The 374,314-nt window shown below is 64.3% G+C and carries 307 protein-coding genes, 2 tRNA genes, 26 pseudogenes and 1 riboswitch (2 of these 336 cut by a window edge); of the genes and pseudogenes, 165 read left to right on the top strand and 170 right to left on the bottom strand.

Features of this window, described 5'->3' with window-relative positions:
- Together ACZ5KU_RS03290 and aptA are read right to left on the bottom strand one after the other, a co-directional pair.
- Positions 1 to 322, bottom strand: the beginning of a protein-coding gene (locus ACZ5KU_RS03290; protein WP_054056977.1) for a CoA-acylating methylmalonate-semialdehyde dehydrogenase. 1,172 nt of this gene lie to the left of the window's left edge; the window shows 322 of its 1,494 coding nt (coding positions 1–322); it begins with the start codon at positions 320 to 322; its stop codon lies beyond the left edge, outside the window.
- Between the two features lie 73 nt (positions 323 to 395).
- Entirely contained in the window at positions 396 to 1,745 is a 1,350-nt protein-coding gene (aptA, locus tag ACZ5KU_RS03285) for an omega-aminotransferase AptA (protein ID WP_054056978.1), read from the bottom strand.
- Positions 1,746 to 1,870: 125 nt separating this feature from the next.
- Here aptA and ACZ5KU_RS03280 point away from each other — a divergent pair, with 125 nt between their 5' ends.
- The 4 genes from ACZ5KU_RS03280 to ACZ5KU_RS03265 all read left to right on the top strand — a co-directional run bounded on the left by ACZ5KU_RS03280 (position 1,871) and on the right by ACZ5KU_RS03265 (position 5,522).
- Complete coding sequence (locus ACZ5KU_RS03280) at positions 1,871 to 2,791, top strand: LysR family transcriptional regulator (RefSeq protein WP_054056979.1); 921 nt, start codon at positions 1,871 to 1,873, stop codon at positions 2,789 to 2,791.
- A gap of 214 nt (positions 2,792 to 3,005) precedes the next feature.
- A complete protein-coding gene (locus ACZ5KU_RS03275; RefSeq protein WP_054056980.1) occupies positions 3,006 to 3,656 on the top strand; it encodes a TetR/AcrR family transcriptional regulator in 651 nt (216 codons plus the stop codon).
- Positions 3,657 to 3,680: 24 nt separating this feature from the next.
- A complete protein-coding gene (locus tag ACZ5KU_RS03270; RefSeq protein WP_464736830.1) occupies positions 3,681 to 4,262 on the top strand; it encodes an IMPACT family protein in 582 nt (193 codons plus the stop codon).
- A 576-nt stretch (positions 4,263 to 4,838) separates the two neighbouring features.
- Positions 4,839 to 5,522: an SDR family oxidoreductase gene (locus tag ACZ5KU_RS03265; protein ID WP_464736829.1), complete on the top strand. Its 684-nt coding sequence runs from the start codon at positions 4,839 to 4,841 to the stop codon at positions 5,520 to 5,522.
- Positions 5,523 to 5,529: 7 nt separating this feature from the next.
- On the opposite strand, the gene ACZ5KU_RS03260 is transcribed toward ACZ5KU_RS03265, so the two are convergent.
- Positions 5,530 to 6,618, bottom strand: coding sequence for a calcium:cation antiporter (locus tag ACZ5KU_RS03260; RefSeq protein WP_054064685.1), 1,089 nt, complete (start codon positions 6,616 to 6,618; stop codon positions 5,530 to 5,532).
- 159 nt (positions 6,619 to 6,777) lie between these two features.
- On the opposite strand from ACZ5KU_RS03260, the gene ACZ5KU_RS03255 reads away from it, so the two are divergent.
- A complete protein-coding gene (locus ACZ5KU_RS03255) occupies positions 6,778 to 7,731 on the top strand; it encodes an adenosine deaminase (RefSeq protein WP_054056984.1) in 954 nt (317 codons plus the stop codon).
- Positions 7,732 to 7,885: 154 nt separating this feature from the next.
- On the opposite strand, the gene ACZ5KU_RS03250 is transcribed toward ACZ5KU_RS03255, so the two are convergent.
- From ACZ5KU_RS03250 to ACZ5KU_RS03240, 3 genes are all read right to left on the bottom strand, one after another.
- Positions 7,886 to 9,262 carry an MFS transporter gene (locus ACZ5KU_RS03250; protein ID WP_464736828.1) on the bottom strand — a complete coding sequence of 459 codons (1,377 nt, stop codon included), beginning with the start codon at positions 9,260 to 9,262 and terminating at the stop codon, positions 7,886 to 7,888.
- Positions 9,263 to 9,389: 127 nt separating this feature from the next.
- Positions 9,390 to 10,106 carry an ArsR/SmtB family transcription factor gene (locus ACZ5KU_RS03245; protein ID WP_054056985.1) on the bottom strand — a complete coding sequence of 239 codons (717 nt, stop codon included), beginning with the start codon at positions 10,104 to 10,106 and terminating at the stop codon, positions 9,390 to 9,392.
- 243 nt (positions 10,107 to 10,349) lie between these two features.
- Positions 10,350 to 11,282, bottom strand: coding sequence for a LysR family transcriptional regulator (locus ACZ5KU_RS03240; protein ID WP_054056986.1), 933 nt, complete (start codon positions 11,280 to 11,282; stop codon positions 10,350 to 10,352).
- A gap of 142 nt (positions 11,283 to 11,424) precedes the next feature.
- On the opposite strand from ACZ5KU_RS03240, the gene ACZ5KU_RS03235 reads away from it, so the two are divergent.
- Both ACZ5KU_RS03235 and ACZ5KU_RS03230 read left to right on the top strand, forming a co-directional pair.
- Positions 11,425 to 12,438 (top strand): zinc-binding alcohol dehydrogenase family protein, encoded by a 1,014-nt coding sequence (locus tag ACZ5KU_RS03235; protein WP_054064682.1) that lies wholly within the window; start codon positions 11,425 to 11,427, stop codon positions 12,436 to 12,438.
- Between the two features lie 206 nt (positions 12,439 to 12,644).
- Positions 12,645 to 12,821 (top strand): hypothetical protein, encoded by a 177-nt coding sequence (locus ACZ5KU_RS03230; protein ID WP_464736827.1) that lies wholly within the window; start codon positions 12,645 to 12,647, stop codon positions 12,819 to 12,821.
- Position 12,822: 1 nt separating this feature from the next.
- Here ACZ5KU_RS03230 and ACZ5KU_RS03225 read toward each other — a convergent pair whose 3' ends face one another.
- Complete coding sequence (locus tag ACZ5KU_RS03225) at positions 12,823 to 14,010, bottom strand: multidrug effflux MFS transporter (RefSeq protein ID WP_416771611.1); 1,188 nt, start codon at positions 14,008 to 14,010, stop codon at positions 12,823 to 12,825.
- 131 nt (positions 14,011 to 14,141) lie between these two features.
- Positions 14,142 to 14,342: a heavy-metal-associated domain-containing protein gene (locus ACZ5KU_RS03220; RefSeq protein ID WP_054056988.1), complete on the bottom strand. Its 201-nt coding sequence runs from the start codon at positions 14,340 to 14,342 to the stop codon at positions 14,142 to 14,144.
- Between the two features lie 146 nt (positions 14,343 to 14,488).
- Between ACZ5KU_RS03220 and ACZ5KU_RS03215 the strand changes: the two genes are divergently transcribed.
- From ACZ5KU_RS03215 to cueR, 3 genes are all read left to right on the top strand, one after another.
- The gene (locus ACZ5KU_RS03215) at positions 14,489 to 14,875 is read left to right on the top strand and encodes a hypothetical protein (protein ID WP_017903813.1); all 387 of its coding nucleotides are present in this window, start codon (positions 14,489 to 14,491) and stop codon (positions 14,873 to 14,875) included.
- Between the two features lie 84 nt (positions 14,876 to 14,959).
- On the top strand, positions 14,960 to 17,347 hold the full coding sequence (locus tag ACZ5KU_RS03210) for a heavy metal translocating P-type ATPase (protein ID WP_416771609.1): 2,388 nt from the start codon (positions 14,960 to 14,962) through the stop codon (positions 17,345 to 17,347).
- A 10-nt stretch (positions 17,348 to 17,357) separates the two neighbouring features.
- Positions 17,358 to 17,765, top strand: a complete 408-nt coding sequence (cueR, locus tag ACZ5KU_RS03205) for a Cu(I)-responsive transcriptional regulator (protein ID WP_054060659.1) — start codon at positions 17,358 to 17,360, stop codon at positions 17,763 to 17,765.
- A 9-nt stretch (positions 17,766 to 17,774) separates the two neighbouring features.
- On the opposite strand, the gene ACZ5KU_RS03200 is transcribed toward cueR, so the two are convergent.
- Positions 17,775 to 18,674, bottom strand: a complete 900-nt coding sequence (locus ACZ5KU_RS03200) for a PA4780 family RIO1-like protein kinase (protein ID WP_464736826.1) — start codon at positions 18,672 to 18,674, stop codon at positions 17,775 to 17,777.
- Positions 18,675 to 19,098: 424 nt separating this feature from the next.
- Between ACZ5KU_RS03200 and ACZ5KU_RS03195 the strand changes: the two are divergent.
- Both ACZ5KU_RS03195 and ACZ5KU_RS03190 read left to right on the top strand, forming a co-directional pair.
- A pseudogene (locus ACZ5KU_RS03195) lies at positions 19,099 to 20,187 on the top strand (cache domain-containing sensor histidine kinase); the annotation flags it as partial.
- A gap of 90 nt (positions 20,188 to 20,277) precedes the next feature.
- Positions 20,278 to 21,045, top strand: a complete 768-nt coding sequence (locus ACZ5KU_RS03190; protein ID WP_464737385.1) for a methyl-accepting chemotaxis protein — start codon at positions 20,278 to 20,280, stop codon at positions 21,043 to 21,045.
- A 139-nt stretch (positions 21,046 to 21,184) separates the two neighbouring features.
- Here the strand turns inward: ACZ5KU_RS03190 and ACZ5KU_RS03185 are convergent, their stop codons facing one another.
- A complete protein-coding gene (locus ACZ5KU_RS03185) occupies positions 21,185 to 21,976 on the bottom strand; it encodes an AraC family transcriptional regulator (RefSeq protein WP_054060656.1) in 792 nt (263 codons plus the stop codon).
- A gap of 108 nt (positions 21,977 to 22,084) precedes the next feature.
- Positions 22,085 to 23,359 carry an acetyl-CoA C-acetyltransferase gene (locus ACZ5KU_RS03180; RefSeq protein WP_464736825.1) on the bottom strand — a complete coding sequence of 425 codons (1,275 nt, stop codon included), beginning with the start codon at positions 23,357 to 23,359 and terminating at the stop codon, positions 22,085 to 22,087.
- Positions 23,360 to 23,479: 120 nt separating this feature from the next.
- Between ACZ5KU_RS03180 and ACZ5KU_RS03175 the strand changes: the two genes are divergently transcribed.
- The 7 genes from ACZ5KU_RS03175 (at position 23,480) to ACZ5KU_RS03145 (ending at position 30,252) form a co-directional block, all read left to right on the top strand.
- The gene (locus ACZ5KU_RS03175; protein ID WP_464736824.1) at positions 23,480 to 24,832 is read left to right on the top strand and encodes a 3-oxoacyl-ACP reductase; all 1,353 of its coding nucleotides are present in this window, start codon (positions 23,480 to 23,482) and stop codon (positions 24,830 to 24,832) included.
- Between the two features lie 2 nt (positions 24,833 to 24,834).
- Entirely contained in the window at positions 24,835 to 25,689 is an 855-nt protein-coding gene (locus ACZ5KU_RS03170) for a MaoC family dehydratase (RefSeq protein ID WP_054062197.1), read from the top strand.
- Between the two features lie 126 nt (positions 25,690 to 25,815).
- Positions 25,816 to 26,121 (top strand): MazG-like family protein, encoded by a 306-nt coding sequence (locus ACZ5KU_RS03165; protein ID WP_054060093.1) that lies wholly within the window; start codon positions 25,816 to 25,818, stop codon positions 26,119 to 26,121.
- Positions 26,118 to 26,867, top strand: a complete 750-nt coding sequence (locus tag ACZ5KU_RS03160; protein ID WP_054060092.1) for a methyltransferase domain-containing protein — start codon at positions 26,118 to 26,120, stop codon at positions 26,865 to 26,867. Before ACZ5KU_RS03165 ends, ACZ5KU_RS03160 begins: the two co-directional genes overlap by 4 nt.
- Positions 26,868 to 26,880: 13 nt before the next feature.
- Positions 26,881 to 27,489 (top strand): DUF4136 domain-containing protein, encoded by a 609-nt coding sequence (locus ACZ5KU_RS03155; protein ID WP_419736999.1) that lies wholly within the window; start codon positions 26,881 to 26,883, stop codon positions 27,487 to 27,489.
- 29 nt (positions 27,490 to 27,518) lie between these two features.
- A complete protein-coding gene (locus tag ACZ5KU_RS03150) occupies positions 27,519 to 28,082 on the top strand; it encodes a DUF4136 domain-containing protein (protein WP_054060091.1) in 564 nt (187 codons plus the stop codon).
- A 157-nt stretch (positions 28,083 to 28,239) separates the two neighbouring features.
- Positions 28,240 to 30,252 carry a pilus assembly protein TadG-related protein gene (locus ACZ5KU_RS03145; RefSeq protein WP_464736823.1) on the top strand — a complete coding sequence of 671 codons (2,013 nt, stop codon included), beginning with the start codon at positions 28,240 to 28,242 and terminating at the stop codon, positions 30,250 to 30,252.
- Here the strand turns inward: ACZ5KU_RS03145 and ACZ5KU_RS03140 are convergent.
- Together ACZ5KU_RS03140 and ACZ5KU_RS03135 are read right to left on the bottom strand one after the other, a co-directional pair.
- Positions 30,241 to 32,994 (bottom strand): PAS domain-containing sensor histidine kinase, encoded by a 2,754-nt coding sequence (locus ACZ5KU_RS03140; RefSeq protein ID WP_464736822.1) that lies wholly within the window; start codon positions 32,992 to 32,994, stop codon positions 30,241 to 30,243. The genes ACZ5KU_RS03145 and ACZ5KU_RS03140 overlap by 12 nt on opposite strands.
- Positions 32,991 to 33,436: pseudogene (locus tag ACZ5KU_RS03135) on the bottom strand (TadE/TadG family type IV pilus assembly protein). The gene ACZ5KU_RS03140 and the pseudogene ACZ5KU_RS03135 overlap by 4 nt, the downstream one beginning before the upstream one ends.
- 75 nt (positions 33,437 to 33,511) lie before the next feature.
- On the opposite strand from ACZ5KU_RS03135, the pseudogene ACZ5KU_RS03130 reads away from it, so the two are divergent.
- A pseudogene (locus tag ACZ5KU_RS03130) lies at positions 33,512 to 33,981 on the top strand (A24 family peptidase).
- A 111-nt stretch (positions 33,982 to 34,092) separates the two neighbouring features.
- Positions 34,093 to 34,878, top strand: a complete 786-nt coding sequence (locus ACZ5KU_RS03125; RefSeq protein WP_054060086.1) for a response regulator transcription factor — start codon at positions 34,093 to 34,095, stop codon at positions 34,876 to 34,878.
- Between the two features lie 162 nt (positions 34,879 to 35,040).
- Here ACZ5KU_RS03125 and ACZ5KU_RS03120 read toward each other — a convergent pair whose 3' ends face one another.
- The 5 genes from ACZ5KU_RS03120 to cpaB all read right to left on the bottom strand — a co-directional run bounded on the left by ACZ5KU_RS03120 (position 35,041) and on the right by cpaB (position 40,334).
- A complete protein-coding gene (locus tag ACZ5KU_RS03120) occupies positions 35,041 to 35,931 on the bottom strand; it encodes a type II secretion system F family protein (RefSeq protein WP_054060085.1) in 891 nt (296 codons plus the stop codon).
- Position 35,932: 1 nt separating this feature from the next.
- A complete protein-coding gene (locus ACZ5KU_RS03115; protein ID WP_464736821.1) occupies positions 35,933 to 36,829 on the bottom strand; it encodes a type II secretion system F family protein in 897 nt (298 codons plus the stop codon).
- A gap of 12 nt (positions 36,830 to 36,841) precedes the next feature.
- Positions 36,842 to 38,116, bottom strand: coding sequence for a CpaF family protein (locus ACZ5KU_RS03110; protein ID WP_054060083.1), 1,275 nt, complete (start codon positions 38,114 to 38,116; stop codon positions 36,842 to 36,844).
- A complete protein-coding gene (locus ACZ5KU_RS03105) occupies positions 38,116 to 39,303 on the bottom strand; it encodes an AAA family ATPase (RefSeq protein WP_054060082.1) in 1,188 nt (395 codons plus the stop codon). The genes ACZ5KU_RS03110 and ACZ5KU_RS03105 overlap by 1 nt, the downstream gene beginning before the upstream one ends.
- A gap of 104 nt (positions 39,304 to 39,407) precedes the next feature.
- The gene (gene cpaB / locus ACZ5KU_RS03100; protein WP_416771594.1) at positions 39,408 to 40,334 is read right to left on the bottom strand and encodes a Flp pilus assembly protein CpaB; all 927 of its coding nucleotides are present in this window, start codon (positions 40,332 to 40,334) and stop codon (positions 39,408 to 39,410) included.
- A 304-nt stretch (positions 40,335 to 40,638) separates the two neighbouring features.
- Here cpaB and ACZ5KU_RS03095 point away from each other — a divergent pair, with 304 nt between their 5' ends.
- From ACZ5KU_RS03095 to ACZ5KU_RS03080, 4 genes are all read left to right on the top strand, one after another.
- Positions 40,639 to 40,830: a Flp family type IVb pilin gene (locus tag ACZ5KU_RS03095; RefSeq protein WP_054060080.1), complete on the top strand. Its 192-nt coding sequence runs from the start codon at positions 40,639 to 40,641 to the stop codon at positions 40,828 to 40,830.
- A 68-nt stretch (positions 40,831 to 40,898) separates the two neighbouring features.
- A complete protein-coding gene (locus ACZ5KU_RS03090; protein WP_026007664.1) occupies positions 40,899 to 41,312 on the top strand; it encodes a response regulator in 414 nt (137 codons plus the stop codon).
- Positions 41,313 to 41,508: 196 nt separating this feature from the next.
- Positions 41,509 to 41,802, top strand: coding sequence for a hypothetical protein (locus ACZ5KU_RS03085; protein WP_054060079.1), 294 nt, complete (start codon positions 41,509 to 41,511; stop codon positions 41,800 to 41,802).
- Positions 41,803 to 41,853: 51 nt separating this feature from the next.
- On the top strand, positions 41,854 to 43,203 hold the full coding sequence (locus tag ACZ5KU_RS03080; protein ID WP_416771592.1) for an MATE family efflux transporter: 1,350 nt from the start codon (positions 41,854 to 41,856) through the stop codon (positions 43,201 to 43,203).
- Here the strand turns inward: ACZ5KU_RS03080 and ACZ5KU_RS03075 are convergent, their stop codons facing one another.
- From ACZ5KU_RS03075 to ACZ5KU_RS03050, 6 genes are all read right to left on the bottom strand, one after another.
- Positions 43,204 to 43,962, bottom strand: coding sequence for a DUF4123 domain-containing protein (locus ACZ5KU_RS03075; RefSeq protein WP_464737384.1), 759 nt, complete (start codon positions 43,960 to 43,962; stop codon positions 43,204 to 43,206).
- Positions 43,850 to 45,271: a contractile injection system protein, VgrG/Pvc8 family gene (locus tag ACZ5KU_RS03070; RefSeq protein WP_464736820.1), complete on the bottom strand. Its 1,422-nt coding sequence runs from the start codon at positions 45,269 to 45,271 to the stop codon at positions 43,850 to 43,852. Before ACZ5KU_RS03070 ends, ACZ5KU_RS03075 begins: the two co-directional genes overlap by 113 nt.
- A 251-nt stretch (positions 45,272 to 45,522) precedes the next feature.
- Positions 45,523 to 47,436, bottom strand: a complete 1,914-nt coding sequence (gene speA / locus ACZ5KU_RS03065) for an arginine decarboxylase (protein ID WP_054060075.1) — start codon at positions 47,434 to 47,436, stop codon at positions 45,523 to 45,525.
- Between the two features lie 289 nt (positions 47,437 to 47,725).
- Entirely contained in the window at positions 47,726 to 48,097 is a 372-nt protein-coding gene (locus ACZ5KU_RS03060; RefSeq protein WP_017903778.1) for a translation initiation factor Sui1, read from the bottom strand.
- A gap of 173 nt (positions 48,098 to 48,270) precedes the next feature.
- Positions 48,271 to 48,816, bottom strand: a complete 546-nt coding sequence (locus ACZ5KU_RS03055) for an NUDIX hydrolase (protein ID WP_054060073.1) — start codon at positions 48,814 to 48,816, stop codon at positions 48,271 to 48,273.
- A 3-nt stretch (positions 48,817 to 48,819) separates the two neighbouring features.
- A complete protein-coding gene (locus ACZ5KU_RS03050) occupies positions 48,820 to 49,887 on the bottom strand; it encodes a DUF2333 family protein (protein WP_017903776.1) in 1,068 nt (355 codons plus the stop codon).
- 324 nt (positions 49,888 to 50,211) lie between these two features.
- Between ACZ5KU_RS03050 and ACZ5KU_RS03045 the strand changes: the two genes are divergently transcribed.
- The 13 genes from ACZ5KU_RS03045 to ACZ5KU_RS02985 all read left to right on the top strand — a co-directional run bounded on the left by ACZ5KU_RS03045 (position 50,212) and on the right by ACZ5KU_RS02985 (position 67,320).
- A complete protein-coding gene (locus ACZ5KU_RS03045; protein WP_054060072.1) occupies positions 50,212 to 51,873 on the top strand; it encodes a response regulator in 1,662 nt (553 codons plus the stop codon).
- Between the two features lie 54 nt (positions 51,874 to 51,927).
- Positions 51,928 to 53,889: a methyl-accepting chemotaxis protein gene (locus ACZ5KU_RS03040; protein WP_464736819.1), complete on the top strand. Its 1,962-nt coding sequence runs from the start codon at positions 51,928 to 51,930 to the stop codon at positions 53,887 to 53,889.
- Positions 53,890 to 54,155: 266 nt separating this feature from the next.
- A complete protein-coding gene (gene aroQ / locus ACZ5KU_RS03035) occupies positions 54,156 to 54,608 on the top strand; it encodes a type II 3-dehydroquinate dehydratase (RefSeq protein ID WP_054059592.1) in 453 nt (150 codons plus the stop codon).
- Between the two features lie 48 nt (positions 54,609 to 54,656).
- The gene (accB, locus tag ACZ5KU_RS03030) at positions 54,657 to 55,121 is read left to right on the top strand and encodes an acetyl-CoA carboxylase biotin carboxyl carrier protein (RefSeq protein WP_017903772.1); all 465 of its coding nucleotides are present in this window, start codon (positions 54,657 to 54,659) and stop codon (positions 55,119 to 55,121) included.
- A 17-nt stretch (positions 55,122 to 55,138) separates the two neighbouring features.
- Entirely contained in the window at positions 55,139 to 56,497 is a 1,359-nt protein-coding gene (accC, locus tag ACZ5KU_RS03025) for an acetyl-CoA carboxylase biotin carboxylase subunit (protein WP_054059593.1), read from the top strand.
- Between the two features lie 254 nt (positions 56,498 to 56,751).
- Positions 56,752 to 57,630 carry a 50S ribosomal protein L11 methyltransferase gene (prmA, locus tag ACZ5KU_RS03020; RefSeq protein ID WP_273822249.1) on the top strand — a complete coding sequence of 293 codons (879 nt, stop codon included), beginning with the start codon at positions 56,752 to 56,754 and terminating at the stop codon, positions 57,628 to 57,630.
- Between the two features lie 30 nt (positions 57,631 to 57,660).
- Positions 57,661 to 58,989, top strand: coding sequence for a DUF3426 domain-containing protein (locus ACZ5KU_RS03015; RefSeq protein WP_464736818.1), 1,329 nt, complete (start codon positions 57,661 to 57,663; stop codon positions 58,987 to 58,989).
- A 174-nt stretch (positions 58,990 to 59,163) separates the two neighbouring features.
- Complete coding sequence (gene dusB / locus ACZ5KU_RS03010; RefSeq protein ID WP_273822247.1) at positions 59,164 to 60,177, top strand: tRNA dihydrouridine synthase DusB; 1,014 nt, start codon at positions 59,164 to 59,166, stop codon at positions 60,175 to 60,177.
- Positions 60,174 to 60,494 (top strand): DNA-binding transcriptional regulator Fis, encoded by a 321-nt coding sequence (gene fis, locus ACZ5KU_RS03005; RefSeq protein ID WP_003186237.1) that lies wholly within the window; start codon positions 60,174 to 60,176, stop codon positions 60,492 to 60,494. The genes dusB and fis overlap by 4 nt, the downstream gene beginning before the upstream one ends.
- Before the next feature lie 80 nt (positions 60,495 to 60,574).
- The gene (gene purH, locus ACZ5KU_RS03000) at positions 60,575 to 62,182 is read left to right on the top strand and encodes a bifunctional phosphoribosylaminoimidazolecarboxamide formyltransferase/IMP cyclohydrolase (protein ID WP_054059599.1); all 1,608 of its coding nucleotides are present in this window, start codon (positions 60,575 to 60,577) and stop codon (positions 62,180 to 62,182) included.
- A gap of 154 nt (positions 62,183 to 62,336) precedes the next feature.
- Positions 62,337 to 63,632, top strand: coding sequence for a phosphoribosylamine--glycine ligase (purD, locus tag ACZ5KU_RS02995; RefSeq protein ID WP_054059596.1), 1,296 nt, complete (start codon positions 62,337 to 62,339; stop codon positions 63,630 to 63,632).
- A 100-nt stretch (positions 63,633 to 63,732) separates the two neighbouring features.
- Positions 63,733 to 66,513 carry a hybrid sensor histidine kinase/response regulator gene (locus tag ACZ5KU_RS02990; RefSeq protein ID WP_054059597.1) on the top strand — a complete coding sequence of 927 codons (2,781 nt, stop codon included), beginning with the start codon at positions 63,733 to 63,735 and terminating at the stop codon, positions 66,511 to 66,513.
- Between the two features lie 210 nt (positions 66,514 to 66,723).
- Positions 66,724 to 67,320: a MarC family protein gene (locus tag ACZ5KU_RS02985; RefSeq protein WP_054059598.1), complete on the top strand. Its 597-nt coding sequence runs from the start codon at positions 66,724 to 66,726 to the stop codon at positions 67,318 to 67,320.
- 7 nt (positions 67,321 to 67,327) lie between these two features.
- On the opposite strand, the gene cobJ is transcribed toward ACZ5KU_RS02985, so the two are convergent.
- The 4 genes from cobJ to cobG are packed head-to-tail and all read right to left on the bottom strand — an operon-like array spanning position 67,328 to position 71,760.
- A complete protein-coding gene (gene cobJ, locus ACZ5KU_RS02980) occupies positions 67,328 to 69,028 on the bottom strand; it encodes a precorrin-3B C(17)-methyltransferase (RefSeq protein ID WP_054062179.1) in 1,701 nt (566 codons plus the stop codon).
- On the bottom strand, positions 69,025 to 69,756 hold the full coding sequence (locus ACZ5KU_RS02975) for a precorrin-2 C(20)-methyltransferase (protein WP_054061570.1): 732 nt from the start codon (positions 69,754 to 69,756) through the stop codon (positions 69,025 to 69,027). The genes cobJ and ACZ5KU_RS02975 overlap by 4 nt, the downstream gene beginning before the upstream one ends.
- Complete coding sequence (locus tag ACZ5KU_RS02970) at positions 69,756 to 70,382, bottom strand: precorrin-8X methylmutase (protein ID WP_054062177.1); 627 nt, start codon at positions 70,380 to 70,382, stop codon at positions 69,756 to 69,758. Before ACZ5KU_RS02970 ends, ACZ5KU_RS02975 begins: the two co-directional genes overlap by 1 nt.
- On the bottom strand, positions 70,375 to 71,760 hold the full coding sequence (gene cobG / locus ACZ5KU_RS02965; RefSeq protein WP_464736817.1) for a precorrin-3B synthase: 1,386 nt from the start codon (positions 71,758 to 71,760) through the stop codon (positions 70,375 to 70,377). Before cobG ends, ACZ5KU_RS02970 begins: the two co-directional genes overlap by 8 nt.
- A gap of 135 nt (positions 71,761 to 71,895) precedes the next feature.
- Between cobG and cbiE the strand changes: the two genes are divergently transcribed.
- From cbiE to ureC, 25 genes and pseudogenes are all read left to right on the top strand, one after another.
- Positions 71,896 to 73,098 carry a precorrin-6y C5,15-methyltransferase (decarboxylating) subunit CbiE gene (gene cbiE, locus ACZ5KU_RS02960; RefSeq protein ID WP_464736816.1) on the top strand — a complete coding sequence of 401 codons (1,203 nt, stop codon included), beginning with the start codon at positions 71,896 to 71,898 and terminating at the stop codon, positions 73,096 to 73,098.
- 90 nt (positions 73,099 to 73,188) lie between these two features.
- The gene (locus ACZ5KU_RS02955; RefSeq protein ID WP_054062174.1) at positions 73,189 to 74,286 is read left to right on the top strand and encodes a cobalt-precorrin-5B (C(1))-methyltransferase; all 1,098 of its coding nucleotides are present in this window, start codon (positions 73,189 to 73,191) and stop codon (positions 74,284 to 74,286) included.
- Between the two features lie 8 nt (positions 74,287 to 74,294).
- Positions 74,295 to 75,019, top strand: a pseudogene (locus ACZ5KU_RS02950) (cobalt-precorrin-6A reductase).
- A gap of 55 nt (positions 75,020 to 75,074) precedes the next feature.
- Positions 75,075 to 75,409: pseudogene (locus ACZ5KU_RS02945) on the top strand (type II toxin-antitoxin system RelE/ParE family toxin).
- 5 nt (positions 75,410 to 75,414) lie between these two features.
- Positions 75,415 to 75,738 (top strand): helix-turn-helix domain-containing transcriptional regulator, encoded by a 324-nt coding sequence (locus tag ACZ5KU_RS02940; protein WP_416771570.1) that lies wholly within the window; start codon positions 75,415 to 75,417, stop codon positions 75,736 to 75,738.
- A gap of 162 nt (positions 75,739 to 75,900) precedes the next feature.
- Positions 75,901 to 76,305, top strand: coding sequence for a DUF2946 domain-containing protein (locus ACZ5KU_RS02935; RefSeq protein WP_273822189.1), 405 nt, complete (start codon positions 75,901 to 75,903; stop codon positions 76,303 to 76,305).
- A gap of 47 nt (positions 76,306 to 76,352) precedes the next feature.
- Positions 76,353 to 76,838 carry a copper chaperone PCu(A)C gene (locus ACZ5KU_RS02930; RefSeq protein WP_054060498.1) on the top strand — a complete coding sequence of 162 codons (486 nt, stop codon included), beginning with the start codon at positions 76,353 to 76,355 and terminating at the stop codon, positions 76,836 to 76,838.
- Positions 76,839 to 76,859: 21 nt separating this feature from the next.
- Positions 76,860 to 77,333 (top strand): DUF2946 domain-containing protein, encoded by a 474-nt coding sequence (locus ACZ5KU_RS02925; RefSeq protein WP_054062172.1) that lies wholly within the window; start codon positions 76,860 to 76,862, stop codon positions 77,331 to 77,333.
- Positions 77,334 to 77,476: 143 nt separating this feature from the next.
- Positions 77,477 to 79,510 carry a TonB-dependent copper receptor gene (locus ACZ5KU_RS02920; RefSeq protein WP_464737383.1) on the top strand — a complete coding sequence of 678 codons (2,034 nt, stop codon included), beginning with the start codon at positions 77,477 to 77,479 and terminating at the stop codon, positions 79,508 to 79,510.
- Positions 79,511 to 79,623: 113 nt separating this feature from the next.
- Positions 79,624 to 81,006, top strand: a complete 1,383-nt coding sequence (locus ACZ5KU_RS02915; protein WP_464736815.1) for a PepSY-associated TM helix domain-containing protein — start codon at positions 79,624 to 79,626, stop codon at positions 81,004 to 81,006.
- A gap of 151 nt (positions 81,007 to 81,157) precedes the next feature.
- Positions 81,158 to 83,278 carry a TonB-dependent receptor gene (locus tag ACZ5KU_RS02910; RefSeq protein ID WP_464736814.1) on the top strand — a complete coding sequence of 707 codons (2,121 nt, stop codon included), beginning with the start codon at positions 81,158 to 81,160 and terminating at the stop codon, positions 83,276 to 83,278.
- Between the two features lie 14 nt (positions 83,279 to 83,292).
- Positions 83,293 to 84,081 (top strand): ABC transporter ATP-binding protein, encoded by a 789-nt coding sequence (locus ACZ5KU_RS02905; protein WP_054061146.1) that lies wholly within the window; start codon positions 83,293 to 83,295, stop codon positions 84,079 to 84,081.
- The gene (locus tag ACZ5KU_RS02900) at positions 84,078 to 85,028 is read left to right on the top strand and encodes an ABC transporter substrate-binding protein (protein WP_464736813.1); all 951 of its coding nucleotides are present in this window, start codon (positions 84,078 to 84,080) and stop codon (positions 85,026 to 85,028) included. Before ACZ5KU_RS02905 ends, ACZ5KU_RS02900 begins: the two co-directional genes overlap by 4 nt.
- A pseudogene (locus tag ACZ5KU_RS02895) lies at positions 85,025 to 86,034 on the top strand (FecCD family ABC transporter permease). The gene ACZ5KU_RS02900 and the pseudogene ACZ5KU_RS02895 overlap by 4 nt, the downstream one beginning before the upstream one ends.
- A gap of 288 nt (positions 86,035 to 86,322) precedes the next feature.
- Complete coding sequence (gene urtA, locus ACZ5KU_RS02890; RefSeq protein ID WP_054061503.1) at positions 86,323 to 87,588, top strand: urea ABC transporter substrate-binding protein; 1,266 nt, start codon at positions 86,323 to 86,325, stop codon at positions 87,586 to 87,588.
- A 177-nt stretch (positions 87,589 to 87,765) separates the two neighbouring features.
- Positions 87,766 to 89,271, top strand: a complete 1,506-nt coding sequence (gene urtB, locus ACZ5KU_RS02885) for an urea ABC transporter permease subunit UrtB (RefSeq protein ID WP_464736812.1) — start codon at positions 87,766 to 87,768, stop codon at positions 89,269 to 89,271.
- Positions 89,271 to 90,350: an urea ABC transporter permease subunit UrtC gene (gene urtC, locus ACZ5KU_RS02880; RefSeq protein ID WP_464736811.1), complete on the top strand. Its 1,080-nt coding sequence runs from the start codon at positions 89,271 to 89,273 to the stop codon at positions 90,348 to 90,350. Before urtB ends, urtC begins: the two co-directional genes overlap by 1 nt.
- Positions 90,347 to 91,206: pseudogene (gene urtD / locus ACZ5KU_RS02875) on the top strand (urea ABC transporter ATP-binding protein UrtD). Before urtC ends, urtD begins: the two are co-directional and overlap by 4 nt.
- Positions 91,207 to 91,333: 127 nt before the next feature.
- Positions 91,334 to 92,032, top strand: coding sequence for an urea ABC transporter ATP-binding subunit UrtE (urtE, locus tag ACZ5KU_RS02870; RefSeq protein ID WP_054061350.1), 699 nt, complete (start codon positions 91,334 to 91,336; stop codon positions 92,030 to 92,032).
- A gap of 30 nt (positions 92,033 to 92,062) precedes the next feature.
- Entirely contained in the window at positions 92,063 to 92,902 is an 840-nt protein-coding gene (locus ACZ5KU_RS02865) for an urease accessory protein UreD (RefSeq protein ID WP_054062163.1), read from the top strand.
- Between the two features lie 52 nt (positions 92,903 to 92,954).
- Positions 92,955 to 93,257 carry an urease subunit gamma gene (gene ureA, locus ACZ5KU_RS02860; RefSeq protein WP_003221215.1) on the top strand — a complete coding sequence of 101 codons (303 nt, stop codon included), beginning with the start codon at positions 92,955 to 92,957 and terminating at the stop codon, positions 93,255 to 93,257.
- Positions 93,258 to 93,265: 8 nt separating this feature from the next.
- On the top strand, positions 93,266 to 93,799 hold the full coding sequence (locus ACZ5KU_RS02855) for a GNAT family N-acetyltransferase (RefSeq protein ID WP_054062161.1): 534 nt from the start codon (positions 93,266 to 93,268) through the stop codon (positions 93,797 to 93,799).
- 4 nt (positions 93,800 to 93,803) lie between these two features.
- Positions 93,804 to 94,337 (top strand): GNAT family N-acetyltransferase, encoded by a 534-nt coding sequence (locus ACZ5KU_RS02850; protein ID WP_416771553.1) that lies wholly within the window; start codon positions 93,804 to 93,806, stop codon positions 94,335 to 94,337.
- A complete protein-coding gene (locus ACZ5KU_RS02845; RefSeq protein WP_054058375.1) occupies positions 94,334 to 94,654 on the top strand; it encodes an urease subunit beta in 321 nt (106 codons plus the stop codon). The genes ACZ5KU_RS02850 and ACZ5KU_RS02845 overlap by 4 nt, the downstream gene beginning before the upstream one ends.
- Entirely contained in the window at positions 94,651 to 96,351 is a 1,701-nt protein-coding gene (ureC, locus tag ACZ5KU_RS02840) for an urease subunit alpha (protein ID WP_054062160.1), read from the top strand. Before ACZ5KU_RS02845 ends, ureC begins: the two co-directional genes overlap by 4 nt.
- Positions 96,352 to 96,504: 153 nt before the next feature.
- Here the strand turns inward: ureC and ACZ5KU_RS02835 are convergent, their stop codons facing one another.
- Both ACZ5KU_RS02835 and ACZ5KU_RS02830 read right to left on the bottom strand, forming a co-directional pair.
- The gene (locus ACZ5KU_RS02835; protein ID WP_054058377.1) at positions 96,505 to 96,810 is read right to left on the bottom strand and encodes a chaperone modulator CbpM; all 306 of its coding nucleotides are present in this window, start codon (positions 96,808 to 96,810) and stop codon (positions 96,505 to 96,507) included.
- Positions 96,811 to 96,812: 2 nt separating this feature from the next.
- Positions 96,813 to 97,760: a DnaJ C-terminal domain-containing protein gene (locus ACZ5KU_RS02830; protein ID WP_464736810.1), complete on the bottom strand. Its 948-nt coding sequence runs from the start codon at positions 97,758 to 97,760 to the stop codon at positions 96,813 to 96,815.
- A gap of 282 nt (positions 97,761 to 98,042) precedes the next feature.
- On the opposite strand from ACZ5KU_RS02830, the gene ACZ5KU_RS02825 reads away from it, so the two are divergent.
- The gene (locus tag ACZ5KU_RS02825; protein WP_464736809.1) at positions 98,043 to 99,308 is read left to right on the top strand and encodes an Hsp70 family protein; all 1,266 of its coding nucleotides are present in this window, start codon (positions 98,043 to 98,045) and stop codon (positions 99,306 to 99,308) included.
- A 161-nt stretch (positions 99,309 to 99,469) separates the two neighbouring features.
- Here ACZ5KU_RS02825 and ACZ5KU_RS02820 read toward each other — a convergent pair whose 3' ends face one another.
- From ACZ5KU_RS02820 to ACZ5KU_RS02810, 3 genes are all read right to left on the bottom strand, one after another.
- Positions 99,470 to 100,480 (bottom strand): AI-2E family transporter, encoded by a 1,011-nt coding sequence (locus tag ACZ5KU_RS02820; protein ID WP_054058380.1) that lies wholly within the window; start codon positions 100,478 to 100,480, stop codon positions 99,470 to 99,472.
- Positions 100,481 to 100,639: 159 nt separating this feature from the next.
- The gene (locus ACZ5KU_RS02815) at positions 100,640 to 100,939 is read right to left on the bottom strand and encodes a PsiF family protein (RefSeq protein ID WP_054058381.1); all 300 of its coding nucleotides are present in this window, start codon (positions 100,937 to 100,939) and stop codon (positions 100,640 to 100,642) included.
- Between the two features lie 91 nt (positions 100,940 to 101,030).
- Positions 101,031 to 101,816 (bottom strand): AraC family transcriptional regulator, encoded by a 786-nt coding sequence (locus ACZ5KU_RS02810; RefSeq protein WP_054058382.1) that lies wholly within the window; start codon positions 101,814 to 101,816, stop codon positions 101,031 to 101,033.
- Between the two features lie 100 nt (positions 101,817 to 101,916).
- Between ACZ5KU_RS02810 and ACZ5KU_RS02805 the strand changes: the two genes are divergently transcribed.
- Positions 101,917 to 102,807, top strand: coding sequence for a DMT family transporter (locus tag ACZ5KU_RS02805; protein ID WP_054058383.1), 891 nt, complete (start codon positions 101,917 to 101,919; stop codon positions 102,805 to 102,807).
- On the opposite strand, the gene ACZ5KU_RS02800 is transcribed toward ACZ5KU_RS02805, so the two are convergent.
- Positions 102,788 to 103,678, bottom strand: coding sequence for an esterase/lipase family protein (locus ACZ5KU_RS02800; RefSeq protein ID WP_464736808.1), 891 nt, complete (start codon positions 103,676 to 103,678; stop codon positions 102,788 to 102,790). The genes ACZ5KU_RS02805 and ACZ5KU_RS02800 overlap by 20 nt on opposite strands.
- A 253-nt stretch (positions 103,679 to 103,931) precedes the next feature.
- Here ACZ5KU_RS02800 and ACZ5KU_RS02795 point away from each other — a divergent pair, with 253 nt between their 5' ends.
- Positions 103,932 to 104,462: a ferritin-like domain-containing protein gene (locus tag ACZ5KU_RS02795; protein ID WP_054058385.1), complete on the top strand. Its 531-nt coding sequence runs from the start codon at positions 103,932 to 103,934 to the stop codon at positions 104,460 to 104,462.
- Positions 104,463 to 104,581: 119 nt separating this feature from the next.
- Here ACZ5KU_RS02795 and ACZ5KU_RS02790 read toward each other — a convergent pair whose 3' ends face one another.
- On the bottom strand, positions 104,582 to 106,651 hold the full coding sequence (locus tag ACZ5KU_RS02790) for an AsmA family protein (RefSeq protein ID WP_464736807.1): 2,070 nt from the start codon (positions 106,649 to 106,651) through the stop codon (positions 104,582 to 104,584).
- Positions 106,652 to 107,012: 361 nt separating this feature from the next.
- On the opposite strand from ACZ5KU_RS02790, the gene ACZ5KU_RS02785 reads away from it, so the two are divergent.
- The 7 genes from ACZ5KU_RS02785 (at position 107,013) to ACZ5KU_RS02755 (ending at position 112,488) form a co-directional block, all read left to right on the top strand.
- Complete coding sequence (locus tag ACZ5KU_RS02785; RefSeq protein ID WP_416771542.1) at positions 107,013 to 107,618, top strand: hypothetical protein; 606 nt, start codon at positions 107,013 to 107,015, stop codon at positions 107,616 to 107,618.
- A gap of 163 nt (positions 107,619 to 107,781) precedes the next feature.
- On the top strand, positions 107,782 to 108,414 hold the full coding sequence (locus ACZ5KU_RS02780) for a TetR family transcriptional regulator (RefSeq protein ID WP_054058388.1): 633 nt from the start codon (positions 107,782 to 107,784) through the stop codon (positions 108,412 to 108,414).
- Positions 108,415 to 108,705: 291 nt separating this feature from the next.
- A complete protein-coding gene (gene ureE, locus ACZ5KU_RS02775; protein ID WP_054058389.1) occupies positions 108,706 to 109,206 on the top strand; it encodes an urease accessory protein UreE in 501 nt (166 codons plus the stop codon).
- A complete protein-coding gene (locus ACZ5KU_RS02770) occupies positions 109,203 to 109,877 on the top strand; it encodes an urease accessory protein UreF (protein WP_054062154.1) in 675 nt (224 codons plus the stop codon). The genes ureE and ACZ5KU_RS02770 overlap by 4 nt, the downstream gene beginning before the upstream one ends.
- Before the next feature lie 9 nt (positions 109,878 to 109,886).
- Positions 109,887 to 110,501, top strand: coding sequence for an urease accessory protein UreG (ureG, locus tag ACZ5KU_RS02765; protein ID WP_054061572.1), 615 nt, complete (start codon positions 109,887 to 109,889; stop codon positions 110,499 to 110,501).
- Between the two features lie 25 nt (positions 110,502 to 110,526).
- Positions 110,527 to 111,099: a HupE/UreJ family protein gene (locus ACZ5KU_RS02760; protein WP_464736806.1), complete on the top strand. Its 573-nt coding sequence runs from the start codon at positions 110,527 to 110,529 to the stop codon at positions 111,097 to 111,099.
- A gap of 255 nt (positions 111,100 to 111,354) precedes the next feature.
- Positions 111,355 to 112,488 (top strand): AGE family epimerase/isomerase, encoded by a 1,134-nt coding sequence (locus ACZ5KU_RS02755; RefSeq protein ID WP_464736805.1) that lies wholly within the window; start codon positions 111,355 to 111,357, stop codon positions 112,486 to 112,488.
- Between the two features lie 71 nt (positions 112,489 to 112,559).
- On the opposite strand, the gene ACZ5KU_RS02750 is transcribed toward ACZ5KU_RS02755, so the two are convergent.
- The 8 genes from ACZ5KU_RS02750 to amaB all read right to left on the bottom strand — a co-directional run bounded on the left by ACZ5KU_RS02750 (position 112,560) and on the right by amaB (position 122,404).
- Entirely contained in the window at positions 112,560 to 113,324 is a 765-nt protein-coding gene (locus ACZ5KU_RS02750; protein ID WP_054059818.1) for an SDR family oxidoreductase, read from the bottom strand.
- A 736-nt stretch (positions 113,325 to 114,060) separates the two neighbouring features.
- On the bottom strand, positions 114,061 to 114,777 hold the full coding sequence (locus ACZ5KU_RS02745; RefSeq protein WP_054062151.1) for an ABC transporter ATP-binding protein: 717 nt from the start codon (positions 114,775 to 114,777) through the stop codon (positions 114,061 to 114,063).
- A complete protein-coding gene (locus ACZ5KU_RS02740) occupies positions 114,774 to 115,649 on the bottom strand; it encodes an ABC transporter ATP-binding protein (protein ID WP_054059816.1) in 876 nt (291 codons plus the stop codon). The genes ACZ5KU_RS02745 and ACZ5KU_RS02740 overlap by 4 nt, the downstream gene beginning before the upstream one ends.
- Positions 115,646 to 116,944 carry a high-affinity branched-chain amino acid ABC transporter permease LivM gene (gene livM / locus ACZ5KU_RS02735; RefSeq protein WP_054059815.1) on the bottom strand — a complete coding sequence of 433 codons (1,299 nt, stop codon included), beginning with the start codon at positions 116,942 to 116,944 and terminating at the stop codon, positions 115,646 to 115,648. Before livM ends, ACZ5KU_RS02740 begins: the two co-directional genes overlap by 4 nt.
- Positions 116,945 to 116,947: 3 nt before the next feature.
- Positions 116,948 to 117,862 carry an ABC transporter permease subunit gene (locus ACZ5KU_RS02730; RefSeq protein ID WP_054059814.1) on the bottom strand — a complete coding sequence of 305 codons (915 nt, stop codon included), beginning with the start codon at positions 117,860 to 117,862 and terminating at the stop codon, positions 116,948 to 116,950.
- Positions 117,863 to 118,031: 169 nt separating this feature from the next.
- Complete coding sequence (locus tag ACZ5KU_RS02725; protein WP_054062150.1) at positions 118,032 to 119,165, bottom strand: branched-chain amino acid ABC transporter substrate-binding protein; 1,134 nt, start codon at positions 119,163 to 119,165, stop codon at positions 118,032 to 118,034.
- Positions 119,166 to 119,526: 361 nt separating this feature from the next.
- Entirely contained in the window at positions 119,527 to 120,810 is a 1,284-nt protein-coding gene (gene amaA / locus ACZ5KU_RS02720) for an L-pipecolate oxidase (protein ID WP_464736804.1), read from the bottom strand.
- A gap of 103 nt (positions 120,811 to 120,913) precedes the next feature.
- Positions 120,914 to 122,404: an L-piperidine-6-carboxylate dehydrogenase gene (amaB, locus tag ACZ5KU_RS02715; protein WP_054062148.1), complete on the bottom strand. Its 1,491-nt coding sequence runs from the start codon at positions 122,402 to 122,404 to the stop codon at positions 120,914 to 120,916.
- Positions 122,405 to 122,544: 140 nt separating this feature from the next.
- Here amaB and ACZ5KU_RS02710 point away from each other — a divergent pair, with 140 nt between their 5' ends.
- The 4 genes from ACZ5KU_RS02710 (at position 122,545) to ACZ5KU_RS02695 (ending at position 126,297) form a co-directional block, all read left to right on the top strand.
- Positions 122,545 to 123,450, top strand: a complete 906-nt coding sequence (locus ACZ5KU_RS02710) for a LysR family transcriptional regulator (RefSeq protein WP_054058671.1) — start codon at positions 122,545 to 122,547, stop codon at positions 123,448 to 123,450.
- A 245-nt stretch (positions 123,451 to 123,695) separates the two neighbouring features.
- Positions 123,696 to 124,895: a nicotinate phosphoribosyltransferase gene (gene pncB, locus ACZ5KU_RS02705; protein WP_054058670.1), complete on the top strand. Its 1,200-nt coding sequence runs from the start codon at positions 123,696 to 123,698 to the stop codon at positions 124,893 to 124,895.
- A 36-nt stretch (positions 124,896 to 124,931) separates the two neighbouring features.
- On the top strand, positions 124,932 to 125,759 hold the full coding sequence (nadE, locus tag ACZ5KU_RS02700) for an ammonia-dependent NAD(+) synthetase (protein WP_054062146.1): 828 nt from the start codon (positions 124,932 to 124,934) through the stop codon (positions 125,757 to 125,759).
- Positions 125,760 to 125,943: 184 nt separating this feature from the next.
- Positions 125,944 to 126,297 carry a hypothetical protein gene (locus ACZ5KU_RS02695; protein WP_464736803.1) on the top strand — a complete coding sequence of 118 codons (354 nt, stop codon included), beginning with the start codon at positions 125,944 to 125,946 and terminating at the stop codon, positions 126,295 to 126,297.
- Between the two features lie 371 nt (positions 126,298 to 126,668).
- On the opposite strand, the gene azu is transcribed toward ACZ5KU_RS02695, so the two are convergent.
- From azu to rnr, 11 genes are all read right to left on the bottom strand, one after another.
- Positions 126,669 to 127,115, bottom strand: a complete 447-nt coding sequence (azu, locus tag ACZ5KU_RS02690) for an azurin (RefSeq protein ID WP_054058667.1) — start codon at positions 127,113 to 127,115, stop codon at positions 126,669 to 126,671.
- Positions 127,116 to 127,391: 276 nt separating this feature from the next.
- Positions 127,392 to 127,844: a hypothetical protein gene (locus tag ACZ5KU_RS02685; RefSeq protein ID WP_464736802.1), complete on the bottom strand. Its 453-nt coding sequence runs from the start codon at positions 127,842 to 127,844 to the stop codon at positions 127,392 to 127,394.
- The gene (locus tag ACZ5KU_RS02680; protein WP_054058666.1) at positions 127,841 to 128,761 is read right to left on the bottom strand and encodes a hypothetical protein; all 921 of its coding nucleotides are present in this window, start codon (positions 128,759 to 128,761) and stop codon (positions 127,841 to 127,843) included. Before ACZ5KU_RS02680 ends, ACZ5KU_RS02685 begins: the two co-directional genes overlap by 4 nt.
- Positions 128,762 to 128,883: 122 nt before the next feature.
- Positions 128,884 to 131,184, bottom strand: coding sequence for a YgiQ family radical SAM protein (locus ACZ5KU_RS02675; RefSeq protein ID WP_416771530.1), 2,301 nt, complete (start codon positions 131,182 to 131,184; stop codon positions 128,884 to 128,886).
- A gap of 143 nt (positions 131,185 to 131,327) precedes the next feature.
- On the bottom strand, positions 131,328 to 132,725 hold the full coding sequence (dnaB, locus tag ACZ5KU_RS02670) for a replicative DNA helicase (RefSeq protein WP_017901624.1): 1,398 nt from the start codon (positions 132,723 to 132,725) through the stop codon (positions 131,328 to 131,330).
- Between the two features lie 115 nt (positions 132,726 to 132,840).
- A complete protein-coding gene (rplI, locus tag ACZ5KU_RS02665; RefSeq protein ID WP_017901623.1) occupies positions 132,841 to 133,287 on the bottom strand; it encodes a 50S ribosomal protein L9 in 447 nt (148 codons plus the stop codon).
- 21 nt (positions 133,288 to 133,308) lie between these two features.
- Positions 133,309 to 134,205: a YybS family protein gene (locus ACZ5KU_RS02660; RefSeq protein ID WP_054058665.1), complete on the bottom strand. Its 897-nt coding sequence runs from the start codon at positions 134,203 to 134,205 to the stop codon at positions 133,309 to 133,311.
- A gap of 36 nt (positions 134,206 to 134,241) precedes the next feature.
- The gene (rpsR, locus tag ACZ5KU_RS02655) at positions 134,242 to 134,472 is read right to left on the bottom strand and encodes a 30S ribosomal protein S18 (RefSeq protein WP_002551829.1); all 231 of its coding nucleotides are present in this window, start codon (positions 134,470 to 134,472) and stop codon (positions 134,242 to 134,244) included.
- A gap of 28 nt (positions 134,473 to 134,500) precedes the next feature.
- Positions 134,501 to 134,923 (bottom strand): 30S ribosomal protein S6, encoded by a 423-nt coding sequence (rpsF, locus tag ACZ5KU_RS02650; protein WP_017901621.1) that lies wholly within the window; start codon positions 134,921 to 134,923, stop codon positions 134,501 to 134,503.
- A 259-nt stretch (positions 134,924 to 135,182) separates the two neighbouring features.
- Positions 135,183 to 135,944 (bottom strand): 23S rRNA (guanosine(2251)-2'-O)-methyltransferase RlmB, encoded by a 762-nt coding sequence (rlmB, locus tag ACZ5KU_RS02645; protein ID WP_054062144.1) that lies wholly within the window; start codon positions 135,942 to 135,944, stop codon positions 135,183 to 135,185.
- Positions 135,941 to 138,532 (bottom strand): ribonuclease R, encoded by a 2,592-nt coding sequence (rnr, locus tag ACZ5KU_RS02640; protein WP_464736801.1) that lies wholly within the window; start codon positions 138,530 to 138,532, stop codon positions 135,941 to 135,943. The genes rlmB and rnr overlap by 4 nt, the downstream gene beginning before the upstream one ends.
- 225 nt (positions 138,533 to 138,757) lie before the next feature.
- Here rnr and ACZ5KU_RS02635 point away from each other — a divergent pair.
- Together ACZ5KU_RS02635 and ACZ5KU_RS02630 are read left to right on the top strand one after the other, a co-directional pair.
- Positions 138,758 to 138,844: transfer RNA gene (locus ACZ5KU_RS02635), tRNA-Leu, on the top strand.
- A gap of 281 nt (positions 138,845 to 139,125) precedes the next feature.
- Positions 139,126 to 139,212 (top strand) — tRNA-Leu (locus tag ACZ5KU_RS02630).
- Positions 139,213 to 139,398: 186 nt separating this feature from the next.
- Here ACZ5KU_RS02630 and ACZ5KU_RS02625 read toward each other — a convergent pair.
- The 12 genes from ACZ5KU_RS02625 to ACZ5KU_RS02570 all read right to left on the bottom strand — a co-directional run bounded on the left by ACZ5KU_RS02625 (position 139,399) and on the right by ACZ5KU_RS02570 (position 153,768).
- Positions 139,399 to 141,333, bottom strand: coding sequence for a methyl-accepting chemotaxis protein (locus ACZ5KU_RS02625; protein ID WP_054062142.1), 1,935 nt, complete (start codon positions 141,331 to 141,333; stop codon positions 139,399 to 139,401).
- A 141-nt stretch (positions 141,334 to 141,474) separates the two neighbouring features.
- Positions 141,475 to 142,767 carry an adenylosuccinate synthase gene (locus tag ACZ5KU_RS02620; RefSeq protein ID WP_054059955.1) on the bottom strand — a complete coding sequence of 431 codons (1,293 nt, stop codon included), beginning with the start codon at positions 142,765 to 142,767 and terminating at the stop codon, positions 141,475 to 141,477.
- Between the two features lie 54 nt (positions 142,768 to 142,821).
- On the bottom strand, positions 142,822 to 144,009 hold the full coding sequence (locus ACZ5KU_RS02615) for an ATP phosphoribosyltransferase regulatory subunit (protein ID WP_054062141.1): 1,188 nt from the start codon (positions 144,007 to 144,009) through the stop codon (positions 142,822 to 142,824).
- A 300-nt stretch (positions 144,010 to 144,309) separates the two neighbouring features.
- Positions 144,310 to 145,179, bottom strand: coding sequence for a protease modulator HflC (gene hflC / locus ACZ5KU_RS02610; protein ID WP_017902074.1), 870 nt, complete (start codon positions 145,177 to 145,179; stop codon positions 144,310 to 144,312).
- Entirely contained in the window at positions 145,179 to 146,348 is a 1,170-nt protein-coding gene (hflK, locus tag ACZ5KU_RS02605) for an FtsH protease activity modulator HflK (protein WP_054059425.1), read from the bottom strand. Before hflK ends, hflC begins: the two co-directional genes overlap by 1 nt.
- A gap of 96 nt (positions 146,349 to 146,444) precedes the next feature.
- A complete protein-coding gene (gene hflX / locus ACZ5KU_RS02600) occupies positions 146,445 to 147,746 on the bottom strand; it encodes a ribosome rescue GTPase HflX (RefSeq protein ID WP_054059424.1) in 1,302 nt (433 codons plus the stop codon).
- 12 nt (positions 147,747 to 147,758) lie between these two features.
- The gene (gene hfq, locus ACZ5KU_RS02595) at positions 147,759 to 148,019 is read right to left on the bottom strand and encodes an RNA chaperone Hfq (RefSeq protein ID WP_054059423.1); all 261 of its coding nucleotides are present in this window, start codon (positions 148,017 to 148,019) and stop codon (positions 147,759 to 147,761) included.
- Positions 148,020 to 148,110: 91 nt separating this feature from the next.
- Positions 148,111 to 149,091: a tRNA (adenosine(37)-N6)-dimethylallyltransferase MiaA gene (gene miaA, locus ACZ5KU_RS02590; RefSeq protein ID WP_054059422.1), complete on the bottom strand. Its 981-nt coding sequence runs from the start codon at positions 149,089 to 149,091 to the stop codon at positions 148,111 to 148,113.
- A complete protein-coding gene (gene mutL / locus ACZ5KU_RS02585; RefSeq protein ID WP_162491333.1) occupies positions 149,091 to 150,995 on the bottom strand; it encodes a DNA mismatch repair endonuclease MutL in 1,905 nt (634 codons plus the stop codon). The genes miaA and mutL overlap by 1 nt, the downstream gene beginning before the upstream one ends.
- 11 nt (positions 150,996 to 151,006) lie before the next feature.
- Entirely contained in the window at positions 151,007 to 152,446 is a 1,440-nt protein-coding gene (locus ACZ5KU_RS02580) for an N-acetylmuramoyl-L-alanine amidase (RefSeq protein WP_204375742.1), read from the bottom strand.
- 3 nt (positions 152,447 to 152,449) lie between these two features.
- Positions 152,450 to 152,920, bottom strand: a complete 471-nt coding sequence (gene tsaE / locus ACZ5KU_RS02575; protein ID WP_054059419.1) for a tRNA (adenosine(37)-N6)-threonylcarbamoyltransferase complex ATPase subunit type 1 TsaE — start codon at positions 152,918 to 152,920, stop codon at positions 152,450 to 152,452.
- On the bottom strand, positions 152,908 to 153,768 hold the full coding sequence (locus ACZ5KU_RS02570) for an NAD(P)H-hydrate dehydratase (RefSeq protein WP_054062137.1): 861 nt from the start codon (positions 153,766 to 153,768) through the stop codon (positions 152,908 to 152,910). The genes tsaE and ACZ5KU_RS02570 overlap by 13 nt, the downstream gene beginning before the upstream one ends.
- Before the next feature lie 63 nt (positions 153,769 to 153,831).
- Between ACZ5KU_RS02570 and queG the strand changes: the two genes are divergently transcribed.
- The gene (gene queG, locus ACZ5KU_RS02565) at positions 153,832 to 154,917 is read left to right on the top strand and encodes a tRNA epoxyqueuosine(34) reductase QueG (protein ID WP_464736800.1); all 1,086 of its coding nucleotides are present in this window, start codon (positions 153,832 to 153,834) and stop codon (positions 154,915 to 154,917) included.
- On the opposite strand, the gene ACZ5KU_RS02560 is transcribed toward queG, so the two are convergent.
- Both ACZ5KU_RS02560 and orn read right to left on the bottom strand, forming a co-directional pair.
- Complete coding sequence (locus ACZ5KU_RS02560) at positions 154,899 to 155,513, bottom strand: trimeric intracellular cation channel family protein (RefSeq protein WP_192842745.1); 615 nt, start codon at positions 155,511 to 155,513, stop codon at positions 154,899 to 154,901. The two genes, queG and ACZ5KU_RS02560, sit on opposite strands and share 19 nt — an antisense overlap.
- 122 nt (positions 155,514 to 155,635) lie before the next feature.
- Complete coding sequence (orn, locus tag ACZ5KU_RS02555) at positions 155,636 to 156,178, bottom strand: oligoribonuclease (protein ID WP_054059415.1); 543 nt, start codon at positions 156,176 to 156,178, stop codon at positions 155,636 to 155,638.
- A 110-nt stretch (positions 156,179 to 156,288) separates the two neighbouring features.
- Between orn and rsgA the strand changes: the two genes are divergently transcribed.
- Positions 156,289 to 157,320 carry a small ribosomal subunit biogenesis GTPase RsgA gene (rsgA, locus tag ACZ5KU_RS02550; RefSeq protein WP_054059414.1) on the top strand — a complete coding sequence of 344 codons (1,032 nt, stop codon included), beginning with the start codon at positions 156,289 to 156,291 and terminating at the stop codon, positions 157,318 to 157,320.
- 48 nt (positions 157,321 to 157,368) lie between these two features.
- Here rsgA and motB read toward each other — a convergent pair whose 3' ends face one another.
- Positions 157,369 to 158,415: a flagellar motor protein MotB gene (gene motB / locus ACZ5KU_RS02545; protein ID WP_464736799.1), complete on the bottom strand. Its 1,047-nt coding sequence runs from the start codon at positions 158,413 to 158,415 to the stop codon at positions 157,369 to 157,371.
- 3 nt (positions 158,416 to 158,418) lie between these two features.
- On the bottom strand, positions 158,419 to 159,270 hold the full coding sequence (motA, locus tag ACZ5KU_RS02540) for a flagellar motor stator protein MotA (RefSeq protein WP_054059412.1): 852 nt from the start codon (positions 159,268 to 159,270) through the stop codon (positions 158,419 to 158,421).
- A gap of 207 nt (positions 159,271 to 159,477) precedes the next feature.
- Between motA and ACZ5KU_RS02535 the strand changes: the two are divergent.
- The 4 genes and pseudogenes from ACZ5KU_RS02535 to ACZ5KU_RS02520 all read left to right on the top strand — a co-directional run bounded on the left by ACZ5KU_RS02535 (position 159,478) and on the right by ACZ5KU_RS02520 (position 164,763).
- Positions 159,478 to 161,018: pseudogene (locus ACZ5KU_RS02535) on the top strand (HDOD domain-containing protein).
- Positions 161,019 to 161,061: 43 nt separating this feature from the next.
- The gene (locus ACZ5KU_RS02530) at positions 161,062 to 161,877 is read left to right on the top strand and encodes a rhodanese-like domain-containing protein (RefSeq protein WP_054059410.1); all 816 of its coding nucleotides are present in this window, start codon (positions 161,062 to 161,064) and stop codon (positions 161,875 to 161,877) included.
- A gap of 18 nt (positions 161,878 to 161,895) precedes the next feature.
- Positions 161,896 to 162,759: an archaetidylserine decarboxylase gene (gene asd, locus ACZ5KU_RS02525; protein WP_054059409.1), complete on the top strand. Its 864-nt coding sequence runs from the start codon at positions 161,896 to 161,898 to the stop codon at positions 162,757 to 162,759.
- Positions 162,760 to 162,957: 198 nt separating this feature from the next.
- Positions 162,958 to 164,763, top strand: coding sequence for a molecular chaperone (locus ACZ5KU_RS02520; RefSeq protein WP_464736798.1), 1,806 nt, complete (start codon positions 162,958 to 162,960; stop codon positions 164,761 to 164,763).
- 153 nt (positions 164,764 to 164,916) lie between these two features.
- Here ACZ5KU_RS02520 and serB read toward each other — a convergent pair whose 3' ends face one another.
- Positions 164,917 to 166,128: a phosphoserine phosphatase SerB gene (serB, locus tag ACZ5KU_RS02515; RefSeq protein ID WP_416771506.1), complete on the bottom strand. Its 1,212-nt coding sequence runs from the start codon at positions 166,126 to 166,128 to the stop codon at positions 164,917 to 164,919.
- Positions 166,129 to 166,260: 132 nt separating this feature from the next.
- Here serB and ACZ5KU_RS02510 point away from each other — a divergent pair, with 132 nt between their 5' ends.
- On the top strand, positions 166,261 to 167,787 hold the full coding sequence (locus ACZ5KU_RS02510; protein WP_054062131.1) for an AhpA/YtjB family protein: 1,527 nt from the start codon (positions 166,261 to 166,263) through the stop codon (positions 167,785 to 167,787).
- 57 nt (positions 167,788 to 167,844) lie between these two features.
- Here the strand turns inward: ACZ5KU_RS02510 and ACZ5KU_RS02505 are convergent, their stop codons facing one another.
- The 9 genes and pseudogenes from ACZ5KU_RS02505 to ACZ5KU_RS02465 form a co-directional block, all read right to left on the bottom strand.
- A complete protein-coding gene (locus ACZ5KU_RS02505) occupies positions 167,845 to 168,558 on the bottom strand; it encodes a PqiC family protein (protein WP_193394189.1) in 714 nt (237 codons plus the stop codon).
- Positions 168,559 to 168,692: 134 nt separating this feature from the next.
- A pseudogene (gene parC, locus ACZ5KU_RS02500) lies at positions 168,693 to 170,992 on the bottom strand (DNA topoisomerase IV subunit A).
- A 10-nt stretch (positions 170,993 to 171,002) separates the two neighbouring features.
- Positions 171,003 to 171,074: pseudogene (locus ACZ5KU_RS02495) on the bottom strand (TIGR02281 family clan AA aspartic protease); the annotation flags it as partial.
- On the bottom strand, positions 171,071 to 172,054 hold the full coding sequence (locus ACZ5KU_RS02490) for an esterase-like activity of phytase family protein (RefSeq protein ID WP_464736797.1): 984 nt from the start codon (positions 172,052 to 172,054) through the stop codon (positions 171,071 to 171,073). The pseudogene ACZ5KU_RS02495 and the gene ACZ5KU_RS02490, both read right to left, overlap by 4 nt.
- Positions 172,054 to 173,958, bottom strand: coding sequence for a DNA topoisomerase IV subunit B (parE, locus tag ACZ5KU_RS02485; RefSeq protein WP_054059403.1), 1,905 nt, complete (start codon positions 173,956 to 173,958; stop codon positions 172,054 to 172,056). The genes ACZ5KU_RS02490 and parE overlap by 1 nt, the downstream gene beginning before the upstream one ends.
- Before the next feature lie 39 nt (positions 173,959 to 173,997).
- Positions 173,998 to 174,606 carry a YqiA/YcfP family alpha/beta fold hydrolase gene (locus ACZ5KU_RS02480; RefSeq protein ID WP_054059402.1) on the bottom strand — a complete coding sequence of 203 codons (609 nt, stop codon included), beginning with the start codon at positions 174,604 to 174,606 and terminating at the stop codon, positions 173,998 to 174,000.
- Between the two features lie 93 nt (positions 174,607 to 174,699).
- On the bottom strand, positions 174,700 to 175,518 hold the full coding sequence (gene cpdA / locus ACZ5KU_RS02475; RefSeq protein WP_054059401.1) for a 3',5'-cyclic-AMP phosphodiesterase: 819 nt from the start codon (positions 175,516 to 175,518) through the stop codon (positions 174,700 to 174,702).
- A gap of 143 nt (positions 175,519 to 175,661) precedes the next feature.
- Positions 175,662 to 176,114 carry a DUF1249 domain-containing protein gene (locus tag ACZ5KU_RS02470; RefSeq protein WP_054059400.1) on the bottom strand — a complete coding sequence of 151 codons (453 nt, stop codon included), beginning with the start codon at positions 176,112 to 176,114 and terminating at the stop codon, positions 175,662 to 175,664.
- Positions 176,105 to 176,722: an NUDIX domain-containing protein gene (locus ACZ5KU_RS02465; RefSeq protein ID WP_054059399.1), complete on the bottom strand. Its 618-nt coding sequence runs from the start codon at positions 176,720 to 176,722 to the stop codon at positions 176,105 to 176,107. Before ACZ5KU_RS02465 ends, ACZ5KU_RS02470 begins: the two co-directional genes overlap by 10 nt.
- A gap of 209 nt (positions 176,723 to 176,931) precedes the next feature.
- On the opposite strand from ACZ5KU_RS02465, the gene ACZ5KU_RS02460 reads away from it, so the two are divergent.
- Complete coding sequence (locus tag ACZ5KU_RS02460; RefSeq protein WP_416771500.1) at positions 176,932 to 177,663, top strand: RsiV family protein; 732 nt, start codon at positions 176,932 to 176,934, stop codon at positions 177,661 to 177,663.
- Here the strand turns inward: ACZ5KU_RS02460 and cytX are convergent.
- Both cytX and thiC read right to left on the bottom strand, forming a co-directional pair.
- A pseudogene (cytX, locus tag ACZ5KU_RS02455) lies at positions 177,632 to 178,923 on the bottom strand (putative hydroxymethylpyrimidine transporter CytX). The gene ACZ5KU_RS02460 and the pseudogene cytX sit on opposite strands and share 32 nt — an antisense overlap.
- A 180-nt stretch (positions 178,924 to 179,103) precedes the next feature.
- Positions 179,104 to 180,993, bottom strand: coding sequence for a phosphomethylpyrimidine synthase ThiC (gene thiC / locus ACZ5KU_RS02450; RefSeq protein WP_464736796.1), 1,890 nt, complete (start codon positions 180,991 to 180,993; stop codon positions 179,104 to 179,106).
- Positions 180,994 to 181,140: 147 nt separating this feature from the next.
- Positions 181,141 to 181,246: riboswitch (TPP riboswitch) on the bottom strand.
- Between the two features lie 187 nt (positions 181,247 to 181,433).
- Between thiC and ACZ5KU_RS02445 the strand changes: the two genes are divergently transcribed.
- Positions 181,434 to 182,873 carry a TolC family outer membrane protein gene (locus ACZ5KU_RS02445; protein ID WP_054062125.1) on the top strand — a complete coding sequence of 480 codons (1,440 nt, stop codon included), beginning with the start codon at positions 181,434 to 181,436 and terminating at the stop codon, positions 182,871 to 182,873.
- Between the two features lie 45 nt (positions 182,874 to 182,918).
- On the opposite strand, the gene waaA is transcribed toward ACZ5KU_RS02445, so the two are convergent.
- Entirely contained in the window at positions 182,919 to 184,214 is a 1,296-nt protein-coding gene (gene waaA, locus ACZ5KU_RS02440; RefSeq protein WP_464736795.1) for a lipid IV(A) 3-deoxy-D-manno-octulosonic acid transferase, read from the bottom strand.
- 22 nt (positions 184,215 to 184,236) lie between these two features.
- Positions 184,237 to 185,121, bottom strand: coding sequence for a LysR family transcriptional regulator (locus ACZ5KU_RS02435; RefSeq protein ID WP_416771495.1), 885 nt, complete (start codon positions 185,119 to 185,121; stop codon positions 184,237 to 184,239).
- 110 nt (positions 185,122 to 185,231) lie between these two features.
- Between ACZ5KU_RS02435 and ACZ5KU_RS02430 the strand changes: the two genes are divergently transcribed.
- From ACZ5KU_RS02430 to ACZ5KU_RS02415, 4 genes are all read left to right on the top strand, one after another.
- Positions 185,232 to 185,564 (top strand): DMT family transporter, encoded by a 333-nt coding sequence (locus tag ACZ5KU_RS02430; protein WP_054059392.1) that lies wholly within the window; start codon positions 185,232 to 185,234, stop codon positions 185,562 to 185,564.
- A gap of 69 nt (positions 185,565 to 185,633) precedes the next feature.
- Positions 185,634 to 186,809 (top strand): NAD(P)/FAD-dependent oxidoreductase, encoded by a 1,176-nt coding sequence (locus ACZ5KU_RS02425; RefSeq protein WP_416771493.1) that lies wholly within the window; start codon positions 185,634 to 185,636, stop codon positions 186,807 to 186,809.
- Positions 186,806 to 187,618, top strand: a complete 813-nt coding sequence (locus tag ACZ5KU_RS02420) for an aldo/keto reductase (protein ID WP_054062121.1) — start codon at positions 186,806 to 186,808, stop codon at positions 187,616 to 187,618. The genes ACZ5KU_RS02425 and ACZ5KU_RS02420 overlap by 4 nt, the downstream gene beginning before the upstream one ends.
- 41 nt (positions 187,619 to 187,659) lie before the next feature.
- On the top strand, positions 187,660 to 188,625 hold the full coding sequence (locus tag ACZ5KU_RS02415; protein ID WP_054056548.1) for a hypothetical protein: 966 nt from the start codon (positions 187,660 to 187,662) through the stop codon (positions 188,623 to 188,625).
- Positions 188,626 to 188,718: 93 nt separating this feature from the next.
- Here the strand turns inward: ACZ5KU_RS02415 and hldE are convergent, their stop codons facing one another.
- The 4 genes from hldE to msbA all read right to left on the bottom strand — a co-directional run bounded on the left by hldE (position 188,719) and on the right by msbA (position 193,543).
- Positions 188,719 to 190,140 carry a bifunctional D-glycero-beta-D-manno-heptose-7-phosphate kinase/D-glycero-beta-D-manno-heptose 1-phosphate adenylyltransferase HldE gene (hldE, locus tag ACZ5KU_RS02410; protein ID WP_054056547.1) on the bottom strand — a complete coding sequence of 474 codons (1,422 nt, stop codon included), beginning with the start codon at positions 190,138 to 190,140 and terminating at the stop codon, positions 188,719 to 188,721.
- 63 nt (positions 190,141 to 190,203) lie between these two features.
- Positions 190,204 to 190,854, bottom strand: a complete 651-nt coding sequence (gene cysC, locus ACZ5KU_RS02405) for an adenylyl-sulfate kinase (RefSeq protein WP_054056546.1) — start codon at positions 190,852 to 190,854, stop codon at positions 190,204 to 190,206.
- Entirely contained in the window at positions 190,847 to 191,551 is a 705-nt protein-coding gene (locus tag ACZ5KU_RS02400; RefSeq protein WP_054062120.1) for a sulfotransferase family 2 domain-containing protein, read from the bottom strand. Before ACZ5KU_RS02400 ends, cysC begins: the two co-directional genes overlap by 8 nt.
- 186 nt (positions 191,552 to 191,737) lie before the next feature.
- Positions 191,738 to 193,543 (bottom strand): lipid A export permease/ATP-binding protein MsbA, encoded by a 1,806-nt coding sequence (gene msbA / locus ACZ5KU_RS02395; protein WP_054056544.1) that lies wholly within the window; start codon positions 193,541 to 193,543, stop codon positions 191,738 to 191,740.
- A 156-nt stretch (positions 193,544 to 193,699) separates the two neighbouring features.
- Here msbA and ACZ5KU_RS02390 point away from each other — a divergent pair, with 156 nt between their 5' ends.
- Complete coding sequence (locus ACZ5KU_RS02390; protein ID WP_054056543.1) at positions 193,700 to 195,559, top strand: bifunctional O-antigen ligase/aminoglycoside phosphotransferase family protein; 1,860 nt, start codon at positions 193,700 to 193,702, stop codon at positions 195,557 to 195,559.
- 49 nt (positions 195,560 to 195,608) lie between these two features.
- On the opposite strand, the gene ACZ5KU_RS02385 is transcribed toward ACZ5KU_RS02390, so the two are convergent.
- The 16 genes and pseudogenes from ACZ5KU_RS02385 to glnE all read right to left on the bottom strand — a co-directional run bounded on the left by ACZ5KU_RS02385 (position 195,609) and on the right by glnE (position 214,577).
- Positions 195,609 to 196,229: a CatB-related O-acetyltransferase gene (locus tag ACZ5KU_RS02385; RefSeq protein WP_054056542.1), complete on the bottom strand. Its 621-nt coding sequence runs from the start codon at positions 196,227 to 196,229 to the stop codon at positions 195,609 to 195,611.
- 14 nt (positions 196,230 to 196,243) lie between these two features.
- A complete protein-coding gene (locus ACZ5KU_RS02380) occupies positions 196,244 to 197,128 on the bottom strand; it encodes a glycosyltransferase (RefSeq protein ID WP_054056541.1) in 885 nt (294 codons plus the stop codon).
- Positions 197,125 to 198,279 carry a glycosyltransferase family 4 protein gene (locus ACZ5KU_RS02375; protein WP_054056540.1) on the bottom strand — a complete coding sequence of 385 codons (1,155 nt, stop codon included), beginning with the start codon at positions 198,277 to 198,279 and terminating at the stop codon, positions 197,125 to 197,127. The genes ACZ5KU_RS02380 and ACZ5KU_RS02375 overlap by 4 nt, the downstream gene beginning before the upstream one ends.
- On the bottom strand, positions 198,276 to 199,160 hold the full coding sequence (locus tag ACZ5KU_RS02370) for a DUF6625 family protein (protein WP_054062117.1): 885 nt from the start codon (positions 199,158 to 199,160) through the stop codon (positions 198,276 to 198,278). Before ACZ5KU_RS02370 ends, ACZ5KU_RS02375 begins: the two co-directional genes overlap by 4 nt.
- Before the next feature lie 55 nt (positions 199,161 to 199,215).
- Positions 199,216 to 200,628, bottom strand: a complete 1,413-nt coding sequence (locus ACZ5KU_RS02365) for a PIG-L deacetylase family protein (RefSeq protein ID WP_054056538.1) — start codon at positions 200,626 to 200,628, stop codon at positions 199,216 to 199,218.
- Positions 200,625 to 201,521, bottom strand: a complete 897-nt coding sequence (locus ACZ5KU_RS02360) for a GNAT family N-acetyltransferase (protein ID WP_464736794.1) — start codon at positions 201,519 to 201,521, stop codon at positions 200,625 to 200,627. The genes ACZ5KU_RS02365 and ACZ5KU_RS02360 overlap by 4 nt, the downstream gene beginning before the upstream one ends.
- Positions 201,521 to 202,650: pseudogene (locus tag ACZ5KU_RS02355) on the bottom strand (glycosyltransferase). The gene ACZ5KU_RS02360 and the pseudogene ACZ5KU_RS02355 overlap by 1 nt, the downstream one beginning before the upstream one ends.
- The gene (locus tag ACZ5KU_RS02350) at positions 202,634 to 204,391 is read right to left on the bottom strand and encodes a carbamoyltransferase family protein (RefSeq protein ID WP_054056535.1); all 1,758 of its coding nucleotides are present in this window, start codon (positions 204,389 to 204,391) and stop codon (positions 202,634 to 202,636) included. Before ACZ5KU_RS02350 ends, ACZ5KU_RS02355 begins: the two are co-directional and overlap by 17 nt.
- A gap of 180 nt (positions 204,392 to 204,571) precedes the next feature.
- On the bottom strand, positions 204,572 to 206,023 hold the full coding sequence (locus ACZ5KU_RS02345; RefSeq protein WP_054056534.1) for a lipopolysaccharide kinase InaA family protein: 1,452 nt from the start codon (positions 206,021 to 206,023) through the stop codon (positions 204,572 to 204,574).
- Positions 206,023 to 206,775, bottom strand: a complete 753-nt coding sequence (locus ACZ5KU_RS02340; RefSeq protein ID WP_054062112.1) for a lipopolysaccharide kinase InaA family protein — start codon at positions 206,773 to 206,775, stop codon at positions 206,023 to 206,025. The genes ACZ5KU_RS02345 and ACZ5KU_RS02340 overlap by 1 nt, the downstream gene beginning before the upstream one ends.
- A pseudogene (locus ACZ5KU_RS02335) lies at positions 206,772 to 207,505 on the bottom strand (lipopolysaccharide kinase InaA family protein). The gene ACZ5KU_RS02340 and the pseudogene ACZ5KU_RS02335 overlap by 4 nt, the downstream one beginning before the upstream one ends.
- Positions 207,505 to 208,311, bottom strand: a complete 807-nt coding sequence (rfaP, locus tag ACZ5KU_RS02330; RefSeq protein WP_416771475.1) for a lipopolysaccharide core heptose(I) kinase RfaP — start codon at positions 208,309 to 208,311, stop codon at positions 207,505 to 207,507. Before rfaP ends, ACZ5KU_RS02335 begins: the two are co-directional and overlap by 1 nt.
- A complete protein-coding gene (locus tag ACZ5KU_RS02325; RefSeq protein ID WP_464736793.1) occupies positions 208,311 to 209,432 on the bottom strand; it encodes a glycosyltransferase family 4 protein in 1,122 nt (373 codons plus the stop codon). The genes rfaP and ACZ5KU_RS02325 overlap by 1 nt, the downstream gene beginning before the upstream one ends.
- Positions 209,432 to 210,496 carry a lipopolysaccharide heptosyltransferase I gene (waaC, locus tag ACZ5KU_RS02320; protein WP_054056529.1) on the bottom strand — a complete coding sequence of 355 codons (1,065 nt, stop codon included), beginning with the start codon at positions 210,494 to 210,496 and terminating at the stop codon, positions 209,432 to 209,434. Before waaC ends, ACZ5KU_RS02325 begins: the two co-directional genes overlap by 1 nt.
- Position 210,497: 1 nt before the next feature.
- Positions 210,498 to 211,531, bottom strand: a pseudogene (waaF, locus tag ACZ5KU_RS02315) (lipopolysaccharide heptosyltransferase II).
- 106 nt (positions 211,532 to 211,637) lie between these two features.
- Positions 211,638 to 214,577 carry a bifunctional [glutamate--ammonia ligase]-adenylyl-L-tyrosine phosphorylase/[glutamate--ammonia-ligase] adenylyltransferase gene (gene glnE / locus ACZ5KU_RS02310; protein WP_416771470.1) on the bottom strand — a complete coding sequence of 980 codons (2,940 nt, stop codon included), beginning with the start codon at positions 214,575 to 214,577 and terminating at the stop codon, positions 211,638 to 211,640.
- 9 nt (positions 214,578 to 214,586) lie between these two features.
- Between glnE and ACZ5KU_RS02305 the strand changes: the two genes are divergently transcribed.
- From ACZ5KU_RS02305 to msrA, 5 genes are all read left to right on the top strand, one after another.
- Positions 214,587 to 214,781 (top strand): hypothetical protein, encoded by a 195-nt coding sequence (locus ACZ5KU_RS02305; protein WP_152972970.1) that lies wholly within the window; start codon positions 214,587 to 214,589, stop codon positions 214,779 to 214,781.
- A 179-nt stretch (positions 214,782 to 214,960) separates the two neighbouring features.
- Complete coding sequence (gene aceE, locus ACZ5KU_RS02300) at positions 214,961 to 217,606, top strand: pyruvate dehydrogenase (acetyl-transferring), homodimeric type (protein ID WP_054056526.1); 2,646 nt, start codon at positions 214,961 to 214,963, stop codon at positions 217,604 to 217,606.
- A gap of 11 nt (positions 217,607 to 217,617) precedes the next feature.
- Positions 217,618 to 219,570, top strand: coding sequence for a dihydrolipoyllysine-residue acetyltransferase (gene aceF / locus ACZ5KU_RS02295; protein ID WP_054062108.1), 1,953 nt, complete (start codon positions 217,618 to 217,620; stop codon positions 219,568 to 219,570).
- 329 nt (positions 219,571 to 219,899) lie between these two features.
- On the top strand, positions 219,900 to 222,593 hold the full coding sequence (locus tag ACZ5KU_RS02290) for a putative bifunctional diguanylate cyclase/phosphodiesterase (protein WP_416771467.1): 2,694 nt from the start codon (positions 219,900 to 219,902) through the stop codon (positions 222,591 to 222,593).
- An 80-nt stretch (positions 222,594 to 222,673) separates the two neighbouring features.
- Positions 222,674 to 223,321: a peptide-methionine (S)-S-oxide reductase MsrA gene (gene msrA / locus ACZ5KU_RS02285; RefSeq protein WP_054060247.1), complete on the top strand. Its 648-nt coding sequence runs from the start codon at positions 222,674 to 222,676 to the stop codon at positions 223,319 to 223,321.
- Between the two features lie 105 nt (positions 223,322 to 223,426).
- Here the strand turns inward: msrA and ACZ5KU_RS02280 are convergent, their stop codons facing one another.
- A complete protein-coding gene (locus ACZ5KU_RS02280; protein ID WP_054060246.1) occupies positions 223,427 to 224,263 on the bottom strand; it encodes a 23S rRNA (adenine(2030)-N(6))-methyltransferase RlmJ in 837 nt (278 codons plus the stop codon).
- A gap of 145 nt (positions 224,264 to 224,408) precedes the next feature.
- On the opposite strand from ACZ5KU_RS02280, the gene ACZ5KU_RS02275 reads away from it, so the two are divergent.
- Positions 224,409 to 224,903, top strand: a complete 495-nt coding sequence (locus ACZ5KU_RS02275) for a DUF2165 family protein (RefSeq protein ID WP_054060245.1) — start codon at positions 224,409 to 224,411, stop codon at positions 224,901 to 224,903.
- Positions 224,904 to 225,073: 170 nt separating this feature from the next.
- Positions 225,074 to 226,342, top strand: a complete 1,269-nt coding sequence (locus ACZ5KU_RS02270) for an O-acetylhomoserine aminocarboxypropyltransferase/cysteine synthase family protein (protein WP_464736792.1) — start codon at positions 225,074 to 225,076, stop codon at positions 226,340 to 226,342.
- 70 nt (positions 226,343 to 226,412) lie between these two features.
- On the opposite strand, the gene putP is transcribed toward ACZ5KU_RS02270, so the two are convergent.
- Positions 226,413 to 227,897 (bottom strand): sodium/proline symporter PutP, encoded by a 1,485-nt coding sequence (gene putP, locus ACZ5KU_RS02265; protein WP_054062104.1) that lies wholly within the window; start codon positions 227,895 to 227,897, stop codon positions 226,413 to 226,415.
- A 455-nt stretch (positions 227,898 to 228,352) separates the two neighbouring features.
- On the opposite strand from putP, the pseudogene putA reads away from it, so the two are divergent.
- The 5 genes and pseudogenes from putA to selO all read left to right on the top strand — a co-directional run bounded on the left by putA (position 228,353) and on the right by selO (position 241,212).
- Positions 228,353 to 232,305, top strand: a pseudogene (putA, locus tag ACZ5KU_RS02260) (trifunctional transcriptional regulator/proline dehydrogenase/L-glutamate gamma-semialdehyde dehydrogenase).
- A 361-nt stretch (positions 232,306 to 232,666) separates the two neighbouring features.
- Positions 232,667 to 234,469, top strand: coding sequence for an acyl-CoA dehydrogenase (locus ACZ5KU_RS02255; RefSeq protein WP_054060683.1), 1,803 nt, complete (start codon positions 232,667 to 232,669; stop codon positions 234,467 to 234,469).
- Positions 234,470 to 234,571: 102 nt separating this feature from the next.
- Positions 234,572 to 236,314 (top strand): potassium/proton antiporter, encoded by a 1,743-nt coding sequence (locus tag ACZ5KU_RS02250; RefSeq protein ID WP_054060682.1) that lies wholly within the window; start codon positions 234,572 to 234,574, stop codon positions 236,312 to 236,314.
- A gap of 39 nt (positions 236,315 to 236,353) precedes the next feature.
- Entirely contained in the window at positions 236,354 to 239,695 is a 3,342-nt protein-coding gene (gene mscK / locus ACZ5KU_RS02245; protein WP_464736791.1) for a mechanosensitive channel MscK, read from the top strand.
- A gap of 53 nt (positions 239,696 to 239,748) precedes the next feature.
- Positions 239,749 to 241,212: a protein adenylyltransferase SelO gene (gene selO, locus ACZ5KU_RS02240; RefSeq protein ID WP_054062101.1), complete on the top strand. Its 1,464-nt coding sequence runs from the start codon at positions 239,749 to 239,751 to the stop codon at positions 241,210 to 241,212.
- A gap of 22 nt (positions 241,213 to 241,234) precedes the next feature.
- Here the strand turns inward: selO and ACZ5KU_RS02235 are convergent, their stop codons facing one another.
- A complete protein-coding gene (locus ACZ5KU_RS02235) occupies positions 241,235 to 241,636 on the bottom strand; it encodes a helix-turn-helix domain-containing protein (protein ID WP_464736790.1) in 402 nt (133 codons plus the stop codon).
- A gap of 59 nt (positions 241,637 to 241,695) precedes the next feature.
- The gene (locus ACZ5KU_RS02230) at positions 241,696 to 241,929 is read right to left on the bottom strand and encodes a type II toxin-antitoxin system HigB family toxin (protein ID WP_054060678.1); all 234 of its coding nucleotides are present in this window, start codon (positions 241,927 to 241,929) and stop codon (positions 241,696 to 241,698) included.
- A gap of 225 nt (positions 241,930 to 242,154) precedes the next feature.
- Between ACZ5KU_RS02230 and trxC the strand changes: the two genes are divergently transcribed.
- Positions 242,155 to 242,595 carry a thioredoxin TrxC gene (gene trxC / locus ACZ5KU_RS02225; RefSeq protein ID WP_464736789.1) on the top strand — a complete coding sequence of 147 codons (441 nt, stop codon included), beginning with the start codon at positions 242,155 to 242,157 and terminating at the stop codon, positions 242,593 to 242,595.
- A gap of 5 nt (positions 242,596 to 242,600) precedes the next feature.
- Here the strand turns inward: trxC and ACZ5KU_RS02220 are convergent, their stop codons facing one another.
- Complete coding sequence (locus ACZ5KU_RS02220; protein ID WP_054060676.1) at positions 242,601 to 243,377, bottom strand: ParA family protein; 777 nt, start codon at positions 243,375 to 243,377, stop codon at positions 242,601 to 242,603.
- Positions 243,378 to 243,741: 364 nt separating this feature from the next.
- Here ACZ5KU_RS02220 and ACZ5KU_RS02215 point away from each other — a divergent pair, with 364 nt between their 5' ends.
- From ACZ5KU_RS02215 to ACZ5KU_RS02110, 22 genes and pseudogenes are all read left to right on the top strand, one after another.
- Positions 243,742 to 244,461, top strand: coding sequence for a beta-ketoacyl synthase chain length factor (locus ACZ5KU_RS02215; protein WP_464736788.1), 720 nt, complete (start codon positions 243,742 to 243,744; stop codon positions 244,459 to 244,461).
- The gene (locus tag ACZ5KU_RS02210; protein ID WP_054060674.1) at positions 244,437 to 245,255 is read left to right on the top strand and encodes a lysophospholipid acyltransferase family protein; all 819 of its coding nucleotides are present in this window, start codon (positions 244,437 to 244,439) and stop codon (positions 245,253 to 245,255) included. The genes ACZ5KU_RS02215 and ACZ5KU_RS02210 overlap by 25 nt, the downstream gene beginning before the upstream one ends.
- Positions 245,224 to 245,496, top strand: coding sequence for a phosphopantetheine-binding protein (locus tag ACZ5KU_RS02205; protein ID WP_017903727.1), 273 nt, complete (start codon positions 245,224 to 245,226; stop codon positions 245,494 to 245,496). Before ACZ5KU_RS02210 ends, ACZ5KU_RS02205 begins: the two co-directional genes overlap by 32 nt.
- Before the next feature lie 9 nt (positions 245,497 to 245,505).
- On the top strand, positions 245,506 to 245,760 hold the full coding sequence (locus tag ACZ5KU_RS02200) for an acyl carrier protein (protein ID WP_054060673.1): 255 nt from the start codon (positions 245,506 to 245,508) through the stop codon (positions 245,758 to 245,760).
- Positions 245,757 to 246,302, top strand: coding sequence for a COG4648 family protein (locus tag ACZ5KU_RS02195; RefSeq protein WP_464736787.1), 546 nt, complete (start codon positions 245,757 to 245,759; stop codon positions 246,300 to 246,302). Before ACZ5KU_RS02200 ends, ACZ5KU_RS02195 begins: the two co-directional genes overlap by 4 nt.
- Positions 246,299 to 247,969, top strand: a complete 1,671-nt coding sequence (locus tag ACZ5KU_RS02190; RefSeq protein WP_416771450.1) for an ApeI family dehydratase — start codon at positions 246,299 to 246,301, stop codon at positions 247,967 to 247,969. Before ACZ5KU_RS02195 ends, ACZ5KU_RS02190 begins: the two co-directional genes overlap by 4 nt.
- Positions 247,962 to 248,696 (top strand): glycosyltransferase family 2 protein, encoded by a 735-nt coding sequence (locus tag ACZ5KU_RS02185; RefSeq protein ID WP_416771448.1) that lies wholly within the window; start codon positions 247,962 to 247,964, stop codon positions 248,694 to 248,696. Before ACZ5KU_RS02190 ends, ACZ5KU_RS02185 begins: the two co-directional genes overlap by 8 nt.
- The gene (locus ACZ5KU_RS02180; RefSeq protein ID WP_464736786.1) at positions 248,693 to 249,631 is read left to right on the top strand and encodes an LpxL/LpxP family acyltransferase; all 939 of its coding nucleotides are present in this window, start codon (positions 248,693 to 248,695) and stop codon (positions 249,629 to 249,631) included. The genes ACZ5KU_RS02185 and ACZ5KU_RS02180 overlap by 4 nt, the downstream gene beginning before the upstream one ends.
- Positions 249,612 to 251,156, top strand: a complete 1,545-nt coding sequence (locus tag ACZ5KU_RS02175; RefSeq protein ID WP_054062095.1) for an HAL/PAL/TAL family ammonia-lyase — start codon at positions 249,612 to 249,614, stop codon at positions 251,154 to 251,156. Before ACZ5KU_RS02180 ends, ACZ5KU_RS02175 begins: the two co-directional genes overlap by 20 nt.
- Entirely contained in the window at positions 251,149 to 251,574 is a 426-nt protein-coding gene (locus ACZ5KU_RS02170) for an acyl-CoA thioesterase (RefSeq protein ID WP_464736785.1), read from the top strand. The genes ACZ5KU_RS02175 and ACZ5KU_RS02170 overlap by 8 nt, the downstream gene beginning before the upstream one ends.
- Complete coding sequence (locus ACZ5KU_RS02165; protein WP_054060930.1) at positions 251,571 to 252,194, top strand: outer membrane lipoprotein carrier protein LolA; 624 nt, start codon at positions 251,571 to 251,573, stop codon at positions 252,192 to 252,194. Before ACZ5KU_RS02170 ends, ACZ5KU_RS02165 begins: the two co-directional genes overlap by 4 nt.
- Positions 252,178 to 254,520, top strand: a complete 2,343-nt coding sequence (locus tag ACZ5KU_RS02160) for an MMPL family transporter (protein ID WP_464736784.1) — start codon at positions 252,178 to 252,180, stop codon at positions 254,518 to 254,520. Before ACZ5KU_RS02165 ends, ACZ5KU_RS02160 begins: the two co-directional genes overlap by 17 nt.
- Positions 254,514 to 255,673: pseudogene (locus tag ACZ5KU_RS02155) on the top strand (cation:proton antiporter). The gene ACZ5KU_RS02160 and the pseudogene ACZ5KU_RS02155 overlap by 7 nt, the downstream one beginning before the upstream one ends.
- Positions 255,666 to 256,907 carry an NAD(P)/FAD-dependent oxidoreductase gene (locus ACZ5KU_RS02150; protein WP_054060927.1) on the top strand — a complete coding sequence of 414 codons (1,242 nt, stop codon included), beginning with the start codon at positions 255,666 to 255,668 and terminating at the stop codon, positions 256,905 to 256,907. The pseudogene ACZ5KU_RS02155 and the gene ACZ5KU_RS02150 overlap by 8 nt, the downstream one beginning before the upstream one ends.
- Positions 256,904 to 257,638 (top strand): class I SAM-dependent methyltransferase, encoded by a 735-nt coding sequence (locus ACZ5KU_RS02145; RefSeq protein WP_054062092.1) that lies wholly within the window; start codon positions 256,904 to 256,906, stop codon positions 257,636 to 257,638. Before ACZ5KU_RS02150 ends, ACZ5KU_RS02145 begins: the two co-directional genes overlap by 4 nt.
- Positions 257,635 to 258,117 carry a DUF3261 domain-containing protein gene (locus ACZ5KU_RS02140; RefSeq protein ID WP_054062091.1) on the top strand — a complete coding sequence of 161 codons (483 nt, stop codon included), beginning with the start codon at positions 257,635 to 257,637 and terminating at the stop codon, positions 258,115 to 258,117. The genes ACZ5KU_RS02145 and ACZ5KU_RS02140 overlap by 4 nt, the downstream gene beginning before the upstream one ends.
- Positions 258,114 to 259,310: a beta-ketoacyl-[acyl-carrier-protein] synthase family protein gene (locus ACZ5KU_RS02135; RefSeq protein ID WP_054060924.1), complete on the top strand. Its 1,197-nt coding sequence runs from the start codon at positions 258,114 to 258,116 to the stop codon at positions 259,308 to 259,310. The genes ACZ5KU_RS02140 and ACZ5KU_RS02135 overlap by 4 nt, the downstream gene beginning before the upstream one ends.
- On the top strand, positions 259,307 to 259,771 hold the full coding sequence (locus tag ACZ5KU_RS02130; RefSeq protein ID WP_464736783.1) for a hotdog family protein: 465 nt from the start codon (positions 259,307 to 259,309) through the stop codon (positions 259,769 to 259,771). The genes ACZ5KU_RS02135 and ACZ5KU_RS02130 overlap by 4 nt, the downstream gene beginning before the upstream one ends.
- Positions 259,764 to 260,492 (top strand): 3-oxoacyl-ACP reductase FabG, encoded by a 729-nt coding sequence (fabG, locus tag ACZ5KU_RS02125; RefSeq protein ID WP_054060922.1) that lies wholly within the window; start codon positions 259,764 to 259,766, stop codon positions 260,490 to 260,492. The genes ACZ5KU_RS02130 and fabG overlap by 8 nt, the downstream gene beginning before the upstream one ends.
- Entirely contained in the window at positions 260,492 to 261,718 is a 1,227-nt protein-coding gene (locus tag ACZ5KU_RS02120) for a beta-ketoacyl-ACP synthase (RefSeq protein ID WP_017903710.1), read from the top strand. The genes fabG and ACZ5KU_RS02120 overlap by 1 nt, the downstream gene beginning before the upstream one ends.
- Positions 261,719 to 261,742: 24 nt before the next feature.
- Positions 261,743 to 262,183 carry a hypothetical protein gene (locus ACZ5KU_RS02115; protein ID WP_054060921.1) on the top strand — a complete coding sequence of 147 codons (441 nt, stop codon included), beginning with the start codon at positions 261,743 to 261,745 and terminating at the stop codon, positions 262,181 to 262,183.
- Between the two features lie 39 nt (positions 262,184 to 262,222).
- Positions 262,223 to 262,669, top strand: coding sequence for a hypothetical protein (locus ACZ5KU_RS02110; protein WP_054060920.1), 447 nt, complete (start codon positions 262,223 to 262,225; stop codon positions 262,667 to 262,669).
- 108 nt (positions 262,670 to 262,777) lie between these two features.
- Here the strand turns inward: ACZ5KU_RS02110 and ACZ5KU_RS02105 are convergent, their stop codons facing one another.
- From ACZ5KU_RS02105 to ACZ5KU_RS02095, 3 genes are all read right to left on the bottom strand, one after another.
- Entirely contained in the window at positions 262,778 to 263,065 is a 288-nt protein-coding gene (locus ACZ5KU_RS02105) for an addiction module antidote protein (protein ID WP_054060919.1), read from the bottom strand.
- Complete coding sequence (locus ACZ5KU_RS02100; RefSeq protein ID WP_081006091.1) at positions 263,062 to 263,367, bottom strand: type II toxin-antitoxin system RelE/ParE family toxin; 306 nt, start codon at positions 263,365 to 263,367, stop codon at positions 263,062 to 263,064. The genes ACZ5KU_RS02105 and ACZ5KU_RS02100 overlap by 4 nt, the downstream gene beginning before the upstream one ends.
- 84 nt (positions 263,368 to 263,451) lie before the next feature.
- Positions 263,452 to 264,351 (bottom strand): LysR family transcriptional regulator, encoded by a 900-nt coding sequence (locus ACZ5KU_RS02095; protein ID WP_054060918.1) that lies wholly within the window; start codon positions 264,349 to 264,351, stop codon positions 263,452 to 263,454.
- 118 nt (positions 264,352 to 264,469) lie between these two features.
- Between ACZ5KU_RS02095 and ACZ5KU_RS02090 the strand changes: the two genes are divergently transcribed.
- Entirely contained in the window at positions 264,470 to 265,747 is a 1,278-nt protein-coding gene (locus tag ACZ5KU_RS02090; protein ID WP_464736782.1) for an MFS transporter, read from the top strand.
- Between the two features lies 1 nt (position 265,748).
- Here ACZ5KU_RS02090 and gspM read toward each other — a convergent pair whose 3' ends face one another.
- The 23 genes from gspM to ACZ5KU_RS01975 form a co-directional block, all read right to left on the bottom strand.
- Entirely contained in the window at positions 265,749 to 266,228 is a 480-nt protein-coding gene (gspM, locus tag ACZ5KU_RS02085; protein WP_464736781.1) for a type II secretion system protein GspM, read from the bottom strand.
- Positions 266,225 to 267,322, bottom strand: a complete 1,098-nt coding sequence (gene gspL / locus ACZ5KU_RS02080) for a type II secretion system protein GspL (protein ID WP_464736780.1) — start codon at positions 267,320 to 267,322, stop codon at positions 266,225 to 266,227. Before gspL ends, gspM begins: the two co-directional genes overlap by 4 nt.
- Positions 267,319 to 268,179, bottom strand: coding sequence for a type II secretion system protein GspK (locus tag ACZ5KU_RS02075; RefSeq protein ID WP_464736779.1), 861 nt, complete (start codon positions 268,177 to 268,179; stop codon positions 267,319 to 267,321). Before ACZ5KU_RS02075 ends, gspL begins: the two co-directional genes overlap by 4 nt.
- Positions 268,176 to 268,721: a type II secretion system minor pseudopilin GspJ gene (gene gspJ, locus ACZ5KU_RS02070; RefSeq protein ID WP_054060913.1), complete on the bottom strand. Its 546-nt coding sequence runs from the start codon at positions 268,719 to 268,721 to the stop codon at positions 268,176 to 268,178. Before gspJ ends, ACZ5KU_RS02075 begins: the two co-directional genes overlap by 4 nt.
- Positions 268,718 to 269,095, bottom strand: coding sequence for a type II secretion system minor pseudopilin GspI (gene gspI, locus ACZ5KU_RS02065; protein WP_054060912.1), 378 nt, complete (start codon positions 269,093 to 269,095; stop codon positions 268,718 to 268,720). Before gspI ends, gspJ begins: the two co-directional genes overlap by 4 nt.
- Positions 269,085 to 269,555 (bottom strand): type II secretion system minor pseudopilin GspH, encoded by a 471-nt coding sequence (gene gspH / locus ACZ5KU_RS02060; protein WP_054060911.1) that lies wholly within the window; start codon positions 269,553 to 269,555, stop codon positions 269,085 to 269,087. The genes gspI and gspH overlap by 11 nt, the downstream gene beginning before the upstream one ends.
- A 3-nt stretch (positions 269,556 to 269,558) precedes the next feature.
- Positions 269,559 to 269,999, bottom strand: a complete 441-nt coding sequence (gspG, locus tag ACZ5KU_RS02055) for a type II secretion system major pseudopilin GspG (protein ID WP_054062085.1) — start codon at positions 269,997 to 269,999, stop codon at positions 269,559 to 269,561.
- Positions 270,000 to 270,002: 3 nt separating this feature from the next.
- Entirely contained in the window at positions 270,003 to 271,214 is a 1,212-nt protein-coding gene (gene gspF / locus ACZ5KU_RS02050) for a type II secretion system inner membrane protein GspF (RefSeq protein ID WP_054062084.1), read from the bottom strand.
- A gap of 2 nt (positions 271,215 to 271,216) precedes the next feature.
- Positions 271,217 to 272,680 carry a type II secretion system ATPase GspE gene (gene gspE / locus ACZ5KU_RS02045; protein WP_464736778.1) on the bottom strand — a complete coding sequence of 488 codons (1,464 nt, stop codon included), beginning with the start codon at positions 272,678 to 272,680 and terminating at the stop codon, positions 271,217 to 271,219.
- Complete coding sequence (gene gspD, locus ACZ5KU_RS02040) at positions 272,677 to 274,575, bottom strand: type II secretion system secretin GspD (protein ID WP_054059805.1); 1,899 nt, start codon at positions 274,573 to 274,575, stop codon at positions 272,677 to 272,679. The genes gspE and gspD overlap by 4 nt, the downstream gene beginning before the upstream one ends.
- On the bottom strand, positions 274,572 to 275,072 hold the full coding sequence (locus ACZ5KU_RS02035) for a type II secretion system protein N (RefSeq protein WP_241494280.1): 501 nt from the start codon (positions 275,070 to 275,072) through the stop codon (positions 274,572 to 274,574). Before ACZ5KU_RS02035 ends, gspD begins: the two co-directional genes overlap by 4 nt.
- 343 nt (positions 275,073 to 275,415) lie before the next feature.
- Complete coding sequence (locus tag ACZ5KU_RS02030; protein WP_464736777.1) at positions 275,416 to 276,867, bottom strand: lytic polysaccharide monooxygenase; 1,452 nt, start codon at positions 276,865 to 276,867, stop codon at positions 275,416 to 275,418.
- Between the two features lie 437 nt (positions 276,868 to 277,304).
- The gene (hemE, locus tag ACZ5KU_RS02025) at positions 277,305 to 278,372 is read right to left on the bottom strand and encodes a uroporphyrinogen decarboxylase (RefSeq protein ID WP_054059808.1); all 1,068 of its coding nucleotides are present in this window, start codon (positions 278,370 to 278,372) and stop codon (positions 277,305 to 277,307) included.
- Between the two features lie 105 nt (positions 278,373 to 278,477).
- Positions 278,478 to 279,896, bottom strand: a complete 1,419-nt coding sequence (locus tag ACZ5KU_RS02020) for an FAD-dependent oxidoreductase (RefSeq protein WP_054059809.1) — start codon at positions 279,894 to 279,896, stop codon at positions 278,478 to 278,480.
- 31 nt (positions 279,897 to 279,927) lie between these two features.
- On the bottom strand, positions 279,928 to 284,376 hold the full coding sequence (gene gltB, locus ACZ5KU_RS02015) for a glutamate synthase large subunit (RefSeq protein ID WP_054059810.1): 4,449 nt from the start codon (positions 284,374 to 284,376) through the stop codon (positions 279,928 to 279,930).
- Between the two features lie 348 nt (positions 284,377 to 284,724).
- On the bottom strand, positions 284,725 to 286,326 hold the full coding sequence (locus ACZ5KU_RS02010; RefSeq protein ID WP_416771426.1) for an AAA family ATPase: 1,602 nt from the start codon (positions 286,324 to 286,326) through the stop codon (positions 284,725 to 284,727).
- Between the two features lie 10 nt (positions 286,327 to 286,336).
- Positions 286,337 to 287,437 carry a 3-dehydroquinate synthase gene (gene aroB / locus ACZ5KU_RS02005; protein ID WP_054061336.1) on the bottom strand — a complete coding sequence of 367 codons (1,101 nt, stop codon included), beginning with the start codon at positions 287,435 to 287,437 and terminating at the stop codon, positions 286,337 to 286,339.
- A 149-nt stretch (positions 287,438 to 287,586) separates the two neighbouring features.
- On the bottom strand, positions 287,587 to 288,105 hold the full coding sequence (gene aroK, locus ACZ5KU_RS02000; RefSeq protein WP_026145113.1) for a shikimate kinase AroK: 519 nt from the start codon (positions 288,103 to 288,105) through the stop codon (positions 287,587 to 287,589).
- Positions 288,106 to 288,109: 4 nt separating this feature from the next.
- On the bottom strand, positions 288,110 to 290,185 hold the full coding sequence (pilQ, locus tag ACZ5KU_RS01995; protein ID WP_464736776.1) for a type IV pilus secretin PilQ: 2,076 nt from the start codon (positions 290,183 to 290,185) through the stop codon (positions 288,110 to 288,112).
- An 11-nt stretch (positions 290,186 to 290,196) separates the two neighbouring features.
- Complete coding sequence (gene pilP / locus ACZ5KU_RS01990) at positions 290,197 to 290,724, bottom strand: type 4a pilus biogenesis lipoprotein PilP (protein WP_054059114.1); 528 nt, start codon at positions 290,722 to 290,724, stop codon at positions 290,197 to 290,199.
- On the bottom strand, positions 290,721 to 291,344 hold the full coding sequence (gene pilO / locus ACZ5KU_RS01985) for a type 4a pilus biogenesis protein PilO (RefSeq protein WP_054059113.1): 624 nt from the start codon (positions 291,342 to 291,344) through the stop codon (positions 290,721 to 290,723). Before pilO ends, pilP begins: the two co-directional genes overlap by 4 nt.
- Positions 291,341 to 291,907 (bottom strand): PilN domain-containing protein, encoded by a 567-nt coding sequence (locus ACZ5KU_RS01980; RefSeq protein ID WP_054059112.1) that lies wholly within the window; start codon positions 291,905 to 291,907, stop codon positions 291,341 to 291,343. The genes pilO and ACZ5KU_RS01980 overlap by 4 nt, the downstream gene beginning before the upstream one ends.
- Complete coding sequence (locus tag ACZ5KU_RS01975) at positions 291,907 to 292,971, bottom strand: pilus assembly protein PilM (RefSeq protein ID WP_054059111.1); 1,065 nt, start codon at positions 292,969 to 292,971, stop codon at positions 291,907 to 291,909. Before ACZ5KU_RS01975 ends, ACZ5KU_RS01980 begins: the two co-directional genes overlap by 1 nt.
- Positions 292,972 to 293,177: 206 nt before the next feature.
- Between ACZ5KU_RS01975 and ACZ5KU_RS01970 the strand changes: the two are divergent.
- A pseudogene (locus ACZ5KU_RS01970) lies at positions 293,178 to 295,609 on the top strand (penicillin-binding protein 1A).
- Positions 295,610 to 295,813: 204 nt separating this feature from the next.
- On the opposite strand, the gene ACZ5KU_RS01965 reads toward ACZ5KU_RS01970, so the two are convergent.
- Together ACZ5KU_RS01965 and rpmE are read right to left on the bottom strand one after the other, a co-directional pair.
- Positions 295,814 to 297,082 (bottom strand): malic enzyme-like NAD(P)-binding protein, encoded by a 1,269-nt coding sequence (locus tag ACZ5KU_RS01965; protein ID WP_054062076.1) that lies wholly within the window; start codon positions 297,080 to 297,082, stop codon positions 295,814 to 295,816.
- Between the two features lie 342 nt (positions 297,083 to 297,424).
- On the bottom strand, positions 297,425 to 297,643 hold the full coding sequence (gene rpmE / locus ACZ5KU_RS01960) for a 50S ribosomal protein L31 (protein WP_054059108.1): 219 nt from the start codon (positions 297,641 to 297,643) through the stop codon (positions 297,425 to 297,427).
- Positions 297,644 to 297,807: 164 nt separating this feature from the next.
- Here rpmE and ACZ5KU_RS01955 point away from each other — a divergent pair, with 164 nt between their 5' ends.
- The 10 genes from ACZ5KU_RS01955 (at position 297,808) to ACZ5KU_RS01910 (ending at position 310,830) form a co-directional block, all read left to right on the top strand.
- Positions 297,808 to 300,027 (top strand): primosomal protein N', encoded by a 2,220-nt coding sequence (locus tag ACZ5KU_RS01955; protein WP_464736775.1) that lies wholly within the window; start codon positions 297,808 to 297,810, stop codon positions 300,025 to 300,027.
- Positions 300,028 to 300,251: 224 nt separating this feature from the next.
- Positions 300,252 to 301,988: an arginine--tRNA ligase gene (gene argS, locus ACZ5KU_RS01950; RefSeq protein ID WP_464736774.1), complete on the top strand. Its 1,737-nt coding sequence runs from the start codon at positions 300,252 to 300,254 to the stop codon at positions 301,986 to 301,988.
- 1 nt (position 301,989) lies between these two features.
- On the top strand, positions 301,990 to 302,700 hold the full coding sequence (locus ACZ5KU_RS01945) for an SPOR domain-containing protein (protein ID WP_054062074.1): 711 nt from the start codon (positions 301,990 to 301,992) through the stop codon (positions 302,698 to 302,700).
- Between the two features lie 329 nt (positions 302,701 to 303,029).
- Entirely contained in the window at positions 303,030 to 303,560 is a 531-nt protein-coding gene (hslV, locus tag ACZ5KU_RS01940; protein WP_017901757.1) for an ATP-dependent protease subunit HslV, read from the top strand.
- Positions 303,561 to 303,613: 53 nt separating this feature from the next.
- Positions 303,614 to 304,951, top strand: coding sequence for an ATP-dependent protease ATPase subunit HslU (gene hslU / locus ACZ5KU_RS01935; protein ID WP_054060056.1), 1,338 nt, complete (start codon positions 303,614 to 303,616; stop codon positions 304,949 to 304,951).
- A gap of 124 nt (positions 304,952 to 305,075) precedes the next feature.
- Positions 305,076 to 305,456 (top strand): gamma-butyrobetaine hydroxylase family protein, encoded by a 381-nt coding sequence (locus ACZ5KU_RS01930; RefSeq protein WP_054060055.1) that lies wholly within the window; start codon positions 305,076 to 305,078, stop codon positions 305,454 to 305,456.
- A 244-nt stretch (positions 305,457 to 305,700) separates the two neighbouring features.
- A complete protein-coding gene (gene phaC / locus ACZ5KU_RS01925) occupies positions 305,701 to 307,380 on the top strand; it encodes a class II poly(R)-hydroxyalkanoic acid synthase (RefSeq protein ID WP_054062073.1) in 1,680 nt (559 codons plus the stop codon).
- Positions 307,381 to 307,489: 109 nt separating this feature from the next.
- On the top strand, positions 307,490 to 308,347 hold the full coding sequence (phaZ, locus tag ACZ5KU_RS01920; protein WP_054060053.1) for a poly(3-hydroxyalkanoate) depolymerase: 858 nt from the start codon (positions 307,490 to 307,492) through the stop codon (positions 308,345 to 308,347).
- A 128-nt stretch (positions 308,348 to 308,475) separates the two neighbouring features.
- Positions 308,476 to 310,158 (top strand): class II poly(R)-hydroxyalkanoic acid synthase, encoded by a 1,683-nt coding sequence (gene phaC, locus ACZ5KU_RS01915; RefSeq protein WP_464736773.1) that lies wholly within the window; start codon positions 308,476 to 308,478, stop codon positions 310,156 to 310,158.
- A gap of 54 nt (positions 310,159 to 310,212) precedes the next feature.
- On the top strand, positions 310,213 to 310,830 hold the full coding sequence (locus ACZ5KU_RS01910; RefSeq protein WP_054060051.1) for a TetR/AcrR family transcriptional regulator: 618 nt from the start codon (positions 310,213 to 310,215) through the stop codon (positions 310,828 to 310,830).
- Positions 310,831 to 310,928: 98 nt separating this feature from the next.
- On the opposite strand, the gene ACZ5KU_RS01905 is transcribed toward ACZ5KU_RS01910, so the two are convergent.
- The 3 genes from ACZ5KU_RS01905 to ACZ5KU_RS01895 form a co-directional block, all read right to left on the bottom strand.
- A complete protein-coding gene (locus tag ACZ5KU_RS01905) occupies positions 310,929 to 311,816 on the bottom strand; it encodes a phasin family protein (RefSeq protein ID WP_054062071.1) in 888 nt (295 codons plus the stop codon).
- Positions 311,817 to 311,826: 10 nt separating this feature from the next.
- Positions 311,827 to 312,249, bottom strand: coding sequence for a phasin family protein (locus ACZ5KU_RS01900; protein ID WP_054060524.1), 423 nt, complete (start codon positions 312,247 to 312,249; stop codon positions 311,827 to 311,829).
- A gap of 186 nt (positions 312,250 to 312,435) precedes the next feature.
- Entirely contained in the window at positions 312,436 to 312,711 is a 276-nt protein-coding gene (locus ACZ5KU_RS01895) for a polyhydroxyalkanoic acid system family protein (protein ID WP_054060523.1), read from the bottom strand.
- A 157-nt stretch (positions 312,712 to 312,868) separates the two neighbouring features.
- On the opposite strand from ACZ5KU_RS01895, the gene ubiE reads away from it, so the two are divergent.
- The 11 genes and pseudogenes from ubiE (at position 312,869) to ACZ5KU_RS01840 (ending at position 321,053) form a co-directional block, all read left to right on the top strand.
- The gene (gene ubiE / locus ACZ5KU_RS01890) at positions 312,869 to 313,639 is read left to right on the top strand and encodes a bifunctional demethylmenaquinone methyltransferase/2-methoxy-6-polyprenyl-1,4-benzoquinol methylase UbiE (RefSeq protein ID WP_464736772.1); all 771 of its coding nucleotides are present in this window, start codon (positions 312,869 to 312,871) and stop codon (positions 313,637 to 313,639) included.
- Positions 313,639 to 314,256, top strand: coding sequence for a ubiquinone biosynthesis accessory factor UbiJ (locus ACZ5KU_RS01885; protein ID WP_054060521.1), 618 nt, complete (start codon positions 313,639 to 313,641; stop codon positions 314,254 to 314,256). The genes ubiE and ACZ5KU_RS01885 overlap by 1 nt, the downstream gene beginning before the upstream one ends.
- Positions 314,253 to 315,856 (top strand): annotated as a pseudogene (gene ubiB / locus ACZ5KU_RS01880) (ubiquinone biosynthesis regulatory protein kinase UbiB). The gene ACZ5KU_RS01885 and the pseudogene ubiB overlap by 4 nt, the downstream one beginning before the upstream one ends.
- 80 nt (positions 315,857 to 315,936) lie before the next feature.
- On the top strand, positions 315,937 to 316,329 hold the full coding sequence (gene hisI, locus ACZ5KU_RS01875; protein WP_054060519.1) for a phosphoribosyl-AMP cyclohydrolase: 393 nt from the start codon (positions 315,937 to 315,939) through the stop codon (positions 316,327 to 316,329).
- Between the two features lie 2 nt (positions 316,330 to 316,331).
- Positions 316,332 to 316,664: a phosphoribosyl-ATP diphosphatase gene (locus ACZ5KU_RS01870; RefSeq protein ID WP_054060518.1), complete on the top strand. Its 333-nt coding sequence runs from the start codon at positions 316,332 to 316,334 to the stop codon at positions 316,662 to 316,664.
- 25 nt (positions 316,665 to 316,689) lie between these two features.
- The gene (locus ACZ5KU_RS01865) at positions 316,690 to 316,959 is read left to right on the top strand and encodes a twin-arginine translocase TatA/TatE family subunit (RefSeq protein WP_017903199.1); all 270 of its coding nucleotides are present in this window, start codon (positions 316,690 to 316,692) and stop codon (positions 316,957 to 316,959) included.
- A 10-nt stretch (positions 316,960 to 316,969) separates the two neighbouring features.
- A complete protein-coding gene (tatB, locus tag ACZ5KU_RS01860) occupies positions 316,970 to 317,458 on the top strand; it encodes a Sec-independent protein translocase protein TatB (protein ID WP_464736771.1) in 489 nt (162 codons plus the stop codon).
- Positions 317,455 to 318,246 (top strand): twin-arginine translocase subunit TatC, encoded by a 792-nt coding sequence (gene tatC / locus ACZ5KU_RS01855; protein ID WP_054060874.1) that lies wholly within the window; start codon positions 317,455 to 317,457, stop codon positions 318,244 to 318,246. The genes tatB and tatC overlap by 4 nt, the downstream gene beginning before the upstream one ends.
- The gene (locus tag ACZ5KU_RS01850) at positions 318,243 to 318,950 is read left to right on the top strand and encodes a 16S rRNA (uracil(1498)-N(3))-methyltransferase (protein WP_464736770.1); all 708 of its coding nucleotides are present in this window, start codon (positions 318,243 to 318,245) and stop codon (positions 318,948 to 318,950) included. The genes tatC and ACZ5KU_RS01850 overlap by 4 nt, the downstream gene beginning before the upstream one ends.
- A gap of 186 nt (positions 318,951 to 319,136) precedes the next feature.
- A pseudogene (locus ACZ5KU_RS01845) lies at positions 319,137 to 320,147 on the top strand (methyl-accepting chemotaxis protein); the annotation flags it as partial.
- Positions 320,148 to 320,180: 33 nt separating this feature from the next.
- Positions 320,181 to 321,053: a methyl-accepting chemotaxis protein gene (locus tag ACZ5KU_RS01840; protein WP_416773401.1), complete on the top strand. Its 873-nt coding sequence runs from the start codon at positions 320,181 to 320,183 to the stop codon at positions 321,051 to 321,053.
- A 12-nt stretch (positions 321,054 to 321,065) separates the two neighbouring features.
- Here ACZ5KU_RS01840 and ACZ5KU_RS01835 read toward each other — a convergent pair whose 3' ends face one another.
- From ACZ5KU_RS01835 to pip, 5 genes and pseudogenes are all read right to left on the bottom strand, one after another.
- Complete coding sequence (locus ACZ5KU_RS01835) at positions 321,066 to 321,863, bottom strand: transporter substrate-binding domain-containing protein (protein WP_081006088.1); 798 nt, start codon at positions 321,861 to 321,863, stop codon at positions 321,066 to 321,068.
- A 216-nt stretch (positions 321,864 to 322,079) separates the two neighbouring features.
- Positions 322,080 to 324,649: pseudogene (gene mdoH, locus ACZ5KU_RS01830) on the bottom strand (glucans biosynthesis glucosyltransferase MdoH).
- On the bottom strand, positions 324,642 to 326,465 hold the full coding sequence (locus ACZ5KU_RS01825; RefSeq protein WP_054060885.1) for a glucan biosynthesis protein G: 1,824 nt from the start codon (positions 326,463 to 326,465) through the stop codon (positions 324,642 to 324,644). Before ACZ5KU_RS01825 ends, mdoH begins: the two are co-directional and overlap by 8 nt.
- Positions 326,466 to 326,731: 266 nt before the next feature.
- Positions 326,732 to 327,169, bottom strand: a complete 438-nt coding sequence (dtd, locus tag ACZ5KU_RS01820) for a D-aminoacyl-tRNA deacylase (RefSeq protein ID WP_054060879.1) — start codon at positions 327,167 to 327,169, stop codon at positions 326,732 to 326,734.
- Positions 327,166 to 328,137: a prolyl aminopeptidase gene (gene pip / locus ACZ5KU_RS01815; protein ID WP_054060880.1), complete on the bottom strand. Its 972-nt coding sequence runs from the start codon at positions 328,135 to 328,137 to the stop codon at positions 327,166 to 327,168. Before pip ends, dtd begins: the two co-directional genes overlap by 4 nt.
- Positions 328,138 to 328,379: 242 nt before the next feature.
- Between pip and ACZ5KU_RS01810 the strand changes: the two genes are divergently transcribed.
- Positions 328,380 to 329,300: a M29 family metallopeptidase gene (locus ACZ5KU_RS01810; protein ID WP_054060881.1), complete on the top strand. Its 921-nt coding sequence runs from the start codon at positions 328,380 to 328,382 to the stop codon at positions 329,298 to 329,300.
- Positions 329,301 to 329,343: 43 nt separating this feature from the next.
- Here ACZ5KU_RS01810 and hutG read toward each other — a convergent pair whose 3' ends face one another.
- The 12 genes from hutG to hutC all read right to left on the bottom strand — a co-directional run bounded on the left by hutG (position 329,344) and on the right by hutC (position 344,161).
- A complete protein-coding gene (hutG, locus tag ACZ5KU_RS01805) occupies positions 329,344 to 330,147 on the bottom strand; it encodes an N-formylglutamate deformylase (protein WP_464736769.1) in 804 nt (267 codons plus the stop codon).
- 10 nt (positions 330,148 to 330,157) lie between these two features.
- Positions 330,158 to 331,363 carry an imidazolonepropionase gene (hutI, locus tag ACZ5KU_RS01800; RefSeq protein ID WP_054060883.1) on the bottom strand — a complete coding sequence of 402 codons (1,206 nt, stop codon included), beginning with the start codon at positions 331,361 to 331,363 and terminating at the stop codon, positions 330,158 to 330,160.
- A gap of 16 nt (positions 331,364 to 331,379) precedes the next feature.
- Entirely contained in the window at positions 331,380 to 332,789 is a 1,410-nt protein-coding gene (locus ACZ5KU_RS01795) for an amino acid permease (protein ID WP_464736768.1), read from the bottom strand.
- 300 nt (positions 332,790 to 333,089) lie between these two features.
- The gene (gene hutH, locus ACZ5KU_RS01790) at positions 333,090 to 334,628 is read right to left on the bottom strand and encodes a histidine ammonia-lyase (RefSeq protein ID WP_273822619.1); all 1,539 of its coding nucleotides are present in this window, start codon (positions 334,626 to 334,628) and stop codon (positions 333,090 to 333,092) included.
- 112 nt (positions 334,629 to 334,740) lie between these two features.
- The gene (locus ACZ5KU_RS01785; protein WP_054057910.1) at positions 334,741 to 336,264 is read right to left on the bottom strand and encodes an HAL/PAL/TAL family ammonia-lyase; all 1,524 of its coding nucleotides are present in this window, start codon (positions 336,262 to 336,264) and stop codon (positions 334,741 to 334,743) included.
- 11 nt (positions 336,265 to 336,275) lie between these two features.
- The gene (locus ACZ5KU_RS01780; protein ID WP_054057911.1) at positions 336,276 to 337,106 is read right to left on the bottom strand and encodes a quaternary amine ABC transporter ATP-binding protein; all 831 of its coding nucleotides are present in this window, start codon (positions 337,104 to 337,106) and stop codon (positions 336,276 to 336,278) included.
- A complete protein-coding gene (locus ACZ5KU_RS01775) occupies positions 337,103 to 337,954 on the bottom strand; it encodes an ABC transporter permease (RefSeq protein WP_054057912.1) in 852 nt (283 codons plus the stop codon). Before ACZ5KU_RS01775 ends, ACZ5KU_RS01780 begins: the two co-directional genes overlap by 4 nt.
- A gap of 66 nt (positions 337,955 to 338,020) precedes the next feature.
- Positions 338,021 to 338,989: an ABC transporter substrate-binding protein gene (locus tag ACZ5KU_RS01770; protein WP_054057913.1), complete on the bottom strand. Its 969-nt coding sequence runs from the start codon at positions 338,987 to 338,989 to the stop codon at positions 338,021 to 338,023.
- Between the two features lie 104 nt (positions 338,990 to 339,093).
- Positions 339,094 to 340,566: a purine-cytosine permease family protein gene (locus ACZ5KU_RS01765; protein WP_464736767.1), complete on the bottom strand. Its 1,473-nt coding sequence runs from the start codon at positions 340,564 to 340,566 to the stop codon at positions 339,094 to 339,096.
- 111 nt (positions 340,567 to 340,677) lie between these two features.
- Entirely contained in the window at positions 340,678 to 342,378 is a 1,701-nt protein-coding gene (gene hutU, locus ACZ5KU_RS01760; RefSeq protein WP_054057915.1) for a urocanate hydratase, read from the bottom strand.
- Between the two features lie 497 nt (positions 342,379 to 342,875).
- The gene (locus ACZ5KU_RS01755; RefSeq protein ID WP_464736766.1) at positions 342,876 to 343,454 is read right to left on the bottom strand and encodes a HutD/Ves family protein; all 579 of its coding nucleotides are present in this window, start codon (positions 343,452 to 343,454) and stop codon (positions 342,876 to 342,878) included.
- Positions 343,451 to 344,161, bottom strand: a complete 711-nt coding sequence (gene hutC / locus ACZ5KU_RS01750) for a histidine utilization repressor (RefSeq protein WP_192842689.1) — start codon at positions 344,159 to 344,161, stop codon at positions 343,451 to 343,453. The genes ACZ5KU_RS01755 and hutC overlap by 4 nt, the downstream gene beginning before the upstream one ends.
- Positions 344,162 to 344,343: 182 nt before the next feature.
- Here hutC and ACZ5KU_RS01745 point away from each other — a divergent pair, with 182 nt between their 5' ends.
- On the top strand, positions 344,344 to 345,708 hold the full coding sequence (locus tag ACZ5KU_RS01745; protein WP_054057918.1) for a formimidoylglutamate deiminase: 1,365 nt from the start codon (positions 344,344 to 344,346) through the stop codon (positions 345,706 to 345,708).
- 68 nt (positions 345,709 to 345,776) lie between these two features.
- Here the strand turns inward: ACZ5KU_RS01745 and ACZ5KU_RS01740 are convergent, their stop codons facing one another.
- The gene (locus ACZ5KU_RS01740) at positions 345,777 to 346,334 is read right to left on the bottom strand and encodes a lipocalin family protein (RefSeq protein ID WP_464736765.1); all 558 of its coding nucleotides are present in this window, start codon (positions 346,332 to 346,334) and stop codon (positions 345,777 to 345,779) included.
- Between the two features lie 31 nt (positions 346,335 to 346,365).
- A complete protein-coding gene (locus ACZ5KU_RS01735; RefSeq protein WP_017903223.1) occupies positions 346,366 to 346,620 on the bottom strand; it encodes a hypothetical protein in 255 nt (84 codons plus the stop codon).
- Positions 346,621 to 346,892: 272 nt separating this feature from the next.
- On the opposite strand from ACZ5KU_RS01735, the pseudogene ACZ5KU_RS01730 reads away from it, so the two are divergent.
- Both ACZ5KU_RS01730 and ACZ5KU_RS01725 read left to right on the top strand, forming a co-directional pair.
- Positions 346,893 to 347,927: pseudogene (locus ACZ5KU_RS01730) on the top strand (HAMP domain-containing protein); the annotation flags it as partial.
- Positions 347,907 to 348,785 carry a methyl-accepting chemotaxis protein gene (locus ACZ5KU_RS01725; protein WP_416773398.1) on the top strand — a complete coding sequence of 293 codons (879 nt, stop codon included), beginning with the start codon at positions 347,907 to 347,909 and terminating at the stop codon, positions 348,783 to 348,785. The pseudogene ACZ5KU_RS01730 and the gene ACZ5KU_RS01725, both read left to right, overlap by 21 nt.
- 185 nt (positions 348,786 to 348,970) lie before the next feature.
- On the opposite strand, the gene ACZ5KU_RS01720 is transcribed toward ACZ5KU_RS01725, so the two are convergent.
- From ACZ5KU_RS01720 to ACZ5KU_RS01700, 5 genes and pseudogenes are all read right to left on the bottom strand, one after another.
- On the bottom strand, positions 348,971 to 349,573 hold the full coding sequence (locus ACZ5KU_RS01720) for a DUF924 family protein (RefSeq protein ID WP_054057921.1): 603 nt from the start codon (positions 349,571 to 349,573) through the stop codon (positions 348,971 to 348,973).
- 4 nt (positions 349,574 to 349,577) lie between these two features.
- Positions 349,578 to 350,588, bottom strand: a complete 1,011-nt coding sequence (locus ACZ5KU_RS01715; protein ID WP_054057922.1) for a class 1 fructose-bisphosphatase — start codon at positions 350,586 to 350,588, stop codon at positions 349,578 to 349,580.
- A gap of 223 nt (positions 350,589 to 350,811) precedes the next feature.
- A pseudogene (locus ACZ5KU_RS01710) lies at positions 350,812 to 352,175 on the bottom strand (DUF3999 domain-containing protein).
- Positions 352,172 to 355,797: pseudogene (locus tag ACZ5KU_RS01705) on the bottom strand (DUF2339 domain-containing protein). Before ACZ5KU_RS01705 ends, ACZ5KU_RS01710 begins: the two co-directional pseudogenes overlap by 4 nt.
- Positions 355,798 to 355,919: 122 nt before the next feature.
- Positions 355,920 to 358,370 (bottom strand): glycogen/starch/alpha-glucan phosphorylase, encoded by a 2,451-nt coding sequence (locus ACZ5KU_RS01700; protein WP_054057990.1) that lies wholly within the window; start codon positions 358,368 to 358,370, stop codon positions 355,920 to 355,922.
- 261 nt (positions 358,371 to 358,631) lie between these two features.
- Between ACZ5KU_RS01700 and ACZ5KU_RS01695 the strand changes: the two genes are divergently transcribed.
- On the top strand, positions 358,632 to 359,066 hold the full coding sequence (locus ACZ5KU_RS01695; protein ID WP_017901783.1) for a YkgJ family cysteine cluster protein: 435 nt from the start codon (positions 358,632 to 358,634) through the stop codon (positions 359,064 to 359,066).
- A gap of 141 nt (positions 359,067 to 359,207) precedes the next feature.
- Here the strand turns inward: ACZ5KU_RS01695 and typA are convergent, their stop codons facing one another.
- Both typA and thiI read right to left on the bottom strand, forming a co-directional pair.
- On the bottom strand, positions 359,208 to 361,028 hold the full coding sequence (gene typA, locus ACZ5KU_RS01690) for a translational GTPase TypA (RefSeq protein WP_054062061.1): 1,821 nt from the start codon (positions 361,026 to 361,028) through the stop codon (positions 359,208 to 359,210).
- A gap of 138 nt (positions 361,029 to 361,166) precedes the next feature.
- Positions 361,167 to 362,620 (bottom strand): annotated as a pseudogene (thiI, locus tag ACZ5KU_RS01685) (tRNA uracil 4-sulfurtransferase ThiI).
- A gap of 332 nt (positions 362,621 to 362,952) precedes the next feature.
- On the opposite strand from thiI, the gene glnA reads away from it, so the two are divergent.
- The 6 genes from glnA to ntrC all read left to right on the top strand — a co-directional run bounded on the left by glnA (position 362,953) and on the right by ntrC (position 369,121).
- Positions 362,953 to 364,359, top strand: a complete 1,407-nt coding sequence (gene glnA, locus ACZ5KU_RS01680; protein WP_054057993.1) for a glutamate--ammonia ligase — start codon at positions 362,953 to 362,955, stop codon at positions 364,357 to 364,359.
- Positions 364,360 to 364,555: 196 nt separating this feature from the next.
- Positions 364,556 to 365,116, top strand: coding sequence for a chorismate mutase (locus tag ACZ5KU_RS01675; RefSeq protein WP_054062060.1), 561 nt, complete (start codon positions 364,556 to 364,558; stop codon positions 365,114 to 365,116).
- 65 nt (positions 365,117 to 365,181) lie between these two features.
- Positions 365,182 to 365,709 carry a DUF4124 domain-containing protein gene (locus ACZ5KU_RS01670; protein WP_464736764.1) on the top strand — a complete coding sequence of 176 codons (528 nt, stop codon included), beginning with the start codon at positions 365,182 to 365,184 and terminating at the stop codon, positions 365,707 to 365,709.
- 7 nt (positions 365,710 to 365,716) lie between these two features.
- The gene (locus ACZ5KU_RS01665) at positions 365,717 to 366,355 is read left to right on the top strand and encodes a DUF4124 domain-containing protein (protein WP_416771392.1); all 639 of its coding nucleotides are present in this window, start codon (positions 365,717 to 365,719) and stop codon (positions 366,353 to 366,355) included.
- Between the two features lie 247 nt (positions 366,356 to 366,602).
- The gene (gene glnL / locus ACZ5KU_RS01660; RefSeq protein ID WP_054057997.1) at positions 366,603 to 367,688 is read left to right on the top strand and encodes a nitrogen regulation protein NR(II); all 1,086 of its coding nucleotides are present in this window, start codon (positions 366,603 to 366,605) and stop codon (positions 367,686 to 367,688) included.
- Positions 367,685 to 369,121: a nitrogen regulation protein NR(I) gene (ntrC, locus tag ACZ5KU_RS01655; RefSeq protein WP_054057998.1), complete on the top strand. Its 1,437-nt coding sequence runs from the start codon at positions 367,685 to 367,687 to the stop codon at positions 369,119 to 369,121. Before glnL ends, ntrC begins: the two co-directional genes overlap by 4 nt.
- A gap of 717 nt (positions 369,122 to 369,838) precedes the next feature.
- Here the strand turns inward: ntrC and ACZ5KU_RS01650 are convergent.
- A pseudogene (locus tag ACZ5KU_RS01650) lies at positions 369,839 to 370,278 on the bottom strand (DUF2283 domain-containing protein).
- On the opposite strand from ACZ5KU_RS01650, the gene ACZ5KU_RS01645 reads away from it, so the two are divergent.
- Positions 370,277 to 370,741: a tRNA (cytidine(34)-2'-O)-methyltransferase gene (locus tag ACZ5KU_RS01645; RefSeq protein ID WP_054058000.1), complete on the top strand. Its 465-nt coding sequence runs from the start codon at positions 370,277 to 370,279 to the stop codon at positions 370,739 to 370,741. The pseudogene ACZ5KU_RS01650 and the gene ACZ5KU_RS01645 sit on opposite strands and share 2 nt — an antisense overlap.
- Positions 370,742 to 370,819: 78 nt before the next feature.
- Here ACZ5KU_RS01645 and secB read toward each other — a convergent pair whose 3' ends face one another.
- Genes secB through ACZ5KU_RS01630 form a run of 3 tightly spaced genes read right to left on the bottom strand, consistent with a single transcriptional unit; the run spans position 370,820 to position 372,011 of the window.
- Positions 370,820 to 371,299, bottom strand: coding sequence for a protein-export chaperone SecB (gene secB / locus ACZ5KU_RS01640; protein WP_054058001.1), 480 nt, complete (start codon positions 371,297 to 371,299; stop codon positions 370,820 to 370,822).
- Positions 371,300 to 371,341: 42 nt separating this feature from the next.
- On the bottom strand, positions 371,342 to 371,596 hold the full coding sequence (gene grxC, locus ACZ5KU_RS01635; RefSeq protein ID WP_054058002.1) for a glutaredoxin 3: 255 nt from the start codon (positions 371,594 to 371,596) through the stop codon (positions 371,342 to 371,344).
- A 1-nt stretch (position 371,597) separates the two neighbouring features.
- The gene (locus ACZ5KU_RS01630) at positions 371,598 to 372,011 is read right to left on the bottom strand and encodes a rhodanese-like domain-containing protein (RefSeq protein ID WP_054058003.1); all 414 of its coding nucleotides are present in this window, start codon (positions 372,009 to 372,011) and stop codon (positions 371,598 to 371,600) included.
- A 148-nt stretch (positions 372,012 to 372,159) separates the two neighbouring features.
- Between ACZ5KU_RS01630 and gpmI the strand changes: the two genes are divergently transcribed.
- On the top strand, positions 372,160 to 373,695 hold the full coding sequence (gene gpmI / locus ACZ5KU_RS01625; protein WP_054058004.1) for a 2,3-bisphosphoglycerate-independent phosphoglycerate mutase: 1,536 nt from the start codon (positions 372,160 to 372,162) through the stop codon (positions 373,693 to 373,695).
- A 139-nt stretch (positions 373,696 to 373,834) separates the two neighbouring features.
- A pseudogene (locus ACZ5KU_RS01620) lies at positions 373,835 to 374,314 on the top strand (murein hydrolase activator EnvC family protein); it runs 815 nt beyond the window's last position.

Below are 374,314 nucleotides of genomic sequence, written 5' to 3'. Positions count from 1 at the left end.
CGTTCTCGATCCCGCGCTTGAGTTCGCCGGCGGCGTCCTCCAGGGTCTTGCCATGCTCTTCGCTGATCAGTTGGGCAATACGCGCCTCGTTCTGCTCCAGCAGATGCTTGAAGCGGAACATCACCTGGGCACGCTTGGCGGGCGGGGTGTTGCGCCAGGCCGGGAACGCCGCCTTGGCCGAATCGATGGCCTGCTGAATGGTCTCGCGGCTCGCCAGCGGCACCTGGTGGATGACCTGGCCGGTCGAAGGGTTGTACACCGCGGCCGTGCGGCCGGAATCGTTGACCAGTTGGCCATCGATCAGATGCTGGATTGCGCTCATTGGGGGCTCCTGAATGGGGTCGGCGGGAGCGCAGCGTTCGCTCCCGCAAAAGGTTCTTTGCTACCGGGCGGAATCAGTCGAGCTTGTTCAGCACTTCGCCGACCGCATCGAACAGACGATCGAGGTCTTCCGGCTTGCTGTTGAAGGTGGGGCCGAACTGCAGGGTGTCACCGCCGAAGCGCACATAGAAACCGGCTTTCCACAGCGCCATGCCGGCTTCGAACGGACGCACGATGGCATCGCCATCCCGCGGCGCGATCTGGATCGCGCCAGCCAGGCCGAAGTTGCGGATGTCGATCACGTTCTTGCTGCCCTTGAGGCCATGCAGGGCGTTCTCGAAATGCGGCGCGACTTCGGCCACGCGCTGCACCAGGTTTTCCTTTTGCAGCAGATCGAGTGCAGCCAGGCCGGCGGCACAGGCCACCGGGTGCGCCGAGTAGGTGTAGCCGTGGGGGAATTCCACCGCGTACTCGGGGGTCGGCTGGTTCATGAAGGTCTGGTAGATCTCGCTGCTGGCGATCACCGCCCCCATCGGAATGGCACCGTTGGTGACCTGCTTGGCGATGCACATCAGGTCCGGGGTGACGCCGAAGCTGTCGGCACCGAACATCTTGCCAGTGCGGCCGAAACCGGTGATCACTTCGTCGAACACCAGCAGGATGTTGTGCTGATCGCAGATTTCGCGCAGACGCTTGAGATAGCCCTGGGGCGGCACCAGCACGCCGGCGGAACCGGCCATGGGCTCGACGAACACGGCGGCGATGTTCGAGGCGTCATGCAACTCGATGAGTTTGAGCAACTCGTCGGCCAGGGCGACACCACCCTGCTCCGGCATGCCACGGGAGAAAGCGTTGCTGGCCAGCAGGGTGTGCGGCAGGTGGTCGACATCGTGCATGGCCTGGCCGAACAGCTTGCGGTTGCCGCTGACGCCGCCCAGGCTGGTGCCGGCGATGTTCACACCGTGATAGCCACGGGCACGACCGATCATCTTGGTCTTGGTCGGCTGGCCTTTCAGACGCCAGTAGGCGCGGACCATCTTCACCGCGGTGTCGGCGCACTCGGAGCCGGAGTCGGTGAAGAACACGTGGTTCAGGTTGCCCGGCGTCAGCGAGGTGATTTTCTCCGCGAGCTGGAACGACAGCGGATGGCCGTACTGGAAGCCCGGCGAGTAATCGAGGGTGCTCAACTGCCTGGCCACCGCTTCCTGGATTTCCTTGCGGGTATGCCCGGCACCGCAGGTCCACAGCCCCGACAGCGAGTCATAGACCTTGCGCCCCTTGTCGTCGGTCAGCCAGCTGCCCTCGGCAGCAACGATCAACCGCGGGTCACGCTGGAAGTTGCGGTTGGCGGTGTAAGGCATCCAGTGCGCATCGAGCTTGAGCTGGCTGGCTACGGAAGACGGAGCGTTTTCAGGCATGTTCATCGGCGAAACCTCGCAGGGCATTTAAGCGGCGTGGACGTTGAGAGCGTTATTGCGAGTAAGTTGCCACGGCGATAAAGTCGGTGAAATGCAACTTTTCTAACCTTCAGTTAAGAGCACACTAAACCATGAGCAGCCGTCGCCCCGACCCGCTGGCGCAAGTCAGCGACTTCGATATCCGCCTGCTGCGGATCTTTCGCAGCGTGGTGGAATGCGGTGGTTTCTCGGCGGCGGAAACCGTGCTCGGCATCGGGCGCTCGGCGATCAGCCAGCAGATGAGCGACCTGGAACAGCGTCTCGGCCTGCGCCTGTGCCAACGCGGGCGCGCCGGCTTTTCCCTGACCGAGGAAGGCCGCGAGGTCTATCAGTCGGCCTTGCAGTTGCTCAGCGCGCTGGAGAGTTTCCGCACCGAGGTCAACGGCCTGCACCAGCACCTGCGCGGCGAGTTGACCATCGGCCTGACCGACAACCTGGTGACCCTGCCCCACATGCGCATTACCCATGCCCTGGCCCAGTTGAAGGAGCGCGGGCCCGACGTGCAGATCCAGATCCGCATGATCGCGCCCAACGAAGTGGAGCAAGGCGTGCTGGATGGCCGCCTGCATGTCGGGGTGGTGCCCCAGGCCAGCGCGCTCTCCGGGCTGGAATACCAGCCCTTGTACAGCGAACGTTCACTGTTGTACTGCGCGGTGGGGCACCCGCTGTTCTATGTCGATGACCGGCAACTGGCGGACGAGCGCCTCAACGCCCAGGATGCGATCGCGCCGACCTTCCGCCTGCCGGCCGAGATCCAGGCGCACTACCAGGCGCTCAACTGCACGGCCAGCGCTTCCGACCGCGAAGGCATGGCCTTCCTGATCCTGACCGGGCGCTACATCGGCTACCTGCCGGATCACTACGCCAGCCTCTGGGTGCAACAGGGACGCCTGCGCGCGCTCAAGGCCAGCAGCCGCTTTTACGACCTGAGCCTGGCGTCGGTGACGCGCAAGGGCCGGCGTCCGCACCTGGTACTGGAAAGTTTCCTGGAAAGCCTGGCGGCGACACGCTGAGCCCATGAACTTGCACAGCCCGGGTCCCATGGCCGCGTCTGCACCTGTGGCAGCCCCTGGAAACCTGCAAAACCGGGTAATTGGCGTCAACTATTCGCCCAAAGCCCCCCAATCAGCCCACATTCAGGCTTTATATGATGTCAGGACTTGTCTGAACCCGGCGGGTAAGTTATCTGTGCACAGGTTGCACCCACAGACCAGCTCGGAACTGCCTATGACCGTTGAAGTCCCTGCCCACGCCGGAAAACCCGCCAGCCGCATTCGCCAGAAGAACGAAGAAGCGATCATCAGGGCCGCCGAAGACGAATTCGCCCGTCACGGCTTCAAAGGCACCAGCATGAACACCATCGCGCAGAATGCCGGGCTGCCCAAGGCCAACCTGCATTACTACTTCACCAACAAGCTGGGCTTGTACGTCGCGGTGCTGAGCAACATCCTCGAACTATGGGACAGCACCTTCAACCACCTGAGCGCCGAAGACGATCCGGCCGAGGCCCTGAGCCGCTACATCCGCGCCAAGATGGAGTTCTCCCGGCGCCAGCCACAGGCCTCGCGAATCTTCGCCATGGAGATCATCAGCGGCGGCGAATGCCTGAGCGAGTATTTCAGCCAGGACTACCGTGCCTGGTTCCAGGGCCGGGCCAATGTGTTCCAGGCCTGGATCGACGCCGGCAAGATGGACCCGGTCGACCCGGTCCACCTGATTTTCCTGCTCTGGGGCAGCACCCAGCATTACGCCGATTTCGCCACGCAGATCTGCCGCGTCACCGGCCGCTCGCGCCTGACCAAACAGGACATGGAAGAGGCCGGCAACAACCTGATCCGCATCATCCTCAAAGGCTGCGGCCTGACGCCGCCGCTCTGACCCTTCACTCAAAGCCGATTCCGTATGCCCTTTACCCTTGCCGGCGTTTACGAATACCGAGAGGAAATTCGCAAAAGCCGCTTCATCACCCTCGCCGCGCCGATCACCGGCGTTGCCGAAGCCCAGGCCTTCATCGAACAGCACAGCGACCTGGATGCCACCCACAACTGCTGGGCCTGGAAGCTTGCCGACCAGTACCGCAGCAGCGACGACGGCGAGCCCGGCGGCACCGCCGGCCGGCCGATCCTGGCAGCGATCGAGGCGCAGGACTGCGACCAGGTCGTGGTGCTGGTAATCCGCTGGTACGGCGGCATCCAACTGGGCACCGGCGGCCTGGCCCGCGCCTATGGCGGCGGGGCCAACAAATGCCTGCAGAATGCCGAGCGCATCGAACTGATCAGCCGGGTCCCGCTGCACTGCGCCTGCAGCTTCAGCGAACTGGCGCTGGTCAAGCTACGGGTGGCCGAGGCCGGCGGTCTGGTGGTGGCGGAACACTTCACCGCCAACGGCGTGGAGCTGCAACTGGCGGTCGGCGAGAGCCTGATCGATACCCTGCAACGCCAACTGGCCGACCTGAGTCGCGGACGCATCCTGCTGCAACGCTGAGACTTGTCCACAGGCGCTGACGACACTCGACGCCAGTTTGCCCACAATCGCTGTGGGCCCGACTGTGGATAACCTGAGCACAGCCGGCTGCAACCCTTCTGCACCGTGGCTTTGCGGGCACTGATCAGTTTTCGTACAGTTGTTTGCCAGCGCCGGCGAAACGTTCTCGAAACAACGGCTTAGGCGCATTTATCGCGTTTCGGAGATAGCCGCGCGGCGCTTATGCCCGGCTTCGGCGCTTGCTCACAAATACTGTGGAGCAAGCTGTGGATAACCCGTGCAAGGGTGGCCCGGCGGCCGATCCGATCTGGCCGGAGCACAACTGGCTATTTTTTGATCAACCACGCCCCATTCTCTCAGGCTTGAGCACCCAGCCCGTGCAACGCCAGGCTGATTCAAGGAACACAGAGCCTGGAGCCTGGAGTATGCTCGAAGGTCAAACCCTGAGCAGGTCACGCAACGGCTAAAGAGCAAGCCGAACCTGGTCGAAACGCGCATCGCCGGGCCGGACGAACTGCGCCTGCAACAGCGTTGTCCCTTGAGCATCCAGACTTCATGACACAAGGAATTACCCCCATGAGCAGTAAGAACGCATTGATCATCGGCGCCTCCCGAGGCCTCGGCCTGGGGTTGGTGCAACAGTTGCTGGCCGATGGCTGGAACGTCACCGCCACCGTGCGCGATGCCGGCAAGGCCGACGCGCTGAAAGCGGCCGGCCCGGTGCGCATCGAGACCCTGGACATGGACGACCAGGCCGCCGCCGCCGCCCTCGCCGAGCGCCTGCAAGGCCAGGTGTTCGACCTGCTGTTCGTCAACGCCGGGGTCAAGGGCCCGGCCGACCAGAAGCCGGCCAATGCCTCACTGGCGGATATCGGCCAATTGTTTCTGACCAACGCCATCGCACCGGTCGCCCTGGCCCAGCGCTTCGTCGGGCAGATCCGCCCGGGCTATGGCGTGATTGCCTTCATGAGCTCGGGGCTGGGCAGCGTGACCAGCCCCGACGCGCCGGAGCTGGCCTTCTACAAGGCCAGCAAGGCCGCATTGAACTCGATGACCAACAGCTTCCTGAGCGAAATCGAGGCGCCGACCTTCACCGTGCTGTCGATGCACCCCGGCTGGGTGAAGACCGACATGGGCGGCGAAGACGCGCAGATCGACGTCGCCACCAGCACCCGCGGCCTGGTCGACCAGGTGAACGCCTTCGCCGGCCGCGGCGGCCATCACTTCATCAACTACAAGGGCGAGACCATTCCCTGGTAAGGCCGGCCTACAGTCCCAGCAGCGAGAGCATGACGAAGGTGGCGAACAGCACGAAGTGCGTCATGCCCTCGATGGCGTTGGTTTCACCGTCGTTGAGGTTGATCGCGCTGACGACCAGGGTGATCAGCACCATCACCGTCTGCACCGGCGTCATCGCCATCTGGAACGGCTGGCCGGTGTAGAGCGCCATGGCCTCCATCACCGGCACCGTCAGGATCACTGTCGAGAGCGACGCGCCCAACGCGATGTTGACCACCGACTGCATGCGGTTGGCCAGGGCCGCACGCAGGGCGGTGAGGATTTCCGGCGCGGCGGAAATGGCCGCCACCAGAATCGCCGTGATCACCGGCGGCGCACCGCTGCCTTCCAGGCCGAGATCGAGAGCCTTGGACATCACCTCGGCCAGGGCGCCGATCACCACGATCCCCAGCACCAGGGTGACGATCGACTGGGTCAGGCCACCCGGCGCATGTTCCTCATGGCCCGCCTCACGGCGTTTTTTCTCCGGGTAGCTGTAGCTGAAGAAGTAGCTGTGCGGGCCGACCTGCATGCGCAGGAACAGGGTATACAACAGCACCATCGCGCCGATGGTGAACGCTGAATAGACCTTCCAGTCCGACTCGGGAATGAACTCCGGCACCACCATGGAAACGCCCATGGCGGTGAGGATCATCACGCTGTAGGTGCGCGCCGAGTCATCGTTGTAGGGCTGCTCGCCATGCTTGATGCCGCCCATCAGCGCGGCCAGGCCGAGGATGCCGTTGATATCGAGCATCACCGCCGAATAGATGGTGTCGCGCACCAGGGTCGGCGAAGCCTCGTTGCTCATCATGATCGCCAGGATCACCACTTCCACCAGCACTGCCGACAGGGTCAGGATCATCGTGCCGTAGGGGTCGCCGACCTTTTCCGCCAACAACTCGGCATGGTGCGCCACGCGCATCGAGGCGCAGACGATGGCGCCAATCAGCACCAGCCCGGCAATCAGTGCCACGCCACGGCCGTTGCCGAGCAGCGCATGTTCCAGGGGGAAGGCGAGCACGGCCATGATCAGGGCCAACAGCAGGTATTTTTCTTCTCGTAACAGAGTGAGCATCGGAGGATCTCGAGGGTGGTGACTTACAGACTGCGGCGAACCGACAGCGTTTCTTCCTTGTAGGCGACAGAGGCACGCTGAACGCCTGGTCAGGTTTTAGCAAATATTTTGTTTCACATCTGTAGAATGTTCGCGATCTGCACCTGATGAGAACCGAACATGTACGACTGGCTCAACGCCCTACCCAAGGCCGAACTGCACCTGCACCTCGAGGGCTCGCTGGAGCCCGAGCTGTTGTTCGCCCTGGCCGAGCGCAACAAGATCGCCCTGCCCTGGAAGGATGTGGACACCCTGCGCCAGGCCTACGCTTTCAACAACCTGCAGGAATTTCTCGACCTGTACTACCAGGGCGCCGACGTGCTGCGCACCTCCCAGGACTTCTACGACCTGACCTGGGCCTACCTGCTGCGCTGCAAGGAACAGAACGTCGTCCACACCGAGCCGTTCTTCGACCCGCAGACCCACACCGACCGGGGCATTCCCTTCGAAGTGGTACTCAACGGCATCGCTGCGGCCCTCAAGGATGGCGAGCAGCAACTGGGCATCACCAACGGCCTGATCCTCAGCTTCCTGCGGCACCTGAGCGAAGAGCAAGCGCAGAAGACCCTCGACCAGGCACTGCCATTCCGTGATGCGTTCGTCGCGGTCGGCCTGGACAGTTCGGAAATGGGTCACCCGCCGAGCAAGTTCCAGCGGGTGTTCGACCGCGCGCGCGCCGAGGGTTTCCTCACCGTGGCCCACGCGGGCGAGGAAGGTCCGCCGGAGTACATCTGGGAAGCCATCGACCTGCTGAAGATCCAGCGGATCGATCATGGCGTGCGGGCCATCGAGGATGAGCGACTGATGCAGCGCATCATCGACGAGCAGATTCCGCTGACGGTCTGCCCACTGTCGAACACCAAGCTGTGCGTGTTCGACCACATGTCCCAACACAACATCCTCGACATGCTCGAGCGTGGGGTGAAGGTGACAGTGAACTCGGATGACCCGGCGTACTTCGGTGGTTATGTCACCGAGAACTTCCATGCCCTGCACACCCACCTGGGCATGACCCAGGACCAGGCCCGGCGCCTGGCGCAGAACAGCCTGGATGCGCGCCTGGTCAAGCCATGACCGATCCCTGTATCTGACCAGGAGCTGTATCTGGACCGATACCTGTAGGAGCCGGCGGTGCGGCGATCCGACTTGCCCGCGAAGAGGCCGTTGAGGCCGCTAAAAGCTTCGCGGGCAGGCCCGGCTCCCACAAGGGGCGTTGGCCACGGCCGAATCAGCCAGCGGCCTCGCTCAGTTCTTCCAGCGAACGCCCGCGGGTCTCCATGCCGAAGCAGCCGACCACCAGCGCCGCGATCGCAAAGCACAGCGCCCCCAGCGCGAACACCCCGCCCTGCCCCAGCACCGGAAACACCAAGCCGGTCACCAACGGCCCGAGCAGCGAACCGACCCGGCCGATGGCCGAGGCGAACCCCGAGCCGGTCGCCCGCGCCGAGGTCGGATACAGCTCCGGCGTGTAGGTGTAGAGCACCGCCCACATGCCGAACAGAAAGAACTGCATCAGCAGCCCGGAGCCGATCAACAGGCTCACTTCACCCCCGAACACCGCGCTTTGCCCATAGAGAAACGCCATTACCCCGCCGCCGAGCAGGGTGACGATGCACACCGGCTTGCGCCCCCAGAACTCCACCAGCCAGGCCGCCACCAGAAAACCGGGAATCCCGCCGAGGGAAATCAGCACCGTGTAGTACACCGACTGGGTGACCGCGAACCCCGACTGCTGCAGCAACGCGCTGAGCCACGAGGTCAGGCCATAGAAGCCCAGCAAGGCAAAGAACCAGACGCTCCAGATCATCAGGGTGCGCTGGCGGTACAGCGGCGACCACAACTGCCGGAACGCGGCGAAGAAGCTCGGCTCACGCCCGACACCACGGGGCAGGCGCTCCGGCGTCGGCAGCGCGCCGAGTTTCAGCGAGGCCCGTACGCGTTCCTCGATACCGCGCAGCACCTGGTCCGCCGCGTCGTGGTGGCCGGCCTGTTCCAGCCAGCGCGGCGATTCGGGGATGAAGAAGCGGATCGCCAGGACGAACACCGCCGGCACCGCCAGCACCAGGAAGATGTCCCGCCAGCCCACCAGCGGCAGCAGGAAATACGACAGCAGCCCCGCCGCGACGAAACCGAGCGGCCAGAAGCCATCCATCAGGGCGATATAGCGCCCGCGTCGTTTGGTCGGAATCAACTCCGAGAGCATCGACTGGGCGATCGGGAATTCCATGCCCATGCCGATCCCCAGCAGCACCCGGAACAGCGTCAGCATCTCCAGGGTCTGCGCCGTGGAACACAGGTAGCTGGCCAGCCCCCACAACACGATGCTCCACTGGAACACCGGCTTGCGTCCGAAACGGTCGGCGAGCATGCCCGACAACGAAGCCCCCAGCACCATGCCGAAAAAGCTCGAACTGGCCAGCAGGCCGGCCTGGGCACTGCTCAGGGCGAACTCGGCTTTGATCGAGCCGAGCAGGAAGGTCATCATCGCCAAGTCCATCGAGTCGAAGAAAAAGGCCAGGGCAATGATGATGAAGATCAGCCGGTGATAACCGCTGATCGGTAACCGCTCCAGACGTTCCGCCGCGCTGTAGCCTTGAGTTTCCATGGGATATCCCTCGATTCGAATGCTCGATCGAGTGTGCGGCATCACCGGATGGCGTTGCGCCTGAGGACGACCTGCCCGCAACCGTGAGCGACGCCTGCGGCCTCCCTGCCGCAGACAGCGGCGCGGCTCAGCCGGCCAGTTCGAGCTCGACCAGGGCGGCGAACTTGTCGATCTGCCGTTCACCGTTGGCAGACACTCGCAGCGCTCTGGAGTCCTCCATCAGGCCAAGCCAGCCCGACTGCAGGAACAACTGCAACAGGCCCGCGCCAAGAACGCCGCCCAGGTGTGGACGGCGTTCGCGCACGTCATGGCAGACACAGACCGTCTCGTGGCGTCCATGGGCCAACGCCTGGATGTACAAGCCGCGCTCGGCGAAACGCTGGGCGCCGATGCTGGTCACCCGGATGCGCTGGTCGTGCTGCTCGATCCAGCCGGCCGCCAGCAGCCGCTGATACAGCTCGCAGGCCAGCTCGCCACCGAGGTGGTCGTGGCATTGTCGCGCACGCTTGAGCGCCGCCGCGTCCGGGGCCTGCAGCTTGATCGAGTGGTTCACCGCCAACGGTGCGCTGGCCAGCGATGCGTTGGCCAGGGCTTCCACGGCCGTCGCGATCTCCGGCGCGGACAGGCGGAAGAAACGCTTGCGCCCACGGGCCTCGAGGCGCAGCAGGCCGCCGGCACTGAGCCGTGCCAGATGGGCACTGGCGGATGAAAGGGACAACCCGGCCAGCAGGGCCAGTTCATCGGCGGACCGCGCGCTGCCGTCAAGCAACGCCCACATCATCGCACTGCGCTTGGGGTCCGCAAGCAGCGTGGCTATCTGACTGATGCAAGGTGCATATTCCATGTCTTCACTCCCTGTTGAAACATTGATCGAATACACAACGCCATACCGAGCATGTCCTGAATTCAAACCAGGATGCAAAAAGGCCAAAAGCCGGGAATTCCTGGCTATCCGTCGATCAACTCCGGCAAACGTAACAAAATACGTGTCATCTCTCGGGCATTGGATCCAATAGATTCAAGCCTAAACCACAATGCCACAGGCGCCGACTTTTATTCCTGCACGGGTTGTAACAAGAGGCGCCAGCTACTCCATGCCGTGCGCGGGGCGCACCGGGGCCCGCCGCGACAGCTCGGCGCAACGCCGGGTGAGCATCTCGCGCAACAGGTTCACCGGCTTACTCAATTGAGCGCGATGGGCGCACAGCAGATTCAGCGGCGCCCGCTCGCAGGACAGTTCCGGCAACAGCACCTTCAGGCGCCCGGCCAGCACATCGGCACCGACATCCAGCCAGGACTTGTAGGCGATCCCCGCCCCGGCCAGCGCCCACAGGCGCACCACGTCGGCATCGTCGCTGAAACGGTCGCCGCTGACCGTCAGTCCGATGTCGCGCCGACCATCGTGAAAGCTCCAGTGATCATGGACCCGGCTGCCGAGCATGAACAGCAGGCAATTGTGCTGGGCCAGTTGCTCCACGGTCGTCGGCTCGCCATGCCGGGCCAGGTAGTCCGGCGCGGCGCACAGCACCCGGCGATTGTCGGCGGCGATCGGCAGCGCGACCAGGCTCGAATCCTCCGGCTCGCCATAACGCAGGGCGATATCCACCGGCTGGCGGAACAGGTCGGCGATCCGGTCGCCCAGCAGCAGACGCACCGTCAGCCGCGGATGCTCGCGCTGGAACTCGTCGAGCCAGGGCAGCAACACGTTGCGACCAAAATCCGAAGGTGCCGACAACTGCAGCACACCGCTGACCTGGTCCTGCCCGCTGGCCAGCAGGCGCCGTCCCTCATCAAGGTTGCTCAGGGCCGCACGGGCGTATTCCAGGAATCCCTCGCCTTCGGCCGTCAGCCGCAGGCTGCGGGTCGAGCGGGCCAGCAGACGCGCGCCGAGCTGCTGCTCGATGCGCTTGAGCGAGGCGCTGGCCACCGCCGGCGACAGGTCCATGACCCGTGCCGCGGCGGAGAGGCTGCCCAGGTCGGCCGCCCTGACGAACAATTGCAAATCATCGAAACGCAGCATCCCGGCCCTCGGCATTATCAAAAAATCATTGAAAGAGCCTGCAGTTCTAGCCGGTTTTATCGCCAAGGGAAATAGCCAATCATTGCGCCATCGAAGGGGCCCGCCCCTTCACTCATCCCCTGTCGCGTTTGCGGAGCCCATCATGAAAGCCATTGCCTTCTACGCCGCCTTGCCCATCGACGATCCACAGTCGCTGCAAGACATCGAACTGCCCGCCCCGGTCGCAGGTCCCCGGGACCTGCTGGTCGAGGTCAAGGCCATCTCGGTCAACCCGGTGGACACCAAGGTCCGCCAGAACATGCCGCCGGCCAACGGCGAAGCCCGGGTGCTGGGCTGGGACGTGGCCGGCGTGGTCAAGGCGGTCGGCAGCGAGGTCAGCCTGTTCAAGGTCGGCGACAAGGTGTTCTATGCCGGCTCGCTGATCCGCCCCGGCGCCAACAGCGAACTGCATGTGGTCGACGAGCGCATCGTCGGGCACATGCCGAAAAGCCTCGGTTTCGCCGAAGCGGCGGCCCTGCCGCTGACCGCGATCACCGCCTGGGAACTGCTGTTCGAGCGCCTGCAGGTCAGCGAAGGCCAGGCCGACCAGGGCCAGAGCCTGCTGATCGTCGGCGCGGCCGGGGGCGTGGGTTCGATCCTGACGCAACTGGCCAGCCAATTGACCGGCCTGAAGGTCATCGGCACCGCCTCGCGCCCCGAGACCCGGGACTGGGTGCAGGCACTCGGTGCCGACCTGGTGATCGATCACAGCAAACCGCTGAGCGAAGAGCTCAAGGGCCGGGGCCAGGCCCAGGTCACCCATGTGGCCAGCCTGACCCAGACCGACACCCACCTGGAACAACTGGTCGAGGCCCTCAAGCCCCAGGGCAAGCTGGCGCTGATCGATGACCCGAAAAGCCTGGATGTCAGCCAGCTCAAGCGCAAGAGCCTGTCGCTGCACTGGGAGTTCATGTACACCCGCTCGATGTTCGAGACCGAGGACATGATCGAACAGCACAACCTGCTCAACCGGGTCGCCGAACTGATCGACGCGGGCGTGTTGAAGACCACCCTCGGCGAACACTTCGGCCGGATCAACGCGAGCAACCTGCGCCGAGCCCATGCCCTGCTGGAAAGCGGCAAGGCCAAGGGCAAGATCGTGCTGGAAGGGTTCTGAGCAGTGACGGCGGGAACGATGGTGCGGATCGTCGTTCCCGCGGTGATATCCCAGGCGAGAAAAGCCGGCAATCGCCGGCAAAAATCCGTCATCCGCCTCTGACAAAAGAGGCGGAAATACCGTCAGTCAGATCCTTGATCACCGTCATATTCATACACGGATTCAGGTTTACAATGGCCGCCTTTGCCAACCAAAGGAAGTCAGCCATGAAGATCCTTGTAAAAGAGTTAGCAAAAACCAACGGCAGCCAGTGGCAGGTCCGGCTCGACCAGCATGCGGTGACATTCCGCAGCGAAGCCGAAGCCCGCGCCTTCGTCACCACCCTGCAAGCCCGCCTGCAGGCTCCCCATACCTTTCCCGAACAACAGCGTGCCTTAGGCTGATTCAGCCGGCGACCACCCGCGCCCTCTCCAGGCGCCGCGTGACCATGGCGACCGTCACCGCCAGCACACCGCACAACGCGATCACCAGCGCCATCGGCGTCGCACTGCCATCGTGCAGCAACCCGACCAGGGACGCTGCACCGGCGGCGACGCTGAACTGCAGGCAGCCGAGCATCGCCGAGGCACTGCCGGCCCGCGCGCCCTGACCGCGCATGGCACAGGCGGCGGCGTTGGGGACGATGCAGCCAAGGCTGGCGATGCAGATGAACAGCGGGATCAGCAACGGCCAGAGCTGCGTGGGGCGCAAGGTGCTGATACCGAGCAGGACCAGCCCTGCCAGCACGTAGGCCCACACCGCACGGCTCAGCAGCAGCGCCGGCCCCAGCTTGCCCAGCAGGCGGGCATTGACCTGGGCCACCAGGATGAAGCCCGCGGCGTTGCTGCCGAACAACCAGCCGTAATGCTCGGCGGGCACGCCGTACAACTTGATGAAGACGAAAGGCGAACCGGCGATGTAGGCAAACATCCCGGCAATGGCGATGCCACCGGTCAGGGCGTGGCCGAAGAACACCCGGTCGGACAACAGGCGCCCATACTGGCGCAGCGCGCCTGACAACGGCTGGCGCGGCTGGCCGGCGGGCAGGCTCTCCGGCAGGCCGAGGGCCACGGCCAAGGCGGACAAGGCACTGAACAACGTCAGCACGATGAAGATCGACTGCCAGCCGTAGAGGTTGACCAGCACCCCACCGAGCATGGGCGCCAGGATCGGCGCCAGTCCGGTGACCAGCATCAGTTGCGAGAAGACCTTGGCCGAACCCACCGCGTCACACTGGTCGCTGACCACCGCCCGGGAAATCACCGAACCCGCACAGCCCCCCAGCGCCTGCAGGAACCGCGCGGCGATCAGCCACTCCAGGCTCGGCGCGAAGGCACAGGCCAGCGACGCCACGGTGAACAGGCCGACACCGACCAGCAACGGTCCACGCCGGCCAAAGCGATCCGCCAGCGGACCGTACACCAGTTGGCCGATGGACAGGCCGAAGAAGTACACCGCCAGCGTCAGCTGAATATGTTTTTCGTCGGTGCCAAAGGCGACGGCCATCGCCGGGAACCCCGGCAGGTAGAAATCGATGGCCAGGGGGGCGAAGGCACTCAGGGCCCCAAGAATCAGAATTGTACGTAGGTTCATCAGGCATCCGGTCAGCAGCTGTGCGCAGGGCGCGTAGTCTAACCGTGCACGAATGCCTTGAACATTCCGATAGGTCGCTAACTAAATAAATACCCGACCAACGTACTCGGTCAGTCGGGCAGGCCCCGATTTCAACTGGCCAGCTTCGCCTGGTAGCCTTCCTCGACGATGACGCTGATGATCTCATCGGCCGACAGTCGGCTCTGCACCCCGACTTCCTTCGCCCCGAGGTCGACCCGCACACTGGCCGCCGGGTCCCGGGCCTGGACCGCTTCGGTGATCGCCTTGACGCAGTGACCGCAGGACATCCCTTGAACATTGAAGACTTGCATGACGCTTCTCCTGTATTGAGGTTGAAGACAGTTTCAGGCTTGCCACGATGGCAAGGTCAAGTTCCTGGACAATCTGCCGGGCTGGCATTTCGCTCGCCCCTGCGCCAAGCTTCGTCATCAACGATTCAACCGTAGGAGATTCAGCCATGCGCTGGTCAGCTTTCGGCCTGTTTGGCCTTCTCAGCCTGTTCGGGGCGTCGCCCTTTGCCAGCGCCGCCGGAGAAAACTATGGGGTGCTGATAATCTCCCGCGAACGCCTGGAGGTCTCGACCCCCTGTGAAATCGGCGTCTACCTGCAGGACCAGTTGTCGGCGCGGCTGTTCCAGGAGCAGGCCACCTCCTTCAACCTGCCGCCTGGCGATGTTTCGGTGCGCCTCAAATCCCTGCCGAGCCAGGCCCCGGGCTGCAACGCCAGCATGCTGGCGGCGCCCGAGCAGGTGATCAAGCTCAACGGCGGCGACGTGCGCAAGTTCGCCATTGTCGCCAGCCCCGCCGGCCTGCGCCTCAAGCAGGTGCCCCTGGGTTATCAATAGACCGCAGGCAACCTGAAATAGAGGCTTGACCTTGCCCACGTGGCAAGGTTGATCCTGTGGGCAACTTCTTCAGGAGTATCGCCCATGCCGGAATCCATCTCCTTTGACCTGCCGATCGCCGGCATGACCTGCGCCAGTTGCGCCGGCCGGGTCGAGCGGGCCCTGCGCAAAGTGGCAGGCACCAGTGCGGTCAGCGTCAACCTCGCCACCGAACAGGCCCGGGTCCAGGCCCCCGCCGACAGCCTGCCGGCGCTGCTGCAGGCAGTCGAGCAGGCCGGTTACCAGGTGCCCAGCCAGGAGCTGGAACTGGACATCGGCGGCATGACCTGTGCCTCCTGTGCCGGTCGGGTAGAACGGGCGCTGAACAAGGTTGCCGGGGTACGCAGTGCCAGCGTCAACCTGGCCAGTGAACGAGCCCACGTCCAACTGCTCGGGCAGCCAGACCCCGCCACGCTGATCGCCGCTGTCGAGGCCGCCGGTTACTCGGCAAGCCTGCACGAGGCCGACAGCCACGTCGCCCAGGCGCAGGAACAACGCCTGGGGCGTGAACGCTGGCACCTGCTGCTGGCTCTCGCCCTGGCCCTGCCGCTGGTGCTGCCGATGCTCGCCCAGCCCTTCGGGTACGACTGGATGCTGCCGGCCTGGCTGCAGTTCGCCCTGGCGACACCGGTGCAGTTCATCCTCGGCGCACGCTTCTACGTCGCGGCCTGGAAAGCGGTCAGGGCCGGTGCCGGCAACATGGACCTGCTGGTCGCCCTCGGCACCAGCGCCGGCTATGGTCTGAGCCTCTACCAGTGGGCCAACGCCCACCCGGGGCACATGCCCCACCTGTATTTCGAGGCTTCGGCGGTAGTGATCGCCCTGGTGTTGCTGGGCAAATACCTGGAAAGCCGCGCCAAGCGCCAGACCGCCAGCGCCATCCGCGCCCTGGAAGCCTTGCGCCCGGAACGGGCGATCCAGGTGATCGACGGGCGCGAACAGGAAGTCGCCATCAGCACCCTGCGCCTCGGCGACCTGGTGCTGGTCAAGCCCGGCGAGCGCTTTCCGGTCGACGGTGAGGTGGTCGAGGGCCAGAGCCACGCCGACGAAGCGCTGATCAGCGGCGAAAGCCTGCCGGTGCCGAAACAGCCGGGAGACAGGATCACCGGCGGCGCCATCAACGGCGAAGGCCGCCTGCTGGTCAGGACCCTGGCGCTGGGTGCCGAAACCGTCCTGGCGCGGATCATCCGCCTGGTGGAAGACGCCCAGGCCGGCAAGGCACCGATCCAGAAGCTGGTGGACAAGGTCAGCCAGGTGTTCGTCCCCAGCGTCCTGCTGCTGGCCCTGGCGACCCTGGTCGGCTGGTGGCTGTACGGTGCGCCGTTGGAAACGGCGCTGATCAACGCGGTGGCGGTGCTGGTGATCGCCTGCCCCTGCGCCCTGGGCCTGGCGACGCCCACCGCGATCATGGCCGGCACCGGCGTCGCCGCGCGCCACGGCATCCTGATCAAGGACGCCGAAGCCCTGGAGCGGGCCCATGAGGTCAGCCGCGTGGTGTTCGACAAGACCGGCACCCTGACCTCCGGCACCCCGCGCATCGCCCACCTGTCGGCCGTCGACGCGGATCAAGCGCAGGCCCTGCAACTGGCCGGCGCCCTGCAACGCGGCAGCGAACACCCGCTGGCCAGGGCGGTGCTCGATGCCTGTGCCGAACGCGGCCTGGCGGTCGCGGATATCCGGGTCAGCCGCTCGCTGACCGGACGCGGCATCGCCGGCGAACTGGACGGCCGCGCCCTGGCCCTGGGCAACCGCCGCCTGCTCGACGAAAGCGGGCTGCAGCCCGGCCCCCTGGAACACGCGGCGCAAGCCTGGGAGGCCGAGGGCCGGACCCTGTCCTGGCTGATCGAACAGAGTCCGCAACCCCGGGTGCTGGCACTGTTCGCCTTCGGTGACACGCTGAAGGCCGGCGCAGCGCAGGCGATCGCCCAACTGAGCGCACGGCAGATCAGCAGCCACCTGCTGACCGGCGACAACCGCGGCAGCGCCAACGTGGTGGCCGAGGCCCTGGGCATCGACGATGTGCACGCCGAAGTGTTGCCGGCCGACAAGGCCGCTACCGTCGGCGAACTGAAAAAGAGCGGCGTGGTGGCGATGGTCGGCGACGGCATCAACGACGCCCCGGCCCTGGCCGCCGCGGATATCGGCATCGCCATGGGCGGCGGCACCGACGTCGCCATGCAGGCCGCCGGTATCACTCTGATGCGCGGCGATCCACGACTGGTGCCGGCGGCGCTGGAAATCAGCCGCAAGACCTATGCGAAGATCCGGCAGAATCTGTTCTGGGCTTTCGTCTATAACCTGATCGGCATCCCGCTGGCCGCCTTCGGCCTGCTCAACCCGGTACTGGCGGGCGCGGCGATGGCCCTGTCCAGCGTCAGCGTGGTCAGCAACGCGTTGCTGCTCAAGACCTGGAAACCTACAGACCTCGATTGAAGGAGACGGCATGAACATCGGCCAAGCAGCCCGCCAGAGTGGCCTGAGCGCCAAGATGATTCGCTACTACGAGTCCATCGGCCTGCTCAGGGCCGCCAGCCGCACCGACAGCGGCTACCGTCTCTACGGTCCGGATGAACTGCACACCCTGGCGTTCATCAAGCGCTCGCGGGACCTGGGCTTCTCCCTGGAGGAAGTCGGCAAGCTGCTGACGCTCTGGCAGGACCGCCAGCGCGCCAGCGCCGACGTGAAGGCCCTGGCACGCCAGCATATCGACGAGTTGAACCGCAAGATCGACGAGTTGGTCGGTTTGCGCGACACCTTGCAGGAACTGGTGGAGCATTGCCATGGCGATCACCGCCCGGACTGCCCGATCCTCAAGGACCTGGCCTCGGGCAGTTGTTGCGCCAAGGCCTGAGCCTGCGTATCAGCGCTGCATCCAGGGGGGCGTCGGCTCTTCGGCATGGCGCCCGCGCGGGGCATCTTCGGCCGAGCGGATCGCCTGCCGGCGTTCCTCGTCGAAACGCGCCGCCTCGATCTCGCGCAGCACGCCACGGACATCCGCCCGCCCCTTCTCCTCGGCGAACCGGCCGGTCAGGACGCTCTCGGGATGTAGGGTGCCGGCCTTGTACAGGGCCCACATTTCCTTGGCATAACGGGTCTGCCTGAGCTCCGGGGCGAAGCGGCCGAAGTACGCGGCCATGTTGCCGACATCGCGTTCGAGCATGCTGAAGGCATGGTTGTTGCCCGCCGCATCCACCGCCTGGGGCAGGTCGATGATCACCGGACCATCCGGTGCCAGCAGCACATTGAACTCCGACAGGTCACCGTGCACCAGGCCGGCGCACAGCATCCGCACGATCTGCGAGATCAGCAGGGCGTGATACTCGCGCGCCTGCTCCGGCTCCAGCACCACATCATTGAGACGCGGCGCGGCATCGCCGTGCTCGTCCGCCACCAGCTCCATCAACAGCACGCCATCGAGGAAGTCGAACGGCTTGGGCACCCGCACACCGACACCGGCCAGGCGGAACAGCGCCGCCACTTCGGCGTTCTGCCAGGCATCCTCGGCTTCCTTGCGGCCGAACTTGGAACCCTTGGCCATGGCCCGGGCCTGGCGGCTGTTACGCACCTTGCGGCCTTCCTGATACTCGGCCGCCTGACGAAAACTTCGTTTGTTCGCCTCCTTGTAAACCTTGGCGCAACGCAGCTCTTTGCCGCAGCGCACCACGTAGACAGCTGCCTCTTTGCCACTCATGAGTGGGCGCAGCACCTCGTCGACCAGACCGTCCTCGATCAGCGGTTCAATGCGTTTTGGAGTCTTCATCAGCTTTTATTCTGGGTCCTTGTTACCAAATACGCGACCATCATTCGTGCACGACCATCCTCGCACAGCGTGCGAAAGATGCCGACCTCGAATGCCCTCCAATGCACTCAATGTGCCAGATTCCTGCGGCAATTCCAGCGGGCTACAGGATGATAGCCGACACCTGCCAGAGCATTCCCACTCCTGCATCCTCTCATCTCCGACCGTGACCGGAACACGAATACTCGGCAAAAACGCGAATATTCGCCAGATGGTCTAAATTTTTTTCCATCTGGGCCGAAGCGCTCAGAGAGAGTGGTGATTTTGTCGGACATTCGGCACGCCGCCTGCGAAACGGATCTTCATTGCCGCTCGACCTTCACAGCAGCCCTGTTCCGCGTGTCATCGTCGCCCGCGGGCCAAAAAGAACAAATCTGGAGCGCGGATGAACATCAAGCAGAAGTTGACCTGGGCGTTTGCAGTCGTCGCCTGTTTGCCGGTGGTGCTGGTTGCCACCCTGGTGGTATTGAATCTGCGCAGTGAGGCGCGCACCAACTTCGTCGATGGCAGCGGCCGGGAAATCCGCCAGGTCAACAATGCGATACAGGTGTTCTTCGATGGGGTCAGCCAGAACATCGATTACATGGCCAATCATCCGCTGCTCAGGAATGCCGATGGCAGCCTCAAGACCTACATGAGCGCCACCCCGCCCCAGGGGCCACTCGGCGAGCAGGACAAGCAGATATTCGACCTGTTCGAAGGCCTGGCCAAGACCCACCCGGCCTACTCCTACGTGTCCTATGGCGTCGGCACCGGCGGTTATGTCAGCTGGCCGGAAGACCTGAAGCTCAACAATTACGACCCGCGCGCACGTCCCTGGTACAAGACCGCCCTGGCCAACCCCGGCAAGACCCTGCGCACCGCGGCCTACTACTGGGCACCCGACGACGCGGTGATGGTCGCGACCGTGCGTACCGTGGACAACAAGCTTGGCGCCCAGGGCGGCGTGGTCAGCGTCGACGTGACCCTCAAGCAGCTCACCGAAATCGTCAAGCAGATCAAGCTCGGTGACAGCGGCTACCTGATGCTGATGGAGAACAGCGGCAACCTGCTGGTCGACCCCAAGCAGCCGGAGCACAATTTCAAGAACCTCGACAGCCTCGGCGGCGGCTATGCCGAACTGGCCAAGGCCGGCAAGGGCCTGGTGGAAGTCGAGATCGATGGCGAACGCTACATGGCCAATGTCTGGCCATCGGAAAAGCTGGGCTGGACCTTCATCGGCATGGTCAAGCAGAGCGAAGTGATGAGCAGCGCCAACCAGTTGACCTGGCTGATCGGGATCATCGCCCTGGTGCTCGCGGTAGTCTTCGCCTTGGTCGGGGCCAGCTTCGCCAGCCTCATCGTGCGGCCGATCCGTGGGGTTTCCAGCGGCCTGGAGGGCATCGCCCAGGGCAATGGCGACCTGACCCAGAACCTGACGGTCCGTGGCAGCGACGAAACCGCGCAACTGGCCGGCTGGTTCAACCAGTTCCTGGGGGCGATTCGCGGGCTGATCCAGCATATCGGCCAGTCGGCGAACAAGATCCTCGATTCGTCGCACAGCTCGACCCGCGTCTCCAACGACATGGCCGACGCCGCCGGACGCCAGCGCGAAGCGGTGGACATGGTGTCCACGGCCTTCCACGAGATGGTCGCCACCGCCAACGAGGTCGCGCGCTCCTGCAGCCAGGCTGCGGAGTCCGCCGACAGCGGCCAGCGCCAGGCCCGCGAAGGCCAGCAGCAGATCGACGCGGCAGTGCACAGCGTCGACCAGTTGAGCCATGAAATCGAACAGTCGGCCCAGTCGATGCAGCAACTGGAGAATGACAGCAACAACATCCAGTCGATCCTCGGCACCATCCGTTCGATCGCCGAACAGACCAACCTGCTGGCGCTGAACGCCGCGATCGAGGCGGCCCGGGCCGGCGAGCAGGGCCGTGGCTTCGCCGTGGTGGCGGACGAAGTGCGGGCACTGGCCAAGCGTACCGCGGACTCCACCGCGGAAATCGACGGGCTGCTGGGCAACCTGGCCAAGCGCACCAGCCAGGTGGCGCAACAGATGCACGCCAGCCTCGAGGTTTCGCGAGAGTCGGTGACACGCATCGGCCTGGCCCGCAGCAGCTTCGGGCAGATCCGCGAATCGGTGGACGTGATCCGTGACATGAACACCCAGATCGCCACGGCGGCGGAGGAGCAGCATCAGGTGGCCGAAGACATCAACCGGCACATCAGCCAGATTCATGGCGATGCGCAACTGGTGGCGGAACTGGCGAACTCGGCGCGGCTGGACTCCCAGAGCCTGGCCGGGCTGTCCAATGAGCTGGACAGCCTGGTCAAGCGTTTCCGGACCTGATTCAGGCATCCGCTCAGGATTCCCGGCAAGGCTCAAGGGCTCTTTCGCGGGCAAGCCCTGCTCCTACAGGTTTGTGTCGTACACCAAACGGCTGCTGTAGGAGCCGGGCTTGCCCGCGAAGGGCTCCTCAAGATTCGTTTCAGTGGCGGAACAGTTCCCCCGGCGTATAGCCGAACAAGCCCTTGAACGCCGCGATGTACGCCGAGGTCGAGTCATACCCGCAGGACAGCGCCGCCCGCGTCACGCTGTCCCCCTCCTCCAGCGCACCGAGGGACGACAACAGCCGCATGCGCTGGCGCCAGCCACGGAAACTCAGCCCCGTCTCGCGCTGGAACAGGCGCATCAGGGTCTTCTCCGACATCCCCAGGCGTTGCGCCCACTGCCCCAGGCTCGCGCCCTGTTCCGGGCTTTCGATCAACTCATTGCACAGGCCGAGCAGGCGCGGATGGCGCGGCAATGGCAGGGAAAACCCCACTTCCGGCAGACTCGCCAACTGATCGAGCAACACCTGTACCAGACGCGACTCGGCGCTGCCCTCCTGGGGATAATCCACTGGCAGCAGGCAGAAACTCTTGATCAGCTCCCGCGCCAGCGGGGTCACCTCCAGCACCCGGCAACGCTCCGCCGCCCACCGGCAGTCCTCCCTGCGCACATACAGGCTGCGCATTTCCGCCTGCATCGACGTCACCACCTCATGCTCCAGCCCGGCCGGGATCCATACCCCCCATTGTGGTGGTGCGAAGAAGCTGCCCTCGGCGGTGTGCACACCCAGGACGCCGCTGATGGCATAGGAAAACTGCACCCAGTCGTGACTGTGCCGTGAGGTCCAGGAACCGGCATCCAGGCTTTCCGCCCGGGCATACAGCGGGCGTGGCAGGGCCGACAGCGCCGGGATCTGCCGCTCGGGCCCGCGTTGTCCGTTGTTCGACATGACTGAACCTTATAGCGCCTGCTGGCTGACGGATGCGACCTTAGGCCAGAGCCAGACACAAGACAATGCCCCCTCCACAGAAAGCAGGTAATGCCCACAGGTACTGCATCAGCGCTCGACGATCGCCGTCACGCCCTGGCCGCCGGCCGCACAGATGGAGATCAGACCGCGCCCCTGCCCCGCCCGGTCCAGCAGTTTCGCCAGGTTGGCGACGATTCGCCCACCCGTGGCCGCAAATGGATGTCCCGCCGCCAATGAGCTGCCCTTGATGTTGAGCCGGCTGCGGTCGATCGAGCCCAGCGGCGCGTCGAGCCCCAGCCGGTTCCTGCAGTATTCCGGATCTTCCCAGGCCTTCAGGGTGCACAGCACCTGGGCGGCGAACGCCTCATGAATCTCGTAGTAGTCGAAGTCCTGCAAGGTCAGGCCGTTACGCGCCAACAGCCGCGGCACCGCATAGACCGGCGCCATCAGCAGCCCCTCCGCCCCCTTGACGAAATCCACCGCCGCCGCTTCGCCGTCACGCAGGTAGGCCAGCACCGGCAGCCCACGTTCGCGCGCCCAGTCCTCGCTGCCCAACAGCACCAGCGAGGCGCCATCGGTCAGCGGCGTGGAATTGCCCGCCGTCAGCGTTCCCCTGGCACTGCGCTCGAACACCGGCTTGAGCCCCGCGAGCTTTTCCAGGCTGAGGTCGGGGCGCAGGTTGTTGTCACGGTTCAGGCCGAGAAAGGGCGTGAGCAGGTCGTCATGCCAGCCTTCGGCGTAGGCGGCGGCCAGCTTGCGATGACTCTCCAGGGCCAACTGGTCCTGCTCGTCACGCGGGATACTCCAGGCCTGGGCCATCAACTCGCAGTGCTGCCCCATGGACAACCCGGTGCGCGGCTCACCATTGCGCGGCAGCTCGGGTTTCAGGTGCCCAGGGCGCAATTGCAGCAGCGTCCTGAGTTTCTCCCCGAGGCTCTTGCCCCGATTGATTTGCAACAAGATCTGTCGGAGACCTTCATTGACGCCGATCGGCGCATCGGAAGTGGTATCGACGCCACCGGCGATACCGCACTCGATCTGCCCCAGGGCAATCTTGTTCGCCACCAGCAACGCCGCCTCCAGCCCGGTGCCGCAGGCCTGCTGGATATCATAGGCCGGGGTCTGCGGCGACAGCCGCGAGCCCAGCACGCACTCGCGGGTCAGGTTGAAATCCCGCGAATGCTTGAGCACGGCACCCGCCGCCACCCCCAGGCGCAGGCCATGCAGGTTGAAACGTTCGATCAACCCTTCCAGCGCCGCCGTCAGCATCGCCTGGTTGCTCGCGCTGGCATAGGCACCGTTGGAGCGGGCAAACGGAATGCGATTGCCCCCGATGATCGCAACACGGCGCAACGTATTCATAAAAAACTCCCTATTATTCGAATGACACTGCCGCTAAAAGAGTAGGACCTTTCTTAGAAAACGAACCACCGCCACGCCTTCGCGGTCCACCTTTGAACCCCTGTCGCCGGAGAGCGTTCCATGTCTGACCGTTATATCGACTTCGCCAACTCGACGATCGGCCAGCGCCTGGTCGGCGCGCTTGGCCTGCCGGCACCGACGCGTCTGGAGCGCTGGCAGGCCGGCCGCCTGCGGCCGGTCGAGGGCGCCCTGCTGCTGGGCGGCGGGCCCCTGGCCGCGCAGATCGGCGGGTTCGCCCAGCGGCTGACCGATGCGGTCTACAGCTACGGCAGCGAAGTGCCTGGCTGCAGCGCCTGGATTCCCGGCCACGGGCCCCGCCTCAAGGCGCTGGTGTTCGACGCCGGCGCCATCGAACAGGTGGACCAGCTCAAGCAACTGCGCGAATTCTTCCAGCCGCTGTTGAGGAACCTCGAATCGTGCGCCCATGTGCTGCTGCTCGGACGCGCCCCGCAGAACCTGCGCGATCCCTTCGCCGCCAGCGCACAACGGGCCCTGGAGGGCTTCAGTCGCTCGCTGGCCAAGGAACTGCGCAACGGCGGCACCGTGCAGTTGCTGTATGTGGATGACGATGCCCAGGACCAGTTGGAAGGCGCCCTGCGCTTCTTCCTGTCCCCGAAAAGTGCCTATGTCAGCGGCCAGGTGCTGCACCTGAGCGCCTGCAGCCGCCGGGTGCTGGACTGGAGCCGCCCGCTGGCCGGCCGCAAGGCGCTGGTCACCGGCGCGGCGCGGGGCATCGGTGCTGCCATCGCCGAGACCCTGGCCCGCGATGGCGGCGACCTCATCCTGCTCGACGTGCCCCAGGCCAGGAGCGATCTCGAAGCCCTTGCCGCCCGCCTCGGCGCGCGCAGCATCGCCCTCGATATCTGCACCGAGGATGCCGCCACGCAATTGCTGGAGCAACTGCCGGACGGGCTCGACATCCTCGTCCACAACGCCGGCATCACCCGCGACAAGACCCTGGCGAACATGACCCCGGAGTTCTGGGACGCGGTACTGGCCGTCAACCTCGACGCCCCCCAGGTGTTGACCAGGGCGCTGCTCGACAGCGGCACCCTGCACGACCATGGCCGGGTGATCCTGCTGGCCTCCATCAGCGGGATCGCCGGCAACCGCGGCCAGACCAACTATGCCGCGAGCAAGGCCGGGCTGATCGGTCTGGCCCAAGCCTGGGCCCCGCAGCTGCGCGAGCGCGGCATCAGCATCAACGCGGTGGCTCCCGGCTTCATCGAAACGCAGATGACCGCGCACATCCCCTTCGCCCTGCGCGAAGCCGGGCGGCGCATGAGTTCCCTGGGCCAGGGCGGTCTGCCCCAGGATGTCGCCGAAGCCGTGGCCTGGCTGGCCCAGCCGGGCTCCGGCGCGGTCAGCGGCCAGGCCCTGCGGGTCTGTGGACAAAGCGTACTGGGGGCCTGAGCATGCTGGTGAACTGGCAATACCTGACCACTGCCCCCGGGCTGCCCGGCCTGTATCTCCGGGCAGCCCGCCGCCGCAAGATCACCGGCACGCAACTGCCAAGCGAGGGCCTGCGCTGCTGGGCCACCGTCGACACCAAGCGCCTGGCCGCCTACCGGCGGATCTGCGGGTTCGGCGACACCGGCCTGATGCCGGCGACCTATCCCCATGTGCTGGCCTTTCCCCTGCAATTGCAGTTGCTGACCGCGAAAAACTTTCCCTTTCCGCTGCTGGGCCTGGTGCACCTGAGCAACCGCATCCGCATCCTGCGCCCGCTCGGCGGGGTCACCAGCCTGCGGGTCGGGGTGCAGGTGCAGAACCTGCAACCGCACCCCAAGGGCGCGACCTTCGACCTGGTGACCCAGATCGACGATGCCCTGGGCCCGCTGTGGGAAGCTGAGAGCCGCATGCTCTGTCGCGGCGTCGAGCTGCCGGGCGGGCCACCCGCGGCCCTGCAATCCGAGTCGGCGCCCCTGCTGGAACTGACGCGCTGGCCGTGCCCGGGCGATATCGGCCGCCACTATGCCAAGGTTTCCGGCGACTACAACCCGATCCACCTGAGCGCCCTCAGCGCCCGGCTGTTCGGTTTTCCCAGAGCCATCGCCCACGGTCTGTGGAACAAGGCCCGCACTCTGGCGGCCCTGGGCAACCACCTGCCGGCGGCGAATATCGAGATCGCGGTGACGTTCAGGAAACCGGTGCACCTGCCCAACGAAATGGTGCTCTACGCCAGCGTTCCGGGCTCCAGTGGCGACCTGCGGCTGCTCGGCGCCGGCGAGCTGGAACACATGAGCGGTCATTGGCAGCCCATCGCCTGAGGCAAGCTGACAATTGGCTGAGGCCGATGAATATTTCATCCGCCTGGCACGTTCTCTTCATGGCCAGGCCCTTGCTTCCCGCTCCCATCCACCGGAAGCTAGTCGCCTGGAAGGAGAACACCACGCATGAACCTCGACGAACTGACCCAACGCCTGCACGGCATCCGCGATCGCAACGACTGGAAACCATTCCACAGCCCGAAAAACCTGGCGATGGCCGCCAGTGTCGAGATGGCTGAGCTGGTGGAGATTTTCCAGTGGCTGACGGAGGATCAGTCACGCCAGCTGCCCGCGGAGAAGCTCGCCCATGCCGGGCAGGAAGTCGGGGACATCGTCCTCTATCTCCTGCTGCTGTGCAGCGAACTGGGGCTGGACATGAACGAAGTGGTGCGCGCCAAGCTGGCCGACAGCGAGCGGCGGTTCGCCCAATGAGTGACCGTCATTTCGACCAGTTGGCCACCCGCTTCGCCGAGAAGATCTACGGCGGTGCCAAGGGCGCGATCCGCCTCGCGGTGCTGCAGGCCGACCTCGCCGAAAGCCTGCCGGACCGGCCGCTGCGGGTGCTGGATATCGGCGCCGGGCTCGGCCACATGTCGCTGTGGCTGGCCCAGCGCGGTCATCACGTTACCCTGGCCGAGCCCGCCGAGCCGATGCTCGAAGGTGCCCGCCAGCGCTTCGCCGAGGCCGGGCAGCCGGCGATCTTCATCCAGGCGCCGTGGCAGGAACTGCTCGGCCAGCTCACCGAGCCCTACGACCTGGTGCTGTGCCACGCGGTGCTGGAATGGCTGGCCGAACCCCACGCGATCCTGCCGGTGCTGCACCAGTTGGCGAAACCCGGCGGCTGGTTGTCCTTGGCCTTCTACAACCGCGATGCGCTGATCTACCGCAACCTGCTCAAGGGCCATTTCCGCAAGATGCGCAAGAACGACATGGCCGGCGAGAAACAGAGCCTGACCCCGCAACAACCGCTTGATCCTCGGGAGCTGGCGGCGCAACTTGAAGGTCTGTGGAGCGTCGAGACCCAAAGCGGCGTGCGGGTGTTCCATGACTACATGCCGGTCGAGTTCCAGAATCGCGCCGAACTGGTCGACCTGCTGGAGATGGAACTGGCCCATCGTCGCCACCCCAGCTTTGCCGGGCTGGGGCGCTACCTGCACTGGATCTGCCGTCCGGTGTGATACGGAGGATGCAATGAATCGCCGTTTCGTGCTGTCAATGCTGTGCCTCGGGCTGGCAGCCTGTTCGAGCCCGAACCCGTACACCGCCAGTTCGATGCCGATCCCGCCAGCGCCACCCCAGGCCGCCAGGACTCTCGACCTGAGCGCCTACCCGGCGCCGGCCCGTGACTATGGCCGTTATCGGACCTGGGCCTGGCTCAACGATCGCCTGCCCGCCGGCACCACCTGGGCCGACTCCGCGCAGTTGGCCGAGATGGTCGGCAACGCCCTCGACGAACAGGGCCTGCGGCCCCGGCGTGACGGAGCGCTGGCGGACCTGCGGGTGAGCGCCGACGTGCACCTGGAAAAACGCCTGCGCCAGGTCCAGGAGGACTATGGCTACGCCGGGGCTTATGGCGGGGGGCCGTATGGCAACCGCTACGGCGTGTACAACAGCGTGCCGATCGTGCGCACCTATGAAGTCCAGGTGCTCGTGGCGCGAGTCAGTCTGTTCGACGCGGCGACCGGCCAACCGGTCTGGAGCGCCAGCGCCGAAACGGCCAACCAGGGCAATCAGCTCGAACGCGCGGATGCCCTGCGCGAAGCGGTGCACAAGGCCCTGGCCGCCTACCCGCCCAGCTAACCAACCTGCCAGGCTACCGGAGAAAAATCATGTTCCGCCGTCTCGCTTTAGTGGCTTTTGCCGTGCTGCTCAGCGCCTGCGAAACCACCCAGGTCAACCACGACTTCGACGCCAGCCGCGACTTCGCCGGCTACCGCAGCTGGAGCTGGAAAGAACCCGCGCTGCAATATCGACCGGATGATCCACGGATCAAGAGTGACCTGACCGAACAGCGCATCCGCCAGGCGGTCGCCGAGCAACTCGACCAGCGTGGCCTGCGTCCGGCGCCGGCCGGTGGCAAGGCCGACCTGAAGGTGCAGGCCTACCTGATCGTCGACAACCGCCAGCAACAGATCAGCACCAACTACGGCGGCGCCTGGGGCGGCCCATGGCGTGGCGGCGGCCTGTGGGCGGGCCCGGGCTATACCGAGGTACGCAACATCGACTACCAGGTCGCGACGATCCAGGTGGACCTCTTCGACGGCAAGGACGGCAAGCTGGTCTGGCGCGGCAGCGCCGAACAGGCGGTGGACAACACGCCAACCCCTGCCGAACGCAGCGCCGCCATCAACCGGACCGTGGCCCAGGTGATGGCCAACTATCCGCCCAGATAAACGGCCCTTTTCCCGCCAGGTTGTTGACCGTGGCGAACGGACCTCACCGTTCGCCGCAAACCTGGCGACTGGCCAGCGCTGTGCGCCGGCCTTGACTACACTGGCAGGCAATACAGGAAAGTAAGCGCTCGGCCACGCGCCGGCAAAGGAGTGCTCGATGTCTTTCCCCCGTCGCTCGCCGGTGTTTCGCGGCCCGTCGAAGCAGCGCGGCGCGATCGGCCTGATGGCCGCCCTGACGCTCGGCCTGGCGCTGCTGAGCATGGTGGTGGTGGTCGACAGCGGACGACTGTACCTGGCGAAGCGCAGCTTGCAGCGGGTTGCCGATACGGCGGCGCTGGAGGCTGTCACTCGTGGCGGAAACTGCGAGGCGGGACTGAGCGCGGCCAGCTATGCCACGCAAAGCGCAACCCGTAACGGTTTTACTCCAGGCACCGGCCAGACCCTGAACGTCACCTGTGGCCGCATCGTGACCAGCGCCGCCAACCTGCGAACCTTCTCTGCCGACGCCACTCAATCCACGGCCATTCGCGTGATCGCCAGCAACACCGTCACGACCAGTATCGCAGCGGGGATCCATGCGCTGTTTGCAAAAGGAACAACCAGCACCACCACCCAGTTGACAGCAACCGCCGTCGCCGCCACGCCCCAACCGACCATTGCCCAACTGACGCTGCGCAGTTCACTGGGAACGGTCGATACCGCCAAGTCCAACCTGCTCAATCCGATCTTCTCCGGCCTGCTGGGGGGCAGCGTGAGTCTGACCGCCGCCGGGTGGAATGGCCTGCTCGGCACCGATATCAACCTGCTCAGTTATCTGGACCAACTGGCAATCAGGCTGAATGTCTCGGCAGGTAACTACACGCAGTTGCTCAACACGACGGTGGCCGTGACCCAACTGGTCCAGGTGGCCGCAACCGTCGCCCAAATGAATGGCGCGAGCGCCGATGTCGTGACGGCGCTGGGCAATCTGCAAATCGCTGCGGCCAATACCACCCCGATCAGGGTTGGCGACCTGCTGCAATTGCAAACCGGCACTCCCTCGAGCGGACTGAACGCCAACATCCAGTTATTCCAACTGATCCAGGGTTTCATCCAGCTCTCCAACAGTCAAAGTGCAGCAGCAGCGACACTCCCGGTCAATGTGCTGGGGCTGGCGGGTGTGACACTGCAGGTGAAGGTCATACAGGCGCCACAACTGTCCGCGATGGGCGATCCGAAACTGGCCGTTGCCGGCGACACTAGACTGGGCCCCAACCGCATTTATGTACGTACAGCACAAGTCAGAACCTTCATATCCGTCAACCTGCCCGTACTGTCGGGTATAACCGGCCTGGCCAATGCGACCCTGGGACTTGTCGCCAATCTGACCCCCACCCTGAACGCGCTGCTGAGCCTGAACCTTGCCGCAACCATCAACTCGGCAAGCTGCCTGCTGGGAGCCGGCTGCATGCAGCTTAGCCCGCAGATACTCAACACCCCGCAAATCAACGTCAGCCTGGACACCGGAGGGGCCGAAAGCTATGTCACCGCCTATGGCTGCCCGGTGAACAATGCCGGTACAAAAAGCCTGACCGCTCGGACCACCACATCGATAGCCAGCCTGAAAGTGGGCCAGATAGACCCGACGAGTGCCTTCGCATCCTCGGCAGAACCTACCGTCGCCCCACTGCCGCTGATCGATCTGGGAACCTGGACATGTCACAAGATTCTCGGCGTAGGCAGTTGCGGCCCGGCCAGAAACGCATTTGCGGCGGGGGGCATAGGCCTCATGGTAAACACCAGCGTCGGACAAAATACCCAGGACCTGGTGTTCGCCAGCGCCGCCTCACCCTATGCGACGCCTCCCAACCTCAATCTGCCGCCCAGCGTATTGGCCGCGACGCCGACTTCGAATGTGGTCGCCAGCCTGGCCAGCACCTTGTCGGGCATCAGCTTGAACGTCTACCAGCCGGTCAACAGCAATCCGCTGGGAAACATCGTCGCTGCCGCTGGCGGCCTGATCAGCGGCGTCAGCAGCCTGCTGACGCCCGTGATAACCGGCCTGCTCAGTCCATTGCTGGACCCCCTGGTCAATAATCTGCTGTCCGCCCTGGGCATCAACCTCAACCAGACCGACGTCGGCGCCAACCTCACCTGCGGCCAGACCGGCAAGGCCTACCTAGTGATCTAGCACCAGCGGCAACTCGACACAGAACCGTGCGCCATCGTCGCCGTTGCGCACGCTCATCCGCCCGCCCATGTTCTCGACGATGCCGTAGCTCACCGACAGCCCCAGGCCGGTACCGATGCCCACCGGCTTGGTGGTGAAGAACGGCTCGAAGATCCGCTCCAGCAGGCGCGGGTCGATGCCGCCGCCATTGTCCTCGACGATCAGCCGTACCGAACGCTCGTCACGCTCGGCGGTGACCGAGATCCAGGGTTCGAAGTCGCGCTGCTTCTCGCGCTTGCTCAGCAGCGCATCCCGGGCATTGACCATCAGGTTGATCAGCACCTGCTCCAACTGGTCGACAAAACCCCGCACCTGTACCTCGAACTCGATCGGTGGCACGCGCAACTGCACGCCCTTGCCCTTCATGCCTTCGCTGAGCAGCGACAGGGTGCCCTCCACCGCCTGGGCCGGGTTGAACGGCGCGGCCTCGATCTCCGACCGACGGCCGAACACCCGCATGTGATCGACCACCCGCGCCGCCCGCTGGACCTGGGCATCGATGCGGTTGAGCTTGTCCTGCAGATAGTCGATCTGCACATCGCCATTACCCAGGCGCTTGAGCACGTTGACGATGGCCATGCGCATGACGTTCAGCGGCTGGTTGATTTCATGGGCCAGGCCCGTGGCCATCTCGCCAAGGGTGGCCATTTTCGCACTCTGGGTCAGCTGTTGCTGGGAACGGCGCACCTCGGTGTTGTCGCGGCCGACGGCCTGGATCTCCTGCAGGCGACCCTGCGCATCGAACAGGCCACGGTCCGACCAGACCCACCAGGCATGCTCGCGGCCGGGCAATTGCAGACTGATCTCGGCCGTGCTGACCGGCAGCTCGGGCGTCAGTTGTTCCAGGCGTCGAACGAATGCCGCATGCTGCTCCGGCGACATCCAGTTGCCCAGGTTCATCCCCGGCAACTGCTCCGGCGCGTATTCCAGATACTTCGCCAGCGGCTGGTTGCCGAAAATCAGGGTCAGGTCCGGCCGATAGCGGCAGATCATCGCCGGCGAGTCCTCCACCAGGACCCGATAGCGCTCCTCGCTTTTTTCGATGCGTTCGGCGGCCAGGGTCGCCTCGGTGACGTCCATCCACAGCCCCACCGCCTCCACCGGCATCCCCAGGTCATCGCGCAACAACCGGGCCTCGTCGAGCAGCCAGTGGTAGTCGCCGCGCAGGTCCCGGAGCCGGTAACGGCAACTGACATGGCCTTCGCGCAACAGTTGGCGGGTACGCTCGAAATAGCGGTCGCGGTCCTCGGGGTGAATCCACTGCGCCAAGCCATCCCGGGTGCAATCGGCCAGGGTCCGGCCCAACAGGGGCAACAGGCTGTGGCTGAAGAACACGGGTATCAATGCCCCCTCGACGTAACGCTGGACATAGATCACCGCCGGTGAGCTGGCGATCAGGTTTTCCAGCCGCGCATGGGCAGCGGCAGCCGCCTGCTCCTGGTTCTTGACGTCGCTGATGTCGAGCATGAAGCCGACGATCCGTTGCGTCTCGCCGCTCCCCAGTGCCTGGCCCTGGAGCCGATACCAGCGCGGATTATCCGCACTGTCGTCCTGGTACAGGCGCACGCAAAGCAGCATCGACCGGCCCTGGCGCAGATCATTCAGGCAACTGCCCAGTTCCTCGCGGTCCGCAGGATGGATCACCGCCAGCCAGTCTTCCATCGACAGCAGCGAGGTCGATTCGCCCAAGCCCAATGTCTGGGCCAGGGGGGCCGCCAATTGCAACTCGTCCCTGGCCGGCGACCATTCCCACCAGCCCGTGCCCAGCAGTTCCTGGAGGCTCTCCAGGCGTTCCTGCTGCTGCAGATGCAACTGCTGACGGCGCCGGCCCAGTAAGGGTGCGGCCAGGGCTGCCGTCAGTTGCAGCCAGTCCTGGTCGCTGAGCTGCGGTGCGCGTTGCCGCACCGGATAGAACCCGCACAGCAGCCAGGCGGCGACGCCATGCTCATCGTGAAAGGGCACCAGCAGACCATCGGCATTGCCCATCACGCCCAGCAGGCGCGGGTACTCGCTGAGGCCGTCACGCACGTCCAGACGCAGCGGCGCGGTGCCGTTCAGGCTGTCCAGGCCGGTGCCCAGGGCCTGGCCGTCGTGCCAGAGCGGCGGGGCGTCATGGGCCCGGTAGTGGCTGTGCACCTGCCACTGCTGCCCGGGCCCATCGAGCAGGGCCAGGGCCAGACAGGGAATATGCCAACGCTGGGCCAGGGCCTGCAGTTGCTCGGCCAGCACCTGGGGCAGGCGCGCCACGCTGCACAGGCGCAACTGTTCGCTCACTCGCGCGGCGAAGTGCTGCAGGTACTCACGATTCTCAGCGGCCTGGTGGTCCTTGAGCAGATCACCGACATCCAGCGCCTGCAACAGCCAGCCGCCCTGATGGGGCTGGAGCCAGCCACGGGTGTGCACGACCTGTCCGGCCAGGCCGTTGAAGTCCAGGTCGAGGATATGCCCGAGCCAGTCCGCCGGCAGCCCTTCGACCGACAGGTGGCTGGACACACTCAGCAGCTCCCGCAGTGGATAGCTCGCCCCCTGAGGCAGTGCCGCCAAGCCATGTCGCAGCGGCCCGGCGACGTCCAGTACGCGGCCATCGCCATCGAGGCGAATCCGCAATTCGGCCGCCGAGGTCGACGGTTCGGACGCAGGAGCGAGCGCGGGCTCCGCCGCCCGGCCGAGCAGACGACCCAACAGCCGATCCCCGGAACTCAAAACTGCATGCTCGCGCTGGCCTTGAGATTGGCTGGCAGGTTGGGCACCGTGCCGATCCCGGGCAGCACCAGGAACGGCAGCACGCTGCGCAAGCGGGAGGTCGGATACTGGATACTGACCGTCAGCAGGCCCCCGTATAGGTGGCGGTGATATCGCTGGACGCATTGAAACTCAGCGCCGCCGGAATCCATTGCAGGCGTTGGGCCGCCGCCGCTGTCGCCGTGCTCTTGAGCAGCGTGGCGTAGTTGTTGCCGCTGGCCACCGGGTCAACCTGGGCGCCCTGCCGCACGCCCTCGGCGGTCGCGGCATTGAAGGACTGCACCATGAGCATCGGCAGGCTGTAGCTGACCAGGCCATAGAGCACCGCGAAGAAGATCACGAAGACCAGCGCGAACTCGATGGCGGCAGCGCCTTTTTGCTTTCCGGGGAGGCCTGGGATCATGACTGCGTCTACCCTGACAACTGCACGTTGCTATCAGCATAGAATCATTCATCGGAAAAGGACGTTTTTTAGCCGATGCACAGCCTCATCCTGCTTCTGTGGTTCACACTCTGCGCGGCGCAGGACCTGCGCCAGCGGGAAATCGCCAACAGCCTGACCCTGGGGGCTCGGCACTGGCGCTGTTCTATCTGCTCTGGAGTGGCACTACCTGGCTGGGGGCCTCGGCAGAGCAAGGTGGCTGGGCCTTTCTGCTGGCCCTGTTGCTGACCCTGCCCGGCTACGTCACGGCACGCCTGGGAGCCGGCGACGTCAAGCTGCTGATCGCCCTGGCCCTGGCCAGCGACAGCCGCTACCTGCTCGGGACGGTCATCGGCGCCGGCGTCGCCAGCCTGCTCTGGCTCTGGCTGGGCCCGCGGCTCTGGCCACTGCTGGGCAAGCCGCTGAAGCGGATGCTGCACAACCTCGAGCCGGGAACCTCGGACAAACAGCCGTTCGCGCCTTTCCTGTGGGTCGGCCTGCTGTGCATGACCACCAGCCTCCATTAGGGGCCGCGATGTACAGCGGGCGAAAGTGCGTCTACTTTTATCTCAGGCCCCCAGGCTGCGCGCGTGGGCAGGGAACTCGTGGTCATTGGCTTGCAAAGCATGGAGTAGCGCGTGAACAGGCTTGTCTCTGAGATGAAGGTGCTGGTGGTCGATGACGAACCGCTGATCGTGGAAGAACTCTGCGAATTTCTTGAAAAAAGCGGCTATCGCTGCGTGCCCGCCCTGACCAGCCAAGTGGCCATCGACCGTTTCAGGGAAGACTCCGGGATCGCCCTGGTGCTGTGCGACCTGCATCTGCCCGACCTCGATGGCGTCGAGCTGGTGCATGAGCTGCAGCGCCTGGCCGGCAAGCGCCGGATCTTCGAGTCGATCATGCTGACCGGGCGCGCCGACAAGCAGGACGTGATCAAGGCCCTGCGTGCCGGGATCGCCGATTACTACCAGAAACCGGTGGACCTCGCGGAACTGCTCGAAGGCATTCAACGCCAGGAGGCGGTGATCGCCGAACGCCTGCACCATGAAAGTCTGGGTCACCTGAATCAGAAGCTGCAATTTCTCGCCGAGTCCATCGATGACCTCTATCACGACCTGGACAGTGTCCGACGCTCGCCCCAGGGGCGTCGCGAGGAGGCCGCCGAAGACGCATCGAACACGGCGCAGGGCCCGGCGGGTGCGCAGATCTTCAGCCAGTTGTCACCGCGCCAGATCGAGGTGGCGCGCCTGGTGGGCAAGGGCCAGACCAACTACCAGATCGCCTGCGAACTGGGCATCACCGAAAATACCGTGAAGCTCTATGTGTCACAGGTGCTGCGACTGACCCACATGCATAACCGCACGCAACTGGCCCTGGCACTGTCGCCCGCCGGGCCAAGGCAGCGGGATGCGGCGGCTCACTGAACCCGCCTAGGCTGTGTACGAAATTGTTTGAAACGCAGGTTAGGCAAGGCAAAAACCGGCGAGGAACGGCCGGGGTCGCGCCCGACTTTACTGGAGTAAATGAGCATTCCGAGCCGGTTTTTAACGCCGCATAACCAAGTTTCAAGCGATTTCGTACATAGCCTAGGACGTGCCGAAGGCCTTGCTCAGGGCGGTAAAACCCGGGCCGGCGAGCACGATCAACAACGCCGGAAACAGAAACACCATCATCACCACCGACATCTTCGCCGACATCTTCGAGATGTACTCCTGCAAGCGGGTCAGGCGTCGGTCATCGAGCAGTTGCTTGAGCGCCAGCAACGACTTCATCGCCCCACCGCCCTGTTGGAGCAGTTGCTGGAGAATGACGCAAGTGTCGTCGAACTCGTCGACCGCCAGAAACCGCGCCATCTTGCCCAGTTCCTCGCTCAACTCCAGACCGGAATCGACCCTGGCCAGGACCAGTTGCAACTCGCCGCTCAGCACCGGCAGCAGTTGCCGGGATTCGCTGGCGAGCACCCGCAACGCCTGCTCCACGGCCATGCCCGACTCGAAGAGGATGCGCAACAGCGGAATGAAGGTCGAAACCTCGACAGTGACCTGCCGCTGTCGACGCGTGGCGGCCATGACCAACAGGCGCTTGGGCAGCAGATAGCCGGCGGCCAGCCCGAGGAACGGCGCGATCCAGGGTGATTCCAGCTCGGTAAAGAACAGCCCCTGTACCAGCAGGACGAGCACCAGCACCAGTACCGGCGTGCCGATCTGGCAGGCGGCGAACAACGAGCGCTGGTTCGCCTTGCGCCAACCGATACGGTTGAGCAGCACCTGGGTTTCGTTGTCGATACTCACCGAGCGCTGGCCGAAACGGGTTTCACCCAGAACACGCAGCCAATCGCTCAGCTTGTGCCGCTCACGCACCATGTGCCCCTGCAAACGCTCGGTCACCGCCCGTTCGCGCTGGCGCCTCTGCAGCCTGTCGCCGACGATCAGCACCAGGGCGGCGAGAAACAGCAGCACACTCATCAGCAGGGCCATGTCATACGCTCCGCAGCATGCGCCACAGCGCCAGGCAACCGAGCGCCTGCAGACCAAAGGAAAACAGCAGCATCCGCTGGCCGCTCGGATCCTGCCACATGTTCAGCAGATACCCCGGGTTGGTCACCATGAAGTAACCCGCCACGCTGATCGGCAGGAGCGCCAGGACCACCGCGGTCATGCGGGTCTCGCCGGTCATCGCGCGCAGTTGCCGCGCGGCCTGATCGCGCTCGCGGATCAGCTTCATCAGGTTTTCCAGCAGTTCGCTGGCATTGCCGCCGTAACGGTGGTTGACCTTCAGGCCAAGTGCCAGGAAGCGAAACTCCTCGCGCTCGTAGAACTCGGCGAAATCGCTGGCCGCCTCCGGCAGGCTGACGCCCAGTTCGACGTTACGCCGGATACGCGCCATGGACTCGCGCAGCGGATCGGCCGACGCCTCGATGCCACCGAGGATCGCATCGGCCAGCGTCCGCCCGGACTTCAGGCTGCGCACCGCATAGTCGAGCATCTGCGGCAATTGCTCGACCATCCGCCGCACCCGCCGCCGGTAACGCCAGCCCACGAACAGCCTCAGGCCTAGCGGCGGTATCAGCAACACCAGCACCAGACCGACCACCCCCACTGACACCCCTCCCAGGAAGACCAGCGCCATCCAGACGACCAGCCACAGGACCAGCCGCTCACCCGGACGATCCATCCCGGCACGCAGGAACAGCCGGTCCAGATGGTTCCTCAGCGGGCCGGCGGGACTGGCGACAGTCACCAACTCCGGTTGCCCCTCGGTCAGACGGCTGAGCACCCGCTCGTTGCCGGTCTTGCGCATCGCCAGGTAGAACAGCCGCAGCGAGAGCCCGAGCAGCAGCAGGCAGGTGAGCCCAAGCAACAGCGGAGCGAACATGGCCAGACCTCCTCAATCGTCGAAGCCCAGGTGCAACTCGCGCCGCAGCTTGTCGCCCGCCGGGTTGACGGCATCGCGCTGGAAACTGAAGCCGTTGCGGCGATCGAGCCGGAACAGGGTGTTGGTGACATAGATGTCATCGCGAACCCCGACCACCTCCACCACTTCGCTGACACAACGACGGCCATCGGGCAGGCGGGTCAACTGGATCACCACGTCCAGCGCCGCGCAGATCATCTGGCGCAGGGTCTTCTCCGCCACCTGGCGTCCGGTCAGCCCCACCAGGGTTTCCAGGCGCAGCAGGGCGTCCTGGGCATTGTTGGCGTGCACCGTGCTCATCGAACCGTCGTGGCCGGTGTTCATCGCCGTCAGCACGTCGAGCACTTCCACGCCGCGAATCTCGCCGAGGATGATCCGATCCGGGCGCATCCGCAGGGCGTTGCGGATCAGGTCGCTGGACCTCACCTCGCCATGGCCCTCGGCGTTCGGCGGACGGGTCTCCAGGCGCACCACATGGGGATGGTTGAGTTGCAGTTCGGCGACGTCCTCGATGGTGACCAGGCGCTGGTGGCGGTTGATCAACTGGCTGAGGATATTGAGCAGGGTGGTCTTGCCGGTGCCGGTGCCGCCACTGATCAGGATGTTGCAGCGCTTGCCCACGGCGTCCTGGAAGAATTCGAGAATGGCCTGGTCGATGGTCTGCATCGCCACCAGATCGTTGCTCTTGAGCATGTCCTTGCGAAACTTGCGGATCGACAGGCAAGGACCGTCCAGGGCGATCGGCGGAATGATCGCGTTGACCCGGCTGCCATCGGGCATCCGTGCGTCGACCATCGGTGACGACTCGTCCAGGCGTCGACCGAGGGGCGCGAGGATCCGCTGGATGACCCGTTCCACGTGGTGGTCGTCGATAAAACGCAGGTCGCTCTGGTGCAACAGGCCATCGCGTTCGAGAAACACCCGATGCGGTCCGTTGACCAGAATCTCGGTGACCGCCGTGTCACGCAGCAGCACCTCCAGCGGACCGAAGCCGGTCAGTTCATCGACGATCTCCTCCGCCAGCCGCTCCATCTCGTAACGGGAAATCGCCAGGTGCAGGCGCGACACATACTCGCCGACCTTGTCGATGACGAACTGCGCCAGGACCTGGCGCGAGCCTTCCAGCAGGTTCTTCCCCGACTCCTCGATGGCATCGATGATGTAGCGATGCAAAACCAGCTTGAGCCCTTCATGATCGGTGTTGCCGGCCGCTCCACGGCTCTGGCCGCCGAACAGTTTCTCGCTCATCACTTATGCCCCCAGATCCGGTTGAGCCAGCCCTCGGCGGTCCTGGTACGGCCCTCGGAGCGCTTGGCCAGGTGCTCGCCCAGGGACTTGAGGCCCTGGGTCAGGGCTTCGCGCGGGGCCAGCTCGAACAGCGTCTGGCCCTGGTTCTTCGCATTCAGCCGCACCTCGACATTCAAGGGCAGTACCGACAGGACCGGCAGCCCGAACGTCTTGCCCAGGGTTTCGGAGTCCGGTGAAACGTTCTTGAGATAACGGTCGACCAGCAGCCGCGCGTGGTCGAGCTTCATGCCCTTTTCCCGCCACAGGTTGAGGATCGTCAGGTTGCGTCGGCAATCGAGCACACTCTGGTCGGTGTACCAGAGCAGCTTGTCGCAGTGACTGACGAAAGTGCGCAGGGCCTCGCTGTCGGACTGTCCGGTGAGATTGACGATGATGTGCTGGAAGTGCTGGCGCAGGGCGCTGAGCAACATGTACAACTCGGCGGCGCTGGTGCGCTTGAGGGGCTCGTCGGCACTGGCATAGGCGAGGATGCGCAGCCCCTCTTCGGTGCGGGTGAAGGCGCTGTCGATCATCGTCGAGTCCAGGCGGCGCAGGTGGCGCAGCGCGTCGCCAAAATGGAACGAGCTTTCCAGACCGAGCAACGCCAGGCTGTCGCCCCGGGGCAGGCCGAGGTCGAGCAGCAGGGTCTGTTGCCCGCTTTTCTGCACTACCAGTGCCAGGTGAGTGGACAACAGTGCCCCATCGGCATTGCCCTGGGCGCCGTACAGAACGGTGAAACCGCCCATCTGCGCACTCGGTGCCACCGCCGGCAGGCGCTTGCTCAGGCGTCGGACCAACCCGGCCACTTCGCTGGAGCGCGAGCCGTAGGCGACGAAGTCCCGGGCTCCGGCGCGCATTGCATTGAGCACCAGCTGGTTGTCCATGCCGTCGCCGAGGGCGACGATCGCCAGCATCGGCTTGGCCTCCAGCAACCCTTCGATCAGGGCGCTCTGGGCCACCAGGTTCTCCCGGTCGAGGCCGACGAAAATCAGCCCGGCAAAGGTGACGTCCACCAGCGACAGCAACTCGTCGAGACTGCCGCCGGCGCTGACCACCTGGCCCAACGGCGCCAGGGCGCCCTGCAGCCATTCCAGGTCGGTGGTGTTGCGGGTGATTGCCAGGAAGGTCTGGCTCAGGCTCTGGCTCATTTCGATAATCCGCTACGTTGCACCGACAAACGCCACCGGAACAAGGCCCGGGCCACTCGTTTGACGCTCGACAGGGATCCACTCATCCGAAGCTTCCTTGCAGATCAGGGTGTTGATTGACTGACTTGGTTGCCACGGATCACCACGGCCCCCTGGCCACGCCCGCCGCTCTCGACAACCGGGGGCTGGCCCCTGGGGGCCCCGGCCAGGGCCAACTGGTTGAACTGGAACAGCTCGGCGCTGGCCGCCTTGAGGTTGGCGGCACCGACCTTCTCGCCAGCCCAGTAGCGAGGCAACAGGTGCTCATCGGCACTGCGCACCGCCAGGCGCAGGGTGCCGACCTGAGTCGCCAGCATCAACCGGCTCAACAGCGGTTCGGGAACCGCCAGCACCACGGTGCGGGCAGACGCGCGACGCAGTTCCTGATTGGCCCGCTCACTGGCACTGGCGCCCGACGCGGGCTTGCCATCATTGGTCAGGCCCAGTTGCTCGCCGACGCTGAGCAGACGCATCGCCGGAATCACCACCTGGGCCGACTGCTGCAGATTGCTGGCATCCTGGCGCAGGAACAGCAGCACATCGACATAGTCCCCGGGCGTCAATTGCCCGCCGGCCCCGATCACCTCGTCCACGGCCACTGCCAGCGCGCGCTCGTCGGAACGGATCATGCGTGCCAGCGGGCCACCGGCCTGGAAACTCTCGTCACTGAGCCAGGTCCCGGCCTTCAGGGGCCGCCAGGGAATGCGGTCCACCGCTTCCTGCAACGAACCGAAGCTGCCGGGTGGGGCGATACGCAGGCGCTCGATCACCAGGTCGGCGGCCGTCAGGGGAACGAAGGGAGGGACATCGTGGGCCAGCACCACCACCGGCTGGCGCGCCGGTTCCTCGGCAGCGGCCGGGTTGTCCACAGGTGCGCTGACGGCCGGAACCACAGGTGCCGGCGGATGACTGAGCATCAGCCCCCAATATCCGACAACCAGCGCTGCGATCAACAAGATGGCCGCCAGCCCCATGGTCACTCGACTGTTCATGACGGCTCTCCCTTTCCGACTGCGCGACCCGCGAAACCCTCGCATTCAGGCAGCTATGAACATCAACTTTTTCGCTATTTGAAGGTAGTCCAGCTAGGACGAAATGCCATTACCCAACCGAAAATATCCGCAGATTAGAGAAAGGAAACCGACGTTTATTGACGCCAACCTTCGGACTAATACTTTGTGATTAATCCTTTCTTACAGTTGTTGCCCGCCGCTTTGTTGACGATGCTGTGATGGCATAGGGAAACCATGTCGTAAGGCGGCTGATACAGCGTTTAAAGACGTAAGGAGTTGTCAGATGATCCTTGATTTCATTACCAGGCTGTATGTTCAGGTTCAGCTTTTCATGAGTCGCAAGGAGGGTGCTTCGGGTATCGAATATGCGATTGTGGCGGCGATGGTGGCGGTCGTGATTGCAGGACTGTCGACTGGAATCGGTGACAAGATCAAGACAGTTTTCACAAACCTGTCCTCAGGCTTGGGGACTTGAATTCAGCATTCTTTTCTACCTCGAAGAGGCGCTACACTCTCAAGACGAATCAGCCACAGGAATCGTTCATGACTTCCTCTGTTCCCCCACGCCAACAGCTCCTTCTAGTGGATGACGAAGAGGACGCACTCCTGGAGCTGGCCGAGTTGCTGGAAGGAGAAGGGTTCTCCTGCTTCACCGCGACCTCGGTCAAGCAGGCCCTGTTCCACTTGACCAAGCACCCCGACATCGCGCTGGTCATTACCGACCTGCGCATGCCCGAGGAAAGCGGCATGTCGCTGATCAAGCGGCTGCGCGAGCACACCTCACGCCAGCACCTGCCGGTGATCGTGACCTCCGGGCATGCCGACATGGACGATGTCAGCGACATGCTGCGCCTGCAGGTGCTGGACCTGTTCCGCAAACCCATCTATCACGTGCGCCTGCTGGAAACCCTCAACAACCTGTTCCCGCAGCCGCGGATCCATGTCGTGGGCTCCTGACAACCCGCGTTTGCGAGAGCGGGCCTGCCTGCGAAGAATGCCGCCTGGCCCGCCAGCCTGAAATGACCACCGCCGCTCCAGGGACCGCCCCCAGCGATCAGCCCCTGTTCTCCACACGCCATGCCAGCGGGAACCTTGCTGCCAGTTCCACAGCCAAAGGCTACAATCCGCGCCACACGCTCACCAGGGTACGCATATGCAGGTAGAAGGCTTTTTCGAGTGGCTGGGTCGGGTGCTCGGCTCGGTGATCCGCTTCATCGTCGATGGCCTGGGCGGACTGTTCAGCCTGCTGGCCAACGCCGGCGGCAACTTCATCGACGGCCTGGCCCGGGCCCTGGGCATGGACACCTCGCTGATCAGCATCCTGGCCCTGATCGTCGGCCTGATGTTCCTCTACTCGGCAGTCCGGGCCTTCATGCGCGCCTCGATCTTCCTCGGCATCATCTGGCTGCTGCTCGGGCTCTGGCTGCTGAGCTGGATCATTCACTGACGACCGCTGCGCGACCGACGGCTACAATGCGCGCTCTTGCGAGGAGCCTGCATGTCCACCCTGCTCACTGACTGGCGCGACCGCCCCACCCATCGGCGGGTTTGGGCGCTCGCCGCACCGATGATTCTGTCGAATATTTCCGTTCCACTGGTGGCGCTGGTCGACAGCACGGTGATCGGTCACCTGCCCCATGCCCACCAGTTGGGCGCCGTGGCGGTGGGGGCCAGCCTGTACATTTTCCTGGCCTGGGCCATGGGTTTCCTGCGCATGGGCTCTACCGGCTTCGCCGCCCAGGCCGCCGGACGCGGCGACGGGACCGCGCTGCGGCAGGTTCTCCTGCAGGGGCTTCTGCTGAGTCTGCTGCTGGCGCTGTTTCTCGGGGTCATCGCACTGCCCTTCAGCCATCTGGCGCTGCAAGTCATGCAACCCTCGGTCGAACTGCGGCAACTGACCCTGGACTTCTTCCATACCCGCCTGTTCGGGCTGCCGGCGGCACTGGCCAGCTACGCGCTGGTCGGCTGGTTCCTCGGCACCCAGAATGCCCGGGCGCCGCTGGCGATCCTGCTGACCACCAACCTGATGAACATCGCCCTGAACCTGTGGTTCGTACTCGGCCTGGAATGGGGCGTGGTCGGCACGGCGCGGGCGTCGGTCGTCGCCGAATGGAGCGGTGCCCTGCTCGGCCTGGCGCTGACCGGCGGCGCCCTGCGCAGCTACCCCGGCAAGCTGGCCTGGGCAGCCTTGGCCCTGTGGCGCAACTGGCGTCCCTTGCTGACCGTCAACCGCGATATCTTCATCCGCAGCATGGCCCTGCAATCGGTGTTTTTCCTGATCACGATACAAGGTGCCCGCCTGGGCGACGCCACCGTCGCCGCCAATGCCCTGCTGCTCAACGGCCTGCTGCTGACCGCGCACGCCCTCGATGGCCTGGCCCATGCGGTCGAAGCCCTGTGCGGGCACGCGATCGGTGCCGGGGATCGTCAGACCCTGCGTCGCTCGCTGGTCGTTGCCGCGGGTTGGTCACTGCTGGCCAGTCTCGGCTTCGCCTTGCTGTTCCTGCTCGGCGGACATCTGTTCATCACCCTGCAGACCGACATCCCCAGTGTGCGCGAAACCGCCTTTGGCTATCTGCCCTACCTGGCCGCGCTGCCGCTGGTCGCGGTCTGGAGTTATCTGCTGGACGGCTTGTTCATCGGTGCCACCCGCGCCCGTGAGATGCGCGACGCGATGCTCGCCAGCGTGCTGATCGCGTTGCCCTTCGCCTGGATCCTGAGCCGCTACGGCAATCACGGCCTGTGGATCGCGTTCCTGCTGTTCATGTCGCTGCGCAGCCTGACCCTGGGCGCTAGTGCCTGGAAACTGCAGCGGCGGGATCGCTGGTTCAACAGCCCGACGCACTAGTCAGCCCCGCGCCCGCATCCAGGCCTGGCGCAGATGCTCCAGGCGCTCGCCCGGCGTATCGCCCGGTAGGCCGGATGGAAATGGCGCCGCTGGATACTGCGCCCGCAACCATAGCCAGTCATCGAGGCTGGCACTGTCGCGAAAGCCCTGGGCGACGCCCTCCTGCAGATGACCCCAGGTCCTGGCGTAATCGTGGCCGCTGGCCCGGCTCCACTGGTAGGCATGCCGCTCCAGCAGACACACCTGCAGCCGCCGCTGCTGAGCGGCACTGAGGGGTTCCCCGGCGCCGAGGGCCGCCCCTTCCAACTGCGGATTGATCAACTGCTGCCAGCCGAGACAACCGGCAGCCTTGTCGGCCCAGGTGCCGCCGTACCAGTAGAGAAGACTGATCGGCCCAAGCCAACGGCTCAGTTCACGGCTATCGGTACCGTCAAAAAAATAGCTGGCGGTCTGCGGGTTGTAATAGCTGACCACGCCCTGACGCTCCCCGTCGAAGCGCACCACCAGCATCTGCCGCAAATGGGCCAACAGGACGGGGACGGGAGCCCGGCTACGCAGGAACAGCCCACCCCAGGCCGTGGGCCGGGCCTGGCTCAGCGTCGCCAACGGACAATCCGCCGCCAGTCGCAGCAGCCGCGGCCCCCAGTCACGCACACCGTGGAACGGCGTACCCTCGAACAACGGGTAGCTTTCGTAGTGCGCATAGCGCTCCCGCAAGGCCGCAACCAGGCCGGGTGCCGTGGGGATATCCAGCAGCAGCCATGTCGCATTCGTGTTCACGGCAGGCAACCCCGGCAACCGCAGGAAGCTGGCCGGCTATCGCTTGCAGGGGGCACAGCAATACCAGTGGATGCCCCATACGCAACAGTTCACATACCGGGTCACCGGCAGACTGCGCCTGCCACTGCCGGGTCTCGGCGCGCCCGACAATGTGCGGCCGGTCCGGGTCGCCATCGGCAAACCGCACCCAGAGCGGCGTCCCCACCTCCAGCCCTGCAACGAATGCATCGGCGTCGGCCATCGCCGAGCGGTCGAGCGGCAGGTGGCAGGTGCTCTGCCGGGCACCCTCGCCCTGATAGAAGACCAGCAACTGCACGGCGAGCCGCACTTGCCCGTCCGGGCTGGCGCGCCTCTCGCCAGCGGCCAGCCGGGCCCGAAACAGGCCGGACAACCGCGGTTTCGGATAACGGCGGGAGGTGCGCAGGGCCACCTCCCAGGAGGTCGCGCTGAACAGGTTGCGGTAGAACAACCCCCAGGGTTCGCGCGGGCTGCTGTCGCCGCGATGCTCAAGCGCCGTGATCAGCCACAGGCGGTTCCACGCCGCGCAGGGATGCCCGGACAGCGGCATAAAGGCTGCACAATGAAGCCCCGGCAAATCGCTTTCGCCCTGCGCCAACTCCTGGCCGCGCCCGCCACGGTGGGGCAGCCGCCCCGACAGGGCGACCTGGAAATCCTCGACCCCGGGTCCGTCATCCGGGCAGAAGCGCGCTTCCCGGGTCCGCCGCAAGGCACCCAGCCCATCGGTGAATACCAGGCGATGATGGTTCCGCGAGTGCTGGAAGTGAAAGTGGATGCCTTCCTCGGCACAGAGTCGCTGGACGAACGCCAGGTCGGATTCGTCGAACTGCACGCAATACGGTCGCGGGACACAACGCGCCTTGAGGGAGAAACGAAACGCGTCATCCCGCAGGCCGTGCTCACCCAGCACCTGGGCAATGATCCCCGGTACCGTGCGCTGCTGGAACAGGCGCCGACGCAGGCGCTGCGCCAGCAGCCCCAGGCGCGGCCCGAGAAACAGCCGGCAGTGGCCCGGAGCCAGGCCGGAACAACGCAGGTTGACGCCCTGGATCTGTGCATGGATACCCTGATCGGCGGCCCCCAGGCACAGAAAACAACTGCGGTACATCAGCCTGCCCGGATCCGTTCCAATGGTCTCGTCGGGCACGTCCAGTTCGAAGGCGAACAGCTCGCTGACCGCCTCGCGACCGCTGAAGGAAGTGACAGCCAGAGGACGGGACAAGCCGGCAACATCCAGACGGAAAAACGGCTGGTTGGCTGGATCGAACATGGATATTCCTCTACATGGGCCCGACGTGAACCGGGGATTTTCGCCGAGGGAAAAGAGCGAGTAGAGGGGCAAACAGGCGTTAGAGAAATCACCTACACAAAACACGGAAGCGATGAAGCCATCACTTTGCCGTTAGGCAATAAAAAACCCACCGCAGAGGGTGGGTTTTCGAGATTCAGACCAAGCCTACACGATCAAAGGAAAAAGCCCTTTATTGAAAGGGCTGATTCCGAGGAACTATCGGCCTTGCCTCATGAGGACAGGTAGGACGAACGGGTCAGGCCCAGACGCAATGCATCGAGGAACTGGGTCCGCTCCTTGACGCTGATGCTGGCACTGGCGACCTTGTCGCGGTAGTGGGTCATCAGTTCCTCCGGCGACAGGTGCACATAACGCAGCATGTCCTCGATGGTGTCGTGGGTTTCGATACCGGCGTGGTACACGCTGCCGTCGGCATTCTGGTAGATGTTCACCGAGTCGGTGTCACCGAACAGGTTGTGCATGTCGCCGAGAATTTCCTGGTAGGCACCGACCAGGAAGATCCCCAGCAGGTAGTCTTCGCCTTCGTTCACCGCGTGCACCGGCAGGCTGGTCTCGATGCTCTGCTCGTCGACGTACTGCTTGATCTTGCCGTCGGAGTCGCAGGTCAGGTCCTGCAGCACCGCACGCCGCAGCGGCTCCTCGTTCAGCCGATGCAGCGGCAGGATCGGCAACACCTGGCCGATGGCCCAGGTATCGGGCAGGCTCTGGAATACCGAGAAGTTGCAGATGTACTTGTCGGCGAGCTTGTCGTTGAGTTCGTCGAGCACCTGGCGATGCGAACGCTGGCGGGCCTTCAGCGAGTTGTGCAGGCGCCGGCACACGGCGAAGTAGCACTGCTCGGCCAGGGCCTTCTCGGCCAGGGTCAGCTTGCCATCGGCGTACTGGGTGGCCACGTCGCTCATGTAGTGGGTGGCGCGCCAGTAGGTTTCGGTGACCATCTCGATATCGGTCGGGCCCAGCAGTTCCACCAGCCACTGCACGGTTTCCGGCAGGTTTTGCGGATTCTCGATGTGCGGCACGTCGTCGTTGTGTTTCTCGACGTCGGTCACCTGCACTACCAGCATAGCGTGGTGGGCGGTCAGCGACCGGCCACTCTCGGAGAAGATGTTCGGATGCGGCAGGTTCTGCGCGTCGCAGAACTCCTTGAGCATGCCGACCACGACACCGGCGTAGTCATCCATGTCGTAGTTGATCGAACTGGCGTTACGCGAGTGGGTACCGTCGTAGTCGACCCCCAGGCCGCCACCGACGTCGATGTGATCCACCGGCAGGCCGAGGTTGCGCAGCTCGCCATAGTAGCGGATCGCTTCCTTGAAGCCGTACTGGTAGTCGGCCAGGTTGGCGATCTGCGAACCCATGTGGAAGTGCAGCAGGCGGATGCCCTGGTCGAGGCCGGCCGCGCGGAAACGCTCGACCACCGACAGCAGTTGCGCCGCCGACAGGCCGAACTTGGATTTCTCGCCACCGGTATCGGCCCACTTGCTCGACGCCAGGGACGACAGGCGCACCCGCAGGCCGACCTGGGGCTTGACCTTGAGGGAGGCGGCCTCCTCGATCACCAGTTCCACCTCGGACTCTTTCTCGATCACGATGAACACGTTGTGACCGAGCTTCTGGCCCATCAGCGCCAGGCGAATGAACTCGCGGTCCTTGTAGCCGTTGCAGACGATGGTGCCGCCTTTCGGCGCCAGCGCCAGCACCGCCAGCAGCTCGGGCTTGGAGCCGGCCTCCAGGCCGATGGAGACGTTCTGGGTGGCGATGATGTTCTCGATCACCGCTTCCTGCTGGTTGACCTTGATCGGATACAGCGCGGTGTACTTGCTCTGGTATTCCAGGCGCGCGATGTTCGCGTCGAACGCGCCGGTCAGTTGGCGGACGCGGTCCTGCAGGATATCCGGGAAGCGCACCAGCAGGGGCAGGGACAAGCCGCTCTTGCGCAGCTCGTCGACCTGCTCGAAGAGATCGATGGGCGAACTGTTCGGGCCGTTCGGACGAACCTCTACGCGACCGGCATCATTGATCGCGAAATATCCGGCCCCCCAATGGCGAATCCCGTAAACACTGCGGCTGTCCGCAACTGTCCATTGGCTGCCATCGTCTTTGCGTGTGCGTCGTACGGACATCGAAGTCCCCTATAGAAGAAGTCAGGTAGCGCCGCCTGGACCCAGGCTGCGCGCAGTCTAAAGAATGAAAATGACGATTCGCCTGTATCCGTGTGAGACCACGGATACAGCTCCGAGTTTAGGCTCTGTACGCTATGTATCCGCGCTCGCCCAGGCTGCGTTGAAAACATTTCGTACAGCCCCCAAGAGGCTGTGCGGGAACAGGCTCTGTGAAAACCATGGGCGCGACTGCCAGGCCGGGTTCATCCGGGCTGGCGGGTCGACTGCACGGTGGTTTTCACAGAGGCTGCTAGCCGCCGGACTTCTTCGCCTTGAAACCGTGTTTGACCAGCTCGCCCAGCAGCAACTCGACATGGTCGCCCTGGATCTCGATGACGCCGTCTTTCAGGGCGCCACCGGTACCACAGCGTTTCTTCAAGGTACTGGCCAGTTCCTTGAGGGCGTCTTCGGCCAGGGGCACGCCGGTGATCGTCGTCACCGTCTTGCCGCCACGGCCCTTGCTTTCGCGGCGCACGCGGGCAATACCGTCGCCTTCGGGGATACGGGTCTGTTTGCAGGTACAGGCGGCCACCGGCTGGCTACAGTCGGGGCAATGTCGGCCTGCGTCGGTGGAAAACACCAGGCCGCCGAGAGCGGCGAAGGATGCGGCTTTTTTGGCCACCGGCAATCCTCTTGGGAGGACGAAAGACTGGTCGAAAGCCATGACGGGCGACGACCGCGAAGCCCCACTCAGGCAGGGGCAGCGCTACTCAAGGCGGCCAGGCCGCTTGAGCTTGAAAAGTCGCGCAGTGTAACGGCAAAAGGCCGATGACCCAAGAGCCAATCGGCGCCATTTCATGAAGGTTTTGCGACGCCCTGCAAATAGCGCTTCAGGGCCGCCAGGGAGTCCGGGCAGTAGGGCTTGCGCGCGCTTTCCTCCACCGCGGTATCCACCGCGACGAAACGTGCCTCCAGCACTTCTTCCGGTTGCAGGCGCAAGGGCCCGTCCCAGACGGCACTGAACACCGCGCACCAGAGCCGGTTGCCCGGCTGGTCGAAGAAGAAACGCTCGTGGGCGGTCAAGGGTACGCCACTGACGCCCAGCTCCTCCTCCAGCTCGCGGGCGGCCGACTCGGCGTAGCTTTCATCGGCCTGGACCATGCCGCCGGCCGCCACGTCCCAGTAGCCGGGATAGATGGCCTTGCTCAGGGTCCGCCGATGCACGCACAGCTCACCGGCCGAATTGAACAGCAGGATATAGGTGCCACGTCCGATCAGGCCGCGCTCACGCAACTCGGCGCGGGCGAGGCTGCCTTGCAGGCGATCGTCGTCGTCGACCCAGGCGATCAGCTCGGCATCGGAGGCGGCGCGATGCGCCACCTCGTTCGGGGAGACATTCATCGATCAACCCTGGTTGAGCAGTTGGCGCAGGTCGATCACCGCGGCGTTGGCCCGCGAAATGTAGTTGGCCATGACCAGCGAGTGGTTGGCCAGGACGCCGAAGCCGCTGCCGTTGAGGATCATCGGGCTCCAGACCGGCTCCTGCGAGGCTTCCAGCTCGCGGATTATCTGCCGCACGCTGACCGTCGCATTCTTCTTCGCCAGCACGTCGGCGAAGTCGACCTCGATCGCCCGCAGCAGGTGCGACAGCGCCCAGGCCTGGCCACGGGCTTCGTAGAACACGTTGTCGATCTGCAGCCATGGCGTTTCGACCACTTCTTCGTCAACCTGCGGCACCTGGCCCGGGGCCACGCTTTCGGTTTTCAGCGCGGAGTTCAGCTTGACCCGCCCGACACTGGCCGACAGGCGCTGGGACAGCGAGCCCAGGCGCGTGGCGACATCGCCGAGCCAGTTGTTCAGGTTGTCGGCACGGGCGTAGAACAGCGCGTTGTTCTGGTTAGGGTCCGACAGCCGGGCCTGGTAGCGATCCAGGGAGTTGATGCCCTCCTGGTACTCCGCCTCACTGGACGGCAGCATCCAGCTGCGGTTGTCGAAGTTGAAGCGCGGCTCGGCCTTGGCCAGGTCGGCGTCTTCGGCCGACTGCGATTGCGAGCGGGCGAAATCCTTGCGCAGGGCGCGAGTCAGGTCGCGCACCTGGACCAGCACGCCGTATTCCCAGCTGGGAATGTTGTCCAGCCAGACACCTGGCGGGAAACGATCGTTGGAGAGATAGCCACCCGGCTTGTTCAGCAGGGTACCGACCACCGTCTTGAGGGTCTCGACCGTGGTATAACCGACGACCATCTTGCGCCCCTGCTTCTCGGCGGCCATCTGCGCGTTCTGCTGGACGGGAAACAGCGCCGGCTCCTGGCTCCAGTACCAGCCGAGCAGAATCGTCACCACCAGGTACAACCCGACCAGGGTTGCCAGGGCACGACTGAACAGCAGGCCGGCAAAATAGCCGCGGGGTGCCGGCGAGGGTTCTGCAGCGCGTTCCGGCGCGCTGCCTGCGCGTTTTTTCCAGTCCAGCATGGCTCTATCCTTTCGATCACTTGAGTTCATCGGTTGACCACAACCCTGGCCCATCGTGCCCTGCCCAACCGAATTCGCCTCAAGGCCGGCGTTCGTCGGGCAAGGCACGGCCGCGTTGCCATCCATCGCCCCACTATAAATCAAGCGGCTGCGGGACGCTTCATGCAAGCGCCGCCCAATTGACCATCTCCGTCACTCCGGACGCTGACCAGAGGGTCACGAAATGAATTCGAGAAGTTGACGCATGGCACATATACCGCGACCACAGAAGTGCTAGCATAGAGCCACTATTTCCTCCGCCGTTCGTCTAACCAGTAGCCCGATATGAGCGAGCCAGAAGACCCCAACCGCGAGCGCCTCAGGCAGCACTTTGCCCAGCGGGTCATTCACCAGGCCCGCCAGATCCTGGAGATATGGCAACGCCTGCAGCGCAGCGAATGGTCGAGCGGCGACATGTCCGAACTCAATGAGGCGAACCTGCGCCTGCTGCGTTTCGCCGAACGTTTCGAACAACCGGAACACGTCCAGCTGGCCCATGGCATCCATCGCTCGCTGGAGGCGGTCGACGCCAACCGTGGTCGTCTCAGCAGCGGCCTGATCACCGAACTCAATCGCCTGATGCAGCGTCTGTCGCGCACCGGCCTGCGCCATGGCGACCAGCTTGAGCACACCTTCCTGCCGCCGTTGCGCAAGCCGGTCTATGTGATGCTGCAGGATCACGAGCGCGCCGAGCGACTGGCCAAGCAACTGGAATTCTTCGGCCTCGGCGCCCAGGCGCTGGAAAATGTCGCGGCGTTTCGCTCGGCCATGGCCGAACGCCTGCCGGCCGCGATCGTCATGGACGTCGACTTCAGCGGCAGCGGCATGGGCCTGCACCTGGCGGCCGAAGCCCAGCTCGGCCTGGAACAGAAGCTGCCGCTGCTGTTTTTCAGCCTGCATGAAACCGACACACCCACCCGCCTGGCCGCCGTGCGCGCCGGTGGCCAGGAATTCCTCACCGGAACCCTGGAGGCTTCCAGCCTGCTGGAAAAGATCGAGGTGCTGACCTGCGTCGCCCAGTACGATCCGTACAAGGTGCTGATCATCGACGATTCACGCGCCCAGGCCCTGCACACCGAACGCCTGCTCAACAGCGCCGGCATCGTCACCCGGACCCTGATCGACCCGATCCAGGCCATGGCCGAACTGGCGGACTTCCAGCCGGACCTGATCATCCTCGACATGTACATGCCGGCCTGCACCGGTACCGAACTGGCGAAGGTGATCCGCCACAACGACCGCTATGTCAGCGTGCCGATCATCTACCTGTCCGCCGAGGACGACCTGGACAAGCAGCTCGACGCCATGAGCGAAGGCGGCGACGACTTCCTGACCAAGCCGATCAAGCCCCGCCACCTGATCACCACCGTGCGCAACCGCGCGGCCCGGGCGCGCAACCTCAAGTCGCGGATGATCCGCGACAGCCTGACCGGCCTCTACAACCACACCCATATCCTGCAACTGCTCGAGGACTGCAGCTTCCGCGCCCGCCGCGAATGCAAGCCGCTGAGCTTCGCGATGCTCGACATCGATCACTTCAAGCGGGTCAACGACAGCCACGGCCATCCCATGGGCGACCGGGTGATCAAGAGCCTGGCGCTGTTTCTCAAGCAGCGCCTGCGCAAGACCGACTTCATCGGCCGCTACGGCGGCGAAGAGTTCGCCATCGTCATGCCCGATACCGACCTGGAATCGGCCTATAAGGTGCTCGAAGAAATCCGCCAGCGCTTCGCGGAAATCCATTACCCGGCCCAGCCGGAAGACCTGTGGTGCACCTTCAGCGCCGGCGTGGTCGAACTGCAGGAGGACAGCGACAGCCTGATCATGGCAAGCCAGGCCGATGAAGCCCTCTACCGGGCCAAGCATGCCGGGCGCAACCGGGTGCAGGTGGCGAGGCAAAGTGCCACTTTTTCATCGGATTCGACGGAGTCCGTCATAACGCTGTAATTAAACAGCAATAAATTCAGGCGCTTACCACTCTTGTCGTGGATAGGATCGAGAATGCGCCTGAAGTTGCTGACCAATCTCAACACCCTGCTGCTCGTTGCCGTCTGCCTGGCACTCGGGGCCACGCTCTGGTGGTCGCAGCGGGCGCTGGAGCGCCCCTATCAATTGATGGAACGTTATCTGGGCCTGTCGCAGCAGTTCCAGAACCAGGCCGCGCGTAATATCGAAGACTACCTGGGCAGCGGTGACGCCCTGCGCCTGAGCAGCGCCGGACAGTCCATCGAAGCGATGGACAAGGAAATCACCGCCCTGCCGCCGTCGATGACCGAAAGCCTGCGCGCCAGCCTGGCCGCCCTGAACGACTTCAGCAAGACCGACCTGCTGGCCGCCGGCAAGCTGGCCGGCGATCCACAGGCCCTGTTGCTGCAGGCCGAACGCGAGCTGGGCGGCAACCTCGAACAGTTGACCCGGTACGCCACCGGCGTCAGCAGGCCCGAGGCCGCGGCCTATCTGCCCCCCCTGCTGGCGGCCTCCTCGCACCTGGCGAAACTGTCGCTGGCGCGGGAAAAGCTGGTCAGCAGCGGCCGCAGCGAGCTGGCCGCCGACGTCGAGCGCGAACTGGCCAGCATCCGCAGCCAGGCCGAACAGCTGCAAGCCCTGCCCCTGCTCGGCGTGACGTCCAGCAGTGAGTCCGGCGCGGACGACTTCAACGCCATGATGGGCCTGGAGGCCACCGAGAAGGCTGCGGCCGAAGACACCGGCGTCGGCCTCAAGCGCGAGCTGCACAGCCTGCTGAACCGCTACCCGGCCGAATTGGCCCGCACCCGCGAGCAGATCCAGCGCCGAGCCGACCTGGCGGCGGCGACCCACCAGAAAATCAGCGCCGTGCAGCAGGCGATCGCCGCCATGGAGCCGCTGGTCCGCGCCCAGCACGGCCAGATCGAGAGCGAGGTACGCCTGATGCAGGGCGCGATGATCGGCCTGATCCTGCTGATCGCCCTGTTGATCGACACCCTGCAGCGCAAGTTGGCCCGGGTCCTGACCAACCTCGCCCCAGCTCTTTCGATCTGGGCCGAAGGCGACTTCAGCCGGGACATCCAGTTGGGCAGGACCAACCGCGAACTGCACGATATCGAAGCCTCGCTGAATCGCCTGCGCGCCTACCTGGTGGATCTGGTGGGCACCATTCGCGAGAACGCCGAGCAGGTCGCCGGCAGCAGCCGTACCCTGGCCGACCTCAGCCGCGGCCTGCACAGCGGCGCCGAACGCCAGGCCGGCGACACCGGACAGATCCGCGATGCCCTGGGGGAACTGGAGGCGACCATCCAGCAGGTCAGCGGCGATGCCAGCCAGGCGGCGGACGCCAGCCGCAGTGCCGGCCTGGCGGTCGAGCACGGCCAGACGGTCATCGGCCAGAGCCTGGCCGGCCTGCATGCGCTGGTTGGCGAGGTGCAGGGCAACGCGCAGATGATCGAGCACTTGGCCGAGGAATCGGCGACCATCGGCGGCGTGCTGACGGTGATCCGCTCGATCGCCGACCAGACCAACCTGCTGGCGCTCAACGCCGCCATCGAGGCCGCTCGCGCCGGGGAAATGGGCCGTGGCTTCGCGGTGGTCGCCGAAGAGGTGCGAACGCTCGCCCAGCGCACCGCCGGTGCTACCGGAGAAATCCAGACCCTGATCGCCGGGCTGCAGAGCGCCGCCCGTGAATCGGTGGAAGGCATGCGCGCCCAGGTCGAGCACGCCGAGGCCACCGCCAGCCAGGCCCAGGCGGCCGACGGCGCGCTGGATGAAATCGTCGGGGCGATCCAGACCATCTCCGACACGGCGGTACGCATCGCCGACGTCACCGCCCAACAGAGCGGCGCGGTCAGCGAGATCCGTGACCACAGCGAACGTATCCACCAACTGGGCGAGGACAATCTGCTGCGCATCGGCGAAGGGCGCAGCCAGGGCGAGCGACTGCTGGAACTGGGTAAACAGCTGAATACGGCGGTGCAGGCTTTCCGCGTCTGAGCAGGCAGGCCTGCCATTTTCTCCATGCCCGCACAGGGTATTCTCACGGTCCGGCCGGTCGTTCCATGAACCTCTGGTCAGCCCCTGTAGGCAACGTCGCCGAACCGGCACTGAACGTGAATGACCGGTTTTCGTATATGAGTCACAAACTTTTCGCGAACATCGGACATCGTGCTGGCTATTGCGGTCAACTGGACAGTCGCCGGCCCTTTGCGGCATAGTCGGCGCGCATTGACACCTGCGCACCGATGACAAGGAAACAGCCGATGGCGACCCTACTGGTCCTGAACGGACCCAACCTGAACCTGCTGGGCACCCGCGAGCCGGGCGTCTACGGCGCGGTCACGCTGGCCGAGATCAACCAGGACCTGGAGCGCCGGGCCCGGGAGGCCGGGCACCATCTGATGTATCTGCAAAGCAATGCCGAGTACGAGTTGATCGATCGGATCCATGCCGCCCGAGACGAAGGCGTGGACTTCATCATCATCAATCCGGCAGCTTTTACACATACAAGTGTCGCATTACGTGACGCATTGCTGGCAGTGAGCATCCCATTCATCGAAGTGCATCTTTCGAACGTGCACAAACGCGAACCTTTCCGCCATCACTCCTACTTTTCCGATGTCGCGGTAGGAGTGATCTGCGGCCTTGGCGCCAGCGGTTACCGACTGGCCCTGGAGGCCGCCCTAGAGCAGCTTGAAAGACTGGCAACAGCTTGAACGACAAGCGATAAACGCCCCTGACCGACCCTTGGGAGTTGACGATTCATGGATATCCGTAAAGTTAAGAAACTGATCGAATTGCTGGAAGAGTCCGGCATCGACGAGCTCGAGATCAAGGAAGGCGAAGAGTCCGTACGCATCAGTCGCCACAGCAAGGCCCCGGCGCAACAGTACTACGCGCCCGCACCGGTACAGGCTCCGGCTCCAGCCGCCGCGCCGGCCGCTCCAGCTGCCGCCGCTGCCGCGCCTGAAGCTGCCGCCGCACCGAAGCTGAACGGCTTCGTGGTCAAGTCGCCGATGGTCGGTACTTTCTACCGCACCCCGTCGCCAACCTCGGCTCCGTTCGTCGAAGTCGGCCAGACCGTCAAGAAAGGCGACACCATCTGCATCGTCGAAGCGATGAAGATGATGAACCACATCCAGGCCGAAGCCAGCGGTGTGATCGAATCCATCCTGGTAGAAAACGGTCAGCCGGTTGAGTATGACCAGCCGCTGTTCACCATCGTTTGAACCGCGGAGTGCCTTCGATGTCCAAACCTGCGAAGCTGGAAAAAGTCCTGATCGCCAACCGTGGCGAGATTGCTCTGCGTATCCTGCGCGCCTGTAAGGAACAGGGCATCAAGACCGTAGCTGTTTACTCGACGGCCGATACGGAACTGATGCATGTGAAACTGGCGGACGAAAGCATCTGCATCGGCCCGCCCCTGGCCACCCACTCGTACCTGAACATCCCGAACATCATCGCGGCTGCCGAAGTCACCGGCGCCACCGGGATTCACCCAGGCTACGGCTTCCTCGCGGAAAACGCCGACTTCGCCGAACAGGTCGAGAAATCCGGTTTTGCCTTCATCGGCCCGAAAGCCGACACCATTCGCCTGATGGGCGACAAGGTTTCGGCCAAGGCAGCCATGATCGCCGCCGGCGTTCCGACCGTACCCGGCTCCGACGGCCCGCTGCCTGAAGACCCGGAAACCGCTCTGCGCATCGGTCGTGAAGTCGGTTACCCGGTGATCATCAAGGCCGCTGGCGGCGGCGGTGGTCGCGGCATGCGCGTGGTGCACAGCGAGGAAGAGCTGGTCGAAGCGGCCAAGCAGACTCGCGAAGAGGCCGGCGCCTGGTTCAGCAACCCGATGGTCTACCTGGAGAAGTTCCTGACCAACCCACGTCACGTGGAAGTTCAGGTGATTTCCGACGGCCAGGGCCATGCGATCCACCTCGGCGACCGCGACTGCTCGCTGCAGCGTCGTCACCAGAAGGTCCTGGAGGAAGCTCCGGCACCGGGTATCGACGAAAACGCGCGCAAGGAAGTCCTGGCCCGCTGCGTCCAGGCCTGTATCGACATCGGCTACCGCGGTGCCGGTACGTTCGAGTTCCTGTACGAGAACGGCCGCTTCTACTTCATCGAGATGAACACTCGCGTGCAGGTGGAGCACCCGGTATCGGAAATGGTCACCGGCATCGATATCGTCAAGGAGATGCTGAGCATCGCCGCTGGCAATCCGCTGTCGTACACCCAGGATGACGTGAAGATCCACGGTCACGCGCTGGAGTGCCGGATCAACGCCGAAGACCCCAAGACCTTCATCCCGAGCCCTGGCCTGGTCAAGCATTTCCATGCTCCAGGCGGCAACGGCGTGCGGGTCGACTCGCACCTGTACAGCGGCTACAAGGTTCCGTCGAACTACGACTCCCTGATCGGCAAGCTGATCACCTGGGGAGCCACTCGCGACGAAGCCATGGCGCGCATGCGCAACGCCCTGGACGAAGTCGTGGTGGACGGGATCAAGACCAACATCCCGCTGCACCGCGACCTGGTTCGTGACGCAGGCTTCTGCGAAGGTGGTGTGAACATTCACTACCTGGAACACAAGCTCGCCCACCAGTGAGTCGGTGATCCGAACGACAAGGCCGCTTTCGAGCGGCCTTGTCGTTTTCTGCAGGAGCGGGCTTGCCCGTGAAGCGGTGCGGCGCAGGACACGGAGGCCAGTCGGTGGATAACCTTCGCCAACAAGCCCGCTTCCAACCCGACAGGCCCGTTCCCGGCAGAGCAAGCCCACTCCCACAAAACATCGCGCTGGCGTAAACTGCCGCGTTTCTCGCGACCACCCCGGTCGCACACTCATTTTCACAGGTGCCCGCCATGCCTTGGCTGCAAGTACGCCTCGCCATCAGCCCGGAACAAGCCGAAACCTACGAAGACGCTTTCCTGGAAGTCGGCGCTGTTTCGGTAACCTTCATGGACGCCGAAGATCAGCCGATTTTCGAACCCGAACTGAACACCACTCCACTGTGGTCCCACACCCACCTGCTGGCACTGTTCGAAGCCGACACCGAGGCCGCCAGCGTACTGGCGCACCTCGAACTGCTGACCGGTGCCCCGTTGCCCGAACACCACACCGAAGTGATCGAGGACCAGGACTGGGAACGCAGCTGGATGGACAACTTCCAGCCGATGCGTTTCGGCCAGCGCCTGTGGATCGTGCCGAGCTGGCATGCCGCACCGGAGCCCGGAGCGGTCAACCTGCTGCTCGATCCGGGCCTGGCCTTCGGCACCGGCACCCACCCGACCACCGCCCTGTGCCTGGAATGGCTCGACGGCCAGGACCTCAAGGACTGCAGCGTTCTCGACTTCGGCTGCGGCTCGGGGATCCTGGCGATTGCCGCGCTGCTGCTCGGCGCCCGCGAAGCGGTCGGCACCGACATCGACGTGCAGGCCCTGGAAGCCTCCCGCGACAACGCCGGGCGCAACAATATCGCCGCCGAACTATTCCCGCTGTACCTGCCCGAGCAACTGCCGAAGATGCAGGCCGACGTGCTGGTGGCGAACATCCTCGCCGGCCCGCTGGTCGCCCTGGCCCCGCAACTGTCGACCCTGGTCAGGCCCGGTGGGCGCCTGGCGCTGTCCGGCATCCTCGCCGAACAGGGCGAGGAAGTGGCCGCCGCCTATGCCAGGGACTTCGATCTGGACCCGATTGCCGATCGCGACGGCTGGGTGCGCATCACTGGCCGTCGGCGCTAGAATGGGCGCTTGCATGAACCGGATCGCCGCATGACCGACAGCTTCGTCACCCAGTGCCCGCATTGCCAAACCAGCTTTCGCGTCAGCCATGCCCAGTTGAGCGTGGCGCGTGGCGTCGTGCGCTGCGGTTCGTGCCTGCAGGTGTTCAATGCGGCGCGCCAACTGCTGGAACAGCGCGCGGCCCGGGAAGCGGCGGCCAATCCACCCGCAACGCCCGTCGCCCCCAGCCCTCCCCCGGCACCGGCGACACCCGTATCGCCGCCTCCCGCCGCGCCAATAGCGCCAGCCGAGCCACCTCGCGCCATCAGCCAGAAGCAATGGACGGCGCAGGAGCTGGACCTGGACGATCTGGATCTCGACGAAGAGCTGGCCCGCCTGGAACAGCGGGAAATCCAGCCGGCCCGCTCATTCGGCCAGGACCACCCGGGCAAGGACGAATCCTTCAGTGCCCGGCGCGACAACGACGATGACGACACCCAATGGTCCGGCAGCCTGTTCAGCGCTCCGGCCAGCGAACCCGACGAAATAGCCGACGACGATCAGGAGCGGCCAGCGCCGCCCCCGAAAGCCGAGCGCAAGATCGAACGCAAGGCCGAACAGCCCAAGCCGGGCCGCACCGAGCCTTCGCTGTCTTTCGACCTCGCCGACCTGGACGACGAGCCCCAGGCGCCACGCCTGGCCATCGAAGACAGCGAACTGGAAGAGCTCACACCGCACGAACACGTGAGCGCCGACCAGGACGATGCGGATGAACCCGCCGCCGACCCGAAAAAGCCCGCCCGCGCCCGCAGCGAACCCGGCGTCGGCGCACACGACGACGTGCTGCTGGACCTCGAGGACGACCCGATCCATCTCGACTGGCAACGCCGGCGCTCGCCCTGGGGCAAGCGCCTGCTCTGGCTGCTGCTGGTGCTGCTCGCCGGCGCCGCGCTGCTCGGCCAGTACGTCGCCTACCACTTCGACGAACTGGCGCGCCAGGACCAGTACCGGCCGTGGTTCCAGCAACTGTGCCCACAGTTGGGCTGCAAGGTGCCCTCCAAGGTCGATATCGCCCGGATCAAGAGCAGCAACCTGGTGGTGCGCAGCCACCCGGACTTCAACGGCGCCCTGGTGGTGGATGCGATCATCTACAACCGCGCGTCGTTTTCGCAGCCGTTTCCCCTGCTGGAGCTGCGTTTTGCCGATCTCAACGGCCATCTGATCGCCAGCCGGCGCTTCAAGCCCGGTGAATACCTGGGCGGCGATCTCGCCGAACAGAGCGAAATGCCGCCCCAGACCCCGATCCATATCGCCCTGGATATCCTTGACCCAGGCGCCAAGGCCGTGAACTACAGCCTCAGCTTCCATTCGCCCGAGTAGCCGGGGTTGTCAGGTTGTTTGACGGCAGTTTTCCGCCGACGACCAAACTGCTGGCGATAACAGATCAGCTGTTCAGATTTTATCCAATTTTGCCTTTATCCGGTCATCGAGAGCGGGTATTATGCCAACCCTTTTTCGAACTCCAATGATCCGGCCCCACAACAGGGAAGTCCTATGTCGGCGGTACGCATCGGCCCATACACACTGCAGAACGGTTTGATTCTCGCCCCGATGGCGGGGGTGACCGACCAGCCCTTTCGTCAGCTTTGCCGACGCCTGGGCGCGGGCCTGGTGGTTTCGGAAATGGTCACCAGCGACATGAGCCTGTGGAACAGCCGCAAGTCGCGTCTGCGCATGATCCACGAAGGCGATCCCGAGCCGCGCTCGGTGCAGATCGCCGGCGGTGATGCACAGATGCTGGCGGATGCGGCCCGGGCCAACGTCGAGCTGGGCGCACAGATTATCGACATCAACATGGGGTGTCCGGCCAAGAAGGTCTGCAACAAGGCCGCCGGCTCCGCCCTGTTGAAGGATGAAGACCTGGTGAGGGAGATCCTGCACGCCGTCGTGGCGGCGGTCGATGTCCCGGTCACCCTGAAGATCCGCACCGGCTGGGACCGGGAGAACAGAAATGGCCTGACGGTGGCGAAGATCGCCGAACAGGCAGGCATCACCGCCCTGGCGGTGCATGGACGGACCCGTGCAGACCTGTACACCGGCGAAGCCGAGTACGACACCATTGCCGCGATCAAGCAGGCGGTGTCGATTCCGGTTTTCGCCAACGGCGACATCGATTCGGCCGAGAAGGCCCGGTACGTGCTGAACGCCACCGGTGCCGACGGCCTGTTGATCGGCCGGGCCGCCCAGGGGCGGCCGTGGATTTTTCGTGAGATAGAGCATTTCCTGCGTACCGGTGAAACCCTCCCGGCACCGGAGCTGTTGGAAGTGGAACGCATTCTGCTAGAGCATCTGGCCGCGCTGCATGCCTTCTATGGAGAGGTCATGGGCGTGCGTATCGCCCGCAAGCATGTCGGCTGGTATCTCGCAACCTTGCCGGGCGCCAGGGAGTTTCGCGCCCACTTCAATCGTTTGGAAGATACGGAAGCACAGTGCGCCAACGTTCGTGAGTTCTTCGCCGGACGTTACAAGAGCCTGGTGACAGGGGACGGAGAGGGGGTGGCCGCATGACGATGATGACCGAGACTTTAGTGAGTGGAACAACGCCCGTGAGCGACAACGTCAATTTGAAACAGCACCTCAATACGCCGAGCGAAGAGGGCCAGACCCTTCGCGGCAGCGTCGAGAAGGCGCTGCACAATTATTTCGCCCACCTCGAGGGCGCGGCCGTCACGGACGTGTACAACCTGGTGCTCTCCGAAGTCGAGGCTCCCCTGCTCGAAAGCGTGATGAACTACGTCAAGGGCAACCAGACCAAGGCCAGCGAACTGCTCGGCCTGAATCGCGGCACCCTGCGCAAGAAACTCAAGCAGTACGATTTGCTGTAAGCATTCAATAAAACCAGAAAGGCGCCCGCGTAGAAACGGTCGCCTTTTTTGCTGACTCCCTTGTTTTGATGGACATCGAGATGACCGACCAGACTACCCGCCTGCCGATCCGCCGCGCCCTGATCAGCGTTTCCGACAAGACCGGAATCCTCGATTTCGCTCGTGAACTGGAAGCCCTGGGCGTGGAGATCCTCTCCACCGGCGGCACCTTCAAGCTGCTGCGGGACAACGGCGTCGCCGCCGTGGAAGTCGCGGACTACACCGGCTTTGCGGAAATGATGGACGGCCGGGTGAAGACCCTGCACCCGAAAATCCACGGCGGTATCCTCGGTCGTCGCGGCATCGACGATGCGATCATGAACGAGCACGGCATCCAGCCGATCGACCTGGTCGCGGTCAACCTCTACCCGTTCGAAGCCACCATCAGCAAGCCGGGCTGTGACCTGCCGACCGCCATCGAGAACATCGACATCGGCGGCCCGACCATGGTCCGCTCGGCAGCCAAGAACCACAAGGACGTCGCCATCGTCGTCAATGCCAGCGACTACGCCCAGGTCCTGGAAAACCTCAAGGCCGGCGGCCTGACCTACGCTCAGCGCTTCGACCTGATGCTCAAGGCGTTCGAACACACCGCCGCCTACGACGGCATGATCGCCAACTACATGGGCACCGTGAACCAGGCCGCCGAGACCCTGTCGACCGAAGGCCGCAGCGAATTCCCGCGCACCTTCAACAGCCAGTTCGTCAAGGCCCAGGAAATGCGCTACGGCGAGAACCCGCACCAGAGTGCGGCGTTCTACGTCGAGGCCAAGCCGGCCGAAGCCGGCATCGCCACCGCGACCCAGTTGCAAGGCAAGGAACTGTCCTACAACAACGTGGCCGACACCGACGCCGCGCTGGAGTGCGTGAAGAGCTTCGTCAAACCGGCCTGCGTGATCGTCAAGCACGCCAACCCATGCGGCGTGGCCGTGAGCCCGGACGCCGAGGGCGGCATCCGCCAGGCCTATGAACTGGCCTACGCCACCGACAGCGAATCGGCCTTCGGCGGCATCATCGCCTTCAACCGCGAACTGGACGCCGAGACCGCCAAGGCCATCGTCGAACGCCAGTTCGTCGAAGTGATCATCGCCCCTTCCGTCAGCGAGCAAGCCCGTGCCATCGTCGCCGCCAAGGCCAACGTGCGCCTGCTGGCGTGCGGCCAGTGGGACGCCGAGCGTGCGCCGGCCTGGGACTACAAGCGCGTCAACGGCGGTCTGCTGGTACAAAGCCGCGACATCGGCATGATCACCAGCGCCGACCTGAAGGTGGTGACCAAGCGCGCTCCGACCGAGCAGGAAATCAACGACCTGATCTTCGCCTGGAAAGTCGCCAAGTACGTCAAGTCCAACGCCATCGTCTACGCCAAGAACCGCCAGACCATCGGCGTTGGCGCCGGCCAGATGAGCCGCGTGAACTCGGCACGTATCGCCGCGATCAAAGCTGAACACGCCGGCCTGCAGGTGCAGGGCGCGGTCATGGCCTCGGACGCCTTCTTCCCGTTCCGCGACGGCATCGACAACGCGGCCAAGGTCGGTATCACCGCAGTGATCCAGCCAGGCGGCTCGATGCGTGACAGCGAAGTGATTGCAGCGGCCGACGAAGCCGGCATCGCCATGGTCTTCACCGGCATGCGCCACTTCCGCCATTAATGACAGGCGTGTGAACGCCACCGAGCTGTAGGAGCTGGGCTTGCCCGCGAAGGGGCCCTTGAGGCCGCCAAAAGCTTCGCGGGCAAGCCCGGCTCCTACAGTCAGGCGGTGGCCGACAGCGCTCCCAGAATTCTGCGTCATCGAGGTTTTTCAAATGAATGTCCTGATCATCGGCAGCGGCGGCCGTGAACACGCCCTGGCCTGGAAAGTCGCCCAGGATCCGCGCGTCGAGAAAGTCTTCGTCGCCCCGGGCAACGCCGGCACCGCCATCGAGGCCAAGTGCGAGAACGTCGCCATCGACGTCCTGGCCCTGGAGCAACTGGCGGACTTCGCCGAGAACAACGTTTCCCTGACCATCGTCGGCCCGGAAGTGCCGCTGGTGGCCGGCGTGGTCGACCTGTTCCGCTCCCGCGGCCTGGACTGCTTCGGTCCGACCGCCGGCGCTGCCCAGCTGGAAGGCTCCAAGGCCTTCACCAAGGACTTCCTGGCCCGTCACAAGATCCCGACCGCCGACTACCAGAATTTCACCGAGATCGAGCCAGCCCTGGCCTATCTGCGTGAAAAAGGCGCACCGATCGTGATCAAGGCCGACGGCCTGGCCGCCGGCAAGGGCGTGATCGTCGCCATGACCCTGGCCGAGGCCGAAGACGCCGTGCGCGACATGCTCGCCGGCAACGCCTTCGGTGACGCAGGTTCGCGCGTGGTGATCGAGGAGTTCCTCGACGGCGAGGAAGCCAGCTTCATCGTCATGGTCGACGGCAAGAACGTCCTGCCGATGGCCACCAGCCAGGACCACAAGCGCGTCGGCGACGGCGACAGCGGTCCGAATACCGGCGGCATGGGCGCCTACTCGCCCGCTCCGGTGGTCACCGCCGAAGTCCACCAGCGCGTGATGGACCAGGTGATCTGGCCGACCGTGCGCGGCATGGCCGAGGAAGGCAACGTCTACACCGGTTTCCTCTACGCCGGTCTGATGATCGACAAGGCCGGTAACCCCAAGGTCATCGAGTTCAACTGCCGTTTCGGCGACCCGGAAACCCAGCCGGTGATGCTGCGCCTGCAGTCGAGCCTGGTGCTGCTGGTCGAGGCCGCGCTGGCCCAGGCCCTGGACAAGGTCGAGGCCCAATGGGATCCGCGGCCGAGCCTGGGCATCGTCCTGGCAGCCGGCGGCTATCCGGGCGACTACGCCAAGGGCGCGGCGATCAGCGGCCTCGACGCTGCAGCGAGCCTGGAAGGCAAGGTTTTCCACGCTGGTACCGCCCTCAAGGACGGCCAGATCGTCACTTGCGGCGGCCGTGTGCTCTGCGCCACGGCGCTGGGCGAGAGCGTTGGCGCCGCTCAGCAGCAGGCTTACCAGCTCGCAGCTAAAATCAATTGGGAAGGCTGCTTCTACCGCAGCGATATTGGGTATCGTGCAATTGCACGCGAACGCGCAGAAAGCCAGGAATAAGCTATTCGTTCGGATAGGCAGGGGCGTCAAGCCCTTGCCGTCTTATTCCCGCCCCGCGCATAGTTATGACTCAGGCATCAACCTACGAAGGGATTTCGCCGTGCGCTGGCTCAGGATCGCCATAAGCTTCACCGTCAGCCTGCTGACCCTGCTTTGCCTCGCAACGCCTGCCCAGGCCTCGCAAGGCAGTGGCTGGGCGGTATTGCTGGACGACCAGGCCGACCTGCAACTGAGCGATATCCGCTCTTCGCGCTACATCAATCAATTCAGTCCCATCGAACTCGATCGCCTCACCGCCGCCCCCTCCGACGGTGCGCTGTGGTTACGCTTTCGTCTGCAACCGGGCAAACACGAACAGATCCTGCGGATCTTCGCCCCGGACCTGGCCCGATTGGACCTGTACACCTTCGAAGGCGACACGCTGATCGACCAGGTACGCAGCGGCAATGAACTGTCCAAGGTCGAACGGCCACTGCCCAGCCGCGACTTCATGCTGCCGCTGGTGCAAAGTCCCAAGCCGCTGGATATTTACCTGAGGCTGGTTTCCAAGCATGAGCTGCGACCGCACATCACTCTCGAATCCGCGGTGATGAGCGCCGCCGATCGCGGCCAGAGCCTGCTCTACGGGCTGCTGTTCGGCTGCCTGGCGATGCTGATCCTGCACAACCTGACCCGCTTCGCCTACACCCGTTCACGCAGCAGCCTGTGGCTGGCTTCCTGCGAGTTCCTGCTCCTGCTCAGCGCGCTGTTCCTGTTGAACGTGATCGGCCCGTGGTTCCCCGGCTGGCAAGGGGCGCAGACCGCCGGTGCGTACATCGCCCTGTTGCTGACCGCCCCCTGCGGGCTGATGTTCACCCACAGCTTTTTCTCGCCCCTGGGCCCGCATCCGCTGAACAAGCTGCTGCTGGGCGATATCCTGGTGATCTGCCTGGGCGGGCTGTTGCTGCTGTTCGTCGACACCCTGCCGCTGAACGTGATGACCTACGGCCTGGTCGGGCTGGCCAGCCTGAGCATCCTGCTGGTTTCCACCTATCACTGGCAGAAGGGCTATCGCCCGGCGCGGCTGTTCGTCGTCGCCATGGTCATCTTCAACATCGGTACCCTGGTCATACTGCCCGCTCTGCTGGGCCTGACCCTGGTGGCCCCGGAAGGCCTGATCGTCGCCCTGCTGATCTTCATTTCCGTCAGCGGGCTGCTGATGAGCATCGCCCTGGGCGAGCGCCGCCGCAGCATCACCGAAGACCAGTTCAGCCTCAGCCGCGACCTGGCAGCCAGCAACGCCGAAATCGCCGCCAAGGCCGAGTTCCTGGCGAAGATCAGCCACGAGATCCGCACTCCGATGAACGGCGTGCTGGGCATGACCGAACTGCTGCTGGGTACGCCGCTGTCGGTCAAGCAGCGCGACTACGTGCAAACCATCCACAGCGCCGGCAACGAGCTGCTGACCCTGATCAACGAGATCCTCGATATCTCCAAGCTGGAATCCGGGCAGATCGAACTGGACGATGTGCAGTTCGATCTCAATGCCCTGATCGAGGATTGCCTGAGCATCTTCCGCGCCAAGGCCGAACAGCAGAACGTCGAGCTGATCAGCTTCATCCAGCCCCAGGTGCCGCGGGTGATCAGCGGCGACCCGACACGCCTGCGCCAGACCTTGCTGAGCCTGCTGGAAAACGCCATGAAGAAGACCGACGAGGGGGAAATCCTCATCGTCGTCGCGCTCGACGAACGCAGTGGCCAGCCGCGCCTGCGCATTGCCGTCCAGGACAGTGGGGTGCCGATGGACGAGGAGGAGCGCGACGCCCTCCTGCATGCCGAACTGCAAAGCAAGAACTTCCTCGCCGCGACCCGCCTGGGTGGCCACCTGGGCCTGGTGATCGCCCGGCAGTTGGTGCTGCTGATGCGTGGCGAGTTCGGCATCAAGACCGGTGCCAACCAGGGCAGCACCCTGTGGCTGACACTGCCGCTGGACCCCCAACACCTCGAACACCCGACCTCCGACCTCGACGGCCCGCTCAAGGGTGCCCGGGTGCTGGTGGTCGACGACAACGACACCTGCCGCAAGGTCCTGGTCCAGCAGTGCAGCGCCTGGGGCCTGAACGTCAGCGCCGTGCCATCCGGCAAGGAGGCCCTGGCCCTGCTGCGGACCAAGGCCCACCTGCGCGACTATTTCGACGTGGTCCTGCTGGACCAGAACATGCCCGGCATGACCGGCATGCAACTGGCGGCCAAGATCAAGGAGGACCCGAGCCTCAACCACGACATCCTGCTGGTGATGCTCACCGGCATCAGCAACGCGCCGAGCAAGATCATCGCGCGCAACGCCGGCATCAAGCGCATCCTGGCCAAGCCGGTGGCCGGCTATACCCTAAAGACCACCCTGGCGGACGAACTGACCCAGCGAGGCAAGGGCCAGGTCGTGTCGACGCCCTCGAGCGCAGCCGTCGCGCCGGCGGTCACGGTACCCAGCGACTTCCGCATCCTGGTGGCCGAGGACAACAGCATCTCCACCAAGGTGATCCGCGGCATGCTCGGCAAGCTCAACCTGCAACCCGATACCGCCAGCAACGGCGAGGAGGCGCTGCGGGCGATGAAAGCCCAGCGCTACGACCTGGTGCTGATGGATTGCGAAATGCCGGTGCTTGACGGGTTCTCCGCCACCCAGCAGCTACGCGCCTGGGAGGTCGGCAACCAGCGGGTCCGCACGCCGGTGGTGGCCCTGACCGCGCACATCCTCAGCGAGCACAAGGAACGCGCCCGCCAGGCCGGCATGGACGGCCACATGGCCAAGCCCGTGGAGCTCTCGCAACTGCGCGAGCTGGTCGAGCACTGGGTCGCCCAGCGCGACAGCCAGCAGGTCCAGGAACAGACCACCTCCTGAGCCGACAGACGGCCGAGTGGACTGTACGGTTAATTCGAAGACTCAGATTCGGGACCAGGGTTTTGCCAGACAAGGCGCCATGACGAGTCGTGGCAGAATGGCAACGCAGCCTGGCGAAGCCATGGGCCCGGAGTGGGGTATGCGAATTAGCCACACAGGCCACTAGCGCCTGATAGACTGCCCGGGCCCTTCTCCGTTCGAGCTCAGACCATGCTCCACGTGTTGTTCAGCGTTTACCTGAAGATGCTGGTGCTCTACAGCCCGTTCTTCGTCCTCTCCTGCTTCATCAGCCTGACCCGCGGCTACTCCAGCAAGGAGCGCCGTCGCCTGGCCTGGAAAGTCGCCCTTGCCACCCTGGTGTCCAGCGTCCTGCTGTACCTGTTCGGACGGGTCATCTTCAGCGTGTTCGGTATCACCGTGGATGCCTTCCGCATCGGCGCGGGGAGCGTGCTGTTCATCTCGGCGCTGGGCATGGCCCAGGGCAAGTCGGCGGTACAGAGCGACAATGTGCAGCAGGACGTGACCATCGTGCCGCTGACCATCCCGCTGACGGTAGGCCCCGGCACCATCGGTGCGCTGCTGGTGATGGGCGTGAGCCAGCCGCACTGGGACGACAAGCTCACCGCTATCGTCAGTATCGCCCTGGCGAGCCTTACCGTCGGCGTGGTGCTGTACCTGTCGAACCGGATCGAACGACTGCTGGGCGACCAGGGGCTGCAGATCGTCAGCCGCCTGATGGGCCTGTTCGTCTGCGCCCTGGCGGCGCAGATCATCTTTACCGGGGTACGCGGCTACCTGGCGCCCTGAGGGCCGCTCAGGAACCCGGTTTCTCGCCGTACCAGCGTGGCGTGTAGACCCACTCGCCACCCTCGGCGCGGGGAAACACGCAGGTGGTGGACGAACCGACGATGACCAGGGTGCGCATGTCCACCTGGTCCGGAGTCAGCTTGCCCAGGGTGGTCACCCGCAGCGTCTGCCCTGGTCGACCGATGTCGCGCCCCAGCACCACTGGCGTCTGCGGCGTGCGATGCCGGGCCACGATCTCCAGTGCCCGGCCCAGTTGCCAGGGGCGGGAACGGGAAATCGGATTGTAGAACGCCAGGGCGAGGTCAGCCTCGGCGGCGAGATCGAGGCGTTTCTCGATGATAGTCCAGGGCTTGAGGTTGTCCGACAGCGACATCACGCAGAAGTCGTGCCCCAACGGTGCCCCGGCCTGGGCGGCGGTGGCCAGCGAAGCGGAAACGCCGGGCAGGATCTCCAGCTCGACACCCTGCCAGGCGGGGTTGTCAGACTCGTGCAAGGCCTCGAGCACCGCCGCCGCCATGGCGAACACTCCCGGGTCGCCGGACGATACCACCACCACCGAACGCCCCGCGGCAGCCAGCTCGAAGGCGTGCCGGGCACGCTGCATCTCCTCGCGGTTGTCGGTGCAGTGCAGCACCTGGTCGGCCCGGAACGGTCCGGCCATGCGCACGTAGGTCTCGTAACCGAGCACATCATTGGCCCGATCCAGTTCGGCCCTGACCGCCGGCACCATCAGCTCGGCCGCACCGGGGCCGAGGCCGATCACAGCCAGGCGGCCGCGCGGACGGCCGATTTGCAGCGGGTCCAGCGGCTGCGCGGCAACGGCCAGCGTCAACTCCCCACTGATGCGAAGCGAGGCTGACGGGAGCGCCTGCCGCGCCAGCGTCTCGATGTCGGCGGCGGCCACGCCGAAACGCAGTGGCACCCCCAGTTGCCCGGCGGCCTCATGCAAGGCCGGGCTGGCCATCTGCGTGTCCGCAGCCAGCAGGCAGGCCAGGGACTGTTGTGCAATCCCCGCCTCCCGCAGCGCCGCACGCACGCGTTCGGCCAGCTCCGGCACCTCCGCCGAAACCGCCGCCAGCACGCAGCGCGGATAGATCAGCAGCTCGTCCGTGGTCGGCGTGCGCTCGGCGCTGCCCACGTGAATCGACAACCGGGCGTCCTGGTGCTCGGGCAAACGCGCCTCGGCCAGCCAGGGTGCGTCGCCCTCGACCCGCACGCTTTCGCCCGCCAGCAGATCCGAGACGAAACGCTTGCCCAGCTCCAGGTCGGCCAGGGCGTAACCGCTCGGCGGATTGAGCAGGCAGGTGCCGAAGCGCAGTTCGCCACTGGTGGTAATCGCGGCCGCCACCCCCAGGCCGGCGGCCATTTCCCGGGCCATGACGTTCACCCCACCCAGCCCGCCGAGCAACGGCACCACCGCGCTGCCATCCTCGGCCACCGCCAGCACCGGTGGCTCGGCGCCCTTCTCCAGCAGCACCGGGGCCAGGCTGCGGATGACGATACCGGCCGCACACAGGGCGATGATCGGCGTGTCCTGCTGATAGAGCTGGCGCAAGGTCGCGCCGAACTCGCTGTAGCTGCGGTCAGCGCCCTCGACCCGCTCGGCCAGGCCGTGGATCAGGGCATTCGGGTAGATCTGCTGAAGCCTGCGCGCGGTGGCCAGGCTGCCATTGCCGAGGATGACAATGGCCGGTGCCGGGCGACTCATCCCTGCCACCGTTCACCGGGCACGATGATCAGCGAGAAATACGGCGAGGACATCGGGTCCACCTCATCGAGCGGGACGATCTTCTGGTTGGCCATGGTGGCCCGTTCCACATACAGGGCGCGGCCAGCCAGCCCCAGTTCTTCCAGGACCTGGCGAACCTTGGGGAAGTTGCGCCCCAGCTTCATGACCACCGCCGCATCGGCGTCGGCCAGGCGGCGCTTGAGTTCGTCGTGGGGCAGCACGCCGGACAGCACCGACAGGCTCTGGTTGCGATACACCAGCGGCACGCCGAGCACCGAGGCCCCCCCGAGCATCGAGCAGACGCCAGGGACCACCTGGGCTTCGTAGCGGTCGGCCAGGCGGTCGTGCAGGTACATGTAGGAGCCGTAGAAGAACGGATCACCCTCGCAGATCACCGCCACATCGCGGCCGGCATCCAGGTGCGCGGCCACCTCCAGGCTGGCTTCGTCGTAGAAGTCGCTGATCACCTGCTCGTAGGACAGCGGTGCCGGCAGGGCTTCGGTGGTCACCGGGTAGACCAGCGGCAGCAGGGCCTGGGCCTGCTGCAGATGCCCTTCGATGATACCGAAGGCATTGCCCTTCTTGCCCTTGGCGACGAAGTACGCCACCACTGGCGACTCGCGCAGCAGGCGCAGCGCCTTCACCGTGATCAGCTCCGGATCACCCGGCCCCACGCCGAGGCCGATCAGACGTCCTGGCTTGTGCATCATTCCACCTCCGTAGCGAGGGCATTGACAGCCGCGGCGGCCATGGCGCTGCCGCCGAGGCGGCCCTGCATGATCACGAACGGCACGCCACGGCTGTCGGCGGCGAGCATCGCCTTGGATTCGGCGGCGCCGACGAAGCCCACCGGGAAGCCGAGGATCAGCGCCGGTTTCGGCGCTCCGGCATCGAGCATTTCCAGCAGATAGAACAGCGACGTCGGCGCATTACCGATCACCACCACGCTGCCTTCCAGATGCGGCCGCCACAATTCCAGGGCCACCGCCGAGCGGGTATTGCCCAGTTCCTGCGCCAGCGCCGGTACGCGCTCGTCACGCAGGGTGCAGATCACCGGGTTGTCGGCCGGCAGGCGGGCACGGGTGATCCCCTCGGCCACCATCCGCGCATCGCAGAGGATCGGTGCCCCGGCCGCCAGGGCCTCGCGCCCGGCCTTGCCGGCCCCCGGCGAAAATTGCAGGCCATCGATGGCATCGACCATGCCGCAGGCATGGATCACCCGCACGGCCAGTTTTTCCAGGTCGGCGGGGATTCGCGCCAGGTTCGCCTCCGCGCGAATGATCGCGAAGGAGTTGCGATAGATCTCCTGACCATCGCGGATGTAATCAATCATCGGTACTGCTCCGTGAGCGGGCTTCGAGCAGGGCGCCCGCCGCATCAATAGTAAGGTTGCGCGCGTGCAGCAGGCCGAAGCCGGGCTGGGCTGCATCACGAAAATAAAGGTCGTAGCGGCCCGGGCCGACCGCCAGCAACGTGGCCGGGGCCACATGGGCCGCGGCGCAGGAACGTTGGCAGCCGGACAGGTGCACGGCCAGGGCAGGCACCGGCAGAAGTGTCGCCAGACGGCGGGCATCGGCCTTGGTGTCGGCCTGCCCCTTGGCGCAGCCGGCAGAACCGGTGCAGGCGATGATGCGTGCCAGCGGCTGGTCGGCATCGCAGAGCAGGCCAAGCTGTTGCAGCCGTGCGCTGACCTGGCTCGCCTGTTCCTGGCGGATGCCGGGCAGCAACAGGCTTTGCCAGGGCGTCAGGCGCAGGTTGCCGTCACCGTATTGCTGCGCCAGTTGGGCAACGCCCTCAAGCATTGCCGTATCGAGGCGGCCCAGGGGAAACACCGCGCCGACATGGACCAGGCCCGGCTGGCGCTGTGGATAAGTTCCCACATGCAGCCCGTCGGTGGCGGGCGCCCGACGCCAGTCGCCAACGGCCAGTGGCGTGAAGCCGAGCCGTTCGGCCAGTTGTGCCAGGAACGCGGCGCTCGACATCTCGGCCAGGAGATGCCGCATGCGTGTCTGCTCGGGACGGGCCAGGTCGAGAAACAGCTCCAGTACCGCCACCACCAGCGCATGCCCGTGCTCCAGAGGCACCGCCGCCAGCGGCGCATCAGCGGCCGGACAGCCGGCGAGACCGAAGGCCAGGCAAGGGCGGTTCTCGATCGACAGGGCCGAGAGCCACAGGTCATGGGGATGTTCGAGCATCGCCAGGGCCTCGCCGCCGTCGAGCTGGATGGCGAACTTGGCCGACAGCTCATGGAAGCGCGCCCGGCCCTGCAGGCTGGCGAGAATCTGCGCCGCCAACGGGCGCGTATCGATCAGCATCCGCGAGTCGATGCCGGCACCGGGGCTGAGCATCAGGTTGCGCACATCGTCGGCCCCACTGACGCGGGATACCTCCGTTCCGGTGGCGGGCTCCCTTCCCATGGCTGCCTCTGCTCCTGCGGGAGCGGGCCCAAGCCCGGCCGCCAGCAGGCTGTCGATCAGGGCCTGATGCGCCGCCCCGATCCCGCGGATCTGCAGATTGGCCCGGTTGGTCGCCTCGATCACTCCGCCGGCATAACGCGCGGCCGCCTGGGACACGGCCCGGGCCTGATCGGCACTGATCACCCCACCAGCCAGCTTGATCCGGCAGATGCCGCCATCCAGTGCCGGGACGATGCGCAACAACCCCGGACAGGCCGAGGGGCGGACAGCGTTGGCAAGCGGGTGTTCGTTCAAGGGGTTACCGGCAGTCAGGGAAAGTGTTCGTTGTCATCCAAAGGCGTTTCGCCGTCGAAGGCGCGGTATTATGCCTGCTTTGTCCGAAGGCATGAAAAGACTGCCGGTCGGAACGCTGCGTTTTGAGGATTCTAGATGGCGCCCTGGCTGACAGTAGTGGGAATCGGTGAAGACGGCTTCGATGGCCTCGGCAAAAACGCCCGGCAGGCACTGCTGGGCGCGGCGCGGGTATTCGGTGGGCCGCGCCAGCTCGACCTGCTGCCTGCGAGCGTGACGGCCGAGCGCCAGGCCTGGCCGAGCCCGTTCTCTCTCGAACCGGTACTGGCCCTGCGCGGCACGCCGGTGTGCGTGCTGGCCAGCGGCGATCCGATGCTGTTCGGCGTCGGCGCCAGCCTGGCGCGCCAGGTCGAGCCACAGGAAATGCACGTGCTGCCCGCCCCGTCCGCCTATTCGCTGGCCGCTGCCCGCCTGGGCTGGGCCCTGCAGGAAGTGGTGTGCCTGTCGGTGGTCGCCCGTCCCGTCGCCGCGCTCGGCGCGCACCTGCACACTGGGTTGCGCCTGCTGGTGCTGAGCAACGACGAACACAGCCCTGCCGCCATCGTCGCCCTGCTGCGCGAGCGTGGCTTCGGCCCCAGCCGGGTCAGCGTGCTGGAGCATCTGGGCGGGCCGCTCGAACGGCGCATCGATGGCCGTGCCCGGGGTTGGCAGGAGCAGCCGTTCGCCCGCCTCAACCTGGTCGCCATCGAATGCCAGGCCGACCCGGCCACGCCCCGCCTGTCGCACATCGGCGGGTTGCCGGACTCCGCCTTCCGCCATGACGGCCAACTGACCAAGCGCGACGTTCGCGCCATTACCCTGGCCCGCCTCGCACCGGTCCCCGGCGAACTGCTCTGGGATGTTGGTGCCGGCAGCGGCTCCATCGGCATCGAGTGGATGCGTGCCCATCCCTCCTGCCGGGCCATTGCCATCGAAGCGGACGCAGGCCGCCAGCAACTGATCGAGCACAATCGCGACGCCCTGGGCGTCCCCGGGTTGCGCCTGGTCCGCGGCAATGCCCCGCAGGCCCTGGACGGGCTGGAACAGCCGGATGCGATCTTCATCGGTGGCGGCGTGACCGTTCCCGGTGTTGTCGAGACCTGCTGGGCCCGGCTCAAGCCCGGCGGACGGCTGGTGGCCAATGCCGTGACCCTGCAAAGCGAACTGCTGCTGATGAACTGGCGACAGAGCCACGGCGGCGAACTGACCCGCCTCCATGTCGCCCAGGCCCAACCCCTGGGCGACTTCGATACCTGGCGCCAGGCCTTGCCGATCACCCTGCTCGACGTGGTGAAACCTTGAATGCCCTGAAAGCCCCGAGCCTTGCGGGAGCGGGCTTGCCCGCAAAAAATTGCCTGGACCCCGCCTCGCTCGGAGCCGGAGCACTTAGCCATGCGTGACGAAACCGCCGAACAACCCGCGCCCCTGCGCAGCGGCCTGACCACCGGCAGTTGCGCCACCGCCACTGCCCTGGCGGCGGCGCGCCTGCTGCTGAGCGGCGTCAGTCATGACGCGGTGCGGATCATCCTGCCCAAGGGCAAGCAGGTCGAGATGCGCCTGGAGTTCTGCCGCCGGCACGAGGACGGTGCCGAGGCCGGGACCCTCAAGGATGCCGGCGACGATCCGGATGTCACCCATGGCGCGCTGCTGTACACCCGGGTGCGACTGACCGCCGAGCCTGGCGTGCACTTCCACGCCGGCAGCGGCGTCGGCACCGTCACCCGCCCCGGGCTGGTGCTGGCGGTCGGCGAGCCGGCGATCAATCCGGTGCCGCGCAGGATGATCACCGAACACCTGCAGCAACTGGCGGCCGAACACGCCTACGACGGGGGCTTCTCGGTCACCGTCAACGTCGAGGGCGGCGAAGCGCTGGCGCTGAAAACCATGAACCCGCGCCTGGGCATCCTCGGCGGGCTGTCGATTCTCGGCACCAGCGGCATCGTCCGGCCATTTTCCTGCTCGGCCTACATCGCCTCGATCCACCAGGGCATCGATGTCGCCAGGACCAACGGCTACCTGCATATCGCCGCCTGCACCGGCAACGCCAGCGAAGACACCATGCGCCGGGTGTACGACCTGCCGGAAATCGCCCTGATCGAAATGGGCGACTTCGTCGGCGCCGTACTCAAGCACCTGCGCAAGGTGCCTGTGGATAAGCTGAGCCTGTGCGGCGGCTTCGGCAAGATCAGCAAGCTGGCGGCCGGACACATGGACCTGCACAGCCGGCATTCGAGCATCGACCTGCCGCAACTGGCCGAATGGGCCGCCGCGGTGGGTGCCAACGAGGCCCTGCAACAGGCCATTCGCCAGGCAAACACCAGCCAGCAGGCCCTGGCAATGGCCAGCGCCGCCGGGGTCGCCCTCGGCGATGCGGTCTGCCGGCACGCCCTGGAGTTCGCCCGCAGCGTGGTCCCGGCCCAGGTGCAGGTGGAGGTTTTCGCCATCGATCGCCAGGGCGGCATCGTCGGCCATGCCGGAGCGTTTCAATGAACCAGCCGATCAAGCGCCTGCTGTTGCTGGGTGGTGTCACCGAAGCCCTGGCGCTCGCCCGTACGCTCGGGCCGCAGCATATCTACAGCCTCGCCGGTGTCGGCCGGGTGCCCACCGACCTGCGCTGCCAGGTGCGTGTCGGTGGCTACGGCGGCGCCGAAGGCCTGGCGCAGTTCATCCGCGAGCAGGGCATCGACCTGCTGCTCGATGCCACCCATCCCTACGCTGCGCAGATCAGCCGCAATGCGGCGGCGGCGGCACACTCGAGCGGCATCCCCTGCTGGGCCCTGCGTCGCCCGGCCTGGGTCGCCGAACCCGGCGACGACTGGCGGGAAGTGGCGGACTGGGCCGAACTGATCAAGGCCCTTGAGCCGTTCCGCCGACCGCTGTTCACCCTCGGCCGCGAGCCCTTGCAGCACCTGGATGAAATCCCGGGAACCAGTTCTGGACCCTGAGGGCCCTCGACCCCTACCCTGGCAACGCGCGCTGCGAAGTGATCGGCGCCCGCGGCCCCTTTCACCTGGAAGAGGAACGAGCCCTGTTCGAACAGCGCGCCATCGACGTGCTGATCAGCAAGAACAGCGGCAGCGGCGCCACCGAACCCAAGCTGCAGGTGGCCCGGGAGCGCTCGGTGCCGGTCCTGGTCCTCAGGCGCCCGCCCTTGCCGGCAGTGGACTGCGAGTTCCAGACGATCGAGGAAACACTTGCCGCCTTGGCAACGGCACTCCAATAGATCACGATCCCGGCTTGTCAAATCAGTAACCTATTTGTTACCTTGAGAAGCAGGGATGATCGACCTCGAAGAATACGTGCGGGACAACCACAGCAACCCGTTCGAGCGCTGGTTCTCTTCACTGGATGTGCAAGCGGCCGCCAAGGTTTCCACCGCCCTGCTCCGACTGGAGATGGGCAACACCTCGAACATCAAATGGTTCGAAGGCCTCGGGAGTACCGCATCGACTGGGGCCCTGACTATCGGATCTACCTGATACGCGAAGGCACGCGCCTGATCATCCTGTTGGGTGGCGGCGACAAGTCGACTCAGAAAAGAGACATCCAGCAAGCCAGGCAGTTGGTTGAAGAATACAAACGTCGCAGACGCATAGAACCGCAAACGAGGTAAATCCCATGGTGCTGAGCCGCAGCTTCAAACAGACCATCGCCGAGCGCGCGCAACGCGACCCGGCATTCGCCGAGGCACTGCTCGACGAGGCCGCCAGCCTGTTTCTCAATGGCGAGCCGGAAATGGCCCGGGTCATCCTGCGCGACCTGGTCAACGCCACGGTGGGTTTCGAAGGCCTCGCCCGGGAAACCGACAAACCGAGCAAGAGCCTGCACCGGATGCTTTCGGCCAATGGCAATCCCAGCATGGACAACCTGGCAGCGATCTTCGCCGTCATACGTACCACACTGGGCGTCAACATCGAGGTGCATAGCGTTCCGCTGAGTTGACCGACTTCGCCATCCCGTCAGGGCTGCTACGCTTTCCCGGAGCGCCTGCGGCAAACAGCCTACAAAGTATTGCGACCTTTCACCGCAGCCCGTGCTTTTACTTATGCAGGACGTTCAGGCTAAATAACCCACCGGTTTGAAACATCCGACGGAAACCCTTCCATGTCCCGACAACGGCTCGCCGCAGCTACCTGGATCGCCTGCCTCGCAGTGCTGTTCAATCTGCTTGCCATGCCGATTTCCGGGGCCATGGCGCCAGCGGCGGATCGCTCCGCCACCGACCAGCTGCTCTGGGGCAGTTTCTGCTCGGCCAGCGGTACCAAGCTGGTTGCCACCGTCATCGGCAAGCTGGAGCAGAAAGCGCCCCCGAGCGATGACCACTCCAACATGCAGCATTGCTGGTGCTGCTCCGGCTCCGCGCCACTGGTGGCCTTGCCCGGCCATGTGCCGCAACTGGCACTTGCGCCGACCGAAAGCGGCCCGCTGCACGCGGCCCTCCCGGTCGACTCGCCGACACCGCGACAACAGTGGCCCTCACTCAATCCCCGAGCCTCTCCAGCGGCCTGATTCACACTCGCAACCCTTTGCGTTTCGAATCGTTATGGAGAACTCCCATGCTCAAGAATGCCCTGCTTCTGGCCGCCTTGCTGCTGCCCGTCGGTTTTGCCGATGCCCACGAATTCACCGTTGGCGACCTACGGATCGACCACCCATGGTCCCAGGAACTGCCACCCAACGCGCCCACGGTCGCGGCCTATTTCACGCTGCATAACCAGGGGACAACGGCCGACCGCCTGACCGGCGTCGACAGCCCCATCGCCGGCAAGGCCGAATTGCACGAGCATGTGATGCAGGCGAACCTGATGAAGATGCAACAGGTGCCGGACGTGACCATCCCCGCCAAGGGCGAGGTCAGGTTCGCGCCCATGGCCTACCATGTGATGCTGCTCGATCTGCGCGACCGCAGCCTGCTGCAGGACGGCCAGCATTTCCCGCTAACCCTGCACTTCGAGAAGGCCGGCGCTGTCACCGTCGAGGTCTCGGTGCAGAAGCAGGCACCTGCCGCGACCCCGGACAAGATGCACATGCACGCCCAGTAAGCCTCGGCCCCGTTGCACGCCATGCGCACTCGCCGCAGCAGCTCCAGCCACTCCCGCACCCAGGTACGCGGCAGTTGGCTGAGCCTGTTCGCCATGCTGATGATCTTCATCGGTCCGCTGATTTCCCAGGCGATGCCGATGGACCGGCACGCCATGTCGATGGCGATGAACATGGACATGGCAATGCCCATGGACATGCCCGGTCACCACGGCACACAGGCCGGGCAAGACGCCAGCGAGCACCACGGCAATAGCGCCGAACACCATGCGCTCTGGGAAAAATGCGGCTACTGCAGCCTGCTGTTCAGTTGCCCGGCACTGCCGCAGACCCTGAGCTTCGCCGCCCTCGACGGCCCCCGACCGGTCCCCACGGTCGACTCCCGAACCCGTCTGGGACATGCCCGGCAGAGCATCTTCCCCGGTGCCCGCACCCGCGCGCCGCCAGCCTTCCATCAGGTAACGAGCTCTCTCTCACCCGGCTTGACCGCCCTGTAACCGCAGCGCGGTGGCCGTGTTGTATTCGCTTGAATGATGGAACACCTATGTCCACTGCAAAGACTCGCCTGCGCGCTGCGCGGGCGAAAAACCCTTTCGTCCCGAACGAGCTGCACCTGAGCCTGCGCCAGGCCACTGCTCTCATGTGCGCAGCGCTGCTGGCACCGACGGTGTTCGCTGCCGATGCCGCAGACGACCACGACCAGCACGCCCGGGAAATCAGTCCGACCGTGATCACCGCCGTCGCGCCCAGCTCGCCGCTGACGGTCATCACCAACCCCAGGGACCCGCGCCAGCCGGTACCGGCCAGCGATGGCGGCGACTACCTCAAGACCATTCCCGGCTTCGCCCTGGTGCGCAATGGCGGCACCAACGGCGACCCGGTGCTGCGCGGCATGTTCGGCTCGCGCCTGAACATCCTCACCAACGGCAGCATGATGCTCGGCGCCTGCCCGGGCCGGATGGATGCACCGACCTCCTACATCTCGCCGGAAACCTACGACAAGCTGACCGTGATCAAGGGCCCGCAAACCGTGCTCTGGGGCCCGGGCGCCTCCGCCGGGACGATCCTGTTCGACCGCGAGCCGGAACACTTCGGCGAACTCGGCAGCCGGATCAACGCCAGTGTCCTCGCCGGTTCCAACGGCCGTTTCGACAAGCTGGTGGATGCCGCCGCAGGCGGCCCGCTCGGCTACATCCGGGTGATCGGCAACCAGGCCCACGCCGATGACTACAAGGATGGTCACAACGACACCGTGCCCTCGCGCTACGACAAGTGGAACGGCGACGTCGCCCTCGGCTGGACCCCGGACGCCGACACCCTGCTGGAACTCACCGCCGGCAAGGGCGACGGCGAGGCGCGCTACGCCGGGCGCGGCATGGACGGCGCACAGTTCAAGCGCGAAAGCCTCGGCCTGCGCTTCGAGAAATCGAACATCGGCGACGTGCTCGACAAGCTCGAAGCCCAGGTCTACTACAACTACGCCGACCATGTGATGGACAACTACACCCTGCGCCAGCCGTCCGGCACCGGGATGATGGCCGGCCCCATGGCCTCCAACGTCGACCGCCGCACCCTGGGCGCGCGGATCAAGGCCACCTGGCACTGGGCCGACTGGCAACTGATCGGCGGCCTCGACGCCCAGACCAACGAGCACCGCCAGCGCAGCAGCATGGGCATCGACACCTACAAGGACCTGCCACGGACCAGGGACGCCGATTTCCACAACTACGGTGTGTTCGGCGAGCTGACCTGGTACGCCGCCGAGCGCGATCGCCTGATCGGTGGTGCACGACTGGACCGCGCCTCGGCCCGGGACTTGCGGCAGACCCTCGGCTCCGGCATGAGCGCGCGGGCCAATCCGACCGCCGACGACACCCGCGCCGACACCCTGCCCAGCGGCTTCGTCCGCTACGAGCACGACCTGGCCGAGACACCGGCCACGTTCTACGCCGGCCTCGGCCACGCCGAACGCTTCCCCGACTACTGGGAGCTGTTCTCGCCCAACAGCGGCCCGGGCGGGTCGCTCAATGCCTTCGACGCGATCAAGCCGGAGAAGACCACGCAACTGGACTTCGGCGTGCAATACAAGACCGCCGACCTGGAAGCCTGGGCCTCGGGCTACATCGGCCAGGTGCGCGACTTCATCCTGTTCGAATACCAGCCCGGCATGATGGGCATGACCTCCCAGGCACAGAACGTCGATGCGCGGATCATGGGCGGCGAACTCGGCGCGGCCTATCAACTGACCTCCAACTGGAAGGCCGACGCGACCCTGGCCTATGCCTGGGGCAAGAACACCAGCGATGGCAAGGCCCTGCCGCAGATCCCGCCGCTCGACAGCCGCTTCGGCCTGACCTACAGCGAGGACGACTGGAGTGCCGGCGCCTTGTGGCGGGTGGTCGCGGCGCAGAACCGCATCGACCAGAACAAGGGCAACGTGGTCGGCAAGGATTTCTCCAAAAGTGCCGGCTTCGGCGTGTTCTCCCTCAACGGCGCGTACCGCCTCAACAAACACGTGAAGCTCAGCACGGGCGTCGACAACCTGTTCAACAAGGCCTATGCCGAACACCTGAACCTGGCGGGTAACGCCGGCTTCGGCTACCCGGCCAACGACCCGCAGGCGATCAACGAACCGGGGCGGACCTTCTGGACCAAGGTGGACATGGCTTTCTAAAGAACACCACCGACTTTGTAGGAGCAGGCGATGCGGCGACCCGACTTGCCTGCTCCTACAAAAAACAACCACATATCCAATACCCGAATCATCAAACCTTGCGGAGCGCTCCCATGAGCCAACCGAAAATCTCTTTCTACAACCTGGCCTGGCGCTGGCATTTCTACGCCGGGCTGTTCGTCGCCCCGTTCATGATCCTGCTGGCGCTGACCGGGATCATCTACCTGTTCAAGCCACAGCTCGACCCGCTGATGTACGGCCACCTGCTCAAGGTCGAGCCCGGCCATCAGCTGATCAGCGCCGACGAGCAGATGCGGCGGGTCCAGGCCACTTATCCACAGGCGCGGATCAAGCAGTACCTGCCGCCCGCCACTGCCGGGCGCAGCGCGCAGTTCGTGGTGATCCGGGACGGCCGCGAACTCAACGTGTTCATCGATCCCTACCGCGGCAACGTGCTCGGCGAACAGGACGCCAAGCTCAACCTGCAGGCCGTTGCACGCGCCCTGCACGGCGAACTGATGATCGGCACCGTCGGCGACCGCCTGGTGGAACTGGCCGCCGGCTGGGGCGTGATGCTGGTGGTGTCCGGGGTCTACCTCTGGTGGCCGCGCGGCCGTTCCCAGGGCGGTGTGCTCTGGCCGCGCCTGAACGCCCGGGGCCGGGTCCTGTGGCGCGACCTGCATGCGGTCAGCGGGTTCTGGGGCTCGATCCTGCTGCTGTTGATGCTGCTCAGCGGCATGACCTGGACCGGCTTCTGGGGCAAGCAGTACGCCGAGGTCTGGAACAGGTTTCCGGACCCGATGTGGAACAACATGCCCAAGTCCGACGTCGAGGCCCGCAGCCTGAACACGGCAGCACGCCAGACCGTGCCCTGGGCCATGGAAAACACGCCGATGCCGATGTCCGGCGACCACGCCGAGCACATGCATCACGGCGGCGCCTCGGCCGGCCCGGCGGCACCGGGCATCGCCCTGCAGCAGGTGGTCGACATCGCCACCGCGCGCCAGGTCGAGCGCGGCTACAGCATCACCCTGCCGACCACCGCCGAGGGCGTCTTCACCATCGCCGTGTTCGCCGACGACCCGCGCAACGACGCGACCCTGCATGTCGACCAATACACCGGCACGGTCCTGGCCGACGTGCGCTGGCAGCAATACGGCAACGTCGCCCGGGCCACCGAGATGGGCGTGATGCTGCACGAGGGCAAGCTGTTCGGACCGATCAACCAACTGGTGATCCTGCTGATCTGCCTGATGATCCTGCTGGGTTCGGTCAGCGGCCTGGTCATGTGGTGGAAGCGTCGCCCGCAGGGCAGCCTCGGCGTGCCACCGCTGCGCCACGACCTGCCACGCTGGAAGAGCGCGATGCTGGTGATGCTGGTACTGGCGGTGCTGTTCCCGCTGGTGGGGGCATCGCTGATCGTGGTCTGGCTGCTCGACAAGCTGCTGTTGTCGCGCCTGGGCCGTCAACATGAACCGGCCTCACCTTCAGCCTGAAGAACGTGAGATGCGTGGAATAGAGGGATCTATAGACTTCGGAGGCTATCCACTTGCAATCACATATTGTTATATTATAACAATATCGCAAGGTTCCCGCCCGCGGCCACAAGCCGCGGGACTCTCCGAAAAAAAGCGACTCACTACCCCGATGAACAAGTATTTCGTCTCCGGCCTCTGCCTGCTGGCGTTCAACCACGCCCACGCGGATGCCACGTTGACCCTGCCCACCGGCACCATCACCGCGCCTGCCGTCGACCCCGACAGCATCGACCTGAAAACCCCGACCAGCGCCGGTTCGCGCCTGGGGCTCAGCGCCCTGGAAACCCCGGCCAGTACCGAAAGCCTGAGCGGCGCACGGATTCGTGAACGCGGTGATGCCAGCGTACAGGATGCGGTCTCGCGCAGCACCGGAATCAGCCGCACCGGTACGCCGGGCGACGGTGGCACCTCGTTGCAGGCCCGCGGCTTCACCGGCCAGGGCTCGGTGATGCAGTTGTACGACGGCAACCGGATGTACACCGGCATGGGCACCGTGACCTTCCCGGTGGACACCTGGTCGGTGGAACGCGTCGACGTACTGCGCGGCCCGGCCTCGGTGCTGTATGGCGAAGGGGCGACCGGCGCGGTGATCAATACCATCCCGAAGAAGCCGTTCGAAGGCGGGATCGAAAACCACCTGCGCCTCGGCTACGGCTCCTACGACAGCCAGCAGCAGGCCTTCGACAGCGGCGGCTCGCTGAGCGACAACCTGAGCTACCGGGTCAACCTCAACCGCCTGCGCAGCCATGGCTGGATCGACCGCGGCGACTCCGCCAGCGACTTCGTCAGTGCCGCGCTGCGCTGGCAGGCCAATGACAACCTGGTGTTCACCCTGGCCCACGACTACGGCGACCAGCAGCCAATGAACGATTTCGGCGTACCGCTGATCAACGGCCGCTACCAGGGCCATCTGCGCGACCGGAACTACAACGTCGGCAACGACACCCAGCACTACAACGACCAGTGGACGCGCCTGACCACCGAGTGGCAGGTCTCCGACAGCGTCAGCTCGGACAACGAGCTGTATTACCTCAAGGCCCGGCGTCGCTGGCAGAACGCCGAGAACTACAGTTTCGACCGCGCCAGCCAGCAGTTGCTCAGGAGCGGTTTCCTCGGCATCGGCCACCACCAGGAACAGCTCGGCGATCGCCAGACCTTCACCTTCAGGCACAGCCTGTTCGGCCTCGACAGCCAGACCCTGGCCGGGGTGGACGTCAACCGTATCCGCTTCAAGCTCGCCAGCAACTCACCGTTCGAGGACCTGCTGCCGAGCGGCCAGCCGATCGACATCGAGCACCCGACACCGGGTGCCTTCGACAGTGCCAGCCCCTACCGCGAGCAGTTCAAGAGCAGCACGCGGCAGTTCTCGGTGTTTGCCGAAAACCGTACTCACCTGACGGAGCAGTGGTCGCTGGTGACCGGTGTGCGCCGGGACTTCGTGCACATCGATCGCGACAACCTGGTCGACGGCAGCGACAGCGACAAGAGCCTGGTCGGCAGCAACTGGAAGGTCGGCCTGGTCTACGCCATGACGGCCGACACCTCGCTCTACGGCCAGTACTCCACCAGCACCGACGGCGTCGGTGGCCTGATTTCCCTGAGCCCGAGCCAGCAGCAGTACGACCTGTCCACCGCGAAGCAGACCGAGGTCGGTCTCAAGCAGATGTTCTGGGACCAGCGCGGCGAGTGGACCCTGGCGGCCTACCACATCGTCAAGAAGAAGCTGCTGACGGATGACCCCGGCAATACCCAGAACAAGCTGCAGGTCGGCCAGCAATCGTCCGACGGCCTGGAGGCCAGCCTCGACCTGAAACTGGCCCACGACTGGCAGTTGCAGGCCAATGCCGCGATCGTTCGGGCGCAGTACGACGACTTCCAGCAGAAAGTCGAGGGTGTCTACGTTTCCCGCGACGGCCAGCGCCCGGTGGATGTGCCGCGGCGGACCGCCAATCTGTGGTTGAGCAAGGCCCTCGGCGACGATGTGAAGGCCGGCGCCGGCGTACGGTATGTCGATGCCCGCTATGCCGACCTGGCCAACAGCACCGAGCTGCCGAGCTACACCGTGGTCGACGCGAACCTGTCGTGGAAGGCCCTGCGCAATACCACCCTGGGGCTGCAATTGAACAATCTGTTCGACCGCCAGTACGCACAAAGCCAATACAATGACGGCCAGCAATGGATTCCGGGACAGCCGCGCTCGCTCTTCGTGACGGCCGATTACACCTTTTGACCACAGAGCAGACAATGACCTCGCTGACCCTCGCCAACCTGGCCTGGACACCCCCGGACCAGGGCCACTGCCATCACCGGTTCCAACTGCGTGACGCCCACCTGCAGGTGGCGGCGGGCGAGTTCGTCGGCCTGATCGGGCCCAACGGCAGCGGCAAGACCAGCCTGCTCAAGTGCGCCTATCGCTTCAGCCAGCCGGAAAACGGCGAGGTCCTGCTCGAACACCGGAACGTCTGGCAGCAGTCGCCACGCTGGTGCGCCCGGCGCATTGCCGTGGTCCTGCAGGAATTTCCCGATGCCTTCGGCCTGACCGTCGAGGAAGTGGTCGCCATGGGCCGCACACCGCACAAGAAACTGTTCGACGGCGAAACCGGGCACGACCGCCAGCTGATTCACCAGGCACTGCAGTCGGTGAACATGCTCGGCTTCGAGGACCACGCCTTCGCCACCCTCTCCGGTGGCGAAAAGCAGCGGGTGATCCTCGCCCGCGCCCTGGCACAGCAACCGCAACTGCTGATCCTCGACGAACCGACCAATCACCTCGACCCACGCTACCAGCTGGAACTGCTGACCCTGGTCAGACGCCTGAACATCGGCACCCTCGCCAGCATCCACGACCTCAACCTGGCCGCCGCCTTCTGCGATCGGCTGTACGTGCTCGACCAGGGCCGCATCGTCGCCAGCGGTACCCCGCAGGCGGTGCTGAACGCCGACCTGCTACGCGAGGTGTTCGGCGTCGAAGCCCTGGTCGACAACCACCCGCTGGGTGGCTACCCACGCATCACCTGGATAACCCAACCATGAAGAGACTGCGCCTGGCGCTCTGCCTCGGCTCCCTGTTCGCCTCGACGGCCTGCCTGGCCGAATCGACGCACTACCCGTTGACGATCCACAGTTGCAACCGCGAGGTGACGTTCCAGCAAGCCCCCCGCCATGCGCTCAGCCACGACATCAACATGACCCGGATGATGCTCGCCCTTGGCCTGAAGTCGCGCATGGTCGGCTACAGCGGCATCAGCGGCTGGAAGTCGGTCACCCCGGAAATGGCCAGGAGCCTCGACGGCCTGCCCGAGCTGGCGGCCAAGTACCCGTCGGTGGAGACCCTGCTCAACGCCAACGTCGACTTTTTCTTCGCCGGCTGGGACTACGGCATGCGCGTGGGTGGCGACCTTACGCCACAAACCCTGGCGCCGCTGGGCATCAACGTCTACGAGCTGACCGAGTCCTGCGCCTTCGTGATGAAGCGTCCGGCCGCCAGCCTCGACGACACCTACAACGACCTGCGCAACCTCGGACGGATCTTCGACGTGCAGGACCGCGCCGAAGCGCTGATCGCGCAGATGCAGGCCCGCGTCGCCGCGGTGCAGAAAGACCTGCCGGCCGACCGGCCGCGGGTGTTCCTCTACGACAGCGGCGAAGACCGTGCCATGACCTCCGGTCGCCTGGCCATGCCCCAGGCACTGATCGAGGCGGCCGGCGGGCGCAACGTGCTGGATGACGTCGAGGCGAGCTGGACCCGGGTGAACTGGGAAAGCGTGGTGGAGAAGAACCCACAGGTGATCGTCATCGTCGACTACAGCGAAATCACCGCCGAGCAGAAACAGCACTTCCTGGAGAGCAACCCGTCCCTGCAGTCGGTGGAGGCGATCCGCAATAAACGCTTCGTGGTCATCCCCTATGTCGAGGCGACACCGGGCATCGATAACGTCCACGCCATCGAAACCCTGGCCAAGGCGTTCCATCCACGATGATGAGCCGTCGCTATACCCTGCTGCTGGTCGTGCTCAGCGCACTGCTGCTGGTGTCCTGCGTGGTGTCGCTGGGCTTCGGTCCGGCGCGGCTGCCGGTGGACCTGGTGTGGCGCATCCTGGCGTACAAGCTGTTGGGCAGCGGCACACCGGACTGGAGCCCCGGCCAGGACCATATCGTCTGGCTGATCCGCGTCCCGCGCATGCTGCTGGGGGCCCTGGTCGGTGCCGGCCTGGCGCTGATCGGCGCGGTGCTGCAGGCGGTGACCCGCAACCCGCTGGCCGACCCGCACCTGCTCGGCGTGACATCCGGGCCACCCTCGGTGCGGTGATCGTGGTGCTGCATGTCGGTGAAATTGCCGGCCTGCTGAGCCTGCCCATCGCCGCCTTCATCGGCGCCCTGGGCAGCATGCTGCTGGTGCTGGGCATCGCCAGCCGCAATGGCCGGCTGGACAGCGAGCGCCTGCTGCTGTGCGGGGTGGCGGTGTCCTTCGTGATGATGGCGCTGGCCAATCTGCTGCTGTTTCTCGGCGACCACCGGGCCAGTTCCGCGGTGATGTTCTGGATGCTCGGCGGCCTCGGCCTGGCGCGCTGGGAGTTGCTGCTGGTGCCGATGCTGAGCGTGCTCTGCGGGCTGCTCCTGCTGCTCGGCATGGCGCGGTCGCTGAACGCGCTGATGGCCGGCGAACAGACCGCCGTGACCCTCGGCCTGAGCGCACGCCATGTGCGCCTCAAGGTGTTCCTGATCGCTTCGCTGATGACCGGCGTGCTGGTCTCCATCAGCGGTTCGATCGGCTTCGTCGGGCTCATGGTGCCGCACATCGCACGCTACCTGGTGGGCGCGGAGCACCGCAGGCTGCTGCCGGTGTCGGCGTTGCTCGGCAGCCTGTTCCTCATCTGGGTCGATGTCGCCGCACGCACCCTCATCGCCCCGGAGGACCTGCCGATCGGCGTAGCCACCGCGGCCATCGGCGGCCTGTTTTTCATCGGCCTGATGCGGCGCCGGTAAGGGCGCTACTCCATCCTGTGGGAGCGGGCTTGCCGGGGCACCGCCCCCCGGGGCCCGCGATACGGCTGACAGCTTCGCAGGCAAGCCCGCTCCCACGGAGCACCAATCTGGCGCTCCCGGCGCACCGCGCAGCTCACGCCGCCCCCGCTTGGTGCGACTGTTCAGACCAGCTACCGGGCAAAGCGCGCTGTTGCGGCCCTCCGCGAACTCGGCACACCCCTTGCAAAACCCTCTTCAGCATCTGCATCTGCCAACCCCAAAAAAAATTGAGACCCTGGAGATCGCAACATGAAGCGTCGTAGTTTGATCAAGGCTTTTACCCTGACGGCATCGATTGCCGCCATGGGCCTGACCTGGACCGTCGAGGCCGCCGAGACCATCAAGGTCGGCATCCTGCATTCGCTTTCCGGCACCATGGCGATCTCCGAGACTTCGCTCAAGGACATGGCGCTGATGACCATCGACGAGATCAACGCCAAGGGCGGGGTCAACGGCAAGATGCTCGAGCCGGTGGTGGTCGACCCGGCCTCCAATTGGCCGCTGTTCGCCGAGAAGAGCCGCCAGTTGCTGACCCAGGACAAGGTCGCGGTGGTGTTCGGCTGCTGGACCTCGGTATCGCGCAAATCGGTGCTGCCCGTATTCGAGGAACTCAATGGCCTGCTGTTCTACCCGGTGCAATACGAAGGCGAAGAAATGTCGCCAAACGTCTTCTACACCGGCGCCGCGCCAAACCAGCAGGCGATTCCGGCGGTGGAATACCTGATGAGCGAGGATGGCGGCAGCGCCAAGCGCTTCTTCCTGCTCGGTACCGACTACGTCTACCCGCGCACCACCAACAAGATCCTGCGCGCGTTCCTGCATTCCAAGGGCGTGGCGGACAAGGATATCGAAGAGGTCTACACCCCGTTCGGCCATGCCGACTACCAGACCATCGTCGCCAACATCAAGAAATTCTCCGCCGGCGGCAAGACCGCGGTCATCTCCACCGTCAACGGCGACTCCAACGTACCGTTCTACAAGGAACTGGCGAACCAGGGCCTGAAGGCCACCGACGTACCGGTGGTGGCCTTCTCCGTCGGCGAGGAAGAACTGCGTGGCATCGACACCAAGCCACTGGTGGGCAACCTCGCCGCCTGGAACTACTTCGAGTCGGTGAACAACCCGGTGAACCAGAAGTTCGTCGCCGACTGGAAGGCCTATGCCAAGAAGAAAAACCTGCCGGGCGCCGACAAGGCGGTGACCAACGACCCGATGGAAGCCACCTACGTCGGCATCCACATGTGGGCCCAGGCGGTGGAAAAAGCCAAATCCACCGATGTCGACAAGGTCCGCGAAGCCCTCGCCGGGCAGACCTTCGCCGCACCGTCGGGCTACACCCTGACCATGGACAAGACCAACCACCACCTGCACAAGCCGGTGATGATCGGCGAGATCCAGCCGGACGGTCAGTTCAACGTGGTCTGGCAGACCGAAGGGCCGATCCGTGCCCAGCCCTGGAGCCCGTTCATTCCGGGCAACGACAAGAAGCCGGACTATGCGGTGAAGAGCAACTGAGTCATCGGGCCTGGAACAGCTGTCCAGGCCCGATCCACACCCTGTGGGAGCGGGCTTGTCGCGGCGCCGAACCGCCGCGAAGAACGATGACGCGATGCACCTGACACACCGCGTCGCCCTTACGCTTCGCCGGCAAGCCGGCTCCCACGGTGTACGTGCGTTTTCAAGGACCTCGTTATGCCCACTGCCCTTCGTCGCCTGATCCTCACCGCACTCCTGGCGCTGCCCATGGCCGCTCACGCCAGCGATGCCAGCGACTTCATCGCGGCCAACCCGACCCAACAGGCCAGGCTGCTGGAAAGCTGGGCCGCCCAGCCGGACCCGGCCCGTATCGAGTTGATCGCCAGCCTGCAACAGGGCGAGATCAGCGTCGACGGCGCGCCGGCCCAACCGGTACGCCTGAACAACCGCCTGCGCGGCCTGATCGACACCGCGGTCGCCGCCCAGCAACTGCTCGCCGCCGATGCCAAGGTGCGCCTCGCCGCCGCCCTGCAACTGCAGAAAAGCGCCAAACCGGCACAGCTTCCCTTCCTCGACCGGCAACTGGCCGGGGAAACCAACCCCGACGTGCATGCCGCGCTGAGCCTGGCCCTGGCCAACCTGCAACTGGTCGACCCCAACCCCGGCATCCGCCTGGCCGCGGTGCGCCTGCTCGGCGAGAGCGGCGATCCCCTGGCCCGCACCCGCCTCGAAGACCTGCTGCAACCCGGCGTGGAGCCGGATGCCGGCGTGCACACCGCCGCCGAGACCAGCCTGGCCCAGGTCAAGCGCAAGCTGATGGTCGGCGAACTGCTCGGCCAGGCCTTCAGCGGCATGTCCCTGGGCTCGATCCTGCTGCTGGCGGCCCTCGGCCTGGCCATCACCTTCGGCCTGCTCGGGGTGATCAACATGGCCCACGGCGAGATGCTGATGCTCGGTGCCTACGCCACCTACGGCGTGCAACTGCTGTTCCAGCGCCTCATGCCCCAGGCCCTCGACTACTATCCGCTGGTGGCCCTGCCGGTGGCGTTCTTCGTCACCGCCGCCATCGGCATGGCCCTGGAGCGCACGGTGATCCGCCACCTCTACGGCCGGCCACTGGAGACCCTGCTCGCCACCTGGGGCATCAGCCTGATGCTGATCCAGCTGGTGCGCCTGCTGTTCGGCGCGCAGAACGTCGAGGTCGCCAACCCGAGCTGGCTGTCCGGTGGTATCCAGGTCCTGCCCAACCTCGTGCTGCCCTACAGCCGCCTGGTGATCATCGCCTTCGCCCTGTTCGTGGTGGCGCTGACCTGGCTGCTGCTGAACCGCACCCGCCTCGGCCTGAACGTGCGCGCCGTGACCCAGAACCGCAACATGGCCGCCTGCTGCGGCGTGCCCACCGGCCGCGTCGACATGCTCGCCTTCGGCCTCGGCTCGGGGATCGCCGGACTCGGCGGCGTGGCCCTGAGCCAGATCGGCAACGTCGGCCCCGACCTCGGCCAGAGCTACATCATCGACTCGTTCCTGGTGGTGGTGCTCGGCGGCGTCGGCCAGTTGGCCGGCAGCGTCACCGCCGCGTTCGGCCTGGGGATCGCCAACAAGATCCTCGAACCGCAGATCGGCGCGGTACTGGGCAAGATCCTGATCCTCGCGCTGATCATTCTGTTTATCCAGAAACGTCCGCAAGGGCTCTTCGCACTGAAAGGACGGGTGATCGACTGATGAACCAGCCCCTGCTGTTGAGCGCCACCCAAAAGGCCGGCCCACGCCTGACGATCGCCGTCGGCGGCCTGCTCCTGGTCCTGCTGCTGGCCCTGCCGCTGCTCTCGCTGCTGCCGGCGCAGAACCCGCTGCAGGTCTCGGCCTATACCCTGACCCTGGTGGGCAAGATCCTCTGCTACGCCATCGTCGCCCTCGCCCTCGACCTGGTCTGGGGCTATGCCGGGCTGCTGTCCCTGGGCCACGGCCTGTTCTTCGCCCTGGGCGGCTACGCCATGGGCATGTACCTGATGCGCGAAGCCTCCGGCGACCAGTTGCCGGCGTTCATGACCTTCCTGTCGTGGAGCGAACTGCCGTGGTACTGGGTCGGCACCGAACATTTCCTCTGGGCCCTGTGCCTGGTGGTGCTGGCGCCGGGACTGTTGGCGCTGGTGTTCGGTTTCTTCGCCTTCCGCTCGCGGATCAAGGGCGTGTATTTCTCGATCATGACCCAGGCCCTGACCTTCGCCGCGATGCTGCTGTTCTTTCGCAACGAGACCGGTTTCGGCGGCAACAACGGCTTCACCAACTTCCGCAGCATCCTCGGCTTCGGCATCACCGAGCCGGGCACCCGCGCCGCGCTGTTCCTGGCCACCGTGCTGCTGTTGCTGGCCAGCCTGTACAGCGGCTGGCGGCTGGCGCGCAGCAAGTTCGGCCGGGTGCTGACCGCCCTGCGCGACGCGGAGAACCGGCTGATGTTCTGCGGCTACGACCCACGCGGCTTCAAGCTGTTCGTCTGGGTCCTGAGCGCGGTGCTGTGCGGCCTGGCCGGGGCGCTGTACGTGCCCCAGGTGGGGATCATCAACCCCAGCGAAATGTCGCCGACCAACTCCATCGAGGCTGCCGTCTGGGTCGCCCTCGGCGGCCGCGGCACGCTGGTCGGCCCGCTGCTCGGCGCCGGCCTGGTCAATGGCATGAAGAGCTGGTTCACCGTGGCCTTCCCGGAATACTGGCTGTTCTTCCTCGGCGCACTGTTCATCGTCGTCACCCTGTACCTGCCCAAGGGCGTGATCGGCCTGCTGAAGAAAAGGGGCGAAGCATGAGAATCACACCGACCGCCGAGTTCATGCTCGAGCCCGTATTCGACGCCAACCGCGATGCCGGCACCGGCCGCGACGCCATCGGCCTCGGCCAGGCCGCCGGCAAGGGGCTCGATACCCGCCACGGAACCATCCTGACCCTGGAGGGCATCAGTGTCAGCTTCGATGGTTTCAAGGCGCTGAACGACCTCAACCTGTACATCGGCGTCGGCGAGCTGCGCTGCATCATCGGCCCCAACGGGGCCGGCAAGACCACCCTGATGGACGTGATCACCGGCAAGACCCGGCCCGGCCAGGGCAAGGCCTGGTTCGGCGAAACCCTGGACCTGACGCAGATGAGCGAAGTGCAGATCGCCCAGGCCGGGATCGGCCGCAAGTTCCAGAAACCCACGGTGTTCGAAGCCCTGAGCGTGTTCGAAAACCTCGAGCTGGCGCAAAAGACCGACAAGTCGGTGTGGGCCAGCCTGCGCGCACGGCTGACGGGCGAGCAGAAGGACCGCATCGCCGAGGTACTGGAGACCATCCGCCTGACGGCCTCGGTCAATCGCCCGGCGGGCTGTTGTCCCACGGCCAGAAGCAGTTCCTGGAGATCGGCATGCTGCTGATGCAGGACCCGCAATTGCTGCTGCTCGACGAACCGGTGGCCGGCATGACCGACGCCGAGACCGAGTTCACCGCCGAGCTGTTCAAGAGCCTGGCCGGCAAGCACTCGCTGATGGTGGTGGAACACGACATGGGCTTCGTCGGCGCGATCGCCGATCACGTGACCGTGTTGCACCAGGGCAGTGTGCTGGCCGAAGGCTCGCTGGCCCAGGTGCAGGAAAACGAGCGCGTCATCGAGGTCTACCTCGGCCGCTGAAACGACGCGCCCCCTGTAGGAGCCGGGCTTGCCCGCGAAGGCGTCCTGACGATCGCTAAAAGCTTCGCGGGCAAGCCACGCTCCTACAAGGGGCGATGCAAGACAAGACAGAGTGGGGAAACTGAGCATGCTGCAAGTCGACAAGCTGCACCAATACTACGGCGGTAGCCACATCCTGCGCGGCCTGTCGTTCGATGTGAAAGTCGGTGAGATCACCTGCCTGCTCGGGCGCAACGGCGTGGGCAAGACCACCCTGCTCAAGTGCCTGATGGGCCTGCTGCCCACCCGCGAAGGCAGCGTCAACTGGGAGGGCAGCGCCATTACCGGGTTCAAGCCGCACCAGCGGGTGCACGCCGGGATCGCCTATGTGCCCCAGGGCCGGGAGATCTTCGGCCGGCTGACCGTCGAGGAAAACCTGCTGATGGGCCTGTCGCGCTTTCCCGCCTCGCAGGCCCGGGAAGTCCCCGCGTTCATTTACGAGCTGTTCCCGGTCCTGCAGCAGATGAAGCATCGGCGCGGTGGCGACCTCTCCGGCGGCCAGCAGCAACAGCTGGCGATCGGCCGGGCGCTGGCCAGTCGTCCGCGGCTGCTGATCCTCGATGAACCGACCGAGGGCATCCAGCCTTCGGTCATCAAGGAAATCGGTGCGGTGATCCGCAAACTGGCGGCCCGTGGCGACATGGCGATCCTGCTGGTGGAGCAGTTCTACGACTTCGCCGCCGAGCTGGCCGACCAGTACCTGGTGATGTCCCGGGGCGAGATCATCCAGCAGGGCCGCGGAGAAAATATGGAAGCCGAGGGTGTACGCGGGTTGGTTACGATCTAACCTGTAGCGTCCGGACAATAATCGATCATCATGACCTCATCTGCCACCAACGCCCTGTTCACGCCCAGCTGGCACGCCGAGCTGGAGCTGGGTTACGCCCGCTTCGGCGACACCACACGGCCGGTCCGCCGCCGTCACCTGGGCCCGCTGCGGGTACAGAAACACCTGTATGCCGAAGGCCCCGAAGTCTGCCAGCACATCATCGTTCATCCGCCCGGCGGGATCGCCGGCGGCGACCGGCTGGACATCAGCGCCCACGTCGAACGCGACGCCTGGGCACAGTTGACCAGCCCCGGCGCGGCCAAGTGGTATCGCGCCAGCGGGCCCGCCCACCAGAGCATCAGGCTCCGGGTCGGCGCTGGCGCCACCCTGGAATGGCTGCCCCAGGAAACCATCGTGTTCAGCGCGGCCCAGGCCGAGCTCGACACCCGGATCGAGCTGGAAGGCGATGCCCGGCTGTTCTACTGGGACATGGTTGCCCTCGGCCGCCCGGCCAGCGGCGAACGCTTCGACCTCGGCCACTTCCAGTCCCACCTGGACATCCGCCGCGACGGGCGGCCGCTCTGGCACGAACGCCAGCGCATTCTCGGCAGCGACGGCCTGCTGGACTCGCCAATCGGGCTCGACGGCCAACCGGTCTTCGCCACCCTGCTGGTCACCGGTGACATCGACAGCGAACTGCTCGAACGCTGCCGCCACCTGCCGACACCGGTGCGCGGCGACCTCAGCCAACTGCCCGGCCTGCTGGTGGCCCGCTGCCTGGCCGGGCAGGCGCTGCATGCGCGGGCCTGGCTGATCGAGCTGTGGCGGCTGCTACGGCCGACGCTGCTGGGCCGCGAGGCCGTGCCGCCGAGGATCTGGAATACATGAACTGCCCCTACGACTTGCGTTTTTCAACTGCCTGCCAACGGATCTGTGAACCATGGACCTGACTCCCCGCGAAAAAGACAAACTGCTGATTTTCACCGCCGGCCTGGTCGCCGAACGACGCCTGGCCCGCGGGGTGAAACTCAATTATCCGGAAGCCATGGCGTACATCTCGGCCGCGCTGCTCGAAGGCGCCCGCGACGGCCAGACCGTGGCCGAACTGATGCACTACGGCACCACACTGCTCAGCCGCGAACAGGTGATGGAAGGCATCCCGGAGATGATCCCGGAGATCCAGGTCGAAGCGACTTTCCCCGACGGTACCAAGCTGGTCACCGTCCACCAGCCGATCGTCTGAGGCCGCCCATGTCCTACGTCATCCGCGATGCCCTGCATGCCGACCTGCCGGCCATTCGCGACATCTACAACGACGCGGTGCTCAACACCACGGCGATCTGGAACGAGCAACCGGTGGACCTCGGCAACCGCCAGGCCTGGTTCAGCGCCCGCCAGGCCCAGGCCTATCCGATCCTGGTGATCGTCGACAGTACCGACAGCGTGCTCGGCTACGCTTCCTTCGGTGACTGGCGGCCCTTCGAGGGCTTCCGCCACACCGTCGAACACTCGGTGTACGTGCGCAACGACCAGCGCGGCAACGGCCTGGGACCCAGGCTGATGACGGCGCTGATCGAACGCGCCCGTCATGGCGGCAAGCACATCATGGTCGCCGCCATCGAGAGTGGTAACAGCGCCTCCATTCGCCTGCATGAACGCCTGGGTTTCGTCACCACCGGGCAGATGCCCCAGGTGGGGGTGAAGTTCGGCCGCTGGCTGGACCTGACCTTCATGCAACTGTGCCTGAACCCGGGCGCCCTGCCGCCCGCCATCGCCAAGGAGTAAGCCGATGAACGCTGCCCAGCTGCGTCGCGTGACCCACGAAAGCTTTGCGCATTACCGCCAGGGGCTGATCGAATTGTTGCTCGATGCCGTGGAGTACGGTGCCTCCGTAGGCTTCATGGCCGATCTCGATGCACGCCAGGCGCGTGCCTATTTCGACGGTGTGCAGGCGGCCCTGGACAACGGCGGCCTGCTGCTCTGGGTGGTGGTGCGCAACGAGCAGGTGCTGGCCAGCGTGCAACTGCAGTTGTGCCAGAAGCCCAACGGGCAGAACCGTGCCGAAGTGCAGAAACTGCTGGTGCGGGGCGAGGCCCGTCGCCATGGTCTCGGCCAGCAGTTGATGCAGGCCGTGGAGCAGGCGGCCCGCGAACAGCGGCGCGGCCTGTTGTACCTCGACACCCAGGCCGGCTCCGATGCCGAAGCCTTCTACCGCGCCCTCGGCTACACCCGGGTGGGCGAACTGCCGGATTACTGCACCACACCGGACGGCCGGCATCACCCGACCGCCATTTACTTCAAGACTCTGGGACGACCCGAATGATTCCTGGTGAATATCAGATCCAGCCTGGCGACATCGAGCTCAATGCCGGTCGCCGGACCGTCAGCCTGAGCGTGGCCAACAGCGGCGACCGACCGATCCAGGTCGGCTCCCACTACCACTTCTTCGAAACCAACGACGCCCTGAGCTTCGACCGCGCCGCCAGCCGCGGCATGCGCCTGAACATCCCGGCCGGCACCGCGGTGCGCTTCGAGCCGGGGCAAAGCCGCGAGGTCGAACTGGTGGAACTGGCCGGGCTGCGCCGCGTGTTCGGCTTTGCCGGCCGGGTCATGGGCAATCTGGACAAGGAACCGACATGAAGATTTCCCGACAAGCCTACGCCGACATGTTCGGCCCCACCGTCGGCGACAAGGTCCGCCTGGCGGACACCGAGCTGTGGATCGAAGTGGAGAAGGACTTCACCACCTACGGTGAGGAAGTGAAGTTCGGCGGCGGCAAGGTGATCCGCGACGGCATGGGCCAGGGCCAACTGCTCGCCGCCGACGTGGTCGACACCCTGATCACCAACGCCCTGATCATCGACCACTGGGGCATCGTCAAGGCCGACGTCGGCCTCAAGGACGGACGCATCGCCGCCATCGGCAAGGCCGGCAACCCGGATATCCAGCCCGACGTGACCATCGCCGTCGGCGCCAGTACCGAAGTGATCGCCGGCGAGGGCATGATCCTCACCGCCGGCGGTATCGACACCCATATCCACTTCATCTGTCCGCAGCAGATCGAAGAGGCGCTGATGAGCGGCGTCACCACCATGATCGGCGGCGGCACCGGGCCGGCCACCGGCAGCAACGCCACCACCTGCACCTCCGGGCCCTGGCACCTGGCACGCATGCTCCAGGCCGCCGACGCCTTCCCGATGAACATCGGCCTGACCGGCAAGGGCAACGCCAGCCTGCCGGAACCGCTGGTCGAACAGGTCAAGGCCGGTGCCATCGGCCTCAAGCTCCACGAGGACTGGGGCACCACCCCGGCGTCGATCGACAATTGCCTGGGCGTGGCCGACCAGTACGACGTGCAGGTGGCGATCCATACCGACACCCTCAACGAGTCCGGTTTCGTCGAAACCACCCTGGGCGCGTTCAAGGGCCGCACCATCCACACCTATCACACCGAGGGTGCCGGTGGCGGCCATGCGCCGGACATCATCAAGGCCTGCGGCTTCGCCAACGTCCTGCCGAGTTCGACCAACCCGACCCGGCCGTTCACCCGCAACACCATCGACGAGCACCTGGACATGCTGATGGTCTGCCACCACCTCGACCCCAGCATCGCCGAGGACGTGGCCTTCGCCGAGAGCCGCATCCGTCGCGAGACCATCGCCGCCGAGGACATCCTGCACGACCTCGGCGCGTTCTCGATGATCAGCTCGGACAGCCAGGCCATGGGCCGGGTCGGCGAAGTGATCACCCGCACCTGGCAGACCGCCGACAAGATGAAGAAACAGCGCGGGCCGCTGCCGGGCGACGGTGAAGGCAACAGCAACTTCCGGGTCAAGCGCTACATCGCCAAGTACACCATCAACCCGGCGATCACCCATGGCATCAGCCATGAGGTCGGTTCCATCGAAGTGGGCAAGTGGGCCGACCTGGTGCTCTGGCGCCCGGCCTTCTTCGGCATCAAGCCGACGCTGATCCTCAAGGGCGGCGCGATCGCCGCCAGCCTGATGGGCGATGCCAACGCCTCGATCCCGACGCCTCAGCCGGTGCACTACCGGCCGATGTTCGCCAGCTTCGGCGGCTCGCGGCATGCCACCAGCCTGACCTTCATCAGCCAGGCGGCGCTGGAAGCGGGGCTGCCCGAGAAGCTCGGGTTGAAGAAGCGGATCGCCGTGGTCAAGGGCTGTCGCGACGTGCAGAAGACCGACCTGATCCACAACGACTATCTGCCGCAGATCGAGGTCGACCCGCAGACCTACCAGGTCAAGGCCGATGGCGTGCTGCTGTGGTGCGAGCCGGCGCAGGTGCTGCCGATGGCGCAGCGCTACTTCCTCTTCTGATACGAGGCCGCTGGGCAAGGCTCCGCGTTAGCGGGGCCTGTTCGTGGATAACCGTGTCAGCGTCGTTCGCAGGGTCCATGCACGGCGCGAGCACTTGTGGGGCCGGACTCAGCCGCGAACAAGCGGGCGGGCCGGCCACCGTCCCCACAAGACTCAGTCGGGGACGAAACGCTGCAACCGCTGGCGTAGCATCTGGTTCTCCGCGCGCAATTGCCGGACTTCGCCCAACAGCTCCAGGGCCAGGGCGACGCCCTGCCACTCCAGTTCCAGATCCTGGCGCAGCTTCGCCGCACGCCGGGCAATCGGCAGTTCATGGTCGAGAAAACGCCAGGCGTCCGGTGAGCGGCCCTGAGGTTCGAGGATGCCGTGTTCGACGATTTCGATCACACAGGCGACCGGCAGGTCGGACGCCTCGCAGAAGGCTTGCATATCCAGTTGAACGCTCAGGGCAGGACTCATGATCAACTACTCCATTGTTCTCTCGGGTCGAATGCGGCCTTCTTCGCCAGTTCCTGCCACAACGCCTTCACCGCGTCGTCGCTGTGCCTGGGCATGACCGCCTTGAGTTGCACGAACAGATAACCGCGTTGCCCGGCCTTGTTCAGCAGGCCATGGCCCTTGGCCCGCATGCGCTGGCCGTTCTGGCTGCCGGCGGGCACCTTCAGATTGATTTTACCCGTCAGGGTCGGTACCGCCACTTCGGTCCCCAGCGCCAACTCCCACGGTGCCAGCGGCAACGTGATGATCAGGTTCTCACCTTCGACATCGAATTTGGGGTGAGGTGCGAAACGGATGGTCAGGTACAGATCGCCATTGGCCCCGCCGCCGACACCCGGTGCGCCCTGGCCCTTGAGGCGGATGCGTTCGCCGTCGGTCACCCCGGCCGGAATCTTCACGTTCAGGCTCTTGCTGGTGTTGCTCACATGCTGGCCGGCCGCGTTGTACTGAGGCACCTGGAAGGTGACCTTCTTCGACTCGTTCGACAGGCTCTCTTCCAGGAAGATCGGTAATTCCATTTCCACGTCTTGTCCTCGCCGGCCGGCGCTGCGACCTGATTGTCCGCCACCAAATCCGGCGCCGCGCGAGCCGAAGATCGAACTGAAGAAGTCCGAGAAGTCACCGCCGCCGCCAAACCCACTGTTGCCGCCACGCCCCTGCCAGCCAGGCGGGCCCTGGAACGGCTGGCCGTGCTGGCCGTATTTGCGCAGTTCATCGTACTCGGCGCGCTTGTCGGCGCTTTTCAGCGCCTCGTAGGCTTCCGAGGCGTCCTTGAACTTGGCCTCGGCGTCCTTTTCCTTGCTGACATCCGGGTGGTACTTGCGCGCCAGCTTGCGGTACGCGGCCTTGATCGCCTTGTCATCCGCCGTCGGCTCGACACCCAGGATCTTGTAGTAGTCTTTGAAGTCCATCTAGGGATCACCCTGCATTATCGATATCGCGCCGCTCGGCAGGACACAGCATGCGCCTTCGCGATCTCAAGGCTGTGACTGGGCGGGGCGTCAGAAGTTTATCGGCCGTGCCGGCGATTTCTTGTCATCGCCGATACACAACACGAACCAGTGACAGCAAGTTTGGGTGCAATGGCGCACCTTTCAAGTCATCCATGCACGATTGAGTGGATAACCGGCCTTCGATTCCGCGCTCGACTGGCATACACTGCGCGGCCGTTTTTTCACCGGAACTCGAAAGACATGAAAGACGCCTCTGCGGCCCGTGCCTGCGGCATCGACTTCGGCACGTCCAACTCCACTGTCGGCTGGCTGCGCCCCGGCATGGAAACGCTGATCGCACTGGAGGACGACAAGATCACCCTGCCTTCGGTGGTCTTCTTCAATATCGAGGAACGCCGCCCGGTCTACGGCCGGCTGGCCCTGCACGAGTATCTGGAAGGTTACGAAGGCCGCCTGATGCGCTCGCTCAAGAGCCTGCTGGGCTCCAAGCTGATCAAGCACGACACCAGCGTGCTGGGCACCGCCCTGCCGTTCAAGGACCTGCTCGGGATGTTCATCGGCCAGTTGAAGGGCCGCCTGGAAGCGACCGCCGGTCGGGAGTTCGAGCAGGTGGTGCTGGGCCGCCCGGTGTTTTTCGTCGATGACGACCCGGTTGCCGATCAGGAAGCCGAAGACACCCTGGTGGAAGTGGCGAAGAAGATCGGCTTCAAGGACGTGTCCTTCCAGTACGAACCGATTGCCGCGGCCTTCGACTACGAGTCGAGCATCGAGCGCGAGGAGTTGGTGCTGATCGTCGACATCGGCGGCGGTACCTCGGACTTCTCGCTGGTGCGCCTGTCGCCGCAGCGTCGTGGCCTGGACGACCGCCACGAGGACATCCTCGCCACCGGCGGCGTGCACGTCGGCGGTACCGACTTCGACAAGCAGTTGAGCCTGCAGGGCGTGATGCCGCTGTTCGGCTACGGCAGCCGGATGAAGAGCGGCGCCTACATGCCCACCAGCCACCACATGAACCTGGCGACCTGGCACACCATCAACTCGGTGTACTCGCAGAAATCCCAGTTGGCCCTGGGCAGCATGCGCTACGACATCGAGGACACCGTGGGCATCGACCGCCTGTTCAAGCTGATCGAACAGCGCGCCGGACACTGGCTGGCGATGGAAGTCGAGGAAACCAAGATCCAGCTGACCCACGCCGAGAACCGGCATGTGCCACTGGACCGCATCGAGGCCGGCCTGAGCGTCGACCTGAGCCGCGCGCTGTTCGAGTCGTCGATCGATAACCTGCTGGAACGGATTCGCCAGAGCGTCACGCAGATCCTCGGCACCGCCGGTGTAGCGGTCGAGCAGGTCGACACGGTGTTCTTCACCGGCGGTTCAAGCGGCATCCCGGCGCTGCGCCAAAGCGTCGCGGCCATGCTGCCGAACGCCCGGCACGTCGAAGGGAACATCTTCGGCAGCATCGGCAGCGGCCTGGCGATCGACGCGCAGAAGCGCTACGGCTGATCCTGCGCCCGCGGATCAGGAACACGAACCCAACGAACTGCGACACCTTGTAGGAGCAAGGCTTGCCTGCGAAAGCGATGCCGGAATCGTCAAATGCTTCGCGGGCAAGCCGGGTCGCCGCGGCGCCAGCGCCTACAAGTCCTGCAGCACGACTGCGCCAGTCAGACCAGCTCCGCCCGCTTCAACTCGCTCTTGAGGTACGCGTAGTAGATCGGCCCCGCCACCACCCCGGGCAGGCCGAACGCCGCCTCGAACACCAGCATCGCCATCAGCAGTTCCCAGGACTTGGCACTGATCTGCCCGCCGACGATCCGTGCGTTGAGGAAGTATTCCAGCTTGTGGATGAAGATCAGGTAACCCAGCGCCGCCGCCGCGACCCAGATCGACAGCGACAGGGCGACGATGGTGATCAGGGTGTTGGACATCAGGTTGCCGATGACCGGCAGCAGCCCCAGCAGGAAGGTCAGCACGATCAGCGTCTTGGTCAGCGGCAGCTTGATCCCGCACAGCGGCAGGATCACCGCGAGGAACACGGCGGTGAACGCGGTATTGAGCGCCGAGATCTTGATCTGGGCGAAGACGATATTGCGAAACGCCTGCACCAGCAGGCGCAGACGGTCGAACAACGCCGCCGCCAGCGGTTTGCGCTGGCTGGCATCGGGCACATGCTGCAGCGCGACGATCGCCCCCAGCACCATGCCGATCAGCAACGTCACGAACATGTGCGCCGCATCCTTGCCCACCAGTTGCAACTCGCTCAGGTGACGCTTGAGCCATTCCCCGATAGCCACCTGGAATTCCGCCGCGCTGGCCGGCAGGTAGGCATCGATGAACGGTGGCAACTGTCCGCGGGCCTTGTCCACCACCTGCATGAACTTGCCCAGGGAAGCGCCGGGATTTTCCGCCTCGTGCAGCAGGAAACTGATGGCCCCGGCAAAGATCAGCGCCAGCACGCTGACGATCAGGGTACCCAGCAGCACGACCGCCAGCCAGCGCGCGCGGCGCCCGGCAATCAGGTGTTCGAGCTTGGGCGTAAGCATGTTCACCAGTTCGAACACCAGCAGGCCGGCCAACAGGCTCGGCAGCAGCCGCAGCGGCAGGACCAGCAGCAGGCTGCCGCAGACGATGATCAAACTGGCCAAGACTACATAACGCTGGGGAAACGCCGACATACAGCCTCAAAACGTAAAGAGAGCCAAGGGATGGGCAGTCTGCCAGCGTTCATGTGACAGAACCAGGGGGACGTACACGCGACGATACAAAGTCCCCCGCGACCCAACTCGACCGCCGAAGACCTCCAACTGCCACCGTGGAGGTCCTGCCGGCCCGGGCTACTTCTTCAGGCAGGTGCTCATGAAGGTCTTGCGCTCGTCGCCCTTGAGCGCCTTGGCGGTGGCGTCGGCATTGCAGGTCTTCATCTTGTCCTGCTGGGTCATCGCCTTGGCCGGTTGGGCCTTCAGGCAGTTGCTCATGAAGGCTTTGCGTTCATCGCCCTTGAGGGCCTTGGTGGTGGCTTCGGCATTGCAGGTTTTCATCTTGTCCTGCTGGGCCTGTTGGGCAGCAGTGGCGGCAAAGCCCTGGGAGCACAGCAACAGGCCAGCCAGCAACAAAGGGATACGCAGCATGTTCATGGAGTTTTCTCCTGGTTGCCGCACCGATGGGCACGGCTCCCGAAGAAGTGTAGACAAACCCTGTTACACCTCCAGCGGCCAGCCCCCCTGCTCAAGGCAGCCGTGACTGGCGTCGGTACTGCTCCGGTGTACAGCCGGCCTGGCGCTGGAACATGGCAATGAAGGCCGAAGCGGTGCTGTAGCCCATGTCGAAGGCGATCTCCTGGACGCTGCGACCGCCTTCCAGGGCCTGAACCGAACAGACGAACCGCAGGCGCTGGCGCCACTCGCCAAAACTCACCCCCAGTTCACGCACGAACAGGCGCGCCAGGGTCCGCTCGCTGACATGCAGGCCGGCCGCCCATTGCGCCAGCGAGCGGTTGTCCGCCGGGTCGTCCTGCAATCCTTCGAGCACGCTGAGCAGGCCCGGGTCGTCGGAGTACGGCAGGTAGGAGCTGTGGACCTTGGCCAGGTGCAGCTGGTCCACCAGCACCTGGGCCAGGCGGATATCGGCAGGATCACAGGGGATCTTCACGTCACGCCGGGCGAAATCGCCGAGGATCGCCTTGAGGATGTCGCTGATGGCCAGGGTGCTCGCCACCTCGGGCATGCCACGGCAGTGCTCCTCGGCCACATAGACCGAGCGGTAGACGATTGCCTGGGTGTTGTAGGCACTGTGCTCGGTGCCGGGCGGAATCCACAGGGCATAGCGCGATGGCGACATGAAGCGCCGGCCGGCCACTTCGTAATGGATGACGCCATGGGACACGTAGTCCAGCGAGCCCCAGCGATGGCGGTGGCTGGCCGCATGACTGCCAGGGCCGAATTCGGCATAGCGAAAATACACCGGTGCCGGCAAATCAGGGAAAGAAGGGATCTCGATGGGGATCTTGCGCATGCTGTCCGGATTCCGACGCCGATTGACCGGATTGAAGTATAAGTCTTGATTCGGACAAACGGATAATTCGCCTCATCCTGTCCTTGCGGTCTCAACTCCCATGCAATACGCGTTTCCCCTGCTGGCCATCTTCATCTGGGCCGGCAACACCGTCGTCAACAAAATGGCCGTCGGGGCGATCTTCCCGGCGGAAATCGGCTTTTACCGCTGGCTGCTGGCGGCTCTGCTGTTCACCCCCTTCCTGCTGCGCCCGGTCATCGCCAACCGCGCGGCGATCCGCCCGCACCTGGGCAGGATCGTCGCCCTCGGCGTGCTCGGCATGGTCGCCTACCAGAGCCTGGCCTACTACGCAGCGACCCTGACCACGGCCACCAACATGGGCATCATCCTGTCGCTGATGCCGTTGATGTCGCTGGCCCTGGCAATCGTCAGCCTCGGCCAGCGCCTGACCGCCGGCGCACTGTCCGGCGCGGTGCTGTCCTTCATCGGGGTGCTGGTGGTGGTCTCGGCGGGCGACCTCGCCTCGTTGCTGACCCATGGCCTGAACCTGGGCGACGCCATGATGCTCGGCGCGACCCTGGCCTATGCGGTCTACAGCACCCTGCTGAAAAAGTGGCAGTTGCGCCTGCCACCGTTGCAGTTGCTCTACCTGCAGATTCTGGTGGCGGTGGTCGCGCTGTTGCCGCTGTACCTGCTGTCGCCCAAGGTCGGCCCGAACCTGCACAACGCCGGCCTGGTGCTGTACGCCTGCCTGCTGGCCTCGATGCTCGCACCGCTGCTGTGGATGAAGGCGGTGGCCCGGCTGGGCCCGAGCCGCACGGTACTGTTCTTCAACCTGCTGCCGCTGCTCACCGCGCTGATCGCCGCCGGGGTCCTGCGTGAACAACTGGCGCTGTATCACCTGCTGGGCGGCGCCATGACGCTGGGCGGGGTGATCCTCTCCGAGCGCTGGACCACGGCGCTGCGCCAGGTCAAAGCCCGGCAGCCTTGAGCCGCCGGGCATGCTCGACGAACAGCCGGATCGGCTCGGCGCCCTTGCCCACCAGGCCCAGTAACTGGTTGACGATATCCAAGTGATCGAGGGGATAGTCGTCGCCGATGACCGTCCCCAGGTGCGAACTGTAGCGTCCGACCATGCCATCGCACTGCCCGGCCTCGCGGATGAAGGTCCTGGCGAACAGCCGGCAACTGCGGTGGGTGCCGTCGAACAGATTGCGCCCACGATCGGTGATGCCCGGCTGCAGGATCCCGGCCCAGGAGTAGTAATGCACGCCATCGACCCGTTCCGCGCCCTGCCCACCCCAGCTGTCCGGCAGCCCCTGGGGGTACTGGCGATTGAACAGGGCGACACCTTCGCTGGTCAGCGAGTGATGCGAGGCGTTCAGATCCATGGGCAACGCCGGGCCGCGACAGCCGGTTTCCAGCCAACCCATCAGCCGTGCGACGGCGCAGAGCACGAAGGTCAGCAGGCGCCCACGGGCACTGCTCGGCGGGTAGTGACGCAGGAAGTGATCCGCTAGTTCCGAGCCATGATTGGGCCCGGCTACCGAGGTCACCGAGGCCACCCAATCCGGCCGCTTGGCCGCCGCATACCGCGCGGTCAGCGCGCCCTGGCTGTGACCGATCAGGTTGACCTTTTCCGCCCCTGTCTCGCGGCGGATCTGCTCGATCCGCGACAGCAGTTGTTCGCCCCGCACCTCATTGGAGTGCAGCGGCGAAACCCGGACCGGGAACACCGTTGCGCCGCCCGCGCGCAAGGCAGGGGTGATGCCATACCAGTAGGGAAACCACAGCAACCGGACGAACCCGAGCATGCCCGGTACCAGCACCAGCGGATAACGCGTGGCGAGTTCTTGCGACATCAGTGAGCATCCATGACAGGTTACGAATGAGAGCCTAGTGGCCCGGAGTCGGGTATGCGAATCCGCCACACAAGCCACGAGGCCTGGGACGAAAGCATCGACATGGAAGATGACAACACGGCGACATCCCGCGCTCGGCCACCCTTTACGTAACAATCGGATAAAACTTTTTCGCTCTCGCGCCACTCACACCCAGGGTAGCGATCTCGCCAACAGAGCGAGGCGCCCCAACCGGATCAGTCAGGAGATCGAGATGAGCGACATGCATTTGTCCGATGTAACCACCCTGCGTGAACGTGCGCGCAAGAATGTCGAGAACGGCGCGGTCACCGAAGGCTACGGGGCCGACCGCAGCGAAATCCTGCGGCTGCTCAACGAATCGCTGGCCACCGAGCTGGTCTGCACCCTGCGCTACAAGCGCCACTACTTCATGGCCACCGGGCTCAAGGCCAGTGTCGCTGCCGACGAGTTCCTCGAGCACGCCAACCAGGAAATGGCCCACGCCGACCGGCTGGCCGAGCGCATCGTGCAACTGGGCGGCGAGCCGGAGTTCAACCCGGACCTGCTGTCCCAGCAGTCCCATGCCCAGTACGTGGCCGGCAAGACCCTCAAGGAAATGGTCTACGAGGACCTGGTGGCCGAACGGATCGCGGTGGACAGCTACCGCGAGATCATCCAGTTCATCGGCGACCAGGACCCGACCACGCGGCGGATCTTCGAGGACATCCTCGCCCAGGAGGAAGAACATGCCGATGACATGGCGGACATCCTGCAGGATCTGTAGAGCACTGCCCGGCCCCCTGTAGGAGCGTGGCTTGCCCGCGAATAGGCCCTCAAGGCCGCTAAAAGTTTCGCGGGCAAGCCCTGCTCCTACAGGTAACCTGTGCAATCCTCGCTACAAAATCAGTTCCTGACTGTCCGCGGCGCCTTGCCCGACTTCATCTGCTCCAGCAACGGCGCGCACTGGTTCGGCACATCGCCACCCGGGGCCACCAGCGCCAGCAACCCGGTCGCCGGCCCGGCGATCACGCCCAGGGCAACCATGCCGGCACCGCGCAGCAACAGCGGCACCGCCTGCACACCGGCATCCGGCTTGATGAACTTGCCACGCACGTACAACGGCGAGCGCAGGGACAGCAGCCGGAAACCCTTGGACTCGGGGCTGATCTTCAGATCCAGCTGTTCGCTGGCAAAGTTGGCCGTGCCGTCGACGTAGATGATCGCGTTCTCGGTGTCGAAGACGAACAACCGGGTGGTCGCCAGGCCGCTCTTGATGCCGAGGTCGGCCGCCGCGCAGTTGATCTTCACCTCCTTGTCGCCAAAGATCTTGCCCACCACGTAGTTACCGACGTTGAGCCCGGCGATCTCCATCAGGCCACGGCTGATGGCGCCATCGTTGACCAGCATCTTCAAGTCGCCATTGGAGGTGCCCAACAGACGCGCCACCGAGTTGCCGGTGCCGCTGATATCGGCATCGCCATTGAGCTCGCCGAAGCTGGTCTTCATCGGCTCGAAGGTGGGGAACAACTGCTTGAGCTTGAAGTTGCGCGCGGTCAGCTTCGCCCGCCCCTGCATCGGCGTGGCGCGGCCATTGAGGCGGATCTGTGCGTCGAGCTTGCCGCCCGCCACGCCGAAACGCAGGGGCTCCAGGCTCAGCTCGCCATCGTTGAGCACCAGGTGGGTGTAGAGGTCGGTGAACGGCAGCTCGGCGCTGTGGACGATGCGCTTGCCGGTGAATTCCACATCGGCGTCCATGTCGCGCCAGCGCTCGGTGCGGAACTCCTCGACCGGCAGGACCTTGTCCGCCGGCTGCTTGCTTTCACCGCCACGAGCCTTCTGCCTGGCATTGGAGTCCGCGCCGATCAGTGGCGCCAGGTCGGTCATCAGCAACTGGTTGGAGACCAGCACGCCGGTGAGTTTCGGCCGAGGCTGGCTGGCGGCGTAGGACAGGTCTCCATGGATATCGCTGGTACCGATTTTGCCGTTGAACTGCTCATACTGGAAGGTCGCCCCGGTCGGCTCATGCAGCCTGGCGATCAGGTGGCCGTCGGTCTCGTAGGCCGGCGAGTCCGGCAGGGTCACCCCGATCAGCGGGTAGAGATTGCCCAGGCTGTTGCCGGCCAGCTTCAGGCGCAGGTCCAGGGCTCCCAGGTTGCGCGGATCGGTCAGGGTGCCGGCCACGGCGATCCGGGTGTCGGCGATCTTCACATCGGCCTGCACCGGGAACGGCCTGGCCGCGTCCTGCAACGCCAGCAGGCCGCCGACCTTGCCGGTCCCGGCGAGATTCTGGCCATGGTACTGGCCCTTGACCTTCAGCGCGAACGCATAGTCCTGTGGCGCCGAGCCCTTTTCCAGGGCCTTTTTCGCCGCGCTGTCGCCGACGATATCGCTGAACGGAATCGGCTTGCCCAGCGGGTCGATCAACAGGTCGAGCTGAGTCTTGAGGCTCTTGTCGTCCAGGGTGACATGCCCCTTGTCGAAGCCGATGGCGCCGATGTCCACCGTCCAGGCGGACGGCGGCTCGTCGGGATCCTTGGGATCGAACTGGAACGTCCAGTTGGCGCGGCCATCGGCCAGCCGTTCGAGACTGGCATTCGGCTCGGTCAGGTCGATCCGCGGAATCACCACCTTCCGGACCAATAATGGCAACGGCGCAAGGCGCAGTTCGACACGCTTGAGGCTGACCATCTGCGGATTTTTCGACCAGTCCGGATTGCCCAGTGTCAGGTCCTCGGCGATCACGTGGGGCCAGGGCAGCCAGGCGCGCCAACCGCCTTCGTCGGGCTCACGCTGCCAACGCACCGACAGGTCGCCATTGATGGCGAACGGGCGATGAAGGATTTCGGAAACCTTGGCATTGACCGGCGGCTTGATCCGGTTCCAATCGAAGAACGCGATGATCGCCACCAGCACCGCCAGCAGCAGGACCAGGCTGGCACCGGTCCAGAGAAAGATTTTTCGAGTGCGCGTCATTGCACGAGGCTCCTGATAACGGCTGAACGTCCAAAAAGCGACGCGATATACCTTTACGACTGACAAAACCCGGGCAAGGTTTAATGGAAAAAGCCCTCGGCCGGGAAAATCGAAGCGGGCCGAAGCTGACCGATCCATCAGTTTTTCGTTCCCCGGCATGCCCTCGGATGAAGCAGGACTGGGTAGAAAATACCCAGTACGGAGCAGGGGTAACACGCTGTAAGGCCCGATCTAGAGCCATCGCCCGGAACAATCAATTCCGTTGATTATTAACATTGTCCTTATGAACTTTTATATCGATTTTGCAAGGGTAACATTAGCTCCGTACCCACTTTATCGCCCTCCAACGGAGCAAACGATCATGAAACGCCAATTACTTCTCAGCCTTACCCTTGCCGTCCTGACTGCCAACGCCTATGCCTTGCCAGCCCGTGAACAGGCCGCCCCACAAGCTCAGGCCAGCCACGCCACCGTCAGCCAGTCGCTGAACACCCTGGCCTCGGATGGTTCCGAACGCACCCCACAAGGTCAGACCCTTGCCGAAGGCGGCAGCGATCGTACCCCACTGGGTCAAACCCTGGCAGAAAACGGCAGCGACCGTACCCCTCTGGGCCAAACCCTGGCAGAAAACGGTAGCGACCGTACTCCACTGGGCCAGACCCTGGCAGAAAACGGCAGCGACCGTACCCCTCTGGGCCAGACCCTGGCAGAAAACGGCAGCGACCGTACCCCTCTGGGCCAGACCCTGGCAGAAGGCGGTAGCGACCGTACCCCATTGGGTCAGACCCTGGCAGAAAATGGTAGCGACCGCACCCCACTGGGTCAGACCCTGGCAGAAAACGGCAGCGACCGCACACCTCTGGGCCAGACACTCGCCGAAGGTGGTAATGATCGCCTGAAGGACAAAGGCCTGATCACCGAAGGCGGTGCCGATCGCCTGGCCGAACGTCATCAAGCCTTGAGCTGAGGCCATGATGGCCTGGAACGAAGCCCGATCCACCGGATCGGGCTTCGACATTTCTGCAACCCCGATTTCCTGCTTCCTACCCTCTCTCCCGCTCCGCGTTCGACGCCGGCAAAGCTGATTTGCTAGAGTGCGCCGCTCCTGTCTTTCAGAAAACGTCCCGTCGATGCTGCCTCGTGCCGAACAGAAACAACAGACCCGTCATGCCCTGATGGACGCAGCACGCCATCTGATGGAGGGTGGGCGTGGCTTTGGCAGCCTGAGCCTGCGTGAAGTGGCGAAAACCGCGGGTATCGTGCCAACCGGTTTCTACCGGCATTTCGACGACATGGACCAACTCGGCCTGGCACTGGTCAGCGAAGTGGGCCAGACCTTCCGCGAAACCATCCGCCTGGTTCGCCACAACGAGTTCATCATGGGCGGCATCATCGACGCCTCGGTGCGGATCTTTCTCGACGTCGTGGCGCAGAACCGCTCGCAGTTTCTATTTCTCGCCCGCGAACAGTACGGCGGCTCCTCACCGGTGCGCCAGGCCATCGCCCGCCTGCGCGAGAACATCAGCTCGGACCTGGCAGCCGACCTGGCCCTGATGCCCAAGCTGCAGCACCTGAACACCGACGGGCTGGAGGTGATGGCCGACCTGATCGTCAAGAGCGTGTTCGCCACCCTGCCGGAAATCACCGACCCGCCACAGGAGCCGCTGCCCGACTACCTGGCGCCGCAGGCGAAGATCACCCAGCAGTTGCGCTTCATCTTCATCGGGCTGAAACACTGGCAGGGGCTCGGCAGCACCGAGTGAACCCGCTCCACCCCACCGCATGGGAAGCGCGTAGGAGCCGGGCTTGCCCGCGAAGCTTTTCAACGCCCTGAGCGAACGAAACGCCCTTTACCACCTCCCCTGCCGGGCGCCCCTCAAACGCACCGAAAACGCGCAGAAAAACAGACCGCGCACCATCTTGAAACATCCAGAAACATCACTACGCTCCTTTTTCAGGCGCGCGGCGCTTTCTGACAGGGATTTCCCAGGTTTCGTCCGACTGGCAAGCCCTTTGCTCTAGCTCAGGCATTGCTCATTGCTGGAAGCCCCAAGATGCTGGTGATTCATCGCAGAATCGAACCCCAATCCGCCTGGAGCGCCGAACTGCACCTGAACTTCGAGGCGCGTAGCAAAAGCCGCCTGCGCTGTTTCAGTGCCACCGGTGAAGACGTGGGATTGTTCCTGGAGCGTGGTCAGCCGCCTCTGTACGACGGCGAATTCCTGCAAGCCGAGGACGGCCGTATCGTCCGCGTCTGCGCCCGTCCCGAACAGCTGCTGCATGTCACCTGCGCCAATGCCTTCGAACTGACCCGCGCCGCCTATCACCTGGGCAATCGCCATGTCGCGCTGCAAGTCGGCGACGGCTGGCTGCGGCTGCTCGACGACTATGTGCTCAAGGCCATGCTCGAACAGTTGGGCGCCCACGCCGAAACCATCGAGGCCCCCTTCCAGCCGGAACACGGTGCCTACGGCGGTGGCCATCATCATTCCCGGCATGGCGACGAAGACTTCAACTACCCGCCACGCCTGCACCAGTTCGGTGTGCGCACATGAATCCGGCCTGGGCGCTGCTGCGCCTGGCCAGCCCGCAACTGCCGATCGGTGGCTACAGCTATTCCCAGGGCCTGGAAATGGCCGTGGAGCAGGCCCGGGTGCATGACCCGGCCAGCGCCCGCCGCTGGATCGGCGACCAGTTGCTGCTCAATCTCGCCCGCTTCGAGGCGCCACGGCTGCTGGCCCACTGCACTGCAGCGGCGCAGGCCGACTGGCCGCGCCTGGCACAGTTGGCCGAAGAACACCGCGCCAGCCGCGAGACCCGCGAGCTATATCTGGAAAGCCGGCAGATGGGCTATTCGCTGCAGCAACTGCTCGATGGCCTTCCCGACCTTGATGCCCCCGCACGGGACTTCCTCGCCCGCCAGACCGAACCGCACCTGGCCCTCGGCTGGGCGCTGGCCGCCCGCGCCTGGCGGATCAGCCCCGAGGATGCCCTGGCCGCCTGGCTCTGGAGCTGGCTGGAAAACCAGTTGGCGGTGCTGATGAAGACCCTGCCGCTCGGCCAGCAGGCCGCCCAGCGCCTGACCAGCGAACTGCTGCCCCTGCTGCAGCAGGCGCAGCAGGTGGCCAGCGAACAAGATCCGCAACACATCGGCAGCGCCGCCTTCGGCCTGTCACTGGCGTGCATGGCCCACGAGCGCCAGTACAGCCGCCTGTTTCGTTCCTAGGAGAGCAAGATGAACGCACAACCCCTGCGCGTCGGTATCGGCGGTCCCGTCGGCTCCGGCAAGACCGCCCTGACCCTGGCCCTGTGCCTGGCCCTGCGCGAGCGCTACAACCTGGCAGTGGTCACCAACGATATCTACACCCGCGAGGACGCCGACTTCCTGGTGCGCAACCAGGCATTGGCGCCGGAACGGATCATCGGCGTGGAAACCGGTGGCTGCCCGCACACCGCGATTCGCGAGGATGCCTCGATCAACCTCGAGGCCGTGGACCAGTTGAACCGGCGTTTCCCGGGCCTGGACCTGATCCTGGTGGAGTCGGGTGGCGACAACCTGTCGGCGACCTTCAGCCCGGAGCTTTCCGACCTGACCATTTACGTGATCGACGTCTCGGCCGGCGACAAGCTGCCGCGCAAGGGCGGGCCGGGTATCTGCAAATCCGACCTGCTGGTGATCAACAAGATCGACCTCGCCCCGCTGGTGGGCGCCTCGCTGGAAATGATGGACGGCGACACCCGGCGCATGCGCGGCGACAAGCCGTTCGTGTTCAGCAACCAGAAAACCGGGCAAGGCCTGGACGACATCATCGCCTTCATCGAACGCCAGGGCCTGCTGACCGCGGCCTGATCATTCAACCACCAGGAATTTGCCCATGAGTCTGAAGAAACTCCTCAGTGCCCTCTCCCTGCTGCTGGCTCCGGCCATGGCCTTCGCCCACCCTGGCCATGACGACAGCGGCCTGGTCGCGGGCATCAGCCACCCGATCGGCGGCCTCGATCATCTGCTGGCCATGCTTGCGGTCGGCCTGTGGGCCGCGCAGCAGCAGGGCAGCGCGCGCTGGGCCCTGCCCTGCACCTTCGTCGGCACCATGCTGGTCGGTGGCCTGCTCGGTTTCGCCGGCCTGGAACTGCCGGCCCTGGAAAGCGGGATTGCCGCCTCGGTGCTGGCGCTGGGCCTGGCCGTAGCGCTGGCGGTACGACCACCGGTGAGCCTGGCGATCACCGCCACGGCGCTCTTCGCGCTGTTCCACGGCGTGGCCCATGGCCTGGAACTACCGGAAATGTCCAGCCCCTGGGCGTATGCCGCCGGTTTCGTGCTGGCAACGGCGGCCCTGCATGGCCTGGGCTATGGGCTGGTGCGGATCTTGCCGCAGGCAGCGGCGCCGTTGGTACGACTGGCTGGCGCGGCGTCGGCGGCGACCGGGGTCTGGTTGCTGGCCGGTTGAGCCCTGCGCTGCCCTGGCAGGCCCGTTCGCGGGCAAGCCCGGCTTCTGCAGGAGCTGTGTCGAACGCATCACGGCGGCACAGCATGACCTTGTAGGAGCCTGGCTTGCCCGCAAATGGGCCTGCCCCCCTCTCGGCTTACCTCCCCTTGCCTGCCCAGACCAGGTACTGCCTACCTCGGAAAAGCCACTGATCTGACACGACGACAAGTCGCCTGCTACCATGTTGCGCACACTCCTGCCCGACGACTCCTGCCGATGCCTGATGTTTCCAGCTCTGCCGCCGCCTCCGAATCGAAGAGCCTGTTCACCACCGTGCAACAGCACTTGCGCCAGGTAATCATCCCCCTGTGGCAAGGCCCCGGCTGGAATGCCGAACTGGCGCTGCCGTATGAGGCGCTGGACGCCGAGCACCGCCCGCTGCCGCCACAACGCTATCGCGCCATGGCCTGCGCCCGGCAGCTGTACCTGTTCTCCAGCCTGATCGGCGATGCCGCCTTCCCCGGCGCGGGCACTCGCGCCGCCGCCCTGTTCCGCTCGCTGCAGCGGCATTTCCATGATGCCGAGCACGGTGGCTGGTTCTACAGCATCGACCCACAGGGCGCCCCGCTGGACACCCGCAAGGACCTCTATACCCACGCCTTCATCCTGTTCGCCTGCGCTCATTACTGGGCCAAGGTCCGAGAACCGCTGGTGGAGTCGGTACTCGATGCCGCACTGGAAGTGATTGCCGTACGCTTCGCCACCGGTGACGGCCTCTACGAGGCGGACCTGACCCGCGACTGGTCGTCGCTCGGCAGCGGACCGTTGCAGAACCCCCTGATGCACCTGACCGAAGCCTTCCTGGCCACCCTTGCGGCACGCGAGGATGCCCGCGTACAGGCCGACATGCTGACGCTGGTCGCGGCCCTGCAGAAACGCTTCGTCGATCGCCAGCACGGGGTGATCCTGGAAAAGCCGCTGGGCACTGTGGATAACTGGTTCGAGCCGGGTCATCAGTTCGAGTGGATGTTCCTGCTCGAATCCTCGGCCGTGCTGCGTGACAGCGCCCTGCACCAGTCCCTGCAACGGGGTTTCGCCTATGCCGAGCAGACCGGTGTCGACCCGCGCAGCGGAGCCGTCAGCGCGATGCTGGCCATCGATGGGACACTGCGCGACGCGACCCAGCGGATCTGGGCGCAGGCCGAATACCTGCGGGCGCTGACCCTGCGTGTGGATAACTCGGCGCGCCTGCAGCGCCAGCTCCGGGCCCTGCACGCACAGTTCATGCACCCGGGCGGCTGGCATGAATGCCTGGATGCACAGGGTGTGGTCAGCCGCGCGGACATGCCGTCGACCACGCCCTATCATCTGGCGACCTGCCTGTACGGCCTGGCCGACCATCTGGGCTGATCACCCGCAAGCCGGCGGCCGATACGGTTACTGTGGGAGCCCGCAAGCCGGCTCCCACGATCACCTGGGTTTCAGGCCTTGTCGCGCTCGATGGCGAACCCGGCCCAGGTCTGGCTCACCGGCATCAGTTCCAGGCTGTTGATGTTGACGTGAGCCGGTGTGTTGAGCACCCAGAAGATGGTCTCGGCGATGTCCTGCGGCTGGATCGGCTCGGCGCCGGCGTAGGTGGCGTCGTAGCGCGCCTGGTCACCGCCGAAACGCACCAGCGAGAACTCGCTTTCACACAACCCCGGCTCGATGTTGGTCACCCGCACGCCCGTGCCCTGCAGGTCGCAACGCAGGTTCAGGGAGAACTGTTTGACGAACGCCTTGCTCGCGCCATACACGTGGCTGCCCGGGTACGGGTACTTGCCGGCGATCGAACCGAGGTTGACGATGCTGGCGCCACGGCCATGAGCGATCAGCCGCGGCAGCAGCAGGCGGGTGCTGTACATCAGGCCCTTGATGTTGGTGTCGACCATGGTGTCCCAGTCGTCCAGGTCGCACTTGGGCGCGGGGTCGACGCCCAGGGCCAGGCCGGCGTTGTTGATCAGCCCACGTAGTTTGGCGAAGCTCGGTGGCAGGTTGGCGATGGCCTCTTCCATGGCCTTGCGGTCACGCACGTCGAGCACCAGGCCATGCACTTCGGTCTGCTGGGAAAGCTCGGCGCACAGGGCATTCAGACGCTCTTCGCGACGCCCGGTCAGCACCAGTTTCCAGCCGGCCTCGGCAAAACGACGGGCACACGCCTCGCCAAAACCGGAAGTGGCGCCCGTGATAAACAGCGTGGATGTCATCGTGTTCTCCTAGCTAAACGCGGTTACAGCCTGAAATAAGGTCGTTCGCCGCCCAGCATGCCCGGCCCGGCGGAGGCCAGCAACTGTGCCGCGTGTTCAACGCAAGGCTGTACAAAAAACGCTCAAAGCTCTACAGCCCAAGCCAGCCGTGGCCTGGCGCCGGATGTACGCATCTTATCCACAGTCCCTTCCACAATCTCTGGGGGCAAGTCGAACAGCGCCAGGCCGCTATCCACAAGGCCTGCAGCACTGTTTTAAAAGTTTTTCGCTTGACCCCGGGCAAGCCCATGTGCAGCCATCGGCCATCGCGACCCACCGATGGGTTTCCGCAGGCTGGCGCCAAGCCAGTAGCTACGCCGCCCACGGCGGTCTTTCCAGAGTTTGCCCACAGAGTTATCCACAGGCTTCCCCGAGCACTTGCCGGGCGAGCGCGACACTCATAAACCTGTTGACAAATGTCTTTCGAGCTTACCGAAAAACGGCTGATCAAAAAACAGACAAACCTCTACAGGCCACGGCCCACAAGGCCTCCAGCCAGCTACTCCCACGTTACCCACAGCCGATTCCACAGCAAACGGGGACAAGTCAAAACGGTGACAAAACAACTGTTTGCAGCGGTTTCATGTCGCACCCCACGAAGTTTTGCCCGGCGTTTTCCACAATTCGCCCCTGGCGCTGTGGATATGAAAAAAGCCCCGGACCGGTCAAGGTCACGGGGCGTTCCTGTGGACCCGGATCAGTGCCCGCCCAGATACGCGTTGCGCACCTCCTCGTTGGCCAGCAGTTCCTTGCCGGTACCGCTGAGACGGATCTGCCCGTTGACCATCACGTAGGCCCGGTCCGAGAGCCTGAGCGCATGGTTGGCGTTCTGCTCGACCAGGAAGATGGTCATCCCCGAGGCAGCCAGTTCGCGCAGGGTGGCGAAGATCTGCTTCACCACGATCGGCGCCAGGCCCAGGCTCGGTTCATCGAGCAGCAGCAGCTTGGGTCGGCTCATCAGCGCCCGGGCGATGGCGAGCATCTGCTGCTCGCCGCCGGACATGGTCATGGCCCGCTGGTTGCGCCGCTCCCTGAGCCGCGGAAACAGCTCGAACATGCGCTGCATGTCCTCGCTGGCGAACTGGTCGCCAATGGGGATGGTGCCCATCAGCAGGTTCTCTTCCACAGTCATGTCGGGGAACACCCGGCGCCCTTCCGGCGACTGGGCGATACCGTTGGAGGCGATGTAGTGGGAGGACTTGTGGGTGATGTCGATGCCCCGGTAGAGGATCTGCCCGGATGCCGCCCGCGGCTGGCCGAAGATCGACATCAGCAGCGTCGACTTGCCGGCTCCGTTGGAGCCGATCAGGCTGACGGTTTCGCCTTCGTCGATGTGCAACGAGACCTTCTTCAGGGCCTGGATCGGCCCGTAATAGACGTCCAGGTTCTTCAGTTCGAGGATAGCCTGACTCATACCAGTTCCTCTTCATCCGCACCCAGGTAGGCGGCAATCACTTTCGGGTCGTTGCGGATCGCCTCGGGCCCGCCCTGGGCGATCACGTTGCCGTGGTCCAGTACCACGATGTGGTCGGAAATACTCATCACCATGCCCATGTCGTGTTCGATCAGCACCACGGTCAGATCGTGCTCGTCGCGCAGCAGCCGGATCATCGCGCTCAGCGCTTCGGTTTCCTGAGGGTTGAGGCCCGCCGCCGGCTCGTCGAGGCAGATCACCTGCGGCCGCGTGCACATGGCCCGGGCGATCTCCAGGCGGCGTTGCTGGCCGTAGGAGAGCTCGCCGGCCAGGCGGTTGGCGCAGTCCACCAGGTCGACTACCTCCAGCCAGTAGAACGCCGTGTCCAGCGCGTCGCTCTCGGCCTTGCGGTAGCCCCGGGTATTGAGGATGCCGGCCAGCAGGTTGCGGTTGACCCACATGTGCTGGGCCACCAGCAGGTTCTCCAGCACCGACATTTCCTTGAACAGGCGGATGTTCTGGAAGGTCCGTGCCAGCCCCGCACGGTTGACCAGGTGGGTACCGCCGAACATCTTGTAGTACAGCCGGCTGGCGAAGTTCTTCGGCGAAACGAAGTCGCTGGCCCGGAAGGACTCGCCCAGCAGCTGGATGACGTTGGTCTCTCGGCCGCGGGTATTGAGCATGATGCTGCCGCCGGTGGCCTTGTAGAAACCGGTGAGGCAGTTGAACACGGTGGTCTTGCCGGCACCGTTGGGGCCGATCAGGGCGAAGATCGAGTTGCGCTTGACCTGCAGGCTGACGTCGCTGAGGGCCTTGATACCCCCGAAGTGCATCATCAGTTTCTCGACCGAGAGAATGATTTCATCGTTCATTGCGCAGCTCCCTCGTGCAAGACACCCTTACGCGGGGCTACCCCGGTACGACTGATACGGATCAGGCCGCGAGGCCGCCAGATCATCATCAACACCATCAATACGCCGAACAGCAGCACCCGGTACTCGGCGAAGCTGCGCAGCAACTCCGGCGCAACGGTCAGCACGAAGGCGGCGATGACCACGCCGATGGTCGAGCCCATGCCGCCGAGCACGACGATGGCGAGGATCAGCGCCGACTCGAAGAAGGTGAACGAGGTCGGGTTGACGAAGCCCTGGTAGGTGGCGAAGAACACCCCGGCCAAGCCTGCCGTCGAGGCCCCGAGGGTGAATGCCGAGAGCTTGACCAGCACATGGTTCAGGCCCATGGCGCGGCAGGCGATCTCGTCTTCACGCAGGGCCTCCCAGGCCCTGCCGACCGGCATCCGGGTCAACCGGTGCTTGATGTAGAGCACCGCCAGCACCACCAGGAACAGCACGGTGTAGATGAAGTAGAACTTCACGTCCGGGTTGTAGGCGATACCGAAGAACTCGTGGAACGGCACCCCGCCATCCTTCGCCCGCTTGCCGAACTCCAGGCCGAAGAAGGTCGGCAGCGGCGCCGGCATGCCGTTCGGGCCGCCGGTCAGCGACAGCCAGTTGTTGAGCACCAGGCGGATGATCTCGCCAAAACCCAGGGTCACGATCGCCAGGTAGTCGCCATGCAGGCGCAATACCGGGAAACCCAGCACGCAGCCGGCCATGGCCGCGCAGATGGCCGCCAGGGGCAGTACGGTCCAGAAGCCCAGGCCGAGGTACTGGTAACCCAGGGCCAGGCCATAGGCACCGATGGCGTAGAACGCCACGTAGCCGAGGTCGAGCAGGCCCGCGAGGCCGACCACGATGTTCAGGCCGAGGCCGAGCAGCACGTAGATCAGGCCGAGGATCACCACGCCCAGCAGGTAGGAGTTGGAGAACACCGGGAAGACCACCGCGATGGCGATCATGATCGGGATGATCCAGCGCAGGCGCGACTTGTAGTCCGGCGCCAGTACGTGCACCCCCGAACCGCCGCCCTCGAAGCTGTCGAGCAGCCGCTTGCCCTTGGCGGTCTGCAGGTAGAGGCTCAGGGCCAGGCGGCCGAGCATGACGATCGCCACCAGCCAGGCGACACGGGTCGGTTCCAGGTTGAAACTGTAGCCCTCGAGGACGACCCCGACGATCGGGCCGAAGACAATGAGGGCGAGCAGGCCGGCAAGAATGGCATCCACCAGGCTTTTTTTGATATCGAGCTTTTTTTCAGTGGCAGTGGACATGGCTTACACCTTCGACACAAGAGGACGGCCGAGCAGGCCTTGCGGCCGAAAGACCAGGACCAGGACCAGCAGCGAGAAGCTGAACACGTCCTTGTAGTCCGAGTTGACCAACCCGGAGAACAGCGACTCGGAGATCCCGAGGATGATCCCGCCCAGCATCGCTCCCGGCAGTGAGCCGATGCCGCCAAGTACCGCGGCGGTGAAGGCCTTGATGCCGATGACGAAGCCCGCGTAGAAGTCGAACGTGCCGTAGTTCATGGTGATCAGCACACCGGCCAGGGCCGCCATGGCCGCACCGATGACGAACACATAGGAAATGATCCGGTCGGTATTGATCCCGAGGATCGAGGCCATCTTGCGGTCCTGCTGGGTGGCCCGGCACATGCGCCCCAGCCTGGTGTACTTGATGATGTAGGTCAGCACGCCCATGCCGAGGAACGCGGCCACCAGGATGAAGACCTTGGTGTAGGTGAGCTGGACGAAGCCACTGCCGACCTCGATGCGCCAGGCACCGGTGAGCAGTGTGGGAACGCCCTGCTGCCTGGCGCCCTGGCTGATCTGCGCGTAGTTCTGCAGGATCAGCGAAATGCCGATGGCACTGATCAGCGGCGCCAGCCGGGTAGAGTTGCGCAGGGGTTTGTAGGCGATACGCTCGATGGTCCAGCCATACACCCCGGTCACGACGATGGTGAACAGCAGCGTGCCGAGCATCAGCAGCGGGAAGGATTCGATACCGAAGTAGGCCAGCAGGGCCAGACTGATTGCCGAGAGGTAGGCGGAAATCATGTAAACCTCGCCGTGGGCGAAGTTGATCATGCCGATGATGCCATAGACCATTGTGTAGCCGATGGCGATCAGGCCATAGACCGACCCGAGGGTCAGGCCATTGACCAGTTGCTGCAGGAAAATACCATCCATAACGCAATCTCACGCACGTTGAGAGACTGCACAGAAGCCCACCGCGACGGACCGGGGTTCAACCGCCGTCGCAGCACAGCCATGTGCAGTTCTACGAGAAAAGACAGGTAACTGCACGGACACACGTGGCGACCGGCCGACCCGCGCGGGGCCGGCCGATCGGCTCATGTCACTTCTGTTTTTCCAGTTGGTGGTATTTGCCGCTCGCGTCCCACTGGTAGACCACGTAGTCGGAGACTTTCAGGTCGCCCTTGGTGTCCCAGGCCTTTTCGCCCATCACGGTCTTGACCGGATGCGACTTGAGCCATTTGGCGGCGTCTTCGCCCTTGTTGGACTTGGCGCCGTTGAAGCCGGCGGCCAGGGCCTGGATCGAGGCGTAGGCGTACAGGGTGTAGCCTTCAGGCTCGGTGCCGTTCTTGCGGAACTGCTCGACGACCGCCTTGCTGTCGGGCAGCAGGCGTGGGTCGGCGCCGAAGGTCATGTAGACGCCGTCGACGTATTGCGGGCCGCCGGCGGTGGTCACCAGTTCATCGGTCACCACACCGTCGTCGGACATGAACTTGACGTCCTTCAGGCCTTCGGTGCGCAGTTGCTTGACCAGGGGACCGGCTTCCGGATGCAGGCCACCGAAGTAGACCACGTCGGCGCCGGCGGCACGGATCTTGGTCACCAGGGCGCTGAAGTCCTTCTCGCCACGGGTCAGGCCCTCGTAGATCACCGGGGTCACGCCGCGCTTGATCAGTTGCGCCTTGGTGGCGTCGGCCAGGCCCTGGCCATAGGTGTCCTTGTCGTGGATCACCGCGACCTTCTTGCCCTTGAGCACGTCGACGATGTAGTCGCCGGCGACGATGCCCTGCTGGTCGTCACGACCGCACATGCGGAACATCGCGGACAGACCGCGCTCGGTCACCTGCGGGTTGGTGGAACCGGGCGTGATCGCGATGATGCCGGCTTCGTCATAGACTTCCGAGGCCGGGATGGTCGAGGAGGAGCAGAAGTGCCCGACGACACCGGCGACCTGCTTGTTGGTCAGGTCCTTGGCCACCGTTACCGCCTGCTTCGGCTCGCACGCGTCGTCGCCCTTGATCAGGACGATCTTCTCGCCGTTGACCCCGCCTTCCGCGTTGATCACGTCCGCCGCCGCCTGAGCCCCCTTCATGTACTGCTCGCCAAACGCCGCATTGGCACCGGTCATGGGACCGGCCACACCGATTTTCAGATCAGCCTGAGCAAACGCAGAAACACCCAGCGCAGCAGCCACTGCGAGGGCGACACAGCCTTTTTTGTAAAACTTCTGGGACATGAGGTGGTGCTCCAAGTTTTTTTAGTTTGGCACTGCGACTTCACTGAATGCTCAGAGCAAGGGGCGTGCCATCGGTTTTTTGTTCTGAAAAAAGTCACTGTCTTATGGTTTTCTGGACTGTTTCGGGCCCTTTTCAACTGGGCGTGCAACCGTCTAACTCGGCGAAGGTAGAACCTTTTTCAGAAAAAGGTGCAACCCTCAAGTGCCACTACTGCAACCTCGACACACATACGCGTGCAACCACCATGTAACAACATGCGTCACCGAAGTGCACACTCACAGTGCACGACTGCTACATCGCGCACCATATAGGCTAGCCGTAGCCGGTAAAAGCGCCGTCCGGATTGGCGCTTTTGTTGTATCAAATGACGATCCGCAGGCACTGGCCCGCGTGATACAGCGAGAACCCGACCTCGTACAGGCAACTGCGCAGGCCCACCGCCGGTACCGGCCGCATCGGTGCAAAGGGAATCGGCAGGGCCTGAGGATTTCCGTTACACAGGTAGTCGGCGAAGGCCTTGCCGACCACGGTTCCGGTGGTGACGCCCCGTCCGTTGTAGCCGGTGACGGCCACCAGGCCGGGCGCCGGCTCGAACAGCCGCATCAGGTGATCGGGGGTGAAGGCGATGCAGCCGGTCCAGGTACATTCCCAGTCGACCTTTTTCAGGTAGGGGAAATAGTGCTGCTGGATCCGGTCGGCCCAGGCCCGCAGGAACCAGGCGGGTTTCTGGTTGCCATTGCCGAGGCTGCCCAGCAGCAGCCGGCCGTCGGCATCGCGGCGGATGCTGCTGAGCACCTGGCGGGTGTCCCAGGAGCCCTGCCCGCCCGGCAGGATCCGTTTCGCCGCGTCATCGTCCAGCGGGACGGAAGCGACCTGATAGTAGTAACCGGGGAAGAAATTGCGCCGCAGCTCGGTCCACTCGCCTTCGGTGTAGGCATTGGAGGCCATCACCACCTGTTCGGCAGTGACCGCGCCGTCGGCTGTCTGCACCGACCAGCGCTGGCCCTGGCGCTCCAGCCGGGTGACCGGCGACTGGTCGAACAATCGGGCACCCAGCCCGACGGCGGCCTTGGCCAGGCCCGAGGTGTAGGCCATCGGATTGAGGGTGCCGGCCCGCCGGTCGAGCAGGGCGGCGGCAATCTTGCGCGTACCGGTGGCGGCTTCGCAGGCGCTGCCGGTCAGCAGCTCCACCGGGGCGCCGCGACGCTTCCACTGTTGCTCGCGACTGCGCAGGTCAGCCTCGCCACGGGCATTGTGGGCCATATGCAAGGTGCCTTCGCGGCGCAGTTGGCAATCGATGCCGTATTTGTCGACCAGGCTGAACACCAGCGCCGGGGCGCCGCCGAGCATGCGATTGAGCTGGCTGCCGACGGCCTCGCCGAAACCGGCCTCGATATCGTCCGGAGGAATCCACAACCCGGCGTTGACCAGGCCGACATTGCGCCCGGAGCCACCATGCCCGGTGCGATGAGCCTCCAGCACGCAGACGCTCTTGCCCTGCTCACGCAGGTGAATCGCGGCCGACAGCCCGGTAATGCCGGCGCCGATGACACAGACGTCGACGCTCAGCTCACCCTTGAAGCGCGGCGCCTCGGGCCGCTGGGGCGTGAGCTTTTCCCATAGACATTCTTCACGTAACACCATTGCCAGACTCCGAAAATGAAACCCAACAGCCACCTGAACCCAACGCACCGCCGGCTCCTACAGGGACAAACCCGACCCAAGAGGGCCTGGGCGCTACACCGACTCAGTCAAAGACGATGCCCTGAGCCAACGGCAGTTCCCGCGAGTAGTTGACGGTGTTGGTCTGGCGCCGCATGTAGCCGCGCCAGGCATCGGAACCCGACTCACGACCACCGCCGGTCTCCTTCTCGCCACCGAACGCGCCGCCGATCTCCGCACCGCTGGGGCCGATGTTGACGTTGGCGATGCCACAGTCGCTGCCCACCGCCGACATGAACAGCTCGGCCTCGCGCACGTCGGTGGTGAAGATGCACGAGGACAGCCCCTGGGGCACCGCATTGTTCAGGCGCAGGGCCTCGGCGAAGTCGCTGTAGCCGATCACGTAGAGGATCGGGGCGAAGGTCTCGTGCCGGACCACATCGCTCTGCTCGGGCATCTCGACGATGGCCGGCGAGACGTAATAGGCATCGGGGAACTGCTCCTGCAGTTGGCGCTGGCCGCCGAACACCCGACCGCCCTCGCTCAGGGCCTGTTCGAGGGCGTCCTGCATGGCATCGAAACCGTGCCTGTCGATCAGTGGGCCGACCAGGTTGCCCTCCAGCGGGTGGCCGATGCGCACCTTGGCATAGGCGGCCTTGAGCCGGCTGACGATCTCGTCCTTGACCGACTCGTGGGCGATCAGCCGGCGCAGGGTGGTGCAACGCTGGCCGGCGGTGCCGACGGCGCTGAACAGGATGGCCCGCACCGCCATGTCCAGGTCGGCGCTGGGGCCGAGGATCATCGCGTTGTTGCCGCCCAGCTCGAGGATGCTGCGGGCGAAACGGGCGGCCACCTTGGGCGCCACCTCGCGTCCCATGCGGGTGCTGCCGGTGGCGCTGACCAGGGCCACGCGCGGGTCGTCGACCAGGGCTTCGCCGGCGTCGCGGCCACCGATGACGACCTGGCTGAGGTACGGCGGCGCATCGCTGAAATTCTTCAGCACGCGCTCGAACAGGGCCTGGCAGGCCAGTGCGGTCAGCGGCGTCTTTTCCGACGGTTTCCAGATCACCGGGTTGCCGCAGACCAGCGCCAGCGCCGTGTTCCAGGCCCAGACCGCGACCGGGAAGTTGAAGGCACTGATCACCCCGACCACGCCCAGCGGATGCCAGGTCTCACGCATATGATGGCCAGGACGCTCCGAAGCGATGGTCAAGCCGTACAACTGGCGCGACAGGCCGACCGCGAAGTCGCAGATATCGATCATTTCCTGCACTTCCCCCAGGCCTTCCTGGGTGATCTTGCCGGCTTCCCAGGACACCAGTTCGCCGAGGTCGGCCTTGTACTGTCGCAGCAATTCGCCGAACTGGCGCACCAGCTCGCCACGGCGCGGCGCCGGCACTTGGCGCCAGGCCTCGAAGGCCCGCTCGGCGCGCCCGACCTGCTGCTCGACCTCGGCCGGTCCCTGCCAGTTCACGGCGCCGATGCGGCTGCCGTCGATCGGCGAATGCACGGGCTGCCTGCCCTGTTGAGACAGCGCCGGGTCAACACCAAGACGATCGAGCAATGCGGCAACCATGGGATCATTCCTCCAGACGAAAATCGGAAAACTTCAGGTTGTAGTTGTAGCGACCTTCGGACTTGCCAACAAACGACGATTAGGCGAGATATCATTCCGTTTATTCATGCTGCGCAAGAAACAGAAGAAAAGGCCCGTTCATGCTGAATAAAAGACACCTGCCCTCGATCACCGCCCTGCAGTGTTTCGAGGCCGTTACCCGGCACTTGAGCTTCACCCGCGCGGCAGAGGAGCTGAACCTGACCCAGAGCGCGGTCAGCAAGCAGGTCGCGCAGCTTGAAGAACTGCTCCAGCACCTGCTGTTCCGCCGGGTGCGCCGACGCCTGCAACTGACGCCGGCGGGAAACCTGTACCTGGTGGAAGTCCGAAAAATCCTGACCCAGATGGAGATGTCGACCCACTACCTGCGCTCCTACGGTGGCGAAACCGAAGTCCTGCGGGTTTCCACGCCGCCGACATTCGGTGCCCGCTGGCTGGTGCCACGCCTCAAGGGCTGGCGCCTGCGTCATCCGCATATCCACCTGGACCTGTGCAGCGAACAGGACGCCGACGACCTGCTGCAGGGACGCAGCGACCTGGCATTCTTTTTCGGCCAGGGTTCGCGGCCGGGCACTGAGTGCCTGAAGCTGTTCAGCGAAGAGCTGGTGCCGGTCTGTGCCCCCTCCAGCCTGCCCGGACAGCCATTCGAAGACCCGACGCAACTGAGCGAACTGGTCCTGCTGCAGAACGCCTCTCGGCCCCAGGCCTGGCATGACTGGTTCGAGCACCAGGGCTATCACACCGAACACAGCTACCACGGGCCACGCTTCGAGACCTTCTACATGTGCATTCGCGCGGCGCAGGTCGGCTGTGGGGTGGCCCTGCTGCCGCGCTTTCTGGTGGAGGAGGAACTGGCCGACGGCAAGCTGGTGATCCCCTGGCCGCATGCGATGCCCAGCCGTGACGCCTATTACCTGGCGTACCCGGAGCACTCGGCGGAAGTACCGAAGGTGAAGAATTTCGTGCAGTGGATGCAGGAGCAGATCGACGATCCTTCGCAGGCCTGAGGAGTCTGGAGGTCATCGAGATTGGCGGTGGTCTTGAGAACGCTTTCGCGGGCAAGCCCTGCTCCTACAGGAGAGATGTCGAGCACGACATTGATGTACGACATCGTTCTGCAGGAGCGTGGCTTGCCCGCGAATAGGCCCGCAATGCCAGCAAAAATCGCTGGTAAAACCACCCCCTGATATGCGCCACTAGCGCCATTCACCCAAAAGCTGCCGCAACGCCGACCGGCATGGAGACACCCGTTATGAGCGATAAGGCCTTTGGCGATCGCATCGTGCAGAACCTGCTCGACACCGACTTCTACAAACTGACCATGATGCAGGCGGTACTGCACAACTATCCCAACGTCGAAGTCGAATGGGATTTCCGCTGCCGCAACAGCGAGGACCTGCAACCCTACCTGGCGGAGATCCGCTATCAGATCGAGCGCCTCGCCGAACTGAGCCTGAGCATGGACCAGTTGGGCTTCCTCGAACGCATCAGCTTTCTCAAGCCGGACTTCCTGCGCTTCCTCGGCCTGTTCCGCTTCAACCTGCGCTACGTACACACCGGCATCGAGAACGGCGAACTGTTCATCCGCCTGCGCGGCCCCTGGCTGCATGTGATCCTGTTCGAGGTGCCGCTGCTGGCGATCGTCAGCGAGGTGCGCAACCGCTATCGCTACCAGGAGACCGAACTGAAACAGGCCCGCGAACAGCTGTACCGCAAGTTCGACTGGCTGACCGCCAACGCCAGTGCCGACGAGCTGGCGCACCTGCAAGTCGCCGACTTCGGCACCCGTCGGCGGTTTTCCTACCGCGTCCAGGAAGAAGTGGTGAGCGTGCTCAAGCATGACTTCCCCGGACGCTTCGTCGGCACCAGCAACGTGCACCTGGCCCGTGAATTCGACATGAAGCCGCTCGGCACCATGGCCCACGAGTGGATCATGGCCCACCAGCAACTCGGCCCGCGGCTGATCGACAGCCAGATCGCCGCACTCGATTGCTGGGTCCGCGAGTACCGCGGCCTGCTGGGGATCGCGCTGACCGACTGCATCACCACCGACGCCTTCCTGAAGGATTTCGACCTGTACTTCGCCAAGCTGTTCGACGGCTTGCGCCATGATTCGGGCGACCCGGTACAGTGGGGTGAAAAATGCATAGCCCGTTATCACCAGTTGGGCATCGACCCGATGAGCAAGACCCTGGTGTTCTCCGACAGCCTCAACCTGCCCAAGGCCCTGGAGATATTCCGGGCGCTGCGCGGTCGGATCAATGTCAGCTTCGGCATCGGCACCAACCTCACCTGCGACATTCCCGGGGTGGAACCGATGAGCATCGTGCTTAAAATGACCGCCTGCAACGGCCAGCCCGTGGCGAAGATCTCCGATGAACCGGGCAAGGCTCAGTGCAAGGACCCGAATTTCGTCTCCTACCTGCGCCATGTGTTCCAGGTGGCCGATTAATCCGTTTTCGATCGAATCCTACGCAAGGAGTGAATCATGCAAGCCGTACAGCGCCAGATTGCTGAACAGCTCAAGGTCCAGCCGCCGTTCGCCGACCAGGCCGCCCTCGAGGCCGAGGTCGCCCGGCGCATCACCTTCATCCAGAACTGCTTGCAGAACTCGGGCCTCAAGAGCCTGGTGCTGGGCATCAGCGGCGGCGTCGACTCGCTGACCGCCGGTTTGCTGGCGCAGCGCGCCGTGCGTGAACTGCGGGAGCGCACCGGTGATGAGCAGTATCGCTTCATCGCGGTGCGCCTGCCCTACGAAGTCCAGTTCGACGAACACGACGCCACGGCGTCGGTGGACTTCATCGACCCCGACGAGCGCCATACCGTGAACATCGGCCCGGCGGTCAAGGCGCTGGCCGCGGAAGTGGCGGCGTTCGAAGGCAAGGCCGCCGTCTCGCGGGACTTCGTGCTCGGCAACACCAAGGCGCGCATGCGCATGGTCGCCCAGTACACCATCGCCGGTGCCGCCAACGGCCTGGTGATCGGCACCGACCACGCGGCGGAAGCGGTGATGGGCTTCTTCACCAAGTTCGGTGACGGCGCCTGCGACCTGGCGCCGCTGAGCGGGCTGGTGAAGAACCAGGTCCGGGCCATTGCCCGCAGCTTCGGCGCCCCCGAGTCGCTGGTGGAGAAAGTCCCGACCGCCGACCTGGAAGACCTGGCACCCGGCAAGCCGGACGAGGCCTCCCATGGCGTGACCTATGCCGAGATCGACGCGTTCCTGCACGGCCAGCCCGTGCGCCAGGAAGCCTTCGACATCATCTGCCGGACCTACGAAAAGACCCGGCACAAGCGCGAGCTGCCGTTCGCACCGTGAGGAGACGCAACGTGGCGGGCTTGCCGGCTCGCCACGACGCCCGGACCAGCCTCGGAATGACAGTTTCAAAGGACTGATGCCGGCCAGTTTGCCGTAGGATTTTTCTGTTTTTTTCGGCAACTATTGAGGCAGTCCCCCCTGCGGAGCAGTCTTCGCCATCCTCTGTTGGCCAGGACTGCTGCGTATGTTGTTCAAGCAAAAGCCTCCCCATATCCGAGCCACTCCGCTCTTCCAGCGCCCGTGGATCATTCCGCTGTCCGGCCTGATCGGCGCCCTGTGCTGGATTTTCGTCGCCACCCAGCCGTCCGCTCGCCCGGCCAGCGGCCGCCCGAGCAAGGAACACTTCATCCTCAGCGGCAGCATGCCGATCCAGACGGCCCTGCGCGCCAGCGCCCGCTACACCCCGGCAACCAGCAGAGCGGTTGCCCGTACCAGCATCCGACCCTGCACTTCGATACCGTCCCACTGGATAGCCCGCGCACGTTCGACTTCACGGTGCCCACCGGCTATGAACTGCCCGGCTGCAAACTCTACCTGAGCGAAGTCAGCTTCGAGACCGAGGCCTTCTATGGCCAGGACAACCATCAACGCAGCATCACCAGCAGCGGCGCGATCACCCTGCGCGACGACCTGCGTCCAGGCGTGTCGGGGTTCCCGTCATCGGGGAAAAACACTATCGCGGCCTTTGCGACTGGCAGCCGCACAGCACGCCTGCGGGGCTGGAACCGCAGCAGAGCCTCAATTGCTACAGCGTCGACGAGCAGTGGCAGGCACTGGGCAACGACTACAAGCGCAAACAGTTGGGCGGGGTATTCAGCCGACAGGAAGTGGAGGGAAAAACGATTCGGCTGGAATTGCGGAAAAACGAACAGTCCTGATCCCGCACGGGGCGGGACCAGGTGAGGGCCATCACTTGAGGGTGACGGTGCCCTTCATCATCGAGATGTGGCCCGGGAACGAGCAGAAGAAGCCGTACTTCTCGGCCGGGTTCAGCTTCGACACGTCGAAGGTGACCGAGTCCTTCTCGCCGGCACCGATGATCTTGGTGTGGGCGATGACGCGAGTGTCGCCGTCTTTCAGGTAGTTCTTGTCGATGCCGGCGGAAATGCCGTCCGATGCGATCGGCTGCATGTCGGCTTCCTTGCTCAGCACCCAGTTGTGGCCCATGACGTTCTTCGGCAGGCTGCCGCCGTGAGTCAGTTCCACGGTGAAGGTCTTGCAGCTCTTGTCGATCTCGATGGCCTTGGTGTTGAAGGACATCTGATCGGTCGAATCGACAGTGGTCTTGCATTCGGCAGCGAACACCTGGCCGCTGGCGAGGGCCAGCAGGGATACCGCGACAACTTTGGCAAACATCGTGAATCTCCAAGGCAGGGTATGAAAAGCGGCGGATCAATGCAGGAAGACTACCTGAGGACAGACAGGGTTCCCATGATCTGAATCAAGAAATTGTATACAATCCTAAGCTATCGCCTCGATGGATACAATCAACCAGCCAGACGAATCCGCGCGACTTAACATTAGCCCATCGTCATCCATCGGAGTCTGCGCCATGTCCATCGACAGCCTGCTGTACAGTTTGCTCGCCGCCTATGCCTGCGGTGCCAGCGGTACCTGCGAAGCCACCCGGCGCTAGCGCCGCTTCACCAGCGTACGGCGAAGACTCTCCCGCTGCTTGCGGATCTCCACCAGGCGCTCGCGCATTTCGCGGTGGCGCCGGCTGTTGAGCAACAGCAGGCCCAGCAACGGGGCAAAGAGGGCCAGCGCGTAGACGATCCGATGCGGGTGCGAGGTGATGGTCGGCAGCACACCCAGGAAACACAGCACGAACACCAGCACCAAGCCGCGAACCCACTGCGGTCGGCCGCGCACGATCATGAAGTTGCAGTGGGCAACCACCAAGCCCAGCAACATCAATGCGACGAACGTACCAGTCGCCTGCTCCTCCAGTGAAGCCGCGGGGAAATAGTGGTCCCCCGCCAACGGCAGACCACAGGCGATAGCCAGCAGCGCGGCGAAGATCGCTCCGATGAAGGTCGGGAAATAACGCGCCAGAAAGCGCCGCAGGCTCAGCGTCTCCATCATTCGTCGATTTCCTCGTAAAGCCCGACGGCAATGGTCTTCACGTTGCCGGACAGGGCGCTGCCGGTGAGCCCGATCGCCGCGCCCAGGGAATCCTTGATCTGGGTGATGGTGGCATGGCGGATCTCGGTCGGCGTGAAGCGTTTGGGCAACTCGCCGGCCAACTGTTTCAGCTTGAGCATTTTCGGGGTAAGGCGCGGGTCGTTGATGCTCAGCAATTCCTTGGTCAGCTTGGCACGCTCCTGGCGATTGAGCCCGCGCAACACGTCCCGGATACTCTTGCCGGTGGTGGCCTTGGTGATGCGCACCAGCTTGATGGAGGTCAGCGCGGAGGCGCCGACACCCAGCAGCGAAGCCGCATCCAGGGCGATCGAGGTGTACTGGTACCAGGCCTCGCTGTCGAGGTAGTCGTTGCGCGCCGGGTTGGTCACTTCGTTGACCGTCCGATAGCCGCCAACCAGACACTGCGCAGTACTGGCGGCCGCAGCGGTATAGCCAATGGCGACCAGCACCGAACTGGCCCCGGCCGAAAACGGCACCGCCACCGAGCCGCTGAGCACCACGACCCAGCCGATCACCGCGCCGGCACACGACAGGCTGGTATTGATGGCCTCGCTGACCAGCCGCGACTCCCGGGGATTGTCCTGTACCTGCTGGGCGAACTGCTTCGGCGCGATGTACTTCTGCGCCTCACGCAGGATCACCCGCTTGGGCTTGATGCTGCAGATCGGCTGGAACTCGCGCAGGGTCACCACGTTGAATTCGGCGTCGATGTACACGACACCGGCACCGACGATGCCGGGATCGGCATCGATCGCGGCGAACAACCGCGGCAGGTCGACCTGGCTGGCGATGCGCTGACGGGCGAAAAACTGGGAGGGACTGGAGTCCATGCCGATGCCGGGTAGCGAAGAGCTCACGCGGGATTCATCCTTGAGTCGAACGGTGGAAAATTCGCCGCAACCTTAACAAACCCGCCCGTTCTTCGATAGAAAGCAAAACGCCAGCACTGGGCTGGCGTCTTGTCGGGTGCAACGCTGTATCAGCGCGGTACCACCGGCTTGCGGGCCGGCTTCTTGCCCTTGCCCTTGGCCGCATCGGCGCGTTCCTTGGCCGCCTGCCTGTTGCGTGCGGCGGCCGCAGCCTTGGCTTCCTCGCGCTTGTCCCACGGCTTGCTGCCGTCGCTGCCACGCGGCGGCAGGCCGGTGTGCTGGGTGAGGATGCGGCCGCTGTCCTTGCCGACCTTGTGGCTGCCGGCCGGCGTCGAGTTCTTGCGCCGGGCGCTCTGGTAGCTGTCGGTCTGCGGCTGGTGCAGCGGGATCAACTGGTGTTTGCCCGGCCCGATCAGGTCGCCACGCCCCATGCGCAGCAGGGCCTCGCGCAGCATCGGCCAGCCCTTCGGATCGTGGTAGCGCAGGAACGCCTTGTGCAGCCGGCGCTGCTCCTCGCTCTTGACGATGGTCACCGCGTCGCTCTTGTAGGTGACCTTGCGCAGCGGGTTCTTGCCCGAATGGTACATCGCGGTGGCACTGGCCATCGGCGACGGGTAGAACGCCTGCACCTGGTCGGCACGGAAACCGTTGGCCTTGAGCCACAGCGCCAGGTTCATCATGTCTTCGTCGGTGGTGCCCGGGTGGGCGGCGATGAAGTACGGGATCAGGTACTGTTCCTTGCCGGCCTCTTTCGAGAATTTCTCGAACATCCGCTTGAAGCGGTCATAGGTACCGATACCCGGCTTCATCATCTGGTTGAGCGGACCTTCCTCGGTATGCTCCGGGGCGATCTTCAGGTAGCCACCGACGTGGTGGGTCACCAGTTCCTTGACGTATTCGGGTGACTCGACCGCCAGGTCGTAACGCAGGCCGGAAGCGATCAGAATCTTCTTCACCCCGGGCAACGCACGGGCGCTGCGGTAGAGCTGGATCAGCGACGAGTGGTCGGTGTTCAGGTTCGGGCAGATACCGGGGAACACGCACGACGGCTTGCGGCACGCCGACTCGATCGCCGGGCTCTTGCAGGCGATGCGGTACATGTTCGCGGTCGGCCCGCCGAGGTCGGAGATGACACCGGTGAAGCCCGGTACCTTGTCGCGGATCTCCTCGATCTCGCGAATGATCGACTCTTCGGAACGGTTCTGGATGATCCGCCCTTCGTGCTCGGTGATCGAGCAGAAGGTGCAGCCACCGAAGCAGCCACGCATGATGTTCACCGAGAAACGGATCATCTCGTAGGCCGGGATCTTTTCCTTGCCATAGGCCGGGTGCGGGATGCGCTGGTAGGGCATGCCGAACACATAGTCCATTTCCTCGGTGGTCATCGGAATGGGCGGCGGGTTGAACCACACATCCACCTCGCCATGCTTCTGCACCAGCGCACGGGCGTTGCCCGGGTTGGTTTCCAGGTGCAGCACGCGGTTGGCGTGGGCATAGAGCACCGGGTCGTTACGCACCTTCTCCATCGAAGGCAGGCGGATCACGGTCTTGTCGCGTGTCATTTTGGGACTGGCGAGGATCTGCACCACCTTGGCTTCCTGCGGATCCTCAACCGGCCCCTTTTCCTGCTCGATGGCGCACGCCGCGGTGTCCTGGGTGTTCACATAGGGGTTGATGATCTTGTCGATCTTGCCCGGCCGATCGATACGCGTGGAATCGACTTCATACCAGCCCTGCGGGGTATCGCGACGGATGAACGCGGTGCCGCGCACGTCGGTGATGTCTTCGATCTTCTGACCGTAGGACAGGCGCTGGGCGACCTCGACGATCGCCCGCTCGGCGTTGCCGTAGAGCAGGATGTCGGCGCTGGCGTCGATCAGGATCGAGTTGCGCACACGGTCCTGCCAGTAGTCGTAGTGGGCGATCCGGCGCAGCGAGGCCTCGATGCCGCCGAGTACGATCGGCACGTGCCTGTAGGCCTCCTTGCAGCGCTGGCTGTAGACCAGGCTGGCACGGTCCGGCCGCTTGCCGGCCACGCCGCCAGGGGTATAGGCATCGTCCGAGCGGATTTTCTTGTCGGCGGTGTAGCGGTTGATCATCGAGTCCATGTTGCCGGCCGCGACGCCGAAGAACAGGTTCGGCTCGCCAAGCTTCATGAAGTCGTCTTTCGACTGCCAGTTCGGCTGGGCGATGATCCCGACGCGGAAGCCCTGGGCTTCCAGCAGCCGGCCGATGATCGCCATGCCGAAGGACGGATGGTCGACGTAGGCATCGCCGGTGACGATGATCACGTCGCAGGAGTCCCAGCCGAGCTGATCCATCTCTTCCCGGCTCATGGGCAGGAAGGGCGCTGGCCCGAAACATTCGGCCCAGTACTTGGGATAGTCAAATAACGGCTTGGCTGCTTGCATGGCGGTGACCGATGTCGAGATGAAAGGTGTCGAGATGAAAAATCGCGGGCGCGGAATATAGCACAAAAAATGATCAAACCCGACGATAATCGTCGGGTTTATCCGTATCGAGTCTGCCCTGTCGCACGCCTGGCGACTGGGCGCTACTCGTCGTCGTCGAAGTTGTAGCTGCCCGGCGCGAGGTTCTCGAAGCGGGTGTACTTGCCGATGAAGGCCAGGCGGATGAAGCCGATCGGACCGTTCCGCTGCTTGCCGATGATGATTTCGGCAATGCCCTTGTGCTCGGTCTCCGGGTGATAGACCTCGTCGCGGTACACAAACATGATCACGTCGGCGTCCTGCTCGATCGCTCCGGATTCCCGCAAGTCGGAGTTCACCGGACGCTTGTTCGGCCGTTGTTCCAGGGAGCGGTTGAGCTGGGACAGGGCCACCACCGGGCAGTTGAATTCCTTGGCCAGGGCCTTGAGGGAACGGGAGATCTCGGAAATCTCGTTGGTCCGGTTGTCGCCGCTGGAGCCCGGGATCTGCATGAGCTGCAGGTAGTCGATCATGATCAGCGCGATATCGCCGTGCTCACGCACCAGGCGGCGGGTCCGCGCACGCATTTCCGACGGGCTGATGCCTGCGGTATCGTCGATGAACAGCTTGCGGTCGTTGAGCAGGTTGACCGCCGAGGTCAGGCGCGGCCAGTCGTCGTCTTCCAGTTGGCCGGAACGCACCTTGGTCTGGTCGATGCGGCCGAGGGACGACAGCATACGCATGATCAGCGATTCGCCTGGCATCTCGAGGGAGTACACCAGCACCGCCTTGTCGCTGCGCAACACGGCGTTCTCCACCAGGTTCATGGCGAAGGTGGTCTTACCCATCGACGGACGGCCGGCGACGATGATCAGGTCGGCCGGCTGCAGGCCGCTGGTCTTCTCGTCGAGGTCGGTGTAGCCGGTGGACAGGCCGGTGATCGCGTCGGAGGTGTTGAACAGGGTGTCGATACGGTCGATGGCCTTGGTCAGCAGCTCATTGACGCCCACCGGTCCGCCGGTCTTGGGACGTGCCTCGGCGATCTGGAAGATCTGCCGCTCGGCCTCGTCGAGGATCTCCTCGGCGGTACGGCCTTCGGGGTTGAAGGCACTGTCGGCGATGTCGTTGGTGATGCCGATCAGTTGCCGCAGGGTGGCCCGCTCGCGGACGATCGAGGCATAGGCCTTGATGTTGGCCACCGACGGGGTGTTTTTTGCCAACTCGCCGAGGTAACCGAGGCCGCCGACCTGGGCCGTCTGCCCTTCCTTGTCCAGCTGTTCGGCCAGGGTCACCACGTCGATCGGCAGGTTCTGGTCGGCCAGACGGGCGATCGCACGGAAAATCAGGCGGTGGTCATGTCGATAGAAGTCACCGTCCGAGACCAGGTCCAGCACGCGTTCCCAGGCGTTGTTGTCCAGCATCAGGCCACCGAGTACGGCCTGCTCGGCCTCGATGGAATGCGGCGGCACCTTCAGGGCAGCGGTTTGCAGATCGTATTGCTCGGGAGCGGAGATTTCGTTCATAGCCACTTGGAATCAGTTGGTTGGAGCCAAAAAACAAAGGGCACGACCTGAATGAACAGAGTCGTGCCCGATGTTAACCGGCTGGCGGGCAAGCCGCCAGACGATCGAGTGCTGCTTAGGCAGCCACCACAACAACGCGTACGGTTGCTTCAACTTCGGCGTGCAGGTGCACGGCGACGTCGAATTCACCCACGTTGCGGATGGTGCCGTTCGGCAGACGCACTTCGCTCTTGGCCACTTCGACGCCGGAGGCGGTCAGGGCATCAGCGATGTCGTGGGTGCCGATCGAACCGAACAGCTTGCCTTCGTCACCAGCGGTGGCAGTGATGGTCACTTCCAGCTCAGCCAGTTGGGCGGCGCGCGATTCAGCCGAAGCTTTCTTCTCGGCTGCTGCTTTTTCCAGCTCGGCACGACGCTCTTCGAAAGCGGCCAGGTTGGCAGCGGTCGCAGCGGTGGCTTTGCCGAAAGGCAGCAGGTAGTTACGACCGTAACCGGCCTTCACTTTTACTTTGTCGCCCAGGTTGCCCAGGTTGGCGATTTTTTCCAGCAGGATCAGTTCCATTTGGTAATAACCTCTTAACTTTTAACCTTCACCGTTCGCGGAACCGTTACCGGGGTCCTTCGACGCCAGGCGTCCGCGAAAATCAATCAGGCTGTCGACAATGGCCAATACCACGAGCAACGGACCGAGCAGGTGCATGAACGGCAAGAACGTCACGTATATCCCCACCAGCCAAAAAGAGGCCAGTCGTTTCTGCGCCACCAGCCCGTGAATCAGGGCCAGGCCGGCGAAGACCAGCGGTACGCTGCACAGCGGCAACAGGATCAGTGCATGCAACCCGAAAAACGGGGCGATACACATGACGGCCAGCAGTGACAGCGTCACGTTCTTCGGCAGTCGGATGGCGCGAAACTCGCGACCGAAACCACCAGGGTTATACAACGACGCTTGCCAATAGCGCCCAAGAATCAGGCACAGCACACTGAAGACCTGCAACGAAATCGCCGTCGAAATGATCATCAGCGGGACTGTCAGGGAGATGAGAAACGCCTTCTGGTCGGCCGAGAACTTCTCGTAGACCTCACCCATCGCCAGCGGCATGACGTGTTCGAACGTCTTCGCCAGCGACTCGATGAAGGAACCGAACACGGTTCCCAGGCTCATCGCACACAACAATCCCACGGCCATGCTGCACAGCAGCACGCGGTTCCAGGTATGCCCGGCGCGCAAGACCAACGCCAGGCTGCAACTGCCGAGCAGCACCAGAAGGGCTGTCGGGTCGCCGAAAAAGTGCCAGCTCAACAACACCGACAACAATCCGATACCCAGGACGCTCGAAGCGTCCGAACCGCGCCGCAGGAGCACGAGGCTCCCGGCGGCGGCACTCAACCAGAACAACAGCGGCAATGCCGCAGCTCCGGCCACGACCAGCGTGGCCTGCACACGTCCCCGCATGATGAAGTCAGCTAAGGCACGCATGCACTCAATCCTTTACTACCTGTCGACGACCCGGTCTCAGCGGCCGTGGCTGTCGGTGTAGGCCAGCAGGGCCAGGAAGCGGGCGCGCTTGATAGCGGTAGCCAGCTGACGCTGATAACGAGCCTTGGTACCGGTGATACGGCTTGGAACGATTTTGCCGGTTTCGGATACGTAGGCTTTCAGAGTGTTAAGATCTTTGTAATCGATCTCTTTCACGTCTTCAGCGGTGAAGCGGCAGAATTTACGACGACGGAAGAAACGTGCCATGTAATAGGCTCCTCAAAAGATCCGTGGATTACTCGTCAGCGTTATCGCTGTTGTCGCTGTCATCACCCTCAACGCCTTCAGCGTCGGAGTGCTCAGGACGGTCGCGACGCTCACGGCGCTCACTGCGGTTTTCTTCAGCCTTGAGCATCTCGGACTGGCCAGTGATGGCTTCGTCACGACGGATGACCAGGTTACGGATCACAGCATCGTTGTAGCGGAAGTTGTCTTCCAGCTCGGCCAGGGCCTTGCCGGTGCACTCAACGTTCAGCATCACGTAGTGAGCCTTGTGAACATTGTTGATTGCGTAGGCCAGTTGACGACGGCCCCAGTCTTCCAGGCGGTGGATTTTGCCGCCGTCTTCTTCGATCAGCTTGGTGTAACGCTCAACCATGCCGCCGACTTGCTCGCTTTGATCCGGGTGGACCAAGAAGATAATTTCGTAATGACGCATGAATGCTCCTTACGGGTTGTAGCCTGCCACTCAAAAGCGGTCAGACAAGGAGTGAATGACACTGGTGTGTCTTGCCTTGGAGTAGGCACAAATGCGCCAGCCATCACGGCAAGGGGCGCAATTGTAGAGAAGGGGCGCGTGGGGCGCAAGGCAATTGGTGATTATTTGAACAGATTCAGCAGTGGGAGCCGGCTTGCTGGCGATGGTGTCGACGCGCTATTGGCCGATCGTTCATCGCCAGCCAGTCGGCTGCCCCGGGTCAGGCCTTCTTGGCGGCGGCCTTGACGCTACGCTGGCGCATCGCCTCGAACAGGCACACCCCGGTGGCCACGGAGACGTTGAGACTGCTGACGCTGCCCGCCATCGGCAACTTCACCAGGAAATCGCAATGTTCGCGGGTCAGGCGGCGCATACCCTTGCCTTCGGCGCCCATGACCAGGATGGTCGGGCCGGTCAGGTCCTGCTGGTACAGTTCCTGCTCGGCTTCGCCCGCCGTGCCGACAACCCACAGACCGCGCTGCTGAAGCTTTTCCAGGGTGCGCGCGAGGTTGGTCACGGCCACCAGCGGAATCACTTCCGCGGCGCCACAGGCCACCTTGCGCACCACCGGCGTCAGGGTTGCCGACTTGTCCTTGGGCACCACCACCGCCAGCGCACCGGCCGCATCGGCGGTGCGCAGGCAGGCGCCGAGGTTGTGCGGGTCGGTCACGCCATCGAGCACCAGGATCAGCGGCGCGCCTTCGGTGCGATCGAGCAGCTCGTCGAGCATCGCCTCACCCCAGACCTGGCTCGGACTGACCTCCGCCACTACACCCTGGTGCACGCCCTCGACCCAGGCATCCATCTCGCGGCGCTCGGCCTGGCCGACCGCTACGCGGTTCTCGCCCGCCAACTGCAACAGGGGCTGAACCCGCGGATCGCTGCGGCCTTCCGCCAGCCAGATCTGCTTGACGCGCTTGGGGTGATGACGCAGCAGCGCCTCCACGGCATGCACGCCGTAGATCTTTTCCAGCTGACTCATGACTTGCCCTTGGATTTACGTGCCGGACCGTTCTTCGACGGCCCCTTGCGGTGTTTGCTCGGCTTTTCCGAAGAGCCACCCCGACCGGCCTTGCTCTCGACCTTGGGCTTGCCGCCAGTCTTCGCCTCGGCCAGCAACGCCTTCTTCATCTCGCGACTCTTGCGCACCTCGGCGTTCTTCGCCGCGGCATCGCTGGAGCGGTAGGCGTCGCCGGACTTCTTCTCGGCACTGCGACGGGAAGCCCGGGCCGGCTCGGCAGCCTGCTCGACCACCGGCGCCGGGGCGGCTTCGGCCCCACGCTTCTTGCCAGTGCTGCGCCCAACCGGAGCCGACAGGGTTTTCTCGGCCATCTCGAAGTCGATCTTGCGCTCGTCGAGGTCGACGCGCATGACCTTGACCTCGACCGTATCACCGAGGCGGAAGCTGCGACCGGTGCGCTCGCCCGACAGGCGATGGTGCACCGGATCGAAGTGGTAGTAGTCGCCCGGCAAGGCGGTGACGTGCACCAGGCCCTCGACGTAGATGTCGGTCAGCTCGACGAACAGGCCGAAACCGGTCACCGCGGTGACCACGCCCGGGAACGATTCGCCCACACGATCCTTCATGAACTCGCACTTGAGCCAGTTCACCACGTCGCGGGTGGCTTCGTCGGCACGGCGCTCGCTCATCGAGCACTGCTCGCCCAACTGCTCCAGCGCCGCTTCGTCGTACGGATAGATGCGCGCCTTCGGAATGCTCATCGCCCCGGCACGACGTACATGCGGGGTGTTCTGCTTCGAATGGATCACGCTGCGGATCGCCCGGTGCGTCAGCAGGTCCGGATAGCGACGGATCGGCGACGTGAAGTGGGTGTAGGCCTCGTAATTCAGGCCGAAGTGGCCATCGTTCTCGGCGCTGTACACCGCCTGGCTCAGGGAGCGCAGCATCACGGTCTGGATCAGGTGGAAATCCGGGCGGTTCTGGATACTGGCCAGCAGGGCCTGGTAGTCCTTCGGCGTCGGCCCTTCCTTGCCCTTGTGCAGCGACAGGCCCAGTTCGCCGAGGAATGCCCGCAACTTCTCCAGGCGCTCCGGCGGCGGACCATCGTGCACCCGGTACAGGGCCGGAATCTCGTGCTTCTGGAGGAACTCGGCGGTGGCGACGTTGGCCGCCAGCATGCATTCCTCGATCAGCTTGTGCGCATCATTGCGGGTGGTCGGACGGATCTCGGCAATCTTGCGCTCGGAGCCGAAGATGATCCGGGTCTCCTGGGTTTCGAAATCGATCGCGCCACGGGTATGACGGGCCGCCAGCAGGACCTTGTACAGCGCGTAGAGCTGCTTGAGGTCTGGCACCACTTCTCCGTACTGGGCACGCAGACGCTTGGCCTCGGCGGTCTTCGGCTGCTCCAGGATGGTGCTGACCTTGTTGTAGGTCAGGCGCGCATGGGAGTGGATCACCGCCTCGTAGAACAGGTAGTCGGTCATCTCGCCCTTTTTCGAGATGGTCATTTCGCAGACCATCGCCAGGCGATCGACATGCGGGTTCAACGAGCACAGGCCGTTGGAGAGCTCTTCCGGCAGCATCGGCACCACGCGCTCGGGGAAGTACACCGAGTTGCCGCGCACCTGGGCCTCGGCGTCCAGCGCCGAGCCGACTTTCACGTAGCTGGAAACGTCGGCGATCGCCACGTACAGCTTCCAGCCACCGGAGAACAACCGCAGCTTGCCCGGAATCGCCTCGCAGTAGACCGCGTCATCGAAGTCGCGGGCGTCCTCGCCGTCGATGGTGACGAACGGCAGGTCGCGCAGGTCGACACGCTTCTCCTTGTCCTTCTCCTCGACTTCCGGCTTGAGCTTGCGCGCTTCCTTGACCACCGCCTCGGGCCAGACATGGGGAATATCGTAAGTGCGCAGGGCAACGTCGATTTCCATGCCGGGAGCCATGTAGTTACCGACCACTTCGACCACATCGCCCTGGGGCTGGAAGCGCGGCGTTGGCCAGTGGGTGATCTTCACCGCGACGAACTGCCCGATCTGCGCGTTGGCGTTACGGCCCGGGGTGACCAGCACTTCCTGCTGGATCTTCGGGTTGTCGGCCACCACGAAGCCGATGCCGCCCTCCTCGAAGTAGCGACCGACGATGGTCTCGTGGGCACGGGACACCACCTCGACGATCACGCCTTCTCGACGGCCACGCCGGTCCACGCCGGACACCCGCGCCAGGGCACGGTCGCCGTCGAATACCAGGCGCATCTGCGCGGGACTCATGAACAGGTCTTCGCTGCCGTCGTCGGGGATCAGGAAGCCGAAACCGTCCCGATGGCCGGCGATGCGGCCGAGGATCAGGTCCAGCTTGTCCACCGGGGCGTAGGTGCCACGACGGGTATAAATCAGTTGAGCATCGCGCTCCATGGCGCGCAGGCGGCGGCGCAGAGCCTCCACCTGGTCTTCGGTATTCAGACCGAACTCTTCCACCAGTTGCTCGCGACTGGCCGGCGACCCGCGCTCGGACAGATGCGCCAGGATCAACTCACGGCTGGGAATAGGGTTTTCGTATTTTTCCGCTTCACGAGCGGCCTCGGGATCGAGGGACTGCCAATCGGCCATTAGATAAATTTCACCTTGTCTATATGCCCGGTTAGTTTGGCATACGCGTATTGAAACGGGAAATTTCAGGCGCGGATGGCGCCAGAAAATCCCTTTGCCAGCAGCGCCAGACGTTATTGCAGAGCGCTTGAGAGATTTTTTGCATTTTTTTGCCTGCAGGGGTTTACAGCCCCTGAGAGGCTCCGTATAGTGCGCGCCATCGACAACGCAGACGTTGAAGATACTGCCCAGGTGGTGAAATTGGTAGACACGCCAGCTTCAGGTGCTGGTGACCGAAAGGTCGTGGAAGTTCGAGTCTTCTCCTGGGCACCAATTTCAAACTTCAGAAATTCTGAAGTTCTCCAGAAACCCGCGAAAGCGGGTTTTTGCGTTTCTGGTCCAGCAAAAATATCCTCCCCCGAAACACGCCTCCGTGGAAGCCGGCCTGCCGGTGGTAACTGCAGGACAGTCGATATTTCGCGACACCCCCAAGATAGAAAAGCCCCCACCCACCCCTGTCGAGAAAAAATGATTTATTAAAAGCAAAACAGGGGTTTACAGATCAAAACAGTGTCCGTATAGTGCGCGACATCAACAGCGACAACGCTGAAGATGCCCAGGTGGTGAAATTGGTAGACACGCCAGCTTCAGGTGCTGGTGACCGAAAGGTCGTGGAAGTTCGAGTCTTCTCCTGGGCACCAATTTCAAAGCTTCAGAACTTCTGAAGCCCTCCAGAAACCCGCGAAAGCGGGTTTTTGCGTTTCCGGCTTTCGGAAAATGACTGCCTCCCTCTGGAGTGGCGACGCCCGGGCCAGCCTCTTCGTGGATAAACCGGGGGAGCCGGCGCCCCGGTTTATCCACGAAGAGGCCAGCAGGGCCCCATCCCATCAGGCCCGGAACTGCCCCAGGCTCGCCTTCAGTTGCGCCGCCAGACCGTCGAGCACCTTGCCGCTGGCCGTGGTCTCCACCACCGCCTGCGCCGCGCGCTCGGCCTGGGCATGAATCACCTCGACCCGCCCACGCACGGCATGCGCTCCTTCAGCCTGCTGCGCCGCCGCCTGGGTCGCCAGGCCGATCGCCGCATGCACCTGCTCGACCGCGGTCTGCACCGTCTGCTGCAGCTTGACGCTGTTACGCAGCACCGCCAGGCCCTCGTTCGCCTGACGCCCGGCCTGGCCGATCGCAGCCACCGCCTCGCGCGCACCTTGCTGCAGGGCACCGATATGCGCCTGAATGTCCCCCGTGGAACTCTGGGTCTTGCTCGCCAGCGCCCGCACTTCATCGGCCACCACCGCGAAGCCGCGTCCGGTCTCGCCGGCCCGCGCGGCCTCGATCGCGGCATTCAGGGCCAGCAGATTGGTCTGCTCGGCAATGCCATGGATCACCGTGAGCACCACCTCGATCTGCTCACTCTGCTGGGCCAGGCGCTCGATCACCTTGGAGCCGGTGTCGACCTGCACCGCCAGGGCCTCGATCAGACCGCCAACCTGAGCCGAAGTCCGGGTGTTCTCGTCGGTAGCCTGACGAATATCGACCACCTGCTGGAGCGCCGCCTGCATCGCCTGGCTTTCCGATTGCGCCTCGTCCGCCATCCGCTCCAGGGCCCGCAGGCTCTGCTCCACCTCATCACGCTGCAATTCGGCCGCCTTGTCGGCACCGGCATTGCGCAAGCTCATCGCACCGATCTCGACACCGGTGCGCTGGGCCACATCCCCCGCCTCGCGCACGATCGGCTGGAGTTTGTCGACGAAGCGGTTGACCGCCGAAGCCATGTGACCGATCTCGTCATTGCTGTCGAGCGGTACACGCTTGGTCAGATCGCCCTCGCCCGCCGCCAGGTCATTGAGCGCCGCGATCAGCAGATGCAGCTTGCTGACCACCCGGCGCCCCAGCACCACGGCCAACAGCAGCAACACGCCCAGGCCAACCAGCGCCAGCCCCAGACCAATCCGCCAGCGCAAGGCCTGTGCCGCATCCTGGACCGCACCGGCGGTATTGGCCTGCATCTGCGTAGCCGTCGCCTGCGCCGACTGCAGACGCGCCCGCATCGCCGTCGAGCTGTCGGCGGCGGCGCCCTTGAGGCTGTCGCCGACCAACTGGTCGCTGCTGGCGATCAGGGCAGAGAAACGCTGGTCCAGAGCCTTCAGGTCGGCATCCACCGATGCGGTCGACACCCCCATCAAGACCTTGCCGATTTCCACGCCATTGGGACTGATCGAGGCCTCGAGGTAGTAGACCGAAGGGTCGTTCTTCGCCGCATTGAGCAGCTTGTCCATCGCCCGCTCACCCTGCCCCTTCTCCAGCAGCGCCTTGTTGATCGGATTCTCCCGATTCAGATAACGGGTCAGATGCTCGCCATTGGCGTCGTCATACACCACGAACAGCACGTTCGGATTGCGCTGGGCGCGCCGGGCGAATTCGGAAAGCGTGGGCACATCGCTGTCCCACATGGCTCGCGGGGCGACCGAGGCGAGCAATTGCGCCATGTCGTTGGCCGAATCCTTCAGATCCTTCTCCAGAGTCGCCCGCAGTTGCCCCTGCTCATCCTTCAAGCGTGCAGAAAGGCCGGCCGTCAGCCGCTGACGCGTACTGGCAGAAAGACTATCGAGGCTCGATGTCACTTCCCTGCCGGCCTGCTCCAGCTCAGCGGAGAGTTTCTGACTGTCGACACCCAGACGACTGCCGAGATCGGCCTCGAGCGCCGTGACCGTGCTTCGGGTCAGGGCGACCGCCACCAGCACCTGCACCAAAAGGGCGATACCCAGGGTAATGAACACAGGCCGCAGCAAACGACTCTGTAACAGCGAGAGAATGGCCGACACCGAAGACTCCTCCACGTGGGCGCCATTAATCTGATGGCACACTTTTTTAGAAGATAATCCCAGCAAGGGTCGTGCCGCACAACCGACAGAAACGACAAAGGGCCCCAGAAGGGGCCCTTTTTGATTTACATCAACGACTTATCAGGCGAATGGATGACGCAGGACGATGGTTTCGTTGCGGTCCGGACCTGTCGAAATAATGTCGATCGGCGCGCCGACCAGCTCTTCGATACGCTTGATGTAGGCACGGGCAGCCGCCGGCAACTCTTCCAGGGTCTTGGCGCCCAGGGTCGATTCGCTCCAACCTGGCATCTGCTCGTAGACCGGCTCCAGGCCGATGTAGCTGTCAGCATCGGTTGGCGCGTCGATGACCGCACCGTTTTCGTTCTTGTAGCCCACGCAGATATTGATGGTCTCCAGGCCGTCCAGAACGTCCAGCTTGGTCAGGCACAGGCCCGAAATGCTGTTGACGTCGATGGCACGACGCAGGATGACGGCGTCGAACCAGCCACAACGACGGGCACGACCGGTGGTAGCGCCAAATTCGTGACCACGCTTGGCCAGGAAGGCACCGACGTCATCGAACAGTTCGGTCGGGAACGGACCGGAACCGACGCGGGTGGTGTAGGCCTTGGTGATACCCAGGATGTAGTCGAGGTACATCGGGCCCACGCCGGAACCGGTGGCGATGCCGCCAGCGGTGGTGTTGGAGCTGGTGACGTACGGGTAGGTACCGTGGTCGATGTCCAGCAGCGAACCCTGGGCGCCTTCGAACATGATGTCCTTGCCCTCGCGACGCAGGCTGTGCAGCTCGGCGGTGACGTCGAGCATCATCGGCTTGAGCAGCTCGGCGTACTCCATGCACTCGTCCAGAGTCTTCTGGAAGTCGATGGCCGGTTCCTTGTAGTAATTGACCAGCACGAAGTTGTGGTAGTCCAGCAATTCGCCCAGTTTCGCGGCAAAACGCTCGCGATGGAACAGATCGCCGATACGCAGGCCACGACGGGCAACCTTGTCTTCGTAGGCCGGGCCGATACCACGACCGGTCGTACCGATCTTCTGTTCGCCACGGGCTTTCTCGCGAGCCTGGTCCAGGGCGACGTGGTAGGACAGGATCAGCGGGCAGGACGGGCTGATACGCAGGCGATCGCGCACCGGCACGCCTTTCTCTTCCAGCTTGGTGATTTCCCGCAGCAGGGCGTCCGGTGCAACCACCACGCCGTTGCCGATCAGGCACTGCACGCCTTCGCGCAGCACGCCAGACGGGATCAGGTGCAAGACGGTTTTCTCGCCGTCGATCACCAGGGTGTGACCCGCATTGTGGCCACCCTGGTAGCGCACTACGGCGGCAGCATGTTCGGTCAGCAGATCGACGATCTTGCCTTTGCCCTCATCACCCCACTGGGTGCCCAGGACTACGACATTCTTACCCATAACACTTGTCCTCATTCGCGCAAACTTGGTGCCGGCAGCCGCCGGCGGGAAAACTCAAGAAACCAGCGGCAATACTTGCCAAAGCCCGTTCTGCAGCATCAATTGCCGGTCGCAGTCCGCTTCGCGGGCAGCGGCCAAAGGCTGTCCAGGCAATGCCTGAACGACACGCTGACCCTCGCCGCGCAATTGGCAGACCTTCTGCCAGAGAGCCGCATCCGCACTGTCAGGCATCCAGATACCGCCAGACGGTAGCTCGACCTCAGCACGCCCCAGGGTCACCAGGGTTTTCAAATCGGTGGAGAAGCCGGTTGCCGGACGGGCCCGGCCGAAGTCCGCGCCGATATCGTCGTAACGACCGCCCTGGGCAATGGCTTGCCCGACACCCGGAACGAACACGGCGAACACCACACCGGTGTGGTAGTGGTAGCCACGCAGCTCGCCCAGGTCGAAGTACAGCGGCAGGTCCGGGAAACGCACGGACAGGCGCTCGGCGATCGCCAGCAGGTCGTCCAGCGCCGCCATGACCGGAGCCGGAGCCCCTGCCAGGCGCACCCGCGCCGCCGCCAGCACTTCGCGACCGCCACACAGGTCGACCAGTGAACGCAGCATCGCCGCCAGGTCCGGCTGCAGGCCGTCGGTAAGGTCGATCACCTCGTCGATGGCCTTGCGCTGCAGGGCATCGAACAACTGCTGCTCGACCTCCCCGGACAGGCCGGCCGCACGGGCCAGGCCGCGGTAGATACCGACATGCCCGAGATCCATGTGCACATCCGGCACATCGGCCAGTTGCAGCATCGCCAGCATCAGGCTGATGACCTCGACGTCGCTGCTCGGGCTGGCATCGCCGTACAGCTCGGCACCCAGCTGGATCGGGCTGCGCGAAGTCGACAGCGCCCGCGGCTGCGCATGCAGCACGCTGCCGGCGTAGCACAGGCGGCTCGGGCCGGCACGGCGCAGGGTGTGGGCGTCAATACGCGCCACCTGCGGCGTGATATCGGCACGGAAGCCCATCTGCCGCCCGGACTGCGGGTCGACGACCTTGAAGGTACGCAGGTCCAGATCCTGGCCGGCGCCGGTCAGCAAGGACTCCAGGTACTCGATATGTGGGGTGACAACGAACTCATAGCCCCAGCTCTGGAACAGATCCAACACCTGGCGACGCGCCACTTCGATGCGCGCCGCTTCAGGTGGCAGTACTTCTTCGATGCCATCTGGCAAGAGCCAGCGGTCTACCGTTGCCATTACGCCTTTCCCCCATGATCCGGGCGGCCAGCCCACAGGCGAGCCTTGAGTGAAGCAGAAAATGGTTAACGCACGCGCAAGCAAGGCGCGACGAAACAGCCGAAACCGGCTTCGCCTACCACTTTCCTCGAAAAACCTGTCGGGTCGATCAACCCGTTTTCCACCCATCTGCCGTTAATCAAACATGCAGACGCAAAAAAGCCGGGAATTTCCCGGCTGCCGCATCATACACCCGTTTTCCGAAAGGATCACCCCGCCAGGCGTTTTAGCCGCCCGGCGGGTGTGTAGATGCGCGACGGATCAGGGCTTGGCTTTTTCCAGATAGTGGAAAAAGTCGCTGCTCGGATCCAGCACCATCACGTCACTCTTGTTCGCAAAGCTCTCACGGTAGGCGCGCAGGCTGCGATAGAACGCATAGAACTCCTGGTCCTGGCCGTAGGCCTTGGAATAGATGGCAGCGGCCTGGGCATCACCGTCACCGCGAGTCTCCTCGGACTGACGATAGGCCTCGGCCAGCAGAACGCGACGCTGACGATCGGCGTCGGCACGAATACCTTCAGCCAGCTCGTTACCCTTGGCACGGTGTTCACGAGCCTCGCGTTCACGCTCGGTGCTCATGCGCTCGAACACACTGCGGTTCACTTCCTTCGGCAGGTCGATGGCCTTGACCCGGACATCGATCACCTCGATACCCAGTTCCTTCTCGGCCATCTTGTTCAGCGAAGCGGTAATGTCCGCCATCAGCGCGTCGCGCTCGCCGGAGACCACCTCATGCAGGGTACGCTTACCGAACTGGTCACGCAGCCCGGACTCCAGGCGGCGCGACAGACGCTCGTCGGCGATCTGCTTGAGGCCGGAAGTCGCGGTGTAGAAGCGCTCGGCATCCTTGACCCGCCACTTGGCGTAGGCATCGACCATCACGGCCTTCTTCTCCAGCGTCAGGAAACGCTGGGTCGGGGCATCCAGGGTCATCAGGCGGGCATCGAACTTGCGCACCTGGTTGACATAGGGAACCTTCACGTGAAGACCGGGCTGGACATCCGTCTGCACCACACGACCGAACTGCAGCAGTACGGCACGTTCGGTCTGCAGCACGATGTAGAAGCAGTTCCAGCCAGCCAGCACCACAATGACGCCAACAATCAGGGCGATCAGCGATTTATTGCTCATCAGCGGCTCTCCCTAGTGCGCGTTTGCGGCAGCTCAGTGATATGCGGCACGGCGTCCGTATTGCTGCTGGCAGCGGCCGAACCGGTGACCGGCGAGCTGCTGGCCGGGCTGTTCTGGATCATCTTGTCCAACGGCAGGTAAAGCAGGTTGTTCTGGCCATTCTTGTTGCCGGTCACGAGCACCTTGCTGGTGTTGCTGAAGACTTCCTGCATGGTGTCCAGGTACAGGCGCTGGCGAGTGACTTCCGGTGCCTTGCGGTACTCGGCGACCAGCTTGGTGAAGCGGTCGGCCTCACCCTTGGCGCGGGAGATCACCTCGTCGCGGTAACCATTGGCATCCTCGATGATGCGCTGGGCCTGACCACGGGCCTCTGGCACCACGCCATTGGCGTAGCCTTCGGCCTGGTTGCGCGAACGTTGCTCGTCCTCACGGGCACGGATCACGTCATCGAAGGCTTCCTGGACTTCACGCGGCGCCGCGGCGCTCTGCACGTTGACCTGAGTCACGGTGATACCGGTGCGATAGGTATCGAGGAAACGCTGCAGGCGCTCCTTGATCTCGCTGGCCATCTGCTCACGACCTTCGGTCAGCACCTGATCCATGGCGGTAGAACCCACCACATGGCGCAGGGCACTGTCGGTAGCCTGCTGCAGGCTGATTTCCGGCTGATCGACGTTCAGCACGAAATCCTGCAGGTTGGTGATCTTGTATTGCACGGTCAGCGGCACCTCGACGATGTTCTCGTCTTCGGTCAGCATCTGCCCCTGCTTGGTGTAGGCACGCTCACGCGTGACGTTTTCCATGTACTTCTTGTCGATCGGCGGGAAATAGATGTTCAGGCCCGGGCCGACCGTCTCGTAGTACTTGCCGAAGCGCAGCACCACGGCCTGCTCCTGCTCGTCGACGACATACACGGCGCTGTACAGCCAGACAGCCGCCAGCACGACGAGACCGAGGCCCAGCAGGCCGAAACCACCGCCATTGCCGCCCGATCCACCCCCGTCGTCACCGCGTTTCTTTCCGCCACCGAACAACCCATTCAGGCTTTCCTGCAGCTTGCGGAAGGCCTCGTCGAGATCCGGAGGCCCCTTGCGGTCGCCGTTGTTACGACGCTTGCCACCCCAGGGATCCTGATTGTTCGAGTTGCCACCCGGCTCATTCCAAGCCATAGCGCTCTCCATCTGATAAAGCAAAGACGCACCCACGGCGCGCCGACCAATGCTACAGAATGCCTGCGACAGCAGCACAACCGCTTTGTCAGGCTTTTATTGCAAAGTGTGTTGTTCGATAAACTCAGGCGGCTTCATGCCTTCGCGCGAGACCACCCGATTGAACTCGGCCATGGGCAGGCGAATCGACAGGAGACAGGCACCCTCTTCGTCGTGCTCTTCCTTCTGAACCGCCCCCAACTCGAAGAACTGTGCACGCAGTCGAGCAAAACGCTGTGGCAAGCGCAAGGTGCCGACGAACAAATCGTTGCCCAGCAACTCGGCAATCGCCTGCTCGAGCAGTTCCAGGCCAACGCCGTCGCGGGCCGAAAGCCAGACCCGCTGCGGCTTGCCATCCTCGCCACGCTGGATCTGCGGCTCGACCCCCTCGAGCAGATCGAGTTTGTTATAGACCTCGAGGATCGGCAAGTCCTGGGCACCGATCTCGCCCAGCACCACCATCACCTGCTCGATCTGCAGCATCCGGTCCGGCTCCGCGGCGTCGATCACGTGCAGCAGCAGATCGGAGTTGCTCGATTCCTCGAGCGTAGCGCGAAATGCCTCGACCAGGTTGTGTGGCAGGTGGCGGATGAAGCCCACGGTGTCGGCCAGCACGATCGGCCCCAGGTCATCCAGGTCGAGACGGCGCAAGGTCGGGTCGAGGGTGGCGAACAACTGGTCGGCGGCATACACCTCGGAAGCGGTGACCGCGTTGAACAGCGTGGATTTGCCGGCGTTGGTGTAGCCGACCAGCGAGACGGTCGGGATGTCGGCGCGCTTGCGCCCGCGACGGGACTGCTCGCGCTGGCTGCGCACCTTTTCCAGGCGGCCCTTGATCTGCCGCAGACGGACGCGCAACAGGCGCCGGTCGGTTTCCAGCTGGGTTTCACCAGGACCGCGCAAGCCGATACCACCCTTCTGCCGCTCAAGGTGGGTCCAGCCGCGCACCAGCCGCGTGCTCATGTGCTCGAGCTGGGCCAGCTCGACCTGGAGCTTGCCTTCATGGGTACGTGCGCGCTGGGCGAAAATATCGAGAATAAGGCCCGTGCGATCCAGCACGCGACACTCGAAAGCTCGTTCGAGGTTACGTTCCTGACTGGGCGTGAGGACGTGATTGAATATCACGATATCGATCTGCTCGGCCTTGACCAGGTCGCGAAGTTCCTCGACCTTGCCAGTGCCAATCAGATACTTGGCGGTTGGCCGATGACGCGGCACGCTGAACAGCGCGACGGTCTCGGCGCCAGCCGATGATGCCAACTCCTGAAACTCCTGCGGATCTTCGCGCGCCTCAGGGTCCTGACCTTCCAAGTGAACGAGAATGGTCCGCTCACCACCACCGTGGCGCTCAAAGAACAAAGGAGACTCCTATCAGGCGTTACCTGGCTCAGCGCCGCCATTTTCGGAATCGCTGGCGTTAGGCAGGCGAATGGGACGACTCGGCACCACTGTCGAGATAGCGTGTTTGTAGACCATCTGGCTGACGGTGTTCTTCAACAGAATCACGAACTGGTCGAAGGACTCGACCGTACCCTGCAGCTTGATCCCGTTGACCAGATAGATGGAAACCGGGACTCTCTCTTTACGCAAGGTATTCAAGTAAGGGTCTTGTAGCGTATGCCCTTTTGACATGTGCCGCACTCCTTTAAGGATCAATAATAAAAAATGAGCAAACAGTGACTTTTACCGTCCTCCCCCAAGGATAGACGGCATTTACAGGGACTCAGCTCAATATGGAGATGGTCCCGAGGTATTTCAAGGCGCGCGCCAGATTGTCGCAGTCCAGGCTGTCCAGCCAGTGCAGATCAGCCCAACTGCGCAACCAGGTAAACTGGCGTTTGGCCAATTGGCGAGTGGCGATGATACCGCGCTCGCGCATGTCGGCCGCCGTCAGCTTGCCATCCAGGTAATCCCAGACTTGTCTGTAGCCTACAGCACGTATAGACGGCAACCCAACATGCAGGTCACTTCTATTACGCAGGGCTACGACCTCGTCAACGAATCCCTGTTCCAACATTTGTGTGAATCTTTGTGCAATCCGGTCGTGCAATACCTGGCGATTCGCTGGAGCGATGGCCAGATTGGCGACAGTATAGGGTAATTGCGGGCGTCCCGAAGCGGCTGCGTCAGTACTTTGCGCAGATTGTCGCTGTCGGTGGGCCGTCATGCTCAAACCGCTGACCCGATAAACCTCCAGCGCGCGACTCAGACGTTGCGGGTCATTGGGGTGAATCCGCGCCGCTGACTCCGGATCGATGCCTGCCAATTGATCGTGCAGGGCCTGCCAACCAAGGCGTGCAGCTTCTTGCTCGATCTCGGCGCGCACCTGCGGATCGGCCGCGGGCATGTCCGCCAACCCTTCGAGCAAAGCCTTGTAGTAGAGCATTGTACCACCGACCAGCAGGGGGATTTTGCCCCGTGCGGTGATGTCGGCCATGGCCGCCAGGGCATCCTGGCGGAATTCGGCGGCCGAATAGCTCTGGGCCGGGTCGAGAATGTCGATCAGGCGATGCGGGAACTGCGCCAGCAGCTCCTTCGAAGGCTTGGCGGTGCCGATGTCCATGTCCCGGTAAACCAGGGCAGAATCGACACTGATCAGCTCGCAGGGGAGCACCTTGGTCAGTTCGATGGCCAGGTCGGTCTTGCCGGCCGCCGTAGGGCCCATGAGGAAGATCGCCGGCGGAAGGGGTTTTGAAGCTGTCATCAACGTCCGCGCAGGAAAAGTTTGTCCAGGTCATCGAGACCCAGTTGAGTCCAGGTCGGACGACCATGGTTGCATTGGCCGCTCCGCTCGGTATTTTCCATGTCCCGCAGCAGCGCGTTCATTTCCGCCAGTGCGAGCCGCCGGTTGGCCCGCACGGCGCCGTGACAGGCCATGGTCCCGAGCAGTTCGTTCAGGTGCGCCTGGATCCGGTCGCTGGTGCCGTATTCCATCAGGTCCGCCAGCACGTCCTGCACCAACCGGTTCGCCTCGGCCTGCTTGAGCAGGGCCGGGATCTGCCGGATGGCCAGGCTTTCCGGCCCCAGGCGCTGCAGCTCGAAGCCCAGGCGCTGGAACCAGCCCGCGTGCTCTTCGGCACAGTCGGCCTCGCGCTGGCTGAGCGCCAGGGACTCGGGCACCAGCAACGGCTGGCCACTCAGGCCTTCACTGGCCATGGCGATCTTCAGCCGCTCGTACATGATCCGCTCGTGGGCCGCGTGCATATCCACCAGCACCAGGCCCTGAGCATTCTCCGACAGGATGTAGATCCCCTTGAGCTGCGCCAGCGCGTAGCCCAGCGGTGGAACGTCGCCCTGGCCTTCCGGCAGGGCCGGCGCGGCAGCCTCGGGCAAGGGCGCGTAGAACTCGCGATAGACGCTTTGCGCTTCCGCAACGGGCGGCATCTGCGTCGACTGCGGGCGATATTGATACGGGTAGCCGGCCCCCGAACCCGCTCCGGCAGGGGCCGCGGAAGGCGAAAACGGCTGGGACTGTGGCTGCTCCAGCAGGTTGGCCGACAGGCGCATCTCGCCCTGGGGGCCGAATTCGCCGGCCTCAAGACCCGTAGGCCGGACGATGCCGGCGACCGCCGCCGGTGCCGCCAGTTGATCTTCCGGCCGCACATCGCCGAGGGCGCGGTGCAGGGTGCCATAGAGGAAGTCGTGAACCATGCGCCCATCACGGAAGCGCACCTCATGTTTGGTCGGGTGCACGTTGACGTCGACCGCCGCGGGGTCGACCTCGAGGAACAGCACGAAGGTCGGGTGCCGCCCATTGAACAGCACATCGCGATAGGCCTGGCGCACCGCGTGGGCCACCAGCTTGTCACGTACGGCCCGACCGTTGACATAGAAGTACTGCAGGTCAGCCTGGCTGCGGGAGAACGTCGGCAGGCCAACCCACCCCCAGAGATGCAGGCCGTTGCGCTCGACATCGATCGGCAGCGCCTGTTCGAGAAAGCCCGAACCGCAGACAGCCGCCACGCGCCGGGCGCGGGACGCATCGTCATTGGCCTCGTGCAGGGCCAGAATGCCCTTGCCGTTGTGGCGCAAGTGAAAGGCCACATCGAAGCGGGCCAGCGCCAGGCGCTTGATCACTTCCTGCAGGTGATCGAATTCGGTCTTCTCGGCCTTGAGAAACTTGCGGCGGGCCGGAGTATTGAAGAACAGGTCGCGCACTTCCACCGAGGTGCCGACCGGATGGGCCGCCGGCTGGACCCGGGCCTCCATCTCCCGCCCTTCGGTTTCGACCTGCCAGGCCTGATCAGCGTCACGGGTCCGCGAAGTCAGGGTCAGGCGGGCCACGGAACTGATGGACGCCAGGGCCTCGCCACGGAAGCCCAGGCTCATCACCTGTTCAAGGTCTTCCAGGTTGCGGATCTTGCTGGTCGCGTGACGCGCCAGCGCCAGCGGCAACTCATCGGCGGAAATGCCGCTGCCGTCATCACGTACCCGCAGCAGCTTGACCCCGGCCTGTTCGACATCCACGTCGATACGCCGGGCGCCGGAGTCGAGGCTGTTTTCCAGCAGTTCCTTGATGACCGAAGCCGGGCGCTCGACCACTTCACCCGCGGCAATCTGGTTGGCCAGGCGCGGGCTGAGCAGCTCGATACGGGCGCGTTCCTTCAAGACCGACTCACTCATTGCTTGGCCGCCAGTTCGGTGCCGGGAATCGTCAGGGTCTGGCCGACCTTGAGCTCATCGCTGCTGAGGCTGTTGACGCTGCGCAGAGTAGCCACCGACACCTGATAGCGCACAGCGATCATTGCCAGCGTCTCGCCCGGCGCGACGCGATGATCACGCGGCCCCTGGGCGATCTTGCCGGAGTCACGCAACCAGGCGATGTAGGTGCCCGGCGGCGGATTCTGCTGGAAGAACTGACGGATACCGCTGCTGATGGACCGCGCCAGCGCCTGCTGGTGGCTGGTCGAAGCCAGCTTGGAGGCCTCGTTGGAGTTGGAGATGAAGCCGGTTTCCACCAGGATCGAGGGGATATCCGGCGACTTGAGCACCATGAAGCCCGCCTGCTCGACGCGCTGCTTGTGCAGCGGGGTGACCCGGCCGATGTTGTTCAGGACCTTCTGCCCGACGTTCAGGCTGGAGGTCATCGAGGCCGTCATCGACAGGTCGAGCAGCACTCCGGCGAGCATCTTGTCCTTGTCGTCGAGGCTGACATTGCCGGCACCGCCGATCAGGTCGGAACGGTTCTCGCTGTCGGCCAGCCAACGCGCGGTCTCGGAGGTCGCGCCACGATCGGACAGGGCGAACACCGAAGCACCGAACGCAGCCGCCGAAGGCGCGGCGTCGGCGTGGATCGAGACGAACAGGTCAGCGCCTTTCTTGCGGGCGATCTCGGTACGTCCGCGCAGCGGAATGAAGTAATCGCCGGTACGGGTCAGTTCGGCGCGGTAGCCCTTCTGGCCATTGACCTGGCGTTGCAGCTCACGGGCGATCGACAACACCACGTCCTTCTCGTGCTGGCCGCGGGAACCCGAGGCCCCCGGGTCTTCCCCGCCGTGCCCGGCGTCGATCACCACGATGATGTCGCGCTTGCCGGCCGGTGCCGGCGGCAGCTTGATCGCAGGCTCCGCCGGCGTCACCGGAACGGCCGGCAGGGTCGCCACGCTCGGCGCCGGGTTGGAGTTCGGCGTCGGTGTCGGCGCCGCATCGGCCGGGTTGTCGAACAGGTCGACCACCAGGCGGTTGCCGTACTGCGCATTCGGTGCCAGGGTGAAGCTCTTGGGGGTGACCGGTTTCTTCAGGTCGACCACCACCCGCAGGTCGGTCGGGGTACGCTGGGCCGCTCGCACGCTGGTGATCGGCGTATTGGCCGTCGGCACGTTCAGCGGGCTGGCCAGGGTCGCACCATTGATGTCGATCACCAGGCGATCGGGCGCCGTCAGCGTGAAAACGCTGTGCTGGACCGCGCCAGACAGGTCGAATACCAGTCGCGTGTTATCCGGGGCTCGCCACAGTCGAACACTCTTGACCTGTGTCGCCGCCACGGCGTCGACGGTCAGTGCCGCAAGCAACAATCCTGCGACTGCAAGCAACGCGCGAATGCGCATACCAAACCCCATCCTCTATTTGAACTCCAATGCCAAGGCGGCACACCAGGCATCGCCTCGCGATCCCCGGGACAACAGATGCAGCGAACGCCCGCCGCCATGCGGGCTAATGGTAATGGTCAGGTCGGGCTTTGGCAAAAAGCCTGCACCCTTGTCGGGCCACTCGATCAGGCACAGGGCATCGCCTTCGAAATAGTCGCGAATCCCCAGGAACTCGAGCTCTTCCGGATCCACCAGGCGATACAGGTCAAAATGGTAGGCACGAACTTCAGCAAATTCGTACGGTTCGACAAGAGTAAACGTCGGGCTCTTGACCGCACCGGCATGCCCCAGACCGCGAATGATGCCTCGCGACAGCGTGGTCTTGCCGGCGCCCAGATCGCCTTCAAGGAAGATCACCCCGACACCGGCGGTGACTTCGGCAATCTTTCGGCCAAATGCCACCATGCTCTCTTCATCAGGCAATTGAAGGGTTAATTCAGACACGGCGATTGTTCCTCCAACAACTGACGAATAGCTGGAATCAGATCACTGGCCGCCAGCCCACGGCCCTTTTCACCTTGCAACTCGCCGGCGCGGGCATGCAGCCAGACCGCCAGGCAGGCGGCCTCGAAGCCTGCCATGGCCTGGGCACGCAGCGCACCGATCAGGCCGGCGAGCACGTCTCCCAACCCGGCCGTGGCCATTGCCGGATGCCCGCGCTCGCAGAGCGACACCCTTCCATCAGGCGCGGCGACCAGGCTGCCGGCCCCCTTGAGTACGCAGACCGCCTGATATTTCATCGCCAACGCCCGCGCCGCGCCAGGCCGATCGGCCTGCACCTGGGCGGTCGTCAGCCCGAGCAACCGTGCCGCCTCCCCCGGATGCGGAGTGATCACACTGTCGGCAGGCAGGCGTGCCTCGCCATTGGCCAGCAGGTTCAGCGCATCGGCATCCCAGACCTGGGCCACCGCGGTATTCGCTGCGACCGACAACAGGCTGCGGCTCCAGGCGAACCGCCCCAGGCCCGGGCCGACCACCAGCACGCTGGCCTGGCGAAGAACGTCCATCAACTGATTGGCCGACTCGATGCCCAGCACCATCACCTCGGGCAGGCGCGCCAGCGAGGCGGCCACATGCTCCGCACGTGTGGCCAGGGAGACCAGCCCGGCACCGCTGCGCAGGGCCGTCTCGGCACTGAGCAGGATCGCGCCGCCAAAACGCCGGTCACCGCCGATCAGCAGCACGTGCCCGAACTGGCCCTTGTGGGCGTCCGGTTGACGCGCGGGAAGTCTCGGCAAGGTCGCCGGTGTCAGCGACTGAATATCGGGAAAAGGCGGTTTGGTCTGCGGCATGCGTCGTTCGGCTCTGATGTCTGGCAGAATTATACGCACCAAAGCCTAGGTTTCTCCTGTCTCATGCCTGTAAATAGCGTCGACCTCCCCGCCCTCGCCCAATCCATCAAACAATGGGCTCGCGAACTGGGTTTCCAGCAGGTGGGCATCGCAGGCCTGGAACTGGGCGAACACGAGCAGCATCTGCAACGCTGGCTCGATGCCGGCTATCACGGCGACATGGACTACATGGGTGCCCACGGCAGCAAACGCTCGCACCCGGACGAACTGGTGCCGGGCACGCTGCGGGTGGTCTCGCTGCGCATGGACTACCTGCCGGGCGACACCCGGATGGTCCAGCGCCTGGCCGAACCGGAAAAGGCCTACATCTCGCGCTATGCCCTGGGACGCGATTACCACAAGCTGATCCGCAAACGCCTGCAACAGTTGGCCGAACGCATCCAGCAGGTGATCGGCCCCTTCGGCTACCGCGCCTTCGTCGACAGCGCCCCGGTGCTGGAAAAGGCCATCGCCGAGCAGGCCGGGCTGGGCTGGATCGGCAAGAACACCCTGGTGCTCAATCGCAAGGCCGGCAGCTACTTCTTTCTCGGCGAGCTGTTCGTCGACCTGCCGCTACCGGTGGACGAGCCCCATGCCACGGAACATTGCGGGCGCTGTTCGGCCTGCCTGGACATCTGCCCCACGGCAGCGTTCGTCGGACCTTACGTGCTGGACGCCCGGCGCTGCATTTCCTACCTGACCATCGAGCTGAAGACCGCCATTCCGGAGGACCTGCGCCCGCTGATCGGCAACCGGGTGTTCGGTTGCGACGACTGCCAGGTCGTCTGCCCATGGAATCGCTTCGCCCGCCCTACCGTCGAGAGCGACTTCCAACCCCGGCACAACCTGGATAACGCCGGATTGGCGGAGCTGTTTCGCTGGGACGAGGAGACCTTCCTGAAAAACACCGAGGGTTCGCCACTGCGTCGCGCCGGCTACGAACGCTGGCTGCGCAACCTCGCCGTCGGCCTGGGCAATGCGCCGTCGACCATCGCCGTGCTGGAAGCCCTCAACAGCCGACGTGACTACCCTTCCGAGCTGGTCCGGGAACACGTGCAATGGGCCCTGCGCCAGCACGCCGAACGGGCTGATCAGGCGGCGTCGTTGTAGATGAACTTGGGCATTTCCCAGTGAAAGCGGATCGCCAGAAGACGCAGCAGGAAACCGCCGAACAGCGTGATCAGAATCGCCTGCTCGCTGGGTAGCTGCCAGTAGGTGCAGCCCAGGAAGCACCAGGCTGCGGCGAAGGAGACGCTGGCATAGAGTTCACGACGGAACACCAGCGGGATGTCGTTGCAGAAGATATCCCGCAAGACACCGCCGAACACGCCGGTAATCACCCCGCTGACCGAGGCCACCATCATGCCCTGCCCCATCTCCAGGGCCGTCATGCAGCCGATCAGGGTGAAGGCCACCAGCCCCAGGGCATCGAGCACCAGGAACAGCGACCGCAGATGGCGCATCAGCGGCGCGATGAACACCGTCACCAGCGCCGCGACCGAAGTCAGCACCAGGTACTCCGGATGCTTGACCCACGTCAGCGGATAATGCCCCAGCAACACATCGCGCACCGAACCGCCGCCGAGGGCGGTGACGCAGGCGATCAGCACCACGCCGAACCAGTCCATGCCCCGCCGTCCGGCCGACAGCGCGCCCGTCATGGCTTCAGCGGTAATGGCGACGAGGTAGAGCATCAGCAGCATGATGGCGGTCCGGGCAGGAGAAGGCGCGCAGTCTACTCATTTGAGCAGCGCACCAAAAGAGCGCAACCACTGGAGTGCATGCGCCCATGGGGAACACAGCCTGCCATCCAGGCTACGGCAACCGGTCAGAACTTGATGAAGTGCTTGCGGTAGTGCTGCAGCTCGGCGATCGATTCGCGGATGTCGTCCAGCGCCAGGTGGGTACTGCCCTTCTGGAAGCTGTCACGCACTTGCGGCGCCCAACGCGCCGCCAGCTCCTTCAAGGTGGAGACATCCAGGTTGCGGTAGTGGAAATAGCTTTCCAGGGACTTCATGTGACGGGCCAGGAAGCGGCGGTCCTGGCAGATGCTGTTGCCACAGATCGGCGACTTGCCCTTGGGCACCCACTGCTCCAGGAAGGCGATGGTCTGCGCCTCGGCCTCGGCCATGCTGATGCGGCTCTCGCGCACGCGCTGGGTCAGGCCCGAACCGCCATGCTGGCGAGTGTTCCACTCATCCATGCCGGCCAGGATCTCGTCGCTCTGGTGAATGGCGATCACCGGGCCTTCGGCCAGGGTATTGAGATCGCTGTCGGTAACGATGGTGGCCATTTCGATGATGACATCGGTGTCCGGGTTGAGACCGGTCATCTCCAGGTCGATCCAGATCAGGTTCTGTGGATTTTGCATAGCTTGACTCCTCGGCATAGCCGCACAGTTTAGCGCAGGCTGCGCTTGCCGGGCGTGCTAAACTCGCGACCGCTTGACCCTCCCCGACGATTCGACCACACGGAACACCCATGGCCAAACGCCAGCTCAACCGCCGCCAGAACTGGCGCATCGAAAAGATCCAGGGCGAACGCGCCGCACGCGCCGCCAAACGCGAGTCACAGGCCGTGGAAGCCCTGGAGGGCGGTGACCTGGGCCCTGAACAGACAGGCCTGGTGATTGCGCACTTCGGCGTGCAGGTCGAAGTCGAGGCCCTGGAAGGAGAGTTCAAGGGCCAGGTGTTCCGCTGCCACCTGCGGGCCAACCTGCCAGCCCTGGTGACCGGCGACCAGGTGGTCTGGCGCCCGGGCAACCAGGGCATCGGCGTGATCGTCGCGCAACTGCCACGCACCACCGAGCTCAAGCGCCCGGACAGCCGCGGCCAGCTCAAGCCGGTGGCCGCCAACGTCGACATGATCGTGATCGTCTTCGCGCCGTTGCCCGAACCCCACGCCAACCTGATCGACCGCTATCTGGTGGCCGCCGAGCACGCCGGCATCCGCCCGCTGCTGCTGCTGAACAAGTTCGACCTGATCGACGAGCACAACGCCCCGGCCCTGAATGCGCTGCTGGCGGTCTACCGGCAACTGGGTTATCCGCTGCTGGAAGTGTCGGCCCACCACGGCAACGGCATGGAGCAGTTGCAACGGCAACTGGACGGGCGCATCAGCGTGTTCGTCGGCCAGTCCGGGGTCGGCAAGTCCTCGCTGGTCAACAGCCTGCTGCCCGAGGTGGAAACCCGCGTCGGCCCGCTGTCCGAGCTGTCCGGCCAGGGCACCCACACCACCACCACGGCGCGCCTGTTCCACTTCCCCGGCGGCGGCGAACTGATCGACTCCCCGGGTATTCGCGAATTCGGCCTGGGCCACGTCAGCCGCGCCGATGTCGAGGCCGGCTTCATCGAGTTCAACGACCTGCTCGGTACCTGCCGCTTCCGCGACTGCAAGCACGATCGCGAGCCCGGCTGCGCCCTGCTCAAGGCCCTGGAAGACGGGCGTATCCAGCAGCAGCGGATGAACAGCTACCGCTCGATCATCGCCAGCCTGCCGCAAGACAGCTATTGAAATGACAGAAACGACAAGGCCGCGATCATCGCGGCCTTGTCGTCTGGCTCAGGAGCCGGTTCTGGGCTTGCCCGTCTCGTCCATCTTCAATACACCATCCTCGAAGATGTTCAAGCGTTGCCGCACCTCGTGGGCGGGCAGCGGCTGCTTGTCCGCCGGCAGCGCATTCGGGTCGGCCGGGGCCGCATTCGAGGCGCCAGGCGCGCCGGGAGCCGGTGCCGCGCCATCCGGCTTGGCCTCGTCCGCGCCCTGCTCGCCCTCAATGGCTTTCTGGGCCTTCTTGGTCAGCACCACGATGTCGATGCGGCGGTTGACCGGGTTGAACGGATCGGCCTTGTCGAACAGCGCCGACGAGGCATAACCCACCACTCGCGCCACTTGCGAGTCCGGATAACGGCCAGCCACCAGTGCACGGCGCGCGGCGTTGGCGCGGTTGGCCGACAGCTCCCAGTTGCCGAAGTCGCCAGTGCCGGCGTACGGCTTGGCATCGGTATGGCCGCTGATGCTGATCTTGTTCGGCACCGCCTTGATGGTGTCGGCCATCGCCAGCAGGATGTCCTCGAAGTAAGGCTTCAGGCGCGCACTGCCGGAGTCGAACATCGGCCGGTTTTCCGCGTCCATGATCTGGATGCGCAAGCCGTCCGGGGTGATTTCGAACAGGATCTGGTCCTTGAACTTCTGCAACTGCGGGCTTTCGTCGACCTTGTTCTGCAACTCCTGCAGCAGCAGTTCCAGGCGCTCCTTCTCGACCTGTTCGGCCATGCCCTCCACCTGCTCGGTGTCGACCGTGACCTTGTCCGGTTGCGGCTGGGACTTCACTTCCGGGTTGAGGGTCTTGTCCGGCGCCAGCGTCGGGGAACCGCCCAGGTCGATGATGTAGGGCGTACCGCTCTCGGAAAAACCGATCGGGTCCTTGAAGTAGCCGGCGATGGCGATCTTCTGCTCCGGGGTCGCGGTGGACAGCAGCCACAACACCAGGAAGAAGGCCATCATCGCCGTCGCGAAGTCGGCAAAGGCGATTTTCCAGGCACCGCCATGGTGCCCGCCGCCAAAGCGCTTGACGCGCTTGATGATGATCGGCTGATTGTTCTCCATGACTCAGCGACCGCGAACCGCTTGTTCCAGCTCGGCGAAGCTCGGCCGATGCTTCGGATAGAGCACCTTGCGCCCGAACTCCACTGCCAGCGAAGGCGGCATGCCGGAGGCCGAGGCCACCAGGGAGGCCTTGATCGCCTCGTAGACGTTCAGTTCTTCCTTGGCATCGTGGGCCAGGGATTGCGCCAGCGGACCGAAGAAGCCATAGGCGGCGAGAATACCGAAGAAGGTCCCCACCAGTGCCGCACCCACGTGCAGACCGATGGATTTCTGGTCGCCATCGCCCAGGGAGGCCATGGTCACCACGATCCCCAGTACCGCCGCGACGATACCGAAGCCGGGCATGCCGTCGGCCACGCCGGTGACGGCATGGGATGGATGCTCGAGTTCTTCCTTCATGCTCAGCAGTTCCATGTCGAACAGGCCTTCCAGCTCATGGGGAGCCATGTTGCCCGAGGACATGATGCGCAGGTAGTCGCAGATGAACGCAGTCATGCGCTCATCCTTCAGAACGGCAGGGTACTTGGCGAAGATCGGGCTGGCCGCTGCATCCTCGATGTCACCCTCGATCGCCATCATGCCTTCACGACGGCTCTTGTTGAGGATCTCATAGATCAGGCCGAGCACTTCCATATAGAAGGTGTGGCTGAAGCGCGAGCCGAACATGCTCAGGGATTTCTTGACCACGTGCATGGTCATGTAGCCGGGGTTGGACTGCAGGAAAGCACCCAGCGCCGCACCACCGATGATCAAGACCTCGAAGGGCTGGATCAGCGCCGCAATCTTGCCGTGGGAGAGCACGTACCCGCCGAGCACGCTCGCGAATACGACAATGATGCCGATGATTTTAGCCATAGAATGAGAGTACTTGTTGAGTCGGGTTCAAGGTCATATTCGGAAGTTAGTAAATCTCTTCTTCTACTTATCGGCGAAACTGCGCCAGACTATAGCCAGTTCAGGCGAAAAGCCAGAAAACCGGCAGTGCATGGCCTCGGCGGCAGGACCAGCGCAGCGCCGTCAGGCCCGTTCCGGGCGCATTAATGGTGATGATCGCGCTTAATCATGACGAATCAAACGGCTGTGTCCAGTGCAAGACCGAACACCCTGCAAGGCTGGACCAGGCTGTTGCAGGGCGTTCGCCTGCCCGTCCCGCAGGACAGCCACGACCGCGTCTGCCGGGCCATCCGCGACAGCCGCAGCTCGCTGCGCGACATCGCCGAGCTGATGCAGGATAGCCCGGCCCTGGCGCTGAGCGTGATCTGCGAAGCCAACCATCACACCCACGGCAGCATGACCGAGCCGGCCGAAAACCTCGAGATCGCGATCAATCGCCTCGGTCTGAAACGTACCGAGGAGTTGCTTGAGCGCCTGCCCGCACGACTGCCCGAAGACATTCCGATCGCCCTGCGCCAGTTGCAACTGATCAGCCAGCATGCCAGCCAGCAGGCCAACGGCCTGTTTGCCGCCCGCCTGGCCCGGCTCTGGCAGGATATCCACTGGGGCAGCCTGCTGTTCCTGGCCCCCTGTGGCCACTGGCACTGACCCACCCCAGGCTGCTCGAAACCTGGGAACTGCGGGTGCTGCACAAGCACGAGCCCGCCGCCAGGGTCGAACGGGAGCTGTTCGGCGTGCGCCTGCTGGAGCTATGCCAGGCCATGGCCGAGTTCTGGCGCCTGCCAGTGTGGGTGACCCAGGGTTATCAAACGCTGCTCAACGAACGCAAGACCCTCGCCCAGGCACTGCATATCGCCCGCGACAATGAGAGCCCCCTGCACCAGCAACAGCAACTGGATGCCGACCCCGAACTGCGCCGCTGGCTGAACCAGCCCGCCAACACCGTATTGCTGGCCAACGGCCTGGCCGTGGCGGCACAACAGGCCTGGGACAGCCCGCACTGCCTGCGCTGGCAGTACCTGTCGAGCCTGTACCTGCAGCAGCCGATGAACGAGTTGCAGCAACAGATCCACCAGCAGGCGGCCCAGAGCGCCAACCAGCATTCGATGCAGGACCTGTGGCACCCGGCCGAGGCTCTGATCTGGCCGTGGCATGTGCGCCGCGTGCATGCCGACCTGTTGCCGGCCGCTGCCCCTGACGCCGCGGCGATGGGGCTCTGGCGCAGGCACTGCGCACAACTGCTGGCCGAACCCAGCCGTTTCACCAACGCCATGCACCTGACCACCGTGGCCCGCGACGCCCTGGCGGCCTGCGGCCTGCGCCGGGTGATGATCCTGATGACCGACCGCAGCCGCAGCGCACTGCGGGTGCACCAGACCGCCGGCCTTCCCGCCGAGGCGAGCAATCTGATCCTGCAGGTGGCCCAGAGCACGCTGCTGCAACGACTGATGAAGCAGCCCGCGCAGATTCGCCTGTCGCCAGAAAACGCTCGCCAGTTCCAGGCACTGCTGCCCAACAGCCTGCGGGCGCAATTCCTTCCCGGCGAACACCTGCTGTTGCGCTCGCTGAGCAACAACGGTCGGGTGGTGATGGTGATCCTGGCCGACCAGGCGGGCGTGCCGTTTTCGGAGATCACCGTGCAAGCCTTCGGCAAAACCATGCAATGTATCGAAAAGGCGCTGCACGCCTTTACCAACCGCAGCGCCTGAAGCTTGCGCTACAATCCTCCCCTTTGCGTCCAGGAGAACCCACATGCCTGACTTCTCTGGCTTGCCGCTGGTGATCGAGCCCAGCGACCTGCTGCCGCGTCTCGACACCCCCGGGCTGATCCTGGTGGACCTGACCAGCAGCGCCCGCTACGGCGCGGGGCATATCCCCGGCGCACGTTTCGTCGACCCCAAGCGTACCCAGTTGGGCCAGCCACCGGCTCCGGGGCTGATGCCACCGCAAGAGGCGCTCGAAGCCCTGTTCGGCGAACTGGGCCACAACCCGGACGCGGTCTACGTGGTCTACGACGATGAAGGCGGCGGCTGGGCCGGCCGTTTCATCTGGCTGCTGGATGTCATCGGCCACACCCGCTACCACTACCTCGACGGCGGCCTGCTGGCGTGGCTGGACGAAGGCCTGCCGGTGTCCGAGGACATCCCGGCGGTTGCCGGCGGCCCGGTTGCCCTGACCCTGCACGACGAACCGACCGCCACCCGCGATTACCTGCAGTCGCGCCTGGGCGCGCCCGACCTGGCGATCTGGGACGCCCGCGGCCCATTGGAGTATTCCGGCGAGAAGGTGCTGGCCGCCAAGGGCGGACACATTCCAGGCGCAGTCAACTTCGAATGGACCGCCGGCATGGACAAGGCGCGCAGCCTGCGCATCCGCAAGGATATGCCGGCAATCCTCGACAGCCTGGGCATCACTCCCGACAAGGAAGTGATCACCCATTGCCAGACCCACCACCGCTCCGGCTTCACCTATCTGGTGGCCAAGGCGCTCGGTTATCCGCGCGTCAAGGGTTATGCCGGCTCCTGGGGCGAATGGGGCAACCACCCCGACACCCCTGTAGAGATTTGAGATTCCCAAGGACCCTTGATGAAAAAGAGTTTGTTCATCCTCAGCCAGTACCTGCTGCCTCACCACCTGCTGTCGCGCCTGGCCGGCTGCATCGCCGAATGCCGGGTGCGCTGGTTCAAGAACGCCTTCACCGCCTGGTTCGCCAAGCGCTACCAGGTGGACATGTCCCAGGCGCTGGTTGAAGACCTGACCGCCTACGAGCATTTCAACGCCTTCTTCACCCGCGCCCTGAAAGACGGCGCGCGACCGCTCGACCCGACCCCGGGGGCGATCCTCTGCCCGGCCGACGGCGCCGTCAGCCAGCTCGGCCCGATCGAACATGGCCGGATCTTCCAGGCCAAGGGCCACAGCTTCAGCGCCCTCGAGTTGCTGGGCGGCGATGCCGCACTGGCCGCGCCGTTCATGGGCGGCGAGTTCGCCACGATCTACCTGTCGCCCAAGGACTATCATCGGGTCCACATGCCGCTGGCCGGCACCCTGCGCGAAATGGTCTACGTGCCAGGCCGTCTGTTCTCGGTCAACCAGACCACCGCCGAGAACGTACCGGAACTGTTCGCCCGCAACGAGCGCGTCGTCTGCCTGTTCGACACCGAGCGCGGGCCGATGGCCGTGGTGCTGGTCGGCGCGATGATCGTCGCCTCGGTGGAAACCGTCTGGGCCGGCCTGGTCACGCCCCCCAAGCGCGAACTCAAGACGTTCCGCTACGATGAAGCGGCCCGTGCGCCGATCCATCTGGAAAAGGGCGCCGAACTCGGGCGCTTCAAGCTGGGTTCGACCGCCATCGTTCTGTTCGGTCCGGACCAGGTGAAATGGGCCGAAGGCCTGGCAGCCGGTTCGACGGTGGCCATGGGCCAGGGCCTGGGCTTGCCCAAGGACGCCTGATAGGCTGGTGACCTCGCGGTCCGACGCCGCTCGAACCCGCGAGGTCATACCACGGACAATCGGTCGCAATCTGAGCCGACCACCAACGATGCACCTGTACCGTATTGCTGTTAGAGTCGTGGCATTATATTGCCACCAATTTTTTGTCACCTTGCCGATGGATGATGCACGTTTTCCTTGCTGGAGCTGGCCCGTTAGATGAGCAATCCAAGCCCCCATCTGTTGTTGCGCGCGCCAACACCCACGCAGTCGAGCCTGTCATTCTGCGATGGCACACCGCGTGATCTGAGACGCTGGATCGCCGAACTGCCAAAAGCCAACCTCGGTGAGACCGCGCGCCTGCTGTATCAGGGGCTGGCCGAACTCAACCAGTTGCTCACCCCCAGCGAAAACCGCCTGCAGTTGCTCGAACTGATACGCCCCGAGGTGTATTACGTCTGCAAGCACCTGGAGCGGCATTTCCTTAACCAGTCCGTCGTACTCGATGAGCGTCCACGCAAGGTCGCCAACCTCTGCCAGGCTTTGCAGAATCACCTGGCCATCGGCTACAAGCAGATCGCGATGCGTGTCGCGTCCAGGTTCAGCAAGGAACGCGCCGGGCTGCTGACCATGGCCTTGCAGCGTGCCCTGCACTGCCTCAATGGCCCGCTGGTCCGGGCCAGCCAGTTGTACTGCCCGGTGCCGGAAGGCCTGTGGCTCGAAGTGCACCAGTTGTACCAGGTCGCCATTGCCCATCAACTGCAGCACAACCCGGTCCGTGACGAACTGGCCAGCCAGACCCCGTCACTGACCATCGAGCAGACCTACATTGTCGCGCTGCTGCTGGGTTGCTCACGCTGCAACCAGATGCGCCAGAACAATATCGCCCGGCTGGCGGAAGTCCTCGAACCCTGGAGCACGCTGGTCAAGCTGCAGGATGCCGGCCTGGCATCGAGCCTGTTCGCCGTTGCCCCACAGGCCGATGCACCGCCACGCTACACCTCGCTGTTCGCCGCCGAGCAACAGCCCGGTCTGATGGGCATCAACACCCTGAGTCTGGTCGAGGCCATGAAGGAATACCTCGACCTGCCCGTCGAGCAGCGCAGCCACTCGCGCCTGCTGGTGCCCAGTGGCCTGAGCCTGGACACCCTGCAGCACCTCTGCGCGGCCTGGGGCGAATCAGCCGAACGGAGTTTCCAGCGCACACCGGGACAGGGCTCCCTCACCCTGTGCATCGGCATGAGTGCCCTGCATTTCTACCTGGGCGGGCAACGTTCCTTCAGCGAGCTTCTCAAGAGCCCGAACGCCAGTCGCGCCGCGCATTTCACCGCGCAACTGGCCAACAGCAGCCAGAAGGACAGCTGGACCCTGGCTTTCGATGCCGAACGCCAGGGCAGCGCCGACACATTGCTGCCCTACGAGGAAATCCAGTATCACCCGACGGAAGCCGAGATCAGCCAGGCGGCGGCCAACAGCGCCGAGGATTTCCCGACCTTCAGCCTGCAAATCATCAACCACAGCCCTGGCGGCTACTGCCTGGCCTGGCCGCGGGAAGTCCCCAGCCAACTGCAGGCGGGCGAACTGGTGGGCATTCAGGATGCGACGTCCCAGGGCTGGAGCGTCGCGGTGGTACGCTGGATTCGCCAGGTGCGCAGCGGCGGTACGCAGATGGGCATCGAACTGATCGCCCCCCATGCCCAGCCATGCGGCCTGCAACTGGTACGCAACAGCGAGGAAAACAGCCAGTACCTGCGCGCCCTGCTGCTGCCGGAAATCAGCGCCATCGGCGTGCCCGCCACCTTGCTGGCACCGCGCCTGCCGTTCCAGGAAGGTCACAAGGTGATGATCAACACCCATGGCGAGGAGCGTCGCGCCGGGCTGAATAACCGAAAGGCCAGTACCGGCAGTTTCAACCAGTTCGAATATCGACTGTTCGAACAGCCGGCAACGGTCAGGAACGAGACCTCGGGAGCCGGCGTAGCGGGCCCAGAGGAAGATTTCGGCTCACTGTGGAAAACGCTCTAGAAGAGCACCGCCTGCAGCAGCGGCGGTTCGGCGATCCGACGTTCCCGCGAAGGCGCCCTAATGGGCGCTAAAAGCTTCGCGGGCAAGCCCTGCGCCTGCAAGCCCGGTATCAGGTGCCTGGGCACATGAACCCGCCCGGGCAAGGACAGGCCATCAGTTGCGGCCGTGACGGTCCTGCATGCCCAGCAGATACAGCACCCCATCCAGGCCAAGGGTCGAAATGGCCTGCCTGGCCGATTGCTTGACCAGCGGCTTGGCCCGGAACGCCACACCCAGGCCGGCGATCGCCAGCATCGGCAGGTCGTTGGCACCATCCCCCACCGCAATGGTCTGCTCCAGGCTCAGGCCTTCCTTGCCGGCCAGTTCACGCAGCAGGTCGGCCTTGCGCTGGGCATCGACGATCGGCTCGATCGCGACACCGGTGCACTGGCCGTCGACCACTTCCAGCTCGTTGGCGAAGACGTAGTCGATCCCCAGCCTGGCCTGCAACTGCCGGGCGAAGTAGGTGAAACCGCCGGACAGGATCGCGGTCTTGTAGCCCAGGCGCTTGAGTTCGGCAAACAGGACTTCGGCGCCTTCGGTCAGACGCAGCGAGGCGCCGATCGAGTCCAGCACGCTGACATCCAACCCCTTGAGCAGCGCCAGGCGCTCCTTGAAACTGGCGCGAAAATCCAGCTCGCCGGCCATCGCCCGCTCGGTGATCGCCGACACCTGCTCGCCCACGCCGGCGGCCTTGGCCAGCTCGTCGATGACTTCGGCCTCGATCAGCGTGGAGTCCATGTCGAATACCGCCAGGCGCCGGTTGCGACGGAACAGCGAATCCTCCTGGAAGGCCACGTCGATGTTCAGCTCCTGGGCCAGGCCCAGGAATTCGGCGCGCAAGGCCTGCGGGTCGGCCGCCGCACCCTGTACCGAGAACTCGATACAGGCCTTGCTCAATGCAGTCGGAACGTCCAGCGGCAGACGCGCCGACAGGCGGTCGATACGTTCGATGTTCAGGCCGTGGCGCGCAGTGATCGCACTGACCCGCTGCACCTGCTCGGCAGTGACCTTGCGGCTCAGCAGGGTGACGATATGCCGATCCTGGCCCTCGCTGGCGACCCAGCGCCGGTAGTCGTCTTCCGAGACCGCCGTGAAGCGCACCTGCTGCTCCAGGCCATCGGCCGTGGACCGCACCTGCTGCAGCACCGGCGACTGCTCGCCGCCGGGTACCTCGACCAGGATGCCGAACGACAGGGTGTCGTGGATAACCGCCTGACCGATGTCGAGAATGTTCACACCACCTTGCGCCAGCACGCCGGTAATGGCTGCGGTGAGACCCGGACGGTCGCCACCGGTGATGTTAATCAGGACGATTTCGCGCAAAGCGCACCCCCGTTCGTTAAAAAAGTCGCATTCTACCCACTTTCAGTGACCATCGGCACCGCCAGCGCTTTGCCGGTCTAGGGCCTCTCGCTATACTGCGCGTCAACTTCACGGACAAAAGAGCCGCGCTCAGTGAACCGGCCCACGCCAGTCAAAACCGATAACTTCTTCCTGCTGATCTTCCGGGCATTGCGTCACCGCCGGGTACCGATTGCACTGCGTATTGCCAGCCACAACGTGATTCTCGTCGCGCTGGCGCTGGTGATCTACGCCTGCGTGATGGGGCTGCAGTTCAAGGAAGCCATGCACCAGCAGGCCGACGCCCTTGGCCAGAGCCTGACCACCCAGACCGCCACCTCGGCGACCGAGCTGCTGGTGTCCAACGACATCCTCAGCCTCAACGTGCTGCTCAACAACCTGACGAAGAACCCGCTGGTGGCCCATGCGGCGATCTACAGCGTCGACAACCGGATCCTCGCCGAAGCCGGCCAGCGCCCGAAAAGCGGCCTGCTGGGCGAGACCGAAGGCGTCTACCAGACCAAGATCACCTTCCAGGACGTGACTGCCGGCAACCTGCGGATCAGCCTGGACATGGCCCAGTTCCAGCAGCCGATGACCATCAGCCTGCAAAGCATGGGCATCCTCAGCGCCATCCTGCTGGCCCTGGCCCTGGCCCTGAGCCTGCGTCTGGGTCGGCATATCTCGACGCCGCTGCTGCAATTGCGGGTCTGGTTGCGGGACATGGACGAACACACCCCGGCCACCCGGCGTCAGGATGAGATCGGCGACCTCGCCCGCCAGTTGCATTCGCGCTTTGCCCCGGTGAAACCGGAGCCCGAGCCGGAGCCGGAAATCGACTACGACGACTACGAGGAAGAAGCGCCGGCCGGGCAGAGTTTCCAGGTGCGCAACCTGCGTGATCCGAGCTTCGACAGCGGCGCAGCCGCGCCCGCCAGACCGACGGCCCGCCCTGCGCCACGCAACAGCGTGGACGACGAACTGGACGACGAGGAAGACCCGTTCGCCGATCTGCGCGAGGGCCCGCAGGGCACCGCCGCGGCGAAACCGGTGGTTCCCGCACAGCCCCAGCACAGCGCGGTGCTTGCCGTGCAACTGGGTGCCCAGGACCAATTGCGCCGCCTGCCAAAGGCTCGCCTGACCGAACTGCTGGAGCGCTATCGCGACTGTCTGGACCAGGCCGCCTCGCTGTACCAGAGCGAACTGCACACCCTCAACGATGGCAGCACGCTGATGCTGTTCCACACCGAGGACAGCGGCGACGACTACCTGACCAACGCCATCTGCTGCGGCGAACTACTCAGGGCCCTGGGCCACCAGTTGCAGATCGAAGTCGCCGACAGCGGCATCACCCTGCAACTGCAGTTGGGTCTGACCCTTGGCGAAGAACTGTTCGGCGTCAGCCAGATCGACCTGCTGCTGACCGAAACCGCCCAGGACGCCCTGGCGCTGTCGCAACACAGCCGCAACCTGCTGCTGGTGGAGCGGCAGATCAGCGACGATCCGCTGATTCGCCAGCGTGCCCGTATCCGCCCGATCGCCAGCCCCGAAGGTGCCTGCTGCGTCGAGCGACTGATGGAGCCCTATCCATCGATGCTGGAACGCCAGCTGGCCCGGATGCACGAGAGCAGCGGCAAGTAATCGCCACCCACAAAAAAGCCCGCAACGAGTGCGGGCTTTTTGTTATCCGGCGTGGCCTCAGAAACGGAACACTTCCATATCCGTGCGGATCGGCGTGGCCATCGGGATCTTCGGCTTCTGCGGTTCGGCCTGCTTGGTCGGGGCCGGTGCGGCTGGCGGCTTGCTCCTCACTTCGGCAACCGGCGGCTGGTTGGCCAGTGGCTTGAGGGCCACGCTCAACTGCTCGGCCAGACGCTGCAGCAACTCCCCCTGGGCCTGGACCTGTGCCGCCGAGGAACCGGCATGCTGCTGCTCCAGGTGCACGATACGGTTGTCCCGCACCTGGCCACGCCGATCCAGCAGGCGCCATTGGGCATCGAGGATCGCCGGCTGCTTGGTGCCGGAGTCCAGGCGGGTGATCGACAGCAGCACCTGCACATCCGGTGTCGCGCCAGCCGTCGCCGGCGACAGCACGACCCGCTGGCTGTCCAGCCGCCAGGCCAGTTGCCGGACCAGCAACTGGTTGATGTCCGAAGACAGGCTACCCGCCCAGCGGCCGTCGGTTGCCGCCGTCAGACTGCCGTCGGGCTGACGTTGCAGCAGGGTTTCGCGTTGCAGGTAGTCGGCCAGGGTGACAGGGCCCAGTACCACGAACATGCCCGCGCTTTGTTGAGGTTGGCCCGGCGTGCCACTGTCCAGCTGATATAAGGAAACCGGCTTGTTAACGCTGCAGCCGGCCAAACCGAGCACGCCGGTGAGCAGCAACATTAAAGGAAGGCGCAGAACAGTCATCATCCCATCCAGGTGGCCACCGTGAGGCACGCCACAGTCTGATCCAGAAAATTCGTCCGGGCGCTCCGCCATGCGGCCGCCCAAGAGGCGCATATCATCCGTGAATATGCGCCGTTACTCCAGTGTTGCGGCGTCTATCCTGCGCTAAAAAAACAGGACAGACGCACTGGACCGGACTCATTGCCAGTCTCTACCAACAACGCATCGACGCGCTGGAAGCCACGCGGCAACTTGTTGCCCCGACGACCGCGCTCGCCCTTGTAATGCTCCAGGTCATCAGCCTTGAGCGACAAGGTGCGTTTGCCGGCCTGCAGCACCAGCGTCGCGCCTTCCGGCAGCACCGCCAGGTCACTGACGTACTCCTCGCGGCTGGCCACCCGCTCACCGGGAACGCCGATGATCTTGTTGCCCTTGCCCTTGCCCAGTTGCGGCAGGTCGCTGATCTTGAAGATCAGCAGGCGGCCTTCGGTGGTCACCGCCGCCAGCCAGTTCTGCTCGCGATCGGTCACCGGCCGCGGCGCCATCACCTTCGAACCGTTGGGCAGGCTCAACAGCGTCTTGCCCGCCTTGTTCTTGGCCTGCAGGTCCTCACCCTTGACCACGAAGCCGTAGCCCGCGTCAGACGCAATGACATACAGCGCTTCGTCCTCCGGCAGCAGCACGCACTCGAAGCTCGCGCCCGGCGGTGGCGTCAGACGACCGGTCAGCGGTTCGCCCTGGCCACGCGCCGATGGCAGCGTGTGAGCCGCCACCGAGTAGCTGCGGCCGGTGGAGTCGATGAACACCGCAAACTGGTTGGAACGTCCGGCCGCCGCAGTCTTGAAGCCATCGCCAGCCTTATAGGACAAGCCGGTGGCGTCAATATCATGACCTTTTGCACAGCGAACCCAACCTTTTTCCGACAGAACGACCGTTACCGGCTCAGTGGGCATCAGTTCGTTTTCCGACAGTGCCTTGGCTTCGGCACGCGCAACGATCGGCGAACGGCGGTCATCGCCGTAGGTTTGCGCATCGGCAAGCAGCTCGCTGCGCACCAGTTTCTTCAGCTTGGCTTCGCTGGCCAGCAGCGCCAGCAGCTTGGCCTGCTCCTTGAGCAGTTCGTCCTGCTCGCCGCGCAACTTCATCTCTTCCAGGCGCGCCAACTGACGCAGACGGGTGTCGAGAATGTAGTCGGCCTGGATATCGTCGAGGGTGAACCGCTCGATCAGCTTGGCGCGGGGATGCTCCTCGGTACGGATGATGTGGATCACTTCATCCAGGTTGAGGTAGGCGATCAACAAGCCGTCCAACAGGTGCAGGCGTTTCTCGACCTTGTCCAGACGGAACTTCAGGCGACGACGAACGGTGTTGATCCGGAACTCCAGCCACTCCACCAGCAGCGAACGCAGGTTCTTCAACTGCGGCTTGCCGTCCAGGCCGATGATATTGACGTTGACCCGGTAGCTGGACTCCAGGTCGGTGGTGGCAAACAGATGCTGCATCAGCTCTTCGGGATCGACCCGATTGGAGCGCGGGATGATCACGATACGGCACGGATGCTCGTGATCGGACTCATCACGCAGGTCGGCGACCATCGGCAGCTTCTTGGCCTGCATCTGCGCGGCGATCTGCTCCAGCACCTTGGCCCCGGAGACCTGGTGCGGCAAGGCATGCACCACGATGTCGCCATCCTCGACGCGGTAGACCGCCCGCATGCGCACCGAGCCACGTCCGGTTTCGTAGATTTTCAGCAGATCGGCCTGGGGCGTGATGATTTCCGCTTCGGTCGGATAGTCAGGCCCGGGGACGAACTTGCACAGATCCTCCACCGTGGCCTTGGGCTCATCGAGCAGGTGCACGCAGGCATTGGCGACTTCCCGCAGGTTGTGCGGCGGTACGTCGGTGGCCATGCCCACGGCGATACCGGTGGTGCCATTGAGCAGGATGTTCGGCAAACGTGCCGGCAATACAGCAGGCTCTTCCAGGGTGCCATCGAAGTTCGGCACCCAGTCCGCGGTGCCCTGGCCCAATTCGCTGAGCAGCACTTCGGAGTAGCGCGACAGCCGCGACTCGGTGTAGCGCATGGCGGCGAAGGACTTCGGATCATCCGGTGCCCCCAGTTGCCCTGGCCGTCCACCAGCGTGTAACGGTAGCTGAACGGCTGCGCCATCAGCACCATCGCTTCATAGCAGGCCGAGTCGCCGTGGGGGTGGAACTTGCCGAGCACGTCACCGACGGTCCTGGCGGACTTCTTGTGCTTGGCATCGGCGTCCAGCCCCAGCTCACTCATGGCGTAGACGATCCGCCGTTGCACCGGCTTGAGGCCGTCGCCGATATGCGGCAGTGCACGGTCCATGATCACGTACATGGAGTAGTTGAGGTAGGCCTGTTCGGTGAAGTCAGCCAATGACCGGCGTTCCACGCCATCCAGGCTGAGATCAAGGGATTCGCTCATGCGGGCCTCATCAGTTCGTAGTCTGGCGCAGCAGCAAGGTGCCACCACGCTGGGTGAATTCAAGTTGTTTCAAAGCGCTCATGGCCGGGCACTCCAGCCGCCTGCCGACGCGGCAAAGCGCCAGACGATCGGCCGGGCCTCGCCATCGGCGCGGGCCCCGTCGTTGTTGTCCAGGCCGATCCAGGCCCCGTCAGCGTCGACCACCAGGGCTTCGGCCAGACCGTAGTTCTGTGGATAACGCCGTGGCTCGGTCAGCGCCTCGGCGGCAAACGACCAGCAACGCTCGACCTCGCCAGTTTGCGCATCACGGCGACAGATCCGATAGGCGTTGCGCTCCAGGGTAAACAGCTTGCCCTCGAACAGCGACAGGTCGGCGAAGTCGCGGGTCACCGCCCTGGCGTTCGGGAACTGCGCTGGCTGCATCTGGTTGCCATCTTCGCTCATCAGCACGCAGGAGCCCTTGCAGTCCCATTGTGTCGATTGCCGCTCGAGCAGCAACAGGCCACGCCGCTCGCGTTCGGCCGCCAGCCACAGGCGATCGCCCCGCGGGCTGACAGCCAGGCCTTCGAACAGGGCATTGAAGTGCAGCAACATCCCATTGTCCCGTGCCTCGCTGACGAGCTTCGGGGCAATTGCCAGCCACTGCAGTGCCCCACTCGGCGGCACCTTCAGCACCGCCGCATGAGCCTCGCTGACGATATAGCGGTTACCCGCGTCGTCGCAGCTCAGCCCTTCGAAATCCAGCTCGCCACCGCGAATGAACGACGCCGCCCAGGTCTTCAGCCGCAGCCCCCAGGGCAGACCGCTGTCGGGTACCGACGGTACCTCCAGGTGCGTGCCCTCGGCCTTCCAGACCCGGCTCGAGGTGTCCAGCCGATACAGCAGGTCATCGTCGCGATCCGAAATCGTCCACAATTCCCTGCCACACAGCGCCAACCCGGAGAGGTTGCCACCACGCATGCCCTCGACCGGATGCTCGGACAACAGCTTGAGCTCCGGTACCGAGTCGGCGAGCGCCGGCCATGCGACCAGCAGCAACAGCGCCGCGAGGGCTCTGCGCATCAGACCAGCACCTCCGCCAGGTCGCCCTTGGACTCCAGCCAGGTCTTGCGATCGCCGGCGCGTTTTTTCGCCAGCAGCATGTCCATGATTTCCGCGGTCGCGGCGAAATCGTCCAGGGTCAGTTGCACCAGGCGCCGGGTATTGGGGTCCATGGTGGTTTCGCGCAGTTGCGGCGGGTTCATTTCACCCAGCCCCTTGAATCGGGTGACCTGCGGCTTGCCACGTTTCTTCTCGGCCACCAGGCGGTCGAGAATGCCGTCGCGCTCGGCTTCATCCAGCGCGTAGAAGATCTCCTTGCCGAGGTCGATCCGGTACAGCGGCGGCATCGCCACGTAGACGTGACCGGCATCCACCAGCGGGCGGAAATGCTGGACGAACAGCGCGCACAGCAGCGTGGCGATGTGCAGGCCGTCGGAGTCGGCGTCGGCAAGGATGCAGATCTTGCCGTAGCGCAGTTGGCTCATGTCCTCGGCGCCCGGATCGACGCCGATGGCCACGGCGATGTTGTGCACTTCCTGGCTGGCGAGCACTTCACCGCCGTCGACTTCCCAGGTGTTGAGGATCTTCCCGCGCAGCGGCAGGATCGCCTGGAACTCCTTGTCCCGCGCCTGCTTGGCCGAACCGCCGGCGGAATCACCCTCGACCAGGAACAGTTCGGAACGCAGCGGGTCCTGCCCGACGCAATCGGCCAGCTTGCCCGGCAGCGCCGGCCCCTGGGTGATGCGCTTGCGCTCGACCTTCTTGCTCGCCTTCAGGCGGCGCCCGGCGTTGCTGATAGCCAGTTCGGCCAGTTGCATGCCCAGCTCGGGGTTGGCGTTGAGCCACAGGCTGAAGGCATCCTTGACCACTCCGGAAACGAACGCGGCGGCCTCGCGGGACGACAGGCGTTCCTTGGTCTGCCCGGAGAACTGCGGTTCCTGCATCTTCATCGAAAGCACGAAGGCAATCCGCTCCCAGACGTCTTCCGGCGCCAGCTTGACGCCACGCGGCAGCAGGCTGCGGAACTCGCAGAACTCGCGCATGGCATCGAGCAGGCCCTGGCGCAGGCCGTTGACGTGGGTACCGCCCTGGGCGGTCGGAATGAGGTTGACGTAGCTTTCCTGGAGGCTGTCGCCGCCTTCGGGCAACCACAGCAGGGCCCAGTCGACCGCCTCCTTGTTACCGGCCAGGCTGCCGCAGAACGGCTCGTCCGGCAGGCGTTCGAAACCGCTGACCGAATCCACCAGGTAGGAGCGCAGGCCGTCCTCGTAATGCCATTCGACCTTCTCGCCGGTGCCCTTGTCCTCGAAGCTGACCAGCAGCCCCGGGCACAGCACCGCCTTGGCCTTGAGCACATGCTTGAGGCGGCTGACGGAGAACTTCGGCGAGTCGAAGTACTTGGGGTCCGGCGAGAAATACACGCTGGTGCCGGTATTGCGCTTGCCGACACTGCCGACCACTTCCAGCTCGCTGGCCTTGAAGCCGTCGGCGAAGGTCATCTGGTATTCGTTGCCGTCGCGCTTGACCTTGACCCGGACCTGGGTCGACAGCGCGTTGACCACGGAGATCCCCACGCCGTGCAGGCCGCCGGAGAACTGGTAGTTCTTGTTGGAGAACTTGCCGCCGGCATGCAGCTTGGTGAGGATCAGTTCGACACCGGATACGCCCTCTTCCGGGTGGATGTCCACCGGCATGCCGCGACCGTCGTCGCAGACCTCCAGGGAGTGGTCGGCATGCAGGATGACCTGCACCGACTTGGCATGCCCGGCCAGGGCCTCGTCGACACTGTTGTCGATGACTTCCTGGGCGAGGTGGTTCGGCCGACTGGTGTCGGTGTACATGCCCGGACGTTTACGCACCGGGTCGAGGCCCGAGAGGACTTCGATGGCGTCTGCGTTATAGGAGCTAGCGCTGGGAGTGGCCATGGGGTCTCTTCATCAGTCGTCTATGAATAGGGGTCATTCTCAAAGTGCAGAGAAATCGATCGCTTGGTACTTATCGGCAGCGATGCCGGCAAAACTGAGCAACGCCGGCAATTGTCGGGCAAAGCCCTGGAAACCGTGGTCGCCGCCGGCCTGGATACGCAAGGCGCACGCCCGGTAATACTGTTGCGCGGCGCGATAATCAAGGGTTTCGTCGGCCGTTTGCAACCATACCTGAAACCGTTGCGGGTCCTGCGGCGCTGGCACTTCCAGGGCGGCCAGGGCCGTCACGTGGTCAAGGGTCAGCTCCCAGGTTTCACCGCTGTAGAGGTTCTGCTGCGGGCCGAGAAAGCCGTCGAACAGCCGGTGCGGGCTGACCGCCGGGTTGACCAGCAGGGCCTTCAGGCCATGGCGCTCGGCCAGGTGAGTCGCATAGTAGCCGCCGAGCGAGCTGCCGACCAGCAGCGGACGTCCGAGTTCGGCGATCGCCGCCTCGAGCTGGGCCATCGCCTGGCGTGGATGATGGTGCAGGGCCGGGACCCGCAATTGTGCGCCAAGCCCCAGAATCGCCATCACGTCTGTCAGTTGGGTGGCCTTCTTCGACTCGGGCGAACTGTTGAAGCCGTGGATATACAGGATCGAACCGGACATGTCATCGCTCGCTGGCGGGCAAAGACGCGCAGTTTAGCCTGAGTCCGGGGCCATGACTCGCCCTGAGATACTTCCTACCTATATTGGGGAAGTTCAGTAACCCGTACCGCCGTGATCGACGGTGAACTCGAAGTCCTGAACACGCGATACCCCGGTCTCCAGTTGGCCATCCGGATGCAGGCGCAGCCAACGGTAGCCGGGAGCCTTGTCGTCGAGCTTGAAATCTTCGCTGCCCGGCGCGAACTGGATACAGGTCGAGGGCGAGGCCAGCAGGCGCAGGCCCTGGTGCTCGCGGTCGAACTCCTGGTGGATATGCCCCCAGAGCAGGGCCCGCGCCTGGGGAAAGCGCTCCAGCACGGCGAACAGCGCCTGCGGATTGCGCAAGCCGATCGGCTCCATCCAGGCGCACTGGATCGATACCGGATGGTGGTGGAAACAGATCAGGTGATGACGCTCCGGCGCCTCACCGAGAGCGCGCTCCAGCAACTGCAACTGTTCATCCTGCAGAAACCCCGGCACCGAGCCCGGCACGGCGGAATCCAGCAGTGTCACGCGCCAGTTGCCGATATCCACCACCGGTTCCAGCAGGTCGCTGCCGGCGGCGGCCGCGGTCATTTCGCGCAGTTCGTCGTGGTTGCCGGGAAACCAGCGGGCCGGAGCCGGAATACGTCCGCTCATCCGGCGAAAGCACTGGTAGGACTCCAGCGTGCCGTCCTGGGACAGGTCGCCGCTGGCCAGCAGCAGGTCGATCCGCGGCTGTTCGGCCAGGACGCAATCGATCACCCGCTGCAGGCTGTCGCGGGTATTCATGCCCAGCAGCGTACCGTCCGCCTCGGCAAACAGATGGCTGTCGGACAGCTGGACCAACAGCACCGAGTCCGTGGTGGTCGATTGAGTGGCTACGCTCGACAAGGCGCTCTCTCCCGCAATTGCTGGCTGGACAGGTTTCAACCGATTCGTTCAAAACCGCATTGCGCGCAATTATGGTCAGGGAACCTGCAAAGAGGAAATGGCTGAAAACGGGCACAGTTCACATTTAGCCGGATACAACCCGATTAACGTACCGCTTCGAATTCATGACCACAGGCCAGGCAGTGGCTCAACCACTCGCCGAGGAAGATGTTGAGCTGGGCCTTCTCATCCGGCTGGTGCATGGCCGCGTTCGGATAGGGGTAGATACTGCGAAAGCGTCGTGCATGCTCGGCGCTGATGACCTCGGCCATGCGCGCATCGTGGTAGACCTGTACCTGCAACTGCGGCACCGGCAACCATGGCAGGCTGTGTTCCTGACGCACCAGCAGGGTGGTGGTGTAGGGACAGTCCTGCAGCACCTCCAGGGCCAGCACGCCAAGCATCTGGTCGCCCTGGGTCACGGCAATCCGGCGGGCGCGTTGCTGGTCGCGCATCTCGGGCAGCAGGCGCATGAGGCGGGCATAGTTCGCCTCGCAGGCTGCCTGCAGCCCGATCAGATCGACCCGATAACGCTCGCGCAGCAGACTTACGACCATAAGCCCCTCACTTCGGCACGATTCAACGCCAGCCACTGCAAGGCAATGATCGACGCCGCATTGATGATCCGCCCATCGCGCACGGCCTGCAGGGCATCATCGAAGGCCCAGACCGTCGCCCGGATGTCCTCGCTCTCCTCCACCAGCCCATACAGGCCGCCGGCCCCCTCGGTCTGGCAACGCCCCAGGTACAGATGAACGAACTCATTGCTGCCGCCAGGCGACGGGAAGTAGCGGGTGATCGGCCACAGCGCCTGCAGCGCCAGATCAGCTTCCTCCTGCGCCTCGCGATGGGCAACCTCTTCCGGCTGCTCGTCCTTGTCAATCAGGCCGGCCACCAGCTCGACCATCCACGGGTTGTCGGTCTTGTCCATGGCGCCGACCCGGAACTGCTCCAGCAATACCACTTCATCGCGCCGGGCATCGTAGGGCAGCACACACACCGCATCATGGCGCACGAACACCTCGCGATTGATCTCCTTGCCCATGCCACCGGCGAACAGCTCATGGCGCAGGTGCAGGCGATCAAGCCGGTAGAAGCCCTTGAAGCAGTTCTCCCGGCGAATGATCTCGACTTTCGTCGGACTGGACTTGCTGATGTCGGTCATGCTGATCCTCTTTGCTGTAGCGGCGAGGCTCCCCCTCGACTTCGCGCCATCCTAACGCGCCGACACCTGCTGATGCAGCCACTTTCCCATTGTCGGGATAGACGGCTGCCACCGAAACCTACTCTAATTAGCGTAGTGGCGAACCGAGTCCGCCGCTGACAGTCAAAGCACGCTCTCCCTGACCTATCTTTCGCCGACGAAGGACGTACATGTCGTTTCTAAAAATCGCCTCGCTGACCTGCATCGCCCTGACCCTCGGGGCGTGCCAGAGTCTGTTCCAACCCGCCACGCAGAAGCCGCTGGAGTTCAAGCGCGACGCCTGGGAACAGGTCAAGCCGGGCTGCAACGATCCGGACTGCCCGCTGGTGAACATCGACACGGTGCACTTTCCGAGCGAACCGCAACTGGACAGCCTGATCGAGCGCCGCCTGCTGCAGATGACCCAAGCCACGCCGTTGCCGACGTCGCTCAAGGCCTACCAGGATCAGTTCCTCGCCACCTCCGCCAGCCGCCAGGGCAGCTATCTGCAAGCCAAGGTACTCGAACAGCATGACGGCCTGGTGATCATCGAGCTGATCAGCTACCTGGACAACGGTACCCCCCAGGGCACGCCGAGTCGCAGCTTCATCAACTGGTCACGCGAGGAACACAAGGCCCTGACCCTGCAGGACATACTGCTGCCGGGCCAGGAAGAAGCCTTCTGGAAGTTGGTCAAGGTCGCCCACAACAGCTGGCAGATCAACAATCGCGTAGACCAGGACTTCGTTCGTACCTGGCCCTTCCAGACCACCCCGAACGTTGCCCTGACCAGCGACGGGGTACTGCTCAAGTACAACGTGACGACCATCGCGCCCTACGCCATGGGCCTGATCGACCTGAAGGTCGACTACTCGCGCCTCAACGGCATCCTCAAGCCCGAGCGGTTTCCCGCCCGGCAGTGAAGACCTTGCCCAACAGCAGTTGCAGCAGCCCTGCCAGCAGCAGCGACGGCAGGGTCGCACCGAGTTCCGGATGGAAACTGGCCAGCAGGTGGTAGGTGCCGATACCCCCAGCCAGGCCAGCAGCGCCGACCAGCGCAAGGCTGGCGACACCACGACGCAACCACGCCGGCGCAGGATGAAGTGGTCGACCAGCACCACGCCGAACAGCGGCGCGAACACCGAGCCGATCAGCAGGAGGAAGTTCTGGTACTGCGCCAGGGGTGCCAGGCAGGCGATCAAGGTGCAGAGCACGCCGATGGCAAGGGCCAGTTGCTCGACCTTCAATGGCAGCAGGGTCCCGCTGGAGACCGCCGCCGAATGGATGTCGGCGAAAGCGTTTTCCGATTCGTCGAGCAGGATCAGCAGCAGCGGGATCCCCATCCCGGCACCCGCCAGGGCCAGCAGCAGGGCATTGACCTCGCCGCTCGGCGCAAAGGCCAGGGTGTAGGCCACGCCCAGGCTCATCAGCCACAGGTTGCCGATGAAGAAACCCAGCGCGGTGCCGCCGAACACACCTTGCGCACGCTTGCCGAACCGGGAGTAGTCGGCGATCAGCGGCAGCCAGGACAGCGGCATGGCAATCGCGATGTCGAAACCCACGGCGAACGCCATCGAACCATCGCCGGCCTGGGCCCACAGCGCCACCAGGTCGGCCTTGGCGAACAGGTTCCAGGTCAGCCACAGGCACGCCGCCAGCAACAGCCAGATACCCCACTTGCGCAGGATCTTACGCACGAACGTCAGCGGACCGCTGACCGCCAGCAAGGTGGCCAGCGCGCCGAACAGCAGGGTCCAGAGCAACGGATTGGCAAGCAGGCTGCCTTCGCCGAAGGCCCGGCCACCGAGCAGGCTGGCGGCATCACGCATGACAATGATTTCGAACGCGCCCCACCCCACCAGTTGCAGCAGGTTGAGGATCGCCGGCAGGCTCGCTCCATACTGGCCGAGGCTGAGTTTCAAAGCAGCCATGGAAGCCAGTCCGGTATCGCTGCCGATCACACCGACGGCCGCCAGCAGCAGTACGCCGACCGCCGTACCAACCAGGATCGCCAGCAACGAGCCGGCCAGCCCCAACCCCGGCGCCAGCAGGGCACCGGTCTGCAGCACCATCAGGCCGATGCCGAGGGAGAACCACAGGGAAAACAGGTCGCGCGCGCCGAACACGCGCTTGTCGAGCGGGACGGCGAGATCGGGGGAATAGGTGCTGGCGGGTGTATTCACGGCTGCTCTCGAAAATAGGTGTATGGATTGCAAGGGCGATGGCGCGCTTGAGGGTCTATTCGCGGGCAAGCCACGCTCCTACAGTGCAGCGTCGTACGTGGGGCCTGCATACGACATGGCACTGTAGGAGCGTGGCTTGCCCGCGAAGGCGCCCTCACGGACGCCCCGATAGCTGCCCGGTCAGACCTTCCGGTACAACTGGCTGCCCTCGCGCTTGAAGCGCTCGGCCTGCTCGGCCATACCCTGCACCGCATCCGCATCGACCGCCTCGATCCGCTGGTTGGCCGCATAGTCGCGGACTTCCTGGGTGATCTTCATCGAGCAGAACTTCGGCCCGCACATGGAACAGAAATGCGCGACCTTGGCCGAATCCTTGGGCAGCGTCTCGTCGTGGAACGCACGGGCGGTGTCCGGGTCCAGACCGAGGTTGAACTGATCTTCCCAGCGGAATTCGAAGCGCGCCTTGCTCAGCGCATTGTCGCGGATCTGCGCCCCCGGATGCCCCTTGGCGAGGTCGGCGGCGTGGGCGGCGATCTTGTAGGTGATGATCCCGGTCTTCACGTCATCCTTGTTCGGCAGGCCCAGGTGCTCCTTGGGCGTGACGTAGCAGAGCATGGCGCAGCCGAACCAGCCGATCATCGCCGCACCGATGCCGGAGGTGATGTGGTCGTAGCCCGGCGCGATGTCGGTGGTCAGCGGGCCGAGGGTGTAGAACGGTGCCTCGTCGCAGCACTTCAGCTGCTTGTCCATGTTCTCCTTGATCAACTGCATCGGCACGTGGCCAGGGCCTTCGATCATGCACTGCACATCATGCTTCCAGGCGATCTTGGTCAGCTCGCCGAGGGTTTCCAGCTCGCCGAACTGCGCTTCGTCGTTGGCATCGGCAATCGAGCCCGGACGCAGGCCATCGCCCAGCGAGAAGCTGACGTCGTAGGCCTTCATGATTTCGCAGATTTCCTCGAAATGGGTGTAGAGGAAGTTTTCCTTGTGGTGCGCCAGGCACCACTTGGCCATGATCGAACCGCCACGGGAGACGATCCCGGTGACCCGCTTGGCGGTCAGCGGCACATAGCGCAGCAACACGCCGGCGTGAATGGTGAAATAGTCGACGCCCTGCTCGGCCTGTTCGATCAGGGTGTCGCGGAACAGCTCCCAGGTCAGGTCTTCGGCCACGCCGTTGACCTTCTCCAGGGCCTGGTAGATCGGCACGGTGCCGATCGGCACCGGCGAGTTGCGGATGATCCACTCGCGGGTTTCATGGATGTGCTTGCCGGTGGACAGGTCCATGACCGTGTCCGAGCCCCAGCGGATCCCCCAGGTCAGCTTGGCCACTTCTTCCTCGATGGAAGAGCCCAGGGCGCTGTTGCCGATGTTGCCGTTGATCTTCACCAGGAAGTTGCGGCCGATGATCATCGGCTCCAGCTCCACGTGGTTGATGTTCGCCGGGATGATCGCCCGGCCGCGGGCGATTTCCTCGCGGACGAACTCGGGCGTGATCTCTTTCGGGATGCTCGCGCCAAAGCTGTGGCCGGCGTGCTGCTGGTCGAGCAGGCCGGCGGCGCGGGCTTCCTGCAGCTTGAGGTTCTCGCGGATGGCGACGTATTCCATTTCGGCGGTAATGATGCCCTGGCGGGCGTAGTGCATCTGGGTGACGTTGGCCCCGGCCTTGGCCCGGCGCGGGTTGTTGACGTGGGCGAAGCGCAGCTTGGTCAGTTCCGGATCGGCCAGGCGCTGCTGGCCGAAATTAGAGCTCAGCCCCGCCAGGCGCTCGGTGTCGCCACGGCTGTCGATCCACGGCGAGCGGACATCGGCCAGGCCCTTGCGCACGTCGATGGTCACGTTCGGGTCGGTGTACGGGCCGGAAGTATCGTAGACCAGCACCGGCGCATTGATCTCGCCGCCGAAATCGGTCGGGGTCACATCGAGGCTGATTTCGCGCATCGGCACGCGGATATCCGGGCGCGAACCCTGGACGTAGATTTTTTGCGAGCGGGGAAAGGGTTGAACCGACTGCTCGTCGACCTTGGCCGAATCGCTGAGGTTCGCGGCGTCTTTTAATCTTGTACTCATCACGGGCTCTCCAGACTGCATCCAGGTGGATTGTCGGGACGAACCTGAAATGCACGGACGCACCATGACTGGCGCTGTGCCTTGCCCGGACCTGCGTTGTTCGATTGTCGAACAACATCCCGGACGCGGCACAAGAGGACTCGCCGGGAGACGAGCAATCTTGTTCCCTACGCAGGCGCTAACCTGATCAGGTTCAACGGGATCCGGAATTATCCGATCTCAGCCTCACAGCAAGGCACCCCGACAAGAACGCGGCGAGTGTAGACCAAGACCGCGACATAACGCCACCACCCTCGTATCCGTCTGGATAAATGGCCGATATGCAGGATTGTTGCGAGCCCCGACGACAACTACACTCGCCTACGGCTTGACGCTACGCCCGGCGCACATTAGCCTCGGCCCCGAATTACAACCGTAATATTTACTCCAAGGATCGCCTCATGCTGCGCAAACTATCACTGGCCCTGGCCGTGTCTTGTGCGACCAACGGACTGGTCTGGGCAGCTGAAGCGCCCTTGTCGACCAAGACCGACCTGGTCAGCGTCTACCAGGAAGCCCTGGACAACAACGCCGACCTGGCCGCCGCCCGCGCCGATTACGACGCGCGCAAGGAAGTCGTGCCCCAGGCCCGGGCCGGATTGCTGCCGAACCTGTCGGCCGGCGCCAGCAGCAATAACGTGCACACCTCGATCGACCGGCCCTCGGTGACCACCAACCGCAGCGCCAATGTCTACCAGGCCACCCTGAGCCAGCCGATCTTCCGCGCCGACCGCTGGTTCCAGCTCCAGGCGGCCAAGGACGTCAACGAACAGGCCGCGCTGCAACTCTCGGCCACCGAACAGAACCTGATCCTGCAGAGCGCCGAACGCTATTTCGCGGTGCTGCGCGCCCAGGACACCCTGGCCTCGACCAAGGCCGAGGAAGCGGCGTTCAAGCGCCAGCTGGACCAGTCCAACGAACGCTTCGACGTCGGCCTGTCGGACAAGACCGACGTCCTGCAGTCCCAGGCCAGCTACGACACCTCGCGAGCCAACCGCATCGTCGCCCAGCGCCAGGTCGAGGATGCGTTCGAAGCCCTGATCACCCTGACCAACCGTCAGTACAACTCGATCCAGGGGATTGTCCATACCCTGCCGGTGCTGGCCCCGACGCCGAACGACGCCAAGGCCTGGGTCGATACCGCGGCCAAACAGAACCTGAACCTGCTGGCGAGCAACTACGCGGTCAGCGCAGCGGAGGAAACCCTCAAGCAGCGCAAGGCCGGCCACGCCCCGACCCTTGATGCCGTCGCCCAGTATCAGGCCGGCGACAACGACGGTTTCGGCCTGACCAACCCCAATACCCTGGGCCAGAACTATGGCGGGCCGGTGAAGCAGACCACCGTCGGCCTGCAACTGAACATCCCGCTGTACAGCGGCGGCCTGACCAGTTCCCAGGTGCGCGAGTCCTATTCGCGCCTGAGCCAGACCGAACAGCAGCGTGAAGCCCTGCGCCGCCAGGTGGTGGAGAACACCCGCAACCTGCATCGTGCGGTCAACACCGACGTGGAACAGGTTCAGGCCCGCAAGCAGTCGATCATCTCCAACCAGAGTGCACTGGAAGCGACCGAGATCGGCTACCAGGTGGGTACGCGCAATATCGTCGACGTGCTCGATGCCCAGCGCCAGCTGTACACCTCGGTGCGCGACTACAACAACACCCGCTACGACTACATTCTCGACAACCTGCGCCTGAAGCAGGCGGCGGGCACCTTGAGCCCGGACGACCTGAGTGCCCTGTCGCGCTACCTGAAGGCCGACTACAACCCGGACAAGGACTTCCTGCCGCCGGACCTGGCGAAAGCCGCATCGGCCAACCTCAAGGCGCCATCGCAGCGCTGACGCAAGCCGGATTTATCCGCGAAGCCTTGGGCGGCCTTAAAAGGATTACTCGCGGATGGATCCTGCTCCCGCAAGCAGGCGCGCAAGCCCATCCAGCAGGCGCTGCAACGCGCCCTGGTTGGCCTGCATCACCTTCAGCCCCGCCTCGCCCATCCGGCGGGCGTCCTGTGGCAGCTCGAACAGACTCCGAACGGCCACTGCCAACCCCTCGGCATCATCGACTTCCTGCAGCGCACCCGCCTCGCGCATCAGCGCGGCGATCTCGAGGAAGTTGAACAGGTGCGGCCCGCTCAGGACCGGCTTGCACAGGGCCGCCGGCTCCAGCAGGTTGTGGCCGCCATTGGGCACCAGGCTGCCGCCGACGAAGGCACTGTCGGCCAGGGCATAGAGAAACAGCAGTTCGCCCATGGTGTCACCGAGCAGCACCGAATCCAGCGCCCCCACCGGTTCCGCGGTCGAACGCCGGACCGTCGGGAAACCCTGCTGGCGACAGAGTTCGAAGACGCTGTGGAAACGCTCGGGGTGCCGCGGCACCAGAATCAGCAAGGCATCCGGGTAACTGCCCAGCAATTGCCGATGTGCCGCCAGGATCACCTCGTCCTCGCCTTCGTGGGTGCTCGCGGCAATCCACACCGGACGCTGTTGCGCCTGCCACTGCTCGCGCAACTCGGCGGCCCGCACCAGCAGTTGCGGATCGACGCTCAGGTCGAATTTGATCGAACCGGTGACCTCGACGGACTCGGCCCGCGCCCCCAACTGCCGGAAACGCTCGGCCTCGGCTTCGGTCTGCACCGCGATCAGGCTCATTTCCTCGAGCATCGGCCGGGTCAAGCGGGCAAAGCGGGCATAGCCCCTGGCCGAGCGCGCCGACAGCCGCGCATTGGCCAGGGCCACCGGAATCCCGCGCCGGGCGCATTGGTGGATGTGATTGGGCCACAGCTCGGTTTCCATGATCACCGCCAGCCGGGGGCGTACCGTGTCGAGGAAACGCGCCGCCGCCCAGGGCAAGTCGTAGGGCAGGTAGCAATGCTGGATACGCGGCTCATTGGCGAACAGCGCCTGGATTCGCTCCGAGCCGGTGGGCGTCATGCAGGTCACGGTGATCGGCAACTCCGGGTAGCGTGCCAGCAGCGCCCGGATCATCGGTGCGGCGGCAATGCTCTCGCCCACCGAGACCGCATGCACCCAGATCCCGCCCGGGCGCATCGGCGGCAGGCCCCGGGCGAAACGTTCGCAGATCCGTCGGGCATAGGCCGGCGCCTTGCGCGCCCGCAGCCACAGACGCACGGCCACCAGCGGCAGCCCCAGATGAAACAGCAAGGTGTAGAGAGTTCTATTCATGGCCACGGAGTTTACTGTGTTTTCAGCCGATCGCCTGCAAGTGTTCGGCAAAACGCTCGGCCAACCAGCGTCCTGCCGGCCCCAGGGGCTCGTCGCGACGCCAGACCAGTTCGACGACCAGCGCCGGCGGCGTCCACTCGCTGACCAGCTCGACCATCTGCCCCTGGTACGTCGGATACTGCACCACGTGACGCGGCAGCCAGGCCCAGCCCAGGCCGCGGATCAACCATTCAGCCATCACGTAGAAACTGTCGGCCCGCCAGACCTGTGGGCTGGCCGCCTCGCTGCCGGGGTAGACACTCGACTGCGTCGACATCAGCAACTGCCGGTGCTGGGCCAGTTGCTGACAATTGACCCGTGCCAACTCCGCCATCGGGTGGCCGACGCCGCATACCGTGACCATCTCGATACTGCCCAGCACCCGTCGCTCCAGGGCTTCAGGAATCTGGTCGTGGTAGAACAGCAGGCCCAGGTCGGCACGTCGCTCCACCAGCTTGCGCGCCACATCGCCCTGGGCCGCGCTGGTCAATTGCACCTCGAGATTGGGAAAGCGGTTGGCCAGGGCTTCCAGGCTGTCGACCACCGACTGGTAGGGCATCGCCTCATCCTGTGCCAGACGCAGACAGGCTTCCTGACCCCGCATCAGCGACAGGGCCCGCCCATTGAGACGCTCGCACTGACGCAGCACTTCGCGCGCTTCCTCCAGCAGCGACTCCCCCGCCGCCGTCAGCCGCGGCTGGCGGCCGCTGCTGCGCTCGAACAACAGCACACCGAGGTCATCCTCAAGCAGGGCAATCGCCGAACTGACCGCCGATTGGGCCTTGCGCTGATGACGGGCCACCGCAGAGAAAGAACGCCGCTCGGCGACCTCGACGAACAGCCGCATCTGCTCCAGATTCCATTGCATGGGCGGAACAACCTATCTTCTATACAGATAGGTAATGACTTTACCCCATCTGGGCGACCGCTAAAATGCCGACCTCATCAGCAGGCCCAAAAGATAGGGGAGATCACTTCATGAATGCCTACTACTACCTCGCCATCGCCATTTGCGCCGAAGTCATCGCCACTGTCTCCATGAAAGCGGTCAAGGGCCTGAGCACACCACTGCCCCTGGCCCTGATCATCGTCGGCTATGCCACCGCCTTCTGGATGCTCACCCTGGTGGTGCGCACGGTGCCGGTAGGTGTGGCCTACGCGGTCTGGGCCGGCATGGGGATCGTGATGGTCAGCGTCGCCGCGCTGTTCCTCTACGGCCAGAAGCTGGATGTGCCGGCCATGCTCGGCATGGCGCTGATCGTGCTCGGCGTGGTGGTGATCCAGCTGTTCTCGAAAACCGCCGGGCATTGATGGCAGGCCGTCGACGCCTCTTCCGAACCTGTATACTGCGGCCTTAGTCAGAACAACCGAGGTCGCTGCATGCCATCCGCTATATCCACCGATGTCCTGATTGTCGGCGCCGGCGTCGCCGGTCTCTGGCTGAATGCGCGCCTGCGCCGCCAGGGCTTTTCGACGGTGCTGGTGGAAAGCGCCAGCCTCGGCGGTGGCCAGAGCGTGAAGTCCCAGGGCATCATCCATGGCGGCGCCAAGTACGCGCTGCATGGCGCACTGACCGGCGCTTCGGAAGCCATCGCCGACATGCCGCGCCGCTGGCGCGAGGCCCTGGCCGGCAGCGGTGAACTCGACCTCACCGGCGTACGCCTGCTGTCGGACGCCCATTACCTCTGGTCCCCCGGCACCCTGGCCGGCAACCTCACCAGCTTCTTCGCCAGCAAGGCCGTGCGCGGCCGGGTCGACCAGGTCAAGGGCGACCAGTTGCCAGCGGCCCTGCAGAACCCGCGCTTCAAGGGCAAGGTCTATCGCCTGGCCGAACTGGTGGTCGACGTCCCCAGCCTGATTGCACGCCTGGCCGAACTGGCGGGCGATGGCCTGCTCGCCGGGCAGAAAATCGAACCGCTGCGCGAAGACGGGCAATTGGTCGGCCTGCGCGTCGATGACCGCGAAATCCGCGCCCAGCGCATCGTGCTCAGTGCCGGGGCCGGCAACGCCGAGCTGCTGGGCGCGCTGGGCCTGAGCCAGCCGGCGATGCAGAGACGCCCGCTGCACATGGTGCTGGTCAAGGGCCCGAGCCTCAAGCCGCTGTACGCCCATTGCCTGGGCGGCGGTCCCAAGCCAAGGATCACCGTGACCAGCCATCCGGCGGCCGATGGCCAATGGGTCTGGTATCTGGGCGGCGATATCGCCGAGGCCGACGGTGTGGCGCGCGACAGCGCCGAACAGATCGCCGCCGCGCGCAAGGAGCTCGACAACCTGTTGCCCTGGATCGACCAGAGCCAGAGCCGCTGGGCCACCCTGCGGGTCGACCGCGCCGAACCCCAGCAATCGGGCCTGACCCGCCCGGACAATGCCTTTCTCGCCGAAGACGGGCGCCTGCTGGTCGGTTGGCCGACGAAGCTGGCGCTGGCCCCGGACTTCGCCGACCGGGTCATCGCCAGCCTGCAGCGCGACGCTATCCAGCCGAGCCATCCGCCGGCACTGCCGCAGCTGCCACGCCCGCCCCTCACGCAAACCGCCTGGGAGCAACTGCTGCCATGAGCCAGCCAACCCTGCACGACCTGCACCGGCCCCTGGGCAGCACCGGCCTGAGCGTCTCGCCACTGGGCCTGGGCACCGTGAAACTGGGCCGCGACCAGGGCGTCAAATACCCTAGCGGCTTCCAGATCCCCGACGACCAGGACGCTCGCCAACTGCTCAAGCTGACCCGCGACCTGGGCATCAACCTGATCGACACCGCCCCGGCCTACGGCCGTAGCGAGGAACGCCTCGGCCCGCTGCTGCGTGGGCAGCGCCATGAATGGGTGATCGTCAGCAAGGTCGGCGAGGAATTCGAGGCTGGCCAGTCGCGCCACGACTTCAGCGCCGGGCATACCCGTCTTTCCGTGGAGCGCAGCCTGCAACGCCTGGAAACCGACTTCATCGACCTGGTGCTGGTCCACTCCGACGGCAACGACCTGGCAATCCTCGAACAGAGCGATGTCTACCAGACCCTGGCCGGCCTCAAGCGCGAAGGCAAGATCCGCGCCTTCGGCTTTTCCGGAAAAACCGTCGAGGGTGGCCTGAAATCTCTTGAGCAGGGCGATTGCGCGATGGTCACCTACAATCTGAACGAACAGGCCGAAAGAGCGGTCATTGACTATGCAGCTGCCCACGGCAAGGCGATTCTGGTAAAAAAGGCCCTGGCCAGCGGTCATGCCTGCCTGAGCCCAGGTGTCGATCCGGTACGCGCCAGCTTCGAGTTGCTGTTCGGGCATCCCGGCGTCGCCAGCGCTATCGTCGGTACCATCAATCCGCTACACCTGGCCCATAATGTGGCAACCGTAGCCCGGGTCATTCGCCAGAACTGATGCCGCCCACGCGGCCGACCCCGACGCAAGAAGGAGCCGACATGCCGCGAACACTGATCAGAAAGAACCCCAGCAACTTCAAGACCCTGCCCCTGTTCGTCGAAGCGACTCCCGAAGGCCTGAGCTACCAGAGCGTCGGGATGCCGCTGAACTTTGCGCAGATCCTGCACAGGCGCAAGCCGGTGAACGTCGCCGATGCCGGACGTTTTGCCGTGGAACTGGCCAACCTCGGGGTTTCGGTGCGGCTCACCCTGCACTGGCAGAACCGCGACTACTGGGTACTGGTCCGCCAGCGCCGGCAGGACCGCGGCGACGTGGTACTCAAACTGATTTCCGGCTATGTCCCGGCCCAGGAACTGAACCTGCCGCTGCACACCGCCATCCAGGAGATCGCCGAGGAATGCCTGCTGGAAACACCGGAAGGCTGGCTCAGCGGGCGGTTCAATGACACCTGGCTGCCGACGCCCTATTCCGCCGCGCTGCACTACCGCGAGGCGCTGCCGTTTCGCCTGACGCCGCTGTCCGGCTCGGCCTTGCCGGTACGCTGTGGCGCCCAACAGCTGCTGGAGCGGCCGCGGGCCTATGTGCACCTGCCGACCGCATCGCTGCAGTTGATCTACGACCTGCGCCTGGACGTACCTCGGGAGGCCAAGCCCCTGAGCCTGTTCCATGTCGACGAGCGGTTGGAAAACGATGAACTGGTGGCGCGCCTGAACCGCTCCCGGCCCGACCTCTACCTGATGCCATTGAAGGACGGCCAGCCCTGTGCCGAGCTGTATACCCTGAAGAAGGATCAGTTGATTGCCGCCAGCACGCGCGGCCTGTATCTGGCGGAAAGCTTTGCCCGCCAGGATGGCTGGCTGGTGCGCGATGAGCGGGTGCGCTGGAAGGATTGGGTCCGCCAGCAGGGGCTGACGGAACCGGAAAAGGACTCGAGGTTCAGGCGCCTGACCGGCAAGGCCCGGCAGCTTCTGCGCAAGATGGTACCGGCCAAGGCCGGGCGCTGACAGCGGCGCAACCGCGCGGGTCGGGTAACGGACGGTGAATCCGTTATGCCGCTGTTCGCGGATAAACCCGGCTCCTGCAGGAGCCGGTCACCCTCAGTTGCTGCGGATCTTCTCGACGATCGCCGTGGTCGAGCTGTTTTCCACCAGCCCCAACACCTTCACCGTACCGCCGTAGGCCTTGACGATGTCGGCACCGACCACCTGATCGATACCGTAGTCCCCACCCTTGACCAGAACATCGGGCTTGATCTGGGCCAGCAGGTTTTCCGGAGTGCCTTCCGGGAAGCTGATCACCCAATCCACCGCACCCAGGCCGGCCAGGACCGCCATGCGCCGATCGACGCTGTTGATCGGCCGCCCCGGGCCTTTCAGACGACTGACCGAGGCATCGTCGTTGATCGCAACGATCAGCCGATCGCCCTGGGCCCGCGCCTGCTCCAGATAGGTCACATGGCCGGCGTGGAGGATGTCGAAACAACCGTTGGTGAACACGATCTTCTCGTTGTGCGCCCGCGCGTCATCCACTGCCAGCAGCAACTGTTCGAGCCCCAGCACACCGCGCTCGGAACCTTCCTCGCGCTGGATGGCACGACGCAGCTCCGGCGCACTGATGGCCGCCGTACCCAACTTGCCGACCACGATACCTGCCGCCAGGTTGGCCAGGGCCACGGCATGGGGCAGGTCCTCGCCAGCGGCGATCGCCGCTGCCAGGGTGGAAATCACCGTATCGCCGGCACCGGTCACATCGAACACCTCACGTGCCCGGGCCGGCAGGTGCAGGGCCGGATGATCGGGGCGCAACAGGGTCATCCCGTGCTCGCCACGGGTGACCAGCAGGGCTCCCAGATCGAGGTCCTGCATGAGCTGCGCGCCCTTGGAAACCAGGTCGTGCTCATCGGCACAACCGCCGACGATGGTTTCGAATTCGCTGAGATTCGGCGTGATCAGGCTGGCTCCGCGATAGATCGAGAAGTCCTTGCCCTTGGGATCGGCCAGCACGGGAATACCCCGCGACCGCGCAGCCTGGATCAGCGCCTGATGGTTTTTCAGCGCGCCCTTGCCGTAGTCGGACAGCACCAATACCTTGATGCCTTCGAGCAGGCCATCCACTTCTGCACCCAACGCCAGGGCATCGGTGGCGAACGGTTCTTCGAAATCGATCCGCAACAGCTGCTGGTGACGACTCATGACCCGCAGCTTGACGATGGTCGGCTGGTGCGCAATACGCTGGAAAAGCGCGCGCACGCCCGCGCCCTTGAGGCTGTTGCTCAGGCTGTCGGCGGCCTCGTCGTCACCGGTGACACCCACCAGGGACGCCGGCGCACCCAGCGCGGCAATGTTCAGGGCAACGTTGGCAGCACCGCCCGGACGATCCTCGATCTGCTCGACCTTGACCACCGGTACCGGCGCCTCAGGGGAAATCCGTGAGGTACCACCATGCCAGTAACGGTCGAGCATGACATCGCCGACCACCAAGACAGGGGCTTGATCGAATCGCGGCATGGACAACTTCATGGAGCAACCCACATACAAAATGAACAGGGGCGCGATATTAACACAGGGTGGCCCCAGGCTAGCCTATGGCTTCAAGTGAGTGGCTTCGCCATTGGAAATTGCACCTTTATTGATCAGAAAATCCAGCAGGCGCCGGGTCGAGGCCTCCAGCGTCAGCGAGGTCGTGTCGATTTCGCAATCGGCATCGAGGGGCACCTCGTAAGGGCTGTCGAGCCCGGTGAAGTCCTTGATCCGCCCGGCCAGGGCCGCCTTGTAGAGCCCCTTGGGGTCGCGCCGGGAACAGACGTCGAAGGGTGTGCTGACATAGACGCAGGAGAACGCCTGCGGCGCGAACAGCGAGCGGGCCTGATCACGCTCGGCACGAAACGGTGAAATCGCCGAGACGATCACGATCAACCCGGCATCGACCATCAGCCGTGCCACCTCGGACACCCGCCGGATGTTTTCCTTGCGGGCCTTCGCAGACATGCCAAGGTCGCTGCACAGGCCGTTGCGCACGTTGTCGCCATCGAGCAGGAAGGTATGCAGGCCGCGCTGATTGAGTTGCACTTCGAGGGCATTGGCCAGGGTCGACTTGCCCGCTCCCGACAAGCCGGTCAGCCAGATGCAGCAGGGCCGCTGGTGCTTGATCGCCGCCCGCTGCGCCGTGGAAAGCGCCAGGGTGTAGGGGCGGATCTGCGGTCTTTCCAGGGGGATCGTTGCCAGTCTATTCATAGCCCAGTAACTCATAGTCTCGTTGGTAGACGCGACGAACCAGTCGGCGGGTTCTCACCGAACAGAACTCCTTCACCGGCTCCACGCGTCGTTGGCGTGAGTGATTGAGGTGAGGCAGGGTCGAGGCGATGCCAATCCGCTCGCAGACGGAGCGGAAATCCTGCTCCAGATGCTCCTGGCGACCGATGAAGTCCAGCTCCAGATGACCGAGCGAGCCGACCAGAAAGTCCGTCTGGGGGGCGAAATGCAATTGCTTCCTGACATTCTCGGGATGCAGCCAGCGATAGACGAAATCGTCGAAGTCGCGGTATGAACTCACCAGGTTGTGCGCAGACATATCCCGCCGGCATGGCTCGTTGCCCCTGAGAAAGGCGAAAGCCGAATAGGCCCGCTCCAACGGCTCACGCACGAAAGCGAACTTGAAGCTCCTGGCGTACTGCTCGGGGAACTGATGCTCATACCAGTGCAAAGGCAGATGCCCGGGGTGCCAACCGCCGAACAAGGCACCACACACACTGCTGCCGGCGCACTTGGGAACATGGATGAACAGACAGGCACGCTCGGTGAACGGCTGGGGAAACTGCACATTGCCGGACATGACCTTGTTGATGACCTGCCGGTCGACAACCGGGAGACGCCCCAGCAGAAATTCTCGCTGAGCCTTGGGCATCAGCTTCCATAGGTAGCGCTGCAACATTCCAGTACCTGCGCGGAAGGGATAGCCCCTCCGTTGATATCGATGATTCGTTGCCGAACCATAACAATGTCAGGTAGCAGAAAATATTTAGCGATGGTCAAGCTGGGTAAGTATCCGGATACAAACTCGCGGCGCATTGCGCACCGCAACTGCCCGGAAGCGACACTGCGCTCCCGGGCTATTGACTCACGCGGTCCCGGCGGGGGCCGACTCATCCAGCCCCATGGCATGCAGCCGTGCGTAATAGCCATTTTTTTCCAGCAACTGGGCATGAGTACCACGCTCGACTATACGCCCCTGATCCATCACCAGGATCAGGTCGGCCTTCTCGATGGTCGACAGCCGGTGGGCGATCACCAGGGTGGTACGACCCTTCATGACCTTGTCCAGAGCAGCCTGGATATGCCGCTCGGACTCGGTATCGAGTGCCGAGGTGGCCTCATCGAGAATCAGCAGTGGCGCGTTCTTGAGCAACGCCCGGGCAATCGCCAAACGCTGGCGCTGGCCGCCGGAGAGCAGGACGCCGTTCTCGCCGACCTGGGTATCGAGGCCCTTGGGCAACTGATCGATGAAGTCCTTGGCGTAGGCGTCGCGCACAGCCTGCTCGACGTCTTCGCGAGGGGCACCCGCCAGATCGCCATAGGCGATGTTGTTGGTGACCGTATCGCTGAACAGCGTGACATGCTGGGTCACCTGGGCGATATGCCGGCGCAGGTTCAGCAACCGATAGTCTTCGACCTCGATGCCGTCGAGCAGGATCTCGCCCTGTTCATGGTGATAGAACCGCGGAATCAGGCTGGCCAAGGTCGATTTGCCACTGCCGGAGCGCCCCACCAACGCCACCATCTGGCCCGGTTCGACACTGAACGAAATGTCGTCCAGCACCAGACGGTCGGTGCCCGGATAGGTAAAGCTCAGGTTACGCACATCCAGGCGGCCCTCGACCTTGTCCCGCTCGAGGGTGCCATGGTCCACTTCCGGTGCGACGTCCAGTTGCTCGAATATGCTCTCGGCACCCGCCACGCCTTTCTGGATGGTCGAACTGACCTCCGACAACTGACGAATCGGCTTTGGCAACAGACCCGCCAGGGTGATGTAGGCCACCATGTCGCCCGCCGACGCATCGCCGCGCAAGTAGAGCACCAGGAACATCAGCACCGCCATGGCAATGTAGATTACCAACTGCAGCATCGGCGTATAGATCGCACCGGTGCGAGTCATGCGCAGTTGCTTGTCGGTGTTGCTCTGGCTGGCCTTCAGGAAGCGTTTCTGCTCATAGGTTTCGCCACCGAAGCTGCGCACGACACGGTAGCCCTGGATGGTCTCGGACGCCACATGGGTCACATCGCCCATCGCCACCTGGATCTTCTTGCTCTGCTTGCGAAACTTCTTGCTCGCCGTGCGTACCATCAGCGCGATCAGCGGCAGGATGGCGACCATGACCAGAGTCAGACGCCAGTTCATGAAGAGCAGGGAAACGAACAGGAAAATCACCGTCATGCCTTCACGAACCACGACCTTGATCGCGTCGGTGGCGGCCCCGGTCACCATGGTGACGTTGAAGGTGATACGTGAAATCAGATGGCCGGAGTTGTGCTGGTCGAAGTAGCGGTTCGGCAGGGTCAGCAGGTTGTTGAACAACTGGACCCGCAGGTCGTGAACCAGTCCGAGAGAGACCTTGGCCAGCAGGTAGTTCCCCAGGTACGAACCCAGCCCCTGCCAGGCGGCGATCAGGATGATCAGCAGCGGCACGGCCTGCAGCAACTGCAGGTCGCGCAGATAGGGCACGTTGGGAAACAGCGCGGCTTCGGGATTGGACAGGCCATCGACAAAATACTTGAGGATGTAACCCAGCATTGGCTGCGTCGAAGCGAAAATCAGGAAACCGACGATGCTGAGCATGAACAGTCCTATGTAGGGACGTACATAGCTCAGCAGACGGAAGTAGACTTTCAAGCTCGACGGGCTTGCGGAGAGACTGGAGTCGGTCATGTCACGCGGCGGTAATTGAAAAAGGAGGCTGACTTTAGCACAGCTTCTCTGTTGTACTGACTGCCACTTGGCTCAAGCCCACCGCCCACCTGGCGGACGACATTAAATAGCCAGTGCGTTAGTATGGCCTTTCATCTTTCGGAATGACTTTTCAGCATGCAATTCAGTGGCTTGAATAACGCCTCCAACCGAGTTTTCGATTTCATCTGTCTCTGGCTGCTGCCCCTGGGCTACCTGCTGCTGTTGAGCGACATGTTCTTTCTCCCGGGCCGTAGCGCGCATCACAAGATCTACTACGCCCTGTTCAGTGCACCCGCCCTGATCGCCCTGCTGCTACGCCCACGGGAACTCAAGGAACTGGTCCGCGAGCCGCTGTTCATCGCCATCGTGACCTTCGCCCTGTGGACCATCCTCAGCCTGCTGTGGAGCCCACCCGTACCGGATGCCCTGAGCGACACAAAGCCGCCACTGCACACCCTGATGCTCTTCATAGGCTGCAGCCTGCTGGTGCGCTACCGCCCGGACAGTCTGCAACCGCTGATCTTCAGCGCCGCCATCATCGGCCTGTGCGCCACCCTGTACAACCTCTACATATTCTGGCGGACCCATACACCGGACCTGCGCATGGTGGGCGCCGGGGCCTTCGACAACCCACTGCTCAGCTCCCATGTCTTCGGCTTCTTCTGCGTCTACTGGATGAGCCTGAGCATGCTCTGCAAACGCCCGCAGACACTGCTGCTGAGCCTGCCGGCACTGCTGATCATGTTCTGCGCCGTGCTCGCCACCGGTTCGCGAACTCCCCTGGTCGCACTGACCCTGGCAGCCCTGTGGCTGAGCTTCATCTGCTGGAACCGGCGCTCGCTGATGGTGCTGGGAGCGATGCTGGCCAGTGCCATCGTGGTCTTCACCTTCTTCTCCGGGATGCTTTTCGAACGTGGCAACTCGTTCCGCTTCGAACTGTGGCGCATGACCCTGGAGCAGATCGCCTTCCATCCCTGGGTCGGACATGGCTACAACGCCGAACTGAGTATCGATCCCGGGGTCGGTTACAATCTGAGCGAGCCTCACAACTTCGCCCTCGGCGTACTCTTCTATGCCGGGATCATCGGTTTCCTGCCCTGGATATTCATGCTTGGCTGGGGCCTGCTGAGCAGTTGGCGGCAACGTGTCCAACCACTGTTCATCCTGGCCTCCAGCTGGCTGGTATTCGGCATCGGCGCCGGGCTCACCGAAGGTGGCGGCACACTGTCCCGCCCCAAGGAGCACTGGTACCTGCTCTGGGTCCCCCTGGCCCTGATCCTCGCCCTGACCGTCGCGCGGCGCACCCGACGCCTGCTGGACAGGCCAGTACGGTACCTGGATGCAAACTCCTTCGCCGGACTGACCCGGGATGCCCGGGTCATTGAGGAGGACGGACTGGGTCCCAAGGTGCTGTGCCTGCAGAACGGAGACTACCTGAAGCTCTTCCGCTCCCGCCGTTTCTACAGTTCCGGCGGTTTCAATCCACAGTCGGAACGTTTTGCGATAAACAGCGACCGTCTGCGTGCCATGGGTATCCAGACCCCGGAGATCATCGGTCTTTATCACCTCAAGAATGGCAGCACGGCGGTGCATTACCGGCCATTGCCAGGCCAGACGCTCCGCCAGGTTCTGCAGTCGATGGGCTCGGCGGCGGTGCGCGAAGCACTGGTCGAGCGCTTCGGCAGGTTCCTGGGGCAATTGCATGAGCGCGGTGTCTATTTCCGCTCACTGCACCTGGGCAACGTGCTGCTGCTGGAAGATGGCGAATTCGGCCTGATCGACCTGGCGGACATGCGGGTCTACCCCTCGCCTCTCCGACAAGCCCTGCGCCAGCGCAACCTGCGCCATATGCAGCGCTATCGGGAAGACCGTGGCTGGCTTTTCGAAGAGCAGTTGCCGGCACTGCTCAAGGGCTACGCCTCGACGGCTTCCGACAGGTCGGTCACCTCGCTGCGCAAGGAAGCACAACTGCTGAACCAGACCGCCAAGGCCTGAGAAGTGTCGGTCGCCGCCCCGTAAAGGTGCTGCGGCCGATTGCAGGAGGTCAGCCCCGGCGCTGCCGGGCGTACTCCAGGAAGCTCTCGATGTCATCGCTGCACAGCTTGTCCGCCAGACCGTGCAGCTCCTCTTCCGGCCAGTCCCACCAGGCACTGGCCAGCAGGGCATGACGTTGTTCCTCGGGAAAACGCCAGCGCAGGAAACGAGCCGGATTCCCGCCCACTACCGCGTAAGGCTCGACATCCCGGGTCACCAGGGCACCCGCCGCGACAATCGCCCCGGTTCCCACCGTAACCCCTGACAACAGCGTGCAGTTGGAGCACAACCATACATCGTTGCCAATCGTCACGTCACCATGCGTCCCACTGTACCCGCTGATATGTGCGGCCTGCGAAACCATGGCGGGGAATGGAAAGGTGGTCACCCAGTCGGCCCGGTGATGACCACCCAGGAATATCTGTACCCCTTCGGCAATCGAGCAGTAGGCGCCGATGTTCAGGGTCGAGCCTTCCTGCCAGTCATGGACCTGTGGCAGACCATAACTTCCCCGGCCAAAACCATAATCGGGATAACGCTGCCTGAAACGCGCGGCGCCACGCTCTATCTTTGGGAGCTTGCGGATGGCCCGCTTGGCCCTTTTTTCGAGAAACCGCTGAATCCAGCCCATGCCTCAAGCTCCGTTCAACTCTTTTCCAGCGGCGAAAAGTACAACCGCGCCAGGGCCTTCCAGGTTTTACCCGTCCAGGCCTTGAACGGAATCTGCGCCAATAGTTCGCGAGCCAGCTTGCGATCACGATTGGAGGTTTTCAGGAACATCGAGTTGAGGAACTTGTAACGCACCTGATCGTACAAGGGGTGATCGCTGAACAGCGCATAGGTGCGCAGGATGCTGTCGATCATGAACCGGTGGTTCTTGTAGGAGTTGGTGGCGTGCTTGCGATAACGGGCCATCAGCACACCCAGGCCATCGATGAAGTAGCCGGCGCGGGTGATCTTCAACTCGATCAGCAGGTCCTCGAGACGGATCTGCGGATCGAACCCGCCGACCTTTTCCAGCGCCTCGCGACGGATGAGCAATGTGGGAGCCGGCGGATAGGGCTTGCGCTCGAGGAACATGTCATCGAAATCCAGACGCCGGAACGGTACGTCACGGCGCTGGCGCTTCTCTGGAAACAGGTTGCCCTCGGAGTCGATCAGCTCGATATTGCCTGCGCAGATTCCCACCTCAGGCTTGCCGTCCATATGGGCGACCTGCACGGCGATACGCTCGGGCAGCATGATGTCATCGGAACCGAACGGCGCAATCAGGCTGCCATGGGAGCGTGCGATGGCACCGTTGAGCGTATTGGTCAGGCCCTGGTTCTGCTGGACCTGGAAATCGAAACCATGCTCTGCCTGCAGGCGGCGAATACGCTCGACACTGTCATCGGTGGAACCGTCATCGACCACCAGCAACTCGATGTTCGGGTAGGTCTGGTTGAGCACGCTGAGAATGCTCTGCTCAATGTAGGGACCGTGGTTGTACGAAGCGATGATCACCGTCACCAGAGGCTGGGCGTCTGTCATGGATGTTCCTTACCAGCCTGAGCCAGGCCTGATTCAATCAACTCCAGGTATTGCCGACGGAATACCTCGATATCGTGTTGGTCCTGCAGATAGCGGTAGCTCTGCTCACCCTTGGCGCGCAACGCCTCGTCCGACAGACCAAGGTAGCTGTCCAGGGCCGCCGTCAGGGCCGGCACATTCGCCGGTTCCACCGCCAGGCCACCCGCACCCTGGATCAGCGGCAGCATGGCCGGTACGCTGGATGCGATGACCGGCAGGTGCCCGCTCATGCCCTCCAGCAGCGCCAGGCCCAGCCCTTCGGCGAGGGAAGGCATGGTCCAGATATCGAACGCTCGGACGTACTGCAAGGCGTTCTCGCGGAAACCGAGCAAGTGGGCACGACCATCCAGGCCGAGGCGCTCGATCTCCTGGCGCAGGCGAGCCTCCTCGCGTCCGGCACCGATAATCACCAGCTGGGCTTCGGCATACTTGTCCTTGAGCGCGGCAAAGGCCTGGAGCAGATAGGTATGCCCCTTGACCGGCACCAGCCGTCCCAGCGCACCGACCAGGCGTGCCGAGGGCGACAGTCCCAGCAGTTCCCGGGCCCGCTCACGGGAATGCTGCAGACCCTCGGCCTGCTGGATATCGATCGCATTGGTGATCGCGTAGGTATTGGCATCGGTGAAACCGCAACGGCAGTCCAGCAGATACTGCTTCACCGCAGGCGAGACGCCTACGAAGCGCCAGCTCCGGTCGATCAGGCCCTGGGTCTGCCGCCGCCGATAGAAACGGTCGTACTCGCCAAAACCGTGGGAAATGCCGATACACAAGGGAATCTTCAACCAACGATTGAGTTGCAGCAGCATGTTCACCGGCTTGAAGCGGTTGCACACCACGACATCGAATTTCTCCCTGCGGCAGAACTTGTACAACTGCCACATCGCTCTGAGACGCATGCCCTTGAGGGCGCTGTCGGAGAATTCGAAATACACCGAGCGATCAGCCCGGCTGACAGGCTCGCCCGGCCCGGGACGCCCACGCAGGAATGCCGCCGTGACCTCGAAACGCTCGACAGGCAGGGCCTTGACGATCTGCTCGGCCAGGTCGGCGAAATCGTGCGACTTGACGTTGTAGTCCGGCTGCAGTTGCAGGACCTTGAAACGTTGACTCATAAATCTCCCCGCTGAAACCCTGTCGCATCGATGGTCCACGCCGGTTCCCGGGCCAGCAGCCGGAGTTGCCCGGGGTCGGCTTCAGGTAGCCTGGACCACTCATTACGCTTCCAGCACACAAAGTGAAAATATGGAAAAGAGCGCTCGCCATCGCGATCATTGGTCAGGCGCCCGTTGCGCCAGTACCAGCGGCTCGGAAAGTTACAGGTTCCATCATGCCACTTGATCACGCCGCCCGGCGTGCTGAAACATTCGGTGAATTCACTACGCCGCCGCCAGGGGTTGAACTTGCCCACCAGATCGAACAACGGTTTCGGGAAGTTCTTGCGCCACAGGAAAATGCGACTGAATGCCCCCTCATCCAGTGCATGATGCTCATGGTCGGTAAAGCGTTCGCGCCAGTTCCTGATCTGCATGAACACCTCGCGTTTGCGCGCGGTGTTGCGCATCAGGCACAAATGGCCGGCTACCCGGCGCTCATGAGTGGAGAACAGATCGTAACCGGCCAGGCGCTCGGCGGTGAAATACTCGCGCAGGTTGCCATACACCAGGTCGATATCACCGAATGCCCAGAAGTCATAGCCTTCCAGACGATCGGCATGGATATATCCCAGGGCCGGTTTGATATCACAGAGTTTGTAGGCGGCCTTCGGGGCAAAATCGATCTCCAGTCGGCGGGAGACCAACTGGCAGTAATTGTCGAAACTCATGCTCTCGATAGTGACATTGGGCGGCGTATCCTCCGGCACCCCACAATCGCTGAACAGCAGCCAGTCAATATCCGGGTTGTATCGGCAGCTTTCCAGAAAGAACGGCATCCAGAACGGCCAGCGCCCGAAATAGGGAATGATGAACAGAATACGCGGGTCTGGACGGGTCATTGGCAACTCACTGCAGGCTTCTGGAACTCAAGGGAACACTCTGTCCCAAGGGGCATTACCGACGCTCGAGCAACCAGAGCAATTCATGCCTTCTGACCGCCTTTCGAAAGAACTCGTTCTCGCCGTAGGGGGATTGTACCCTACTAGCCAGAAGCCACTGTATCGAACGTCGCAGTCGCCGCTTGAACGGAGCACGTGGTTGCAGATCATGCATCATGCCCAATGCCATGGCCTTGTCGCGCTGCTGCTCCAGCGACAGCGACAGACTATAGGGTTGCAGCACCAGCGCCGGATCGAAGACCGGCGGCAAGGCGACTCCCGCGCCTGAATCGCCCATGGGCCAGCGATCATTGTCATGCAGGTGGTTGGCATAGCCCAGCAGCGTGGTCGGCTGCCACTCCAATCCCTGCAACGCTTGCATCACCGCCGCCTGGGCGCAGATGTGATCCGGATGCGGATCAAGTGAAAAATGCGGTAACACAATTACCTGCGGCCGGGCCCGGCTCAGCAGCTCGCGCAGGTCGGCCAGCAGGTTGTTCCAACTGGGCACACCATCGCGATCACCGGGGAGGGTGAACGGATTGAGCTGGCGGAACAGGCGGATATCGTCGAGCTCGGCTTCGCGGGACGCCACCGGCTGGTCCGGTGCGGCCTGCATGGCCGGCAGCTGCAGGCAGAAATAGCCGAGCTGCACGCAATGCTCCTGCGGTACACCGGCCCAACGCGGCACCGCGATACTGTCCCAGGCCCGCAGCCGCCCCTTCAGGCGAGCCGCCTCGGCACGGGGCAAGCCCATCGCCTGGTAATGCTCGGCTTCGATTTCGCCCGCGGTCAGGGTCACGATCCAGGTTTCATCAGCCTGGCTGTACAGACCGTAGGCCGCCAACTCGGCATCGTCGGCATGGGGAGCGATCACCATGACCCGCTGCCGCCGCAGGTCCGGCTGGCGGAAAACCCACAGCACCGGCTCACCGAGCAAACGACAGAAACGCCCGCGCAAACGCAACGAGCCCGTGGTCAGCGCCGGGGCAAAGCCACCCAGGTTGAGATAGCGCAAACCATTGACGCCGCGCTCGAATGCCTGGCGATCGGAGGATTGCGCGCTCTCGATTTCGACTGCCGGATCGAGGAAGCGCCCCAGCCAGCGGCTCTTGAGCCTGACCGCCAGGATCAGGGTTTCCTCGCCGTCCAGTGCAAGGGCATCGTCCAGTTTCAACAGCCCACCGTCGAGACGGCCAGCGACCTGCTCACTGCCCTCGGGAAAGGCATATTGATAATCGTCGCCCGGGGAATAGAACAGGTGATCGGCAAACCAGGCTTCATGGGCAACCCAGGCCAGCAGTGCCAGGACCAGCGGCAGCCACCAGGCCACCAGCAGGCCGACCGCGACCAACAGCACCAGGCCGATCAACAGCGTCAGTCGCTTGTTACGGCGATGACGCTTGAGCAACTGCTGTTTACGGCTCATACCCTGAACACCGGCACGGGGTTGCACCAGCGATCCTTGTACTCACGGTCCGCACGCCCGAACGAAAAGCGCAGCGCCTTGCCCAGCGCGCGGGCATCTTCCCAGGCACTCTGGGTGTTGAGGAAGCTCAGCACGCTGCCCGGGCTGAATGCCCGGGTCTCGGGATCGACGCCGCCGTTGATGTACTCGACGCTGATCCACTCGGGCGCCTCGACGCGGTAGATCAGTTGCACCGCGATCGGCGCACCGTTGAGAAAGATCACCGAACCGATCAGCAGTTCGCGCAGCAACTCGATGACCTCGGCCATGCGTGCCGCGCCGGTCGCCGCGAAACCCCAGCGCCGCTGGAACAGGTCGCAATAGATCGCCGCGAGTTCGGCACTGGAAAACTCGCCGACCGGGCGCACCACGCCGCCCGCCTCTTCGAGCAGGCGCAGTTCACGACGCTGGTTGTAGCGAAACTTCTTCGACAGGTCCTCCGGCGTGCGGGCCATCGCCAACTGTTCGGTCTGCGCCTGCAGGCCGCTGAACCGGTCGGCATTCAACTCGGACAGATAACGGCCACGGTGCCGCAACGGCGCCAGCGCACCGGCAGCCGCCGGCAGGATCAGTTCGGCGTTGCCGAGATCGAACAGGCCCTTCTTGCCCTGGCGCTTGAGCACTTCCTTGGACAACGCCAGGTCACGGCCCCAGGTCGCAATCGCCGCCTTCAGCTCGCCACCCTGCTCGAAAGCCAGGTAACGCACCGGAATCCCGGCCAGATGCGCCAGGCGGTCGACCACCAGCGGGTGCGTCGCGACGCTGCCACCAAAACGCTGCCAGGCGGCACTGTAGGTCGCGGCATCCACCACCGACCAGCCGCGCTCGCGCCAACCCTGGAATAGGTTGAGCATCAGGCCTCCGCCGTCAGGTCGGTGACTTGCGGCAGGTGCCAGAAAGCCTCACGGACCGCCTGGTCCGAGAACCTCTCGTGCAACCGCGCCAGCATCCGGTCGGCACAGGCCTGGCGCTGCTCGTCATCCAGCGCAGCCAGGTGCTGCAGCCCCTGGGCCAGGTGCTCGGCATCGCCGAGGGGGAAAAGAATCCCGACACCTTCGACCACTTCCCTGGCCCCCCACAGGCAGTGGCCAGCAGCGGCACACCGGCAGCCATGGCTTCCAGCAGGACCATGCCGAACGGCTCGTGATCGGAACTCAGGGCGAAAACATCGAACCCACGAAAGTAACGGCGAGCCTGCGGGACCTGGCCGAGAAACAGCACACGCTCGGCGACCCCGAGCTCGGCGGCCAACGCCTTCAGTTTCTGCTCCAGGCGTCCGGTACCGAGTATCGCCAGCCGACTGTTGACCGGCAGACGCTCCAGAGCCTGGGCGAACCCGCGAATCAGCGTCGCCTGATCCTTGTCCGGATGCAGCCGGCCGACATTGCCGACGACCCAGGCGTCAGCCGGCAGCCCCAGGGCGGCACGCGCCTCGGCGGCCGGAAGCTGCGAAGCCTGCAATGCCTCGATGTCGATACGGTTGTAAAGCGTACGAATCCGCCCGGTCGGCCACTTCGGCAGGCACTGGCGCATATCGTCGCGTACGGCATCGGAAACGCCGAGCAGGCTCAGGCGCTTGCGAAACAGGTGGGCAAACAGCTTGCGGCTGCCCCGCACATAGTCACCGAACGCATGGTGTACGCCGATAACCGGCAACGCCGTGCCAAGCAGGGCGATGTAGATCGGCTTGAAGCGATGGGCGATGCAGAAGCTGAAGTCGCGCGAGGCGGCGATCTTGCGCAGGTCGCCGATAGCGCCGAGCTTGAGTCCCCGGATGGCCTTGGAGCTGTACTCCATGAACAGCACTTCGTCCGACGCACAGTCCGCGGCCACCTCGGCATCGGCGACACCGGTGAGAAACACCGTGGTCACCCGATAGCCGGTCCCGCTGAACAGTCTGGCGTACTGACGGGCGCAATCGAGGAACGGCCCGTCATATCCGTGGCAGAACTGCAGCACATGGCGCTCAGCCGAGCGAGTCATAAGCATCCGCGCCGTCTTTGACCACCAGGATGTCTTCCATGATCAGGTACTGCAGGTCGGAACCGAAGAACATGTTCAGGGCATCGGTCGGCGAGCAGATCATCGGTTCGCCACGACGGTTCAGCGAGGTGTTCAGCGACACGCCGTTGCCGGTCAGCACTTCCAGGGCCTTCATCATGTCGTAGTAGCGCGGGTTGTACTCGCGCTTGAGCACCTGGGCCCGAGAAGTACCGTCCTCGTGGACCACTTCCGGCACGCGGGTCTTCCACTCCTCGGCCACTTCGAAGGTGAAGGTCATGAACGGCGCCGGGTGATCGATCTTGATCATCTGTGGCGCAACGGTGTCGAGCATCGACGGGCAGAAAGGCCTCCAGCGCTCGCGGAACTTGATCTGGTGGTTGATCCGGTCGGCCACGCCGGCGACGCTCGGGCAACCGATGATCGAGCGGCCGCCCAGGGCACGCGGACCGAATTCCATGCGGCCCTGGAACCAGGCCACCGGGTTGCCGTCGACCATGATTTTGGCGATCTGCTCCGGCATGTTGTCCAGCTTGCGCCACTTCGGCGAATTCGGGTGACGGGCGCAGGCCGCGATCACGTCTTCGTTGCTGTAGGACGGGCCGAGGTAGACGTGCTCCATCTTCTCCACCGGCACACCGCGGGCGTGAGAAACGTAAGCGGCCGCCCCGACGGCGGTACCGGCGTCGCCGGAAGCCGGCTGGACGAACAGTTCCTTGATGTCATCGCGGGCGATGATCCGCTGGTTCAGCTTGACGTTCAGCGCACAGCCGCCAGCGAAAGCCAGTTTGCCGGTTTCCTTGAGAACGTCGCCCAGGTAGTGGTCAATCATCTGCAGCGCCAGCTTCTCGAACAGCGCCTGCATGCTGGCCGCGTAATGGATGTAGGGCTCGTCGGCAATGTCGCCCTCGCGCTTGGGCCCCAGCCACTCGATCAGCTTCGGCGAGAAGTAGAAGCCCTTGCCCTTTTCCTTGTAACGACGCAGGCCGATGACGTTGGCGTACTCGGTGTTGATCACCAGCTCGCCATTCTCGAAAGAGGCCAGGCGCGAGAAGTCGTACTTGCTGGCATCGCCGTAAGGGGCCATGCCCATCACCTTGAATTCGCCATCGAGCATTTCGAAGCCGAGGAATTCGGTGATCGCGCCATACAGGCCGCCCAGGGAGTCCGGATCGAAGAACTCCTTGATCTTGTGGATCCTGCCGTTTTCACCGTAGCCGAAGAAGGTGGTGGCGTACTCGCCCTTGCCGTCGATCCCGAGGATCGCGGTCTTCTCCTTGAAGCCGGAGCAGTGATAGGCGCTGGAAGCGTGGGCCAGGTGGTGCTCGACCGGTTCGATCCTGATCTTCTTCGGATCGAAGCCCAACTGCTCCAGGCACCAGACGATCTTCTTGCGATAGCGCTTGTAGCGACGGTTACCCATCAGGATCGCATCGAGGGCGCGATCCGGGGCGTACCAGTAACGCTTGGCGTAATGCCAGCGCGCCTTGCCGAACAGGCTGATCGGGGCGAATGGAATCGCGACCACGTCTACGTCCGAGGGCTTGATGCCGGCCTGCTCCAGGCAGAATTTCGCCGATTCGTAAGGCATGCGGTTCTTTGCATGTTTGTCGCGTACGAAGCGTTCTTCCTCGGCGGCCGCGATCAGCTTGCCGTCGATGTACAAGGCTGCGGAAGGATCATGGCTAAGGGCGCCGGACAGGCCAAGAATCGTCAATGCCACAGGGGTCTAGCCTCTTTAAGTCTGCATGCAGGCGGCGATGCGCCTGGAGAAAATGTGTCCTCGCAAGGGGCGAGAAACAGCTAAAGGGCGGGATTATAGCGTAAAAGCGGCGACAAGCCTCTAGGGGCAAGCCGTGAGCGGCAGATCGCCGCGGCGCAAGGGGCCGCGGCGATCACCCGGTCAACTGACCGGCTCGATGGTTTTCGGCAGCCGGGCATCGATGATCTGATACAAGGCACTGCTCTCGGGCCAGTTGCGCATGAACCGCGCCCGGTCGCGGGCATAGGCCGGGGCAAAGCGGCTGGCCGAAGAATGCTGGTGCACCGCATCCAGGTCGATCAGGGTCCAGCGCCCCTCGTGCCAGAACAGATTGTGCCCCTTGAAGTCACCATGGCTGATGCGCTCGCGGATCAGGTCGGCAAACAGCTGCTCCAACGCCTGCAACTCGGCCTCGGGCACCGCACCGCTTTCAACATGGGGTGCAAAGCGCTGGATGATATCCGGCCCCGGCAGATACTCGGTCACCAGATAGGCCTGACGGCGCAACCAGAGAAAGCGTTTTTCCAGTACGGCCAGCGGCCTGGGCGTGGCGATGCCGAGAAACGCCAGGCGATTGCCCTCGCGCCACGAATGCCAGGCGCGGCTGGGGCGCCAGAAACGCTTGAGCCAGTGGGCAAAACCCTTGATGTTGTAGCGCTTGAGCAACAACGTGCGGCCATCGGCTTCGATTCGGCCGACGCTGGCCGCTCCGCCGGTCTTGTACAGGTGCCCCTGGTCGAGCAGATGATCGGCCTGGGCCAGCACCGGCAGCATGGCCGATTCTTCCTCGCGCCGAAGGGCGCGCAAGGCGAACGGCCCGCGCTGCACGCTGAACAGCGTGCACTCACGCCCGACCTTGCCGATGAAGTCCTTCAGGCGCCAGCCGCGGATTCGGTCGACCTGCTTGAGCAGGGCCTCCAACGGCAAGGCGTGCTCGGCATTGCTCAGCAGATAATGCACCAGCAATTCTTCGATGAACGGCTCGAAATGCCTGGGCAACTGGGCGAAAAACACCCCGAGGTTTTCCAGCACCTTCTGCCGCGACAGCGGCTTGCCCGCCTCTTCGGCACAAATCCCGGCACCATCGATCAGGTGCAACTTGCCGCCATGGCGCAACAGGTTGTCCAGGTGCAGGTCTTCCTGCCACAAGCCCTTGGCATGCATCTGCGCGATTGCCGCCAGGGCCTCGCCCAGCACCCGTTGCTGCTCATCAGCCAGGACCGGCAGCCTCTCCACCTGTTTCCAGGCGTCGGCCAGGCTTTCGGCCCCCTCCAGGAACTCGAAAAGCAGCCAGCCGCCCTCGCCTTCCTTCAGACCGTCGGCCAGCAACAGTGGCGTAGTCAGCCCCTGCTCGGCGAGCAGGCGCACACCCTGCAGTTCGCGCTGGAAGTGTCGAGCGGCCTTGCCGCCCACCAGCAACTTGGCCAGCACCGCACGACCGCGCCAGACCCCGGCACCGACATAACGCTGGCCAGGCAGCACCCGCAGCAGACTGAGCAGTTGCAACTGCCCCGGACCGGCAGCATCGGCCAGTTCGATGCTCAAGGGCAGAACCGGCGTACGCCCGGCGGATTTCAGTTCGGACAGGCGCATCAGCGACCCCCCTTCCTGCTGCGCCGTGCCCCCAGGCGCTGAAGCCAGGCATCCACCCGCGAAGCATCCACCGGCTGATCGAGGTAGGCCGCCAGCAGCGTCCGCACATCGGCTTCGCTCCAGACCGGCGCCCGACGCAGCAAGGGTTCCAGATCCTTGACCCGGTCACGCCGGCCGAACAGCAGCGGTCGGGTTTTCTCCAGGTCGATCAACCGCGCCTGGTAACCACCTGCCGTCTCCTGCAGGAAAATATGCTTGGGATAGAAACAACCGTGGATCTGCCGCACCCCGTGCAGTTGCCGGGCCAGCAGCCCACAGCATCGCAGGATCGCCTGGCGCTGCGTCGGCGCCAGTTGCGACCACTGCTCCAGCAGCGAGTCCAGGTCGCTCCAGCCATCCAGTGCCCGGGTCAACAATACGGCCCGGCGCTCGCCCTTCACCGCACGCTCGCCAAAGAACGCCGCCTGCAGGGCCGGGATACCCAAGCGCTGATAACGGCTGATATTGCGGAACTCACGGGCAAAGGTCGGTTCGCCCAGTGGGCTGTGCAGGGTGCGCGTCAGGTAATTGCTCTGGCGCTTGAGGTAATAGCCCTGGCCTTCCAGCTCCAGCCGATACACGCTGCTCCAGCCACCGCCACTGGTGTTGGGCTCATCCACCGCGTCCAGCGCCTTGTTCCACAGCGCATCGAAGTTGCCGAGTCCGTTGCGTTCCAGCAACGCGCGGTCGACAGCCGCCAGGAAGTCGGTCATTCCCGTCCCTCGAAAAATCTCAACACATGCCGAATGCGCTTCTTGTCCGCCGCATTCAGCCGACTACGTTGGCGGTACTGCAGGTAGAACCGCAGCCGCTGGGTGGCCGACAAGTGATACTTGGCGACCTTGTCCAGGCAGGCCAGGTCCTTGGTGATCCGATAGCGCAGCCAGAAGCCGCGCCAGAACTCGCCGTTGGGACAATCGATCAGGAACAGCCGGTGCTGGTCATCGACCAGCAGGTTGCGCCACTTCAGATCGTTATGAGTGAAGCGCTGGTCATGCATGATCCGCGTGTAGCGGGCCAACTGCCGACTGATGCCATCGACCCAGGCGCGATCGCGCAACAGCGGATCGTTGCGATTGGCCAGCGCCGAAAGGTCCTCGGTCCTGGGCAGTTCGCGAGTGATCATGGCCCCCGATGATAGGCCGCGCCACGGCGCTCCAGGCCCCAGGCGATGACTTCGGCGGTCGGAATGCCCCACTTGGCGAAACGCTTGAGATTCTGCCATTCGGAACGGACCCGGGGCCGGCCGAAATACTGCCGCAACCCCTTGCCCGCGCCGGAGTAACGCTTGACGTAATAGTTCACACCGTCGCGGTTGACCCGGATGACCTCGGACAACGGGTCACGGGTCAGGTGCTCGCCCTCGAGGGCGAATACCGCTTCCAGGCTGCCAAAGTCATCCGCCAGCGCCGCGTATTCAGGCTCCAGTTTCCAACCCGACATCAGAGCGCATCCCCGTAGCGCTGCTTGCGCTTGTAGAGTTTGTCGGCCTTGCGTTCCAACCACGCCAGCAGCGCAGCCTCGTCACGCAGGACCTCACGCAGCGGCCGGCGGAAATAGCCCTGCAGAAAACGCAACTTGTCGCGCCGGGTGAGGCCGATATCCAGCACCGAGAAATACAGGCCCGCCAGGTCCTTGTTGCGCCAGCGGCGCGGAATGCTCGGGCGAACCTGCGCACGATGCAGGTCGATGACCGAAAGCTTGAGGTCATCGGCCGTCACCGGCTTGTCGGTATGCAGCAGGAAATGGGCGATATAACAGTCGCGATGGTTGAGCCCGGCCCGATGCATGCCACCGGTCATGCGCGCCACTTCGGCAATCAGCGCACGCTTGAGCCGGGGCTGCGGCGGCTGCACGGGCCATTGCAGGGTGTAATCCTCGAGGCTGACGGTCGGCGCCAGCTCCTCGGTGACGATAAACGAATCCTGGCCGGCCGGATTGCTGCCACGCTCGCCATAGGCCACGCCGGTCATGGTGGGCACACCGGCCTTGTGCAGGCACTCGATAGCACGCCACTCCTGGCCGGCACCCAACACCGGCATTTTCGCGGTCAACAGGTTCTTGAAGATCTCGCGCCAGCCAATGCCACGATGGATCTTCACGAAGTAGCCACGCCCGGCGACTTCCGTGCGCAACGTCCGACGAGCCTCCAGCTCGCGATAAACCTTGCCCTGCAAGCGCTCGACCTCGGCGAACGCATCGCGTCCGGCCCACAGGCTCTTGAAGGGTTCGGCAAGGATCAACTTCATCAATGCTGCTCCGCCAGAATCACATCCGCAGCGTGCTGCGGCATGCTGTAGAGGTCGGCCGTCTCGGCGAAGGCCAGACCGTTGCGGCTCCATGCCGTGCGTGCCGCCCCATCGGACAGCATCCGGTTCAGGTATTGATTGAGCTGGTTCTGCTCGAAGGGCTCGTCCAGCACCAGGCCGCCATCGGCCTCGGCAATGTAATGGGCATAACCGCAGACCGCACTGACCAGCACCGGCAAGCCGGACACCAGCGCCTCCAGCAGCACGGTACCGGTGTTCTCGTTGTAGGCCGGGTGAATCAGCAGGTCGGCGCCCAGCAGGAAACGCGGGATATCGCTGCGCCCCTTGAGAAACTGCACATGCTCGCCCAGCCCCAGTGCCGCGCTCTGCACCTGGAAGACCTTGGGATCGTCCTGACCGATTACAAACAACCGGGTGCGCTTCCTAAGCTCCGCCGGCAATGCCGCCAGGGCCTTGAGACTGCGATCGACGCCCTTGGTCTTGAAACCGGAGCCGATCTGTACCAACAGGCAGTCGTCGTCCGCCAGCTTGAATTCACGGCGGAACTCGGCGCGGATTTCAGCGGCATTGGTCGGCGCCCGGCGGTCCTGGGCAATCCCCGGCGGCAACAGGTGAAAGCGCTCCAGCGGCGTGTCGTAATGCTTGATGAACAGCGGCTGCTGGACTTCGGAGATCATCAGGATCTCGGTCTTCGCGTCGCGGGCGAACACCGCCCGCTCGTACTCGGCGAAGTGCTTGTAGCGCCCCCAGAAACGGTACAGCGAATGACGCAGGTTCTGCGCCTTGTCCTCGAAGCAGCCATCGGCGGCGTAGTAGACATCCAGGCCGGGCATCTTGTTGAAACCGATCAGCCGGTCGACCGGACGCCTGGCCAGGTCGGCTTCCATCCAGGCACTGAGCTTCTCGTTACGCCGATGATTGGAAAACGCCTTGATCGGTACCACCAGCACCTCGAAGCCAGGCGGAACATCGCCTTCCCAGATCAGCGTGTAGACGCGGATCCGGTGCCCGCGCCGCTGGCATTCCAGGGCGATGCGCATGAAGTCGCGCTGCAGGCCACCAAAGGGAAAGTACTTGTACAGGACAAAAGCCAGTTGCATCAGTGCCGCTCCTCGGCCAGTAACAACGCGGTCAGCCGGCTGGCAACACGTTCGGGATTGAGCCGCGTGAAGCACAGCGGCAACTCGCGCCTGAGATCGAAGCGCTTCTGGTCTTCGGGGGTGGGCACGTAGGTGCATTTCTTCTGCAGGCAGGGCGCACAGGGGAAGTCGCTCGCCAGGTGGACCTGCGACTTGCCATAGGCCCCGGTCAGCCCCGGATTGGTCGGGCCGAACAGCGACAGGGTCGGCACATCCAGCGCCGCGGCCAGGTGACCGAGGCCGGTATCCACGGCAACGCAGGCGCTGGCATCGGCCAGAACCTTGCCCACACCGGCCAGATTCAGCTTCGGCAACACCACCGCATGCCTCAGCCCCCGGGCGATACGCTCGGCACGCGCCTTCTCGACAGCGTTGCCCCAAGGCAACTTCACCTCGACGCCCAGGTGCCCCATCCGCTCGGCCAGCTCACGCCAGTAGGCTTCGGGCCAATGCTTGGTGTCCCAGGTGGTGCCATGAAGGAACAGCACGAACGGCGTCTTGCTGCGTGGCAACACCACCAGCTTCTCGACATCCAGGCCGTAATCGCCCAGCCCGCCGGGCAAGTCATAGCCCAGCGCCACGGCGAACAACTGCCGCACCCGCTCGACCGCATGCTGCCCCCGCGCCACAGCCAGGCGCCGGGAATAGAAACGACTGGCCAGCGGCTCACGGGCCGACTGTTTGTCCAGCCCGGCAACCGGGGCCTTCACATAGCGGGTCAGGAACGCACTTTTCACCAGCCCCTGGGCATCGATCACCAGGTCGTATTTCGTCGCCCGCACATTCTGCTTGAAGCGCTTCCATTCGCCACTTTTGAACGTCTGCCAGAGGTTCTTGCGCCAGCGGCGGATCGCCACCGGAATCACCTTGTCCACCGCCGGATGCCAGCTCGGAATCTCGGCAAAACCTTCCTCGACCACCCAGTCGAAGCGGATGCCGGGAATGGCCCGGGCCGCATCGGTCAGCGCCGGCAGGGCATGAATCACGTCCCCCAGGGAGGACGTCTTGACCAGCAATACGCGCAAGTTACCGCACCTCGACGGGGGAGCCCTGCAGACGCTGCAGGGCCTCATTCACCGGCGCAGGCAACAGCTGGCGCAGGCAATTGTAGTGCCCGAAGCGGCAGGTACGCTCGAAGCAGGGGCTGCACTCCAGGCCCAGGCGGACGATTTCCACCTGGTCCGCCAACGGCGGCGTGAAGCCTGGCGAGGTCGAGCCGTACACCGCCACCAGCGGACGATTCAGCGCAGCCGCCACGTGCATCAGGCCCGAGTCGTTGGAGACCACCGAGTCGGCACAGGACAGCAGGTCGATCGCCTCGGCCAGCGATGTGGCGCCACTGAGATTCACCGCCTCTTCGCGCAAACCGGGAATCAGCCGCTGGCGAATATCCTCGCCGACCGCATGGTCGTTCTTCGAACCGAACAGCCAGACCTGCCAGCCTTCACGGATCTTCGTCTCGGCGACTTTCGCATAGTGCTCCGAGGGCCAGCGCTTGGACTCGCCGAACTCGGCGCCCGGGCACAGGCCAGTACCGGCCGGTCGAGCACCAGCTCGAACTTGCCCAGCGCCGCCGCGCGGCTGGCCGGATCGATCTGCAGCAAAGGGCGTGGATAAGGCGTCGGCAATTCGGTGCCCGGCTCGTAGGCCAGGGCCATGAACCGCTCGATCATCAGCGGATAGCGCTCCTTGTCCAGCTTGCGCACATCATTGAGCAGGCCATAGCGGAATTCTCCACGCCAGCCGGTGCGCTTCGGGATACCGGCAAAAAACGGCACCAGCGCCGACTTCAACGAGTTGGGCAGGAGAATGGCCTGATCGTACTGGCCCGCCAGGGACTTGCCGATCTTGCGCCGGGTGGCCAGGTCGAGCACACCGTGGCCGAGCGGAAAGCTCAAGGCCGCACGAACTTCGGGCATGCGTTCGAGGATCGGGCGACTCCACTCGGGAGCCAGCACATCGATCTCGCACTGCGGGTGGCGTTGCTTCAGGCACTGGAACAGTGTCTGAGCCATCACCATGTCACCGACCCAGCTGGGCCCAACGATGAGAATTTTCATAAATATTCCGGAAACGATCAGGGAGGCCTGTAGCCTCCCCGGTCTTTGCCCATGGCCGTCCCAGGCCGTGTACGAAACCGCCTGCGCGACGAGTTCCATGCAGGCCCTAGCTTAGTCCCAGTTCAGCCCAGATCCGCATCACATCGCGCCGTTCGACCGTGAACTGGTCGCCGCCGATGACGCCGGCCTCCTTCTGCAGGGCCTGGCGGTGGGCGGCGGAACGGTAGGCCTTGTAGGCCTCGCGCAGCAGGGCGGCATCGGCGGCGGGGATCAACCCGGCCTGCTCCAGCCCTTCCAGAATGCGGATGTTATCCGTGTAACGCAGTAATGCCGGGTGCTCTTTCGACCAGGCCAAAGTCGCGTATTGCACCATAAATTCGATATCGACGATACCTCCGGCGTCCTGCTTGAGGTCGAACGGCGCCGTCGCCTCGAAGGCATTGGCCGCGGTGCCGGCCGCGGTCGCCTTGCTGCCGAGGTTGTCGCGCATCTTGGCGCGCATCTCGCTGACCTCCTGGCGCAGGGTCGGCAGGTCCCGCTCACGCCCCAGCACCGCCGCGCGGACTTTCTCGAAGGCCGCCCCGACGCCCGGGCAACCCACCAGCACCCGGGCACGGATCAACGCCTGGTGTTCCCAGGTCCAGGCCTCGTTCTGCTGATAGCGCTCGAACGCCCCGAGGGAACTGACCAGCAGCCCGGAAGCCCCCGACGGACGCAGGCGCATGTCCACCTCATAGAGCTGGCCGGAGTTGGTCTGGGTGGTCAACAGGTGAATGATCCGCTGCCCCAGGCGGGTGAAGAACTGTGCCGTATCGATCGGCTTGGCGCCGTCGGTCTCGGCATTCGGATCGCCATCATGGATGAACACCAGGTCCAGGTCGGAACCGTGCCCAAGCTCGATCCCGCCCACCTTGCCATAGCCGACAATGATGAAGCCGGGATCGCACAGGCTGCCATCGGCACGCCGCGGCGAACCGTACTTGCTCACGGTCTGCCGCCAGGCCAGGGCCAGCACCTGCTCCAGGATCGCCTCGGCCAGCCAGGTCAGGTAGTCGCTGACCTTCATCAGCGGCAGGCTGCCGGAGATTTCCGAAGCGGCGACCCGCAGCCGATGCGCCAGCTTGAAGTGGCGCAGGGCCTCCATCTGCTGTTCGAGGTCATCCTCGGGAATCCGTGTCAGGCGCTCACGCAGCTCGGCCGCCAGCTCCGGTGCCAGCGGCGGCTTGAACAGCCGCCCCTCGTTGAGCAACTCGTCAAGCAGCATCGGGAACCGGGTGATCTGCTCGGCAATCCACGGGCTGGCGGCACACAGAGTCAGCAACTGGCGCAAGGCCCCGGGGTTTTCCGTGAGCAGCACAAGGTAGGCAGAACGCCGGGCGACCGCCTCGACCAGCGGCAACACCCGCTCCAGCACCAGGTCCGGGTCGGCATGTTCGACCGCCTGGGCCAGCAACCGTGGGATAAAGGCATCCAGGCGCTCGCGACCGAGACGCTGCATGGCCCGCAACTGCGCACTGGCACGCAATGATGCAAGCTGCCTCAACGCCTTGGGCGCATCCTTGAAACCGGCTTCCTGCAACTGACGGCTGGCAGCCTCTTCATCCTGGGCCTCTTCCCACAAGGGCAACCATTCGCCACCGACGGCCACCTGGCATTCTTCGCTCTCATCTTCGTCCGGGTCGGCGATGACCTGGCGAAAATGCCAGTCGATCCGGCCACGCCAGTGCATCAACTGCTCATGAAAGGCCGACCAACTGTCGAAACCGAGCATGAAGGCGATACGTGCCCGATCCTTTTCGTCATCGGGCAGCATCTGGGTCTGACGGTCGGCAATCGCCTGGATCGCATGCTCGGTATAACGCAGGAACTCATAGCCGGCGCGCAGTTCGGAGACCACCGCCGACGGCAGGTAGCCCTGGCCCTCGAGGGTGCCCAGGACCTTCAGCAAGGGCCGCTGCTGCAGGCTCAGGTCACGCCCGCCGTGAATCAGCTGGAACGCCTGGGCGATGAACTCGACCTCGCGAATGCCGCCTGAGCCCAGCTTGATGTTCTCGGCCATGCCCTTGCGGCGCACTTCCTGCTGAATCAGCTGTTTCATGGTGCGCAGCGCTTCGATCGCCGAGAAGTCCAGGTAGCGCCGATAGACGAACGGACGGAGCATTTCCAGCAGGTGCGCGCCCGCCGCCTGGTCGCCGGCCACCACCCGCGCCTTGATCATCGCGTAGCGTTCCCAGTCGCGCCCCTGGTCCTGGTAATACTGCTCCAGGGCGTTGAAGCTCAGCACCAGCGCCCCGGCCGAGCCATAGGGACGCAGGCGCATGTCGACGCGGAAGACGAAACCGTCGACGGTGATCGGGTCCAGCGCCTTGATCAGCCGCTGGCCCAGGCGGATGAAAAACTCCTGGTTGTCCAGCGGGCGTTTGACCCCGACGGTCTCGCCGCCTTCCGGGTAGGCGAAGATCAGGTCGATGTCGGAGGACAGGTTCAATTCCACGGCACCGAGCTTGCCCATGCCGAGGATGACCATCTGCTGCGGCTCGCCGCTGCGCCGACCGGTCGGCGTACCGAACTGCTGGCAATGGCGCAGGTACAGCCATTGATAGGCCTGATCGATACAGGCGTCGGCCATGTCCGAAAGGTCGCGACAGGTCTGCACCAGGTCGGCCTGGCGCGTCAGATCGCGCCAGATGATCCGCACCTGCTGGCGATTGCGCTGACGACGCAGGACCCGCCCCAGCTCATCCTCGGTTTCGGCCTGCTGGACGGCGGCGGCGATCTGACCGCACAGTTCGCCGGGAGCGAAGACCCGGTCCAGGTCGCCGAACTGCACCAGCTCCAGCAACATCAAAGGGTCACGAACCACCTGTTCAATAAAGAAGTCGCTGGCGGCACTGACCCGGGCGAAATCGGCCCAGCGCCCGGGCGGCCATCCGGCCAGGCCGTGATCGTCGCCCAGTGCGGAGACGGCCGCACGGAAGGACTGTTCGGCCCGACTGACAAAAGGCTGGAGAACGGCCGGCAAAACGGCCAGTGCAGGTAGGCTCATGGTCTATCCTTGATCGGCGAACAAGCAGCCGCGAACGGTGAGGGCGAGAAGCATGCCCCGGAAAGTAGTGTCGAACAAAAGTTGGAAATAGCTGATAATCGTTTTTTTTTGGCAGCCAACATCAAGCAAACACCTGACAAGGTTTATTTTCAACCAACAATATCGATTATTCTCACAACGCAGCAGGAAGTTTTCGTACGTTGATCTGTAGTTTTACTACTCGTCTATACATTCGAAAGGCTGAAATGGTTGGCGATTTGTAGTAAAACTACAGAACCCCGGATCAACCTCCGGATAATCCAAGAATTTATGTCGTCTGCCCACAAGGCCAGTCGCAAACTCAGGCAACCGATTCTGGAAGCCTTTCCGCCCTGGAGCAAGCCATGCAAGACCTCGATCCCGTCGAAACCCAGGAATGGCTGGACGCCCTGGAATCGGTTCTCGACAAAGAAGGCGAAGACCGTGCTCACTATCTGATGACCCGTATGGGTGAACTCGCGACCCGCAGCGGTTCGCAACTGCCCTACGCCATCACTACGCCGTACCGCAACACGATTCCCGTCACCCACGAAGCACGCATGCCTGGCGACCTGTTCATGGAACGCCGCATTCGCTCGCTGGTACGCTGGAACGCGTTGGCCATGGTCATGCGCACGAACCTGAAAGATTCGGACCTGGGCGGTCACATCTCCAGCTTCGCCTCCAGTGCCACCCTGTACGACATCGGTTTCAACTATTTCTTCCAGGCCCCGACCGACGAGCACGGCGGCGACCTGATCTACTTCCAGGGCCACGCCTCGCCAGGCGTCTACGCGCGCGCCTTCATGGAAGGCCGCATCAGCGAAGACCAGATGAACAACTTCCGCCAGGAAGTCGATGGCAACGGTCTGTCGTCCTACCCGCACCCATGGCTGATGCCTGACTTCTGGCAGTTCCCGACCGTATCCATGGGTCTGGGACCGATCCAGGCGATCTACCAGGCACGTTTCATGAAGTACCTGGAAGCCCGCGGCTTCATCCAGCCAGGCAAGCAGAAGGTCTGGTGCTTCATGGGCGACGGCGAGTGCGACGAGCCGGAATCCCTGGGCGCCATCGCCCTGGCCGGCCGCGAGAAGCTGGACAACCTGATCTTCGTCATCAACTGCAACCTGCAGCGCCTCGACGGCCCGGTTCGCGGCAACGGCAAGATCATCCAGGAACTCGAAGGCGTGTTCCGTGGTGCCCAGTGGAACGTCAACAAGGTCATCTGGGGCCGTTTCTGGGACCCACTGCTGGCCAAGGACACCGACGGTATCCTGCAGCGCCGCATGGACGAAGTCATCGACGGCGAATACCAGAACTACAAGGCCAAGGACGGTGCGTTCGTCCGTGAGCACTTCTTCAACTCGCCTGAACTCAAGGCGATGGTTGCCGACCTGTCCGACGACGAGATCTGGAAACTCAACCGTGGCGGCCACGACCCTTACAAGGTCTATGCAGCCTACCACCAGGCGGTCAACCACAAGGAACAGCCTACCGTCATCCTGGCCAAGACCATCAAGGGTTACGGCACCGGTGCGGGCGAAGCGAAAAACACCGCCCACAACACCAAGAAGGTCGACGTCGACAGCCTGCGTTCGTTCCGCGATCGTTTCGACATCCCGGTCAAGGACGAGGAGCTGGAAAACCTGCCGTTCTTCAAGCCGGAAGAAGGCAGCGCCGAAGCCCGCTACCTGAGCGAGCGTCGTGCCGCCCTGGGTGGTTTCGTACCCCAGCGTCGCGCCAAGAGCTTCAGCGTTCCGACTCCGCCACTGGATACCCTCAAGGCGATCCTGGACGGCTCGGGCGACCGTGAAATTTCCACCACCATGGCCTTCGTGCGGATCCTCGCGCAACTGGTCAAGGACAAGGAAATCGGTTCGCGCATCGTACCGATCATCCCGGACGAGGCCCGTACCTTCGGTATGGAAGGCATGTTCCGCCAACTGGGCATCTACTCGTCCGTCGGCCAGCTCTACGAGCCCGTCGACAAGGACCAGGTGATGTTCTACCGCGAGGACAAGAAGGGCCAGATCCTCGAGGAAGGCATCAACGAAGCGGGCGCCATGAGCTCCTTCATCGCGGCCGGTACTTCGTACTCCAGCCACAACCAGCCGATGCTGCCGTTCTACATCTTCTATTCGATGTTCGGCTTCCAGCGTATCGGCGACCTGGCCTGGGCGGCCGGCGACAGCCGTACCCGTGGCTTCCTGATCGGCGGTACCGCCGGCCGGACCACACTGAACGGCGAAGGCCTGCAGCACGAAGATGGTCACAGCCACATGCTGGCCGGCACCATCCCGAACTGCCGCACCTATGATCCGACCTACGGCTACGAGCTGGCGGTGATCATCCAGGACGGCATGAAGAAGATGACCGAAGAGCAGCAGGACGTCTTCTACTACATCACCGTGATGAACGAGTCCTACCAGCAGCCAGCCATTCCGGCCGGTGTCGAGGAAGGCATCATCAAGGGCATGTACCTGCTCGAGGAAGATACCAAGGAAGCCGCCCACCACGTGCAACTGATGGGCTCCGGCACCATCCTGCGCGAAGTGCGTGAAGCCGCGAAGATCCTGCGCGAGCAGTTCAACATCGGTGCCGATGTGTGGAGCGTCACCAGCTTCAACGAACTGCGCCGCGACGGCCTGGCCGTGGAACGCAGCAACCGCCTGCACCCTGGCCAGAAGCCGAAGAAGAGCTATGTCGAGGAATGCCTCTCCGGTCGCAAGGGCCCGGTGATCGCGTCCACCGACTACATGAAGCTGTTTGCTGAACAGATCCGCCAGTGGGTCCCATCCAAGGAATTCAAAGTCCTGGGTACCGACGGCTTCGGCCGCAGTGACAGCCGCAAGAAGCTGCGTCACTTCTTCGAGGTCGACCGTCATTTCGTGGTGTTGGCAGCCCTGGAAGCCTTGGCTGACCGTGGCGACATCGAACCGAAAGTGGTGGCCGAGGCCATCGCCAAGTTCGGTATCGATCCGGAAAAACGCAACCCACTGGACTGCTGAGGAGACCCCCTGTGAGCGAACTCATTCGCGTACCTGACATCGGCAGCGGTGAAGGTGAAGTAATCGAACTGTTTGTGAAGGTCGGCGACCGTATCGAAGCCGACCAGAGCATCCTGACCCTGGAGTCGGACAAGGCGAGCATGGAAGTGCCCGCACCGAAAGCCGGTGTCATCAAGAGCCTGAAGGTGAAGCTGGGCGACCGCCTGAAAGAAGGCGACGAGCTGCTGGAACTGGAAGTCGAGGGCGCCGCTGCCGCGGCCCCAGCGGCTGCTCCGGCACCTGCCGCAGCCCCGGCCGCACCGGCTGCCGCACCTGCACCGGCGGCCGCGCCGAGCGCCGCCCCCGCTGCCGCTTCGGCGCAGCAGGTGCATGTGCCGGACATCGGTTCGTCGGGCAAGGCCCAGATCATCGAGATCTCGGTCAAGGTCGGCGACACCATCGAGGCCGATCAGTCGCTGATCACCCTCGAGTCCGACAAGGCCAGCATGGAAATCCCGTCGCCGGCTGCCGGCGTGGTGGAAAGCATCAACGTCAAGCTGAACGACGAAGTCGGTACCGGCGACCTGATCCTGGTCCTGAAGGTCGCAGGCGCTGCGCCTGCCGCTGCCCCGGCACCGGCTCAAGCCGCCGCGCCGGCTGCCGCTCCAGCGCCAGCAGCGGCCCCGGCCGCTCCGGTGGCCGACAGCGTGCAGGACATCCACGTGCCGGACATCGGCTCGTCGGGCAAGGCCAAGATCATCGAAGTCTCGGTCAAGGCCGGTGACACCGTCGAAGTCGACCAGTCGCTGATCACCCTGGAATCCGACAAGGCCAGCATGGAAATCCCATCGCCAGCCGCCGGCGTGGTGGAAAGCGTTTCCATCAAGCTGGACGACGAAGTCGGCACCGGCGACCTGATCCTGAAACTCAAGGTCAAGGGCGCTGCACCTGCCGCAGCTGCGGCACCCGCTGCCGCTCCTGCTGCACCGACCCAGGCCGCTGCTCCGGCTGCAGCCGCACCGGCACCGGTCGCTGCCCCGGCAGCCGCTCCAGCCGCCGCTGGCGCCAAGGTCCATGCCGGCCCGGCGGTACGCCAACTGGCCCGTGAATTCGGCGTCGACCTGAGCGCGGTCAGCCCGAGCGGTCCGCACGGTCGCATCCTCAAGGAAGACGTGCAGGTCTACGTCAAGGCCATGATGCAGAAGGCCAAGGAAGCTCCGGCCGCTGCCGCTGGTGCAACCGGTGGCGCTGGCATCCCGCCGATCCCGGCCGTGGACTTCAGCCGCTTCGGCGAAATCGAAGAAGTGCCGATGACCCGCCTGATGCAGGCCGGCGCCGCCAACCTGCACCGCAGCTGGCTGAACGTGCCGCACGTGACCCAATTCGACTCGGCGGATATCACCGAGCTGGAAGCGTTCCGCGTCGCCCAGAAAGCCGTGGCCGAGAAGGCTGGCGTCAAGCTGACCATCCTGCCGCTGCTGCTCAAGAGCTGCGCGCACCTGCTCAAGGAACTGCCGGACTTCAACAGTTCGCTGGCCCCGAGCGGCAAGGCCGTCATCCGCAAGAAGTACGTGCACATCGGCTTCGCCGTCGACACCCCGGATGGCCTGCTGGTCCCGGTGATCAAGAACGTCGACCAGAAGAGCCTGCTGCAACTCGCCGCCGAAGCGGCTTCCCTGGCTGAAAAGGCCCGGACCAAGAAGCTCTCCGCCGACGACATGCAGGGCGCCTGCTTCACCATCTCCAGCCTCGGCCACATTGGCGGCACCGGCTTCACGCCGATCGTCAACGCACCGGAAGTGGCGATCCTCGGCGTTTCCAAGGCAACCATCCAGCCGGTCTGGGATGGCAAGGCCTTCCAGCCAAAGCTGATGCTGCCACTGTCGCTGTCCTACGATCACCGCGTGATCAACGGTGCCGCGGCAGCGCGCTTCACCAAGCGCCTGAGCGACCTGCTGGCGGATATCCGCACCATCCTGCTGTAACCGGCTATCCGGCCTCCTGCATCAAGGAGGCCGGATGCGCCGTAGCGTTTTCCGAGCGCCACGCTCGTACCTCAACCCCGCCAGATGGCGGGGCTTTTTTTGCGCCTGTGAAAACACCCGCCCGATACGCGCCAAACCGCGACACAGAGCGGTTATCGTCGCCCATCCAGCGCCCTCGATTGAAGATTTCCCAGCTTCGGCCGATACATTGAAGGCACAGAGCCACTGTTCTGCTTGTCAGCCCGACCCGCTTAATGCAACCTTGCCCAACTCGCCAGGAAAAGGCCTCCTCCCCTGTGCGTGATCAGTACTCTTGAAGCGAGCTCTCCATGAAAAGCCAACCCGATGCCGCCAATAGATTGGCGGCCGAGGTAGTGACTCAGTTACCGGTGCCGTCGCGGCTCGGTATGCTGCGTTTCGAACGGCTGAATGAAGCAAGCTGGGCCCTGCTGTTTCTCGACCCCAACTGCGAACGCCAGTTCGGCCTGCCGGCCATCGAGCTGTGCGCCCTGGTCGGCTCGCCCTATGCCAGCCTGATGGAGCCCGAAGCCCGTTATCGCCTGCATGACGCCATCCAGCTGCAACTGGCCGAGAACACGCATTATCTGGTGCGCTACACCCTGCATACCACCCAGGGCCCGTTGACTCTGCTGGAGATGGGTGAAGCCTACAGGCAGCACAACCGCCATCTGCTGCGCGGCTACCTGCTGGTGGTCGAAGGCCTGTTCGGGCTGGAGCCGCAACTGCCGCTCACCGACCTCGCCACCCAGAACAGCCGCCTGCAGATCGCCCTGGAACTCAACCAGCGCGCCCAGCAGGAGCAACTGCAGCACCTCGACCGGGTGCGCGCCCAGCAGGACCTGATCCTGCGCCTGGCCCGACAACGCTACAGCATCAACAATTCGCTGCAGGAAGCCGCCGAGCTGATCACCCGCTGCGCCTGCGACATCTACGAAATCGACTGCGCCAGCATCTGGAACCTCGAAGGGCAGCGCCTGATCCCGATCTCCGCCTACCACCGCCACAACCAGGAATACCTCCTGCCGGACGAGATCGACGCGAGCCAGTTCCCCGATTACCTCGAAGCGCTGCACACCAGCCGCGCCATCGACGCCCATAACGCCACCCGCGACCCTCGCACCCGCGAGATGGCCGAAACCCTGCGCCCGCGTGACGTCAACGCCATGCTCGATGCCAGCATTCGCATCGATGGCCAGGTGGTGGGAGTGCTCTGCCTGGAGCAGACCGGCCAGACCCGCGCCTGGCAATCGGATGAAATCGCCTTTGCCGGCGAGCTGGCGGACCAGTTCGCCCAGGTCATCAGCAACCACAACCGGCGCACCGCCACCAGTGCCCTGCACCTGTTCCAGCGGGCGGTCGAACAGAGCGCCAACGCCTTCCTGCTGGTCAACTGCGACGGTGTGGTGGAATACGTCAACCCGAGCTTCACCGCCATCACCCAGTACAGCGCCGAGGAAGTCCACGGCCAGAAGCTCTCCGAACTGCCAGCCCTGGAGAATATCAGCGAACTGCTGTTCGACGCGCAGTCGAGCCTGGCCCAGAGCAACAGCTGGCAGGGCGAATTCAAGAGCCGCCGCAAGAACCTCGAACCCTACTGGGGGCAGTTGTCGATCTCCAAGGTCTATGGCGACAACCGCGAACTGACCCACTACATCGGCATCTACGAAGACATCACCCAGACCAAGCTCGCGCAGCAGCGCATCGAACGCCTGGCCTACACCGACAACCTGACCAACCTGGGCAACCGCCCGGCGTTCATCCGCAACCTCGACGAACGCTTCGCCCGCGACAGCGACTCGCCGATCAGCCTGCTGCTGGTGGACATCGACAACTTCAAGCGGATCAACGACAGCCTCGGCCACCAGACGGGCGACAAGCTGCTGATCAGCCTGGCTCGCCGCCTGCGCAACAGCCTGAGCCCGAGCGGCAGCCTGGCGCGCTTTGCCAGTAACGAATTCGCGGTCCTGCTCGACGATACCGACCTGGAAACCGGCCAGCAGATCGCCACCCAACTGCTGACGACCCTCGACAAACCGATGTTCGTCGACAACCAACTGATCAGCGTCACCGGCTCCGTCGGCCTGGCCAGCGCGCCGCTGCACGGGCGCGACCCGCAAACCCTGATGCGCAACGCCGGCCTGGCCCTGCACAAGGCCAAGGCCAACGGCAAGCACCAGGTCCAGGTGTTCACCGAGGCGCTGAACGCCGAGGCCAGCTACAAGCTGTTCGTCGAGAACAATCTGCGCCGCGCCCTGACCCAGAACGAGCTGGACGTGTTCTACCAGCCCAAGCTGTGCCTGCGCAGCGGCCGCCTGCTGGGGATGGAGGCGCTGTTGCGCTGGAACCATCCGGAAAAGGGCATGATCCGCCCGGACCAGTTCATCAGCGTTGCCGAGGAAACCGGCCTGATCATCCCGATCGGCAAATGGATCGCGCGCCAGGCCTGCCGCATGAGCAAGGCCCTGACCGCTTGCGGCCTGGGCAACCTGCAGGTGGCGATCAACCTGTCGCCCAAGCAGTTCTCCGACCCGGACCTGGTCGCCTCCCTGGCCAGTATCCTCAAGGAGGAACAACTGCCGCCGTCGCTGCTGGAGCTGGAGTTGACCGAAGGCCTGCTGCTGGAAGCCACCGACGACACCCGCCAGCAGCTCGACCAGTTGAAGAAAATCGGCCTGACCCTGGCCATGGACGACTTCGGCACCGGCTATTCGTCGCTGAGCTACCTGAAGAAATTCCCGATCGACATCATCAAGATCGACCGCAGCTTCATCCATGAGATCCCGGACAACCAGGACGACATGGAAATCACCTCCGCGGTCATCGCCATGGCCCACAACCTGAAACTCAAGGTGGTGGCCGAAGGCATCGAAACGTCCGAGCAACTGACCTTCCTGCGCCGCCATCGCTGCGACGTCGGCCAGGGCTACCTGTTCGACCGGCCGATCCCGGGAGCCGAGCTGATCCAGCAGCTCAGGCGCTACCCGCGCGGACCTTTGGCCTGACAGCGCAGCAACACTCGGGCACACTGTCGGTCTACTTCAATAGCTACAGCTCATTTCAACCTGACTGAGAGGACTGCGACATGGTCTTGCGCTCGGAAATACTGGTGAACAAAAACGTGCTCCCAACCAAAGAACAAGCTCTTCCTGGCCGTGAAACCCCGATGGCCGTTCCGGACAAGCATTTCGTCAACGGCCACCCGCTGCTGGGGCCATTCCCCGGCAACGTCGAATTCGCGATCTTCGGCCTGGGCTGCTTCTGGGGCGCGGAGCGGCGTTTCTGGCAGCGTGAGGGCGTGTACAGCACGTCGGTCGGCTATGCCGGCGGCTTCACCCCCAACCCGACCTACGAGGAAGTCTGCTCCGGCCTGACCGGCCACAGCGAAGTGGTGCTGGTGGTCTACGAGCCGGAAATCGTCAGCTACGAACAGTTGCTGGCGCAGTTCTGGGAACTGCACGACCCGACCCAGGGCATGCGCCAGGGCAACGACATCGGCACCCAGTACCGCTCGGTGATCTATGCCACCAAGCCGGAGCAACTGGAGGCGGCCCGCAAAAGCGCCCAGGTGTTCCAGGCGGAACTGACCAAGGCCGGGCTGGGCACCATCACCACCGAAATTTCCGAGGCGCCGACCTACTACTACGCCGAGGCCTATCACCAGCAATACCTGGCGAAGAACCCGGAAGGCTACTGCGGCATTCGTGGCACCGGCGTCAGTTGCCCGATCTGAGCACCCCGGCCCTTGTAGGATGCAGGCTTGCCCGCGAAAGCGTTGGCAAGATCGCCAAACGCTTCGCGGGCAAGCCCGGCTCCTACAGCTATCACGGCCACCTACTCACTCGGCAATCAGCCAGTCCATCCGCCAGTCGCCCTGGGTCTGCGCCAGTTTCTGCGCCAGCCACGGCAACAGCTCACGCAGCTCATCCTCCAGCCCCCACGGCGGGTTGGCAATCGCCAGTCCCGAGCCATTCAGGCTCGCCGGCGTATCCAGCGGATGCACCAGCAACTCCACCCGCAACAGCTTCGGCGCGCCGGTACCGGCCAAGTCCTGGTAGAAACGCTTCAGCGCTCGCTGATCCTTGATCGGATACCAGATCGCCGCCACCGTCTGGCGCATGCGCCCGATGGCTTCCTTGAGCGACGCGGCACAGCGCTGCATCTCGTCCAGTTGCTCGAATGGCGGGTCGATCAGCATCACTGCACGCTTTTCCGCCACCGGCAGCAGGGCCCGCGCCAGGTGCCAGCCCTCCCCCAGGTGCACCGCCACACGCCGGTCGCCCTTCATGTTGTCCTTGAGCAGCTTGCCGTCTTCCGGGTGCTTCTCGTTGAGCAGCACCCGGTCCTGGCCACGGGTGAGGCGCCGCGCCAATTCCGGCGACCCCGGGTAGTAGCGCAACTCGCCATCGGGGTTCATCTCGTGCAGCACCCGCAGGTAATCGGCGGTCATGGCCGGCAGGTCCTGCTGACCCCACAGGCGGGCGATCCCCTCCAGGTATTCGCCGGTACGGCTGGCCTGGTCGCCCTTGAGGTCATACAGGCCGATACCGGCGTGACTGTCGAGATAGGCGAACGGCTGTTCCTTGCGCGCCATCAGGGCGATCAGGCGGGTCAGGACCAGGTGTTTCAAGACGTCGGCATGGTTGCCGGCGTGGAAGGCGTGACGGTAATTCATGGCAACTCCTGCGCAGGAGGCGAAGTTTACCCTGTGCTCCAGCCGCCGTCAGGTCGCAACGTACAGGCGGCAGGGACCGCCGCCGACAGACTCGCCGGAGCGCCCATGGTAACGTCACGCCCTCTCATTCGAAGGATTCGACCCGATGACCACCCGCTACGCCAAAATCGTCCTGAGCCTGGCACTCGCCGCCTTCGCCTTCATGGTCACCTTCAACAACGTCAGCGACTACGCCTCCAACTTCGCTTTCGTCAGCCACGTACTGAGCATGGACACCACCTTCCCTGACAACGCCGTGATGTACCGCGCAATCACCACGCCGATGCTGTGGCACGTCGCCTATTGGCTGATCATCCTCGGCGAAGGCTTGACCTGCGCGCTGCTGGCCTTTGGCGCACTGTCGCTGTGGCGAGCCCGCAAGGCCGACGCCGCCAGCTTCGCCCGGGCGAAGAAAGGCGTCATCGCCGGCACGACCCTGGGTTTTCTGGTGTGGTTCTTCGGCTTCATGGTGGTGGGCGGCGAATGGTTCCTGATGTGGCAATCGAAAATCTGGAACGGCCAGGAGGCAGCCTTCAGGTTCTACATGGCCTTGCTCGGTGTACTGATCTTCGTCAATCAGGCGGACAACGAGCCGGCTTAACCTGGATCACTTGCCGATCCGGCGCCAGTAGCGGACACTGGCGCACCGGTTTGCGGTCCGATTGCGGGCACCCACCCGAGATCCCTGGCGACTCAGACACACGAGACCATTAGGCCACCGCAACTGCCCGGCAGTGCTCAATTAATGGAATTTCACTGAGTCGAGACCTTATGAAAGACGCAACGATTGCGCTCCATCACGGATTCAAGTCGGACCCGACCACCAAGGCCGTGGCCGTACCCATCTACCAGAACGTCGCCTTCGAATTCGATAACGCCCAGCACGGCGCCGACCTGTTCAACCTCGATGTTCCGGGCAATATCTACACCCGGATCATGAATCCCACCAACGACGTGCTCGAACAGCGCCTGGCGGCACTGGAAGGGGGAATCGCCGCCCTGGCCGTGTCCGCCGGCAGCGCGGCGATCCACTACGCGATCCAGACCCTGACCCGCGCCGGCGACAATATCGTTTCCACCCCGCAGCTCTATGGCGGCACCTACACCCTCTTCGCCCACCTGCTGCCCAGCTTCGGTGTCGAAGTGCGGTTTGCCCGCGACGACTCGCCCGAAGCGGTCGCCGAACTGATCGACGAGAACACCCGGCTGGTCTACTGCGAAAGCATCGGCAATCCGGCAGGCAACATCGTCGATATCGAGAGCTTTGCCCAGGTGGCCCACGCTCATGGCGTACCACTGATGGTCGACAACACGGTGGCGACACCGATCCTGTGCAAACCGATCCTGTTCGGTGCCGACATTGTCGTGCATTCGGTGACCAAGTATGTGGGCGGTCATGGCAACGCCCTGGGCGGGGTGATCGTCGATGCCGGTACCTTCCCCTGGGCCGACCATCCGCAGAAATTTCCCGGTCTCAACACCCCGGAAGCCGCCTACCACGGCGTGGTCTACACGGAGAAATTCGGCCCGGCGGCCTTCATCGCCCGCGCCCGCACCGTGCCGCTGCGCAATACCGGTGCGGCACTGGCACCGATGAACGCCTTCCTCCTGCTGCAAGGCCTGGAGACCCTGGCCCTGCGCATGGAACGGCATACCGAGAATGCGCTCAAGGTGGCGAAGTTCCTCAAGGCCCACGAACAGGTGGCCTGGGTCAGCTATGCCGGCCTGCCGGACCACCCGCACCATGAATTGGCGCACAAGTACATGAAGGGCAAGCCGTCGGCGATTCTCTCGTTCGGCCTCAAGGGCGGCTACCAGGCCGGGGTGCGGTTCTACGATGCGCTGCAGATTTTCAAGCGCCTGGTGAACATCGGTGACGCCAAGTCCCTGGCCTGCCACCCGGCCTCCACCACCCACCGGCAAATGACCGAAGCCGAACAGGCCAAGGCCGGCGTGAAACCGGAGATGATCCGCCTGTCGGTCGGCATCGAGGCCATCGAGGACCTGCTCGAAGACCTGCAACAGGCACTGCAGGCCTGAAACGCAGCGGCCCGTCTCCGGGGAGACGGGCCGCCTTGTCGCTACAGGGCTTGCCGCCCCCTATCAAGGATCAGTGTTCCTCGCGGAACTGCTTCTCCGCTGCGGCGAAACGCTGGAGCATCTGCGCCGAGGGCTGGCCCATCCTGCTGACCACGTAGACCGCGATGCTGGCAAAGAGGAAGCCGGGGATGATTTCGTACAATCCCAGCAGGTTGAACTGCTTCCAGACGATCACCGTGATAGCACCGACCAGAATGCCGGCCAACGCGCCATTGCGGGTCATGTCCTTCCAGATCACCGAGATCAGCACCACCGGACCGAAGGCCGCGCCGAAACCGGCCCAGGCGTAGCTCACCAGGCCCAGCACGCGGTTTTCAGGGTTGGCGGCCAGGGCGATGGCGATCACCGCCACCAGCAGCACCATGGCCCGGCCGACCCACACCAGTTCCAGTTGCGAAGCGGACTTGCGCAGGAAAGCCTTGTAGAAATCCTCGGTCAGTGCACTGGAGCAGACCAGCAGTTGGCAGCTCAGGGTACTCATCACCGCGGCCAGGATCGCCGACAGCAACACACCGGCCAACCAGGGGTTGAACAGGATCTTCGCCAGCTCGATGAACACCCGTTCGTGGTTCTCGCTGACCGGGCCGGCAACCTCGGGATGCGCCGAGAAGTAGGCGATCCCGAAGAAACCCACTGCCACGGTGCCACCCAGGCACAGGATCATCCAGGTCATGGAAATGCGGCGGGCATTGGCGATCGACTTGACCGAATCCGCCGCCATGAAGCGCGCCAGGATATGCGGCTGGCCGAAGTAACCCAGGCCCCAGCCCATCAGCGAGATGATGCCGATGAAGGTGGTATTGCGCAGCATGTCGAAGTGCCCCGGATCCTGGGCCTCGATCGCCAGGAAGGTGGTGTCGACGCCACCGGTGGCCAGCAGCACGATGATCGGCGTGAGAATCAGCGCGAAGATCATCAGCGTGGCCTGCACGGTGTCGGTCCAGCTGACCGCCAGGAAACCACCGATGAAGGTGTAGGCAATGGTCGCTGCCGCACCGGCCCACAAGGCGGTGCTGTAGGACATGCCGAAGGTGCTTTCGAACAGGCGGGCACCGGCAACGATGCCGGAGGCGCAGTAGATGGTGAAGAACACCAGGATCACGATGGCGGCAATCACCCGCAGCAGACCGCTGCGATCCTCGAACCGGCTGGAGAAGTAGTCCGGCAGGGTCAGCGCGTCACCGTTGTGTTCGGTCTGGACCCGCAGGCGACCGGCGACGAACAGCCAGTTCAGGTAGGCCCCGACGATCAGGCCGATGGCGATCCAGCTCTCGGACAGGCCGGACATGTAGATCGCCCCCGGCAGCCCCATCAGCAGCCAGCCGCTCATGTCGGAAGCACCCGCCGAAAGCGCGGTCACGACACTGCCAAGACTGCGACCGCCGAGAATGTAGTCGGAGAGGTTGTTGGTGGAGCGATAGGCCATCAGTCCGATCAGGACCATCGCAGCGATGTAGATCACGAAGGTGATCAGGGTTGGGTTGCTTACGCTCATTAAAAAGCCCTGGCATTGTTTTTATTCAGCGGCGATCCGCGACCGACGAAACGACATTTCATGTCAGACGATTAAACGGACCGGGCATTCATGACTGAGTTTCCCCAGGAAAATCATCAAAGGGCGCCTCCCTTCGTAGGAGGTTGCACCTCGATCGAGCATGCTATTCAACAATACGAACAAGGCGCAACCTGTTTTACCCCCATCAGTTGCACCTCGGCACCTTTCCACTTTTTCCCACACGCCTTTACCCCCCGCGCAACGTAAGTCCCTGACGGGCTGACGAAAACTGAAAACAGCCAATCATCTGCCAGAGCTTGGAAAAGCTGTCCCGGCTAACCGGTGCATATTTTCGAAGAAAAATAGGTTGCACCTGGTTGCACCTACCGCAAGCCAGAGCTAATCTCTCGGCCATCTGACGCCACGCGGTAGTGGCAACCATGAGGACAAGAAAAATGGCGACCACCACCCTTGGGGTCAAACTCGACGACCCGACCCGCGAACGCCTGAAAGCGGCGGCCCATTCGATCGACCGCACCCCGCACTGGCTGATCAAGCAGGCCATCTTCAACTACCTGGAAAAGCTCGAGAGCGGTGCAACCCTGAGCGAACTCAGCGGCCTGCCCCGTGGCGAAGCCGACGACGCCGGTGAAGTCCAGGCCGACCATGGTCACCAGTGCTTCCTCGAATTCGCCGAGAGCATCCTGCCGCAGTCGGTGCTGCGTGCCGCCATCACCGCCGCCTACCGTCGCCCCGAGCCGGAAGTGGTACCGATGCTGCTGGAACAGGCGCGCCTGCCGGCGGCCACCGCCGAAGCCACCAACAAGCTGGCCGCGACCATCGCCGAGAAACTGCGCAACCAGAAGAGCGCCGGCGGCCGTGCCGGCATCGTCCAGGGCCTGCTGCAGGAATTCTCCCTGTCGTCCCAGGAAGGCGTGGCCCTGATGTGCCTGGCCGAAGCCCTGCTGCGGATCCCCGACAAGGGCACCCGCGACGCCCTGATCCGCGACAAGATCAGCACCGGCAACTGGCAGCCGCACCTGGGCAACAGCCCATCGCTGTTCGTCAACGCCGCCACCTGGGGCCTGCTGCTGACCGGCAAGCTGGTCGCCACCCATAACGAGGCCGGCCTGACCTCGTCCCTGAGCCGCATCATCGGCAAGAGCGGCGAGCCGATGATCCGCAAGGGCGTCGACATGGCCATGCGCCTGATGGGCGAGCAGTTCGTCACCGGTGAAACCATCGCCGAGGCCCTGGCCAATGCCAGCAAGTTCGAAAGCAAGGGCTTCCGCTATTCCTACGACATGCTCGGCGAAGCGGCGCTGACCGAGCACGACGCGCAGAAGTACCTGGCGTCCTACGAGCAGGCCATCCATGCCATCGGCAAGGCCTCCCATGGCCGCGGCATCTATGAAGGCCGGGCATCTCCATCAAGCTCTCGGCCCTGCACCCGCGCTACAGCCGCGCCCAGTACGAGCGTGTCATGGAGGAGCTGTACCCGCGCCTGCTGTCGCTGACTCTGCTGGCCAAGCAGTACGACATCGGCCTGAACATCGACGCCGAGGAAGCCGACCGCCTGGAGCTGTCCCTGGACCTGCTCGAACGCCTGTGCTTCGAGCCGCAACTGAGCGGCTGGAACGGCATCGGCTTCGTGATCCAGGCCTACCAGAAACGCTGCCCGTACGTGATCGACTACGTGATCGACCTGGCCCGCCGCAGCCGCCATCGCCTGATGATCCGCCTGGTGAAGGGCGCCTATTGGGACAGCGAGATCAAGCGCGCCCAGGTCGAGGGCCTGGAAGGCTACCCGGTGTACACACGCAAGGTGTACACCGACGTGTCCTACATCGCCTGCGCCCGCAAGCTGCTCTCGGTACCGGAAGTCATCTACCCGCAGTTCGCCACCCACAACGCCCACACCCTGTCGGCGATCTACCATATCGCCGGGCAGAACTATTACCCCGGCCAGTACGAATTCCAGTGCCTGCACGGCATGGGCGAACCGCTCTACGAGCAGGTGGTGGGCAAGGTCGCCGAGGGCAAGCTGAACCGTCCGTGCCGCGTCTATGCGCCGGTCGGCACCCACGAGACACTGCTGGCCTACCTGGTGCGCCGCCTGCTGGAAAACGGTGCCAACACCTCGTTCGTCAACCGCATCGCCGACCAGTCCGTGTCCATCCAGGAACTGGTGGCCGACCCGGTCGCCAGCATCGAGCAGATGGCCCTGCAGGAAGGCGGCTTCGGCCTGCCACATCCGCGCATTCCCCTGCCACGCGAGCTGTATGGCACCGAACGCGCCAACTCGGCGGGCATCGACATGGCCAACGAACACCGCCTGGCCTCGCTGTCCTGCGCCCTGCTGGCCAGCGCCAATACCCCGTGGAAAGCCGCGCCGATGCTCGGCTGCGTCTCCAGCAATGAAACCCCAGCGCCAGTGCTGAACCCGTCGGATCACCGCGACGTGGTCGGCCACGTCCAGGAAGCCAACAGCGAAGACGTCGACAACGCCATCCAGTGCGCCCTCAACGCCGCACCGATCTGGCAGGCCACACCGCCTGCCGAACGCGCGGCGATCCTGGAACGCGCCGCCGACCTGATGGAAGGCGAGATCCAGCCACTGATGGGCCTGCTGGTTCGCGAAGCCGGCAAGACCTACGCCAACGCCATCGCCGAAGTCCGCGAAGCGGTGGACTTCCTGCGCTACTACGCGGTACAGGCGCGCAACGACTTCACCAACGACGCCCACCGTCCGCTGGGCCCGGTGGTCTGCATCAGCCCGTGGAACTTCCCGCTGGCGATCTTCAGCGGCCAGGTTGCCGCCGCACTGGCCGCCGGCAACCCGGTGCTGGCCAAGCCGGCCGAACAGACCCCACTGATCGCCGCCCAGGCCGTGCGCCTGCTGCTCGAAGCCGGCATTCCGGAAGGTGTGGTGCAACTGCTGCCGGGCCGCGGTGAAACCGTCGGTGCGCGCCTGGTTGGCGACGAGCGGGTCAAGGGCGTGATGTTCACCGGCTCCACCGAAGTCGCGCGCCTGCTGCAACGCAATGTCGCCGGACGCCTGGACAACCAGGGTCGGCCGATCCCGCTGATCGCCGAAACCGGCGGGCAGAACGCGATGATCGTCGACTCCTCGGCGCTGACCGAACAGGTGGTGATCGACGTGGTCTCCTCGGCGTTCGACAGTGCCGGCCAGCGCTGCTCGGCCCTGCGTGTCCTGTGCCTGCAGGAAGACTCTGCCGACCGCGTGATCGAAATGCTCAAGGGCGCCATGGCCGAATCGCGCCTGGGCAACCCGGAGCGCCTGTCGGTGGACATCGGCCCGGTGATCGACGCCGAGGCCAAGGCCGGCATCGAGAAACACATCCAGGGCATGCGTGAAAAAGGTCGCAGCGTCTATCAGATGGCGATTGCCGATGGCGAGGAATGCAAGCGCGGCACCTTCGTGATGCCGACCCTGATCGAGCTGGAAAGCTTCGATGAGCTCAAGCGCGAGATCTTCGGCCCGGTACTGCACGTGGTGCGCTACAAGCGCAAGGACATCGACCAGCTGATCGCACAGATCAACGCCAGCGGCTATGGCCTGACCCTGGGCGTACACACCCGGATCGACGAAACCATTGCCAAGGTGGTCGACAACGTCAACGCCGGCAACGTCTACGTCAACCGCAACATCGTCGGCGCGGTGGTCGGCGTGCAGCCGTTCGGCGGCGAGGGGCTGTCGGGCACCGGCCCGAAAGCCGGCGGCCCGCTGTACCTGTATCGCCTGCTGTCGACCCGTCCGGCCGATGCCATCGAGCAGTCCTTCGCCCGCGTAGACGCACACAATGCACCGGACGTGCGCCTGCGTGCAGCCATGGGCAAACCACTGAGCGCCCTGCAGGCCTGGGCTGCGGCCAACCAGCAGCAGGAACTGGCTGACCTCTGCGCACGCTTCGCCACCCAGTCGCAGAGCGGCATCACCCGCGCCCTGGCCGGTCCGACCGGCGAGCGCAACAGCTACGCCATCCTGCCGCGGGAGCACGTGCTGTGCCTGGCCGAACTCGAGGCGGATCTGCTGACCCAGCTCGCCGCCGTGCTGGCGGTGGGCAGCTCGGCGCTGTGGCCGGAAGGCGAACCGGGCAAGGCCCTGTATGCGCGCCTGCCGAAGGAAGTGCAGGCGCGCATCCAGCGGGTCGCCGACTGGCACAAGGACGAGGTGGTGTTCGACGCGGTCCTGCATCACGGCCACTCCGACCAGTTGCGCGCCGTGTGCCAGCAGGTGGCGAAACGGGCCGGCGCGATCGTTGGCGTGCAGGGCCTGTCCCAGGGCGAAACCGGCATCGCGCTGGAACGTCTGGTGATCGAGCGGGCACTGAGCGTCAACACTGCGGCGGCCGGCGGTAACGCCAGCCTGATGACCATCGGCTGATCCGCCCGCCAGCCTGGCGCCCGCAATGGGCGCCAGGCCTGTTTGCAACAGAACTCAAAAGGCAAGGCAGACCTGACAGAGGGACTGCCCTGTCGCTCCTACCCTTGACGAAAGAAGCTTCCATTCAAAGTCCGCTGGCGACAGTCACCTGCTTGCCCCCCAACCATAGAAGTCGCGGGGACAGATCGGCGACAAACCACCTGCTTCGAATGTCAGGAAAACCCACACTTCCACGAGCAGGCCGACGGACAAAGGGGCGGACCACGTCGTCGCTTTGACCCTCCATCACCCAGATCAATCTTGCTAGGCACTGTCCATTCAGCCACCTAGACTCGATTCATCCCATCAAAGGTAGGCCGCCATGTCCGAGACGCTGCTCAGTTCCCGCAATCTGGCTTTCGAGCTGTACGAAGTCCTCGATGCCGAAGGCCTGACCCGCCGCGAGCGGTTCGCCGAACATTCGCGGGAGACCTTCGACGCCGCCCTGGACACCGCCCGCACCATCGCCGAAAAGTTCTTCGCGCCGCACAACCGCAAGAACGATGAAAACGAACCGCGCTATGAAAATGGCGAAGCGATCCTGATCCCGGAAGTGAAGCCGGCGGTGGATGCGTTCCTCGAGGCCGGTTTCCTCAATGCCGCACGCAGCTTCGAGGCCGGCGGCATGCAACTGCCGACCCTGCTGTCCCAGGCCTGCTTCGCGCACTTCCAGTCGGCCAACGCCGCGTCGACCTCCTACCCGTTCCTGACCATGGGCGCGGCCAACCTGATCGAGAGCTTCGGCAGCGACGAACAGAAGCGCCGCTTCCTGCAGCCGATGATCGACGGCCGCTTCTTCGGCACCATGGCCCTGACCGAGCCCCACGCCGGCTCGTCGTTGGCCGATATCCGTACCCGCGCCGAACCTGCGACCGACGGCAGCTACCGGCTCAAGGGCAACAAGATCTTCATTTCCGGCGGCGACCACCCCTTGTCGGAAAACATCGTGCACATGGTTCTGGCCAAGCTGCCGGATGCCCCACCTGGGGTGAAGGGTATCTCGCTGTTCATCGTGCCCAAGTTCCTGGTCAACGACGATGGCAGCCTCGGTGCGCGCAACGACGTGTTGCTGGCCGGGCTGTTCCACAAGATGGGCTGGCGCGGCACCACTTCCACGGCACTGAACTTCGGCGATAACGGCAATTGCGTGGGTTATCTGGTGGGCAAACCCCATCACGGCCTCAGCTACATGTTCCAGATGATGAACGAGGCGCGCATCGGCGTCGGCATGGGCGCGGTCATGCTCGGCTACGCCGGCTACCTGTACTCCCTGGAATATGCACGGGAGCGTCCGCAAGGCCGGCTGCCCGACAGCAAGGACCCGAACACCGCACCGGTGGCGATCATCCAGCACGCCGACGTCAAGCGCATGCTGCTGACCCAGAAGGCCTATGTCGAAGGCGCCTTCGACCTGGGCCTGTACGCCGCCCGTCTGTTCGACGACACCACCACCCTGGAATCGGAAGCCGATCGGCGACAGGCCCATGAACTGCTCGACCTGCTGACGCCGATCGTCAAATCCTGGCCGTCGGAGTTCTGCCTCAAGGCCAACGAACTGGCCATCCAGATCCTCGGCGGCCATGGCTACACCCGCGAGTACCCGGTGGAGCAGTACTACCGCGACAACCGCCTGAATCCGATCCACGAGGGCACCCATGGCATCCAGTCGCTGGACCTGCTCGGCCGCAAGCTGGCGCAGAACGGCGGCGCCGGCCTCAAGCAACTGATCCGCCTGATCGCCGACACCGGCCAGCGTGCCGCCGCGTACCCGGCGCTGGATGCGTTGCGCGAACCGCTGGAGCAACTGGTCGCCCGCCTGCAGGCAGTGACCATCGGCCTGCTCGGCGACCTGGCACAAGGCAAGGTCAACAGCGGCCTGGCCAACTCGGCGCTGTATCTCAAGGCTTTTGGCCACACGGTAATCGGCTGGCGCTGGCTGGAGCAGGCGGTGCGGGCCGAGGAAGGCCTGGCCAGGGGCAACGCCGCCGACCTCGCGTTCTATAAGGGCAAGCTGCAGGCGGCCCGCTACTTCCTGACCTGGGAGGTGCCAGGCTGCCATCATGAACTGGCGATTCTGCAGGCACGGGACGACACCTGCCTGTCGATGCGCGAGGAGTGGTTCTAAAGCTTTTGACAGCGGTACATTTCAACAGGTTAGAATCGCTGGCACGCAGACTGCATGGTTCAGTCTGCGCACCCGCCTTTCCAGCTTTATGGAGTACTGCCTTTGAATGCGACGACCATCAACAGCCTGTTCTTGATCGGCGCGTTGCTGGTAGGCGCAAGTATCCTGGTCAGTTCCCTCTCCTCGCGCCTGGGCATCCCGATCCTGGTGATCATCCTCGCGGTGGGCATGACCGCCGGCGTTGACGGCGGCGGCATCATCTTCGACAACTACCCGACCGCCTACCTGGTGGGCAACCTGGCGCTCGCCGTGATCCTGCTCGATGGCGGCCTGCGCACGCGGGTGGCGAGCTTCCGCGTGGCACTCTGGCCGGCGCTGTCGCTGGCGACGGTGGGCGTGCTGATCACCACCGGGCTGACCGGCATGGCCGCCGCCTGGCTGTTCGACCTGAACATCATCCAGGGCCTGCTGATCGGCGCCATCGTCGGCTCGACCGACGCCGCCGCGGTGTTCTCCCTGCTCGGCGGCAAGGGCCTCAACGAACGGGTGACCGCCAGCCTGGAAATCGAGTCGGGCAGTAACGACCCGATGGCGGTGTTCCTCACCGTGACCCTGATCGACATGCTCGCCAGCGGCCAGACCGGCCTGCACTGGAGCCTGCTCGGCCACCTGGTTCGTGAATTCGGCATCGGCGGCGTCATCGGCCTCGGCGGCGGCTGGCTGATGCTGCAACTGGTCAACCGCATCAACCTGGCCAACGGCCTGTACCCGATCCTGGTGATCGCTGGCGGCCTGGTGGTCTTTGCCCTGACCAACGCCCTGCACGGCAGTGGCTTCCTCGCCGTCTACCTGTGTGGCCTGGTGATCGGCAACCGCCCGGTGCGCAGCCGCCACGGCATCCTGCACATGCTCGACGGCATGGCCTGGCTGGCGCAGATCGGCATGTTCCTGGTGCTGGGCCTGCTGGTCACGCCGCACGACCTGCTGCCCATCGCCCTGCCGGCCCTGGGGCTGGCGCTGTGGATGATCCTGTTCGCCCGGCCGCTGTCGGTGGTGGTCGGCCTGCTGCCGTTCCGCGCCTTCCATGGCCGGGAAAAGGCCTTTATCTCCTGGGTTGGCCTGCGCGGCGCGGTCCCGATCATTCTCGCGGTGTTCCCGCTGATGGCCGGCCTGCCCCATGCGCAGCTCTACTTCAACCTGGCGTTCTTCATCGTGCTGGTGTCGCTGCTGGTGCAGGGCACCAGCCTGCCCTGGGTGGCCAAGCTGCTCAAGGTCACCGTACCACCGGAGCCGGCGCCGATTTCCCGGGCCGCCCTGGAAGTGCACGTCACCAGCGAGTGGGAACTGTTCGTCTATCGCCTCGGTGCGGAGAAATGGTGCATCGGTGCCGCCCTGCGCGAGCTGAAGATGCCCGAGGGCACACGCATCGCCGCCCTGTTCCGCGGCCAGCAATTGCTCCATCCGTCGGGTAGTACCACCCTGGAAGTCGGCGACCTGCTCTGCGTCATCGGCCACGAACACAACCTGCCGGCCCTCGGCAAGCTGTTCAGCCAGGCCCCGCAACGCGGCCTCGACCTGCGCTTCTTCGGCGACTTCGTCCTCGAGGGCGACGCCCAGTTGGGCGCGGTCGCGGCCCTGTATGGCCTGAAACTCGAAGGCGACGACCCGAATACCCCGCTGGGCAGCTTCATCGCCCACAAGGTCGGTGGCGCGCCCATCGTCGGCGACCAGGTGGAGTGGAACAACACCATCTGGACCGTGGCGGTCATGGACGGGAACAAGATCGGCAAAGTCGGCGTCAGATTCCCCGAAGGAAGTCGCCCAGGGCCGGGACTCTTCCTCTAAACTGCCCACTTCCCGACTTACCTGGCTCGATCGGTACCTATGTCCTTCTTGCGCTCTGTTTCTCTTGCCGCCCTGCTGGGCCTGAGTCTTTCCGTCGGCACGTTGCAGGCTGCCGAGCCGCCCACCAGCGAGTCGGTCCAGCAGAGCCTGGACAAGATCGCCGATCGCAAGCTGCCGGATGCCGATCAGAAAGCCCTGCAACAGGTGCTGCAACAGACCCTGAGCTGGCTGTCCAGTGCCGACGACTACACCAGGCGCCTGGCCGCAACCAAGCAGCAGGTGGCCGAAGCCCCGCGCCAGACCAGCGAGAACCAGCGCGAACTGGCTCGCCTGAAAGCCACCCGGGTGATTCCGGTCGCCCAGCGCTATGCCAGCCAATCGGTGCCGCAACTGGAGCAACTGCTGGCCGAGCGCACCACCCAGCAGGGTGAACTGCAAAAGGCCCTGGCCGACGCCAACAGCCTGATCATCACCGCCCAGACCCGCCCCGAACGGGCCCAGTCGGAAATCAGCAGCAGCCAGACCCGCATCCAGCAGATCAACACCATCCTCAAGCTGGGCAAGGACAACGGCAAGACCCTCAGCATCGAACAACGCAACCAACTGACCGCCGAGCTGGCGTCGATCAACGCGCTGATCCCGCTGCGCCGCCAGGAACTGGCGGGCAATAGCCAACTGCAGGACCTGGGCAACAGCCAGCACGACCTGCTGATGGAAAAGACCGCGCGCCTGGAGCAGGAAATCCAGGACATGCAGACACTGATCAACCAGAAGCGCCTGGCCCAGTCCCAGCAGACCGTCACCCAGCAGTCCATCGAAGCGCAGAAAGCCGGCGACAGCAGCCTGCTGGCGACCGAGAGCGCGACCAACCTGAGGCTCTCCGACTACCTGCTCAAGAGCACCGACCGTCTCAACGAGCTGACCCAGCAGAACCTGCAGACCAAACAGCAGCTCGACACCCTGACCCAGAGCGACCAGGCCCTGGACGAGCAGATCAACGTGCTCAAGGGCAGCCTGCTGCTGTCGAAGATTCTCTACAAGCAGAAACAGGCCCTGCCCCGCCTGAAGGTCGACAAGAACCTGGCGGACGAGATCGCCGACATCCGTCTGTACCAGTTCGAGGTCAACCAGCAGCGTGAACTGCTCAGCAGTCCGTCCAGCTACGTGGAGAACCTGCTGGCGACCCAGCCGCCGGAGCAGGTCACCCCCCAGTTGCGCCGCACCCTGCTCGACCTGGCCGTGACCCGCAGCGACCTGCTGGAACGCCTGAACCGCGAACTGAGCGCGTTGCTCAACGAGTCCATCACCCTGCAACTGAACCAGAAACAGTTGCTCAGCACGGCCCAGAACCTGCGCGCGACCCTCGACGAGCAGATGTTCTGGATCCCCAGCAACAAACCGCTGGACCTGGAGTGGCTGGAAGGCGTGCCCAACCGCCTGCAGAAACAGGTCACCACGCTGCCCTGGCTGTCCAGCATCAGCGAACTGACTGACGGCCTGCTGCAACGCCCCCTGCTGTTCCTGCCGCTGCTGCTGGTGATCGGCGGGCTCCTGTGGAAGCGCAACTACCTCTACGGGCGGCTGAACAAGGTCCACAAGGACATCGGCCACTTCAAGCGCGACAGCCAGTGGCATACGCCGCTGGCAATCCTGGTCAACATCCTCCTGGCGATGCCGGTCACCCTGGCCCTGGCGCTGTGCGGCTACGCCCTGCAGATCGACGCCCGCGGCCAGAACGCCAACCTCGGCGCCGCGCTGCTGCAAATCTCCCAGGCCTGGCTGGTGTTCTACACCGCGTACCGGGTGCTGGCGCCCGGTGGTGTCGCCGAGCTGCATTTCCACTGGGAAAAACCCCAGGTCGAATTCCTCCAGGGCTGGGTACGGCGCCTGGGCTTCGTCGTGCTGGCCCTGGTGGCCGTGGTGGCCGTGGCCGAGCTGCAGCCGGCATCGCTGGCCGACGACGTGCTCGGCATCGGCGTGGTACTGACCTGCTATGCGCTGATGGCCTGGCTGCTCAGCCGCCTGCTGCTGGGCAGCCCGAACCACGGCAAGGCCTCGCTGTTCCGCAAACTGATCGGCGTACTCTTCACCGCCCTGCCCATCGCCCTGTTCGTCGCGGTCTGCTTCGGCTACTACTACACCGCGCTGAAACTCAGCGATCGACTGATCGACACCCTGTACCTGCTGATGTTCTGGCTGGTGATCGAGGCCACCTTCGTTCGCGGGCTGGCCGTGGCCGCCCGGCGCCTGGCCTACCAGCGTGCCCTGAGCAAACGCCAGGCGGCCAAGGAAGCGGGCGACGGCGAGGTGGTGGTCGAGGAACCGACCCTGGACATCGAACAGGTCAACCAGCAGTCCCTGCGCCTGATCCGCCTGGCCCTGCTCGGCGGCTTCGTCGCCGCGCTGTACTGGGTCTGGTCGGACCTGATCACGGTGTTCTCCTACCTGGACAACATCACCCTCTACGAATACACCAGCGGCACCGGCGCGGCCATGAGCATGGTGCCGATCACCCTCGGCAACCTGATCGGAGCACTGGCGATCGTCGGTATCACCCTGGCCCTGGCGCGCAACCTGCCCGGCCTGCTGGAAGTCCTGGTGCTGTCCAAGCTCGACCTGGCCCAAGGCAGCGCCTACGCCACCACCACGCTGCTGTCCTACATCATTGTCGGCATCGGTTTCGTCTCCACCCTGTCGACCCTCGGCGTGAGCTGGGACAAGTTGCAATGGCTGGTGGCGGCGCTCTCGGTGGGCCTGGGTTTCGGCATGCAGGAAATCTTCGCCAACTTCATCTCCGGCATCATGATCCTGTTCGAGCGTCCGGTCCGCATCGGCGACACCATCACCATCGGCACGCTGTCGGGTACGGTGAGCAAGATCCGCATCCGCGCCACCACCATCACCGACTTCGATCGCAAGGACATCATCGTCCCGAACAAGACCTTCATCACCGGGCAACTGATCAACTGGTCGCTGACCGACACCGTCACCCGCGTGACCCTCAAGCTCGGCGTGGACTACGGCTCCGACCTGGACCGCGTGAAGGAACTGCTGCTCAAGGCCGCCCGCGACAACCCGCGGGTGCTCAAGGAACCCGAGCCACACGTGTATTTCCTCAACTTCGGCGAAAGCACGCTGGATCATGAGCTGCGCATGCACGTGCGCGACCTGGGCGACCGCAACCCGGTGATCGACGAGGTCAACCGCTTCATCAACCGCGAATTCAAGAAGGAGCACATCAACATCTCCTTCCGGCAGATGGAGGTCTACCTCAAGAACCTGCATGGCCAGGAATACAAGTTGGTGCCAGTGGAAGACGAGGCACCCACCCTGGTACCCGCCAAACCGGATCAAGTCCCTCCCGCGGCCAAGCTCGACTAGCGCAAGCCGGCTAATCCCAGCAGAATGCCAGGACATTCTGCTGGAGATGGCCGTTGAAAGCCCTCGACGAACTGACCTTCGACAACCGCTTCGCCCGCCTGGGCGATGCCTTTTCCACCCATGTGCTGCCCGAGCCCATCGACAACCCGCGCCTGGTCGCGGCCAGCCCGGCGGCCATGGCGCTGCTCGACCTGGACCCGGCGAGCGCCGAAGAGGACGACTTCGCCCAGCTGTTCGGCGGCCACACGCTGTGGGCCGAGGCCGAGCCACGGGCGATGGTCTATTCGGGACACCAGTTCGGCTCCTACAACCCGCGCCTGGGCGATGGCCGCGGGCTGCTGCTCGGCGAGGTCAAAAACGCGGCCGGCGAACACTGGGACCTGCACCTCAAGGGTGCCGGACAGACCCCCTACTCACGCATGGGCGACGGCCGAGCGGTGCTGCGCTCGTCGATCCGCGAATTTCTCGCCTCCGAAGCCCTGCAGGCCCTGGGCATTCCCAGCAGCCGCGCACTGTGCGTGATCGGTTCGGATACCCCGGTCTGGCGCGAGCGGCAGGAGCGCGCGGCGATGGTCCTGCGCCTGGCGCCGAGCCATGTCCGCTTCGGCCACTTCGAGTACTTCTACTACACCCAGCAGACCGAGCAGCACAAACAGCTCGCCGAATACGTCTTGGCGCAGCACTTCCCCGAGTGCCTGGCACAGCCGGAGCCATACCTGGCGATGTTCCGCGAAATCGTCGAGCGCAACGCCGAGCTGATCGCCAAATGGCAGGCCTATGGTTTCTGCCATGGCGTGATGAATACCGACAACATGTCGATCCTGGGCATCACCTTCGACTTCGGCCCCTTCGCCTTCCTCGATGATTTCGACGCCCACTTCATCTGCAACCACTCCGACGACCAGGGCCGCTACTCGTTCAGCAACCAGGTGCCGATCGGCCAGTGGAACCTCAGTGCGCTGGCGCAGGCACTGACACCGTTCATCAGCGTCGAGGCCCTGCGCGAAGCCCTCGGACTGTTCCTGCCGCTGTACCAGGCCCACTACCTGGACCTGATGCGCCGCCGCCTCGGCCTGACCACCGCAGAAGATGGCGACCAGCAACTGGTGGAGGATTTGCTGCAGCGGATGCAGGTCGGCGGCGTCGACTACAGCCTGTTCTTCCGCCGCCTGGGCGACCAGCCGGCCCACCTGGCGGTGACACGCCTGCGCGACGACTTCATCGACCTCAGGGGCTTCGACGCCTGGGCCGAACGCTACACCGCCCGTGTCGCCCGCGAGCCGGACCAGGATGAAGCTCGGCGCCAGGCACGCATGCACGCGGTCAACCCGCTGTACATCCTGCGCAACTACCTGGCGCAGCGGGCCATCGAGGCTGCGGAAAAAGGTGATTACACCGAAGTACGCCAGCTACACGCGGTACTGAGCCAACCGTTCGAGGAACAGCCAGGGATGGAGGCCTATGCCGAAAGGCCCCCGGAATGGGGCAAGCATCTGGAAATCAGTTGCTCATCCTGAAGCACGAGGCCATACGGCTGGCTCAGATAAAGATCTGCTCCCGTACCCCAAAGCGCTCGGCCAGCCAGCGGATCTGGCGCAGGTTGAGCTGGCGCTTGCCGCTGAGGATCTCGGAGACCACCGATTGCGGCCCCACCCCGGGCAAATCGCTCTGCTTCAGGCCATGCTCGCGCATCATCTCCCGCAGCACATCGGCCCCGCTGGCCAGCGGCATGGGCCAGTGTTCCTTGTCATAAGCCTCGATGTAATCACTGATGATGCTCACCAGGCTCATGAGCGGATTCGATTCGTCTTCACCCACGATGCCCAGCAGCTCGTCGAGAGCCTCGACAAGAGCATCGTAATCGGACTCGTTTTTTGGTTTGCGCAGCAGTGGTTCCACAAACGGCCAGTGCTCGGATGCCTGCTTGACGGCAGCGCTCATCAACACGTCTCCTTCCATTTACCCTTGTCATAGTCGCGGTGGTCCAGCACCTGCTTCATCTACAGCTGCTGGGCACCGTAATGCACACCCGCAATCAGCCGCAGCTTGTTCCCACCGATATCAAACACATGCAGCCTGCCGACCTTGTCTGTCGCCGGAAATATCGCCTTGAGCGCTGAAAAATTTCCAGGACTGCTCCCTTTGATCCGCCTGCACCAGGCATCCAGCGCACTGGCAGCCTCAGGCCATTTCGCCCTGGCCTCGCGAATCCGCTTCTCGGTAATCACCCGCATGCAACATCCTTATCGCATCTTGCTATAGAGACTAGCCGCCGCATCAAACTATCGCAATTTGCTATGAAATAATCTGACCGATGGCGTACACCTTCAGGCTAGGTACTCAACCAGAGACCCAGTGACTGAAAAGTGTGAGGGTATGCGACACCGGCGCAGCGCCTTGATAAAGCGCGCTCCAGCCTCCAGATAGGAACAATGGCCAATCCTGCGGAGCCCATGCCCATGTCCGACCCCCTGATGATCCCCTGCCCCCACTGCAACGGCCTCAACCGCCTGCCTGCCGAACGCCTCGGCGACCAGCCGAAATGCGGGCGCTGCAAGGGCGAGGTGCTGCTGAACAAGCCTTTCGACCTGAACCAGGGCGCCTACGCCAGCCAGGTCAAGGGCGACCTGCCGTTGCTGCTGGATGTCTGGGCGGATTGGTGCGGGCCGTGCAAGTCGTTTGCGCCGGTGTTCGAACAGGCAGCCAGCCAGCTGGCCGGCAAGTGCCGCCTGGCCAAGCTCGACAGCGAGGCCAACCCGCAACTGTCGGCCCAACTGGGCATCCGCTCGATTCCCAGCCTGATCCTGTTCAGGAATGGCCGGGAAGTCGCGCGGCAGAGCGGAGCGTTTCCGTTGCCGCAACTGCTGGCCTGGCTGCGCAGCCAGGGCATCGCGGCCTAGTGGCCTTACTGGGCCTTCTCTTCCAGCAGGTTGTGCAGTTCGACGAACTGCTGGGTCAGCTTGTGTCGCGGGTCGAAGTGAATCAGCGGTTTACTGGCCTCATGGGACTCGCGCATCTTCACCGAACTGCCGAGGTACACCGGTAGCACCGGCAACCCGTCGGCGATCAGGCCGTCGAGCATCTGCTGCGGCAGGCTGGCCCTGGCCTGGAACTGGTTGACCACGATGCCCTCGACCTGCAGGTCCTCGTTGTGGTCATCCTTCAACTCTTCGATCTCCGCCAGCAGGCCGTACAGCGCCTGGCGCGAGAAACTGTCGCAGTCGAAGGGAATCAATACGCGATCAGCGGCGATCAACGCTGAAACCGCATAGAAATTCAGTGCCGGCGGAGTATCCAGGTAGATGCGATCGTAGTCCTCGGCCAATTCCTCCAGGAGTTTGCGCAGCTTGTTGATCTTGTGCTTGGCCTCGAGCTTGGGTTGCAGGTCGGCCAGTTCGGGGGTGGCGGTGATCACATGCAGGTTGTCGAACGGCGTCTCGTAGATATCCACCTGGTTCTTCTTCGAGAACGGCCCGGACGACAGGGTCTGCTTGAAGAAGTCGGCGATCCCCATGGGAATGTCCTCACCGGTCAGGCCGGTCAGGTACTGCGTGGAGTTGGCCTGGGCATCGAGGTCCACCAACAGGGTCCGATAACCTTCGCTGGCACTGACCGCCGCCAGGTTGCAGGCAATGCTCGACTTGCCGACCCCACCTTTCTGATTGAACACCACACGCCGCATGACAAGACCTCCGTGTATCAATGAATGACCGAGTGTAGAGGGCTTGGCTGTCGCTTCGCCACCTCGAGGAGACAAGAACCCCCTCGCGATAACCGATAACTCGGCGAACTCCGAAAGATTCCATTCAATCGAAGGAAACGGCCGACAGATGTCTCACCGAAAACATGAATAATAGCCATATGACATCTATTCGGTTGTCCGTCTGTAAATTTTATCGTGCAAAATGTAGCCAATTGTTTGCTACAAGCCCGCCACACCGGGATAATGCGCGCCACTCGGCCACAGCGCCACGCCAAGGTGGGTATCGCTCCAAGCATCCAGCCGCAGCGTTTCAAGGAAGCCCGCAGGGGCGGGAAGACACTCAGTGATCAACTTCAATATCGCTCAATGGCGCGCCTGGGCCCCGAGCCTCGAAAGCGTGTCCGACTGGCAGGCCTGGAGCCGCCAGCCTACGGTGCCAGCCGCGAGCGATGCGGCTCCCGATGTGTCGTTCCTGCCGGCCATGCAGCGCCGTCGTCTCAGCCGCCTGGCACGCATGGCGTTCAGCGTCGGCTGGCCACTGGCCGAGGGCCATGAGGCACTGCCCCTGGTATTCATTTCCCGCCACGGCGAAACCCCGCGCACGCTGGAAATCCTCAGCGACCTGGCCGCCGACCAGCCGCTCTCGCCCACCCAGTTCAGCCTCTCGGTGCATAACGCCATTATCGGCCTGTGGTCGATCATGCGCGGTGAAACCAGCGAAATGACCGCCCTGGCCGCCAATGGCGACGGTCTCGAGCACGGCATGCTGGAAGCCGCGGCGCTGCTCGCCGAGGGCGCGCCGGCGGTGCTGCTGGTGATCACCGAGGAACAGCCGCCCGAGGCCTACAGCCGCTGGATCGACGACGTGCCGTTCCCCTACGCCGTCGGCCTGCTGCTGACACCGGGCGATGACTGGCAGTTGTCCCTCGGGCGCTGCGAGGACCACGGCACCCGCGCCGAATGGCCCCATGCGCTGAACCTGGTACGAACCCTGCTCGGATCGCAAACCGCTTGCCAACACACATGGAAGACCCGTGCATGGAACTGGCAACGCCGAGCATGACCAGGCCCCGCGACGCCTATTACTGGCGCCTGCTGGCCACCGCCATCAGCTTTGCCCTGTTCGGCCTGGGCGGCCTGTGCCTGCGCCTGGTGATCTTCCCCCTGCTCGCCTGCCTGCCCGGCGACGCGCAACGCCAGCGCGAGCGGGCCAGACGCACGGTGAGCCGGCTGTTCTGGCTGTTCATCCGCTTCATGGCCCGCAGCGGTGTGCTGACCTATGAGGTCGAAGGCGCGGATCGGCTCGGGCGTCCCGGCCAGATGATCATCGCCAACCACCCGTCGCTGATCGACGTGGTGTTCCTCATCGGCCTGGTGCGCAACGCCAACTGCGTGGTCAAGCAGAGCCTCTGGCAAAACCCGTTCACCCGCGGGCCGGTGCGCTCCACCGAATACATCAGCAACGACGGCAGCATGGAGATGCTCGATACCGCCGTCGGTGCCCTGCAGGGTGGCCAGACCCTGATCATCTTCCCCGAAGGCACCCGGACCTCGCCCGGCACGGCACCGGCCTTTCATCGCGGCGCCGCCGCAATCGCCCTGCGCGGTGCGAGAATCATCACCCCTGTGGTGATCGAGGTCAGCCCCACCACCCTGACCAAGGCCGAACCCTGGTATCGCATCCCGCACCGCCGGGTGCACTTCAGTTTTCGTGTCGGGGCCGATATAGACCCACAGACCTTCGCCAGCCAGGGCCCCGCGCCCCAGGCTTCGCGCAAGCTCAACGATTTTCTGCATCATTACTTCATTAAGGAGCTCGCCACAGATGAGCGATCCAACAAGCGCCCTGCACCTTGAAATCAAGGAGCTGATCATCGAAGCCCTCGGCCTCGAAGACATCAGCGCCCAGGACATCGGCAACGAGCAGACGCTGTTCGGCGAAGGCCTGGGCCTGGACTCGGTGGACGCCCTCGAACTCGGCCTGGCCATCCAGAAACGCTACGGCATCAAGATCGACGCCGACGCCAAGGACACCCGTGACCATTTTTCCAGCGTGGCCAGCCTTGCGGCTTTCGTCACGGCAAAACAGGCAGCGTGAGACACCACCATGCAAACCCGTGAAGACATCTTCAATACCCTGCGCGATGCCCTGGTCGAACTGTTCGAACTCGAACCCGAGCGCGTCACCCTGGACAGCAACCTGTACCAGGACCTGGAAATCGACAGCATCGACGCCGTGGACCTGATCGATCACATCAAGCGCCAGACCGGCAAGAAGATCGCCGCCGAGGAATTCAAGGCGGTGCGCACCGTCAACGACGTGGTCGAGGCGGTATTCCGGCTGGTCCAGCCGGCCGCATGAGCCGACTGATCGGCCTGGGTCTGCTGCTGGCGGGCCTGCTGTACCCCTTCGCGGTGTATTTCGGCATGGAGCATTTCGCCCCCTGGCAGTTCGGGCTGTTGCTCGGCAGCCTGTGGCTGGCCCGTGCCCTGACCGGCGAACGCAAACCCGGCGGCTTGTGGATGGCCCTGTGCGCCATCGCCTTCTGCGGTTTACTGGGACTGTTGAACAGCCCGTCGCTGCTGCGCTGGTACCCGGTGCTGATCAGCGGCTTCATGCTCGGCCTGTTCGGCCTGAGCCTGAAGTTCGGCCCACCGGTGGCCGAACGCCTGGCGCGCCTGAGCGAGCCGGAACTGCCGGAAATGGCAATCCGCTATACCCGCCGGGTAACCCAGGTCTGGAGCCTGTTCTTTCTCTGTAACGGCCTGCTCGCCGCCGCCCTGACCCTCTGGGCACCGCTGAGCTGGTGGACGTTGTACAACGGCCTGATCGCCTATGGCCTGATGGGTCTGCTGTTTGCCATTGAATGGCTGATACGACAACGCGTAAGAGGCCGCGCATGAATTGGATAAACCTTGAGCAGTTGTTGCTCGGGATGCACGCCGGACGTGCCGTGACAATCGATCCGCCGCTGGACCACGCCCAGTTCAGCCAACGTGCCCTGCGCCTGGCCGCCGGCTTGCGCGAACGGAACGTGCAACGCCTGGCGCTGCACCTGGAGGATGCCGGGGAACTGGCTGTCGCCCTGTTCGGTGCCTGGCGCGCCGGCGTCGCCGTGCTGCTGTTGCCCGACCTGCAGGACCAGACCCGCCAACGCTGGGCCGCGCAAGTCGACCTCTGGCTGATCGACCATGCTGACCTCGCCGGTCTGCATGCCGAGCCATTGGAGCCGGCCACGCTGGATCCCGACCGGTGCCGCCTGAGCCTGTGCACTTCCGGCTCCAGCGGCGAGCCCAAGCTCATCGAAAAGAGCCTGCGCCAGCTGGCCAACGAAGTGCTGGCCCTGGAGCAGTTGTGGGGTGCCGACCTCGGCCAGGCCTGCATCATCGGCAGCGTCGCGGCCCAGCACATTTACGGCCTGCTGTTCCGCGTACTCTGGCCACTGTGCGCCGGCCGCACCTTCGTGCGCCGGCAACTGGCGTTCCCCGAGGACCTGCAACGCAGCAGCCGCGAGCACCCGCAGTTCGCCTGGGTTGCCAGCCCGGCGTTGCTCAAGCGTATGGGCGACAACCTCGACTGGCCGGCGCTGAGCGCGGTGCGCCGGGTGTTCTCTTCGGGCGGCGCACTGCCGCAAGAGGCTGCCGACAGCCTGCGGCAACGCCTGGGGCAATGGCCGACGGAAATCCTCGGCAGTTCGGAAACCGGCGGCATCGCCTGGCGCCAGGGCGATCGACTGTGGCGCCCGTTCGCCGATGTCCGCCTCAGCCAGGATGCCGATGGCGCCTTGCAGGTCGCCTCGCCGTACCTGCCGGTTGGTCATGTCGAACAGACCGCGGACGCGGCACGCTTCGAGGCCGATGGCCGCTTCGAACTGCTCGGCCGGCTCGACCGCATCGTCAAGCTGGAAGAAAAACGCATCTCCCTGCCAATGCTCGAACAGGCCCTGCTCGAACACCCCTGGGTCGCCGAGGCGCGGCTGGGGGTGGTGCAGGAAAATCGCGCCTATCTCGGCGCCCTGCTGGTGCTCTCCGCCAAGGGCCTGCACACCCTGCGCAACCAGGGCCGGCGCGCCTTGACCGAGGCCCTGCGCCAACACCTGCTCAAGCACTGTGAAGCCCTGGCACTGCCACGGCGCTGGCGGTTGCTACGGCAGATGCCGCTCAACGCCCAGGGCAAGCTGCCGCAGGCCGAGGTCCAGGCCCTGTTGCAGGCGCCACGGCCCAAATCGCCGGAAGTGCTCGGGCAAAGCGAAACCGACGGCGAATGGCTGCTGCAACTGGCCGTTCCGCCGGACCTGGCCTACTTCAGCGGGCACTTCCCGGTTACGCCGGTACTGCCCGGCGTGGTCCAGGTGGACTGGGCCCTGGAACTGAGTCGCGAACGGCTTGAGCTGCCAGCGAAATTCGCCGGCATGGAAGTGCTGAAGTTCCAGCAACTGGTACGCCCGGGCGACCAGATCGAGCTGAGCCTGCGCTTCGACCAGGCACGCGGCAAGCTCTACTTCGCCTTCCGCAACGGCGAGGCAGCCTGCTCCAGCGGGCGCATCGTGCTGGAGACGGCGCATGCATAAGCCGTGTGCGGTGATTCCGGTGTACAACCACGAGACGGCCGTGCCGGCGGTGGTCGCGGCCCTGCTGGCCGCCGGCCTGCCCTGCGTGCTGGTGGACGATGCCAGCAGCCCGGCCTGCGCCGCGGTGCTGGAGCGTCTGGCCGAGGGCGAGAACACCTTCCTGGTCAAGCTGCCGGTCAACCAGGGCAAGGGCGGCGCGGTGATGGCCGGCCTGCGCGAGGCTTCGCGGCGCGGCTTCAGCCATGCCCTGCAGGTGGACGCCGACGGTCAGCATGACCTGCAGGATGTCGCGACCTTTCTCGACACGTCCCGCAGCCATCCCGAAGCGCTGATCTGCGGCTATCCGCAGTACGACGAAAGCGTACCCAAGGGCCGTCTCTATGCCCGCTACCTGACCCACGTCTGGGTATGGATCAACAGCCTGTCGCTGCAGATTCCCGACTCCATGTGCGGCTTCCGGGTCTACCCGCTGCCACCGGTGCTGGCCCTGATCGACAGCGCGCGGATCGGCAAGCGCATGGACTTCGACCCGGAAATCCTCGTGCGCCTGGCCTGGCGCAACCAGCCGATGCGCTGGTTGCCGACCCGGGTCCACTACCCGCAGGACGGCCTGTCGCACTTCCGCCTGTTCCATGACAACGCGCTGATTTCCGGCATGCACACGCGGCTGTTCTTCGGCATGCTGCTGCGCCTGCCGAGCATCCTCTGGCAAAGGTGGCGGGCATGAGCGATACGCAGAAACACTGGGCCGACCACCAGGAGCGCGGCAGCTTCTGGCTGATGAAGCTCACCGCCTTCGGCGTCCGGGTGCTCGGCCGCCGGCTGCTCAGCCCGGTGCTGCATGGCATCGTCCTGTACTTCTTCCTGTTCGGCCGCAGTGCCCGGCACAGCGCCTGGCAATACCAGCAGCGCCTGGCGGCGTGGAGCGGCCGGAGCGTCCTGCTGCCGACCCGGATGAAGGTCTTCCGCCAGTTCATGGCCTTCGCCGATGCGCTGCTGGACAAGCTCGACGTGTGGAACGGCAAGCTGAGCATCGAGCAGATCGAGATCATCGACCCGGCCCGACTGCGCGACCAACTGCGCGGCGAGCGTGGGCAGATGCTGGTCGGTGCCCACCTGGGCAACCTGGAAGTCTGCCGTGCCCTGGCAGAACTGGGCGAAAAGGTCACCATGAACGTGCTGGTACACACCAAGCACGCCGAGCGTTTCAATCGCCTGCTGGGCGAGGCCGGCGCCACCAACCTGCGGCTGATCCAGGTCAGCGAGCTGGACCCGGCGATCATGCTGCAACTGAGCCAGCGCCTGGACCGTGGCGAGTGGCTGGCGATTGCCGGTGACCGCGTCCCCCTGCACGGCGGGCGCAATGTGCGGGTGGACTTCCTCGGTCACCCGGCGGCTTTCCCCCAGGGGCCCTGGCTGCTGGCCGGCCTGCTGAAATGCCCGGTCAACCTGCTGTTCTGCCTGAAGCTTGGGGGCCGCTACCACATCACCCTCGAACCCTTCGCCGAAGCCGTGCAATGGAAGCGTGGCGACCGCGAGCAGGTCATCGCCCAATGGACCGCCCGCTATGCCGAGCGCCTGGGCCAGTACTGCCTGCAAGCGCCCCAACAATGGTTCAATTTCTACCCCTTCTGGAAGACCGATGACAACGCATCCGCTTGAGCCGGTAACCTTCGGCGAACTCCCGCTGCGCATCGAAGACGTGCTGGCACTGGCCAATCGTCAGGTGCCGACGCAACTGCAAAACGACCCGGCCTACCGCCAGCGCATCGCCAAGGGCGCGCAGTTCCTTGACTCGCTGCTGGACAAGGAAGGCGTGATCTATGGCGTCACCACCGGCTACGGCGACTCCTGCGTGGTCGCGGTGCCGCTGCAGCACGTCGAGGCGCTGCCGCGTCATCTCTACACCTTCCACGGCTGTGGCCTGGGCAAGCTGCTTGATCCGCAGGCCACCCGCGCCGTGCTCGCCGCCCGCCTGCAGTCGCTGTGCCACGGGGTTTCCGGGGTACGGGTGGAGCTGCTGGAGCGCCTGCAGGCGTTTCTCGACCAGGACATCCTGCCGCTGATTCCCGAGGAAGGTTCGGTGGGCGCCAGCGGTGACCTGACGCCACTGTCCTATGTGGCCGCGACCTTGTCCGGCGAGCGCGAAGTACTGTTGCGTGGCGAGCGCCGCCTGGCCAGCGACGTGCATCGCGAACTGGGCTGGGACCCGCTGGTCCTGCGGCCCAAGGAAGCCCTGGCACTGATGAACGGCACCGCGGTGATGACCGGTCTGGCCTGCCTGGCGTTCGCCCGCGCCGACTACCTGTTGCGCCTGGCGACCCGCATCACCGCGCTGAACGTCGTCGCGCTGCAGGGCAACCCGGAGCACTTCGACGAGCGCCTGTTCGCCGCCAAGCCGCATCCGGGGCAGATGCAGGTCGCCACCTGGCTGCGCCAGGACCTGGCGATCGACGCGCCGACCGCGCCGCTGCATCGCCTGCAGGACCGCTACTCGCTGCGCTGCGCACCGCATGTGCTCGGCGTGCTGGCCGACAGCCTGGGCTGGCTGCGCGGCTTCATCGAGACCGAACTGAACAGCGCCAACGACAACCCGATCATCGACGCCGAGCAAGAGCGCGTCCTGCATGGTGGGCACTTCTACGGTGGGCACATCGCCTTCGCCATGGACAGCCTGAAGAACCTGGTGGCCAACGTCGCCGACCTGCTGGACCGCCAGCTCGCCCTGCTGGTGGACGTGCGCTACAACCACGGCCTGCCGAGCAACCTGTCCGGCTCCGGCAGCGAGCGTGCCATGCTCAACCACGGCTTCAAGGCCGTGCAGATCGGTGCCAGCGCCTGGACCGCCGAGGCGCTGAAAAACACCCTGCCGGCGAGCGTGTTTTCCCGTTCAACCGAATGCCACAACCAGGATAAGGTCAGCATGGGTACCATCGCCGCCCGCGACGCAATCCGCGTGCTGGAGCTGACCGAGCAGGTCGCCGCCGCCACCCTGCTGGCTGCCAACCAGGGTGTCTGGCTGCGCAGCCGGGAAGCCGAGGCCCGCCCACTGCCGCCGGCACTGGCCGCCATGCACGAAGAACTGGCCCGGGACTTCCCGCCACTGATCGAGGATCGCGCCCTGGAAAGCGAACTGCGCCTGTGCCTGCAACGCATCGGCGAACAACACTGGAGGCTGCATGCGTAGTCGTGGCGTGCTGCACGTCGATACGGAGATCCTCGTGCCGTTCTTCGACGTCGATACCATGCACGTGGTCTGGCACGGCCACTACGTGAAGTACCTGGAAGTCGCCCGCTGCGCGCTGCTGGACCATATCGGCCACAACTACGTGCAGATGCGCGAGTCCGGCTACGCCTGGCCGGTGATCGACCTGCAACTGCGCTACGTGCGCGGCGCGGTGTTCGGCCAGAAGATCAACGTGCGGGCCGACCTGGTGGAATGGGAAAACCGCCTGAAGGTGAACTACCTGATCACCGACCTCACCAGCGGCGAGCGCCTGACCCGTGCCAGCACGGTGCAGGTCGCGGTACACATCGAGAGCCGCGAAATGCAGCTGGCTTCACCCAGGGTCTTCGTCGACGCGGTCGAAAAGGTGCTTGCATGAATATCCTGAAGTACCTGCCCTGCGGGAGCGTGCGAGGCTGGCTGCTGTTGTTGTGCCTGGTGCTTTGCGCAAAGGCCGCGGCCTTCGACCTGCAACAGTTGAGCGAGCAGTTGGCCAAGCCCTCGGTGATCCACGGCAGCTTCACTCAGGAAAAACACCTGCGCGCCCTGCCGCAGCCGCTGACCAGCAAGGGCACCTTCGTCCTCGCCAGGGACCATGGCCTGCTGTGGCTGCTCAAGACCCCGCTGCAACAGGACTACCGCATCACCGCCAAGGGCATCGCGAGACGCGACGCCAGCGGCTGGCAGATGGTCCCGAACAAGAGCGCCGGGGCCGAGCAGAACCGCCTGTTCATGGCCGTGCTGCAAGGTGACAGCAGCGGCCTGCAGCGCGACTTCGAACTGCAACTGCAAGGCCAGGCGAACGACTGGAAGCTGACCCTGACGCCACGCTCGGTGCTGCTCAAGCAGATCTTCACCCGCATCAATATCGATGGCGGCGCCCTGGTGCAACGTATCGAGCTGCTGGAGACCCAGGGCGACAGCACCGTCCTGCGCATGCAGGACAGCACTGCGAGCCAACCCCTGAGCGAAGCGGAGCAGCATGACTTTGCCGAGTGAACGCCTGCTGCCGCGCCTGTTTCTGATCCTGCTGCTGGCCGTGCTCGCCCTCGCCGGCTGGCAGTGGCGGCACAGTGCACCGCTGTCGGCGAACCTGATGGAACTGGTGCCGGGCTCCTCGCCCGATGCGCTGGAGCTCAAGGCCGAACAGCGCATGCAGGAACCGCTGAACCGGGAAATGCTGGTGCTGGTCGGCCACGCCGATCGCCAGCAGGCCATCGCCAAGGCCCGCCAGTTGGGTGAGCGCTGGCAAGCCAGCGGCCTGTTCGAAAAGGTTCAGTGGGATCTGCAGGCCGACCTGCCGGCCCTGCGCGAGCAACTGCTACGGGGCCGCCTGGCGATGCTCTCGACGAAAGACCGCCGGCAGTTGATCGATGACCCGGCGGCGTTCATCCAGCAGCGGGTGCAAACCCTGTTCGATCCGTTCGCCGGCTTCAGCCTGGTGCCAAGCGAGAACGACTGGCTCGGCTTGACCGGGCGCATCCAGAACAGCCAGCCACAGCGTGGCGCGGTGCAGCTGGACATCGGCAGCGGTGCCCTGGTCGCCGATGCCGATGGCAAGAGCTGGGTGCTGCTGCGGGCCCGGACCACCGGCAACGCCTTCGACATGAAGCTGCCGTTGCAAGTGGCCGAACTGCTCAAGCAGAGCCGCGAGCAGGCGAGCCAGAACGATGTGCAATTGCTGGCCGCCAGCGGCCTGCTGTACGCCGCCAGTGGCCAGCAGCAGGCGACCCGGGAAATCACCTGGGTCGGCGGCGGCGCCACGCTGGGCATCCTGCTGCTGTTGCTGCTGGCGTTCCGCCGCTGGCGCGTGCTGCTGGCGTTCGTGCCAGTGCTGGTGGGCATGCTGTTCGGTGCCGTGGCCTGCGTGGCCTTCTTCGGCCGCATGCACGTGATGACCCTGGTGCTGGGTTCCAGCCTGATCGGCGTCGCGGTGGATTATCCGCTGCACTACCTGTCCAAGAGCTGGAGCCTCAAGCCCTGGCACAGCTGGCCGGCCCTGCGCATGACCCTCTGTGGCCTGAGCCTGAGCCTGGTGACCAGTTGCATCGGCTACCTGGCCCTGGCCTGGACCCCCTTCCCGGCGCTGACCCAGATCGCGGTGTTCTCCGCCGCCGGCCTGCTCGGCGCCTACCTGACCGCGGTGTGCCTGTTGCCGGCATTGCTCAAGGGTGCCGACCTGCGCCCGGCCCAGTGGCCGCTCAAGGTCTGCGAGGCGCTGCTGGCGCTGCGCGAGAAGCTCTTGCAGAAACTCGGCAGCCCCGTGCTGCTGGGCCTGCTGATGTTGTTCTGTGCCGCCGGCCTGTGGCAACTGGGCACGAAAAACGACATCCGCCAGTGGGTCGGCGCACCACCCCAATTGCAGGCCGAGGCCCAGGCCATTGCACGGATCACCGGCTACCAGCCGACCAGCCAGTTCTTCCTCGTCCGCGCCGCCGACCAGCAGCAGTTGCTGGAGCGCCAGACGGCCCTGGTCAAGCGCCTCGGGCAACTGGTGAGCCTGGACAAGCTGCAGGGCTACCTGTCGCTGAACCAACTGGTCAGCCTGCCCAGCGAGCAACAGCGCCTGCGTGATTCGCTCCAGCAACTGCCACGGTACTGGCAGCCGCTGCTCGACCTCGGCGTCCCGCTGGCGGCCCTTCAGAAGGAGCTGGCCGAACTCCAGGCCCTGCCGGTCGAGGATATCGACAGTGCCCTCGCCGGCCCCCTTGGCGAACCCTGGCGGGTGCTCTGGCTCGGCCCCTACGCCGACGGCGTGGCCGGCATGGTCAGCCTGCAGGGCCTGAACAACGCCGAGCTGCTGCGCATCCAGGCGATGGACCTGCCAGGCGTGCAACTGGTGGATCGCCTCGGCGACCTGAACAAGGTGTTCGCCGCCACGCAGATCAGCGCGGCGGAACTGAAACTGGCTTCCTGCGTGCTGATCGTGCTGTTGCTGATCCTGCCGTTCGGCCTCGGCGGCGCGTTGCGTATCGTCGCCCTGCCGCTGCTGGCGGCGCTGTGCAGCCTGGCCAGCCTTGGCTGGCTGGGGCAACCGCTGACCCTGTTCAGCCTGTTCGGCCTGCTGCTGGTCACGGCCATCAGCGTCGATTACGCCATCCTCATGCGCGAACGGATCGGCGGTGCGGCGGTCAGCCTGCTGGGCACCCTGCTGGCGGCGCTGACCACCTGGCTGTCGTTCGGCCTGCTGGCGATTTCCAGTACGCCGGCGGTGAGCAACTTCGGCCTGTCGGTCAGCCTCGGCCTGGCCTTCAGCTTCCTGCTCGCCCCCTGGGCCGGGCAGCAGCATCATGCGACCACGGACAAGGAAGGCGCATCATGTTGACCCTGCTGTTCTGGGGCATGGCGCTGGCCGCATTCGCCGTGGCGACCCGCATCGGCCGCCGGTTCGGCCTGGTGCCGATCGTCAGCCAGTTGCTGCTGGCAACATTCGGCCTGCCGCTGCTGATGCTGTTCTGGATCGAGCCGCACTGGCAGTTGGGCGGCGCCGCGCTGGTCGCTCCCGACTGGCTCAGGATCGTCTACGGTTGCGCCTTCGCGCTGGTGCTGGGAAACATCCTCGGCGATGTGATCGAACTGAAGCTGGACCGCGACAGCCTGAAGATCGCCCTGCCGAGCTTCGGCGTACCATTCGCCTGCGGGCTGGCCTGCGCCGTCTGGCTGCTGCCGGAACAGCACTGGCTCAATACCCTGGCGATCGGCCTGGTGTTCGCCATCACCGCGATCCCGGTGCTGTACCTCTATCTCAAGCACATCGGCTACCCGCCCGGCGCCACCCGGCGCCTGGTGCAGGCCGCGATCCTGATCGACCTGGCCTGCTGGACCCTGTTCGGCCTGGCCCAGGGCAGCCTGCACCTGGGCAGCCTATTGCTGCCGCTGGGCGGGCCCTGTTGCCACTGCTCCTGTACGGCTGCCGGATTCGCCAGCCGCTGGTCCACAGCCTGGGCTTCTTCGCGCTGCTGGTGCTGGCCGAGCACTTCAAGCTCAACGCGCTGATCCTCGGCATCGGCTACCTGTTCTGCATGGCCTGGCTCAGGGTGCCGCTGGTACCGCCGCTGAAGGCCACGTGGATGGAGCGCCTGCACACCGGCCTGGCGATTCCGCTGATCCTCACCTTCGGCATCGTGCAGATCAACGTGCACAGCGCCCTGGGCAGCCTGAGCCTGGTGCAGTTCGTCGCGCTGCTGGTGGTCCCGGTCGCCAGCAAGCTGCTGGGCAACTGGCTGGGCCTGGGCTGGGCCGGCAGTTCCTTTCCCGGTGCCAGCCGCTGGAAGGAAAGCCTGCTGCTCAACATTCGCGGCTTGAGCGAGATCGTTTTCCTCAACCTGCTCCTGCAACAACAACTGATCAGCCCGGCGCTGTACTTCGCGCTGATGCTGATGGGCCTGCTCGCCACCCTGCTGCCGGCGTTGGCGGCCTGAACCGAATTCCCTTGAATAGCGCCGAGACCGGCAAGGAGCCCGTGTGCCAATGACTGAAATGGAACGCCGTGAGGTGCTGGTGATCGGCGCCGGCCCCTCCGGTGCGATTGCCGCCGCCCTGCTCAAGCGCAATGGTCACGATGTACTGATCGTCGAGCGCCAGCACTTCCCGCGTTTTTCCATTGGCGAGAGCCTGCTGTCCCACTGCCTGGACTTCGTCGAGGAAGCCGGGATGCTCGACGCCGTCAATGCCGCCGGCTTCCAGCTGAAGAACGGCGCGGCCTTCGCCTGGGGCGAGCGCTACAGCGCCTTCGACTTCGGCAAGACCTTCAGCAACGGCAAGCCGACCACCTTCCAGGTGCAGCGGGCCGACTTCGACAAGCTGCTGGCGGATCAGGCCGCCCTGCAGGGCGTGGAAATCCGCTATGGCGAGGAAATCGTCGGGGCCGATTTCGAGCGGCCGCAGCCACAGTTGCAGGTCCGTCGCGAAGACGGCAGCGAATATCGGCTCGAAGCCCGTTTCGTTCTCGATGCCAGCGGCTACGGACGCGTGCTGCCGCGCCTGCTGGACCTGGAGGCACCCTCGGGCTTTCCGGTGCGCCAGGCAGTGTTCACCCACATCGAGGACCGCATCGACCATCCCGGCTTCGAGCGGGAGAAGATCCTCATCACCACCCACCCGGAAAAGCGCGACATCTGGTTCTGGACCATCCCGTTCAGCAACGGCCGCTGCTCCCTCGGCGTGGTGGCCGATGCCAGCCACTTCGCCGGCCGCGACGACGACCTGGATGCCTGCCTGAAAGGTTTCGTCGCCGAGACGCCGAGCCTGCAGCGCGTACTGCAGAACGCCGAGTGGGACACCCCGGCACGGGCCATCGGCGGCTACTCGGCCAACGTCAAGAGCCTGCACGGCCCGGGCTACGCGCTGCTGGGCAACGCGGCGGAGTTCCTCGACCCGGTGTTCTCCTCCGGCGTGACCATCGCCATGCGCTCGGCCAGCATGGCCGCCGGCCTGCTGCATCGGCAGTTGCAGGGCGAAAGCGTCGACTGGCAGAGCCAGTTCGCCGAGCCGCTGAAACGCGGGGTCGACACGTTCCGTTGCTACGTCGAAGGCTGGTACGCCGGGACCTTCCAGGATGTCATCTACCATCCCGGCAGCTCGGAGGAGATCCGCGCCATGATCAGCTCGATCCTCGCCGGCTATGCCTGGGACGAGCGCAACCCCTTTGTCAGTGAGCCCAAGCGCCGGCTGCGGATGCTCTCGGAAATCTGTGCGAGCACCCCGGCATGAGCAATCAGTACCTGAGCGACACCTACGTCGAGGAAACCCGTTTCGGCTTCTGGTTCCTGCGCAGCCACACCTGGCAGCACCATGTGCTGCGCGTGGCGATCAACGACCTGCGACGGCTGTTCAGCGAGGAGCTGCCGAAAAACCCGGTGCTGCTCGATGCCGGCTGCGGCCAGGGCAAGTCCTTCCAGTACCTGCAGCAGGTGTTCGCCCCGCAACGGCTGATCGGCCTCGATGCCGACCCGCACAGCCTGCAACTGGCCGCCGAGGAAGCCCGGCGGCGCACTATCGATATCGAACTGATCGGCAGCGACTGTGCGACCCTGGACGTGGCCTCCGAGAGCGTCGATATCCTGTTCTGCCACCAGACCTTCCACCACCTGGTCCAGCAGGACCGGGCCCTGGCCGAGTTCCATCGGGTGCTCAAGCCGGGCGGCTACCTGCTGTTCGCCGAGTCCACCGAGGCCTACATCGACACCTGGGTGATCCGCTGGCTGTTCCGCCATCCGATGCATGTGCAGAAAAGCGCCGCGCAGTACCTGGACATGATTCGCGACCAGGGCTTCGAGTTCGCCGAGCAGAACGTCTCGTACCCCTACCTGTGGTGGAGCCGGGCCAAGGACTTCGGCCTGCTCGAACGCCTGCGCCTGAAGAGCCCGCCGCCCTTCGGCCAGCGCGAGGAAACCCTGGTCAACGTGGTTGCCCGCAAACCCCTGGCAGGTCGTGACGAATGATACGTGCACTGTTGCTGGGCTGCTTCCTGCTGCTGGGCGCCTGCGCCAGCCGCCTGCCGCTGCCCACACACACACCGACCCTGGCCCTGCCGTTGCAACTGCTGGTCGAGCGCCAGCAGGACGGCCTGCGCCAGGACTGGCTGCTGGTGATCCAGCGCGAGGCCGGTGGCCTGCGCTGGTCGCTGATGGACCCGCTGGGTATCCCCCTGGCGCGCCAGCTCCTGCAAGACGGTGACTGGCACGCCGACGGCCTGCTGCCACCCAACCCGCAGGCCCGCGAACTGTTCGCCGCACTGCTGTTCGCACTGACGCCGCAGGCCGAGCTGGCGGACAATTATCCGACGGCCCGCCAGCAGGCCGGGCAGCGGGCACTGGGCGAGCAGTGGCGGGTCAGTTATCGCCAGCCGTTGTTCTTCCGTCTCGACCTGCCGCAAGGTCTGCACTACAGCATCAGCCCGTTGAACGAGAGCGCGCCATGACCGCCTACCTGAATGCCCTCGGCCTGATCTGCGCCCTGGGCCGCGACAAGCAGGAAGTCGCACGCAACCTGTTCGCCGGCGACTGCGCAGGGGTTCGCGCCGAAACCGGCTGGGTCCCGGAACGCGCCTTGCCGGTCGCGGCCGTGCGCGGCGAACTGGTGGCCTTGCCCAGTGAACTGAGCGACCAGCACAGCCGCAACAACCAGTTGCTGATGGAGGCCACCCTGCAGATCGCCGAGCCGATCCGACAGGCCATCGCCACCTATGGCCGCGAGCGCATCGGCATCGTCCTGGGCACCAGCACCTCCGGCATCGACGAAGCCAGCCGCGGTATCGCCAGCTATCTGCGTGACCAGCAGTTCCCCGCCGACTACGACTACCGGCAACAGGAACTCGGTGCCCCGGCCAGTTTCCTCGCCGACTGGCTGCAACTGGACGGCCCGGCCTATGTGATCTCCACCGCCTGCACCTCCAGCGCCCGCGCCCTGATGAGTGCCCAGCGCCTGCTCGACCTGGGCCTGTGCGACGCCGTGCTGTGCGGCGGTGTCGACAGCCTGTGCAAACTGACCCTCAACGGTTTCAGTGCACTGGAGGCGGTGTCGGAGCGACGCTGCAACCCGTTCTCGGTGAACCGCAACGGCATCAATATCGGCGAAGCCGCCGTGCTGTTCCTGATGACCCGCCAGGCCAGCGAGACGCATTCGATCGCCCTGCTCGGTGCCGGCGCCAGTTGCGACGCCTACCACATTTCCGCACCGGAGCCGGCCGGCAAGGGTGCCCGGCAAGCCATGAGCAAGGCGCTGCGCCAGGCCGGCGTGCAACCGCAGGAGATCGCCTACCTGAACCTGCACGGCACCGCGACCCAGCACAACGATGCCATGGAAAGCCTGGCGGTGGCCGGCCTTTTCCCCGGCAAGCTGCCCTGCTCCTCGACCAAGCCCATGACCGGCCACACCCTCGGTGCCGCCGGGGCGCTGGAGGCGGCGTTCTGCTGGCTGAGCCTGAGCGCCGAGAACCCGCAGGGTGCCCTGCCGCCGCACATCTGGGACGGCCAGCCCGACCCGGCGTTGCCGGCGCTGCACTGGGCCGGCCCACAGGACCGGCTCGACCCCACGACCCCACGCCGGCTGATGAGCAACTCGTTTGCCTTCGGCGGCAACAACGTCAGCCTGATTATCGGAGACGCCCCATGATCGATTGGCCGCTCGCCGAATTGCTGCCCCACGCCGCAGACATGATCCTCATCGATCAGGTCCTGGCCTTCGATGAAGAGCAGATTCACACCCGTCTCACCGTGCGCCCCGGTGGCCTGTTCAACCGGGAGGACGGCAGCCTGCCGGCCTGGGTCGGCATCGAACTGATGGCCCAGAGCGTGGCCGCCTATGCCGGCTGCCGTGCCCGCAGCGAGGGCCGTCCGGTGGAACTGGGGTTCCTGCTCGGTACCCGCAAGTTCGAATGCAACGTCGAACAGTTCCCCCAGGGCAGCGAACTGACCATCCATGCCCAGCGCTCCCTGGAGGACGACAACGGCATGGGAGTATTCGAATGCCACCTCAGTGGTCCGGCCATCCAGGCCTCGGCGCGCCTGAACGTGTTCCGTCCGCCCCAGGCCGCCGACTATCTCAACGAATCACAGGAATCCAGCCATGACTGAATCCATTCTGGTTACCGGCTCCAGCCGTGGCATCGGCCGTGCTATCGCCCTGCGCCTGGCCCAGGCCGGTTATGACCTGGTGCTGCACTGCCGCAGCGGTCGCGCCGAGGCGGACGCCGTGCAGGCCGAAATCCAGGCCCTGGGCCGCAACGCCCGGGTGCTGCAGTTCGACGTGTCCGAGCGGGAAACCTGCCGGACGATTCTCGAAGCCGACGTCGAGGCCCACGGTGCCTACTATGGCGTGGTGCTCAACGCCGGCCTGACCCGCGACGGCGCCTTCCCGGCCCTCTCGGACGATGACTGGGACCAGGTGCTGCGCACCAACCTCGACGGTTTCTACAATGTGCTGCACCCGCTGATGATGCCGATGATCCGCCGCCGCGCGCCGGGTCGGGTGGTCTGCATCACCTCGGTCTCCGGGCTGATCGGCAACCGTGGCCAGGTCAACTACAGCGCCTCGAAAGCCGGCCTGATCGGCGCGGCCAAAGCCCTGGCGATCGAGTTGGGCAAGCGCAGGATCACCGTCAACTGCGTGGCCCCGGGGCTGATCGACACCGCCATGCTCGATGAAAATGTCCCGGTCGAAGAACTGCTGAAGATGATCCCCGCGCAGCGCATGGGCACCCCGGAAGAAGTCGCCGGTGCGGTGAACTTCCTCATGTCCGCGGAAGCTGCCTATATCACCCGGCAGGTTCTGGCCGTCAACGGAGGCCTGTGCTGATGAAACGCGTCGTCGTCACCGGCATGGCCGGCATCACCTCGCTGGGCAGCGACTGGGCCAGTATCGAGGCCAACTTCCGCGCCGGCCGCAGCGGTATCCGGCGCATGGACGAATGGAACCGCTTCAGCGAACTCAATACGCGCCTGGCCGGACCGGTGGATGACTACGCGGTGCCGTCCCACTGGACCCGCAAGCAGTTGCGCAGCATGGGCCGGGTCTCGCGCTTCGCCGTCGGTGCCGCCGAAATGGCCCTGGCCGACGCCGGCCTGCTCGGCAACGAAATCATTCGCGATGGGCGCATGGGCGTCGCCTGCGGTTCGTCCACCGGCAGCACCGACGAGATCAAGGCCTTCGGCATGATGCTGATCAACTCGGTGGCCGAGGGACTCAACGCCAACTCCTACGTGCGCATGATGCCCCACACCACCGCAGCCAACATCAGCATCTTCTTCGGCCTCACAGGCCGCCTGATCCCCACCTCCAGCGCCTGCACCAGCGGCAGCCAGGGCATCGGCTATGCCTATGAGGCGATCAAGTTCGGTCGCCTGCCGATGATGCTCGCCGGCGGCGCGGAAGAACTGTGCGCCACCGAAGCCATGGTGTTCGATGCGCTCTACGCCACCAGCCTGAAGAACGATGCCCCGCACACCAGCCCACGTCCCTACGACAGCGGCCGCGACGGCCTGGTGATCGGCGAGGGGGGCGGCATGCTGGTGCTCGAGGAGTTGGAACATGCCCTGGCGCGCGGCGCGCATATCCATGCGGAAATCGTCGGTTTCGGCAGCAATGCCGACGGCCAGCACGCGACCCGTCCGGAACAGGCCACCATGCGCCGGGCCATGGAACTGGCGCTGGAGGACGCCGGGCTCGCCCCGGAGGCCATCGGCTATGTGAACGGCCACGGCACCGCCACCGAACAGGGCGATATCGCCGAGACGCTGGCGACCCAGAGCCTGTTCGGCAGCCGCATGCCCATCAGTTCGCAAAAGAGCTTCCTCGGCCACACCCTCGGCGCCTGTGGCGCGCTGGAGTCCTGGTTCAGCATCGAGATGATGAACCGCGACAGCTACGTGCACACCCTCAACCTCGACCAGGTCGACCCGCAATGCGCCGAGCTGGACTACCTGCGCGGCGAGTTCCGGCAGATGAGCAACGAGTACGTGATGAACAACAACTTCGCCTTCGGCGGCGTGAACACCTCGCTGGTGTTCCGTCGCTGGTCCTGATTCTTACCCCACTGGAGAAATGGAATGTCCCTGTTTCGCGTTGTACTGATCGCCCTGGCCCTGCTGGTGACCGCCGGTTGCACCAGCAAGAAGATCATCACCCCGACCCGCACCGTCACGCCCGAGATCCAGACCAGCCAGGAGCAGATGAAACAGGCGATCCTCACCACCCTGGTCAAGCGCAAGTGGAGCGTGCAGCGGGTCAACCCGTCGCAGATCCAGGCCGAGATCACCGTGCGCGAGAAATTCCACGTCGAGATCGACATCAACTACAGCGCCAGCGGCTACAACATCGCCTACCGCGACAGCAGCGGCATGGACTACAAGGATGGCAAGATCCACAAGAACTACATCCGCTGGGTGCGCCTGCTGGACAAGGGCATCCTGCGTGAGCTGCGCGACCACGATGCCCAGAGCACCGCTCGCGCCATCGGTGTCGGCGAGGCGCAGCCGATCAGCCAGTAACCACGTTTTTTCCGTGCATCGCAAAACAAGGAGTTGACCATGAAGACAAAAACCTGGGCCGCCGCTGCCGCGCTGCTGTTGTGCTGCCTGCCAGGCCTGAGCCAGGCGCGCGACACTACGCTGAACCTGCCATTCGACAAGGTGGTGGCCGAAGCGGTCAGCACCGGCAAGATCGATGGCAGCGTCAAGTTCTACCTGGCGGGCAACACGCCCAAGGGCAAGGTCACGGTAGTCAGCCCGGGCGCGGTCACCAACAAGAAGACCAACGCCTTCAACAAGAGCGACGAGGAAGCCTGCGCCTGGGCCCTGCAGTCGGCACTGATCACCCTGCACGACGCAGCGAAAAAAGCCGGGGCGAACGCGGTGACCAATATCGTCAGCTACTACAAGCGTAACGAAACCAGGAGCCCGACCACCTACGAGTGCCATGCAGGCGCATTCATCGGTGGCGTAGCGCTCAAGGGTGACCTGTCGAAGGTGCAGTAACCGGCAGTGAAGGCTGTCAGTTGGTAACAACCGGTGGGTGGTGTCGATCACGACACCACCGCCAGCAGGCCAATGCCAGCGCCAGGGCATTCACGCCACTCGACACACTCAGGTGGAAGCGTGAAGCTTGAGTCCCAAGGCCCTGACCACTTTCAGGATGGTGCCAAACTCCGGGTTACCCTCACCGGACAAGGCGCGATACAAGCTTTCACGAGAAAGCCCCGACTCACGCGCCACATGCGTCATGCCACGCGCCCTGGCGAGCGTCCCCAAGGCCTTGGCTATGAAAGCAGGATCGTCACCGGCCTCCTCCATACAGGCATCCAGATAATTGGCCATGTCCTCTGCAGTCTTGAGGTACTCGGCTGAATCCCATTTTGCGAATTGCTCAGTCATGTTCTCGACTCTCTCCAGGCCTTGGCAATCAGCGAAGCTTGCTTGATGTCGCGGCGCTGGCTGCTTTTATCTCCGCCACAAAGAAGGATCACCAAATGATGACCCTGATAAGTGAAATACACCCGATAACCTGGCCCATAATCGACTCGGACCTCATTCAGTCCCTTACCCACTGACTTCACGTCACCAAAGTTGCCGTCGGCCATACGATCGATACGAACCTGTATGCGAACCCGTGCACGACTGTCAGGCAACATGCTGAGCCATTCGGAAAACGCCGCACTTCGAATAATTTCCATCATGGCCTAGTGTGGCCCAAAGGCTACACCAGAAAGATCAGCCAAATAAGCGCTCCCCGTCTGAAATCTCTACTGAACCCAGCAGAATCAAACCCTCTCTGTTGCCCGCTGCGTCAGCAACTCGACAAACGCCTTGGCCATCGGCGACTTCTGGTCCTTGCGCTGCACCAGCCACACCGAGGAGATCGCGTCCGGGTCGAGCAGGCGCCGGTAGACCACGCCATCGATGCGGATGCGCTGGTAGGACGCCGGCAACACCGAAACCCCAAGGCCCGCCGCCACCAGCCCGATGATGGTCATCGCCTCGCCCGCCTCCTGGGCGAAGTGCGGGCTGAAGCCGGCCTGCCGCGCCAGGGTCATCAATTGCGCGTACAGACCGCTGCCATAGCTGCGCGGGAAGAACACGAAAGGCTCCTGCGCCAGCTCCGACAGGTGCAGACCCGCCTCGCTGCCATTGGCCAGCGGGTGCTTGGCGCTGAGCACCGCCACCAGCGGCTCGCGCATCAACTCGACCACATGCAGGGCATCGGGCAACGCCAGTGGACGCATCAGGCCGACCTCGATCGACTCGTCCATCAGCGCGTCGGCGACCCTCTTGCTGCTCATTTCCTGCAGGTTCAGGTGTACCGCCGGGTAGGCTTGGCGAAAAGAGAAGATCACCTGGGGAATCGTCGAGTTGAAGGGAGCCGACGAGGTGAAACCGATCTTCAGTTCACCCAACTCGCCCAGTTGGGCACGCCGGGCCACATCCGCCGCCTTGTCGACCTGCGCCAGCACCAATCGGGCCTCCTCCAGAAACAGCCGACCCGCCTCGCTGAGTTCGACCCGACGGTTGGTCCGCTCGAACAAACGCGCCCCCAGCTCCTGCTCCAGCGCCTGGATCTGCTGGCTCAGCGGCGGCTGGGAGATCCCCAGCAGCTCTGCGGCGCGACCGAAATGCAGCTCTTCGGCGACGGCGATGAAGTAGCGCAGATGACGCAATTCCATGGGCACCTCATTAAGTCGTCAAACCTATCAAACAGGTCGAACAATATATTGGAAAGAATATTTAGCCAGCTATATGATTTTTTCACTGCCTGACCGAATGCACCTCCCGAGGTCCACCGTGAAAACTGCTGTCGCTCCCCTCGCTCACGAAGTTCCCCCCGACGTCCCCGACGCTATTGCCCCCCGCCCCAGCGACACCTACATCGAAAAAGGCACCCCGGCGTTCATGCGCACCGTGCTGGCGCTGTTCTGCGGCGGCTTCGCGACCTTCGCCCTGCTGTACTGCGTGCAACCGATGATGCCGGTGCTGTCGAAGGAGTACGGGATCAATGCCGCCCAGAGCAGCCTGATCCTGTCGGTCGCCACCGCGATGCTGGCCATCGGTCTGTTGATCACCGGGCCGATTTCCGACAGCCTCGGGCGCAAGCCGGTGATGGTGGTCGCGCTGTTCAGTGCCGCGCTGTTCACGATCCTCGGTGCCTTCATGCCCAACTGGCAGGGCGTGCTGCTCATGCGTTCGCTGGTGGGCCTGTCGCTGAGCGGCCTGGCCGCGGTCGGCATGACCTACCTGAGCGAAGAGATCCATCCCCAGCACATCGGCTTCGCCATGGGCCTGTACATCGGCGGCAACGCCATCGGCGGGATGAGCGGGCGGCTGATCATCGGCGTGCTGATCGACTTCGTCAGTTGGCACACCGCGCTGCTGGTGATCGGCGGCCTGGCGCTGATTGCCGCGACGGTGTTCTGGCGGATCCTGCCGGAGTCGCGCAACTTCCGCCCGAGCCGGCTCAATACCCGCAACCTGCTCAACGGCTTCACCATCCACTTCCGCGATGCCGGCCTGCCGTGGCTGTTCCTCGAAGCTTTCCTGCTGATGGGCGCCTTCGTGACCCTGTTCAACTACATCGGCTATCGTCTGCTGGCCGAGCCCTACGGCCTGAGCCAGGCGTTTGTCGGCCTGCTGTCGATCGTCTACCTGTCGGGCATCTACAGCTCGGCGCAGATCGGCGCACTGGCCGACAAGCTGGGTCGGCGCAAGGTGCTGTGGTCGATGATCGTGACCATGCTGCTGGGCATCGCCCTGACGCTGGTCACGCCGCTGCCGGTGGTGATCGGCGGAGTGCTGCTGTTCACCTTCGGTTTCTTCGGCGCGCACTCGGTCGCCAGCAGCTGGATCGGCCGCCGTGCCCTGAAAGCCAAGGGCCAGGCCTCATCGCTGTACCTGTTCTGCTACTACGCCGGCTCCAGCGTCGCCGGTACGCTGGGCGGCGTGGCCTGGCACTACGCGGGCTGGAATGGCATCGGGATGTTCATTGGCGGCCTGCTGGTGGTGGCCTTGCTGGTAGCACTGAAACTGGCGCGGTTGCCAGTGCTGGCGAGCAACCAGGCCTCCTGAGCTAGGGCGCCAGCCATACCACCCGCGCCTCCAGGAGCTGATCACGCGGTTCCAGGCTCAGATTCTGCAACCGCGCTCCGCCCTGCTCGATACGCTCCAGCCAGCCGAGCAGGGCCTGGGCTTCTCCCGAAATAGTCAGGCGCAGCGATTGGCCGTCCTGGTCCAGTTGCTGCAGTTCGAGCCCCGCCGCGCGCGCGGTCTCACCCAAGCGGGCCGACAACGGTTGTGTCGAATCCAGCCGGGCGGCGGCCGGTCGCGTATTCTGTACCTCGGCGAGCAGGGCCAGGCGTTGCTGGTACAGGCGCTGGGCCTTGTCCAGGCGTTGCTGCGCCGGTTGCCAGAAGCCGCCGAACAACAGCACCGCCAGCAGGAAGACTCCCAGCCCGGCCAGCCACTGGCGTTCCCGCCGGGCCAGGCGCTGCCAGCGTTCGATCAACAGGGCGACTATCGGCAGGGCGACTATTCGCAGGCGACTGATCATCCGTTCTGTTCCTCCAGCGTCAACAACGCCCGCACACGGTTGCGCTCCTTGCTCGCGCTGCCGAGCTGGATGGGCAACTGGTGCTGCCGCCCACGCTCACGCAGCCGTTCCAGCTCGCTGAAGTCACTGGCCGTCAACGCCAGCGTCCAGCCCGCGCCGGCGCGGTATTCGATACGCTGGACCTCGACGCCACTGCCACCGATCACCTGCTCGATCAATTGCACCAGCCGGGCCATCTGCCGGGGTTGCTGCGTCTGCACAGAGCCAAGCGCCCTAAGCTGGGCCGCCAGGTCGACCACCCGCGTCTGCTCCGGGTAAAGCGTCTGGAAATGCCGGACACTCTGTTCGTAAAGCCGGTCGGCCCGGGTTTCCAGATAGTGGCTGCGGGCCAGGGAGAAGCCCCACGAGAGGACGGACAGCGCCAACAGGGTCGCCAGCAGCGGCCGCCACGGCTTGCGCTCACTGGCCGGTCGAAACGGCCCCTGAAGCAACTCCGTCCCCTGCCCCGAACTCAACAGTGCGAAGGCCTGTGCCGATTGCGAGCGATCCAGCCGACAAAGCGCCGCCGGCAATCGTGCAGCCAAGTTCTGCAAGGCCGCTTCAGACACTGCCAGGCGGGCTGTCAGGCCCCCCCCCAGCAGCCAGCGGCCAGCCCACCAGACACAGTAGGCCTGGTCGGCAGGCAACAGGTCGGCATCGGCCTGCACGCTCGCCAACTGCAGCCCCCTCTGTTGCAGCAGGGTGACAATAGCGCCGAAGCGCACCTTGTCGACCACCAGCAATGGATAACGACGAGCCGGATCGGCACTGCCCACGGCCAGGTGCAAGTTGTCCGGATCATCCGTCAGTTGCTCCTCGAGCGCATAGGCCAGCGCCTGGGCGGCCGGTCGGCGGCGGCCCGGCCAGGGCTCGCTGCGCAGCCAAGTGCAGAGTTCCATCGGCAGTACCACCCGCACGGGGTTCCCCGCCAGCAGCGCGGCGGCTTCGGCCAGGCTCATGTCGCGCCAATCATCAGACGCCTGCCAGCAGGCGACCGGCCACTGTTCGTCAGGCACATCGAGCCCTGACGGGTAAAGGTACAGCCACGGGATCATAGGGAAGGTTCACCTTGGGTCGGAGCGAGAAAACGGCGCTGCACAACACGCACGCGCCCGGTTTTCGGGTCGAGTTCAAGATCGCTGACCAGCCGCAGTCGGCTGCGCCCGGCGGCGACCTCGACCGAGGCCCTAAACCAGCGGCTGCCTACGCCCAGGCCATGAACGGCGACGCCACGGCCCTTGAGTCCGGAAACCAGGGCGAAGGTAGCGGCATCCGGATAGCCTTCGGCCGGGCGTTGCTGGATGAGCATCTGCGCATCGCTGTCGGTCATGCCTTCCAGGGTCGACAGCAGCAATGCGTGGGTGGTGTTGACGTTCAGCCTGGCCTCGCCCGGCAGCAGGGCGACCCAGGGCTCCAGGCGACGCAGGCTGGCCTCGTCCATGCCAGGCAGCAGGCGCAGTTGGCTCGGATCGACAACCTCGGTGCCCCGCAATGGCGCCAGGTCGATGGCGGCGATGTCCAGCCGCTCCAGCAGCCGGGCCCAGCGGGCCTGGACGATTTCATCGGCCTTGCCGGGGGCGAGCAGCGGCGTCAGGTTGAAGCGTCCCGCCAGGTCCTCGATGTCCAGGCGCACCTCGACGCCAGGCAGAGTCAACGGTAGCGGCCGTTGCGCCCAGTCCTGGGCCAGGTTGACGTTGCGCATCAGCGTCGGCGATGGCCCCTGCAGCAGTTGGCCGGCCCAGCCCTCCGCAGCGAGCGCCCACTGGCGCAACTGCACCTGGTGAATATGCTGGGTGCTGCCCTGCAAGGTCAGGCGATGGCTGCGCAGCAGACTGCCGGTCAGCAACAGCGCCAGGGCCATGATCAGCAGCACGGTGATCAGCGCCACACCTCGCTGGCGGGGCAGGCTCATGCTGGCTCCGGCAACAGGATGACCCGGCGAATCCCGTCGAAACGCCCGGTGGACAAGGTCACCTCCACCGCCCGCGGCGGCTTGGCGCCAGCCGGCCAGTCGCTGCGCCAGCCCGTCCGGGGATCGTGGAAACGCCAGCGCAACTCGCGTACATCGCCCAGCAGCACCTGCTTGTGGGGAATCGCCAGCTCGGGGCTGCGGCTGTGGCGCCAGAGGCGCTGCGCCTCGAGGCGATAGCTGACCGCCTGGCGCTCGCTGCGTGGCTGGCCCAGCGGGTTGCGCCAGTTGCCCCGCTGCAGGCTCAATTCGCCCTGATGCAGGCGCAAGGCCGGGGAGTTCCCCGAGGCGGCCACCTGCATGAGATCCCGTTCGAGCACAGCCACCGCCCGCTGCAGGCTGCGCAGTGCCTGTTCATGGTCCGCGACCTGCGCCTGTACCCGCAGCAGGCCCTCGTAGAGCCGCCAACTGCCCAGGCTCAGCAGGCTGAAGATCGCCAGGGCGATCACCAGTTCCAGCAGGGTGAAACCGGCCTGTCGGGTCATTGCGCCTCCTCGTTCCCGGTCATCGGCAACCAGCCCGTGAGGCGATGCAGCGGTTGCGGGTCGTTGCCGAGGCGGACCTCCAGCTCGACCTGCATCAGACGCCGGTCGGGGGATGGACTCAGGGTCTGGCTCAACCGCCACTCACGACCGTCGAAGCGCTGCAGCCCTTGTTGCCGCCCGGGTACGGGAGAAGCCTGCAGGCGCAGTTCGGTCAACTGGTTGTCCGCCAGCCAGACGGCAAACAGCCGCTGCTGCAGACTGCCGCCCTGGCGCAGGACATAGTCACTGGCCGACAGTACCGCGGCGGCCAGCACGGCGAACACCGCCAGGGCCACCATGACCTCCAGCAGCGTGAAGCCGCCCTCAGCCTTCATCGATGGCCGGGTCGCCAAGACCGTCTCCCGAAACGCTCAGCCAACGCCGCTGGGCGGTTTCGTAATGCAGGGTGAAGGCACTCATTTCATCGCTGCTCAGCAGCAGCAACTGCGGCTGGTTCGGCCGGTTGCCGAGTTTCAGCGGCTGTCCTTCGAGCTCCAGGCGAAAGTACAGGCCGTCGGGCAGGCGATAGGGGGCGCCGGCCGCACGCCATTCCGGGCGCTCGTACAGCACCACCTGGTAGCCCTCGGCATCGATGCGCAGGCCGAATTCCTGACCTTCGAGCACGGCCTGCTCGCGCAGATGCTGCAGCAACTGCAGCAACGCGCCGGCTTCGTGATGGGCCTGACGCAACGGACTGGGCTTCATCGAAAAGCCGATCAGCCCGGCCACCACGCCCATGATCACCATGGCCACCAGCAGCTCCAACAGGGTGAAACCACGCGAGCGCGCCGGCATCGGTCAGTGATCCCAATTGCCGATATCGGCGGCGAGCTCCTCGCCACCGGCCATGCCGTCGGCGCCGAAGGAGTAGAGATCGTAGCCCTTGGCCCGTGCTCCCGGGTTGAGGTACTGGTACGGCGTGCCCCACGGGTCGACCGGCAGGCGCTTGAGGTAGCCCTGGGGGTTCCAGTTCTTCGCCTGCGGCGCACCCAGCGGCTTGTTCACCAGGGCCTCGAGGCCCTGCTGGGTCGAGGGATAGTGGAAGTTGTCGAGGCGGTACATCTCCAATGCCGTACCGATGGCCTGGATATCGGTACGCGCCGCCGTGACCTTGGCCTGGTCCGTGCGCCCCATGAACTGTGGCACCACCAGCGCGCCCAGCACGCCGATGATGACCACCACGACCATGATCTCGATCAGGGTAAAGCCATGTTGCCGAAAGGATGCGGAGGTTTTCATGAATCAATTCACCGTTTGGTTGAGACTGAGGATCGGCAGCAGGATGGCCATGACGATCAGCAGCACGATGCCGCCCATCGCCACCAGCATGGCCGGTTCGAAAAGGCTCACGACCAGCGCGATGCGGGCCGCCAGGGTTTTCTCCTGTTGCTCGGCGGCACGCGCCAGCATGCTGTCCAGTTCGCCGGCGCGTTCGCCACTGGCGATCATGTGCAGCATCAGCGGCGGGATGTCGCCGCTGTGCTCCAGGGCCCGGGTCAGGCTGCCGCCCTCGCGTACCGAGCGGGCGACCTCGCGCATGCGCGCGCGGATCGCCAGGTTGCCGATCACCGCGGCCGAGATCTCCAGGGCATCCACCAGGGGCACCGCGCTCCTGCCGAGAATCGCCAGGGTGCTGGCGAAACGCGCCGCTTCCACGGCCCGCAGCACGCCGCCGGCCAGTGGCGCGCGCAGCAGCCAGGCGTGCCAGCACAGGCGCAGGGCCGGCTGCCGCCAGGCACCGCGCAGCAGCAGGACCAGACCGAGCACTCCCGGCAACAGCAGCCAGAAATAGTCGCGCAGGCCCTCGCTCAGACTGATCAACCCACGGGTCAGCAGCGGTAGCTCGCGACCACTGTCGGTGAAGATCCGCACCACGTCCGGCACCACGAACCCCAGCAGGAAGCCGACGATGCCCAGCGACGCCAGCAGCAGGACCAGCGGATAGACCAGCGCCAGCTGGATCTTCTGCCGCGCCTGCTGACGCGCCTCGGTGTAATGCGCCAGTTGCTCCAGCACCTGGCCCAGGTGACCGGAACGCTCGCCCGCGGCGATGCTGGCGCGAAACAGTTCGGGAAAGGCTCCGGGGAAGCCGGCCAGTGCCGAGGACAGTGCGTAGCCCTCCAGCACCCGATCGCGCACCGCCGCCAACAGGCTCGCGGTACGCCGCTTGCGGCTCTGCGCCGCCACCGCCCGCAGGGCCTCTTCCAGCGGCAGTCCGGCCTGGACCAGGGTCGACAGTTGCAGGGTCAGCAAGGCCAGTTCGGCAGCGCCCAGGCGGCGGCCGGCTCCCCGACCGCCGAGCACGCCGGAACGTTCCCGGACCGGCTTCAGTACGCTCGGCAGCAAACCACGCTCACGCAGCAACTGCCGGGCATGCCGCGCACTCTCGGCCTGCTGCTGGCCCTTGCAGGACCGGCCATGGGCGTCCTGGGCCTGATAGTCGAAGGTCGGCATCCTCAGTCCTCCTGCGTGACGCGCAGCAGCTCATCGAGGCTGGTGTGCCCTTCCAGCACCAGGCGTTGCCCGTCCTGGAACAGGCTGGGGCCGAGGCAGCGGGCCTGGCGGGCCAGCTCCGGTTCACTGACGCCGTTGTGGATCATCTGCGCGAGGGCCTGGTTGATGCCGATCAGCTCATAGATACCGGTACGGCCACGATAGCCCTGCTGGCAGCGCGGACAGCCCACGGCGCGGAACAGCCTCGGCACGGCCTGCGGCGCCAGCCCGAGACGCTGGCAGGCGGCCGCATCGGCATGCCCGGGTGCCTTGCACTCGGGACACAGGGTGCGTACCAGCCGCTGGGCCAGCACGCCGACCAGGGATGAGGCGAGCAGGTAGGCGTCCACGCCCATGTCCAGCAGACGGGTCACCGCCCCCGCTGCGCTATTGGTGTGCAGGGTCGACAGCACCAGGTGTCCGGTCAGCGAGGCCTGCACGGCAATGGCCGCGGTTTCCCGGTCGCGGATCTCGCCGACCATCACCACGTCCGGGTCCTGGCGCAGGATCGCCCGCAGCCCCCGGGCGAAGGTCATCTCGACCTTGGGGTTGACCGGCGTCTGGCCGATGCCGGGCAGGTGGTATTCGATCGGGTCCTCGACCGTGAGGATATTGCGCGTGCGGTCGTTGAGATGATTCAGCGCCGCGTAGAGGCTGGTGGTCTTGCCCGAACCGGTCGGCCCGGTGACCAGGAAGATCCCGTGGGGTTTGCCGAGGATTCGCCGGAACCGCTCCAGGGTCTCGCCCGGCATGCCCAGCCGCGCCAGTTCGAGGCGTCCGGCCTGCTTGTCGAGCAGGCGCAGCACCACTCGTTCGCCATGGGCCGAAGGCAGGGTGGAGACCCGCACATCGACCTCATGCCCGGCCAGCCGCAGGGCGATCCGACCATCCTGGGGCACGCGTTTCTCGGCGATATCCAGCCGCGCCATGACCTTGATCCGCGACACCAGCAAGGTGGCCAGCTCACGCCGCGGCTGCAGCACTTCGCGCAGTTGACCATCCACCCGCAGGCGCACCGAGACACTGTGCTCGAAGGTTTCCAGATGCACGTCCGAGGCCTTTTCCCGCACCGCTTCGCTGAGCAGGGCATTGATCAGGCGGATGATCGGCGCGTCGCCCTCCTGTTCCAGCAGGTCGGCGGTGGGCGGCAGGTTATCGGCCAGGCTGATCAGGTCGAGCTCGTCGTCCAGGCCCTGGGCAACCTGCTCGGCGGCACTCTGTCCATCGCTGTAGCAGGCGGCCAGACGGGCGGCGAAGTCCGCCTCGTCGAGTTCCTGCACGGGCCAATCCCGGCCGAGCTGGCGCCGTGCCTCGGCCAGCGCGGTCAACGGCGTGTCCGCCCGGATCAGCAGGGTCGCCCCCTCGCCCCGAGGCTCCAGCAGCACACCGAAACGCCGGGCGAAGCCGAACGGCAGCCGACCGATCATGGCACCGCCTGCTGTCGACGCAGGTCGACCGCGCTGTCATCGCCATCGAACAGGCGCTGCGGATCGCTCGGCAGCAGCAGCGAATTGCCCTGGCGCGCCGAAGGCCGGCTGAGTTCGCGCAAGCGGTTGTAGCCGGTGGTGCTGGCCTCGACCAGGTCCTCCTTGCCACGCACGATGGTCGGCCGCAGGAACACCATCAGGTTGGTCTTCTCATGTTTTTCGCTGCTCCAGCGAAACAGCGCCCCCAGGTAGGGAATATTGCGCAACAGCGGCACGCCGCTTTCCTGGTTGCGGACGCTGTCCTTGATCAGGCCACCGATGACGATGATCTCGCCGTCATCGACCAGGATGGTGCTCTTGAGCGCCCGCTTGTTGGTGATCAGGTCATCCGTCACCTCGCTGCTCGGCGCCAGCTCGGAGTTCTCCTGCTCGACCCGCAGGCGCAGGGTCGAACCTTCGTTGATGTGCGGCCGGATCTTCAGCTTGATGCCGATATCCTCGCGCGTGACCGTGGTATAGGGCTTGTCGTTACCAGTGCCGGAGGTCTGGTAGGAACCGCTCTTGAAAGGCACGTTCTGCCCCACCAGGATTTCCGCCTCCTGGTTATCCAGGGTCAGCAGGCTGGGGGTGGACAGCACGTTGTTGCGCACATTGCTCGCCAGGGCGGAAACCAGCATGCCGAAACGGTCGTTGCCGACGCGCAGCACGGCTCCATCGGGCAGCTTGGCGTCAGCGCCACCAAAGCCCGGCAGGACGACACCGGCGCCGGCAAAGGTGATGCCTCCCTGGGCACTGCCGGCCTTGCCGCCCCATTGCACGCCAATGGCCTCGTTGATGTCCCCGGAAATCTCGACGATCGCCGCATGGATCAGCACCTGGGAACGCGGCTGGTCGAGCTGGCGCACGATGGCCTCCAGGGTCCTGACCTGGCTCGGCTCGGCGATCAGCACCAGGGCGTTCTGGTTTTCGTCGGCCTTGACCACCGCCTTGTTCACCGGGTTGTCCCGGCTGGAAACACCGGCCACGTCCTGACCGAGCCCCTGCCCCATGGCATCCAGCACGTCGGCCAATTGCTTGGCGTCGCTGTAGCGCAGGCGGATCACCCGGGCATTGTCCGCGCCCGCCGGAACCGGCGTGTCGAGCGAACGCGCCAGCTCGACGAGGCGCTTGCGCACCGCCTGGGGACCGATCAGCAACAGCCGATTGCCGCGGGTGTCGGCAATCACCTGGCTGCCCGACTCGGCGCCCTGCTTGCCCAGGGACTGCTCCAGCACCCGCGCCAGGTCGGCAGCCAGGCCGTGCTGCAGAGACAGCACATCATGGGCGTGCCTGTGACCGGCATCCAGCTCGCGGACGATTCTGGCGATACGTCGGACGTTGCCGGCCCCGTCGGTGATCACCACGGCATTGGCCGAGGCCGAGGGACCGACATAACCGTTGACCGAGACCAGCGGCCGGACCAGCGCGGCGATATCGCTGGCCGTACTGTTGCTCAGGGCCACCACCTGGGTGACGAACTGCCCGGCCTGGGCGCTGTGGCTGTCGGCATCGCTGGGCCGGGTACGGGCATCCGCCACCGGCGTGATGAGAATGCGGTCGCCTTCATCGATCACCGTGAAGTTGTGCGCATCGAGCACCGAGTAGAACAGCCGCCGTACCCCTTCGCGATCCAGCGCCTGTTCCGAAAGCACCGTGATACGCCCCTGGACGCGCGGGTCGAGCACGACCGTGGTGCCAAGGATCGATGACATCTCCCGGACCACGTCGCGCAGTTCGGCATCGTTCATCGCCAATTGCCAATGCGGCTCCTCGGCCAACGCCGTCGGCAGCATCAGCGACAACAGCAGGCCACCGGCGAGCAGGCGCCAGGAGGCCAATACTCTGGGGACTCTCATGGGGTTCCCCGAAGCACTGGCCGCAGATGCGAGGAGGTTGTCCCGGCAGCCGGGGTCGCATTGCCGAGTGGCGACAATGACCTTCGAGCCGGCGTCTCCAGCGCCAGCAGTTCCTCGCGACCGTTGCGCCAGAGCAGCACACGCCCGGCTTCGATCCGGCGCAATACGCTACCGCCGGGCAGGCTGTCCCCAACCCGATACACCTGCTGCCCCTGGGCGCCCGCCAGCAACGCACGGGAAGCCCCCGAACTGGCGACAAAACTGGCCCGCAACTGCAACGGCTCGGCGCTGCGAGCCAACGCATCACGGGGCTGCAAGCCGAGTACCGTGGCCACCGCCGCATGGTTGAGCGGTGCTACCGGGGCAACGGCGGCACTGACCACGGCGGCAACCGGCATGCTCGGCAGGTCGCGACGAAACTGCCACTCATCCCAGGCCAACCAGGCGCCATACGCCAATGGCAGCGCAAACGACAAAACCCACACAGGACGCTTCACCCGCGTATACGCCATGGGTAGTGGATGATTCCATGAACGGCACGGCAATCACTGCCAATAGCGGCAAGGATTCGAATAACGAAAAAATTAAGGGACAAGTTCCCCAAAAAAACACTGAACAAGATAATGCAATCCCTATATAGATGGGAGCATCAAACATCCTTATATGAAGCCCGCTCAAGAACACCAATGAATTAACGACAACCAGAAACCCACATAAATAAAAAACAAAAAAACGAGTGGATGATTCCTTGCCTACCCAACAACAGCTCATCCATTGACACCCAGCATCTCCCAGACGGGACCCTGGACAACTTTTTACCCAAGGTCCCGACGGAGACTGTTACTTGGCTATCCAGGCATCCTGCCAGTTTGTTCCGTGACCTGGTTTGTAGTGATGTTCGCTAGGGATCTTGCACCAATCTCCATCCGGGAACGGCTTGCACTCGTAGACGGTGTCATCCACCAGTACAGTGGTGCCCGGCCGATAGCTGGCAATTTCCTGCGGATACACCCAGTCGTAGTCCTGGCCGACACCTTCGCCACCCAGCTCGATGGCCACCAGATCCTGGCGAGTGGTACGGCCGTCAGGCGTCACGCCCACCAGCTTGACCTGATGAGGGCCCGGGGCACTGCGCACATCCACGTTCAGGCTGACAGAGCCGGCCTCGATCTGTTGCGTGATGGAGCCCACAGCCTTGTTGTTGGCATTGAACACCGTGAGTTCGACATTCATCAGGCGGTTACCGAGCAACGGTACCGGCAAGGCGAGACGCCCCTTGTCCAGCACCAGGTCGTTGCCCAGCGTCGCGATACGCAGTTCGGCGGCAGCATCCTCCTGCAGCTCCATCTGCAATTCGTAGCGCTTGACGCCACTCTCGGCCCTGGCAAAGATCTTGTTCGCCCCCTTGATCGGATTGATCTTGCCCTCGTCATCGCGCACACCGGCACGCACCAGCTCCTGGGTCCGGTTGATCTGCTCGGCCAGCTTGAACGACCAGTTCTCCGGACGCCCCTCTTCGGCCGTGGCGATGGCGATCTCGACGCGCCGCTCGTTGATTTCACCCTCATTGCCAAAACCGCGGGCCTTGACCTTGTCGCCCACCAGCAGGGCCGTGGCAGTCGGCGTGATGTTGCCGACCGTATGCCAGCCATCCGGGGTGACAGCTTCGGGGAGGATGTTCACATCCGCCACGTTGTAGAACGCCGCTGCGGTATCGCCCACGGTCCAGATGCCGAGGATCACGTGTTGGCCGGTCCTGTCCGACGGAATGGAACAGGCATGCCTGGCACCGGAAACCGGCAGTTCGTTGCGCCCGTCCACTTCGCAGAACGGCGCGCTGTCGAACGAGGCGCGGGTCAGCGGCTGGTTCGGGTTCCAGCCGGCCCGAGTGATGAAGTACTCGTGCTTGGTCGCCGGGTGTGCCGCCGTGTAGTCCCAGGTGAACTCGATATCGCGGTCCTTGATTTCGCTCAGGCTCCAACGCGTCGCGCTCTGGGCATCCAGCGCGGAGAAACTGGCCGAACCGCCGCTGGCGATCTTGCCGTCGATGGGCCCCTGCAAGGGGCCACCACCACTACCTGCCGGAAACCCCTTGAAGGTCTCACCGACACTTTGCGGCTCGTATTGCGCGTTTCCGCAGTCCTTGTTCAACCCCTGCTGGCAGGCATAGGCCCGCGACGGTGGGTTGCTCAGATAACCGTGAGCCGCAGCCTGTTGCGAAGCGACCAGAGCCGTGAGCATGGCCAGCGAGGACATACCTGCTGCGACCGAACCCGAACGTTTTCTCATCATAGTTTCCAATCCCGGAATGAATTACTGAAGTATTCGTATCCATGTAATTCGAGTAGAGAAATACCCTTGATGCGGACATACCTATCCCTGGGAAAGCCCCATCAATCGATAGTCATTTGAGTAGCAATAGAAAACTCCGAATTCCATACCGCTATAACTTCCGCAGTAAGAACTCGGATGTGGATTTTACGAACATTGATTTTTTTAGCTGTAAGAAAATTCCGAGCCAGAAGAGCGAATCATCAGCAATATTGATTTTTCCCGAGAAGTCTCATTTTCAAGGACAGAGAGCACAACAGCCTTCGAAATGACTTTCAGAAAACGACCGGAATAGACGGTAAAAACAGGAATACTCTTACACTACGAGGGGAAAAAAGCGGAACACAAAGAAAAAGACCAACGGCCCCGTCAAAGGGGCCGTGGCTGCCGCCGAAGACTCAGCGGTGATACTGCGCGGAAAACTCGTGCACGGCGTTGATGAAAGCGCCGGCATGCTCCGGATCGACTTCCGGGGTGATGCCGTGGCCCAGGTTGAAGACATGGCCTGAGCCCTCGCCGTAGCTGGCGAGGATCCGCGCCACTTCGGCACGGATGGCTTCGGGCTTGGCGTACAGCACGGTCGGGTCCATGTTGCCCTGCAGGGCGACCTTGCCGCCGACCCGGCGCCGGGCGTCGCCCAGGTCGCAGGTCCAGTCCAGGCCCAGCGCGTCGGCACCGGCCTCGGCAATGCTTTCCAGCCACAGGCCACCGTTCTTGGTGAACAGGATGACCGGCACCTTGCGCCCTTCGTGCTCGCGGATCAGGCCGCTGACGATCTTGCGCATGTAGGCCAGGGAGAACGCCTGGTAGGCCGCCGCCGACAGGCTGCCGCCCCAGGTGTCGAAGATCTGCACCGCCTGGGCACCGGCCAGGATCTGCCCGTTGAGGTAGGCGGTGACCGCCTGCGCCAGCTTGTCCAGCAGCAGGTGCAGGGCCTGCGGGTTGTCGTAGAGCATGGCCTTGGTCTTGCGGAAGTCTTTCGACGAACCGCCTTCGACCATGTAGGTCGCCAGGGTCCAGGGGCTGCCCGAGAAGCCGATCAGTGGTACCCGGCCGTCGAGTTCACGGCGGATGGTGCTCACCGCGTCCATGACGTAGCCCAGGTCCTTCTGCGGATCGGGGATCGGCAGCGCCTCGATGTCGGCCAGGTTGTCGATGACCTTTCTGAAGCGCGGCCCCTCGCCGGTTTCGAAATACAGGCCCTGGCCCATGGCATCGGGGATGGTCAGGATATCGGAAAACAGGATCGCGGCATCCAGGCCCGGGTAGCGGTCCAGGGGCTGCAGGGTGACTTCGCAGGCGAACGACGGGTTCATGCACAAGCTCATGAAATCGCCGGCCTTGGCGCGACTGGCGCGGTATTCCGGCAGGTAGCGACCGGCCTGACGCATCATCCATACGGGAGTGACGTCAACGGGTTGCTTGAGCAGGGCACGCAGGAAACGGTCGTTCTTCAGGGCAGTCATGTCGGCATCCGGAGAAAAAGTGCGGGCATTTTCTCAGAGCTCAACGCAAAAGGCACGGCGAGAGCCGTGCCTTTTGTCTATCGGGTCAATTTGTCGCGGTGTAGATCAGAGACCGAGGTAGTCGAGGATACCCTCGGCGGCGTTGCGGCCTTCGAAAATTGCCGTTACCACCAGGTCGGAACCCCGCACCATGTCGCCACCGGCGAAGATCTTCGGGTTGCTGGTCTGGTGCTTGAACTGGCCCTTTTCCGGAGCGACCACACGGCCCTGGCTGTCGGTCTGGATACCGAACTGCTCGAACCAGGGTGCCGGGCTCGGACGGAAACCGAAGGCGATGACCACGGCGTCGGCCGGAATGATCTCTTCGGAGCCCGGAATCGGCTCGGGGCTGCGACGGCCACGGGCATCCGGCTCGCCGAGACGGGTCTCGACCACCTTCACACCTTCGACCTTGTCTTCACCGACGATCGCGATCGGCTGGCGGTTGTAGAGGAACTTCACGCCTTCTTCCTTGGCGTTCTTCACCTCCTTGCGCGAGCCGGGCATGTTCGCCTCGTCACGCCGGTAGGCACAAGTCACGGCCTTGGCGCCCTGGCGGATCGAGGTGCGGTTGCAGTCCATCGCGGTGTCGCCACCACCGAGTACCACGACCTTCTTGCCCTTCATGTCGACGAAGTCTTCCGGCGACTTTTCGAAGCCCAGGTTGCGGTTGACGTTGGCGATCAGGAAGTCCAGGGCGTCATGCACGCCTGGCAGGTCCTCGCCGGCAAAGCCGCCCTTCATGTAGGTGTAGGTGCCCATGCCCATGAAGACCGCATCGTACTCGGCGAGCAGTTGCTCCATGGTCACGTCCTTGCCCACCTCGGTGTTGAGACGGAACTCGATGCCCATGCCGGTGAAGACTTCGCGACGATTGCTCAGCACGGTCTTTTCCAGCTTGAACTCGGGAATGCCGAAGGTCAGCAGACCACCGATTTCCGGGTTCTTGTCGAACACCACCGGGGTCACCCCGCCGCGCACCAGCACGTCGGCGCAGCCCAGGCCCGCCGGGCCCGCACCGATGATCGCGACGCGCTTGCCGGTCGGCTTGACCTTGGACATGTCCGGACGCCAGCCCATGGCGAAGGCGGTATCGGTGATGTACTTCTCCACCGAACCGATGGTCACCGCGCCGAAACCGTCGTTGAGGGTGCAGGCCCCCTCGCACAGGCGATCCTGCGGGCAGACCCGGCCGCAGACTTCCGGCAGGGTGTTGGTCTGGTGGGACAACTCGGCCGCGGCCAGGATATTGCCTTCGGCCACCAGCTTCAGCCAGTTGGGGATGAAGTTGTGGACCGGGCATTTCCATTCGCAGTACGGGTTGCCGCAACCCAGGCAGCGGTGGGCCTGGTCGGCCGACTGCTGGGGTTTGAAGGGCTCGTAGATTTCCACGAACTCTTTCTTGCGTTGACGCAACAGTTTCTTCTTCGGATCCTTGCGCCCGACATCGATGAACTGGAAGTCGTTACTCAGACGTTCAGCCATTACAAAAACCTCATCAAACTCTTCAGGCGCATCACTGCGGGTTGGCACGGGTGCTGGACAACAGCGACTTCAGGCTGGCTGCCTTCGGCTTGACCAGCCAGAAGCGCCGCAGGTAGTCATCCAGGTTCTCGGCGAGGTTACGACCCCATTCGCTGTCGGTCTCCTCGACGTACTCGTCCAGCACGTTCTGCAGGTGGCTGCGATAGGCTTCCATCGCTTCACCGCTGATCCGCTGGATTTCCACCAGCTCGTGGTTCACCTTGTCGACGAAGGTATTGTCCTGGTCCAGCACGTAGGCGAAACCGCCGGTCATGCCCGAACCGAAGTTGTAGCCGGTCTTGCCCAGTACACAGACGAAACCGCCGGTCATGTATTCGCAGCAGTGGTCGCCAGTGCCTTCCACCACGGCGTGGGCGCCGGAGTTACGCACGGCGAAACGCTCGCCCGCGGTGCCGGCGGCGAACAGCTTGCCGCCCGTGGCGCCGTACAGGCAGGTGTTGCCGACGATGGCACTGTCCTGGGTGCGATAGGCGCTGCCCTTGGGCGGCACGATCACCAGCTTGCCGCCGGTCATGCCCTTGCCGACGTAGTCGTTGGCGTCGCCTTCGAGGTACAGGTTCAGGCCACCGGCGTTCCACACGCCGAAGCTCTGCCCGGCCGTGCCCTTGAAGCGGAAGGTGATCGGCGCCTTGGCCATGCCCTGGTTGCCGTGGACCCGGGCGATTTCGCCGGAGATCCGCGCACCGATGGAACGGTCGCAGTTGCAGATGTCCAGGTCGAACTCGGCACCGCTCAGGTCGTTGATCGCAGGCCGGGCCATTTCCACCATCTTCTCGGCCAGCAGGCCCTGGTCGAATGGCGGGTTGCGGTCGACCTGGCAGAACTGCGGCTTGTCCGCAGGCACATGATCGCTGCCCAGCAGCGGGGTCAGGTCCAGGTGGTGCTGCTTGGCGGTCTGGCCTTCGATGACGTCCAGCAGGTCGGTACGCCCGATCAGTTCCTCGAGGCTGCGCACGCCCAGCTTCGCCAGCCACTCACGGGTCTCCTCGGCGACGTAGGTGAAGAAATTCACCACCATGTCGACGGTACCGATGTAGTGGTCCTTGCGCAGCTTGTCGTTCTGGGTCGCCACGCCAGTGGCGCAGTTGTTCAGGTGGCAGATACGCAGATACTTGCAACCCAGGGCGATCATCGGCGCGGTGCCGAAGCCGAAGCTCTCGGCGCCGAGGATGGCCGCCTTGATCACGTCGAGGCCGGTTTTCAGGCCGCCGTCGGTCTGCACCCGGACCTTGCCGCGCAGGTCGTTGCCGCGCAGGGTCTGGTGGGTTTCGGCCAGGCCGAGTTCCCATGGTGCGCCCGCGTACTTGATCGAGGTCAGTGGCGAAGCACCGGTACCGCCGTCATAGCCGGAGATGGTGATCAGGTCGGCATAGGCCTTCGCCACACCGGCGGCGATGGTGCCGACGCCGGCTTCCGCCACCAGTTTCACCGAGACCAGCGCCTGCGGGTTGACCTGCTTGAGGTCGAAAATCAGCTGCGACAGGTCTTCGATCGAGTAGATGTCATGGTGCGGCGGAGGCGAGATCAGGGTCACGCCCGGTACCGCATAACGCAGCTTGGCGATCAGGCCGTTGACCTTGCCGCCAGGCAGTTGGCCGCCCTCACCGGGCTTGGCGCCCTGGGCCACCTTGATCTGCAGCACTTCGGCGTTGACCAGGTATTCCGGGGTCACGCCGAAACGGCCGGTCGCCACCTGCTTGATCTTCGAGCTCTTGATGGTGCCGTAGCGCGATGGATCTTCGCCGCCCTCACCCGAGTTGGAGCGTGCGCCGAGGCGGTTCATCGCCTCGGCCAGGGCCTCGTGGGCCTCCGGCGACAGGGCACCGAGGGAGATACCCGCCGAGTCGAAGCGCTTGAGGATCGCCTCCAGCGGCTCGACCTCGTCGAGGCTCAGCGGCTGGTCGAGGGTCCTGACCTTGAGCAGGTCGCGAATCATCGACACCGGACGGTTGTCCACCAGCGCGGTGTATTCCTTGAACTTGGCGTAGTCGCCCTGCTGCACGGCAGCCTGCAGGGTATTGACCACATCCGGGTTGTAGGCGTGGTATTCGCCGCCGTAGACGAACTTCAGCAGGCCGCCCTGCTGGATCGGCTTGCGTGCGCTCCAGGCTTCGGCGGCCAGCAGCTTCTGCTCGGCTTCGAGGTCGACGAAACGGGCGCCCTTGATCCGGCTCGGCACGCCACGGAAGCTCAGGTTGACCACTTCCTCGGACAGGCCGATGGCTTCGAACAACTGCGCGCCACGGTACGAGGCGATGGTCGAAATGCCCATCTTCGAGAGGATCTTGAGCAGGCCCTTGGTGATGCCCTTGCGATAGTTCTTGAAGACTTCGTAGAGATCGCCCAGCACTTCGCCGGTGCGGATCAGGTCACCCAGCACTTCGTAGGCCAGGAACGGATAGACCGCCGAGGCACCGAAACCGATCAGCACCGCGAAGTGATGCGGGTCACGGGCGGTCGCGGTTTCGACCAGGATGTTGCTGTCGCAGCGCAGGCCCTTCTCGGTCAGGCGATGGTGCACCGCACCGGTGGCCAGGGACGCGTGCACCGGCAGCTTGCCCGGGGCGATATGACGGTCGCTGAGGACGATCTGGGTACGCCCGGCACGCACGGCTTCCTCGGCCTGGTCGGCGATGTTGCGCACGGCCGCTTCCAGGCCGACGCTCTCCTCGTAGTTCAGGTCGATGATCTGGCGCTCGAAGCCCGGACGTTCCAGGTTCATCAACGAGCGCCACTTGGCCGGCGAAATCACCGGCGAGCTGAGGATCACCCGCGAGGCGTGTTCCGGCGACTCTTCGAAGATGTTGCGCTCGGCACCGAGGCAGATCTCCAGCGACATGACGATCGCTTCGCGCAGCGGGTCGATCGGCGGGTTGGTCACCTGGGCGAACTGCTGGCGGAAGTAATCGTACGGCGTGCGCACACGCTGGGACAGCACGGCCATCGGCGTGTCGTCGCCCATCGAGCCGACCGCTTCGTAGCCCTGCTCGCCCAACGGGCGCAGCACCTGGTCACGCTCCTCGAAGGTGACCTGGTACATCTTCATGTACTGCTTGAGCTGCTCGACGTTGTAGAACGCCGAACCATGGTCGTTGTCTTCCATGGTCGCCTGGATCCGCAGGGCGTGCTTGCGCAGCCATTGCTTGTACGGATGGCGCGACTTCAGGCGGTTGTCGATCGAATCGGTGTCGAGGATCTGCCCGGTCTCGGTATCCACGGCAAAGATCTGCCCCGGGCCGACGCGGCCCTTGGCGATGACGTCTTCCGGCTGGTAGTTCCACACGCCGATTTCCGACGCCAGGGTGATGTAGCCGTTCTTGGTGGTGACCCAGCGCGCCGGGCGCAGGCCGTTGCGGTCGAGCAGGCAGACCGCGTGGCGACCTTCGGTCATCACGACGCCCGCCGGGCCGTCCCAGGGCTCCATGTGCATGGAGTTGAATTCGTAGAACGCGCGCAGGTCGGCGTCCATGGTCTCGACGTTCTGCCACGCTGGCGGAATCAGCATGCGCACGCCGCGGAACAGGTCGATACCGCCGGTCACCATCAGCTCCAGCATGTTGTCCATGCTCGAAGAGTCGGAACCGACACGGTTGACCAGCGGGCCCAACTCGTCGAGATCGGGGATCAGGTCGTTGGCGAACTTGGTGCGACGAGCCAGGGCCCAGTTGCGGTTGCCGGTGATGGTGTTGATCTCGCCGTTGTGCGCCAGGAAGCGGAACGGTTGCGCCAGCGGCCATTTCGGCAGGGTGTTGGTCGAGAAACGCTGGTGGAACACGCAGATGGCGGTCTTGAGCGTCGGGTCACCGAGGTCCGGATAGAAGGCGGCGAGATCCGCCGGCATCATCAGGCCCTTGTAGATGATGGTCTTGTGGGAAAAGCTGCAGATGTAGTGATCGGTATCGGCGGCGTTGGCCACCGACGAACGACGACGGGCGCTGAACAGCTTGATGGCGAACGCCTGGTCGCTCAGGCCTTCACCGCCGATGAATACCTGCTCGATCTGCGGCAGACGCTCCAGGGCCAGGCGGCCGAGGACGCTGGTATCGATCGGCACCTTGCGCCAGCCCACAAGTTGCAGGCCGGCCGCGAGGATTTCGCGATTCATGTTTTCGCGCGCGGCTTCGGCTTTGACCGGGTCCTGGTTGAAGAACACCATGCCCACCGCATATTGCTTGGGCAGATCGCTACCGAATTGCGATTTTGCGACAGCACGCAGGAACTGGTCGGGCTTCTGGATCAGAAGGCCGCAACCGTCACCGGTCTTGCCATCGGCGTTGATCCCACCACGGTGGGTCATGCAGGTCAGGGCCTCGATGGCCGTCTGCAACAGGTGATGACTGGGTTCGCCTTGCATGTGGGCAATCAGGCCGAAACCGCAGTTATCCTTGAATTCATCTGGTTGGTACAGACCTGCTTTCATAGACACTTTCTCACCAGGCTGCCTCTCAACGAGGCAAATTTCTTTTCAATTCAACCGCTTACCATCCACGCCGAACGTACGCCGACTTTGTAGGGGCAAAAGGGAGGTCATTGTACACACCGACACAGACGCCCACAAATTTAGCGACGAAATGTCGAAAATTCGTGTCGCATTTATGAAAGGTTTAAAACGATCTTTCGTGCTAGTCAAAGATTTTTTGAATTTTGACCGCTACGACTCAAATCTACCGTGACGCAGACACCACAAGGCACGCAGCTTTGCGGGCTGCGCGCCGAGGTGGAAATTTTGAGGTGCTGGAAAGGCGACCTGGGTAAGGCCGCCGAATCATCAGCGAGTTGTGGCGAGGTCCTGTTGGACGCTGGCGACAGTGCGAGGCCAAGGTTTACCAGCCTGAACCTTCGCTGGCAAGGCCTTGATAGCGCTTACCGCTGCATCGCGGCTGGCGAAGCTACCATAGGTGATCACATAAAGCGGCTTGCCGTTGAGCACTTTCTTGAAATAACGGTACTCGCCGCCCTGCTCCTTGATGAAGTTCTGGGCAGTGGCTTCGGAGCTGGTGCCCAGGATCTGCACCACGTAGTGGCCCGGAGCCTGGCCTGCATACCAGCTACTGCCGGCAGCCGGCTTGGCCGCTGCCGCAACGGGCTTCTCGACCGGTTTCTCGGCCTTGGCCACCGGCTTGGCGGCCGGTACCGGTACGGGCGTCTGCGCAGGCTTGGCGGCTGGAGCGGCCGGCTTGGCCGTGGCCACCTGGGTGGGCGCCGGCGTCGGACGAGCCGGGGTCGGCGCAGGACCTGCCGGCACGCCCAGCGGTGGCGCGGTCGTGGTCACCGTTGGAGGCTGCGCTACGCCACCCTCCACCGCCGGAGCACCGCCGTCGTCGCCTTCCGGCATGCCACCGGCCGCTTCGGCCAACGGGCCGCGCATCACCGGCTGCGACTGGCCGACCAACGGCAGCGGCATCGGTTGCGAATTGCCGGCGAATTCGACCGACGGACCACTGCCCGGCTTCGGCGCCTGTCCCAACGGCAGCTGGGCCTGCTCGCTCGGCGCGCCGGCGGTTACCGGCGCCTTGCTGCGACCAGAACTCATCCAGGCCGCAGCGATCGCGACCACCACCACGCCGGACAACGCCAACACGTATTTCTTTGACATCTTGAACCCCATACTTGGTCGCTTGACCGCGGAGCGGCTGGCAATCATGGCTTCGATCATTGCGTCGCGGGCCACCTGGTTGATGTTGCCAGGCCAGCCTTCGGCGCTTTCGTGAATCTCAGTGATCTGCTCAGCGGAAAAAAGTTCTATCCCCTGCCCCGCACCTTCCAGGCGCTGGGCCAGGTATTCGCGCGTTTCCTCTTCCGTGTAGGGTTGCAGCTCGATCACGTGAAAACGCTCTTCCTGCGCACTGTGCGGCTCCAGGGCGGCAATCAGCGACGACTCGCCAAACAGGAAGACATGTGGCCGGCCTTCCGGCGCACCAGCGGCCAGGGCCAGCAACGCCTCGATCGCCGAATCGTCCAGTTGCTCGGCATCATCGACCAGCAGATAGACCTCCTGGCCGGTGAGCGCCAGCTGCACCACCTGCGCCAGGATCGAGGATACGTCGGCTTCGGCCACGTTCAGGGCCTGGGCGATCTGGTACAGCACACCAGCCGCATCGCCGGCGCCACGGGCGGAAACCACCACGCTCTGCACCGACTGCTTGTTGGTGCTGGCCACCAGCGCCTGGCGCAGCAGGGTCTTGCCGCTGCCCAGCGGGCCGGTCACCACCAGCAGCAACTGGCTGTAGCGCGCCAGGTGATGCAACTGCCCCAGCACCGGCTTGCGCTGGGCCGGGAAAAACTTGAAGCCAGGCACCCGTGGAGCGAAAGGATCGTGACTCAACTGATAATGGCCGAGGAAAGCCTCGTCGGCATGCAAACTAGTCATCGGAATCTAATCAACCTTTAAGCTGAGCCAAGGCGCGGTAGTCCGCCCCCAGCGTGGCCTGTAGAACCTCTTTCGGATAATCGTCGGTCACTACGGCTTCGCCCATGCGGCGCAACAGCACCAGGCGCATGCGACCGTCGATCACTTTCTTGTCAACTGCCATGTGTTCGAGAAAATCGGCTTCGGTCATTTCCTCCGGGGGAATGACCGGCAAGCCTGCGCGCTGGAACAGGCGAATACCGCGATCGCGCTCGGCCTCGGTGATCCAGCCCAGGCGCGCCGACATTTCCAGCGCCATGACCGTGCCCGCCGCCACCGCTTCACCGTGCAGCCAGACGCCATAGCCCATGTGGGTTTCGATGGCATGGCCAAAGGTGTGCCCGAGGTTGAGCGTGGCACGCACGCCGGACTCGCGCTCATCGGCACCGACCACGGCCGCCTTGGCCGCGCAGGAACGCTCGATGGCCACGGTCAGGGCCGCCTGGTCCAGGCTACGCAGGGCATCGACATGCTCCTCCAGCCAGGTCAGGAATGGCTCGTCGCAGATGAGCCCGTACTTGATGACCTCCGCCAGGCCCGCCGACAGTTCCCGGGCCGGCAACGTCCTGAGGCTCGCGGTATCGATCAGCACCGCATTCGGCTGATAGAACGCACCCACCATGTTCTTGCCCAGCGGATGGTTGATACCGGTCTTGCCGCCCACCGACGAATCGACCTGCGACAACAAGGTAGTCGGAACCTGGATAAAGTCCACCCCGCGCTGATAACAGGCCGCGGCGAAACCGGCCATGTCACCGATTACCCCGCCACCCAGGGCGATGAGGGTGGTGCGGCGATCGTGACGGGCTTTCAGCAGGCCGTCGAAGATCAGTTGCAGGGTTTCCCAGTTCTTGAAGGCTTCGCCGTCGGGCAGCACCACCGAGATCACCGAATAGGCCGCCAGGCTGCGAGTCAGGCGCTCGAGATAGAGCGGCGCGACGGTTTCGTTGGAGACGATTGCGACTTGCCGACCGGCAATGTACGGCGTCAGTAGCTCGGGCTGGTCCAGCAACCCCTCGCCAATGTGAATCGGGTAGCTACGCTCGCCAAGATCGACCTTAAGTGTCTGCATGTGTCCCCACAGTGAAGATGGACGCGGGCGTCCAGTCCCAGGATTAACGATTGTTGGCGGCGTCCGTTTCCGGCGCGGCCCGATGGCCTTGAGCCATGACCGCGGGCGGGCATGGCGGGCGTCGAGAATAGCGCATTTCCTCGCCTGCTTTAACGGGGAGGTAGCTGCTGCAAGCGCTCCAGGATGTCCAGTACGACCATGCGTGGTGGCCGCTCATCGGTTTCCACCACCAGATCGGCGATTTCCCGATACAGCGGATCACGGATCGCCAGCAGGTCGCGCAGGGTCTTCGCCGGGTCGGCGGTACGCAGCAGCGGCCGGTTGCGGTCGCGGGCGGTACGCCCGACCTGCTGCTCCACCGAGGCATGCAGGTAGACCACCCGGCCGCCGGCATGCAGTGCCTGGCGGTTTTCATCGCGCATCACCGCGCCACCGCCCGTCGCCAGCACCACGCCGTCGCTGGCACACAACTCGGCGATCATGGCCTGCTCGCGATCACGGAAGCCTGGCTCGCCTTCCTTGTCGAAGATCCACGGGATATTCGCGCCGGTGCGCAATTCAATTTCCTTGTCGGAATCCTTGAACGGCAGACGCAACTCTTTGGCCAGCAAACGACCTATGGTGCTCTTTCCAGCACCCATAGGCCCAACAAGAATCAAATTTCGCACAGAATCAACGACTCACAGCAATCGCCTGGTTATTCATGATACGCGGAGTCAGGAATACCAGCAGCTCGGATTTTGCTTCCGAGACGATGTCCCGACGGAAAAGGCGCCCAACATACGGCACATCGCCCAGAAATGGCACCTTCTCTTCGGTTTTGCTCTGAGTATTGGAGAATACGCCGCCGATCACCACGGTCTCACCGTCGTTGACCAGCACCTTGGCGTTGACTTCGTTCTTCTTGATCGGCGGTACGTTGTTGAGCACGTTCTGGTAGTCCGGCTCATCCTTGGTGACCTTCACTTCCATGATGATCCGGTTGTCCGGAGTGATCTGCGGCGTGACCTCCAGCGACAGCGACGCCTCCTTGAAGGACACCGAGGTGGCACCGCTGGAACTCGATTCCTGGTACGGGATTTCCGTGCCCTTGAGGATCTTCGCGGTTTCCTTGTCGGACGTGACCACCTTGGGCTGCGACACGACCTCACCGTTGCCGGTCTTCTCCATCGCGCTCAGTTCCAGGTCGAGAATGGTGTTGTCGGTGACGAAGCCGATACCGATACCGGAGGTCGCCGAAGTCGCTCCCAGGTCGACGAACGGCGTGCTGGCGCTCTGGCCGGTCAGCCGGCTCAGGGTCGGCGAACCGCCATTGGTCTTCCAGTTGCCACCGGAAATGCTGCCGCCCCAGCGAGCACCCAGTTGCTTGTCGTAGCCGACGTTGGCTTCGACGATACGCGCCTCGATCATCACCTGGCGCACCGGGATGTCCAACTGCGCAACGATCCGCCGCAATTCGTCGAGGCGCTCCTGGGTCTGGTAGGCAATGATGTTGTTGGTACGCTCGTCCACGGTGATCGAGCCACGCTCGTCGCCCTTGCTCTCGGCGCTGGTCACCGACTGGAACAGCTTGGCGATATCCGCGGCCTTGGCATAGTTGACCTGCAGCAGCTCGCGGCGCAGCGGCGCCAGTTCGGCGATCTGCTTCTGCGACTCGAGTTCCTGGCGCTCACGCGCGGCGATCTCGTCCGCCGGCGCCACCAGCAGTACGTTGCCGATCTTGCGCTTGTCCAGGCCCTTGGTCTTGAGCACCAGGTCCAGCGCCTGGTCCCACGGCACGTTCTGCAGGCGCAGGGTGATCCCGCCCTGCACCGTGTCGCTGGCCACCAGGTTCAGGTTGGTGAAGTCGGCGATCAGTTGCAGCACCGAACGGACGTCGATGTCCTGGAAGTTCAGCGAAAGCTTTTCGCCGCTGTAGACAAAACGCTCGGCGTTGCGTCGCTGAATGTCATCGACGGTCAGCGGACGGACACTGATGGTCAGCTTGTTGTCGGTCTGGTAGGTCGAATAATCGAAGGCACCGCCCGGCTCGATGGAAATGCTCGCGCGGTCGGCGCCAGCCGTGGCATTGACGTACTGCACCGGCGTGGCGAAGTCCTTCACGTCCAGGCGCACGCGCAGGGACTCCGGCAATTGGGTGCGCGGGAAGTCCACGCTGATCTTGCCGCCCTTTTCCTGGATATCCGGGCTGATGGAAGGATCGGAAAGCTCGATGACCACATTGCCTTCGCCCTGCTCGCCACGCTGGAAGTCGACGCTGCGAATGGCCTTGCCCACCGGCGCATAGGCCTTGGGCGCCAGCCGCGCCGGTTGCGCGGCGGCAGCCACCGGCCGGCTGCCGGCCGCCGGACTGGCAACCGCGGGCGCCGCGCCCTGGCCGACCACGACGAACAGGTTGTTGCCATCGACCCGGGTGCTGTAGGGCGCCAGTTTGGTCAGGTTGATGATCAGCCGGGTGCGATCCTTGGCCTCGACCACGGTCACGCTGCGCGCGTTGCCCACGCCCAGGTCGCGAGTCCGGGCGGTCAACTGGCTGGCCACCCCGGTCAGGTCCAGGGCAATCCGCGCCGGCTGCTCGGTGGTATAGCCGTGCGGAGCCGGGGGAGCGCTGTCGAAGGCCAGCTTGATCTCGACCCGATCCCCAGGCAGCGCCGCCACGTCGAGGGTCTTGAGATTGGCAGCGAACACCATCGGCGACACCACCGCCATCCATAGCGAAAGGCCGAGGGCGCAAAGGATCCTGTTCATATCGAGTTCCACTATGAGTGCTCTTTCAAGGGGATGGTGCGAGGTCGTTCCAGCCAGCCGCCTTCGCCGTCCGGAACGATCTCGATCACTTCGACCTGGGAATCGGTGATGGCCACGATACGGCCCTCGTTGCGTCCCAGGTAATCGCCCACCTTCAATCGATGAACACCACCGGCCCCGCGCAACAGGGCGTAGGTACCGCTGGCGTTGGAAAGGGTGCCCACCATCTCGAACTGCTCGATGTTGAAGCCTTCGAGGAATTGTTTGGTCCGGTTCGGATCCGGCTTGACCTCGCGCGAGCCCTTCTGGCGATTCACCAGGTCGATCTTGACCGGCGGCTGGAACGGACTGCGCAGCGACGCCGCGCTGTAGGTGAACGTTTCGTAGGACTGGAACTTGGGCGTCGGCTCGATGTTGCCGGCCGGCCGCGCGCGCACCTCGCGCATGTAGGCATCCAGGTCGCTGAAGTCATTGCCACCGCCACAACCGGCCAGCAACAGGGTCAGCAACCCCACGCACAACCCGCGCAAGCCGATCATTTCTGCAGCCCCTTGTCGTTGTAGCGATAGGTCTTGGCGAGAATGTTCATGCGCAGCTTGTTGCCGTTGCCCTCGGTCACCGGCCTGATCTCGAAGTCATGCAGGGTGACGATGCGCGGCAGGCTGGCCACGCCGCTGACGAAGGTGGCCAGGTCGTGATAGGCGCCGGTGACGGTGATCTGGATCGGCAGCTCGATATAGAACTGCTGCGCCACTTCCGGCAACAGCTTGATCTCCTCGAACTCCAGTCCGCTGCCGAGCCCGGTACGCGTGATGTCTTCCAGCAGCCCCGGCACTTCGGTGTCGCTGGGCAGTTGCTTGAGCAGTGCGCCGAAGGAGGCCTCCATGTCGAGCATCTGCTGGGTATAGGCCTCGAGGTTCGCCGCCAGGTGCGCCTTGGTCGCGAACTGCTCCTTGAGAGTGACCTCGCTGGCCCGCTGCTGGTCCAGTTGCCCGGTCAGGTCCTGGATATAAACCACGTAGCCCAACGCCAGCACCAACACCGCGACAATCACCCCACAGAACACCTTGACCGCAGCCGGCCAGGAGCCGATGTTCTGCATGTCGAGATCGGCGATGTCGATCTTGCGCAGGCTCTCCAGCCGTTCGGAAATATTCATTTGGCTGCCCCCGAAACCGGAGGCTGGGTCTGGCGCACGCTCAACTGGAAGACGTTGGCCTGATCCACCGTGCCACTGGTGGTCGCCTTGACCTCGGTCAGGCTGGGGGCCTCGAGCCAGTCGGAGGCATCGAGATTGCGCATCAGGTCCGAGACACGGTTGTTGGACTCCGCCGCACCGGTGATCGCGATGGTTTTACCGGTCATTTTCACGTCCGTGAAATACACGCCATCGGGCAGAGTCCGCGTCAGTTGATCGAAGATCCGCCCGCTGATCGAGCGGTTGCCCTGCAGGTCCTGGATGATCTTCATGCGTTCGATCAACTGCTGGCGACGGGCTTTCAAGTCGCTGATCTGCTTGATCCGCGAGTCGAGCTGGGCGATTTCCTTGCTCACATAGGCATTGCGTGCAACCTGGTGATCGATGGAATGGCTGATGTACTGGTCGGCGATCAGGACGATACCGACCGAAATCACCAGCACTCCGACCAGGGCCGTCAGGAAGCGTTTGCGTCGCTCTTCACGCAGTTGTTCACGCCAGGGCAGAAGGTTGATCCGCGCCATCAGTCAAAACTCCTCAACGCCAGGCCACAGGCGATCATCAGGGCTGGCGCATCGCTGGCCAGTGCCCCGGCATTGACCTTGCTGCTCAACGCCATGTCGGCGAAAGGGTTGGCGACCATGGTCGGCGTGCCCAGCCGCTGCTGGATCAGGTGATCGAGCCCGGCAATGGACGCGGTGCCGCCGGCCAGCAGGATGTAGTCGACATCGTTGTACTGGCCCGAGGCGAAGAAGAACTGCAGGGAGCGCGACACCTGCTGGACCAGGGCATCCTTGAACGGCTGCAGGACCTCGACGACATAATCGTCGGGCAGGCCGCCCTGCTTCTTCGCCAGCCCCGCCTCCTCGTTGGAAAGGCCATAGCGCCGCTGGATTTCCTCGGTAAGCTGGCGTCCGCCGAACAATTGCTCGCGGGTATAGATGATGCGCCCGTTATGCAGGACGCTGAGGGTGGTCATGGTCGCACCGATATCGACCACCGCGACCGTCAGCTTGTCGTGGTCGATGGCCAACTGGGACGCCAGCAGGCCAAAGGAGCGCTCCAGCGCATAAGCCTCGACATCGACCACCCGGGCATCGAGCCCGGCCAGGCCGAGGGCCGCCTCGCGCACCTCGACGTTTTCTTTCCGACAGGCGGCCAACAGCACCTCGACCCGCTCGGGGTTGCGCGCCGAATACCCCTGGACCTCGAAGTCGATGGCGACTTCCTCCAGCGGATAGGGAATGTACTGGTCGGCTTCGATCTTGAGCTGGCTCTCCATGTCGTCATCGGAGAGCCCGGCATCCATTTCGATGGTCTTGGTGATGACCGCGGAACCGGCCACCGCCACCGCGGCTTCGCGTGCACTGGTCCGGGCCTTGAGCAGCACTCGCGTCAGGGCCTGGCCGACGCCTTCGAGTTCGGCAATGTTCTTCTCGACCACGGCATTGGGCGGCAGCGGTTCCACGGCATAGGACTCGACCCGATATCGATTGCCCGAGCGGCTCAATTCGAGGAGCTTGACCGAGGTGGAACTGATGTCTATGCCCAGGAGCGAATGCGCTTTTTTGCCGAAGAGTCCAAGCACTACCGATTCCCTATTACTATCCGCGACTTACGGACCCTTTATGATGAAGGGCATTTAATAGCAGTCTTGACATAAGCGCAAATGACGCTCAAGGCCAAAAATGCTTATAATGCCCCACGCTTTTCTCCGAGTCGTCGAACCAGCGCTTGCCGTGAATCTAGCCTGACGCCCAACTCATTCTTTTATCTGGAAATCCACAAGCCTTGATTCGTCTGCTGAAGTTTTTCGGGTGGTCTTTCGTCGCCATATTCTGCGGGCTGCTGCTCGTCCTGAGCGGCGCGTTTCTCTATCTTAGTCCGGGCCTGCCGTCCGTGGAGGCCCTGCGAAGCATCCAGTTGCAGATTCCACTGCGGGTCTACACCAGTGATGGCAAGCTGATAGCCGAATTTGGTGAAATGCGTCGCTCTCCCATTCGCTTCGCCGACATCCCCCCGAACTTCATCAACGCCCTGCTCAGTGCCGAAGACGACAACTTCGCCAACCACTATGGCGTCGACCCCAGCAGCCTGATGCGCGCCGCGACCCAACTGGTCAAGAGCGGCCATATCCAGTCCGGCGGCAGCACCATCACCATGCAGGTGGCGAAGAACTTCTTCCTGTCCAGTGAGCGTAGCTTCTCGCGCAAGACCAATGAAATTCTCCTGGCCCTGCAGATCGAGCGGCAACTGACCAAGGACGAAATCCTCGAGCTGTACGTGAACAAGATCTACCTCGGTAACCGTGCCTACGGTATCGAAGCCGCATCGCAGGTTTATTACGGCAAGTCGATCCGCGACATCAGCCTGGCCCAGATGGCCACGATCGCCGGCCTGCCCAAGGCACCGTCGCGCTTCAACCCGCTGGCCAACCCGGTACGGGCCAAGGAGCGCCGCGACTGGATCCTCGGCCGCATGTACAAGCTGGGCAAGATCGACGAGGCTGCCTACCAGGCCGCTCTCGCCGAGCCGATGAACGCCAGCTACCACGTGCCGACACCGGAAGTGAACGCGCCGTACATCGCCGAGATGGCCCGCGCCGAAATGGTCGGCCGCTACGGCAGCGACGCCTACACCGAAGGTTTCCGCGTCACCACCACGGTACCGAGCAACCTGCAGGAACTGGCCAACCATGCGGTTCAGGAAGGCCTGATCACCTACGACCAGCGCCACGGCTACCGCGGCCCCGAGTCGCGCCTGCCGGGCAAGACCCGCGAGGCCTGGAACCTCGAGCTGAGCAAGCAGCGCACCATCAGCGGGCTTGAGCCGGCGATCGTTACCCAGGTGGACAAGAACGCCCTGCACGTATTGACCCGCAACGGCATCGAGAGCGTGGCCTGGGACACCATGAAGTGGGCCCGCCCCTACCTGAACACCAACAGCATCGGCGCGGCACCGAAACAACCTGCCGACGTCGCCCAGGTCGGCGACCTGATCCGCGTGCAGCGCCAGGCCGACAACAGCCTCAAGTTCAGCCAGATCCCGGCCGCACAGAGCGCGCTGGTCTCGCTCGACCCGCAGAACGGCGCCATTCGCGCCCTGGTCGGCGGCTTCGCCTTCGAGCAGAGCAACTACAACCGCGCCATGCAGGCCAAGCGCCAGCCGGGTTCGAGCTTCAAGCCGTTCATCTACAGCGCAGCCCTGGACAACGGCTACACCCCGGCCAGCCTGGTCAACGACGCGCCGATCGTGTTCGTCGACGAATACCTGGACAAGGTCTGGCGGCCGAAGAACGACACCAACACCTTCCTCGGCCCGATCCGCCTGCGCGAAGCGCTGTACAAGTCGCGCAACCTGGTCTCGATCCGCCTGCTGCAGAGCCTGGGCGTCGACAAGACCATCGACTACATCGCCCGGTTCGGCTTCAACAAGCAGGACCTGCCGCGCAACCTGTCCCTGGCCCTGGGTACCGCAACCCTGACGCCGATGGAAATCGCCACCGGCTGGAGCACCTTTGCCAACGGCGGCTACAAGATCACGCCATACCTGATCGACAAGATCGAAAGCCGCAACGGCGAGACCCTGTTCGTCGCCAACCCGCCGAGCGTGCCCACCGGCATGGCGGCCAGCAGCGGTATCGCCGCACCGAGCCATTCGACCTTCACCATCAACGGCACCAGCGAAGGACCGGCGCCTGCCGCCCAGGCACCGGCGGTCGCCGAGCGTATCGTCGACGGACGCACCACCTACATCCTCAACAGCATGCTCGAGGACGTGATCAAGCTCGGCACCGGCCGCCGCGCCCTGGCCCTGGGCCGCAGCGACCTGGCGGGCAAGACCGGTACCACCAACGAATCCAAGGATGCCTGGTTCAGCGGCTACAACGCCGACTACGTGACCACGGTCTGGACCGGCTTCGACCAGCCGGAAAGCCTTGGCCGCCGCGAGTTCGGCGGCACGGTGGCGCTGCCGATCTGGATGGACTACATGGGTGCCGCGCTCAAGGACAAGCCGCCACACACCCAGGCCGAGCCGGAAGGTATCCTCAGCCTGCGGGTCGACCCGGTCAGCGGCCGTGCAGCGGTACCGGGCACGCCGAACGCCTACTTCGAGCTGTTCAAGAGCGAGGACACGCCGCCATCGGTCAATGAGCTGGGCACGGGTGGCAGTGCCCCGGCAGCCCGCTGCCGGCGGACGAGTCGGCACCGATCGACCTGTTCTGATCTGGGACAAAACCGCGGCGCTGCCTTCGCGGGCAAGCCCGGCTCCTACAGTTTCGTGTCGTACACGCCCCCGTGTGCAGCACAGGCCTGTAGGAGCGTGGCTTGCCCGCGAATGGCCTGCGCAACTCTCACGCTTATCCCGACCACGAACAAAAAAGCCCCGACTCATCCGAGCCGGGGCTTTTCATGTGACGCTACAGCGGCTTAGCCGTTGAACACGTCATCCACGCTTTTCAGCGGGTAGTGCTTCGGATACGGCAGGGTCGCCACGCCGGTCTCGATCGCGGCCTTGGCCACGGCATCGGAGATCACGGTGATCAGACGGGCGTCCAGCGGCTTCGGAATGATGTACTCACGACCGAATGCCAGCGAGTCAACACCATAGGCCTCGCACACTTCCTTCGGCACCGGCAGCTTGGCCAGATCCTTCAGGGCGTTGGCTGCGGCGATTTTCATTTCCTCGTTGATGCGCTTGGCGCGAACGTCCAGGGCACCACGGAAGATAAACGGGAAGCCCAGCACGTTGTTGACCTGGTTCGGGAAGTCCGAACGACCGGTGGCCATGATCACGTCGCTACGGGTGGCATGGGCCAGCGCCGGGGCGATTTCCGGATCCGGGTTCGAGCAGGCGAACACGATCGGGTTGGCCGCCATGGACTTCAGGCCTTCAGCGCTCAGCAGGTTCGGGCCGGACAGACCGACGAACACGTCAGCGCCTTCCAGGGCATCGGCCAGGGTGCGCTTGTCGGTCGCGTGGGCGAAGACCGCCTTGTACTGGTTCAGGTCGTCACGGCCGGAGTGGATCACGCCGCTACGGTCGATCATGTAGATGTTCTCGATCTTCGCACCCATGCTGACCAGCAGCTTCATGCAGGAGATCGCGGCAGCGCCGGCGCCCAGGCAGACGATCTTCGCTTCCGGCAGGGTCTTGCCGGCGATTTCCAGAGCGTTGATCATGCCGGCCGCGGTAACGATTGCGGTACCGTGCTGGTCATCGTGGAACACCGGGATGTCGCACTGCTCGATCAGGGCGCGCTCGATCTCGAAGCACTCGGGTGCCTTGATGTCTTCCAGGTTGATGCCACCGAAGGTGATGGAGATGCGCTTGACGGTGTCAATGAAGGCTTGTGGGCTTTCCGAGTCGACTTCGATGTCGAACACGTCGATACCGGCGAAACGCTTGAACAGTACGCCCTTGCCTTCCATGACCGGCTTGGAGGCCAATGGGCCGAGGTTACCCAGGCCGAGGATCGCGGTGCCATCGGAAATGACCGCAACCAGGTTGCCCTTGCCAGTGTACTTGTAGGCCAGTTCGGGATCGCGGCCGATTTCACGTACGGGCTCGGCAACGCCAGGGCTGTAGGCCAGCGACAGGTCGCGGGCGGTGGCGGTGGCTTTGGTGAGCTCGACGCTCAGCTTCCCCGGACGAGGATTGGCATGATATTCGAGAGCGGCAGTTTTCAAATCTGACATGTGGGCATTCCGCTTTTTACTGTGGGACAGACGGACCGCCGAGGATACGCGTGTCGCAAAGTCCTCACAAGACTGACCGGTCACCCGTGTCAAGGGTCGCAACCTACGACTTTGGCCCAAGAGCCACGGAATACAAGGCGCAAACTGTTCACAATCGAGATGAAAAATGTCTACACTTTTTCTCGAAAGGCTCTTACAAAGACCTGGTATCACTTCAAGAATAGCAGTCGCCACGCCCCCGCCCTGACGCCGGCCAACCTTGCGCCCACAAAAAAGGCGCTCACAAGGAGCGCCTTCTTCATCAGCGTGGAACAGCCATTCAGGCTGCCCAGTAAAAAGGCCTCAGGCCTTTTTCGCGCCGAATGCACCGAAACGATCGGCGAACTTCTGAACGCGGCCGCCGGTGTCCAGAGTCTTCTGCTTACCGGTGTAGAACGGGTGGCACTCGTTGCATACGTCGATTGCCAGAGGCTTGGCGAAGGTCGAACGGGTTTCGAACTTGTTGCCGCAGCTGCAGGTAACGGCAACTGCTGGGTATTCTGGATGAACGTCTGGTTTCATGGTGACTTCCTCGGCTAGCGTGCCGCCGCCCAACACTATTGTTGAACACCGCACGTAATTTAGCCGGCGATAATACCACCCTTGCAGAATGAAGCAAGCTGTCACCGGCACCAGTCGTCTGCTAGGCTCCCGCCCTTCTCATCGCCATTACCCGGGATAACCGCGTGTCCGAAGCCATTCTGCGCCTCGCCCTGCCCTCGCCCCTGCGCCGCCTGTTCGACTACCGGGCGCCCAAGGGAGTGCCGCGTAACGCGCTGCACCCCGGCATGCGGCTGCGGGTGCCATTCGGGCGGCGGGAAATGATCGGCATTCTGGTGGAAGTGGCCGAGCACAGCGAAGTCCCGGCGGACAAGCTCAAGCCGGCACTGGCCCTGCTCGACACCACGCCACCGCTGCCGCCGGCGCTGTTCCGGCTGTGCCTGTGGACCGCCCAGTATTACCAGCACAGCCTCGGCGACACCCTGAGCTGGGCCCTGCCGGTGCTGCTGCGCCAGGGCGAGCCGGCCGAGGCGCGCCAGGAGCGTTTCTGGTCGATGGCACCGGGCGCGCGCCTCGACGACCCACGGATCGCCCGGGCACCCCGCCAGCGCGAGGCCCTGGCCACCCTGGCGCAGCACCCCCACGGCGTGGCACACCAACTGCTGGGCAAACTGCAACTGAGCAAGGACAGCCTCGACCTGCTGCTGGCCAAGGAACTGGTGCAGGTGGAAATCCGCAGGCACGCCCCCGGCGAGCGCCACGAGCACTGGCTGGCGCAACCGGAACTGCCGCTCAACGAGGAACAACGTGCCGCCTGCACGGCAATCCGTGCCGGCTTCGACAGCTTTCACGCCTTCCTGCTGGCCGGCGTCACCGGCAGCGGCAAGACCGAAGTCTACCTGCAACTGATCCGCGAAACCCTGGAGGCCGGCAAGCAGGCCCTGGTGCTGATCCCGGAGATCAACCTCGGTCCACAGACCCTGGCGCGCTTCGAGCAGCGCTTCAACGCCCGGATCGCCTTGCTGCACTCCGCCGTCAACGATCGCGAACGTCTGGATGCCTGGCTCGCCGCCCGCGACGGCGAAGCCGACATCATCATCGGCACCCGCTCGGCGCTGTTCACACCGATGAAGAACCCCGGGCTGATCATCATCGATGAAGAGCACGACGGCTCCTATAAACAGCAGGAAGGCCTGCGCTACCACGCCCGCGATCTGGCCCTGGTCCGCGCCCGCCAGGAAAACATCCCGATCGTGCTGGGCTCGGCCACCCCGTCACTGGAAAGCCTGCACAACGCCCATATCGGCCGCTACGGCCTGCTGCGCCTGACCCAACGCGCCGGCGGCGCCAAGGAACCGCGTTTCCTGCGCCTGGACGTGAAAAGCCGCCCACTGGACAGCGGCATCTCCGGGCCGATGCAGCAGGCCATCGGCCAGACGCTCGCGGCCGGCCAGCAGGTGCTGGTATTCCTCAACCGCCGTGGCTTCGCGCCCACGCTGTTGTGTCACGACTGCGGCTGGATGTCCGAATGCTCGCGCTGCGATGCACGCATGACCGTACACCAGCGCTATGGCGAACTGCGTTGCCATCATTGCGGTAACGTCGAACGGGTACCGCGCAATTGCCCACAATGCGGCAAGGTCGACCTGCGCCCGGTCGGTGCCGGGACCGAGCGGGCCGAAGAGCGCCTGGCGATCCTGTTCCCCGACTACCCGGTGTTGCGGGTCGACCGCGACAGCACGTCGCGCAAGGACGCGATGAACCAGCTGTTCACCACCATCCAGAAAGGCCAGCCGTGCATCCTGGTCGGCACGCAGATGCTTGCCAAGGGCCATCACTTCCCACGGGTGACCCTGGTTTCGATCCTCGATGCCGATGGCGGCCTGTTTTCCGGTGACTTCCGCGCCAGCGAACGCATGGCCCAACTGATCGTCCAGGTCGCGGGCCGTGCCGGGCGGGCGGAAGAGCCGGGCAAGGTGATCATCCAGACCCACATGGCGGATCATCCGTTGCTGGTGCAGTTGACCGAACAGGGTTACTTCGCCTTCGCCGAACAGGCCCTGAGCGAGCGCCGCGCCGCCGGCCTGCCGCCGTTCGCGCACCTGGCCCTGCTGCGTGCCGAAGCCCACAAGCCAGGCCAGGCGGAAGGTTTCCTCGATGAAGCCTGCAGCGAGGCGGAACGCCTGCTGGGTGAGATGGAGCTGGGTGGCATCGAGCTGTTGGGGCCGGTACCGGCACCGATGGAGCGCCGTGCCGGGCGTTTCCGCGCGCAATTGCTGCTGCAGGCCAACGCCCGCGCGCCGCTGCATCGCCTGTTGAGCCATTGGCTGCTGGTGCTGGAACAGATGCCGGGTGGGCGGCAGGTCAGGTGGTCGCTGGATGTCGATCCGGTGGACCTCTATTGATCGCGAGATCCTCTTCGCGGGCAAGCCACGCTCCTACAGGACGGAGTCGAACACAAATCTTGTGTACGCCACGGCCCCGTAGGAGCGTGGCTTGCCCGCGAAAGGGCCTCCAGCAACACCGCAAGTCCGCAACCTGTTGGCAAGCTCGCCCCGGCAACGGATAATATCCAGTTTTTCCACCTGCGCCTTGGGCGCCGCCGCGCTCGCGGTCGAAAGAGAAGACCATGAAAGACACCATTCGCCAGCTGATCCAGCAAGCCCTCACCCAACTCGTCAACGAAGGTGTGTTGCCTGAAGGCCTGACGCCGGCGATCCAGGTCGAGAACACCCGCGACAAGACCCATGGCGATTTCGCCAGCAACATCGCGATGATGCTGGCCAAGCCTGCCGGCCTGAAGCCCCGCGACCTGGCGGAAAAGCTGATCGCCGCCCTGCCGGTCGATGAAAACGTCAGCAAGGCCGAGATCGCCGGCCCCGGCTTCATCAATTTCTTCCAGAACACCCAGGCCCTGGCCTCGCGCCTGGACGCCGCCCTGGCCGACGCCCGCCTCGGCGTGCGCAAGGCCGGCGCGGCCCAGCGCACCGTGGTCGACCTGTCGGCACCGAACCTGGCCAAGGAAATGCACGTCGGCCACCTGCGCTCGACCATCATCGGCGATGGCGTGGCGCGGGTCCTGGAGTTCCTCGGCGACACCGTGATCCGGCAGAACCACGTCGGCGACTGGGGCACCCAGTTCGGCATGCTGATGGCCTATCTGCAGGAAAACCCCATCACCAGCGACGAGCTGTCGGACCTGGAGAACTTCTACCGCGCCGCCAAGCAGCGCTTCGACGAGTCGTCCGAGTTCGCCGACCGCGCCCGCGGCCTGGTGGTCAAGCTGCAGGCCGGCGATGCCGAGTGCCTGGCGCTGTGGACCCGCTTCAAGGACATCTCGCTGTCCCACTGCCAGAAGATCTATGAGTTGCTCAACGTCAAGCTGACCATGGCCGACGTCATGGGTGAAAGCGCCTACAACGACGACCTGATCAACGTGGTCAACGACCTCAAGGCCGCCGGCATGCTGGTCGAGAGCAACGGCGCCCAGTGCGTGTTCCTCGACGAGTTCAAGAACGCCGAAGGCGAGCCGCTGCCGGTGATCATCGTCAAGGCCGATGGCGGCTACCTCTACGCCACCACCGACCTGGCCGCCGTGCGCTACCGCAGCCGCCAGCTCAAGGCCGACCGCGCGCTGTACTTCGTCGACCAGCGCCAGGCCCTGCACTTCCAGCAGGTGTTCGCCGTGGCCCGCAAGGCCGGCTTCGTGACCCATCCGATGGAAATGGAGCACATGGGCTTCGGCACCATGAACGGCGCCGACGGCCGTCCGTTCAAGACCCGCGACGGCGGCACGGTCAAGCTGATCGACCTGCTGACCGAAGCCCGCGAGCGCGCCTACAACCTGGTCAAGGAAAAGAACCCGGACCTGGCCGAAGCCGAACTGCGCGAGATCGCCCGGGTCGTGGGTATCGGCGCAGTGAAGTACGCCGACCTGTCCAAGCACCGCACCAGCGACTACAGCTTCAACTTCGACCTGATGCTGAATTTCGAAGGCAACACCGCACCGTACCTGCTGTACGCCTACACCCGCGTGTCCGGCGTATTCCGCAAGCTGGGCAAGGACTTCAGCGAAGTCGACGGGCAGATCGTCCTCGAAGCCGCCCACGAGCAGGAACTGGCGGCGAAGCTGGCGCAGTTCTCGGAAGTGCTCAATAGCGTTGCCGAGAAGGGCACGCCGCACATCCTCTGCACCTACCTGTACGATGTCGCCGGCCTGTTCTCCAGCTTCTACGAGAACTGCCCGATCCTCGGCGCCGATACCCCGGCCCGCATGCAGAGCCGCCTGCGCCTGGCGGCGCTGAGCGGTCGTACCCTAAAGCAAGGCCTGGAGCTGCTGGGCCTGGAAACCCTGGAGCGCATGTAAGTTGGCAGCGAAGAAAAAACCCGCACCGAAACGCGGCGCCAGCCGCTACCAGGCTCCCGAAAAGAAGCCGATCCCGGGCTGGTTGTGGCTGGCCATCGGGCTGGGCGTTGGCGCCTTCATCGTCTTCCTGATGAAACTGGAACCGGGCAAGGGCGATGACGTCAAGCGCGTGCGCCAGGAACAGCAGAAAGCCGCCAAGGTCGCCGAAGCCAACAAGACGCCTCCGAGCCCGACCCAGCCGGTGAAGCCCAAGTACGACTTCTACACCCTGCTGCCGGAATCGGAAGTCATCGTGCCGCCGGAGGCCGTGCCGGAGAAAACCCTGCCGACCCCGCAGACCGTGCCAACCCCGCAAACACCGGTGACCCCGGCCGAAGCGGCGAAGATCGACACCGCCCGGGCCCAGGCGGCGCTGGCCGGGATCACCCCGCCGCCGCCACCACCGGTGGCCAAGGCGGAGCCGGCGGCGGTGACGAAGTTCTTCCTGCAGGCCGGTTCGTTCCGCAAGGAAGCCGACGCGGACAAGGTCCGGGCGCAGATCATCCTGCTCGGCCAGGCGGTTTCGGTGGAGTCCGGCACGGTGAAGGACGAGACCTGGTATCGGGTCCTGGTCGGTCCGTTCAGCAACCGCGAACAACTGACTACGGCACAGAAACAACTGGCCGCCAGCGGTTTCAGCAATCTGTTGTTACAACAACGCCAGAGCCGCTGACCCTGCCGGCCTCTACGGAGGGTTGGGCCGGGCTTGAAGGCCCATGTGCTGGCCAGCCAGGCGCCCACGGGCCCGTGTCGCACGCCGATTGCGTGCACGGCCCGCCCTCCCTGCGGAGCCGGCTTGCTGGCGATCCGCCGCAGACGACCATTCAATATCGTCCTTGGCGCTGGCAAGGCCACTATCGCCAGCAAGCCGATTCCCACAGGATGACGCGCACTTCTCCTACACCACTCGTCCCCCAACCTCACCCGAGGTTGAAAATCCCTGCACCACCCCCATATGAGTTTCCATCAGGCATTTTCGCCCCGCTGCGTGGAGACACTCCCTTGACCACCATCGTTTCAGTTCGCCGCCACGGCAAAGTCGTCATGGGTGGCGACGGCCAGGTTTCCCTCGGCAATACCGTCATGAAGGGCAACGCCAAGAAGGTTCGCCGCCTCTATCACGGCCAGGTCCTCGCCGGCTTCGCCGGTGCCACCGCCGATGCCTTCACCCTGTTCGAACGTTTCGAAGGTCAACTTGAAAAACACCAGGGCCACCTGGTCCGTGCCGCCGTCGAACTGGCCAAGGAATGGCGTACCGACCGCTCCCTGAGCCGCCTGGAAGCCATGCTGGCGGTTGCCAACAAGGACGCCTCGCTGATCATCACCGGCAACGGCGACGTGGTCGAACCGGAGCACGGCCTGATCGCCATGGGCTCCGGCGGCAACTATGCCCAGGCCGCGGCCAGCGCCCTGCTGAAGAAAACCGACCTGTCGGCCCGCGAGATCGTCGAGACCGCCCTCGGCATCGCCGGCGACATTTGCGTATTCACCAATCACCACTTCACTATTGAGGAGCAGGACCTCGCGGAATAGGCAGTGCCAGCCCTGTATCGACACTGACTCAACCGCTTGAGGCCCCACATACCATGTCCATGACTCCCCGCGAGATCGTCCACGAACTCAATCGCCATATCATCGGCCAGGACGATGCCAAGCGCGCTGTCGCCATTGCCCTGCGCAACCGCTGGCGCCGGATGCAGCTCCCTGAAGAGCTGCGCGTCGAAGTGACGCCCAAGAACATCCTGATGATCGGCCCGACCGGCGTCGGCAAGACCGAAATCGCCCGGCGCCTGGCCAAGCTGGCCAACGCCCCGTTCATCAAGGTCGAAGCGACCAAGTTCACCGAAGTCGGCTACGTCGGACGCGATGTCGAATCGATCATCCGCGACCTGGCGGACGCCGCGATCAAGCTGCTGCGCGAGCAGGAGATGGTCAAGGTCCGCCACCGCGCCGAAGACGCTGCCGAGGAACGCATCCTCGACGCCCTGCTGCCACCGGCCCGCTCCGGGTTCAACGAAGAGGCCCAGCCAAGCCAGGACTCCAACACCCGCCAGTTGTTCCGCAAGCGCCTGCGCGAAGGCCAGCTGGATGACAAGGAGATCGAGATCGAAGTCGCCGAGCACACCGGCGTCGATATCTCCGCGCCACCGGGCATGGAAGAGATGACCAACCAGTTGCAGAGCCTGTTCGCCAACATGGGCAAGGGCAAGCGCAAGAGCCGCAAGCTCAAGGTCAAGGAAGCGCTCAAGCTGGTCCGCGACGAGGAGGCCGGGCGCCTGGTCAATGACGAGGAACTCAAGGCCAAGGCCCTCGAGGCGGTCGAACAGCACGGCATCGTGTTCATCGACGAGATCGACAAGGTCGCCAAGCGCGGCAATGTCGGGGGTGCCGACGTGTCCCGCGAGGGTGTGCAGCGCGACCTGTTGCCGCTGATCGAAGGCTGCACCGTCAACACCAAGCTGGGCATGGTCAAGACCGACCACATCCTGTTCATCGCTTCCGGTGCGTTCCACCTGAGCAAGCCGAGCGACCTGGTTCCCGAGCTGCAGGGCCGCCTGCCGATCCGTGTCGAACTCAAGGCGCTGAGCCCGGAAGACTTCGAGCGCATCCTCAGCGAGCCACATGCTTCGCTGACCGAACAGTATCGCGAACTGCTCAAGACCGAAGGCCTGAACATCGAGTTCCAGCCGGAAGGCATCAAGCGCCTGGCGGAGATCGCCTGGCAGGTCAACGAGAAGACCGAGAACATCGGCGCCCGTCGCCTGCACACGCTGCTGGAGCGGCTGCTCGAGGAAGTCTCGTTCAGTGCCGGTGACCTGGCCGGCGCCCAGGGTGCCGAGCCGATTCGCATCGACGCCGACTACGTCAACAGCCACCTCGGCGAATTGGCGCAGAACGAAGACCTGTCGCGGTATATCCTGTAAAGAACGCCACCTCCCTGCAGGAGCGTGGCTTGTCCGCGAATGGGGCCTCAAGGCCGTCAAAAACTTCGCGGGCAAGCCCTGCTCCTGCAAGAGCGGCTTTCACATCGACAGGTCCGCGCACGTCATGACAACCCGCATCCCCACCGCCATCAATCTGCACAAGGCCTCAAAAACCCTGACCCTCAAATACGGTCCGGACGAGGAATACCATCTGCCCGCCGAGTTCCTGCGGGTGCACTCTCCCTCCGCCGAGGTCCAGGGACACGGCCAGCCGATCCTGCAGTTCGGCAAGCTCAACGTCGGCCTGAGCAAGCTCGAACCCGCCGGCCAGTACGCACTGAAACTGACCTTCGACGACGGCCATGACAGCGGCCTGTTCACCTGGGATTACCTCTATCAACTCGCCTGTCGTCAGGATGACTTGTGGGCCGAGTATCTTGCCGAACTCAAGGCAGCCGGAAAATCCCGCGACCCTTCCGAATCGATCGTCAAGCTGATGCTCTAGCTCGCGCGTCTTGCCATTTGGGGCGTATTTTCTAATCTGTTCTGATCCAATACCCGGAAGCAGCGGCTGACGTTCGGCGCGCTTGCGAAAAAAATTAAACTCGGGTAACCAATGGACTTGGCAAGTCCCGTGCATTTAACGATGCGCAATCAACCGGTCACCCGAGCAGCAGTACTTGGCATTCGTTGTGCCTGGTCGCACAGTGTTTACCCGGTACTCGTCTCAGGACAATGGAGCGTCGTAGATGAGTGACAAGAACAGCGATGACCTCAAGCGTCAGGCCTCGGAAAACACCCTGGGCCTGAACCCCGTCGTCGGCTTGCGTAGAAAGGATCTTCTGACTTCGGCACGAATGGTACTGGCCCAGACCCTCCGGCAGCCCATCCACAGTGCCAAACACGTCGCCCATTTCGGCGTCGAACTGAAGAACGTGCTGTTCGGCAAATCCGAGTTGCAGCCGGACAACGACGACCGTCGCTTCTCTGACCCGGCCTGGAGCCAGAACCCGCTCTACAGGCGCTACCTGCAGACCTACCTGGCCTGGCGCAAGGAACTCCACGACTGGATCGACGACAGCTCGCTCTCGGCCCAGGACATCAGCCGCGGACACTTCGTCATCAACCTGCTGACCGAAGCCATGGCCCCGACCAACACGGCGGCCAACCCGGCGGCGATCAAGCGGTTCTTCGAGACCGGCGGCAAGAGCCTGCTCGACGGCCTGTCGAACCTGGCCAAGGACCTGGTGCACAACGGCGGCATGCCCAGCCAGGTCAACATGAGCGCCTTCGAGGTCGGCAAGAACCTCGGTACCAGCGAAGGCGCCGTGGTGTTTCGCAACGACGTGCTGGAGCTGATCCAGTACGGGCCGATCACCGAGCAGGTGCATGAACGCCCGCTGCTGGTGGTGCCGCCACAGATCAACAAGTTCTACGTCTTCGACCTGAGCCCGGACAAGAGCCTGGCGCGCTTCTGCCTGCGCAGCCACCAGCAGACCTTCATCATCAGCTGGCGCAACCCGACCAAGGCGCAGCGCGAGTGGGGCCTGTCGACCTATATCGAGGCGCTCAAGGAGGCTGTCGACGTGGTCTGCGCGATCACCGGCAGCAAGGACCTCAACATGCTCGGCGCCTGCTCCGGCGGCATCACCTGCACCGCCCTGCTCGGCCACTACGCGGCCCTGGGCGAGAAGAAGGTCAACTCCCTGACCCTGCTGGTCAGCGTGCTCGACACCACCCTGGACACCCAGGTCGCGCTGTTCGTCGACGAACAGACCCTGGAAGCCGCCAAGCGCCACTCCTACCAGCAGGGCGTGCTGGAGGGCAGCGACATGGCCAAGGTGTTCGCCTGGATGCGGCCCAATGACCTGATCTGGAACTACTGGGTCAACAACTACCTGCTGGGCAACGAGCCGCCGGTGTTCGACATCCTCTTCTGGAACAACGACACCACCCGCCTGCCCGCCGCGTTCCACGGCGACCTGATCGAGATGTTCAAGAACAACCCACTGGTACGCGCCGATGCACTGGAAGTGTGCGGCACGCCGATCGACCTGAAGAAAGTCGACGCCGACATCTTCGCCCTGGCCGGTACCAACGATCACATCACGCCGTGGAAGTCCTGCTACAAATCGGCGCAACTGTTCGGTGGCAAGGTCGAGTTCGTACTGTCGAGCAGCGGCCATATCCAGAGCATCCTCAACCCGCCGGGCAACCCCAAGTCGCGCTACATGACCAACGAGGAGATGCCGGCCAAGGCCGAGGACTGGCAGGAAAACTCCACCAAGCATACCGACTCCTGGTGGCTGCATTGGCAAGCCTGGCTGGCGGCGCGCTCGGGCAAGCTGAAGAAGTCGCCGACCAGCCTGGGCAGCAAGGCATACCCGTCGGCCGAGGCGGCACCGGGCACCTACGTGCACGAGCGATAGACCGCGCCGCCCCTTGTAGGAGCCGGCGGTACGGCGACTCCTACAAGGATCGCGTGCACATCAGGGATCACGTGCACACAGAAGCAGGATTCAACACAGGGCTCGCAGCATGCCGCAACCGTTCATTTTCAGAACCATCGAGCTGGACGGCCAGACCATCCGTACCGCGGTTCGCCCCGGCAAGCCACACCTGACGCCACTGCTGATTTTCAACGGCATCGGCGCCAACCTGGAGCTGGTGTTTCCGTTCGTCCAGGCGTTGGACCCGGACCTCGAAGTGATCGCCTTCGACGTCCCCGGCGTCGGTGGTTCGTCCACACCCAGCCGCCCCTATCGCTTTCCCGGCCTGGCCAAGCTCAGCGCGCGGATGCTCGACTACCTGGACTATGGCCAGGTCAATGCGGTCGGGGTGTCCTGGGGTGGCGCACTGGCGCAGCAGTTCGCCCACGATTATCCGGAGCGTTGCAAGAAGCTGATCCTGGCGGCCACCGCCGCCGGCGCGGTCATGGTCCCGGGCAAGCCCAAGGTGCTGTGGAACATGGCCAGCCCGCGCCGCTACATTCAACCCTCCCACGTCATCCGTATCGCGCCGACCATCTACGGCGGCGCCTTCCGACGCGATCCGCACCTGGCCGCCGAACACGCGGCCAAGGTGCGTTCGGCCGGCAAGCTGGGCTACTACTGGCAACTGTTCGCCGGCCTCGGCTGGACCAGCATCCACTGGCTGCACAAGATCCGCCAGCCGACCCTGGTACTGGCCGGCGACGATGATCCGCTCATTCCGCTGATCAATATGCGCCTGCTGGCCTGGCGTATTCCCAATGCCCAGCTACACATAATCGATGACGGCCACTTGTTCCTGATCACCCGGGCCGAAGCCGTGGCGCCCATCATCATGAAGTTCCTCGACGAAGAACGTCAGCGGGCCGTCATGCACCCGCAACCGGCGCCCTTCAAGAGCACCTGAGGGGCACCCATTCGCAGCGTGCCCACCGGCAGGATATCGGCAGGGCACGTCAGGGACGGGGCAGTGGACAGCCCCGGTCCGATGCGATGTATCGGTTGATCAGCTTGATGACGAAGGAGTGTTGACTCATGCCAGACAGACCAGCGACGGGTTCGCTACCCGCAGCCGCGACGCCCATCAATGCACAGAGTGCGATTACCGGCCTGCGCGGCCAGGATCTGCTCTCCACCCTGCGCAGCGTCGCCACCCACGGCCTGCGCAACCCGCTGCACACGGCGCGGCATGTGCTGGCGCTGGGGAACCAGTTGGGCAAGGTGTTGCTCGGCGAGACACCGCACCAACCCTCTCCACGTGACTCGCGCTTCACGGACCCGGCCTGGAGCCTGAACCCGTTCTACCGACGTGGCCTGCAGGCCTACCTGGCGTGGCAGACCCAGGTCCGGCACTGGATCGACGAAAGCCGGATGAGCGATGACGAGCGCGCCCGGGCGCACTTCATCTTCACGCTGTTCAACGATGCGGTGGCGCCGTCCAACACCCTGCTCAACCCCCTGGCGGTCAAGGAGCTGTTCAATTCCGGTGGCAACAGCCTGGTGCGCGGCATCAGCCACCTGGTGAACGACATGCTGCACAACAACGGCCTGCCCAGCCAGGTCACCAAGCATGCCTTCGAAGTCGGCAAGACCGTGGCCACCACCCAGGGGGCGGTGGTGTTTCGCAACGAGCTGCTGGAGCTGATCCAGTACCGGCCGATGAGCGAAAAGCAATACGCCAGGCCGCTGCTGATCGTGCCGCCACAAATCAACAAGTACTACATCTTCGACCTCAGCCCGACCAACAGCCTCGTGCAGTACGCCCTGAAAAACAGCCTGCAGGTGTTCATCATCAGCTGGCGCAACCCCGACGTGCGCCACCGTGAATGGGGCCTGTCGAGCTATGTCGAGGCGGTGGAGCAGGCGATGAACGTCTGCCGGAGCATCACCGCGAGCCGCGAGGTCAACCTGGTGGGCGCCTGCGCCGGCGGCCTGACCATCGCCGCCCTGCAAGGCTACCTGCTGAGCAAGCGGCAGTTGCGCCGGGTCGCCAGTGCCACCTACCTGGTCAGCCTGCTCGACAGCCGGCTGGACAGTCCGGCCACCCTGTTCGTCGACGAGCAGACCCTGGAGGCAGCCAAGCGCCGCTCCTACCAGCAAGGCGTGCTGGACGGCCGGGACATGGCCAAGGTGTTCGCCTGGATGCGGCCCAATGACCTGATCTGGAACTACTGGATCAACAATTACCTGCTGGGCAAGGAGCCGCCGGCCTTCGACATCCTCTACTGGAACAACGACCACACCCGCCTGCCGGCCGCGCTGCATGGCGACCTGCTGGACTTCTTCAAGCACAACCCGCTCAGCCACCCTGGCGGGCTGGAGGTCTGCGGCACGCCCATTGATCTGCAGAAAGTCACGGTCGACAGTTTCCATGTCGCCGGCATCAACGACCACATCACGCCATGGGACGCGGTCTATCGCTCGACCCTGCTGCTGGGCGGCGACCGCCGCTTCGTGCTGTCCAACAGCGGCCACATCCAGAGCATTCTCAACCCGCCGGGCAACCCCAAGTCCACCTACATCGAAAACCTCAAGCTGAGCAGCGACCCGCGGGCCTGGTACTACGATGGTCGGCAGGTCCAGGGCAGCTGGTGGCCACAATGGCTGGAATGGCTCCAGTCGCACTCGGGAGCCCTCAAGGAAACCCGGCTGACCCTCGGCGACGCCAGGTATCCAACCATGGAAGCCGCACCCGGCACTTATGTGCGGGTGCGATGACTCTCACCGGACACGGCTGCCCGGCAGCCGTGACACCCAACCTAAGAAGACTGGATGAAGACCCGCGACCGGATTCTTGAATGCACACTGCAACTGTTCAACCAGAAGGGCGAACCGAATGTCTCGACCATGGAAATCGCCAATGAACTGGGGATCAGCCCGGGCAATCTCTACTACCACTTTCATGGCAAGGAGCCTCTGGTGCTCGGGCTTTTCGAGCGCTTCCAGGCGGAGCTGGCACCGCTGCTGAACCCTCCGGCGGATGCCGAACTGGCACCGGAGGACTACTGGTTCTTCCTGCACCTGATCGTCGAGCGCCTGTCCCAGTACCGCTTCCTGTTCCAGGACCTGTCCAACCTGGCCGGCCGCCTGCCCAAGCTCGCCAGGGGTATCCGCAACCTGCTCAACGCGCTCAAGCGTACCCTCGCCTCGTTGCTGGCGCAGTTGAAGACCCAGGGCTTCATCGTCAGCGACACCCAGGCGCTGGGGCAATTGGTGGAACAGATCACCCTGACCCTGCTGTTCTCGCTGGACTATCAGCGAATCCTGGGCCGCGAGGGCGAAGTCCGGCTGGTGGTGTACCAGATAATGATGCTGGTGGCGCCGCACCTGCTGCCGCCGGCACGGTTGGCGACTGAACGGATGGCCTTGCGTTATCTCGAAGAGCCTTGATAACCGGCCCAAGGTATGGAGCAGAACAGGGCTGCCAAGCCCGAAACAAAAACGCCCGGCCTTCACAGACCGGGCGTTTCCATTGCGCGAAGCGCCACTCAGGACTGAGAGGTCGGCGCCGACGGAGCCGGGGCCGCAGCCGGAGCGGCTGGAGCAGCCGGGGACACCGAATTGGTGGTGGTCGGTGCCACCGCCGGTTTCGCCGCGGCAGGAGTTGCCGGCTTGGCAACGGCCGGCTTGGCCGCCGCAGGCTTTTTCACCGCTGCAGGCTTCGCGGCAGGTTTGGCTGCCGGTTTTGCAGCGGCCGGCTTCGCAGCAGGCTTGGCCGCTGGTTTCGCGGCGGGTTTGGCCGCGGCTACCGGCTTGGCTGCTGGCTTCGCGGCAGGCTTGGCAGCCGCCGTCTTGGCCGCAGGCTTGGCGGCGGGTTTTGCAGCCGGCTTGGCTGCCGGTTTGGCCGCAGCGGTTTTAGCTGCCGGCTTGGCGGCGGGTTTGGCCGCAGCCTTGGCCAGCGGCTTGGCCGCCGTCTTCGCTGCCGGTTTGGCTGCCGCCGCTTTCGCCGCCACCGGGGTCACCTTCTGGCCAGTGAGTTGCTCGATCTGCCTGGTCAGGGTGTCGACCTTGCTGTGCAGGGCCTTGACCTCATTGCGGCTGGGAACACCCAGACGCGAGATGGCACTGTTCAGACGCTTGTCGAAAGCCTCCTCCAGTTCGTCCCACTTGCCCAGGGCGCGTTCCTTGACGCCGGTGATGCGCGACTTGGCCGAACCGGCGGAGTCCTTGGCCGCCTCGACAGTCTTGCCCACTGCACTCTTGGTCAGCTTCTCGGCTTTCTCACCGTCCTTCACCAGGCTCTCGAAGACCTTGCTGCCGTCACTGTCGATTTTCGAGTACACGCCTAAACCGGCCAGCCAGATCTTGCGGGAGTATTGCTCAACCTTCCCGATCCACGAGCTGCCTTCTTTCTCAGTATTCTTCTTGCCAGCCATCCCGTTCTCCTTAATGTTTACGCGCGACACGTTCGAGCAATGCCGTCAACTCATCGAGCTTAGCAGAGAGTGCCTCAACGTCATGTTTAGACGGAATCCCGATGCGATTCAAGGCACTGGCGACACGGCTGTCGAACGCTTTCTCGACCTTGTCCAGTTGCACTTCGACCCGACCCTTGAGGCCGCTGACATCGCTCTTCACGCTGTCGATCTGGCTGTTGGCGGCTTCAAGCTTTGCGTCGACAGCCTTTTTCCCTTCCTTTTCAATTGCTTGGCCGGCCTTGACGAGTTCCTGGAAGTACTCGCTGCCTTCCTTGCCGACCTTGGCGTAGGCGCCCAGACCCGCCAGCCAGATCCTGCGGGCATAGAGTTTCACTTCAGCCAGGGCGGTGGGCTGAACGTCGGATTTTTTCTTCAGACTGACTTTGGCCATGGTGCACCTCACACGTGAACGGTTGGAGGAACTGCCCGCGCAAGCGGGGACTGCAGCACAAAGTAGTGGCAAAAATTAGAATGGGCACCCTAACCGATGTGGCCAGGGGTCACTTGTGGAAACCGGATTCACCCGTGGCAGCCGGCTCCCACAGGATTGACTGCCACAGGTTCGGATCCGACGGGTTCAGGCCAGCGCCTTGTCCAGCGCCTTCTCGATCTCGCTCTTGATGGTGCCGCTCATGGCCGACATCAGCATGCCCAGCTCGACATCCACCCTGATCCGGTCCTCGGCGATCGTCACCTCGCCGCTGACGCCGGAGCGCTTGAGGCTGACGGTATCACCCGACCAACGCGGCGCCAGGCCATACTGGTCGGCCAGTTTCTGCACCAGCGCCTCGGCCTTCTCACGCGCGCCTGCCAGACCGAGATGATGGGCACGCTCGACACTAATCCGGGCCATCGATTGACTCCTGTTCCATGAATGTAGGCCGGGGCGGCCTTGAACTGCGCTGCGTCAATCCGCCCCGGTCGCCCACTATACTTACATTCCGCCTTTGCCAAGACAAAGCCGGCTACCGGGATTAGAATGGCCCGCATTCTCTTCTGGTGACAGCGATATGACTGATCAGCGCAAAGGCAGCGATGCCGAACCCACCACACACTTCGGCTACAAGAATGTGCCGGAAAGCGAAAAGGCCGGCAAAGTCGCCGAAGTCTTTCACTCGGTGGCCGCCAAGTACGACCTGATGAACGACGTCCTTTCCGGCGGCATGCACCGCCTGTGGAAGCGTTTCACCATCGAGCTGTCGGGCGTGCGCCCCGGTAACCGGGTGCTGGACATCGCCGGCGGCACCGGCGACCTGGCGGCGAAGTTCTCGCGCCTGGTGGGTCCCACCGGCCAGGTGGTGCTGGCCGATATCAACGCCTCCATGCTCAAGGTCGGCCGTGATCGCCTGCTGGATCGCGGGGTGGCCGGCAATATCGAGTTCGTCCAGGCCGACGCCGAGAAGCTGCCGTTCCCGGACAACCACTTCGACTGCGTGACCATCGCCTTCGGCCTGCGCAACGTCACCCACAAGGAAGATGCCCTGCGCTCCATGCTGCGGGTGCTCAAGCCCGGTGGCCGCCTGCTGGTGCTGGAGTTCTCCAAGCCAACCAACGCGCTGATGTCCAAGGTCTACGACGCCTACTCGTTCGCCTTCATGCCACTGGCCGGCAAGCTGATCACCAACGACTCGGAAAGCTATCGCTACCTGGCCGAATCGATCCGCATGCACCCGGACCAGGAAACGCTCAAGTCGATGATGGTGGACGCCGGCTTCGACCGCGTGACCTACCACAACATGACTTCGGGCATCGTCGCCCTGCACCGCGGCATCAAGCCCTGATGCTGCTCAGCGGCCTTCTCGCCGGCGTCGAACACGGCCTCAACCGTGTGCTGCGCCTGGACAGCACTGCCCTGGGCCGTCTCGGGCACCTGACGGGCAAGGTCATCGAGGTCGACAGCCCGGCCTTGAAGCTGTTCATCCTGCCCAGCGACGAAGGCCTGCTGCTGGCCGCCCACTGGGCCGCCGAGGCCGACTGCATCCTCCGTGCGTCCACCACCCGCCTGCTCAACCTGGCCCTGAGCAAGGACAAGAGCGCCGTGCTGCATGGCCCGGACGTGCACCTGGAAGGCGACAGCGCGGTGCTGCTGGACCTGGCCGGGGTGCTGCAGGACCTGGAGCTGGACTGGGAGTACGAGCTGTCGCGCTGGCTCGGCCCGGTCGCCACGCAACTGGTCAGTGGCCACCTGCGCAGCCGTGCCGGCTGGTACCGGCAGGGTTTCGCCAGCCTGAACCAGAACCTGGCCGAGTACCTCAGCGAAGAGTCGCGGGCACTGGTCGGCAAACACGAGGCCGAAGCCCGTTTCGCCGAACTCGACCGGCTCAAGCTCGATCTAGAACGACTCGAGGCACGTTTCGAACGCCTCTCCCGATCCCTCAATTCCAGCGATAACGCATGAAGCTGCTCGCCGTCCGCCGTCTGTTACGCATCCTGCGCGTGGTCATCCGCTACCGTCTCGATGACCTGCTGTTCGACCTGCCCCTGCCCTGGTTCCTCCTGGCATTGCGTTTCGCCCTGCCGTGGCGCTGGTTGCCGCGCAAGCCGCTGGACCTGAGCCGCGGTGCACGGCTGCGCCTGGCCCTGCAGGACCTGGGACCGATCTTCATCAAGTTCGGGCAGATCCTCTCGACCCGTCGCGACCTGCTGCCCGAGGACATCGCCGACGAGCTGATGCTGCTGCAGGACCGTGTCCCACCGTTCGACCCGCAGAAAGCCGTGGAGCTGATCGAGTCGCAACTGGGCCGCAAGATCGGCGAAGTCTTCAGCCGCTTCGACATCGAACCGCTGGCCTCGGCCTCGGTGGCCCAGGTCCACGCCGCGCAGCTCAAGAGCGGCGAGGAAGTGGTGGTGAAAGTCATCCGTCCAGGTCTCAAGCCGGTGATTGCCCAGGACCTGGCCTGGCTGTTCCTGCTCGCCCGCACGGCCGAGCGGCTCTCCGCCGACGCCCGCCTGCTGCATCCGGTGGACGTGGTCAGCGACTACGAGAAGACCATCTACGACGAACTCGACCTGCTGCGCGAGGCGGCCAATGCCAGCCAGTTGCGGCGCAACTTCGAAGGCTCGGACATGATGTACGTGCCCCAGGTCTACTGGGACTGGTGCCGGCCTAAGGTGCTGGTGATGGAGCGCATCTACGGCATCCAGGTCACGGATCTCGCGACCCTGGCCGACCAGCGTACCGACATGAAGCTGCTCGCCGAACGCGGCGTGGAGATCTTCTTCACCCAGGTGTTCCGCGACAGCTTCTTCCACGCCGACATGCACCCCGGCAATATCTTCGTCAGCACCGTCAAGCCGTGGAGTCCGCAGTACATCGCCATCGACTGCGGCATCGTCGGCAGCCTGACTCCGCAGGACCAGGACTACCTGGCCCGCAACCTGTTCGCCTTCTTCAAGCGTGACTACCGCCGCGTCGCCCAGTTGCATATCGACTCGGGCTGGGTTCCGGCGGACACCCGACTCAACGAGTTCGAGGCGGCGATCCGCACCGTCTGCGAACCGATCTTCGAAAAGCCGCTGAAGGACATCTCCTTCGGCCAGGTGCTGATGCGCCTGTTCCAGACCGCGCGGCGCTTCAACATGGAAGTCCAGCCACAGCTGGTGCTGCTGCAGAAGACCCTGCTCAACATCGAAGGCCTGGGCCGCCAGCTGTACCCGGAACTGGACCTGTGGAGCACCGCGCAGCCGTTCCTAGAACGCTGGATGCGCGAACGGGTCAGCCCGAAAACCCTGCTGGGCAACCTGCAGAGCCAGGTCGAGCAACTGCCGCACCTGGCCAACATGACCCGCGACCTGCTCGAACGCCTGTCGCAGCCCCATGCCGCCGACCCGCAGCCGCCGTACAAAAAGCGCAAGGACGACTGGCTGCTGCGTCTGCTCGGCTCACTGCATCTTGGGGGGGCGCGTTTCTCGCCGCCAACGGGCCGCTGCACGAATGGGGTCACTGGCCGGCGGCAGTCATGCTGGCCATTGGTTTGTATCTGGTCGTGCGCCGATAGCCAGCAAGGCTCGCGGCTGGCAAACTGTTCATTCGCCGAGGCCCAACCACGCAGGTTGCGCCCGGTTGTCGGAGTCGAAAATGAAAGACTGGCTGGACGAGATCAAGTGGGACAGCGACGGCCTGGTGCCGGCGATTGCCCAGGATCACAAGACCGGGCGCGTGCTGATGATGGCCTGGATGAACCGCGAGGCGCTGCAACTGACCGCTCGCGAGAACCGCGCCATCTACTGGTCACGTTCACGTGGCAAACTGTGGCGCAAGGGCGAGGAGTCCGGCCACGTGCAGCATCTGCATGAAATGCGCCTGGATTGCGACGCCGACGTGATCATCCTGATGGTCGAACAGGTCGGCGACATCGCCTGCCACACTGGCCGCCAAAGCTGCTTCTACCGCGTCTACGAAAACGACGGCTGGAAGACGGTCGATCCGGTCCTCAAGGACCCGCACAGCATCTACGCAGCAGGACACTGAACATGACTGATACCCTGACCCGTCTGGCCCAGGTACTGGAAGAGCGCAAGGGTGCGGCACCCGACAGTTCCTATGTCGCCAGCCTGTACCACAAGGGTCTGAACAAGATTCTGGAAAAGGTTGGCGAGGAGTCCGTCGAAACCATCATCGCGGCCAAGGACGCTGCCCTCAGCGGCGACTGCAGCGACGTGATCTACGAAACCGCCGACCTGTGGTTCCACAGCCTGGTCATGCTCGCCCAGCTGGGCCAGCATCCGCAGGCCGTGCTGGATGAATTGGACCGTCGCTTCGGACTGTCCGGACACGCCGAGAAAGCCTCGCGTCCGTCCGCCTGAACAACTTTTCGAGAGGAGAAACACCATGGGCATTTTTGACTGGAAACACTGGATCGTCATCCTGATTGTCGTCGTGCTGGTGTTTGGTACCAAGAAGCTGAAGAACCTCGGCACCGACGTCGGCGAGTCGATCAAGGGCTTTCGCAAGGCCATGAACGATGACGAGAAGCCGGCCGAGCCGGTGGTCCCGCCGACCGTGCAACCTGCCCAGCCGCAGCCGGGCGCCCAGCAGAACGCGCCACACACCATCGATGTACAGGCGCAGAAGGTCGAAGAGCCCCGCAATCATTCGTGAGCACTGAATAATGTTCGGTATCAGCTTCAGTGAACTGCTGCTCGTCGGCCTGGTGGCGCTGCTGGTCCTCGGCCCCGAGCGCCTGCCGGGTGCCGCGCGCACGGCTGGCCTGTGGGTCGGACGGCTGAAACGCAGCTTCAACGCGATCAAGCAGGAAGTGGAACGGGAAATCGGTGCCGACGAAATCCGTCGGCAACTGCACAACGAGCACATCCTGTCCCTGGAACAGGAGGCTCGCAAGATCCTGTCGCCGGTCCAGGAGCCGGCTCCCCAGGCTCAGCCCCAGAGCCCGCCGGTCGCCGAGTCCGTGACCCAGCCGGCCGGTGAAACGCCGCTGCCGAGCGACCTGCCACCGGCCACCGTCGCCCCGGGCGATGCCGTACCGGTGCTCGGCGCCGTCGAACCGGCCCCGCATGTTCCGGGCGAAACCGTCACTCCCGCGCCGACGCCAAGTGCGCCAGCTTCTCACGACCCAACTGTGCCGCCGCGAGCCCCATGAGCGATTTTCCGGAAAACGACCAGCAGATGCCGCTGGTCTCGCACCTTACCGAGTTGCGCACCCGCCTGCTGCGCTGTGTCGCGGCAACCTTCCTGATCTTTGCCGGGTTGTTCGCCTTCACCCAGCAGATCTACACCTTCGTCTCCACGCCATTGCGCCAGTACCTGCCGGCCGGCGCGACGATGATCGCCACCGACGTCTCCTCGCCGTTCCTGACGCCGCTCAAGCTGACCATGATGGTCTCGCTGTTCCTGGCGATCCCGGTGATCCTGCACCAGATCTGGGGTTTCATCGCCCCGGGTCTGTACAAGCATGAGAAACGCGTGGCCGTGCCGCTGCTGGTGTCCAGCATCATCCTGTTCTACACCGGCATGGCTTTCGCCTATTACCTGGTGTTCCCGCTGATCTTCAAGTTCTTCGCCGCCGCCACCCCGGCCGGCGTCGAGATGATGACCGACATCACCAGCTACCTCGACTTTGTCATGACGCTGTTCTTCGCCTTCGGCGTGGCGTTCGAGATCCCGGTGGCCGTGGTGCTGCTGGTGTGGATCGGCGTGGTCGACGTCAAGTACCTGAAGAAGATCCGCCCGTACGTGATCATCGGCTGCTTCGTGGTCGGCATGATCCTGACCCCGCCGGACGTGTTCTCGCAGACGCTGCTGGCGGTGCCGATGTGGCTGCTGTTCGAGATCGGCGTGCTGTTCGGCGGCCTGGTCAGCAAGCGTGGCGAGGCGTCGGAAGAGAAACCCACCGACACTGGCCCACAGCCGCCAGCCCCGCTCGCGTGAACCTGCTGCTTCTTGAAGAGGCCGACTTCATTGCGGCCGACCGGGTGGTGCTGCGTGACCGGCGCCTGACCCACATGCAGGAAGTCCATCGCGTCGCGGTGGGCGACAGCCTGCGGGTCGGCCGACTCGGCGGGCTGATGGGCAATGCCCGGGTCCTGCACCTGGAGGCCGGTGAAGCCCAACTGCAGGTCAGCCTCGACCAGCCACCGCCGGCCAAGCTGCCGCTGACCCTGGTGCTCGCCCTGCCGCGTCCGAAGATGCTCCGCCGGGTCTTCCAGACCATCGCCACCATGGGCGTGCCCAGGCTGATGCTGGTCAACAGTTACCGGGTGGAGAAGAGCTTCTGGCAGACACCGTTCCTGGAACCCGAGGCGATTCGCGAGCAACTGGTCCTGGGCCTGGAGCAGACCCGCGACACCGTACTGCCGCAAGTCATCATCGAGAAGCGCTTCAAGCCTTTCGTCGAGGATCGCCTGCCGGCCATCAGCGCGGGCACCCTGGGCCTGGTCGGCCATCCGGGCCACTACCCGCCCTGCCCACGGGCGGTGGACGAACCGGTCACCCTCGCCATCGGCCCCGAAGGCGGCTGGATTCCCTACGAAATCGACCTGCTGGGCAAGGCCGGCCTGCAACCGGTGCAGCTCGGCGAACGGATCCTGCGGGTCGAAACCGCCGTCACCGCCCTGCTCGCCCGCCTGTTCTGAACGCTCCCGGGGCACCAGCAGACCTGTAAAAGCTGATGTTCCCCCCCAGAAGATCAGTTCCCACGGGTTCCGTGGGGTACATTGAAGGATCGCGGCGCTACAGAATCGCTCTACGCCGCCGATACAACGGCAATATTGGAAATCCGTCCGCCATCAGGCGTACGAGCGCCGTCAGGAGTCCGACCCATGTACCGTTGGCTAACCCAGAGCCTGGGCAATGTGAGCATCAACCTGAAACTCGGTATCGGCTTCGGCCTGGTACTGCTCCTGACCATGCTCATCACCTTCACCGGCTGGAGCGGCCTGGGTTCGGTGATCAACCGTGGCGACAAGCTGGGCTACATTTCCTCGCTGAACATGCTGACCAAGGACCTGCGTATCGCCCGCCTGGACTACGAGATGCGCAAGGGCGAACAGGGCCCGGGCACCGTCGCCGGCCTGCTGGACAAGCTGGAAAACGGCCTGCAAACAGCCCGCCAGCAGTTGCAGACCCCGGAAAGCATCACACTGATCGACCAGCAACTGGCCACCCTTGTCCAGTACAAGCGCGCGTTCGCCGACATGACCCAGGCCACGCAGAACCGCGAGGCCGCCCGCAGCAAACTCGGCGCCAGCGCCGACAATGCCGTCGCCAAGGTTGCAGAGGTCGAGAAATCGATGCTGCAGGGCGACAGCATCGCCCAGTTCAACAGCGTGATCGAGCTGAGCAAACTGATCCAGCAGGCCCGTTTCCAGGTTCGCGGCTACACCTACAGTGGCCGCAGTGATGCAGAGCAACCCGCACTGGATGCCATCGACAACGCTCTGAAGAACCTGGAGAGCCTGCCGGCCAGGCTGCCCGAGCAGCACCTGGCCAACCTGCAGCAGGCCAGCGACTCCCTCAAGGCCTATCGGGCTGCCGTCAGCGCCTTCCGCGACTCCCAGATCGCCAGCGCCCAGGCGCTCAAGAACATGGAGGAGCAAGGCAACCATCTGCTGGAACTGAGCAACCAGCTGACCGACCTGCAGACCGCCCGCCGCGACAGCGATGCCGACCAGGCGAAGAGCCTGCTCGGCATTTCCGCCGGCCTGGCCCTGCTGTTCGGCATCATTGCCGCCTGGACCATCACCCGGCAGATCGTCACACCACTGCAGCAGACCCTCAAGGTGGTCGAGCGCGTTGCCTCCGGCGACCTCAGCGAGGACCTGCAAGTCAGCCGCCGCGACGAACTCGGCCAACTGCAGCGGGCCATGCAGAGCATGACCATCAGCCTGCGCAAGCTGATCGGCGGTATCAGCGATGGGGTCACGCAGATCGCCAGCGCCGCCGAGCAACTGTCGGCCGTGACCGAACAGACCAGCGCCGGGGTCAACAGCCAGAAGGCCGAGACCGACCAGGTCGCCACCGCCATGCACGAGATGACCGCCACCGTGCAGGAAGTGGCACGTAACGCCGAAGAGGCCTCGGAAGCCGCGGTCGCCGCCGACCAGCAGGCCCGCGAAGGCGACAAGGTAGTCGGCGAGGCCATCGCCCAGATCGAACGCCTGGCCGCCGAAGTCGGTCACTCCACCGAAGCCATGAGCCACCTCAAGGCCGAAAGCGACAAGATCGGCAGCGTGCTCGACGTGATCAAGTCGGTGGCCGAACAAACCAACCTGCTGGCCCTCAACGCCGCCATCGAGGCCGCCCGTGCCGGCGAGGCCGGGCGTGGTTTCGCCGTGGTCGCCGACGAAGTGCGCAGCCTGGCCCAACGCACCCAGAAATCCACCGAGGAAATCGAGGAACTGATCGTTGGCCTGCAAGGAGGCACCGACCAGGTGGCGACCATCATGGACAACAGCCGCAGCCTGACCGACAGCAGCGTCGAACTGACCCGCCGTGCCGGTGGCGCGCTGGGGAGCATCACCCGCACGGTGTCGGCGATCCAGACGATGAACCAGCAGATCGCTGCCGCCGCCGAGCAACAGAGCGCCGTGGCCGAGGAGATCAACCGCAGCGTGCTGAACGTGCGCGACGTCTCCGAACAGACCGCCTCGGCCAGCGAGGAAACCGCCGCCTCCAGCGTCGAACTGGCGCGCCTGGGCAATCACCTGCAAGTACTGGTCAGCCGCTTCCGTGTCTGACCCTGACCGAACTCAGTCGAGGTCGGCCAGCCAGGCGGTGTCCTTGAACCACTTGTCGTGGATCCGGTCGTAAGTGCCGTCCTCGGCGATCTGGTTCAGGAAGTGGTTGATCCAGTTCAGGCTGTCGTGGTCGCCCTTCTTCAGACCGAACGCCAGGCGCTCGTAGGTGAAGGGCTGGTCCAGGCACAGCAGCTTGCCAGCCCCCAGCCGGTTCACCGCCACCAGGTTGTAGGGTGCATCATGGATGAAGGCGTCGGCCTTGCCGTCGAGCACATCGCGCACGCCCTCCTCCTCAGTGGCGTAACTGACCAGTTGGGCCTTGCCGATCAGCCTCTTCGCCACGATCTCACCGGTGGTGCCGGCCTTGACACGGATGCGGTAGGCGGCATCGTTCAGGTCCTCGAAACTCTGGACCTTGCCCCCCAGCTCCAGCGGAATCAGCATGGTCTGCCCCACCACCATGAAGGGATCGCTGAAGTTCAGGCGCAGGTTACGCTCCGGGGTCAGGGTCATGCCGCTGGCGATCAGGTCGGTCTTGCCCGCCAGCAGGTCGGGGATCAGTTGCGGGTAGCTGCTGGGCAATATCTCCAGGCGCACCCCAAGGGCTTTGCTCATTTCATGCAGCAGATCGATCTCGAAACCCACCACCCGCCCCTGTCGGTCGGTCATCTGGAACGGCATATAGGTCGGATTGGTCCCCACCTTGAGGCTGCCCCGCCTGACCGCTTCGTCGATGGCGCCCGCCTGGAGCCCGCAGGCCTGCAGGAATGCGGCAACGCCCAGCAGTATCGCCAGGTACCTTCTCGTCATGAAAACTCCTTGATCCATTTCCCGATGGGATCGCCCCGTCCGGTCTACGCGGAACTGGCGCAGGCCGGCGGGCACAATTTCGGGGCGCGATCCTAACGCACCCGAACAGGCCGTCGAGCGGATGTTTTGTTACCAAATGACAATGGGTACAGGCGGGAGAGAAACGGCTTGCAAGAGGTCGCATCCCCCCTGGAGCAGGCTCCAGGGGGGATGGAGTCAGGCGGGTTGACCGATTGCCACAACAGGTTGCAGCGGCAGCAGCGGTGCATGCGGATCGGCCTTGACCGACGCACGCCAGGCATTGAGCCACTCGCCATGGCCTTCGCTCCAGACCTGCGCATGCAGGCGGCCCAGGGCAACCGGGTCGCTGAGCAATTGCAGGCGGGCGTTGTTGTCGAGGCCCGCCGGGCCGACTTTCAAGGCATGCCGGACACGCTCGTTGCGCAGCCACTCGATCGGCTCGGCCTGCCGGTGACGGGAGGTCGCCAGGGCACAGGCCAGGGCGTTCTGCCGCGGGTCGACCACCGCCCGGACGAAACCGTCGTTCAGCGCGTGCCAGCGGTTCTCGTGGGTGTATTCGTCGGTCGCCAGCAGCGCCTGGGGCGGGTTGTATTCCTCGGGGATGAGGAACAGCTGCTCATCCTTCGAGCGCAGGCCCAGGTTGACCCGGCTGGAGATCACCGAAACCGGGATCGACAGCATCAGCGAGCCGACGATCGGCACCAGCCACCACAGGAAGCTCGGGTTCAGCCAGATCACCAGCAGGGCCCAGAGGGCACCCAGCAGGGTCTGCGGACCGTGACGGCGCACCGCTTCGCTCCAGGGCGTGGAGTCGTCGTCACGCTGCGGCGAGTTCCAGGTCGCCGCCCAGCCGAGGAACGCGGCCAGGACGAAACGGGTGTGGAAAATCATCCGCACCGGCGCCAGCAGCATGGAGAACAGCATCTCCAGCAGCATCGACACGGTCACCTTGAACTTGCCGCCGAACTCCTTCGCGCCCTTGGCCCAGATCAGGATGACGCTGAGCAGCTTGGGCAGGAACAGCAGCACGATGGTGGTGGAGAACAGCGCCACCGCCTTGTCCGGGTGCCATTGCGGCCACAGCGGATAGAGCTGGCGCGGCTCCATGAAGTACTGCGGCTCCATCAGCGTGTTGACCGCCAGCAGCGCCGTCGACAGCACCAGGAAGAAGAACCACAACGGTGCCGACAGGTAGGACATCACGCCGGTGAGGAACACCGCGCGATGCACCGGGTGCATGCCCTTGACCAGGAACAGGCGGAAGTTCATCAGGTTGCCGTGACACCAGCGGCGGTCGCGCTTGAGTTCGTCCAGCAGGTTCGGCGGCAATTCCTCGTAGCTGCCGGGCAGGTCGTAGGCGATCCACACGCCCCAGCCGGCACGACGCATCAGCGCGGCTTCGACGAAGTCGTGGGACAGGATCGCACCGGCGAACGCGCCCTTGCCGGGCAACGGCGCCAGGGCGCAGTGCTCGATGAACGGTTTCATGCGGATGATCGCGTTGTGACCCCAGTAGTGGGACTCGCCCAACTGCCAGAAGTGCAGGCCGGCGGTGAACAGCGGGCCGTAGACGCGGGTGGCGAACTGCTGCATGCGCGCATACAGGGTGTCCATGCCCGACGCCCTTGGCGCGGTCTGGATGATCCCGGCGTCCGGCGTGGCCTCCATCAGGCGCACCAGGCTGGTCAGGCATTCGCCGCTCATGACGCTGTCGGCGTCGAGCACCACCATGTACTTGTAGTCGCCCCCCAGCGACGGCAGAAGTCGTCGAGGTTGCCGCTCTTGCGCTTCACACGACGGCGGCGGCGGCGGTAGAAGATCTTGCCGAAGCCCGAGGCCTCACGGCAGACATCCAGCCAGGCCTGCTGTTCGGCCACGCAGATATCGGTGTCGTTACTGTCGCTGAGGACGAAGAAGTCGAAACGGTCCAGGTCACCGGTGGCCGCGACCGACTCGAAGGTCGCCCGCAGGCCGGCGAACACCCGCGCCACGTCCTCGTTGCAGATCGGCATGACGATGGCCGTACGGGCATCCGCCGGGATCGGCTCGCTGCCGGCGCTGGCGCCGGAGATACGGTACTTGTCATGCCCGGTGAGCAGTTCGAGGAACCCCATCAGCGCGGTCCAGAAACCGGCCGAAACCCAGCAGAACAGAATCCCGAACATCACCAGGATGGTGGTCTGCAGGACATAGGGCAGCACCTGCCGGGCGGTCTGCAGGACCGGCTGGTGCAGGACCTCGTTGAGGTCGACGAACGACCAGCCCTGGTAAGGCATGATGCCTTTCATGTACCAGCCGGCGACGATGGTCTGGCCAAGCATCAGAATCAGCAGGATGTAGCGTCGGATCGAGCCCACGGTACGCCAGCGGGCATGAGGCAGCTCGCGCCTGTCGTCCTTGGGTGCCGGCGGGTTGCTGCGCCCGGTCAGGCGCCGCCAGGCGCGGACCAGGATATTGGTCCGCCAGGGCTCGGGAACGACCCGGGTGCGCCGGATCGGCGGGGTGGCCTTGAGGCACACCCGGCCGCTGGCGTCCACCGAGAGCATCTCGGCATCTTCCAGGTCGGCGGCGCTGTCGAGGGTCAGGCGACGCCCCACCGAGGCTTGTGCAGCCTCGGCGGAGTCGGCGGACGGTTGCGCACCGAGCCGCTCATGCAACTCGGCGAACGACTTGCAGTTCGCCAACTCGGCGCGCTGCTCGGTACTAAGCGGCAGGTGCGCCAGATACTCGGAGAGAGCCTCTGGCTGGGCGATAGGATTACTCATCGGCAGGCAACTGGTAGCTCCAGGTCTCGGTCAGGACTTGTTCGGTTCTGGCCGGCTCCGGGGTGGTTGGGGCAGCCTCGGCAGCCGGCGCCGGGGCGTCGTGCTCTTTCTTGTCCTTGGCCTTGTCTTTCTCTTGAGTCTTGGCCGCGTCCTTTTCCGCAGACTTGGCTGCGTCCTTGTCCTGGGCCTTGGCCGCTTCCTTCTCGTGCTTCTCCTGGGACTTGGCGGCAACCTTGTCGGCCTTGACCACCTGGGACGAAGCCTTCACCGGCTCGGCGGCAGCGATGTCCTTGACCAGCGCAGCGCGCAGCTCGGTGGACTTGCCCGGATCCTTGATCTTCAGGCGCAGGGTCAGGCGCCAGCCCTGGGTTTCCGGGTTGTAGCGCAGGCTGTTCTCGACCACTTCGGCGTTATCGCCGACGCTGACCTGGCTGCGCACCGGCGCATCTTCCGGCAGGGCCTTGAGGGACGGGCCCTCGAAATCGATCAGGTAGGCCACGCTGCCATCCGGCTGGCGGATCAGGTTCGACTGCTTGACGTCACCGGTGGACTTCAGGGTCTGCTTGACCCAGGCGCTGTCCGGCGAATGCAGGGCAGCTTCGTCCTGAGTCCAGTGCAGACGGTAGGCGAAGTTCATCGCTTCACCCGGCTGGGCGAGCTTTTCCGGGTTCCAGAAAGCCACGATGTTGTCGTTGGTTTCATCGGCGGTCGGGATCTCCACCAGGTCGACGGTGCCCTTGCCCCAGTCGCCCTTCGGCTCGATCCAGGCGCTTGGACGCTTGTCGTAGCGGTCGTCGAGGTCCTCGTAGTGGCTGAAGTCGCGACCGCGCTGCAGCAGGCCGAAACCACGCGGGTTCTCCACGGAGAAGTTGCTCACCGCCAGGTGTTTCGGGTTGTTCAGCGGACGCCACAGCCACTCGCCGTTACCGGCATGGATCGACAGGCCGGCGGAGTCGTGCAGCTCGCGACGGTAGTTGAGGACTTTCGACGGCTGGTTGGCACCGAACAGGAACATGCTGGTCAGCGGGGCCACGCCCAGCTTGCCGACCTTGTCGCGCAGGAACATCTGCGCCTTGACGTCGACGATGGTGTCGGCACCCGGACGCAGGGTCAGGCGATAGGCACCGGTCGCCCGTGGCGAGTCAAGCAGGGCGAAGATCACCAGGTGCTTGTCGGTCGGCTTGGGCTGCTGGATCCAGAACTCGGTGAAGCGCGGGAATTCCTCGCCGGACGGCAGGGCGGTATCGATCGCCATGCCACGGGCGGACAGGCCATAGGTCTGGCCCTTGCCCACGACGCGGAAATAGCTCGCGCCGAGCATGGTCATGATCTCGTCCTGCTTGTCGGCCTTGTTGATCGGATAAAGCACGCGGAAGCCGGCATAACCCAGCTGTTCGGTGGTTTTCGGATCGAATTTCAGGTCGCCGAAGTCGAAACGGCTCGGATCGTACTTGATCTCCGAGACGTCGTTGGCGGTGATTTCGTTGATTTTCACCGGCGTGTCGAAGTGCATGCCCTGGTGATAGAACGACAGCTTGAACGGCGTCTTCTGGTCAGCCCATTCGGCCTTGTCGGTCAGGAAGCGGATTTTCTGGTAGTCCGCGAACTTCATCTCCCGGAATTCGTTCGGCAGATTACTGCGCGGAGCCTCGTACTTCTGCCCGGCCAGGGTCTTCGCCTTGGCCGCCACATCGTCCAGATTGAATGCAAAGATTTGCCCGGCACTGAGCAGGCAAAGCAGTGCGGAGCCCGTCACCAGTGCTTTTCTCAACCCTCTGGCAGTCAATTTTGGTGCATTACAGGGACTAACAATCACGAGCAACCCTCGCCGAAAACAGATCAAAAAACCAACGGCTAGCTATCTATGCGCCAGGTTGGCGAGCATTGTTCCGACTCCCCTGGGGCGAAATGATTCCCCAAACGATGTCGGACAAGTCTCTACCTAATTCAAAATGGACCAACGAACGCTGATCCCCGTAGCGCGCGATTATCTAGTAGGCGGCGTTACAACGCATCAGGCGAAACAAAGTATTTATCGACAAAATGCCCTGTTTTCAGCCCGATACGCGGTTTTTTTCATTTTCAGGTGTGTAACAGGAAGGTTACCGGGCCATCATTGACCAGATGAACCTTCATGTCCGCCCCGAAACGTCCCGTCGCCACCTGACCATGCAACTGCTGCGCCTGTGCCACCACGTAGTCGAAAAGTTCTTCGGCCAGCGCCGGCGGCGCTGCCGTGGAGAAGCTCGGGCGTAGCCCGCTACGGGTATCGGCGGCCAGGGTGAACTGCGACACCAGCAGCAAACCGCCGCCGGTATCCGCCAGGGACAGGTTCATCTTGCCCTGGGGATCGCTGAACACCCGATAGTTAAGCAGCTTATGCAAGAGTTTGTCGGCGCTGGCCCGGGTGTCCCCGGGCTCGACGGCCAGCAGCACCAGCAAACCCTGGTCGATGGCACCCACCACCTGCCCCTCGACCTCGACCCGCGCGCCACTGACGCGCTGCAACAGGCCCCTCATGCTTCTTCGGGAGGCAGGTCGAGCAGGCGTCGCGCCATCTGGTTCGCGGCGCGCACCAGCGCATCGGTGATGCCCGGCTCCGAGGCGGCATGGCCAGCATCGCGAATCACCTGCAGTTCGCTGTTCGGCCAGGCCTGGTGCAGCGCCCAGGCGTTGTCCAGTGGGCAGATGGCATCGTAGCGGCCGTGCACGATCACGCCGGGCAGATGGGCGATCCGGTCCATGTCGCGGATCAGTTGATCGGGCTCCAGGAACGAATTGTTGGTGAAGTAATGGCACTCGATCCGCGCGATGGACAAGGCCCGCTGCGGCTCGGAGAAACGATCGACCACCAGCGGGTTCGGCCGCAGGGTCGCGGTACGTCCTTCCCACAGCGACCAGGCCTTGGCCGCGTGCATCTGGGCGATCTGGTCGTTGCCGGTCAGGCGCTTGTGGAAGGCGCCAAGCAGGTCTTCGCGCTCATCCGCCGGGATCGGCGCCACATAATCCTGCCAGTAGTCGGGGAACAGGCGACTGGCGCCGTTCTGGTAGAGCCATTCGACATCCTGCGGACGTGCCAGGAAGATCCCCCGCAGAATCAGGCCATGGACCCGCTCGGGGTGGGTCTGCGCATAGGCCAGCGCCAGGGTCGAACCCCAGGAGCCGCCGAACAGCACCCATTTGTCGATACCCAGGTGCTCGCGAATCCGCTCCAGGTCCGCCACCAGATCCCAGGTGGTGTTGTTTTCCAGGCTGGCGTGTGGCGTCGAGCGACCGCAACCACGCTGGTCGAAGGTCACGATCCGGTACAGGGTGGGGTCGAAATAGCAGCGGCTCTGGGCATCACAGCCGGCACCCGGGCCACCGTGAATGAAAACCACCGGCAAGCCCTCGGGCGAGCCACTTTCGTCGACGTACAGCACATGCGGCTCATCCACGGCCAGATCGTGCCGGGCGTAGGGTTTGATCTGCGGGTACAAAGTCTGCATCACGCGCTCCGTAAGGGTCGGGGTCATCCCTGGGGGGACTTCTTTGATTGTGCCGTCCGGCATCATAAACCCGAATCACGCAAACGGCATGTCCTTGTCAAAAGCGCGGTTGTTTGCTGGCAACTAGCCGTTTGGTCAGTGTTCAAATCGGCTCGATGAGCGATTCAATAAGGAGCGTCAAACCGAGCGGCAGGAGCCGCTTTCCGTGGCTGCCCATAGCCAGAAAAGACAGGGAGTTCCCGATGAACCAGCACCGCTTGCCCGATCTGCTCGTCTACCCGGAAAAAGCCGTTATCGTCGCCGACAGCGAAATGTTTGTCCGCGGCCTACGTGAACTGGGGCTGGAAGCCAGTCTACTGGGCAGCCTGGAAAGGCTGCCGGCACAGAGCCTGGCATTTTCCTTTTCCCGCCAGGGCGCCCGGCAACTCTATCAGCGAGCGGCGCGCACCGCGCACAAACAGACCCTGCTGTGCCCACTGCATGCCTTCGATACCGGCCTGGAGAACGCGCTCTACAGCCTGATGCTGTTGCTGCGCTGCGATTTCGCCGACTGCCTCAGGCGCCAGCAGCACTACCTGACGCTGCTCAACGGCCTGCGCCGCCTGCACCTGACCAGCGCCAACAGCCGGGCCGAGGTCTGGCTCAACGGCAACTGCGCACCCTATGCCCTGACCCGCAACGAGATCGGCGAAAGCTTCGTGCTGTCGGTCACCGAGCTGTTCGAGGTGCACTACGCCCACATGCGGCCCGACTGCCCGGATATTTTCCAGGTCAGCGGCGTCCTGCATGTCAGCGGCCTGCTGCTGTCGCGCAGCAGCCGGGCGCGGCCGTTGCCCGACGGCCTGGTGGACGACATGCGCCGGCTGGCGGCACAGGTCGCCCATCACGATGCCTGGTTGCGCATCGAACACAACCAGGTGCGCTCGTTCGTGGTCGCGGGGGAGGAATACCTCCAATTGCTGAGCCAGGCCGCCGGACACCGCGGGCTGTATCTGAGCGAGTTCGCCATCGGCGTGAACGACGCCATCGGGCCGAACATCAACTACCTGCGCAACTCACCGATAAACGAAGGCATCCTGGGCGTGCATGTCGCCCTGGGCGATGGGCTCAACGGCTATCACATCGACTTCCTCAGCCCCGGCATCGAGGTGCTTCCCGGCTGATGTCACGGTGGCCGGCCTGTCGGAGACGGCAGGAAGACTCCACTCAACGCCCGTAGCGCTCACGCCCCCAGGCCAGCAGCCCCTGCAGCAGTTCCTTGAGCACCACCCGCGTCGGCTCGGCCAGATCGCTGCGATAGTTGAACGGCTCGAACTCTTCCATGTAGTTGCACTGGCCCAGCTCCAGTTGCACGGCATGGATGTGCTCGGCCGGGTTGCCGTAGTGACGGGTGATGTGCCCGCCCTTGAAGCGTCCGTTCAGCACGTGGCTGTAGGCCGGATGCCCGGCACAGATCGCCTCCAGCCGTGCAGCCAGTCGGGCATCGCAACTGGCGCCATTGAAGGTGCCGAGGTTGAAATCCGGCAACTTGCCTTCGAACAGGTGCGGGATCACCGAACGGATCGAATGGGCGTCGAACAGCAGCGCATAGCCGAACTCGGCCTTGAGCCGCGCCAGCTCCTCCTGCAGGGTCCGGTGGTACGGCGTCCAGACCTGCTCCAGGTAACCCGCCCGCTCCTGCGCGCAGGGCTCGCGGCCGTCCTGGAACAGCGGCACGCCATCGAACAGCGTCGCCGGGTAAAGCCCGGTGGTGGCTCCGGCGTACAGCGGCTTGTCGTCGGACGGACGGTTGAGGTCGATGACAAAACGCGAGTACTCGGCGGCCAGGGTGCTGGCGCCCAGCTCCTCGGCAAAGTCATAGAGCCTGGGAATATGCCAGTCGGTGTCCGGCAGGCTGCGGGCCTCGGGAATCAGCCCGTCACGGACCGCCGGCGTCAGTTTCAGCCCGGCGTGGGGCATGCTGATCAGCAGCGGCACCCGGCCTTTCTTGAAGTTCAGGACGTTATCCACAAGCACTCTCCTAGATCACTACGTCAATACCGTGGCGAACCACGCGTTTGCCCAGGTCGCCGCCCAGCCAGTAGGCCAGGTCCGCCGGCCGCTCGATCTGCCAGGCGACGAAGTCGGCGACCTTGCCGACCTCGAGGGACCCATGGCTATCGCCCATGCCCAGGGCCGTGGCGGCGTGCAGGGTGACACCGGCCAGGGCTTCCTCCGGGGTCATGCGGAACAGGGTGCAGGCCATGTTCAGCATCAGGCGCAGGGACAGGCCCGGCGAGGTCCCGGGGTTGAGGTCGGTGGCGATGGCGATCTTCACGCCGTGCCGACGCAGGGCCTCCATCGGCGGCAACTGGGTTTCACGCAGGAAATAGAAGGCACCGGGCAGCAACACCGCCACCGTGCCCGCCGCCGCCATGGCGATGGCGTCCTCCTCGGTCATGAACTCCAGGTGATCGGCGGACAACGCCTGGTAGCGCGCCGCCAGGCTCGAACCGTGCAGCGAGGACAACTGCTCGGCGTGCAGTTTCACCGGCAGACCCAGGCGCTGCGCGACCTGGAACACCCGCTCGACCTGGGCCGGGGAGAACGCCAGGTATTCGCAGAACGCGTCGACCGCGTCCACCAGCCCCTCGGCAGCCAGCGCCGGGAGCATGTCGTTGCAGATATGCTCGATGTAGTCGTCGGCGCGATCCTTGTATTCCGGCGGCAGCGCATGGGCCGCCAGGCAGGTGGTGCGCACGCTGACCGGCAGCTCCTCGCCGAGACGACGGGCGACCTTGAGCATCTTGCGTTCGTTTTCCAGGTCCAGGCCATAGCCGGACTTGATCTCGACGCTGGTCACGCCATCGCGCAGCAGGCAGCTCAGGCGCTGCCGGGCACTGGCGAACAGCTGCTCCTCGCTGGCCGCGCGGGTCGCCCGCACGGTGCTGGCGATACCGCCGCCAGCGGCGGCGATCTCGGCGTAGCTGACACCCTGCAGGCGCTGCTCGAACTCGCCGCTGCGGTTGCCGCCGAACACCGTGTGGGTGTGGCAGTCGATCAGCCCCGGTGTGACCCAGGCCCCAGCCAGGTCATGGACCTGTGGATAATCCGCCGCCGGCAGCTCGGCGCGTGGGCCGATCCAGTCGATCTTCGAGGCCACGGTCACGATGGCGGCATCCTCGATGATCGAGTAGGTGCCTTGCGCCATGCTTGCAACGTGACAGTTGTGCCAGAGCGTTTTCATCCGGGGCCTCCGTGGGCTATCGATGAGACAGGGAAGGATCTTGGGCGACCCGTGCCGCCTGGGCCGCCGCCGGCTTGACCCAGATCAGGTACGCCAGCACCAGCAGGCCGAGCCACACCGCACCGACGATCAGCGCCGGCCGGCTGTCCGGGAACCAGCCCAGCACGCCGAAGATGAAGATCATGAAGGTGATGGCGGCAATCGGCGCATAGGGCCACAACGGCACGGGGAACTTGAGCTGGGCGGCCTCTTCACGGCTCATCGAGCGGCGCATGGCAACCTGGGTGACCAGGATCATGAACCACACCCAGACGGTGGCGAAGGTGGCGATCGAGGCGATCAGCAGGAACACGTTTTCCGGGATCAGGTAGTTCAGCAGCACGCCACCGAGCAGCGCCGCGCCCATGACCACCACGGTCATCCACGGCACGCCGGCACGGGACAGCGTGGCGAAGGCCTTGGGCGCCTGCCCCTGCTGGGCCAGGCCGTACATCATGCGACCGGCACCGAAGATATCGCTGTTGATCGCCGACACCGCCGCCGAGATCACCACGATATTGAGAATGGTCGCCGCCGACCCGATCCCAAGGTTCTGGAAGATCTGCACGAACGGGCTGCCCTGGCTGCCGATCTGCGGCCAGGGGTAAATGGACATCAGCACCAGCAGGGTCAGCACGTAAAACAGCAGGATCCGCACCGGCACCGCGTTGATCGCCTTGGGGATGACCCGCTGCGGGTCGCGGGCCTCGCCGGCGGTGACGCCGATGATCTCGATGCCGCCAAAGGCGAACATCACCACCGCGAAGGAAGCGATGATGCCGGCCACGCCGTTGGGCATGAAGCCGCCATGGGCCCAGAGATTGCCGATACCGACCTCGGCAGACGGCGTGGCGGTACTGATGCCGAAGAACATGATGCCGAAGCCGCCGAGGATCATCGCGACGATCGCGCCGACCTTGAGCAGCGACAGCCAGAATTCCATTTCACCGAAGACCTTCACCGCGCACAGGTTCAGCGCGCCGATGAAGAACACGATACCCAGGACCCAGATCCAGCGATCGACCTCCGGGAACCAGAAACCCATGTAGATACCGAAGGCGGTGACGTCAGCCAGGCCGACGATGACCATCTCGAAGGCATAGGTCCAGCCGAGGATGAAGCCCGACATCGGGCCGACATAGGTACTGGCGTACTGGCCGAAGGAACCGGACACCGGGTTGTGCACCGCCATCTCGCCGAGGGCGCGCATCACCATGAACACCGCGGCACCACCGATCAGGTAGGCCAGCAGCACGGCCGGGCCGGCCATCTGGATCGCCGAGGCGGAGCCATAGAACAGGCCCGTGCCGATGGCGGAACCCAGTGCCATGAAGCGAATGTGTCGGGCGGAAAGCCCGCGTTTCAAACCTTTTACTGGCTGTTGCATTACTCGTCCTTAATTATTCTTATCGGTACAGGTCGACAAGAATCAGACTTGGGGCGAAGGTCTTGCGGCCACCCGGCCGCAAAAAGGGGTCGCAGAGTACCCAACCCGACCCGCTCAGGCAAAAAGCATCTGCCCGGTGGTGCCGCGAATCTGTGGCAGCCGGCTCGCTTTTGTAGGAGCCGGCTTGCTGGCGATCCGCCAAAGGCCGTCATTCATCACCCTTCACGGCCAAGCTCGCCCCACAGGGCCGCCGCTCAAATGGGCCGCTGCCCCAGTCCGTTCCTGTGTAACGCTTGGCGCCTACAGGCTCGGCAGCAACTTCGCCGGCACCAGCGCGGTCAGGCAGCGCGACGCCAACAGTTCGGTGGCGGCCTCGATGTCCGGGGCGAAGAAACGGTCCTTGTCGTAGTAGGCGACCTTTTCCCGCAGGGTCGCGCGCGCGGTTTCCAGGGTCGGCGAGGTTTTCAGACCATTGCGCAGGTCCAGGCCCTGGCAGGCGGCCAGCCACTCGACGGCGAGAATTCCGCGGGTGTTTTCAGCCATTTCCCACAGACGCTTGCCGGCAGCCGGTGCCATGGACACATGGTCCTCCTGGTTCGCCGAAGTCGGCAGGCTGTCGACGCTGTGCGGATGGGCCAAGGCCTTGTTGTCGCTGGCCAGCGCCGCGGCGGTCACCTGGGCGATCATGAAGCCGGAGTTGACGCCACCGTTGGCCACCAGGAACGGCGGCAACTGCGACATGTGCTTGTCCATCATCAACGAGATGCGGCGCTCGCTCAGCGAACCGATCTCGGCAATCGCCAGGGCCATGTTGTCGGCGGCCATGGCCACCGGCTCGGCGTGGAAGTTGCCACCGGAGATCACATCCCCCTGGGCAGCGAACACCAGCGGGTTGTCGGAAACGGCGTTGGCCTCGACCACCAGCACCTCGGCCGCCTGGCGGAACTGGGTCAGGCAGGCGCCCATGACTTGCGGCTGACAGCGCAGGGAGTAAGGGTCCTGGACCTTCTCGCAGTTCTGGTGCGAATCGGACACTTCGCTGCGCTCGCCGAGCAGGTGGCGATAGCTCGCCGCGGCGTCGATCTGGCCGCGCTGGCCACGCGCTTCATGGATACGCGCATCGAACGGCGAACGCGAACCCAGCACCGCCTCGACGGTCAGGCCACCGGCAACCAGCGCACCGGCGAACAGGTCCTCGCCTTCGAACAGGCCACGCAGGGCGAACGCGGTGGACACCTGGGTGCCGTTGAGCAGTGCCAGGCCCTCCTTCGCCGCCAGGGTCAGCGGTTGCAGGCCGGCCTGCTTCAGCGCGGCCGGCGCGTCCAGCCACTGGCCCTGGTAGCGGGCCTTGCCCTCGCCGAGCAGCACCAGCGACATGTGCGCCAGTGGCGCCAGGTCACCGGAGGCGCCGACGGAGCCCTTGAGCGGAATGTGCGGGTAGACCTCGGCATTGATCAAGGCGATCAGCGCATCGATCACCTGCCGGCGAATGCCGGAGAAACCGCGGCTCAGGCTGTTGACCTTGAGCACCATGATCAGCCGCACCAGGTCATCGCTGATCGGCTCGCCGACACCGGCGGCATGGGACAGCACCAGCGAACGCTGGAGGTTCTCCAGATCGGCGCTGGCGATGCGGGTCGACGCCAGCAGGCCAAAGCCGGTATTGATGCCGTAGGCGGTACGGTTCTCGGCCAGAATCTGCTCGACGCAGGCGACGCTGGCGTCGATCTGCGCGTCAGCGCTGGCGTCCAGGCTCAGTTGCACCGGCTGTTGGTACACGGCACGCAGTTGCGCCAGGGTCAGTTGGCCGGGAATAAGGTTCAACGCAGTCACATTCATGCTCCTTTTGAGAGTGTTATCAACTGCCAGTCGCTCCGGAAGCTTCCGTTATCCGTCGCTGTCCGCTTTTTGGGCGGATGGCGCCTTGGCACGCTGGCTATCTTTGTTTGAATCAGTTCAGGTTCGGCAATCTTTCGGGCAAGAGCCGCGGGTCGCGCAGCAGCGCCGCCACGGTGGCGATATCCGGTGCCAGCCAGCGGTCCTGGTCATAGGCCGGCACGTGCTCGCGCAGCAGCCTCCAGGCGACGTCGGTACCGGCGCCGAAGCGCTGTTCCTTGAGGAATTCGAAGGCCTGGGCCGCCAGCAGGTACTCGATGGCGAGGATCTGCGTGCAGTTCTCCAGCACCTGGTGCAACTTCAGCGCAGCGTTGGTGCCCAGGCTCAGGTGGTCCTCCTGCAGGCCCGAGGTCACGTAGTTGTCGAGCACCGCCGGTTGCGCCAACTGACGGTTCTGCGCGCAGAGGGACGCGGCGACGTACTGCACGATCATCATCCCCGAATTGACGCCCGGCTGGCTGACCAGGAATGCCGGCAGGCCGCTGACATGCGGGTTGATCAGGCGGTCGAGGCGCCGCTCGGCGATCGAGCCGATCTCCGCCATGGCGATCGCCAGCAGGTCCGCCGCCAGGGCGACCGACTGGCCATGGGGGTTGGCCTGGGACATCACCCGGAAATCGTCCGGCGTGCCCAGCAGCAGCGGGTTGTCGGTGCAGCCGTTGAGTTCGATCTCGACCTGCCGGGTGACGTGGGCCAGTTGGTCGCGGGCCGCGCCGTGCACCTGCGGGATCGAGCGGATGCTCAGGGCGTCCTGGGTCCGGATGCCCTTGCTCGCAGCGATCACTTCGCTGCCGTCGAGCAGGCCACGCAAATTGCTGCCGACCTGTTGCATGCCCGGGTGCGGCTTGAGCGCGATGATCTCGGCGTCGAACGCGGCGATCTGGCCGCGCTGGGCCTCGAAACTCATCGCCGCGGTGACGTCGGCCCATTGCGCCAGGCGGTTCGCGTCAGCCAGGGCCAGGCAGCTCAGGCCGGTCATGCACGGCGTGCCGTTGACCAGGCACAGCCCGTCCTTGGCACCCAGTTGCACCGGTTGCAGCCCCTCTTCGGCCAGGGCCTGCGCGGCAGGCACGATCCGGCCGCGATAGCTGACCTGGCCGACCCCGAGCAGGGCCACGCCGACATGAGCCATGTGGGTCAGGTAACCGACAGAACCCTGGGACGGCACCTGCGGGGTGATGCCGCGGTTGAGCAGCGCCAGCAGCGCCTCGACCACCTGGCGATGCAGGCCGGACCTGCCGTGGCTGTAGTTGATGATCGCCGCGCAAATGATCGCCCGGGTCTGTTCGTCGGCCAGTGCCGGGCCGACGCCGCAGGCGTGGCTGAGCAGGGTATTGCGCGACAGCTGGCTCAGTTGCTCGCCGGACAGCGAAACGTTGGACAGCGCCCCCAGGCCGGTGTTGATGCCATAGGCGCGCTCGCCGCTGACGACGATGCGCTGGACGATCGCCTGGGCGTTGTCGATCCGCGCCCAGGTCTGCGGGGTCAGTTCCAGCAGCGCGCCGTGACGGGCGACCGCAACCACATCCTGCCAGCGCAATGGCGCATCGGCGATAACGATTTTCTCGACCTGGGACATATCCGACCTCATCACACCGTCGCCGCCCGTCGCTGGACGAAGCGGTCCACATACTCGTCCGCCGGCGAATGCAGAATTTCCCGCGGCGTACCGACCTGGATCAGCCGGCCATCCTTGAGAATCGCGATCCGGTTACCGATGCGTACCGCCTCGTCGAGGTCATGGGTGATGAACACGATGGTCTTGTGCAGGGTCTTCTGCAGTTCGAGCAACTGGTCCTGCATCTCGGCGCGGATCAGCGGGTCGAGGGCACTGAAGGCCTCGTCCATCAGGATGATGTCGGTGTCCGCCGCCAGGGCCCGGGCCAGGCCGACGCGCTGGCGCATGCCGCCCGACAGCTGGTGCGGGTACTTGTTCTCGTAGCCCTTGAGGCCCACGGTATTGATCCAGTGCAGCGAACGCTCGACACACAGTTGCTTGCTCTCGCCGCGAACCTTGAGGCCATAGGCGACGTTATCCAGCACGGTCTTGTGCGGCAGCAGGCCGAAGCTCTGGAACACCATGCTGATCTTGTGCCGACGGAATTCGCGCAGGGCGTCCATGTCGTGCTGCAGGATGTCCACGCCATCGACCAGGATCGCCCCGCTGGTGGGATCGATCAGGCGGTTGAAGTGGCGCACCAGGGTCGACTTGCCGGAACCCGACAGGCCCATGATGACGAAGATCTCGCCGGTGCCGATGCTCAGCGACAGGTCGTTGACCCCGACCACGCAGCCGGTCTCGGCCAGCACCTGGTCCTTGGTCTTGCCCTGGCGGATCAGGTTCAGCGCATCACCGGCGCGCGAACCGAAGATCTTGAAGACGTTCTTGACTTCGATCTTGCTGACGATGGAATCAGTCATTTGCTCACCTCGTGGCGCGGACGACCGTAGGCCTGGGTAATGCGGTCGATGACCACGGCGAGAATCACGATAGCCAGGCCGGCTTCCAGGCCACGCCCGACGTTGAGGGTCTGGATGCCCACCAGCACGTCTTCGCCCAGGCCACGGGCACCGATCATCGAGGCGATCACCACCATCGACAGGGCCATCATGGTGGTCTGGTTGATCCCGGCCATGATGCTCGGCAGGGCCAGCGGCAGTTGCACGCCGAACAGTTGCTGCCAGCGGTTGGCACCGAAGGCGTTGATCGCCTCCATCACCTCGCCGTCCACCTGGCGGATACCCAGGTCGGTCAGGCGGATCAGCGGCGGCGCGGCGTAGATCACCGTGGCGAAGATCGCCGGAACCTTGCCCAGGCCGAACAGCATCAGCACCGGGATCAGGTACACGAAGCTGGGCATGGTCTGCATGATGTCCAGCAGTGGCATCAGCACCGAGCGCAGGCGGTCACTGCGCGCCGACAGGATGCCCAGCGGAATCCCGATCAGCACCGAGATCAGCGTCGCCACCAGCATCAGCGCCAGGGTCTGCATCAGCTTGTCCCACAGGCCGACCGCCCCCACCAGGAACAGCAGGCCGACGATCACCGCGGTGCTGACCAGCTTGCGGGTGGCATGCCAGGCGATACCGCCGACGATGGCCAGCATCAGCCACCATGGCACCAGGCGCAGCAGGCTCTCGAGGTTGACGATGGCCCACAGCAGGGTGTCGGAAATGTGGCGGAACACATCACCGTAGTTGGTCACCAGCGAATCGACCCAACCGTTGACCCAGTCGGCGATGGAAAACGTGAAATTCTCGGGAAACATTGGAAACTCTCGATCAAGTGGATGTAGCGTCCCGGTCAGCCTCTCGGTTGACCGGGAGGAATCGACCTACAGAGCCGCGTTGATTTTCTTGGCAGCGTCAGCGCTGACCCAAGCCTGCCAGACCTCAGGGTGTTCCTTGAGGAAGATTTTCGCCAGCTTCGGCGACTCGATCCGCTCCTTGCTCATGCGCCCCAGGTTCTGGTTCAGCAGGTCGATCGGCAGGTTGGCCTTCTCCAGCACGGCCACCAGTTCAGGTGCCTCGTCGTGGAAGGTCTTGGACAGACCGACCTTGATGCTCACACTCTTGTCGACGCCCGGCTTCTCGTCCAGCTTGATCAGATCGACCTGGCCCATCAGCGGCGTCGGCGACCAGTAGTAGAACAGGATCGGCTCGCCACGCTTGTAGCTCGACAGCACCGCGGCATCCAGAGCCGGCCCGGTCCCTGGACGGAAGTTGGTGTAGGCGTTTTCCAGGCCGTAGCTCTTGAGCATCTCGCTGTTGTCCAGCTCGCAGGTCCAGCCGGCCGGGCAGTTGTAGAAACGCCCCTTGCTCGGTTCTTCCGGGTCCTTGAACACCGAGGCGTATTGCGCCAGGTCGGCGATGTTCTTCAGGTTCGGCGCCTTGGCCTGGAGCTTGCGCTTGGCATCGCCCTCGACCACATAGCGCGGCACGTACCAACCTTCGATGGCCCCGACCACCGGCGCGCCGACGCCGACGACCTTGCCGGCCTTCTCGGCCTTGTTCCAGACCTCGCTGCGGCCCACCCACTCTTCGGCGAAGACCTGGATATCGTTGGTGCTCAGCGCGTTCTCCATGGTGATGGAGTTGCCCGGCAGGCTGTCGGTCTTGCAGTCGTAGCCTTTTTCCAGGACGAACTGCAGGACGTCGGTCAGCAACATGCCGCTTTCCCAGTTGAGGCCCGCGAATTTCACCGGCTTGCCGGACTCGCACCAGCCGGCGGCCTGGCTGGCGCCGGCAGCGGTCAACAGGCCGAGGGACAACGCCGTGGTCAGCAGGGTCTTTTTCATTTTCATTATGTGACGCTCCTAATCATGAATGGGTTAACGGCAGTCAAGAGGCATCCGGCCCGGGTTGGCCCGCGAGCGGGCCCTGTCCACGTGTTGCTCAGGCTCGGGATTCAGGCCACCGACGACGGCTGAGCCCGGCCACTGGCCTGGGGTGCTGCGACCTCGCCCTGCTCTGGCGGCAGGATCAAGCGATCAGGAACCGCGCCGTGCCACTTCTTCGCGGCGTAGTAGTACAGCGCTGCCGGAACCACCAGGCCGATGATCCAGGAGATATCGGTATCGCCCAGACTCGCCACCAGGGGACCGGTGTAGAAATGCGTGGAGATGAACGGCATCTGGATCAGCACGCCGAACACATAGATGCTGATGCCCATGATGTTCCAGCGCCCGTAACGGCCGTGGGGATCGGACAGCGCGGGAATGTCGTAGCGTTCCTTGGTGATGCAGTAGAAGTCCACCAGGTTGATCGCGCTCCAGGGCGTGAAGAACGCCAGCAGGAACAGGATGAACGCGGAGAATTCCTTGAGGAACGAGTCCTTGCCGAGCAGCGCCAGGGCCGCCGCGAGGCTGACCATGACAAAGATGTACAGCAGGCGCACGCCGCTGCCGATGTGCCGGTTGCCACGGAAACCGCTGATGATGGTGGCGATCGACATGAAGCTGCCGTAGGCATTGAGCGTGGTCACGGTGACCTTGCCAAAGGCCACGGCGAAGTACAGCGCCGCGGCGATCACGCCGGTGCCGCCAAGGCTGACAATGAATGAGACCTCGTGGTGAGCGAACTGCGAACCGGCCAGGGCCGCCGCGAACACCCCGAAGACCATCGACGCCTGCGAGCCGATCACCGACCCCAGGCCCACGGCCCAGAAGGTTTTCGACGCTGAAGTGCTGCGCGGCAGGTAGCGCGAGTAGTCCGCCACGTAGGGCCCGAAGGCGATCTGCCAGGACGCCGACAGCGACACCGCCAGCAGGAAGCTCGCCAGGGAGAAATGCTTGTTGGCCAGCAACGCGGAAACATCGTTGCCCGCCAGCAGTCTGTAGAACAGGTAGATGAAGGCGATCACCCCCAGCACGCTGGCGACCCGGCCGATGCCGTGGATCACCCGGTAGCCGAAGATGGTGAAGACCAGGATCGAGGCGGCGAACAGCACGATGCCGACCCAGTCCTCGACGTGCAGCAGTTGCGCCACCGCCTGTCCGGCCAGCAGCGAGCCGCTGGCCGAGAAGCCGATGTACATCAGGCACACCAGCACCAGCGGGATCACCGCGCCGTAGACGCCGAACTGCACGCGGCTGGAGATCATCTGCGGCAGGCCCAGTTGCGGCCCTTGCGCGGCATGCAGCGCCATCACCCCGCCGCCGAGCAGTTGCCCCAGCAGCAGGCCGACCAGCGACCAGTACACGTCGCCGCCGAGCACCACCGCCAGCGCACCGGTGACGATCGCGGTGATCTGCAGGTTGGCCCCCAACCACAGGGTGAACTGACTGAGTAGACGACCGTGTCTTTCCGCTTCCGGGATGTAGTCGATCGAACGCCTTTCGATCAACGGTTTGTTGCTTGCACGATCATTCGATACAGCCATTTATCGTTCAACCTCTGTGGATTGTCTTCCGGTGCTCACGCAATGCCTGCAAAACACGGCCTCCTGTGGGAGCCGGCGCCCAAGGGCAAAGCCGGCTCCCCTCCAGGCGCCTTATTTGCCGGTGATCATCGGCAGGTTCAGCCCCTGCTCCTTCGCGCAGTCGATGGCGATCTGGTAACCGGCATCGGCATGACGCATGACCCCGGTGGCCGGGTCGTTGTGCAGGACGCGGGCGATACGCGCGGCCGCCTCGTCAGTACCGTCGCAGACGATGACCATGCCCGAGTGCTGCGAGAAGCCCATGCCGACGCCGCCGCCGTGGTGCAGGGAGACCCAGGTCGCGCCGCTGGCGGTGTTGAGCAGGGCGTTGAGCAAAGGCCAGTCGGAGACGGCATCGGAACCGTCCTGCATCGACTCGGTTTCACGGTTGGGGCTGGACACCGAGCCGGAGTCCAGGTGGTCGCGACCGATGACGATCGGCGCCGACAGCTCGCCGCTGCGCACCATCTCGTTGAACGCCAGGCCGAGCTTGGCGCGCAGGCCCAGGCCGACCCAGCAGATCCGCGCCGGCAGGCCCTGGAAGCTGATGCGCTCGCGCGCCATGTCCAGCCAGTTGTGCAGATGGGCGTCGTCCGGGATCAGTTCCTTGACCTTGGCATCGGTCTTGTAGATGTCCTGCGGGTCACCCGACAGCGCCGCCCAGCGGAACGGACCGATGCCGCGGCAGAACAGCGGACGGATGTAGGCCGGAACGAAACCAGGGAAGTCGAAGGCGTTCTCGACGCCTTCTTCCTGGGCCATCTGACGAATGTTGTTGCCGTAGTCGAAGGTCGGGATGCCCTGCTTCTGGAATGCCAGCATCGCCTTGACGTGCACCGCCATCGACTGCTTGGCGGCCTTCACCACGGCGGCCGGTTCGGTCAGCGCGCGGGCGCGGTACTCTTCCCAGGTCCAGCCGGCCGGCAGGTAGCCGTTGAGCGGGTCGTGGGCGCTGGTCTGGTCGGTGACCATGTCCGGGCGCACGCCGCGACGGACCAGTTCCGGCAGGATTTCGGCGGCGTTGCCGCACAGGGCGATGGAGATCGCCTTGCCTTCGGCGGTGTACTTGGCGATACGGGCCAGGGCGTCATCGAGGTCCTTGGCCTGCTCGTCGACGTAGCGGGTCTTGAGGCGGAAGTCGATGCTGGTCTGCTGGCATTCGATGTTCAGCGAGCAGGCACCGGCCAGGGTCGCGGCCAGCGGCTGCGCGCCGCCCATGCCGCCCAGGCCGGCGGTCAGCACCCAGCGGCCCTTGAGGTTGTTGTCGTAGTGCTGGCGACCGGCTTCGACGAAGGTTTCATAGGTGCCCTGGACGATGCCCTGGCTACCGATGTAGATCCAGCTGCCGGCGGTCATCTGGCCGTACATGGCCAGGCCCTTGGCGTCCAGTTCGTTGAAGTGTTCCCAGGTGGCCCAGTGCGGCACCAGGTTGGAGTTGGCGATCAGTACGCGCGGGGCGTTGCTGTGGGTCTTGAACACGCCGACCGGCTTGCCGGACTGCACCAGCAGGGTTTCGTCGTCATTGAGGTTGGTCAGGCTCTCGACGATCTTGTCGTAGCACTCCCAGTTGCGCGCGGCGCGCCCGATACCACCGTAAACCACCAGTTCCTTGGGGTTCTCGGCCACCTGCGGGTCGAGGTTGTTCATCAGCATCCGCAGCGGCGCTTCGGTCAGCCAGCTCTTGGCGGTCAGCTTGTTGCCACGGGCGGCACGGATTTCGACGTCACGGCGCTTGGTAAAGGTGGCGGTAGGTTTCTGGGTATTCTCAGTCACGAAAAAACTCCTCTGCGATCGTCCGAACCCGCCCAGGCAGTGGGCAAGCGAGCCTGTGCCGGATACCCCGTCACAAGCGAAAAATGAGTGGGTGCGTAATGCCTCCCTGACGACTCATACGCACACATATTTACTTGTACATACAAGCATATGCAATCAAGCGGCCAACTCGGAATTCGAGCCCTGAAGAATTTTTCAGAGTAGTCGCCAAGTGCCGTGGGACGTGGCCTGGAGCGAAAAATGAATTTGTAGGATTAGGCGAAGCTGTAGGTGGGAAGCTGTTACCGGAAGAGGCTTTTGCGCCACGTTGGGGCGTTCGGTAACAAAATAGTGCGAGAGGGAGTACCCGAAATCGACGGGGGGCACGCACACCCTGTGGAGACCGGTTTTATCCGCGAAAAGGCTCTCAAGCCCTGCGCCGCTTGCGCGGACGCTTTCGCGGATAAATCCCACGGGAATCGGGGGATGACCTCAAAATAGAGTGGGATTTAGCGGAATCAGGCAGGCATCAGCTCGATCACACAGCAACGGCCGGTCACCGCCACTTCCTGCAGCCCGACGCTGCCATCCAGCCGCAGGCAGTCATGCCGGCCGAGTACTTCATAACCCGTGTCGGCCAGGCCGACATGCAACTGGTCGCTGACGCTGAAGATCAGCAGCACCGCCGCCGAAGTGAAGAAACGCTTGGGCTGCACGGCATCGAGCCATTGCAGCCGGGCACTGTAGCGCTCCGGCGCGTAGATCAGGTTGAAATCGCGGATCGGGCCCTCGAGCAAGCTACAACTGACCTGGCTCGCGCCACTGAAGGCGAACGGGTCCAGAGGCAGCAACGCGCGGGTGCGTTGACCATCGACCTGCAGGGTCATGCCCGCGCCCTGCAGCACGGTGATGATCCGCTCATAGCCGGCAAAACTGGAAAAACCGCCCGACTCGCCGATATCGGCAATCGACAGGCGCCAGCCGAACCCTTCCAGGCCCTCGCCCTCGTCGCGGGTGATCTCTTCGGTGCTGCCACCGCCGTTTTTCCACGGCATGCGCGGGTAGTCCGCCGCACGCAAGACTTTCAGTGAACTCATTTGGTAAAGCGTCCTTCCAGACGATGACGGGAACCGGGGTGAATCAACCGGGCGGCCGTCACCGGCTGGCGACCGGACCAGGTCCGTCGGCGGATCATCAGGCACGGCTCGCCAGGCTCGATCTGCAACAGCTCGCACTCGGTGGCATCGGCGAGAATCGCCTCGACCACATGCTCGCCCTCGGTCAGCGGTGCGACCTGTGACAGGTAGGCGTAGGGCGTCTGCAGGGTGAAATCCTGCTTGAGGTAGTCCGGCGCCACCTGCGCGTTGACGAAACGGTCCTCGATCTGCACCGGGATGTCATTCTCGAAATGCACGATCAGCGAGTGGAAGACCTTCTGCCCCTCGCGCATGTCCAGGGCCACGGCACGCTCGGAGCCGGCGGTCTCCTCGCCGAGGGTGATGATCTTGCAGGTGTGGCGATGACCGCGCGAGGCGATCTCGTCGGCGATGTTATGCACCTCGAACAGCGCCGACTGGGTCTTGGGCTCGGCGACGAAGGTGCCGACCCCCTGCATGCGCACCAGCAAACCTTCGGCGGTCATTTCCCGCAGGGCGCGGTTGATGGTCATGCGGCTGTAGCCCAGTTGCTCCACCAGCTCGCTCTCGGACGGCACACGGTAATGCGGCGGCCAGTTTCCGCTGTCGATCTGCTGGGTGATCATCTGTTTGACGCGGGCATATAACGGCGCCGGACTTTCGCCCATTTGGGCAGCCAGCGGGTTGTTGGCAGGCGGAGTCGGCACAGTAAATCCTTGTTCGGTTCCAGGGGTGGCTGTAGGTCATGTCACAGGCGTCTGCAGGACAGGATACCAGCTTGCCGGAGTTTACCGGGCAGGCAAACGTCTGTATATGTATATACAAATAACACACGATGGGGTGCTGAACCATGTCCGCCTTCTTTGCCGAACGCGCGCTGCTGCCTAGTGGATGGGCCAAAAACGTACGCCTTGAGGTCGACGCCCAGGGCGTGCTGGCCCGGGTCGAGGCCGATTCCGATGCACAGGGTGCCGAACGGCTGGGCGGCCCGCTGCTGCCGGGCATGCCGAACCTGCACTCCCACGCCTTCCAGCGGGCGATGGCCGGGCTGGCGGAGGTCGCCGGCAACCCGAACGACAGTTTCTGGACCTGGCGCGACCTGATGTACCGCCTGGTGGGCAGGATCAGTCCCGAGCAGATGGGCATCATCGCTCGCCAGCTCTACATCGAGATGCTCAAGGCCGGCTACACCTCGGTGGCCGAGTTCCACTACGTGCACCATGATACCCAGGGCCAGCCCTACGCCGACCCGGCCGAACTGGCCCTGCGCATCAGCCAGGCCGCCACCGACGCCGGCATCGGCCTGACCCTGCTGCCCGTGCTCTACAGCCACTCCGGTTTTGGCGGCCAGGCACCCAGCGACGGTCAGCGACGCTTTATCAACAGTACCGAGAATTACCTGAAGTTGCAGGCACGTTTGCAGCCGTTGCTGGCAAGACAGCCGGCCCAGGCCCTGGGCCTGTGCTTCCACTCGCTCAGGGCGGTGACTCCGCAACAGATCAGCGAAGTGCTGGCCGCCAGCGACCGGCACTGCCCGGTGCACATCCACATCGCCGAGCAGCAGAAGGAAGTCGACGACTGCCTGGCCTGGAGCGGCAAGCGCCCGTTGCAGTGGCTCTACGACCATCTCGAGGTGGACTCGCGCTGGTGCCTGGTGCATGCCACCCATGCCGATGCCGAGGAAGTCAGCCGCATGGCCCGCAGCCGGGCGATTGCCGGCCTGTGCCTGACCACAGAGGCCAACCTCGGCGACGGGATTTTCCCGGCCGTGGACTTCCTCGCCCAGGGCGGTCGCCTGGGCATTGGTTCCGACAGCCATGTGTCACTGAGCGTGGTCGAGGAACTGCGCTGGCTGGAATATGGCCAGCGCCTGCGCGACCAGCGGCGCAACCGCCTGTACCGGGCCGATCAGCCGATGGTCGGGCGCACGTTGTTCGACGCGGCCCTGGAAGGCGGTGCCCAGGCGCTCGGGCAAGCCATTGGCGGCCTGGAAGTGGGCAAGCGCGCCGACTGGCTGGTGCTCGACGGCAACGACCCGTACCTGGCGACCGCCGAGGACGACGGCATTCTCAATCGCTGGCTGTTCGCCGGCGGCGATCGCCAGGTGCGTGACGTGATGGTCAACGGCCAGTGGGCGGTACGCGGTGGCCGACATGCGGCAGAAGAGGAAAGCACGCGAGCCTTCGCCCAGGTGTTGCGTGAACTGCTGAACTGAAAACGCGAAGCGTCACGGGTTGCGTTCCCACGCGGAGCGTGGGAACGAGCGAGCAGCGGCCCGTAAACTCAGTGGGACATCTTCGAGTCGGGCGTACGCCAGATCAGTCGGGTGGTGTCATACCCCTGCTGCCGCGCCCGGCTCAGCAGGTCCTCGCGGGTATCGGCGCTGATCTTGGTGCTGCGCGACAACAGCCACAGATAGCGCCGGCTCGGGTCGCCGACAATCGCGGTGTGGTAGTCGTCGCTGACATAGAGAATCCAGTAGTTACCCTTCGCCACGCCCGGCAGCAGCGTGGTGAACCAGTTATCGAAACGCACCCAGAGCTTGTCGGCCTGCCCTTCGACCTGCGGTGTCGCGGTGCCCTTGGCCTCTTCCCAGGTCCACTGCTCGGTCAGGCAGCGGTTGAACACCGCCATCCTGCCGTCGGGCATCAGGCTGTAGCGGGCCTCGGACTGGGCACAGTTGCGCTGGAAGTACATCGGCATCCGCGCCAGCTCGTACCAGGTGCCCTGGTAACGCTTGAGGTCGACGTGACCTGCGGTCTTGGGCGCCAGATCGTCACCGGACGTAGCGCAACCGGCCAGCAACAAGCCAGCCAAAAGAGTAACCACTAAACGCAACATTTCTTCTTCTCCCGAGGGCTTGTGCCCCGGTTTACTTCAGGCCTTGCCCGGAAAACATCAGGACTTTGTCACCGGCGTACTGCACGCTGATAAAGCTGTTCTTGTCACCCCAGGTGCAACTGGACATGCCCAGCGCGCCGGAACAATCGGACGGCGAACCGAGCAATGCCTCGACTTCGGCCTTGGGCATGCCCGTGGACAACTTCGAGTAGTTTGCCTGGTTGACCTTGCTGCAGGCGGCCAGCAGCACGCAGAACGACAACAGAGCGAGAGAGCGCAACGACATGGGGAGAAACTCCTGGGGACGGAAAGGTCGGCACGGGGGCCTACCGCAAGCTTAGAAGAGAAAACCGCCATCTGGTTCCCGAACCTACGACCTTTTCTTACAGGGCTTTCCTTTGCAGATCAGCAGTTTTGCGGGCGGAACTGGCGTTTCGTCGGCTTTACCGTCAAGAAACTAATCTTTAACGAGACGATGCCGAGAGATAGAGGCGCGACGCCATTAAACGTGGCAAATTGTCGCCCTTCGTTGACCCGCCTTTTGCAGACAGCCATTTCATGACCAGAAACCTCAAATTCAGCCACAAGATTCTCCTGGCTGCGGCCCTCGTGGTCGCCGTGGCGTTCGCCTGCTTCATCCTGTTCAACGACTATCGGCAGCGCCAGGCGCTGTACAACAGCACCCAGGCGTCGATGCAGGAACTGGGCAGTCTGACCACCAGCAACATCCAGACCTGGCTGGAAAGCCGTATCCAACTGCTGCAGTCGCTGTCCCAGCAGATCGCCGTGGACGGCAGCTCCGCCGACAGCCTCAAGCGTGCGGTCGGCCTGCCCGCCTATACCGGCAACTTCCAGTTGAGCTACTTCGGCAGCCAGGAAGGCGTGATGTTCTCGGTGCCGGCCGGCAACCGCCCCGCCGACTACGACCCACGGGCCCGCGGCTGGTACAAGGCCGCCAACGCCGCCCAGCAGACCATCGTCACCGAGCCCTACATCGCCGCCTCGACCGGCAAGCTGGTGATCACCATCGCCACGCCGGTGCAGCATGAGGGCAAGTTCATCGGTGTGAGCGGTGCCGACATCGACCTGGGCAGTGTCAGTGCAATCATCAACTCGCTGAATTTCGGCGGCCACGGCCATGCCTTCATCGTCAGCGCCGACGGCAAGATCCTGATCCACCCGGACAGCAAGCTGATTCTCAAGAACCTCGCCGAAGCCTATCCGGACGACACACCGAAGATCAGCCCCGGCCTGAAGGAAGTGACGGTGGGTGGCAAGACCCAGTTCATCTCCTTCACCCACGTCAACGGCGTGCCCTCGGCCGACTGGTACGTGGCGCTGGTGCTGGACCAGGACACCGCGTTCTCGATGCTCAGCGAGTTCCGCACCTCGGCCATCGTCGCCATGGTGATTGCCGTGGTGATCATCATCGCCCTGCTGGGCATGCTGATCCGTGTGCTGATGCAGCCGCTGCACCTGATGGGCCGGGCGATGCACGACATCGCCGAGGGTGAAGGCGACCTGACCAAGCGCCTGACCATTCACGGCCACGATGAGTTCGGCACCCTGGGCATGTCGTTCAACCGTTTCGTGGAGCGCATCCACACCTCGATCCGTGAAGTGGCCTCGGCCACCGGTCAGGTCAACGAGGTCGCCCTGCGCGTGGTCAGCGCCTCCAACTCGTCGATGTTCAACTCCGACCAGCAGGCCAACCGCACTAGCAGCGTGGCGGCAGCGATCAACCAGCTCGGCGCCGCGGCCCAGGAAATCGCCCAGAACGCCGCCCTCGCCTCGCAGCATTCGAGCGAGGCACGCAACCTCGCCGAAGACGGTCAGCAGGTGGTGGACAAGACCATCGGCGCGATGCAGCAGTTGTCGGCGCAGATCAGCGACTCCTGCGGCAACATCGAGACGTTGAACAGCAACACGGTGAACATCGGGCAGATCCTCGACGTGATCACCAGCATTTCCCAGCAGACCAACCTGCTCGCGCTCAACGCCGCCATCGAGGCGGCCCGGGCTGGCGAGGCCGGTCGCGGCTTTGCCGTGGTCGCCGACGAGGTGCGCAACCTCGCCCACCGCACCCAGGACTCGGCGCAGCAGGTGCAGAAGATGATCGAGGAGCTGCAGGTCGGCGCCCGCGCGGCGGTCACTCTCATGACCGACAGCCAACGCCAGAGCGAAAACAGCGTCGGTATCGCCAACCAGGCCGGCGAACGGCTGGGCAGCGTGACCCAGCGGATCGGCGAGATCGACGGCATGAACCAGTCGGTGGCGACCGCGACCGAGGAGCAGACTGCGGTGGTGGAGTCGATCAACGTCGATATCACCGAGATCAACACCCTGAACCAGGAAGGGGTGGAGAACCTGCAGGCGACCCTGCGGGCCTGTGCCGACCTGGAACAGCAGGCGGCACGCCTGAAGCACCTGGTGGGCAGTTTCCGGATCTGACGACCGCGCCGGCGCCTTCGCGGGCAAGCCCTGCTCCTACAAGCGCCGTACACATGGCTTGTGTACGGCACAAACCTGTAGGAGCGTGGCTTGCCCGCGAAAGCAATCCGGCAACCGAAACCTCGTCACCTGACACACCGCTATCGCCACCAAGCCGGCGCCCACAAGGGCAGCACGCGCAGATACTAGAAGCGTGAGCCGGGCTCACGCAGAAACGCCACTTCCTCGGCCGTGGATTCCCGCCCCAGAATGGCGTTGCGATGGGGAAAGCGCCCGAACCGGGCAATGATCCGCTGATGCCGCTCGGCATAATCCAGCTGACTGGCAAACACCGACCGCTGATCCTCCGGCTGCTCGCGCAGCAACGCCGCAAACCGCGACACCGCCTCGTTCTGCGCCGCCGGATGCTCGCAATGCTCGAACACCAGGTAGATGAAGGAACGCTGTATCGCCGGCAATTGCCGGTCGAAGTCGGCGGCAATCCCCTGCGCCACCAGCGCCTGGGCGCGGGCATCACCGGAAAAGGCCGCAGGGGAATCGCGGAAGATCATCCGCGGCAGTTGATCGAGCAGCAGTACCACGGCCAGCCAACCCTGCGGACATTGCGTCCACTCGGTCAAACCGCCGGCCAGGGCCTGCTCGACCCAGGGCCCGAAACGCTCGCGCGCCTCGCGGTCCTGGCTGTCACGCTTGCCGAACCACAACCGACCCTTGTCAGCCTCGATCTCACTGGGCAGCCCGGCTGAACCGAACCACCATTGGAGCAGAGGCTGCCAGGGCGCGGACATGGGTTTATTCCTTGTGGTAGCCGGTGATCCGTTCCACTTCTTCCTTCGAACCGAGGAACACCGCGACACGCTGGTGCAGGCCGTCAGGCTGGATGTCGAGGATGCGCTGGTGGCCGTCGGTGGACGCGCCGCCCGCCTGCTCGATCAGGAACGACATCGGGTTGGCTTCGTACATCAGACGCAGTTTGCCCGGCTTGGACGGCTCGCGGCTGTCGCGTGGGTACATGAACAGGCCGCCACGGGTCAGGATGCGGTGCACGTCGGCCACCATCGCGGCCACCCAGCGCATGTTGTAGTTCTTTTTCAGCGGACCGGTCTCGCCGGCCAGCAGCTCTTCGACGTAACGCTGCACCGGGGCTTCCCAGTGGCGCTGGTTGGACATGTTGATCGCGAATTCCTGGGTGGAAGCCGGGATGGTGATGTCCTCGTGGGTCAGCACGAAGCTGCCCATCTCACGGTCCAGGGTGAAGCCCTTGACGCCATTGCCCAGGGTCAGGATCAGCATGGTCTGCGGGCCATAGATCGCGTAGCCGGCGGCGACCTGCTGGGTACCCGGCTGCAGGAAGGCCTTTTCGTTCAGGGCTTCGTTCTGGCTCAGGTATTCGTTCGGGCAGCGCAGTACCGAGAAGATGGTGCCGACCGGGGCATTGATGTCGATGTTCGACGAGCCGTCCAGCGGGTCGAACACCAGCAGGTAGGCGCCTTTCGGGTACTTGCCGGGGATCTGGTAGGCATTGTCCATCTCCTCGGACGCCATGCCGGCCAGGTGGCCGCCCCACTCGTTGGCTTCGAGCAGGATTTCGTTGGACAGGACGTCGAGCTTCTTCTGCACCTCGCCCTGCACGTTCTCGGTGCCCATGCTGCCCAGGACGCCACCCAGCGCGCCCTTGGAGACGGCGTGGCTGATTTCCTTACAGGCGCGCGCAACCACCTCGATCAGGAAACGCAGATCGGCAGGCGTGTTGTTGCTGCGGGTCTGCTCAATCAAAAAGCGACTCAGGGTAACGCGGGACATGGATGACTCCGGAGAAAGGGGGGCTTGAAAACCCGCGCAGTTTAACGCGAGTTGCGCTGCAAATCCTCCTGCTCAGACAGGGATGACGCATAGAGAGTTCACAGGTCGGCTTCAGCGTAGACCAAAAGCGCCGGCAGGCCCCTTCTGTAGCCCCCTAAAGCAGGGGGCCAGGCTGTAGAGAAGGCCCAGACCGGACTGCCCCCAGGACTCTATGTGCCGGTCGTCAGCCCTGCGGCTTGCGCAGCAGGCTGAAGGCCATGCCCCCCAGCGCCGCCACACCCAGCAGCAGCACCGCCCACAGGCCGATCTTTTTCCAGTCGGTCGTTGGCGCCGCCGCGACCGCCGGGGCTTGCGGCGCGGCCGCCTGCGCTGCGCCCGCAGTGGCCTTGCCGACCCCGGCCAGGCGCTGCGGGCTGTAGTCGGGAATCAGCGTCGACAAGGGCAGGTTTGCCGCCCCCACCGTCGCATTGCCCAGTGCCAGGGAGAACGGTGCGTTGCCACGGGCCAGAAACACCAGTTGCGTCGGCCGCACGGCATAACTCAGCGCCGGAGCCTTTGCTCCAAGCCCACCGCCACGCTCGTCGACCACCAGTTTCAACTGCGCAACGCCGTAGCCGGACAGCTCCAGGGTGTCCTGCAACACATCCTGGCCGCCCTGCGTCAACCGATAGAGCAGGCCATTGCCCAGCGTCTGCCAGGCCTCGTTGCCACTGCGCCGCCCATACAGGCTCACCGGCGCCAGGCTGTTGGGCTGGGCCAGCTCGATCCGCACCTGTTCCAGGTTCATTGCCGTGGGCAGCGTCCAGGTGTATTCGCCCGACTTGGCCGTACTGCCAGCCAGCGGTTGCGACCAGGCCAGCGGCGACGCCGAAAGGCTGCTGGTGCTGCTTACCAGTTGTGCCGCATTCAACACCGGTGCCGACTGCGGCGACCGCCACAGCAGGCGCAGGTAACGCGCCGACTGCCCCGGCAGGCTCACCTCGCGCTGTTCGATGCGCTCGTCGGCAAAGGACAGTCGCGCCACCTGACCCTCGCCCCAGAGCTGCCAGTGCTGCAGGTCATCGCTGGCCTCGATGCTGAAACGCTGGAAGCCGTCGCGCTCGCTGGTCCAGTCGAGCACCAGTTGCTGCAACGGCGCCTTGATCGCACTGGCATCGAGCAACCAGCCACGCAGCACTTCTTCGCCGGCTTCCAACTGGCTGGACGGCGTCACCTCGACCAGCGTGCCGGACGTCGTCGATTGCACCCGCACGCTGGGCGCGGCCTGGGGGGCATCGACCGAGCTGTAGAGCGGAAACCACTTCACATCGGTCTGGCTGCGCTGCTGGCTCGACTGTGCCTGCTCCTGGAGCAGGGCGTAGGCCTGCGGCTCCCCCGCCGAGTTGAACACCCGGACGTCGTTCAGTTCGGCCTGGCGGGCCTGGGCCTGCAAGGTCAGCGGCAGTTCCAGCCGGTACCAGGGCCCTCGCCGCTCAGGGCCAGGGGCACGATAGTGCTGAAGTCCGCCGGCTTTTCCTGGGCCGACAACGATGCACTCAGGCACAGCAGCAGCACGCCCAGGCGACCCGGGCTCAACTTGCGAATCAAGACGACACTCCTTCCGTTTGCTTGTCGGTCGACTCGGCCTCCGCGCGCTTGGGCGGCAGCGGCGCGAAATAGCCCACCACCAGCATCAGCACACCGACGCCGATGAACGAGACGATCCGCGCCAGGCCGCCACGGTTGCTCAGCTCGACGAAGAACAGCTTGGCCACCACCACGGCGATCAACGCCGCACCCATCAGCCAGACCTCGCGACGATGGCGCAGGTGGCCACCGATCATCAGGCTCAGGGCGATCAGGCTCCAGGCGATCGACAGACCGGCCTGCACCAGCATCGACCCCAACAGCGCATCCAGCTCGAAATCCACCCCACCCCAATGGTGGGCGGCGCGCATCACCAGCGCCGTGACGAAGGCGAACAGCGACAGGCTACAGACCGCCTGGGCGGCCAGCTCGGCGTGGGCGGCGCGTACACCCAGCTGGGGCACCGCGCTGCGCGACCAGATGTAGAGGCTGCCCAGGGCGAACAGCAACCCCAGTTCCAGCGGGTTGAGCAGCGGCACGTACGGCAGCGGCTCGGCGTGACCGTCGCTGAAGCTGTTGGCCAGCCAGAACCAGCCGAGCATCAGCAAGGCCAGCGGTGCGGCAGCGTACAGGCGGTATTCGCGTGAGTAGGCGGCAATCGGCCACGGCCATTCGCGCGGCGCGGCCATCAGCACCAGGTACAGGCTCGGCAGGATCGCGTAACCCAGCCAGCGCCAGGCGTTGTAATGCTCCGACAGCAACAGCAGGCCGTAGCGCAACTCCAGCGCCAGCACGCCAAGGATCAGCCAGCAACCCAGCACATGGGCGACACTCGATACCCGTGCCGGCAACTGCGGCGCCAACTTGCGCAACGACAGCAGGTGCACGGCGAACAGCGCCGGCCACACCAGCCAGCCGAACTGTGCCGCCGGGTTGTAGAAGCGGGTCCAGTCCAGCAGCAGGATGATCCCGGCCACCGGCACCAGCAGGCTGCACAACCGGGCCAGGTCCGGCCAGCGCAGGCGCACCGCCAGGAGTGCCCAAAGCGCCACACTGGCCGTGGCGATTGCCAGCATCCAGGACGCCCAACTGGACGGCGCGGCGAACAGCATGACCTCACCGGCCCAGGCCAGTGCCCACCAGCCGCTACCCCAGACCAGCAGCACCTGGGACAGACGCTGCAGGCTCAGGACATCGAACACCGTCGGCAGGCTGTCCCGCTGCAGGCGCCAGGCGCCGACGAAGGCAGCCAGTCCGAGCACCAGCGGCGTCCAGAAACCGCTGTGGCCGAGCAGACGCAGGCCATCGCTGTCGAACGCGCCGAACTGCACCGCCCCTTCGAGCAGGAAGGCCCCGCCACCGATCAGTTGCAACAGCAGGCCGAAGAGGAAACTCAGACGCTGACGCAGGTACAGGCTCAGCCAGATGATCAGCAGGCCGCTGGCGGCCCAGACACCACTGGCCGTGCCCCAGGGCAGTACGAACAGCACCGCCAGGTTGATCAACGCCAGGCCTGCCAGCAGGATTACCGACAATGCCCGCAGCAGCCGGGCATCGTTGCGCACCATCTCGTCGCGGGCCGCCAGCAACATCCCGCCGATCAGCGACAGGCCGATCAGCGAAGCACTCATCAGGCCGCTCCAGCCGGCACTGAACACCGCCGACGACTCGCCTTCGGCCCCCTGCAGCCGCGCCAGGAACAGCGCGCCGCCGAGCAGTTGCACGGCAAACGCGCTGAACAGGAACGCCCGCGATTGCAGACGCAGGCCGGCAAACAGCGTCGCCAGCCCGGCCAGCGCCCAACTGATGGCCGTGCCCTGGCTGAGGAAGAACAGCGGCGCCAGCAGATAGAGGAAGGCCAGGCCCAGGCAGGCCAGCACCGGAACGCCGCGCCGCTCCCACTCGGCCGCCTCTCCGGGCGCGGCCTGGCGCAATTGCCAGAAGCTGAACAACAGGGCCAACCCCAGCAGCAAAGCGCCCAGCGGCGCGGCATCGAGCAGGCTGTGTTCGCCCGCCTGCAGGGTGCCGGCGAACGACAGGGCCGAGCCCAATTGCAGCAATAGCGCGAAGATCCGCGCGAACGGCCGTTGCTGGCGCAGGCCGAGCCAGAACACCCCCGCGCCCTCCACTGCCCAGGCCGCCGCCGTCCAGCGCGCATCGAGGCCCAGCGGAATCGCCAGGCTGGCGAAGATCACCCCAGTGCCAGGCAGGTTTCCGCCAGCAGCAGCGCGCGGCCGCCCATCAGCAGGCGGGCCAGGCCCATGTAGATGATCCCCAGCGCCAGGGCGCTGAACGCCGCCGCGAGCTCCAGATGCTGGACCAGCGCGAACTGCAGCCCGAAGCCCACCAGCGGCGGGCCGAACAGCAGGGTGCCATCGACGTAGTCGCCCTGGCGCGCCGACCAGTGCAACAGCCCTTCACGACTGTCGTCCTGCGGCCCGCCGGTCATTTCCCGCAGCTTGCGCCGGGCGAACAGCAGGCCGATAGCCAGGTACATCAGGAAGAACAGCACCAGGAACGGCTCGGTGCTCCACAGCAGCTCGGGCTGGTAGGAACGCACGCCCCAGGCGAAGCCGATACCGAAGGTGCCGACGAAGCCGATCAGATTGAGCAGGCGCCAGGCCTTGAACCAGGCGATCGCCAGGATGCCGCTGTTCAGCAGGATGAAGTAACTGAACAGGGCGACATGGTTGCCGGAGCCGGTGGAGGTCAGGATCGGCGCGGCAAAGCCGCCCAGCGCGGCAGCCGCGGCCAGCCCGAGGGCGTCCTGGGTCACCGCGAGAATCGCCGAGAACACCGTGACCGCCACCAGCAGGCCAAGGGCGGCGGAAGGGTCGAGCAACGGGTGCAGGCGCATCGCGGCGAACACCGTCAGGTACAGCACGGCGATCCCCGTGCCCTGCAGCATCAGGCCGTAGCTGCCATTGCGCAGGCGCAGCCACCAGCCCAGGCCGAGCAGCCCGAGCGCACAGCCGGCGACGCCGGCGTAGCGCAGCTCGACCGGCACCACCATGCCCTCGGTGGCATAACGCAACAGGAAGGCCAGGCCGAGGAACAGCAGCAGCACGCCGACCCGCAGCACGGTGTTGCCACCGAACAGCCAGTTGCGGGCGCCCGCCACGGCACGCTCGATCAGGTTCGGCTCGCGGGGAGTCGGAGGTACAGGCGGCGCGACCGGCTCGCGGACCTCGATCGGCTGCGGCGTCCAGGCGTCGACTTCGGGGCGTACGGCCTGGGGCTCGTTGCGCGGCGAGAGCTCTTGCAGTTCCGGCGGGAGTTCCCAGATCAGTTCGGGCTCGGCGCGTGGCGCCTGCGCAGCCGGCTCGACGATCGGCTCGGCTGCCTGGGGGGCGACAGGTGCTTCGTCGACGACCGGGGTGGGCTCGACGGCAGCGGCAACAGGCGGTTCCGCCCGGGCGACGCCGACCACCTCCAGTTCGCGAACCCGCTGCTCGAGGCTGGCCAGCGCCTGTTGCGCCTGCTGCAAGCGGGCCTCCTGAGCGCGAGCCCTGCGCCCCAGGCTCCCGAGGCGGAACGCCTGGCCGATCACCAAACCGAACAATGCGCCGATCAGGGCGTCAAGGATGACCTCGTCAACCATCCAGCCCAGTACCAACCCGACCAGCATCAGAATCCATTGCATGCACGATATCCCTAAGCGGCGTCACGACACGCCCGCTCTTGTGGGAGCCGGCCAATCTGCCGCGTAGTATATCGATCCGGCCCCACCAGAGTGGGGTCGGCCTCACAACTTATTGCAAAAGATTACTCCAATGCTTTCCAGATCTCGGTGGCGTACTCGCGAATGGTCCGGTCCGAGGAGAACCAGCCCATCCGGGCACTGTTCAGCACAGCCGAGCGCCACCATTCCTTGCTGTCGTGCCAGAGCGCCTCGACCTTGCCCTGGGCGGCCCAGTAGCTGTCGAAGTCGGCACAGACCAGGAAGCGGTCGTAGTCGATCAGCGAGTCGACCAGGCCGACATAGCGTGCCGGATCGTCCGGGGAAAACACCCCGCCACGAATCGCCTGCAGCACATCGTTGAGCCGATGGGAGGCGGCCACGTCCTGCGCGGCACTGAACTCGCCATTGCGCTTGCGCGATTCGACCTGCTGGGCACTGAGGCCAAAGATGAACATGTGCTCCTGGCCGACCCGCTCGCACATCTCCACGTTGGCGCCGTCCATCGTGCCGATGGTCAACGCGCCATTGAGGCCGAACTTCATGTTGCTGGTGCCCGAGGCCTCGAAACCGGCAGTGGAGATCTGCTCCGACAGGTCGGCGGCCGGAATGATGCTTTCCGCCAGGCTGACGTTGTAGTTGGGCAGGAACACCACCTTGAGCAGGCCGCGCACGGTCGGGTCGTTGTTGACGGTACGGGCGATGTCATTGGTCAGCTTGATGATCAGCTTGGCCTGGTGATAACTCGCCGCGGCCTTGCCGGCGAAGATCTTCACCCGCGGCACCCAGTCGGTTTCCGGCTCGGCGCGGATCGCCTGGTACAGCGCCACAGTGTGCAACAGGTTGAGCAACTGGCGCTTGTATTCGTGGATCCGCTTGACCTGCACATCGAACATCGCCGCCGGGTTGACCGCAATGCCCAGCCGCTCCTGGATCAATGCCGCCAAGGCACGCTTGTTGTGCAGGCGCTGCTCGGCGAACTGCTTGCGAAAGCCGGCCTTTTCGGCGAACGGCTCCAGGCCCACCAGCAGATCCTCGGGGCGATCGAGCACTTCGGCCCCCAGGGCATCGACCATCATCTCGGTCAGCCGCGGGTTGGCCTGGTACAGCCAGCGGCGGAAGGTGATGCCGTTGGTCTTGTTGTTGATCCGCTCCGGGTAGAGCTTGTGCAGCTCGGAGAACACCGTGCTGCGCATCAGTTGCGTATGCAGGCCGGACACGCCGTTGACACTGTGGGAACCGAGGAACGCCAGGTTGCCCATGCGCACCCGGCGGCCGTTGTCTTCCTCGATCAGCGACACCGAGCGCAGCACGTCGAAGTCATGGATGCCCTTGGCCCGCAGCGCATCGATATGCTGGGCATTGATCAGGTAGATGATCTGCATGTGCCGCGGCAACATGCGTTCCATCAGGCCCACCGGCCAGGTTTCCAGGGCCTCCGGCAGCAGGGTGTGGTTGGTGTAGGAAAGCGTTTCGACGGTCACCTGCCAGGCCGCGTCCCAGGTCACGCCGTGCAGGTCGACCAGTTGCCGCATCAGTTCGGCGACGGCAATCGAGGGGTGGGTGTCATTCAGCTGGATCGCCGCATGTTCACCGAGACTGAGCACCGAGTCGTGCATGTTCTTGTGCCGCCGCAGCAGGTCCTGCAGCGACGCCGAAACGAAGAAGTACTCCTGGCGCAGCCGCAGTTCCTGCCCCGCCTCGGTGCTGTCCGCCGGGTAGAGCACGCGGGAGATGCTTTCGGCCCTGGCGACCTCGGCCACCGCCCCCAGGTGGTCGCCGGCATTGAAGCGTTCCAGGTGCAGTTCCTCCGTGGCCCGGGCCCGCCACAGGCGCAGGGTGTTCACACTGGCCCCGCGCCAACCGACCACCGGCGTGTCATAGGCGACCGCCCGCACGGTTTCCGCCGGCCACCAGACCTGCCGGGCCTGGCCGGTCTCGTCATGCACGGTCTCGACGCTGCCACCAAAGCCCACCGGGTAGATCACCTCGGCCCGCTCGAACTCCCAGGGGTTGCCGAAGTCCAGCCAGTTCTCGGTCTGCTCCTGCTGCCAGCCGTCGACGATCGCCTGACGGAACAGCCCGTGCTCGTAGCGGATGCCATAGCCATGACCGGCGATACCGAGGGTCGACATGCTCTCCATGAAACACGCCGCCAGGCGCCCCAGGCCACCGTTGCCCAGCGCCGCGTCGGGCTCCAGCAGGCGGATGCGTTCCAGGTCGACACCGAGGTCCACCAGCGCCTCGCGGGCGATATCCAGCAGGCCGAGGTTGCTCAGGCTGTCGTACAGCAGGCGACCGATGAGAAACTCCAGGGAAAGGTAATAGACCCGCTTCTGTCCCTTGCGGTAGATCTGTCGCGTGTGATCCATCCAGTGCTCGACCATATGGTCGCGGGCGGCCAGGGCAATCGCCTCGAACCAGTCGTGGTCGAAGGCATGGTCGGGGTCCTTACCCACTGCATAGGTAAGTTTGGCAAGGACGGCGGCACGAAAGGCAGCCACCTCAGTTTCACGGACAAGCGTTTCCTGAGACATCGATGCGACCTCTAGCGAGATGGACAATTTACGGGACGAGTTGTCTGAGCCTAGTCGGTTCGACACAGGGTGATGGCTCTGGTTCGGGTTTTTTCCACTCGAAGTGGCGAAGGCCGGTAAATTCGAGGGCCGCTCAAGACCCGGATTCGCGAAAAATTTCCCGGTAGATCCGCGATTGTGCGAAAAACCGTCAAAAGGTTGTTCACAAATCCACAGGCCCCGGTATGATCGCGCGCCCGATACACCCCTGGACGCCACCTGATGAAACCGACCCTGATCGCAGCCGCAGAGCTCGACCGCCTGGAAACCTGGCAGAAGTACTCCAGCCACATGTGTGGCGGCTGCATGTCCAGCTGCTGCACCCTGCCCGTGGAAGTGAAGATCAAGGACCTGATCCGCATCGGCATCGTCGATGAGTTCGAGCGTGGCGAGCCGGCGAAGAACATCGCCAAGCGCCTGCAGAAGGAAGGCATCGTCGAGCGCTACAACCAGAAATCGGAGATCTTCACCCTGCAGCGCATGAGCAACAACGATTGCCTGTACCTGGACCGCAAGACCCGGCTGTGCACCATTTATGACAAGCGCCCGGACACCTGCCGCAACCACCCGAAGATCGGTCCGCGCCCGGGCTATTGCGCCTACAAGCCCAAGCCCCAGGAGCGCCAGGCGCCGAGCCGGAACCTGGAGCGGTTCTGACTTCAAACCGGCGGTGCACCCTTCGCGGATGAATCGGCGAAGACGTCCGCCCAGCCATCGCCCCACCTGGCTTCTTGCGCACAAAAAAACGCCCCCGGCCTTTCGACCGGGGGCGTTTTTCATTCAGCCGGAGCTAGAAGATCAAGCCTTGGCTTTCTTGGCAGCGCGGGTACGCTCGCCTTCGTCCAGGATCTTCTTGCGCAGGCGGATCGACTTCGGCGTGACTTCGCACAGCTCGTCGTCCTGGATGAATTCCAGGGCCTGTTCCAGGGTGTGGCGAACTGGCGGAACCAGGGCGATCACCTCGTCCTTGCCCGAAGCACGCATGTTGTCGAGCTTCTTGCCCTTGGTCGGGTTGACGCCCAGGTCGTTGTCACGGCTGTTCAGACCGATGATCTGACCGTTGTAGATGTCCTGGCCGTGCTCGATGAACAGCTTGCCGCGAGCCTGCAGGGTTTCCAGGGAGTAGGTCAGGGCCTTGCCGGTCTCGATCGAAACCAGAACACCGTTCAGACGGCCGGACATCTGGCCTGGCTTCATGGTGTCGTAGCGATCGAAGATCGAGGTCAGGATGCCTGCACCGTTGGTCAGGGTCAGGAACTGGTTACGGAAACCGATCAGACCACGGGCTGGAACGTTGTATTCCAGACGGACACGGCCCTTGCCATCCGGCGCCATGTTGGTCAGGTCGCCCTTGCGCAGACCCATTTCTTCCATGACCTTGCCCTGGGATTCCTCAGGGATGTCGATGGTGACGTTTTCGAACGGTTCCTGCTTCACGCCGTTCACTTCGCGGATGATCACTTCAGGACGGCCCACGGCCATTTCGAAGCCTTCGCGACGCATGGTTTCGATCAGAACCGACAGGTGCAGCTCACCACGGCCGGAAACCTTGAACTTGTCGGCCGAGTCGCCTTCTTCAACGCGCAGTGCCACGTTGTAGAGCAGCTCCTTGTCCAGACGCTCCTTGATGTTACGGGAGGTCACGAACTTGCCTTCCTTGCCGCAGAATGGCGAGTCGTTGACCTGGAAGGTCATGGAAACGGTCGGCTCGTCGACGGTCAGAGGCTTCATCGCCTCGACGGTGTTCATGTCGCACAGGGTGTCGGAGATGAACAGTTCGTCGAAACCGCTGATGCAGACGATGTCGCCGGCAGCGGCTTCTTCGACGTCCACACGGTGCAGACCGTGGTGGCCCATCAGCTTCAGGATACGGCCGTTGCGCTTCTTGCCGTCGACATCGATCGCCACCACCGGAGTGTTCGGCTTGATGCGACCGCGGGCGATACGACCCACGCCGATCACGCCCAGGAAGCTGTTGTAGTCCAGCGCGGAGATCTGCATCTGGAACGGACCATCGCGGTCGACGTCCGGAGCCGGCACGTTGTCGACGATCGACTGGTACAGCGGGGTCATGTCTTCGGCCATGTCGGTGTGGTCCAGACCGGCGATGCCGTTCAGGGCCGAGGCGTAGACGACCTTGAAGTCCAGCTGTTCGTCGGTGGCACCCAGGTTGTCGAACAGGTCGAAGATCTGGTCCAGAACCCAGTCAGGACGCGCGCCCGGACGGTCGACCTTGTTGATCACGACGATCGGCTTCAGACCGGCTTCGAAGGCCTTCTTGGTCACGAAGCGGGTTTGCGGCATGGGGCCGTCCTGGGCGTCGACCAGCAGCAGCACGGAGTCGACCATCGACATCACGCGCTCAACCTCGCCACCGAAGTCGGCGTGGCCGGGGGTGTCGACGATGTTGATGTGGTAGCCGTTCCAGTTGATGGCGGTGTTTTTCGCCAGAATGGTAATGCCGCGCTCTTTTTCCTGGTCGTTGGAGTCCATCACGCGCTCGTCGTTGAGCTCGTTGCGTTCCAGGGTGCCGGATTGACGCAGCAGTTTGTCAACCAGGGTGGTCTTGCCATGGTCAACGTGGGCGATGATGGCGATGTTGCGTAGATTTTCGATCACTTGTGTATCTCGATCAGAGGATTCGGTTTGCTGACAAGTCTTGGCAGCGATTGACGGTAGTGTCCGGCGTGGCCGTTACAGCTTGACGGCGGCGTCGGGGGCCGGTGACGCAGGCCACAGGCAAACAGCCCCGGGCACTTAGCTCGGTCGATAAACGCGCACATTGGCATGCCCCTCACTGAGCAGATGGTGGGCATGCAGGCGACTCATCACGCCTTTGTCGCAATACAGCAGGTACTGGCGAGTAGGGTCCAGTTCCTTGAAACGAGCATTCAGTGCATAGAACGGCATCGTTTGTACCTCGATGCCAGCCAGTTCCAGCGGATCGTCCTCCTGGGCATCCGGATGCCGGATGTCGAGGACGATATGACCCGCCAGCGCCTCGCTGACCTCTTCGATCTGCAGATCCTGGCCCAGTTCGTCGATCACGTGATCGATCGAGACCAGCCTGGCGCGTTCGAGCGCACGCTCGAGGATCGCCATGTCGAACGCTTTCTCTTCGTGCTCCACGCGGTAGCGCTTGGCGTGGGTCTTGGGGTTGACCGAAATCACCCCGCAGTATTCGGGCATGTGCCGGGCAAAATCGCCGGTGCCGATCTGGTCGGCCAGGTCGATGATGTCCTGCTTGTGGCTGGCGATCAGCGGCCGGATCACCAGCTTCTCGGTCACACAGTCGATCACCGACAGGTTCGGCAGCGTCTGGCTGGACACCTGGGAAATCGCCTCGCCGGTGACCAGCGCATCGATGTGCAGCCGCTCGGCCATCGCCGACGCCGCCCGCAACATCATACGCTTCAATACTACGCCCATATGACCGTTATCGACTTTGCCGAGAATTTCTCCCAGCACTTCCTCGAACGGCACGCTGATGAACAGCACGCGATGGGAGCTGCCGTACTTCTTCCACAGGTAGTGGGCGACTTCCATCACCCCCAGCTCGTGGGCGCGGCCACCCAGGTTGAAGAAGCAGAAGTGGGTCATCAGGCCGCGGCGCATCATCTGGTAGGCGGCGACGGTGGAGTCGAAGCCACCGGACATCAGGGTCACGGTCTGCTCCACCGAGCCCAGCGGGAAGCCGCCGAGGCCCTCGTGCTGGCCGTGGATGACGAACAGCCGCTGGTCGCGAATCTCGATCCGCACCTCGACTTCCGGGTCCTTCAGGGAGATCCCGGCGGCACCGCATTCACGCCGCAGGCGGCTGCCGACATGCTTCTCGACGTCCATGGAACTGAAGCCGTGCTTGCCACCGCGCTTGCAGCGCACGGAAAAGATCTTGCCCGGCAGCACGTCAGCGTAGTGCTGCAGGCACTTGGCGGTAATGTCGTCGAAGTCGCCCAGCGGGTATTCGTCGACCTGCAGCAGGTGCGCGATACCCGGCGTACAGCACAGGCGGGCCTTGAACTCCTGCAGGGCCTTCGGATCGGTCAGCGCGGTTTCCAGTTCGAGGTTGTCCCACACGCCATTCACCACCACGGCCGGATCCAGGTCCTTGAGCACGGCACGGATGTTCTTCGCCAATTGACGAATGAAGCGCGTCCGGACAGGGCGGCTCTTGATGGTGATTTCGGGAAGACTTTTACGATTAGTTTCATGAAAACAGCGCGCGAACGGCCGGCCGAAAAAAGTGGGGCGCGGATTATAGCGGAAATTGCTCAAGGTTTGACCAGTTATTGTACGGACGGTTTTCTGCGCACCAAAAAAGGTCGAATCGATATTTTTCGGCACCACAAAGGTGCAGCGAATGCCCGAAAATTCTCCTACCCTGGCTGGAACGCTTGAGATTGGGGCAAAAAACCCATCACGGGGCACTGGCATGCAATTTGCTCCCTTGTGAGGCAGGTTGCCTTGGCCGAGTATTCGCGCCGGCATCACTACTATTTCAGGGCTACTCCACTATCCAGCCCGAAGCCACCCGGAGGACACCATGTCGAAGTCGGTTCAACTCATCAAAGATCATGACGTTAAATGGATTGATCTGCGCTTCACGGACACCAAAGGCAAACAGCACCACGTGACCATGCCAGCTCGCGATGCGCTGGATGACGATTTCTTCGAAATCGGCAAGATGTTCGACGGTTCCTCCATTTCCGGCTGGAAAGGCATCGAAGCCTCCGACATGATCCTGATGCCGGACGACAGCACCGCGGTGCTGGACCCGTTCACCGAAGAGCCGACCCTGATCCTGGTTTGCGACATCATCGAACCTTCGACCATGCAAGGCTACGACCGCGACCCACGCGCCATCGCCCGTCGCGCCGAGGAATACCTGAAGTCCACCGGTATCGGCGACACCGTTTTCGTCGGTCCGGAGCCTGAATTCTTCATCTTCGACTCGGTCAAGTTCAAGTCCGACATCTCCGGCTCCATGTTCAAGATCTTCTCCGAACAAGGCTCCTGGATGACCGACCAGGACGTGGAAGGCGGCAACAAGGGCCACCGTCCGGCCGTCAAGGGTGGCTACTTCCCGGTTCCTCCGTGCGACCACGACCACGAAATCCGTACTTCCATGTGTAACGCACTGGAAGAAATGGGCCTGGTGGTCGAAGTTCACCACCACGAAGTGGCAACCGCCGGCCAGAACGAAATCGGTGTGAAGTTCAACACCCTGGTGGCCAAGGCCGACGAAGTCCAGACCCTGAAGTACTGCGTACACAACGTGGCTGACGCCTACGGCCGTACCGCCACCTTCATGCCGAAGCCTCTGTACGGCGACAACGGCTCGGGCATGCACGTTCACCTGTCCATCGCCAAAGAAGGCAAGAACACCTTCTCCGGCGAAGGTTATGCCGGCCTGTCCGACACCGCCCTGTACTTCATCGGCGGTATCATCAAGCACGGTAAGGCCCTGAACGGCTTCACCAACCCGTCGACCAACTCCTACAAGCGTCTGGTACCAGGCTTCGAAGCTCCGGTAATGCTGGCCTACTCGGCTCGCAACCGTTCCGCCTCGATCCGTATCCCTTACGTTTCCAGCCCGAAAGCGCGCCGTATCGAAGCCCGCTTCCCGGACCCGGCTGCCAACCCATACCTGGCCTTCGCGGCCCTGCTGATGGCCGGCCTGGACGGTATCCAGAACAAGATCCACCCAGGCGATGCCGCCGACAAGAACCTGTACGACCTGCCGCCTGAAGAGGCCAAGGAAATCCCACAGGTTTGCGGCAGCCTGAAAGAAGCCCTGGAAGAGCTGGACAAGGGCCGTGCGTTCCTGACCAAGGGTGGCGTTTTCAGCGACGACTTCATCGACGCCTACATCGAGCTCAAGAGCGAAGAAGAAATCAAGGTCCGCACCTTCGTACACCCACTGGAATACGACCTGTACTACAGCGTCTGATATCCGGCCCGTGCCTGCGCAAGCAGGCACAACCTGCAAAAATGCCCCGCCTCGAAAGAGACGGGGCATTTTTCATGGGTGATGGAAAACCCGGACGCCGGGGGCAGCATTTTCATGAAAATGCACTGGCGTGCGCAGCGTCTTGTGGCGTTAACTCTGGCCCCTGCCTCCACCACCGGAAAAGCCGGAGCCCACCATGTCACCGAACAACCGTATCGCCAGCCTGTTGCTGGCCGCCTGCCTGAGCACCAGCGCGCTGGCCGCCAGCCCACCCGCACCGGACAGCCTGGCACCGCTGCTGCAGACCATCAGCGAGCGCCTGACCATCGCCAACCAGGTAGCCCTGACCAAATGGGACAGCGGCAAACCGGTCGAGGACAGCACCCGCGAACAGCAGGTGATCGCCAACGCCCGGGAACAGGCACAGGCCTACCAGCTCAAGCCGGAAGAGGTCGGCCAGTTCATCGCGGCACAGATCGAGGCGAACAAGCTGGTGCAGTACGCCCTGCTGGCCAAATGGCGCAACGCCGGCAAGGCTCCGGTGATCGCCCGACCCGACCTGGTCACGCAGATCCGCCCGGTGATGGATCAGTTGCAGGTCAAGCTGCTCAAGCAATACGCCGCGTTCGCCCCCCATCGGCAGGACCCGCAATGCCCGGCCTGGCTGAGCCAGGCCCGCCGCGACCTGGCCTCCGACAACATCCACGACCTGGCCCTGGTGCGCGCCGTGGGCGAACTGTGCCTGCACCCACAGTGAAAGGACCGGCGGTTCTGCTCTATGCTGACAGCTTGTCACGATCAGGACCTTCACCGGGAGCCGCCATGGGTCGACCCCTGCTCTATCTGCTGCTGACCTTCGCACTGCCGGTGTCGGCGCAGATCTACAAGTACACCGATGCCAACGGCAACACCGCCTACAGCAGCCAGCCGCCCGACGGCATGGCCGCCCAGACCGTGGAACTGCCGCCGCTCAACAGCGTCGAGACGCAAAAGCAGGGCACACCGGCGCCAGCCCGGCCAGTCGCCGCACAACCGGCCGCCCCTCAGGAAAACGCTGCGCCGTACAACACCCTCGAACTGACGGATATCCCGACCGAAGAGGCCCTGCGCGCCAACAACGGGACGTTCACCGTCGGCGTGAAGATCGAGCCGCGCCTGCAACGCCAGCATCTGTTGCGACTGCTGCTCGATGGTGCACCCTACGGCCAGCCGAGCAACGTCCCGCGCCTGCAACTGGTGAATGTCGACCGTGGCGAACACACCCTCGGTGTACAGGCCCTGGAGGGCGAGAAGGTCGTACAGCAGAGCCCTGCCGTGACCTTCACCGTCCAGCGGGTGCACAAACCTTGAGTCGTTCATGAGCGGATCATTCATTCGGGTGCTGGGCCTGGCATTATCGCTGGTCACCCTGCCAGCCGCGGCCGAGGTCTACACCTACATCGACAGCCAGGGTAACCGGGTCTTCACCGACCAGCCCCACAAGGGTGCGACACGGGTGCCGCTGGCGCCGAGCAACCGCATGTCGGCCCATCCCCGCAGCCAGGCGGCAACACCTGCCACCAGCAAGGCCAGCCCGAGCCCCGGGCCGATCTTTCACTACCAGATGGTCCGCGTCCTGGTGCCCGACCCGGATGCCACGGTGCGCAGCGCCGAGGGCAACCTGATCGTCAGCGTCACCAGCGAACCGGGACTGCAGCCCGGCCATGGCTACCGCCTGCTGCTCGACGGCAAGCCCACCGGAGCCGCCGGCACCAGCCCGGTTTTCGCCCTGGAAAACATCGATCGTGGCACCCACCAGCTCGCGGTGGAAATCCTCGACGAACAGGGCCGCATTGCCGAGCGCACCGCCAATCAGCCCTTCCATATGGTGCGCATGTCTCTCAGCCAGAAACGCCAGGCCCGCCCCTGCCAAACGGCCGACTACGGCCAGCGCCCGGAATGTCCGCTGGCGGACAAACCCGAGGAAGAAAAGAGCGGCATCCTGCCGTTTCTGTAACCTGGATCACAAAAGCACCAAATCGGTGCACTAAACTACCTCCTCACTCGGGCTCGATCCCATTTTGGTTCGAAATCACCTGTCGTAGCCGGCAGAACGCCACTCAATCGAGCCTGAAATGGGCACTTCAGACTGTTTGCGCTTCTTTTCGGAGCCTTGGTTTGGTTTTTGCATTTTCCCCATATCGGCGCCTTGTTCGCGCACAAACGGGACCACTCCCGTTTGACATGCTCCAAAAGAGGTCCCCATGACCATCAGCGATGCCCTGCACAGACTGTTACTCGACAACCTGACCACCGCGACCATCCTGCTCAACGCTGAACTGCGCCTTGAGTACATGAACCCCGCGGCCGAAATGTTGCTCGCCATCAGCGGCCAGCGCAGCCACGGTCAGTTCATCAGCGAGCTGTTCACCGAGTCGACCGAGGCCTTGAACTCCCTGCGCCAGGCGGTCGAGCAGGCGCATCCGTTCACCAAGCGCGAAGCCATGCTGACCGCCCTGACCGGCCAGACCCTGACCGTCGACTACGCCGTGACGCCGATCCTCAGCCAGGGCGAAACCCTGCTGCTGCTGGAGGTCCACCCCCGCGACCGGCTGCTGCGCATCACCAAGGAAGAGGCCCAGCTGTCCAAGCAGGAAACCACCAAGATGCTGGTGCGCGGCCTCGCCCACGAAATCAAGAACCCCCTCGGCGGGATCCGCGGCGCCGCCCAGTTGCTGGCCCGCGAACTGCCGGAGGAAAGCCTCAAGGACTACACCAACGTCATCATCGAGGAGGCCGATCGCCTGCGAAACCTGGTGGATCGCATGCTTGGCTCGAACAAGCTGCCCTCTCTGGCCATGACCAACGTCCACGAAGTGCTGGAGCGGGTCTCCAGCCTGGTGGAAGCCGAGAGCCAGGGCTGCATCACTCTGGTGCGCGACTACGACCCGAGCATCCCCGACCTGCTGATCGATCGCGAACAGATGATCCAGGCCGTGCTCAACATCGTACGCAACGCCATGCAGGCCATCAGCAGCCAGAACGAGTTGCGCCTGGGCCGCATCAGTCTGCGTACCCGGGCCATTCGCCAGTTCACCATCGGCCACATTCGCCACCGCCTGGTGACCAAGATCGAGATCATCGACAACGGCCCGGGCATTCCTGCCGAACTTCAGGAAACCATCTTCTATCCAATGGTCAGCGGTCGCCCCGACGGTACCGGGCTGGGCCTGGCCATTACCCAGAACATCATCAGCCAGCATCAGGGCCTGATCGAGTGCGACAGCCATCCCGGCCATACCACGTTCTCGATCTTCCTGCCCCTGGAACAAGGAGCCACATCGACATGAGCCGTAGTGAAACCGTGTGGATCGTCGATGACGACCGTTCTATCCGTTGGGTCCTGGAAAAAGCCCTGCAACAGGAAGGCATGACCACCCAGAGCTTCGACAGTGCCGATGGCGTCATGAGCCGCCTGGCCCGTCAGCAGCCGGACGTGATCATCTCCGACATCCGCATGCCCGGCGCCAGCGGCCTGGACCTGCTCGCCCGGATCCGCGAGCAGCACCCACGCCTGCCGGTGATCATCATGACCGCCCACTCGGACCTGGACAGCGCAGTCGCCTCGTACCAGGGCGGGGCCTTCGAGTACCTGCCCAAGCCGTTCGACGTCGACGAGGCCGTCTCGCTGGTCAAGCGCGCCAACCAGCACGCCCAGGAACAACAGGGCCTGGATGCGCCGCCGACCCTGACCCGCACCCCGGAAATCATCGGTGAAGCACCGGCGATGCAAGAGGTATTCCGTGCGATCGGGCGCCTCAGCCACTCGAACATCACCGTGCTGATCAACGGCGAATCCGGTACCGGCAAGGAACTGGTCGCCCACGCCCTGCACCGCCACAGTCCACGGGCCGCCTCGCCGTTCATCGCGCTGAACATGGCGGCGATCCCCAAGGACCTGATGGAGTCGGAACTGTTCGGCCACGAGAAAGGCGCCTTCACCGGCGCGGCCAACCTGCGCCGCGGACGCTTCGAACAGGCCGATGGCGGCACGCTGTTCCTCGACGAGATCGGCGACATGCCGGCGGACACCCAGACCCGGCTGCTGCGGGTGCTGGCCGACGGCGAATTCTACCGGGTCGGTGGCCATACCCCGGTCAAGGTCGATGTGCGAATCATCGCCGCGACCCACCAGAACCTGGAAACCCTGGTGCACGCCGGCAAATTCCGCGAAGACCTGTTCCATCGCCTGAACGTGATTCGTATCCATATCCCGCGGCTCTCGGATCGTCGCGAGGATATTCCGACCCTGGCCAAGCACTTCCTCGGCCGGGCGGCGCAGGAACTGTCGGTGGAACCCAAGCTGCTGAAGCCGGAAACCGAGGAATACCTGAAGAACCTGCCCTGGCCCGGCAACGTGCGCCAACTGGAGAACACCTGCCGCTGGATCACCGTCATGGCGTCCGGGCGCGAGGTGCATATCAGCGACCTGCCGCCGGAGCTGCTGAACCTGCCGCAGGACTCGGCACCCGTCACCAACTGGGAGCAGGCCCTGCGCCAGTGGGCCGACCAGGCGCTCGCCCGGGGCCAGTCGAGCCTGCTCGACAGCGCCGTGCCGAGCTTCGAGCGGATCATGATCGAGACCGCACTCAAGCACACCGCCGGCCGCCGCCGCGACGCCGCCGTGCTGCTGGGCTGGGGCCGCAACACCTTGACCCGCAAGATCAAGGAGCTGGGCATGAAGGTCGATGGTGGGGATGACGAGGACAGCGAAGAAGCCTGATCCCCTCGCGTCGAACAAAAGCCCCCTGCAGTCTCGCTGCTGGGGGCTTTTTACTGGCTGTGAAGAACAGGGCAAGGCTTGCGGGCCTATGCGCGGACAAGCCCGCTCCCACAGAGCCTGCTGGCGGCCATGCCCTCCCCGACGCACCATGAGAATGCACCCTGACCCGCCATCGGGCAGCTTTCAGAACCGCCCGCTCTCCAGCCCAGCGCACATTTTTTCGGAAGAAGTCCCGGATTTCGGGGCCTCCAGCCACTTCAGAAAAATTTCGCACACAACTTGAAGCATTTTTCCAAAGCTGGCACGCCCTCTGCAATAACCCCTGTACTACCCAGTTTTGGGGACCTTGGTACAGGCAGGCCGGGGAATCCCCTTCTTTACATCCGGGACTCATACCGCTCAGAGCGACGGGTCCCACAAGTTTTGGAGACCCCGGTACAGGCAGGCCGGGAATCTCCAGCTTTGACCCGGGATCCGCTCCTCCCAGAGTGGGCAAATCCCAGCTGTTTCGGGGACCTCGGTACAGGCAGGCCGAGACTCCCCCCTTTACATCCGGGGCTCATACCGCTGGTAGCGACGAGCCCCAACCGTTTCGGGAGCCCTGGTACAGGCAGGCCAGGGATTCCCTCTTTAACCGCCGGGACTCGCCCCGCTCAAGGCGACGGGCCCCGAACCGTTCAGGGAGCTTTGGTACAGGCAGGCCGGAGATTCCCTCTTTTATTCCTCGCGGAGACTGATCGACAGTCTCCAGCGCCCATCGACCTTCGCCCCGGCCCACTCACCCTGCAAGGGCCGTGCGGCCACCAGGGTCAGCAACACCCCTTGTCAGTCAGGCGCAAGCGCCAGTTGGCGTCCTTGCCGGCAACCTTGAGGCGACCACCCTGGGCCTTGCCCTCGGCATCGAACAGCAGCGCCACGGTGCCATCCACCTGCTCGCCATGCACCTTCGGTTCGCTGGAGAACCACACCACCAGCGCATCGTCCGCTGCGTCGACCTGCTGCAACTGCGCCGGTTCGGGGTTGGTCAGGCGACCGATCATCAACCCCACCATCACCCCGAAAATCGCCAGGGCGCCCATCACCCGCAGCATTAGCTTCGGCCGCGGGTCCTCTTCGGGGGTAGAATGCTGCCCATCTTCATCTGCGGAGCCGTGCATGTTTCACGTCATCCTTTTCCAACCAGAAATTCCGCCGAATACCGGCAACGTTATCAGGCTGTGCGCCAACAGTGGCTGCCATCTGCATCTGATCGAGCCCATCGGCTTCGAACTGGATGACAAGCGCCTGCGGCGCGCCGGCCTGGACTACCACGAATACGCCACGCTCAAGGTCCACCCGGACCTGGCCAGTTGCCTGGAAAGCCTGGGCAATCCGCGACTGTTCGCCTTTACCACCAAAGGCTCGCGGCCGTTCCACGATACCCGCTTCGCCGAGGGCGACGCCTTTATTTTCGGCCCGGAAAGCCGTGGCCTACCCGCCGAAGTGCTCGACAGCCTGCCAGGCGAACAACGCCTGCGCCTGCCGATGCGCGAAGGCTGCCGCAGCCTGAATCTGTCCAACACCGTGGCGGTGGCGGTCTACGAGGGCTGGCGCCAATTGGGTTTTGCCGGGTCCGTGTGAACCTTGGTCGCACAAAAAAAGCGCCGCAAAGGCGCTTTTTTTGTGGGAACCGGCAAAGGCCCCACAAGGGCCACGTCCTTACTGGACGGTCGGCGAACCTTCCTGCTGCAGGCGCTGCAGTTCCTGCGCGTACAGCGCATCGAAGTTCACCGGAGCCAGCATAAGCGCCGGGAACGAACCACGGGTCACCAGGCTGTCCAGCGCTTCACGCGCGTACGGGAACAGGATGTTCGGGCAGAACGCGCCCAGGGTGTGGCTCAGGGAAGCCGCGTCGAGGTTCTTGATCAGGAAGATACCTGCCTGCTGAACTTCGGCAATGAAGGCAACCTCTTCACCATTCTTGACGGTAACCGACAGGGTCAGCACCACTTCGTGGAAGTCGGCCTCCAGGGCTTTCTGGCGGGTGTTCAGATCCAGGCCGACGCTCGGCTCCCACTGCTGGCGGAAGATCGCCGGGCTTTTCGGAGCTTCGAAGGACAGGTCACGCACGTAGATGCGCTGCAGGGAGAATTGCGGTTGGCTTTCTTCGTCGGCAGCGGTGTTCTGTTGGTCAGTCATGGCAGATCCTTCTTGATCTTCAGGTCTTTAAGGGTTTCGGAATCAGGCGTTGAGCAATGCGTCGAGTTTACCGGCGCGCTCGAGGGCGTACAGGTCATCGCAGCCACCGATGTGCCGGCTGCCGATCCAGATCTGCGGCACGGACGTACGCCCGGCCTTGTCCGCCATCTCGGCACGCACCTGTGGCTTGCCATCGACCTTGATCTCTTCGAAGGCAACCTGCTTGCTCGCCAGCAGTTGCTTGGCGCGCGAGCAGTAAGGGCAATAATCGCTGGAGTAGACGACAACCTGGCTCATGTCACTTCACCAATGGCAGGTTGTCGGCTTTCCAGCTGGAAATGCCGCCGGACAGCTTGGCCGCGGTGAAACCGGACTTGAGCAGTTCACGGGCGTGGGTCCCGGAATGCTGGCCCTGGGCGTCGACCAGAATCAGGGTCTTGGCCTTGTGTTTTTCCAGCTCGCCGATACGGGCCATCAGCTTGTCCTGGGGAATGTTCAGCGCGCCGACGATATGCCCGGCGGCAAACTCCTTGCTCGGGCGCAGGTCGATCACCACGGCCTGGTCCTTGTTGACCAGCGCAGTCAATTGCGCCGTGCTCAGGCTGGCGCCACCGCGGCTCATCTCATGGGCGATCAGCAGGGCCAGCAGCAGGACGAAGGCACCGGTCAGCAGGTAGTGGTTAGTGGCAAATGCAATCAGATGATCGACCATCAGGAGGTTCCAGGGCGTTAAAATGTCGGCCAGTATACACAGCCGTCAAGGTGGGCCAAACCCCGCCTGGCGGTGACTGCGTTTGAACTTGCCTTTAAACTGCGACTCTTTTTTCCATGTTCTTTCAATCCAGCCGCGAGTGGGATCTATGACTGCCACGCCTAAACCTTTGGTCCTGATCATCCTGGATGGCTTCGGTCACAGCGAGCGCCAGGACTACAACGCCGTCTACTCGGCGAAGAAACCGGTGCTCGACCGCCTCACCGCCAGCATGCCCCATGGCCTGATCTCGGGCTCGGGCATGGATGTCGGCCTGCCGGACGGGCAGATGGGCAACTCGGAAGTCGGCCACATGAACCTCGGCGCCGGCCGGGTGGTGTACCAGGATTTCACCCGCGTCACCAAGGCGATCCGCGACGGCGAGTTCTTCGAGAACCCGACCATCTGCAAGGCCGTGGACCAGGCCGTGGCCGCCGACAAGGCGGTGCATATCCTCGGCCTGCTGTCCGACGGCGGCGTGCACAGCCACCAGGACCACCTGGTCGCCATGGCCGAGCTGGCCTTCAAGCGCGGCGCGCGGAAGATCTACCTGCACGCCTTCCTCGACGGCCGCGACACGCCGCCCAAGAGCGCCGAGTCGTCCATCGAGCTGCTGGATGAAACCTTCCGCACCCTGGGCAAGGGCCGTATCGCCAGCCTGATCGGCCGTTACTTCGCCATGGACCGCGACAACCGCTGGGACCGCGTGGCCCAGGCCTACAACCTGATCGTCGACGGCCAGGCCGAATTCCACGCCGCCACCGCCCAGGAAGGCCTGCAGGCCGCCTACGAGCGCGGTGAAAGCGACGAATTCGTCAAGGCCACCCGCATCGGCGAGCCGGTCAAGGTCGAGGACGGCGACGCCGTGGTGTTCATGAATTTCCGCGCCGACCGCGCCCGCGAGCTGACCCGGGTGTTCGTCGAGGACGACTTCAAGGACTTCGAGCGCGCCCGTCAGCCCAAGCTGGCCGGCTTCATCATGCTCACCCAGTACGCCGCCAGCATTCCCGCGCCATCGGCCTTCGCGCCGGGCAGCCTGGAAAACGTGCTGGGCGACTACCTGGCGAAAAACGGCAAGACCCAGTTGCGTATCGCCGAGACCGAAAAATACGCCCACGTGACCTTCTTCTTCTCCGGCGGCCGCGAAGAGCCGTTCCCGGGCGAGGAACGCATCCTGATCCCGTCGCCGAAAGTCGCCACCTACGACCTGCAACCGGAGATGAGCGCGCCGGAAGTCACCGACCGCATCGTCGAGGCCATCGAAAACCTGCGTTATGACGTGATCGTGGTCAACTACGCCAACGGCGACATGGTCGGCCACAGCGGCGTGTTCGAGGCAGCCGTCAAGGCCGTGGAATGCCTGGATTTGTGTGTAGGACGGATCGTCGACGCCCTGGAAAAGGTCGGCGGCGAAGCGCTGATCACCGCCGACCACGGCAACGTCGAGCAGATGGAAGACGAGTGCACCGGCCAGGCCCACACCGCCCACACCACCGAGCCGGTGCCGTTCATCTACTACGGAAAGCGCGACCTGAAGGTCCGTGAAGGCGGCGTGCTGGCGGACGTGGCGCCGACCATGCTCAAGCTGCTGGGCCTGAAACAGCCCGCGGAAATGACCGGTACTTCGATCCTGACGGACCGTTAAAAGCTGAAGATCCGGCCGACAGCGTGCTGTCGGCCTACCTCTTTATCGGAAACGCCTGAAAGCAACCGCTTTTGGACGTTTTTTTTACAACGTATGGCGGGCATACTAGGCCGTCCCGTTTCCAGGTGCTGCCCGCCCCATGCTTCGCGCCCTTATCGCCCTAGCCCTGATCTGCCTGTTCCAACCGGCCTTCGCCGACGAGCGCGCGCAAACCCAACAGCAGTTGGAGGCCACGCGCCAGGACATTGCCGAGCTGAAGAAGCTGCTGGGCAAGCTGCAGGAAGAAAAGTCCGGCGTGCAGAAAGACCTGCGCGGCACCGAAACCGAGATGGGCAAGCTGGAAAAGCAGGTCGAAGCCCTGCAGAAAGAGCTGAAGAAGAGCGAGAGCGAACTGCAGCGGCTCGACGGGGAGAAAAAAAAACTCCAGAGCGCGCGCACTGAACAGCAACACCTGATCGCCATCCAGGCCCGCGCCGCCTACCAGAGCGGCCGCCAGGAATACATCAAGCTGCTGCTCAACCAGCAGAATCCGGAAAAATTCGCCCGCACCCTCACCTACTACGACTACCTGAGCCAGGCGCGCCTGGAGCAGTTGAAGAACTTCAACGAAACCCTGCGC

The organism is Pseudomonas sp. Tof1, from assembly GCF_055390395.1.
The sequence above is the reverse complement of the archived record's forward strand: the minus strand, read 5'-3'. Positions and strand labels throughout refer to the sequence as shown.

Excerpts from the sequence above, each read along its gene's own strand:
- aptA (WP_054056978.1), bottom strand. The coding sequence starts at position 1,745 with ATGAACATGCCTGAAAACGCTCCGTCTTCCGTAGCCAGCCAGCTCAAG.
- ACZ5KU_RS03280 (WP_054056979.1), top strand. The coding sequence starts at position 1,871 with ATGAGCAGCCGTCGCCCCGACCCGCTGGCGCAAGTCAGCGACTTCGAT.
- ACZ5KU_RS03275 (WP_054056980.1), top strand. The coding sequence starts at position 3,006 with ATGACCGTTGAAGTCCCTGCCCACGCCGGAAAACCCGCCAGCCGCATT.
- ACZ5KU_RS03270 (WP_464736830.1), top strand. The coding sequence starts at position 3,681 with ATGCCCTTTACCCTTGCCGGCGTTTACGAATACCGAGAGGAAATTCGC.
- ACZ5KU_RS03265 (WP_464736829.1), top strand. The coding sequence starts at position 4,839 with ATGAGCAGTAAGAACGCATTGATCATCGGCGCCTCCCGAGGCCTCGGC.
- ACZ5KU_RS03260 (WP_054064685.1), bottom strand. The coding sequence starts at position 6,618 with ATGCTCACTCTGTTACGAGAAGAAAAATACCTGCTGTTGGCCCTGATC.
- ACZ5KU_RS03255 (WP_054056984.1), top strand. The coding sequence starts at position 6,778 with ATGTACGACTGGCTCAACGCCCTACCCAAGGCCGAACTGCACCTGCAC.
- ACZ5KU_RS03250 (WP_464736828.1), bottom strand. The coding sequence starts at position 9,262 with ATGGAAACTCAAGGCTACAGCGCGGCGGAACGTCTGGAGCGGTTACCG.
- ACZ5KU_RS03245 (WP_054056985.1), bottom strand. The coding sequence starts at position 10,106 with ATGGAATATGCACCTTGCATCAGTCAGATAGCCACGCTGCTTGCGGAC.
- ACZ5KU_RS03240 (WP_054056986.1), bottom strand. The coding sequence starts at position 11,282 with ATGCTGCGTTTCGATGATTTGCAATTGTTCGTCAGGGCGGCCGACCTG.
- ACZ5KU_RS03235 (WP_054064682.1), top strand. The coding sequence starts at position 11,425 with ATGAAAGCCATTGCCTTCTACGCCGCCTTGCCCATCGACGATCCACAG.
- ACZ5KU_RS03230 (WP_464736827.1), top strand. The coding sequence starts at position 12,645 with ATGAAGATCCTTGTAAAAGAGTTAGCAAAAACCAACGGCAGCCAGTGG.
- ACZ5KU_RS03225 (WP_416771611.1), bottom strand. The coding sequence starts at position 14,010 with ATGAACCTACGTACAATTCTGATTCTTGGGGCCCTGAGTGCCTTCGCC.
- ACZ5KU_RS03220 (WP_054056988.1), bottom strand. The coding sequence starts at position 14,342 with ATGCAAGTCTTCAATGTTCAAGGGATGTCCTGCGGTCACTGCGTCAAG.
- ACZ5KU_RS03215 (WP_017903813.1), top strand. The coding sequence starts at position 14,489 with ATGCGCTGGTCAGCTTTCGGCCTGTTTGGCCTTCTCAGCCTGTTCGGG.
- ACZ5KU_RS03210 (WP_416771609.1), top strand. The coding sequence starts at position 14,960 with ATGCCGGAATCCATCTCCTTTGACCTGCCGATCGCCGGCATGACCTGC.
- cueR (WP_054060659.1), top strand. The coding sequence starts at position 17,358 with ATGAACATCGGCCAAGCAGCCCGCCAGAGTGGCCTGAGCGCCAAGATG.
- ACZ5KU_RS03200 (WP_464736826.1), bottom strand. The coding sequence starts at position 18,674 with ATGAAGACTCCAAAACGCATTGAACCGCTGATCGAGGACGGTCTGGTC.
- ACZ5KU_RS03190 (WP_464737385.1), top strand. The coding sequence starts at position 20,278 with ATGGCCGACGCCGCCGGACGCCAGCGCGAAGCGGTGGACATGGTGTCC.
- ACZ5KU_RS03185 (WP_054060656.1), bottom strand. The coding sequence starts at position 21,976 with ATGTCGAACAACGGACAACGCGGGCCCGAGCGGCAGATCCCGGCGCTG.
- ACZ5KU_RS03180 (WP_464736825.1), bottom strand. The coding sequence starts at position 23,359 with ATGAATACGTTGCGCCGTGTTGCGATCATCGGGGGCAATCGCATTCCG.
- ACZ5KU_RS03175 (WP_464736824.1), top strand. The coding sequence starts at position 23,480 with ATGTCTGACCGTTATATCGACTTCGCCAACTCGACGATCGGCCAGCGC.
- ACZ5KU_RS03170 (WP_054062197.1), top strand. The coding sequence starts at position 24,835 with ATGCTGGTGAACTGGCAATACCTGACCACTGCCCCCGGGCTGCCCGGC.
- ACZ5KU_RS03165 (WP_054060093.1), top strand. The coding sequence starts at position 25,816 with ATGAACCTCGACGAACTGACCCAACGCCTGCACGGCATCCGCGATCGC.
- ACZ5KU_RS03160 (WP_054060092.1), top strand. The coding sequence starts at position 26,118 with ATGAGTGACCGTCATTTCGACCAGTTGGCCACCCGCTTCGCCGAGAAG.
- ACZ5KU_RS03155 (WP_419736999.1), top strand. The coding sequence starts at position 26,881 with ATGAATCGCCGTTTCGTGCTGTCAATGCTGTGCCTCGGGCTGGCAGCC.
- ACZ5KU_RS03150 (WP_054060091.1), top strand. The coding sequence starts at position 27,519 with ATGTTCCGCCGTCTCGCTTTAGTGGCTTTTGCCGTGCTGCTCAGCGCC.
- ACZ5KU_RS03145 (WP_464736823.1), top strand. The coding sequence starts at position 28,240 with ATGTCTTTCCCCCGTCGCTCGCCGGTGTTTCGCGGCCCGTCGAAGCAG.
- ACZ5KU_RS03120 (WP_054060085.1), bottom strand. The coding sequence starts at position 35,931 with ATGGCCCTGCTGATGAGTGTGCTGCTGTTTCTCGCCGCCCTGGTGCTG.
- ACZ5KU_RS03115 (WP_464736821.1), bottom strand. The coding sequence starts at position 36,829 with ATGTTCGCTCCGCTGTTGCTTGGGCTCACCTGCCTGCTGCTGCTCGGG.
- ACZ5KU_RS03110 (WP_054060083.1), bottom strand. The coding sequence starts at position 38,116 with ATGAGCGAGAAACTGTTCGGCGGCCAGAGCCGTGGAGCGGCCGGCAAC.
- ACZ5KU_RS03105 (WP_054060082.1), bottom strand. The coding sequence starts at position 39,303 with ATGAGCCAGAGCCTGAGCCAGACCTTCCTGGCAATCACCCGCAACACC.
- cpaB (WP_416771594.1), bottom strand. The coding sequence starts at position 40,334 with ATGAACAGTCGAGTGACCATGGGGCTGGCGGCCATCTTGTTGATCGCA.
- ACZ5KU_RS03095 (WP_054060080.1), top strand. The coding sequence starts at position 40,639 with ATGATCCTTGATTTCATTACCAGGCTGTATGTTCAGGTTCAGCTTTTC.
- ACZ5KU_RS03090 (WP_026007664.1), top strand. The coding sequence starts at position 40,899 with ATGACTTCCTCTGTTCCCCCACGCCAACAGCTCCTTCTAGTGGATGAC.
- ACZ5KU_RS03085 (WP_054060079.1), top strand. The coding sequence starts at position 41,509 with ATGCAGGTAGAAGGCTTTTTCGAGTGGCTGGGTCGGGTGCTCGGCTCG.
- ACZ5KU_RS03080 (WP_416771592.1), top strand. The coding sequence starts at position 41,854 with ATGTCCACCCTGCTCACTGACTGGCGCGACCGCCCCACCCATCGGCGG.
- ACZ5KU_RS03070 (WP_464736820.1), bottom strand. The coding sequence starts at position 45,271 with ATGTTCGATCCAGCCAACCAGCCGTTTTTCCGTCTGGATGTTGCCGGC.
- speA (WP_054060075.1), bottom strand. The coding sequence starts at position 47,436 with ATGTCCGTACGACGCACACGCAAAGACGATGGCAGCCAATGGACAGTT.
- ACZ5KU_RS03055 (WP_054060073.1), bottom strand. The coding sequence starts at position 48,816 with ATGAATGTCTCCCCGAACGAGGTGGCGCATCGCGCCGCCTCCGATGCC.
- ACZ5KU_RS03050 (WP_017903776.1), bottom strand. The coding sequence starts at position 49,887 with ATGCTGGACTGGAAAAAACGCGCAGGCAGCGCGCCGGAACGCGCTGCA.
- ACZ5KU_RS03045 (WP_054060072.1), top strand. The coding sequence starts at position 50,212 with ATGAGCGAGCCAGAAGACCCCAACCGCGAGCGCCTCAGGCAGCACTTT.
- ACZ5KU_RS03040 (WP_464736819.1), top strand. The coding sequence starts at position 51,928 with ATGCGCCTGAAGTTGCTGACCAATCTCAACACCCTGCTGCTCGTTGCC.
- aroQ (WP_054059592.1), top strand. The coding sequence starts at position 54,156 with ATGGCGACCCTACTGGTCCTGAACGGACCCAACCTGAACCTGCTGGGC.
- accB (WP_017903772.1), top strand. The coding sequence starts at position 54,657 with ATGGATATCCGTAAAGTTAAGAAACTGATCGAATTGCTGGAAGAGTCC.
- accC (WP_054059593.1), top strand. The coding sequence starts at position 55,139 with ATGTCCAAACCTGCGAAGCTGGAAAAAGTCCTGATCGCCAACCGTGGC.
- prmA (WP_273822249.1), top strand. The coding sequence starts at position 56,752 with ATGCCTTGGCTGCAAGTACGCCTCGCCATCAGCCCGGAACAAGCCGAA.
- ACZ5KU_RS03015 (WP_464736818.1), top strand. The coding sequence starts at position 57,661 with ATGACCGACAGCTTCGTCACCCAGTGCCCGCATTGCCAAACCAGCTTT.
- dusB (WP_273822247.1), top strand. The coding sequence starts at position 59,164 with ATGTCGGCGGTACGCATCGGCCCATACACACTGCAGAACGGTTTGATT.
- fis (WP_003186237.1), top strand. The coding sequence starts at position 60,174 with ATGACGATGATGACCGAGACTTTAGTGAGTGGAACAACGCCCGTGAGC.
- purH (WP_054059599.1), top strand. The coding sequence starts at position 60,575 with ATGACCGACCAGACTACCCGCCTGCCGATCCGCCGCGCCCTGATCAGC.
- purD (WP_054059596.1), top strand. The coding sequence starts at position 62,337 with ATGAATGTCCTGATCATCGGCAGCGGCGGCCGTGAACACGCCCTGGCC.
- ACZ5KU_RS02985 (WP_054059598.1), top strand. The coding sequence starts at position 66,724 with ATGCTCCACGTGTTGTTCAGCGTTTACCTGAAGATGCTGGTGCTCTAC.
- cobJ (WP_054062179.1), bottom strand. The coding sequence starts at position 69,028 with ATGAGTCGCCCGGCACCGGCCATTGTCATCCTCGGCAATGGCAGCCTG.
- ACZ5KU_RS02975 (WP_054061570.1), bottom strand. The coding sequence starts at position 69,756 with ATGCACAAGCCAGGACGTCTGATCGGCCTCGGCGTGGGGCCGGGTGAT.
- ACZ5KU_RS02970 (WP_054062177.1), bottom strand. The coding sequence starts at position 70,382 with ATGATTGATTACATCCGCGATGGTCAGGAGATCTATCGCAACTCCTTC.
- cbiE (WP_464736816.1), top strand. The coding sequence starts at position 71,896 with ATGGCGCCCTGGCTGACAGTAGTGGGAATCGGTGAAGACGGCTTCGAT.
- ACZ5KU_RS02955 (WP_054062174.1), top strand. The coding sequence starts at position 73,189 with ATGCGTGACGAAACCGCCGAACAACCCGCGCCCCTGCGCAGCGGCCTG.
- ACZ5KU_RS02940 (WP_416771570.1), top strand. The coding sequence starts at position 75,415 with ATGGTGCTGAGCCGCAGCTTCAAACAGACCATCGCCGAGCGCGCGCAA.
- ACZ5KU_RS02935 (WP_273822189.1), top strand. The coding sequence starts at position 75,901 with ATGTCCCGACAACGGCTCGCCGCAGCTACCTGGATCGCCTGCCTCGCA.
- ACZ5KU_RS02930 (WP_054060498.1), top strand. The coding sequence starts at position 76,353 with ATGCTCAAGAATGCCCTGCTTCTGGCCGCCTTGCTGCTGCCCGTCGGT.
- ACZ5KU_RS02925 (WP_054062172.1), top strand. The coding sequence starts at position 76,860 with ATGCGCACTCGCCGCAGCAGCTCCAGCCACTCCCGCACCCAGGTACGC.
- ACZ5KU_RS02920 (WP_464737383.1), top strand. The coding sequence starts at position 77,477 with ATGTGCGCAGCGCTGCTGGCACCGACGGTGTTCGCTGCCGATGCCGCA.
- ACZ5KU_RS02915 (WP_464736815.1), top strand. The coding sequence starts at position 79,624 with ATGAGCCAACCGAAAATCTCTTTCTACAACCTGGCCTGGCGCTGGCAT.
- ACZ5KU_RS02910 (WP_464736814.1), top strand. The coding sequence starts at position 81,158 with ATGAACAAGTATTTCGTCTCCGGCCTCTGCCTGCTGGCGTTCAACCAC.
- ACZ5KU_RS02905 (WP_054061146.1), top strand. The coding sequence starts at position 83,293 with ATGACCTCGCTGACCCTCGCCAACCTGGCCTGGACACCCCCGGACCAG.
- ACZ5KU_RS02900 (WP_464736813.1), top strand. The coding sequence starts at position 84,078 with ATGAAGAGACTGCGCCTGGCGCTCTGCCTCGGCTCCCTGTTCGCCTCG.
- urtA (WP_054061503.1), top strand. The coding sequence starts at position 86,323 with ATGAAGCGTCGTAGTTTGATCAAGGCTTTTACCCTGACGGCATCGATT.
- urtB (WP_464736812.1), top strand. The coding sequence starts at position 87,766 with ATGCCCACTGCCCTTCGTCGCCTGATCCTCACCGCACTCCTGGCGCTG.
- urtC (WP_464736811.1), top strand. The coding sequence starts at position 89,271 with ATGAACCAGCCCCTGCTGTTGAGCGCCACCCAAAAGGCCGGCCCACGC.
- urtE (WP_054061350.1), top strand. The coding sequence starts at position 91,334 with ATGCTGCAAGTCGACAAGCTGCACCAATACTACGGCGGTAGCCACATC.
- ACZ5KU_RS02865 (WP_054062163.1), top strand. The coding sequence starts at position 92,063 with ATGACCTCATCTGCCACCAACGCCCTGTTCACGCCCAGCTGGCACGCC.
- ureA (WP_003221215.1), top strand. The coding sequence starts at position 92,955 with ATGGACCTGACTCCCCGCGAAAAAGACAAACTGCTGATTTTCACCGCC.
- ACZ5KU_RS02855 (WP_054062161.1), top strand. The coding sequence starts at position 93,266 with ATGTCCTACGTCATCCGCGATGCCCTGCATGCCGACCTGCCGGCCATT.
- ACZ5KU_RS02850 (WP_416771553.1), top strand. The coding sequence starts at position 93,804 with ATGAACGCTGCCCAGCTGCGTCGCGTGACCCACGAAAGCTTTGCGCAT.
- ACZ5KU_RS02845 (WP_054058375.1), top strand. The coding sequence starts at position 94,334 with ATGATTCCTGGTGAATATCAGATCCAGCCTGGCGACATCGAGCTCAAT.
- ureC (WP_054062160.1), top strand. The coding sequence starts at position 94,651 with ATGAAGATTTCCCGACAAGCCTACGCCGACATGTTCGGCCCCACCGTC.
- ACZ5KU_RS02835 (WP_054058377.1), bottom strand. The coding sequence starts at position 96,810 with ATGAGTCCTGCCCTGAGCGTTCAACTGGATATGCAAGCCTTCTGCGAG.
- ACZ5KU_RS02830 (WP_464736810.1), bottom strand. The coding sequence starts at position 97,760 with ATGGACTTCAAAGACTACTACAAGATCCTGGGTGTCGAGCCGACGGCG.
- ACZ5KU_RS02825 (WP_464736809.1), top strand. The coding sequence starts at position 98,043 with ATGAAAGACGCCTCTGCGGCCCGTGCCTGCGGCATCGACTTCGGCACG.
- ACZ5KU_RS02820 (WP_054058380.1), bottom strand. The coding sequence starts at position 100,480 with ATGTCGGCGTTTCCCCAGCGTTATGTAGTCTTGGCCAGTTTGATCATC.
- ACZ5KU_RS02815 (WP_054058381.1), bottom strand. The coding sequence starts at position 100,939 with ATGAACATGCTGCGTATCCCTTTGTTGCTGGCTGGCCTGTTGCTGTGC.
- ACZ5KU_RS02810 (WP_054058382.1), bottom strand. The coding sequence starts at position 101,816 with ATGCGCAAGATCCCCATCGAGATCCCTTCTTTCCCTGATTTGCCGGCA.
- ACZ5KU_RS02805 (WP_054058383.1), top strand. The coding sequence starts at position 101,917 with ATGCAATACGCGTTTCCCCTGCTGGCCATCTTCATCTGGGCCGGCAAC.
- ACZ5KU_RS02800 (WP_464736808.1), bottom strand. The coding sequence starts at position 103,678 with ATGTCGCAAGAACTCGCCACGCGTTATCCGCTGGTGCTGGTACCGGGC.
- ACZ5KU_RS02795 (WP_054058385.1), top strand. The coding sequence starts at position 103,932 with ATGAGCGACATGCATTTGTCCGATGTAACCACCCTGCGTGAACGTGCG.
- ACZ5KU_RS02790 (WP_464736807.1), bottom strand. The coding sequence starts at position 106,651 with ATGACGCGCACTCGAAAAATCTTTCTCTGGACCGGTGCCAGCCTGGTC.
- ACZ5KU_RS02785 (WP_416771542.1), top strand. The coding sequence starts at position 107,013 with ATGAAACGCCAATTACTTCTCAGCCTTACCCTTGCCGTCCTGACTGCC.
- ACZ5KU_RS02780 (WP_054058388.1), top strand. The coding sequence starts at position 107,782 with ATGCTGCCTCGTGCCGAACAGAAACAACAGACCCGTCATGCCCTGATG.
- ureE (WP_054058389.1), top strand. The coding sequence starts at position 108,706 with ATGCTGGTGATTCATCGCAGAATCGAACCCCAATCCGCCTGGAGCGCC.
- ACZ5KU_RS02770 (WP_054062154.1), top strand. The coding sequence starts at position 109,203 with ATGAATCCGGCCTGGGCGCTGCTGCGCCTGGCCAGCCCGCAACTGCCG.
- ureG (WP_054061572.1), top strand. The coding sequence starts at position 109,887 with ATGAACGCACAACCCCTGCGCGTCGGTATCGGCGGTCCCGTCGGCTCC.
- ACZ5KU_RS02760 (WP_464736806.1), top strand. The coding sequence starts at position 110,527 with ATGAGTCTGAAGAAACTCCTCAGTGCCCTCTCCCTGCTGCTGGCTCCG.
- ACZ5KU_RS02755 (WP_464736805.1), top strand. The coding sequence starts at position 111,355 with ATGCCTGATGTTTCCAGCTCTGCCGCCGCCTCCGAATCGAAGAGCCTG.
- ACZ5KU_RS02750 (WP_054059818.1), bottom strand. The coding sequence starts at position 113,324 with ATGACATCCACGCTGTTTATCACGGGCGCCACTTCCGGTTTTGGCGAG.
- ACZ5KU_RS02745 (WP_054062151.1), bottom strand. The coding sequence starts at position 114,777 with ATGAGTCAGGCTATCCTCGAACTGAAGAACCTGGACGTCTATTACGGG.
- ACZ5KU_RS02740 (WP_054059816.1), bottom strand. The coding sequence starts at position 115,649 with ATGAACGATGAAATCATTCTCTCGGTCGAGAAACTGATGATGCACTTC.
- livM (WP_054059815.1), bottom strand. The coding sequence starts at position 116,944 with ATGTCCACTGCCACTGAAAAAAAGCTCGATATCAAAAAAAGCCTGGTG.
- ACZ5KU_RS02730 (WP_054059814.1), bottom strand. The coding sequence starts at position 117,862 with ATGGATGGTATTTTCCTGCAGCAACTGGTCAATGGCCTGACCCTCGGG.
- ACZ5KU_RS02725 (WP_054062150.1), bottom strand. The coding sequence starts at position 119,165 with ATGTCCCAGAAGTTTTACAAAAAAGGCTGTGTCGCCCTCGCAGTGGCT.
- amaA (WP_464736804.1), bottom strand. The coding sequence starts at position 120,810 with ATGGTGTTACGTGAAGAATGTCTATGGGAAAAGCTCACGCCCCAGCGG.
- amaB (WP_054062148.1), bottom strand. The coding sequence starts at position 122,404 with ATGGTTGCCGCATTGCTCGATCGTCTTGGTGTTGACCCGGCGCTGTCT.
- ACZ5KU_RS02710 (WP_054058671.1), top strand. The coding sequence starts at position 122,545 with ATGCTGAATAAAAGACACCTGCCCTCGATCACCGCCCTGCAGTGTTTC.
- pncB (WP_054058670.1), top strand. The coding sequence starts at position 123,696 with ATGAGCGATAAGGCCTTTGGCGATCGCATCGTGCAGAACCTGCTCGAC.
- nadE (WP_054062146.1), top strand. The coding sequence starts at position 124,932 with ATGCAAGCCGTACAGCGCCAGATTGCTGAACAGCTCAAGGTCCAGCCG.
- ACZ5KU_RS02695 (WP_464736803.1), top strand. The coding sequence starts at position 125,944 with ATGTTGTTCAAGCAAAAGCCTCCCCATATCCGAGCCACTCCGCTCTTC.
- azu (WP_054058667.1), bottom strand. The coding sequence starts at position 127,115 with ATGTTTGCCAAAGTTGTCGCGGTATCCCTGCTGGCCCTCGCCAGCGGC.
- ACZ5KU_RS02685 (WP_464736802.1), bottom strand. The coding sequence starts at position 127,844 with ATGATGGAGACGCTGAGCCTGCGGCGCTTTCTGGCGCGTTATTTCCCG.
- ACZ5KU_RS02675 (WP_416771530.1), bottom strand. The coding sequence starts at position 131,184 with ATGCAAGCAGCCAAGCCGTTATTTGACTATCCCAAGTACTGGGCCGAA.
- dnaB (WP_017901624.1), bottom strand. The coding sequence starts at position 132,725 with ATGAACGAAATCTCCGCTCCCGAGCAATACGATCTGCAAACCGCTGCC.
- rplI (WP_017901623.1), bottom strand. The coding sequence starts at position 133,287 with ATGGAACTGATCCTGCTGGAAAAAATCGCCAACCTGGGCAACCTGGGC.
- ACZ5KU_RS02660 (WP_054058665.1), bottom strand. The coding sequence starts at position 134,205 with ATGCGTGCCTTAGCTGACTTCATCATGCGGGGACGTGTGCAGGCCACG.
- rpsR (WP_002551829.1), bottom strand. The coding sequence starts at position 134,472 with ATGGCACGTTTCTTCCGTCGTCGTAAATTCTGCCGCTTCACCGCTGAA.
- rpsF (WP_017901621.1), bottom strand. The coding sequence starts at position 134,923 with ATGCGTCATTACGAAATTATCTTCTTGGTCCACCCGGATCAAAGCGAG.
- rlmB (WP_054062144.1), bottom strand. The coding sequence starts at position 135,944 with ATGAGTCAGCTGGAAAAGATCTACGGCGTGCATGCCGTGGAGGCGCTG.
- rnr (WP_464736801.1), bottom strand. The coding sequence starts at position 138,532 with ATGGCCGATTGGCAGTCCCTCGATCCCGAGGCCGCTCGTGAAGCGGAA.
- ACZ5KU_RS02620 (WP_054059955.1), bottom strand. The coding sequence starts at position 142,767 with ATGGGTAAGAATGTCGTAGTCCTGGGCACCCAGTGGGGTGATGAGGGC.
- ACZ5KU_RS02615 (WP_054062141.1), bottom strand. The coding sequence starts at position 144,009 with ATGGCAACGGTAGACCGCTGGCTCTTGCCAGATGGCATCGAAGAAGTA.
- hflC (WP_017902074.1), bottom strand. The coding sequence starts at position 145,179 with ATGAGCAATAAATCGCTGATCGCCCTGATTGTTGGCGTCATTGTGGTG.
- hflK (WP_054059425.1), bottom strand. The coding sequence starts at position 146,348 with ATGGCTTGGAATGAGCCGGGTGGCAACTCGAACAATCAGGATCCCTGG.
- hfq (WP_054059423.1), bottom strand. The coding sequence starts at position 148,019 with ATGTCAAAAGGGCATACGCTACAAGACCCTTACTTGAATACCTTGCGT.
- miaA (WP_054059422.1), bottom strand. The coding sequence starts at position 149,091 with ATGACAGCTTCAAAACCCCTTCCGCCGGCGATCTTCCTCATGGGCCCT.
- ACZ5KU_RS02580 (WP_204375742.1), bottom strand. The coding sequence starts at position 152,446 with ATGGGGTTTGGTATGCGCATTCGCGCGTTGCTTGCAGTCGCAGGATTG.
- ACZ5KU_RS02570 (WP_054062137.1), bottom strand. The coding sequence starts at position 153,768 with ATGCCGCAGACCAAACCGCCTTTTCCCGATATTCAGTCGCTGACACCG.
- queG (WP_464736800.1), top strand. The coding sequence starts at position 153,832 with ATGCCTGTAAATAGCGTCGACCTCCCCGCCCTCGCCCAATCCATCAAA.
- orn (WP_054059415.1), bottom strand. The coding sequence starts at position 156,178 with ATGCAAAATCCACAGAACCTGATCTGGATCGACCTGGAGATGACCGGT.
- rsgA (WP_054059414.1), top strand. The coding sequence starts at position 156,289 with ATGGCCAAACGCCAGCTCAACCGCCGCCAGAACTGGCGCATCGAAAAG.
- motB (WP_464736799.1), bottom strand. The coding sequence starts at position 158,415 with ATGGAGAACAATCAGCCGATCATCATCAAGCGCGTCAAGCGCTTTGGC.
- motA (WP_054059412.1), bottom strand. The coding sequence starts at position 159,270 with ATGGCTAAAATCATCGGCATCATTGTCGTATTCGCGAGCGTGCTCGGC.
- ACZ5KU_RS02530 (WP_054059410.1), top strand. The coding sequence starts at position 161,062 with ATGCCTGACTTCTCTGGCTTGCCGCTGGTGATCGAGCCCAGCGACCTG.
- asd (WP_054059409.1), top strand. The coding sequence starts at position 161,896 with ATGAAAAAGAGTTTGTTCATCCTCAGCCAGTACCTGCTGCCTCACCAC.
- ACZ5KU_RS02520 (WP_464736798.1), top strand. The coding sequence starts at position 162,958 with ATGAGCAATCCAAGCCCCCATCTGTTGTTGCGCGCGCCAACACCCACG.
- ACZ5KU_RS02505 (WP_193394189.1), bottom strand. The coding sequence starts at position 168,558 with ATGACTGTTCTGCGCCTTCCTTTAATGTTGCTGCTCACCGGCGTGCTC.
- ACZ5KU_RS02490 (WP_464736797.1), bottom strand. The coding sequence starts at position 172,054 with ATGCGCAGAGCCCTCGCGGCGCTGTTGCTGCTGGTCGCATGGCCGGCG.
- parE (WP_054059403.1), bottom strand. The coding sequence starts at position 173,958 with ATGGCCACTCCCAGCGCTAGCTCCTATAACGCAGACGCCATCGAAGTC.
- ACZ5KU_RS02480 (WP_054059402.1), bottom strand. The coding sequence starts at position 174,606 with ATGTCCGGTTCGATCCTGTATATCCACGGCTTCAACAGTTCGCCCGAG.
- ACZ5KU_RS02470 (WP_054059400.1), bottom strand. The coding sequence starts at position 176,114 with ATGGTCGTAAGTCTGCTGCGCGAGCGTTATCGGGTCGATCTGATCGGG.
- ACZ5KU_RS02465 (WP_054059399.1), bottom strand. The coding sequence starts at position 176,722 with ATGACCGACATCAGCAAGTCCAGTCCGACGAAAGTCGAGATCATTCGC.
- ACZ5KU_RS02460 (WP_416771500.1), top strand. The coding sequence starts at position 176,932 with ATGTCGTTTCTAAAAATCGCCTCGCTGACCTGCATCGCCCTGACCCTC.
- thiC (WP_464736796.1), bottom strand. The coding sequence starts at position 180,993 with ATGAGTACAAGATTAAAAGACGCCGCGAACCTCAGCGATTCGGCCAAG.
- ACZ5KU_RS02445 (WP_054062125.1), top strand. The coding sequence starts at position 181,434 with ATGCTGCGCAAACTATCACTGGCCCTGGCCGTGTCTTGTGCGACCAAC.
- waaA (WP_464736795.1), bottom strand. The coding sequence starts at position 184,214 with ATGAATAGAACTCTCTACACCTTGCTGTTTCATCTGGGGCTGCCGCTG.
- ACZ5KU_RS02435 (WP_416771495.1), bottom strand. The coding sequence starts at position 185,121 with ATGCAATGGAATCTGGAGCAGATGCGGCTGTTCGTCGAGGTCGCCGAG.
- ACZ5KU_RS02430 (WP_054059392.1), top strand. The coding sequence starts at position 185,232 with ATGAATGCCTACTACTACCTCGCCATCGCCATTTGCGCCGAAGTCATC.
- ACZ5KU_RS02425 (WP_416771493.1), top strand. The coding sequence starts at position 185,634 with ATGCCATCCGCTATATCCACCGATGTCCTGATTGTCGGCGCCGGCGTC.
- ACZ5KU_RS02420 (WP_054062121.1), top strand. The coding sequence starts at position 186,806 with ATGAGCCAGCCAACCCTGCACGACCTGCACCGGCCCCTGGGCAGCACC.
- ACZ5KU_RS02415 (WP_054056548.1), top strand. The coding sequence starts at position 187,660 with ATGCCGCGAACACTGATCAGAAAGAACCCCAGCAACTTCAAGACCCTG.
- hldE (WP_054056547.1), bottom strand. The coding sequence starts at position 190,140 with ATGAAGTTGTCCATGCCGCGATTCGATCAAGCCCCTGTCTTGGTGGTC.
- cysC (WP_054056546.1), bottom strand. The coding sequence starts at position 190,854 with ATGAATAGACTGGCAACGATCCCCCTGGAAAGACCGCAGATCCGCCCC.
- ACZ5KU_RS02400 (WP_054062120.1), bottom strand. The coding sequence starts at position 191,551 with ATGTTGCAGCGCTACCTATGGAAGCTGATGCCCAAGGCTCAGCGAGAA.
- msbA (WP_054056544.1), bottom strand. The coding sequence starts at position 193,543 with ATGACCGACTCCAGTCTCTCCGCAAGCCCGTCGAGCTTGAAAGTCTAC.
- ACZ5KU_RS02390 (WP_054056543.1), top strand. The coding sequence starts at position 193,700 with ATGCAATTCAGTGGCTTGAATAACGCCTCCAACCGAGTTTTCGATTTC.
- ACZ5KU_RS02385 (WP_054056542.1), bottom strand. The coding sequence starts at position 196,229 with ATGGGCTGGATTCAGCGGTTTCTCGAAAAAAGGGCCAAGCGGGCCATC.
- ACZ5KU_RS02380 (WP_054056541.1), bottom strand. The coding sequence starts at position 197,128 with ATGACAGACGCCCAGCCTCTGGTGACGGTGATCATCGCTTCGTACAAC.
- ACZ5KU_RS02375 (WP_054056540.1), bottom strand. The coding sequence starts at position 198,279 with ATGAGTCAACGTTTCAAGGTCCTGCAACTGCAGCCGGACTACAACGTC.
- ACZ5KU_RS02370 (WP_054062117.1), bottom strand. The coding sequence starts at position 199,160 with ATGACCCGTCCAGACCCGCGTATTCTGTTCATCATTCCCTATTTCGGG.
- ACZ5KU_RS02365 (WP_054056538.1), bottom strand. The coding sequence starts at position 200,628 with ATGAGCCGTAAACAGCAGTTGCTCAAGCGTCATCGCCGTAACAAGCGA.
- ACZ5KU_RS02360 (WP_464736794.1), bottom strand. The coding sequence starts at position 201,521 with ATGCTCAACCTATTCCAGGGTTGGCGCGAGCGCGGCTGGTCGGTGGTG.
- ACZ5KU_RS02345 (WP_054056534.1), bottom strand. The coding sequence starts at position 206,023 with ATGCGCCTGTCCGAACTGAAATCCGCCGGGCGTACGCCGGTTCTGCCC.
- ACZ5KU_RS02340 (WP_054062112.1), bottom strand. The coding sequence starts at position 206,775 with ATGACCGACTTCCTGGCGGCTGTCGACCGCGCGTTGCTGGAACGCAAC.
- rfaP (WP_416771475.1), bottom strand. The coding sequence starts at position 208,311 with ATGAAGTTGATCCTTGCCGAACCCTTCAAGAGCCTGTGGGCCGGACGC.
- ACZ5KU_RS02325 (WP_464736793.1), bottom strand. The coding sequence starts at position 209,432 with ATGCAACTGGCTTTTGTCCTGTACAAGTACTTTCCCTTTGGTGGCCTG.
- glnE (WP_416771470.1), bottom strand. The coding sequence starts at position 214,577 with ATGAGCCTACCTGCACTGGCCGTTTTGCCGGCCGTTCTCCAGCCTTTT.
- aceE (WP_054056526.1), top strand. The coding sequence starts at position 214,961 with ATGCAAGACCTCGATCCCGTCGAAACCCAGGAATGGCTGGACGCCCTG.
- ACZ5KU_RS02290 (WP_416771467.1), top strand. The coding sequence starts at position 219,900 with ATGAAAAGCCAACCCGATGCCGCCAATAGATTGGCGGCCGAGGTAGTG.
- msrA (WP_054060247.1), top strand. The coding sequence starts at position 222,674 with ATGGTCTTGCGCTCGGAAATACTGGTGAACAAAAACGTGCTCCCAACC.
- ACZ5KU_RS02280 (WP_054060246.1), bottom strand. The coding sequence starts at position 224,263 with ATGAATTACCGTCACGCCTTCCACGCCGGCAACCATGCCGACGTCTTG.
- ACZ5KU_RS02275 (WP_054060245.1), top strand. The coding sequence starts at position 224,409 with ATGACCACCCGCTACGCCAAAATCGTCCTGAGCCTGGCACTCGCCGCC.
- ACZ5KU_RS02270 (WP_464736792.1), top strand. The coding sequence starts at position 225,074 with ATGAAAGACGCAACGATTGCGCTCCATCACGGATTCAAGTCGGACCCG.
- putP (WP_054062104.1), bottom strand. The coding sequence starts at position 227,897 with ATGAGCGTAAGCAACCCAACCCTGATCACCTTCGTGATCTACATCGCT.
- ACZ5KU_RS02255 (WP_054060683.1), top strand. The coding sequence starts at position 232,667 with ATGTCCGAGACGCTGCTCAGTTCCCGCAATCTGGCTTTCGAGCTGTAC.
- mscK (WP_464736791.1), top strand. The coding sequence starts at position 236,354 with ATGTCCTTCTTGCGCTCTGTTTCTCTTGCCGCCCTGCTGGGCCTGAGT.
- ACZ5KU_RS02235 (WP_464736790.1), bottom strand. The coding sequence starts at position 241,636 with ATGAGCGCTGCCGTCAAGCAGGCATCCGAGCACTGGCCGTTTGTGGAA.
- ACZ5KU_RS02230 (WP_054060678.1), bottom strand. The coding sequence starts at position 241,929 with ATGCGGGTGATTACCGAGAAGCGGATTCGCGAGGCCAGGGCGAAATGG.
- trxC (WP_464736789.1), top strand. The coding sequence starts at position 242,155 with ATGTCCGACCCCCTGATGATCCCCTGCCCCCACTGCAACGGCCTCAAC.
- ACZ5KU_RS02220 (WP_054060676.1), bottom strand. The coding sequence starts at position 243,377 with ATGCGGCGTGTGGTGTTCAATCAGAAAGGTGGGGTCGGCAAGTCGAGC.
- ACZ5KU_RS02210 (WP_054060674.1), top strand. The coding sequence starts at position 244,437 with ATGGAACTGGCAACGCCGAGCATGACCAGGCCCCGCGACGCCTATTAC.
- ACZ5KU_RS02205 (WP_017903727.1), top strand. The coding sequence starts at position 245,224 with ATGAGCGATCCAACAAGCGCCCTGCACCTTGAAATCAAGGAGCTGATC.
- ACZ5KU_RS02200 (WP_054060673.1), top strand. The coding sequence starts at position 245,506 with ATGCAAACCCGTGAAGACATCTTCAATACCCTGCGCGATGCCCTGGTC.
- ACZ5KU_RS02195 (WP_464736787.1), top strand. The coding sequence starts at position 245,757 with ATGAGCCGACTGATCGGCCTGGGTCTGCTGCTGGCGGGCCTGCTGTAC.
- ACZ5KU_RS02190 (WP_416771450.1), top strand. The coding sequence starts at position 246,299 with ATGAATTGGATAAACCTTGAGCAGTTGTTGCTCGGGATGCACGCCGGA.
- ACZ5KU_RS02185 (WP_416771448.1), top strand. The coding sequence starts at position 247,962 with ATGCATAAGCCGTGTGCGGTGATTCCGGTGTACAACCACGAGACGGCC.
- ACZ5KU_RS02180 (WP_464736786.1), top strand. The coding sequence starts at position 248,693 with ATGAGCGATACGCAGAAACACTGGGCCGACCACCAGGAGCGCGGCAGC.
- ACZ5KU_RS02175 (WP_054062095.1), top strand. The coding sequence starts at position 249,612 with ATGACAACGCATCCGCTTGAGCCGGTAACCTTCGGCGAACTCCCGCTG.
- ACZ5KU_RS02170 (WP_464736785.1), top strand. The coding sequence starts at position 251,149 with ATGCGTAGTCGTGGCGTGCTGCACGTCGATACGGAGATCCTCGTGCCG.
- ACZ5KU_RS02165 (WP_054060930.1), top strand. The coding sequence starts at position 251,571 with ATGAATATCCTGAAGTACCTGCCCTGCGGGAGCGTGCGAGGCTGGCTG.
- ACZ5KU_RS02160 (WP_464736784.1), top strand. The coding sequence starts at position 252,178 with ATGACTTTGCCGAGTGAACGCCTGCTGCCGCGCCTGTTTCTGATCCTG.
- ACZ5KU_RS02150 (WP_054060927.1), top strand. The coding sequence starts at position 255,666 with ATGACTGAAATGGAACGCCGTGAGGTGCTGGTGATCGGCGCCGGCCCC.
- ACZ5KU_RS02145 (WP_054062092.1), top strand. The coding sequence starts at position 256,904 with ATGAGCAATCAGTACCTGAGCGACACCTACGTCGAGGAAACCCGTTTC.
- ACZ5KU_RS02140 (WP_054062091.1), top strand. The coding sequence starts at position 257,635 with ATGATACGTGCACTGTTGCTGGGCTGCTTCCTGCTGCTGGGCGCCTGC.
- ACZ5KU_RS02135 (WP_054060924.1), top strand. The coding sequence starts at position 258,114 with ATGACCGCCTACCTGAATGCCCTCGGCCTGATCTGCGCCCTGGGCCGC.
- ACZ5KU_RS02130 (WP_464736783.1), top strand. The coding sequence starts at position 259,307 with ATGATCGATTGGCCGCTCGCCGAATTGCTGCCCCACGCCGCAGACATG.
- fabG (WP_054060922.1), top strand. The coding sequence starts at position 259,764 with ATGACTGAATCCATTCTGGTTACCGGCTCCAGCCGTGGCATCGGCCGT.
- ACZ5KU_RS02120 (WP_017903710.1), top strand. The coding sequence starts at position 260,492 with ATGAAACGCGTCGTCGTCACCGGCATGGCCGGCATCACCTCGCTGGGC.
- ACZ5KU_RS02115 (WP_054060921.1), top strand. The coding sequence starts at position 261,743 with ATGTCCCTGTTTCGCGTTGTACTGATCGCCCTGGCCCTGCTGGTGACC.
- ACZ5KU_RS02110 (WP_054060920.1), top strand. The coding sequence starts at position 262,223 with ATGAAGACAAAAACCTGGGCCGCCGCTGCCGCGCTGCTGTTGTGCTGC.
- ACZ5KU_RS02105 (WP_054060919.1), bottom strand. The coding sequence starts at position 263,065 with ATGACTGAGCAATTCGCAAAATGGGATTCAGCCGAGTACCTCAAGACT.
- ACZ5KU_RS02100 (WP_081006091.1), bottom strand. The coding sequence starts at position 263,367 with ATGATGGAAATTATTCGAAGTGCGGCGTTTTCCGAATGGCTCAGCATG.
- ACZ5KU_RS02095 (WP_054060918.1), bottom strand. The coding sequence starts at position 264,351 with ATGGAATTGCGTCATCTGCGCTACTTCATCGCCGTCGCCGAAGAGCTG.
- gspM (WP_464736781.1), bottom strand. The coding sequence starts at position 266,228 with ATGATCAGTCGCCTGCGAATAGTCGCCCTGCCGATAGTCGCCCTGTTG.
- gspL (WP_464736780.1), bottom strand. The coding sequence starts at position 267,322 with ATGATCCCGTGGCTGTACCTTTACCCGTCAGGGCTCGATGTGCCTGAC.
- ACZ5KU_RS02075 (WP_464736779.1), bottom strand. The coding sequence starts at position 268,179 with ATGAGCCTGCCCCGCCAGCGAGGTGTGGCGCTGATCACCGTGCTGCTG.
- gspJ (WP_054060913.1), bottom strand. The coding sequence starts at position 268,721 with ATGACCCGACAGGCCGGTTTCACCCTGCTGGAACTGGTGATCGCCCTG.
- gspI (WP_054060912.1), bottom strand. The coding sequence starts at position 269,095 with ATGAAGGCTGAGGGCGGCTTCACGCTGCTGGAGGTCATGGTGGCCCTG.
- gspH (WP_054060911.1), bottom strand. The coding sequence starts at position 269,555 with ATGCCGGCGCGCTCGCGTGGTTTCACCCTGTTGGAGCTGCTGGTGGCC.
- gspG (WP_054062085.1), bottom strand. The coding sequence starts at position 269,999 with ATGAAAACCTCCGCATCCTTTCGGCAACATGGCTTTACCCTGATCGAG.
- gspF (WP_054062084.1), bottom strand. The coding sequence starts at position 271,214 with ATGCCGACCTTCGACTATCAGGCCCAGGACGCCCATGGCCGGTCCTGC.
- gspE (WP_464736778.1), bottom strand. The coding sequence starts at position 272,680 with ATGATCGGTCGGCTGCCGTTCGGCTTCGCCCGGCGTTTCGGTGTGCTG.
- gspD (WP_054059805.1), bottom strand. The coding sequence starts at position 274,575 with ATGAGAGTCCCCAGAGTATTGGCCTCCTGGCGCCTGCTCGCCGGTGGC.
- ACZ5KU_RS02030 (WP_464736777.1), bottom strand. The coding sequence starts at position 276,867 with ATGATGAGAAAACGTTCGGGTTCGGTCGCAGCAGGTATGTCCTCGCTG.
- hemE (WP_054059808.1), bottom strand. The coding sequence starts at position 278,372 with ATGACTGCCCTGAAGAACGACCGTTTCCTGCGTGCCCTGCTCAAGCAA.
- ACZ5KU_RS02020 (WP_054059809.1), bottom strand. The coding sequence starts at position 279,896 with ATGGCTGAACGTCTGAGTAACGACTTCCAGTTCATCGATGTCGGGCGC.
- gltB (WP_054059810.1), bottom strand. The coding sequence starts at position 284,376 with ATGAAAGCAGGTCTGTACCAACCAGATGAATTCAAGGATAACTGCGGT.
- ACZ5KU_RS02010 (WP_416771426.1), bottom strand. The coding sequence starts at position 286,326 with ATGACTAGTTTGCATGCCGACGAGGCTTTCCTCGGCCATTATCAGTTG.
- aroB (WP_054061336.1), bottom strand. The coding sequence starts at position 287,437 with ATGCAGACACTTAAGGTCGATCTTGGCGAGCGTAGCTACCCGATTCAC.
- pilQ (WP_464736776.1), bottom strand. The coding sequence starts at position 290,185 with ATGAACAGGATCCTTTGCGCCCTCGGCCTTTCGCTATGGATGGCGGTG.
- pilP (WP_054059114.1), bottom strand. The coding sequence starts at position 290,724 with ATGATCGGCTTGCGCGGGTTGTGCGTGGGGTTGCTGACCCTGTTGCTG.
- pilO (WP_054059113.1), bottom strand. The coding sequence starts at position 291,344 with ATGAATATTTCCGAACGGCTGGAGAGCCTGCGCAAGATCGACATCGCC.
- ACZ5KU_RS01980 (WP_054059112.1), bottom strand. The coding sequence starts at position 291,907 with ATGGCGCGGATCAACCTTCTGCCCTGGCGTGAACAACTGCGTGAAGAG.
- ACZ5KU_RS01965 (WP_054062076.1), bottom strand. The coding sequence starts at position 297,082 with ATGTCAGATTTGAAAACTGCCGCTCTCGAATATCATGCCAATCCTCGT.
- rpmE (WP_054059108.1), bottom strand. The coding sequence starts at position 297,643 with ATGAAACCAGACGTTCATCCAGAATACCCAGCAGTTGCCGTTACCTGC.
- argS (WP_464736774.1), top strand. The coding sequence starts at position 300,252 with ATGAAAGACACCATTCGCCAGCTGATCCAGCAAGCCCTCACCCAACTC.
- hslU (WP_054060056.1), top strand. The coding sequence starts at position 303,614 with ATGTCCATGACTCCCCGCGAGATCGTCCACGAACTCAATCGCCATATC.
- ACZ5KU_RS01930 (WP_054060055.1), top strand. The coding sequence starts at position 305,076 with ATGACAACCCGCATCCCCACCGCCATCAATCTGCACAAGGCCTCAAAA.
- phaC (WP_054062073.1), top strand. The coding sequence starts at position 305,701 with ATGAGTGACAAGAACAGCGATGACCTCAAGCGTCAGGCCTCGGAAAAC.
- phaZ (WP_054060053.1), top strand. The coding sequence starts at position 307,490 with ATGCCGCAACCGTTCATTTTCAGAACCATCGAGCTGGACGGCCAGACC.
- phaC (WP_464736773.1), top strand. The coding sequence starts at position 308,476 with ATGCCAGACAGACCAGCGACGGGTTCGCTACCCGCAGCCGCGACGCCC.
- ACZ5KU_RS01910 (WP_054060051.1), top strand. The coding sequence starts at position 310,213 with ATGAAGACCCGCGACCGGATTCTTGAATGCACACTGCAACTGTTCAAC.
- ACZ5KU_RS01905 (WP_054062071.1), bottom strand. The coding sequence starts at position 311,816 with ATGGCTGGCAAGAAGAATACTGAGAAAGAAGGCAGCTCGTGGATCGGG.
- ACZ5KU_RS01900 (WP_054060524.1), bottom strand. The coding sequence starts at position 312,249 with ATGGCCAAAGTCAGTCTGAAGAAAAAATCCGACGTTCAGCCCACCGCC.
- ACZ5KU_RS01895 (WP_054060523.1), bottom strand. The coding sequence starts at position 312,711 with ATGGCCCGGATTAGTGTCGAGCGTGCCCATCATCTCGGTCTGGCAGGC.
- ubiE (WP_464736772.1), top strand. The coding sequence starts at position 312,869 with ATGACTGATCAGCGCAAAGGCAGCGATGCCGAACCCACCACACACTTC.
- ACZ5KU_RS01885 (WP_054060521.1), top strand. The coding sequence starts at position 313,639 with ATGCTGCTCAGCGGCCTTCTCGCCGGCGTCGAACACGGCCTCAACCGT.
- hisI (WP_054060519.1), top strand. The coding sequence starts at position 315,937 with ATGAAAGACTGGCTGGACGAGATCAAGTGGGACAGCGACGGCCTGGTG.
- ACZ5KU_RS01870 (WP_054060518.1), top strand. The coding sequence starts at position 316,332 with ATGACTGATACCCTGACCCGTCTGGCCCAGGTACTGGAAGAGCGCAAG.
- ACZ5KU_RS01865 (WP_017903199.1), top strand. The coding sequence starts at position 316,690 with ATGGGCATTTTTGACTGGAAACACTGGATCGTCATCCTGATTGTCGTC.
- tatB (WP_464736771.1), top strand. The coding sequence starts at position 316,970 with ATGTTCGGTATCAGCTTCAGTGAACTGCTGCTCGTCGGCCTGGTGGCG.
- tatC (WP_054060874.1), top strand. The coding sequence starts at position 317,455 with ATGAGCGATTTTCCGGAAAACGACCAGCAGATGCCGCTGGTCTCGCAC.
- ACZ5KU_RS01840 (WP_416773401.1), top strand. The coding sequence starts at position 320,181 with ATGCAGAGCATGACCATCAGCCTGCGCAAGCTGATCGGCGGTATCAGC.
- ACZ5KU_RS01835 (WP_081006088.1), bottom strand. The coding sequence starts at position 321,863 with ATGACGAGAAGGTACCTGGCGATACTGCTGGGCGTTGCCGCATTCCTG.
- dtd (WP_054060879.1), bottom strand. The coding sequence starts at position 327,169 with ATGAGGGGCCTGTTGCAGCGCGTCAGTGGCGCGCGGGTCGAGGTCGAG.
- pip (WP_054060880.1), bottom strand. The coding sequence starts at position 328,137 with ATGCAGACTTTGTACCCGCAGATCAAACCCTACGCCCGGCACGATCTG.
- ACZ5KU_RS01810 (WP_054060881.1), top strand. The coding sequence starts at position 328,380 with ATGAACCAGCACCGCTTGCCCGATCTGCTCGTCTACCCGGAAAAAGCC.
- hutI (WP_054060883.1), bottom strand. The coding sequence starts at position 331,363 with ATGAAAACGCTCTGGCACAACTGTCACGTTGCAAGCATGGCGCAAGGC.
- ACZ5KU_RS01795 (WP_464736768.1), bottom strand. The coding sequence starts at position 332,789 with ATGCAACAGCCAGTAAAAGGTTTGAAACGCGGGCTTTCCGCCCGACAC.
- hutH (WP_273822619.1), bottom strand. The coding sequence starts at position 334,628 with ATGAATGTGACTGCGTTGAACCTTATTCCCGGCCAACTGACCCTGGCG.
- ACZ5KU_RS01785 (WP_054057910.1), bottom strand. The coding sequence starts at position 336,264 with ATGTCCCAGGTCGAGAAAATCGTTATCGCCGATGCGCCATTGCGCTGG.
- ACZ5KU_RS01780 (WP_054057911.1), bottom strand. The coding sequence starts at position 337,106 with ATGACTGATTCCATCGTCAGCAAGATCGAAGTCAAGAACGTCTTCAAG.
- ACZ5KU_RS01775 (WP_054057912.1), bottom strand. The coding sequence starts at position 337,954 with ATGTTTCCCGAGAATTTCACGTTTTCCATCGCCGACTGGGTCAACGGT.
- ACZ5KU_RS01770 (WP_054057913.1), bottom strand. The coding sequence starts at position 338,989 with ATGAAAATGAAAAAGACCCTGCTGACCACGGCGTTGTCCCTCGGCCTG.
- ACZ5KU_RS01765 (WP_464736767.1), bottom strand. The coding sequence starts at position 340,566 with ATGGCTGTATCGAATGATCGTGCAAGCAACAAACCGTTGATCGAAAGG.
- ACZ5KU_RS01755 (WP_464736766.1), bottom strand. The coding sequence starts at position 343,454 with ATGAGTTCACTGAAAGTCTTGCGTGCGGCGGACTACCCGCGCATGCCG.
- hutC (WP_192842689.1), bottom strand. The coding sequence starts at position 344,161 with ATGGGCGAAAGTCCGGCGCCGTTATATGCCCGCGTCAAACAGATGATC.
- ACZ5KU_RS01745 (WP_054057918.1), top strand. The coding sequence starts at position 344,344 with ATGTCCGCCTTCTTTGCCGAACGCGCGCTGCTGCCTAGTGGATGGGCC.
- ACZ5KU_RS01740 (WP_464736765.1), bottom strand. The coding sequence starts at position 346,334 with ATGTTGCGTTTAGTGGTTACTCTTTTGGCTGGCTTGTTGCTGGCCGGT.
- ACZ5KU_RS01735 (WP_017903223.1), bottom strand. The coding sequence starts at position 346,620 with ATGTCGTTGCGCTCTCTCGCTCTGTTGTCGTTCTGCGTGCTGCTGGCC.
- ACZ5KU_RS01725 (WP_416773398.1), top strand. The coding sequence starts at position 347,907 with ATGTCGTTCAACCGTTTCGTGGAGCGCATCCACACCTCGATCCGTGAA.
- ACZ5KU_RS01720 (WP_054057921.1), bottom strand. The coding sequence starts at position 349,573 with ATGTCCGCGCCCTGGCAGCCTCTGCTCCAATGGTGGTTCGGTTCAGCC.
- ACZ5KU_RS01715 (WP_054057922.1), bottom strand. The coding sequence starts at position 350,588 with ATGTCCCGCGTTACCCTGAGTCGCTTTTTGATTGAGCAGACCCGCAGC.
- ACZ5KU_RS01700 (WP_054057990.1), bottom strand. The coding sequence starts at position 358,370 with ATGTCTCAGGAAACGCTTGTCCGTGAAACTGAGGTGGCTGCCTTTCGT.
- ACZ5KU_RS01695 (WP_017901783.1), top strand. The coding sequence starts at position 358,632 with ATGAAACCGACCCTGATCGCAGCCGCAGAGCTCGACCGCCTGGAAACC.
- glnA (WP_054057993.1), top strand. The coding sequence starts at position 362,953 with ATGTCGAAGTCGGTTCAACTCATCAAAGATCATGACGTTAAATGGATT.
- ACZ5KU_RS01675 (WP_054062060.1), top strand. The coding sequence starts at position 364,556 with ATGTCACCGAACAACCGTATCGCCAGCCTGTTGCTGGCCGCCTGCCTG.
- ACZ5KU_RS01670 (WP_464736764.1), top strand. The coding sequence starts at position 365,182 with ATGGGTCGACCCCTGCTCTATCTGCTGCTGACCTTCGCACTGCCGGTG.
- ACZ5KU_RS01665 (WP_416771392.1), top strand. The coding sequence starts at position 365,717 with ATGAGCGGATCATTCATTCGGGTGCTGGGCCTGGCATTATCGCTGGTC.
- glnL (WP_054057997.1), top strand. The coding sequence starts at position 366,603 with ATGACCATCAGCGATGCCCTGCACAGACTGTTACTCGACAACCTGACC.
- ntrC (WP_054057998.1), top strand. The coding sequence starts at position 367,685 with ATGAGCCGTAGTGAAACCGTGTGGATCGTCGATGACGACCGTTCTATC.
- ACZ5KU_RS01645 (WP_054058000.1), top strand. The coding sequence starts at position 370,277 with ATGTTTCACGTCATCCTTTTCCAACCAGAAATTCCGCCGAATACCGGC.
- secB (WP_054058001.1), bottom strand. The coding sequence starts at position 371,299 with ATGACTGACCAACAGAACACCGCTGCCGACGAAGAAAGCCAACCGCAA.
- grxC (WP_054058002.1), bottom strand. The coding sequence starts at position 371,596 with ATGAGCCAGGTTGTCGTCTACTCCAGCGATTATTGCCCTTACTGCTCG.
- ACZ5KU_RS01630 (WP_054058003.1), bottom strand. The coding sequence starts at position 372,011 with ATGGTCGATCATCTGATTGCATTTGCCACTAACCACTACCTGCTGACC.
- gpmI (WP_054058004.1), top strand. The coding sequence starts at position 372,160 with ATGACTGCCACGCCTAAACCTTTGGTCCTGATCATCCTGGATGGCTTC.